405 protein-coding genes, 3 tRNA genes, 6 pseudogenes and 2 riboswitches (1 of these 416 cut by a window edge) are annotated in these 429389 nt (G+C 72.9%); of the genes and pseudogenes, 178 read left to right on the plus strand and 236 right to left on the minus strand.

The window, feature by feature from the left end; all coding sequences use genetic code 11:
- On the plus strand, window positions 1–891 hold the 3' portion of the coding sequence (locus IE180_RS01215) for an amino acid ABC transporter permease (protein WP_190154838.1). 60 nt of this gene lie to the left of the window's left edge; only the last 891 of its 951 coding nucleotides appear in the window; its start codon lies beyond the left edge, outside the window; it ends in the stop codon at window positions 889–891.
- Window positions 888–1655 carry an amino acid ABC transporter ATP-binding protein gene (locus tag IE180_RS01220; protein ID WP_308434339.1) on the plus strand — a complete coding sequence of 256 codons (768 nt, stop codon included), beginning with the start codon at window positions 888–890 and terminating at the stop codon, window positions 1653–1655. The genes IE180_RS01215 and IE180_RS01220 overlap by 4 nt, the downstream gene beginning before the upstream one ends.
- Before the next feature lie 92 nt (window positions 1656–1747).
- Here IE180_RS01220 and IE180_RS01225 read toward each other — a convergent pair whose 3' ends face one another.
- On the minus strand, window positions 1748–2497 hold the full coding sequence (locus IE180_RS01225) for a class I SAM-dependent methyltransferase (RefSeq protein WP_190154839.1): 750 nt from the start codon (window positions 2495–2497) through the stop codon (window positions 1748–1750).
- A gap of 94 nt (window positions 2498–2591) precedes the next feature.
- Between IE180_RS01225 and IE180_RS01230 the strand changes: the two genes are divergently transcribed.
- Window positions 2592–3212, plus strand: coding sequence for a CGNR zinc finger domain-containing protein (locus IE180_RS01230; protein WP_190154840.1), 621 nt, complete (start codon window positions 2592–2594; stop codon window positions 3210–3212).
- On the opposite strand, the gene sodX is transcribed toward IE180_RS01230, so the two are convergent.
- Window positions 3125–3550, minus strand: coding sequence for a nickel-type superoxide dismutase maturation protease (gene sodX, locus IE180_RS01235; protein ID WP_190154841.1), 426 nt, complete (start codon window positions 3548–3550; stop codon window positions 3125–3127). The two genes, IE180_RS01230 and sodX, sit on opposite strands and share 88 nt — an antisense overlap.
- A gap of 162 nt (window positions 3551–3712) precedes the next feature.
- Here sodX and sodN point away from each other — a divergent pair, with 162 nt between their 5' ends.
- Window positions 3713–4108, plus strand: coding sequence for a superoxide dismutase, Ni (gene sodN / locus IE180_RS01240; protein WP_030688769.1), 396 nt, complete (start codon window positions 3713–3715; stop codon window positions 4106–4108).
- Between the two features lie 116 nt (window positions 4109–4224).
- On the opposite strand, the gene IE180_RS01245 is transcribed toward sodN, so the two are convergent.
- The gene (locus IE180_RS01245; protein ID WP_190154842.1) at window positions 4225–4695 is read right to left on the minus strand and encodes a GNAT family N-acetyltransferase; all 471 of its coding nucleotides are present in this window, start codon (window positions 4693–4695) and stop codon (window positions 4225–4227) included.
- Window positions 4692–5660 carry a LysR family transcriptional regulator gene (locus IE180_RS01250; RefSeq protein ID WP_190154843.1) on the minus strand — a complete coding sequence of 323 codons (969 nt, stop codon included), beginning with the start codon at window positions 5658–5660 and terminating at the stop codon, window positions 4692–4694. The genes IE180_RS01245 and IE180_RS01250 overlap by 4 nt, the downstream gene beginning before the upstream one ends.
- Window positions 5661–5845: 185 nt before the next feature.
- Here IE180_RS01250 and snpA point away from each other — a divergent pair, with 185 nt between their 5' ends.
- Window positions 5846–6508 carry a snapalysin gene (snpA, locus tag IE180_RS01255; protein ID WP_190154844.1) on the plus strand — a complete coding sequence of 221 codons (663 nt, stop codon included), beginning with the start codon at window positions 5846–5848 and terminating at the stop codon, window positions 6506–6508.
- 80 nt (window positions 6509–6588) lie between these two features.
- Here the strand turns inward: snpA and IE180_RS01260 are convergent, their stop codons facing one another.
- The 3 genes from IE180_RS01260 to IE180_RS01270 are packed head-to-tail and all read right to left on the minus strand — an operon-like array spanning window position 6589 to window position 7914.
- Window positions 6589–7008 carry a DUF6304 family protein gene (locus tag IE180_RS01260; protein ID WP_190154845.1) on the minus strand — a complete coding sequence of 140 codons (420 nt, stop codon included), beginning with the start codon at window positions 7006–7008 and terminating at the stop codon, window positions 6589–6591.
- A gap of 42 nt (window positions 7009–7050) precedes the next feature.
- The gene (locus IE180_RS01265) at window positions 7051–7290 is read right to left on the minus strand and encodes a hypothetical protein (protein ID WP_190154846.1); all 240 of its coding nucleotides are present in this window, start codon (window positions 7288–7290) and stop codon (window positions 7051–7053) included.
- A 42-nt stretch (window positions 7291–7332) separates the two neighbouring features.
- A complete protein-coding gene (locus IE180_RS01270; RefSeq protein ID WP_190155194.1) occupies window positions 7333–7914 on the minus strand; it encodes a dihydrofolate reductase family protein in 582 nt (193 codons plus the stop codon).
- 104 nt (window positions 7915–8018) lie between these two features.
- Here IE180_RS01270 and IE180_RS01275 point away from each other — a divergent pair, with 104 nt between their 5' ends.
- Window positions 8019–8594, plus strand: coding sequence for a TetR/AcrR family transcriptional regulator (locus IE180_RS01275; RefSeq protein ID WP_190154847.1), 576 nt, complete (start codon window positions 8019–8021; stop codon window positions 8592–8594).
- 15 nt (window positions 8595–8609) lie between these two features.
- Here IE180_RS01275 and IE180_RS01280 read toward each other — a convergent pair whose 3' ends face one another.
- A complete protein-coding gene (locus tag IE180_RS01280) occupies window positions 8610–9653 on the minus strand; it encodes a family 2 encapsulin nanocompartment cargo protein polyprenyl transferase (protein WP_190155195.1) in 1044 nt (347 codons plus the stop codon).
- Window positions 9654–9772: 119 nt separating this feature from the next.
- Window positions 9773–11188: a family 2B encapsulin nanocompartment shell protein gene (locus IE180_RS01285; protein WP_190154848.1), complete on the minus strand. Its 1416-nt coding sequence runs from the start codon at window positions 11186–11188 to the stop codon at window positions 9773–9775.
- 253 nt (window positions 11189–11441) lie between these two features.
- Between IE180_RS01285 and IE180_RS01290 the strand changes: the two genes are divergently transcribed.
- Both IE180_RS01290 and IE180_RS01295 read left to right on the plus strand, forming a co-directional pair.
- Entirely contained in the window at window positions 11442–12032 is a 591-nt protein-coding gene (locus IE180_RS01290) for an N-acetylmuramoyl-L-alanine amidase (protein WP_190154849.1), read from the plus strand.
- A gap of 99 nt (window positions 12033–12131) precedes the next feature.
- Window positions 12132–13079, plus strand: a complete 948-nt coding sequence (locus IE180_RS01295; RefSeq protein WP_190154850.1) for a 1-aminocyclopropane-1-carboxylate deaminase/D-cysteine desulfhydrase — start codon at window positions 12132–12134, stop codon at window positions 13077–13079.
- Here IE180_RS01295 and IE180_RS01300 read toward each other — a convergent pair.
- Window positions 13076–14671 carry a Na+/H+ antiporter gene (locus IE180_RS01300; protein WP_190154851.1) on the minus strand — a complete coding sequence of 532 codons (1596 nt, stop codon included), beginning with the start codon at window positions 14669–14671 and terminating at the stop codon, window positions 13076–13078. The two genes, IE180_RS01295 and IE180_RS01300, sit on opposite strands and share 4 nt — an antisense overlap.
- Window positions 14672–14711: 40 nt before the next feature.
- Here IE180_RS01300 and IE180_RS01305 point away from each other — a divergent pair, with 40 nt between their 5' ends.
- From IE180_RS01305 to IE180_RS01315, 3 genes are all read left to right on the plus strand, one after another.
- Window positions 14712–14972, plus strand: coding sequence for a UBP-type zinc finger domain-containing protein (locus IE180_RS01305; RefSeq protein WP_190154852.1), 261 nt, complete (start codon window positions 14712–14714; stop codon window positions 14970–14972).
- Window positions 14973–15244: 272 nt separating this feature from the next.
- Window positions 15245–15658, plus strand: a complete 414-nt coding sequence (locus IE180_RS01310) for an ATP-binding protein (protein WP_030688746.1) — start codon at window positions 15245–15247, stop codon at window positions 15656–15658.
- Complete coding sequence (locus tag IE180_RS01315) at window positions 15655–16665, plus strand: RNA polymerase sigma factor SigF (RefSeq protein ID WP_190154853.1); 1011 nt, start codon at window positions 15655–15657, stop codon at window positions 16663–16665. Before IE180_RS01310 ends, IE180_RS01315 begins: the two co-directional genes overlap by 4 nt.
- A gap of 6 nt (window positions 16666–16671) precedes the next feature.
- Here the strand turns inward: IE180_RS01315 and IE180_RS01320 are convergent, their stop codons facing one another.
- Window positions 16672–17094: a hypothetical protein gene (locus tag IE180_RS01320; RefSeq protein ID WP_190154854.1), complete on the minus strand. Its 423-nt coding sequence runs from the start codon at window positions 17092–17094 to the stop codon at window positions 16672–16674.
- A 124-nt stretch (window positions 17095–17218) separates the two neighbouring features.
- Between IE180_RS01320 and IE180_RS01325 the strand changes: the two genes are divergently transcribed.
- Together IE180_RS01325 and IE180_RS01330 are read left to right on the plus strand one after the other, a co-directional pair.
- Window positions 17219–18187, plus strand: coding sequence for a diacylglycerol/lipid kinase family protein (locus IE180_RS01325; RefSeq protein WP_190154855.1), 969 nt, complete (start codon window positions 17219–17221; stop codon window positions 18185–18187).
- 316 nt (window positions 18188–18503) lie between these two features.
- Window positions 18504–18761, plus strand: a complete 258-nt coding sequence (locus IE180_RS01330; protein WP_003953983.1) for a WhiB family transcriptional regulator — start codon at window positions 18504–18506, stop codon at window positions 18759–18761.
- A 151-nt stretch (window positions 18762–18912) separates the two neighbouring features.
- On the opposite strand, the gene IE180_RS01335 is transcribed toward IE180_RS01330, so the two are convergent.
- Entirely contained in the window at window positions 18913–20379 is a 1467-nt protein-coding gene (locus IE180_RS01335) for a sensor histidine kinase (RefSeq protein WP_190155196.1), read from the minus strand.
- A 442-nt stretch (window positions 20380–20821) separates the two neighbouring features.
- Complete coding sequence (locus IE180_RS01340) at window positions 20822–21415, minus strand: TetR/AcrR family transcriptional regulator (RefSeq protein WP_190154856.1); 594 nt, start codon at window positions 21413–21415, stop codon at window positions 20822–20824.
- An 83-nt stretch (window positions 21416–21498) separates the two neighbouring features.
- Between IE180_RS01340 and IE180_RS01345 the strand changes: the two genes are divergently transcribed.
- Together IE180_RS01345 and nagB are read left to right on the plus strand one after the other, a co-directional pair.
- Window positions 21499–22263 carry an SDR family oxidoreductase gene (locus tag IE180_RS01345; protein ID WP_190154857.1) on the plus strand — a complete coding sequence of 255 codons (765 nt, stop codon included), beginning with the start codon at window positions 21499–21501 and terminating at the stop codon, window positions 22261–22263.
- A gap of 322 nt (window positions 22264–22585) precedes the next feature.
- Complete coding sequence (gene nagB / locus IE180_RS01350) at window positions 22586–23371, plus strand: glucosamine-6-phosphate deaminase (protein ID WP_190154858.1); 786 nt, start codon at window positions 22586–22588, stop codon at window positions 23369–23371.
- A gap of 65 nt (window positions 23372–23436) precedes the next feature.
- Here nagB and IE180_RS01355 read toward each other — a convergent pair whose 3' ends face one another.
- From IE180_RS01355 to IE180_RS01370, 4 genes are all read right to left on the minus strand, one after another.
- Window positions 23437–24960 carry a glycoside hydrolase family 3 protein gene (locus IE180_RS01355; protein WP_190154859.1) on the minus strand — a complete coding sequence of 508 codons (1524 nt, stop codon included), beginning with the start codon at window positions 24958–24960 and terminating at the stop codon, window positions 23437–23439.
- Between the two features lie 9 nt (window positions 24961–24969).
- Window positions 24970–25806 carry a carbohydrate ABC transporter permease gene (locus tag IE180_RS01360; RefSeq protein ID WP_190155197.1) on the minus strand — a complete coding sequence of 279 codons (837 nt, stop codon included), beginning with the start codon at window positions 25804–25806 and terminating at the stop codon, window positions 24970–24972.
- Window positions 25807–25835: 29 nt separating this feature from the next.
- Window positions 25836–26855 (minus strand): carbohydrate ABC transporter permease, encoded by a 1020-nt coding sequence (locus tag IE180_RS01365; RefSeq protein ID WP_190154860.1) that lies wholly within the window; start codon window positions 26853–26855, stop codon window positions 25836–25838.
- 137 nt (window positions 26856–26992) lie between these two features.
- Complete coding sequence (locus tag IE180_RS01370) at window positions 26993–28285, minus strand: extracellular solute-binding protein (RefSeq protein WP_190154861.1); 1293 nt, start codon at window positions 28283–28285, stop codon at window positions 26993–26995.
- A 285-nt stretch (window positions 28286–28570) separates the two neighbouring features.
- Between IE180_RS01370 and IE180_RS01375 the strand changes: the two genes are divergently transcribed.
- From IE180_RS01375 to IE180_RS01405, 7 genes are all read left to right on the plus strand, one after another.
- Complete coding sequence (locus tag IE180_RS01375; protein WP_123455342.1) at window positions 28571–29335, plus strand: GntR family transcriptional regulator; 765 nt, start codon at window positions 28571–28573, stop codon at window positions 29333–29335.
- 114 nt (window positions 29336–29449) lie between these two features.
- Window positions 29450–29704: a DUF3311 domain-containing protein gene (locus IE180_RS01380; RefSeq protein ID WP_190154862.1), complete on the plus strand. Its 255-nt coding sequence runs from the start codon at window positions 29450–29452 to the stop codon at window positions 29702–29704.
- Window positions 29701–31323, plus strand: a complete 1623-nt coding sequence (gene mctP, locus IE180_RS01385) for a monocarboxylate uptake permease MctP (RefSeq protein WP_190154863.1) — start codon at window positions 29701–29703, stop codon at window positions 31321–31323. The genes IE180_RS01380 and mctP overlap by 4 nt, the downstream gene beginning before the upstream one ends.
- Before the next feature lie 85 nt (window positions 31324–31408).
- The gene (locus tag IE180_RS01390; protein WP_190154864.1) at window positions 31409–31909 is read left to right on the plus strand and encodes a GNAT family N-acetyltransferase; all 501 of its coding nucleotides are present in this window, start codon (window positions 31409–31411) and stop codon (window positions 31907–31909) included.
- A 92-nt stretch (window positions 31910–32001) separates the two neighbouring features.
- Window positions 32002–32078, plus strand: a riboswitch (cobalamin riboswitch).
- A gap of 151 nt (window positions 32079–32229) precedes the next feature.
- Window positions 32230–34605: a ribonucleoside-diphosphate reductase subunit alpha gene (locus tag IE180_RS01395; RefSeq protein ID WP_190154865.1), complete on the plus strand. Its 2376-nt coding sequence runs from the start codon at window positions 32230–32232 to the stop codon at window positions 34603–34605.
- Entirely contained in the window at window positions 34605–35621 is a 1017-nt protein-coding gene (locus IE180_RS01400) for a ribonucleotide-diphosphate reductase subunit beta (protein WP_190154866.1), read from the plus strand. The genes IE180_RS01395 and IE180_RS01400 overlap by 1 nt, the downstream gene beginning before the upstream one ends.
- 65 nt (window positions 35622–35686) lie before the next feature.
- Window positions 35687–35887 carry a hypothetical protein gene (locus tag IE180_RS01405; protein ID WP_190154867.1) on the plus strand — a complete coding sequence of 67 codons (201 nt, stop codon included), beginning with the start codon at window positions 35687–35689 and terminating at the stop codon, window positions 35885–35887.
- A gap of 62 nt (window positions 35888–35949) precedes the next feature.
- Here IE180_RS01405 and def read toward each other — a convergent pair whose 3' ends face one another.
- The 8 genes from def to IE180_RS01445 all read right to left on the minus strand — a co-directional run bounded on the left by def (window position 35950) and on the right by IE180_RS01445 (window position 43371).
- Complete coding sequence (gene def, locus IE180_RS01410; RefSeq protein ID WP_190154868.1) at window positions 35950–36582, minus strand: peptide deformylase; 633 nt, start codon at window positions 36580–36582, stop codon at window positions 35950–35952.
- Window positions 36583–36649: 67 nt separating this feature from the next.
- Window positions 36650–37630: a tetratricopeptide repeat protein gene (locus IE180_RS01415; RefSeq protein ID WP_055600922.1), complete on the minus strand. Its 981-nt coding sequence runs from the start codon at window positions 37628–37630 to the stop codon at window positions 36650–36652.
- Between the two features lie 79 nt (window positions 37631–37709).
- Window positions 37710–39029 carry an HD-GYP domain-containing protein gene (locus tag IE180_RS01420; RefSeq protein ID WP_373302633.1) on the minus strand — a complete coding sequence of 440 codons (1320 nt, stop codon included), beginning with the start codon at window positions 39027–39029 and terminating at the stop codon, window positions 37710–37712.
- Entirely contained in the window at window positions 39026–40504 is a 1479-nt protein-coding gene (locus IE180_RS01425; RefSeq protein WP_190155199.1) for an HD-GYP domain-containing protein, read from the minus strand. Before IE180_RS01425 ends, IE180_RS01420 begins: the two co-directional genes overlap by 4 nt.
- 150 nt (window positions 40505–40654) lie before the next feature.
- Window positions 40655–40972 (minus strand): mycothiol system anti-sigma-R factor, encoded by a 318-nt coding sequence (gene rsrA / locus IE180_RS01430; protein ID WP_190154869.1) that lies wholly within the window; start codon window positions 40970–40972, stop codon window positions 40655–40657.
- The gene (locus tag IE180_RS01435; RefSeq protein ID WP_030207302.1) at window positions 40969–41625 is read right to left on the minus strand and encodes a sigma-70 family RNA polymerase sigma factor; all 657 of its coding nucleotides are present in this window, start codon (window positions 41623–41625) and stop codon (window positions 40969–40971) included. The genes rsrA and IE180_RS01435 overlap by 4 nt, the downstream gene beginning before the upstream one ends.
- Window positions 41626–41867: 242 nt before the next feature.
- Window positions 41868–42500, minus strand: coding sequence for an alpha/beta hydrolase family protein (locus tag IE180_RS01440; RefSeq protein ID WP_190154870.1), 633 nt, complete (start codon window positions 42498–42500; stop codon window positions 41868–41870).
- 55 nt (window positions 42501–42555) lie between these two features.
- Window positions 42556–43371 carry an SOS response-associated peptidase gene (locus tag IE180_RS01445; RefSeq protein ID WP_190154871.1) on the minus strand — a complete coding sequence of 272 codons (816 nt, stop codon included), beginning with the start codon at window positions 43369–43371 and terminating at the stop codon, window positions 42556–42558.
- Window positions 43372–43421: 50 nt separating this feature from the next.
- Here IE180_RS01445 and IE180_RS01450 point away from each other — a divergent pair, with 50 nt between their 5' ends.
- From IE180_RS01450 to IE180_RS01465, 4 genes are all read left to right on the plus strand, one after another.
- Window positions 43422–44108 (plus strand): M50 family metallopeptidase, encoded by a 687-nt coding sequence (locus tag IE180_RS01450; RefSeq protein WP_190154872.1) that lies wholly within the window; start codon window positions 43422–43424, stop codon window positions 44106–44108.
- A 20-nt stretch (window positions 44109–44128) separates the two neighbouring features.
- Complete coding sequence (gene aroA, locus IE180_RS01455) at window positions 44129–45463, plus strand: 3-phosphoshikimate 1-carboxyvinyltransferase (protein ID WP_190154873.1); 1335 nt, start codon at window positions 44129–44131, stop codon at window positions 45461–45463.
- Between the two features lie 3 nt (window positions 45464–45466).
- Window positions 45467–46480 (plus strand): ribosome small subunit-dependent GTPase A, encoded by a 1014-nt coding sequence (gene rsgA / locus IE180_RS01460; protein WP_190154874.1) that lies wholly within the window; start codon window positions 45467–45469, stop codon window positions 46478–46480.
- Between the two features lie 92 nt (window positions 46481–46572).
- Window positions 46573–46896, plus strand: a complete 324-nt coding sequence (locus tag IE180_RS01465) for a DMT family transporter (RefSeq protein ID WP_190154875.1) — start codon at window positions 46573–46575, stop codon at window positions 46894–46896.
- Here IE180_RS01465 and IE180_RS01470 read toward each other — a convergent pair.
- Complete coding sequence (locus tag IE180_RS01470; RefSeq protein ID WP_190154876.1) at window positions 46788–47423, minus strand: TetR/AcrR family transcriptional regulator; 636 nt, start codon at window positions 47421–47423, stop codon at window positions 46788–46790. The genes IE180_RS01465 and IE180_RS01470 overlap by 109 nt on opposite strands.
- A gap of 116 nt (window positions 47424–47539) precedes the next feature.
- On the opposite strand from IE180_RS01470, the gene hisN reads away from it, so the two are divergent.
- Window positions 47540–48349: a histidinol-phosphatase gene (gene hisN / locus IE180_RS01475; protein WP_190154877.1), complete on the plus strand. Its 810-nt coding sequence runs from the start codon at window positions 47540–47542 to the stop codon at window positions 48347–48349.
- Window positions 48350–48545: 196 nt separating this feature from the next.
- Window positions 48546–48938 carry a CBS domain-containing protein gene (locus IE180_RS01480; protein ID WP_190154878.1) on the plus strand — a complete coding sequence of 131 codons (393 nt, stop codon included), beginning with the start codon at window positions 48546–48548 and terminating at the stop codon, window positions 48936–48938.
- A gap of 66 nt (window positions 48939–49004) precedes the next feature.
- Here IE180_RS01480 and IE180_RS01485 read toward each other — a convergent pair whose 3' ends face one another.
- The gene (locus IE180_RS01485) at window positions 49005–50456 is read right to left on the minus strand and encodes a catalase (RefSeq protein WP_190154879.1); all 1452 of its coding nucleotides are present in this window, start codon (window positions 50454–50456) and stop codon (window positions 49005–49007) included.
- Between the two features lie 168 nt (window positions 50457–50624).
- Between IE180_RS01485 and IE180_RS01490 the strand changes: the two genes are divergently transcribed.
- Complete coding sequence (locus tag IE180_RS01490) at window positions 50625–51044, plus strand: Fur family transcriptional regulator (RefSeq protein ID WP_190154880.1); 420 nt, start codon at window positions 50625–50627, stop codon at window positions 51042–51044.
- Window positions 51045–51156: 112 nt separating this feature from the next.
- Here IE180_RS01490 and IE180_RS01495 read toward each other — a convergent pair.
- The 4 genes from IE180_RS01495 to IE180_RS01510 form a co-directional block, all read right to left on the minus strand.
- Window positions 51157–51230: transfer RNA gene (locus IE180_RS01495), tRNA-Met, on the minus strand.
- A 54-nt stretch (window positions 51231–51284) separates the two neighbouring features.
- The gene (locus IE180_RS01500) at window positions 51285–53252 is read right to left on the minus strand and encodes a tetratricopeptide repeat protein (RefSeq protein ID WP_190154881.1); all 1968 of its coding nucleotides are present in this window, start codon (window positions 53250–53252) and stop codon (window positions 51285–51287) included.
- Between the two features lie 204 nt (window positions 53253–53456).
- Window positions 53457–53530, minus strand: a tRNA-Met gene (locus tag IE180_RS01505).
- A 45-nt stretch (window positions 53531–53575) separates the two neighbouring features.
- Window positions 53576–56479 (minus strand): UPF0182 family membrane protein, encoded by a 2904-nt coding sequence (locus IE180_RS01510; RefSeq protein ID WP_190154882.1) that lies wholly within the window; start codon window positions 56477–56479, stop codon window positions 53576–53578.
- Window positions 56480–56626: 147 nt separating this feature from the next.
- Here IE180_RS01510 and IE180_RS01515 point away from each other — a divergent pair, with 147 nt between their 5' ends.
- Window positions 56627–57178 (plus strand): PPA1309 family protein, encoded by a 552-nt coding sequence (locus tag IE180_RS01515; protein ID WP_190154883.1) that lies wholly within the window; start codon window positions 56627–56629, stop codon window positions 57176–57178.
- A 64-nt stretch (window positions 57179–57242) separates the two neighbouring features.
- Here IE180_RS01515 and IE180_RS01520 read toward each other — a convergent pair whose 3' ends face one another.
- The 4 genes from IE180_RS01520 to IE180_RS01530 all read right to left on the minus strand — a co-directional run bounded on the left by IE180_RS01520 (window position 57243) and on the right by IE180_RS01530 (window position 60434).
- Window positions 57243–58331, minus strand: a complete 1089-nt coding sequence (locus tag IE180_RS01520) for a YlbL family protein (protein WP_190154884.1) — start codon at window positions 58329–58331, stop codon at window positions 57243–57245.
- 66 nt (window positions 58332–58397) lie between these two features.
- Complete coding sequence (locus IE180_RS37065; RefSeq protein WP_268255422.1) at window positions 58398–58532, minus strand: hypothetical protein; 135 nt, start codon at window positions 58530–58532, stop codon at window positions 58398–58400.
- A gap of 224 nt (window positions 58533–58756) precedes the next feature.
- Complete coding sequence (locus tag IE180_RS01525) at window positions 58757–59218, minus strand: molybdenum cofactor biosynthesis protein MoaE (protein ID WP_190154885.1); 462 nt, start codon at window positions 59216–59218, stop codon at window positions 58757–58759.
- A gap of 106 nt (window positions 59219–59324) precedes the next feature.
- Window positions 59325–60434, minus strand: coding sequence for an SDR family oxidoreductase (locus IE180_RS01530; RefSeq protein ID WP_190154886.1), 1110 nt, complete (start codon window positions 60432–60434; stop codon window positions 59325–59327).
- Between the two features lie 214 nt (window positions 60435–60648).
- Here IE180_RS01530 and IE180_RS01535 point away from each other — a divergent pair, with 214 nt between their 5' ends.
- Both IE180_RS01535 and IE180_RS01540 read left to right on the plus strand, forming a co-directional pair.
- A complete protein-coding gene (locus IE180_RS01535; protein ID WP_190154887.1) occupies window positions 60649–62070 on the plus strand; it encodes a zinc-dependent metalloprotease in 1422 nt (473 codons plus the stop codon).
- Window positions 62067–62591, plus strand: a complete 525-nt coding sequence (locus IE180_RS01540) for an NUDIX hydrolase (protein ID WP_190154888.1) — start codon at window positions 62067–62069, stop codon at window positions 62589–62591. Before IE180_RS01535 ends, IE180_RS01540 begins: the two co-directional genes overlap by 4 nt.
- A 51-nt stretch (window positions 62592–62642) precedes the next feature.
- Here the strand turns inward: IE180_RS01540 and IE180_RS01545 are convergent, their stop codons facing one another.
- The 4 genes from IE180_RS01545 to IE180_RS01560 all read right to left on the minus strand — a co-directional run bounded on the left by IE180_RS01545 (window position 62643) and on the right by IE180_RS01560 (window position 66496).
- Entirely contained in the window at window positions 62643–63398 is a 756-nt protein-coding gene (locus IE180_RS01545) for an AIM24 family protein (RefSeq protein WP_190154889.1), read from the minus strand.
- An 18-nt stretch (window positions 63399–63416) separates the two neighbouring features.
- A complete protein-coding gene (locus tag IE180_RS01550; protein ID WP_190154890.1) occupies window positions 63417–64097 on the minus strand; it encodes an AIM24 family protein in 681 nt (226 codons plus the stop codon).
- Between the two features lie 11 nt (window positions 64098–64108).
- The gene (locus tag IE180_RS01555) at window positions 64109–65776 is read right to left on the minus strand and encodes a TerD family protein (protein ID WP_190154891.1); all 1668 of its coding nucleotides are present in this window, start codon (window positions 65774–65776) and stop codon (window positions 64109–64111) included.
- A gap of 144 nt (window positions 65777–65920) precedes the next feature.
- Window positions 65921–66496, minus strand: coding sequence for a M48 metallopeptidase family protein (locus IE180_RS01560; protein WP_190154892.1), 576 nt, complete (start codon window positions 66494–66496; stop codon window positions 65921–65923).
- Window positions 66497–66739: 243 nt separating this feature from the next.
- Between IE180_RS01560 and IE180_RS01565 the strand changes: the two genes are divergently transcribed.
- Together IE180_RS01565 and IE180_RS01570 are read left to right on the plus strand one after the other, a co-directional pair.
- On the plus strand, window positions 66740–67951 hold the full coding sequence (locus IE180_RS01565) for a TOMM precursor leader peptide-binding protein (RefSeq protein ID WP_190154893.1): 1212 nt from the start codon (window positions 66740–66742) through the stop codon (window positions 67949–67951).
- Between the two features lie 41 nt (window positions 67952–67992).
- Window positions 67993–69339: an ABC1 kinase family protein gene (locus tag IE180_RS01570; protein ID WP_190154894.1), complete on the plus strand. Its 1347-nt coding sequence runs from the start codon at window positions 67993–67995 to the stop codon at window positions 69337–69339.
- Window positions 69340–69418: 79 nt separating this feature from the next.
- On the opposite strand, the gene IE180_RS01575 is transcribed toward IE180_RS01570, so the two are convergent.
- From IE180_RS01575 to IE180_RS01595, 5 genes are all read right to left on the minus strand, one after another.
- Window positions 69419–69601: a hypothetical protein gene (locus IE180_RS01575; protein ID WP_123455308.1), complete on the minus strand. Its 183-nt coding sequence runs from the start codon at window positions 69599–69601 to the stop codon at window positions 69419–69421.
- A gap of 99 nt (window positions 69602–69700) precedes the next feature.
- Window positions 69701–70024, minus strand: a complete 324-nt coding sequence (locus IE180_RS01580; RefSeq protein ID WP_190154895.1) for a putative WhiB-interacting protein — start codon at window positions 70022–70024, stop codon at window positions 69701–69703.
- Window positions 70021–70389 carry a WhiB family transcriptional regulator gene (locus tag IE180_RS01585; protein ID WP_123455306.1) on the minus strand — a complete coding sequence of 123 codons (369 nt, stop codon included), beginning with the start codon at window positions 70387–70389 and terminating at the stop codon, window positions 70021–70023. The genes IE180_RS01580 and IE180_RS01585 overlap by 4 nt, the downstream gene beginning before the upstream one ends.
- Before the next feature lie 173 nt (window positions 70390–70562).
- A complete protein-coding gene (locus IE180_RS01590; protein WP_190154896.1) occupies window positions 70563–70919 on the minus strand; it encodes a hypothetical protein in 357 nt (118 codons plus the stop codon).
- A gap of 172 nt (window positions 70920–71091) precedes the next feature.
- Complete coding sequence (locus tag IE180_RS01595; protein ID WP_190154897.1) at window positions 71092–73272, minus strand: ATP-dependent DNA helicase UvrD2; 2181 nt, start codon at window positions 73270–73272, stop codon at window positions 71092–71094.
- A gap of 146 nt (window positions 73273–73418) precedes the next feature.
- On the opposite strand from IE180_RS01595, the gene IE180_RS01600 reads away from it, so the two are divergent.
- Window positions 73419–73661, plus strand: coding sequence for a mycoredoxin (locus IE180_RS01600; protein WP_190154898.1), 243 nt, complete (start codon window positions 73419–73421; stop codon window positions 73659–73661).
- A 108-nt stretch (window positions 73662–73769) separates the two neighbouring features.
- Here the strand turns inward: IE180_RS01600 and IE180_RS01605 are convergent, their stop codons facing one another.
- From IE180_RS01605 to IE180_RS01635, 7 genes are all read right to left on the minus strand, one after another.
- Window positions 73770–74558: a hypothetical protein gene (locus tag IE180_RS01605; protein WP_190154899.1), complete on the minus strand. Its 789-nt coding sequence runs from the start codon at window positions 74556–74558 to the stop codon at window positions 73770–73772.
- A gap of 253 nt (window positions 74559–74811) precedes the next feature.
- A complete protein-coding gene (nudC, locus tag IE180_RS01610) occupies window positions 74812–75780 on the minus strand; it encodes an NAD(+) diphosphatase (RefSeq protein ID WP_229860236.1) in 969 nt (322 codons plus the stop codon).
- 35 nt (window positions 75781–75815) lie between these two features.
- A complete protein-coding gene (locus IE180_RS01615; protein ID WP_190154900.1) occupies window positions 75816–77234 on the minus strand; it encodes a dipeptidase in 1419 nt (472 codons plus the stop codon).
- Window positions 77235–77243: 9 nt separating this feature from the next.
- Window positions 77244–80690, minus strand: coding sequence for an ATP-dependent helicase (locus IE180_RS01620; RefSeq protein ID WP_190154901.1), 3447 nt, complete (start codon window positions 80688–80690; stop codon window positions 77244–77246).
- Window positions 80691–80830: 140 nt separating this feature from the next.
- A complete protein-coding gene (locus IE180_RS01625) occupies window positions 80831–81640 on the minus strand; it encodes a hypothetical protein (protein WP_190154902.1) in 810 nt (269 codons plus the stop codon).
- A gap of 90 nt (window positions 81641–81730) precedes the next feature.
- On the minus strand, window positions 81731–85249 hold the full coding sequence (locus IE180_RS01630) for an ATP-dependent helicase (RefSeq protein WP_190154903.1): 3519 nt from the start codon (window positions 85247–85249) through the stop codon (window positions 81731–81733).
- Window positions 85250–85425: 176 nt separating this feature from the next.
- Window positions 85426–85791 (minus strand): MGMT family protein, encoded by a 366-nt coding sequence (locus IE180_RS01635; protein WP_190154904.1) that lies wholly within the window; start codon window positions 85789–85791, stop codon window positions 85426–85428.
- A 171-nt stretch (window positions 85792–85962) separates the two neighbouring features.
- Here IE180_RS01635 and IE180_RS01640 point away from each other — a divergent pair, with 171 nt between their 5' ends.
- Window positions 85963–88608: a lysylphosphatidylglycerol synthase domain-containing protein gene (locus tag IE180_RS01640; protein ID WP_190154905.1), complete on the plus strand. Its 2646-nt coding sequence runs from the start codon at window positions 85963–85965 to the stop codon at window positions 88606–88608.
- 232 nt (window positions 88609–88840) lie between these two features.
- A complete protein-coding gene (locus IE180_RS01645) occupies window positions 88841–90421 on the plus strand; it encodes an alpha/beta hydrolase (RefSeq protein WP_190154906.1) in 1581 nt (526 codons plus the stop codon).
- 94 nt (window positions 90422–90515) lie between these two features.
- On the opposite strand, the gene moeZ is transcribed toward IE180_RS01645, so the two are convergent.
- The 7 genes from moeZ to IE180_RS01680 form a co-directional block, all read right to left on the minus strand.
- On the minus strand, window positions 90516–91694 hold the full coding sequence (moeZ, locus tag IE180_RS01650; protein ID WP_190154907.1) for an adenylyltransferase/sulfurtransferase MoeZ: 1179 nt from the start codon (window positions 91692–91694) through the stop codon (window positions 90516–90518).
- 63 nt (window positions 91695–91757) lie between these two features.
- On the minus strand, window positions 91758–92504 hold the full coding sequence (locus IE180_RS01655; protein ID WP_190154908.1) for a spherulation-specific family 4 protein: 747 nt from the start codon (window positions 92502–92504) through the stop codon (window positions 91758–91760).
- A complete protein-coding gene (locus tag IE180_RS01660; protein WP_093874194.1) occupies window positions 92492–93463 on the minus strand; it encodes an NAD-dependent epimerase/dehydratase family protein in 972 nt (323 codons plus the stop codon). Before IE180_RS01660 ends, IE180_RS01655 begins: the two co-directional genes overlap by 13 nt.
- A 142-nt stretch (window positions 93464–93605) precedes the next feature.
- The gene (locus IE180_RS01665; protein WP_373302637.1) at window positions 93606–95126 is read right to left on the minus strand and encodes a hypothetical protein; all 1521 of its coding nucleotides are present in this window, start codon (window positions 95124–95126) and stop codon (window positions 93606–93608) included.
- Between the two features lie 13 nt (window positions 95127–95139).
- Complete coding sequence (locus tag IE180_RS01670; RefSeq protein WP_190154909.1) at window positions 95140–96795, minus strand: glycosyltransferase; 1656 nt, start codon at window positions 96793–96795, stop codon at window positions 95140–95142.
- Window positions 96796–97495: 700 nt separating this feature from the next.
- Complete coding sequence (locus IE180_RS01675) at window positions 97496–98977, minus strand: DUF3152 domain-containing protein (RefSeq protein WP_190154910.1); 1482 nt, start codon at window positions 98975–98977, stop codon at window positions 97496–97498.
- Window positions 98978–98985: 8 nt separating this feature from the next.
- The gene (locus IE180_RS01680; protein ID WP_190154911.1) at window positions 98986–99951 is read right to left on the minus strand and encodes an alpha/beta fold hydrolase; all 966 of its coding nucleotides are present in this window, start codon (window positions 99949–99951) and stop codon (window positions 98986–98988) included.
- A 138-nt stretch (window positions 99952–100089) separates the two neighbouring features.
- On the opposite strand from IE180_RS01680, the gene IE180_RS01685 reads away from it, so the two are divergent.
- The 4 genes from IE180_RS01685 (at window position 100090) to IE180_RS01700 (ending at window position 101937) form a co-directional block, all read left to right on the plus strand.
- Entirely contained in the window at window positions 100090–100305 is a 216-nt protein-coding gene (locus IE180_RS01685; RefSeq protein ID WP_190154912.1) for an Rv3202a family protein, read from the plus strand.
- Window positions 100306–100469: 164 nt separating this feature from the next.
- Entirely contained in the window at window positions 100470–101129 is a 660-nt protein-coding gene (locus IE180_RS01690) for a TetR/AcrR family transcriptional regulator (RefSeq protein WP_190154913.1), read from the plus strand.
- A 143-nt stretch (window positions 101130–101272) separates the two neighbouring features.
- Complete coding sequence (locus IE180_RS01695; RefSeq protein WP_190154914.1) at window positions 101273–101500, plus strand: DUF3107 domain-containing protein; 228 nt, start codon at window positions 101273–101275, stop codon at window positions 101498–101500.
- A gap of 167 nt (window positions 101501–101667) precedes the next feature.
- Window positions 101668–101937 (plus strand): hypothetical protein, encoded by a 270-nt coding sequence (locus IE180_RS01700; protein WP_190154915.1) that lies wholly within the window; start codon window positions 101668–101670, stop codon window positions 101935–101937.
- Window positions 101938–101959: 22 nt separating this feature from the next.
- Here the strand turns inward: IE180_RS01700 and IE180_RS01705 are convergent, their stop codons facing one another.
- On the minus strand, window positions 101960–102682 hold the full coding sequence (locus IE180_RS01705) for a ferritin-like fold-containing protein (RefSeq protein WP_190154916.1): 723 nt from the start codon (window positions 102680–102682) through the stop codon (window positions 101960–101962).
- Between the two features lie 504 nt (window positions 102683–103186).
- Here IE180_RS01705 and IE180_RS01710 point away from each other — a divergent pair.
- Complete coding sequence (locus IE180_RS01710) at window positions 103187–105826, plus strand: DEAD/DEAH box helicase (protein ID WP_308434342.1); 2640 nt, start codon at window positions 103187–103189, stop codon at window positions 105824–105826.
- A gap of 86 nt (window positions 105827–105912) precedes the next feature.
- Complete coding sequence (locus IE180_RS01715) at window positions 105913–106800, plus strand: alpha/beta fold hydrolase (RefSeq protein WP_190154917.1); 888 nt, start codon at window positions 105913–105915, stop codon at window positions 106798–106800.
- On the opposite strand, the gene IE180_RS01720 is transcribed toward IE180_RS01715, so the two are convergent.
- Window positions 106784–107725, minus strand: a complete 942-nt coding sequence (locus IE180_RS01720; RefSeq protein ID WP_373302638.1) for an NYN domain-containing protein — start codon at window positions 107723–107725, stop codon at window positions 106784–106786. The genes IE180_RS01715 and IE180_RS01720 overlap by 17 nt on opposite strands.
- A gap of 174 nt (window positions 107726–107899) precedes the next feature.
- Here IE180_RS01720 and IE180_RS01725 point away from each other — a divergent pair, with 174 nt between their 5' ends.
- A complete protein-coding gene (locus IE180_RS01725) occupies window positions 107900–108052 on the plus strand; it encodes a DUF8834 family protein (RefSeq protein ID WP_190154918.1) in 153 nt (50 codons plus the stop codon).
- 100 nt (window positions 108053–108152) lie between these two features.
- Here IE180_RS01725 and IE180_RS01730 read toward each other — a convergent pair whose 3' ends face one another.
- From IE180_RS01730 to IE180_RS01740, 3 genes are all read right to left on the minus strand, one after another.
- On the minus strand, window positions 108153–108758 hold the full coding sequence (locus IE180_RS01730; RefSeq protein WP_190154919.1) for a MarC family protein: 606 nt from the start codon (window positions 108756–108758) through the stop codon (window positions 108153–108155).
- Window positions 108759–109112: 354 nt separating this feature from the next.
- Window positions 109113–109976: a PHP domain-containing protein gene (locus IE180_RS01735; RefSeq protein WP_190154920.1), complete on the minus strand. Its 864-nt coding sequence runs from the start codon at window positions 109974–109976 to the stop codon at window positions 109113–109115.
- A 129-nt stretch (window positions 109977–110105) separates the two neighbouring features.
- Entirely contained in the window at window positions 110106–110744 is a 639-nt protein-coding gene (locus tag IE180_RS01740; protein ID WP_190154921.1) for a DUF6758 family protein, read from the minus strand.
- 178 nt (window positions 110745–110922) lie between these two features.
- On the opposite strand from IE180_RS01740, the gene IE180_RS01745 reads away from it, so the two are divergent.
- Complete coding sequence (locus tag IE180_RS01745) at window positions 110923–112149, plus strand: MFS transporter (RefSeq protein WP_190154922.1); 1227 nt, start codon at window positions 110923–110925, stop codon at window positions 112147–112149.
- A gap of 12 nt (window positions 112150–112161) precedes the next feature.
- On the opposite strand, the gene IE180_RS01750 is transcribed toward IE180_RS01745, so the two are convergent.
- A complete protein-coding gene (locus IE180_RS01750) occupies window positions 112162–112746 on the minus strand; it encodes a suppressor of fused domain protein (protein WP_123455278.1) in 585 nt (194 codons plus the stop codon).
- 421 nt (window positions 112747–113167) lie between these two features.
- On the opposite strand from IE180_RS01750, the gene IE180_RS01755 reads away from it, so the two are divergent.
- Window positions 113168–114295, plus strand: coding sequence for a magnesium and cobalt transport protein CorA (locus IE180_RS01755; RefSeq protein WP_190154923.1), 1128 nt, complete (start codon window positions 113168–113170; stop codon window positions 114293–114295).
- Window positions 114296–114309: 14 nt separating this feature from the next.
- The gene (locus IE180_RS01760) at window positions 114310–114825 is read left to right on the plus strand and encodes a hypothetical protein (RefSeq protein WP_190154924.1); all 516 of its coding nucleotides are present in this window, start codon (window positions 114310–114312) and stop codon (window positions 114823–114825) included.
- Between the two features lie 92 nt (window positions 114826–114917).
- Here the strand turns inward: IE180_RS01760 and IE180_RS01765 are convergent, their stop codons facing one another.
- Window positions 114918–115676, minus strand: a complete 759-nt coding sequence (locus IE180_RS01765) for a hypothetical protein (RefSeq protein ID WP_190154925.1) — start codon at window positions 115674–115676, stop codon at window positions 114918–114920.
- Between the two features lie 291 nt (window positions 115677–115967).
- Between IE180_RS01765 and IE180_RS01770 the strand changes: the two genes are divergently transcribed.
- From IE180_RS01770 to IE180_RS01780, 3 genes are read left to right on the plus strand one after another with little or no spacing between them, the layout of a single operon-like run.
- On the plus strand, window positions 115968–117239 hold the full coding sequence (locus IE180_RS01770) for a magnesium transporter MgtE N-terminal domain-containing protein (protein WP_190154926.1): 1272 nt from the start codon (window positions 115968–115970) through the stop codon (window positions 117237–117239).
- Window positions 117229–117798: a DUF1003 domain-containing protein gene (locus IE180_RS01775; protein ID WP_190154927.1), complete on the plus strand. Its 570-nt coding sequence runs from the start codon at window positions 117229–117231 to the stop codon at window positions 117796–117798. The genes IE180_RS01770 and IE180_RS01775 overlap by 11 nt, the downstream gene beginning before the upstream one ends.
- A 44-nt stretch (window positions 117799–117842) precedes the next feature.
- The gene (locus IE180_RS01780) at window positions 117843–118976 is read left to right on the plus strand and encodes an Mrp/NBP35 family ATP-binding protein (protein ID WP_190154928.1); all 1134 of its coding nucleotides are present in this window, start codon (window positions 117843–117845) and stop codon (window positions 118974–118976) included.
- A gap of 45 nt (window positions 118977–119021) precedes the next feature.
- Here IE180_RS01780 and IE180_RS01785 read toward each other — a convergent pair whose 3' ends face one another.
- The 5 genes from IE180_RS01785 to sigE form a co-directional block, all read right to left on the minus strand.
- On the minus strand, window positions 119022–119627 hold the full coding sequence (locus tag IE180_RS01785; RefSeq protein ID WP_190154929.1) for a hypothetical protein: 606 nt from the start codon (window positions 119625–119627) through the stop codon (window positions 119022–119024).
- A gap of 74 nt (window positions 119628–119701) precedes the next feature.
- The gene (locus IE180_RS01790) at window positions 119702–120157 is read right to left on the minus strand and encodes a sec-independent translocase (protein WP_190154930.1); all 456 of its coding nucleotides are present in this window, start codon (window positions 120155–120157) and stop codon (window positions 119702–119704) included.
- Window positions 120158–120248: 91 nt separating this feature from the next.
- Window positions 120249–121994, minus strand: a complete 1746-nt coding sequence (locus tag IE180_RS01795; RefSeq protein ID WP_190154931.1) for a trypsin-like peptidase domain-containing protein — start codon at window positions 121992–121994, stop codon at window positions 120249–120251.
- Window positions 121995–122069: 75 nt separating this feature from the next.
- Window positions 122070–122990 carry an anti-sigma factor family protein gene (locus tag IE180_RS01800; protein ID WP_190154932.1) on the minus strand — a complete coding sequence of 307 codons (921 nt, stop codon included), beginning with the start codon at window positions 122988–122990 and terminating at the stop codon, window positions 122070–122072.
- The gene (sigE, locus tag IE180_RS01805; RefSeq protein WP_190154933.1) at window positions 122987–123745 is read right to left on the minus strand and encodes an RNA polymerase sigma factor SigE; all 759 of its coding nucleotides are present in this window, start codon (window positions 123743–123745) and stop codon (window positions 122987–122989) included. Before sigE ends, IE180_RS01800 begins: the two co-directional genes overlap by 4 nt.
- Before the next feature lie 141 nt (window positions 123746–123886).
- Here sigE and IE180_RS01810 point away from each other — a divergent pair, with 141 nt between their 5' ends.
- Window positions 123887–124552 carry an O-methyltransferase gene (locus IE180_RS01810; protein WP_190154934.1) on the plus strand — a complete coding sequence of 222 codons (666 nt, stop codon included), beginning with the start codon at window positions 123887–123889 and terminating at the stop codon, window positions 124550–124552.
- Window positions 124553–124700: 148 nt separating this feature from the next.
- On the opposite strand, the gene IE180_RS01815 is transcribed toward IE180_RS01810, so the two are convergent.
- The gene (locus IE180_RS01815) at window positions 124701–124868 is read right to left on the minus strand and encodes a DUF3117 domain-containing protein (RefSeq protein WP_009997451.1); all 168 of its coding nucleotides are present in this window, start codon (window positions 124866–124868) and stop codon (window positions 124701–124703) included.
- Window positions 124869–125180: 312 nt separating this feature from the next.
- Here IE180_RS01815 and chcB point away from each other — a divergent pair, with 312 nt between their 5' ends.
- Window positions 125181–125984, plus strand: coding sequence for a 2-cyclohexenylcarbonyl CoA isomerase (chcB, locus tag IE180_RS01820; RefSeq protein ID WP_190154935.1), 804 nt, complete (start codon window positions 125181–125183; stop codon window positions 125982–125984).
- Window positions 125985–126501: 517 nt separating this feature from the next.
- Here the strand turns inward: chcB and IE180_RS01825 are convergent.
- Both IE180_RS01825 and IE180_RS01830 read right to left on the minus strand, forming a co-directional pair.
- A complete protein-coding gene (locus tag IE180_RS01825; protein ID WP_190154936.1) occupies window positions 126502–127086 on the minus strand; it encodes a DNA-3-methyladenine glycosylase I in 585 nt (194 codons plus the stop codon).
- Window positions 127083–127415: a hypothetical protein gene (locus tag IE180_RS01830; RefSeq protein WP_190154937.1), complete on the minus strand. Its 333-nt coding sequence runs from the start codon at window positions 127413–127415 to the stop codon at window positions 127083–127085. Before IE180_RS01830 ends, IE180_RS01825 begins: the two co-directional genes overlap by 4 nt.
- Before the next feature lie 103 nt (window positions 127416–127518).
- Here IE180_RS01830 and folP point away from each other — a divergent pair, with 103 nt between their 5' ends.
- Window positions 127519–128379, plus strand: coding sequence for a dihydropteroate synthase (gene folP / locus IE180_RS01835; RefSeq protein WP_190154938.1), 861 nt, complete (start codon window positions 127519–127521; stop codon window positions 128377–128379).
- Window positions 128380–128433: 54 nt separating this feature from the next.
- Here the strand turns inward: folP and IE180_RS01840 are convergent, their stop codons facing one another.
- Together IE180_RS01840 and dapE are read right to left on the minus strand one after the other, a co-directional pair.
- Complete coding sequence (locus tag IE180_RS01840) at window positions 128434–129183, minus strand: LOG family protein (protein WP_123455262.1); 750 nt, start codon at window positions 129181–129183, stop codon at window positions 128434–128436.
- A gap of 75 nt (window positions 129184–129258) precedes the next feature.
- Entirely contained in the window at window positions 129259–130362 is a 1104-nt protein-coding gene (gene dapE, locus IE180_RS01845; RefSeq protein ID WP_190154939.1) for a succinyl-diaminopimelate desuccinylase, read from the minus strand.
- Window positions 130363–130391: 29 nt separating this feature from the next.
- Between dapE and IE180_RS01850 the strand changes: the two genes are divergently transcribed.
- Together IE180_RS01850 and IE180_RS01855 are read left to right on the plus strand one after the other, a co-directional pair.
- The gene (locus IE180_RS01850) at window positions 130392–131333 is read left to right on the plus strand and encodes a VldE C-terminal domain-containing protein (protein ID WP_190154940.1); all 942 of its coding nucleotides are present in this window, start codon (window positions 130392–130394) and stop codon (window positions 131331–131333) included.
- Between the two features lie 344 nt (window positions 131334–131677).
- The gene (locus IE180_RS01855) at window positions 131678–132136 is read left to right on the plus strand and encodes an ATP-binding protein (RefSeq protein ID WP_190154941.1); all 459 of its coding nucleotides are present in this window, start codon (window positions 131678–131680) and stop codon (window positions 132134–132136) included.
- Between the two features lie 62 nt (window positions 132137–132198).
- Here IE180_RS01855 and dapC read toward each other — a convergent pair whose 3' ends face one another.
- Both dapC and fdxA read right to left on the minus strand, forming a co-directional pair.
- Entirely contained in the window at window positions 132199–133296 is a 1098-nt protein-coding gene (dapC, locus tag IE180_RS01860) for a succinyldiaminopimelate transaminase (RefSeq protein WP_190154942.1), read from the minus strand.
- Window positions 133297–133378: 82 nt separating this feature from the next.
- Window positions 133379–133699, minus strand: coding sequence for a ferredoxin (gene fdxA / locus IE180_RS01865; protein WP_015035968.1), 321 nt, complete (start codon window positions 133697–133699; stop codon window positions 133379–133381).
- Between the two features lie 112 nt (window positions 133700–133811).
- On the opposite strand from fdxA, the gene IE180_RS01870 reads away from it, so the two are divergent.
- Together IE180_RS01870 and IE180_RS01875 are read left to right on the plus strand one after the other, a co-directional pair.
- On the plus strand, window positions 133812–134867 hold the full coding sequence (locus IE180_RS01870; RefSeq protein ID WP_190154943.1) for a GNAT family N-acetyltransferase: 1056 nt from the start codon (window positions 133812–133814) through the stop codon (window positions 134865–134867).
- Complete coding sequence (locus IE180_RS01875; protein ID WP_229860238.1) at window positions 134852–135730, plus strand: transglutaminase family protein; 879 nt, start codon at window positions 134852–134854, stop codon at window positions 135728–135730. The genes IE180_RS01870 and IE180_RS01875 overlap by 16 nt, the downstream gene beginning before the upstream one ends.
- 30 nt (window positions 135731–135760) lie before the next feature.
- Here the strand turns inward: IE180_RS01875 and IE180_RS01880 are convergent.
- A tRNA-Leu gene (locus tag IE180_RS01880) sits at window positions 135761–135835 on the minus strand.
- Window positions 135836–135939: 104 nt separating this feature from the next.
- Here IE180_RS01880 and IE180_RS01885 point away from each other — a divergent pair.
- Entirely contained in the window at window positions 135940–136302 is a 363-nt protein-coding gene (locus IE180_RS01885) for a DUF1304 domain-containing protein (protein ID WP_190154945.1), read from the plus strand.
- 58 nt (window positions 136303–136360) lie between these two features.
- On the opposite strand, the gene IE180_RS01890 is transcribed toward IE180_RS01885, so the two are convergent.
- The 4 genes from IE180_RS01890 to IE180_RS01905 form a co-directional block, all read right to left on the minus strand.
- A complete protein-coding gene (locus IE180_RS01890; protein WP_190154946.1) occupies window positions 136361–138529 on the minus strand; it encodes a peptidoglycan binding domain-containing protein in 2169 nt (722 codons plus the stop codon).
- Window positions 138530–138705: 176 nt separating this feature from the next.
- A complete protein-coding gene (locus IE180_RS01895) occupies window positions 138706–139089 on the minus strand; it encodes a DUF6113 family protein (protein ID WP_373302639.1) in 384 nt (127 codons plus the stop codon).
- Window positions 139086–139976, minus strand: coding sequence for an N-acetyl-1-D-myo-inositol-2-amino-2-deoxy-alpha-D-glucopyranoside deacetylase (gene mshB, locus IE180_RS01900; RefSeq protein WP_190154947.1), 891 nt, complete (start codon window positions 139974–139976; stop codon window positions 139086–139088). The genes IE180_RS01895 and mshB overlap by 4 nt, the downstream gene beginning before the upstream one ends.
- A gap of 55 nt (window positions 139977–140031) precedes the next feature.
- Window positions 140032–140226 carry a hypothetical protein gene (locus IE180_RS01905; protein ID WP_015035959.1) on the minus strand — a complete coding sequence of 65 codons (195 nt, stop codon included), beginning with the start codon at window positions 140224–140226 and terminating at the stop codon, window positions 140032–140034.
- Between the two features lie 177 nt (window positions 140227–140403).
- On the opposite strand from IE180_RS01905, the gene IE180_RS01910 reads away from it, so the two are divergent.
- Window positions 140404–142563, plus strand: coding sequence for a S9 family peptidase (locus IE180_RS01910; protein ID WP_190154948.1), 2160 nt, complete (start codon window positions 140404–140406; stop codon window positions 142561–142563).
- Between the two features lies 1 nt (window position 142564).
- Here the strand turns inward: IE180_RS01910 and IE180_RS01915 are convergent, their stop codons facing one another.
- From IE180_RS01915 to IE180_RS02000, 19 genes and pseudogenes are all read right to left on the minus strand, one after another.
- The gene (locus IE180_RS01915; RefSeq protein WP_229860239.1) at window positions 142565–143497 is read right to left on the minus strand and encodes a hypothetical protein; all 933 of its coding nucleotides are present in this window, start codon (window positions 143495–143497) and stop codon (window positions 142565–142567) included.
- Window positions 143498–143675: 178 nt separating this feature from the next.
- Window positions 143676–144737 (minus strand): ABC transporter ATP-binding protein, encoded by a 1062-nt coding sequence (locus tag IE180_RS01920; RefSeq protein WP_190154949.1) that lies wholly within the window; start codon window positions 144735–144737, stop codon window positions 143676–143678.
- On the minus strand, window positions 144730–145713 hold the full coding sequence (locus IE180_RS01925) for an ABC transporter ATP-binding protein (RefSeq protein ID WP_190154950.1): 984 nt from the start codon (window positions 145711–145713) through the stop codon (window positions 144730–144732). The genes IE180_RS01920 and IE180_RS01925 overlap by 8 nt, the downstream gene beginning before the upstream one ends.
- A 6-nt stretch (window positions 145714–145719) precedes the next feature.
- Window positions 145720–146715: an ABC transporter permease gene (locus IE180_RS01930; RefSeq protein WP_190154951.1), complete on the minus strand. Its 996-nt coding sequence runs from the start codon at window positions 146713–146715 to the stop codon at window positions 145720–145722.
- On the minus strand, window positions 146708–147631 hold the full coding sequence (locus tag IE180_RS01935; protein ID WP_190154952.1) for an ABC transporter permease: 924 nt from the start codon (window positions 147629–147631) through the stop codon (window positions 146708–146710). Before IE180_RS01935 ends, IE180_RS01930 begins: the two co-directional genes overlap by 8 nt.
- Before the next feature lie 92 nt (window positions 147632–147723).
- Window positions 147724–149352, minus strand: a complete 1629-nt coding sequence (locus IE180_RS01940; protein ID WP_190154953.1) for a peptide ABC transporter substrate-binding protein — start codon at window positions 149350–149352, stop codon at window positions 147724–147726.
- A 517-nt stretch (window positions 149353–149869) separates the two neighbouring features.
- The gene (locus tag IE180_RS37320) at window positions 149870–150496 is read right to left on the minus strand and encodes a peptidoglycan-binding domain-containing protein (protein ID WP_373302654.1); all 627 of its coding nucleotides are present in this window, start codon (window positions 150494–150496) and stop codon (window positions 149870–149872) included.
- Between the two features lie 9 nt (window positions 150497–150505).
- Window positions 150506–150793, minus strand: a pseudogene (locus IE180_RS37325) (peptidoglycan-binding domain-containing protein); the annotation flags it as partial.
- Between the two features lie 23 nt (window positions 150794–150816).
- Entirely contained in the window at window positions 150817–151821 is a 1005-nt protein-coding gene (locus IE180_RS01950; RefSeq protein WP_190154954.1) for a penicillin-insensitive murein endopeptidase, read from the minus strand.
- A 124-nt stretch (window positions 151822–151945) separates the two neighbouring features.
- Entirely contained in the window at window positions 151946–153019 is a 1074-nt protein-coding gene (locus tag IE180_RS01955) for a peptidoglycan recognition protein family protein (protein WP_190154955.1), read from the minus strand.
- Window positions 153020–153054: 35 nt separating this feature from the next.
- On the minus strand, window positions 153055–153477 hold the full coding sequence (locus IE180_RS01960; RefSeq protein WP_190154956.1) for a DUF2690 domain-containing protein: 423 nt from the start codon (window positions 153475–153477) through the stop codon (window positions 153055–153057).
- A gap of 19 nt (window positions 153478–153496) precedes the next feature.
- Entirely contained in the window at window positions 153497–153928 is a 432-nt protein-coding gene (locus IE180_RS01965; protein WP_190154957.1) for a DUF2690 domain-containing protein, read from the minus strand.
- A gap of 23 nt (window positions 153929–153951) precedes the next feature.
- Window positions 153952–154362 carry a DUF2690 domain-containing protein gene (locus IE180_RS01970; RefSeq protein ID WP_229860241.1) on the minus strand — a complete coding sequence of 137 codons (411 nt, stop codon included), beginning with the start codon at window positions 154360–154362 and terminating at the stop codon, window positions 153952–153954.
- A 30-nt stretch (window positions 154363–154392) separates the two neighbouring features.
- Entirely contained in the window at window positions 154393–154818 is a 426-nt protein-coding gene (locus IE180_RS01975) for a DUF2690 domain-containing protein (RefSeq protein ID WP_190154958.1), read from the minus strand.
- A 385-nt stretch (window positions 154819–155203) separates the two neighbouring features.
- On the minus strand, window positions 155204–156310 hold the full coding sequence (locus IE180_RS01980) for an ABC transporter ATP-binding protein (RefSeq protein ID WP_190154959.1): 1107 nt from the start codon (window positions 156308–156310) through the stop codon (window positions 155204–155206).
- The gene (locus tag IE180_RS01985; RefSeq protein WP_190154960.1) at window positions 156303–157358 is read right to left on the minus strand and encodes an ABC transporter ATP-binding protein; all 1056 of its coding nucleotides are present in this window, start codon (window positions 157356–157358) and stop codon (window positions 156303–156305) included. Before IE180_RS01985 ends, IE180_RS01980 begins: the two co-directional genes overlap by 8 nt.
- 17 nt (window positions 157359–157375) lie before the next feature.
- A complete protein-coding gene (locus IE180_RS01990) occupies window positions 157376–158299 on the minus strand; it encodes an ABC transporter permease (RefSeq protein ID WP_190154961.1) in 924 nt (307 codons plus the stop codon).
- A 31-nt stretch (window positions 158300–158330) separates the two neighbouring features.
- Entirely contained in the window at window positions 158331–159254 is a 924-nt protein-coding gene (locus tag IE180_RS01995) for an ABC transporter permease (protein ID WP_229860242.1), read from the minus strand.
- Between the two features lie 183 nt (window positions 159255–159437).
- Window positions 159438–161084 carry a peptide ABC transporter substrate-binding protein gene (locus IE180_RS02000; protein WP_190154963.1) on the minus strand — a complete coding sequence of 549 codons (1647 nt, stop codon included), beginning with the start codon at window positions 161082–161084 and terminating at the stop codon, window positions 159438–159440.
- A gap of 534 nt (window positions 161085–161618) precedes the next feature.
- On the opposite strand from IE180_RS02000, the gene IE180_RS02005 reads away from it, so the two are divergent.
- The gene (locus IE180_RS02005; protein ID WP_190154964.1) at window positions 161619–162203 is read left to right on the plus strand and encodes a hypothetical protein; all 585 of its coding nucleotides are present in this window, start codon (window positions 161619–161621) and stop codon (window positions 162201–162203) included.
- Window positions 162204–162291: 88 nt separating this feature from the next.
- Here the strand turns inward: IE180_RS02005 and typA are convergent, their stop codons facing one another.
- Window positions 162292–164193: a translational GTPase TypA gene (gene typA / locus IE180_RS02010; RefSeq protein WP_190154965.1), complete on the minus strand. Its 1902-nt coding sequence runs from the start codon at window positions 164191–164193 to the stop codon at window positions 162292–162294.
- A gap of 283 nt (window positions 164194–164476) precedes the next feature.
- Window positions 164477–166858 carry an ABC transporter family substrate-binding protein gene (locus tag IE180_RS02015; RefSeq protein ID WP_190154966.1) on the minus strand — a complete coding sequence of 794 codons (2382 nt, stop codon included), beginning with the start codon at window positions 166856–166858 and terminating at the stop codon, window positions 164477–164479.
- A gap of 200 nt (window positions 166859–167058) precedes the next feature.
- Here IE180_RS02015 and IE180_RS02020 point away from each other — a divergent pair, with 200 nt between their 5' ends.
- The gene (locus tag IE180_RS02020; protein ID WP_190154967.1) at window positions 167059–167286 is read left to right on the plus strand and encodes an Rv0250c family protein; all 228 of its coding nucleotides are present in this window, start codon (window positions 167059–167061) and stop codon (window positions 167284–167286) included.
- Window positions 167287–167302: 16 nt separating this feature from the next.
- A pseudogene (locus IE180_RS36115) lies at window positions 167303–167751 on the plus strand (succinate dehydrogenase/fumarate reductase iron-sulfur subunit); the annotation flags it as partial.
- A 24-nt stretch (window positions 167752–167775) separates the two neighbouring features.
- Here IE180_RS36115 and IE180_RS02025 read toward each other — a convergent pair.
- Window positions 167776–168567 (minus strand): transglutaminase domain-containing protein, encoded by a 792-nt coding sequence (locus tag IE180_RS02025; protein ID WP_229860243.1) that lies wholly within the window; start codon window positions 168565–168567, stop codon window positions 167776–167778.
- A gap of 106 nt (window positions 168568–168673) precedes the next feature.
- Window positions 168674–169672, minus strand: coding sequence for a glycoside hydrolase family 18 protein (locus IE180_RS02030; RefSeq protein ID WP_373302640.1), 999 nt, complete (start codon window positions 169670–169672; stop codon window positions 168674–168676).
- A 256-nt stretch (window positions 169673–169928) separates the two neighbouring features.
- Here IE180_RS02030 and IE180_RS02035 point away from each other — a divergent pair, with 256 nt between their 5' ends.
- The gene (locus tag IE180_RS02035; protein ID WP_190154968.1) at window positions 169929–172034 is read left to right on the plus strand and encodes a TPM domain-containing protein; all 2106 of its coding nucleotides are present in this window, start codon (window positions 169929–169931) and stop codon (window positions 172032–172034) included.
- 164 nt (window positions 172035–172198) lie between these two features.
- Window positions 172199–172597 (plus strand): annotated as a pseudogene (locus IE180_RS02040) (PspA/IM30 family protein); the annotation flags it as partial.
- 17 nt (window positions 172598–172614) lie between these two features.
- Here the strand turns inward: IE180_RS02040 and IE180_RS02045 are convergent.
- From IE180_RS02045 to IE180_RS02075, 7 genes are all read right to left on the minus strand, one after another.
- Window positions 172615–175185, minus strand: a complete 2571-nt coding sequence (locus IE180_RS02045) for a SpoIIE family protein phosphatase (RefSeq protein WP_190154970.1) — start codon at window positions 175183–175185, stop codon at window positions 172615–172617.
- 144 nt (window positions 175186–175329) lie between these two features.
- Window positions 175330–175752 carry an ATP-binding protein gene (locus IE180_RS02050; protein WP_190154971.1) on the minus strand — a complete coding sequence of 141 codons (423 nt, stop codon included), beginning with the start codon at window positions 175750–175752 and terminating at the stop codon, window positions 175330–175332.
- 142 nt (window positions 175753–175894) lie between these two features.
- Window positions 175895–176380 (minus strand): (deoxy)nucleoside triphosphate pyrophosphohydrolase, encoded by a 486-nt coding sequence (locus tag IE180_RS02055; protein ID WP_229860244.1) that lies wholly within the window; start codon window positions 176378–176380, stop codon window positions 175895–175897.
- 40 nt (window positions 176381–176420) lie between these two features.
- Entirely contained in the window at window positions 176421–176600 is a 180-nt protein-coding gene (locus IE180_RS02060) for an SPOR domain-containing protein (protein WP_190154972.1), read from the minus strand.
- Window positions 176601–177517: 917 nt separating this feature from the next.
- On the minus strand, window positions 177518–178270 hold the full coding sequence (locus tag IE180_RS02065; RefSeq protein ID WP_190154973.1) for a GntR family transcriptional regulator: 753 nt from the start codon (window positions 178268–178270) through the stop codon (window positions 177518–177520).
- Window positions 178271–178438: 168 nt separating this feature from the next.
- The gene (locus IE180_RS02070; protein WP_190154974.1) at window positions 178439–179617 is read right to left on the minus strand and encodes a DUF4190 domain-containing protein; all 1179 of its coding nucleotides are present in this window, start codon (window positions 179615–179617) and stop codon (window positions 178439–178441) included.
- A 166-nt stretch (window positions 179618–179783) separates the two neighbouring features.
- Complete coding sequence (locus IE180_RS02075) at window positions 179784–181361, minus strand: S8 family peptidase (protein ID WP_190154975.1); 1578 nt, start codon at window positions 181359–181361, stop codon at window positions 179784–179786.
- Between the two features lie 184 nt (window positions 181362–181545).
- Here IE180_RS02075 and IE180_RS02080 point away from each other — a divergent pair, with 184 nt between their 5' ends.
- A complete protein-coding gene (locus tag IE180_RS02080) occupies window positions 181546–182658 on the plus strand; it encodes a threonine synthase (protein ID WP_190154976.1) in 1113 nt (370 codons plus the stop codon).
- 129 nt (window positions 182659–182787) lie between these two features.
- Here the strand turns inward: IE180_RS02080 and IE180_RS02085 are convergent, their stop codons facing one another.
- The 3 genes from IE180_RS02085 to ychF all read right to left on the minus strand — a co-directional run bounded on the left by IE180_RS02085 (window position 182788) and on the right by ychF (window position 187664).
- Window positions 182788–183549 (minus strand): DUF4232 domain-containing protein, encoded by a 762-nt coding sequence (locus IE180_RS02085; RefSeq protein WP_190154977.1) that lies wholly within the window; start codon window positions 183547–183549, stop codon window positions 182788–182790.
- A gap of 128 nt (window positions 183550–183677) precedes the next feature.
- Window positions 183678–186323, minus strand: coding sequence for an AfsR/SARP family transcriptional regulator (locus tag IE180_RS02090; protein WP_190154978.1), 2646 nt, complete (start codon window positions 186321–186323; stop codon window positions 183678–183680).
- Between the two features lie 252 nt (window positions 186324–186575).
- The gene (gene ychF, locus IE180_RS02095; protein WP_190154979.1) at window positions 186576–187664 is read right to left on the minus strand and encodes a redox-regulated ATPase YchF; all 1089 of its coding nucleotides are present in this window, start codon (window positions 187662–187664) and stop codon (window positions 186576–186578) included.
- Window positions 187665–187825: 161 nt separating this feature from the next.
- Here ychF and IE180_RS02100 point away from each other — a divergent pair, with 161 nt between their 5' ends.
- On the plus strand, window positions 187826–188500 hold the full coding sequence (locus tag IE180_RS02100) for a DUF6542 domain-containing protein (protein ID WP_190154980.1): 675 nt from the start codon (window positions 187826–187828) through the stop codon (window positions 188498–188500).
- 77 nt (window positions 188501–188577) lie between these two features.
- Here IE180_RS02100 and ppgK read toward each other — a convergent pair whose 3' ends face one another.
- Window positions 188578–189333: a polyphosphate--glucose phosphotransferase gene (ppgK, locus tag IE180_RS02105; protein ID WP_190154981.1), complete on the minus strand. Its 756-nt coding sequence runs from the start codon at window positions 189331–189333 to the stop codon at window positions 188578–188580.
- A gap of 30 nt (window positions 189334–189363) precedes the next feature.
- A complete protein-coding gene (locus tag IE180_RS02110; protein WP_190154982.1) occupies window positions 189364–190416 on the minus strand; it encodes a 4-hydroxy-3-methylbut-2-enyl diphosphate reductase in 1053 nt (350 codons plus the stop codon).
- A 54-nt stretch (window positions 190417–190470) separates the two neighbouring features.
- Here IE180_RS02110 and IE180_RS02115 point away from each other — a divergent pair, with 54 nt between their 5' ends.
- The 4 genes from IE180_RS02115 to IE180_RS02130 all read left to right on the plus strand — a co-directional run bounded on the left by IE180_RS02115 (window position 190471) and on the right by IE180_RS02130 (window position 194314).
- Entirely contained in the window at window positions 190471–191823 is a 1353-nt protein-coding gene (locus tag IE180_RS02115) for an APC family permease (protein WP_190154983.1), read from the plus strand.
- 129 nt (window positions 191824–191952) lie between these two features.
- Window positions 191953–193170 carry an exodeoxyribonuclease VII large subunit gene (xseA, locus tag IE180_RS02120; RefSeq protein ID WP_190154984.1) on the plus strand — a complete coding sequence of 406 codons (1218 nt, stop codon included), beginning with the start codon at window positions 191953–191955 and terminating at the stop codon, window positions 193168–193170.
- Between the two features lie 91 nt (window positions 193171–193261).
- On the plus strand, window positions 193262–193519 hold the full coding sequence (locus tag IE180_RS02125) for an exodeoxyribonuclease VII small subunit (protein ID WP_190154985.1): 258 nt from the start codon (window positions 193262–193264) through the stop codon (window positions 193517–193519).
- Between the two features lie 204 nt (window positions 193520–193723).
- Window positions 193724–194314, plus strand: coding sequence for a malonic semialdehyde reductase (locus IE180_RS02130; RefSeq protein ID WP_190154986.1), 591 nt, complete (start codon window positions 193724–193726; stop codon window positions 194312–194314).
- A gap of 72 nt (window positions 194315–194386) precedes the next feature.
- Here IE180_RS02130 and IE180_RS02135 read toward each other — a convergent pair whose 3' ends face one another.
- Window positions 194387–194920, minus strand: a complete 534-nt coding sequence (locus tag IE180_RS02135; protein ID WP_190154987.1) for a DUF4245 domain-containing protein — start codon at window positions 194918–194920, stop codon at window positions 194387–194389.
- A gap of 117 nt (window positions 194921–195037) precedes the next feature.
- On the opposite strand from IE180_RS02135, the gene glpX reads away from it, so the two are divergent.
- Window positions 195038–196072, plus strand: a complete 1035-nt coding sequence (gene glpX, locus IE180_RS02140; RefSeq protein WP_041131039.1) for a class II fructose-bisphosphatase — start codon at window positions 195038–195040, stop codon at window positions 196070–196072.
- 98 nt (window positions 196073–196170) lie between these two features.
- Here the strand turns inward: glpX and IE180_RS02145 are convergent, their stop codons facing one another.
- Window positions 196171–196542, minus strand: a complete 372-nt coding sequence (locus IE180_RS02145) for a WhiB family transcriptional regulator (RefSeq protein WP_190154988.1) — start codon at window positions 196540–196542, stop codon at window positions 196171–196173.
- 158 nt (window positions 196543–196700) lie between these two features.
- Window positions 196701–197420: a DUF1707 SHOCT-like domain-containing protein gene (locus tag IE180_RS02150; protein WP_190154989.1), complete on the minus strand. Its 720-nt coding sequence runs from the start codon at window positions 197418–197420 to the stop codon at window positions 196701–196703.
- Between the two features lie 449 nt (window positions 197421–197869).
- Here IE180_RS02150 and IE180_RS02155 point away from each other — a divergent pair, with 449 nt between their 5' ends.
- From IE180_RS02155 to IE180_RS02165, 3 genes are all read left to right on the plus strand, one after another.
- Complete coding sequence (locus IE180_RS02155) at window positions 197870–199543, plus strand: fumarate hydratase (protein WP_190154990.1); 1674 nt, start codon at window positions 197870–197872, stop codon at window positions 199541–199543.
- A 242-nt stretch (window positions 199544–199785) separates the two neighbouring features.
- Window positions 199786–200415 (plus strand): HAD family acid phosphatase, encoded by a 630-nt coding sequence (locus IE180_RS02160; RefSeq protein WP_190154991.1) that lies wholly within the window; start codon window positions 199786–199788, stop codon window positions 200413–200415.
- Window positions 200416–200753: 338 nt separating this feature from the next.
- Window positions 200754–201398 (plus strand): lipoprotein, encoded by a 645-nt coding sequence (locus IE180_RS02165; RefSeq protein ID WP_190154992.1) that lies wholly within the window; start codon window positions 200754–200756, stop codon window positions 201396–201398.
- A 63-nt stretch (window positions 201399–201461) separates the two neighbouring features.
- Here IE180_RS02165 and IE180_RS02170 read toward each other — a convergent pair whose 3' ends face one another.
- Complete coding sequence (locus IE180_RS02170) at window positions 201462–202991, minus strand: ricin-type beta-trefoil lectin domain protein (RefSeq protein ID WP_190154993.1); 1530 nt, start codon at window positions 202989–202991, stop codon at window positions 201462–201464.
- Between the two features lie 106 nt (window positions 202992–203097).
- On the opposite strand from IE180_RS02170, the gene IE180_RS02175 reads away from it, so the two are divergent.
- The 3 genes from IE180_RS02175 to IE180_RS02185 all read left to right on the plus strand — a co-directional run bounded on the left by IE180_RS02175 (window position 203098) and on the right by IE180_RS02185 (window position 207677).
- Window positions 203098–204498 carry a class II fumarate hydratase gene (locus IE180_RS02175; RefSeq protein ID WP_190154994.1) on the plus strand — a complete coding sequence of 467 codons (1401 nt, stop codon included), beginning with the start codon at window positions 203098–203100 and terminating at the stop codon, window positions 204496–204498.
- 177 nt (window positions 204499–204675) lie between these two features.
- A complete protein-coding gene (gene fomD / locus IE180_RS02180) occupies window positions 204676–205341 on the plus strand; it encodes a cytidylyl-2-hydroxypropylphosphonate hydrolase (RefSeq protein WP_190154995.1) in 666 nt (221 codons plus the stop codon).
- 311 nt (window positions 205342–205652) lie between these two features.
- Window positions 205653–207677, plus strand: coding sequence for an ATP-binding SpoIIE family protein phosphatase (locus IE180_RS02185; RefSeq protein ID WP_190154996.1), 2025 nt, complete (start codon window positions 205653–205655; stop codon window positions 207675–207677).
- Window positions 207678–207761: 84 nt separating this feature from the next.
- Here IE180_RS02185 and IE180_RS02190 read toward each other — a convergent pair whose 3' ends face one another.
- Window positions 207762–209978, minus strand: a complete 2217-nt coding sequence (locus IE180_RS02190) for a transglycosylase domain-containing protein (protein ID WP_190154997.1) — start codon at window positions 209976–209978, stop codon at window positions 207762–207764.
- Window positions 209979–210245: 267 nt separating this feature from the next.
- On the opposite strand from IE180_RS02190, the gene IE180_RS02195 reads away from it, so the two are divergent.
- From IE180_RS02195 to IE180_RS02205, 3 genes are read left to right on the plus strand one after another with little or no spacing between them, the layout of a single operon-like run.
- Window positions 210246–210770, plus strand: coding sequence for a PadR family transcriptional regulator (locus IE180_RS02195; RefSeq protein WP_030692793.1), 525 nt, complete (start codon window positions 210246–210248; stop codon window positions 210768–210770).
- Entirely contained in the window at window positions 210767–211450 is a 684-nt protein-coding gene (locus IE180_RS02200) for an ABC transporter ATP-binding protein (RefSeq protein WP_190154998.1), read from the plus strand. Before IE180_RS02195 ends, IE180_RS02200 begins: the two co-directional genes overlap by 4 nt.
- Window positions 211447–213819, plus strand: a complete 2373-nt coding sequence (locus IE180_RS02205) for an FtsX-like permease family protein (RefSeq protein ID WP_190154999.1) — start codon at window positions 211447–211449, stop codon at window positions 213817–213819. The genes IE180_RS02200 and IE180_RS02205 overlap by 4 nt, the downstream gene beginning before the upstream one ends.
- A gap of 98 nt (window positions 213820–213917) precedes the next feature.
- On the opposite strand, the gene IE180_RS02210 is transcribed toward IE180_RS02205, so the two are convergent.
- Complete coding sequence (locus tag IE180_RS02210; protein WP_190155000.1) at window positions 213918–214892, minus strand: hydrogen peroxide-inducible genes activator; 975 nt, start codon at window positions 214890–214892, stop codon at window positions 213918–213920.
- 132 nt (window positions 214893–215024) lie between these two features.
- Between IE180_RS02210 and IE180_RS02215 the strand changes: the two genes are divergently transcribed.
- Both IE180_RS02215 and IE180_RS02220 read left to right on the plus strand, forming a co-directional pair.
- Window positions 215025–215579 carry a peroxiredoxin gene (locus tag IE180_RS02215; RefSeq protein ID WP_190155001.1) on the plus strand — a complete coding sequence of 185 codons (555 nt, stop codon included), beginning with the start codon at window positions 215025–215027 and terminating at the stop codon, window positions 215577–215579.
- Window positions 215580–215592: 13 nt separating this feature from the next.
- Window positions 215593–216126 (plus strand): alkyl hydroperoxide reductase, encoded by a 534-nt coding sequence (locus tag IE180_RS02220; RefSeq protein ID WP_190155002.1) that lies wholly within the window; start codon window positions 215593–215595, stop codon window positions 216124–216126.
- 52 nt (window positions 216127–216178) lie between these two features.
- Here the strand turns inward: IE180_RS02220 and IE180_RS02225 are convergent, their stop codons facing one another.
- From IE180_RS02225 to IE180_RS02245, 5 genes are all read right to left on the minus strand, one after another.
- The gene (locus IE180_RS02225) at window positions 216179–216856 is read right to left on the minus strand and encodes a hypothetical protein (RefSeq protein WP_190155003.1); all 678 of its coding nucleotides are present in this window, start codon (window positions 216854–216856) and stop codon (window positions 216179–216181) included.
- Window positions 216853–218280, minus strand: coding sequence for an AI-2E family transporter (locus tag IE180_RS02230; RefSeq protein WP_190155004.1), 1428 nt, complete (start codon window positions 218278–218280; stop codon window positions 216853–216855). Before IE180_RS02230 ends, IE180_RS02225 begins: the two co-directional genes overlap by 4 nt.
- A gap of 155 nt (window positions 218281–218435) precedes the next feature.
- The gene (locus tag IE180_RS02235) at window positions 218436–219146 is read right to left on the minus strand and encodes an aggregation-promoting factor C-terminal-like domain-containing protein (RefSeq protein WP_190155005.1); all 711 of its coding nucleotides are present in this window, start codon (window positions 219144–219146) and stop codon (window positions 218436–218438) included.
- Between the two features lie 377 nt (window positions 219147–219523).
- Entirely contained in the window at window positions 219524–220849 is a 1326-nt protein-coding gene (gene phoH2 / locus IE180_RS02240) for an RNA 5'-3' helicase PhoH2 (protein ID WP_190155006.1), read from the minus strand.
- Window positions 220850–221155: 306 nt separating this feature from the next.
- Window positions 221156–221917, minus strand: coding sequence for an isoprenyl transferase (locus IE180_RS02245; protein ID WP_030692784.1), 762 nt, complete (start codon window positions 221915–221917; stop codon window positions 221156–221158).
- A 110-nt stretch (window positions 221918–222027) separates the two neighbouring features.
- Between IE180_RS02245 and mgrA the strand changes: the two genes are divergently transcribed.
- Window positions 222028–223065 carry an L-glyceraldehyde 3-phosphate reductase gene (gene mgrA / locus IE180_RS02250; RefSeq protein WP_190155007.1) on the plus strand — a complete coding sequence of 346 codons (1038 nt, stop codon included), beginning with the start codon at window positions 222028–222030 and terminating at the stop codon, window positions 223063–223065.
- A gap of 338 nt (window positions 223066–223403) precedes the next feature.
- On the opposite strand, the gene IE180_RS02255 is transcribed toward mgrA, so the two are convergent.
- Window positions 223404–224141 carry a prepilin peptidase gene (locus tag IE180_RS02255; RefSeq protein WP_190155008.1) on the minus strand — a complete coding sequence of 246 codons (738 nt, stop codon included), beginning with the start codon at window positions 224139–224141 and terminating at the stop codon, window positions 223404–223406.
- Window positions 224142–224181: 40 nt separating this feature from the next.
- Here IE180_RS02255 and IE180_RS02260 point away from each other — a divergent pair, with 40 nt between their 5' ends.
- Window positions 224182–224562 carry a DUF192 domain-containing protein gene (locus tag IE180_RS02260; RefSeq protein ID WP_190155009.1) on the plus strand — a complete coding sequence of 127 codons (381 nt, stop codon included), beginning with the start codon at window positions 224182–224184 and terminating at the stop codon, window positions 224560–224562.
- Here IE180_RS02260 and IE180_RS02265 read toward each other — a convergent pair.
- Window positions 224534–225673 (minus strand): hypothetical protein, encoded by a 1140-nt coding sequence (locus IE180_RS02265; RefSeq protein ID WP_190155010.1) that lies wholly within the window; start codon window positions 225671–225673, stop codon window positions 224534–224536. The two genes, IE180_RS02260 and IE180_RS02265, sit on opposite strands and share 29 nt — an antisense overlap.
- A 31-nt stretch (window positions 225674–225704) precedes the next feature.
- Window positions 225705–226193, minus strand: coding sequence for a hypothetical protein (locus tag IE180_RS02270; RefSeq protein WP_229860245.1), 489 nt, complete (start codon window positions 226191–226193; stop codon window positions 225705–225707).
- 122 nt (window positions 226194–226315) lie between these two features.
- On the opposite strand from IE180_RS02270, the gene IE180_RS02275 reads away from it, so the two are divergent.
- The gene (locus IE180_RS02275; RefSeq protein WP_190155011.1) at window positions 226316–227236 is read left to right on the plus strand and encodes a hypothetical protein; all 921 of its coding nucleotides are present in this window, start codon (window positions 226316–226318) and stop codon (window positions 227234–227236) included.
- On the opposite strand, the gene IE180_RS02280 is transcribed toward IE180_RS02275, so the two are convergent.
- The 12 genes from IE180_RS02280 to IE180_RS02335 all read right to left on the minus strand — a co-directional run bounded on the left by IE180_RS02280 (window position 227233) and on the right by IE180_RS02335 (window position 236751).
- The gene (locus IE180_RS02280; protein ID WP_190155012.1) at window positions 227233–227859 is read right to left on the minus strand and encodes an OmpA family protein; all 627 of its coding nucleotides are present in this window, start codon (window positions 227857–227859) and stop codon (window positions 227233–227235) included. The two genes, IE180_RS02275 and IE180_RS02280, sit on opposite strands and share 4 nt — an antisense overlap.
- 9 nt (window positions 227860–227868) lie before the next feature.
- Window positions 227869–228453: a hypothetical protein gene (locus IE180_RS02285; protein ID WP_190155013.1), complete on the minus strand. Its 585-nt coding sequence runs from the start codon at window positions 228451–228453 to the stop codon at window positions 227869–227871.
- A 28-nt stretch (window positions 228454–228481) separates the two neighbouring features.
- Entirely contained in the window at window positions 228482–229060 is a 579-nt protein-coding gene (locus IE180_RS02290; RefSeq protein ID WP_444545778.1) for a pilus assembly protein TadG-related protein, read from the minus strand.
- Window positions 229061–229125: 65 nt separating this feature from the next.
- Window positions 229126–229335, minus strand: coding sequence for a Flp family type IVb pilin (locus IE180_RS02295; RefSeq protein ID WP_373302642.1), 210 nt, complete (start codon window positions 229333–229335; stop codon window positions 229126–229128).
- Between the two features lie 191 nt (window positions 229336–229526).
- Window positions 229527–230414, minus strand: coding sequence for a DUF5936 domain-containing protein (locus IE180_RS02300; RefSeq protein WP_190155014.1), 888 nt, complete (start codon window positions 230412–230414; stop codon window positions 229527–229529).
- A 13-nt stretch (window positions 230415–230427) separates the two neighbouring features.
- Entirely contained in the window at window positions 230428–231375 is a 948-nt protein-coding gene (locus IE180_RS02305) for a type II secretion system F family protein (protein WP_190155015.1), read from the minus strand.
- Between the two features lie 228 nt (window positions 231376–231603).
- The gene (locus tag IE180_RS02310) at window positions 231604–232950 is read right to left on the minus strand and encodes a TadA family conjugal transfer-associated ATPase (protein ID WP_190155016.1); all 1347 of its coding nucleotides are present in this window, start codon (window positions 232948–232950) and stop codon (window positions 231604–231606) included.
- Window positions 232947–233342, minus strand: a complete 396-nt coding sequence (locus IE180_RS02315; RefSeq protein ID WP_190155017.1) for a TadE/TadG family type IV pilus assembly protein — start codon at window positions 233340–233342, stop codon at window positions 232947–232949. The genes IE180_RS02310 and IE180_RS02315 overlap by 4 nt, the downstream gene beginning before the upstream one ends.
- The gene (locus IE180_RS02320; protein WP_190155018.1) at window positions 233339–233704 is read right to left on the minus strand and encodes a TadE/TadG family type IV pilus assembly protein; all 366 of its coding nucleotides are present in this window, start codon (window positions 233702–233704) and stop codon (window positions 233339–233341) included. The genes IE180_RS02315 and IE180_RS02320 overlap by 4 nt, the downstream gene beginning before the upstream one ends.
- Before the next feature lie 3 nt (window positions 233705–233707).
- Complete coding sequence (locus IE180_RS02325; protein ID WP_190155019.1) at window positions 233708–234955, minus strand: CpaE/TadZ family protein; 1248 nt, start codon at window positions 234953–234955, stop codon at window positions 233708–233710.
- Window positions 234956–234962: 7 nt separating this feature from the next.
- Window positions 234963–235670: a Flp pilus assembly protein CpaB gene (gene cpaB, locus IE180_RS02330; protein ID WP_190155020.1), complete on the minus strand. Its 708-nt coding sequence runs from the start codon at window positions 235668–235670 to the stop codon at window positions 234963–234965.
- 94 nt (window positions 235671–235764) lie between these two features.
- Window positions 235765–236751 carry a hypothetical protein gene (locus IE180_RS02335; RefSeq protein WP_190155021.1) on the minus strand — a complete coding sequence of 329 codons (987 nt, stop codon included), beginning with the start codon at window positions 236749–236751 and terminating at the stop codon, window positions 235765–235767.
- A 389-nt stretch (window positions 236752–237140) separates the two neighbouring features.
- Between IE180_RS02335 and IE180_RS02340 the strand changes: the two genes are divergently transcribed.
- On the plus strand, window positions 237141–238877 hold the full coding sequence (locus tag IE180_RS02340) for a chitinase (RefSeq protein WP_190155022.1): 1737 nt from the start codon (window positions 237141–237143) through the stop codon (window positions 238875–238877).
- 57 nt (window positions 238878–238934) lie between these two features.
- Here the strand turns inward: IE180_RS02340 and IE180_RS02345 are convergent, their stop codons facing one another.
- On the minus strand, window positions 238935–240254 hold the full coding sequence (locus IE180_RS02345; protein ID WP_229860270.1) for a serine/threonine-protein kinase: 1320 nt from the start codon (window positions 240252–240254) through the stop codon (window positions 238935–238937).
- A gap of 204 nt (window positions 240255–240458) precedes the next feature.
- Here IE180_RS02345 and IE180_RS02350 point away from each other — a divergent pair, with 204 nt between their 5' ends.
- On the plus strand, window positions 240459–241811 hold the full coding sequence (locus IE180_RS02350; RefSeq protein ID WP_190155024.1) for a M14 family metallopeptidase: 1353 nt from the start codon (window positions 240459–240461) through the stop codon (window positions 241809–241811).
- Between the two features lie 62 nt (window positions 241812–241873).
- Here IE180_RS02350 and IE180_RS02355 read toward each other — a convergent pair whose 3' ends face one another.
- The 3 genes from IE180_RS02355 to IE180_RS02365 are packed head-to-tail and all read right to left on the minus strand — an operon-like array spanning window position 241874 to window position 244070.
- Window positions 241874–242284, minus strand: a complete 411-nt coding sequence (locus IE180_RS02355) for a RidA family protein (protein WP_190155025.1) — start codon at window positions 242282–242284, stop codon at window positions 241874–241876.
- Window positions 242281–243042: an IclR family transcriptional regulator gene (locus IE180_RS02360; RefSeq protein ID WP_190155026.1), complete on the minus strand. Its 762-nt coding sequence runs from the start codon at window positions 243040–243042 to the stop codon at window positions 242281–242283. Before IE180_RS02360 ends, IE180_RS02355 begins: the two co-directional genes overlap by 4 nt.
- Window positions 243039–244070: a sugar kinase gene (locus tag IE180_RS02365; RefSeq protein ID WP_190155214.1), complete on the minus strand. Its 1032-nt coding sequence runs from the start codon at window positions 244068–244070 to the stop codon at window positions 243039–243041. Before IE180_RS02365 ends, IE180_RS02360 begins: the two co-directional genes overlap by 4 nt.
- A gap of 333 nt (window positions 244071–244403) precedes the next feature.
- Here IE180_RS02365 and IE180_RS02370 point away from each other — a divergent pair, with 333 nt between their 5' ends.
- Together IE180_RS02370 and IE180_RS02375 are read left to right on the plus strand one after the other, a co-directional pair.
- Window positions 244404–245669, plus strand: coding sequence for an alanine racemase (locus tag IE180_RS02370; protein ID WP_190155027.1), 1266 nt, complete (start codon window positions 244404–244406; stop codon window positions 245667–245669).
- Between the two features lie 30 nt (window positions 245670–245699).
- Entirely contained in the window at window positions 245700–247274 is a 1575-nt protein-coding gene (locus IE180_RS02375) for an N-acyl-D-amino-acid deacylase family protein (RefSeq protein ID WP_229860246.1), read from the plus strand.
- A 63-nt stretch (window positions 247275–247337) separates the two neighbouring features.
- On the opposite strand, the gene mptB is transcribed toward IE180_RS02375, so the two are convergent.
- From mptB to IE180_RS02390, 3 genes are read right to left on the minus strand one after another with little or no spacing between them, the layout of a single operon-like run.
- Window positions 247338–248744 (minus strand): polyprenol phosphomannose-dependent alpha 1,6 mannosyltransferase MptB, encoded by a 1407-nt coding sequence (gene mptB, locus IE180_RS02380; protein ID WP_190155029.1) that lies wholly within the window; start codon window positions 248742–248744, stop codon window positions 247338–247340.
- A 27-nt stretch (window positions 248745–248771) separates the two neighbouring features.
- Window positions 248772–251231 carry a bifunctional polysaccharide deacetylase/glycosyltransferase family 2 protein gene (locus tag IE180_RS02385; RefSeq protein ID WP_308434348.1) on the minus strand — a complete coding sequence of 820 codons (2460 nt, stop codon included), beginning with the start codon at window positions 251229–251231 and terminating at the stop codon, window positions 248772–248774.
- Window positions 251228–251668, minus strand: coding sequence for a hypothetical protein (locus IE180_RS02390; RefSeq protein ID WP_190155030.1), 441 nt, complete (start codon window positions 251666–251668; stop codon window positions 251228–251230). The genes IE180_RS02385 and IE180_RS02390 overlap by 4 nt, the downstream gene beginning before the upstream one ends.
- A gap of 138 nt (window positions 251669–251806) precedes the next feature.
- On the opposite strand from IE180_RS02390, the gene IE180_RS02395 reads away from it, so the two are divergent.
- The 7 genes from IE180_RS02395 to IE180_RS02425 all read left to right on the plus strand — a co-directional run bounded on the left by IE180_RS02395 (window position 251807) and on the right by IE180_RS02425 (window position 259281).
- A complete protein-coding gene (locus IE180_RS02395) occupies window positions 251807–253018 on the plus strand; it encodes a pyridoxal phosphate-dependent aminotransferase (protein ID WP_190155031.1) in 1212 nt (403 codons plus the stop codon).
- A gap of 85 nt (window positions 253019–253103) precedes the next feature.
- Window positions 253104–253496 carry an SCO4983 family protein gene (locus tag IE180_RS02400; protein WP_190155032.1) on the plus strand — a complete coding sequence of 131 codons (393 nt, stop codon included), beginning with the start codon at window positions 253104–253106 and terminating at the stop codon, window positions 253494–253496.
- A 129-nt stretch (window positions 253497–253625) separates the two neighbouring features.
- Window positions 253626–254762, plus strand: coding sequence for a hypothetical protein (locus tag IE180_RS02405; RefSeq protein ID WP_190155033.1), 1137 nt, complete (start codon window positions 253626–253628; stop codon window positions 254760–254762).
- Window positions 254763–254866: 104 nt separating this feature from the next.
- Window positions 254867–256054: a toxic anion resistance protein gene (locus IE180_RS02410; protein WP_190155034.1), complete on the plus strand. Its 1188-nt coding sequence runs from the start codon at window positions 254867–254869 to the stop codon at window positions 256052–256054.
- A complete protein-coding gene (locus IE180_RS02415; protein ID WP_229860247.1) occupies window positions 256051–257793 on the plus strand; it encodes a substrate-binding and vWA domain-containing protein in 1743 nt (580 codons plus the stop codon). The genes IE180_RS02410 and IE180_RS02415 overlap by 4 nt, the downstream gene beginning before the upstream one ends.
- Window positions 257780–258370: a hypothetical protein gene (locus IE180_RS02420; protein ID WP_190155035.1), complete on the plus strand. Its 591-nt coding sequence runs from the start codon at window positions 257780–257782 to the stop codon at window positions 258368–258370. Before IE180_RS02415 ends, IE180_RS02420 begins: the two co-directional genes overlap by 14 nt.
- Before the next feature lie 17 nt (window positions 258371–258387).
- Window positions 258388–259281 (plus strand): poly-gamma-glutamate hydrolase family protein, encoded by an 894-nt coding sequence (locus IE180_RS02425; protein ID WP_190155036.1) that lies wholly within the window; start codon window positions 258388–258390, stop codon window positions 259279–259281.
- Between the two features lie 124 nt (window positions 259282–259405).
- Here IE180_RS02425 and IE180_RS02430 read toward each other — a convergent pair whose 3' ends face one another.
- Window positions 259406–261229, minus strand: a complete 1824-nt coding sequence (locus tag IE180_RS02430; protein ID WP_190155037.1) for a phosphoenolpyruvate carboxykinase (GTP) — start codon at window positions 261227–261229, stop codon at window positions 259406–259408.
- A gap of 197 nt (window positions 261230–261426) precedes the next feature.
- Here IE180_RS02430 and trhA point away from each other — a divergent pair, with 197 nt between their 5' ends.
- Window positions 261427–262113, plus strand: coding sequence for a PAQR family membrane homeostasis protein TrhA (gene trhA, locus IE180_RS02435; protein WP_190155038.1), 687 nt, complete (start codon window positions 261427–261429; stop codon window positions 262111–262113).
- A 44-nt stretch (window positions 262114–262157) separates the two neighbouring features.
- Window positions 262158–262748, plus strand: coding sequence for an acyl-CoA-like ligand-binding transcription factor (locus IE180_RS02440; protein WP_229860248.1), 591 nt, complete (start codon window positions 262158–262160; stop codon window positions 262746–262748).
- On the opposite strand, the gene IE180_RS02445 is transcribed toward IE180_RS02440, so the two are convergent.
- From IE180_RS02445 to IE180_RS02455, 3 genes are read right to left on the minus strand one after another with little or no spacing between them, the layout of a single operon-like run.
- Window positions 262714–263733 carry a glycoside hydrolase family 26 protein gene (locus IE180_RS02445; protein WP_190155040.1) on the minus strand — a complete coding sequence of 340 codons (1020 nt, stop codon included), beginning with the start codon at window positions 263731–263733 and terminating at the stop codon, window positions 262714–262716. The genes IE180_RS02440 and IE180_RS02445 overlap by 35 nt on opposite strands.
- Window position 263734: 1 nt before the next feature.
- On the minus strand, window positions 263735–264382 hold the full coding sequence (locus tag IE180_RS02450) for a vitamin K epoxide reductase family protein (protein WP_190155041.1): 648 nt from the start codon (window positions 264380–264382) through the stop codon (window positions 263735–263737).
- A gap of 18 nt (window positions 264383–264400) precedes the next feature.
- Complete coding sequence (locus IE180_RS02455; RefSeq protein WP_229860249.1) at window positions 264401–264904, minus strand: DUF5949 family protein; 504 nt, start codon at window positions 264902–264904, stop codon at window positions 264401–264403.
- 151 nt (window positions 264905–265055) lie between these two features.
- Here IE180_RS02455 and IE180_RS02460 point away from each other — a divergent pair, with 151 nt between their 5' ends.
- Together IE180_RS02460 and IE180_RS02465 are read left to right on the plus strand one after the other, a co-directional pair.
- Window positions 265056–265457, plus strand: coding sequence for a tyrosinase family oxidase copper chaperone (locus tag IE180_RS02460; RefSeq protein WP_190155042.1), 402 nt, complete (start codon window positions 265056–265058; stop codon window positions 265455–265457).
- Window positions 265441–266307 (plus strand): tyrosinase family protein, encoded by an 867-nt coding sequence (locus IE180_RS02465; protein WP_190155043.1) that lies wholly within the window; start codon window positions 265441–265443, stop codon window positions 266305–266307. Before IE180_RS02460 ends, IE180_RS02465 begins: the two co-directional genes overlap by 17 nt.
- Before the next feature lie 63 nt (window positions 266308–266370).
- Here IE180_RS02465 and IE180_RS02470 read toward each other — a convergent pair whose 3' ends face one another.
- The 6 genes from IE180_RS02470 to IE180_RS02495 form a co-directional block, all read right to left on the minus strand.
- Window positions 266371–266655, minus strand: a complete 285-nt coding sequence (locus IE180_RS02470; RefSeq protein WP_190155044.1) for a chaplin — start codon at window positions 266653–266655, stop codon at window positions 266371–266373.
- A gap of 297 nt (window positions 266656–266952) precedes the next feature.
- Complete coding sequence (locus tag IE180_RS02475) at window positions 266953–267465, minus strand: hypothetical protein (RefSeq protein WP_190155045.1); 513 nt, start codon at window positions 267463–267465, stop codon at window positions 266953–266955.
- Window positions 267466–267582: 117 nt separating this feature from the next.
- A complete protein-coding gene (locus IE180_RS02480; RefSeq protein ID WP_190155046.1) occupies window positions 267583–268512 on the minus strand; it encodes a hypothetical protein in 930 nt (309 codons plus the stop codon).
- A 234-nt stretch (window positions 268513–268746) separates the two neighbouring features.
- Window positions 268747–269010 carry a hypothetical protein gene (locus IE180_RS02485; protein WP_190155047.1) on the minus strand — a complete coding sequence of 88 codons (264 nt, stop codon included), beginning with the start codon at window positions 269008–269010 and terminating at the stop codon, window positions 268747–268749.
- 223 nt (window positions 269011–269233) lie between these two features.
- Window positions 269234–269866, minus strand: a complete 633-nt coding sequence (locus tag IE180_RS02490) for a hypothetical protein (protein WP_190155048.1) — start codon at window positions 269864–269866, stop codon at window positions 269234–269236.
- Between the two features lie 273 nt (window positions 269867–270139).
- A complete protein-coding gene (locus tag IE180_RS02495) occupies window positions 270140–270379 on the minus strand; it encodes a chaplin (RefSeq protein ID WP_190155049.1) in 240 nt (79 codons plus the stop codon).
- Between the two features lie 550 nt (window positions 270380–270929).
- Between IE180_RS02495 and IE180_RS02500 the strand changes: the two genes are divergently transcribed.
- The 9 genes from IE180_RS02500 to IE180_RS02540 all read left to right on the plus strand — a co-directional run bounded on the left by IE180_RS02500 (window position 270930) and on the right by IE180_RS02540 (window position 281042).
- The gene (locus tag IE180_RS02500) at window positions 270930–271469 is read left to right on the plus strand and encodes a hypothetical protein (protein WP_229860250.1); all 540 of its coding nucleotides are present in this window, start codon (window positions 270930–270932) and stop codon (window positions 271467–271469) included.
- A 1-nt stretch (window position 271470) separates the two neighbouring features.
- Entirely contained in the window at window positions 271471–272607 is a 1137-nt protein-coding gene (locus IE180_RS02505; protein ID WP_190155051.1) for a glycosyltransferase, read from the plus strand.
- Entirely contained in the window at window positions 272604–274055 is a 1452-nt protein-coding gene (locus IE180_RS02510) for a sugar transferase (protein WP_190155052.1), read from the plus strand. The genes IE180_RS02505 and IE180_RS02510 overlap by 4 nt, the downstream gene beginning before the upstream one ends.
- A 2-nt stretch (window positions 274056–274057) precedes the next feature.
- Window positions 274058–275386 (plus strand): O-antigen ligase family protein, encoded by a 1329-nt coding sequence (locus IE180_RS02515; RefSeq protein ID WP_190155053.1) that lies wholly within the window; start codon window positions 274058–274060, stop codon window positions 275384–275386.
- A gap of 232 nt (window positions 275387–275618) precedes the next feature.
- Window positions 275619–277382, plus strand: a complete 1764-nt coding sequence (murJ, locus tag IE180_RS02520; protein WP_190155218.1) for a murein biosynthesis integral membrane protein MurJ — start codon at window positions 275619–275621, stop codon at window positions 277380–277382.
- Entirely contained in the window at window positions 277282–278082 is an 801-nt protein-coding gene (locus tag IE180_RS02525; protein ID WP_190155054.1) for a polysaccharide deacetylase family protein, read from the plus strand. The genes murJ and IE180_RS02525 overlap by 101 nt, the downstream gene beginning before the upstream one ends.
- Entirely contained in the window at window positions 278079–279212 is a 1134-nt protein-coding gene (locus IE180_RS02530; RefSeq protein ID WP_190155055.1) for a glycosyltransferase, read from the plus strand. Before IE180_RS02525 ends, IE180_RS02530 begins: the two co-directional genes overlap by 4 nt.
- 13 nt (window positions 279213–279225) lie before the next feature.
- A complete protein-coding gene (locus tag IE180_RS02535) occupies window positions 279226–279903 on the plus strand; it encodes a YveK family protein (protein ID WP_190155056.1) in 678 nt (225 codons plus the stop codon).
- Window positions 279900–281042, plus strand: a complete 1143-nt coding sequence (locus IE180_RS02540) for a GNAT family N-acetyltransferase (RefSeq protein ID WP_190155057.1) — start codon at window positions 279900–279902, stop codon at window positions 281040–281042. The genes IE180_RS02535 and IE180_RS02540 overlap by 4 nt, the downstream gene beginning before the upstream one ends.
- Window positions 281043–281069: 27 nt before the next feature.
- On the opposite strand, the gene IE180_RS02545 is transcribed toward IE180_RS02540, so the two are convergent.
- Window positions 281070–282557 (minus strand): glycoside hydrolase family 26 protein, encoded by a 1488-nt coding sequence (locus IE180_RS02545; protein ID WP_190155058.1) that lies wholly within the window; start codon window positions 282555–282557, stop codon window positions 281070–281072.
- Window positions 282558–282713: 156 nt separating this feature from the next.
- Between IE180_RS02545 and IE180_RS02550 the strand changes: the two genes are divergently transcribed.
- Window positions 282714–284024: a carboxylate--amine ligase gene (locus IE180_RS02550; RefSeq protein ID WP_190155059.1), complete on the plus strand. Its 1311-nt coding sequence runs from the start codon at window positions 282714–282716 to the stop codon at window positions 284022–284024.
- Window positions 284025–284050: 26 nt separating this feature from the next.
- A complete protein-coding gene (locus IE180_RS02555; RefSeq protein WP_190155060.1) occupies window positions 284051–284584 on the plus strand; it encodes an FAD/NAD(P)-binding protein in 534 nt (177 codons plus the stop codon).
- Window positions 284585–284733: 149 nt separating this feature from the next.
- On the opposite strand, the gene IE180_RS02560 is transcribed toward IE180_RS02555, so the two are convergent.
- Window positions 284734–284967, minus strand: coding sequence for a chaplin (locus tag IE180_RS02560; protein WP_190155061.1), 234 nt, complete (start codon window positions 284965–284967; stop codon window positions 284734–284736).
- A gap of 176 nt (window positions 284968–285143) precedes the next feature.
- Window positions 285144–285557 (minus strand): rodlin, encoded by a 414-nt coding sequence (locus tag IE180_RS02565; RefSeq protein WP_190155062.1) that lies wholly within the window; start codon window positions 285555–285557, stop codon window positions 285144–285146.
- Window positions 285558–285776: 219 nt separating this feature from the next.
- On the opposite strand from IE180_RS02565, the gene IE180_RS02570 reads away from it, so the two are divergent.
- Window positions 285777–286187, plus strand: a complete 411-nt coding sequence (locus tag IE180_RS02570; RefSeq protein WP_190155063.1) for a rodlin — start codon at window positions 285777–285779, stop codon at window positions 286185–286187.
- Between the two features lie 69 nt (window positions 286188–286256).
- Here IE180_RS02570 and IE180_RS02575 read toward each other — a convergent pair whose 3' ends face one another.
- Entirely contained in the window at window positions 286257–286406 is a 150-nt protein-coding gene (locus tag IE180_RS02575) for a hypothetical protein (protein ID WP_190155231.1), read from the minus strand.
- 175 nt (window positions 286407–286581) lie between these two features.
- Here IE180_RS02575 and IE180_RS02580 point away from each other — a divergent pair, with 175 nt between their 5' ends.
- The gene (locus IE180_RS02580; protein ID WP_190155064.1) at window positions 286582–287622 is read left to right on the plus strand and encodes an LCP family protein; all 1041 of its coding nucleotides are present in this window, start codon (window positions 286582–286584) and stop codon (window positions 287620–287622) included.
- Between the two features lie 94 nt (window positions 287623–287716).
- Entirely contained in the window at window positions 287717–288124 is a 408-nt protein-coding gene (locus tag IE180_RS02585; RefSeq protein ID WP_190155065.1) for a rodlin, read from the plus strand.
- A 105-nt stretch (window positions 288125–288229) separates the two neighbouring features.
- On the opposite strand, the gene IE180_RS02590 is transcribed toward IE180_RS02585, so the two are convergent.
- Window positions 288230–290248 (minus strand): thioredoxin domain-containing protein, encoded by a 2019-nt coding sequence (locus tag IE180_RS02590; RefSeq protein WP_190155066.1) that lies wholly within the window; start codon window positions 290246–290248, stop codon window positions 288230–288232.
- Between the two features lie 186 nt (window positions 290249–290434).
- Here IE180_RS02590 and IE180_RS02595 point away from each other — a divergent pair, with 186 nt between their 5' ends.
- On the plus strand, window positions 290435–291001 hold the full coding sequence (locus IE180_RS02595; protein WP_190155067.1) for a Uma2 family endonuclease: 567 nt from the start codon (window positions 290435–290437) through the stop codon (window positions 290999–291001).
- A 314-nt stretch (window positions 291002–291315) separates the two neighbouring features.
- Here the strand turns inward: IE180_RS02595 and IE180_RS02600 are convergent.
- Window positions 291316–291465: pseudogene (locus IE180_RS02600) on the minus strand (DUF255 domain-containing protein); the annotation flags it as partial.
- 110 nt (window positions 291466–291575) lie between these two features.
- Between IE180_RS02600 and IE180_RS02605 the strand changes: the two are divergent.
- Window positions 291576–295160 carry a tetratricopeptide repeat protein gene (locus IE180_RS02605; RefSeq protein ID WP_229860251.1) on the plus strand — a complete coding sequence of 1195 codons (3585 nt, stop codon included), beginning with the start codon at window positions 291576–291578 and terminating at the stop codon, window positions 295158–295160.
- Between the two features lie 240 nt (window positions 295161–295400).
- Here IE180_RS02605 and IE180_RS02610 read toward each other — a convergent pair whose 3' ends face one another.
- Together IE180_RS02610 and mca are read right to left on the minus strand one after the other, a co-directional pair.
- Window positions 295401–295646, minus strand: coding sequence for a hypothetical protein (locus tag IE180_RS02610; protein ID WP_373302643.1), 246 nt, complete (start codon window positions 295644–295646; stop codon window positions 295401–295403).
- Window positions 295639–296520, minus strand: coding sequence for a mycothiol conjugate amidase Mca (mca, locus tag IE180_RS02615; RefSeq protein WP_190155069.1), 882 nt, complete (start codon window positions 296518–296520; stop codon window positions 295639–295641). The genes IE180_RS02610 and mca overlap by 8 nt, the downstream gene beginning before the upstream one ends.
- 98 nt (window positions 296521–296618) lie before the next feature.
- Between mca and IE180_RS02620 the strand changes: the two genes are divergently transcribed.
- The 4 genes from IE180_RS02620 to IE180_RS02635 all read left to right on the plus strand — a co-directional run bounded on the left by IE180_RS02620 (window position 296619) and on the right by IE180_RS02635 (window position 302543).
- On the plus strand, window positions 296619–297020 hold the full coding sequence (locus IE180_RS02620; RefSeq protein ID WP_190155070.1) for a DUF4307 domain-containing protein: 402 nt from the start codon (window positions 296619–296621) through the stop codon (window positions 297018–297020).
- Between the two features lie 190 nt (window positions 297021–297210).
- Window positions 297211–297708, plus strand: coding sequence for a transcription elongation factor GreA (gene greA, locus IE180_RS02625; protein WP_190155071.1), 498 nt, complete (start codon window positions 297211–297213; stop codon window positions 297706–297708).
- A 106-nt stretch (window positions 297709–297814) separates the two neighbouring features.
- Window positions 297815–300262, plus strand: coding sequence for a serine/threonine-protein kinase (locus IE180_RS02630; RefSeq protein ID WP_229860252.1), 2448 nt, complete (start codon window positions 297815–297817; stop codon window positions 300260–300262).
- A 4-nt stretch (window positions 300263–300266) separates the two neighbouring features.
- A complete protein-coding gene (locus IE180_RS02635; RefSeq protein WP_190155072.1) occupies window positions 300267–302543 on the plus strand; it encodes a serine/threonine-protein kinase in 2277 nt (758 codons plus the stop codon).
- A 12-nt stretch (window positions 302544–302555) separates the two neighbouring features.
- On the opposite strand, the gene IE180_RS02640 is transcribed toward IE180_RS02635, so the two are convergent.
- Window positions 302556–303410: an ABC transporter permease gene (locus IE180_RS02640; protein WP_190155073.1), complete on the minus strand. Its 855-nt coding sequence runs from the start codon at window positions 303408–303410 to the stop codon at window positions 302556–302558.
- A complete protein-coding gene (locus tag IE180_RS02645; RefSeq protein WP_190155074.1) occupies window positions 303407–304432 on the minus strand; it encodes an ATP-binding cassette domain-containing protein in 1026 nt (341 codons plus the stop codon). Before IE180_RS02645 ends, IE180_RS02640 begins: the two co-directional genes overlap by 4 nt.
- Window positions 304433–304697: 265 nt before the next feature.
- Between IE180_RS02645 and IE180_RS02650 the strand changes: the two genes are divergently transcribed.
- Window positions 304698–305237, plus strand: a complete 540-nt coding sequence (locus tag IE180_RS02650; protein ID WP_190155075.1) for a helix-turn-helix domain-containing protein — start codon at window positions 304698–304700, stop codon at window positions 305235–305237.
- Window positions 305238–305344: 107 nt separating this feature from the next.
- Here the strand turns inward: IE180_RS02650 and ilvA are convergent, their stop codons facing one another.
- A complete protein-coding gene (gene ilvA / locus IE180_RS02655; RefSeq protein ID WP_190155076.1) occupies window positions 305345–306574 on the minus strand; it encodes a threonine ammonia-lyase in 1230 nt (409 codons plus the stop codon).
- A gap of 149 nt (window positions 306575–306723) precedes the next feature.
- On the opposite strand from ilvA, the gene IE180_RS02660 reads away from it, so the two are divergent.
- The 3 genes from IE180_RS02660 (at window position 306724) to IE180_RS02670 (ending at window position 308189) form a co-directional block, all read left to right on the plus strand.
- Window positions 306724–307245: a MarR family winged helix-turn-helix transcriptional regulator gene (locus tag IE180_RS02660; RefSeq protein ID WP_190155077.1), complete on the plus strand. Its 522-nt coding sequence runs from the start codon at window positions 306724–306726 to the stop codon at window positions 307243–307245.
- A gap of 31 nt (window positions 307246–307276) precedes the next feature.
- On the plus strand, window positions 307277–307774 hold the full coding sequence (locus IE180_RS02665) for a sigma factor-like helix-turn-helix DNA-binding protein (RefSeq protein WP_190155078.1): 498 nt from the start codon (window positions 307277–307279) through the stop codon (window positions 307772–307774).
- A gap of 163 nt (window positions 307775–307937) precedes the next feature.
- Window positions 307938–308189 carry a hypothetical protein gene (locus tag IE180_RS02670; protein ID WP_190155079.1) on the plus strand — a complete coding sequence of 84 codons (252 nt, stop codon included), beginning with the start codon at window positions 307938–307940 and terminating at the stop codon, window positions 308187–308189.
- 56 nt (window positions 308190–308245) lie between these two features.
- Here IE180_RS02670 and IE180_RS02675 read toward each other — a convergent pair whose 3' ends face one another.
- The gene (locus IE180_RS02675) at window positions 308246–309400 is read right to left on the minus strand and encodes a cystathionine gamma-synthase (RefSeq protein WP_190155080.1); all 1155 of its coding nucleotides are present in this window, start codon (window positions 309398–309400) and stop codon (window positions 308246–308248) included.
- Between the two features lie 72 nt (window positions 309401–309472).
- Here IE180_RS02675 and IE180_RS02680 point away from each other — a divergent pair, with 72 nt between their 5' ends.
- Entirely contained in the window at window positions 309473–310582 is a 1110-nt protein-coding gene (locus IE180_RS02680) for a hypothetical protein (protein ID WP_190155081.1), read from the plus strand.
- 71 nt (window positions 310583–310653) lie between these two features.
- Entirely contained in the window at window positions 310654–311316 is a 663-nt protein-coding gene (gene msrA, locus IE180_RS02685) for a peptide-methionine (S)-S-oxide reductase MsrA (protein ID WP_190155082.1), read from the plus strand.
- A 29-nt stretch (window positions 311317–311345) separates the two neighbouring features.
- Here msrA and IE180_RS02690 read toward each other — a convergent pair whose 3' ends face one another.
- On the minus strand, window positions 311346–311708 hold the full coding sequence (locus IE180_RS02690) for a DUF1330 domain-containing protein (protein ID WP_190155083.1): 363 nt from the start codon (window positions 311706–311708) through the stop codon (window positions 311346–311348).
- A gap of 72 nt (window positions 311709–311780) precedes the next feature.
- Window positions 311781–312824 (minus strand): NAD(P)-dependent alcohol dehydrogenase, encoded by a 1044-nt coding sequence (locus IE180_RS02695; protein WP_190155084.1) that lies wholly within the window; start codon window positions 312822–312824, stop codon window positions 311781–311783.
- Between the two features lie 130 nt (window positions 312825–312954).
- On the opposite strand from IE180_RS02695, the gene IE180_RS02700 reads away from it, so the two are divergent.
- Window positions 312955–313821, plus strand: a complete 867-nt coding sequence (locus IE180_RS02700; RefSeq protein ID WP_190155085.1) for a helix-turn-helix transcriptional regulator — start codon at window positions 312955–312957, stop codon at window positions 313819–313821.
- A 66-nt stretch (window positions 313822–313887) separates the two neighbouring features.
- On the opposite strand, the gene IE180_RS02705 is transcribed toward IE180_RS02700, so the two are convergent.
- Together IE180_RS02705 and IE180_RS02710 are read right to left on the minus strand one after the other, a co-directional pair.
- Window positions 313888–315156: a L,D-transpeptidase gene (locus IE180_RS02705; protein ID WP_190155086.1), complete on the minus strand. Its 1269-nt coding sequence runs from the start codon at window positions 315154–315156 to the stop codon at window positions 313888–313890.
- Window positions 315157–315360: 204 nt separating this feature from the next.
- Window positions 315361–315696, minus strand: coding sequence for a hypothetical protein (locus IE180_RS02710; RefSeq protein WP_190155087.1), 336 nt, complete (start codon window positions 315694–315696; stop codon window positions 315361–315363).
- 111 nt (window positions 315697–315807) lie between these two features.
- Between IE180_RS02710 and IE180_RS02715 the strand changes: the two genes are divergently transcribed.
- Window positions 315808–316086: an LPXTG cell wall anchor domain-containing protein gene (locus IE180_RS02715; RefSeq protein WP_190155088.1), complete on the plus strand. Its 279-nt coding sequence runs from the start codon at window positions 315808–315810 to the stop codon at window positions 316084–316086.
- Window positions 316087–316158: 72 nt separating this feature from the next.
- Here IE180_RS02715 and hutH read toward each other — a convergent pair whose 3' ends face one another.
- From hutH to IE180_RS02740, 5 genes are all read right to left on the minus strand, one after another.
- Window positions 316159–317700, minus strand: coding sequence for a histidine ammonia-lyase (gene hutH, locus IE180_RS02720; protein WP_190155221.1), 1542 nt, complete (start codon window positions 317698–317700; stop codon window positions 316159–316161).
- A 132-nt stretch (window positions 317701–317832) separates the two neighbouring features.
- A complete protein-coding gene (locus IE180_RS02725) occupies window positions 317833–319044 on the minus strand; it encodes a GGDEF domain-containing protein (protein WP_229860253.1) in 1212 nt (403 codons plus the stop codon).
- 233 nt (window positions 319045–319277) lie between these two features.
- Complete coding sequence (locus IE180_RS02730) at window positions 319278–320066, minus strand: enoyl-CoA hydratase/isomerase family protein (protein WP_093874377.1); 789 nt, start codon at window positions 320064–320066, stop codon at window positions 319278–319280.
- 62 nt (window positions 320067–320128) lie between these two features.
- Window positions 320129–321283 carry an adenylate/guanylate cyclase domain-containing protein gene (locus IE180_RS02735; RefSeq protein WP_190155089.1) on the minus strand — a complete coding sequence of 385 codons (1155 nt, stop codon included), beginning with the start codon at window positions 321281–321283 and terminating at the stop codon, window positions 320129–320131.
- Window positions 321284–321575: 292 nt separating this feature from the next.
- Window positions 321576–322421, minus strand: a complete 846-nt coding sequence (locus IE180_RS02740) for a biotin--[acetyl-CoA-carboxylase] ligase (protein WP_190155090.1) — start codon at window positions 322419–322421, stop codon at window positions 321576–321578.
- 134 nt (window positions 322422–322555) lie between these two features.
- Here IE180_RS02740 and IE180_RS02745 point away from each other — a divergent pair, with 134 nt between their 5' ends.
- Together IE180_RS02745 and IE180_RS02750 are read left to right on the plus strand one after the other, a co-directional pair.
- Window positions 322556–324160, plus strand: coding sequence for an acyl-CoA carboxylase subunit beta (locus IE180_RS02745; protein WP_190155091.1), 1605 nt, complete (start codon window positions 322556–322558; stop codon window positions 324158–324160).
- 26 nt (window positions 324161–324186) lie between these two features.
- The gene (locus tag IE180_RS02750; protein WP_190155092.1) at window positions 324187–324399 is read left to right on the plus strand and encodes an acyl-CoA carboxylase epsilon subunit; all 213 of its coding nucleotides are present in this window, start codon (window positions 324187–324189) and stop codon (window positions 324397–324399) included.
- A 68-nt stretch (window positions 324400–324467) separates the two neighbouring features.
- Here IE180_RS02750 and IE180_RS02755 read toward each other — a convergent pair whose 3' ends face one another.
- Window positions 324468–325880: an MFS transporter gene (locus IE180_RS02755; RefSeq protein ID WP_190155093.1), complete on the minus strand. Its 1413-nt coding sequence runs from the start codon at window positions 325878–325880 to the stop codon at window positions 324468–324470.
- Between the two features lie 37 nt (window positions 325881–325917).
- Here IE180_RS02755 and IE180_RS02760 point away from each other — a divergent pair, with 37 nt between their 5' ends.
- The 3 genes from IE180_RS02760 to IE180_RS02765 all read left to right on the plus strand — a co-directional run bounded on the left by IE180_RS02760 (window position 325918) and on the right by IE180_RS02765 (window position 327592).
- The gene (locus tag IE180_RS02760; RefSeq protein ID WP_373302646.1) at window positions 325918–326586 is read left to right on the plus strand and encodes a TetR/AcrR family transcriptional regulator; all 669 of its coding nucleotides are present in this window, start codon (window positions 325918–325920) and stop codon (window positions 326584–326586) included.
- Window positions 326587–326677: 91 nt separating this feature from the next.
- On the plus strand, window positions 326678–326806 hold the full coding sequence (mmpB, locus tag IE180_RS37070; protein ID WP_093874383.1) for a morphogenic membrane protein MmpB: 129 nt from the start codon (window positions 326678–326680) through the stop codon (window positions 326804–326806).
- 180 nt (window positions 326807–326986) lie between these two features.
- Window positions 326987–327592, plus strand: a complete 606-nt coding sequence (locus tag IE180_RS02765; protein ID WP_190155095.1) for a nucleoside triphosphate pyrophosphatase — start codon at window positions 326987–326989, stop codon at window positions 327590–327592.
- A gap of 15 nt (window positions 327593–327607) precedes the next feature.
- On the opposite strand, the gene IE180_RS02770 is transcribed toward IE180_RS02765, so the two are convergent.
- Window positions 327608–328045, minus strand: coding sequence for a hypothetical protein (locus tag IE180_RS02770; RefSeq protein ID WP_229860254.1), 438 nt, complete (start codon window positions 328043–328045; stop codon window positions 327608–327610).
- Window positions 328046–328429: 384 nt separating this feature from the next.
- Between IE180_RS02770 and IE180_RS02775 the strand changes: the two genes are divergently transcribed.
- The gene (locus tag IE180_RS02775; RefSeq protein ID WP_190155097.1) at window positions 328430–330184 is read left to right on the plus strand and encodes an acetyl/propionyl/methylcrotonyl-CoA carboxylase subunit alpha; all 1755 of its coding nucleotides are present in this window, start codon (window positions 328430–328432) and stop codon (window positions 330182–330184) included.
- 78 nt (window positions 330185–330262) lie between these two features.
- Entirely contained in the window at window positions 330263–330808 is a 546-nt protein-coding gene (locus IE180_RS02780; protein ID WP_190155098.1) for a TetR/AcrR family transcriptional regulator, read from the plus strand.
- 117 nt (window positions 330809–330925) lie between these two features.
- On the opposite strand, the gene IE180_RS02785 is transcribed toward IE180_RS02780, so the two are convergent.
- Window positions 330926–331852: a DeoR/GlpR family DNA-binding transcription regulator gene (locus IE180_RS02785; protein ID WP_190155222.1), complete on the minus strand. Its 927-nt coding sequence runs from the start codon at window positions 331850–331852 to the stop codon at window positions 330926–330928.
- A 225-nt stretch (window positions 331853–332077) separates the two neighbouring features.
- Complete coding sequence (locus IE180_RS02790) at window positions 332078–333517, minus strand: NAD(P)H-quinone dehydrogenase (RefSeq protein WP_190155099.1); 1440 nt, start codon at window positions 333515–333517, stop codon at window positions 332078–332080.
- A 282-nt stretch (window positions 333518–333799) separates the two neighbouring features.
- On the opposite strand from IE180_RS02790, the gene IE180_RS02795 reads away from it, so the two are divergent.
- From IE180_RS02795 to IE180_RS02805, 3 genes are all read left to right on the plus strand, one after another.
- A complete protein-coding gene (locus tag IE180_RS02795) occupies window positions 333800–334237 on the plus strand; it encodes a gamma-glutamylcyclotransferase family protein (protein WP_190155100.1) in 438 nt (145 codons plus the stop codon).
- Between the two features lie 197 nt (window positions 334238–334434).
- A complete protein-coding gene (locus IE180_RS02800) occupies window positions 334435–335238 on the plus strand; it encodes a purine-nucleoside phosphorylase (RefSeq protein WP_030687411.1) in 804 nt (267 codons plus the stop codon).
- Window positions 335239–335681: 443 nt separating this feature from the next.
- Window positions 335682–337334, plus strand: coding sequence for a phospho-sugar mutase (locus IE180_RS02805; RefSeq protein WP_190155101.1), 1653 nt, complete (start codon window positions 335682–335684; stop codon window positions 337332–337334).
- A 130-nt stretch (window positions 337335–337464) separates the two neighbouring features.
- On the opposite strand, the gene IE180_RS02810 is transcribed toward IE180_RS02805, so the two are convergent.
- The 3 genes from IE180_RS02810 to IE180_RS02820 form a co-directional block, all read right to left on the minus strand.
- Entirely contained in the window at window positions 337465–338190 is a 726-nt protein-coding gene (locus IE180_RS02810) for a PH domain-containing protein (protein WP_190155102.1), read from the minus strand.
- 34 nt (window positions 338191–338224) lie between these two features.
- On the minus strand, window positions 338225–338866 hold the full coding sequence (locus tag IE180_RS02815; RefSeq protein ID WP_190155103.1) for a class F sortase: 642 nt from the start codon (window positions 338864–338866) through the stop codon (window positions 338225–338227).
- 191 nt (window positions 338867–339057) lie between these two features.
- Window positions 339058–340287, minus strand: coding sequence for a hypothetical protein (locus IE180_RS02820; protein ID WP_190155104.1), 1230 nt, complete (start codon window positions 340285–340287; stop codon window positions 339058–339060).
- Between the two features lie 250 nt (window positions 340288–340537).
- Here IE180_RS02820 and deoC point away from each other — a divergent pair, with 250 nt between their 5' ends.
- Genes deoC through IE180_RS02835 form a run of 3 tightly spaced genes read left to right on the plus strand, consistent with a single transcriptional unit; the run spans window position 340538 to window position 343825 of the window.
- The gene (gene deoC, locus IE180_RS02825) at window positions 340538–341497 is read left to right on the plus strand and encodes a deoxyribose-phosphate aldolase (protein ID WP_190155105.1); all 960 of its coding nucleotides are present in this window, start codon (window positions 340538–340540) and stop codon (window positions 341495–341497) included.
- A 5-nt stretch (window positions 341498–341502) separates the two neighbouring features.
- A complete protein-coding gene (locus IE180_RS02830; RefSeq protein ID WP_190155106.1) occupies window positions 341503–342939 on the plus strand; it encodes an aldehyde dehydrogenase family protein in 1437 nt (478 codons plus the stop codon).
- Window positions 342932–343825: an aldehyde dehydrogenase family protein gene (locus IE180_RS02835; RefSeq protein ID WP_190155107.1), complete on the plus strand. Its 894-nt coding sequence runs from the start codon at window positions 342932–342934 to the stop codon at window positions 343823–343825. Before IE180_RS02830 ends, IE180_RS02835 begins: the two co-directional genes overlap by 8 nt.
- Window positions 343826–344044: 219 nt before the next feature.
- Here IE180_RS02835 and IE180_RS02840 read toward each other — a convergent pair whose 3' ends face one another.
- Window positions 344045–344443 (minus strand): hypothetical protein, encoded by a 399-nt coding sequence (locus tag IE180_RS02840; protein WP_190155108.1) that lies wholly within the window; start codon window positions 344441–344443, stop codon window positions 344045–344047.
- A gap of 52 nt (window positions 344444–344495) precedes the next feature.
- Between IE180_RS02840 and IE180_RS02845 the strand changes: the two genes are divergently transcribed.
- A complete protein-coding gene (locus IE180_RS02845) occupies window positions 344496–345191 on the plus strand; it encodes an ATP-binding protein (RefSeq protein ID WP_190155109.1) in 696 nt (231 codons plus the stop codon).
- Window positions 345192–345377: 186 nt separating this feature from the next.
- Here IE180_RS02845 and IE180_RS02850 read toward each other — a convergent pair whose 3' ends face one another.
- Entirely contained in the window at window positions 345378–346100 is a 723-nt protein-coding gene (locus IE180_RS02850; protein WP_190155110.1) for a SigE family RNA polymerase sigma factor, read from the minus strand.
- Window positions 346101–346268: 168 nt separating this feature from the next.
- On the opposite strand from IE180_RS02850, the gene afsQ1 reads away from it, so the two are divergent.
- From afsQ1 to IE180_RS02875, 5 genes are all read left to right on the plus strand, one after another.
- Window positions 346269–346946 carry a two-component system response regulator AfsQ1 gene (gene afsQ1 / locus IE180_RS02855; protein ID WP_017239746.1) on the plus strand — a complete coding sequence of 226 codons (678 nt, stop codon included), beginning with the start codon at window positions 346269–346271 and terminating at the stop codon, window positions 346944–346946.
- Window positions 346943–348475, plus strand: a complete 1533-nt coding sequence (locus tag IE180_RS02860) for an ATP-binding protein (RefSeq protein ID WP_190155111.1) — start codon at window positions 346943–346945, stop codon at window positions 348473–348475. The genes afsQ1 and IE180_RS02860 overlap by 4 nt, the downstream gene beginning before the upstream one ends.
- A complete protein-coding gene (locus tag IE180_RS02865; RefSeq protein WP_190155112.1) occupies window positions 348472–349077 on the plus strand; it encodes a hypothetical protein in 606 nt (201 codons plus the stop codon). The genes IE180_RS02860 and IE180_RS02865 overlap by 4 nt, the downstream gene beginning before the upstream one ends.
- A 136-nt stretch (window positions 349078–349213) precedes the next feature.
- Window positions 349214–349795 carry a VanZ family protein gene (locus IE180_RS02870; RefSeq protein WP_190155113.1) on the plus strand — a complete coding sequence of 194 codons (582 nt, stop codon included), beginning with the start codon at window positions 349214–349216 and terminating at the stop codon, window positions 349793–349795.
- 89 nt (window positions 349796–349884) lie between these two features.
- Entirely contained in the window at window positions 349885–350085 is a 201-nt protein-coding gene (locus IE180_RS02875; protein WP_190155114.1) for a PspC domain-containing protein, read from the plus strand.
- A 74-nt stretch (window positions 350086–350159) separates the two neighbouring features.
- Here IE180_RS02875 and IE180_RS02880 read toward each other — a convergent pair whose 3' ends face one another.
- Together IE180_RS02880 and IE180_RS02885 are read right to left on the minus strand one after the other, a co-directional pair.
- Window positions 350160–350525 carry a hypothetical protein gene (locus IE180_RS02880; protein WP_190155115.1) on the minus strand — a complete coding sequence of 122 codons (366 nt, stop codon included), beginning with the start codon at window positions 350523–350525 and terminating at the stop codon, window positions 350160–350162.
- A gap of 174 nt (window positions 350526–350699) precedes the next feature.
- A complete protein-coding gene (locus IE180_RS02885) occupies window positions 350700–351854 on the minus strand; it encodes an adenosine deaminase (RefSeq protein ID WP_190155116.1) in 1155 nt (384 codons plus the stop codon).
- A gap of 91 nt (window positions 351855–351945) precedes the next feature.
- Between IE180_RS02885 and IE180_RS02890 the strand changes: the two genes are divergently transcribed.
- Together IE180_RS02890 and IE180_RS02895 are read left to right on the plus strand one after the other, a co-directional pair.
- A complete protein-coding gene (locus IE180_RS02890; protein WP_190155117.1) occupies window positions 351946–352725 on the plus strand; it encodes a GNAT family N-acetyltransferase in 780 nt (259 codons plus the stop codon).
- Window positions 352726–352882: 157 nt separating this feature from the next.
- Entirely contained in the window at window positions 352883–353665 is a 783-nt protein-coding gene (locus tag IE180_RS02895) for an alpha/beta hydrolase (protein WP_190155118.1), read from the plus strand.
- 32 nt (window positions 353666–353697) lie between these two features.
- Here the strand turns inward: IE180_RS02895 and IE180_RS02900 are convergent, their stop codons facing one another.
- Complete coding sequence (locus IE180_RS02900) at window positions 353698–354693, minus strand: LysR family transcriptional regulator (RefSeq protein ID WP_190155119.1); 996 nt, start codon at window positions 354691–354693, stop codon at window positions 353698–353700.
- 62 nt (window positions 354694–354755) lie between these two features.
- Between IE180_RS02900 and IE180_RS02905 the strand changes: the two genes are divergently transcribed.
- From IE180_RS02905 to IE180_RS02915, 3 genes are all read left to right on the plus strand, one after another.
- Window positions 354756–356012 (plus strand): MFS transporter, encoded by a 1257-nt coding sequence (locus tag IE180_RS02905; RefSeq protein WP_190155120.1) that lies wholly within the window; start codon window positions 354756–354758, stop codon window positions 356010–356012.
- A 90-nt stretch (window positions 356013–356102) separates the two neighbouring features.
- A complete protein-coding gene (locus IE180_RS02910) occupies window positions 356103–356810 on the plus strand; it encodes a L,D-transpeptidase (RefSeq protein WP_373302648.1) in 708 nt (235 codons plus the stop codon).
- Window positions 356811–356894: 84 nt separating this feature from the next.
- Window positions 356895–357875: a sigma-70 family RNA polymerase sigma factor gene (locus tag IE180_RS02915; RefSeq protein WP_190155121.1), complete on the plus strand. Its 981-nt coding sequence runs from the start codon at window positions 356895–356897 to the stop codon at window positions 357873–357875.
- 209 nt (window positions 357876–358084) lie between these two features.
- On the opposite strand, the gene IE180_RS02920 is transcribed toward IE180_RS02915, so the two are convergent.
- From IE180_RS02920 to IE180_RS02985, 14 genes are all read right to left on the minus strand, one after another.
- Window positions 358085–359122, minus strand: coding sequence for an acyltransferase family protein (locus IE180_RS02920; protein WP_229860255.1), 1038 nt, complete (start codon window positions 359120–359122; stop codon window positions 358085–358087).
- Window positions 359123–359525: 403 nt separating this feature from the next.
- Window positions 359526–359693 carry a hypothetical protein gene (locus IE180_RS02925; RefSeq protein WP_190155122.1) on the minus strand — a complete coding sequence of 56 codons (168 nt, stop codon included), beginning with the start codon at window positions 359691–359693 and terminating at the stop codon, window positions 359526–359528.
- A 442-nt stretch (window positions 359694–360135) separates the two neighbouring features.
- On the minus strand, window positions 360136–360411 hold the full coding sequence (locus IE180_RS02930) for an STAS domain-containing protein (RefSeq protein ID WP_190155123.1): 276 nt from the start codon (window positions 360409–360411) through the stop codon (window positions 360136–360138).
- Window positions 360412–360629: 218 nt separating this feature from the next.
- Window positions 360630–361907 carry a thymidine phosphorylase gene (locus IE180_RS02935; RefSeq protein WP_190155124.1) on the minus strand — a complete coding sequence of 426 codons (1278 nt, stop codon included), beginning with the start codon at window positions 361905–361907 and terminating at the stop codon, window positions 360630–360632.
- Between the two features lie 81 nt (window positions 361908–361988).
- On the minus strand, window positions 361989–362384 hold the full coding sequence (locus IE180_RS02940; protein WP_190155125.1) for a cytidine deaminase: 396 nt from the start codon (window positions 362382–362384) through the stop codon (window positions 361989–361991).
- Window positions 362381–363643 (minus strand): ABC transporter permease, encoded by a 1263-nt coding sequence (locus IE180_RS02945; protein WP_190155126.1) that lies wholly within the window; start codon window positions 363641–363643, stop codon window positions 362381–362383. Before IE180_RS02945 ends, IE180_RS02940 begins: the two co-directional genes overlap by 4 nt.
- Window positions 363640–364755, minus strand: a complete 1116-nt coding sequence (locus tag IE180_RS02950) for an ABC transporter permease (RefSeq protein WP_190155127.1) — start codon at window positions 364753–364755, stop codon at window positions 363640–363642. The genes IE180_RS02945 and IE180_RS02950 overlap by 4 nt, the downstream gene beginning before the upstream one ends.
- Entirely contained in the window at window positions 364752–366389 is a 1638-nt protein-coding gene (locus IE180_RS02955; protein ID WP_190155225.1) for an ABC transporter ATP-binding protein, read from the minus strand. Before IE180_RS02955 ends, IE180_RS02950 begins: the two co-directional genes overlap by 4 nt.
- Window positions 366390–366583: 194 nt before the next feature.
- Entirely contained in the window at window positions 366584–367648 is a 1065-nt protein-coding gene (locus tag IE180_RS02960; protein WP_190155128.1) for a BMP family lipoprotein, read from the minus strand.
- Window positions 367649–368009: 361 nt separating this feature from the next.
- Window positions 368010–369230 carry an amidohydrolase gene (locus IE180_RS02965; protein ID WP_190155129.1) on the minus strand — a complete coding sequence of 407 codons (1221 nt, stop codon included), beginning with the start codon at window positions 369228–369230 and terminating at the stop codon, window positions 368010–368012.
- Between the two features lie 116 nt (window positions 369231–369346).
- Entirely contained in the window at window positions 369347–370456 is a 1110-nt protein-coding gene (locus tag IE180_RS02970; RefSeq protein WP_190155130.1) for a hypothetical protein, read from the minus strand.
- Window positions 370453–371346: an N-acetylneuraminate synthase family protein gene (locus IE180_RS02975; protein ID WP_190155131.1), complete on the minus strand. Its 894-nt coding sequence runs from the start codon at window positions 371344–371346 to the stop codon at window positions 370453–370455. Before IE180_RS02975 ends, IE180_RS02970 begins: the two co-directional genes overlap by 4 nt.
- Window positions 371347–371355: 9 nt before the next feature.
- Window positions 371356–372564 (minus strand): acylneuraminate cytidylyltransferase, encoded by a 1209-nt coding sequence (locus tag IE180_RS02980; RefSeq protein ID WP_190155132.1) that lies wholly within the window; start codon window positions 372562–372564, stop codon window positions 371356–371358.
- Entirely contained in the window at window positions 372564–373853 is a 1290-nt protein-coding gene (locus tag IE180_RS02985) for a DUF6716 putative glycosyltransferase (RefSeq protein ID WP_190155133.1), read from the minus strand. The genes IE180_RS02980 and IE180_RS02985 overlap by 1 nt, the downstream gene beginning before the upstream one ends.
- A gap of 219 nt (window positions 373854–374072) precedes the next feature.
- On the opposite strand from IE180_RS02985, the gene IE180_RS02990 reads away from it, so the two are divergent.
- Complete coding sequence (locus tag IE180_RS02990) at window positions 374073–375125, plus strand: glycosyltransferase family 2 protein (RefSeq protein ID WP_190155134.1); 1053 nt, start codon at window positions 374073–374075, stop codon at window positions 375123–375125.
- The gene (locus IE180_RS02995) at window positions 375122–376435 is read left to right on the plus strand and encodes a polysialyltransferase family glycosyltransferase (RefSeq protein ID WP_190155135.1); all 1314 of its coding nucleotides are present in this window, start codon (window positions 375122–375124) and stop codon (window positions 376433–376435) included. Before IE180_RS02990 ends, IE180_RS02995 begins: the two co-directional genes overlap by 4 nt.
- Before the next feature lie 71 nt (window positions 376436–376506).
- On the opposite strand, the pseudogene IE180_RS03000 reads toward IE180_RS02995, so the two are convergent.
- The 3 genes and pseudogenes from IE180_RS03000 to IE180_RS03010 all read right to left on the minus strand — a co-directional run bounded on the left by IE180_RS03000 (window position 376507) and on the right by IE180_RS03010 (window position 379674).
- Window positions 376507–377329, minus strand: a pseudogene (locus tag IE180_RS03000) (MerR family transcriptional regulator).
- Between the two features lie 50 nt (window positions 377330–377379).
- Window positions 377380–378033, minus strand: coding sequence for a leucine efflux protein LeuE (gene leuE, locus IE180_RS03005; RefSeq protein WP_190155136.1), 654 nt, complete (start codon window positions 378031–378033; stop codon window positions 377380–377382).
- A gap of 60 nt (window positions 378034–378093) precedes the next feature.
- The gene (locus IE180_RS03010; RefSeq protein ID WP_190155137.1) at window positions 378094–379674 is read right to left on the minus strand and encodes an acyl-CoA mutase large subunit family protein; all 1581 of its coding nucleotides are present in this window, start codon (window positions 379672–379674) and stop codon (window positions 378094–378096) included.
- Between the two features lie 172 nt (window positions 379675–379846).
- Between IE180_RS03010 and IE180_RS03015 the strand changes: the two genes are divergently transcribed.
- Window positions 379847–380701, plus strand: a complete 855-nt coding sequence (locus tag IE180_RS03015) for a L,D-transpeptidase family protein (RefSeq protein WP_308434349.1) — start codon at window positions 379847–379849, stop codon at window positions 380699–380701.
- 158 nt (window positions 380702–380859) lie between these two features.
- Here the strand turns inward: IE180_RS03015 and IE180_RS03020 are convergent, their stop codons facing one another.
- Both IE180_RS03020 and IE180_RS03025 read right to left on the minus strand, forming a co-directional pair.
- The gene (locus IE180_RS03020) at window positions 380860–381972 is read right to left on the minus strand and encodes a hypothetical protein (protein WP_190155232.1); all 1113 of its coding nucleotides are present in this window, start codon (window positions 381970–381972) and stop codon (window positions 380860–380862) included.
- Complete coding sequence (locus tag IE180_RS03025) at window positions 381972–382652, minus strand: RNA polymerase sigma factor (RefSeq protein WP_190155139.1); 681 nt, start codon at window positions 382650–382652, stop codon at window positions 381972–381974. Before IE180_RS03025 ends, IE180_RS03020 begins: the two co-directional genes overlap by 1 nt.
- Before the next feature lie 395 nt (window positions 382653–383047).
- On the opposite strand from IE180_RS03025, the gene IE180_RS03030 reads away from it, so the two are divergent.
- Window positions 383048–383785 (plus strand): Clp protease N-terminal domain-containing protein, encoded by a 738-nt coding sequence (locus IE180_RS03030; protein WP_190155140.1) that lies wholly within the window; start codon window positions 383048–383050, stop codon window positions 383783–383785.
- 77 nt (window positions 383786–383862) lie between these two features.
- Here the strand turns inward: IE180_RS03030 and IE180_RS03035 are convergent, their stop codons facing one another.
- The 3 genes from IE180_RS03035 to IE180_RS03045 form a co-directional block, all read right to left on the minus strand.
- On the minus strand, window positions 383863–384423 hold the full coding sequence (locus IE180_RS03035) for a hypothetical protein (RefSeq protein WP_190155141.1): 561 nt from the start codon (window positions 384421–384423) through the stop codon (window positions 383863–383865).
- Window positions 384424–384489: 66 nt separating this feature from the next.
- Complete coding sequence (locus tag IE180_RS03040; protein WP_190155142.1) at window positions 384490–385134, minus strand: DUF4328 domain-containing protein; 645 nt, start codon at window positions 385132–385134, stop codon at window positions 384490–384492.
- Window positions 385135–385222: 88 nt separating this feature from the next.
- Complete coding sequence (locus IE180_RS03045; protein ID WP_190155143.1) at window positions 385223–386869, minus strand: beta-N-acetylhexosaminidase; 1647 nt, start codon at window positions 386867–386869, stop codon at window positions 385223–385225.
- Window positions 386870–387006: 137 nt separating this feature from the next.
- On the opposite strand from IE180_RS03045, the gene IE180_RS03050 reads away from it, so the two are divergent.
- The 6 genes from IE180_RS03050 (at window position 387007) to IE180_RS03075 (ending at window position 391862) form a co-directional block, all read left to right on the plus strand.
- Window positions 387007–387624, plus strand: coding sequence for a 2-oxo-4-hydroxy-4-carboxy-5-ureidoimidazoline decarboxylase (locus IE180_RS03050; protein WP_190155144.1), 618 nt, complete (start codon window positions 387007–387009; stop codon window positions 387622–387624).
- Window positions 387625–387816: 192 nt separating this feature from the next.
- Window positions 387817–388197: a succinate dehydrogenase, cytochrome b556 subunit gene (gene sdhC, locus IE180_RS03055; protein WP_015035721.1), complete on the plus strand. Its 381-nt coding sequence runs from the start codon at window positions 387817–387819 to the stop codon at window positions 388195–388197.
- Window positions 388198–388205: 8 nt separating this feature from the next.
- Window positions 388206–388682: a succinate dehydrogenase hydrophobic membrane anchor subunit gene (locus tag IE180_RS03060; RefSeq protein WP_030687527.1), complete on the plus strand. Its 477-nt coding sequence runs from the start codon at window positions 388206–388208 to the stop codon at window positions 388680–388682.
- A gap of 25 nt (window positions 388683–388707) precedes the next feature.
- Entirely contained in the window at window positions 388708–390462 is a 1755-nt protein-coding gene (gene sdhA, locus IE180_RS03065; protein WP_123454928.1) for a succinate dehydrogenase flavoprotein subunit, read from the plus strand.
- Window positions 390462–391220 (plus strand): succinate dehydrogenase iron-sulfur subunit, encoded by a 759-nt coding sequence (locus IE180_RS03070; RefSeq protein ID WP_030687532.1) that lies wholly within the window; start codon window positions 390462–390464, stop codon window positions 391218–391220. The genes sdhA and IE180_RS03070 overlap by 1 nt, the downstream gene beginning before the upstream one ends.
- Window positions 391221–391322: 102 nt before the next feature.
- Window positions 391323–391862, plus strand: a complete 540-nt coding sequence (locus IE180_RS03075; protein ID WP_190155145.1) for a hypothetical protein — start codon at window positions 391323–391325, stop codon at window positions 391860–391862.
- Between the two features lie 51 nt (window positions 391863–391913).
- Here the strand turns inward: IE180_RS03075 and IE180_RS03080 are convergent, their stop codons facing one another.
- On the minus strand, window positions 391914–392459 hold the full coding sequence (locus IE180_RS03080) for a MarR family winged helix-turn-helix transcriptional regulator (protein ID WP_190155146.1): 546 nt from the start codon (window positions 392457–392459) through the stop codon (window positions 391914–391916).
- An 86-nt stretch (window positions 392460–392545) separates the two neighbouring features.
- On the opposite strand from IE180_RS03080, the gene IE180_RS03085 reads away from it, so the two are divergent.
- The 4 genes from IE180_RS03085 (at window position 392546) to IE180_RS03100 (ending at window position 395616) form a co-directional block, all read left to right on the plus strand.
- Complete coding sequence (locus tag IE180_RS03085; RefSeq protein ID WP_190155147.1) at window positions 392546–393769, plus strand: MFS transporter; 1224 nt, start codon at window positions 392546–392548, stop codon at window positions 393767–393769.
- A 181-nt stretch (window positions 393770–393950) separates the two neighbouring features.
- On the plus strand, window positions 393951–394385 hold the full coding sequence (locus IE180_RS03090; protein WP_190155148.1) for a hypothetical protein: 435 nt from the start codon (window positions 393951–393953) through the stop codon (window positions 394383–394385).
- A 45-nt stretch (window positions 394386–394430) separates the two neighbouring features.
- Window positions 394431–394838: a thiol-disulfide oxidoreductase DCC family protein gene (locus tag IE180_RS03095; protein WP_190155149.1), complete on the plus strand. Its 408-nt coding sequence runs from the start codon at window positions 394431–394433 to the stop codon at window positions 394836–394838.
- 10 nt (window positions 394839–394848) lie between these two features.
- Complete coding sequence (locus IE180_RS03100; RefSeq protein ID WP_190155150.1) at window positions 394849–395616, plus strand: TetR/AcrR family transcriptional regulator; 768 nt, start codon at window positions 394849–394851, stop codon at window positions 395614–395616.
- On the opposite strand, the gene IE180_RS03105 is transcribed toward IE180_RS03100, so the two are convergent.
- From IE180_RS03105 to IE180_RS37650, 3 genes and pseudogenes are all read right to left on the minus strand, one after another.
- Window positions 395613–397166, minus strand: a complete 1554-nt coding sequence (locus tag IE180_RS03105; protein WP_190155151.1) for an ABC transporter substrate-binding protein — start codon at window positions 397164–397166, stop codon at window positions 395613–395615. The two genes, IE180_RS03100 and IE180_RS03105, sit on opposite strands and share 4 nt — an antisense overlap.
- Window positions 397167–397360: 194 nt before the next feature.
- On the minus strand, window positions 397361–398647 hold the full coding sequence (locus IE180_RS03110) for a metallophosphoesterase (RefSeq protein WP_190155152.1): 1287 nt from the start codon (window positions 398645–398647) through the stop codon (window positions 397361–397363).
- 41 nt (window positions 398648–398688) lie between these two features.
- Window positions 398689–398834 (minus strand): annotated as a pseudogene (locus IE180_RS37650) (SCO4848 family membrane protein); the annotation flags it as partial.
- Window positions 398835–398955: 121 nt separating this feature from the next.
- Here IE180_RS37650 and IE180_RS03115 point away from each other — a divergent pair.
- The 3 genes from IE180_RS03115 to IE180_RS03125 all read left to right on the plus strand — a co-directional run bounded on the left by IE180_RS03115 (window position 398956) and on the right by IE180_RS03125 (window position 401812).
- Window positions 398956–399195: an SCO4848 family membrane protein gene (locus IE180_RS03115; protein WP_190155153.1), complete on the plus strand. Its 240-nt coding sequence runs from the start codon at window positions 398956–398958 to the stop codon at window positions 399193–399195.
- Between the two features lie 147 nt (window positions 399196–399342).
- The gene (locus IE180_RS03120) at window positions 399343–399756 is read left to right on the plus strand and encodes a VOC family protein (RefSeq protein WP_190155154.1); all 414 of its coding nucleotides are present in this window, start codon (window positions 399343–399345) and stop codon (window positions 399754–399756) included.
- Window positions 399757–400495: 739 nt separating this feature from the next.
- On the plus strand, window positions 400496–401812 hold the full coding sequence (locus IE180_RS03125; RefSeq protein WP_190155155.1) for a D-alanyl-D-alanine carboxypeptidase family protein: 1317 nt from the start codon (window positions 400496–400498) through the stop codon (window positions 401810–401812).
- Here IE180_RS03125 and IE180_RS03130 read toward each other — a convergent pair.
- A complete protein-coding gene (locus IE180_RS03130) occupies window positions 401697–402644 on the minus strand; it encodes a YihY/virulence factor BrkB family protein (protein WP_190155156.1) in 948 nt (315 codons plus the stop codon). The genes IE180_RS03125 and IE180_RS03130 overlap by 116 nt on opposite strands.
- 236 nt (window positions 402645–402880) lie before the next feature.
- Here IE180_RS03130 and dprE1 point away from each other — a divergent pair, with 236 nt between their 5' ends.
- Window positions 402881–404269, plus strand: coding sequence for an FAD-binding oxidoreductase (gene dprE1, locus IE180_RS03135; protein WP_190155157.1), 1389 nt, complete (start codon window positions 402881–402883; stop codon window positions 404267–404269).
- A gap of 53 nt (window positions 404270–404322) precedes the next feature.
- The gene (gene dprE2, locus IE180_RS03140) at window positions 404323–405078 is read left to right on the plus strand and encodes a decaprenylphospho-beta-D-erythro-pentofuranosid-2-ulose 2-reductase (RefSeq protein WP_190155158.1); all 756 of its coding nucleotides are present in this window, start codon (window positions 404323–404325) and stop codon (window positions 405076–405078) included.
- Between the two features lie 93 nt (window positions 405079–405171).
- Here the strand turns inward: dprE2 and IE180_RS03145 are convergent, their stop codons facing one another.
- The 3 genes from IE180_RS03145 to glyA form a co-directional block, all read right to left on the minus strand.
- Window positions 405172–405762 (minus strand): 2'-5' RNA ligase family protein, encoded by a 591-nt coding sequence (locus IE180_RS03145; protein WP_190155159.1) that lies wholly within the window; start codon window positions 405760–405762, stop codon window positions 405172–405174.
- A gap of 91 nt (window positions 405763–405853) precedes the next feature.
- Window positions 405854–406867 (minus strand): tryptophan--tRNA ligase, encoded by a 1014-nt coding sequence (trpS, locus tag IE180_RS03150; RefSeq protein WP_190155160.1) that lies wholly within the window; start codon window positions 406865–406867, stop codon window positions 405854–405856.
- A gap of 182 nt (window positions 406868–407049) precedes the next feature.
- Window positions 407050–408318 (minus strand): serine hydroxymethyltransferase, encoded by a 1269-nt coding sequence (glyA, locus tag IE180_RS03155; protein WP_190155161.1) that lies wholly within the window; start codon window positions 408316–408318, stop codon window positions 407050–407052.
- A gap of 64 nt (window positions 408319–408382) precedes the next feature.
- Window positions 408383–408474: riboswitch (ZMP/ZTP riboswitch) on the minus strand.
- 119 nt (window positions 408475–408593) lie between these two features.
- Between glyA and rocD the strand changes: the two genes are divergently transcribed.
- A complete protein-coding gene (gene rocD / locus IE180_RS03160) occupies window positions 408594–409799 on the plus strand; it encodes an ornithine--oxo-acid transaminase (RefSeq protein WP_190155162.1) in 1206 nt (401 codons plus the stop codon).
- A gap of 87 nt (window positions 409800–409886) precedes the next feature.
- Here the strand turns inward: rocD and IE180_RS03165 are convergent, their stop codons facing one another.
- Both IE180_RS03165 and IE180_RS03170 read right to left on the minus strand, forming a co-directional pair.
- Window positions 409887–411071: a glutathionylspermidine synthase family protein gene (locus IE180_RS03165; RefSeq protein WP_190155163.1), complete on the minus strand. Its 1185-nt coding sequence runs from the start codon at window positions 411069–411071 to the stop codon at window positions 409887–409889.
- Window positions 411072–411089: 18 nt separating this feature from the next.
- Entirely contained in the window at window positions 411090–411386 is a 297-nt protein-coding gene (locus IE180_RS03170; protein ID WP_190155164.1) for a hypothetical protein, read from the minus strand.
- Between the two features lie 122 nt (window positions 411387–411508).
- Between IE180_RS03170 and IE180_RS03175 the strand changes: the two genes are divergently transcribed.
- The gene (locus IE180_RS03175) at window positions 411509–412345 is read left to right on the plus strand and encodes a DMT family transporter (RefSeq protein WP_190155226.1); all 837 of its coding nucleotides are present in this window, start codon (window positions 411509–411511) and stop codon (window positions 412343–412345) included.
- Between the two features lie 61 nt (window positions 412346–412406).
- Here IE180_RS03175 and pdxR read toward each other — a convergent pair whose 3' ends face one another.
- Complete coding sequence (gene pdxR, locus IE180_RS03180) at window positions 412407–413849, minus strand: MocR-like pyridoxine biosynthesis transcription factor PdxR (protein WP_190155165.1); 1443 nt, start codon at window positions 413847–413849, stop codon at window positions 412407–412409.
- 47 nt (window positions 413850–413896) lie between these two features.
- Here pdxR and IE180_RS03185 point away from each other — a divergent pair, with 47 nt between their 5' ends.
- Both IE180_RS03185 and IE180_RS03190 read left to right on the plus strand, forming a co-directional pair.
- Window positions 413897–414403 carry a carboxymuconolactone decarboxylase family protein gene (locus tag IE180_RS03185; protein WP_190155166.1) on the plus strand — a complete coding sequence of 169 codons (507 nt, stop codon included), beginning with the start codon at window positions 413897–413899 and terminating at the stop codon, window positions 414401–414403.
- 8 nt (window positions 414404–414411) lie between these two features.
- Window positions 414412–415194: an isocitrate lyase/PEP mutase family protein gene (locus IE180_RS03190; RefSeq protein ID WP_190155227.1), complete on the plus strand. Its 783-nt coding sequence runs from the start codon at window positions 414412–414414 to the stop codon at window positions 415192–415194.
- Here the strand turns inward: IE180_RS03190 and IE180_RS03195 are convergent.
- The 6 genes from IE180_RS03195 to IE180_RS03220 form a co-directional block, all read right to left on the minus strand.
- Window positions 415188–415805 carry a serine/threonine kinase C-terminal domain-containing protein gene (locus IE180_RS03195; protein WP_190155167.1) on the minus strand — a complete coding sequence of 206 codons (618 nt, stop codon included), beginning with the start codon at window positions 415803–415805 and terminating at the stop codon, window positions 415188–415190. The two genes, IE180_RS03190 and IE180_RS03195, sit on opposite strands and share 7 nt — an antisense overlap.
- Window positions 415806–416346: 541 nt before the next feature.
- Window positions 416347–416727 (minus strand): hypothetical protein, encoded by a 381-nt coding sequence (locus tag IE180_RS03200; protein ID WP_190155168.1) that lies wholly within the window; start codon window positions 416725–416727, stop codon window positions 416347–416349.
- On the minus strand, window positions 416720–418462 hold the full coding sequence (locus IE180_RS03205; protein ID WP_229860256.1) for an AbeC-like domain-containing protein: 1743 nt from the start codon (window positions 418460–418462) through the stop codon (window positions 416720–416722). Before IE180_RS03205 ends, IE180_RS03200 begins: the two co-directional genes overlap by 8 nt.
- Before the next feature lie 195 nt (window positions 418463–418657).
- Window positions 418658–419647, minus strand: coding sequence for a malate dehydrogenase (locus tag IE180_RS03210; RefSeq protein WP_190155169.1), 990 nt, complete (start codon window positions 419645–419647; stop codon window positions 418658–418660).
- 368 nt (window positions 419648–420015) lie between these two features.
- Window positions 420016–420549 (minus strand): DUF3017 domain-containing protein, encoded by a 534-nt coding sequence (locus tag IE180_RS03215; RefSeq protein ID WP_190155170.1) that lies wholly within the window; start codon window positions 420547–420549, stop codon window positions 420016–420018.
- Between the two features lies 1 nt (window position 420550).
- Window positions 420551–421411: a bifunctional methylenetetrahydrofolate dehydrogenase/methenyltetrahydrofolate cyclohydrolase gene (locus IE180_RS03220; protein ID WP_190155171.1), complete on the minus strand. Its 861-nt coding sequence runs from the start codon at window positions 421409–421411 to the stop codon at window positions 420551–420553.
- 248 nt (window positions 421412–421659) lie between these two features.
- Here IE180_RS03220 and IE180_RS03225 point away from each other — a divergent pair, with 248 nt between their 5' ends.
- Window positions 421660–422379 (plus strand): RDD family protein, encoded by a 720-nt coding sequence (locus IE180_RS03225; protein ID WP_190155172.1) that lies wholly within the window; start codon window positions 421660–421662, stop codon window positions 422377–422379.
- A gap of 76 nt (window positions 422380–422455) precedes the next feature.
- On the opposite strand, the gene IE180_RS03230 is transcribed toward IE180_RS03225, so the two are convergent.
- From IE180_RS03230 to purN, 3 genes are all read right to left on the minus strand, one after another.
- A complete protein-coding gene (locus IE180_RS03230) occupies window positions 422456–423889 on the minus strand; it encodes a DUF2079 domain-containing protein (RefSeq protein WP_373302650.1) in 1434 nt (477 codons plus the stop codon).
- Between the two features lie 146 nt (window positions 423890–424035).
- Window positions 424036–425601 (minus strand): bifunctional phosphoribosylaminoimidazolecarboxamide formyltransferase/IMP cyclohydrolase, encoded by a 1566-nt coding sequence (gene purH, locus IE180_RS03235; protein ID WP_190155174.1) that lies wholly within the window; start codon window positions 425599–425601, stop codon window positions 424036–424038.
- Window positions 425576–426205, minus strand: coding sequence for a phosphoribosylglycinamide formyltransferase (gene purN, locus IE180_RS03240; RefSeq protein WP_190155175.1), 630 nt, complete (start codon window positions 426203–426205; stop codon window positions 425576–425578). Before purN ends, purH begins: the two co-directional genes overlap by 26 nt.
- Window positions 426206–426515: 310 nt before the next feature.
- On the opposite strand from purN, the gene IE180_RS03245 reads away from it, so the two are divergent.
- A complete protein-coding gene (locus IE180_RS03245; protein ID WP_190155176.1) occupies window positions 426516–427241 on the plus strand; it encodes a hypothetical protein in 726 nt (241 codons plus the stop codon).
- Window positions 427242–427251: 10 nt separating this feature from the next.
- Here IE180_RS03245 and IE180_RS03250 read toward each other — a convergent pair whose 3' ends face one another.
- A complete protein-coding gene (locus IE180_RS03250; RefSeq protein WP_229860257.1) occupies window positions 427252–428916 on the minus strand; it encodes a cell division protein PerM in 1665 nt (554 codons plus the stop codon).
- Window positions 428917–429101: 185 nt separating this feature from the next.
- On the opposite strand from IE180_RS03250, the gene IE180_RS36125 reads away from it, so the two are divergent.
- A partial coding sequence (locus IE180_RS36125; protein WP_373302652.1) for a helix-turn-helix transcriptional regulator occupies window positions 429102–429389 on the plus strand: 288 nt, incomplete at its 3' end.

The following is a 429389-nucleotide window of genomic DNA, read 5'->3' on the forward strand; positions in this document are numbered from 1 at the left end:
GTCCCGTACGAGGCGATCAAGGCCATCCCCGTGCGGCACTACGGCCGCTGGGTCAGCGGTGTCGTGGTCGTCGTCCTCCTCGGATGGCTCGTCTACGCCTTCTCCCAGGGCGACGTCGTCTGGGCCACGGTGCGGGACAAGGTGTTCGACCCCTCCGTCATCGACGGCATGTGGAACACCATCATCATCAGCGTCGCGTCCATGGCGCTGGGCCTCGTCCTCGGCATCGTCTTCGCCGTGATGCGGCTCTCCAAGAACCCGGTGACCGGCGCGGTCGCCTGGCTCTACATCTGGTTCTTCCGCGGCACCCCGGTCTACGTCCAGCTGCTCGTCTGGTTCAACCTGTCGCTGATCTTCCACTACATCAACCTCGGGCCGATCTACAAGAACGAGACCGTGGACGTCATGACGCCGTTCATGGTGGCCCTGCTCGGCCTCGGCCTGAACGAGGGCGCCTACATGGCGGAGATCGTCCGCGCCGGCATCCAGTCGGTCGACGAGGGCCAGACCGAGGCGGCGCACGCGCTGGGCATGTCCCAGACGAAGACCATGGGCCGCATCGTGCTCCCGCAGGCCATGCGGGTGATCGTGCCGCCGACGGGCAACGAGTTCATCAACATGCTGAAGACCTCGTCCCTGGTCTCGGCCGTGCAGTACACCGAACTGCTGCGCGCCTCGTCGAACATCGGCAACACGGCCGGCGCCGTCATGGAGATGCTGTTCGTCGCCTCCATCTGGTACCTCGCGCTGACCAGCGTGTTCAGCGTCGGCCAGTACTACCTGGAGCGCCGTTTCGCCCGCGGTTCGACGCGCAACCTGCCGCCCACCCCGTGGCAGCGCGTCAAGAAGAACCTCACCACCTTCAAGCGTTCCCCGGAGGCAGCGGCATGACCGGTCAGCCCATGGTCAAGGCCGAAGGCGTCCACAAGTCCTACGGCGCGGCCCACATCCTCCGGGGCATCGACCTCGAAGTGCAGAACGGCGAGGTCTTCTGCCTCGTCGGCCCCTCCGGCTCCGGGAAGTCGACCTTCCTGCGTTGCATCAACCACCTGGAGCGCATCGACGGCGGCCGGCTGTCCGTCGACGGCGAGCTGGTGGGCTACAAGCAGAAGGGCGACAAGCTCTACGAGCTGAAGGACAGCGAGGTCGCGGTCCAGCGCCGTGACATCGGCATGGTCTTCCAGCGCTTCAACCTCTTCCCGCACATGACGGCCCTGGGCAACGTCATGGAGGCGCCCATCCAGGTGAAGGGCGAGTCCAAGGCGGTGGCGCGCGAGCGGGCCGAGCGCCTGCTCGACCGGGTCGGCCTGCGGGACAAGATGGGCAACTACCCGTCCCAGCTCTCCGGCGGCCAGCAGCAGCGCGTGGCCATCGCCCGCGCGCTGGCGATGGAGCCGAAGCTGATGCTCTTCGACGAGCCGACCTCGGCGCTCGACCCGGAGCTCGTGGGTGACGTCCTCGACGTCATGCGGGACCTGGCCGAGTCGGGCATGACGATGATCGTCGTCACGCACGAGATGGGCTTCGCCCGGGAGGTCGGCGACTCGCTGGTCTTCATGGACGGCGGCGTGGTGGTCGAGGCGGGCAACCCGCGGGACGTCCTGACGAACCCGCAGCAGAACCGGACGAAGGCGTTCCTGTCGAAGGTGCTGTAGGACGCGCGGTGCCGCAGGAGCGCGGTGCCGTGAGGCGCACGGGAAGGGGCGGTACGGGCAGGAGCCCGTACCGCCCCTTCCCCGCACCGCGGCTACTTCACGGCGAGGACGAGGCCGTCGGAGGGCGAGGCCCAGACCGTCCGGGCCTCGCCGAAGCCGGCGGCGCGGAGGGTCTCGGCGTGCCAGCGTGCGGGGGGCGCGTCGCCGTCGGCGTGCTCGCCGTAGATCTCGAAGCGGCGGGCGGTGGGCTCGGCGAGGACCGGGTCCTCGGCGGCGACGGCCCACCAGTCGGTCCAGTCGAGGACTCCGGCGGCCTTCTCCCGGTCCATGCGGGCGTGCCGCAGCTCGCGCTCGGCGGCGTTGATGCGGGGCGTGGCCTCGTCGATCATGTGGTCGGCGTTCATGAAGACCCCGCCGTCGCGGACGAGGCCGGCGAGCTGTCCGTAGAGGGCCGTCAGGGGCTCCCTGTGGAGCCAGTGGAGGGCGGTGGCGGTGAGGACGGCGTCGTACGCGTCGTACGGCAGGCTCGCGGCCCACGAGGGGTCCTTGAGGTCGGCGGTGACGAAGGTGACGCGCTCGTCCCCGGCGAAGGAGCCCTCGGCTATGGCGAGGAGGGCCGGGTCGAGGTCGACGCCGACACTGGTCGCGTGGGGGAACCTCCGGAGCAGCCGGCTCGTGATACTTCCCGTACCGCACGCGAGGTCGAGGACGCGGGGCTTCGGCCCCACGAGCGCCTCGACCATGTCGAGCATCACGCGGAACCGCTCCTCCCGGTCCGGCATGTACCACTCCTGCTGACGGTCCCAGCTCTGCTGCCAGGCCGCCCAGTCGGTTCCGGTCATGGTGGTCCCTCCCCGCCTTCGTAATACCCTCGAAGGGGAAACAGGCGTTACCCCTTTCGACCGAGACACTAGCCCGCCGAAGTAAGGACTACAAGTGGAACTGGCCCATTACTCGGATTTCGCCGTACGTCTGGTCAACACCGAGGAGCCGGCCCGCAACAAGGACGCGCTGACCTCCGTCGAGGTGCTCCGGGAACTCTTCGGCCCCGCCACCCAGATGGCCCGACGCGTCACGGAGGCGGACCTGCCGCGCTTCCGCACGGTGCGGGCGCGCCTGCGGGCGGTCTTCGCGGCGGCGGACGAGGGCGACCACACGGGGGCGGTCGACCTCCTCAACTCCCTCCTCCTGGAGTTCCCTGTCAGCCCGCAGATCTCCGGCCACGACACCCTCGACGAGGAGGGCCGGCCCCGGTGGCACATGCACCTCGCCGACCACTCCTCGAACGCGACCGCGGGCTACGCCGCGATCTCGGCGATGGGCCTCGCCTTCCACCTGACGGAGTTCGGCGCGGACCGGCTCGGCCTCTGCCAGGCGCCCCCTTGCCGCAACGCCTACCTGGACACCTCCACCAACCGCTCCCGCCGCTACTGCTCGGACCGCTGCGCGACCCGCGCCAACGTGGCCGCCTACCGGGCCCGCAAACGCCTGGAGGCCGAGCGCACGGGCCTCACCGAGGACACCAGCCAGGAAAGCGTCACGCCCGGCGAACGCTGACGCCCCGGCGTCACCGGCCGGTACCGCGCCCACACCCGCCCGAGAACCAGTTCGGGCGGCACGGCCCCGAAGACCCGGCTGTCCCCCTCGGCGTCCGGGTTGTCCCCGAGCACCCACCAGCCGCCGTCACGTCGCTCGATCAGCCGCTTCACGATGAGCAGATCCTGCTGGAGCGGATGCCGCAGCACGGCCACGCACCCGGCCCGCAGCCGCGCCCCGTACCGCACGAGCAGCTGGTCACCGTGCAGCAGCGTGGGCACCATCGAGACCCCCGTCACCTCGGCGATCCCGAACGGCGCACCGGTCTCGGCCACCCTCTCCCGCCCCGATTCCCTCATCCGGCACCTCCCGGCCCACGCCTGCCTCGCCTCGTCCACTCGTACACGAGTCCCATGGTGACCCTGGACTTTTGACCTAAGCCCCAGGGGGCGCCCGCGAAAACGCCCTTCTCACCGAGTAATGTCCCACCTGAGAAGACGATCACGAGGAAGGACGGCTCAATGCTCTCCCGCCTGTTTGCCCCCAAGGTGAAGGTCAGCGCCCACTGCGACCTCCCGTGCGGCGTGTACGACCCGGCCCAGGCCCGCATCGAGGCCGAGTCCGTCAAGGCTGTCCAGGAGAAGTACCTGGCCAACGACGACCCGCACTTCCGCGCGCGCGCCACGGTCATCAAGGAGCAGCGCGCCGAGCTCGCCAAGCACCACGTCTCGGTGCTCTGGAGCGACTACTTCAAGGCCCCGCACTTCGAGAAGTACCCCGAGCTCAACCAGCTGGTCAACGACACCCTGAAGGCCCTCTCGGCCGCCAAGGCGTCGACGGACCCGAAGACGGGCGAGAAGGCGCTGGAGCTCATCGCCGAGATCGACCGCATCTTCTGGGAGACCAAGAAGGCCTGACCTTCTGATCCCCACCCGGAGGGGTACGGCCGCCCGGCGGCCGTACCCCTCCGCGCGTTTCCGCGGCTCCGTGCGTCCTTATGGCTCCGTGCGTCCCCACACGGCTCCGCGCGTCCCTACGGATCCGTCGGCAGGGCGTAGCCGCGCTTCTCCTTGGAGGTCGCTCCCAGGCGGTCGTAGAAGCGGATCGCGTCCTCGTTCCAGGCGGGGGTCTGCCACCGGAGTTCCGGGAGGCCCGAGGCGCGGGCCTCGGCGCGGACCGCTGCCATCAGGAGGGGGCCCAGGCCGTGGCCGCGGGAGGGCTCGGCGAGGTAGAGGCAGTCCATGTGGAGGTACTCCGCGCCGTTCCAGGTGGAGAGCTCGGGGGCGCAGGTGGCGTAGCCCGCCGGGGTGCCGTCGGGGAGGACGGCGACGAAGCAGCGGAGGCGGGACGGCTCGGGGCCGAAGAGGAGTTCGGCGAGGCGGTCCGCGAGGCCGGGGGCGGGGGGCTCCGCCATCTCGTACGCGGCGTGTTCGGTGATCAGTTCGACGAGTCGGGGCAGGTCCTCGGGGTGTGCGTGTCGTACCAGGGCCTCGCGTTCGCTCATACGGCCATCATGCACGGCCCCACCGACAGCGTGGCCGTCGCGCCCTGGCGGCGGAGCCACTCGCGGTACGGGGCCGCCCGCAGGGCCACCTCCCGGTAGGCCGCCGCGAGTTCGGCGTACAGGACGTCCAGGGGTGCGTCCGGGCGCGCGTACAACAGCAGCCGGACGCCCAGCGGGTCGCCGCGCAGGGGGCGGACGGCCATGTCCTCGCGCGGCACCGAGGTGGGCTGGCAGGGGGCGACGGCCTCGCCGAGGACGATGAGCGAGGCGGCCGTGTGGTAGTCGCCGTGCAGCAGGGGCGGGTCGATGCCGGCGGCGTCGAGGACCCGTCGGAGGCCGTCCCATTCGCCGTCGACGGTCGGGTCGACCATCCAGTGGTCGGCGGCGAGGTCGGCGAGGTCCACGACGGTTCCGGCCGCTGCCGGGTGGTCGGGGGCCAGGGAGACGAACTGTGGTTCCCGGGCGACCAGGACCCGGCCCGTGAGGCCCTCGGGGACCCGCAGCGGGCAGCCCTCCACCTCGTGCACGAAGGCCACGTCGAGCTGTCCGGTGGCGACCGTGCGCAGCAGCGCGTTGGCCGAGACGTCCACCCGGAGGCCGACGTCCGTGCCGGGCAGCCGTTGCCGGAGCCGGCGCAGCCAGCCGGGGAGCGCCCGGCTGGCGGTGGAGCCGACGCGGAGTCCGGGCCCGTCGGCGCGGGCGGCGGCGGCCCGGGTCTCGGTGACGAGCGCGGCCATGCCGGCGACCAGGGGGCGGGCCCTGCTGAGCAGGGAGCGGCCGAGGGGGGTGGGGCGGCAGCCGGTGCGGCCGCGGGAGAAGAGTTCGGCGCCGAGGGAGTTCTCGATCCTGCGCAGCTGGGTGGTCAACGAGGGCTGGCTCATCCCCAGTTGCCGGGCGGCCTTGTGCAGGCTGCCCGTGTCCGCGATGGCGCAGAGCGCGCGCAGATGTCTCACCTCCAGCTCCATGCCCCCGAGGGTAGGGCGGCCCCCCGCGTCACACCAGACGCCCGCGAGGCATCAATCTCCTTTGATCTGAAGGGAGTTGATGCAGATCGCCCTCGTGATGCGCTGGGGTTATCGGGGGTTGGCATCATCCCCGGACGGCTCGGCTCCCCCGAGACTCTCCCCGACACCAACAGGAGGAGCCCCCCATGCGTCACCCCAAGGTCCTCACCTCCGTGCTGACCGCCGCCCTCGGTCTCGGTCTCGCCGCTTCCCTCGGTACGGCCCCGGCGGCAGCGGTCGGCACGGGCACCACCGGCACCTTCGGCACCACCGGCAACACCGCCGTGGCGTACGCCGGTTCGGCCGAGGAGGCCAAGGCCAACCAGGCCTTCTTCGACGCCGTCGTGAAGTCGGTGGCGAAGAAGCGGGCCGCCACGCCCGGCGCGACCGCCGTCACCGTCGTCTACAGCGCCGCCAACGCGCCGACCTTCCGCACCCAGATCGCCCGGTCCGCCCAGATATGGAACAGCTCCGTGGTGAACGTCCGGCTCGTCGAGGGCAGCAACCCGGACTTCGCCTACTACGAGGGCAACGACTCCCGCGGCTCGTACGCCAGCACCGACGGCCACGGCAGCGGCTACATCTTCCTCGACTACCGGCAGAACCAGCAGTACAACTCGACCCGGGTCACCGCCCACGAGACCGGGCACGTCCTCGGGCTGCCGGACCACTACAGCGGCCCGTGCAGCGAGTTGATGTCGGGCGGCGGTCCCGGCACGTCCTGCCAGAACGCCCAGCCGAACGCGCAGGAGCGCTCCCGCGTCGACCAGCTGTGGCGTTACGGTCTCGCCTCCGCGTTCAAGGGCTGACCCGAGTCGCGCGCACGGCGGCGGCGCTCCCTCCCCGGGGCGCCGCCGTCCCGCGCCTTCAGGCCGTCGGGAGGAGAGCCTCAGGCCGCCTGGAGGAGCCTGCGGCCGAAGTCCGCGCCGGGCGGCAGCTGGCGCCGCACCCGCTCGAGGGCTTCCTCGAAGTCGCCTCCCGCGACGCACGCCTCGAAGGCGGCGCCGCCGTAGTGCAGGGTCAGGCTGAGGTCGGCGCGCTCGCCGAGCGTCAGCAGGCAGGCCAGTGTGGCCTGCTGGGCGGCGCCGTCCACCACGACGGGGAGCGGCAGGTCCCATTCCAGGACGCAGCCCGTGAGGGCGCGCCCGCCCTCGTCGGCGGCGCCCAGCGCGGCGAAGCTCTCGCCCGTGTACGCGATGCCCCTGATCCGGGTGGTGACGCGCCGCCCGTCGGCCGTGATGACGATCGCTTCCGCGCCGCTGCGGTCCCGGTACCAGCCGGTCCAGACTTCTGTCGACTCCGATGACATGCGCGGACTGTAGCCGTAGGACGGACCTCGCCGCGCGTCCGGTCACCCGGGGGCCGGACTTCTCCCGATCTCGCCGTTCTTGCCGGTCACGTGCGTGGTAGTGGCTTCCGCCCCCTCGTGGAGCGGGCAGTCGGGATTGCGGCAGGGCTGCACCTCCCACTCCGGCACCCAGGCCCCGAGGACCTTGTGCCGGGTGGCCAGGACGGCGAGCGGTCCGCCGCAGGCCGGGCAGTGGCGCTCGGCCAGGGGGTCCCGCGTCGTGCGAGGCGTCTCCTCACCCATGCATCCAGGGTAGGACGCCCCGCGCGAAGCCGCCCGCCGCCGTCACCGCTTCCTGGTGTACGTACGGACGAGCACGCCGTTCTCGAAGGTGCGGACGTCGGCGAGCTCGAAGTCCCGGGGTTCGAAGCCGGCGCCGAACATCGGCATGCCGGTGCCGTAGACCTGCGGGTACGTCTTGATGACCAGCTCGTCGATCTCCTCGATGAGCTCACCGGCGAGGGTGGAGCCGCCGCAGAGCCAGATGCCCAGGGGGCCGTCCTCGGCCTTGAGTTCGCGGACGCGGCCGACGAGGTCGTCGGCGATCAGCTCGACGTCGGGGTGGGGCGACTCGGTGAGCGAGCGGCTGGCGACGAACTCGCGCAGGTGGCCGTACGGGCTGGTGACGCCGATGTCCAGGGCCAGCCGGTACGAGCCGAGCCCCTGAACGACGGTGTCGAAGTGCCTGTTCCCGCCGTCGATGCCGAGCATCTCCCGGCCCTGCGTCGGAATGGTCTCCGGGTACTCGGCGCCCATCCAGGCCATGTACGCCCCCTCCGCGTACGCGAACAGGGAGGTGGCGTCGCCCTCGGGGTCGCCGATGAAGCCGTCGATGGTGCAGGCGACGTAGTAGGTGAGCTTGCGCAAACCGGTCCTCTTCGTCTTCGGGGAGGCGGCCGCGTCTGCAACCACGACAGTTATAGTGCTTCACCTGTAGTGGTTGCACAAGACCCTTTTCGTGAGGAGCCGGCATGGCCAGGAATCCGGAACGCCGTACGGCGCTGCTCGACGCCGCGATCGAGGTCCTGGCGGACGAAGGTGCCCGTGGGCTCACCTTCCGGGCGGTCGACGCCCGGGCGGGCGTCCCCACGGGCACCTCGTCCAACTACTTCAGCGACCGGGACCAGCTGCTCTCCCAGGCCGCCGACCGGATCTTCGTACGGCTCGCCCCGGAGCCCGGCGCCCTCGACGCCGCGCTGCCGCCCACCTCCGGCCGTGAGCTGGTCGTCGAGCTGATGCGCCGGCTCGCCCGCCGCATGACCGCCGAGCGCACCTGCTACCTGGGCCTCTTCGAGCTGCGCCTGGAGGCCGCGCGCCGCCCCGAGCTGCAGAAGCGGTTCACCGAGGTGCTCCGGACCGACCTCGGCCTGAACATCCGGCTCCACCTCGACTCCGGCATGCCGGGCGACGCGGACACCGTCCGGCTGCTCTACGTCGCCCTCACCGGGCTGCTCCTCGACCACTTCACGGTCCCCGGACTCCACGGCGACCGGGACCTGGACGACCTGATCGAGACCGTGGTCACCCGGATCGTCCCCGAGGCGTGAGCCACCCCGGCCGGGTCAGCGCGTGCGCCGCGTGACGAACTCCGCGAGGGCGAGCAGGTCCTCCGCCGCCGCCAGGTCCGGCACCGCCCGGGCCAGGTGCTCGACGGCGCGGCCCATGCGCTCGGCCGCCTGGGCCTGCGCCCAGTCCCGGCCGCCGGCCCGCTCGACGGCGTCCGCCGCCGCCCGTACCCCCGCCGCGTCGAGGGCGGGCCGGGAGTACAGCTCGGCCAGCTCCTCCCCCGCGGGGGTGCCGGAGGTGAGCGCCGCCACCACGGGAAGCGACTTCTTGTGGGCGACGAGGTCCGCGCCGGCCGGCTTGCCCGTGCGCTCCGGGTCGCCCCAGATGCCGATGAGGTCGTCGATCAGCTGGAAGGCGAGGCCGGCCTCCCGGCCGAAGGCGTCCATCGCCGCGACCTCCTCCTCCCCCGCACCCGCGTAGAGCGCGCCGAGGGCGCAGGAACAGCCGAGCAGCGCACCGGTCTTGGCGGTGGCCATGACCAGGCACTCGTCGAGGGAGACCTCGCGCGGGTCGCGCTGCTCGAAGGCGCAGTCGGCCTGCTGGCCGGCACAGAGTTCGATGATGCAGGCGGCGAGGCGCGCGGAGGCAGCCGCGGAGGCCGGGTGCGGATCCTCGGCGAGCAGCCGCAGGGCCAGCGCGCTCATCGCGTCGCCGGCCATCAGGGCGTCGGGGATGCCGAAGACGGTCCAGGCGGTGGGCCGGTGCCGGCGGGTCGGGTCCTCGTCGACGATGTCGTCGTGGAGCAGGGTGAAGTTGTGCGCGAGCTCCACCGCCGCCGCGGCCTTCACGGCCCGGATCTCGTCGGCACCGAGGGCGCGGGCCGCCGCGAGGACCAGGGCGGGCCGGATCGCCTTGCCCGCCTGTCCCGCGTCCGGGGTGCCGTCGGCGCGCTCCCAGCCGAAGTGGTACATCGCCACCCGCCGCATGGAGTCCGGCAGGGACTCGACGGTCGAGCGCAGTTGGGGATCGACGGCGGTGCGCGTCCGGTCGAGGAGCGCCACGGCCCCCTGACCGTCGGCGACGGCGTCCGTGCTGGTCATGGTCACGGTCTTTTCCTTCGCATCCTTCACGGCGGTCCCGCACGGCGGTTCTTCGCCGTGCCGGGCCGGGTGCTCCCGGGGGCGGGCGGGTTCGGCCCCCGCCCCCGGGAGCCGCCGGCTCAGCGCCAGCGGCTGACCTCGACGTTCTCCAGGACGCCGAGGGCGTCCGGGACGAGGATCGCCGCCGAGTAGTAGGCCGTGACCAGGTAGGAGATGATCGCCTGCTCGTCGATGCCCATGAAGCGGACGGAGAGGCTGGGCTCGATCTCGTCGGGGAGGCCGGTCTGGTGCAGGCCGATGACGCCCTGGTCGGCCTCGCCGGTACGCATGCAGATGATCGAGGTGGTCCGGGCGTCCGAGACCGGGATCTTGTTGCACGGGTAGATCGGCACACCGCGCCAGGTCGGGATGCGGTTGCCCGCGATCTCGATCGTCTCGGGCACGAGTCCGCGCTTGTTGAGCTCGCGGCCGAAGGCGGCGATGGCGCGGGGGTGGGCGAGGAACATCTTGGAGCCCCGGCGGCGGGAGAGCAGCTCGTCCATGTCGTCCGGGCCGGGAACGCCGTCGTGCGGCTGGAGCCGCTGCCCGTAGTCGCAGTTGGCGAGGAGGCCGAACTCCCTGTTGTTGACGAGCTCGTGCTCCTGGCGCTCGCGGAGCGCCTCGACCGTGAGCCGCAACTGCTGCTCGGTCTGGTTCATCGGCTGGTTGTAGAGGTCGGCGACGCGGCTGTGGACCTTCAGCACGGTCTGGGCGACGCTCAGCTCGTACTCACGGGGCGAGGCGTCGTAGTCGACGTAGGTGTGCGGGACGACCGCCTCGCCGACGTGGCCGGCGGAGAGGTCGATGGCCGCCTCGCCGTACGTGTTGGTGCGCTGCTCGGGCATCGACGCCATGCCCGCGAGGTGGGCGGCGAGCGACCCGGCGCGCTCCGCGAGGTTCCGTACGTCGTCCCGGGTGAGCTCCAGGACCGTGCAGGCGGTGGCGGCCCGGGCGGTCCACTCCCAGGTGGCGTCCTCCTGGAGCAGGGCGTCCTCGCCGAGGTAGGCGCCGTCGGCGAGGACGCCGAGCACGGCCTCGTCGCCGTAGGGCCCCTCGCCGATCTGCTCGATGCGGCCGTGCGCGAGGAGGTACACCCGGTCGGTGGGGGCGCCCGCCACGGCGATGGTCTCGCCCGCCGCGTACTCCCGCTGGGTGCAGCGGGCCGCGAGTTCGGTCAGCGCGGCCTCGTCCTCGTAGCCGCGCAGGGCGGGGAGTTCACCGAGTTCGGCCGGGATCACCGCGACGCGCTCACCGGTCTGGACGAAGGTGACGCGGCCGTCACCCACGGAGTAGCTGAGCCTCCGGTTCACCCGGTACGTGCCGCCCTGCACCTGGACCCACGGCAGCGTCCGCAGCAGCCACCGGGAGGTGATCTCCTGCATCTGCGGGGCCGACTTGGTGGTCGTGGCGAGGTTCCGCGCGGCGGCGGTGCCGAGACTCTGCTGCGGGGACTGCTGCTCCGCGCGGACCTCGTCGCCAACCGAACCAACGGACATGGAACTCCCTCTCGTATGACTGAGTTGCGAGAGAAGCCTTTCAGTACGGAACGTGTCGGCGCCATTACACATTCGGGTGGGACTGTTCGACGATCTTCGGGGCATGTCACACGTTTTCCATCCGAACAGCGCAGCCCCACCCGTCTCCTGACGTTCTGTCCGGATCGGCTCGCACACGGCCCGAACGGATGGCGGTGGAGCAGCGGACTCCGGTACTCCGGAAGCTCATCCCGTCCTCCGGAAGGAGTCGGTCATGGCCTCACCCATGTCGGCGAACCGGTTCCTCGGCGCGCTGCGCGACGAGGGCCTCGCGGTCGTCCAGGTCGGCGACTGGTCCACCCACAACCGCAACCACAAGGGCCCCTGGGGCCCGGTGCACGGCGTGATGATCCACCACACCGTGACCCGCGGCACCGCCCGCACCGTCCAGATCTGCCGGGACGGTTACGAGTCCCTCCCCGGCCCCCTCTGCCACGGCGTGATCGCCAAGGACGGCACGGTCCATCTCGTCGGCTACGGGCGCGCCAACCACGCGGGGCTCGGCGACGACGAGGTCCTCCGGGCGGTCATCGCCGAGCGGCGGCTGCCGCCGGACGACGAGGCCACCACGGACGGCAACCGGCACTTCTACGGCTTCGAGTGCGAGAACCTGGGCGACGGCGAGGACCCGTGGCCGAAGGTCCAGCTGGAGGCCATCGCGAAGGCGGCGGCCGCCGTCTGCCGGGTGCACGGCTGGACGCACCGCTCGGTCATCGGGCACAGGGAGTGGCAGCCGGGCAAGGTGGATCCGCGCGGGTTCACCATGGCGTCGATGCGCGAGCGGATCGCCGACCTGCTGCGCTGACCCGAGGGGGCGTGCCGCCCCGGGGGACGTCCCGTCGATCGGGCCGGGCCCGCGGGGCCCGCGCGGCGGGACGCCCGCCGGGGCGGCGAGAATGGCCGGGTGAACGCGCTCGACCCGTCCCGCCTGCGGCCCCGTCTCCCCTCGCCCCTGGAGCCGGTGGAGGACGAGCGCTTCGCCCGGCGCGGTCTCACGCTGCTGCTGAAGCGCGAGGACCTCATCCACCCCGACCTGCCGGGCAACAAGTGGCGCAAGCTCGCGCTCAACCTGCGCGAGGCGGCCGGCCGGCCCGTGCTCACCTTCGGCGGCGCGTACTCCAACCACCTGCGGGCGACGGCCGCCGCAGGCCGGCTGCTCGGCTTCCCGACGGTCGGGGTGGTGCGCGGCGACGAGCTGGCCGGGCGGCCGCTCAACCCCTCGCTCGCGCGGTGCGCGGCGGACGGGATGCACCTCGAGTTCGTGGACCGGGCCACGTACCGCGCGAAGAACGATCCGGCCACGCTCGCGGCCCTCCTGGAGCGGGCCCCCGCGGGCGCGTACGTGGTCCCGGAGGGCGGCAGCAACGTGCTCGCCGTCCACGGGTGCGTGGAGCTGGGGCGCGAGCTCGCCGGGGCGGCGGACGCGGTCGCGGTCGCCTGCGGCACGGGCGGCACCCTGGCGGGGCTCGCGGCCGGGCTCGCCCCGGGACAGCGGGCGCTGGGCGTCCCGGTCCTCAAGGGCGGCTTCCTCGGCGGGGAGGTCCGGGCCCTCCAGGAGGCGGCCTTCGGCGGGCCGCGCGGGGACTGGAGCCTGGACGAGCGTTTCCACTGCGGGGGCTACGCGCGCGTGCCTCCCGTCCTGGAGGCGTTCGCACAGGACTTCGAGGAACGGCATGGACTCGCCATCGAGCGACTGTATGTCGCCAAAATGCTGTACGGCCTGACGGCCCTCGCGGAGGAGGGCGCCTTCCCGCCGGGCACCCGGCTGGCGGCGGTGATCACGGGGGCGCCGGAGGCCGGGACGCGGGACGCCGGGGCTCCGGAGGGCGGGCCCCCCGGGGGCGCCCCCTAGTCGTCGACCTCCCGGTAGGCCGCCGCCTCCTCCAGGTCCAGGCGGCGGAGCAGGGTGCGCATCATCTCGTCGTCGATCCGGCGGGCGTCGCGCAGCTGGACGAAGACCTCGCGCTCGGCGTCGATCACCTCGCGCGAGAGGCGCCGGTAGGTGTCGTCCGCGGTCTCCCCCGTGATCTCGTTGACCGCGCCGAGCCGTTCCCACACGGCGTTGCGGCGCCGCTCCAGGACCGTGCGCAGCCGGTCGGCGAGGGGCTTCGGCAGGGTGTTGCGCTCGTCGGCGAGGAGCGCGTCGAGGCGTTCCTCGGCGGCCCGCGAGGCCTCGCTCTGGGCCTGCGCCTCGGCCAGGGTCTCCACGTACCGGTCGCGTCCGGGGAGCTTCAGGAGCCGGATCAGGGGCGGCAGGGTGAGGCCCTGCACCACGAGGGTGCCGATCACGGTGGTGAAGGTGAGGAAGAGGACGAGGTTGCGGGCCGGGAACTCCTCGCCGTCGGTGACGACGGGGATGGAGAAGGCGATGGCCAGGGAGACCACGCCGCGCATGCCGGCCCAGCCGACGACGAGCGGCGCCCGCCAGTCCACCTCGGGCTCCCGTTCCCGGACGCGCGGGGACGCCCAGCGGGGCAGGAAGGTCGCCGGGTAGACCCAGACGAACCGGACGACGACCACGGCGACGAAGACCCCGACCGCGTACCGGGCCGCCTCCCCGATCCCGTACTGACCGAGTCCCTGGACGACGTACGGCAGCTGGAGGCCGATGAGGGCGAAGACGGCGGACTCCAGGACGAAGGCGACCATCTTCCAGACGGCCTCCTCCTGGAGCCGGGTCGCGAAGTCGACCTTCCAGTTCTTGTGGCCGAGGAAGAGGCCGACCACGACGACCGCGAGCACGCCGGAGGCGCCGACCTCCTCGGCGGCGGCGTACGCGATGAACGGGATGAGCAGGGAGAGGGTGTTCTGGAGGAGGGCCTCGCGCAGGTGCGTGCGGAGCCAGTGGATCGGGACCATCAGGACCAGGCCGACGCCGATGCCGCCGATCGCGGCGAGCGCGAACTCCCCGAGGCCGCCGGCCCAGCTGACGCCCTCGCCGACGGCGGCCGCGAGGGCGACCTTGTACGCGGTGATCGCGGTGGCGTCGTTCACGAGGGACTCGCCCTGGAGGATCGTGGTGATCCGGTTCGGCAGACCGAGCCTGCGGGCGATGGCGGTGGCGGCGACCGCGTCCGGCGGGGCGATCACGGCGCCGAGCACCAGGGCGGCGGTGAGCGGCAGGTCGGGCACGAGGACGTAGGCGAGCCAGCCCACGGCCACGGTGGCGAAGAGGACGTACCCGACGGAGAGCAGCGCGACGGGCCGGAGGTTGGCCCGCAGGTCGAGGTAGGAGGATTCGACGGCCGCCGTGTAGAGGAGCGGCGGCAGGATCAGCGGGAGCACGATGTGCGGGTCGAGGGTGTAGTCGGGTACCCCCGGGACGTACGAGGCGGCGAGGCCGACCGCGACGAGCAGCAGCGGGGCGGGCACCGGGGACCGGCGGGCGAACCCGGCCACGGCGGCGCTCGCCGCCACCAGTGCCACCAGCTGTAGTGCGTCCATCTCCGACCCCGTTCCCCTGCCGCAACGTAACCTGGCCATCATGAGCGAGTGCCTCCACCTGGCCGAAATGCCGCGCCCCGAACCGGCGCCGCTGGCCGAGACGTGTCCCGAGTGCCTGACGGACGGCACGCACCCGGTCCAGTTGCGGCTCTGTCTGAGCTGCGGGCACGTGGGCTGCTGCGACTCCTCGGCGGGGCGGCACGCGACGGCCCACTTCTCCTCGACCGGGCATCCGGTGATGCGGACCTTCGAGCCGGGCGAGTCCTGGCGCTGGTGCTTCGTGGACGGTTCGATCGTCTGACGGCCGGCGCGGTCCGGTGGCCGGTACGGTCTCGCGGCCGGTGCGGTCACGGACGGTTCGATCGCCCGGACGCTGGGTACGTCACCCCTCCGCGGGTTCTCCGCGGCTGCCGGTGCGAGGGCGGGGAGACGCCGGTCTCCGGGGCTCATGGCGACACGGCAGGATGGATCGCGATAGCGTCACGGCGGACCGCGCAGGCTCCCTGCGTACCGCCCGGTCCGGGGGCCTCTCCCCCGGACCCCGAATGAGCTTGTGCCACCTTGGAGGTGAGGGTGTCCCAGATCGCAGGCGAGCCCGGGACCCAGGACTTCGTGGAAGTCCGGCTGCCCGCTGCGGGTGCCTATCTGTCCGTGCTGCGTACGGCCACGGCCGGTCTCGCGGCGCGCTTGGACTTCACCCTCGACGAGATCGAGGACTTGCGGATCGCGGTCGACGAGGCCTGCGCCATCCTGCTCCAGCAGGCCGTGCCGGGGTCCGTCCTCAGCTGTGTCTTCCGGCTGATCGACGACTCGCTCGACGTGACGGTCTCCGCCCCGACGACGGACGGCCGGGCGCCCGAGCGCGACACCTTCGCGTGGACCGTGCTGTCGGCGCTGGCCGGGAAGGTGGAGTCGTCGGTGGCCGATGACCGTACGGTCTCGATCAGCCTGTACAAACAGCGCGGCGCGGGGCCAGGCCCGGCGTGAGGAGCGGGGACGCGACGGCCGGCATCCCTGAGCAGCAGGCGCGGCCGAACAGGGTCGCTACGGAGCAGGCGGACCAGATGAGCGAGCACGAACAGCACCCCGAGGTTCCCGAGGCACCGGGAGTCTCCGAGGCCCCCGCGGGTCCCCGGGCGCCGGCCCCCGAGGAGGCCGGGACGGCCGCGGCGGCTTCGGCGGCGGAGAAGCCCGAGGACGGCGACGACGAGGGGCCGGATGCCCACGCCGTCCCGGACCCGCACGACCGGAGCGGTGCCCGTGCCCTCTTCGTCCGGCTGCGCGAGCTGCCCGAGGGCTCCCCGGAGAAGGGGGAGCTGCGCAACCGGCTGGTGCGCATGCACCTGCCGCTGGTGGAGCACCTGGCCCGGCGCTTCCGCAACCGCGGCGAGCCGCTGGACGACCTGACGCAGGTGGCGACGATCGGTCTGATCAAGTCGGTCGACCGGTTCGACCCGGAGCGCGGGGTGGAGTTCTCCACGTACGCGACGCCGACGGTCGTCGGCGAGATCAAGCGCCACTTCCGCGACAAGGGGTGGGCGGTCCGGGTGCCGCGCCGGCTCCAGGAGCTGCGGCTCTCGCTGACCACGGCGACGGCGGAGCTCTCGCAGCAGCACGGCCGTTCTCCGACGGTGCACGAGCTGGCGGAGCGGCTCGGCATCTCCGAGGAGGAGGTCCTGGAGGGGTTGGAGTCGGCCAACGCCTACTCGACGCTCTCCCTGGACGTCCCGGACACGGACGACGAGTCGCCGGCGGTGGCGGACACGCTGGGCGCGGAGGACGAGGCCCTGGAGGGGGTCGAGTACCGGGAGTCGCTCAAGCCGCTCCTGGAGGACCTGCCGCCGCGGGAGAAGCGGATCCTGCTGCTTCGTTTCTTCGGGAACATGACCCAGTCGCAGATCGCGCAGGAGGTGGGCATCTCGCAGATGCACGTCTCCCGGCTGCTCGCCCGGACGCTCGCCCAGCTGCGGGAGAAGCTCCTCGTCGAGGAGTGATCCCCGTCAGGCCTCCTGGCCGGGGCGCCGGATGCCGAGCGCCTCGGTCGTGGCCGGGTTCAGGAGGAGGACGAGGCCGGCGACGGCGAGGACGGCGACGGCGATCCCGTAGGGGATCACGCCCTCGGTCTGGAGCATCTGCCAGGCGACCGGCAGGGCGAGGACCTGGGTGATCACGGCCGGGCCGCGGCTCCAGGAGCGCATCCGCCACAGGCCGCGGGCGGCGGCGAGCGGGATCAGGCCGAGTGCGATCACGGTCACGCCGCCGGTCACCCCGCTGGTGAGGTCCCCGCCGCCGGAGCCCCCGTCGAGGAGGGTCCGCACCAGCATGTAGACGCCTCCGGCGAGGAGCCCGAGGGCCTCGACGAGGGCCACGCCCGCGGCGGCGGCCAGGCGGGTGGGGCGGGGGGTCTGCTCCGTACTGCTCATGAAGGGCAGCGTAACGGGGGCGGCCGGAGAACCGGGGCCGGACCCCGGCCGGGGGTTCCGGCGGGGGTGTCCGGGGATCGGGCCGGACTGGGCCCGATACCGCCGGGTAGGTACCCTGGCGCTCATGCGCGCACTTCTCGTGGTCAATCCGGCAGCCACCACCACCAGTGCCCGCACCCGTGACGTGTTGATCCACGCGCTGGCCAGCGAGATGAAGCTGGAGGCGGTCACCACCGAGTACCGCGGGCACGCGCGCGACCTGGGCCGGCGGGCCGCCGAGGAGGGGAACGTCGACCTGGTCGTGGCCCTCGGCGGGGACGGCACGGTGAACGAGGTCGTCAACGGACTGCTGCACGACGGGCCCGATCCGGACCGGCTGCCGGGCCTCGCGGTCGTCCCCGGCGGTTCGACCAACGTCTTCGCCCGCGCCCTGGGCCTGCCGAACGACGCCGTCGAGGCGACCGGCGCCCTGCTCGACGCGCTGCGTGAGCGGCGGACACGGACGGTGAGCCTCGGGCTCGCGTCCGGGGCGCCGGGCACCGAGGACGAGGCGGTGCCGGAGCGCTGGTTCACGTTCTGCGCCGGTCTCGGTTTCGACGCGAGCGTCATCGGCCGGGTCGAACAGCAGCGCGAGCGCGGGAAGAGGTCGACGCACGCCCTCTATCTGCGCCAGGTGGTGCGCCAGTTCCTGGGGGAGCCGAACCGCCGGCACGGCACGATCGCCCTGGAGCGCCCCGGCGCGGAGCCGGTGGAGGACCTGGTCCTCTCCATAATCTGCAACACCTCCCCCTGGACCTACCTGGGCAATCGCCCGGTGTACGCGTCCCCGGAGGCCTCCTTCGAGACCGCGCTGGACGTGCTCGGACTGCGCCGGCTCTCCACCCCGGCGGTGGCCCGTTACGGCGCCCAGCTGCTCACCTCGACCCCGGAACGGGGTCCGCGCGGCAAGCATGCCGTGTCTCTGCACGACCTGACCGACTTCACCTTGCATTCGAAGGTTCCCCTCCCTCTGCAGATGGACGGAGACCACCTCGGACTGCGTACGAGCGTGAAGTTCACAGGCGTACGCCGTGCACTGCGTGTGATTGTGTGAGTGGAAGGGCCCAAAGTCCTTTCACTCGAACGTTTAGGCGCGCATCCACCCCTTAGAAGTACGGCTGTGACCTAGCCGACACCGAGGAATCAAAAAAAACTTTCCGGAAGGGGTTGTATCCGTTGCTGGGGTTTGGGAGTCTCTTCTTGGCGATCGGGACGGCCCGCAACACCGGCCTCCACTGAGAGCCAGAACCCCTCCTCAGCAAGGACCACACCAGTTCACCTGGCAGTCGGCCCTTCCCTTGCGGAGGGATTCGTGAAAGCGTTCACATTCACAAGCAACTCGCACGTAACACCTGAGAGAGGTAGCAGCCATGGACTGGCGTCACAACGCCGTTTGTCGTGAGGAAGACCCCGAGCTGTTCTTCCCCATCGGCAACACCGGTCCTGCGCTGCTGCAGATCGAGGAAGCCAAGGCCGTCTGCCGCCGCTGCCCCGTCATGGAGCAGTGCCTGCAGTGGGCGCTCGAGTCCGGCCAGGACTCCGGCGTCTGGGGTGGCCTCAGCGAGGACGAGCGCCGCGCGATGAAGCGCCGTGCCGCTCGCAACCGGGCGCGTAACGCCAGCGCCTGAGCCACCTGCACAGCCTGAGGCACGCGGCGCGTACACCGCGTACGCAATCACCGCCCCCGAGCCGCAGCGCGCAGCAGTAACCCACAGCATTCGAGCCCCGGACCGATTCCCTTCGGTCCGGGGCTCGCTGCTGTGCGCGCCCGCACGGCCGTCACTTCTGCGGCTGCACGGGAATGTCGAGGACCACCTTCGTGCCGCGTGCGGCGCCCGGCAGCATGTCGAAGGAGCCGCCCAACTCCCCTTCCACCAGGGTCCGTACGATCTGCAGGCCGAGGTTGCCGGCCCGCTGCGGGTCGAAGCCCTCGGGCAGGCCGCAGCCGTCGTCCTGGACCGTGATCAGGATCCGGGCGTCCGTCCGCGTCTCACTCCGGACGGCGCTGACCTCGACCGTGCCCTGCTCCCCCTGCGCGAAGGCGTGTTCGAGCGCGTTCTGCAGGATCTCGGTGAGGACCATGGAGAGCGGGGTGGCGACCTCGGCGTCGAGGATGCCGAAGCGGCCGTTGCGCCGGCAGGTGACCTTGCCCGGGGAGATCTCGGCGACCATCGCGATGACCCGGTCGGCGATCTCGTCGAACTGCACCCGCTCGTCCAGGTTCTGGGACAGCGTCTCGTGCACGATGGCGATCGAACCGACGCGCCGCACGGCCTCGTTGAGGGCCTCGCGGCCCCGGACGGAGTCCATCCGGCGGGCCTGGAGGCGGAGCAGGGCGGCCACCGTCTGGAGGTTGTTCTTCACCCGGTGGTGGATCTCCCGGATGGTGGCGTCCTTGGTGATCAACTCGCGCTCGCGGCGGCGCAGTTCGGTGACGTCCCGGAGCAGGACGAGCGAACCGATCCGGGTGCCCTTGGGCTTGAGCGGGATCGCCCGCAGCTGGATCACGCCGCCGTTGCCCTCGACCTCGAACTCCCGGGGCGCGTAACCGGAGGCCAGCTTGACCAGGGCTTCGTCCACCGGGCCCCGCGAGGGGGCGAGTTCGGCGGTGATCTGGCCGAGGTCCTGGCCGACCAGGTCGGCGGCGAGGCCGAGACGGTGGTACGCGGAGAGGGCGTTCGGCGAGGCGTACTGGACGACGCCCTCGGCGTCGAGGCGGACGAGGCCGTCGCCGGCGCGCGGCGAGGAGTCCATGTCGACCTGTTCGCCGGGGAAGGGGAACGTTCCGGCGGCGATCATCTGGGCGAGGTCGGAGGCCGACTGGAGGTAGGTGAGCTCCAGCCGGGAGGGAGTGCGGACGGTCAGCAGGTTGGTGTTGCGGGCGATGACCCCGAGGACCCGGCCCTCGCGGCGCACGGGGATGGACTCGACCCGCACAGGGACCTCCTCGCGCCACTCCGGGTCGCCCTCGCGGACGATCCGGCCCTCGTCGAGGGCGGCGTCGAGCAGGGGGCGGCGGCCGCGCGGGACCAGGTGGCCGACCATGTCGTCCTGGTAGGAGGTCGGACCGGTGTTGGGGCGCATCTGGGCGACGGAGACGTACCGCGTGCCGTCGAGGGTCGGGACCCAGAGCACGAGGTCGGCGAAGGAGAGGTCGGAGAGCAGCTGCCACTCCGACACCAGCAGATGGAGCCACTCGAGGTCGGAGTCGCTCAGGGCGGTGTGCTGGCGGACGAGGTCGTTCATGGAGGGCACGGTGCGAGCGTACCCGCGGAATTACAGGGGCCGTGAACCTGGATCTCCGGGGCTCCGTGTTGGAGGATGGGCCGGGAAAGACCGTGTTCCTGTGGATGGACAGACAAGAATGGTCTAGTCCACAATGAAAAATACAGAGCCTCCATCCTCCCCGCACAGGAGGATGGAACGAGGTACCCGGCGCTCTCTGCCCTGACTGCGCCGAGACCTCCCACACGGCCGAGGGACCGCACACCCCCGGCCGGGCGACTCCGGGCTGCGGTGCCGGGCGGGCTGAGGGTCCCGCCGGGCGCCGCGGCCCGCGGGTGTTTCCGGGGCCTCCCGGCCCTGCTTCCCCGGCGGGCTCCCGGACCCCCCGGCCTGGCTTCTCCGGCGGGCTCCCGGCCCCCGGCCCGGCTTCCCCGGGCGGGCCCGCCCGGGCCGCGCGCCCCTCTCAGGCCGGCCAGGCCCGCATCGCCGCTTCCGCCACCGCCGCCAGCTCCTCCGCCGTCGCTCCGTCGCGGGCCTGCAGGGACATGCCCTGGAGGACGGCGCCGGTCAGCCGGGCCAGTGCGCGCGGGTCGGTGTCCGGCGGGAGGTCGCCCGCCTCCACGTCCTGGCGGATGCGGTTCTCGAAGGAGGCCAGATTGTCGTTCCGCCGGGCCCGCAACGCTTCCTCGACCTCCGGGGTCGAGCAGTTCACGGCCGCGGAGATCATCAGGCATCCGTGCGGATGGCCGGGCTCCGTGAAGAGCGTGGCGGCCTCGCGCAGCATGCGCCCCAGGGCGGCGCGGGCGGTCGGCTCCTCGGCGAAGGCGCGGCTGCCGTAGGCCCCGTAGCTGAGTGCGTACGCCTCGACGACCTCCTCGAACAGCGTCTTCTTGTCGCCGAAGGCCGCGTAGAGGCTGGGCGCGCTGATGCCCATGGCGCGGGTGAGGTCGGCGACGGAGGTCGTCTCGTAGCCGTGCTCCCAGAAGGCCATCGTCGCCTGCTCCAGGGCCGTGAGCCGGTCGAAGGAGCGGGGGCGGCCGCGCTGTCTCGTCACCATGGAGTGAATTCTATAGCGCCCACTACGAATCGTGGGGTACGGTCTTTGCGTAACGACCGCTACAGAAAGAGGGGGGCGTCGCCATGGGCGTGCTCGACGGAAGGCTTGCCGGGAAGACGGCACTGGTCACCGGCGGGAGCCGGGGCATCGGACGGGGGATCGCCGAGCGGCTCGGCCGCGAGGGCGCGCGGGTCGCGGTGCACTACGGGACGAACGAGACGGCGGCGAAGGAGACGGTCGCCGCGATCGAGGAGGCCGGCGGCTCCGCCTTCGCCCTGGGCCAGGAGCTGGGGGTGCCGGGGGACGCGGCGGCGCTCTGGCGGGCCTTCGACGCCCGGGCGGACGGCCTGGACATCCTGGTGAACAACGCGGGGATCGGAGCCTCGCAGCCGTTCGCGACGATCGGCGAGGAGGAGTACGACCGGATCTTCGCGATCAACGCGAAGGCGCCCTTCTTCCTGGCACAGCTGGGGGCGGAGCGGCTGCGGGACGGCGGCCGGATCATCAACGTCTCGACGGGCCTGAGCCGGGCGGCCGCCATGCCGGACCTGATCGCGTACGCGATGTCGAAGGGCGCGCTCGACGTCTTCACCCGCTACCTGTCGAAGGTCCTCGGCCCGCGCGGGATCACGGTCAACGCGGTGGCGCCGGGAATCGTGGACACGGACATCAACGCCGGGTGGCTGCGGGGGAACGAGGAGGCCTGGGCGGGGGCGGCGGCGATGGCGACGCTGGGCGCGGTCGGGACGCCGCCGGAGATAGCGGACGTGGTGGCCTTCCTGGCCTCCGACGACGCGCGTTGGGTGACGGGCGACTGGATCGACGCGACGGGAGGCTCGCTGGCCTGACGGGCGGACAGGACGGAAGGCGGCGGAGCGGGGGTTCGCCGGCCTGACGAGCGGGGCGGAACCGCCGGTCCACCGGTCCGGCGGGCGGGGGCGGAACCGGGGATCCGCCGGTCCGGCGGGCGGGGGCGGAGCCGGGGATCCGCCGATCGGACGGACGGGGTTCGAGTGGCTGGTGGGGCGGGTGCGGTCGACGATGGAGGCGGTGCCGTCCGCGGGGCGGAACGGCATGAGGGGAAGGCCTTCCCTCTGCTAGATTTGGACCTAGATTGGTCTATACCACACGGTCCTTTCAGCAGCCCCTCACCAGATCGGCAGGCACAGCGTGGAAGTTGTCATCGTCAAGGACGCCAAGGCCGGCGGCGAGCTCATCGCGGACGGCATCGCCGACCTCCTGCGCCGCAAGCCCGACGCGCTGCTCGGCGTGGCCACGGGGTCGACTCCGATCCCGATCTACGACGCCCTGGTCGCCCGGGTCTCCGCCGGTGCCGTGGACGCCTCCCGGGCGCGGATCGCCCAGCTGGACGAGTACGTCGGCCTGCCCGCGGGGCACCCGGAGTCGTACCGCTCCACCGTGCTCCGCCAGGTCGTCGAGCCGCTCGGGCTCTCCCCGGAGGCCTTCATGGGCCCCGACGGCTCCGCCGAGGACGTCCAGGCGGCCTGCGAGGCCTACGACAGGGCGCTGGCCGAGGCCGGCGGCGTGGACCTGCAGATCCTCGGCATCGGCACCGACGGGCACATCGGCTTCAACGAGCCGTGTTCCTCGCTCGCCTCCCGCACCCGCATCAAGACGCTCACCGAGCAGACCCGCGTGGACAACGCCCGCTTCTTCGACGACGACATCGAGCAGGTGCCGCACCACGTCATCACCCAGGGCATCGGCACCATCCTGGAGGCCCGTCACCTGGTGCTGCTCGCCACCGGCGAGGGCAAGGCCGAGGCCGTGGCGCAGACCGTCGAGGGCCCCGTGGCGGCGCTCGTGCCGGCCTCCGCGCTGCAGCTGCACCCGCACGCCACGATCGTCGTGGACGAGGCCGCCGCCTCCGAGCTGAAGCTCGCGGACTACTTCCGCCACACCTTCGCGAACAAGCCCGCCTGGCAGGGCATCTAGGACCCGTACGGAGGGGGGCCCGGTACCTGTCCGGGTACCGGGCTCCCCTCCGTACGTCCGAACCGTCAGGCGCCGGTTCCGACGACCGCCTCCGCGGCCGCGCGGCCGCAGACCCGGGCGGCGCCGTGCGTGGCGATGTGCAGGGCCCCGCGGGGCTCCGCCTCGTCGAGGCCCATCTCGACCACGACGGTGTCGGGGCGGGCCGCGAGGAGACCGTCCAGGGCCCGGGTCATCCACGGGTGCCGGTGGGCGTCCCGCACGACCGCCACGATCCGCCGCTCCCCCGCGGCGGCCAGGACCGCGTCCACGGACGACTCGCCGTACGAGCCGCTCTCCGTGCCGGGCAGCAGGCGCTCCAGCTCGGCCGCGACGCCCCAGGGCGTCTCGTCGCCGACCGCGAAGTTGGCGACCGGGGTGAAGGAGGCCACGTAGGGAGCGTCGGCCATCGGCGTGTGCGGCCGCTCCCCCCGGGTCACCTTCAGGGCCCTGCGGGCCGCGACGAGTCCGATGTCGGCGCCGGGCGCGGTCCCCTCCTGCACTGCCGCGCCCGGCACCGACCCAGCCCCCCTGGCCCGGTGCGCCTGGGTCCAGGCCGCCAGGGCGCGCACGCGCGCCGCGGCGTCGGCCAGCCGCTCCTCGGGCAGTTCACCGGTCCGTACCGCGTCGACGAGGGCGTCCCTCAGCCGCAGCACGGTGTCCTCGTCGCACAGCCCGCCGCCGACGCAGATGGCGTCGGCGCCCGCGGCGATCGCGAGGACGGATCCGCGCTCGATGCCGTACGTCGCCGAGACGGCCCGCATCTCCATGCCGTCGGTGACGATCAGCCCCTCGAAGCCCAGCTCCTGGCGCAGCAGACCGGTGAGGATCTGCGGGCTCAGGGTGGCCGGACGGTGGGGGTCGAGCGCGGAGAGCAGGATATGCGCGCTCATGACCGCTTTGGTACCCGCGGCGACGGCCGCGCGGAAAGGCACCAGCTCACGGGCGTGCAGTGTGGCGAGGTCCACATCGATCCGGGGCAGCGCGTCGTGCGAATCGACGTTGGTGTCGCCGTGTCCGGGGAAGTGCTTCGTGCAGGCCGCGACCCCGACGCCCTGGAGGCCGTCGACGTACGCCACGGTGTGCCGGGCGACCAGGTCCGGGTCCGGTCCGAAGGAGCGGACGCCGATGACCGGGTTCTCGGCGTTGGAGTTGACGTCCGCCGAGGGCGCCCAGTTCAGGTCGACGCCGCACTCGACGAGCCGGCGGCCCAGCTCGCGGGCGACGGCCCGGGTGAGCTCGACGTCGTCGACGCTGCCCAGCGCGTAGTTGCCGGGGAAGGACGAGCCCTGCTTGACCTCCAGGCGGGTGACGTCCCCGCCCTCCTCGTCGATGGCGACGAGGACGTCGTCCCGCTCGGCGCGCAGCCGCGCGGTGAGCGCGGCGAGCTGCTCGGGGTCGGCGATGTTCCGGCCGAAGAGTCCGACCGAGGAGAGGCCCTCGCCGATGCGGCGGAGCAGCCAGTCGGGGGCGGTGGTGCCGGCGAAGCCGGGCTGGAGGACCGTGAGCGCGTCACGGGTCAGGGTGTCCGAGCCGCGTACGAGTGTGGTCATGGGGAGCCGTTATCCCTTCACCGCGCCGGCGGTCATGCCGCCGACGGCCTTGCGCTGGAGGAAGAGGAACACGATGAGCACGGGGAGGGCGAAGAGGGTGGAGGCGGCCATGGTGGCGCCCCAGTCGCTGCCGAAGGCGGTCTGGAACTGGGTCAGCCAGAGCGTCAGGGTCTGCGACTCCTTCTCCTTGTTCAGCATGAGGATCATGGCGAACTCGTTCCAGGCGGTGATGAAGCCGAAGAGCGAGGTCGACATCAGTCCGGGCGCGAGCAGCGGGAAGATCACCTTGCGGAAGGCCTGGCCGCGGGTGCAGCCGTCGATCTGCGCGGCCTCCTCCAGTTCGACCGGGACGGCGGCGATGAAGCCGCGCAGGGTCCAGATCGTGAAGGGGAGGACCATGACGAAGTAGATGAGCGTGAGCATCGGGATGCTGTTGAGCAGGTCGTTCTCGCGGGAGATCATGTACATCGCGATGACCATGACCTCCCAGGGGGCCATCTGAGCCATCATCACGACGAGGACGATGCCCTTGCGTCCCCTGAACTTGAGGCGGGCGATCGCGAAGCTCGCGGCCAGGGCGACGACCAGGGCAAGCAGGACGGCGCCGAGGGTGACCGTGAGGCTGTTGGTGACGTACGTCCAGAAGAGATCGACGCCGGTCGCGGTCCTGTAGTTCTCGAAGGTCGGCGTGAAGACGAAGACCGGGTCCTTGGTCATGATCTCGTGCTGCGGCTTCAGCGAGGACGAGAACATCCAGTAGACCGGGAAGACGAACACGGCCGCGAGGACGAGGGCGCCGAGGTTCTTGGCGACCGCGGCGACGGTGAGCGGCTTCCTGGTGCGCAGCTTCTGCGGAGTCGGGGTGGCGGCGGCGCTCACAGCTCCTCCTCCTTCAGGATCAGGCGGAAGTAGAAGGACAGGACCGCGATGAGCATCACGATCGTCAGGACGGAGATGGCGGCGGCGACGCCGTAGTGGAACTGGCCGACGCCCTCGATGTAGGCGAAGACGGGGAGCGTCTCCGAACCGCGGTCGGGTCCGCCCAGGTTCATGGCGTAGACCTGCGCGAACGCCTTGAAGATCCAGATGATCTCCAGGAACGTGGTGATCATGAAGAAGGACCGGAGGTTCGGGAAGACCACGGCCCAGAAGGTGCGCCAGCCGCTCGCGCCGTCCATCTTCGCGGCCTCGTACAGCTCGGAGCCGATGGTGGTCAGGCCGGCGTACATGTTGAGGGCGACGAAGGGGACGGAGCCCCAGACGAGCAGGATCAGGACGATGACCAGGGTGGAGAAGCCGGTCTCGAACCAGTTGTGCTGGTCGTAGCCGGAGAGGCCCAGCGTGCGCATCAGCCAGTTCACGACGCCGAACTGCTCGTCGAAGAGCCAGCGGAAGACCGTGACGGAGGCGACGATCGGCATGGCCCAGGCGAACATCAGGGCCAGCGAGAGGAGCAGGCGCATCTTCTTGCCGAGGCGGTTGAGCAGCAGGCCGATGCCCGTGCCGATCGCCATGATGAGGGCGACGTTGACGGCGGTGAAGACGACGCTGCGGACGACGACGGTCCAGAAGTCGGTGTCACCGAGGAGCCCGGTGTAGTTGTCGAAGCCGGTCCAGATCGTCTCGCGGGTGATGAACTCCTTCCGGTTGAGCTGCTGGAAGGAGAGGATCACGTTGCGGATCAGCGGGTAGAGCAGCAGCACCGCCATGGACAACAGGGCCGGCGCGACGAGCAGATAGGGCAGCACCCCGCTGGGCAGGGAGCGTCTGCCGCGTGGAGGCTGAAGGACTTCCTTCGGGCCCGAAGAGGGTGGCGGAGTCTGCGACTTCCCTGCCGCCCTCCCGGGCGCGTCCTGGGGACCGGCGGTCGCCGTCCCCTGGGAGTCCACGGTCATGGTCTTATTCCTCGCGGTTCTGGGGCTCCCGCGCCCACCGGGGCACGGCCCGGGGGAGCGGGCCGCTGATCACTGCATCGCTGCGACGCGCCGGTGGTGCGGCCGGTGCGAACCGGCCGCACCACCGGGGCTACGGATTACTGCTGGTTGATGCGCTCGTCGATGACCTTGTCGGCCGCCTCGCCGGCCTTCTTGGCGTCCTCGCCCTTCAGGACCTTGGTCATGTAGTCCTTGATCGGGTTCGGGGCGGTCTCGACGTTCGCCCAGCCCGGGGTGACCGGGGTGACCTTGCCGGAGGCGGAGGAGGCCGCCATGGCCTCGGCGAAGGAGCCCGCGGCGGGCTTGAACTGCGCGGAGTCGGTGTTGGGAAGCAGCGCGCCCTCGGTGGCGGCGGCGTACTTCGTCATGAACTCCTTGCCGGCGGCGAGGGCCAGCCACTCCTTCGCGAGGTCCTTGTTCTTGGAGCGCTCGGCGACGGCGAGGTTCGAGCCGCCGAGGAAGACGGAGCCCGGCTTGTCGGCGGTCTTGCCCGGGATCGGGAAGTAGCCGAAGTCGGCGGTCTTCCCGGCCTTCTTCATGGCGTCGATCGCGCCGCCGGCCTCCCAGCCGAGACCGATCCAGGACGACACGCCGCCCTTGGGGATGACGTCGGTGGACTGCTGGGGGGTGGCCTCGTCCTTGTCCTTCGGAGCGGTCGAGTAGGACGCCAGCTCCTTGTAGAAGTTCATGGCGCTGACGGCCTCGGGGGAGGACAGGTTGCCCTTCCACTTGTCGCCGTCCTTGACCGCCAGGTCGCTGCCCTCGTCCCAGATGAGGCCGGCGAGGACGTACCAGGACTGGCCCGGCAGGTAGATGGCCTGCGACTTGGGGTCGGACGCCTTGAGCTTCTTCAGGCCGGCGATCCACTCGGCGCGGGTCTTCGGCGGGGTGACGCCGGCCTTCTTGAAGGCGGCCTTGTCGTAGACGACGACGCGGTTGGCGGCGTACCAGGGGGCGGAGTAGAGCTTGCCGTCCAGCTCGTTGGAGGCGACCATGCCCTTGTTCCAGGCGTCGTAGCCGAGCTTGGCCTTGTCGCCGGAGAGGTCGGCGAGGCCGCCGGTGACCGCGTAGCCGGCGGTCTGCGTGTTGCCGAGCTCCAGGACGTCCGGCGGGGTGTCCTCGGAGAGGGCGGTGGTGACCTTCTCCTGGATGCCGTTCCAGATCTGCTTCTCGACCTTGACCTTGACGCCCGGGTGCTTGGCCTCGAAGGCCTTGTTCACCTCGGCCATCCAGGCGTCCGGCGCGGACCCGTCCATGACCCAGACGGTCAGGGTCTTGTCGCCCCCGGCCGCCTTGCCGCCGTCCTTGCCGCCGTCGCTCTCCGAACCACACGCCGCGATGGAGACCATCATGCCCGCGACGCCGATCGCCGCGATGAGCTTGCGCTTCACGCCACCCTCCTCAGGGATGCCTGCAACCCCTGCCCACCGCGCGAAGACATACGTCAGGTAGTGCTCGTGGGGCTGGGACCTGGTCTTTAATGGTTTAGACCAGTACCGGGAGCTTGGCCTAGACCTTTAGGGGTGTCAAGGGTGTATAAGAAGGGCAGTCGCGTCCGTTATCGGACCGACACCTGAGGGAGGGCGACGACCCGTGACCGGTCCGTGCCACCATGTGAGCCGCGACAGACGGAGGAGCCGGTGACGGCAGCAGCACAGGACTCGGGAAGGCAGGCCATGGCCACGGACGCGGGCAGCACGGAGACAGAGAGCGGGACGCCGACCCGCACCGCGCGCGTGCCCAAGTACTACCGCCTGAAGCGGCACCTGCTCGACATGACGGAGACCCTGCCGCCCGGCACCCCGGTCCCGCCGGAGCGCACGCTCGCCGCCGAGTTCGACACCTCGCGCACCACCGTGCGCCAGGCCCTCCAGGAACTGGTCGTCGAGGGCCGTCTCGAACGCATCCAGGGCAAGGGCACCTTCGTGGCCAAGCCCAAGGTCTCGCAGGCCCTGCAACTCACCTCCTACACGGAGGACATGCGCGCCCAGGGCCTGGAGCCCACCTCGCAGCTCCTCGACATCGGGTACGTCACGGCCGACGACACCCTCGCCGGACTCCTGGACATCTCGGCCGGCGGCCGGGTGCTCCGCATCGAGCGCCTGCGCCTCGCGAGCGGCGAACCGATGGCGATCGAGACCACCCACCTGTCGGCGAAGCGCTTCCCCGCGCTGCGCCGCTCGCTGGTGAAGTACACCTCGCTCTACACGGCGCTCGCCGAGGTCTACGACGTGCACCTCGCCGAGGCCGAGGAGACCATCGAGACCTCCCTCGCCACCCCGCGCGAGGCCGGACTGCTCGGCACGGACGTGGGCCTGCCGATGCTGATGCTCTCCCGTCACTCGCTGGACGCCCAGGGCGAACCGGTGGAATGGGTGCGGTCCGTCTACCGCGGCGACCGGTACAAGTTCGTGGCGCGCCTCCAGCGCCCCAACGGCTGAGCAGCGCCCGCGACCGACGGTCGATCCGTTATACGGACAGGGGTTCCTAACAGCGAGACCGTCCCCTAGATTTCCTCGGCATCACGAGGTGATCAGTGAGGGGACGGTCTCGCCATGTCAGAACCGACACAAGGGAAACAACCGGTCATCACACCGGTGAGAGTGGTGATCGCGCTCTGCCTTTTCGCGCCGTTCGTCGCGATGCTCTGGGTGAGCTCCTACGCGAAGGTGGATCCGGCCTTCGCCGGCGTCCCCTTCTTCTACTGGTACCAGATGCTCTGGGTCGTGATCTCGACCGCCCTGACCATGCTCGCGTACCAGCTCTGGAAGCGCGACCAGCGCGCCCGCAAGGGAGGTGACGCGCGATGAAGGACGGCGTGAACGGCGTGGCGCTCGGCGTCTTCGTCTTCTTCTTCCTGGCCGTCACGGTCATGGGCTTCCTGGCCGCGCGCTGGCGCAAGGCCGAGAACGAGCACAGCCTCGACGAGTGGGGCCTGGGCGGACGGTCGTTCGGCACCTGGGTCACCTGGTTCCTGCTCGGCGGCGACCTCTACACGGCGTACACCTTCGTCGCCGTCCCCGCCGCCATCTACGCGGCGGGCGCGGCCGGCTTCTTCGCCGTCCCGTACACGATCCTGGTGTACCCGCTGATCTTCACCTTCCTGCCGCGCCTCTGGTCGGTCTCGCACAAGCACGGATACGTCACCACCTCCGACTTCGTGCGCGGCCGTTTCGGCTCCAAGGGCCTGTCGCTCGCGGTGGCGGTCACCGGCATCCTCGCCACCATGCCGTACATCGCGCTCCAGCTCGTCGGCATCCAGGCCGTCCTGGACGTGATGGGCGTCGGCGGCGGCGAGACCACCCACTGGTTCGTCAAGGACCTGCCGCTGCTGATCGCCTTCGGCGTGCTGGCCGCGTACACGTACTCCTCCGGCCTGCGCGCCCCGGCGCTCATCGCCTTCGTCAAGGACACGCTGATCTACATCGTCATCGCGGTGGCGATCATCTACATCCCGATCAAGCTCGGCGGCTTCGACGAGATCTTCGCCAAGGCGGGCGAGGCCTTCGCGCAGACCAACCCGGCCACCGGCAAGCCGCGCGGCGCGCTCGCCCCCGGCGAGGCCGGCCAGTGGACGTACGCGACGCTCGCGCTCGGCTCGGCCCTGGCGCTCTTCATGTACCCGCACTCCATCACGGCGACGCTGTCGTCCCGGAGCCGGAACGTCATCCGCCGCAACACCACGATCCTGCCGCTGTACTCGCTGATGCTGGGTCTGCTCGCGCTGCTCGGCTTCATGGCGATCGCCGCCGGCATCAAGGTCAAGAACGGCCAGCTCGCCATCCCGCAGCTCTTCGAGACCATGTTCCCGGACTGGTTCGCGGGCGTCGCGTTCGCCGCGATCGGCATCGGCGCGCTCGTCCCGGCCGCGATCATGTCGATCGCCGCGGCCAACCTCTTCACCCGCAACATCTACAAGGACTTCATCAAGAAGGACGCCACCCCGGCCCAGGAGACCAAGGTCTCCAAGCTGGTCTCCCTCCTGGTGAAGGTCGGCGCGCTCGTCTTCGTCCTCACCATGGACAAGACGGTCGCCATCAACTTCCAGCTGCTCGGCGGCATCTGGATCCTGCAGACCTTCCCGGCGCTCGTCGGCGGTCTGTTCACCCGCTGGTTCCACCGCTGGGCGCTGCTCGCCGGCTGGGCCGTCGGCATGGTCTACGGCACGGCCGCCGCCTACGGCGTCGCCAGCCCGACGCAGAAGCACTTCGGCGGCTCGGCCGCCGAGATCCCCGGCATCGGCGAGATCGGCTACATCGGTCTCACCGCCTTCGTCCTCAACGTCCTCGTCACGGTCGTCCTGACCTTCGTCCTCAAGGCCGTCAAGGCCCCCGAGGGCATCGACGAGACCTCCCCGGAGGACTACACGGCCGACGCCGGCGACCCGGGGGTCAAGGACCTCCCGCCGGTCGGCGCCGAAGCGCACTGACCGCGGCACGCCCCGTGGGGGCCCGGGACCTCGCCATGAGGTCCCGGGCCCCTCGCGCATGACCGCGCACGGCAGACTGGGGCGCATGGACTTCACGATCAGGGCGGTACGGCCCGAGGAGCACGAGGAGCTCGGTGACCTCACCGGGCTGACCTACCTGAACGACGGTCTGTTGCTGCACGGCGAGGACGACTTCTACCTGGACGTGCTGAAGGACACCGCCCGGCGGGCGCGCGAGAGCGAGGTGCTCGTCGCCGTCGACGCGGACGACGCCGTCGTCGGCGGGGTGACCTTCGCGGAGGGCGGCACCGCCTGGGCGGACATCGCCGTCCCCGGCGAGGCCGAGTTCCGGATGCTCGTCGTCGCGCCGGCAACCCGCGGCAGGGGCGTCGGAGAAGCCCTCGTACGCGCCTGTGTGGACCGGGCACGGGCCCTCACCGGCTGCGCGCGGCTCGTGCTCTCCACGGACGCCAAGATGGCCTCGGCGCACCGGATCTACGAGCGGTTGGGCTTCGCCCGCACCCCCGAACGGGACTGGGAGCCGGTCCCCGGCCACGTGCTGCGGACGTACGCCCTGGAGCTGTAGCCCCGGAGCCGACACACCATACCGACACAACATGTGGGGGGTGCCACGAGCGGCGCCCCCCACATGTATGCTCGTCCTCGCTGTCGACGCAGGGGAATCCGGCGCGAATCCGGAACTGTCCCGCAACGGTGTGCTTCGTGCGTTTTCGTACGCGGTGAGTCCGAAGACCTTCCGGCAGCGCGCCCGGTCCGTCCGGTCCGGGTGCCACAGACGTCCGGGCCTCGCGGAGTGGGTTGGTGGACGCGGCGCGCCCGCACGTACGGGTGCCCGCCTGCCCGCCTCCCGCCCGCGCGCCCCGCCGAGCGAGGGAGAGCCCCCACGTGACCATCGCGCCCGCCGATCCGGCTTCGGCCGAGGCTTCCGCGGTCGAGAGCGACGGCCCCGGGACCGTGCTGCTGCGGACCCTGACCGACCTCACCGCCGATCTCCCCGACACCGACCCCGGCAAGGTCGCCGCCGCCGCGCTCCGCGGCCGCAGCGCCGCGTCGGACGAGGCGGAGCTGCGCGAGCTGGCCACCGAGGCGGCCGCCGGCCTGATCGCCGACGACCCGGCGTACTCCCGGCTCGCCGCCCGGCTCCTCACCCTGACCATCGCCGACGAGGCGGCCGGCCAGGGCGCCACCTCCTTCTCGGCCTCCGTCGCCGTCGGTCACCGCGAGGGCCTCATCGCCGACCGCACCGCCGAGTTCGTCGCCCTGCACGCCGCACGGCTCGACGCGACGATCGACGCGGCCGGCGACGACCGCTTCGGCTACTTCGGTCTGCGCACCCTCTACTCGCGCTACCTGCTGCGCCACCCGATCACCCGCAAGGTGATCGAGACCCCGCAGCAGTTCATGCTGCGCGTCGCCTGCGGCCTCGCCGAGGACGACAGCGTCCGCGCCCTCGACGAGGTGGCCGCGCTGTACGGCCTGATGAGCCGTCTGGACTACCTGCCGTCCTCCCCCACGCTCTTCAACTCCGGCACCCGCCACCCCCAGATGTCCTCCTGCTACCTGCTGGACTCCCCGCAGGACGAGCTGGACTCCATCTACGACCGCTACCACCAGGTCGCGCGCCTCTCGAAGCACGCGGGCGGCATCGGCCTGTCGTACTCCCGGATCCGGGCCCGCGGTTCGCTGATCCGCGGCACCAACGGGCACTCCAACGGCATCGTTCCGTTCCTGAAGACCCTCGACGCCTCCGTCGCCGCCGTGAACCAGGGCGGCCGCCGCAAGGGCGCCGCCGCGGTCTACCTGGAGACCTGGCACGCGGACATCGAGGAGTTCCTGGAGCTCCGCGACAACACGGGCGAGGACCAGCGCCGTACGCACAACCTGAACCTGGCGCACTGGATCCCGGACGAGTTCATGCGCCGGGTCAACGCCGACGCCGAGTGGTCGCTGTTCTCCCCGTCGGACGTGCCCGAGCTCGTCGACCTGTACGGCGAGGAGTTCGACGCCGCCTACCGCAGGGCCGAGGCGGCGGGCCTGGCCCGCAAGACGATGCCGGCCCGCGACCTGTACGGCCGGATGATGCGGACCCTGGCCCAGACCGGCAACGGCTGGATGACCTTCAAGGACGCCTCGAACCGCACGGCCAACCAGACGGCCGAGCCCGGCACCGTCGTCCACTCCTCGAACCTCTGCACCGAGATCATCGAGGTCACGAACGACGGCGAGACGGCCGTCTGCAACCTGGGTTCGGTCAACCTGGGCGCGTTCGTGACGGGCGGCGACATCGACTGGGAGCGGCTGGACGAGACCGTCCGCACGGCCGTCACCTTCCTCGACCGGGTCGTCGACATCAACTTCTACCCGACCGAGCAGGCGGGCCGCTCCAACGCCAAGTGGCGCCCGGTGGGCCTCGGCGCCATGGGCCTCCAGGACGTCTTCTTCCAGCTGAAGCTGCCGTTCGACTCCCCCGGGGCGCGCGCCCTGTCCACCCGGATCGCCGAGCGGATCATGCTCGCCGCGTACGAGGCGTCCGCCGACCTCGCCGAGCGCAACGGCCCGCTCCCCGCCTGGGACGAGACCCGCACCGCGCGGGGCGTGCTGCACCCCGACCACTACGGCGTGGAGCTCAACTGGCCGGAGCGCTGGGCCGCGCTGCGCGAACGGATCGCCGCCGTCGGCATGCGCAACTCCCTCCTCCTGGCCATCGCGCCGACGGCGACCATCGCCTCGATCGCGGGCGTCTACGAGTGCATCGAGCCGCAGGTCTCCAACCTGTTCAAGCGCGAGACGCTGTCCGGCGAGTTCCTCCAGGTCAACTCGTACCTCGTCGACGAGCTGAAGAAGCTCGGCGTGTGGGACGCGCAGACCCGTGAGGCGCTGCGCGAGTCCAACGGCTCGGTGGCCGGCTTCACCTGGGTCCCCGCCGAGGTGCGCGAGCTGTACCGCACGGCCTGGGAGATCCCGCAGCGCGGCCTCATCGACATGGCGGCGGCGAGGACCCCCTTCCTCGACCAGAGCCAGTCGCTGAACCTGTTCATGGAGACGCCGACGATCGGCAAGCTGTCGTCGATGTACGCGTACGCCTGGAAGCAGGGCCTGAAGACGACGTACTACCTGCGCTCCCGCCCGGCCACCCGGATCGCCCGCGCGGCCCAGGCCGCGACGACCGCCGCCCCGATCCCCGTCCAGCAGGCGACCCCCGACGCGGACGCGATCGCCTGCTCCCTTGAGAACCCCGAGTCCTGCGAGGCCTGCCAGTAATGAGCTCCACCGAGAAGAAGAACCTCCTGGACCCGGGCTTCGAGCTCACGCTCCGCCCCATGCGCTACCCGGACTTCTACGAGCGCTACCGGGACGCCATCAAGAACACCTGGACCGTGGAGGAGGTCGACCTCCACTCGGACGTCGCCGACCTCGCCAAGCTCACCCCCGGTGAGCAGCACATGATCGGCCGGCTGGTCGCGTTCTTCGCGACGGGCGACTCGATCGTGGCGAACAACCTGGTCCTGACGCTGTACAAGCACATCAACTCCCCGGAGGCGCGGCTGTACCTGAGCCGTCAGCTCTTCGAGGAGGCGGTGCACGTCCAGTTCTACCTGACGCTGCTCGACACCTACCTGCCCGACCCGGACGACCGCGCCGCCGCGTTCGACGCCGTCGAGAACATCCCCTCCATCCGCGAGAAGGCGCAGTTCTGCTTCAAGTGGATGGACTCGGTCGAGAAGATCGAGAAGCTGGAGACGGCCGCCGACCGCCGCCGCTTCCTGCTGAACCTGATCTGCTTCGCGGCGTGCATCGAGGGCCTGTTCTTCTACGGCGCCTTCGCGTACGTCTACTGGTTCCGGTCCCGCGGTCTGCTGCACGGTCTGGCGACCGGCACCAACTGGGTGTTCCGCGACGAGACGATGCACATGAACTTCGCCTTCGAGGTCGTGGACACCGTCCGCAAGGAGGAGCCCGAGCTCTTCGACGACGCCCTTCAGCAGCAGGTCACGGACATGCTGAAGGAGGCCGTCGAGGCGGAGCTGCAGTTCGGCCGCGACCTGTGCGGCGACGGCCTGCCGGGCATGAACACCGAGTCGATGCGCGAGTACCTCCAGTGCGTCGCCGACCAGCGCCTCCAGCGCCTCGGCTTCCCGCCGGTGTACGGCTCGGAGAACCCGTTCGCGTTCATGGAGCTCCAGGGCGTCCAGGAGCTGACCAACTTCTTTGAGCGCCGCCCGTCCGCCTACCAGGTGGCGGTCGAGGGCTCGGTGGACCTCGACGAGGATTTCTGATCGTCTCCGCGTCCCCCAGAGTTATGATCGACTTCGCTCAACATCCACACCCTGGGGGGTAGTTCATGTCTCGTGCCAATCGCATCCTCGCCACGGCGGGCATCGCCGCGCTGCTGACCGCTGCCGGCACCGCGTCGGCCTCGGCCGAGGTCATCGGCTGGGACTCCGCACCGCGTGACGGCGTCATCGGCTGGGACTCCGCACCGCGTGACGGCGTCATCGGCTGGGACTCCGCCACGCAGGACGGCGTCATCGGCTGGGACTAGTCGTATAACGAAGGGCCCCGCACTCCTCGGAGTGCGGGGCCCTTCGCCGTACGTGCGGAAGGTCAGTCGTTCGGGACCGTCTCGTAGCGCGGGGTGCCCTCGGCCATCTGGCGGAGGGCGTCCTTGCGGTCGCGCTTGGAGAGCTTGTCGATGTACAGGAAGCCGTACAGGTGGTCCGTCTCGTGCTGGAGGCAGCGGGCGAAGTAGCCGGTGCCGCGCACCTTGATCGGGTTGCCCTGGGCGTCCTGGCCGTGGACCTCCGCGTAGTCGGGGCGGGCCAGCTCGGCGTAGGCCGTCGGCACGGACAGGCAGCCCTCGTTGGACTCGTCCAGGACGCGCCGCTCGGCCGGGAGCTCCTGGAGGACCGGGTTGCAGACGACGCCGACGTGCCGGACGCCCTCGTCGTCCATGCAGTCGTAGACGAAGACCTTCAGGTCCACGCCGATCTGGTTCGCGGCCAGGCCCACGCCCTCGGCGGCCTTCTGGCTGGCGAACATGTCGTCGACGAGCTTCGCGAGCTCGTCGTCGAACTCGGTGACGTCCTTGCACTCGCGGTGGAGCACGGGGTTGCCGACGACCGTGATGGGGCGGGCCGTGCCGCGCTCACGGTAGGCGAGCTCCCGCGCCTCGCAGTCCTCCGTGTCCACGACGTAGCCGTCGTTGATCGTCTGCTCGTCCGTGTCCTGCTGCGCCATGTCCGGCCGCGCCCTTCTGAAAACCCGATTCCGTCGAAGGACAGCCTACGGGGCCGGGAGCGGACGCTCAGCAGACCTCTTCCAGATCACGCCATTCCCGGCTGTCCGGGCTGTCCGCGACCCAGCCGTCGAGGAGGCCCCGCACCAGGCCCGCCGGGGCCGCGATGCCGCACTCCCGCTCGGGCACCCACAGCTCGCCGGGCGAGCGGTGGCCGAGCGGGCCCGGGTGGCCCGGCTCGCTGTGGTCGTGCGGGTCGGAGTGCTCGCCCTCGCCCTCGGCGCTCGGCATGGTCGACTCCGAGCAGGCGCGGCAGAGCAGCCGCACGGAGGACGACCAGTCCTCGGCGGCGAAACCGGCCTCGGCGGCGAGCTGTTCCAGGGCGTCCCGGTCTGCCTCGGTGGCCGCCTCCAGGAGCACCACCCAGGTGGGGACGGGCGAGGGCGCCCACAGCTCGATCTCGTCGAAGACGGGGTAGGAGGGGCCGGCGGTGGTGGTCCGCTCGCCGTTGGGCACGCCGTCGTGGAGGACGACCTCGCCCCAGCGGCGGCCGGAGGAGGGCAGCGGGATGGAGAGGACCTCGATCCGGGCCGGGTCGAGCCGGCGGCCCCACACGACCTCCGCCTCGCCCTCGGGCGAGAGCCGGACGGCGGCGCTGCCCAGCTCCATGCCGGCGGGCTCGCCGGTGCCGGCCGCGGCGCCGGGCACCTTCAGTCCGTAGGCCTGCCAGGCCCGGCGGGCCAGCGGCCAGTCCTGGAGCGCGGTGGCGGCGATGCCGACGTTCCACCAGTCGGGGGCGCCGCTCTCCTTGTCGAGCAGCGCGACCGCGCGCAGCCCGGCGGCCCGGGCCTGCTCCCAGTCGTGCCGGAACTTGTGCAGCAGCGCCAGATTGAACCAGGACTCCGAGAGCCAGGGCTCCAGATCCGCCGCGCGCGTCAAAAGTGCGCCCGCGTCCTCGTACCGGCCGTCGCCGATCAGCGTGAACGCGCGGTCGGTGGCCTGCCGCCACGAGGCGGAGGGCCGATGCCGTACCTTCCCGAAGATCTTCACGATTCCCGCCTGCCGGTCGCTTCACCCTCTTGTTCGCATCCAACCATGCCCGGTCGGACGCGCGCTCATTACCCATGGGTTACCCAGGGACGGCGGAGGTCACCCCAGCGGCTCCGCCGCGTGCCAGGACCCTGGCCAGGCATTCGACGACATCCGGGTGATAGTCGCGGGCGGTGCCGAGCCTGAGCCGCTCCAGGGCCCCGAGCGCGGCGGCCGCGCCCTCGCCCGTCCCGGTGGCCGCGAGGTCGTCGTAGGCGTTCACGGCGCGGACGATCCGGGCGGGAAGCGGCTGCTCGCGGTACGGATCGGCCTGCCGCTCCACGACGACGGCGACGGCCTCGGGGACCCCGGTCCTGCGGACGACCTCGCCGCCCAGGAGGGCGATCCGGCGCTGCTCCTCGGCCGGGAGGAGGGCGGTGGCGCCGCCCGCGACGGGGTCGACGAGGGAGAGCTGGCCGATGTCGTGCATGAGCGCCGCGTGCTCCAGGACGGCGAGCTCGGCCCCGGAGAGGCCGAGCTCGCGCCCGACGGCCGCGCTGAGGGCGGCGACCCGGCGGGCGTGCCCGGGCGGGGTGCAGCCGGCGATCTCGGTGGCGCGGGCGAGGGAGGCGATGGTCTGGCGGTTGACGGTCCGCACGGCCGCGTACCGCCGGAAGGAGACCTGGGTGAGCAGGAGCGGGACGGCGAGCACGGGGAGCGCCCAGAGTCCGGCGGCGGCGACGCCGAGCGCCATGACGGTGCCGGTGGCGCAGACGGCGGAGCCGATGCCGAGGAAGGCGCGGAGTTCGTCGCGCAGGAGGGGGCCGTACGGGAATCCGGTGCGGGCGCGGAGCAGGAGGGCGGCGAGCACGGCGTCGCACAGGGCGGTCAGGAGGAGCAGGAGGACCAGGAAGAGGGCGTACGCGGGGCCCTGGCCGAGGTGTTCGGTGACGACGCCCGCGTTGTAGAGGGGCTGGAAGCAGAGGGCGGCGAAGCCGACGGTGAGGACGCGGCGGGCGAGGTGGTCGAGTCCGGGTCCCCGGCCGCGGGCGACGTGCGGGACGATCCCGGCGAGGCCCGCGGCGACGACGACGGCGACGGTCTGCGGGACGCCGTGGGTGGTGGGGGCGCCGGCGCTGGTCCCGAGCAGGGCGTACGCGAGGGCTCCGGCCGCGGCCAGGGGCGCGGGTTCGCTCCCCCGGGGCTCCTCGGCGGCGGGGGGCGTCCCCGTGCCGGGTGGGGCGCCCCAGCGGGCGAGTTCGCCGAGGGCGACGAGGGTGCCGAAGGCGAGGGCGTTGCCGGGTTCGTCGAGGCCGTGCCAGAGGGTGCTGCCGAAGCAGGCGAGGCCGAGGAGGAGCGCGGCGCCGCGCACGGCGCCGACGGTGACGGCCCCGGGCCGCGGGCGCGGGCGGAGCCTCACGCGCGCTCCCTGGGTCTGTCGGCCGGGGGCGCGTCCGCGCCGGCCCGCCTCGCGGCGCCGTCCGTGCCGGTGGCGGCCTCCGCGGCTGCCGTGCCGGGCGGTTCCGGGTCGGCGGGGTGACCGGCCTGCTCCGGGCCCGCTTCGCGGGGCGGCGGCACGTTGCCTCCGGGCGGGCCCGGCGGGGCCTCGTCGGCGGTGACGGCGGGCTGCCAGCCGTGCCGGTCCAGTGCCCGGACGAGGGCGGTGACCATCCGGGGGTCGAAGTGGGTGCCGGCGCAGCGCTCCAGTTCGGCGAGGGCGGTGGGCACCGGGCGGGCCCGGCTGTAGGAGCGGGTGGAGGTCATGGCGTCGAAGGCGTCGGCGACGGCCACGACCCGGGCGAACTCGGGGATCTGCTCGCCGTGGAGCCCGTACGGATAGCCGCTGCCGTCCATGCGCTCGTGGTGGTGGAGGATCGCGGCCCGCGCCTCGCCGAGGAAGCCGATGCCGCGGACCATCTCGTGGCCGTACTCGGGGTGCAGTTCGATGACCCGGCGTTCCTCGGGGGTGAGGGGTCCGTCCTTGGTGAGGAGCCGGGTGGGCACGCCGAGTTTGCCCACGTCGTGCAGGATGCCCGCGAAGCGGACGACGTCGAGGCGGTCCTCGGCCATGCCGAGCTCACGGGCGATCAGGACGGAGGCCTGGCCGACGCGTTCGCTGTGGCCGCGGGTGTACCGGTCCTTGATGTCGACGGCCTGGACGAGGGCGCGGATGGTGGCCTGGTGGGCGGCGCGCTCCCGGTGGTACTGGGCGAAGACCCAGTGGGAGATGTACATGGGGAGGAGCACGAAGAGCGCCGCGACGGGGCCGTAGGTGCTGCGCCAGAGGACGGCCATCATCAGTCCGGCGAGGCCGTGGACGGTGTGCGGGACGAGGGAGCGGCCGAGGAGGCCGCGCCAGGCGGCCCGGGGCGGGAGCCCGCCGACGGTGGCCCGGATGCCGCCGTCGAGGGCGGTGAGGGCCAGGCAGAGGACGAGCGCGGCGGCGCCGGCGGGCAGCAGCGCGTACGGCAGGTCGGGGGCGTCGGGGCCCCGGCCGAGGGCGGTGGGGGCACCGAGGGCGTCGGCGGTCAGGGCGGCGGCCCGGACGGCGACGGCCGCGGCGGCGGCCCGCCAGGCGCGGCGGAGCGCGGCGGGGGGTTCCTCGACGCGGGCGAGGAGGCTGCCGGGGATCGCGGTGAGCGCGGCGGCGGCGGGGGGCAGGAGGAGGGCGGCGGCGAGGAGGACGGGGAAGAAGGAGCCGGTGCCCATGGGAAAGGAGCGGCCGAGGAGCCGGCAGCGGGCGGGCAGCTCGCAGAGCGCGTACAGGGCGGCGAGGAGTGCGACCGTGCCCCAGGGGACGGTCGCGCCGGGGCGCAGTGCGGGCAGGACGCACGCTCCCGCCCCGAGCAGGGCGCAGCCGATGTACGCGCGGGCCGCTCGTGGAATGACCTTCACGCCCATCACGCCGGTCACGCTAGCGAGTCGGGCGGACGGCGACGGCGCGCTCGGAGTGATTCGCACCATCGGGTGATACAAGCTGATGTATGCGCGAGGCCGCCGCGAGCGGTGCGCGACGGCCTCGGTCCCCGGTGCGTGAGGGGGGTGTTACTCCTGCGGGGCCGGCGTCGTCGGGGCGCTCGCCGTGATGTCCTGCTCGGGCACCAGGTGTCCGGCGCGGATCAGGTCGATCCGGCCCATGACCTTGGCGCGGAGGTCGGCGGGGACGTCGTCACTGCCGCAGCAGCGCTTGACGAGCTTCTTCACCGCCTGCTCCAGGCCGTACTTCTCCAGGCACGGGGAGCACTCCTCGAAGTGCACCTCGAACTTGGTGCAGTCGCTGTCGGGCATCTCATGGTCGAGGAACTCGTAGAGATGATCCAGGACCTCTGAGCAATCCGTCTCGTGCGGCTCTCCGCAGCTCATGAGCCCGAGCCTTTCAGATCGTTCGACGACTCTCCGGCGCCCGCGGGCACCAGCCCGCGGTCGCGGGCGTAGTCCTCGAGCATGCCGCGCAGCTGGCGGCGGCCCCGGTGCAGTCGGGACATCACCGTACCGATGGGTGTCCCCATGATGTCCGCGATCTCCTTGTACGCAAAGCCCTCGACATCGGCGAGATAGACGGCGATGCGGAACTCCTCGGGAATCGCCTGGAGCGCTTCCTTCACGTCGGAGTCCGGGAGGTGGTCGAGCGCCTGCGACTCGGCGGAGCGCAGACCGGTCGACATGTGCGACTCGGCGCGGGCGAGCTGCCAGTCCTCGATCTCCTCGGCGGCGCTGCGCTGGGGCTCGCGCTGCTTCTTGCGGTACGAGTTGATGAAGGTGTTCGTGAGGATGCGGTACAGCCACGCCTTGAGGTTCGTGCCCTCACGGAACTGGTGGAACGACCCGTACGCCTTGGCGTAGGTCTCCTGCACCAGGTCCTCCGCGTCCGCGGGGTTGCGCGTCATGCGCAGCGCGGCCGAGTACATCTGGTCGAGGTAGCCGAGGGCGTCCCGCTCGAAGCGCGCGTTGCGCTCCTCGGTCGTCTCCTCGGGGCCGTCGTCGGTCCCTGTGTCGGTCCCAGTGACCGGACCCACCTCCTCCAGCGCGGCGGCGAGCCCGAGGGCGGACCCGCTCGTTTCGGAGGATAGACGAGGAACCGCTCCGCCCGCCGCCCGAATCGGGGCGGTCCTGGGAGCGGGCAGCACTGTCCAGGCGAGGTCAGCGGCCTGCGCGCGCTCCGGGCAGATGGTCGAACCCATGCGACGGTCTCCCTCTTCCTTGCTCTCACACCGACGCCCTCCACAACAGCGGCCCCCCGCTCCGCATTCCCGGTGCGTCAGCGGAGGGCGGAGATCCACTCGACGACCCCGTCCACGAGCAGGGCCACGGCCTCGTCCTGGCTCAGCGGCGCGCGCCGGGGGACCGCGAAGCCGTGGTCCCCGTACGGGACCTCCACGAGTTCGTACGGACCTTCCGGATACTCCTCGGGCCGCCCGAAGGGGTCGTTGCCGCCCTGGACGACGAGGGTGGGCAGGCCGGTGCCGAGGAGCTCCTCGGCACGGGACCGCTCGGGCCTCCCCGGCGGATGGAGCGGGAAGCTCAGGGCGAGGACGGCGAGCGCGCCGAGCTCCCGCCCGGTGCGGCAGGCGACCCGGGCCCCGGCGCTGCGGCCGCCCGCGACGACGGGGAGGCCGGGCTTCGCGAGGGACGGCCAGAGGCCGCGCCAGCCGGTGTCGAGGGTCTTCGGCGCGGGCGCGACCTTCTTGCCGGCGACCCGCCAGGGCTGCTCGACGAGGGCGACGGTCACGCCGTGCGCGGGCAGCTCCCCGGCCAGTGCCCGGAGGTCGCGGGCCTCGACGCCGCCGCCGGCGCCGTGCCCGAGGGCGAGGACGGTCCGGGGGTTCGTCCCGGGGTACCACGTGATGCGTGCCTCACCGGCGTCGGTGGGGACGGTCTCGTACTGTGTCACGTCCCCATCCTGCCGCCGTCACGGGCCCGTCCCGCCCTCCGGTCCGGTCCGCGCGTCAGAACAGCGTGCCGGCCTCCGGCCCGTCCAACTCCGCCAGGAGCTCGGGGCCGTTGTTGCGGACGTTGCTGACGGCGGTCGCGACCGGGTGGGCCCGCATCAGGCCCTCCGGCGGCGGGGCGAGGAGTCCGCGCAGCTGCTCGGGGTCGGTCCGCGCCGGGTCGAGCCAGGCGTCCCAGCGGTCCTCCGTCAGCATCAGCGGCATCCGGGGGTGGATGTCGTGGAGCGAGCGCGGGCCCTCGGCGGGGGCGACGCCCAGCGGCCCGGTCTCGGCCTCGGTGGTGATCACCGAGCAGGTCACCCACCAGGCGGAGGGGTCCCCGTCGGGCAGGGTGCGGTCGCGCCAGAACTCGTAGAGCCCGGCCATCGCGAGGACGGATCCGTCCGCGGGGGTCACGAAGTACGGCTGCTTCCGGGGCCGCTTCTTCCTGCCCTCGACCTCCAGTTCCCGTTCGGCGGTCCCGGTCACCCATTCGTAGTAGCCGTCGGCGGGCAGGATGCACCGGCGGGACCGGAAGGCGCGCTTGAAGGAGGGCTTCTCGTCCACGGTCTCCGCGCGCGCGTTGATCATCCGGGCGGCGCCCTCCGGCGTCTTCGCCCAGGACGGCACGAGTCCCCATCTCAGCGCGCGCAGCTGGCGAACCGGACGCGGGGATCCCGCGTCCTTCACGGGACGCTCCAGAACGGCCCAGACCTCTTTGGTGGGGGCCACGTTCCAGTCGGGGGCCAGTGCCTCCTCCGGCTCCCACTTCTCGACCCCGAAGATCTCGACGAGGTCCTCGGGCCGTCGACTCGATGCATACCGTCCGCACATGCGTGCCACACTGCCACGATCCCGACCACGAGCGAGGAGCAGTCCGCCCCATGACCCAGGTCCTCGGCACCCAGCCCGCTCCCGATGCGTGGATCGTCTACGTCACCGCCGTCTGCGCGCTGGGCCTGGTCGCCCTCCGCCGCCTCTGGCTCCCGGCCCGGAACGCGATCACCATCGCCCACGAGGGCGGGCACGGGCTCGTCGCCCTCGTCACCGGCCGCCGCCTGGAGTCGATCCGGCTGCACTCGGACACCAGCGGACTGACCGTGTCCCGGGGCCGCCCGACCGGCCTCGGCGTCGTCCTCACCCTCGCCGCCGGCTATCCGGCGGCCCCGCTGCTCGGGCTCGGGGGCGCCGCCCTGCTCGGCACCCGCCACGTCACCCTGCTGCTCTGGATCGCGACCGCCCTGCTGCTCGCGATGCTGGTGATGGTCCGGAACGCGTACGGGATCCTCACCGTGGTCCTGACGGGCGCCGCCTTCCTCCTCGTCTCCTGGCTGACCGGGCCGAACGTCCAGTCGGCCTTCGCGTACGCGGCGGTCTGGTTCCTGCTGCTCGGCGGTGTCCGCCCGGCCTTCGAGCTCCAGGCGAAGCGGCGCCACGGCGGCACCCCCGACTCGGACGCGGACCAGCTGTCGCGGCTCACCCAGGTGCCCGCGGGCGTGTGGCTGTTCTTCTTCCACGCCGTCGCGATCTCGGCCCTGATCGGCGGCGGGCGCTGGCTCCTGGGCATCTGACTCCCCCGTACAGTGAGTCCATGACCGCAGCAGCCTCCGCGACGCACTCCGACCCGCCCACCGACCTCTGGCCCGCCCCGCACGCCCGCGGCGCCGTCGACGCGACCGTCACCGTGCCCGGATCGAAGTCGGTCACCAACCGCGCCCTGGTCCTCGCCGCGCTCGCCGCCGAACCCGGCTGGCTGCGCCGCCCGCTGCGCTCCCGCGACACCCTCCTGATGGCCGAGGCGCTCCGCGCCCTCGGCGTGAGGATCGAGGAAGGGGTGGGCCCCGACGGCTCCGGCGAGGCCTGGCGGATCATCCCCTCCCCGCTGCGCGGTCCCGCGACGGTCGACGTCGGCAACGCGGGCACGGTCATGCGCTTCCTACCCCCGGTCGCGGCCCTCGCGGACGGCCCGGTGCGCTTCGACGGCGACCCCCGCTCCCACGAGCGCCCGCTGCACGGCGTGATCGACGCGCTGCGCGCGCTCGGCGCCCGGATCGACGACGACGGCCGGGGCGCGCTCCCGATGACCGTGCACGGCGCCGGCGGCCTGGACGGCGGCACCGTCGAGATCGACGCCTCCTCGTCCTCCCAGTTCGTCAGCGCCCTGCTGCTCTCCGCGCCCCGCTTCAACCAGGGCGTCGAGGTGCGGCACGTCGGCAGCCGGCTCCCGTCGCTCCCCCACATCCGGATGACGGTCGACATGCTGCGCGCGGTCGGCGCCCAGGTCGACGAGCCGGAGCACGGCGGCGCCCCGAACGTGTGGCGGGTGACGCCCACCGGGCTGCGCGGCCGGGACCTCGTCGTCGAGCCCGACCTGTCGAACGCGCAGCCGTTCCTGGCGGCGGCCCTGGTGACCGGCGGCCGGGTGACGGTCCCCGACTGGCCGGCGCGGACCACCCAACCGGGGGACGAGCTGCGTCGGATCTTCACCGAGATGGGTGGTTCCTGCGAACTCACCGACGCGGGCCTGACCTTCACCGGCACGGGCCGGATCCACGGCATCGACGTGGACCTCGGCGAGGTCGGCGAGCTGACCCCCGGGATCGCGGCGGTCGCGGCGCTCGCCGACTCCCCGTCGACCCTGCGCGGGGTGGCCCATCTGCGGCTGCACGAGACGGACCGGCTCGCGGCGCTCACCAAGGAGATCAACGGGCTCGGCGGCGACGTGACGGAGACCGAGGACGGCCTCCACATCCGCCCGCGCCCGCTGCACGGCGGCGTCTTCCACACGTACCACGACCACCGCATGGCGACGGCGGGCGCGATCATCGGCCTCGCGGTCGGGGGCGTGGAGATCGAGGACGTGGCGACGACGGCGAAGACCTTGCCGGACTTCCCGACGATGTGGACCGAAATGCTCGGGGTCTGAACCATGCGGCGCTACGGCAAGCACACCGACGAGGACGACATCCGCCAGCGGCCCAACCGCAAGGGCACCCGCCCCCGCACCAGCATCCGTCCGAAGCACGAGGACGCCGTCGAGGGCATGGTCCTCACCGTCGACCGCGGCCGGCTGACCGTCCTGGTCGACGACCGGGCGGTGACCGCGATGAAGGCGCGCGAGCTGGGCCGCAAGGCCGCCGTCGTCGGCGACCGCGTCTCCCTGGTCGGCGACCTCTCCGGCGAGAAGGACACGCTGGCCCGGATCGTGCGGATCGGCGAGCGCAGCTCGGTGCTCCGCCGCACGGCCGACGACGACGACCCGTACGAGCGGGTGGTCGTCGCCAACGCCGACCAGCTGGCGATCGTCACCGCGCTCGCCGATCCGGAGCCGCGCCCCCGGCTGATCGACCGCTGTCTGGTGGCCGCCTACGACGGCGGGCTCTCCCCGCTGCTCGTCCTGACCAAGTCGGACCTCGCCCCGCCGGACGCGCTCCTGGAGATGTACGGCGCGCTGGGCGTGCCCCATGTGGTGACCACCCGGGACGAGTTCGTCGACGGGGTCGCCGCGGAGCGGGTCCACGAGCACCTCAAGGGCCGGACGACCGCGTTCGTCGGGCACTCGGGCGTCGGCAAGACGACCCTGGTGAACGCCCTGGTCCCGCCGGAGCGGCGGCGGACCACGGGTGTCGTGAACGCGGTCACGGGCCGCGGCCGACACACCACCACCTCGGCGCTCGCGCTGCCGCTGAACGACGAGGAGGGCGGCTGGGTCATCGACACGCCGGGCGTGCGCTCCTTCGGTCTGCACCACGTCGATCCGTCCCGGGTGATCCTCGCCTTCCCCGATCTCGTGCCGGGCACGGAGAACTGTCCGCGCGCGTGCAGTCACGACGAGCCGGACTGCGGGCTCGACGCGTACGTGGCGGAGGGGCACGCCGATCCGGCGCGGCTGTTCTCGCTGCGGCGGCTGCTCGCGACCCGGGAGCGACGCGAGGGCGACTGAGCCGTCGGTGTTTGAGCCCGGCCGCTGTCGGTAAGTGCATAATCGCACCAAGTGCGACGAAGCGGTCACCGACGGCGTGGGAGGCACTGACGATGGCGTGGCTGCTGGTGGTGATCGCGGGAGTCCTGGAGACGGGCTTCGCGGTCTGTCTGAAGCTCTCGCACGGCTTCACCCGACTGTGGCCGACGATCGCCTTCGCCTCCTTCGCCCTGGGGAGCTTCGGCCTCCTCACGCTGGCGCTGCGGAAGCTCGACGTCGGCCCGGCGTACGCGGTGTGGACGGGGATCGGCGCGGCCGGAACGGCGATCTACGGCATGGTCTTCCTCGGCGACGTGGTCTCCGCGCTCAAGATCGTCTCGATCACCCTGGTCATCGCGGGGGTCATCGGACTCCAGCTCTCCGGGGCCGCGCACTGAGGGGTCACCGGCAGGGCCGGTGCGACGACATGGCTGAGGGCGATCCGTACGGCGAGCTCGCAGCCGGCCGCCCACCGCTCCCCCGCGCAGGCGGCGGTCTCCGCCACGAGTTCGGCGGGCGCGGGCGGTCCGGCGTCGGCGCGCCGCTGGGCGGGGACGGGGGCGGGCCGGGCGCCGGGCCGGGCCGGCCGGGGCTGGGGCAGCCGTTCGTTCCAGGCCCCGGTGAGCAGGGCCCGGAGCAGCGGGCGGACGGCGGCGCGGGCGACGATCCACTCGGCGACGGCGACGAGGTTCCGCTCGGGCGGGGCGGGGGCTGCGAGCAGGTGCCGGACGCCCTGGAGGTAGGAGTCGGCCTCTCTGCGGACGAGGGCGCGGGCGAGCCCCTCCTTGCTGCCGAACTCGTTGTAGAGGGTCTGCCGGGAGACCCGGGCCGCGGTGGCGAGGTCGGCCATGCGCACGGCGGACCAGGGGCGGTGCGCGAGCGCGGCGAGCGCGGCGTCGAGCAGTGCCTCTCGGGCGTTCGCCATCCTCACCTCCGGAGGGAACGGTCGTCCGCTCAGCGTCGGCAGGCGCCCCCTCCCTGTCAAGGGGCTGCGGTGGACGGTTCGCCGCGTGTCCGCACGGCGGGGATAGAGTGCCGACCATGGCCGATTACCACGATGATCTGCGTCTCGCCCACGTCCTCGCGGATGCCGCCGACGCGGCCACCATGGACCGTTTCCAGGCGCTCGACCTCCGGGTCGAGACGAAGCCGGACATGACTCCGGTGAGCGAGGCCGACAAGGCGGCGGAGGAGCTGATCCGCGGACAGCTCCAGCGCGCCAGGCCGCGCGACGCGATCCTCGGCGAGGAGTACGGCGTGGAGGGCTCGGGCCCGCGCCGTTGGGTGATCGACCCGATCGACGGCACCAAGAACTACGTGCGCGGGGTGCCGGTCTGGGCGACCCTGATCGCGCTGATGGAGGCCGGGGAGACCGGTTTCCAGCCGGTGGTGGGCGTGGTCTCCGCCCCGGCGCTCGGCCGGCGCTGGTGGGCGGCGAAGGGGCTGGGCGCGTACACGGGCCGCAGCCTGGCCTCGGCGACCCGGCTGAACGTCTCGAAGGTAGCGTCCCTGTCGGACGCCTCCTTCGCGTACTCCTCGCTGAGCGGCTGGGAGGAGCAGGGCCGCCTCGACGGCTTCCTCGACCTCACGCGCGCGTGCTGGCGGACCCGGGCGTACGGCGACTTCTGGCCGTACATGATGGTCGCGGAGGGTTCCGTGGACATCTGCGCGGAGCCGGAGCTGTCGCTGTGGGACATGGCTGCGGTCGCGATCGTGGTCCAGGAGGCCGGGGGCACGTACACGGGCCTGGACGGCCGGCACGGCCCGCACAGCGGGAACGCGGCGGCGTCGAACGGTCTGCTCCACGGCGAGCTGCTGAGCCATCTGAACCAGGAGGGCACCCGGGGCTGACCGGCCCGCCCTCCGGGAGCGCGCCCGGGGACGGGCCGGCCCGCCGCCCGGGAGGGCGGGCGCTCCCGGCACTCCCCGGGGACGCCTCGCGCGCCCCCTTTACGGCCCACCCCGCCGGTGCAACTCTGAGAGTCCCCCCGCTTGTGAACTTGTGAATTCTTTCTCGTGGGGGTCTCACCAAGGAGGTGGCTCGTCCATGCTCGTCCGTGACGCCATGAGCACCGTGGTCCTCACCATCGGCCCCGCCCACACCCTCCGACAGGCGGCCCGGCTGATGTCGGCGCGCCGCGTCGGCGCGGCGATCGTCCTCGACGCCGACGCCGGCGGGCTCGGCATCCTCACCGAGCGCGACGTCCTCAACTCCCTGGCGCGGGACCAGGACCCCGACCGGGAGACCGCCGGCTCCCACACCACCCGTGACGTGGTCTTCGCCGCGCCCACCTGGACGCTGGCGGAGGCGGCCGAGGCCATGACGCGCGGCGGCTTCCGCCACCTCGTCGTCCTCGACGACCGGGGCCCCGTGGGCATCGTCTCCGTACGCGACATCATCCGCTGCTGGATCCCGGTGCACAGCGTCGCCGCCGGCTGAGCACGCGAGGGCGTGTCCGGCCTCCGTACGGAGCTCGGACACGCCCTCCACCCCCGGCGAGCGCCCTCAGCCGCGCAGGGCCCGGACCGCGGCCTCCAGCCGCTTGCCGAAGTCACCGTCCGCCTTGCGGAAGTTGTCGATCGCCCGCTCGGCGATGTCGTCGCGCGAGACCTTGGCCAGGAAGCCGGCGAGGTTCCCGACGAGGCGGCCCTTCTCGTCCTCCGACATCAGCCGGTAGAGGTTGCCCGCCTGCACGAAGTCGTCGTCCTCGGCGTGCGAGGGCACGGCGTGGTCGCCGGTCGCACCGGTGACCGGGGAGCCGACCCAGAGCGGCCGGTCCGTCTGGTGCGGGCCGCCGAAGCTGTTCGGCTCGTAGTTCTTCGCGCCCTTGTGGCGGCCGTCGTAGAGGAAGCCGTCCCGCGCGTGGGTGCGCGCCTCGGTGGCGTGCGGGCGGTTCACCGGGAGGTGGTCGGCGTTGATGCCGACGCGGTAGCGGTGGGCGTCGCCGTAGGCGAAGAGGCGGCCCTGGAGCATCTTGTCCGGGGAGGGGCCGATGCCCGGCACGAAGTGCGCGGGGCTGAAGATCGACTGCTCGACCTCGGCGAAGACGTTCTCCGGGTTGCGGTTGAGCTCCAGCCTGCCGATCTCGATCGGCGGGTAGTCGGCGTGCGGCCACACCTTGGTGAGGTCGAACGGGTTGAAGCGGTAGGTCGCCGCCTCGGCCGCGGGCATGATCTGGACCTGCACGGTCCAGCTCGGGAAGTCGCCGCGCTCGATGGCCTCGCGCAGGTCGCGCTGGTGCGAGTCCGGGTCCTCGCCGGCGAGGCGGTCGGCCTCCTCCTGGGTGAGGTTCTTGATGCCCTGGTCGGTCTTGAAGTGGTACTTGACCCAGAAGACCTCGCCGGCCTCGTTGTTCCACTGGTACGTGTGCGAGCCGAAGCCGTCCATGTGGCGGTACGAGGCGGGGATGCCGCGGTCGCCGAAGAGCCAGGTGACCTGGTGGGTCGACTCCGGGGAGAGGCCCCAGAAGTCCCAGACGTTGTCCGGCTCCTGCGAGCCGGTGTACGGGTCGCGCTTCTGGGTGTGGATGAAGTCGGGGAACTTGATGGCGTCCCTGATGAAGAACACCGGGGTGTTGTTGCCGACGAGGTCGTAGTTGCCCTCCTCGGTGTAGAACTTCAGCGCCCAGCCGCGGGGGTCGCGCACCGCGTCCGCCGAGCCGAGGCTGCCCGCGACGGTGGAGAGGCGCAGGAAGGTCTCGGTCTCCTTGCCGACCTCGGAGAGGAAACCGGCGCGCGTCCACCGGGTGACGTCGCGGGTCACCGTGAAGGTGCCGTAGGCGCCCGCGCCGCGCGCGTGGACCACGCGCTCCGGGATCCGCTCGCGGTTGAAGTGGGCGAGCTTCTCCAGGAGGAGCTGGTCCTGCACGAGGACCGGGCCGCCGGCACCCGCGGTCTCGCTGTTCTGGTTGTCGGCGACCGGAGCCCCGGCCTCCGTGGTGAGCGGTCCCTGTGTCACGTGTGCCTCCTGCGTCATCCCTGCGCGTCCCGTCCCTCGCCCCGGACCCCTTGAACGAGTCCTTGGCCAATCTCGTTCTCGATCCTACAATAGACAAAGTCCAAATCAAGCAGACATCCAAAGTCACACCCGTTCGGGATCTTGTTCCCGGCTGTTAGGCTGGCCCCCATGAGTGACCTGTTGGAACGACTGCGCGGACGCGGCTGGCGGATGACCGCGCAGCGCCGCGTCGTGGCCGAGGTCCTCGACGGGGATCATGTGCATCTGACCGCCGACGAGGTCCACGCCCGCGCGGTGTCGAAGCTGCCCGAGATCTCGCGCGCGACCGTGTACAACACGCTGGGCGAGATGGTCACCCTCGGTGAGGTCATCGAGGTCGCGACCGACGGCCGCGCCAAGCGGTACGACCCCAACGCCCACCGGCCCCACCAGCACCTGGTCTGCGGCCGCTGCGGCGCGATCCGCGACGTGCACCCGGCAGGCGACCCGCTGGCGGACCTCCCGGACACCGAACGCTTCGGCTTCACGATCTCGAACGTCGAGGTCACCTACCGGGGCGTCTGCCCGAGCTGCGCCACGACGGCCTGACGACACGCCGACGAAGCCCCCGCTCCGGCGGGGGCTTCGTCGTGCCCTGGGCACGCGGACACGACGAAGGCCCGGATCCGGTGAACGGATCCGGGCCTTCGCTGCCACTGAGTAGCGGGGACAGGATTTGAACCTGCGACCTCTGGGTTATGAGCCCAGCGAGCTACCGAGCTGCTCCACCCCGCGTCGGTAAACACGACTGTACGGGACCCCCCTCACCAGCGCAAATCCGTCGACGCCTCAGGCGGTGAGCTCCTGGTGCAGCGCCTCGCTCAGCCGGGCCGCCCGCTCGGCGACCTCCGCCGGGCCCAGCTCCACCGCGCGGTCGCACCAGCGACGCCCCTCGGTGAGCTCCCCCCGGCGCGCCGCGAGCAGCGCGAGCCGGAGCGCGGCGCGGCCGTGGCCGGCCCGGGCCGCCCGGGTCCACCAGAGGGCGGCCTCCCGCTCGCTGCCCTCGCGGGCGAGGAGCAGTCCGAGGTTGAAGGCGCCGTTGCGGCTGCCCGCCTCGGCGGCCTCGCGGTACCAGCGGTCGGCCTCGGCCAGGTCGCCGCGCCCGGCGGCGAGCATCCCGACCCTCACCTGGGCGCGCCGGTGGCCCTGCTGGGCGGCCCGCTCGTACCACTCCTCGCACTCGGACTTCTCCTCGCGGGGCGCGCCGAGCACGGCGGGGCCGGGCTCGGGGCGACGCGCGTCGAGCACCGAGGCGAGCCGGAAGGCCGCCTCGGCGCTGCCGCCGCCGGCCGCGCACCGCAGGTGCCGCTCGGCGGTCTGCTCGTCACCGTCCCGCAGGGCGGCGATGCCGACCTGGAGGGCCGCCTCGGTGTGTCCGGCGGCCGCGGCCCGCTCGTACCAGACCAGCGCCGTGCGGTCGTCGCCCCGGCCCGCGTGGAGGATGCCCAGGTTGAAGGCGGCGTCCACGCTGCCGGCCTCGGCGGCCTTGGAGAACCAGGGCTCGGCGCCGTTGGCGTCGCCCGCCTGGAGGAGCAGGACGGCGAGCGCGTTGGCGGCCTCGCGGTGCCCCGCGTAGGCGGCGCGGCGGTACCACTGCTCGGCCTGCGGGATGCGGTCCTGGGCCGCGCAGAGCAGCCCGAGGTTGTAGGCGCCGTTGACGTCGCCCGCGTCCATGGCGGCCCGGTACCAGCGCTCGGCGGTCTGCTGCTCGCCCCGGGCGGCGTGCAGGGCGCCCAGCGCGTTGGCGGCGTTGCCGTCGCCGTCCTGGGCGGCCCGCAGCCACCACACGGCGGCGCTCTCCTCGTCGCCCGCGTCGCGGAGCAGGAAGCCGAGGGCGCAGGCGGCCTTCGCCTCGCCCTCCTTGGCGGAGCTGAGGTACCAGCGGCCGGCCTCCTTGAGCTCGCCGCGGTGTTCCAGGATGGCGCCCAGGTGGAGCGCGGCCCGCCGGTGGCCGCGCGCGGCGGCCTGCCGGAACCACTGCTCGGCCTCGGCTGCCTCTCCCGTGCCCTCGCCGGCCGGCTGTCCGGGGGCGGCGGTCGCGGTGCCGGTCGCGGCCACGCCGGAGGGCACGACCGCCCTGACGCCCGCGGTACGGAGCCGGGTGCCGGTCTCGTGCGGCCCGCGGGTGGTCTCGGTGGCCCGGCGCTCCAGGGCGAGGGCGAGGCGGTAGGCGGCCTCGCGGTGGCCCTGCTCGGCGGCGGCGCGCAGCCAGCGCTCGGCGCCGACGTCGCTGCGGTGCTCCAGGAGGTCGGCGAGGGCGTACGCGCCGAGGGCGTGGCCCTGCTCGGCGGCCTGACGGAGCCAGTACTCGGCGGCCGGCTCGTCGCCGCGTTCGCGGTGGTGACGGCCGAGGGCGTGGGCGGCGGGGGCCGAGCCGGCGACGGCGGCGACCCGCCACCAGCCGGCCGCCTCGTCGGGGTATCCGCGCTGGTGGAGCAGGACGCCCAGGTTGTTGGCGGCGGCCCGGTCCCCCTCCGCGGTGGCCCTCCGCAGGTACGGCTCGGCGCCGTCGAGGTCGCCGCGGCGCAGCAGCAGCGCGCCGAGCGCGCTCATCGCGGCGAGGTCACCGCGCTCGGCGGCCCGCCGGTGCCTGGCCTCGGTCTCGGTCTCGTTCTCGGCGTCGGTCTCGCTGGTGGTGTCGACGACCGCATCGGCGGCCCCCACTGCCTCGATGATCTCGTCTGCGGCGTTTCTGGCGTGCCGCTGCACAAACCGCCCTGTCTCCAACAGAGTTGCCCTGTCCCCCATAAATACCATCGTCGCACCACCCGCAACCCGAGCACACCTGGTATACCGCAGCCAGTGAGGTCACTCAGCGTTTTGTCGACATGCCCACAGAGAGACAAGTCAAACACGACTCACGCCAACTCGCCCCTTCCCTACCGCTCTTCGGCACCCCCCGGCACGTCGACACACGACAAGGGCCCGGATCCTTATGGATCCGGGCCCTTGCCCTCTGAGTAGCGGGGACAGGATTTGAACCTGCGACCTCTGGGTTATGAGCCCAGCGAGCTACCGAGCTGCTCCACCCCGCGTCGGTGAAACCACAGTATCACGACGCGGGGACGGAAAACCTCAGGTCAGCCGCCTGATCCGGGCGCCTTGAGCTTCGCCTCGGCGTCCGCGGCCCGCTGGAGCGCCCCCTGGAGGTCCTCCTGGGCCTTGCCGTACGCGGCCCAGTCGCCCTTCTGCAGAGCGGTCCGGCCGGCGTCGTACGCCTTCTGGGCATCGGCGATGGCCTGCTTCAGGGCGGCGTCGTTCGAGACCGGCGGCTGGGTCGTGCCGGGCGGCTGCGTGGTGCCCGGCGGAGTCGTCGGCGGGGTGGGCGCCTCCACCCCGAAGACCGCGTTGAGCGCCTTGGTGAGGTTGTCCTCGAACACCGTGGTGTCCTTGGTCGTGTCACCGTCCGGCTGGTCCGCGTCCACGTACGACACCGCGACCTTCTTCAGGAGCGGGTAGAGCGCGTTGCGCCCCTGGGCGTACACCGGCTCCACGTACAGGAACCCGCCGTCGAGCGGCACGGTCAGCAGGTTGCCGTACTGGATGTCGGAGTCGGCGCCCTTCATGTCCCGGACGAAGGTGGCCACGGAGGGCAGACCGTTGAGCTTGCTCTGCACCTGCGCCGGGCCCGGCACGTCCTCGGTGACCCTCAGCAGTCTCAGCCGGCCGTACTCCTTGCTGGTGGCGTCGGCGTCGACCGCCATGAAGGCGCCCAGGTTGGGCCGCCCGTTCGGCGTGAACGTCGTCGTCAGCGAGAAGCGCTGCGCCGTGTCCCCGGGCATCTTCATGCTCAGGTAGTACGGCGGGACCGCGTTGCCGTCCTTGTTGGTCGGGTCGTCCGGCACCTGCCAGGCGTCCGAGCCGCTGTAGAACTGCGCGGGGTCGGTGACGTGGTAGCGGGTCAGCAGCTCGCGCTGCACCTTGAACATGTCCTGCGGGTAGCGCAGGTGCGCGAGCAGGTCGCCCTTGATCTCGGACTTCGGCCTGACGGTGTCCGGGAAGGCCTTCATCCAGGTCTTCAGGACCGGGTCCTGGGTGTCCCACTCGTAGAGCTTCACCGTGCCGTCGTAGGCGTCGACGGTGGCCTTGACCGAGTTGCGGATGTAGTTGACCTGGTTCTGCTGGGCGACGACCGTGCGCTGCTGGTTGCCGACGGTCAGCGAGTCGGCGGTGGTGTCGCCGAGCGTGGTGCGCGAGGCGTAGGGGTAGCCGTTGGTCGTGGTGTAGGCGTCGACGATCCACTGGATCCGGCCGTCGACGACCGCCGGGTAGGCGTCGCCGTCGATGGTCAGCCAGGGCGCGACGGCCTCGACGCGCTCCTTGGGCGTGCGGTTGTAGAGGATCCGCGAGCCCTCGCCGATGGCTCCCGAGTAGAGGATCTGCGGCTCGCTGAAGGCCACCGCGTACGCGGCGCGGTTGAAGGTGCTGGAGAGGCTGACGCCGCTCTTCTCCTTGTAGCTGGTGGTCTTCTCGCCGTTCTCCTCGTAGTCCAGCTCCTTCTGGGGGCCGCCCACGATCGAGTACTGGTCGGTCTTCTCGCCGTAGTAGATCCGCTGCTGGTACGTGGGCAGCGAGCCGGTCGTCGGCAGCCCGGACTCGGTGAAGACCGGGGAACCGTTGGCGTCCGTCTGCGTGCCCGAGGCCAGGATCGCGCCGTAGCCGTGGGTGTAGGTGAAGTGGTCGTTGATCCAGTTCCGCTTCGGGATGCCCCGGATGTTCAGCTCACGCAGGCCGACGACGGTGTCCTTGCCGGCGTAGCGGTCCACGTCCAGCGTGGTCGGGAACTGGTAGTACTTCCGCTTCTGCTCCAGCTGCTGGAACGTCGGCGACACGATGTTCGGGTCGAGCAGGCGGTAGCTGGCCGCCGTGTCGGCGTCCGCCCGCAGCTTGTCCTTGGCCTTGACCGTCGACTTCCCGGAGTAGTTCTCGGCCTTCGTCCCGTCGATCGCGTACGCCTTGCGGGTGGCGTCGATGTTCTTCTGGATGTACGGCGCCTCCTTGGCCTGCTCGTTCGGCTGGACCTGGAACTTCTGCACGATGGCCGGGTACAGACCGCCGATCAGGATCGCGGAGAGGACCATCAGGCCGAAGCCGATCACCGGCAGCTGCCAGGTGCGGCGCCAGAGCGTCGCGAAGAACAGCAGCGCGCAGATGACGGCGATGCAGAACAGGATGGTCTTCGCCGGCAGGTACGCGTTGGCGTCGACGTACCGCAGGCCCGTCCAGTTGCCCGTCGCCTTGAAGTCGCTCGACTTCACCGCCAGGCCGTACCGGTCGAGCCAGTACGCCACGGCCTTGAGCGCCACGAAGAGGCCGAGCAGCACCGAGAGGTGGCCGGTGGCGGCGGCGGTGGCCCGCGCGCCCGGGCTCGTGACCCGCAGACCGCCGTACAGGTAGTGCGTGAGCGCGGCCGCGACCAGCGACAGGACGGCGGCGGCGAAGCCGAACCCGAGGAGGAAGCGGTACCAGGGCAGGTCGAAGGCGTAGAACGACACGTCGAGCCCGAACTGCGGGTCCTTCTGGCCGAACTTCACGCCGTTGACCCACATGAGCCAGGTGCGCCACTGGCCGGACGCGGAGGCGCCGGCGATCAGGGCCACCAGCGCGGTGACCGCGAGCAGCACCCACTTCTTGAAGGGGGCCAGACCCATCCGGTACCGGTCGAGGCTCTGCTGCTCCAGCGACATCGCGCTGAGCGGCGGCCGCAGCCGGTACGCCAGCCAGACGTTGAAGCCGACGGCGAGCCCCATCAGCAGGCCGAAGACCAGGAAGAGACCGATCTTCGTCCACAGGGTGGTGGTGAACACGGACGAGTACTCGACCGAGCGGTACCAGAGCCAGTCCGTCCAGAACCCGGCGAACATCACGAACGCCATGGCCAGAACGGCCAGCACCCCGAGTGTCATGAGCAGGGTGCGGGCCCGCCGGGACGGCCGGCCGACTCTCATCCTCGGCCCGGACGGACCTTGGCCACGGTCCGGCATCTGGAAAGCCAACGTGCGCCCCTCGATGTTGATGCGTCTGTTGATGCGTCTGAAAGCAGGCCCCGCGATCGTAGAGCCCACTGATGCAACTTACTGAGGCTTTACCTAGTTCCCGCCTTCCGGGGAAGAGGAGGCAGGATATTGGTCATGTCCAACCTTTCCCCCTCCGGCCCGGCCATGGCCGCGAGCCCCCTCACCCGCGCGGTGCTCGAGATCGACGAGTACGCGTCGGGCCTCGGCTGGGACCAGCCCGCCCGCCTGTTCGCCCTGGTCGACACCGCACGGCTGCGCGTCCAGGAGCCCAAGCTCGCCTCCCAGCTCGGCCTGGGCGACGACGCCACCTCCTACACCCCCATCGAGCAGGACAAGCTGCCGCGCGGCAAGGCCCTCGACGAGTTCCTCGGCACGATCGCCTGGCCCGACGCCGTGGTCGGCTGCGCCCTGACCGTGGAGCGGCTCATGCTGCCCCCGTCGGCCGAGGCCCAGGTTCCGCAGGGCCTGAACGAGAAGCAGCTCGCCAAGTGGGTCGCCGGGCACCCCGACCGCCAGGAGGTCCGGATGACCGTGGCGGTGCTGCGTGACGGCAAGCGCGAGGCGGCGATCCGGCTGCGCGAGAAGGACTCCCCGACCGAGGTGCTGACCGGCCCCGACCTGGTGCCGGGCCTCGCCGAGGCGCTGGCGGCGACCTTCGAGAGCTGAGGGCCGACCCGTGGAAAGGGGGCTCCCGGCCGGGAGCCCCCTTTCCACGGGTACGCGCGCGTGCTCAGCTCTTCGAGCAGCTCGGCAGCGACTTCGTGTCGCCCTCGCGGAGCTTCTCCAGCGACTTCGTGGCGTCGTCGATGGTGCGGACCTTGATCAGGGTGAGCCCGTCGGGCGTGTCGGCGGCGGCCGCCTCGCAGTTGTCGGCCGGGGTGAGGAAGTACTCGGCGCCCGCGTTCCGCGCGCCGACCAGCTTCATCTCGATGCCGCCGATCGGGCCCACCTCGCCCTTGTCGTCGATGGTGCCGGTGCCGGCGATGAACCGGCCCTCGGTGAGGCTCTCCGGGGTGAGCTTGTCGACGATGCCGAGGGCGAACATCAGACCCGCGCTGGGACCGCCGACGTCGGCCAGGTTGATGTCGATCGTGAACGGGAAGACGTGGTCGGTGCCGGCCTGGATGCCGACGACGGCCCGGTCGCCCTCCTCGGACGTGGTGGTCCTGATGACCACCTTCCGGGTGACGGTGGGCTCCTTGTGGGCCTTCTCGGCGGCGGCCGCCTCCTTGGCGGGGACGATCGTGAACTCGACGTCCTGGCCGGGCTTCCGCTTCGTCACCTGCTTGGCGACGTCACCCTGTTCCTTGACCGGCACGCCGTCGACGGCCTTGATGACGTCCCCGGCGTGCAGCTTGCCCTCGGCCGGGGCGCCCTTGACGACGGTCGCGACGACGACCCGGGCGACCACCGGGATGCCGAGCTCCCCGAGGGCCGCCACCTTGGCGCTCTCCTGGGACTGGGAGAACTCCTCGGCGTTCTCCTGGCTCGACTCCTCCTCGGTCTTGCCGTCCGGGTAGAGGGTGTCGTGCGGCACCACCACGTTGTCGTGGGCCAGCCACCCGTAGACGGCCTCGACGGCGTTCATCCTGTAGTCCGCGCTGGTGACGCGGACCGTCGTCATGTTGAGGTGACCGTCGGTCGGGTAGGTCTTGCGTCCGGAGATCCGGAGCACCGGCTCCCCCCTGGCCTCGCCGAGCGTGTTGACCGTGGGGCCCGGGCTCATCTCCGCGTACGGCACCGGGATCAGGACGCCCGCGATGAGCAGACAGATCAGGACCAGGGTGGAGGCGAGCATCGTCGCGGTGCGGCGTGGCATGGAACGACAGTACGGGACTCGCCTGTGGGTGCACCCGTGGGGCGGTCCGTACGAGGCGGCCCCGTGTCAGCCGGACGGCGACGTGGTGACGGCGGAGGTGGTCGCGGCGGGTTCGCGCTCGGAGGGAGCGGAATCGGCGGTCACGGTGTGGGACCGCTCCATGGCGTCCCGGAAGCGCGCGTAGCCGGCGAGTTCCGCCACGTCGCCTATCGTCTTGTTCCTCGAAGCCCAGCTTCCCCATATCGCCGCGCCGACGACTGCGAAAAGCGGAATCAGCAACCAGGCCAGCGCTGCCATTCCGACCTCCCATCCCCAGTGAGTTGATCAGCAGACTGTCTCATCCGTGAGGTCAACGCTCGCGCCTGGGGGGCGGTTACGCAAATCGGGCGTTCGACTACACGCCGTCGGCGCGCCGCCTTGCCGTCTCAGCAGGCCCCCACCCATTCCTCGGTGCCGTCCGAGAACTTCTGGTGCTTCCAGATGGGGACCTCGTGCTTGAGGTCGTCGATGAGCTTCCGGCAGGCCTCGAAGGCCTCGCCGCGGTGGGGGCAGGAGACGGCGACGACGACCGCGAGGTCGCCGACGCGCAGGTCGCCGACGCGGTGGACGGCGGCCAGGGCGCGGACCGGGTGGTTCGCGACGACCTTCTCGGCGACGCGGCGCAGCTCCGCCTCGGCGCTCGGGTGGCAGGAGTACCCCAGCGCGTCGACGTCCGCGCCGCCGTCGTGGTTGCGCACGGTGCCGACGAAGAGGGTGGTGCCGCCGGCGGCGTCGTCTCCGACGGCCCGGAAGACCTCGTCGACCGAGAGCGGGGTGTCACGGATCGCGAGCAGCTTGATCGGGTCGTCCGCGGCCTGCTCGCCGGGGTGGTCGTGCGTCTGCGCCATGGGGCCATGGTGCCGCACGGCTCCGACATCCGGTAAGGGACCTTTCGACCTGTGGACGGGGCCCTCCGTAGGAGGGTCCTACAAGTCCGTCCCCACGAGCCCGTCGCTACAGCCCGCGGCGCTTCCGCATCTGGCGCACCAGCGCCGCCGTGCCGAGCAGCGCCACCGTCGCGCCGGCCGCTCCGGCCGCCGTCGCGTCCTTGCGGCCCAGGCGGCGGCCGGCGACCGTGTGACGGCCCTCGACCTCCGCCAGGAGCGCGGCGAGGACCTCCTCGTTCGTCCACTTGGGGCGCCAGCCGGCGTCGTGCAGGCGTCCGACGCTCACCACCCAGGGGTGCATGGTGTAGGCGAGGTCGCCCGCCGGCGAGGGGGTGAGGCCGATCCGGTGGAGGCGGGCCGCCGTGCCGAGGGCGACCGCGGAGGGCAGCTCCATGCGCCGGATCCCGGAGAGCTCCTCGACCTCCTCCTGTTCGAGCCAGCCCTCGCAGCCGACCGCGAACTCCCCGTCGACCTTCTCCAGGGCCGCGTACTCCAGGGCGCTCACCAGGTCCTCGACGTGGCAGAACTGCCAGGTCGGCCGGGAACCGGCGACGACGAGCAGCCGGGGCGACTCGAAGTAGCGGGTCAGCGCCGTGTCCGTACCGCCCACGAGGACGGCCGGGCGGACGACGGTGACGTTCAGGCCGGGGTGCGCGCGGGGGGCGCGGCGGCCGAGGCGCTCGATCTCCAGCATGTCGCCGACGCCGGTGGCCTCCGCCGTCGCCCTGAGCTCGGCGTCCTCGGAGAGCGGGATGTCGTTGTCGGGCAGGGCGCCGTAGACCATGGCGGAGGTGCAGAGCACCACCCGGTGGACACCGGCCGCCGCGGCGGCGGTGAGCACGGTCTGCGTGCCGCGCACGTTGTAGGCCGTCCGGGCGGCGGGGTCGGTCTCCAGGTCGAGGTCGACGGCGAGGTGCACGACGACGTCCGCGCCGCGCAGCTTCTCGGCGATGGCCGGATCGCGCACGTCGAGGATGTGCCACTGGGCGTCCTCGACCTCGCCGCGGCGCTCGTCGATGGCGACGACCCGCTTGATCTCCTCGGAGGCGGCGAGGCGCCTGGTGAGCAGGTCTCCGACGCCGGAAGCGGCACCGGTGACCGCGACGACGGGGCCGCGCACGGCGGACCGGGTTGAGTGGTTTCGCGCTCCGCGAACCTGTGGATCTGGGGAACTCACCGGGCGTCTCCAGCGGTTGTCTTCAGTACGTACGCGCATGACGCGTGCGGACCAGGTGGCGTCCATCCTGCCGCAGGGCACGGCCCGGCGGAGCACCGAGCCCATTTCCGGCCCGGATGTCTACGCTGGTGGTGTGCGGGGCCTGTCTGGACAGGCCCTGGTCGGGCAGTCGCCGTCGGCAGGAGGCCGGCGGCCCTACGAGCCGAGGAAACCTGTGAGTGACACCCCATTCGGATTCGGCCTTCCGCCGGAGGAGCCGGAGAACGGCGACGAGGGCAAGAAGAAGGACCCCGCCGGAGGTGGCCAGGGGTCCGGTGGCAACCCGTTCGGCGCGAACCCCTTCGGCTTCGGCGGGCTGCCGGGCATGGGCGGCCCCGGCGGCGCGGACAATCCGTTCGCCGCGATGTTCGGCTCCATGAACCCCAACGACCTGGGCGCGGCCTTCCAGCAGCTCGGGCAGATGCTGAGCCACTCGGGCGGTCCCGTGAACTGGGACATGGCCAAACAGATCGCGCGCCAGGTGGTGGCCCAGGGCACCGCCGACGGCACCAAGGACGCGAGCGTGGGCCCGGCCGAGAAGTCGGCGGTCGAGGAGGCCCTGCGCCTGGCCGACCTCTGGCTGGACCAGGTCACCTCGCTGCCCTCCGGCGCGGGCACGGCCGTGGCGTGGAGCCGTGCCGAGTGGGTCGAGGCGACGCTGCCGGCGTGGCAGCAGCTCGTGGACCCGGTCGCCGAGCGGGTCGGCTCGGCGATGGGCGACGTCCTGCCGGAGGAGATGCAGGCCATGGCCGGCCCGCTGATCGGCATGATGCGCTCCATGGGCGGCGCCATGTTCGGCCAGCAGATCGGGCAGGCCGTGGGCGCGCTCGCCGGTGAGGTCGTCGGCTCGACGGACGTCGGTCTGCCGCTGGGCCCGGCCGGGCGTGCCGCGCTGCTGCCGCTGAACATCGAGGCCTTCGGCAAGGACCTGGGCGTGCCCTCGGACGAGGTGCGGCTCTACCTGGCCCTGCGCGAGGCCGCGCACCAGCGTCTCTTCGCGCACGTGCCGTGGCTGCGGGCGCACCTCTTCGGCGCGGTCGAGGGGTACGCGCGCGGGATCAAGGTCGACACCTCGAAGCTGGAGGAGGCCGTCGGGCAGCTCGACCCGACGCACCCGGAGCAGCTGCAGGAGGCGCTCCAGCAGGGCATGTTCCAGCCGGAGGACACCCCGGAGCAGAAGGCGGCCCTGGCCCGTCTCGAGACGGCGCTCGCGCTGGTCGAGGGCTGGGTGGACGCGGTGGTCCACGAGGCCGCCAAGTCCCGGCTGACCTCGGCCGACGCGCTGCGCGAGACGCTGCGCCGGCGCCGGGCCTCGGGCGGTCCCGCCGAGCAGACCTTCGCGACCCTGATCGGTCTGGAGCTGCGTCCGCGGCGGCTGCGGGACGCGGCCCGCCTGTGGGCCTCGCTCACGGACGCGCGCGGGGTCGACGGCCGGGACGGGCTGTGGGAGCACCCGGACATGCTGCCGACGGCGACGGACCTGGACGACCCCGACGGCTTCGTGCACCGCGAGCACCTCGACTTCTCCGAGCTGGACAAGATGCTCGGCGAGGCCGCCAGGGGCGACGCGCCGGAAGACGGGGACGGCGAGGAGTGACCCTGCACGACGACGCGGTCCTCGTCCTGAAGGGGTACGGGGACCAGCCGGAGCTGCGCGACGTCTACCTGGACCACCTCGCCCGGCATCAGGACGGCATGTACAAGCCCTGCGGGGCCGGGCACCTGACCTCCAGCGCGCTGGTGATCGACCCTTCGCGGGGGCGGGTCCTGCTGACCCTGCACAAGAAGCTGGGCATGTGGCTCCAGATGGGTGGCCACTGCGAGCCGGGCGACCCGACGGTGGAGGCGGCGGCGCTGCGCGAGGCGACCGAGGAGTCCGGCATCGCGGGCCTGGGTCTGCTGCCGGGCGGTCCGGTGCGCCTCGACCGGCACCCGATCCCGGCGCCCTGCCACTGGCACCTGGACGTGCAGTACGCGGCGCTCGCCCCGGCGGACGCGGTGGCGGAGATCAGCGACGAGTCGCTGGACCTGCGCTGGTTCGCGTACGACGAGGTGGCCTCGGTGGCCGACGCGTCGGTGGTGGAGCTGCTGAAGGGCACGCTGGCGCGACTGGCGTGATCATGCCGGAGGGGCGGTCCCCGGTGGGGACCGCCCCTCCGGCGTGGGTGCTCAGTTCCAGGCGTTGTTCTGGTTCTGGGCGTGGGAGCCGTGCTGGCCGGCGCCGAACTGGGCGGCGACGCCCTGTCCGATGGCGGCGTGCTGCGGGGGCATGACCTCGCTCGGCTGGACGAGCGCGAAGCCCTGGCCGAGGAAGCTGAGCTCCCAGCCCTCGCCCGTGTCGCCCCGTCGGCGGCGGACGCTGGAGTTGGTCGTCTGCGCCTGCATCTGGACGCGCAGCCCGGTGGACCAGGCGACGATCGCGTCCGCGTCGACGCTGACGTACTTCTCGGGCGTGACCTGCATCATCAGCGGCTGTCCGGAGGTCATGAGGGCGACCTTGCCGCGGCCGGAGATGTTGAGCTGGTACTTGCCGGTGCCGGAGACGCCGTACTGGCTGTCGACGGCGATGACCTCGGTGTGGAGGGTCGAGTCGAGCGCCAGGACGTAGGCGCTGTCGACGGTCAGGCCGTCCTGCTCGACCTCCACGACGTGGACGTGCTGGGCGAGGTTGGCGAAGTAGACCGTGCCCTGGCCGGAGCAGCGCATCAGGTCCAGGCCCTCACCGGTGCGGGCCTGGGCCCGGCGCTGGCCGGGGGTCTTGTACTCGCCGTCGAAGTCGATGAGGCCCTGGTACGCGACCATGGCGCCCTTGCGGGCGAGGACGTCGTCCTGCCCGGTGAGGCTGACCCGCAGGAGCTGCGGGTTCTGGATGACGTACCGCTCCTGGCTCTGCTGTTCGGCGTGGTTGAAAAGCGGGCTCTGCATGGTGTGTTCTCGCTCCCCTCAGCCCCGGGCCCGCAGGCGGTCGGTGCTGTCCTCGCTCGGCTGTACGACGACGATGCCCTGGCCCGAGAAGGCCATCTGGTATGCCTCGCCGCTGCCCCGCCCGATGAGGGAGGACGCCTTGAAGCTGCGCTTGCCCTTGACCTTGAGCGCGGGCGACCAGGCGACGAGCGCGTCGGGGTCGACGTACGTCTCGTCCTCGCCGCGGCCGCAGTCGACGACGATCGGCGTGCCGCGCGAGGTGAGCGCGACCCAGCCGGTGCCGGCGATCTCCACGTTGAACAGGCCCTGGCCGGCGAACTTGGCGAGGCCCTTGACCCGCTCGACGCCCCACTGGAGGTGGGCGTCGAAGGCGAGCACGTTGGTGCCGTTGACCGAGATCGAGTCGTTCTGGAGGTTGATGACCACGACGTCGGCGCCGTAGTCGGCGAGGTAGAGCAGTCCGTCGCCGGAGCACTTCATGAGGGGCGCGCCCTCGCCGGTGGCCCACTGCTGGGCGACCTGGCGGACGGCGGGCGGGTTGGGCTCGTAGGTGATGAAGCCCTCGTAGGCGACCATCGCGCCGGTCCGGGCGTACAGGTCCTGGCCGGAGGCCATGGCGACCTTGAGCATGGCGCGGCCGTGGTTCTCCATGCGGGCCGCGACGGGGGTCGGGGCGTAGCCCGCGAGTTGCTGGTTCATGACGGGCTCCCTCAGACCTCGTAGGGCTGGACGACGATGAAGTTGCCGGGGGCTCCCCGGAACTGGAGGTTCACGGTCTCCCCGCTGTGGCCGGGGTAGGCGTTGCGACGGAGCCGCACCTGGCTGGAGAGGATGACCTGGGACGCGGACGACCAGGCGACGACGGCGTTGCAGTCGGCGAAGGTGGTCGGCGTGACGGGCAGGACGACGGGGACGCCGTGGGTCTTCACGACGACGGTGCCCGTGCCCTGGAACTGCATGGTGAACAGGGCGCCGCCGGGGATGCCGTGGCCCTCGATGCGGCGGACCTCGTACTGCAGGGACTCGTCGAACGCGAGGACGTTCTCGGCGGAGACGCAGATGCCGTCGCCCTGGAGCTCGATCGGGTGCAGGTGCGCGCCGTTCTCGGCGAGGAAGACCTGACCGCGGCCGCTGCAGCGCATGAGCTGCATCTCCTGGCCGGTGGCGTTGCCGACGATCCGGCCGGCGAAGCCGGCGCCCTTGTAGCCGAAGTCGACCTTGCCCTGGTACATGACCATGGAGCCCTGCCGGGCGAGGACGGGCACGCCGCCCATGGCGAGGTCGACCCGCATGAGCTGCTGGTTCTGCGGGGTCCAGCGGGCGCCGGTGGCGGTCTCCTTGTACGGCGCGAGCGCGGCGGCGAGCCCCGCTCCGGTCGCGGGCGCGCCCTGCGGGACGCCGGGCTGCTGCCCGTACGCCGGCGGCTGCTGCCCGTACGGGGCGGGCGCGGGCTGCCCGTGGGGGGGCTGCGGCGGCTGGCCGTGGCCGGGGTACTGGCCGGAGTGCTGTCCCGGGTACTGGCCCGGGACCTGTCCCGGGTACTGGCCGGGAGGCTGGCCCGGGACCTGGCCGTACTGCGGCTGCTGCGGCGGCTGCCCGTACGGGGCGGGGGCCGGGGCCGGCGGCGGCACGGGGGCCGGGGCCAGGGGCGCGACCATCGTCGGCGCCGTGTGGACCGGCGGCACGGGCGCGGGCGGCACGGGCGCCTGCGGGGCCGGCGGCGCGCCGAACGCGGGCGCGGGGGCCGGAGCGGGCGCGGCGGGGGCGCCGAAGGCCGGGGGCGCCGCGGCCTGCGGCGGCGGGGCGAAGCCGGGGGCCGCGGCCTGCTGCGGGGCGGCGGCCGGCTCGTCCTCGGCGACCTCGCCGCCGAAGTTCCGCAGGAGCGCCTCCAGGCCCCCGTCGAAGCCCTGGCCGACGGCGGCGAACCGCCACACGTCCTTGAGGTAGAAGTCGCCGAGCATCACCGCGCGCTCGGTGGAGAACTCCGCACCCGTGAAGGCGTAGCGCGCGACCTCCTCACCGCCCGCCACGATCCGCAGGTGACCGGGGCCGACCTGGGACATCTGGCCGGCGCCGTCGATCGTCGCGGTGAACGACAGCTTGTGGATGTGCGCGGGGACGCGGTCGAGGGTGACGCGGAAGGACTCGGTGTCACCGGACTGCGCGCCGAGCAGCTGGATGGACTCCTCGGGCGACTTCGGCTGGTTGAAGAAGACGAAGTAGCGGTCGTCGGAGAGCCGTTCCTCGGCGTCGAGTCCGAAGCAGCTGATGTCGAAAGTCAGTCCGGGGCCGGCGATCTGCACACCGACGTACAGATCGGTCCCCGCGGTCAGATCACTGATCTTGGCCTTGTGGCCGCGTTGGAATTCCCTGGCCATGCGTAACGACCGTCCCCCATCCCGAATGGCGAATGCTCGCGCCAGGCTAACCGCTGGGCACGACATTGAGACAGGCCAGGTCCTCTTCGCGTCCTCTTCGGTACGGAATCGGGAAAACCCGCGCATGCGCGCGTGGCGGCGCCGTCACTCCTCGCGAGCGTCCGGAAGGTGCGGCAGCCGCCCGGCGGCGACCACGCCCTCCAGATAGCCGCGCGCCCGCTCGGTGCGGGGGTACGCCTCCAGGAGCCGCCAGAACCGCGGCCCGTGCCCGGGGACGAGGAGGTGGGCCAGCTCGTGCAGGAGGACGTAGTCGACGACGTACTCGGGCATGCCCTGGAGTCGGTGGGAGAGGCGGATGCTGCCCTCGGAGGGGGTGCAGGAGCCCCAACGGGTGTTCTGGTTGGTCACCCAGCGGACGGAGCGGGGGCGGGCCCGGCCGTCGAAGTACTGCTCCGAGAGGCGCAGCGCGCGCTCGGTGAGCTCGCGGTCGCCGAGGACGCTCCGGCTCTCCTGGGCGGCGAGCTTGTCCAGCATGACGCCCACCCAGCGGCGCTCCTCCGCCTCCGACATGCGGGCCGGGATGAGCACGACGGTCCGGTCGCCCTCGCGGTAGGCCGAGACGGTCCTCCTCCGCCGCGGACTTCTGCGCACCTCGACCGCGCTCGTCCCCGCCCCACGGGGCGGTTCGCTGGTCACGCTGTGCTGGGAGTCGGCGGGCACGGCCCCGACGTTACCCGCTGCCGATGGGGGAAGTCCCGTCCCCGGGAGTGGTCCGGGGAACGATCCGGCCCCCGCACACCATTTGAATGACTAATCCCCCTGGCCTGTGGACAACTTTCGGCACCCGTCACGGCGGCGGGGCATTCTCACTTCGGGCGACGGAATGTCGCTGTCGATCATGAATGCGGTCACGGACGAGGACGGGCGTCGAAGGCGGACGTGGGAACGAACGGGGGCGGGGAAATGCATCCGATGGTGAAACCGGCGCTGCGGCGGGCGTGGCGGAATCTGCAGTGCGTGCAGTTCGGCGTCGCCCCGGCGCACGCGGTGGTGCTCGACCCGGTCGACCAGGCGACGGGGTCGGTGCTCGGGCTGCTCGACGGCACCCGCGGGACCGCGCTGCTGCGGGCCGAGGCACGGGCGCTCGGCCTGCCGGACGGCCGTCTGGAGGCGCTCCTGGGCCGGCTGGAGTCGGCCGGGCTCCTCACGGACTCCGCGACCGGGCGGCCCGGGAAGGCGGGTCCGGCCGCCGGCGCGGTGGACGTGGCCCTCGATCCGCTCCGCGCCGACCTGGCCTCCCTCTCCGTGGTGCACCCCGGGCCGGAGCGGGCGGCGCGGACCCTGGCGGCCCGGCGGGCCCTGCGCGTCCAGGTCCGGGGCGCGGGCCGGGTGGGGACGACGGTGGCGTCCCTGCTCGCCGCCGCGGGCGTCGGCTCGGTCGAGGTCCTCGACTCGGGACGGGTCGAGCCCTGGGAGACGGCCCCGGGCGGCCTCCCCGCCGAGTCCGTCGGGGAGCGCCGCGCGACGGCGGCCCGCCGCCTGGTCACCCGCTGGACCCGGGCATGGGGACGCGGGGGACGGCCGGGAGGAACCGGACCGGGTGAGCCGGGCGGGCCCGGCGGGTCGCGGCGCCGGGGCGGATGCGGCGGGTCGGGTGACGCCGCGGGAGAGCCCGGACTGTCACTCGTCGTGGTGACGCCGCGGGACGGGCTCGGTGCGTACGTCCCCGATCCGCTCCCCGCCGAGCCGTGGATCTCCACCGGCACCCCTCATCTGTACGCGGGCGTCCTGGAGGCGACGGGGACGGTCGGGCCCCTGGTGCTGCCCGGCGGCACGGCCTGCGCGCGGTGCCTCCAGGAGGAGCTGACGGACCGGGAGCCGGTGACGCCCCGGCTGCTCGCCCAGTGGCGTTCCGGCGCCCCGCACCCGCTGCCCGCCTGCGACCTGGGCCTGGCCACGGCGGTCGCCGGGCTGGCCGCCGCGCACGCGCTGGCCTTCCTGGACGGGGACCTCCCGGCGAGCACCGGCACCCGCTGGGAGGCGTCGCTGCCGGTGCTGGAGTGGCGGGCGGAGCGGCTGAGACCGCATCCGGCCTGCCCCTGCGGGGCGGCGCGCGGAGGAGAAGGGGAGCGCGCCTCGGCGCCCGGGAAGGCTCACGACACAATGGCGGGGTAACGGCCCTGCGCGGCACGGCAGTCTGGGTTTTGGAGGGGCGTATGTCTGATCTTCCCCGGAAGGCGGTCACCCGGACCGCCAAGTTGGCCGCGTTGCCTCTGGGCTTCGCGGGCCGGGCCACTTGGGGCCTGGGCAAGCGGATCGGCGGCAGATCCGCGGAGCTGGTCGCCCGGGAGCTCCAGCAGCGCACGGCGGAGCAGCTGTTCAAGGTCCTCGGCGAGCTGAAGGGCGGGGCCATGAAGTTCGGGCAGGCGCTGTCCGTCTTCGAGTCGGCCCTCCCGGAGGAGGTCGCCGGACCGTACCGGGCGGCGCTGACGAAGCTTCAGGACGCGGCGCCGCCGATGCCGACGCGCGCGGTGCACGCGGTGCTGGAGGAGCGGCTCGGGGCCGGGTGGCGGAAGTTGTTCCTCGAGTTCGAGGACAAGCCCGCGGCGGCGGCCTCGATCGGGCAGGTGCACCGGGCCGTGTGGCACGACGGCCGTGAGGTCGCGGTGAAGGTGCAGTACCCGGGCGCCGGGGAGGCGCTGCTCTCGGACCTGACGCAGTTGAGCCGTTTCGCCCGGCTGCTCGGTCCGCTGATCCCGGGCATGGACGTCAAGCCGCTGATCGCCGAGATGCGGGACCGGGTCTCGGAGGAGCTGGACTACGCCCTGGAGGCGGAGGCGCAGCGGATCCACGCGGAGGAGTTCGCGGACGATCCCGACGTGGTGGTGCCCGCGGTGGTGCACCAGTCGGAGCAGGTCCTCGTGACCGAGTGGATGGACGGGGTGCCGCTCGCGGAGGTGATCGCGGACGGCACGGAGGCGCAGCGGGACCGGGCGGGTCAGCTCCTCGCCCGTTTCCTCTTCTCCGGCCCCGCGCGCACGGGCCTGCTGCACGCCGATCCGCACCCGGGGAACTTCCGGCTGCTGCCCGGGGGCGAGGACGAGGGGCCGGAGGGCTGGCGGCTCGGCGTCCTCGACTTCGGCACGGTGGACCGGCTGCCGGGCGGGCTGCCGGAGACGATCGGCACCTGTCTGCGGATGACGGTCGCGGGCGAGGCCGAGACCGTCTACGAGCTGCTGTGCGCGGAGGGTTTCGTCAAGGAGTCCGTCGCGCTCGACCCGGACGCGGTCCTGGAGTACCTGCTGCCGATCATCGAGCCGGCCGAGGTGGAGGCCTTCTCCTTCACCCGGGGCTGGATCCGCACCCAGGCGGCGCGGATCGCCGACCCCCGCTCCCCCGCCCACCAGTTGGGCAAGCGGTTGAACCTGCCGCCCTCGTACCTGCTGATACACCGTGTGACGTTGAGCACCATCGGGGTGCTCTGCCAGCTGAACGCGACGGTGCGGCTGCGGGACGAGCTCGCCGAGTGGCTGCCGGGCTTCGAGCACCCGGCTCCCGCGTAGAGGGCGTCTCGGCGCCCCGCCCGCCCGTGCGGGCGGTCGCCCCGCAGGGCGGGACGAGCGGGTACACGGGCGGCGGGGCTCACCACCAGGAGGAGTCGAGGCGGCCCTCGATCGAGCGGATGTTGGCGCGGGCGCACTCCTCGCAGAAGTACTGGCGTCGGCCGTTCTCGACGGAGCAGGTCCAGGTCAGCGGCAAGGTCTCGGTGGTCTTGCCGCAGCGCGCGCAGACGAAGGGTGCCTCGGGGGTACGGGCGTCGTTCACCCTCGTGACGATAACCCGGCGGAGACGCCGCGGACCGGACAACGCACCGCGGGGGCCGGTCCGTGCGGACCGGCCCCCGCGAGGGCATCACGGAGATGCTCAGTGCATGACGGCCATGGCGAGCGCGCGGCGGGCGCGCAGCGAGACGCGCTCGGCGCGCCGCTGCATGCGCCGGGCGGCGACCAGGCGCACGGCCTGGCGTTCCGCGTCGGCCTCACGGTGTCGCTCGCGCATATGGGCACGGGCCAGGGCTTCTGGGGCGAGTTGCATTTCACGGGTCCTGTTCTGACGCGCGGTGTGCGCGGCGGCGGGGGAGAAGACTGGGGTCGCGGAGCCCAGGGGCTCGCTGCTGGAAGAGGTCATCGGGGCCTGCTTCTGGGGATCGTGCGTGAGGGGGCGGTCGATGGTTCCGGTGGCGCTCATGCCGCGACCGGGTTCTTGCGCGGGCGGCCACGGGGCCGCTTGCGGGCGACGACCACACCCTGGACGAAGAGCTCGCCACCCCAGACGCCCCAGGGCTCGCGGCGCTCCTTGGCGCCGGCGAGGCAGGCGGCCACCAGGGGGCAGGTCCGGCAGAGGGACTTCGCGTACTCGACGTCGGCCGGGGACTCCGCGAAGAAGACCTCGGGGTCGTAGGCGCGACAGGGGACGGGTACGCCGAGGTTCTCGATGGCGTCGTCGAGCGCGGTGAGCGCGGTGAGGGGGGTCAAAGCGGGGTCCTCCGTGGAGCCGGGCAGGGGGATCGATTCGGAATGCGGTACGGACGGGGCGTGCGCTTCGAGTTGCACGGTGGTCTTTCCTCGTCTGGTCGTTCCGGCCTGTTGGCCGGGGTTTCGGCTGGTACCGGGCGGTGTCTTTCCCGAGGCCCCTTCACGCTGTCGTCCCCGTTCGAGGACAAACAGAAGGGCCGCGGATCCCGGATGGGGTTCCGCGGCCCTGAAGGCGCCGGTCTGATCATGGATCAGACTGGATCACTCCAGGGTTCGAGCCCACGGAAGGCCCACATCATGTGGTGCTGCGTCGTCGTCTGCTGCTGGGTTCCGGCACCGGTCGCCGCAAAGCCATAGGTCGTGGCCTTGCCTGCTACTCCTGCTTCCAGTGCCTTGGTCGGTCGCTCATTGCGCGGAGCCACGGCGGCCGCGCCGAGACCGGAAAGACCGGTGACGGGCAGGCTGGCGACGGGCAGACCGGTGCCGATGAGGGCCGAGGCGGAGAGGCCGAGCGAGCAGGCGGAGACGACCGAGAGATCGGTCATTTTGGCCGTGCCGATGAAGCCGGCGGTGCTGACGGTGCTGGTCTGGATGGTGTAGCTGATCACTGGAATCGCCTCCTCTCGGCGTCTCGGAGGGCTCGGGTGCGAGCCGGACCCTCATGTTTATTTGGACAAGTACAGCACGAAGACAGGGCTTCCATGAAGCCGCCGTTTCCGTGGTTAAGAACCTATGGGGCTTGACGGGGCGGGCGCAAACTATTTTTCCGACGAGTTTTCCTCAGTCCTCGTCCCCGTCGGTCCCGCCCTCCTCACCTGCGCAGATGGCCAGGACCGCGGCTCCGAAGCGGTCGAGCTTGCGGACTCCGACGCCGGAGATCGAGGCGAGCTCCCCGTCGGTGGCGGGGACCCGCTCGGCGATCGCCATGAGCGTCTTGTCGGTGAACACGCAATAGGCCGGCTGGCCGAGCTGCCTGGCCTGTTCCGATCGCCAGTCCCGCAGCCGCTCGTACAGGCCCTCGTCCATGTCCGAGGGGCAGTCCTCGCAGCGCATCAGCTTCATCGCGCCGGCCTCGGTCAGGGTGGCGCCGCAGACCCGGCACAGGACGGGGCCGCGGGGCCCCCGCCGGCGGAGGCCGCTCCCCCGCTCGACGGAGCCGGAGGCGCCGCCGGAACCGACGGGGCCGAGGGAGCCGGAGCCGGGCCGCAGTCCCTGGAGGAAGCGGCTGGGGCGCCGGTTGGCCCGGCCGCCCGGGGAGCGGGAGAGCGCCCAGGAGAGCGTGAGGTGGACCCGGGCCCGGGTGACGCCCACGTACAGCAGGCGCCGCTCCTCCTCGATCTGCTCGTCGGTCTTGGCGTAGGTGATCGGCAGCATGCCCTCGGTGAGGCCGACCAGGAAGACGGCGTCCCATTCGAGGCCCTTGGCGGCGTGCAGCGAGGCGAGGGTGACGCCCTGGACGGTCGGGGCGTGCTGCGCGGCGGCCCGCTCGTCGAGCTCGGCCACCAGGTCGGAGAGGGTGGCGCCGGGCTTGGCGCGGGCGAAGTCCTCGGCGAGCCGGACGAGGGCGGCGAGGGACTCCCAGCGGTCGCGGACCGCGCCGGAGCCGGCGGGCGGCTCGGTGGTCCAGCCCTTGGTGGAGAGGACGGCCCTGACCTGGGCGGGGAGGTCCTCGGAGTCGTCGAGGAGCGGGTCGTTCCCCCCGGCGCGGGCGGCGCCGCGCAGGGCGACGCCCGCCTCCCGCACCTCCTGGCGCTCGAAGAAGCGCTCGGCGCCGCGGAGCTGGTAGGGCACTCCGGCGTCGGCGAGGGCCTGCTCGTACACCTCGGACTGGGCGTTGATCCGGTAGAGGACGGCGATCTCGCCGGCCGGGACGCCGGCGGCGATGAGGTCGCGGATGCGGCGGGCGGTGCCCTCGGCCTCGGCGGGCTCGTCGGCGTACTCCGTGTAGACCGGCTCGGGGCCCGGGTCGCGCTGGGAGATCAGCTCCAGGCGGTGCTCGGCGGCCCGGCCGCGGGCCTGGCCGAGCAGCCCGTTCGCCAGGTGGACGACCTGCGGGGTGGAGCGGTAGTCGCGGACCAGCTTGACGACGGTGGCGCCCGGGTGCCGGGTGCGGAAGTTCAGCAGGTGGTCGGGGGTGGCGCCGGTGAAGGAGTAGATCGTCTGGCCGGCGTCACCGACGACGCAGAGGTTGTCCCGGTCGCCGAGCCACAGGTCGAGCAGCCGCTGCTGGAGCGGGGAGACGTCCTGGTACTCGTCCACCACGAAGTGCTGGTACTGGCGGCGGATCTGGTCGGCGATGTCGTGCCGGTCCTGGAGGATGCCGACGGTGAGCAGCAGCACGTCCTCGAAGTCGATCACCGAGCGGTCGCGCTTCAGCTGCTCGTACATGGCATAGATCTGGCCGATCTCGGCCGGATCGCGGGGGGCGTCCCTGAGGGACTTGGCGACGACGGCCGGGTAGTCGGCGGGGACGGTCTGGGTGACCTTGGCCCACTCGATCTCGCCGGTCACGTCCCTGAGCTCGTTCCGGTCGAGCCGGATCCGACAGCGGGCCGCGGCCTCGGCGACCAGCTGGACCTTGCGCTCAAGGAGGCGGGGCAGCTCGCCACCGACTGCTTTCGGCCAGAAGAACTGGAGCTGCCGGAGGGCCGCGGAGTGGAACGTGCGGGCCTGGACCCCGCCCGCGCCGAGCTGTCGGAGCCGGCCGCGCATCTCGCCCGCGGCACGGTTGGTGAACGTGACGGCCAGCACACTGGCGGGCTGCAGGATGCCCGCCCGCACCCCGTACGCGATGCGGTGGGTGAGGGCCCGCGTCTTGCCCGTGCCGGCTCCCGCGAGGACGCACACCGGTCCGTTCAGGGCAAGGGCGACCTCGCGCTGCTCGGGGTCGAGCCCGTCGAGCACCGCGTCGGCCGTCTCCGGGACCTGGGGGAAGAGAGTGGAGTGCGTTGCTGCTGTCACCCCGCCATGCTGCCAGGTCGGCGGGACGGGTGCGGCGGCTCGTCCACAGGCGCGGGACGCCGGTCATACGAATTCCGGGAATGGTGCCGGGAGGCCGTACGTTCTTCCTCTCGGCACCCGTCCGCGAACAAGAGGAGCGCCTGGCCATGCAGGGCACTGTGACGATGTACAGCACCACGTGGTGCGGCTACTGCCGTCGGCTGAAGAGCCAGATGGACCGCGAGGGCATCGCGTACACGGAGATCAACATCGAGCAGGACCCCGACTCGGCGGCGTTCGTCGAGAAGGCCAACGGCGGCAACCAGACGGTGCCGACCGTGCTCTTCCCGGACGGTTCGACCCTGACGAACCCGAGCCTCGCGCAGGTCAAGCAGAAGATCGACGCCTGAGCGACCGCGAGACACGACCCCCGACCGGCCCGGTGCCGGTCGGGGGTTTTCGCGTGTCCCCCGGGAACCGCGGGGCGCGTGCGTCCCCGGGAACCGCGGGGCACGCGGTCAGAGCGGGAGGACCGGCCGGGTGGAGGCGTCCTCCCACAGGCCGTCGCCGTACACGAGCTCGGCCGTGGACGGGTTGCGGTGGGCGGTGGCCAGGGGCAGCCATGCCAGCAGCCGGCCGTAGCCGCCGCACACCGATTCGCCGCCGTCACCGCCGTGGACGGCGGTGGTGTCGCTCGTCAGCTCCGAGCGGTAGGTGTCGTAGGCGATGCGCAGGCCGAAGGCGCTCGGCTCGTTCTGCGGACCGGGGCCGTCCTCGTGGGGGAGCCGGTCGCGGGGGCAGTCGTCCCCCCACCGGAACAGGGTCTCCGCCCCGGCCCCGCACGCGTGCTCCCACTCGTCGGAGCTCGGCATCCGCAGGCCGCGCGCCGCGAGAACCGCCGGCATGTCGGCGGGCGGCTCCGTCAGGTCCTCGTCCTCCACGGCCATGAGCACCGTCGGCAGGACGGCGCTCCGGCGGGGACTGAGCACCCGCGCGAGGTGGGCCCGCAGATCGGGTCCGTCGGCGAAGCCCTGCTCCAGGCTCTCGGCGTGGTCGGCGGCCTGCCAGGGCATCGGGTGCCAGCCGTCCGGGTCGAAGCCGAGGGACACCCGGCCCCCGGGTATCAGGGCGAAGTCCTGCCCCTGGCGCTCGATCCGGACCCGGTGCAGCGGGGCGCCCAGGTGTTCCGTGGTCTCGACGAGGGTCACCCGGCCGTCCACCAGGCGGGCGGCCTCCTCGGCGAAGCGGCGTGCGGCGGCCAGGTCGAAGGACCGCCACCGGGCGAGGGTGAGATCGGTGAGGGACATGGACCGCAGTGTGGCAGGCGGGTCCGACACGGCCCCGGCACGAAGGCCGGGAGTCGTGTCGGAAGGCGGGGGCTTCCCGCCGGAAGGCGGGGGCTTCCCGCCGGACGGCAGGGGGCACCCGCCGGACAGCAAGGGGAACCCGCCCGAAAGCCAGGGGGCACCCGCCGGACAGCAAGGGGAACCCGCCCGAAAGCCAGGGGGCACCCGCCGGACAGCAAGGGGAACCCGCCCGAAGGCCAGGGGCTCCCGCCGGTCAGATCACGTCGCCCGGCTTCGGGAGCGGCCTGCCGTACCAGCGCTCGATCAGCCGGGAGGCGATCGAGATGCCGTACGGGGGCAGGACCTCGCCGGACTCGAAGGCGGCGGCCAGGTCCTCGCGGGAGAACCAGCGGGCCTCGTGGATCTCCTCGCCGTCCACGTTTATCTCGGAGGACGTGGCGCGGGCGAAGAAGCCCAGCATCAGGCTGGACGGGAACGGCCAGGGCTGGCTGGCGATGTACTCGACCTCGCCGACCGTGACGCCGGCCTCCTCGAAGACCTCGCGGGCCACCGACGCCTCGATGGACTCGCCCGGCTCCACGAAGCCCGCGAGGGTCGAGAAGCGGCCCTCGGGCCAGTGCACCTGGCGGCCGAGCAGCGCCCGGTCCTGGTCGTCGGTGACCAGCATGATCACCGCGGGGTCGGTCCTCGGGTAGTGCTCGGCCCCGCAGGCCTGGCAGCGGCGGACGTGCCCGGCGGCCGCGATGACCGTGCGTTCGCCGCAGCGCGAGCAGAAGCGGTGGAGGCGCTGCCAGTTCTCCAGGGCCACGGCGTGCACCATGAGGGCCGCGTCGCGGTCGGAGAGCAGCAGGCCGGCCTCGCGCAGCCCGGCGGGGCGCGCGGACTGGTCCATGCGGCCGGGCAGGGAGTCCTTCTGGAGGGCGAAGTAGGAGACGCCGTCGGCGTCCGTGCCCAGGAAGTAGCGGTGGGTCTCGGTGACCGGGGCCTCGAAGGCCGGGGTCATCACGATCTCGGTGGTGCCGTCGGGACGGTCGTCGATCAGCACCTGGCCGCCGGAGACCACGAAGACCCGGGTCGTGGGGTGGCTCCAGGCCGCCGCCAGCCATGCCTCGTCGAGGCGGTGGTGGGCCGCGCGGTCGATGCCGCTCGGGGCGGTGAGCGAGATCGGGCGGTCCGCGGACGCGTACGCCAGGCTGCTCGGCGCGTTCTTCAGGGTGCTCACAGGTGCTTCCAACTCCCCCGGATCGGTGTGTGGGTTCAGCGGGCGTCGCTGTGGAGAGCGGCGGGCAGGTCGCCCCACAGGTGCGCGGTCGTCTCGACGCCCTTCATGAGGAGATCGAGTTCGATCTTCTCGTCGGGGGCGTGCCAGCCGTCGGACGGGACGGAGATCCCGAGGAACAGGACGGGTGCTCCCAGGACGTCCTGGAGGTCGGCGGCCGGTCCGGAGCCGCCCTCGCGGGTGTAGCGGACCTTGGCGCCGTCGAAGGCCCGGCTCATGGCTCCGGCCACCGCCTTGAGGGCGGGGTGGTCGAGGGGGGTGAGGCAGGGACGGGTGGGGGCGCCGAAGGCGATCTCGTGCCGGATGCCGACGGGGACGAGGCCGTCGAGCCAGTCCCGTACCGCGAGCTCGATCTTGGCCGGGTCCTGGCCCGCGACCAGTCGGAACGACAGCTTGAGCATGGCGGAGGCGGGGACGATCGTCTTGCCGCCGGGGCCCTGGTAGCCGCCGCCGATGCCGTTGACCTCGGCGGTGGGGCGGGCCCAGACCCGCTCCAGGGTCGTGAAGCCGGCCTCGCCGAGGGTGCCGTGGGACCTGGCCGTCCGCAGCCAGGCCTCCTCGTCGAAGGGCAGCTCGGCGACGAGGGCCCGCTCGGCCTCGGTGAGTTCCGTCACTCCGTCGTAGAAGCCGGGGATCGCGACGCGCTCGTGCTCGTCGTGGAGGGCGGCGACGATCCGGCCGGCGACGGTGGCCGGGTTCGGCACGGCGCCGCCGAAGGAGCCGGAGTGGATGTCCTGGTCGGGGCCGTACAGCTCGATCTCGCAGTCGGCGACCCCGCGCATGCCGGTGCAGACGGTGGGGGTGGTCTCGGACCACATGCCGGTGTCGGAGACGATCACGGCGTCGGCGGCGAGCCGCCCCGCGTGCTCCTCGACGAGCGCGCGGAAGTGCGGGGAGCCCGACTCCTCCTCGCCCTCGACGATCAGCTTGAGGTGGACGGCGGGCGCGGTGCGGCCGGTGGCGGCGAGGTGGGCGCGGACGCCGAGGGTGTGGAAGAACACCTGCCCCTTGTCGTCGGCCGCCCCGCGCGCGTACAGCCGGCCGTCGACCACCGTCGGCTCGAACGGGTCCGTGTGCCAGCCGTCCTCCCGGGCCGCGGGCTGCACGTCGTGGTGGCCGTAGACGAGGACGGTCGGGGCGTCCGGGTCCTCGGAGGGCCACTCGGCGAAGACGGCGGGCGCGCCGTCGGTCTCCCAGATCTCGACCGTGGTGAAACCGGTCTCCGTGAGCTTGGCGGCGAGCCACTCGGCGCTGCGCCGTACGTCTCCGGCCCGCTCCGGCTGGGCCGACACGGAGGGGATGCGCAGCCACTCGGCCAGGTCGCCGAGGAAGGCGGCACGGTGCTGCTCGACGTACGTGCGTACGGTGCGGACGGCGCTGTCCGGGGTCTCGCTCATGCTCCGAGCCTATCCGGCGTCCGGAGGTGCCCCACCCAGCAGGAGGGCCTCCAGCTCGGCGCGGCCGGGCAGCCCGGCCGGACGGGCGACCTCACCCGTCCGGACGTACACGAAGGCGGCGGCCACCTCCTCGGGCGCGAGGCCGTGCTGCTCGGCCCAGGCGAGCCGGTAGATCGCGAGCTGGAGCGGATCCGCGGTGCGGTCCCGGCTGGTCTTCCAGTCGACGATCTCGTACGCGCCGGACCGCGGGTCCCGGTAGACGGCGTCGATCCTGCCCCGCACGACCCGGCCCGCGAGGGAGAGGTGCACGGGGACCTCGACGCGGTACGGCGTGCGGTGGGCGTACGGGGTGCGGGCGAAGGCCTCCTTGAGCTCGTCGAGGTCCCGCTCGTCGAGGATCTCGGGCTCGCCCGCGAACTCCTCGCCGCCGGGCAGCTCCTCCGGGCCGAGGAACGGCAGCGGGAGCTCCTCGAAGCGGGACTCCACCCACGCGTGGAAGCGGGTGCCCCGGCGGGCCGCGGGCTGCGGCGCCTTCGGCATCGGCCGGGCCAGCTCCTGGGCGAAGCCGTCGGGGTCGGCGGCGAGGCGCAGGACCTGGGAGGCGGAGAGGTACGCGGGGAGGAGGACGTCCCGGGTCGTCGCGCGGGCGCGGCGGAGCTCGGCGGTGAGGGCGGTGAGGTCGCGGTCCCAGGAGGCGAGGGTCTTCCTGTCCTCGGGGGCGAGTTCGTCGTGCGGCTCCGGGGGCAGGGCCTCGGGCTCCCTCGGGGCCGGGATCGCGTCCGCGTGGGTGTCTTCGGGGAGGGCCTCTTCGTCCCAGACGGGTTCCTCCTCGTCGGGCCAGGGGTCCTCGGGGTCGGGGTCCGGGAGGCCGGGCGCCGTGCTCGGGGGGTGGGGCCCCCCCTTCTCCGGGCTCCCGGCTCCGTTCGGCCAGGGGGGAGCCCCCTCGCCCTGCGGAGCGATCGCCCACAACCGGTGGCGGACCGCCTCCGCCGCCTCCTTGCGGCGCTTGAAGGACTCCTCGTCCAGCGGAAGCGGCCAGGCCAGGTCCTTGCCCCCGTCCTTCAGGGACGGGTTCTCCGCCCCTTCTTCCGGCTCGTCCGCCCAGGCCTCGATCTCGCCGTGGCCCGCCGCGCAGTGGTCGTACAGCGCGCGGAGGAAGTCCGAGGGGCCGCGGGGCTTCTTCTGGGCGGGGCCCCACCAGTGGGCGGAGCCGAGGAGCAGGGAGCGGGGGCGGGTGAAGGTGACGTAGCCGAGGCGGAGCTCCTCGGTGTGCTGGTGGTCCCGCATCTCGTTCTTGAAGGACGTGAGGGACTTGGCGTCCCAGGTGTCGATGTCCGGCAGGGTGGCCGCGTCGCCGCGCAGGGCGTGCGGGAGCACCTGGGGCTGCGAGGTCCACGACTCGCGGGCCCGGGCGCTCGGGAACTGGCCCGCGACCAGGCCGGGGACGGCGACGACGTCCCATTCGAGGCCCTTGGACTTGTGGGCGGTGAGGACCTTCACGGTGTTCTCGCCGCCCGGCAGCGCGCTGTCGAGGCCCTTCTCGAACTGGACGGCCGTGCGCAGGAAGCCGAGGAAGGCCAGGAGGCCGGCCTCGCCGTCGAGGGAGGCGAAGCCGGCGGCGACGTCGAGGAACTGGCCGAGGGTCTCGCGGCGGCGGGCCGCGAGGGCGTGCGGGGAGGCGGAGAGCTCGACCTCCAGGCCGGTCGCGGCGAGGACGCGGTGCAGCACGTCCATGAGCGGGTCGGCGAGGGAGGTGCGCAGGGCGCGCAGCTCGGTGGCGAGGCGCGCGAAGCGGACCCGGGCCTCGGCGGAGAAGGCCAGGCCGTCGTCGGTGCCGCCGGAGTCGAGGAAGGTGTCGAGCGCGTCGGCGAGGGAGACCACCTCGGCCGGGTCGACGCCCTCGACGGCGGCGGCGAGCCGCTGCTCGGGGTCCGTCTCCCCGCCGCCCCGGTGGACGAGGAGACGGGCGCGGCGGCCGAGGAGGGCGAGGTCGCGGGCGCCGATGCGCCAGCGGGGGCCGGTGAGGAGACGGACCAGGGAGGCGTTGGCCCCCGGGTCCTGGAGGACCTCGCAGACGGCGACGAGGTCGGCGATCTCGGGCAGGTGGAGGAGGCCGGAGAGGCCGACGACCTCGACGGGGACGTCGCGGGCGACGAGGGCCGCGTGGAGGGCGGGGAAGTCGGTGGCGGTGCGGCACAGGACGGCGATCTCGCCGGGCTCGCGGCCGGTCCGCACGAGGTGGGCGAGGGAGTCGGCGAGCCAGTCGATCTCTTCCGCGTGGGTGGGGAGGAGGGCGATGCGGACGCTGCCGTCGTGCTCGGCGCCCGGGGCGGGGCGCAGTGCCTCCACGCCCGCGTGCATGGCCCGCAGGGGGGCGGCGAGCCCGTTGGCGAGTTCCAGGAGGCGGCCGCCGCTGCGCCGGTTCTCGGAGAGGGAGTAGCGGCTCGCGGGGCTGCCGTCCGCGTGCGGGAAGTGCTCGGGGAAGTCGTCGAGGTTGGCGACGGAGGCGCCGCGCCAGCCGTAGATGGCCTGGCAGGGGTCGCCGACGGCGGTCACCGCGTGTCCGGTGCTCCGGCCGGACGGGCCCTGGCCGAAGAGGCCGGAGAGCAGCAGGCGCTGGGCGACGGAGGTGTCCTGGTACTCGTCGAGGAGGACGACCCTGAACTCGTCCCGGAGGATCGCGCCGACCTCGGGGCGGGTGGTGGCGAGCTCGGCGGAGCGGGCGATCTGGTCGCCGAAGTCGAGCAGATCGCGGGAGCGCTTGGCGGCGCGGTAGCGGACGACGAGGTCGAGGAGTTCGCGGCGGGCGGCGGAGGCCTCGGGAACCTTGCGCAGTTCGGCGTTGCTGAGCTTGGCGTCGGCGAGGGACGCGAGGAGCCCGGAGTCGTACGCGAGGAGCCGCTCGGGCGGCACGAGGTGCTCGGCGAGCTCGGAGTCGAGGGCGAGCAGGTCGGTGATGAGGGTCGGGAAGGACCGGGTGAGCGCGGGGTACGGGCCGGGGGCCTCGCGCAGCACGCGCGCGGCGAGCTGGTAGCGGGTGGCGTCGGCGAGGAGGCGGGAGGTGGGCTCCAGGCCGATGCGGAGGCCGTGGTCGGTCAGGAGCTGCCCGGCGAAGGCGTGGTACGTGGAGATGCGGGGCTCGCCCGGGGGGTTCTCCGGATCGATGACGTCGGGGTCGGTGACGCCGGCGCGGACGAGGGCGGTGCGGACCCGCTCGGCGAGCTCGCCCGCCGCCTTGTTGGTGAAGGTGAGGCCGAGGACCTGCTCGGGGGCGACCTGGCCCGTGCCGACCAGCCAGACCACCCGGGCCGCCATCACCGTCGTCTTGCCGGAGCCGGCTCCGGCCACGACGACCTGCGGGGCGAGCGGCGCGGTGATGCAGGCCGTCTGCTCCGGAGTGAACGGGATGCCGAGGAGCTCCTTGAGCTGCTCGGGGTCGGTGATGCGTGCGGTCACCGGAAGAGGCTAGCGGGGCCGTCCGACATTCCGGCCCCGCACGGCCCCGACCTGCGCTTCTCCGCTTCTCCGCGCGGGTCCTCTCCGCTCCTTCCGCGCGGATCTTCTCCGTTCCTTCCGCGCGGGTCCTCTCCGCTCCTCTACGCGGACGTGCCCCGGTCGAGCTTCGCGAGGTCGACCGTCTCGTCGGGCGGCGGGGCCTTCACGTCGACCGGCTCGTCGTAGTCGGAGAGCACGAGGGCACCGGGTTCCTTCCCGCCTTCCCTGACCATCTTCAGGATGTACGGTTCGCCCCGCTCCGAGACGGAGACGGTGGTCGTCTCGCCGCCGGCCTCCTTCTTCACCAGGGTCGCGACGGGGGTCCCGTCGACCTTGCCGTCCGGCCCCCGGGCCAGTCCCCCACGCCGCTCCTTGTCCTTGCCCAGGCCGGCGAGGAGCGACTTCAGGTCGCAGACGCCGCCGAGGTCCTGACTGCCCGTCTGCCCCGGGGCGATCTTCAGCCAGCGGTCCTCGATCAGTTCGAGGACGGTCGTGATCTGCGCCTCCGACATGCCCTGGGAGGTCATGGAGGCCCGCCAGAAGGCCTCGTCGCCCTTCATGTAGGTGACGTGGTCGACCCGGCGCAGCTCGGCGGTGCCGTCCTCGACCTTCATCAGGCCGGTGCACTCGTCGCGGTCGTCGACGGCGAAGTCGATGTCGAGCGGCTGCCCCTCGCTGACGATCCGGCCGGTCATGCGCAGGGACGTCGCGGACCGGGTGGCGGTCACGGCCCGGTCGCCGATCTCGCGGGCGGTGAGGCCGGAGAAGGGGTCCGGGGAGGGTGCCGCCACGGCGGGCGCGGCGACCGGGAGGTCCGCCGCCCGGGCCGCGGCCGGTACGGGACCCGTGACGACGACGACCGCGCAGACGACGACCGCGGCACGGAGCTTTCGGTGGGACTGGGACGTCATGCGAACCTCCCCGCTGATTCTCCCGGGCCGTCCCACCAGGGTCGCCCCCCGCGCGCGTGCTCGCGACCGGGCCGGGGGCGGGGGCCGGGGTCAGTCGACGACCTGGCGGCCCTCCGGCTGTGCGCTGCACGAGGCCCGGAAGGCGCAGGTCGCGCAGTGCTGGCCGGTGCTCGGGGTGAACCGCTCGTCGAGGACCCGGCCCGCCGCGCCGGCGAGCAGTTCGCCGACCCACTCCCCGGTCAGCGGCTCCTGCGCCTGGACCTTGGGCAGGGCGTCGCCGCCCTCCTTCTTCGGGGCGGCCTGCCGCAGCTGTACGAGCTCCGCGCCGCCCGGCTCCGGGCGGTCGCCGCCGAAGACCTCGTCGAGGGCGCCCTCCCGCACCGCGAGCTGGTAGACGGCCAGCTGCGGATGGCGGGCGACCTCGTCGCGGGTGGGGGCCGACTTGCCGGTCTTGAAGTCGACGACGTACGCGCGCCCGTGTTCGTCGGTCTCGACGCGGTCCATGGAGCCCCGGATGCGGACCTCGTACTCCCCCGCCGCCAGGGTCACGTCGAAATCGTGCTCGGAGGCGGCGGGGGCGCGGCCGCCACGGTCCATGACGTGCCAGGTCAGGAAGCGTTCGAGGGCCACGCGTGCGTGCTGCTTCTCCTGGGCCGACTTCCAGGGCGCGTCGAAGGCGAGGGCGTCCCACACGGAGTCCAGCCGGGCCATGAGGACGTCGAGGTCGGCCGGGGTGCGTCCGGAGGCGACCTCGTCGGCGAGGACGTGGACGACGTTCCCGAAGCCCTGGGCGGCGGTGGCCGGGGCCGCCGCCTTGACCTCGCGGCCCAGGAACCACTGGAGGGCGCAGGTGGAGACCAGGTTCTCCAGGGAGCTCGGCGACAGTGCCACCGGCCGGTCGCGGTCGCGCAGCGGTGTCGCGCTGCGCGTCGGCTCGAACAGGCCCCACCAGCGGTCCGGATGCGCGGCCGGGACCAGCGGCTGGCCGTCCTCGTCGGTGAGCGCGGCCAGCCGGGCGAGCCGGTCGGCGGCCGCCTCGCGGAGCGCGGGCGAGGCCTCCGGGTCGACGGTGGTGGCGCGGAGCTCGGCGACCAGGGCGGAGACGGCGAGCGGGCGGCGCGGGCGGCCCGGGACGTCCTTCGGCTCGACGCCGAACTCGGTGAGGAAGCGGGACGGCTGGTCGCCGTCCTCGGCCGCGGCCTTCACGGCGGTCACGACGAGCCGGTCGCGGGCGCGGGTGGTGGCGACGTAGAACAGCCGGCGTTCCTCCGCGAGGAGGGCGCCGGGGCTGAGGGGCTCGGCGAGGCCGTCCCGGCCGATGCGGTCCGCCTCCAGGAGGGAGCCCCGGCGGCGGAGGTCCGGCCAGAGGCCCTCCTGCACGCCGGCGACGACGACGAAGCTCCACTCCAGGCCCTTGGAACGGTGCGCGGTCATCAGACGGACGGCGTCCGGGCGGGTGTGCCGGCGGGTGAGGGTGTCGGCGGCGATGTCCTGGGCGTCGAGCTCCTCCAGGAAGTTGAGGACGCCCCGGCCGCCGACGCGCTCCTCGGCGCGGGCGGCGGTCTCGAAGAGGGCGCAGACGGCGTCGAGGTCGCGGTCGGCGTTGCGTCCGGCGGGGCCGCCGCGGAGGGCGGCGCGCTCCAGGCGGCCGGGCCAGGGGGTGCCCTGCCAGAGCGTCCAGAGGGCCTCCTCGGCGGTGCCGCCGGCGTCGAGCAGCGCGCGGGTCTCCCGGAGGAGCTGTCCCAGGCGCTGGGCGCCGCGTGCGTACGCGGGGTCGTGGACGACGAGGCGCTCGGGCTCGGCGAGGGCCCTTGCGAGGAGGACGTCGGAGGGGGGCGGGATCTTGTTGCCCGCGGCGCGCTCCTCGTCCCGTAGGGCCCTGCCCAGGCGGCGGAGGTCGGCGGGGTCCATTCCCGCGAGGGGGGACGCGAGCAGTTCGAGGGCCGTCTCGACGGGGAGCCAGGTCGCTTCGGTGCCGGGGGCGCCCGGGGTGTCCGCCGTGCCGGGGGCGGGGTCGCCGTCCGGCGTGGGCGTGGCGTCCCGGGGGGCGCTGTCCGGGGCGGGTGCGGCGCCGTCGTCGGTGGTGCCCGCCCGTTCCGCCGGGGCGGAACGACCGCCCGCCACCGGGGCCGGGGAGGGCGTGCCCGCGACCGGGGCCGGGGAGGGCGTGCCCGCGACCGGGGGCGGGGAGGGCGTGCCCGCCCCCGGGGGCGCGGGGCGCGGGGCCGCGACCCCCGCCACCGCCCTCAGTGCCAGCAGCAGCGGGGCCACCGCCGGTTCGTGGCGGAGGGGGGTGTCCGCCGCGTCGGTCTCGACCGGGACGCCTGCCGAGGTGAGGGCGCGGCGGAGGGACGGGAGGGAGGCGGCGGCGCGGGTGAGGACGGCCATGTCCTGCCAGGGGACGCCGTCCTCCAGGTGGGCGCGGCGCAGCAGGTCGGCGATGTTCTCGGCCTCCGCCGAGGCCGTGGGGTAGGTGTACGCCTCCGCCCGTCCCCCGTCCCGCGTCGGGGCGAGCTCGCGGTGGGCGCGGACCTTGTCGGCGGGGAGCCGGGGCATCGGCATGCGCTGGGCGAACAGCCGGGTCGCCCCGAGCAGCTCCTCGCCCGCGCGGCGCGAGGTGCGCAGGACGCGGACGTCCGCGCCGGCGAAGGAGGACGGGAAGTCGAGGATGCCGTTCACGTCGGCGCCGCGGAAGGCGTAGATGGACTGGTCGGGGTCGCCGAAGGCGACGACCGTGCTCCGGCCGTCGCCCGCGAGCGCGTGCAGGAGCCGGACCTGGGCCGGGTCGGTGTCCTGGTACTCGTCGACGTAGATCGCGTCGTACGCGGGCGTGCGGGCGTCCCGGGCGAGCGGTACGGCCCGGTGGACGAGCTCCGCGTAGTCGAGGACGCCCTGGAGGTCGAGGACGTCGAGGTACTCGGCGAGGAAGGCGGCCGCGGCCTTCCAGTCCGGGCGGCCGACCCGCTCGGCGAAGCGGGCGAGGGCGTCGGGTCCGAGGCCCAGTTCGCGGGAGCGCGCGAGGACGGCCCGCACCTCGTCGGCGAAGCCCCGGGTGGTGAGGCAGGCGCGGAGTTCGTCGGGCCAGCCGACCCGGCCGAGGCCCGCCCGCTCCAGGTCGATCTGTCCGGCGAGCAGTTCGCGGACGGCGAGGTCCTGCTCGGGTCCGGAGAGCAGCCGGAGCGGTTCGGCGAAGAGCTCGGCGTCCTGGTGGGCGCGGATGAGGGCGTAGCAGTACGAGTGGAAGGTCGTCGCCTGCGGGGGGCGGCGGCCGCCGAGCCGGCCGGCCATGCGGTCGCGGAGTTCGACGGCGGCCTTGCGGCTGAAGGTGAGGACGAGGAGGCGTTCGGGGTCGGCGCCGTTCTCCATGCGGGCGGCGACCGCCTCGACCAGCGTGGTCGTCTTGCCGGTGCCGGGTCCGGCGAGGACGAGGAGAGGTCCGCCGGTGTGGTCAACCACTTCCTGCTGGACTGCGTCCAGCTGAGGGGGATCCAGCGGGGCCGGCGTGGTGCGTACCAGCCGGTACGCGCCCGGGGTCCGCTGCCGTCCCGGCCCCGGGTACGGCTGGCCCTGGTGCGGCGGCGTACGCCGGGTGGTGGAGGAGGAGCTCACGTGGTTCGCCGGTCCTGGTGGGTGTGGTGGTGCGGGTGAGGCGGCCGTGTGCCGTGGCCGCCGCCTCGGGAGACGCGAGCGAAGACGTTACGCGAAGCGCGCCGCCGACAAGCCGTACTCCGCGCCCCGCCCACCCTCGCGGGCCCGTCCCACCCGGGCCGACCGGGGTCGCTCCCTCAGATGTGAGTTCCGTCCCAGCGGGCCCGGCGCATGTCGATCCTCGGCACGTGCCCCTCGGCCGCCGGGCCCGCCGCGCGCAGCGGGGTGCCCTCCTCGCGGTAGTGGCCGAGGGCCCGGAGCTCGTGGCCGGGCAGCAGCGTGCCGTCGGCCCGGACCACCCGCCACCAGGGGGCCGTCCCTCCGTACAGGGCCATGACCCGGCCGACCTGGCGCGGTCCGCCCTCGCCGAGCCACTCGGCCACGTCGCCGTAGGTCATGACGCGGCCGGGAGGGATCGCGTCGGCGAGGTCGAGCACCCGCTCCGCGTACTCGGGCAGTTCTCCGGTCTCCCCCACGTGCTCCTCCATGCTCATCCGCCCCATCCTGCCTCACCCCACCGACATGGCCCTGATGCCTCCGCGCGGCAGCTCTTCGTGCCACCATCGTGCGGGCGGTGACTGGTGATACGAGATCAAGAGCGACAAGTACAAGAACACGTACCAGAACAAGACGTAACAGAACGAGACCGACAAGACGCGCATGCAGAGACGGACATGGTGATGGGGCAGGACACGCAGCCGCCCGGCGGGGCTCAGCCCGACGTGCCCGAGCGGGTCTCCGGTGACGAGCCGCTGCTCGCCGCCCGTGTCCACCGGCCCTCGGACCTCATGCGGCTGCTCGTCGGTCTGCTCGCCATCGGACTCGTCATCGCCGTCGCCGCGTTCGCCCACGCCACGACCTCGGGCCTGGAGCAGGACATCAACAAGGGGGCGACCGGCACCCCGGACGTCTTCGTCAAGATCGCCGGTCTCGTCTCGTCCATCGCCGTCCTGCTCGTGCCGGTCGCCTTCGCCATCGAGCGGCTGATCAAGCGGGACGGGCTGCGCATCGCGGACGGCGTCCTCGCCGCCGTCCTGGCGCACGGCGTCACCCTCGCCACCGACCTGTGGGTCGCCCAGGCCGCGCCCGGCACGATCCAGGACGCGCTGACCCAGCCGCAGTCCGGGGGCGGGCTCACGGACCCGGTGCACAACTACCTCGCGCCGGTGATCGCGTACATGACGGCCGTCGGCATGGCCCGCAGGCCCCGCTGGCGGGTGTCGCTCTGGGTGGTGCTGCTGCTCGACGCGTTCACGATGCTGGTGGCCGGCTACACCACCGCCCTCTCGATCATCCTGACCGTCCTGATCGGCTGGACGGTGGCGTACGGCACGCTGTACGCCGTCGGCTCGCCGAACGTCCGGCCCACCGGGCAGACCCTCCTCGCCGGTCTGCGCCGGGTCGGCTTCCGGCCGGTGACCGCGCTGCGGGCCGAGGGCGTGCCCGACGCGGCGGACAGCGCCGACCGGGGCCGCCGCTACATCGTGACCCTGGAGGACGGGCCGCCGCTCGACGTCACCGTCGTCGACCGGGAGCAGCAGGCGCACGGCTTCTTCTACCGCGCGTGGCGGCGGATCACCCTGCGGACGATCACCACCCGCCGCTCGATCGTCTCGCTGCGCCAGGCCCTGGAGCAGGAGGCGCTCCTCGCGTACGCGGCGATCGCCGCCGGGGCGAACGCGCCCAAGCTGATCGCCACCTCGGAGCTCGGCCCGGACGCCGTGATGCTGGTGTACGAGCACACCGGCGGCCGGAACCTGGACTCCCTCGACGACGCCGAGATCACCGACGAGCTGGTCCGCAGCGCCTGGCGGCAGGTACGGGCGCTGCAGTCGCGGCGGATCGCGCACCGCCGGCTCACGGGGGACGCGATCCTGGTGGATCGTTCCGGCAGGGTGATCCTGACCGATCTGCGGGGCGGCGAGATCGCGGCCGGCGACCTGGTCCTGCGGATGGACACCGCCCAGCTGCTCACCACCCTGGGTCTGCGGGTCGGGGCGGAGCGGGCGGTCGCCGCGGCCGTCGAGGTCCTCGGCCCGGACACCGTCGCCGACTGTCTGCCGCTGCTCCAGCCGATCGCGCTGAGCCGCTCCACGCGCGCGACGCTGCGGAAGCGGGCGCGGGAACGGTCCGCGCGGGAACGGGAGGCCGTGCTCGCGGCCTCGGAGGCGGCCAAGCACGAGCGGGAGCTCGCGAAGGCCGAGGCGGCCGCGGACCGGAAGGCCGTACGGGCGGAGACGAAGGCCGAGAAGAAGGCGGACAAGAAGGCCGAGAAGCGGGCCCTCGACACCGCCCTGGACGAGGCCCGCGAGGAGGACCTGCTCGCGCAGATCCGGCAGCAGGTGCTGCTGATCCGCCCGCAGGCCCCGGTGGAGCCGGTCCGCCTGGAGCGGATCAAGCCGCGGACCCTGGTCAGCCTGATCGCGGGCGCGGTCGCCGCGTACTTCCTGCTCTCGCAGATCGCCCGTACGCCGCTGTCGACCATCAGCGAGGCGGACTGGCGGTGGGTGGCGGCGGCCGTGCTGTTCTCGGCGCTCAGCTACGTGGCGGCGGCGATGAGCCTGCTCGGCTTCGTGCCCGAACGGGTCGGGTTCTGGCGGACGGTGGTGGCGCAGGTCGCCGGCTCCTTCGTGAAGATCGTCGCCCCGGCGGCGGTCGGCGGCGTCGCCCTGAACACCCGCTTCCTCCAGCGCTCGGGGGTGCGCCCGGGGCTCGCGGTGGCGAGCGTCGGCGCCTCCCAGCTCTTCGGCCTCGGGGCGCACATCCTGCTCCTGCTCTCCTTCGGCTATCTGACGGGTACGGAGAAGTCGCAGTCCTTCACCCCGTCGAGGACGGTCATCGCCGGGCTCCTGACGGTCGCGGTGCTCGTCCTGGTGGTGACGGCGATCCCGTTCATGCGCAAGTTCGTGTCGACGCGGCTGCGCTCGCTCTTCGCCGGCGTGGTGCCCCGCATGCTGGACGTGCTCCAGCGGCCGATGAAGCTGCTGACCGGCATCAGCGGGATGCTGCTCCTCACGGGCGCGTTCGTGTTCTGCCTGGACGCCTCGATCCAGGCCTTCGGGCACGGCCACCAGACGATCAGCTACGCGAGCGTGGCCGTCGTCTTCCTCGCGGGCAACGCCCTCGGCTCGGCGGCGCCGACGCCGGGCGGCGTCGGCGCGGTCGAGGGCGCGCTGACCGTCGGCCTGGTGACGGTGGGGGACCTGCCGCTGGAGGTCGCGACCCCGGCGGTGCTCCTCTTCCGCCTGCTGACGCTGTGGATCCCGGTGCTGCCGGGGTGGCTCTGCTTCAACTGGCTGACCAAGCAGGAAGCCCTGTGAGGCCCGTGGGGCCCGTCCGCCGGAGCGGCGTCGGGGCCCGGCGGCGCTCCGGGGCCGACGGTGTTCCGGGGCCGGCCCCGGAGCGCGGCCGGCCGTGATCCGCCGGGCGTCCCCCGGCGGGCCTCCCGTCGGTCGGGCCGGGCCCGCGGCGTGACCGGCGGGCCCTCCCGTCCGCCACCCGCTTGGACCCCCGTCCCGCGCGGGGGCGCGGGCGGCGGCCCACGATGGGCCTATGCCGATCTCCGCCGCCCACCGCGCCGCTCTGCTCACCGCCGCCACCGTGCTGGTCGCCGCCGGCTGCTCGGACGGGGGAGACGGGGCGACGGACCCGGTGAAGGCGTCCGCCACCGCGAGCGGGCTCGCGGCGCTGACGGCGCAGAAGCTGTCCTGGGCGCCCTGCCCGGCACCGTCGGCAGCCGAGGGCGGCGGGCCGTCGCCCTCACCGCTGCCCGGGGGCACCGTCTGGGAGTGCTCCTTCCTCCAGACGCCGCTCGACTGGTCGGCGCCGGACGGCGACAGGATCGAGCTGGCCCTCATCCGGGCCAGGGCGAAGGACAGCGCCCGGCGGATCGGCTCGCTCGTCTTCAACTTCGGCGGGCCGGGCGGCTCCGGAGTCACCGGCCTGCCCGGTTTCGCCGGCGACTACGAGACCCTGCGCGGCCGCTACGACCTGGTCTCCTTCGACCCGCGCGGGGTCGGCCGCAGCGACCCCGTCGAGTGCGCCACCGACAAGGAGCTCGACGCCTACTACGCCCTGGACTTCACGCCCGACGACACCGCCGAGGAGCGGACGCTGTCCGACGCGCAGAAGCGGTACGCGAAGGGCTGCGAGCGGGACGCGGGCGCGGCCCTGCCGCACGTCGGCACGGAGAACGCGGCCCGGGACATGGACCTGATGCGCCAGGTCCTCGGCGACGAGAAGCTGCACTACTTCGGCATCTCGTACGGCACCGAACTCGGCGGCGTCTACGCCCACATGTTCCCCGGGAACGTGGGCCGGGCCGTCTTCGACGGGGTCGTCGACCCGGACGCGGGCGTCGAGGAGGGGGCGCTCGGCCAGACGAAGGGCTTCCAGCTCGCGCTGGACAACTTCGCCCAGGCCTGCGTGGACCGCGGCGACGAGTGCGCGCTGCCGGGCGGCAGCGTCGCCGAGATCGAGAAGGGGATCACGGACCTCCTCGCGGACCTCGACAAGAAGCCGATCACCGGGATCGGCAACCGGAAGCTGACCCAGACGCAGGCCACCAACGGCATCGCGCAGGCCCTGTACTCGAAGGAGTTCTGGCCGTATCTGGAGCAGGGGCTCGACGCGGCCGACGGCGGCGACGGGGGGCTGCTCCTCTCCCTGTCCGACTCGATGAACGGGCGCGGCGAGAACGGCTCGTACAGCAACATCCAGGCCGCGAACGCGGCCATCAACTGCGTGGACTTCAAGGAGCGCTACACCCTCGGGCAGGCGAAGGAGCGGCTCGGCCAGTTCCGCGAGGCCTCTCCCGTCTTCGGCGACTTCATGGGCTGGGCGCTGGCGAGCTGCTCGAACTGGCCGGTGCCGGGAGGGTGGGAACACCCGGACGTGTCCGCGCCGGGCTCGGCGCCGATCCTGGTCGTCGGGAACACCGGCGACCCGGCCACGCCGTACGAGGGCGCCCGGGCCATGGTGAAGGCGCTCGGCGAGGGCGTCGGGGTGGAGCTGACGTACGAGGGCGAGGGCCACGGCGCGTACAACGGCGGCAGCGCGTGCGTGAAGAAGGCGGTGGACGACTACCTGCTGGCGGGCAAGGTCCCGACCTCGGGCACGGTCTGCAAGAAGTGACGGCCCCGGACGCGCGAAGAGGCGGCGGTCCCGGGCGCGCGGAAGGCCCCGGAACCGCCGACGCGGGTCCGGGGCCTTCCGTGGCGGGCACGTCCTAGTAGACCGGCTTCTCGGGCTCGATCTGGTGGACCCAGCCGATCACGCCGCCGCCGACGTGGACCGCGTCCGCGAAGCCCGCGGACTTGAGGACCGCGAGGACTTCCGCACTGCGGACGCCCGTCTTGCAGTGCAGGACGATCCGCCGGTCCTGCGGGAGGTCCTGGAGGGCGTTGCCCATCAGGAACTCGTTCTTCGGGATCAGCCGCGCGCCCGGGATCGAGACGATCTCGTACTCGTTCGGCTCGCGGACGTCGATGATGTCGATCTTCTCGTCCGCGTCGATCCACTCCTTGAGCTGCTTCGGAGTGATCGTCGAGCCGAGCGCCGCCTCCTGGGCCTCCTCGGACACGACGCCGCAGAAGGCCTCGTAGTCGATGAGCTCGGTGACGGTCGGGTTCTCGCCGCAGACCGCGCAGTTGGGGTCCTTGCGGACCTTGACCTGGCGGTACTGCATCTCCAGGGCGTCGTAGATCATCAGACGGCCGACCAGCGGGTCGCCCACGCCGGCCAGGACCTTGATGGCCTCGGTGACCTGGATGGAGCCGATGGACGCGCAGAGCACGCCCAGGACGCCGCCCTCGGCGCAGGACGGGACCATGCCCGGCGGCGGGGGCTCCGGGTAGAGGCAGCGGTAGCAGGGGCCGTACTCGGACCAGAAGACCGACGCCTGGCCGTCGAAGCGGTAGATCGAGCCCCAGACGTACGGCTTGTTCAGCAGCACGCAGGCGTCGTTCACCAGGTACCGGGTGGCGAAGTTGTCGGTGCCGTCGACGATCAGGTCGTACTGACCGAAGATGTCCATCACGTTCTCGGCCTCGAGCCGCTCCTCGTGAAGGATCACGTTCACGTACGGGTTGATGCCGAGCACGCTGTCGCGCGCCGACTCGGCCTTGGAGCGGCCGATGTCGGCCTGGCTGTGGATGATCTGGCGCTGGAGGTTCGACTCGTCGACCTCGTCGAACTCCACGATGCCGAGCGTGCCCACGCCGGCGGCGGCCAGGTACATCAGGGCCGGGGAACCGAGACCGCCGGCGCCCACACAGAGCACCTTGGCGTTCTTCAGCCGCTTCTGCCCGTCCATCCCGACGTCCGGGATGATCAGGTGGCGGGAGTACCTGCGGACCTCGTCTACGGTGAGCTCGGAAGCCGGCTCGACCAGGGGTGGCAGCGACACGGAGTCTCCGATGGTCGGTATGTCAGTACGGTTGTTCTCCCCGTAACACTGCCACGCCCCTTCTCATTCCGAGACACCCGTTCCGATCCGCGAGACGATTTCGTCCCAGTAGCCGGGCAGCGATTGAAATGGGGCGCTTTGCCCCGGCCGCCACGCGCGGTCCGTGAAGAAGATCGTTCCCGCTCCCTGCCAGCGGGCGATCCGCAGGGCCTCGTCCAGGTGGGTGCGCGGCACCCCGTGGACGAGGTGGACGAACTTGGCCTCCGTGTACTCGGCGGTCCACTCCGCCACCTGCGACCAGCGGTAGTCCACCCAGGAACCGGTGAAGGTCACCAGCTGGTCGGCGGCCTCGGCGTACCCCGGATGGGGGTGGGTGCCGTGACCGAGGACGAGGTGGGCCTCGCCGCCGAGGACGGCCTCCAGGGCGGCGGTGAGCCGCCGCGTCCCCGCCAGGTCCGCCCGGTCGGCGGGGGCCCGGTCCAGGTAGAAGCCGTCGACCCGGTACCAGTCGAGGAAGCGGTGGGCGTCCGAGACGAGCTCCCCGAAGGGCCGGGAGCCGTACGCCAGGTCCAGGTGCCCGAGCACCTTCACCCCGGTGTTCCGCAGCTTCCCGGCCGCCTCCAGGCAGTGCGGGTCGGGGCGGCTCCCGGGGCCCTCCGCCACGTTGAGCACCGCCCAGTGCAGGGGCGTCCCGGGACGGGTCAGCTCGGCCCACTCGACGGGGGCGAGCAGGGGGTGGGCGTAGCCCGGGACGCCGAAGCCGAGCGCCTGGACGGCCCCGGTGGCCGTGGTCCCCGTCAGATGCGACACGCCGCCTCCATCCAGATGTCGGCGAGGGACTCCTCCAGGTTGATCCGGGGCCGCCAGCCGAGCCGGTCGCGGGCGGTGCGGACGTCGGCCTGCTGCCAGGGCCCGCAGCCGTCGGGATACGGGTACGGGGCGGAGGCCAGCTGGTCGGCGATGGTCCCCTCGGTGCGGGGGGCGCCGATCATCGGGCGCTGCGGGATCCCGTGCGGGGCGTCCAGCTCGTGCAGGTTGCCGGAGTAGCCGGCGACCCGGGCGAGGACGGCGGCGGCGTCCCGGAGCTTGACGGCGCGGCCGGTGCCGATGTTGACCACGCCCTGGGCGGCGGAGAGGGAGGCGGCGTGGACGGCCCGCGCCACGTCCCGCACGTCGACGAAGTCCCGCTGCACGCCGAGGCCGCTGAGCTTGAGCTCGCCGTCCCCGGCCTGCATGGCGCGGCGCATCGCCTCGGCGAGGCGGCCGAGCGGGGAGCCGGCCGGCGTGCCGGGGCCGACCGGGGAGAAGACCCGCAGGACGACGGCGTCGAGTCCGGAGCCGAGGACGAGTTCCGTCGCGGCGAGCTTGGACACGCCGTACGGGCCGCCGGGGCGCGGGATCGCGTCCTCGGCCGTGGAGGAGCCGGGCTGGCTCGGCCCGTACTCCGAGGCGCAGCCGACCTGGACGAGCCGGGCCCCGCAGCCGCTGCGGCGCAGGGCCTCGCAGACGGTGGCGACGGCGACGGTGTTGTGCCGGGTCAGTTCGCGGGCGCCGCCCCGGGTGGCTCCGGCGCAGTTGACGACGACCCCGGGGTGGACGGCGTCCAGGAAGCGGGTGAGCGCGCCGGGGCTGCCGGAGGCGAGGTCGAAGCGCACGTCGGCGTCGTCGCCCCGGCCGAGCGCGGTGAGGTGGACGGCCGGGTCGGCGAGCAGCCGGTCGGCGACGAAGCGTCCGATGAAGCCGTTGGCTCCGAGCAGTAGCACCCTCATCGTGCGGCCCCTACGTGCCGACCGGCCGGTCCATGGGTTCGGGGGGTCATGATCTTCGTTCTCCTTGCGGGGTGATGAGAGGGGTGACGGGGCACGCCCGCGGCGTCGGCTCCGCGGGTGAGCGGGGTCTTCATGGGAGTGCTCACGGGGTGGCGTGGGCCGAGGCCCGGGCGAGGGCGCCGGTCGCGTGGGCCAGCAGGCCGAGCGCGGCGGCGCCGCAGACGAGGGTGGGTACGGCTCCGGGGCCCCGGGCTTCGACGAGGGCGCGCACCGGGACGGCGAGCGCGTCGAAGCCGGGGAGGGGGACGCGGGCGGCGAGGACGCTCGCGAGGGCGAGGACCTCGCCCGCGCAGGCCGCGGCGAGGACGGCGGCGGCCGCCTCGGGGTGGCCGTGGACGGTGTGGAGCCGGGCGAGCAGCAGGAGCGCCCCGAGGGCGAGGGCTCCGGAGCTGAAGCCGGTGAGGACGAGCAGGCCGGTGAGGGCGAGGAGTTGGAGGGTCACGGTGCCGAGGAGCAGCGGCCGGACGGCGGCGGCGAAGTCGGCGAGGCCGCGGCTGTCGGCGATCCGGCGGCGCGCCCGGCTCGCGAAGAGGTGGGCGCCCCAGGCGGCGGGGGCGACGGCGAGGGCGAGGCCCAGGAGGGGCGCGGTGGTGAGCTCCCAGGGTCCGTCGGGGCCGCCCGTGAGGACCTGGTCCAGGAGTCCGTCGCCGCCGACCGCGTACGCCAGGAGCCAGAGGGTCCAGAGCCGGGCGGCGGGGACGGTCCCTCCATCCGGGGCGCGGAAGGGGCCCTGCCTGACGGCGAGCAGCAGGGCCCCGCCGAGGGCGAGGGCCCCGGCGGCCCCGACGGCGAGCCGCACGGGCCCGTGACCGGAGGCGAGTCCGAGGGCCGTGAGTCCGGCGACGCCGCCGGGGGCGAGGACGGCCGGCGCCCAGGGCGCCCGGGCCCGCTCCGGTTCCACGACGGGCGCGGGCCCCTCCGGTCCGCGGGGCACGCGCGCGTACAGCTCCTCGGCGAGCGAGAACACGTCGCGGTGCCGGAACCGCGCGGCGGTCCGGTCGGTGAACCCCTGCGCTTCGAGACCCGCGGCGATCTCCAGCGGATCGACGGCCCGCTCGCAGAGCTCCCGGTGCCGGTGCATGAGCACCTTCACGGGGTCGGCCTGTCCCCGGCGGCTCCGGGGCCGCGCGCCGACGTCCGCGGCGGTGCCGGCCGGTGCGGGGCGGGGGGCGGTGCCGTCCGCGGCGACGGCGGCCGGTGCGGGGCGGAGGGCGGTGCCGTCCGCCGGACGGTTCTCGACGCGGGTCCCCTCGGTCGGCTCGGCCGGCTCGGGCCGGGCGGCCGGCTCCGGGGCCGGGCCGGGGGCCGTCGGGGCCGGGTGGGAGGCCGTCGGGGCCGGTGCGTCCGTCGGGGCCGCGGCCTCCGAGGGCGGCTCCTGCCCTTCCGTCACCGCCGGGGCCGGTGCGTCCCAGGCCGTGCCGGAGCACGGGGGCGGCGTGGGGGTCGCCTCCCGGGGCGGGGCTATCTCGGAGGGGACGGGGTCCTCGGGGGCGGGGGCGCGCAGGTCGAGGGTGCCGGCCGCGGTGAGGGCGGGGGTGCCGAGGAGGGCTTCGGAGCGGGCGTCCCAGGCTCCGGGGCTCGTCGGGGCGGCGGAGCCGCGCATGGGGGTGCCTCCTTCAGGCATCGGGGGCTCCCGTCCCCGCGGACACGGCCTTGGGCGCCCAGCTGCCGGGCACATGGGCCTCGGCCGGGTGGGCGAAGGGGACGCCGTCCCCGGGGCGGTGGCGCACCGGCGCGTGGGAGAGGAGTTCGAGGTAGATGCCGCGGAACGCGGCGAGGTTCTGTTCGACGGTGAAGAGTTCGAGCGCGCGGGCGCGGGCGGCGGCACCGAGCCGGTGGCGGCGCTCGGGGTCGCGGAGCAGCGCGAGGCAGGCGTCGGCGAGCGCCCGGGGGTTGCGCGGGGGGACGACGAGGCCGGTGCCGCCGACGATCTCGACGACGGCGCCGACGTCGGTGGAGACGGTGGCCCGCGCGCAGAACATCGCTTCGACGAGAGGGGCGGGGAAGCCCTCGACGAGGCTGGACATGACGACGAGCGCGCCGGAGGCGTACGTGTCCTCCAGGGTGGGCGCCTCGGGGCCGCCGAGCTCCTCGAAGGTGACGGGGTTCTCGCCGACGGCGTGCGCCCCGGGGGCCTCGTCGGGGAAGAGCTGGGCGGCGAGCCCCTTGCAGTACGTGAGGTAGCCGGCGCCGCACGGTTCGCGCTCGGGCACGGCGACGATCCGCAGCCGGGCGTCGGGCTGGCGGGCCCGGATCTCGGCGAAGGCGTGGAGCAGGCCGACGAGGTCCTTGGCCGGTTCGACGCGGCCGACCCAGAGGAGGGTGGCGGGGTCACCGCTCTCCTCGTCCTCGCCGACCTCGGCGAAGCGTTCGGCGGCCATGCCGGGGTGGACGGTGCGGATGCGGGCCCGGTCGGCGCCGCACTTCTCCAGCCAGCGGCGGGCGTGGGCGTTGCCGGGGGTGAGGAGGGCGGCCTGCCGGTAGGTCTCGCCGGCGAGCCGGCCGTGGAGGGCGGCGAGGAGGGCGCGCAGGGGGCCGGACCGGTCGGCGCCGGCCGCGGAGAGGTAGTGGGCGCGCAGCGGTACGCCGTACTCGGTGACGAGCAGCGGGGTTCCGAAGAAGCGTTTGGCCAGCAGGCCGGGGAGGGCGGTGGTGCCTCCGGCGGCGGCGTGGCAGAGGTCGGCTGCGCCGAGCGCGTCGTCCTCGTACCAGTCGAGGGAGAGGGGGCGCAGGGCCCGCTCCAGGTGTGCGGCGAAGGCGAGGTGGTCGGGGAGCCCGGCGGCGGCCGCGCCCCGGCGTGCGCCGGGCGCGCGGCAGGCGGCCTCCAGGACGCGCACGGCGTCGTCGGAGCGGAGCGCCCCGGGCAGTCCGCCGCGCTCGCGGGCGAGCTCGGCGAGGGTGTAGAGCCCGTCGGCGAAGGGGGACCCGCCGTTCCCCTCGTCCTCGTCGTGCTCGGCGCAGAGTCCGGTGGCGAGCCGGTGGTAGGCCTCGGTGAAGCGGCGCCGTTCGCGGCGTCCGTAGGCCCGGCGGGCGGCGCGGGGCGCGCAGGGGCTCCACGCCCCGGAGGCCGCCGGGGCTCCGTCGGGGCCGCCGGGGTCGGCGACGCGGGCGACGCGGGCGTGGGGCGGCAGGGGCCTCGGGGTGCCGGCGGGGCCGAGGACGTAGAGGTCGAACCGGTGCTGTCCGAGCCCGTGCACGAGCCGTTCGCACCAGCGTCCGGACTCACCGGTGGCGTACGGGTAGCCACCCTCCGTGAGCAGTCCGATCCGCACGCGTGCACCCCCGATCTCCCTTGACGGCGGTCACCGTCGGCCCGGTGACTCGCAGCGGGAAGAACGTAAGCGGAGACAACGGTGGCGCGACGGACGGTTGTCCGTCGCACCACCGGAAGGGGTGAATGCACGTAACTTTCCCACCCCGGTCGCGTTCTGTCGCGGTACGGAGCAGAACGCTCACGGAGCGTCAGGCGACGGCCAGTTCCCGGCGCCGTTCCCCGCGTTCCGCCGCGAGGAGCGGGTCGAGGGAGGGGACGGCGGCGAGCGGCTGCCGGGCGTACGGGGCCCGGGGCGCGCCGAGCACTCCGGCGACGGGGCCGCGCCCGGTCTCCCGCCGGGGCGGCGAGCAGCGGAAGGAGACCTCTCGGGGTGGACCGCGGAAAGGAGAAAGGGAATTCCGCAGGCGCGGGAAAAGGGCCCGAAAGGGGAAACGGCGCCTGCGGGAATGCGGAACCCGGGCGCGGCGAGAAAAAGGGGGGCCGACGAGCGCTCGGGCTGCGTCAGTTGCGGAGAATGTCGGCGACCGTGCGTCCGGTCACGCCGAAGAGCGCCGGCTCGAGAGCGGCGCTGTCGGAAACGACGCGACGGTGCGACATGCCGAGAAACACGAACGGACGCGTGAGCGATGTCCACGCGCTCGCACGCCATCCCGAGACGGACGTCTCGGGATGCGGACACCCCGCGGCGGGACCGAACGTCAACTCGCCGGATACACCCAGGGGTTGGGTCGGCACTTGATGCCGTCGATGTCCAGGGACTTCGTCTGCTGCTGCATCACGGGGGCCAGCGCGCCCGGTGTCCGGCAGCTGACGTGCCCGTGCCCGAGGCGGTGTCCGACCTCGTGGTTGATGAGCATCTGGCGATAGGCGTGCATCGCCTTCGGACCGAAGGTCTCCGACCCCTGCGCCCAGCGGAACGCGTTGATCATCACGCGCTGGGTCGAGGCCGAGTCGCAGGAGACGTTGTCGACGGTGGTGTCGAGCCCGGACTTCGCGCACCAGGCACCGGTGGTCCCCGGGCTGGCCAGGGTGATCACGAACTCCGGCTCGCCGCTGGAAATGCGCTCGAAGGTCATCTCGCCCCGACCGGCCCAGCTGCGCTTGTCGTTGAGGGTCCTCTGCACGGCGTCGGCGAAGAGCTTCGGATCGAGGCCGATCCCCTTCTCGACGTCGACCCGGTAGCGGATCAGCCGCCCCTTGCCGGGCGCCTTCGCCAGGCCCGGCACGGACTCGAACTCCCCCGAGCCCTTCAGCTTCGGATCGATCGGGAACTGGCGGGTCATCAGCTGCTCGTACGTCGGCGGGGCGACGGCGGGCACCGGCTTCGCCGGGACGGGCCGCTCCTCGGAGCGGGAGGCGGAGTCGTCCACGGACCGCTCGTCGGGCCGTCCGGCGGCGTGGGCGGCGGCCGGGGACTCGCCCCTGCCCGTGACCTGCCCCGCGACGACGACGGCGAGGACGGTGGCGATGGCGGCGGCCGCGATCCCGGTGAAGGCGCGGCCGAGCCCGCTCCGGGAGGCCGGGGCCTCCGGCTCCGGACTCTCGTCGGCGCCCTCTCCCCGGCGCGGCGCGGGGACGAACGGCGCCTCGGTGCCCTCCTGTTCGGGCGCGGCGGTCCGGGCGGCGGCGCCACGGGGGCCGTAGGTCGCGGGGCGCGGGGCGGAGGTCTCCTCGTGCTGCGGATGACCGCCCCGTACGGGCGCCCCGCGGGCGGGGACACCGCGCGCCGGAGTGCCGGGCGCGCCGGAGTGCACGGGGGTCCCGTGGGCGGGCGTGGCGTGCCGCGGCCCCCCGGCCGCACCGCGCCCCGTGCCGCCCTGCGCCGGAGCCCCGGACCGGGGAGTGCCGTGCGCGGGGGTCCCGTGGCGGGGAGCCCCCTGGGCCGGGGCTCCCCGGCGCGATGCCCCCGGGGCCGGGGCCCCGTACTGCGGCGTCCCCGGGGCCGGGGCGCCGTACTGCGGGGTCCCCTGGGCCGGGGCGCCGTACACCGGCGTGCCGTGGGCCGGGGTCCCGTACCCCTGCGTCGTGGCGCCCTGGCCGGCGTCGCCCGTCTCCCTGCGGCGGCGTCCCGTGCCGGGCGGCGGCCCCTCCGGGACCGCTCCCGCCCGCGTCCCCGCTCCCGCCTGCTGCCCGGTGTCGGCCACCGGGGGCGCGGAGTCCTTGCGACTGTGTCGTCCCACGCCCCGGATCAGCTCCCGCCGTCATCGGCGATCAGGTCCCGGAAGGCCTGGGCGACCGTCTCGGGGTACTCCATCATCGCCACGTGCCCCGCGTCGGGGAGGGTCAGCAGGCGCGAGCCGCGGAAGGCGGCGGCCGCCTTCCGGGCCATCCGGTAGGAGACGAGCCGGTCGTGCCGGCCGTAGACGAGCAGCGTCGGGGCGAGGACCCGCTCGGCCTGCCGCCACAGCCCGTGCTGCCCGCCGAGGGTGTACGCGTCGACGATGCCGCGGGAGGAGCGCGCCATGACGTCCCAGAAGTACGGGAGCTCCAGCCGCCGCTCCATCTCCTCCACGGCGTGTCGCAGGCCCTCGTCGGTGACCAGGCCGGGGTCCCCGTAACAGAGCGCGAGGACGCCCTTGACCCGCTGCTCGGCCGTCCAGTCCTTGGTGAGCCTCGCGAAGAACGAGGCGACGCCGGGCACCGCGAGCAGCACGGTGGGCCAGGCGGTGCGCTGGGCGCGCAGTTCGGGCAGGGCCGGGGAGACGAGGGTGAGGGTCCGGACCAGGTCGGGCCGGACGGCGGCGACGCGGGTGGCGACGGCGCCGCCCAGCGAGTTGCCGAAGAGGTGGACGGGTCCGCGCCCACCGGCGTCGAGGAGCCGGATGACGGCGCGGGCGTGTCCGGTGACCGAGTAGTTGCCGTCGTCGGGCGGCGGGGAGTCGCCGAAGCCGGGCAGGTCGACCGCCTCGCCGTCGACGTGGTCCGCGAGCAGCGGCATGAGGGCGGACCAGTTCTGCGAGGAGCCGCCGAGCCCGTGGACGTACAGCGCGGGCGGCAGACCGGGGCGGTTCCCCGGCCGGGCGCGCACGGTGAGGGTGAGTCCGGGCAGCGCCACGGAGCGGAGCTCCTCGCCTTCGGCGACCCGTACGGCGCGGATCCGCGACGCGGACGAGGCGGCGGCGGGCCGGGTTTCCGGCAGCTCGGTCGAGGACATGGCCGCAATATTACGAGACGATCACGCGCGCTCGTGTGTGGGTGGGGTCACAGGTGCGTGTGCGGCGGGGCGCGTTCGCTCCTAGGCTCGGAGTGAGGGCCATCGGGAGCTCCGCGCCCCGCACACGGAAGGAGCCGCATGACTGTCGATCCCAACGAGCCGGACACGTTCATCGAGGAAGAGGTCGTCGTGCTGGACGAGGAGACCCCGGAGGCCGATGCCGCCGAGCAGCACGCCGAACTGCAGCAGCGCGAGGACGAACTGCCCGCCCATGTCGAGCGCGACTCGGCGAACGAGGCCGACGCGTCCGAACAGGCGCGCGTCGTCGCCCTCGACGAGGACGACTACCGCTGAGCGCACGGCTCCCGCCGATTTGTTCGGTTTAATATTGAATCGACTGTCGACCCGGGCGTCCGGTCCGTGAAATTCTGCGTTCGCACCGCGCACAGCCGGGTTACCCAAAAGTACGATGGCGGCGCGGCGCGACAGCGCACAAGGATCGATTTTTGGGAGGCCGCGTGAGCGCCATCGAGCAGACAGAGGCAGCACGCCCTCGGGGCACGCGCCTGCCGCGACGTGCCCGACGGAACCAGCTGCTCGGCGCGGCCCAGGAGGTCTTCGTCGCCCAGGGGTACCACTCGGCCGCCATGGACGACATCGCCGAGCGGGCCGGCGTCAGCAAGCCGGTGCTGTACCAGCACTTCCCCGGGAAGCTGGAGCTCTACCTCGCCCTGCTCGACCAGCACTGCGAGGCCCTCCTGCATGCCGTGCGCACGGCGCTGGCCTCCACCACGGACAACAAGCTCCGGGTCGCGGCGACGATGGACGCGTACTTCGCGTACGTGGAGGACGAGGGCGGCGCGTTCCGGCTCGTCTTCGAGTCCGACCTGACGAACGAGCCGGCCGTGCGCGAGCGCGTGGACCGGGTCAGCCTGCAGTGCGCGGAGGCCATCTCCGACGTGATCGCCGAGGACACCGGCCTGTCGAAGGACGAGTCCATGCTGCTCGCCGTCGGCCTCGGCGGGGTCTCCCAGGTCGTGGCCCGCTACTGGCTGTCCAGCGAGTCGGCCATCCCCCGCGACAAGGCGGTCGGCCTGCTCACCTCGCTCGCCTGGCGCGGCATCGCGGGCTTCCCGCTGCACCCTGTGGACGGCCAGCTGAGCGCCGAGGGCCACTGAGGCCTTCCCGCGCGCCCGGATTCCCGGGCACTGTTCGCTCCTGGCGTGCGGCGGCTGACCCTTACGGGTCGCCTCACCGGGCTAATGTGTGCAGCGTACGGCGCGGTATTCGCGCAACGCTGACCGTTCGGAGGGACATAGCCGTGGAGGTCAAGATCGGCGTGCAGCACGCGCCCCGGGAGATCGTTCTGGAGAGCGGGCAGTCCGCCGAGGAGGTCGAGCGCCTGGTGGCCGACGCGCTGGCCGGCAAGGCGCAGCTGCTCAGCCTCTCGGACGAGAAGGGCCGCAAGGTCCTCGTTCCCGCCGAGAAGATCGCGTACGTGGAGCTCGGCGAGCCCACCGTGCGTCGCGTGGGCTTCGGCGCGCTCTGAGCCCCGGATCCGACGGGAAGGGCCCGGTGGACCTCTTCGGTCCGCCGGGCCCTTCGTCCGTCCGTACTCCCACGTCAGGGGGTACGGGAGGATTGCGTTCCGGACGCCAGGGGTAGGACGCCTGTGACCGCACCACCCGCCCCGCACCCCTCGCGAGGTGATCCGCAGTGTTCCTGGAAGCCCTCGGCTCCGCCCTGCTCGGTTTCGCCCTGGCCTGGGTCGCCGCGCAGCGACTGTCCGACCGCCTCCCCGTCCGTGCGATCGTCCTCGTCACCGGGGCGCTCGGCGGTGTCTTCGGCGCGCTCGTCACCCACGGGGCGCTGGGCCCCGGCCACTTCCTCGCCACCCTGATCGGCGCGGGGGCCGTGGCGGCGGTGCTGCTGTCGCTGCTGATCCGCCCGGCCTCCCGCAGACTGCGCCGATCAGCCACCGTCTGACCGGCGCGCCCCCGGGGGCGTCTCAGGCCGCGAGGCCCAGCGCCGCCATGCGCTTGGTGTGCGCCTCGGTGATCCGGGAGAACATCCGGCCCACCTCCGCGAGGTCGAAGCCGTCCGCCACGCCGCCGACCAGCATCGTCGAGAGCGCGTCGCGCTCGGCCACCACGCGCTGGGCCTGGGAGAGCGCCTCGCCCATCAGCCGGCGCGCCCAGAGCGCGAGCCGGCCGCCGACGCGCGGGTCGGCGTCGATCGCCGCGCGGACCTTCTCCACCGCGAAGTTGCCGTGACCGGTGTCGTCGAGCACCGCGAGGACGAGGTCGCGCGTGTCGGAGTCGAGGCGGGCCGCGACCTCCCGGTAGAAGTCGCTGGCGATCGAGTCGCCCACGTACGCCTTGACCAGGCCCTCCAGCCAGTCCGAGGGAGCGGTCAGGCGGTGGAAGTCGTCGAGCGCCTTCGCGAAGGGCTCCATGGCCGAGGTCGGCTCGGCGTCGACGGCGGCGAGGCGGTCCCGCAGCCGCTCGAAGTGCTGGAACTCGGCCGAGGCCATCTTCGCCAGCTCCGCCTTGTCCGCGAGGGTCGGCGCCAGCTTGGCGTCCTCGGCGAGCCGCTCGAAGGCCGCGAGCTCTCCGTAGGCGAGGGCGCCGAGGAGGTCGATCACGGCGGCGCGGTACTGCGGCTCGGCGGAAGCCTCCGCCCAGTCCTTGGCTGCGATCCCGGTGGGCGTGGCGTTGTCAGGCGTCTCCATGGAGCGCACAATAGCCCGCCCGCGCGGCCCGGGAAGGCCCTGGTCAGTCGGTGTGCCCTGGTCAGTCGGTGTGACCGTGCCCTCATCACGTTTTCTCCCGACACACATGCGCGAATCCGGGGTACAGTGGTAAGGCGCCTGCTGAGTATGCGGACATGCTTTCGCACGTTCGGACGTATCCGGTGGGCCGACTCATGAATGAGGATGCCCGGTCGGTGGCCCGATCGGCTCCGGCCCGACAGCCCTTCCGGCGGACCCGCGGAAGGGTCACCCTCAGCGGTACGACGCTCGAGCGACGGCAGTGGTCCCGCGCCACCCGGCGGTGATCTCCCCCGATCCCCCCGGAAGATCCCGGCACGGTACGACCCCCTTCGTTCGCCTCGCACCGCGTCTCACAGAAGAGGCAGCACCCTGACTACGACTTTCCGAGACCTCGGAATCCTCCCCGAAACGGCCGAAGCCCTGGAGGCCGTCGGCATCGTCACCCCCTTCCCCATCCAGGAGATGACCCTCCCGGTCGCCCTCACCGGCACCGACGTCATCGGCCAGGCGAAGACCGGCACGGGCAAGACCCTCGGTTTCGGCCTCCCCATCCTGGAGCGCGTCACCGTCCCCATGGACGTCGAGGCCGGCCGGGCGAAGCCCGAGCAGCTGACCGACGCCCCGCAGGCGCTCGTCGTCGTCCCCACACGCGAGCTGTGCCAGCAGGTCACCAACGACCTGCTCACCGCCGGCAAGGTGCGCAACGTCCGCGTGCTCGCCATCTACGGCGGCCGGGCGTACGAGCCGCAGGTCGAGGCGCTGCAGAAGGGCGTCGACGTCGTCGTCGGCACCCCCGGCCGTCTGCTCGACCTCGCCGGCCAGCGCAAGCTCGACCTCTCGCACGTGAAGGTCCTCGTCCTCGACGAGGCCGACGAGATGCTCGACCTGGGCTTCCTGCCCGACGTCGAGAAGATCATGAACATGCTTCCGGCCAAGCGCCAGACGATGCTGTTCTCGGCGACCATGCCGGGCGCGGTCATCGGCCTGGCCCGCCGCTACATGGCGCAGCCGACGCACATCCGCGCCACCTCGCCCGACGGCGAGGGCGTGACCGTCGCCAACATCAAGCAGCACGTCTACCGCGCGCACAACATGGACAAGCCGGAGATGGTCTCCCGCATCCTGCAGGCCAACGGCCGCGGGCTCGCGATGATCTTCTGCCGCACGAAGCGCACGGCGGCCGACATCGCCGAGCAGCTGGAGCGGCGCGGCTTCGCCTCCGGCGCCGTCCATGGCGACCTCGGCCAGGGCGCCCGCGAGCAGGCGCTGCGCGCCTTCCGCAACGGCAAGGTCGACGTGCTCGTCTGCACCGACGTCGCCGCCCGCGGCATCGACGTCGAGGGCGTCACCCACGTCATCAACTACCAGTCCCCCGAGGACGAGAAGACCTTCCTCCACCGCGTGGGCCGCACCGGCCGCGCCGGTGCCAAGGGCACGGCGGTGACGCTGGTCGACTGGGACGACATCCCGCGCTGGCAGCTCATCAACAAGGCGCTCGGCCTGGACTTCCACGACCCGGTCGAGACGTACTCCTCGTCCCCGCACCTCTTCGAGGACCTGGACATCCCGGCGGGCACCAAGGGCATCCTGCCCCGCGCCGAGCGGACCCGCGCGGGTCTGGGCGCGGAGGAGCTGGAGGACCTGGGCGAGCCCGGCGGTCGCCGTGGCCGCGGCCCGAAGGCCGCCGAGCGGACCGAGGAGCCCCCGGCCCGCACGCGGACCCCGCGCCAGCGTCGCCGCACCCGCGGCGGCAGCGAGCTCGACGACGCCCCGGCGGCGGCTCCGGCCGTCGAGGCCGTGGCGGACGAGGCCCGCGCCGAGGCCGGACCGCGCACCCCGCGCCGCCGCCGTCGCACCCGTGCCGCCACCGGGGGCGTGCCGGTCGCGGCCCAGGCGGTCACGACGGCTCCGGCCGCCGAGGCGCAGGCCGCCGAGGCCCCGGCCGCCGCCGAGATCCCGGCTTCCGTCAAGACGCCCGTCTCCGAGACCCCGGCTCCCGTCAAGGCGCCCGTCTCCGAGACCCCGGCCCCCGCCGAGGCGCCCGTGAAGGCCCCGGCCGCCGAGGCGCCCGTCGCGGAGGCCCCGGCCGTCGAGGAGCCGAAGGCCCCCCGCCGCCGTGCCCGTGCCGCCCGTCCGGAGGCCGTGACGGCCACCCCGGCCGACCGGGCGCCCGTGGCCGCGGAGCCGGCTCCGGCCCCGCGCCGCCGCCGTGCCCGGGTGGCGCGTCCGGTCGAGGAGACCGTGTCGTTCCAGACGCCCGAGACCGCCGCGGTCGCCCTCATGGCCCAGCGGTCCGAGGCGCCGGTCGTCACGGCCGCTCCGGTCGTCGAGGAGCCGAAGGCCGAGGAGCCGAAGAAGGCCCCCCGCCGCCGCACGGCCAAGAAGGCCGTCGCGGAGCCGGCGGCCGAGCCGGTCGTCGAGGCGCCCGTCGCCGAGACCCCGGTCGTCGAGGCCCCCGTCGCCGAGACCCCGGTCGCCGAGGTTCCCGGCCCGCGCCGCCGCCGTACCGCCCGTCGGCCCGCCGGTTCGCCGGTGACCGCCGAGGCGCCGGTGGCCGAGGCCCCGGTGGCCGAGCCCGTCGCCGAGACCCCGGTCGCGGAGGAGCCCGCGCCGCGCCGCCGCCGTGCGGCCCGCCGGCCCGCCGGGTCCCCCGTCTCCGGGGCGCCCGCCGAGGTCATCGTCGTCGCTTCGACGACCGCCCCGGTCGCCGTCGCCGAGCCCGTCGTGGCGGAGGCCCCCCAGCAGGAGACCCTCGCGCAGGAGGCTCCCCGGCAGGAGGAGGCGAAGGAGGAGGCCCCGAAGAAGGCCGCCCCGCGCCGCCGCACCACGAAGAAGGCCGTGGCCGAGCCGGTCGCCGAGACCGTCGAGGCCCCGCCGGCCGAGGAGGCCCCCAAGGCCCCCCGTCGCCGCACGACCAAGAAGGCGGTCGTGGCCGAGGCTCCCGAGGCCTCCGCGCCGAAGACCGAGCCGAAGGCCCCGGCCCGTCGCCGCACGGCCAAGAAGGCCGCGGCCGTCGAGGAGACGGTGACGGAGGAGGCCCCGAAGAAGGCCGCCCCGCGCCGCCGCACCACGAAGAAGGCGGCGGCCCAGCCCGAGGGCTGAGACCCCGTCGCCGGTCCCGAGCGGCCCGTCCCCACCAGGGGGCGGGCCGCTCGGCCGTCTCCCGCTCTCCCCGTTACAGTCCAGACATGAGCAAGCCCCGTTCCCTCGTCCTGCCTCCCCGCACCCGTGCCCGGCACCTCGAGACCGCGCGCGGTCGGTTCGCGGCGCTCGACACGGCGCCGGCGGGCGAGCGGCGGGGCACGGTGCTGCTGCTGCCCGGGTACACCGGCAGCAAGGAGGACTTCCTCGCGCTGCTGGGTCCGCTGAGCGAGGCCGGGTACCGGGCGGTGGCCGTGGACGGGCGCGGCCAGAACGACACGCCGGGTCCCCGGGGCCGGGCCGCCTACCGCCGCAGGGCGCTCGCGCTCGACGCGGTGGCCCAGGCGGCGGCGCTCGGGGACGGCCCCGTGCATCTGGTCGGCCACTCCTTCGGGGGCCTGGTGGCCCGCGCGGCGGCCTCCCTCGCGCCGGGCGCCTTCCGTTCGCTCACCCTGCTCTCCTCGGGCCCCGGCCGGGTGGCCCGGCCGCAGCGGATCCGGGTGCGGGTGCTGCGCGCCGCGCTCGCGGTGCTGCCGAAGGAGCGGGTGTGGCAGGCCATGTGCTGGCTGGACAGCCGGGGCGACGAGCCGGCCACGGGTGACACGCCGGAGCTGGCGGGCTTCCTGCGGCGGCGCTGGATGCGCACCCGCATCGCCCAACTGGCGGGCGCGGGAAGGCTGTTGCTGGACCGTCGGGACGGTACGGAGGAGCTGGCGGCGCTGCGCGTGCCGCTGCACTTCGCGTACGGGGCGGACGAGATGGTCTGGGCCCCGGCGGACCTGTCGGCGGCGGCGGCCCGGACCGGGGCGCACCACACGGTGGTGGCGGGCGCCGGGCACTCCCCCAACGTGTCGCACCCCCAGGAGCTGACGGACCGCCTCACGGGCTTCTGGGAGCGGGCGAGCAGCCCGGCGAGGATCAGTACTGCGCCTTGAGGTGCTGCCAGAAGCCGTCGCGCAGGGAGCGGCGGAGCGCGGCGTGGCCGCGCAGGGAGCGGCTGAGCAGGCGTTCCGCCTCGACGAGCAGGTCCTGGTCGACCGTTCCGGGCAGGTAGGGCGCGCCCGGCAGGAGCTCGGCGAGCCGGTCCCGGCCGCGTTCGGCGAGCCAGGCGGCGGCGATCTGGGCGCCGACGAAGCGCACCTCCTCGCGGGAGGGCGGCGGCTCGCCCTCGTTCTCGTACGTGGTGACGGGGCGGCGCGTGACGTACGGGCGGCAGAAGTCCAGATCGAAGGTGCGCTGGCTGTCGACCTCCCAGAGGAGCGCCTCGGCCTGGTTGCGTCCCTCGGCGGCCTCGATGCCCCAGAGGTGGACGCGGGCGCCGTAGCCCTGGGCGGCCTCGACGGCCGAGACGAGGTCCTCGTCGCCGCCGACGAGGGCGGCGTCGCTGATGGCGCGGTGGCGGGCGAGGGACTCCAGGTCGGTGCGGATGAGGGAGTCGACGCCCTTCTGCTGGTTGCTGGCGTTGAGGTTGCCGAGGCGGACCTTGACGTCGGGGAGTTCGGCGATGGCCTGCTGCTCGGGGGTGTGGATGCGGCGGCGGGCGCCGTCGTACCAGTACACGCGGAGGAGGCGGCTGTCCGCGAAGATCGTGCGGGCCTTGTCGATGAAGGCGTCGATGAGGCCCTCGGCGTCGAGGTCGAAGGAGCGCCGGTCCTCGGTGCCCGTCACCAGCAACCCGGCCGCAGCATGGACGTAACCTGCGTCGACGAAGATGGCGTGGGTGGAGGGGGTCTTGGCCACCTCGGCCAGCATCCGCTGCAGGAGCTCATTGGTGCGCTCCAGACGGGTGTCCAGCGCGCGTAGTCGGGCATCGGTGTCGGTGTGGGCCTCGGTCGGCCGGGGGGTGTCTGCGTCGTTCATACGGGGCTCATTCTCCGCCGCTCCGGGACCGGCCGCCACACTCCCTACCTGCGGGTAGTTAGCAATCCGAAAATTTTCCTTAGCGTAAGGAATGTTTGCAGGACGCACGCCGTTGGACCCGTACGTAACGCAGTTCTCCACCAGGAGGATCAACTCAGACGAAGGGAGAAGCCCGTGCGCTTCGAAATCCTGCGACTCGACGACATCGACGGCACGCCCGTCGACCGGACCGTCGTGGACGCCGCCTCCGTCAATCGGATCGTGCAGCAGGCCGCCTCGGTGGGCCAGCGCATCTGGATCCGCCCCGCCGAGACCTCGGCCTCGTAACAGGTCGGGTCCACCCCACGCACCGCGCCCCCGCACGGACTTCGCAAGAGCGGAATCCGTACGGGGGCGCAGTGGTGTCCGGGCTCCCCCGGCTGCCGGCTCAGGCGTTCTGGATCACCTGGGTGACGCCGTTGATGATCTGCTGCACCGCGATGGCGGAGAGCATCATGCCGGCGAGGCGGGTCACCAGGACGACGCCGCCGTCCTTGATGACGCGGATGATCAGCAGCGAGTACCGCATGGTCAGCCAGAGCACGACGTGCATGGCGGCGATGGCGGTCCAGACGGAGACCTGCGAGGCCACGCCGTCGGCGTTCTGCACGGCGAGGATGACCGAGACGATCGCGCCCGGCCCGGCGAGCAGGGGCATGCCCAGCGGGACGAGGGCGACGTTGACGTCCTTGGTCTGCTTGGGCTCGTCGGTCTTGCCGGTGAGCAGGTCGAGCGCGATGAGCAGCAGCAGGAGACCGCCCGCGATCATCAGGGCGGGGACGGAGACGTGCAGGTAGTCCAGGATCTGCTGGCCCAGCAGACCGAAGACGGTGATGACGCCGAAGGCGACGGCGACGGCCTGCCAGGCCATCCGGCGCTGCACCTTGGCGGCGCGTCCGGAGGTGAGGGCGAGGAAGATCGGGGTGATCCCGGGGGGATCCATGATGACGAAGAGGGTGAGGAACAGCGAGCCGAAGACGGCGACGTCGAACACGGTGGGGTGCCTTGCGGGAGAGGTGGAACGGTGGGGTGTGCCCCTACGGAGCGGAATATGAGGTTCCGGCGAAAGGGCAGGAGGAGCGCCACCCCGCGCACGACGCGGAGCCGTACGGGGGCGGACCGGGAAGGAGAAGGGCCGCGGAGCCGGACCGGGACGGACGCCCGCGCCCGCACCGGACGCGGCCGACAGGACCCGGCCGGAGAGCGGGGCCCCGGCCGACGGGCCGGATGACGCACCCCCGGACGACCGGGGGGAACGAGTCCCCCGGCGACCGGGGAGGCGGAAGCCTCGCGGAGCTCCTGGAAGTCCGGGGGCGGGGCCGCACGGCCCCGGCCCGCCGGAGTGGCCTCAGGCGGCGGGTCCGCCCGCGCCCGGGACGGGGAAGGCGCCCGCGGCGCGGCGGGTGATCTCGCCGTAGATCTCGGGGTCGGTGGTGTACTCGCCGAGGCGGCAGGTCTTGCGGCTGCCGTGGTAGTCGCTGGAGCCCGTGGTCAGCAGCCCGAGCTCCTTCGCGAGTCCGCGCAGCCGCGCCCGCGTCGCCTCGTCGTGGTCCATGTGGTCGACCTCGATGCCGTCGAGACCGGCCTCGGCCAGCCGGGCCACCGAGGCCTCCGGCAGCACCTGGCCGCGCTTGACCGCGAGCGGGTGCGCGAAGACGGTGACGCCGCCGGCCGCCTTGACGAGGCGGATCGCGTCGACCGGGTCCAGCTCGTGCTTCTCGACGTACGCCCGGCCGCCGTCGGCGAGCCACTCGGGCGTGAACGCGCCGGACACGTCCGGTACGACCCCGAGCTCGACGAGCGCCTCCGCGACGTGCGGGCGGCCCACGGAGCCGTCCCCGGCGATCCGGGCGACCCGCTCCCAGGTGACGGGGACGCCGAGCTCCTGGAGCTTGGCGACCATGCCGCGGGCGCGCGGCACCCGGTCGTCGCGGACGAGTTCGCGCTCGGCGAGGAGCGCCGGCTCCTCGGGGTCGAAGAGGTACGCGAGCATGTGCAGCCCGATGCCGTCCATCCGGCAGGACAGCTCGGCACCGGTGACGAGGGTCAGCCCCTCGGGCAGGGCCGCGATCGCCTCGGCGTGGCCCCGGGTGGTGTCGTGGTCCGTGAGCGCGACGACGTCGAGACCGGCCGCGGCGGCGTTCCGGACGAGCTCGGCCGGGGAGTCCGTACCGTCGGAGGCCGTGGAGTGGGTGTGCAGATCGATGCGCACGACGCGGTACTCCAGGGGTTCGGCACGGACGAGGGACGCTCCAGCATAACGGGCGAATCGAACACGTCCGTACGGAACGTCACCGGGCGGACGGCCCGGGGACGGGCACCGGGCCCCTCGGATCAGGCCCTAGCCGAGCAGCCTCGGGGTGAGCGCGCCGCAGGGCAGCAGGTCGACCTCGGCTCCCGCGTCGCGCAGGTCCGTGAGGACCAGCTCGTCGTACATCAGGAGGCCGGACTGTTCGGGCCAGACGATCGCCCACAGCCACAGGCCGCGCGCCTCGCCGGCGAAGACCGCGCGGTCCTGCGGGGCGCCGGTGACGTGCCAGAGCGGGGTGGGGCGGCCGGCGGCGAGCACCTTCGCCTGGGGCGGCTTGTCGATGGCCATGCAGGAGCCGGGGTCGAGGCCGTCGATGCCGGCGTACCGCGCGCCGAGCCCGACGCCGAGCTCCTCGGCGACCAGGAGCAGCTCGCCGATCCCGCCGAGGGGGCCGGGCCCCGAGCAGGCGACGGCCGTCGCGCGTCCGCCACTGCGGTCGTCCCCGGCGTACGCGACTCCGGTGAAGAGCCAGCCGACGGGGAGGGGCCACGGCATCCACACGGGGACGTGGGACCGGTGCACCACGACCCCGAGGCTCTCGACGCTGGGCGGGATCACGGGCTGGAGCGGGTGCACCGAGCCGTGCACGTCACACTGCCAGGAGTCGGCGAAGAGACCGGGCGCCCTGACCCTGCCACCACACTTCGGACAACTGGGTTCGCCCCTCATAGGGCTCAACGGTCCTAGCTCTTCCGCCCCGCGTCAAGGACGCCCACGAACGATCACCCGTCCGGCCCGGGCCCTTCGCGGACGCAACCCCCGACAAGGTAGATGTAGCTTGCACTCATTAGCGCGTCTAACTTATTCTGTGCATATCGCAACCATCTCGACCCGGAGGAGCGACAGCATGGAGAGAGCGGTCAACGAACCCGGCGGCGGCATCCTGCGCCAGCCCCCGGCCGTCTGGGCCACCGCGGGCGCCTCGGTGGTGGCCTTCATGGGCATCGGCCTCGTCGACCCGATCCTGCCCTCGATCGCCCAGGGGCTGCGCGCCACCCCCAGCCAGGTGTCGCTGCTCTTCACCTCGTACTTCCTCATCACCGCCGTCGCGATGCTGGTGACCGGCTTCGTCTCCAGCCGCATCGGCGGCCGCAGGACGCTGCTCGCCGGCCTCGCCCTCGTCGTCGTCTTCGCCGCCCTCGCCGGCACCTCCGACACGGTCAGGCAGCTCGTCGGCTTCCGGGCCGGCTGGGGACTGGGCAACGCGCTGTTCGTCTCGACCTCGCTCGCCGTCATCGTCGGCGCGGCGGCCGGAGGGAGCGCGACCGCGATCCTGCTGTACGAGTCGGCACTCGGCCTCGGCATGGCCTGCGGGCCGCTGCTCGGCGCCGTCCTCGGCGACGCGAGCTGGCGCTACCCCTTCTTCGGCACGGCCGCGCTGATGGCGATCGGCTTCCTCTGCATCGCGGTCTTCCTCGGGGAGCAGCCGAAGCCCGCCCGCAAGACCTCGCTGCTCGACCCGCTCCGGGCGCTCGGCCACGGCGGCCTGGCCTCGGCCGCGGCGGCCGCGTTCTTCTACAACTACGCGTTCTTCACGGTGCTCGCCTTCACCCCGTTCGTGCTGGACATGACGCCGTACAGGTCCGGCGCGGTGTTCTTCGCCTGGGGCGTGCTGCTCGCCGTCTTCTCGGTGCTCGTCGCGCCCCGCCTCCAGCGGCGCCTCGGCTCGCTCACGGTGCTCGGCGGCTCCCTGGTGCTGCTCGCGGCGGACGTGGTGGTGCTCGGCTACGGGAACCACGCCACCGCGATCGTCTGCACGGTCCTGTCGGGGGCGTTCATCGGCGTCAACAACACCGTCTTCACCGAACTGGCGCTCGGGGTCTCGGACGCCCCCCGCCCGGTGGCCAGCGCCGGCTACAACTTCGTCCGCTGGTTCGCCGCGGCGGCCGCCCCGTACCTCGCCCCGAAGATCGAGGAGTGGAGCGACGTCCACATGCCCTTCGTGGTGGCCGGCGCGGCCGCGGTCGTCGGCGCGCTGATCGTGCGGACCCGACGCACCGCCCTCACCTCCGAGGCCGGGGAACTGGCCCCGAAGCACGCCACGGAGGACGGCGTCGGCGTCTTCGCGAACTGACCCGGACCGGGCTCAGTCCAGCTCCACGGACCTGCGCAGCGGATCGCGCAGGTCCGTCCCCCGTGCGAGCCAGCGCTCCTCCAGGGCCTGCGCCCCGTGCACCCGCTTCCACGCCGCCTCGTTCGACGTCATCGGCAGCAGCGGCAGGAAGCGGACGGGGTCCATCGGCGCGTCGAGCTCCAGGTCCTCCACCAGGCCGCCCGACTCGGCGACGAGCACCGAGCTGAAGGGGGCGCCGGGCCAGAGCGGGTCGCCGACGTCGAGCGAGGCGCCCGGGGCCACGACCACGCCCTCGACCTGCGGGGTGGCGGCGAGGACCGCGAGCGGGCGCAGCACCTTGTCGGTGTCGGCGAGCCCGCCCCGCACCGTGAGGACCAGCTCCGCGCGCGGGCCCTTCACCGGGTCGGCGAGCGCGGAGGTCGGATCGGCCATCGGCTGCGCGGACATCCCGAGGGTCGCGTACCGCACGAGGTCGCCGTCGACGAAGCGCAGCACCTCGATCCGGTCCGTGCCGAGGAAGGTCACCGCGGCCCGCGCGTCCGGTTCGCCGAGGGCGGTCCGCAGCCGGGCCTCGACCAGTGCAAGAACTTCTCCCATGCGTGGAGCATAGATCGCGTATGGAACGGGCAAAGTAAGGGATTGACCCTCTGTCGGCTGATAGTGTTGGCCACTGGTCGGGATTCCCGACTGCTCGTCACACGTCATCCCCGACAGGGGACCGGCCGGAGGAGGTGGGACTGCGATGGACCGAAGTCGGTCGGGCAGTACCAGCCGCTCTTCCGCCGCTCCGCACCCCGCCCCGGTGCGCCCCTCCCGGTGACGTCCGGGTCCGGCACGGACCCGCCCCCTCCGGCATCTCGCTCGACGGAAGAGCAATTTTCGCCTTTCCCTGTCTGTAGCGACCGCCGTCTCCGCGCCCCTCCGGTGCCGCCCGCTTTGTGGACGACGTACCTCTCCGTCCCCATTCCGGGCTGTGCCACGCTCCGCGCCGACGGCCGATCCGTGAAGGAGCACGCCCATGTCGATGATCCGTGACCTCACCGCCGCCGTCCGCCCGAGCTTCCGGCACAGCCTGCGCAAGACCCCCACCACGTACACCTCGTACGACCCCACCCGTGACCACTCCGCCTCCAGCGCCGTGGTCGACTGCGCCGTCTACCGCGACGGGCGCCGGGTCGACGACCACGCCTGCCTCACGCCGCGCGGCGCGATGCGCCAGGTGCGGGAGAGCGGCGGCTTCGCGTGGATCGGGCTGCACGAGCCGACCGAGGCCGAATTCGCCGGCATCGCGGCCGAGTTCGGGCTGCACCCGCTCGCCGTCGAGGACGCCGTCCACGCCCACCAGCGGCCCAAGCTGGAGCGGTACGACGACACCCTCTTCACCGTCTTCAAGACCATCCACTACGTCGAGCACGCCGCGCTCACCGCGACCAGCGAGGTCGTGGAGACCGGCGAGGTGATGGTCTTCACCGGCCCCGACTTCGTCATCACCGTCCGGCACGGCGGCCAGGGCTCGCTGCGCAACCTCCGCCACCGCCTCCAGGGCGAGCCGGAGCTCCTCGCCAAGGGCCCCTCCTCCGTCCTGCACGCGATCGCCGACCACGTCGTCGACGGCTACATCGCGGTCGCCGACGCCGTCGAGCTGGACATCGACCAGCTGGAGATCGACGTCTTCTCGCCGGCCGCGAAGGGCTCCACGCGCGGCGCCGACACCGGCCGGATCTACCAGCTCAAGCGCGAGGTGCTGGAGTTCAAGCGGGCCGTCACGCCGCTGCTCCGCCCGATGCAGCTGCTCTCCGAGCGGCCGATGCGGCTGGTCGACCCCGACATCCAGAAGTACTTCCGGGACGTCGCCGACCACCTCGCCCGCGTCCAGGAGCAGGTCGTCGGCTTCGACGAGCTCCTCAACTCGATCCTCCAGGCCAACCTGGCGCAGGCGACCGTCGCGCAGAACGAGGACATGCGCAAGATCACCTCGTGGGCGGCGATCGTCGCCGTCCCCACGGCGGTCTGCGGCGTGTACGGCATGAACTTCGACCACATGCCGGAGCTGCACTGGAAGTACGGCTACCCGATGGTGCTCACCGGCATCATCGCGATCTGCTTCACCATCCACCGCACCCTCAAGCGCAACGGCTGGCTCTAGATAGGCTTCGCGCCATGACAGAAGAGCTGCTCGGGTCCGCCCTCGTCGAGGAGGCCACCAAGAAGTCCGGCCTCGTCTGGGTACGGGGCACCGGCCCGGCCCGCGCGCTCTGGCACGTCTGGCACGACGGCGCCGCGCACGTGGTCGGCGACGGCCCCGGCGAGCAGCCGCTGCCGGGCCTGGTGGACGGCGGTACGGCCGAGGTGACCGTCCGCAGCAAGGACAAGGGCGGCCGGCTCGTCGCCTGGACCGCCGCCGTCCGCGAGATCGCCCCCGACACGGAGGAGTGGGACGCGGCGGTCGCCGAGCTGAAGGGGAAGCGGCTCAACGCCCCCGACGGCGAGGCCATGCCCGGGCGCTGGGCGCGCGAGTGCCGCCTGGTGCGGCTCGACCCGCGGTCCTCGACCACGGAGCTGCCGGACGGCTCCCTGGCCGCCGTGCCGCTGCCGACGGCGGCGAACACCCGCCGCCCGGTCCCGGCGGGGCTGCCGAAGCTGCTGTTCCGCAAGAAGCGGCGCCACGGGGGCTAGGCCCGGGGCAGCCGCTCGCCGTAGGGGACTAGGCCCGGGGCAGCCGCTCGCCGTAGAGGACTAGGCCCGGGGCAACCGCTCGCCGTAGGGGGCTAGGCCCGGGGCAGCTGCTTGCCGTAGTCGAGGGTCTCCTCCTTCGACGGGGCGGTGAGCGGGAAGTCCTTGTTCCACTCGGAGAGCACCACGACGCCGCCTCCCCCGCCCCGCGCGAACTGCACGGGGTACGGCTCGCCGTCCAGGGACACGTCGAGCGTGCCGCCCTCGCCGTCGGCCCCGCCCTTGACCTTGACCGTGCGGACCCCGCCGATCTGGTCCCGGTCGCCCTTGACCTTCTCGCCGTGCAGGCCGATCAGCCCGTCGAGCAGCGACCCCATGTCGGTGAAGCCGCGCAGCTGCTTGTACGAGGGGTCGCCCTGGGGGACCTTCACGTACTTGTCGTCGAGCGTGTCGGCGGCCTCGGAGTCCGCCTCGGACGGCGTGTCGCCCTCCTTGCCGTCGTGGGCCCAGAACCCGGCGTCGGCCTTCAGATAGAGCGCGTCGCCGACCCGCAGCAGCTCGAAGGTGCTGTTCTTCGTCGTCACCGAGCCGGTGGCGCCGTCCTGCTTGAGGCGCATGTTCAGCTTGAAGGTGCCGCCCTTGCTGACCAGGGTGCCGGACAGCCGTACCGCCTTCGCCGCGTCCGCCGCGGTCTGCGCCTTGCTCTCGATCTCGGGTGCGGAGAGTCTCCCCACCCCGTTCGTCCCCTCGTCCGGGTCGGCCGCGCAGGCCGTGAGCCCCACCGTCAGTCCGGCGCAGAGCGCCAGGGGCGCGACGGCCCTGCGGATACGCGATGACGGGGTGCGGACGGTCATCTGCGCTGCCTCTCGTGTCGTGTGGGGGGACGGGCGCGGCCCGTGCGGGGTGCCGCGGCGGCCCGCGTTTCCGGCCGGGCGGAAGGGCCGGGTCCGGTGTCGGGGCCGATGGGGGGGAACGGCAGACCGCAGCGTACCCGGGACAGGCGGCGGACCCCGCAGGCAGCCGTACGGAGCCCCTGCCGGGGCGGGGCGGAACGTCACGGGCTAGCCTGAACCAGGCAAAGCTCTGCAATCCCCGGCAAAGCTCTGCGACGGCTCGAATCGTGCGGCACCGAGGAGGCGCGTGGCATGGCGGCAGGCGCCCCCCGGGTCTTCGTCTCCCATCTCGCCGGGGTCCCCGTCTTCGATCCGGTCGGCGACCAGGTGGGCCGGGTCAGCGACCTCGTCGCCATGCTCCGCGTCGGCCGCAGGCCGCCCCGGCTGCTCGGCCTGGTCGTGGAGGTGCTGAGCCGCCGCCGGGTCTTCGTGCCCATGACCCGGGTCACCGGCGTCGCCTCCGGCCAGGTCATCACGACCGGCGTCGTCAACATGCGGCGCTTCGAGCAGCGCCCCACCGAGCGGCTCGTCCTCGGCGAGCTCCTCGACCGGCGCGTGACGCTGGTGGAGTCGGGCGAGGAGGTCACCGTCCTCGACGTCGCCATCCAGCAGCTGCCCGCCCGACGCGACTGGGAGATCGACAAGGTCTTCGTCCGCAAGGGGAAGGGCGGGGTGCTGAGCCGCAAGGGGGAGACGCTGACCGTCGAGTGGTCGGCCGTCACCGGTTTCTCCCTGGAGGAGCACGGACAGGGCGCCGAGAGCCTGCTCGCCACCTTCGAGAAGCTGCGCCCCGCCGACCTCGCCAACGCCCTGCACCACCTCTCCCCCAAGCGGCGCGTCGAGGTCGCCGCCGCCCTCGACGACGACCGGCTCGCCGACGTCCTGGAGGAGCTTCCGGAGGACGACCAGATCGAGATCCTCGGCAAGCTGAAGGAGGAGCGCGCCGCCGACGTCCTGGAGGCGATGGACCCGGACGACGCCGCCGACCTGCTGTCCGAGCTGCCCGAGGAGGACCAGGAGCGGCTGCTCACCCTGATGCGGCCGGACGACGCGGCCGACGTGCGCCGGCTGCTCGCGTACGAGGAGCGCACGGCGGGCGGTCTGATGACGACCGAGCCGATCGTGCTGCGCCCGGACGCGACCGTCGCGGACGCGTTGGCCCGGGTCCGTCAGCAGGACCTGTCCCCGGCGCTCGCGGCGCAGGTGTACGTGTGCCGGCCGCCGGACGAGACGCCGACCGGCAAGTACCTGGGCACGGTGCACTTCCAGCGGCTCCTGCGGGATCCGCCGTTCACGCTGGTCGGTTCGCTCGTGGACAGCGATCTGCCGCCGCTCGGGCCGGACACCCCGCTGCCGGCCGTGACCAGTTACCTCGCCGCGTACAACATGGTCGCCGCGCCCGTGGTCGACGAGAGCGGCTCGCTGCTCGGCGCGGTCACCGTCGACGACGTGCTCGACCACCTGCTGCCGGACGACTGGCGGGAGACCGAGTTCCACGAGGAGGGGGCCGGACATGGTGGCTGAGCGCGAGCGGGACCGGGAGCGGGAGCGGGACCGGGAGCGGTCCGTGCCCCGCATCCGGCTCGACCTGCCGCGCGAGCGGCGGACCCGGCTGCTGCCGGAGTACGACCCCGAGGCCTTCGGGCGCCTCTCGGAACGGATCGCCCGCTTCCTGGGCACGGGCAGGTTCCTGGTCTGGATGACCCTGACGGTCGTCCTCTGGATCGGGTGGAACGTCTTCGCGCCGTCGTCGCTGAGGTTCGACGAGTACCCCTTCATCTTCCTGACGCTCGCGCTGTCCCTGCAGGCCTCGTACGCGGCGCCGCTGATCCTGCTCGCCCAGAACCGGCAGGACGACCGGGACCGGGTCAACCTCGAACAGGACCGGAAGCAGAACGAGCGGTCGATCGCGGACACCGAGTACCTGACCCGGGAGATCGCGGCGCTGCGGATGGGCCTCGGCGAGGTCGCGACCCGCGACTGGATCCGCTCGGAGCTCCAGGACCTGCTCAAGGAGATGGAGGACCGCCGGGATCTATTCCCGTCCGGCGAGGACCGCGGAAGTGACGTACCCGACCGTTGACAGCCCTTTCACCGGCCCGTGGTGGGCGCCGTACCATCGTCGGTATGGCTACGGAAGACGCGGTGCTCGCAGCACTGGCGACGGTGAACGACCCTGAGATCAACAAGCCGATCACTGAGCTCGGCATGGTCAAGTCGGTGGAGATCGAACCGGACGGCAGGGTCGCCGTCACGGTCTACCTGACGGTCTCCGGCTGCCCGATGCGCGAGACCATCACGCAGCGCGTGACCGAGGCCGTCTCCCGGGTCGAGGGCGTCACCGCCGTCGACGTCTCGCTGGACGTGATGAGCGACGAGCAGCGCAAGGAGCTGGCGGCGGCGCTGCGCGGCACGAGCGCCGAGCGCGAGGTCCCCTTCGCGAAGCCGGGCTCGCTGACCCGGGTGTACGCGGTGGCGTCCGGCAAGGGCGGCGTCGGCAAGTCCTCCGTGACCGTGAACCTGGCCGCGGCGATGGCCGCCGACGGTCTGAAGGTCGGCGTCGTGGACGCCGACATCTACGGCCACAGCGTGCCGCGGATGCTGGGCGCGGACGGCCGTCCGACCCAGGTCGAGAACATGATCATGCCGCCGTCGGCGAACGGCGTGAAGGTCATCTCCATCGGCATGTTCACCCCGGGCAACGCGCCGGTGGTGTGGCGCGGCCCGATGCTGCACCGCGCGCTCCAGCAGTTCCTCGCGGACGTCTACTGGGGCGACCTGGACGTCCTCCTGCTCGACCTGCCGCCGGGCACCGGTGACATCGCGATCTCGGTCGCGCAGCTCGTGCCGAACGCGGAGATCCTCGTGGTCACCACCCCGCAGCAGGCGGCGGCCGAGGTCGCCGAGCGGGCCGGCTCGATCGCCGTCCAGACCCACCAGAAGATCGTCGGCGTGGTCGAGAACATGGCGGGCCTGCCGTGTCCGCACTGCGACGAGATGGTCGACGTGTTCGGCACGGGCGGCGGCCAGAAGGTCGCGGACGGCCTGACGCAGACGACGGGCGCGACGGTCCCGGTCCTCGGCTCGATCCCGATCGACGTACGGCTCCGCGAGGGCGGCGACGACGGCAAGCCGGTCGTCCTCTCCGACCCCGACTCCCCGGCGGGTGCGGCCCTCCGCGCGATCGCCGGCAAGCTCGGCGGCCGTCAGCGCGGCCTGTCGGGCATGAGCCTGGGCATCACTCCGCGGAACAAGTTCTGAGGAACGGCGGAGGGCGCCCCCGGCCGGGGGCGCCCTCCGGTGTGTCTAGGCGCCGTACGCGCTGAGGTCCTTCACCTGCGAGAACCCGAGGCCGTACGCGCTCATCCCGCGCCCGTACGCCCCGATGTGCACCTCTCCGGTGGACCCGGCCAGGACCCATCCGAACTCGGACTCCCGGTAGTGGAACGGCACCGGTACGCCGTCCACGGGCAGCGACAGGGTCGTCCAGGCCGGTCCGTCGAGGTCGTCGGCCAGCTCGAAGGCCGTCTCCGTCTGCTGGTCCAGCCAGTGGTCCCGCAGCGCGTGGTCGAGGGAGGCGGGCCAGGTGTGGGCGAGGAGCCCGGACCCGGCCAGCCAGGCGGCGGAGGAGACGGTGGTGGCGTCGAGGACGCCGGTGCCGTCCCCGGTGCGGCGCACGGGGTTCGCGGCGACCGTCACGACGACGGCGAAGCGCTCCTTCTCCGCGCTGCCGGCCTCGGACTTTATCGACGGCTCGTCACCGTGGCCCATCGAACCGTGCTGGACGGTGCCGTCCGCCGCCGTGCCGACCTGCATCAGCCGGCGCGGGCCGGTGAACGCCTCGTCCAGCCCGTACCAGGCGAAGGGCGCGCGCAGAAAGCCATCGGCTTCCACCCGACTCGTCGTCTTCATCTCGGCCGCCTCCTCGTTCCGTCAACAGAGGGAGGATAGCCACCGAGGAGGAGCTGTTCGGTGACAGGCCGTCGTCAGGTGGCGTCGGAGTCGTACGGAGGACGCTCGGCGGTGCCCTGGTCGTCCCGCTTGTCCTGCTTCTTCAGCAGGTCCGGGGAGCCGTTGACCGCGGCGGGCGCGGCCGACGGCGCGGGCGCGGTCTCCCGGCCGTGGACGGCGTCGGCGACCTCGTTCATCTCCTTCTTGAGGTCGAAGGTGCCGCGCAGCTCCTTGAGTTCCCTGAGGTCCTCGTTGCTCTCCAGCTGCTTGCGGAGGAACGTCTTGGGGTTGAGGTCCTCGAACTCGAAGTCCTTGAACTCCGGGCCGAGCTCGCTGCGGATGTCCTGCTTCGCGCTGTCGGAGAACTCGCGGACCTTGCGGATGAAGCGCGAGACGTCCTGGATCACCTTCGGGAGCTTGTCCGGCCCGAAGACGAGCACGGCGAGGACCACGAGCGTCACCAGCTCGAGTGCGCCTATGTCGCTGAACACCTAGTAGCTCCTTCACGCCGGTCCAGGGCCCGGTCCACGGTACCCGCCCAAACTGTCGGACGGGTACCTCGTGGTGTCCGCCACACGGCGCTCAGGTGCCCTGGGAGGACCCGAGCGTCAACGTCTTTGTCAGCTCTTTGCCGTCCCGGCTCAGGGTGAGCTCCAGTTCGTCGCCGGGGCGGTGGGCGCGGATCTTCACGATGAGCTCCTCGCCGCTGTGCACGCGCTGGCCGTCGACCTTGGTGATGACGTCCCCGGGCCGGAGTCCGGCCTTGGCGGCCGGGCCGCCAGCGGTGACGGAGGCGGAGCCGTCCTTGCCCTTCTCGCCGACCCGGGCGCCGTCGCCCTGGAACTGCATGTCGAGGCTCACGCCGATGACGGGGTGGGTGGCCTTGCCGGTGTTGATGAGCTCCTCGGCGACGCGCTTGCCCTGGTTGATCGGTATGGCGAAGCCGAGACCGATGGAGCCGGGCTGGCTCGCGCTGTCGCCCTCGCCCTCGCCGGAGCCGCCGCCGGCGGCGCGGATCGCGCTGTTGATGCCGATGACCCGCGCCTTGGAGTCGAGCAGGGGGCCGCCGGAGTTTCCGGGGTTGATGGGGGCGTCGGTCTGGAGCGCGTCGACGTAGCTGACGTCGCTGCCGTCGCCCTTCTCGCCGCCGGCGGTGATCGGCCGTTCCTTGGCGCTGATGATGCCGGAGGTGACGGTGTTGGAGAGGTCGAAGGGGGCGCCGATGGCGACGACGGGGTCGCCGACGCGGACGTTGTCGGAGTTGCCGAGCGGCAGCGCCTTGAGGCCGGAGACGCCGGTGACCTGGACGACGGCGAGGTCGTAGCCGGTGTCCTTGCCGATGAGCTTGGCGCGGGCCGTCTCGCCGCTGGAGAAGGTCACCGAGATGTCCTCGGAGGACGCGGCCCCGTCGACGACGTGGTTGTTGGTGAGGATGTGGCCCTTGTTGTCCAGCACGAATCCGGTGCCGGTGCCGGAGGAGCCGTTGCCCCGGACGTGCAGGGTGACCACGCCCGGCAGGGCGCTGGCGGCGATCCCGGCGACGCTGTCGGGGGCACGACCGGTGTCCCCCGCGTCGGCCTGCGGCAGCTCGACGGTGGTGATCCCGCCGTTCCGCTCTACGTACGCACCGACTCCGCCGCCGATGACGCCGGTGACCAGGGCGAAGGCGAGCGCTGCCGTGATCGCGAGGCCCTTCCGGGACTTCTTCGGGGGCAGCGGCGGGGCGCCGGTTCCGGGGGCGCTCCAGGGGTCGTACTGCACCCAGGGGGCGGCCCCGCCCTGCGGCTGGGGGTGCGGGTGGGCGTGCACCTGGGGCTGGGGATGGGGCTGCGGGTGTGCCTGCGGCGGTACGGCGGCGGGCGGGCGCTGCACGGGCGGCGCGGGCGCCCACGGCCCCGGCTCGCCGTAGGGGGGCGTGCGGTACTCGTCGGGCGTGTGCAGGGGCTGCGGCGCGGGGGTCTCGGCCCCGGCGGGCACGGGGACCGCCGCGGGTGCCGGCTCCACCGGAGGTGCGGCGGCGGGCTCGGGCGCGGTCTTCGTCAGCTCGACGGCGGGCTCGGGCGCGGCCTCCGGAGCCGGGGCCCCCACCACCTGCCCGGAATCGGCCGCCACGGGCTCCTCGGGCCCCGCCTCGAGGGGTTCGGCCGCCGGGGCCCCGGGGGCGGGCGCCGGGTCCGTCGGACCGGCCGGCTCCTGCCCGGGAGAGGGCTGGGGCGCGGGCAGGGGGAAGTCACCGTCGCCCTCACCGGCCGGGGGCGGCGTGGGTATCCGCGCCGCCTCCGGTGCGCTCGAAGGGCGGCTCCACCAGTTCGGCTTCCCGTTGTTCATGCTCTCCCCGCAACAGCTGACCCGTCCGCGCCCTGGGTCGGGCGCCCCTGTCCCTGGATTCAACCAGGTCGCGGGTCAGCGGTGGGAGCCGAGCGGTCCGGTCGTCGGGCTCACCATCGGGCCGGGCCCGGGGGCGAAGGCCGACTGGAGGGCCGGCGCCGTCGGCCGTACGAAGGGCGAGAGGGCGAGGAGCGGCTGCGGGACGGCGCTCTGGGCCACGGCCACGACCGGCCCCGGCGGGACCGGCCCCTGGGCCACGGTCACGACCGGTCCCGGCGGGACCGCGGCCGGGGTCACCGCGGCGCGCGGCTCGGCGTCACCGACGGACGAGTCGCCCGGGCGCTCGCCGGAGCGCGTGCCGCGTCCGGTGCCGGTCCCGGTGCTCGTGCCGCCGGTGGCAGTGGCGCGCAGCGGGGTGACGGCGCCGCCGGTGGCGGTGGCGCGCAGCGGGGTGACGGCGCTGCCCGTGCCCTGACCGCCGCGTGCGCTCGCGCTCACCGGGGCTTCGAGGGGCAGGGTGCCGCCCAGCGCGATCGCGGCGAACGAGACCGCGCTGGCCGCCGCGAAGGCGAAGCGCCGGCCCCGTCCGGAGGTTCCGGCGGGCCGGTGGCCGACGGCGTGGATGCGGAAGCCCGTGCCGGGGTGCGGGGTGACGACGGCGGTGGCGAAGCCGTCCGACTTCACTCCGCCCGCGTCGAGGAACCCTTCGAGGGGGCCGCGCGGTCCGCCGGACCCTCCCGGTTCGCCGGGTCCCCCGGGGAGCCCCTGGAGACGGGCGAGGAAGCCCTCCGAGGGCGGTGGAGGAGCCGCCGAGGCGAAGACGCTCTTCAGCCTGCGCTGGGCGTCCGCCTCGGCCTTGCAGCGGGCGCAGGTCGCCAGGTGGGCGAGGACCCGCTCACGGGCGTCGTGGCCGAGCTCGCCGTCGACGAGCGCGGCCAGCCGGTCCCCGAGGTGGTGCTCCGCGGGGGTCGGCGACGTGGGACGTGTGCCGCTCACGCTGTCGCTGCCTCCCATCCGACGGAGGAGAGCGCACGCTCCGCCCGGGCCTCGGGCGAGCGGTGCTTGAGAGCCTTGCGCAGGTGGGAGCGGCCGCGGTGGATGCGGCTGCGGACGGTGCCGAGCTTCACGCCGAGGGTCGCGGCGATCTCCTCGTACGAGAGCCCCTCGATGTCGCAGAGGACGACGGCCGCGCGGAACTCGGGCGCGAGGGTGTCGAGGGCCTGCTGGACGTCGGCGTCGAAGTGCGTGTCGTTGAACGCCTGCTGCGGCGAGGGCTCGCGGCTGGGCAGCCGCTCGGCCGCGTCGTCGGCGAGCGCGTCGAAACGGATCCGCTGCTTGCGGCGGACCATGTCGAGGAAGAGGTTGGTGGTGATGCGGTGCAGCCAGCCCTCGAAGGTGCCCGGCGTGTACGTCGACAGCGAGCGGAAGACGCGGACGAAGACCTCCTGGGTCAGGTCCTCGGCGTCGTGCTGGTTGCCCGTCAGGCGGTAGGCGAGGCGGTAGACCCGACCGCTGTGCGTGCTGACGATCTCCTCCCAGGTGGGAGGGGTCCACGCCTGCGATTCCGCATCCGATGCGAAGGTCGCGGTGGTGGGAGCGGAGTCGGTGGTGCGGAAACGGTCAGCGGTGTCGGTCACGGATTTCGGCTCACCCGCCGACCTGAGAAGACGCCGAAGCACTCCTCCCCGATCCACAGGCGCAGCCGCACCTCCCCTGTCGGCTCTGGTGGTGTCCAGTGGAGCCCCTACCATAGCCACCTCGCCCGTTAGCTCCGGATAAGAATCTTTACGCGAATTTGGAACCGGCTCGCCCGGCTGCCTCCTCCACGTCCTCACCCTGCTGAACGCACGGTCCCATCTGCGGGTTCCCGCTGACAGCGGATACAGTCACCGTTGCGTCAACTACGGGGACAGGAGAGGGCCATTACCGCCAACCGGCAGACGAGCTGGTCGTTCGCCGACGCCTTCGTCGCCGAGGACGAAGCTCTGCGCTGGGCCCGGGAGCGGGCCCGGGAGGCAGGGCTGCCCTCGGTGTCGCCGGGCACCGGCGGGGCGCTGCGCCTGCTCGCCGCCACGGCGGACGCCAAGGCGGTGGCGGAGATCGGCACCGGCACGGGCGTGTCCGGGATCTATCTGCTGCTCGGGATGCGGCCGGACGGCGTCCTGACGACGGTGGACCTCCAGCCGGAGCGGCAGCAGCTCGCCAAGACGGCGTTCCGGGCGGCCGGCTTCGCGGGCAACCGGGCCCGTTTCATCCCCGGCCGCGCCCTGGACGTGCTGCCCCGGCTGGCGGACGGCGGGTACGACCTCGTGTTCTGCGACGGCGACCGGCTGGAGTACCTGGACTATCTCGCTGAATCGTTGCGCCTGCTGCGACCGGGGGGACTCGTCTGCTTCGAGGGCGTCTTCGCCGACGGCCGCACGGTCGATTCGGGGGCCCAGCCGGCGGAGGTCCAGCGGATCCGCGAGCTGCTGCGCGCGGTGCGGGAGGGCCAGGGGTTCGTCCCCTCCCTGCTCCCGGTGGGCGACGGCCTGCTCTGCGCCGTACGACGCGGCTGACCGCCCGCCCCGGCCCGAGCGCGCATCCCGCCCCGGCCGCCCGCCCGGGTCCGGGCCCGCCCCCGGCCGGGGCGCGCCTCCGGAGACGCCGCTGCCCCGGCACGGCGGACCGTACCGGGGCAGCGCTCAGGAATCGTGGAGAAGAGGGTCAGCCGACGACCTTCTTGAGAGCGTCGCCCAGTGCCTCGGCCTCGTCCGGGGTCAGCTCGACGACAAGCCGACCGCCGCCTTCGAGCGGAACGCGCATGACGATGCCCCGCCCCTCCTTGGTCACCTCGAGCGGGCCATCACCCGTCCGCGGCTTCATGGCCGCCATGCTTGTTCCCCTTCCTGAAACCAGCTCATCGTCAGCCGGGCAGCTCCTTGATGCGGAGCACGCGTCACCGGCTTCGAACACATTGCTTCCAGGTCATTATCCCGCATGGCAGGACCCGATGACCAACATCGCTTGGCATCGCTTGCGCAACGCGCTCTCTCAAAACCCCACATTTCGGGGATCGGCCTGCGATACTTCGCCGCTCGACGTCGGAGCGGCCCCTTCCCGTCTTTGACGCACCTCACATGGGCGACACGGGTGATCTCCGTCATGCTGGGCTGGTCAACCACGCAATGAGGCGAAGGGATCCCGATGGCCGACACGGTGCTGTACGAGGTGAGCGACGGGCTCGCCACCATCACGCTCAACCGGCCGGAGGCCATGAACGCGATGAACGTGGCGACCAAGGTCGCCCTCCGGGACGCCGTGGAGACGGCCGCGGCCGATCCCGCCGTACGGGCGGTGCTGCTCACGGCGGCCGGCGACCGGGCGTTCTGCGTGGGCCAGGACCTGAAGGAGCACGTCGGGCTGCTCATGGCGGACCAGGAGTCCGGTACGAGCGAGACCATGAACACGGTCCGTGACCACTACAACCCGATCGTGCGCGCGCTCACCGGCATGCGCAAGCCGGTCGTCGCGGGGGTGAACGGCGTCGCCGCCGGGGCGGGCTTCGGCTTCGCGCTCGCGGCGGACTACCGGGTGGTCGCGGACACGGCCTCCTTCAACACCTCCTTCGCGGGCGTGGCCCTCACCGCCGACTCGGGCGTGTCGTGGACGCTGCCCCGGCTGATCGGTGCGAGCCGGGCCTCCGACCTGCTGCTCTTCCCGCGCTCGATCAGTGCCCAGGAGGCGTACGAGCTGGGCATCGTGAACCGGCTGGTCCCGGCCGCCGACCTGGCCGCCGAGGCGGAGAAGGTGGCCCGCACCCTCGCGCAGGGCCCGACGGTGGCGTACGCCGCCCTGAAGGAGTCCCTCGCCTTCGGCGCCGACCACTCCCTCACGGAGGCCCTCGACAAGGAGGAGGAGCTCCAGACCCTGGCGGGCGCCTCGGAGGACCACACGATCGCGGTCCGCGCCTTCATCGCCAAGGAGAAGCCGAAGTACCTGGGCCGCTGAGCGGTACCGGAACCCGTTCGTACGCGGGGTGAGCGGGTCCATGGGATCCGCTCACCGTTCGTACGCACATGCCTGAGGGGGTTCCGTGCGTCCCCCTCCTTCCGCGCGCCTTCCTCGCGGCGCGCTCACGGCGGGCGCGGCCCTGGGCCTGTCCGCCACCGCCCTGTCCTCGCCGGCACGGGCGGCCGACGGCTGGGGCCGGTGTCCCGGCAACGCCGTCCGCGGCCTCAGTCAGCCGCTGCACCAGGGCGACATGATCGTGATCCGGAAGCCGAGGGCGTCCCTCGGCTCCCGGGACGACCGCATCCGGTCCTTCATCGTGAGGCTTCCCGGATTCTCCGACGCGGTCTGCCTCTTCCCGCGGCCGGGGCTCGCCCCCGAGGCCTCCACCGGCTCCACCCCGGCAACGGCCGCGGCGGCATCGGCGGCCCCAGGCCGACATGGGCCGGGACACCGCCGAGCGCGTCCACGTCTTCTGACGGACGCGTCCTCCGACGAACGCTCGCCCGGGGCGGCCCTAGTCGCCGCCCCGGGCCACGCAGCCCTTCAGGTGGTCGTCGACCAGCCCGCAGGCCTGCATCAGGGCGTAGGCCGTGGTGGGTCCGATGAAGCGGAGGCCGCGCTTCTTGAGGGCCTTGGAGAGGGCCGTCGACTCGTCGGTGACCGCCGGGACCTCGGCGAGCGTGCGCGGGGCGGAGCGGGTCGTGCGGTCGGGGGCGTGGGACCAGATCAGCGCGTCGAGCTCGCCCGGGGACCACTCGGCGAGCAGCTTCGCGTTGGCCAGGGTCGCGTCGACCTTGGCGCGGTTGCGGATGATGCCCTCGTCGGCGAGGAGCCGTTCGCGGTCCGCCTCGCCGAAGGCGGCGACGGCGGCGATCTCGAAGCCGGCGAAGGCGCGCCGGAAGCCCTCGCGGCGGCGCAGGATCGTGATCCACGAGAGGCCCGACTGGAAGGCCTCCAGGCAGAGCCGCTCGAAGAGCGCGTCGTCGCCGTGGACCGGACGCCCCCACTCCTCGTCGTGGTACGCGACGTAGTCCTCGGTCGACAGGCCCCAGGGGCAGCGCAGCAGCCCGTCGGGCCCGGGGATCGCCTCGCCCGTCACTTCTCGCCGCCCTCCGTCCCGGCGTCACCGGTGCCGCCCGCGCCCGCGAGCGCCTCCTCCAGCTCGGCGATCCGGGCGTCGCGCTCGGCGAGTTCGGCGCCGAGGCGCACGAGGACGTCGTCCACGTCGGCCATCCGGTAGCCGCGGGGGGCGACGGGGAGGCGGAGCGCCTCGACGTCGGCGCGGTCCACGGGGCGGGCGGCCGGAAGGGGGTCGACGAGCTGCTCGGGCGCCACCTCGGGCAGCACCTCGCCGTCGCCGCCGCCGACCACGGCGAGGGTCACCGCGGCCACGACCACGACCATCGTGATGAGCAGAAACCAGAACACCTGCGCGCCTCTCCCCGGAGTGGAAAACGTCCCGTGCCGATCGTGCCATGCGCCACCGGCGGTTAGGGTCACAGGCGAACGGACGCGAGGGAGGACAAAAGGGATGCTGCGCTTGGGACGGCGTGAATTCGGGCCGCACGAGCCGGTGATCATGGCGATCGTGAACCGGACCCCGGACTCCTTCTACGACCAGGGCGCGACCTTCCGGGACGAGCCCGCGCTCGCCCGGGTCGAGCAGGCCGTGGCGGAGGGGGCGGCGATCGTCGACATCGGCGGGGTGAAGGCGGGCCCCGGCGAGGAGGTGACGGCCGAGGAGGAGGCGCGGCGCACGGTCGGTTTCGTCGCCGAGGTCCGCAGGCGCCATCCCGACGTGGTGATCAGCGTCGACACCTGGCGGGCGGACGTCGGCGAGGCGGTCTGCGAGGCCGGGGCGGACGTCCTCAACGACGCGTGGGGCGGGGTCGATCCGCGACTCGCGGAGGTCGCCGCGAAGTACGGGGCGGGGCTCGTCTGCACGCACGCGGGCGGCGCGGAACCGCGGACCCGGCCGCACCGGGTGGAGTACGAGGACGTGATGGCCGACGTCCTGCGGGTCACGGTGGGCCTCGCGGAGCGCGCTGTCTCGCTCGGCGTGCGGCGGGACGGCATCATGATCGACCCCGGTCACGACTTCGGGAAGAACACCCGGCACAGCCTGGAGGCGACGCGCCGCCTCGGCGAGATGACCGGGACGGGGTGGCCGGTGCTGGTGTCCCTGTCGAACAAGGACTTCGTGGGCGAGACGCTCGACCGGCCGGTGAAGGAGCGGGTGCTCGGGACGTTGGCCACGACGGCGGTGTCGGCGTGGCTGGGGGCGCGGGTGTACCGGGTGCACGAGGTCGCGGAGACCCGTCAGGTCCTCGACATGGTGGCGTCCATCGCCGGACACCGTCCGCCGGCGGTCGCCCGGCGCGGGCTGGCGTGAGCCGGGCGGGTGCCGGGCCCCCCACGAGGGCGCCCGGCACCGTGGGCGCGGAGGTCAGCGCCCCACTTCCTTCGTCACCAGGGTCACCGCCTCCTCCACGTCGTCCGTGACGTGGAAGAGGAGGAGGTCGTGCTCCGACGCCTTGCCACCGGCGACGACCGAGTCGCGCAGCCAGTCGACGAGGCCCTTCCAGTACTCCGTGCCGAAGAGCACGATCGGGAAGCGGGTGACCTTCCGGGTCTGGACCAGGGTCAGCGCCTCGAAGAGCTCGTCGAGGGTGCCGAGGCCGCCGGGCAGGACGACGAATCCCTGCGCGTATTTGACGAACATCGTCTTTCTGACGAAGAAGTAGCGGAAGTTCACGCCGATGTCGACGTGCGGGTTGAGCCCCTGCTCGAAGGGGAGCTCGATGCCGAGGCCCACCGAGACGCCCCTGGCCTCCCTGGCCCCCTTGTTGGCCGCCTCCATGGCGCCCGGCCCGCCGCCGGTGATGACGGCGAAACCGGCCTCGACGAGCGCCCGGCCGATCCGCACGCCCGCCTCGTACTCCGGCGAGTCCGGCCGCGTACGGGCCGAGCCGAAGACGCTGATCGCGCTCGGCAGTTCGGCGAGGGCGCCGAAGCCCTCGACGAACTCGGACTGGATGCGCATGACCCGCCAGGGGTCGGTGTGCACCCACTCCGAGTCGCCCTCGGTGTCGAGCAGCCGCTGGTCCGTGGTGCCCGGCTGGACCTGGTCCCTGCGCCTGAGCACCGGTCCGAGCCGCTGCTCCTCCGGCTTCGTCTCCCCCTCGGGGACACCCATGGCCTGCTCCCTCCGTCGAACCGACGATCTTCTGCTGGGGTCAGCGTAGGACCAGAGAGGTGACGAAATGCGAAATTACGGGAGACGGGCGGTGAGCCAGTCGCGGAGCCGGGCCTCGCAGTGGTGGATCCTGTCGACGTGGATGTGCTCGTCGCGCTTGTGCGCGTACAGCGCGTCACCGGGGCCGTAGTTGACGGCGGGCACGCCGAGGGCGCTGAAGCGGGCGACGTCGGTCCAGCCGAACTTGGGCTGGGCGCTGCCGCCGACGGCCTTCATGAAGGCCTCGGCCGCGGGGTGGGAGAGGCCGGGCAGGGCACCGGGGCTCTCGTCGTCGACGACGAACTCGGCGATGTCGCAGCCGTCGAAGAACTCGCGGACGTAGGCCAGGGCCTCGGCCGGGGAGCGGTCGGGGGCGTACCGGTAGTTGACGGTGACGGCGCAGGCGTCGGGGATGACGTTGGTGGCGACGCCGCCCTCGATCCGGACGGCGTTGAGGCCCTCGTGGTACTGGAGGCCGTCGATGACCGGCTTGCGCGGCTCGTAGGCGGCGAGGCGGGCGAGGATCGGCGCGGCGGTGTGGATGGCGTTGGATCCCATCCACGCGCGCGCGGAGTGGGCGCGCTCGCCGGCGGTGCGCAGGATGACGCGCAGCGTGCCCTGGCAGCCGCCCTCGACCTGGCCGTCGGAGGGCTCCAGGAGGACGGCGAAGTCGCCTTCCAGCCAGTCGGGGTGCGCGGCGGCGACCTTGCCGAGGCCGTTGAGGTCGGCGGCGACCTCCTCGTTGTCGTAGAAGACGAAGGTGAGGTCGCGGTTGGGCTCGGGGACGGTGGCGGCGACGCGCAGCTGGACCGCGACCCCGGACTTCATGTCGGAGGTGCCGCAGCCCCACAGGACGCCGTCCTCGTCGAGTCGCGAGGGCACGTTGTCGGCGATCGGCACGGTGTCGATGTGGCCGGCGAGGACGACGCGCTCGTCGCGGCCGAGGTCCGTCCGGGCGACGACGTTGTTGCCGTACCGGTCGACGGTGAGGTGCGGCAGGAGGCGCAGGGCTCCCTCGATCGCGTCGGCGAGCGGCTTCTCGGTCCCGCTGACGGAGGGGAAGTCGACGAGGGCGGCGGTGAGCGCCGCCCCGTCCAGGGAGAGGTCGAGGGGGGCGCCGGGCGGGGTGATGTCAGCCATGTGCCGACCCTAACGCGGCCTCCAGTACGGTGGGCCCCGTGTCCGAGCCCACCCGCCCCCGTCGTCGCGGCCGCCGCGCCCGTTACGCGGCCGCCTTCGCCGTGCTCCTCGGCCTCTCCGCGTACGTGGCCGTCCACCAGATGACGGGGAGCACGGGGGCACCCCGGTGCAGTGTGGGCGACGGGGACAACCGCTACGAGTTCACTCCGGAGCAGGCGTCCAACGCGGCGGTGATCGCGGCGGTGGGCACCACCCGGGGACTGCCGGAGCGGGCCGTGACGATCGCGCTCGCGACCTCGCTGCAGGAGTCCGCGCTGCGGAACATCGAGCACGGCGACCGGGACTCGCTGGGGCTCTTCCAGCAGCGGCCCTCGCAGGGCTGGGGGACGGCGGCGCAGATCATGGACCCGGTGTACTCGTCGGGGAAGTTCTACGAGGGCCTGGAGAAGGTGCCGGGGTACTCGCGGCTGCCCCTGACGGTGGCGGCGCAGAGGGTGCAGCGGAGCGGTTTCCCGCAGGCGTACGCGAAGCACGAGCCGGACGCCGCGCTGCTGTCGGCGGCGCTCACGGGCCGGTCGCCGGCGGCGCTGATCTGTACGGCGAGCGTGGCGGAGGGCCGGCCGGGCGATCCGGAGCAGGTGCGCCGGGAGCTGGTGCGGTCGTTCGGCGAGAAGGCGGTGCCGACGGCGGTGACGGGCGGCCCGAGCGCGGGCCGCCCGTCCTCGGAGCCGCCGGTGCTCGTGGTGCCGGTCCGGGGGGCGACGGGCGTGGGGAGCGCGCCGGGGGCCGGTTCGGACGAGCGGCGCGGCTGGGAGCTGGCGCAGTGGGCGGTGGCGAGGGCGGACGCGCTGCGCATCACGGAGGTCTCGTTCGGCGACCGCGTCTGGCGGGCGGGCGAGGCGGCCGGCGGCTGGTCGAAGTCCTCACCGCCCGGAACCGATGCGTCGGTCCGCTTGCGCCTGGCCCGGTAGCCCCGCGCGGTTCGCGGCGGGAGTGGCCCGCGGTCGGCCCCGCCGTACCCGGCTCGTGCCGTGCCGTGCACCCGTGCGAGGGGTCACCCGGGCGTGGCATGGGACGGGGGCCGGACGGAAGGGGTGCGCGGGGGTTTCCCAGGCGTCACCCCTTCCCCTTCTTCCCCTTGGCACACAAGGGAAGTGACGGTTCGGCAGGGGTCCCCGCAATGACACGTTCGTCCGTTTCCTTCCCCACCCGACAATACGACGCATTGCCAACTCTTTGCCTTCGGCCGCCGCAACCTCCCCCGCCCCAGGGCCGGTTGTCACCGCGTAATCGTCCTCTTCGTCGAAGGAGCACCATGTCCCTCTCCCTGACCCGCCGGATCGCCCGCGCCGCCCTCATCGTCGCGGCCGGAGCAGCCCCCGTGGTCGGTGCGGCCGGCTCCGCGAGCGCTCTGGACAACAGCCTCGCGCCGGCCGGCGCCCTCGGCGGCGTGACCGCCCTGGACGCAGCCGGGGCGGGCAACGCCGTCGACGGCGCCTCGCAGACCGCGACGGGCGTGGTCGGCGAGACCGGCAGCAAGGCCGTCGGCACGGCCGTCCCGGCCGCGGGCAAGACCCTCGGCACGGCCGGCAAGACCGCCACCCCCGCCGCCCAGGACGTCGTCGGCAAGACGGCCGGCAGCACGGGCGAGGTCGTCGGCCAGACCGCCGGCGCCGCCGCCGAGAGCGCCGAGGGCCCCACCGGCGGCGCCCTGGGCGGTGGCCTCGGCGGCCTGCCGACCGGCCAGGCCCTCGGCGGCCTGCCGATCGGCTGACCCGCGCCGGAACGCACGGAGGGCCCGGGGAGCACCTGCTCCCCGGGCCCTCCGCCGTCCGCTCAGCCCAGGCGCTTGACCGCGGCCTCGACCCTCTCGTCCGTCGCCGTGAACGCCACCCGCACGAACCGCTCCCCGGCCTCGCCGTAGAAGTCGCCGGGCGCCACCAGGACGCCCTTCTCCGCCAGGTACGCCACCGTCTCCCAGCACGGCTCGTCCCGGGTCGCCCACAGGTACAGGCTCGCCTCGCTGTGCTCGATCCGGAAGCCGTGCGCCTCCAGGGCGCCCTTGAGGGCCGCGCGGCGGGCCGCGTACCGCTCCCGCTGCTCGGCCACGTGCGCGTCGTCGCCGAGCGCCGCGACCGTCGCCGCCTGCACCGGGGCGGCGGTCATCATGCCGCCGTGCTTGCGGATCTGGAGCAGCTCGCCCAGGACGGCCGCGTCGCCCGCGATGAACGCGGCCCGGTAGCCCGCCAGGTTGGAGCGCTTGGACAGCGAGTGGACCGCGACGATCCCCTCGTACGAACCGCCGCAGACGTCCGGGTGCAGGACCGAGACCGGGTCGGCCTCCCAGCCCAGCTCCAGGTAGCACTCGTCGGAGAAGACGAGGATCCCGTGCTCGCGCGCCCAGGCCACGATCCGGGTCAGCTCGTCCTCGGCGAGGACCTTGCCGGTCGGGTTGGACGGGGAGTTGAGCCAGAGGAGCTTCACCGCGGCCGGGTCGAGGTCGGCGACCGGGTCGTCGTAGACGACGGGCGTCGCGCCGCAGAGCCGCGCCCCCACCTCGTACGTCGGGTACGCCAGCCGCGGGTAGGCGACCACGTCGCCCGCGCCGAGCCCCAGCTGCGTCGGCAGCCAGGCCACCAGCTCCTTGGAGCCGACCACCGGCAGCACGTTCTCGTGGGCGAGGTCCACCGCGCCCAGGCGCCGCTCGCACCAGCCGGTGAGCGCGTCCCGCAGTTCCTTCGTGCCCCACACCGTGGGATAGCCCGGCGAGTCGGCGGCCGCGACCAGGGCCTCCTGGATCAGCGCGGGGACCGGGTCCACGGGCGTGCCGACGGACAGGTCCACGATTCCGTCCGGGTGGGTCAGGGCCGTCTTCTTGTACGGCTCCAGCTTGTCCCAGGGGAAGACGGGAAGGCGCGAAGAGACTGCGCTCACGGGTTGGCTCACTTCCTCGTGCGTACGGAAAACGCTTCGGTCCCGCACGGCGGCGGAGCCGTACGGGACCGAGGGCGAACGATCAGCCGTTCTGCGGCGGCAGGGCGGCGATGAAGGGGTGGTCGCGCTCGATCTCGCCGAGCTTGGAGGCACCACCGGGCGAACCGAGCTCGTCGAAGAACTCGACGTTCGCCTTGTAGTAGTCCTTCCACTCCTCCGGGGTGTCGTCCTCGTAGAAGATCGCCTCGACCGGGCAGACCGGCTCACAGGCCCCGCAGTCGACGCATTCGTCCGGGTGGATGTACAAGGACCGCTTGCCCTCGTAGATGCAGTCGACGGGGCACTCCTCGATGCACGCCTTGTCCTTGACGTCGACACAAGGCTGCGCGATGACGTAGGTCACGCTGTCGTTCCTCCTCGATAGGGCTGGTCTGCGCGGGAGCGCGGCGTCGTCGATGCCCGCACCTAGTATCTCCGTTCTTGGGGGCGATCCGAACAGGAGGGGCGGAGAAGCTGTGGAAATCACCGGCGCCGGGCGTCTTGAGGTGCGAGTTACCAGCGCTGACGTGGGAAAACGTGTCTCCGTTCGGTACGTGACGGACTCGGCGGAACCGGGCGGTAAGTTCACCGACGCGGTCGGTGTTCTCACATCGTGGGAAGCCGGTGTGCTGCTGATCACACGAAAGAGCGGCGAGAGCGTCCGCATCCCGGAATCCTCGCTGGTCGCGGGGAAGGTCGTCCCGGCCGCCCCGGCCCGCCGCCGCGGCCCCTCCGCCACCTTCGCGGAACTCGCCCGCGCCACCGCGCGCGCGTGGCAGCCCGTCGAGAGCGAGGCCCTCGGCGAGTGGACCCTCCGCGCGGCGTTCCACGAGGTGCCGCCCGAGGGGCGCCCCGGAGGGGCGGTGGCCGGGCGACGGGTGGGCTTCACCCGCCGCGCCAACTCCGTCCTGGCGCTCGGCGATCCGGGACTTCCGGTCGCCGAGGCCCTGACGCACGCGCGCGCGTGGTACGCGGCCCGGGGACTGCCCGCGTACGTCCAGGCCGCCACCGGCGCCGAGGGCACCCAGGAACTGCTGTGCGCCGCCCTCGACCGGCACGGCTGGCGGCGCGAGGTCTCCGCCGAGGTGCGGATCGGGGCGCTGGCCCCGATCGGCGACCTGGACGCCGACGTCTCCGCCGTACGCCTCTCCCGGACGGTCGACGAGGCCTGGCTGCGCCGCTACCGGCGCTCCGAGGAGGCGAGCCCGGCCGTCCGGTCCGTCCTCGCGTCCGGTCCGAGCGTGTGGTTCGCGTCCGTCGCGGGCACGGGAGAGGTGCCGGCGGCGATCGGACGCTGCGTGGTCGACGGCCGCTGGGCCGGCTTCATGGCCGTCGAGGTCGACCCCGACCGGCGCCGCCTCGGCCTGGCGACGTCGGTCATGACGGCGCTCGCCCGGCAGGCGCTCGACGAGGGCGCGTCGGCGGCCTGGCTCCAGGTGGAGGCGGACAACGACGCCGCGCGGGCGCTGTACGACGGGATGGGCTTCGCGCCCCACCACCACTACCACCACTACCGATGGGTCGAGGCGTGACGGAGGACGTACCGCCGGAAGGGGCCGCCTCCGGCGAGCCGGACCGGGACGACTGGCGGCGGGAATTCGCCGAGGAGGCCCGCGCCGAGCGGCCCGACCTCGCCCGGCTCTGCCTGCTGATCGGCGCGGTGGCCGATCCCTCCGTGACGCGGCGCGTCCTCGACGAGGCCGAGATCGAACTCGACCGGCTCGCCGGGCTCGTCCCGTACGCGACCCGGCTCACCGGCGACTGGGCCGCCGAACTCGCCGCGCTCCTCGGCCGCCACGAGGGCTTCGAGGGCGTGCCGGCCGACTACCAGCGCCTGGAGTCCTCGCTGCTGCACGAGGTGCTCCGGCGCCGCAGGGGCCTGCCCATCCTGCTCTCCGTCGTCTGGATGGAGGTCGCCCGCCGGGCCGGTGCCCCGGTGTACGGGCTCGGGCTGCCCGGCCACTTCGTCGTCGGCTTCGGCGACCCGGCCGACCTGCGCCTCGCCGATCCGTTCGCGGGCGGGCGGGCGATGACGGGCGCGGACGCCGAACTCCTGGTGGCGAGCGCGACGGGCGAGGCCCTCGACCGCTCGATGCTGCGCCCCGCCGAGCCCGGCGCGATCGTCCTGAGGATCCTCAACAACATCCGCGCCTGGGCGGCCCCCCGCCCCGAGCGCTCCGACGTGGCCCTGTGGGCCGTGGAACTCGCCCTGCTGCTCCCCTCCCACCCGGCGAGGCTCCGCTACGAGCGGGCCGAGCTGCTCGTCCAGCGCGGGGAGTTCCTCACGGGGGCGGCGGAGATGGAGGCGTACGCGCAGATCATGGACGCGGTGGACCCGGAGTCGGCGACGACGATCCGCAGACGGGCCCGGGCGGCACGGGCGCTGCTCAACTGAGACGCGCTCCCCGGACCGGAGGAAGAAGGGGGCGGGGCGACCGGATTCGAACCGGCGTCCTCCGAGATGCTGTCGCGGCGCACTACCTCTGTGCTACGGCCCCGCCCTTGCGGGGGATCGTACGGGCGGACGCGTCGGACGGGCGACTCCTTTTCGACGTCCCCGGCACGTGGGCGCGGGTTCCGGCCGTCCGGCGGCAGAATGCGGGCATGCCGCTGACCGCAGACGTCCTCGTCGCCCTCGTCGCCCTGCTGCACGCCTACATCCTGGTGATGGAGATGTTCCTGTGGCAGAAGACGACCGGCCGCCGCTTCTCCGGGTTCGATGCCGGGATGGCGCGCGCCACCGCGCCCATGGCCGCCAACCAGGGGCTCTACAACGGCTTCCTCGCCGCCGGTCTCGTCTGGGGCCTCGTCGCCGACGACCCGACCGGTTTCAGCGCCCGGGTCTTCTTCCTGTCCTGTGTGGTCGTCGCCGGGATCTACGGGGCCGCCACCGCCAACCGCCGCATCCTCTTCGCCCAGGCCCTGCCCGGCGCGCTGGCGCTCTCCGCCGTCCTCGTGGCCCGCTGACGTACGCGCGAGCCCCCGTCCCGGGCGGGACGGGGGCTCGGAGCGGGAGCGGGGCCGGTCAGCCCTCGCCGCTGAGGTCGATCGTCTTCGTGCGTTCCGCGAGGGTCTTGCCCCTCAGCGCGTCGCGCATCACGAAGGCCACGTCGTCGGCGGAGACCTGGTGCTTGCTGCCGTCGCCCTTGGTGATCATGACGCCGTCGAAGGCCCCGTCGAGGAGCCGCTCGATCGCCTTCTTGTCGTAGACCTCGACCAGCCGGCCGTCGACGGCCTTCATCGAGAGGATCTGCGGCAGCGACCGCGCAGGGCCGAAGTCGATGTGCCTGCCGCCCGCCTGGATCCTGATCAGGCCGGACATGGCGGGCGTCGCGAACTCCTTCATCGCCCGGTCCAGCTCGGCCTTGGTGATGGTGGGACGGCGGCTGGTGACCGGCAGCTCGACCAGCTTGTTCCGGCCGGTCTCGACCTGGGCGCGGAAGGCGTCCTGGACGGAGATCATCGAGCGCTGGACGTCCAGGCCCTGGCCGGGCTTGCCCTCGACCGGGGTCACCTTGTTCGGGGAGAAGAGGATCGTGCCCTCGGTCGCCGACGCGGAGGTGCCGGCCAGGTCCGTCAGGGCGACCGCGAGCTTCTCCTTGTCGACGGGGAACACCGGCTGCGCGACCCGCTCCCCGCCGAAGAGGGAACCGATCACCGAGACCGGGTTGTAGTCGCTGCCCGCCGCCGCGCGGACGGTCTCCTGGCTGTCGAGCGCCAGGCCCGCCTTGTCCGGGGCCAGCTGGACCCTCTTGCCGCCGACGCCGAGCTGGAGCGGGGTGGTGGCCCGCTTGCCGAACACCGCGTCCAGCTTGTCGACGGCCTCCTCCTTCGTGCCGCCGCCGATGTCCACGCCGAGCACCGTGGTGCCCTTGGGGACGTCGGAGTGGTTGAGGAGCAGCCCCGCGCCGTAGGCGACGCCGGCGACGCCCAGGACGCCGACGGCGGCGAGGACCAGCTTGGAGCGGCCCTTCTTCGCCGGGGCGCGGCCGGCCGCCGGTGCCTGGCGCGGCGCCGGCGCGGGGGCCGGGGTCGCGTGCTCCTCGATGCGCGGGGTGAGATTCGGGCGGGCCGCCGTCGGCGGGACCACGGGGATGCCGCTGGTGAGCGTGTCCCCGGAGATGTGGGCGCCGCCGTCGCCCGGCGCGCCCGGCCCGGACCCGGGCACCGGGGCGGGCTGCTGGGGCGTCAGGATCGCGGTGTCGTCGGACATGCGGGGCGCGCCGCCGCCGGCGAACGGGGATCCCGCGTCCTGGCCGCCGCCGAAGGGGCGGGGGCCGGCGGGGGCGCCGCCGAGGGAGGCGGTGCCGGTGACCGGTCCCGTGGTGGGACCGGTGGGCGCCGCCGGGGCGCCGGGAGCGCCCTGACCGGCCGGGTGGCCCGGGCCTCGGTGGCCGGGCGCGCCGGCGGCCGGGGCGCCGCCGTACATCGGGGTGCCCTCGGCCGGGGTCCCGTCGTACATCGGGGTGCCCTCGGCCGGGGTCCCGTCGTACATCGGGGTGCCCGCGGCCGGGGTTCCCTCGTACAGGGGCGTGCCCCCGGCCGGGGTCCCGTCGTACATCGGGGTGCCGCCCGCCGGGGTGCCGCTCTCGTACAGCGGGTTGCCCGGGGTGGGGGCGGTGACCGGGCGGCTCGACGGGGTGGTGCCGACCGTCGGGACGCCGGAGGTCGCCGAGCCCGCGAAGCCCGTGCCCGGGGCGTCCGGTCCGGCCTGCGCCGGGGCGGGCTTGGCCACCGGCGCGGGCGCGGGGGCGGGAGCCGGGCCGGGGGCCGCCGCCTTGCGGGGGGCGAACCAGTCGCTCGTCTCCTTCGCCTTCGGCGCCTGCGGGGCCTCCTCGGCGGCCCGCGGGGGCTCCGGGGCGGGGGCCGCCGGGGCGGGCTCCGGTTCCGGCTGCGCGACGGGCTCGGGCTCCGGGGCGGACGTCTCGTTGACCGTCTTGCGGACCACGACCGGCGGGATCGGACGCGAACCCGGGATGTTGATCCGGATCCGGGTCGTCAGCGTCGTCTCGGTCTTGGGCTCCTCCGGAGGTGCGGGCGCGACGGCGGTCTCCTCCGGCGCGTCCTGCGTGGGGTGGAGCGACGGATACTGGCGGGATCCGTACGGCGGGGTACCCGAGGGGTACGCGGCTCCCCCGCGCCCCTGGGCGCCGGAGGACGAACTGTCAGTCTCTCGACCAGTTTCACGACTCAAAGCAGGATCTCCCGGTTGGCTCCACCGCCCGCTCTTGCTGATGCTCGTGTTGACCCGGGCGGTTCGGCGGCGCGCACCACCATACTGAACGCCGCCGACTCGTACCCGACCCCTGGGGCGGGGACGACGGGCAATCCGGCCGAAGTCAGGGCGTCCCCGGCATCAAGTCGGCCTGCTCACGGGGCCGGTCGCGGCAGCCGGGGCAGAGTGGCGCACATCACAGCGAGTGCCATGCCTCCGAAGAGGAAGATCAGCTCACCGGCGCCTCCGCCGAACACTCCGTCGCCCTCGGGGCGTCCGAGGCTGAGCAGGATGACGGCGACGAGCCAGCCGGCGGCGGCGGAGACGACGCCGACCTGGGTGCCGGTGGCGCGGAGCCCCCCGTAGAAGAGGCCGGCGACGGCGAGGAGCACGAGGAGCAAGCCGCCGGGGAACCAGGCGGCTTGGACGAGGGATCCGGCGGCGCCGACGAGGGCGCCGAGGACGAGCAGGACGCCGTACGAGACGTACCGGACGCCCGGCGGGGGCAGCGGGGAGGACGCCGGGGTGGTGGTGCTCACGTGGCCACCCCCGCGAAGAGGTCCGTCTCGCGCTCGCCCTCGGGGGCGCCCGACGTGCCCCGGGCCAGTTCGTAGTACTCGGTGGTGAAGATCGGCTGGGCCAGGTCGTTGGAGAGGGCGAAGAAGGGGCCGTCGACGGCGACTTGGGTGGCGTGGGCGGCCATCGCGGCGCTCTTGCGGGCGGCGTGCGCGGGGTCGGCGACGATCTCCGCGGTGATCCGGTCCTCGTCGACGACGCCGGGGACGTCGTCGACGGCGGCGACGGCCGGGAAGACGGAGCCCTCGGCGCGGAGCCGGGCGAATCCGGCCTCGGCGACGGGGCGGGGGACGCGGTTCCAGTAGATCTTGGCGATCGCGTGGGCCGGTCCGAGGTCGGGGCGGTAGTCCGGGTCGGCGGCGAGTTCGGCGGCGCGGGTGGCGACCCGGTGGGCCTGGATGTGATCGGGGTGGCCGTAGCCGCCGTCGGGGTCGTAGGTGACGAGGACCTGCGGGCGGGTCTCGCGGATCACCTCGACGAGGTGGGGCGCGGCGGTGTCGACGTCGGTGTTCCAGAAGGCGTTGGCGCGCCCGTTCTGCTCGGCGCCCATCATTCCGGAGTCGCGGAAGCGGCCGGGACCGCCGAGGAAGCGGTGGTCGGTGACGCCCAGCTCGGTCATCGCGGCGGCGAGTTCGCCCACGCGGTGCGGACCGAGCCGGTCCTCCCGGTCGGGGGCCAGGTGGGCGAGGTCGGGCGGGATGACCTCGCCCTCCTCGCCGAGCGTGCAGGTGACGAGGGTGACGAGGGCGCCCTCGGCCGCGTACCTGGCCATGGTGGCGCCGTTGTTGATCGACTCGTCGTCCGGGTGCGCGTGCACGAGCAGCAGACGGCGGGCGGGGAGATCGGACATGCCCCCACCCTACGAGCACGGTCCCCGCCCGACGAGCATCAGGCCGGGGACGGGATCAGAACTTGAGGCCGCCGATCATGCCCGCCACGTTGGTGGTGAGGGTGCTGATGGACGGGGCGATGGAGGAGCTCGCCAGGTAGAAGCCCAGGAGCGCGCAGACCGCCGCATGTCCAGCCTTCAGCCCGGATTTCCGGATCAGCAGGAAGACGACGATCGCCAGCAGCACCACCACGGAGATCGAGAGTGCCACGGCGGTTCACCTCCACCTTCGGTCGGATGTTCGAGCGGTTCGGTCGATCAGCATGTGCCGGAGGGCCTGCCGGTCCGATGCATACCCACCTAGCGCTACGGATCATAACTATCCGTGCGGCCGCATCGATCGGCGGACGGAGGCACGAGGGGGGCGCACGGCGCTAGTTTCAGCCGCATGACCTTGTTTTCGCAGCAGCCGGCCACACCCTCGGCCGGGCTCTCCTTCCCCCGTCAGCACGCCCGGACCCAGCGGTTCACCCTGGGGGTCCCGCGCGGTTTCTCGGTCTCCCCGGACGGGGAACGCGTGGTGTTCGTCAGGTCCGGTTCGGGGACGGACCGTTCGCACCTGCTGTGGGTGCTGGACCTGCCCCGGGACGGCGAGCCCGGGGAGCGGGTGGCCGCCGATCCGGTGGCGCTGCTGGCGGGCGCGGAGGAGGAGTTGTCCCCGCAGGAGCGGGCGCGCCGGGAGCGGAGCCGGGAGGGCTCGGCGGGGATCGTGGCGTACGCGGTGGACGCGGCCGTGGAGTTGGCGGCGTTCGCGCTCTCGGGGCGGCTGTTCGCGGCGGAGCTGCGGGCGGGGACGGCGCGGGAGATCCCGGTGCCGGGTCCGGTGATCGATCCCCGCCCCTCGCCGGACGGGCGGTTCGTGGCGTACGTGGCGGAGGGCGCCCTGCGGGTGGTGGAGGCGGGCGGTGCGGGCGACCGGGCGCTGGCCGTCCCCGAGGGCGATCACGTGTCCTACGGATTGGCCGAATTCATCGCCTCGGAGGAGATGGGGCGGGAGCGCGGCCACTGGTGGTCGCCCGCCTCGGACCGGCTGCTCGTGGCGCGGGCGGACGACCGGGCGGTGCGGCGCTGGTGGATCGCGGACCCGGCGCACCCGGAACGGGAGCCGCAGCGGGTGGGGTATCCGGCGGCGGGGACGGCCAACGCGGAGGTGCGGCTGTTCGTGATCGGCCTCGACGGCTCCCGGGTGGAGGTGGCGTGGGACCGGGAGCGGTATCCGTACCTGGCGCGGGTGCACTGGTCGGCGGCCGGGGCGCCGCTGCTGCTCGTGCAGACGCGGGACCAGCGGGAGCAGCTGTTCCTGACGGTGGACCCGGAGTCGGGGAGGACGGCGACCGTACGGGCGGAGGCGGATCCGGCGTGGCTGGAACTGCACCACGGGGTGCCGGCGTGGGGCCCGGGCGGAGGGCTCGTCCGGGTCACCGACGAGGGCGGGGCGCGGGTCCTGGCCGTCGGGGAGGAGGCGTGGACGGACGCGGGGCTGCACGTCCGGGCGGTGCTCGACGTGGGGGCGGACGACGTCCTCGTGTCGGCCTCGGCGGGTGAGGCGGCGGCGCGGCCGGAGACCGGCGAGATCCATGTCTACCGGGTGACCGGGCGGGGCGCGGAGCGGCTGTCAGGGGGTGCCGGTGTGCACGGCGCGGTGCGCTCGGGGCCGGTGACCGTCCTGGTGTCGGCGCGGCCGGAGGAGCCGGGGAGCACGGCCCGGGTGCTGCGGGACGGCGAACCGGTCGCGGTGGTGGCCTCGCACGCCCAGCGGCCGGTGATCTCCGCCCGGGTGCGGCTGACGGAGGCGGGGGCCCGGCGGATCCCGTGCGCGGTGCTGCTGCCCTCCGGGTACGGGGAGGGGGACGGGCCGCTGCCGGTCCTGATGGATCCGTACGGCGGTCCGCACGGGCAGCGGGTGCTCGCGGCGCACAACCCGCACCTGACCTCGCAGTGGTTCGCCGACCAGGGCTTCGCGGTGGTCGTGGCGGACGGGCGGGGCATGCCGGGCCGCTCCCCCGCCTGGGAGAAGTCGGTCGCGCGGGACTTCGGGGTGACGCTCGACGACCAGGTGGAGGCGCTGCGGGCGCTGGCCGGGAGCCTCCCGCTCGATCTGGACCGGGTGGCGATCCGCGGCTGGTCGTACGGGGGCTATCTGGCGGCCCGGGCGGTGCTCCAGCGGCCCGACGTCTTCCACGCGGCCGTGGTCGGGGCACCGGTGACGGACTGGCGGCTGTACGACACGCACTACACGGAGCGGTACCTCGGCACCCCGCAGGACGATCCGGAGGCGTACGCGGCGCAGTCGCTGCTGTCCGACGACGGGCTGACGGCGCCTGAGGAGCCGGCCCGGCCGATGATGGTCGTGCACGGCCTCGCCGACGACAACGTGGTGGTGGGGCACGCGCTGCGGCTGTCGTCGGCGCTGCTCGCGGCGGGCCGGCCGCACGAGGTGCTGCCGCTGTCCGGGGTGACGCACATGACGCCGCAGGAGCAGGTGGCGGAGAACCTGCTCCTGCTCCAGGTGGACTTCCTGAAGCGGTCGCTCGGCATCGGGCCCTGAGTCACCAGCCGGGCGGTGTGGGGCGGGGCGGGGCCGGGGGCCGCGCCCCGGCCGCCGGGTGCGGTCCGGGCGGCGCGGCGGGGGCGTCGCGCCCGGCCAGGAGGACGAGCACCGTGAGGCCGGCGAGGAGCTCGAAGGCGGAGGCGAGGACGCCCGCCGCGTCCGGGACGGTGAGGTCCCCGAGGCGGAGGAGGGTCTCGTACCGGACGGCGCGGGCGACCCCGCCGAGGCCGGCCGCCGTCAGGAGCGCGGCGGCGAGGAGCCCGAAGGCCCGGGCGTGGCGGGCCCGTGAGAGGCAGGAGCCGGCGGCCGTGCCGTACAGTCCGGCGGCGATCGCCGCCAGCCAGCCGGGCGGGGGCGCGAGGGCGGGGGCGACGACGGAGCGGCCGCCGGTGAACCGGTCGACGGTGACTTCGAGGGGCAGTTCGCCGGCCCGGTACAGCTCCCCGAGGACGAGGAGGAGCGCGGCGGCGGCGAGGAGGATCCCGGCGGTGACGGCGGGGCCGGTCCGGGGCCGGGCGGGCGGCTCGTGCGGGGCGTCCGCCGGGCGGCCGACGGCGGCGGTGAGGACGAGCCCGGCGCCGAGGGCCAGTTCGAGGAGGGCGGTGACGAGGGCGCCGTTCCCGGCCGCCCAGAGCCCGGGGAGGCGCAGGGCGAGGGTGGCCGTCCCGGCGGCGGCGAGGGCGGGGGCCGCGTGCCGGGAGCGGAGGGCGGCGACGGCGGTGGCGGCGTAGACGGCGAGGAGCACGGGGTCGAGCGGGGAGGTGGCGGTCCGTCCCCGGGTCGGGAAGCGGTGGTCCCCGGCCCAGTACCGGGCGAGGTCGGCGGGCGAGCCGAGCACGGCGAGGTCCTGGAGGATCCACACGGCGGCGGTGAGGGCGAGCGCGGCGCAGAGCGCGGCGCCGGTGAGACGTGCCGGTCGTGTCACAGTCACGGTTCCGATGCTCACCGTCGCGACCGGCCGGGACAAGCGGTTCCGTGTGAACAGTGGACGGCGGCCGGCCGGGGCGGCATGGCGCGCTCCGGCCGGCTCACGGCACCCGCACGGGCCGTACGCCGACGATCCTGCCGTGTCCGTATATCGGATCCGTTTCCGTGAAGTTGCCTGCCGGTCAAGACGCCCGGGGTCCCCCGGGCTCCTGGGGCTCCTCCGGCGGGACGACCTGCTTCTCCTCGGCGAAGTGGCAGGCGGAGTCGTGTTTCGCGGGGCTGTCCGTGAGGCGGAAGACGGCCGGGACGGCGAGGAGCGGGACCTCCAGGGCGCAGCGCTCCTGGGCCTTCCAGCAGCGGGTGCGGAAGCGGCAGCCGGAGGGGATGTCGGCCGGGGAGGGGACGTCGCCGGTGAGGATGATCCGTTCGCGGTGGGCGCGCGCCTCGGGGTCGGGGACGGGCACGGCCGAGAGCAGCGCCTGGGTGTACGGGTGCGTCGGGTGCTCGTAGATCTGGGCGTCGGTGCCGATCTCGACGATCCGGCCGAGGTACATGACGCCGACGCGGTCGGAGATGTGCCGGACGATCGACAGGTCGTGGGCGATGAAGACGTACGACAGGGAGAACTCGGTCTGCAGGTTGTCGAGGAGGTTGACGACCTGGGCCTGGACGGAGACGTCGAGCGCGGAGACCGGCTCGTCCGCGACGATGATCTCGGGCTGGAGGGCGAGGCCGCGGGCGATGCCGATGCGCTGGCGCTGGCCGCCGGAGAACTGGTGCGGGTACCGGTTGATGTACTCGGGGTTGAGGCCGACGACGTCCAGGAGGTCCTGGACCTTGCGGCGCCGGTCGCCCTTGGGGGCGACCTCGGGGTGGATCTCGTACGGCTCGCCGATGATGTCGCCGACGGTCATGCGCGGGTTGAGCGAGGTGTAAGGGTCCTGGAAGACCATCTGGATGTTGCGGCGGACGGCCTTCAGGGCGCGCGGGGAGAGCTTGGTGATGTCCTCGCCCTTGTAGCGGATGGTCCCGGAGGTCGGCTTCTCCAGGTTGACCAGCATCTTCGCGACGGTGGACTTGCCGCAGCCGGATTCGCCGACGATGCCGAGGGTCTCGCCGGCGGCGAGGTCGAAGTCGACCCCGTCGACGGCCTTGACGGCGCCGATCTGCTTCTTGAAGAGGATGCCCTGCGTCAGCGGGTAGTGCTTGTGGAGGTCCCGGACTTCGAGAATCGCCTCAGCCATGGAGGCACTCCTTCCAGAAGTGGCAGGCGCTGGCGCGCGGCACCGGGGACTCGGTCACGTCGTACAGCGGGGGCACGTCCGTGCGGCACCGGTCCCGGGCCAGCGGACAGCGCGGGTTGAAGGAGCAGCCGGGCGGGATGGCGAGGAGGTTGGGCGGGAGGCCCTTGATGGCGTAGAGCTCCTGGCCCTTCTGGTCGAGGCGCGGGATGGAGTCGAGCAGGCCCCGGGTGTAGGGGTGGGCGGGGGCCTTGTAGATCTCGTGCACGGGCGCCTGTTCGACGATCTTCCCCGCGTACATGACGGCGATCTTGTCGGCGACGTCGGCGACGACGCCGAGGTCGTGGGTGATGAGGATGAGGCCCATGTTGAGCTCGCGCTGGAGCTCGGCGAGGAGCTCCATGACCTGGGCCTGGACGGTGACGTCGAGGGCGGTGGTGGGCTCGTCGGCGATGATCAGTTCGGGTTCGAGGGCGAGCGCCATCGCGATCATGATGCGCTGGCGCATGCCGCCGGAGAACTGGTGGGGGTACTGGCCGACGCGTTCCTTGGCGGCGGGGATGCGGACCCGGTCCATCAGCTCGACGGCCTTGGCCCGGGAGTCCTTGCGCGACATCCCCCGGTGGACCCGGAACATCTCGCCGAGCTGGTCGCCGACGCTGATGACGGGGTTGAGGGAGGACAGCGCGTCCTGGAAGATCATCGCCATCTTGGCGCCGCGGACCTTGCGCCGCTCCTCCTCCTTGAGCTTCAGCAGGTCCTGGCCCTGGAAGAGGATCTCGCCGCCGCTGATCCTCCCCGGCGGGATGTCGAGGATGCCCATGACGGCCTGGGCGGTGACGGACTTGCCGGAGCCGGACTCGCCGAGGACGGCGAGGGTCTCCCCCGCGTCGACGGAGTAGTCGACGCCGTTCACCGCCTTCGCCACCCCCTCCCGGGTGTGGAACTCCACGTGCAGGTCGCGCACTTCGAGCAGCATGGGTCCCTACCTCAGCTTCGGGTCGAGGGCGTCGCGCACCGCGTCGCCGAGCATGATGAACGCGAGCACGGTGACGGCGAGCGCGCCGGCGGGCCAGAGCAGCATGTGGGGCGCGTTGCGGATGTACTGCGACGCCGAGGAGATGTCGATGCCCCAGGAGACGGTCGGCGGCTTCAGTCCGACGCCGAGGTACGACAGGGTCGCCTCCAGCGCGATGTACGTGCCGAGGGCGATGGTGGCGACGACGATCACCGGGGCGACGGCGTTCGGCGTGATGTGCCGGAGCATCATCCGGGAGTTGGAGGCGCCCAGCGCCCGGGCGGCCTGGACGTAGTCGTTCTGTTTGGCGGTGATGACGGAGCCCCGCGCGATGCGGGAGATCTGCGGCCAGCCGAGCAGCACCATGAAGCCGATGACGGGCCAGACGGTGGAGCTGGTCACGACCGAGAGGAGCACCAGGCCGCCGAGGACGACGGGGATGGCGAAGAAGACGTCGGTGATGCGGGAGAGGATGCCGTCCCAGGTGCCGCCGTAGAAGCCGGCGAGTCCGCCGAGGACGCCGCCGAGGATCGCGACGCCGAGGGTGGCGCAGACGCCGACGGTGACGGAGGTGCGGGCGCCGTAGACGACCCTGGTGTACACGTCGCAGCCCTGGCCGTTGAAGCCGAAGGGGTGGCCGGGCTGGGAGCCTTCCTGGGCCTTGGCCAGGTCGCAGTCGAGCGGGTCTCCGGAGGCGATCAGCGAGGGCCAGATGGAGATGACGACCAGGAAGAGGATGACGAGGGCGGAGATGATGAAGACGGGGTTGCGGCGCAGGTCGTGCCAGGCGTCGGACCAGAGGGAGCGGGGCTTCTTGCCGGCGCCCGTCCCCTCGGGCCCCCCGGGCGTCTTCTCCAGGGTCTCCGCCTCCGCCGTGCCGAGGTCGGACGCGCCTCCGGCGCCGGTGGAAGCGATGGCACGCCCTTCGTCGTAGGACTCAAGGGGCTCGAGCGGCTCAGGCATAGCGGATCCTCGGGTCAAGGACGGCGTACAGGAGGTCGACCAGGAGGTTGGCCAGCAGGAACACCAGGACGAGGATGGTCACGAAGCCGACGACCGTCTGGGTGTTCTGGCGGACGATGCCCTGGTAGAGCTGGAAGCCGACGCCGTGGATGTTGAAGATCCGTTCCGTGACGATGGCGCCGCCCATGAGTGCGCCGACGTCGGCGCCGATGAAGGTCACCACGGGGATGAGGCTGTTGCGCAGCAGGTGGCGGGTGACGACCCGGCGGCGCGGCAGGCCCTTGGCGACGGCCGTGCGGACGTAGTCGGCGCGCTTGTTCTCGGCGATGGAGGTGCGGGTGAGCCGCGTGACGTACGCGAGCGAGACGGAGGCGAGGACGAGGCCGGGGACGATCAGCTCGCTGAAGGGGGCGTCGGGCGAGACCGCCGGTTTGATCCAGCCCCATTCGACGCCGAGCAGCAGCTGGAGCAGCAGGCCGGTGACGAAGGTCGGGACGGAGAGGACGACCAGGGTCAGCAGCAGCACCGAGGTGTCGACGGGGTGGCCGCGCTTGAGGCCGGTGACGACGCCGAGGGTGATGCCGATGACGATCTCGAAGAGGATGGCGACGATGGTCAGCCGGATGGTGACGGGGAAGGCGTTGGCCATCAGTTCGGTGACGGGCTGGCCGTTGAACGCGGTGCCGAAGTCCCCGGTGAAGACGTTGCCCATGTAGGTCAGGTATTGCTGCCAGACCGGCTTGTCGAGGCCGAACTCCTTCTCCAGCTGGGCGGCGGTGGCCGGGTCGCAGGCGCGGTCGCCGCACAGGCCGGCGATGGGGTCGCCCATCACGTTCACCATCAGGAAGATCAGCAGCGTGGCGCCGAAGAAGACCGGGATCATCTGCAGCAGCCGCCGGATCACGTATCGACCCACGGAGGCCTCCAGGAAGGGTGGGTTGCGGGACGGCGTACGGCCCGGTGCGGAGGTCCGCGGCCCGGGCCGTACGCCGCCGAACTGCTACGGCGTCACTTGACCTTGATCTGGTCGTAGACGGGGACGCTGAAGGGGTTCAGGGAGACGTTCTCGACCCGGTCCGAGTAGCCGGCGCTGCCGTTCTGGTACCAGAGCGGGATGGCGCCCATGTCGCCCTTGAGGACCTCTTCGGCCTGCTGGAAGATCCCGACGGCCTTCGGGGCGTCGGTCTCGGCGTTGGCCTGGTCGACCAGCTTGTCGAACTTCGGGTTCGAGTACTTGCCGTCGTTGGAGGAGGCGTTCGTGTAGTACAGCGGCTGGAGGAAGTTCTGGATGAGCGGGTAGTCCATCTGCCAGCCGGCCCGGAACGGGCCCTTCATCTTCTGCGTGCTGACCTGGCTGCGGAAGTCGGCGAAGGTGCCGATCGGGTTGCCGACGCAGGCCTTGTTGTTGCCGAGCGCGTTGTTGATGGAGTTGCAGACGGCGTCCACCCACTCCTTGTGGGAGCCGGTGTCGGCGTTGTACGAGATCGTCATCGTGCCGCCGGGGATGCCGCCGCCCTCGGCGACCAGCTTCTTGGCCTCGGTGGGGTTGTACTTGCAGGCGTCGCCGCAGATGTCCTTGAAGCCGCCGGCCTCGCCGAGGACCGGGGACGTCCAGTCCTGGGCGGGGGTGCGGGTCTTCTGGAAGATCGTCTGGGTGATCTGGTCCCGGTTGATCGCCATGGACAGCCCCGTGCGGAGCTTCTCCTGCCCGGGCTTGTTCCAGGCGGGGTCGTAGAACGGGAAGGAGAGCGTCTGGATGATGCCGGCGGGGGTGTTGATGTAGCGGTCCCCGAGGTCGGCGGAGACGTTCTTGAGCTGCGAGGCGGGGATGTCGTCGACGAGGTCGAGGTTGCCGGCCGTGAGGTCGGTGTAGGCGGTGTTGTTGTCGGTGTAGACCTTGAGGGTGATGCCGCCGTTCTGGGCCTTGTCGGGGCCGGGGTAGGCGTCCCACTTCTTCAGGGCCATCTGGGAGCCCTTGGAGTAGGAGTCGATGGTGTACGGGCCGTTGCCGACCGGCTTGCTGAGCCAGCCGGCGTGGTCGCTGTAGAAGGACTGGGGCAGGGGGGAGAAGGCCGCGTACCCGAGGGTGTCGGGGAAGGTCGAGAACTTCTGGGTCAGCTTGACCGTGAAGGTCTGGTCGCCGGTCACCTTCAGCCCGGACATGGTCTCGGCGGTGGGCTGGCCCTTGTCGGGGTGGACCTTGTCGTAGCCCTCGATGTAGCCGAAGAAGTAGGAGTTCTTCTGGTTGTTCTTCAGGCTCGCGCCGTAGTTCCAGGCGTCGACGAAGGACTTCGCGGTGACCTTCTCGCCGTTGGAGAAGGTCCACCCGTTCTTGACCGTGATGGTGAAGTTCATCGAGTCGGTGGTCTCGATCTTCTCGGCGAGCATGTCCTTGGCCTCGCCGGTCTTCGGGTCGTACTGCTTGAGCCCGCGGAAGATCATGGACAGGACCTTGCCGCCCTGGACCTCGTTGGTGTTGGCGGGCTCCAGCGGGTTCTGCGGGTCGCCCCACGAGGAACTCACGATGCCGTCGGCCCCTCCGCCACCGCCGCCGCTGTCGCCGCCGCCACAGGCCGTCGCCGCGAGGGCGACGGCGGTGGCCAGTGCGGCCCACTTGGCGTGCGTGGCTCCGCGCATGGAGTGCCTCCCGTAACTTTTGCCGAGACTTAGGCCCCCATATCACCGCAACCCGGACAGGGCCGCATCTCGGCGACAGCTGTCCGGGGGGCGGGCGTCACGGCGGTCCGTCACGGCGACCGGCCAGGGCGGTGCGTCACGGCGACCGGTCACGGCGACCGGTCATGGCGGTCCGTCACGGCGTTCCGCCACGGCGACCGGTCGGGGCGACCGGTCGGGGCGGTCCGTCACGGCTGCACGGCACCGAACGGCGGGCACTCCCGCTCCCGGAAGCGCGGGATCGCGCCGCAGACCGTCACCTCCCGCCAGGGGCGGTCGGCCGCAGTGGGTCCCGGCGGTCGGCCGCAGCCGAGCCCCGGCCGTTCCGCGACGGCCCGCGTCCGGGCCGCGGGCCGCCCGTGCGCTCCGCCCGGGGCCCCGGAGCCGCACCCCTCCTCGTCGAACACGAGAACCCTCCCCGTTCGCGGAGTCGAAGCTCTCCGCGAACGGGGAGGGCGTCGCGTGGACGTGACGGATGTCAGTTGAGGAAGGTCACGTCCCAGTGGCTGCTCTCGCGGGCGTAGACGTTGCCCGAGGGCGCGGTGTAGAGGGCGGCGCCGTCGCCCCGGGTGCCGGAGTAGGTGAAGGTGCCGGTGATGTAGTTGCTCAGGCAGGTGGTCGGGCTGAAGTCCAGCTTGTAGCCGTTCCAGTGGGAGTACGTGCCGCTCGCGTGGCCCGTCTCCGTACCGCCCGTGATGTTCAGGGCGCAGTTGCTCGCGCGCTTCAGCGTCACGGCGCCGTCGGCGGACGCCTGGCGCAGGCCCTCGAAGGAGGTGCAGGCGCTGTTGTAGCGGTCCGAGCAGTTGCCGGAGGAGGACCAGGTGATGCCGGCCGACGTGAAGAGGGAGGCCGCCTGGGCCTGGGTCAGCAGGCCCCCGCCGCCGCCGGTGCCGCCGGAGGAGCCGGTGACCAGGGCGCGCCAGGTGTCGGGGCCGACGATGCCGTCCGCGTCGAGGCCGTGGGAGGACTGGAAGGAGCGGACCTTGGCGTCGGTGCCGTCGCCGAAGGCCCCGTCGACGGCGAGCCCGGCGCCGTACCGGTTGAGCTGCGTCTGGGCGGCCTTGACCGCGGAGCCGTTGTCGCCCTTGCGGACGGTGACGATCAGCTTGGACCAGGTGTCGGCGCCGACGACGCCGTCCGAGGACAGGCCGCTCGCGCTCTGGAAGGAACGGACCTTGGACTCGGTGCCGTCGCCGAAGACGCCGTCGGCGGAGGTGGCGTAGCCGCGGGCCGAGAGGAGGTGCTGGACGGTGGTCACCTGGGCGCCGGTGTTGCCGTTCTTGACCAGGGGCCAGTCGGCGGCGAGGGCGGGGGCGGCGCCCATCAGGCCGGCCACCAGGGTGGCGACCAGGGCGGCGAGCAGCGCGCCCGCGAGACCGGGCAGCCTTCTCGTACGGGTCATGGGGAACTCCTCGGACTGGCGGGTCAGCACTGGTAGTCGGCGTTCGGGTGAACGGCCTCGCAGTAGCGGATGTGGAGGTGGTTGTCGTGGTTGGGGTACTGCACGGTCAGCCCCTCGGCGATCAGCTGCGGGTCGTTGAAGAAGACGAGCTTCACGTGCCCGGGGGCCGCCGCGCGCAGGGCCTTGACCAGCTCGCGGGTGGCGGCGCGGTCGTAGCTCGCCGAGTCCCAGGTGATCCGGGAGCCGGTGCACTGCGCCGAGTCGGTGCGCACGGGCCAGAAGTCGGCGTCCATGCCGACCTGGTGGGTGGCGTGGCCGTAGATGGTGCCGCCGTGCTCGAAGGCGATGTCGCCGACGGGGACCTTGCCGCGGCCGAGGGCGGCGAAGGCGCGGGCGCCGGCCTCCAGCTGGCCGATGGCGGCGCCGGTGCCCCAGTCGGCGGAGGAGTTGCCGTCCGGGTTCTGGTTGCACATCGTGCCGGCGTTGTAGTCGGCGTACTCGTAGTGCCAGAGCAGGTTGGTCCAGGTCGCCGGGCCGACGACGCCGTCCGCGCCGAGACCGGCGTGGCTCTGGAAGGTGCGGACGGCCGAGGCGGTGCCGGGGCCGAAGGCGCCGTCGACGGTGAGGCCCGCGCCGCGCTTGGCGTTGAGCAGGTACTGGACGGCCTTCACGGCCTCGCCCTGGCTGCCCTCCCGGACGGTGACGGTCAGCGCGCCCCAGGTGTTCGGGCCGACGATGCCGTCCGAGCCGAGGCCGTGGGAGGACTGGAAGGAGCGGACGGCGGTGTCGGTGCCGGAGCCGAAGACGCCGTCGGCGGTGAGCTGCGCGCCCTGCCCGTTGAGCAGGTACTGGAGGGCGACGACGTCCGAGCCCCGGTTGCCCTTGCTCTGGGTGGGGACGAACGCGCCGGAGAAGGCGTGCGCGGGCGTGCCCAGGCCGATGAGCACGAGCAGCGCGGCGAGCGCGGCGGCGGCCGCGAGGGGGACGGCCCCGAGCGCGGGGCGGAACGACCGGGTGGTCGACGACATGACGGTGGGTTTCTCCTTGTGGGGTGGGGCCGGGCCGGATCCCCCGTCCGGGATCCCGGACGGTGGATCCGGGATCCCGGAGCGCGGAGGATCCGGGATCCCGGATCCGGGTCAGGGCTCGGTGTCAGGCCAGGAGACGGCTGAACGTGCGCGCGTCGGCCAGGCCGTCGGCAGACAGTCCGGCCGTGTTCTGGAAGGTGGCGACCGAGGCCAGCGTGCCGGGGCCGAAGACGCCGTCGACGCCCGTCGGGACGCCCTTGGCGGTGAGCAGGAGCTGGACGGCCTTGACGGCCTCGCCGGTGTCGCCCTGCCGTACGGGCACGGAGAGCTGGTGCCACGTCTGGTTGCCGGCGTAGCCGTCGGACGTCGCGGTTACGAGGGTCTGGAAGTCCCGTACGGCCTGCTCGGTCGCCGGACCGAAGCTTCCGTCCACGGTGATCGTGGCGCCGCGCCGGACGAGCAGGTGCTGGAGCGCGCGGACGCGGTCGCCGCCGTCGCCGCTGTGCAGCAGCGGCCACACCGGCGCCGTCGGGTCCCCGCCGATGCGGGCGGCGACGTCCCGCCGCAGCTGCGGGAGCATCGCGTACAGGCGGTCGCCGGGGCACTCGGTGGCGTTGAAGTCCCGGTGCCCGTAGATCTGGTAGGCGCGCAGCCCGTACTGGCGGCAGATGTACGCGCACAGCTCGACCAGCTTCGCGTACTGCTCGCCGCGCGGGTCGACCGTGAGGTAGGTGCCCTCGTTCTCGATGCCGATGGCGACGGTGTTCTGCCCGGTGCAGTGCGCCGACTCCACGGTCTGGGTGCCGCCCTGGAGCGCGGCCAGGCTGCTGTGCCGGCCCTCCAGGACGTACGCGCCGCGGGAGACGGTGAAGTGCTGGCCCGTGTCGATCCAGTGGCGGTCGTCCATCGCCCAGTTCTGCATCGACCGGGCGAGCTGGAAGGCCTGGGACTGCGAGTAGTCGGTCGTGTTGGGCGTGTCCGTGTGGTGGACGATGATCTTCACCGGCGGGGTCGGCAGGACCCGCACGGGACTGCTCGACGGACGGGCGCCCCACGCGGTGGTGTCCGCGATGGAGGGCCCGGTCGCGGCCTGCGCCTGGGCGGTCGCCCACAGGGGCAGCACGGTCGCGGCGCCGAGCGCGAGCCCGCCGGTGAGCAGGGAGCGGCGGCTGGGGGTCGGTTCGGTGACCGGGGTCATGATGGGAACGGTCCTCAACTCGGCGGCCCGGTACCTCAGTACCAGCCGGTGCAGTGGGTTTCGATGGTCGCGTAGGCGCGCGTCTCGCACGCCCGGGCGGAGACGTCCTTGTCGTTCACCATGGCGGTGTAGACGGTTCCGTGGCCGCCGTAGTGGACGCTCCGGGAGTCGCCCCGGCTGTTGGAGACCCGGATGTCGGTGTCGAAGGACGCCCCGGAGGTCTTGCGCGCCCAGGCCGCCCGGCAGGTGGGGCTGTAGCGCAGCTCCACCCCCCAGTCGCCGGTCCGCACGGTGCGGGCGTCGTTCTGGCAGACGGTCGTGGACGGGTCCAGGCCCGTGCAGGACGGCCCGTGGCAGGAGGTCGCGGCGGACGCCGGGGAGGACGCGAGCAGCAGGCCGGACGCGGCGAGCGCGAGGGCGGAACCGGCGGTCGCGAGCTTGCGGGCGAAGGAGTTCACGAGAACGCTCCCGCGCTTCCTAGTACGACGTCGTGCAGTTGAAGTAGCCGGAGCCGTCGTCCCGGTACTCACAGGCGTGGGACTTGATGTCCTTGTCGTTCACCATGGCGGTCCACACGGTGGCGCCGTTGCCGTAGTAGTGCGTCGAGTAGGCCCCGTTGCCGTCCTCGCGGCTCACGGTGACGTACTGGCCGTACGGGCCGCCGTCGGCGAGGCGCGCCCAGGCGGCCCGGCAGGTGGGGCTGTAACGCAGCTCCAGATTGCTCCAGCCCGAGATGCCGACGGTACGCGCGTCGTTCTGGCAGATGGTCGAGGCCGGGTCGAGGCCCTGGCAGCTCGACGCGTAGCAGGAGGTCGCGGCCGAGGCCGGGGACGACGCGAGCAACAGGCTGGACGCGGCGAGCGCGAGGGCCGAACCGGCGGTCGCGAGCTTGCGGGCGAACGGCTTCATGATGAAGGGCTCCTTGTCTCGGTCTAGTACCACGACGTGCAGGTCTCCCCGCCTTCGACGACGTGACCGCAGACCCGGTCGACGATGTCCTTGTCGTCGACCATCGCGGTCCAGACGGTGCCGCTGCCGCCGTAGTAGGCGGCCCGCTCCAGGCCCGTGCTGCTCTCCACCCAGATGGTCATCGCCATGCCGCCGCTCTGCCGCGCCCAGGCGGACCGGCAGGTGGGGCTGTAGCGCAGCTCGGTGCCCCGGCTCGACGTGGCGACCGTGCGGGCGTCGTTCTGGCAGACGGACGTGGACGGGTCCAGGCCCGTGCAGGACGGCCCGTAGCAGGAGGTCGCGGCGGAGGCCGGCGACGGGGTGAGGAGCAGACCGGACGCGGCGAGGGCGAGGGCCGAACCGGCGGTCGCGAGCTTGCGGGTGAGGGTGTTCACGAAGAGGTCTCCCCTTTCCGGTGCGGGGACCTAGTACCAGCCCGTGCAGCCCCAGTCGGCCTCGGAGACACGACCGCAGGCCCGCGCGTAGAGGCCCGCGTCGTTGATCATCCGCGTCCAGACGGTGGCCCCGTTGCCGTAGTACGGCGTCTCGAACTTCATGGTCGAGTCCTTGCGCTCGACCGAGACCTTGAAGGAGAAGGCCGCGCCCATGCTGTACCGCGCCCAGGCGGCCCGGCAGGTGGGGCTGTAGCGCAGCTCCACGCCCGGGTAGTAGCTGTCCATGACGGTGCGCGCGTCGTTCTGGCAGATGGTCGTGGACGGGTCCAGGCCCTCGCAGGTGGAGGCGTAGCAGGACGTCGCGGCCGAGGCCGGCGACGAGGCGAGGAGGAGGCTCGATCCGGCCATCGCGAGGGCCGAGCCGACGGTGGCGAACTTTCTGGTGAGCGCGTTCATGGTGACCCCTGGTCCTGAAGTGGTGTGCGGTGGGCGGCGGTTGGCTGCGCCGCGGCACACGCTGCCAGTCCCGCCGCCCGTCCTGGCCGTCCCGGCGGACCGGGTCCGTCCCGGGCGCCGGCCCGGTGGGACGGGGCGCCGTCGACGGTCGAGGCAGGGGCGTCGGCGGGCGGCGACGTCCCGCAGGGGTCACGGGACGGGCCGGGGGACGCGGGACGGGAACGGGACGCCCGCACGCCCGTCCCGTGGGACGTTCCCGCCCCCGGCGGCGTCGCGCGGGACGGAGGCGGGGGCGGGGAACGCCGAGAGGCCCCCGGCACACCCTTGCGGGTGGCCGGGGGCCTCTCGGTTCCGGACGGACCGGATCAGACGGCGTGCCGGTGCGTCAGTGCACCGGGACGATCTGCTTCTCCTCGGCGAAGTGGCACGCCGAGGAGTGGGCGGCCGGGGTGTCCTGGCCCTTGAAGCGCTCCGGGACCGCGAGGACCGGAGCCTCCTGCGAGCACTTCTCCTGCGCCTTCCAGCAGCGGGTGCGGAAGCTGCAGCCCGACGGCGGGTTGGCCGGCGAGGGGACGTCACCGGTGAGGATGATCCGCTCGCGGTTCGCGCGGGCCTCCGGGTCCGGCACCGGCACCGCGGAGAGCAGCGCCTGGGTGTACGGGTGCGTCGGGTGCTCGTAGATCTGCTCGTCCGTACCGATCTCGGCCATCTTGCCGAGGTACATGACGCCGACGCGGTCGGAGATGTGCCGGACGATCGACAGGTCGTGCGCGATGAAGATGTAGGAGAGGTTGAACTCGTCCTGCAGCTTCCCCATCAGGTTGATGACCTGCGCCTGGACGGAGACGTCCAGGGCCGAGACCGGCTCGTCGCAGATGATGATCTCCGGGTTGAGCGCGAGGCCGCGGGCGATGCCGATGCGCTGGCGCTGGCCGCCGGAGAACTGGTGCGGGTACCGGTTGATGTACTCCGGGTTCAGACCGACGACGTCGAGCAGCTCCTGCACCTTGCGGCGCCGGTCGCCCTTCGGGGCCACCTCGGGGTGGATGTCGAAGGGCTCGCCGATGATGTCGCCGACCGTCATGCGCGGGTTCAGCGAGGTGTACGGGTCCTGGAACACCATCTGGATGTTGCGGCGGACGGCCTTCAGGGCGCGCCCGGACAGCTTGGTGATGTCCTGGCCCTTGTAGAAGACCTCGCCGGCGGTGGCGGTCTCCAGCAGCATCAGCAGCTTGGCGACGGTGGACTTGCCGCAGCCGGACTCGCCGACGATGCCGAGGGTCTCGCCCTGGTGCAGGTCGAAGGAGACGCCGTCGACGGCCTTGACCGCGCCGACCTGCTTCTTGAAGAGGATGCCCTGGGTCAGCGGGAAGTGCTTGACCAGGTTGCGGACCTGGAGGATCGGCTCCCCCCGGTCGACCTTCCGCTCGATGGCGGCCTCGACCGCGGTCACGTCCACGGCGGCCTCGTCCTTCTTGATGGGCTCAGCCATGGATCTGCTCCTTCCAGAAATGGCAGGCGCTGACACGGCCGACCAGCTCGGTGCCGTCCTGCTCGCTCACCGGCACGAGGGGCGGCAGCTCGGTACGGCAGATGTCCTGCGCCTTGGGGCAGCGCGGGCTGAAGGCGCAGCCCGTCGGCGGCTTCAGCAGGTTGGGCGGCAGGCCCTTGATCGCGTAGAGCTCCTGCCCCTTCTGGTCGAGGCGCGGGATCGAGTCCAGCAGACCGCGGGTGTACGGGTGCGCCGGGCGCTTGTACAGCTCGTGGACCGGGGCCTGCTCGACGATCCGGCCCGCGTACATGACCGCGATCTTGTCCGCGACGTCGGCGACGACGCCGAGGTCGTGGGTGATCAGGATCAGGCCCATGTGGTACTCGGCCTGGAGCTCCGCCAGCAGGTCCATGACCTGCGCCTGGACGGTCACGTCGAGGGCGGTGGTGGGCTCGTCCGCGATGATCAGGTCCGGCTCCAGGGCCAGGGCCATCGCGATCATGATGCGCTGGCGCATGCCGCCGGAGAACTGGTGCGGGTAGTCGCCGACCCTGCTCCTGGCGGCCGGGATCTTCACCCGGTCCATCAGCTCGATGGCCTTGGCCTTCGCGTCCTTCTTGGACATGCCCTGGTGGACGCGGAACATCTCGCCGAGCTGGTTGCCGACGGAGAAGACCGGGTTCAGCGCGGAGAGCGCGTCCTGGAAGATCATCGCCATCTTGGGGCCGCGCAGCTTGCGCCGCTCGGCCTCCGGGAGCTGGAGGATGTCCTGCCCCTTGAAGAGGATCTCGCCCTTGGCGACCCGCCCGGGGGGCGAGTCGAGGATGCCCATGATCGCCTGGGCGGTCACGGACTTGCCGGAGCCGGACTCGCCGAGGACGGCGAGGGTCTCGCCGGCCTTGACGCTGTAGTTGACGCCGTTGACCGCCTTGACGATGCCCTCGCGGGTCTTGAACTCGACGTGCAGGTCGCGCACTTCGAGCACAGGCGTCTCGCCGTCCGTGCCGCGCTGTGCGGGCACGTCAGCGGTGACGTGGGAAGTAGTCATGGTGTGGTGCCGCCCTCTCAGCGCAGCTTCGGGTCAAGGGCGTCACGCAGCCCGTCGCCGACGAAAACGAAACCAAGGACCGTCAGGACGATCGCGATGGACGGGTAGACCCACAGGTAGTCCTTGACCCCGAGGAAGTCACGGCCGGCGGAGAGCATGTTGCCCCACTCCGCGACCTCCGGGCTGACGCCTACGCCCAGGAAGGACAGGGCGGCCTCGGCCACGATCGCGCTGCCGACGCTGAAGGCGGCGTAGGCCATGACGGCGGCGATCGAGTTGGGGATGATGTGGCGGACGATGATCCGGGTGGTGCCGGCGCCGAGGGCACGGGCAGCCAGCACGTAGTCCGCCTCGCGGACCGACAGGATCGAGCTGCGCAGCAGCCGGGAGACCGTCGGCCAGGAGAAGACCGCCAGCGAGATGACCACCGGGGCGACGCCGCGGCCCATCACGATGATGATGACGATGGCGCCGATCAGCAGCGGGAAGGCGAAGAACACGTCGGCGACGCGCATCAGCACCGAGTCGATGGCCTTGCCGAAGTAACCGGCCAGGGCGCCGATGACGACACCGATCAGGCACGCCAGGAAGATCGAGGCGAGACCGATGATGACGGCGATCCGGGCGCCGTAGATGATGCGGGACAGCTGGTCGCGGCCGAGGGCGTCGGTGCCCAGCAGGTGCTCCCCGCCCGGGGAGGCGAGCGTGTTCGCGAGGTCCTGGTGGAGCGGGTCGTACGGGGCGAGCAGCGGCGCGAACGCGGCCGCGAAGAGGAGCAGGCCGACGATGATCAGGCCGACGACCGCCAGCCTGTTGGCCATGAAGCGGTGGCGGATCTCGCCCCACTGCGTGATCCGCTTGATCGCGGGCTCGGCCTCGGCAGGCACGGCCGCCGTTTGAGCGGTCCCCGCCCCCGCGTCGCTCTTGGTGAGCTCGGTCATGGGTGTGACTCCTAGAAGGGGCTGCCTGGGATCAGGCGAGACGGATACGCGGGTCGAGAACCGCGTACAACAGGTCGACGATCAGGTTGAGCAGAACGAACACGGCGACGCCGAAGGTCACCACGCCGATGATGATCGGGTTGTTCTGCTGCTGGACCGCCTGGACAAGGGCGAGGCCGATGCCGTCCCAGTTGAAGATCGCCTCGGTGATCAGGGCGCCGCCCAGGAGCGTGCCGAAGGAGATACCCAGGTACGTGACCACAGGGATGATCGAGTTGCGCATGACGTGCTTGAGGAGCACGGTCCGACGGGGCAGCCCCTTGGCGACCGCCGTCTTGACGTAGTCGGCCCGCAGCACTTCGAGCATGGTGCCGCGCATGAGCCTGGCGACCAGGGCCGCGTCGAGGATGGCCAGCGTGAAGGCGGGCAGGATCATGGAGTTGAGCGTGCCGTCGGAGATCAGCGGGAACAGGCCCAGGTCCACGACGAAGAACTTCTGCAGCACCATGCCGATGACGAACGACGGGAAGCCGACCGCGAACGTGGTGAGCAGCGTGATCAACACGTCCCAGAACGAGTACCGGAACAGCGCCGCGATCAGGCCGGCCAGCACACCGATCACGATGTCGATGATGATGGCCGCGATGGCGAGCTTGGCGGTGTTCACCAGCTTCGGCTGCAGGATCTCCGTCACCGGACGGCGCTGGGTGAAGTCCTCACCGAGGTCGCCCTGCGCCAGGTTCTTGACGAAGTTCCCGTACTGGACCGGGAGGGGGTCGTTCAGACCGTAGCGTTCTCTGAGTTCCGCCACCACGGCCGGGTCGCGGGCCTTGTCGCCACCGAGGGAACCGACGGGGTCGCCGGGCAGGATGAACAAGGTGCAGAAGAGAACGACGGTCGCACCGAAGAGGACGACGATCATCTGCCCGAGTCGGCGGATCACATATCTGCCCACGATGCCTCCTTCACATACTGAGCGTGGGGATGGGCGGCCGCGTCGTCCGATCGGGAGAGCGGGCCGCATCCGGGCGCCTGAGGAACCGAAGACAGGGGCGCGCCGGGACTCGGCGAAGGCCGTGGGGGGGAGAAGAAGTGACTCCGCCCCCACGGCCTTCGCCTACCTGCCAAGAGGAGGCTCTTACTTCTTGAGCGAGATCTCCGCGAGGGTCGGGTCCTCGAAGAAGTCCATCTTGATGCCGTCGAACTTCTTGGTGTTCACCAGGCGGTACTGCGTGCGCTGCCACAGCGGGACGACGGCCTGGTCGGTGTCGATCGCCAGCTTCTCGGCCTGCTTGTAGAGCTCGGCGCGCTTGGCGGCGTCCTTCTCCTGGCGGGCCTGGTCGAGCAGCTCGTCGAACTTCGGGTTCGAGTAGCGGCTGCGGTTGTCGCCCTGCGCCTTGCCGGTCGCCGGGTCCTCACCGATGCCCGCGGTGCTCAGCAGCGGGGCGAGGAAGTTGTCCGCGGTCGGGTAGTCGGCGGTCCACGCCGAACGCCACAGACCGGAGGTCTTCTTCTCCTGCTGGGTGGCCAGGGCCTCCTTGAACGGCTTGCCGTCCAGCTTGACCTCGACGCCGAGGACGTCCTTCAGCTGCTGCGCGACGGCCTGGACCCACTCCTCGTGGCCCGCACCGGTGTTGTAGCCGAAGTTGACGACGGTGCCCGGCTTCAGACCGCCCTTGGCGGCGAACTCCTTGGCCTTGGCCTTGTCCTGCTTGACGCAGGTGGAGCAGACACCGGCCTGGTACTCGGCGGAGAAGGACGGCGGCAGGAAGGCCGTGGCCGGCTTCTGCATGCCCTGGAAGACGGACTTGGCGATGGCCTCGCGGTCGATCGCGTAGGAGATCGCCTTGCGCGCGTCCGGGTTGTTGAACGGCGCGTTCTGGTTGAAGACGACCAGGTAGTTGATGCCGGAGAAGTCGGCCGAGTACCACTCGCCCTGCGGCTCGAACTTGGCCTTGGCCACCGGCAGCTGCGGCGTGGGCATACGGGCGTAGTCGAACTCGCCCGACTGGAAGCCGGTGTACTCCAGCTGGGAACCGTTGGCCGGGTTCAGGATCTTGAACTCGACGCCGTCCAGCTTGGCCTTCTCCAGGCCGTAGTCGTCGTTGCGGACGAGGCTGATCGACTGGTTGTGGTTCCAGCTGCCCTTCATCTTGAAGGCGCCGTTGCCGATCGGGGCGTCGTTGAACTTCTTGTTGTCACCGGCGCCGGCGACCTTCGGGACCGGGCTGAAGGCCGCGTGGGCGGTCTTCTTGTCGAACTCGAAGTCGGCCTTGTCCAGCTCGACCTTCAGGGTGTTGGCGTCCGGGGCCGACAGGCCGGCGAACTTGTCCGACTTGCCGCCCTTCAGGGCGTCGTAGCCCTTGATGCCGGCCATGTGGTACGAGACGTCGGAGGCCGAGGCCTTGGCGGCGACGCGGGTCCAGCCGCGGATGAACGCCTCGGCGTCGACGACCTCACCGTTGGTGAACTTGGTGCCGGACTTGATCTTGAAGATCCAGGTCTTGCCGTCCGCGGACGTGCCGGACTCGGCGAGCTTCGGGATGAGCTTGCCGTCGACGGAAACGTCGTAGAGCTGGGTGAACAGGGCGCGGGCGATGACCATGCCCTCGGACTCCTGGGCGTTCACCGGGTCGATGGCGGTGGGCTCGGTGATGCCCATGCGGAACACTCCGCCACCCTTGGCATCGCTGCCCTTGTTGTCGTTGCCCCCGCCACAGGCGGTCGCTGCCAGGGCGACGACGATCGCGCCCACTACCCACTTGGCGCTCTTGGCACCGCGCATGGGTTCCTCCTCATGAGTCCACTTGTCACTACAAGAGGGGCACTTCAAGAGGTTCACCGGCACCCCTGCCGGTGATGACTCACGTACCCCGAGTGTGCTCGTGAGTCGACACTCCCCACAGTGCGTGACCCATTGACCCGAGCTCAATGGAGCCAACTATTAAGTACGTCAGAGCTGTAAACCACAGTTAAGTGGTCTCGTTTTGACAACATCAAGAGGGCCGCCAAGACCGAAATCCGGACAAAGCGATCCCAGACAGACACCCCCGAAACGGACCGTTAACACACACTCCGGAGAGCGACGTCCGGAAATCGGACATCTCGCAGCGATAAGAGCTTGACTCGGCCGGATCCGCGGTGCAGCCCGTCCGCACGGCACCGGGAAACGGAACCCGCCCCTCAAGTCCCCTGTCATGCTCAGAAGTTACTCAAATCCCTTCTCTCCCGCAGCCGTGGCCCGCAAGACTCCTGGTCGTCCCGCTGACCGCGGGCCGCGTTCGCCGCACTGACCATGCGGCACAACGGAGGGGAACCCATGCGCGACAAGCTCACGGCAGGACTCATGACCACCTGCCTCTCGGCGGCCACTCTGGCGCTGCTGCCCGCCGGCAACGCACAGGCCGCGGAGATGATGTGCAACCCGGGGTCCGTGAAGTACACCTGGTCCACGGTGAGCAAGACCCCGACCATCACTCACCGCAGGGCCATCGAGCACTACACCGGCGGCACGATCACCAAGACCGTCAGCGCGCAGGTCGTCACCACCCTCACGGCCTCCGTCACCGCCACCGCGGGCGCCGAGGTCAGCGGCAACGTCGCCCTGGTCAGCCTCGGCGGAAAGGTGGGCCTCGAGCTCAAGGCCGAGGGCTCGCGGACCAACACCCGGACCGAGTCCATCACCCACCGCCTGACCCAGCGCGGCAAGTACGTCCTGTACGCGGGCACGACCAGGACCCAGGGCTACTACACCCAGTTCCGCTGCGACCGCGGCACCCGCTGGGTGAACACGGGCAACTACGGCAAGGCCGTCAGCTTCACCGTCACCACCGAGGGCGGTCTGCGCTGCGGCACCTCCGTCCCGGCCGGCAGCCTCGCCTCGTACGCCAAGCGGTACTGCTGACCCGGCCGACCCCGGGGACGCGCACCGTCCACAACGCCGCACGCCCGACCGGGAGACCCCGGTCGGGCGTGCGGTGCGTTCGGCAGGCTCAGCCGTTCTTGGCGCGGGAGGCGGTACGACCGCGCTCCTTCTGGTCCAGGACGACCTTGCGGATGCGCACGGCCTCCGGGGTGACCTCGACGCACTCGTCGTCGCGGCAGAACTCCAGCGACTGCTCCAGCGAGAGCTTGCGCGGCGGGACGATCGCCTCGAAGGAGTCGGCGGAGGAGGAGCGCATGTTGGTGAGCTTCTTCTCCTTGGTGATGTTCACGTCCATGTCGTCGGAGCGGGAGTTCTCGCCGACGATCATGCCCTCGTAGACCTCGGTGCCCGGGTCCACGAAGAGGACGCCGCGCTCCTGGAGGTTGGTCATCGCGAAGGCGGTGACCGCACCCGCGCGGTCGGCGACCAGCGAGCCGTTGTTACGGGTCGTCAGGGTGCCGAACCACGGCTCGTGGCCCTCGTGGATCGAGTGGGCGATGCCCGTGCCGCGGGTGTTGGTGAGGAACTCCGTACGGAAGCCGATGAGGCCGCGGGACGGAACGACGAACTCCATGCGGACCCAGCCGGAGCCGTGGTTCGACATGTTGTCCATGCGGCCCTTGCGGACGCCCATGAGCTGCGTGACCGCGCCCATGTGCTCCTCGGGGACGTCGACCGTGAGGCGCTCGACGGGCTCGTGGATCTTGCCGTCGACCTCCTTGGTGACGACCTGCGGCTTGCCGATGGTGAGCTCGAAGCCCTCGCGGCGCATCTGCTCGACCAGGATGGCGAGCGCGAGCTCACCACGGCCCTGGACCTCCCAGGCGTCCGGGCGCTCGGTGTCGAGGACGCGGAGCGAGACGTTGCCGATGAGCTCGCGGTCCAGGCGGTCCTTCACCTGGCGGGCGGTGACCTTGCGGTCCTTCACGGCCGCCTTCGCGTCGGCGCCCTTGCCGGTGCCGCCGCGGCCGACGAGCGGCGAGGTGTTGGTGCCGATGGTCATGGAGATGGCCGGCTGGTCGACCGTGATCAGCGGCAGCGCGATCGGGTTCTCCGGGTCGGCCAGGGTCTCGCCGATCATGATGTCGGGGATGCCGGCGACGGCGCAGATGTCACCGGGGCCGGCGACCTCGGCCGGCTTGCGGGTGAGCGCCTCGGTCATCATCAGCTCGGTGATGCGGACGTTGGAGATCGTGCCGTCCCGCTTGATCCACGCGACCGTCTGGCCCTTGCGCAGCTCGCCCTGCTCGACGCGGAGCAGCGCGATGCGGCCGAGGAAGTTGTCGGCGTCGAGGTTGGTGACGTGGGCCTGGAGCGGCGCCTCCTCGTCGTACGACGGGGCCGGGACGTGCTCCAGGATGGTGGAGAAGAACGGCTCCAGGCTGTCGGAGTCCTGCGGGACCGTGCCGTCCGCGGGCTTGGTCAGCGAGGCGATGCCGTCGCGGCCGCAGGCGTAGACGATCGGGAACTCGATCTGGTCCTCGTCCGCGTCCAGGTCGAGGAAGAGGTCGTAGGTCTCGTTGACGACCTCGTCGATCCGGGAGTCCGGGCGGTCCGTCTTGTTGATGCAGAGGATGACGGGCTTGCGCTGCTGGAGGGCCTTGCGCAGCACGAAACGGGTCTGCGGGAGCGGACCCTCGGAGGCGTCCACCAGGAGGACGACCGCGTCCACCATCGACAGGCCGCGCTCGACCTCGCCACCGAAGTCGGCGTGGCCGGGGGTGTCGATGATGTTGATGGTGATCGGGGCCCCGCCGTCCTTGGGGTGGTACTTCACCGCCGTGTTCTTGGCGAGGATCGTGATGCCCTTCTCACGCTCCAGGTCGTTCGAGTCCATCATGCGGTCGTCGAGCTGCTGGTGGGCGGCGAAGGCACCGGCCTGCTTGAGCATGGCGTCGACGATGGTCGTCTTGCCGTGGTCGACGTGGGCGACGATGGCGACGTTACGGATGTCGTGGCGCGTGGGCATGGGTGCTTGCGCTTCTCTCGGATCGTGGGATGCGGCGTCAGTTCCTCTTACGCCCGCCGGGCGGACGCGCCACGGCTAAGTCCCATGGTACGGGGCTGCCGTGCAAGGGGCTTCCCCGGCTGAGATCCGAGTGGTAGTCCTGAGGGTTTTCAAGGGTGTGGGGGGCCGTGCGGGGAGGTTGTGCGACCGGGTCAAAGGGTCGACGCGATCCTGCCCGCCGGGATCACCGGCGGGCAAGGAACTTGAGCAGCTTCTGAGATTGTGACCAGCGGTTTCGGAGGTTTCAGCGGTTTCGTTCGGCGCCGCCGGAGGAGGCGGGCTTCTTGAAGCCGATGTCCTGGTAGCGGGGAGTGGCGAGCCCCCAGGCCCCGGCGTTCACGAGATCGGCCCTGGCGGCGACGAGCTGCGGACGCTGGTAGAGGGGAATGGATCCGGCCGCGGCCCAGATCCGGGCGTCGGCCTGGCGCACCAGCTCGCGGGCCTCCTCCTCGTCGAGCGTCCCCGCCGCCTGGTCGAACAGTTGGTCGATGCGGTCGGTGCCGACCCGGGAGTAGTTCTGCTCGACGAGGAGCGAACCGTCCGAGGCCGGCTCGGGCTTGGCGAAGATCGGGCGGGCGTCGGTGGCCGGGAAGGCGGAGGCCGGCCAGGAGTAGAGGGCCAGGTCGTAGTCGCCCGAGGCCACGTGGTCCTTGAAGAAGCTCTCGTCGGAGACCTTGGTGACCTCGGTGCGGATCCCGACCGCGTCGAGCATCCGGACGATCCGGTCCCCGACCGCCCGCAGCGACTCGGATCCGGGCCCGGACGGCAGGACGAAACGGAGGCTGAGGGCCTTGCCGTCCTTGCCGAGCGCCTTGGCGGCGTCGGGGGCGGTCACGGGGGCGGCGGTGCCACGCGGGGCGTAGGCGCCGGCCATGCCGTGGTCCGGCCCGGCGGCGCGCGCGCCGGCGCCGGTCCCGGTGTCGAGGGCCTCGGCGCGGGCGAGGAGCGCGGCGCTCCGGCGGGCGGCGTCGGAGGCCGGGGCGAGGGTGCCGGTGCCGTTCCCGGGGCCGTTCGCGCCGACGACGGGGGCGGCCCGGCGGTCGCCGGGCTTGTCGTCTCCGACGATGTAGAGGCCCTCGTCGGAGGCGGTGTCGTCGTTCCTCTTCTTGGCGTCGGTGGCGCCCTCGTCCTTCTCCTTCTCCCTCTTCTCCTTCTCCTTCTCCTTCTTCTTCCCGGCCTCCTCCTCCGACTCGCTGCCCGCCTTGGTGCCGGCGGGCTTCCGGAGCGCGCCGCCCGGGACCCAGCCCGCGTCGGCGAGGAGCGCCTGCGCCTCCTTGGTGTCCTGCTCGCCGAGGGCGTCGCTGCTGTCCGCGTACGCCGCCTGGCCCGCGAGGGCGAGGTGGCTGCCGGGGGGCTTGGCGGGGAGACCGAGCGGCTTCAGTACGGATTCGGCCAGTTCCTGGCGGTTGATGGCGCGGGCCACCGCGCGCCGGACCCGCTCGTCGGCCAGCGGGCCGGACTCGCCGTTCAGCGAGAGCTGGGTGTAGGCGGGCTCCAGGGACTTGCGGACCACGTACTTCGCCAGGGCGTCCTGGGCGCGCGCGTACCGGTCGACCGCCTCCTGGTTCTTCTTGCGGGCGGCCTTGACCTCCGCCGCCTTCTCGTCGTCGGAGCCGTGGGCGAGGGCCCAGGACCGCAAAGCCTTGGAGGGGGTGATCGCGGCGCCGGGACCGTGGGCGGGGGCGGCCTGGGCGCCGTTCCGGCCGGTGCGGGCGTCCCGGAGGGCGAGGGAGATCCGCTCGGCGGTGGACCGGTCGATCTCGGCCAGGTCGAGGCCGCCCGCGGCGAGCGCGTCGGCCCGGTCCGCGCGGGGGACGGCCTTCAGGACGAGGCTGTCGAGCTTGGCCTGCTGCCCCCACCAGCGGGGGTTGCGGGTGAGGGTGACGTCGCCGCCCTTCCGGTCGATCCCCTTGAGCAGGAACGGTCCTGCGGTGGCCTTGAGGGTGGTGCGCGCCCCGTCGTTGAAGGAGTTCGGAGAGCCCATCACCTGCTTGGGGTAGAGGGGCGTGAAGAGGGACTGCCAGTCGGCGTAGGGCTTGGCGAAGGTGACCCGCACCTCCAGGTCGTTCTTGCCCCGCTCGATCTTCTCGATCCGCTCGTAGCCGGAGTTGCGGGCGGTCCAGTACGCGGTGTCGCGGCCGCTCAGCGCGCGCCACTGGGCCACGAAGTCCGGGGCGCCGATCTCGCGGCCGTCGCTCCACACCGCCTGCTGGTTGAGTTTGTAGAGGACGACCTGCTTGGGCTCGGTCTCGATGACCTGCGCGGACTCCAGGTAGTCGGGGTCGATCCGCGGGCGGCCGCGCTCGTCGAGCGTGTACAGGGAGGGGAGCACGGCTCCGGCGATGCGCGAGGTGGTGCCGTCGGCGTCGGCCTGGAAGGCGTTGAGCGTGGTGGGCAGCGCGTCGACCGCCCAGCGGAGGGTGCCGCCGTCGGCGACCCGGTCGCGTGCCGCGGGCGCGTTGTCCTGGGCCGCGACGGGTGCCTCGTCGGCCTCGTCGCCGGAGCTGCAGCCGGCGAGGACGGTGACGGCGAGGACCGCGCTGGTCAGGGTCGCGACGGAGCGGAGCGTGCGGGAGCGGGGGCTCCTGGAGCATGTCCTCCCGCGAGGGGCGCCGATCTGGGACATGACTTGTACCCCTTCGTCCAGATTTATTCCATTTGGAGATGATCAGACCTATTGCTCATACACTGAAAAGGACGGACCGGATTCGGCCACGGCGACACGGCGGCGCGACCGGCAAACCCCACTCGTGCGGCCCAACCACCCGGGCACACGACTTCCCGAGCGGAATGTGACGCGCGGCACTCACGAAGGTGAGGGCAACCATGTCCGTTCAGGACGATCTGGCGGCCGTCAAGCGCCGCCTGCAGGACCTGGAACACACGGTCGAAGAGCTGGAACGCCGCATCGGGACCGGGCAGGTCGCGCCTCCCGCGCCCGCCTCCGGCCGCACCGCGAGCATGGTGACCGTCCCCGACGCCCCGTACGACTCCGGACAGTGGACCGACGTCGACGACGAGGGCCTGGGAGCACGCGACCGCCACGCGCCGTAGAGCCGGGGAGGCCCTGGTCTCCCTCCCCTACGCGAAGGCCCGGGAGGTCCCCGCGTTCGTCCCGCCCGCCGGGCTCGGCCCCGGTGAGTACCGGAGGGAACAGGAGGACGTCGACCGCTCGCAGGAGGTCCGGAAGCGCATCGGGTGCTTCCCGTGCCAGGACACCCGTCATGTGGTGCGGGACCACGAGGAGAACAAGGAGGCCTTCGCCGGGCCCCGCTTCCTCATGCGGATCGCGGGGCTCGACACGCCCCCCCGGACGCGGCGGAGGAGGCCGGGCCCGACCGGCGGCGGGCCGCGCGGGAGGAGCACGGCCTCGGCCACTGCACCACCACCACGTGCTGCACCGAGGCCTGCCCGGAGTCCGTCCGGATCACCGGCAACGCCCCGAGCCCGCTCAAGGAGCGGATCGTGGACCGGAAGTACGACCCGCTGGTCCGGCTCGGGAGGACGATCGGGCGGCGGGAGGGCCGAGGCCCCGGCCCGCCTTCAGACCGCCGCGCCCGCGCTCCAGCGGCCGAGGACCGGCTCGGCGAGGGTGCGGGCGGGGCGGCACAGGGTCTGCCCGTGGAGGTCGAACAGTTCGTCGCGCGAGGAGAAGCGGCCGAGGTCCGTACGGAGGTGGGCGGAGAGGTCGCAGGGGGCCGGGCCGGCGCAGGCGGCCGGCGCGTCCCAGTCGACGGCGGTCCGGGCGACGGCCTCGAAGAGCGTCTCCGCCCCCACGTTGGTGAACCCGCCGCCGTGCCCGCCCCGCCCGGGACCGGTGAACAGCTCGGCGATCGGCACCCAGGCCGTGCCGGTGCCCGCCGACCCGGCGAGGCGGAACTCCGGCCAGGCCAGCAGGACCTCTTCCGGGACGAACGCGCGGAGCTTCGGGAACCTCGGGTACCAGAAGGTGCCGTCGACGAGCAGGCCGCGCACCCGGGTCTCCACGCCGAGGGACCGGGCCACCGCCTCCAGGGCCGCCATCCGCTGGCTGCACGAGCCGCGCCCGAGGCGCAGCGTGCGCGACACCCGGCGCCGGTCCTCCACGGAGTACACCGGCCGCACGGCGGTGACGAGGATGCCGTGCGCCACCTGGAGCCGGGCCCGGTCGGTGACCGCCCCCCGCGCCTCGGACTCGCGCCACACCCGGGCCACGAGCGCGGTCACGAGCGGATGCTCCAGGTCCAGGACCGGAGTGGGCCGGGTGGACCCGGGCACCTCCCGCGCGGACGCTTCCGCGCCCTCGGCACGGGCCGTGCGGACGGTGCGGACCGGCATCAGCAGACGGCTGGTCACGGCGTACTCCCCCTCGCCCGGCGGCCCGCCTCCGGGGCCGCACGGCCCCCTCCTCCTCAGCCCCCTCCCCTGCCGGCGCCCGGACCCCCCTCCTCGCCCCTCCGGGTCAGAGCCAGCCCGCGCGGTAGGCCGCCCAGTCCCCCTCCCGCGCCGCGAAGTCGACGTACAGGGCGAGCCCGAACCGCTCGCGGCCGGGGTCGGTGCGGCCGAGGCCGAGTCTCGCCCCCTTGACGGCCGCGGCGACCGTCTCCGCGTTCTCGTGGTGACCGAGGTCGTCCTCGTGGAAGAAGGGGAGCCCCACCAGCAGGTCGGTCGTCCCGGGGGTCACCTCCAGGGCGAGGGCCGTCTGCTGGGCGACGTACCCGCCGTAGAGGCTCTCCAGCGGCATCCAGGTGTCGTACGACATGACGGCGATCTGGTCGACGCGCCGGGCCACCTCGCCGAAGAACTCCTGCGACCACCACTTCTCGCTGCCGCTCAGCGCGCCGTTCACCGCGTGGGCGCCCGGCAGCGGATCGATCTGGTGGGCGGCGACCGAGAGCGGGACCTCGCGGGCCCGGGTCAGCTCTCCGAGGCCGTCGAGGAGGGAGAGGTAGTCCCGGTCGTCGGAGTGCAGCGGCTCCAGGTCGAAGTGGACCCCGTCGAAGCCCGCGTCGAGCACCTGCCGGGCCGAGCCCACCACGGCGCGGCGCGACCCGGCGTCCTCCAGGCGCAGCCCCACGGGCCCCTCGGTGGCCAGGACGTCGCCCAGCCATGCCTGGACCCGTATCCCGGGCATCGCGCGGTGCACCCCGTCGATCAACCACCGGGCACGCGGGTACCTCGCCCTCGGCAGGGTGCCGTCGTGCTCCAGGGGCCCGGCGTGCACGTACAGGTCGCGTATCCCGCTGTCCTTCAGCCGCGCGGCGAGGGCCGCGAGGTCGGCGTCCTTCTTCCGCCCGTCGACCCAGGCGTGCCCGATCCAGAAGGCGTCCTTGCCGCGGGTCCTCGTCCCCTCCTCCAGGTCGCCCGTGTAGCTGACGCGCAGGGCCAGGGCCCCGAAGAGCGGTGGCACCACGAGCAGCAGGACGAGACCCAGGACGAACCGGCGTCCCCGCCTCCACACACGCCTCAGTCGTCCGTCCACCCGAGCCCCCCGAGAGCCGTCGCGTCACTGGAACCACCGTAGCGGCGGCTACTGACAGTGACGCTCGGACGAACGCAACGGTTTCCGGACGCCACGGATCCGGCCGCGGGTTCCCGGACCGCTCCGGCCCCGGGTTCAGGCGTCGTTCCGGCCGCGGGTTCCGGCGTCGTTCCGGCCGCGGGCGCCGGGACCGGCCGGGTCGCGAGCGCACATACCCGGACATAACCTCCCCCTTGTGACACGAACAGCCACCCGAGCCCTTGTCGCGGTGCTGGTGGCGGCGTGGTGGCTCCTCGTGCCCGCCGTACACGGCGCCCACGCCGACGACCCCGTCGTCCTGTCCCGGGACGGACAGGTCACCGACCGGGCCGGCGCCCTCGGCGACCGCCGCGCCCCCGCGGTCCGGGTTCTCGACCGGCTCTACGACGACCGGCGCGTCCAGCTCTTCGCCGTCTACGCACGGGACTTCTCCGGACGCCCGGGCCGGGAGCGGGCCGACGCCACCGCCGAGCGCAACGGGCTCGGCCCCGACGACGTCCTGCTCGCCGCCGCCACCCACGACCGGCGGTACGGCTACTCGGCCGACCCCGGCTCCCGCTTCACCCGGGCCCAGCTCGACGAGGTCGCGCGGACCGCGATCGGACCGGTCCTGAGGCGGAACGACCGGGCCGGCGCCGCCGTCGGCGCGGCGAACGGCTACGCCGCCGTCCTCGCCGGCCGACCCGCCCCCGTCCCCGTCCCGACGCTCACCCCCGACCCCGCCGACCCCGGCGCCGCGGCTGACGACGGCACCTCGGCGACCGACCTCGTCCTGCCCCTGGTCCTCGTCGGCGGCGCGGGCGCCGTGGCGGCCTACGCGTACACCAAGCGGCGGCGGCGCGCCGAGACCCGCACCACGCCACGGGGCGGGCAGGGCTGGGGCCCTCCGAAGGAGACGGCGCCGTCCCTGGACGAGCTGGACGGGGAGGCCCGCCGGACGCTGGTCGCCACCGACGACGCCGTCCGCACCAGCCGGGAGGAACTCGGCTTCGCCTCCGCCCAGTTCGGCGAGGAGGCGGTGCGCCCCTTCACCGAGGCCGTCGACTTCGCCGAGGAGCAGCTGACGGCCTCGTTCCGGCTGCGGCAGAAGCTCGACGACTCCTTCCCCGAGGACGACCCGACCCGCCGGGCCGTGCTGGACGAGATCCTCCGCCGCTGCGCCGGGGCGAACGCGCGCCTCGACGCCGAGACGGAGGACTTCGACCGGCTCCGGGCCCTGGAGCGCACGGCCCCGGAGGCGCTGGCCGCCGTGGAGGCGGCCTTCCGCGAACAGACCGGGCGGATCGGGACGGCCGAGGCGACGCTGACCGCGATGCGCGAGCGGTACGCCGAGACGGCGGCCGCCCCCGTCGCCGGTGACGTCGAGCAGGCGAAGGACCGGCTGGTGTTCGCGACGACCCACGTCGACCAGGCCCGTCAGCGGATCGACGCCGGTGACAACGGCGGGGCCGCCGTGCACATCCGGGCCGCCGAGGGCGCCGTGGACCAGGCGGCCCGGCTGACCGAGGCCGTGGACCGGCGGGCGCGGGACCTGGCCGAGGCGGTGGGGAAGCTGGCGAGCGCCCTCGCGGAGACGGACGCGGACCTCGCGGAGGCCCGCGGGCTGTCGGACGGAACCGCCGAGGGGGTGTCCACGGCCGGTCTCCGGGGCCGGATCGCCCGCGCCGAGTCGGTGGTCGCCGAGGTGCGGCGCGGGGTGGACGCCGGGCGGTACGACCCGATCGACGCCCTGCGCCGGGTCGAGGAGGCCGACGCGGTGCTCGACGAGGCGATGGAGCGCGAGTCGGGGGCGCGACGCGCGCGCGTGCTCCTCGACCAGGTGATGCTGACGGCCCGTTCGTCGATCGGGGCGGCGTCCGACTACGTCACCACGCACCGGGGCGCGGTGGGCAGCGAGGCCCGTACGCGCCTCGCCGAGGCCCGGCGCCGCTGGGAGGAGGCGCGGTCGCTCGCCGACGCCGACGATCCTCGGGCGGCCCTCGCGGAGGCGCGGCAGGCGGACGCGCTGGCCCGGCACGCCCAGGACCTCGCCGAACAGGACGTCCGCACGTACGGGAATCCGAACGGCCTGGGCGGCGTGACGGGGGTGGGGGGAAGCGGTGGCGGCGGTCTCGGGGGCGCGGTGCTCGGCGGCATCGTCCTCGGCGGCCTGTTCGGCGGCGGGTCCGACAGGGGAGGAGGGGGCGGCTTCGGCGGCGGCGGCTTCGGCGGCGGGCCCGGCAGCTTCGGCGGCAGCGGCACGCGCGGCCGACTGGGCGGCGGGGGCACGCGCGGCCGACTGGGCGGCGGGGGCCGCTTCTGAGGAGGGCCGCGCCTGTTCCCCGTGGGCCGCGCCGGCTCCCCGTGGGCCGCCCCGTCCCCTCGTGGGCCGTCCTCTCCCCTCGGTGGGCCGTCCCCATCCCCTCGTACGCAAGGAGAACGAGCATGAGCAGCAGGCAGACCGTCCTCGGCCGGGTCGCCCAGCCGGCGAAGGTCGCGCTGGGACGCCAGCTCCAGTCGGAGAAGGAGGCGCGGACGGCGGAGCCGACGATCGCCGCGCAGACCGACGCCGTGGAGAAGCTCAGGACGGGGCTCGACGGTACGAGGGCGAAGCTGGGCGAGCTGCGGGCCGAGCGGGACGAGCTGGTGGCCCGCGCGAAGTCGGCCCGGGCGCAGAACCTGATGACGGACGCCGTGAAGAGCGTCGACGTGCTCGATCCGTCGAGCGAGCCGAGCCGCTCCGAGGACAAGGTGCGCGGGGAGGAGGCGAAGGCGCTGGGCAGGCAGGAGCCGGCCGCCTCCTCACCGGACGCCCGGTTCGAGCAGCTGGACGCGCTCGGCGACAGCGCCGAGATCGAGGCTCGGCCGGCCGCGCTCAAGGCCTGACGCCCGGTCCGAACCGCTCAGAACATGCTGAGGAGCTGCTCCACCGTGGGCTCCGCCGCTCCCTCGCCGTCCGGCAGGGCCAGTTCGAACCAGACGGTCTTGCCGCGCGGGGTGCGGCGGGAGCCCCAGGAGGAGGAGAGCAGCCCGACGAGCTGGAGGCCGCGGCCGCCCTCGTCGGTGTCCCGGGCCCGGCGGCGCCGCGGCTGGACCAGGCCGGAGTCCCAGACCTCGCAGACGAGGGTGCGGTCGCGCAGCAGGCGCAGCCGGATCTCGCCCTCGCCGTAGCGCAGGGCGTTGGTGACGAGTTCGCTGACGAGGAGTTCGACGGTGTCGACGAGCGGTTCGAGGTCCCAGGCCGCGAGCTGGGCGCGGGCGAGTTCGCGGGCCCGGCCGACCGAGCGGGGTTCCCTGGGCAACTGCCAGTCGCCGACCGCCTCGCTGGGCAGCCCCTGGATCCTGGCCATGAGGAGCGCGATGTCGTCCTCGCCGTGACCGGTGTTCAGGCTGGTGAGGACCCGGTCGCAGACGTCCTCCAGGGGGCGGGCCGGATCGGTGAGGGCGCGCCGGAAGGCCTGGAGGCCTTCCTCAAGGGGGTGCTCGCGGGACTCGACGAGCCCGTCGGTGTAGAGGGCGAGGAGGGCGCCCTCGGGCAGTTCCACCTCGACCTCCTCGAAGGGTTCCCCGCCCACGCCGAGCGGCATGCCGGGGGGCACGTCGAGGAGCACGGCCTCCTCGCCGGGTTCGACGAGCACCGGCGGGAGGTGTCCGGCGTTGGCGAAGGTGCAGCGGCGGGTGACCGGGTCGTAGACGGCGTAGACGCAGGTGGCGAGGTAGACCTCGGAGAGTTCGGGCCCCCGGTTCTTGTGGGCGCGGGACTGCTGGGCCCCGATGGGGGCGCCCAGGCCGCGGGCGATCTCGTCGAGGTGGGAGAGGACTTCGGCGGGCTCCAGGTCGAGCTGGGCGAGGGTGCGGACGGCGGTGCGGAGTTCGCCCATGGCGACGGCGGCGCGCAGGCCGCGGCCCATGACGTCGCCGATGACGAGGGCGGTGCGGTGGCCGGGGAGTTCGATGACGTCGAACCAGTCGCCGCCGACCTCGGTGGCGGTGGTGCCGGGGAGGTAGCGGCAGGCGATGTCGAGTCCCGCGGCCTCGGGGTCGCCGGGCGGGAGCAGGCTGCGCTGGAGGATGAGGGCCCGCTCGTGCTCGCGGCGGTAGAGGCGCGCGTTGTCGATGCAGACGGCGGCGCGGGCGGCGAGTTCGACGGCGAGGGCCCGGTCGCGCTCCCCGAAGGGCTCGCTGCCCTTGGTGCGGGAGAACTGGACGAGGCCGACGACGGTGTCGTGGGCGGTCATCGGGACGACCAGGGTGGACCGGACGAGGTCTCCGTCGGAGCCCAGGACCGTCCGGACGCGTCCGGTGCGCAGGGCTCCTGCGCAGGGCGAGTTGAACGGGTAGCGGTGGACGGCCCCGACCTCGATGGGCACGGGCCCGCAACAGCCGCCGTCCGGCCCGTGCCCCTCGTCGGTCCTGAGGGGGGTGTCGGAGACGGCGCTGGCGAAGGCGACCCTGCGGAGTTCGGCGCTGCCCGCGCCGTAGCCGACGTCGTGGGAGTTCCCCCAGCGGCCGGGCGGTGCCTCGTCGCCGGTGAGGAGTCCTTGGTAGAGGTCGACGGAGGCGAGGTCGCAGAAGCCGGGGACGGCGACGTCGAGGAGCTCGCGGGCGGTGGCCTCCAGGTCGAGGGAGTTGCCGATGCGGGAGCCGGCCTCGTTGAGCAGGGCGAGGTTGCGGCGGGCACTGGCGGCCTCCCTGGCGGCGTTGTGCCGGCGGGTGACGTCGATGCCGAGTCCGGCCACCCCGATCGGGCGGCCGGAGCCGCTGTGCACGCGGTAGAGGTTGATGGACCAGTGCCGGCGGTCCTTGGCACCGGGCGCGGCGCCGACGATCCGGAAGTCGGTGACGGACTCGCCCGTCTCCAGGACCTTCCGGAGGGCGGCGGTCATCCGGTCGGCCTCGGCGCGGCCCAGGTAGTCGTGGACGGTCCGGCCCCGGTGGTCGTCGGCCTCGCCGCCGAAGACGGTGGCGAAGCGCCGGTTGGCCCGCTTCACGGTGAGGTCGGTGCCGAAGAGGAGGAAACCGAAGGGGGATTGGCCGAATATCGCCTGGGAGGCGGCGAGGTCGGTCTCGATGCGGCGCAGGGCGCGCACATCGACGACGATGCAGAGCGCGGCCCGCTCCCCGGTCTGGGTCTCGCTCGGCATGACGTACATCTCGGCGATGCCCCGGGGCCGGTCCTCGCCGGGCACACGGAAGGGGACGAGGCCCGTCCACTCCTTGCCGTCGAGGATCTCCTTGACCCGTCGGTGGCCGCGCTCGCGCAGGTCGGCGGGCATGAAGGCCTCGACGGGGTCCTTGCCCCTGGCCTCCTCCGCGGTGACTCCGAAGAGGTCCACGGCCCTTCGGCTCCACTGCTCGACGAGGCCGTCGGGCCCGATCGAGAAGGACGCCACCCGGATGTAGTCATAGATGGAGCCGGGCGGGCTGCTCTGCCACACGACGCCGCCGCTCGCCGTCTCAGGTATCTCGCTCACGCGACCGTCCCCTCCAGCTCACCGCACCGGATCGGCCATGCCCGCAGTATTCAATACGGCAGGCCCCGACGGCACGACGCTCACGATCACAGGGTGGTCTCGTTCGTCCCTGGTCGAGTAGCGGTGATCGTTGTCCCACCCTGTTTACTCACCAGGGAGAGCCAGCTCGAACCATACGGTTTTGCCGGTCCTTCCTCTACGGGTTCCCCAGCGGCGGGCGGAACAGGCCACGAGCGCGAGGCCTCGACCCCCTTCGTCCTCGGGCCCCGGGGCCCGCTCGGTCGGCGGATCCGGAAGCGGATCGGAGACCTCCACCAGGAGCGCCGGCGGCCGCGCCGGGTCGGCGCCGCCCTCGCGGGGGCGGACGAGCCGGACGCCGATGGGGCCGGAGGCGTACCGCAGCGAGTTGGTCACCAGCTCGCTGACCAGCAGGACGGTCACATCACCGAGGGCCTTGTCGAGCTCCCAGGCACGCAGGGTCTCGCGCACCGCGTGGCGGGCCGTGCGCACGGCGTTCGCCTCCGCAGGGAAGTTCCACTCCGCGCGGTCGCCGTCGGTGTCGATCACACCCGATCACTTCCCCAGCCGTGCGTCAGCGGGAAGGTCCCTGCCCCCTCCCAAGGGGTTATTTGGGACATACCCGCTATTTGGGACGGGATATCCCGCTGGGAGCGTCAGCAGGCGCACGGTGGCACGAACGGCGTAGGGCTCAGTCGCGCGCTCCACCGAGGGGAGTCGCCGGCAGCCTCAGCGCGGCCTCGGCTACGGCGGGGCGGTCCTGGTCGAGCCAGTCGACCGAGTCCAGCTCGCCCCGCGCGAGCCAGCGCAGTTCGTCGTGGTCCTCCAGGGGACGCGGTTCGCCGGAGAGCAGCCGGGCGGTCCACACCTTCAGGACGTATCCGGGCTTCAGCGGCCACTCGCCGGGGAGGCGCTCGCCCGGCTCGACCTCGACGCCGAGCTCCTCGCGGAGTTCGCGGACCAGGGCCTCTTCCGGGGTCTCGCCCGGTTCGAGCTTGCCGCCGGGCAGTTCCCAGCGCCCGGCGAGCTCGACGGGGGCACTGCGGCGCGCGGCGAGCAGCCGCCCCCGGTCGTACAGGGCGCCCGCGACGACGACCACGACGCCGGCTCCCTGGCCGGGGCCGGCGTCGTGGTGGTGCTCGTGGGGCACGGCGGGTTCGGTGGTGCGTTCCGTCATGGGCGCGAGCGTAGCCCGGCCCGGTCGGCGCCCGCCGGGGTCAGAGGGCGGGACTGCCGATGCGCTCGACCCAGTAGAGCTGCTTGTGCCCGCGGTCGTCGAGGCTGTCCGCGATCTTCTGGGCTTCGTCCCTGGTCGCGTACCGCCCCACCCGGTAACGGTTGCCGTTGTCGTCCTGCCGTATGACGAGCCAGGGAAGGACGGGGCCGCTGTCGGTCATCAGGCTTCTCCCTCCGCCGGTCCGGGCGCCACTGAGGATCCCCGGGAAACCGCAATCCGCATATGCCGGAGCTTACGCCTGACCTTCACGCAGCGGATACGGGTTTTCACAAAGAGGCATGGATCGGCCGGGAACCGACGGAGGGCGGCCGAAGGCCGCACTCTGGGCACCACGCCGGGGACGGCCGTCACCGGCATCAGGACGGCCCGCACCGGCATCGAAACGACCGGCGCCGGCATCGGGGCGGGCGACACGGTGGGGCGCGAGTGGCGCCGCCGGGGGCGGACGACGCCGCCGTGCTCGGCGCCGGACGCGGGGACGGCGGTACCGAACGCGGGGACGGCGGTACCGAACGCGGCGCCGGCAGCGGCGGACGGGGTGTCGGCGGCACCGGCGCGGCACCGGCGACGGCCGCAGCACCAGCGACACCGGGCGTGGCACCGGCGGGGGCGCGGCACCGCCGGGGGCCACGGCACCGGCACCGGACGTCGCATCAGTTCCGGATGCCGCATCAGCGACGACCACGCCGTCAGCGGCGGGCGTCGCGTCAGTTCCGAACGCCGCATCAGCGACGGCCACGCCACCAACAGCGGACGTCGCGTCAGCGGCGGACGTACGGGAGGCCACGGAAGGAGCGCGGCAGGAACGGTTCGCGACGGCCGTCGGCGGTGGCGCGGGGCCTCGGCGGTGGCGCGGCGGCCACGGAGTCGCACGGCTGACGGCCTGTCGTCGCGGCGCGGACCGGGAACCGAGTGCGCGTCACCTTGGCCCGGCCACGGGGACCGGCGGGCCACCCCCTCCGCCCGGCCACGGGAGCCGCGGGCCCCCGCCCGGCCACGGGAGTCGTCGGCCCGTCGTCGCCACCACCCCCGGGAACCGACCGCCCGTCATCCCGGCGCCCGGGCGACCGGCGCGGGTCAGCGCACCGGCAGGTGGTACGCGAGGCGGTAGCGGTCGGCCGGGACGACGACGTCGGCCGTCTCCACGGCACGGCCCGAGGCGTAGTACGTGCGCTCCACGACCATGACCACGTGCCCCGGCACCCCGCCGAGGGCGAGGAGCTCCTCCGCGAGGCCGGGCCGGGCCCCCACCTCCTCCACCACGTTGTCCACGACCACGTCGATGGCCGCCATCCGCTCGACGACGCCGCAGCCGCCCAGGGGGCCCTCCTCGGGCAGCATGACGGGCGTCCGGCCGGTGACGGCGAGGGGCTCCCAGGAGGTGGAGACCATCATGGGCTCGCCCCCGTCCCGGTACACGTACCGCGTGCGCATCACCCGCTCCCCCGGCTCGATGCCGAGCCGCTCGGCCACCTCGACGCTCGCCGGCTCCTGCTCGCTGCTCGACTCCCAGGTGCCGCGGGCCCCTTCGGCGGCCTGCTCCTGACGGAAGGGGCTGGCGCCGGACGCGGGACGGTAGCCGGAGCGGGCGATGCGCCGGGGCACGGGACGCTCGCGCACATAGGTCCCCGAGCCCGACCGCCCCTCCACGAGCCCCTCGGCCATGAGCACCTTGCGGGCTTCCAGCGCGACGGTGTCCGACACCCCGTACTCCTCGCGGATGCGTGCCTGCGAGGGGAGGCGGGTATGCGGTGGAAGCGAGCCGTTGGCGATCTTCTCCCGCAGATCGCTCGCCACGCGAAGGTAGGCGGGCTGCTCACCGAACGTCACTGGACACTCCCCTCAGGTTGACTGACAGCTACAGCGTGACAACCGAGGGTCGCCGTCCGCAAGCATGGGCCACAGTTTCACTCGAAGTGATGAAAGCCCGGTTGCCCGCGGTCACCCGGGGAGATGCCGCCCGAACCCCTGGTTCCGCCCCGTGCGGACGCGCCCGGCTCAGGCCTGGGCGCCCTCGCCCGCGGGCGGCGTGCCCGTCAGTCCGAGCGCGGTCCGCGCGTCGGCGCCCAGGTCCTCGGGAAGGACGTCCCAGGCGGCTTCGTACGCCTCCCAGTAGGCGTCCGCGTCGTGCACCGCGGCCAGCTCTCCCCAGCGCTCCGACGCGGTGTCGAGCTGCTTGCCGAGCGCCGCGACCGCCGTCCCGGACGCGCCGGGCCACCGGCGCCCCCTGAGGCCCGCACGCGCCGCGTCGATCGCCTTCAGCACCTCCCCGGCCCACTCCTTGTTGGAGGCGAAGTCCTCGTCCGGGTCGTCCTCCGGCTCCCCGTAGACGGCCGTCTCGATCGGGTTGACGGCCGTCAGGAAGGACACCTGGTCCGCGTTCAAGGTGTGGCGGTCGGAGCGCACCGAGCCGGTGAACGGCTTCTTCTCGTCGGCGAACGCGCAGGTCACCGTGCGGTCGCCGAGGCGCCAACTCTGCTTGCTCGGCAGGTAGTAGTAGGTCCAGACCTCCTTGGGGATCTTCCAGGTGTCCATCGCGTAGGCCGCGTTGATCGTCTCGCAGCGCGCCTGGGCGAGCTTGTCGATCGAGTCCTCGCCGGGCCACTTGCCGAACCCGGTCACCTTGAAGTCGCCGGTGACCTCGGCGTCGTGCGGGCGGGCGCAGTCGACGACCTTCACGTCCGTCGCGTACTCCTCCACCTCGCCGTCGGCGTCGAAGCACTGCCCGGCGCGCAGCGAGAAGGGCGACTTGGAGCGGGAGGCCTCGTCCATACCCTTCCGGAAGCCGTCCCACGCCGAGCTGAAGCCGCCGCTCGCGAGACCGGCGACCACCAGCAGGGAGCTGACGGCGGAGAGCGCGATGCCGGCGATCGCGAGCCCCTTGCCCGCCTGGTCCTTCTTCCTGATCTGCGGGAGGGCGACGAGGCCGAGGACCAGACCGAGGGGCGGGAGGCAGCAGACGATGCCGGAGACGAGGGAGCCGATGGCGAGCCCGTTGGCGGAGCGTCGGGGCGGCTGCCCGTACGGGACGGTTCCCGGCGCCCCGGGCGGGCCGCCGTAGGGACCGGCCGCGTACGGCATCCCCGGGGAGGTGTACGGACCGGGGGCGGGCCATCCCCCGGGCTGCGGGCCGCCCGCGGGAGGTGGGGTCGGCGGGGTCGGCTGGCTCGGCTCCACGAGTACGCGCTCCTGTTGCGGACGGGCGATGCGAACAAACGCTCGGGCGCGCATCGTACGCGGCGGGACGGAGGGAACGGCCACGCGGGGCCCGGCGGGCGGGAGCGACCCGGCCGGAAGGGGCGGCCGTCACGAGACGGCCGCCCCCTCACCGGTGGGACCGGGCTCAGAACTGCAGGGCCCAGGAGTCGATCTTCCCGGTGTCGTAGGTCGCGTTGTCCGTGACCCGCAGCTTCCACGTGCCGTTGGCGACCTCCGAGGAGGCGTTCACGGCGTACGTGGTGTTGATGTTGTCCGCGCTGCCGCCGGTGCCGAAGGCCTTCAGCGTGTACGCCGTGCCGTCGGGGGCGATCAGCTGGACCTGGAGGTCACCGATGTAGGTGTGGACGATGTTCACAGGCACCTGGAGGGTGGCGGGGGCGTTGCCCGTGACGCCGCTGACGGTGACCGGGGACTCGACGGTCGCGTTGTCGTTGATCGCGTAGTCCGTGGTGTTCTCGAACTTCGGGCCGGTGGGCGGCGGGGTGGTGGTGCCGCCGCCGACGTAGAGCAGCTTGTTCGGGGAGCCGGTGCCGGGGCTGGTGACGACGTTCGGGGTGGCGGCGGCCGTCAGGGCCGTGGAGACCTGCGCCGGGGTCGCCGTCGGGTTGTCCGCCAGGTAGAGGGCGGCGGCGCCGGCGACGTGCGGGGTCGCCATCGACGTACCCGAGATGGTGTTGGTGGCGGTGTCTCCGGTGCCCCAGGACGAGGTGATGGAGGAGCCCGGGGCGAAGAGGTCGAGGCCGCTGCCGTAGTTGGAGTAGCCGGCCTTGGCGTCGCTCGACGTGGTGGCGCCGACGGTGATGGCCTCGGCCACGCGCGCGGGCGAGTGGTTGGCGGCGTTGTCGGTCTCGTTGCCGGCGGCGACCGCGTAGGTGATGCCGGAGGCGATCGAGTTGCGGACGGCGTCGTCGAGGACGGAGTCGACGCCGCCGCCGAGGCTCATGTTGGCGACGGCCGGCTTGACGGCGTTCCGCGTGACCCAGTCGATGCCCGCGACGACCTGCTCGGTGGTGCCGGAGCCGGAGTTGTCGAGGACGCGGACGCCGACGATCTTCGCCTTCTTGGCGACGCCGTACGAGGTGCCCGCAACGGTGCCGGCGACGTGGGTGCCGTGGCCGTGGCCGTCCTGGGCGGTGTTGTCGTTGTCGATGGCGTCGTAGCCGTAGGAGGCGCGGCCGCCGAAGTCGGTGTGGGTGATGCGGACGCCGGTGTCGATGATGTACGCCGTGACGCCCTGGCCCGCGGAGTCCGGGTAGGTGTAGCCCTGGTTGAGCGGAAGGGCCTTCTGGTCGATCCGGTCCAGGCCCCAGGACGGCGGGGAGGGCTGGGTGCCGTCGATGTGGAAGACGCGGTTCTGGACGACGGACTTCACGGCCGGGTCGGCCGCCAGCTTCCGCGCCTGCGCCTCGGAGAGCTCGACGGAGTAGCCGTTGACCGCCGTGGTGTAGGTCCGCTTGATCTTCGCGCCGAACTTGGCGGCGACGGCCCGGCCCTTGGCGGTCTCCGCCTGCGTGGACTCGTCGAGGGTGACGATGTAGCTGCCCGGGACGGTGCCCTCGGCACCGGCGTTCTCGATGACGCCTTCGGGGGCGGTCGGCGCGGCGGCCGCCGGGAGGGCGGTGAGGGAGCCGAGGGCGAGGGCGGCGACGGCGACGGCCGCGGCGGTGGCCGTCCGGCGGCGCGGTGTACGCATCACTGACATGTGGGGGTCCTCCTCGTGGGGGGAAGGCAGGAGCACGACACGTAGTTACGACATGGACATGTCAATACGGTGCGGGAGGCCCGCACCGTCCCGAACGTCCGGCTGCCGAGCGAAAGATTGACTGATCCATAGGAATCCCACAAGGGTCCCCGCCGCTCCGCAACACCCGTGCCACAGGCTTGACATGCTGTCCCGCATGATCGCCTACGAGTGCCCGCGCTGCCGGATCCAGTCCCCCACCGACGCCCTCACCTGGTGTTGTCCGCGATGCCGCGGCCCCTGGGACCTCGCGTTCACGAGTGCGCCGGTCTCCCTTCCGTCACTCGCCCCACGCGTGAATTCATTGTGGCGTTACACGGAGGCGCTGCCTCCGCTCCCGTACGGGCCCGAGGTGAGCCTCGGGGAGGGCCGCACACCGCTCGTCCGCCTCACCGACTCGGTTTCGGCCAAACTCGACTTCCTCATGCCGACCCTGTCCTTCAAGGACCGGGGCGCCGTGATGCTCGCCGCGCACGCCCGCCGGCTGGAGCCCCGCACGGTCCTCGCCGACAGCAGCGGCAACGCGGGCACGGCGATCGCGGCGTACGGCGCGCGGGCCGGACTCGACTGCGTCGTGTACGTCCCCGGGGGCACGTCCCCCAAGAAGCTGGAGCAGATCCGGGCCCACGGGGCCCGGGTCGTCGAGGTGCCCGGCGACCGCGAGGCGACGGCCCGGGCGGCGCGCGAGGCCGCCGACGAGCCGGGCGTCTTCTACGCCTCGCACGTGTACAACCCGTACTTCCTGCACGGCACCAAGACCTACGTGTACGAGCTGTGGGAGGAGCTCTGCGGGCGCCTCCCGGACACGATCGTCGTCCCCGTCGGCAACGGCACCCTGCTCCTCGGCGCCGCCCTCGCCCTCGACGAGCTGCACCGCCACGGCCTCGTCGACACCCGGCCCGCCCTGGTGGCCGTCCAGGCGGCGGCCGTGTCCCCGCTGGCCGAGGCCTTCCACGCGGGCGCGGAGGACCTCACCCGGCCGGCCGCCACCCGTCCCACGCTCGCCGAGGGCATCGCGATCCCGGCTCCGCCGCGCGCCCGCCAGGTCCTGCGGGCGGTCCGCGCGACGGGCGGCACGTTCCTGACGGTGACGGAGGACCAGATCCGTACGGCGCAAAGGGACCTGGCCCGCCGGGGCCTGTTCGTCGAGGCGACCGGCGTGGCCTGCTGGGCCGCGGTGAACGCGGCCCCGCCCCGCCCCGGCCTCACGGTGGTGCCGCTGTGCGGGGCGGGCGCGAAGACCGGCCTCGTACCGTGACCGGAACCCGGCGCGGATCGGCACCCGCACCGCGGCCCTGGGCTCGGGCACGAACCGGCACCCGCACCGCGACCGGGGCTCCGGCGGCGGATCGGCACCCGCACCGCGACCGGAGCCCCCGACGGCGGATCAGAACTCGTCGGCGCCGTTGCGGAGCTCGTACGTCCAGTAACCCGTCTTCGCGGCGGCCTCGTCGACCGCCAGGCCGCCGGCGGGGGCCTTGACCACGATGCTGCCCTCGGCCGGGCCCTGGGCGGCGAAGAGGTTCACGTTGAACTCGTTCACGACCTTGTTGTCCTCGTGGGCGCCGCCGAGGGCGATCCGCACGTTCGCGTAGGCGGGCGCGCCGGGCTTCAGGACGACCGGCGCGGCCGGCTTGCTCTTCGCGACGGCCGGGACGTCCTTGGCGGTCTGGATCGGGCCGAAGGCGATGAGCGGGTACTCCAGCAGGGTGCACGAGCGGCCGGAGGTGTTGGTGGCGGTGAGGGTGATGTGCTCGGTCGGCACCTCGTCCGCCTTCGCCGCCGTGACCTTGATGTCGCCGTAGGCGCAGGCGGGGGCCTCGGCGGAGCTCTTCCCGCCGGTGGAACCGGTGGAGCCGGTGGAGCCGGTCTTCGAGCCGCCGGTGGAGCCGGTGGAGCCGCCCGCCGTGGAACCGCCGGTGGCCGAGCCGCCCGTGGAACCGGAGCCGCTCTTCGTGGCGGTCTGGTCCGCCGTGGCGCCGCCGGCCGTGCCGTTGCTCCCCGTACCGGCGGTGGACTGGGAGGAGCTCGCGCTCCCCGCGTCCTTGGCGCCGGCGGCGTCGTCCCCGCCGCCGCAGGCGGTCAGCCCCAGCGAGAGGGCGGCGACGGCGGCGGCGGCCAGGACGGTGTGCTTGCGGTGGTTGCGCATGGTGGTTCTCCCCCGTTGACGCGGTCGGTCGGGGCGCCCGCTCGACGCGTGTGCCCCGCGGCACCGGCCTGTTCTCCCGGTGCTGCATCCAGCTTCCCGGTCGGCGCTGCCGTCCCGCTTGCGTACCGCTAACGATTCGCTGTCAGCCGCGAGAGATGCTCCGCCGCCCGCGCCGAACCCTCGGTGAAACCGGCCGCGTCGGCCGCGGCGATCGCCCGTTCCAGCTGGTCAGCCGCCTCTTCCAAGCGACCGATACCGGCCAGCGCCTCGCCCCGGGTGATCTGCAGCGAGGCCCGGACGACCACCGCGTCGGGAGACACCAGTTCCCCGGCGCGAAGAGTGTGCGCGAGCGCCGCCTCGTACTCCTCCATCCTCAGGCAGTGGCCCGCCAGGTGCTGGAGGGTCAGCACCTGGGTGGAGGGGTGGCCGGTGCGGTCGGCGAGGTCGACGGCGTGCAGCATGAGCAGCCCGGCCCGCTCGTGCTCGCCGGTCGCGTCCAGGACGGCGGCGTGGTTGACGTACGCGATGGCCTCGCTGATCGGGTCGCCGGCCCGGGCGGCCAACCCGGGCGCCTTCTCCAGGTGGACCAGGGCCTCGGCGCTCCGGCCCTCCTCGTGCAGGATCCAGCCGAGCAGGGCACGCGCGCGCGACTGCGCGTCGAGGTCGCCGATCGCCTCGGCCGAGGCGAGCCCGGCCTCCAGGAGCGGGGTCCAGCCGTCCCCGATGCGGCTGAGCATCAGCGGCCACGGCACGAGCGCGAGCCGCCAGGCCCGGTCGTGCATCCCGAGGGCGGCCGCGGCGGCGACGGCGCCCTCCAGGGCGGTCCGCTCGGCCGCGTACCAGTCGAGCGCAGCCGTGCGGTCCTCGAACTCCCTGGTCGCGGCGGGCCGCCGGGCGTCGGCGGGCAGCGAGTAGCAGGGCTGCGAGCCGGGCTCGGCGGCGGCGTCGGCCGCGAGGCCCGTGTAGAGGTAGTGGTCGAGGAGCCGGGGCAGGCCCTCGGGGTCGGCCTGCGGGGCGAGATGGCGCGCGTAGAGGCGCACCAGGTCGTGCGGCGTCCAGCGGCCGGGAACGGCCTCGGTCAGCAGGTGCGCGGCGGCGAGCCGGTCCAGGTCGGCGGAGGCCTGCCCGGGCGTCGTCCCGGCGAGCGCGCCCGCCGCGAACCGGTCCAGGTCGGACCCGGTGTGCAGACCGATCGCGCGGAACATCCGGGCGGCGGACTCCGGGATCTGCTGCACGGTGAGGCGCAGCGCGGCGGAGACGCCCCGGTCCTCCACGTCGAGCAGCGCCAACCGGCTCTGTTCGTCCGCGAGTTCGCCGACCATCGCGTCGAGCGTCCACTGCGGCCGCTCGGCCAGGCGGGCCGCCGTCACCCGGAGCGCGAGCGGCAGGCCGTCGCAGAGCCGGGCGAGCCGGCCGGCGGCGGCCGGTTCGGCGGCGATCCGCTCCTCGCCGAGCACGGTCGTGAGCAGGGCGGCCGAGGCGGCCGCCTCGAGGTGCCCGAGCGGCACGGGGCGGGCGGCGTCGGAGGCGACGAGGCCGCCGAGCCGGTCGCGGCTGGTGACGAGGGTGGCGCAGTGGTCGCCGCCGGGCAGCAGCGGCCGGACCTGCTCGGAGGAGCGGGCGTTGTCGAGGACGACGAGCAGCCTGCGTCCGGCGGTGAGGGAGCGGAACAGCGCCCCGCGCGCGTCGACGGTCTCGGGGATCCGCTGCGGCGGGACGCCGAGGGCGAGCAGGAAGTCCCGCAGGACGGCGGCCGTCTCGGGTGCCGGGGTGTCGCTGAAGCCGCGCAGGTCGGCGAAGAGCCGCCCGTCGGGGAAGTCGGTGCGCCGCTCGTAGGCCCAGTGGACGGCGAAGGCGGTCTTGCCGACGCCGGCCGGCCCGGTGACGAGACAGACGGGACCGTCCCCGGCGCGCACGGCACGGTCGAGCGCGGCCAGCTCGGCGCCGCGGCCGGTGAAGCCGCGCGGCGCCCGCGGCAGGCCCTCCGGCGCCGGGGTCCTGACCTCGACGGCGGGACGGGGCACGGAGACGGGCCCGGCGGAGCGGAGCAGCGTCGCGTACGCCTCGCCGAGGGTCTCGCCGGGGTCGACGCCCAGCTCCTCGGCGAGCAGCCGGCGGGTCCTGTGGTACCAGTCGATCGCGTCCGACTGCCGGCCGGAGCGGGCGAGCGCCAGCATCAGCGCGGCGGCCAGGGACTCGCGCAGCGGGTGGGCGACGGCCTCGGTGCGCAGGACGGCGGCGGCCCTGCCGTGCTCGCCGAGCTGCCCGTACGCCTCCGCCAGCGCCTCCACCGACGCGAGCCGCATCTCCTCCAGGCCGCTCGCGGCGGCTTCGAGGGGCCGGCTGTGCACGGTGCCGGTGAGCGCGGGCCCCTGCCAGTACGACAGCGCCTCCCGCAGCATCCGCACCGCGTCGGCGGGCTGCCGCTGCACCCCGGCGAGCCCGACGAGCTCCTCGAAGCGGTGGGCGTCGACGAGCGACTCCGGCATCCGCAGCACATAAGCGGTCCCCTGCGTCGCGAGCTCGACCCCGTACGCCTCGGCCCCGTGCTCGGCGAGCAGCGCCCGCAGCCGCGAGACGTGCCCCTGGAGGACGGTCTTGGCGTGCGTGGGCGGCTCCTCCTCCCACAGGGCGTCGATCAACTGACCGACGTTCACGGCACTGTTGGGCCGCAACAGCAGCATGGCCAGCAGACTGGACCGCTTGGCGGGCCCCAAGGCTACGTCCCTGTCCTCCGTCACCAGCGCGACGGAGCCGAGCAGCCTGAACTCCACCTGTTACCTCCGCGATCCCTGTCCTTCGAGCCCCCTCACCCCGGCTCTGAGGATACGTGCGAGTAGCGCCCCGCCCGCCCCCGGCGTTCCCCGCCCCCCGCCCCGCCGTCGCTATCCGGACACGGCGGTCGACCTCCCGGAGCCCCCCCCCGACGCCTCCCCGAGCCGGCGGCACGGCCCCTTCCACGGACAGACCACGCCGGAAGGGGCCGGACTCCGCGGAGTCCGGCCCCTTCCGGGGTGCGGATGCGATCAGACGTTGAAGCGGAACTCCACGACGTCGCCGTCCTGCATGACGTACTCCTTGCCCTCCATGCGGGCCTTGCCGGCCGCGCGGGCGTCGGCGACCGAGCCCGTCTCGACGAGGTCGGCGAAGGAGATGACCTCGGCCTTGATGAAGCCCTTCTGGAAGTCGGTGTGGATCACGCCGGCCGCCTCGGGGGCCGTCGCGCCCTGCTTGATCGTCCAGGCGCGGGATTCCTTCGGGCCGGCCGTCAGGTAGGTCTGGAGGCCGAGGGTGGCGAAGCCGACGCGGGCGAGGGTGGCGAGGCCGGGCTCCTCGGCGCCGACGGACTGGAGGAGCTCCATGGCGTCCTCCTCGTCGAGCTCGGCGAGGTCCGCCTCCAGCTTGGCGTTGAGGAAGATCGCCTCGGCCGGGGCGACCAGGGCGCTCTGCTCGGCCTTGAAGGCGTCGTCCGTGAGCTCGTCCTCGTCCACGTTGAAGACGTACAGGAACGGCTTCGTGGTGAGGAGGTGGAGGTCGTGCAGCAGCTCCGCCTTCTCCGAGCCCTGGACGATGCCCTGCGAGAAGAGCGTGTCGCCCTTCTCCAGGATCGCCTGGGCGGCCTCGACGGCGGCGACCTTGGGCGCCACGTCCTTCTTGATCCGGGACTCCTTCTGGAGGCGCGGAAGGACCTTCTCGATGGTCTGGAGGTCGGCGAGGATCAGCTCGGTGTTGATCGTCTCGATGTCGTCCTTCGGCGAGACCTTGCCGTCGACGTGGACGACGTTCTCGTCCTTGAAGGCGCGGATGACCTGGCAGATCGCGTCCGACTCGCGGATGTTCGCGAGGAACTTGTTGCCCAGGCCCTCGCCCTCGCTCGCGCCGCGCACGATGCCGGCGATGTCGACGAAGTCGACCGTCGCCGGGAGGACGCGCTGGGAGCCGAAGATCTCCGCGAGCTCGGCCAGACGGGGGTCGGGGACGCCGACGACGCCGACGTTGGGCTCGATCGTGGCGAACGGGTAGTTGGCCGCCAGCACGTCGTTCTTGGTCAGGGCGTTGAACAGGGTCGACTTGCCGACATTCGGCAGACCGACGATTCCGATCGTGAGCGACACGGTGGCGACTTCCTGAAGTGTGGATGGTGGGCCGATTCCCCAGTTTACGGGCGGGCCGAACCGGCCAGTGACGGAGACCTTCGGTCGTTCTCGGGGGCAAGGTCACCCAAAGGGCGTGTCCCGGACCTGGTTCCCGCCCCTTTCCGACCTACGTTGGTCGGGTGGAGCAGCACAGGACAAGCCAGCCGCAAGGCCGCCGAAGGCCGCAGACCCCCACGACGCCGCCGGTCGCACCGCCCGGCGCTCTCGTGGAGGGCGCGGCCGTCTACCGCGTGACCGGCAGAGCGGGCCGTGCGCCCGGTCGCGCCCGGGTGGAGCGGGCCGCGGTCGCCGGAGGTCCGGCGGCACGTGCGCCCGGCCGGCCGGGCGGGCGCCGACCCGTGCCGCCGGTCGTCCTCGCCCTGCGCCGGCTCCCCTCGCCCCGACTCACCGGGCTCGGCGCCGGGCTCTTCGCCTCCGCCGTGATGCTGGCCCTCGGTCTCCTCGACCAGCTGCTCCTGGACGGCTCCCCCGCCGTCTACGGGCTGCTGTTCCTGCCGGTCAGCGCCCTGACCGCGCTCTGGGTACGGACCGCCGACCTGGTCACCGCCCCGATCGGCGTCCCCATCGCCTTCGCCGTCGGCGTCGTGCCCATCGCGGGTGGCACGGGCGGCTTCGGCGGCCAGGCCATGGCCGTCGTGACCGCCCTCGCGGTGCACGCCGGCTGGCTCTACGGCGGCACCCTCGTCGCCGGTGTCATCGCGAGCATCCGCAAGGTGCGGGAGATGGGGCGGCGGCACCAGCGTGCTGCGGCGGCCGCCGCAGCGGCGGCGGCGGGGCGGCGGCCCGTGGCGTAGGCAGGATCCCGGACAGCCGGATCCAGGACAGCAGGATCCCGGACAGCCGGATCCAGGATCCCCCGCCCGTACCCCCCTCAGACCAGCCTCGCCGCCGTCCCCGCCGCCATTCCCGCCCCCACGATCCCCGCGTTGTTCTGCAGCTCCGCCGGGACGATCTTCGCGCGGACGCCCTCGATCAGCGGCAGGAACTTGTCCGCCTTGCGGCTCACTCCGCCGCCGATGATGAACAGCTCGGGCGAGAAGAGCATCTCGACGTGCGCGAGGTACTTGCGCAGCCGTCGGGTCGCCCAGTGCTCCCAGGTGAGGCCCTCGTCCTCCTTGGCCCTGGTCGAGGCCCGGGTCTCCGCGTCGTGGCCCTTGAGCTCCAGGTGGCCCAGCTCGGTGTTGGGGACGAGCCTGCCGTCGACGAAGACGGCCGAGCCGATGCCCGTGCCGAGGGTCAGCAGGATCACCGTGCCCTTGCGGCCCCGGCCCGCGCCGAAGGTCATCTCGGCGATCCCGGCCGCGTCCGCGTCGTTCAGGACGGTCACCGGGAGCCCGCCGAGGCGGTCGCTGATCAGGGCGCCCGCGTCGACGCCGATCCAGGACTTGTCGACGTTGGCGGCCGTACGGACGGTGGAGCCGGTCACGACGCCGGGGAAGGTCACCCCCACCGGTCCCGTCCAGCCGAAGTGCGTCACGACCTCCGCGACGCAGCCCGCCACACCGTCGGGTGTGGCGGGCTGCGGGGTCAGTACTTTGTGGCGCTCCTCGGCGAGCGCTCCGTGTGCCAGGTCCACGGGGGCGCCCTTGATGCCCGTACCGCCGATGTCCACTCCGAAGACGTTCATGGACCCCACCGTAAGGGCAGGCGCGCCGCGTTACTCCTCGACCGGCGCGACGGGCGCGGTCGCCGCGAGCTTCTCGGCCTCGGCCCGCAGGTCCTTGTTGCGGAGCTCCTTGGGCAGCGAGAAGGTCAGGGACTCGTCCGCCGTCTTGACGATCTCCACGTCCGCGTAGCCGCGCTCGGCGAGCCACTCCAGGACCTCCTGCACGAGGACGTCCGGGACGGAGGCTCCGGAGGAGAGGCCGACGCTGGTCACGCCCTCCAGCCAGGCCTCGTCGATCTCACTGGCGAAGTCGACCAGGTACGCGGCGGGGACGCCGGCCTGCTTGGCGACCTCGACCATGCGGATCGAGTTGGAGGAGTTCTTCGAGCCGACGACGATCACCAGCTCGGCCTGGCCGGCGAGCTCCTTGATGGCGGTCTGGCGGTTCTGCGTGGCGTAGCAGATGTCGTCGGACGGCGGGGAGATCAGCTGCGGGAACTTCTCCTTCAGCGCGTCGACCGTCTCCATCGTCTCGTCGACCGAGAGGGTGGTCTGGGAGAGCCAGACGACCCGGGAGGGGTCGCGGACCTCGACCTTGGCCACGTCCTCGGGGCCGTCGACCAGCTGGATGTGGTCGGGCGCCTCGCCGGAGGTGCCGATGACCTCCTCGTGGCCCTCGTGGCCGATGAGGAGGATGTCGAAGTCCTCCTTGGCGAAGCGGACGGCTTCCTTGTGGACCTTGGTGACCAGCGGGCAGGTGGCGTCGATGGTCGCGAGCCGGCCCGCGCGGGCCTCCTCGTGGACGGTGGGGGCGACGCCGTGCGCGGAGAACATCACGATGTTGCCCGGCGGCACCTCGGTCGCCTGGTCGACGAAGATCGCGCCCTTCCGCTCCAGCGTCTGGACCACGTACTTGTTGTGGACGATCTCGTGCCGGACGTAGATCGGCGCCCCGTACTGCTCCAGGGCCTTCTCGACGGCGATCACGGCACGGTCCACGCCCGCGCAGTAGCCACGGGGAGCGGCGAGCAGGACACGCTTCGGGCGGTTCGTCGCGGAGGCGGAATCGGGCGTCGGCGCGGGCGTTGCAGTCATGCGTCCCATCGTAAGGCCGCGTCGGTGAGCGGTTGGAGCGGCGCCGTGGCCGAAACTGGCGCCATGGCTCAGGAGACGCAGGTGGCGGACCACGAGGGACTCAAGCGGAATCTCGGATTCCGCGACCTTGTCGTGTACGGGCTGCTGTTCATCGCCCCCATGGCGCCGGTCGGCGTCTTCGGGACGCTCGACGCGAAGTCGCACGGGGCCGTCGCACTGGTGTACGTCGTGGCGACCGTCGCCATGGCGTTCACGGCGTTCAGTTACGCCCAGATGGTGCGGGTCGCGCCGCAGGCCGGTTCCGTCTTCACGTACGCGCGCAAGGGCCTCGGGGAGGGGCCGGGGTTCATCGCCGGGTGGATGGCGATGCTCGACTACCTGCTGATCCCGGCCGTCGCCTACCTCTTCGCGGGCATCGCGATGGAGGCGCTGGTCCCGGAGGTGGACCGGTGGGTGTGGACCGGGATCGCCGTGGTGGTCACCACGCTGCTGAACCTGTGGGGCGTGCGGGCCGCGGCCCGGGTCGGCTTCGCGGTGCTCGCGATGGAGATCGTCGTCCTGCTGGTCTTCGTCGTGTCGGCGGCGGTGGTGCTCGCACGGGACGGGGCGCTGCGCGACGGGTGGTCGCCGCTCACCGGCGACGCCTCGTTCTCGCTCGCCGCGGTGGTGGGCGCGGTCTCGGTGGCCGTCCTGTCGTACCTGGGCTTCGACGCGATCGCCTCCTTCGCGGAGGAGGTCACGGGGGGCTCGCGGAAGGTGGCGCGGGCGGTGCTGTTCTGCCTGGCGCTGGCGGGCGCCCTGTTCGTGGCCCAGACCTGGCTGGTGGCGCTCCTCGAACCGGCCTCCTCGGCCGAGCTCGCCGCCGACCCGGCCAAGCAGGGCTCGGCCTTCTACGACGCCGTGGACGCCTCCGTCGGCGACTGGCTGCACGACCTGGTGGCGGTGTCGAAGGCGATCGGCGCGGCCTTCGCGGCGCTCGCGGGGCAGGCGGCGGGCGGCAGGCTGCTGTTCGCGATGGGCCGCGACCGGCGCCTTCCGCACGTGCTGGCCCGCACCGACGGCGGCGTCCCCCGGGTGGCGCTGCTGGTGGCCGCGACCGTGACGATGATCGCGGCGGTGTGGGCGGCGCGCCGGGACGACGGCCTCGACCACCTGGTCTCGGTGGTCGACGTCGGCGCGCTGACCGCCTTCGTCCTGCTGCACGCGAGCGTGGTGGGCTGGTTCGCCGTGCGGCGGGCGGAGGGGCCGCCGCACTGGCTGAAGCACGTCGTGCTGCCGGTGGTCGGTGCGGCGATCCTGATCGCGGTGATCGTCGAGGCCTCGGCCGCCGCGCAGGTGGTGGGGGTGGTGTGGCTGGGGGTGGGTCTCATCGTCCTCTCCGTCCAGGGCGCGACGAGGACGCCCCCGCGCGCGTAGGCCCTTCCCCGCGCGTAGGCCCTTCCCGCGCGCGTAGAGCCCGTACGAGGCGGCCGGGGCTCCCGGGACGGGCCGGGTCGGCCGCCGCGCGCCCCTGACGTTGTCGTACCGCGCGGTTACGCTCGGTCCATGGGTCTGACTACGTCCGCCGAAGCACCGCTTCCCGTCGGTGAGGTCTCCCGGCTCATCGGGGGGTGGATCGACCGGCTCGGGGCGATCTGGGTCGAGGGGCAGATCACGCAGCTGTCGCGGCGCCCGGGCGCCGGGGTCGTCTTCCTGACGCTGCGGGATCCCTCGTACGACATCTCCATCAGCGTCACCTGCTACCGCCAGGTCTTCGACGCGGTCGCGGACGTCGTCTCGGAGGGCGCCCGGGTCGTCGTGCGCGCCAAGCCCGAGTGGTACGCGCCGCGCGGGCAGCTGTCGCTGCGGGCGGTGGAGATCAAGCCCGTCGGGATCGGCGAGCTGCTCGCCCGGCTCGAACAGCTGAAGCGGAGCCTGGCCTCGGAGGGGTTGTTCGCCCTCGACCGGAAGAAGCCGCTGCCGTTCCTGCCGCACCTGGTGGGCCTGGTCTGCGGCCGCGCCTCGGCGGCCGAGCGGGACGTCCTGGAGAACGCGCGCCGGCGCTGGCCGGCCGTCCGCTTCGAGGTGCGGAACGTCGCGGTGCAGGGCGTGAAGGCGGTCCCGCAGGTCATCGGGGCGGTCAGGGAGCTGGACGCGCACGAGGACGTGGACGTGATCATCGTGGCCCGGGGCGGCGGCAGCGTCGAGGACCTGCTGCCGTTCTCGGACGAGCAGCTGATCCGTACGGTGGCCGACTGCCGTACGCCGGTGGTGTCCGCGATCGGGCACGAGCCGGACTCCCCGCTGCTCGACCTGGTGGCCGACCTGCGCGCCTCGACGCCGACGGACGCGGCCAAGAAGGTCGTCCCGGACGTCGGCGAGGAGCTGGACCGGGTGCGCGGCCTGCGGGACCGGGCGCTGCGGACCGTGCAGGGGCTCCTGGACCGGGAGGAGCGCGGCCTGGCGCACGCGCTCGCGCGGCCCGTCATGGAGCACCCGCGGCGCATGGTGGAGGTCCGCGAGGACGAGGTGGCGGCGCTCCTGGCCCGGAGCCGGCGGGTCCTCGGGCACCTGCTCGACCGGGCGGACTCGGAGCTCTCGCACACGCGGGCGCGGGTCCGGGCGCTGTCGCCCGCCGCGACGATGGAGCGGGGGTACGCGGTGCTCCAGCGGGCGGACGGGAAGGTGGTCCGCTCCCCCGGGGAGGTCTCGGGGGAGGAGGAGCTGCGGGCCCGGGTCGCCGAGGGCGAGTTCACGGTGCGCCGCGTGCCCGGCCCCGCCTGAGCGGAAGACGCGGAAGACACGGAAGACACGGCGGTCGAGGAAGACGCGGCAGCCGGGCAGGAACGACCGGACACGGAGGACGGAGCGACACATGGCGGCGGATACGGGCACGGAAGAGGCGGCCCTCGGGTACGAGGAGGCGCGGGACGAGCTGATCGAGGTCGTCCGGCGCCTGGAGGCGGGCGGGACGTCCCTGGAGGAGTCCCTCGCCCTCTGGGAGCGGGGCGAGGAGCTGGCGAAGGTGTGCCGACGCCGTCTGGAGGGGGCGCGGGCCCGGCTCGACGCCTCGCTGGCGGCGGAGCGCGCGGCCGAGGAGGACGGGGAGGGCGAGGAGGACGGGGAGGACTGAGAGGGGGAGGGCCGAGGAGGGGCCGAGAGGACGGAGAGGGCGCGGACGCGCGGCGCGGCCCGCGCCGCCCTGGCATAGACTCCGAGTGAAGCGGATCACTATCCGGATGAGTTAGTTGAATTTTCACCAACTCTGGGCGTACTGTCGGGACATCGCTCGAACCCCCTTCGAGCGACCCCCTTTGCAGTCCGGAAGGTACGCAGCATGTCTCTCGCCCTTGACGCCGTCGCCCAGGACCTCCTCTTCCGTGAGGCCCGCACCGCCAACACGTTCACCGACGAGCCGGTGACCGACGAGCAGGTCCAGGCGATCTACGACCTGGTGAAGTACGGCCCCACCGCCTTCAACCAGACCCCGCTGCGCATCACCCTGGTCCGTTCCCCCGAGGCCCGCGAGCGCCTGGTGAAGCACATGGCCGAGGGCAACCGGGCCAAGACCGCCGCCGCCCCGCTGGTCGCGATCCTCTCGGCCGACAACGAGTTCCACGAGGACCTGCCGGCGCTGCTCCCGCACTTCCCGCAGGCCAAGGACATGTTCTTCTCCGAGCGCCCGGTCCGCGAGGGCTCCGCGCTGCTGAACGCCGCCCTCCAGGCCGCGTACTTCATCGTGGGCGTCCGCGCCGCCGGCCTGGCCGCCGGCCCGATGACCGGCCTGGACTTCGCCGGCGTCCAGAAGGAGTTCCTGGACGACGACCACACCCCGCTGATGGTCGTCAACATCGGCAAGCCGGGCGAGGACGCCTGGTTCCCGCGCTCCCCGCGCCTGTCGTACGACGAGGTCGTCACCACCGTCTGATCCTGACGGCAGCACGAGGAAGGGCCCCGCACTCCACGAGTGCGGGGCCCTTCCCGTCCGTCCGGACCCGGCTCAGGCCTTCTTCGCCTGGAGCGAGCCGGCCATCTCGGCCAGCCGCTCGAAGGAGGCCGTGCCGGTCACCACGGTCGTCGCGCCGTTCTCCGTACGGACCAGCGCGTCGTACTTCGGGCCCTCCCAGCGCTGCCAGACCCGCCCGGCCACCGTCTGGGTCTTCCCGGTGTCCTTCGCCTTCAGGGTCACCTCGGGCACGAACTTCCCCGGCTCCGCCGTCGACTGGTTGACCGCCACGTACTGGGTGTCCGGGGAGAGGAAGCCGAGCTGCCAGGCGTCGCCCTTCTCGCGCTTGTACGAGACGACCGTCGCCTTCCATCCCTCGCCGAGGCCCTCGGGGGCCAGCACCGGATACGGCGCCGCCCGCTGGGCCGTGAGGAGCTCGACCCGGTAGTCCTTCACCCGGACCGGTTCGCTGCTCTCGTCGTGCGGGATGAAGAGATACATCACGCCCGCGGCGACCATGATCACCGCGAGGGACTGGAACATCCCGCGTACCGTCTGCCTGCCTCGCATACCTGCCACGCCCACCATGGTCGCATCATGGTGTCCTGCTCATACGTGGGCCCCTCTGCTCATTTTGTCGACGTACCGATAGAGTCGCAGCACCCTCTTTTTCCCGGCCGTCGCCGTACAGAAAGGTGCGCTCCGATGACCGAGCACCACCACCTTCCGCCCGAGCTTGTCGTTTCTCCCGAGGCCCCCGACCGCAACCTCGCCCTGGAGCTGGTCCGCGTCACCGAGGCCGCCGCCATGGCCGCCGGCCGCTGGGTCGGCCGCGGCGACAAGATCGGCGCGGACGGGGCGGCGGTCAACGCCATGCGGACCCTGATCTCCACCGTCTCGATGAACGGCGTCGTCGTCATCGGCGAGGGCGAGAAGGACGAAGCCCCCATGCTCTTCAACGGCGAGCGGGTCGGCGACGGCACCGGCGCCGAGGTCGACATCGCGGTCGACCCGATCGACGGCACCACGCTCAACGCGAAGGGCATGCCGAACGCGATCGCCGTCCTGGCCGCCGCCGACCGCGGCACCATGTTCGACCCGTCCGCGGTCTTCTACATGGACAAGCTGGTCACCGGCCCGGAGGCCGCCGACTTCGTCGACATCAACGCCCCCGTCTCGGTCAACATCCGCCGGGTCGCGAAGGCGAAGAACTCCTCCCCCGAGGACATCACGGTCGTCATCCTGGACCGCCCGCGCCACGAGGGCATCGTCAAGGAGATCCGCGAGACCGGCGCCCGGATCAAGTTCATCTCGGACGGCGACGTCGCCGGCTCGATCATGGCCGTCCGCGAGGGCACCGGCGTCGACATGCTCATGGGCATCGGCGGCACGCCCGAGGGCATCATCTCCGCCTGCGCCATCAAGTGCCTCGGCGGCGTGATCCAGGGCAAGCTGTGGCCGAAGGACGACGCCGAGCGCCAGAAGGCCCTGGACGCGGGCCACGACCTGGACCGTGTGCTCTCCACGAACGACCTGGTCAGCGGCGACAACGTCTTCTTCGTCGCGACCGGCATCACCGACGGCGAGCTGCTGCGCGGAGTGCGCTACCGCGCCGAGACGGCGACCACGCAGTCGCTGGTCATGCGCTCGAAGTCCGGCACGATCCGCCAGATCGACTCGACGCACCGGCTCTCGAAGCTGCGCGCGTACAGCCAGATCGACTTCGACCGGGCGAAGTAGCGGGGCGGCCGGGAGCCGGCCGCACGAAGAGGGGCGCCCCCATGTGCGGTGGGGGCGCCCCTTCCCGTACGGACCGGGCGCGGGCCTTCGCGGTCCCGTCAGCCCGCCTGGGCGATCGGCTCGGTCGCGGCCGCCTTCCGCAGCTCCACCTCACGCCGCCGGCGCCGGGCGAGGACGACGCGGCGCTCCGCCGCCGTGAGCCCGCCCCACACCCCGTACGGCTCGGGCTGGAGCAGCGCGTGCTCCCGGCACTCGACCATCACGGGACAGCGCGCGCAGACCCGCTTGGCGGCCTCCTCGCGGGCGAGCCGCGCGGCGGTGGGCTCCTTGGAGGGAGCGAAGAAGAGCCCCGCCTCGTCCCGGCGGCACACCGCCTCCGCGTGCCATGGACCGCCCTCGTCCTCCCGGGCAGGGGCACGCTGAGAGGGCACGGCGGCGACCTGGAGGGGCTGATGCGGCGGTTGCAGCACGGTCTACTCCTGACGACGGCTTCGCGAGCGAGCGGCGATGCCCCAGCCTTACCCGTTGTGCGCGCGCCTATGCACTGCGTGCCCCGCCGTTCCGCACTGCGGAGAGCCGGGGGCGAATTCCGGTCACCTTCCGGCCCTCGTCGGACGGTTCCCCGGCGTCAGTGCCCGAGGTGCTTGCGGAGCTTGCCCTGGAGATCGGTGATCCACTTGCCGCGCTTGGGCTTGGCCTCGACGTTCCCGAAGACCGAGTAGCCGTTGACGACGACGACCGGTGCCTGCGGGTCGGCCCCTTCCAGGGTCACGACCTCGAAGTTCCCGAAGACGCCGCTGCCGTTGCCGCGCAGGCTGATGTTCTCCGGGACCCGGATCTCGACGTTCCCGAAGATGGAGGTGGCGTTGATGGTGGTCAGCCGCTGGGCGAAGATCGCCTCGGTCAGGTCCACCTCGATGTTCCCGAAGAGGGCGAAGGCGTTCGTCCGGCGGCTCACCCGCCAGCGGCCCTTGCGGGTCGTGCTGGAGAAGACCGCGACCAGGTTGTCCGCGGGTCCCTCGGAGTCGTCGGGGCCGTAGGCGAAGGCCGGTTCGGCGTCCCGGGCGGTGCGGGCGCTCGGCAGGTCGCGGACGATCGGCTCCAACTCGCCGACGGTCTTGGCACGGTAGACCGCGTCGATCCGGTCCGAGTGCTCCTCGGCGTCGAGCCGCCCCTCGGCCAGGGCGTCCCGCAGGATGTCCGCGATCCGGTCCCGGTCCGCGTCCGACGCCCGCAGCGAGCCCTGCGGATCGGCGAAGGCGGGCCCGGCGAGAGAGGGCTCGGCGGGGGCGACCGGCCGCTGCGGCCGCGGCTGCTTCTCGGGTTCGGGCTGCTTTTCGAGGTCCACGGAGCCAGCGTAGCGACACGCGATAGATCGCGACCAGAGGGAACACCCCGGGCACACCCCCCAACCCCGCGGGCCGCGTCCCCTAGGGGACGGGGCCGGGGCCGACGGAGGACGGGGCGGGGGCCCGGCAGGGGGTGGCCGGGGTACGAGGGAGGGGGGTGGACCGGGGCACGACAGGGGACGGGACCGGGGCCCGGCGGAGGACGGGGCCGGGGCCCGGCGGAGGACGGGGCCGGGGCCCGGCGGGGGTGGGCCGGAGTTCGACGGAGGATCGGGACCGGGGCCCGGCGGGAGCCGCGCCCGGTGTGCGAACGCGCCGTTCCGGTGCGTTTCCCGCACCTGGTGAGCCTTACCTCACAGGATCCGGGCCGCCCCCGCGTCTTACGCTGGACGGTGCGCCGCCAACGGAGGCGGCGCTGCTGTCTGCCGAGTGAGGAATGGCCGCCGTCATGCCTGAGTTTGCGTACTCCGATCTGCTCCCCCTGGGAGAGGACACCACGCCCTACCGCCTGGTGACCTCCGAAGGAGTCTCCACCTTCGAGGCCGACGGGCGCACGTTCCTCAAGGTCGAGCCGGAGGCGCTGCGCAAGCTGGCCGCCGAGGCCATCCACGACATCCAGCACTTCCTGCGCCCGGCCCACCTGGCCCAGCTGCGCCGGATCATCGACGACCCGGAGGCGTCGAGCAACGACAAGTTCGTCGCGCTCGACCTCCTGAAGAACGCGAACATCGCCGCCGCGGGCGTGCTGCCCATGTGCCAGGACACCGGCACCGCGATCGTCATGGGCAAGCGCGGCCAGAACGTGCTGACCTCGGGCCGCGACGAGGAGGCCCTGTCCAAGGGCGTCTACGACGCCTACACCAAGCTGAACCTGCGCTACTCGCAGATGGCGCCGGTCACCATGTGGGAGGAGAAGAACACCGGCTCGAACCTGCCCGCGCAGATCGAGCTGTACGCGACCGACGGCGGCGCGTACAAGTTCCTCTTCATGGCCAAGGGCGGCGGCTCGGCCAACAAGTCCTTCCTCTACCAGGAGACCAAGGCGGTCCTGAACGAGGCCTCCATGATGAAGTTCCTGGAGGAGAAGATCCGCTCGCTCGGCACGGCCGCCTGCCCGCCGTACCACCTGGCGATCGTCGTCGGCGGCACGAGCGCCGAGTTCGCGCTCAAGACCGCGAAGTACGCCTCCGCGCACTACCTGGACGAGCTGCCCACCGAGGGCTCGGCCGAGACCGGCCACGGCTTCCGCGACAAGGAGCTGGAGGAGAAGGTCTTCGAGCTGACGCAGAAGATCGGCATCGGCGCGCAGTTCGGCGGCAAGTACTTCTGCCACGACGTCCGCGTCGTCCGTCTCCCCCGCCACGGCGCCTCGCTGCCCGTCGCGATCGCCGTCTCCTGCTCGGCCGACCGCCAGGCCGTCGCGAAGATCACCGCCGAGGGCGTCTTCCTGGAGCAGCTGGAGACCGACCCGGCGCGCTTCCTGCCGGAGACGACCGAGGAGCACCTCGCCACGGACGAGGACGTCGTGAAGATCGACCTCAACCAGCCGATGGACGAGATCCTCGCCGAGCTCACCAAGTACCCGGTCAAGACCCGGCTGTCCCTCAGCGGTCCGCTGGTCGTGGCGCGCGACATCGCGCACGCCAAGATCAAGGAGCGGCTGGACGCGGGCGAGGAGATGCCGCAGTACCTGAAGGACCACCCGGTCTACTACGCGGGTCCGGCGAAGACCCCCGAGGGCTACGCCTCCGGCTCCTTCGGCCCGACGACGGCCGGCCGCATGGACTCGTACGTGGAGCAGTTCCAGGCGGCGGGCGGCTCGAAGGTCATGCTGGCCAAGGGCAACCGGAGCAAGCAGGTCACGGACGCGTGCGGCGCGCACGGCGGCTTCTACCTGGGCTCGATCGGCGGTCCGGCGGCCCGTCTCGCGCAGGACTGCATCAAGAAGGTCGAGGTCGTCGAGTACGAGGAGCTCGGCATGGAGGCGGTCTGGAAGATCGAGGTCGAGGACTTCCCGGCCTTCATCGTGGTCGACGACAAGGGCAACGACTTCTTCCAGAACCCGGCGCCCGAGCCGACGTTCACGCACATCCCGGTGCGCCGGGGTTCGCAGCTGTCGTAACCCCTCCCCCGGGCGCCCGGGGGCGCCACGCGCGCGTTCCGGCGTGCGGTCCCGGCTTCGGCCGATCGCCCCGGCTTCCGGAACCCCCCGGTCCGTCCTCGGACCGGGGGGTTCCGGCGTTCCCCGTGTCGATCTCCGCTCAGAAAGTGGCTACCGACCGGTAGCCCTCCCGTCGCCTACTGGTCAGTATGGGGCGCGAGCATGTCAACCACTGAGCCGGTCGACCCTCTCGGGAGCCCCCCATGCCCTCCGTCAAAGCCACCGCCACGGCCACCACGGCCCTCGGCCTGACGGCCCTCCTCGTCCTCGGCCCGGCGCCCGCCGCCTCGGCCGCCGATCCGGACACCCACGTCACCTCGGCCGCGGCCCTCGCGGACGTCGACTACACGACCTGGCGCCGTGACGTGGCTGCCGTCGTCGCCGAGGCGCGCCCGTACGTCGAGGCACGCTCCGCGAACGCCGGCCGCGAGAAGCAGGCCCTCGTCCTCGACATCGACAACAGCTCCCTGGAGACGGACTTCCACCCGTTCTGGGAGCTGCCGACCCCGGCCATCCCCGAGGTCCGCGCCCTGGTCGCCGACGCCCACGCGCGCGGTGTGTCCGTCTTCTTCGTGACGGCCCGTCCGGGGATCATCCGCTCCCTGACCGACTGGAACCTGAAGGAGGCCGGCTACCCCGTCGACGGTCTCTACGTGCGCTCGCTCCCCGACCTGTTCGGCGAGGTCAGCGCGTACAAGACCGAGAAGCGCGCCGAGATCGAGGCCAAGGGCTACACGATCATCGCGAACATCGGCAACAACACGACCGACCTCGTCGGCGGACACGCCGAACGCGCCTTCAAGCTCCCGGACTACGGCGGCAAGCTGTCGTAACGGTCCCACCGCGTGGTCATGTGGAACTCCATCCGGTCCCACCGCGTGGTGATGTAGAACTCCATCCGGACGCAGTCCCCGTCAGGGTCGAACGGATGCATCCGCGCGCCTGCTCGAAGTCGCCGGTTCCGCCGGTGACGGCGATGTCGAAGGCGGTCGGGTTCTCGTTCGAGGTGTCGAAGGCGGTGAGGGTCCGGGCGGTGGGCTGTCCGCCCGGCCCGCCGTCCAACTCCCGTGGGACGGGGTCCTCCTGGGCACGTTCCCCATGGTGCGGCGGTCACCGCCGTCTCGCCCGTCCGGCGCAGTCCCGGGCCGCCCGGTCGGGGATCATGGGCGCCATGCCAGAGAGAGCACGACCGATGCGCACGGCCGTCCCCGCCGCCCTGGTGGCGGCCGGGCTGCTGCTGACCGCCTGCGGGACCCTCCCGGATCCGGCCGCCCCGGCCGCCCCGGCCGCCCCGGAGAAGGCCACCGCCGCCGCCCCCGCCGTCAAGGCCGTCGCCGCCCTCGGCGGCCCCGGGACGGCCTGCGCGCTGCCCGTCTCCTTCGGACTCGCGGAGGGCTGGAAGCCGGAGGCCGTGAAGAACCCCGAGGACCCGGAGTTCGCGGCGCTCACCCGGCAGGGCCCCGCCACGGTCCGCTGCGAGGTCGACGCCAAGCCGTCGGGGAACATCGGCTACCTGCGGGTGTGGACGGCCGCGAAGGGCCCGGCCCGGACGGCCCTCGAGGGCTTCGTGCGGGCAGAGAAGGGGAGTTCGGCCGTCACCTACCGGGAGACGGAGGCGGGCGCGCTGCCCGCGACCGAGGTGACGTACTCGGTGGGGGACAAGTCGGCGGAGGGGGCCGAGGAGGAGCGGGCCTTCGCCGTCGCCACCCCGAAGGGCGAGGTCGTCATCGTCCACCTCGGCGGTCTCGACACCGACGAGCACCGCGCGATGCTCCCCGCCTACGAGCTGGCGAGGACCACGCTCAAGGCGCTCTAGTCGTTCCGGACACGGCCGTGGCCCCCGTCCCGCACCGGACGGGGGCCACGGGGCGCGCGGGCCCTACGCGAACTTCTGGTTCGCGGAGCCGTCGCAGTTCTGGAGCCGGATCGGCTCCTTCGCCGCGCCCTGGGTGAGGCAGAGGCCGGTCGCGGCCGCGGGGCGGACGGTGGCGCCGTCACGGACGAACTTCTGGTTGGCGGCGCCGCCGCAGTTCCAGATGATGAGCGCCTTGCCGGGCTGGTAGACAGCGCCCGGCACGTCCAGGCAGCGGTCCTGGGTGAGCTGGGTGTGGACGGTCCCCCGGGCGGAGTCGTACCACCAGCCCTGGTTGCGGCCGCCGTGGCAGTCCCAGCCGAGGACGGCGGTCCCGTTGGCGGACTCGGAGGCGTTCACGTCCAGGCAGTTGCCGGTCGCCTGGTTCTTCAGCGGCTTGTACGCGTCGTCCCAGGCGAGCGGGAAGAGCGTCGGGGTGCCGGAGGAGTTGACGTCGGCGCAGCTCGCCTCACGCAGGCCCGAGTCGTAGATCTGGGTCAGGCAGGAGGCGAAGGCGCCGTGGCCGCTCCTGTTGGGGTGGAAGGACTGGCGGACGGAGTTCTCGTCGAGGCCGCCGGGCTTGGAGAGGTCGATGTAGAGGCCCCGGGCCCAGGTGTCCTCCATGCAGACCTCGTGGCCGTTGAAGAGGCGCGAGTTGTCGAGGTAGACCGCCCCGGTGTCGGCGGCGACCGTGCGCATGCCGCGCTCGAAGGCCGGGACGGCGGCGTTGCGGCCCCACTTGGTGTCGGAGTCGTAGCCCATGCCGCCGCAGGCGAGCTTCCCGGAGAAGTTCGGGTTGTCGTGGAAGTCGGGGCCGATGGGGCTGGGGTAGCCCATGACGACGAGCTTGTAGTCGCCGTCGGCGTATCCGGCGTCGCGCATGACCGTCTTCAGGTCGCGGACGGTCTGCTCGACCTTGGGGACGAGCGCGTCGACGCGGGCCTGCCAGCCGGGGGCGTACTTGGGCTCGCAGGTGCCCTGGCTGAGCACGTAGCGCTGGACGCAGTCGGTCATGACGGGACCGAACTGGAGGTCGTCGTTGGCGCCGGCGACGAGCAGGACCATCTTGATGCGGGTGTTGCGGGCCTTGACGGCGAGGTTGTCGCTCTGGACGAGCTCGTCGGCGTACTGCTTGGAGCCGCCGATCCGGATGTTCCCGGTGTACGCGCCGGAGCAGGACACGTTGAAGGTCAGGTCGGCGGGGATCCCGGTGCGGTGGATGGCGGCGTCCGGGGAGCGGTGGCACCAGTTGGTGGGTCCGTTGGTGGGGGACTCGTACGTGCCGACGCCCTCGCCGGAGATCTCGCTGTCTCCGAGCGAGATGAGGCCGGTCTTGCGCTGGGCGAGCGGTCGCTCCTCGGGACTGCCGTAGATCTTGGTGGCCTCGGCCGCCCGGATCGCCTCCAGCTCGGGAGAGAGCGGTACGGAGGTGATTCCGGCCGCGGTGCTCGTGTCGGCCGCGCCGGCGGGGGCGGCGGCGGTCATGCTGCCGAGGGCCGCCGCCGCGGCGGCGACGGCCGCGACGGACCAGCGGAGTCTGGACCTGGTGCGCTTCACTGCGCCTCCTGGAAGTGGGGTTACCCACGGTTTTTACTGGCCGGTACGCCCCTTGGGAATACATCGAACAAGACAAGTGCTCATCTTTTATCGGAGGTTGAGGAACATGAACGACACGGACGGGTACCGCATCGAGCACGACTCCATGGGCGAGGTGCGGGTCCCCGCGCACGCCAAGTGGCGGGCCCAGACCCAGCGGGCGGTGGAGAACTTCCCGATCTCCGGCCAGCGTCTGGAGCGCGCCCACATCGAGGCCCTGGCCCGGATCAAGGCCGCCGCCGCCAAGGTCAACGCCGAGCTCGGGGTGGTCGAGAAGGACCGCGCCGAGGCGATCGTCTCGGCCGCGGAGGAGGTCGCCGAGGGCCGCTGGGACGAGCACTTCCCCGTGGACGTCTTCCAGACCGGCTCGGGCACCTCGTCCAACATGAACACCAACGAGGTGATCGCCACCCTCGCCACCGAGCGGCTCCCCGAGGGGCGCGAGGTCCACCCCAACGACCACGTCAACGCCTCGCAGTCCTCGAACGACGTCTTCCCCTCCTCCATCCACATCGCGGCCACCGCCGCCGTCACCCGCGACCTGATCCCCGCCCTCGACCACCTGGCCGCCTCCCTGGAGCGAAAATCGGCCGAATTCGCGTCGGTGGTGAAGTCCGGCCGTACGCATCTGATGGACGCCACCCCGGTCACCCTGGGCCAGGAGTTCGGCGGTTACGCGGCCCAGGTCAGGTACGGCGTCGAGCGGTTGCGCGCCTCGCTCCCCCGGCTCGCCGAACTCCCCCTCGGCGGCACGGCGGTGGGCACCGGCATCAACACTCCGGCCGGCTTCTCCGCGGCCGTCATCGCGGAGGTCGCCCGCGCGACCGGGCTGCCGCTGACGGAGGCCCGCGACCACTTCGAGGCCCAGGGCGCCCGTGACGGCCTGGTGGAGACGTCCGGGCAGCTCCGGACCATCGCCGTCTCGCTCACCAAGATCGCCAACGATCTGCGCTGGATGGCCAGCGGCCCGCGCACCGGCCTCGCCGAGATCAACCTCCCCGACCTCCAGCCCGGCTCCTCGATCATGCCGGGCAAGGTGAACCCGGTGATCCCCGAGGCCGTCCTGATGGTCGCCGCGCAGGTGACCGGAAACGACACCACGGTCGCGGTCGCGGGGGCGGCGGGGAACTTCGAGCTCAACGTGATGCTCCCCGTGATGGCCAAGAACCTGCTGGAGTCCGTACGGCTCCTGGCCAACGCCTCCCGGCTCCTCGCCGACCGCACGGTCGACGGCGTCACCGCCAACGCCGAGCGCGCCCGCGAGTACGCCGAGTCCTCGCCCTCCGTGGTCACCCCGCTGAACAAGTACATCGGCTACGAGGAGGCCGCCAAGGTCGCGAAGAAGTCCCTCGCCGAGCGGAAGACCATCCGCGAGGTGGTGCTGGAGTCCGGCTACGTCGAGCGGGGCGACCTCACCGTCGAGCAGCTGGACGAGGCCCTGGACGTGCTGCGGATGACCCGTCCGTGACCCGCGCCGCGGACGGCGCCCGTGACCGGTGGTACGGATGACCCGCTCGTGACCGGTGGTACGGATGAGCCGCCTGTGACCGGTGGTGCGGATGAGCCGACCGTGACGCGGGGTACGGATGTCTCGTCCGTGACCTGTGCCGCAGCGCCGACGGGAGCGCGCCCCTAAGATCTGCGCATGACAGGATCGGACGGCTCCCAGCACTGGGCGCCGGGGGAGCACATCCTCTGGCGCTACCGCGGCAACGGCACCGAAGACGTGGCCATCTGCCGCCCGGTGACCGTCGTGCAGGACACGCCCGAGCTGCTCGCCGTCTGGATGGCGCCCGGCACCGAGTGCGTGCGGCCGGTGCTCGCCGACGGCACCCCCGTGCACGACGAGCCGCTCGCCACCCGCTACACCGCCCCGCGCACCACCGAGCGCGCCCGCTGGTCCGGCACCGGGGTCCTCAAGCTGGCCAGGCCGGAGGACCCCTGGTCGGTGTGGCTCTTCTGGGAGCGCGGCTGGCGCTTCCGCAGCTGGTACGTGAACCTGGAGGAGCCGCGGACCCGCTGGTCCGGCGGCATCGACTCCGAGGACCACTTCCTCGACATCTCCGTCTACCCCGACCGCAGCTGGCTGTGGCGGGACGAGGACGAGTTCGCCCAGGCCCAGCGGGCCGGGCTGATGGGGCCCGAGCAGGCCGCGCGGGTCCTGGCCGCCGGGCGGGAGGCGGTGGCGCTGATCACCTCCTGGGGGGCGCCGTTCGCGGACGGCTGGGAGGAGTGGCGGCCCGACCCCTCCTGGCCGGTGCCGACGCTCCCGGCGGACTGGGACCGCACTCCGGCGCACACGGCTCCGTGAGACCCTTGATGCGCCCCCGGGGTTCAAACGTAGGATCGTCCTCCGCAAGGCCGACACCGAGCGAAGAGCACGTCAGACCGACCGAACAGCACGTCAAAGGCGTAAGCCAGCGCAGGAACTGACCAGAAGTCATCCACGAGGGGGAGAGCAGTGCCGGACGCGCGCCCGGGTGTTCCGACCCCCGCCCTTGCCGCCGCTCGCGGAAGCTCCACATCCACCGCGGACACGGGGTTTAGCCCTGCCGAAGGCGCGGCATCGGCCAACAGAGCGAGTGCATCGCACCACCGGCCCGGACGGACGGAACCCCACGCGTGACGGAGCATCCCACCTCCCACGAAGGCCGGCAGCCCCTGGCTGCCCGGCCGCAGGAACGCGCTCGCCCTCGCCGGGAGGCGGCGGCCGGCCTGCCCTCCGACGTGCCCGGCACGGCGGGCGGCCCGGCGGCCGCCACGACCCCGGCCCCGGACGCGCTCCCGCAGCCCGCCGGACCGGCCACCGCCGGGGGCGCGGGCCACCCCGACCCCCCGGGCGGCACGGACCACCCGAACTCCCCCGGCTTCCCCGGCGGTACGGGCCACCCCGGCGCCCCCGGTGCCGTGGCCCTCGCCGTCTCCCCGCAGCATCCCGGCGGCGGGGACACCTCCGCCCGGCGGGAGGGCGACCGGCTGCGGTTCGTCGGCGCCGCGACCCGGCGCATCGCGCGCGGCATCGACCTGGACGAGATCGTCCTCGGGCTGTGCCGGGCCACCGTGCCGACCTTCTCCGACGAGATCCTGGTCTACCTCCGCGACCCGCTCCCGGTGGGCGACGAGCGGCCCGTGGCGCCCTTCGTGCTGCGGCTGCGCCGCACCGACCGGCTGCGGTTAAGCGATCTGGAGGGCGAGGACCTCGTCCTCGTACCCGATCCGGATCCGACCCCCGCGGCCGAACTCTGCGAGGTGCGGTCCGGCGGGGCGCTGGCCGAGGTGCTGCGCGGGGTGCGCCCGGTCTTCGGTGACGGCGCGGCCGCCAGGACGGCGCTGGCCGAACTGCTCGGCGCCGAGCACCCGCTGCCCGGCGGGCTGCGGGCGATACTGGCCCCCCTGCGCGGCCGGCGGCGGGTGATCGGCGCCGCCGTGTTCCTGCGCCGCCCCGAGCGGGCCGGCTTCGAGCCGAACGACCTGCTCGTCGCGGCGCAGTTGGCCACGCACACCGCGCTCGGCATCGACAAGGCCGTGCTGTACGGCCGCGAGGCGTACATCGCGGACGAGCTCCAGCGGACGATGCTGCCGGACTCGCTGCCGCAGCCGACCGGCGTCAAGCTGGCCTCGCGCTATCTGCCGGCGGCCGAGACGGCCCGGGTCGGCGGCGACTGGTACGACGCGATCCCGCTGCCCGGCAGCAGGGTCGCCCTCGTCGTCGGCGACGTCATGGGCCACTCCATGACCTCGGCGGCGATCATGGGCCAGCTGCGCACGACCGCGCAGACCCTGGCCGGTCTCGACCTGCCCCCGCAGGAGGTCCTGCACCACCTGGACGAGCAGGCGCAGCGGCTCGGCGAGAACCGCATGGCGACCTGCATGTACGCGGTGTATGACCCGGTCTCGCACCGGATCACCGTGGCCAACGCGGGCCATCCGCCGCCGATACTGCTCCACCTGGGCGGCCGCGCCGAGGTGCTGCGGGTGCCGTCCGGGGCCCCCATCGGGGTCGGCGGGGTGGACTTCGAGGCCGTCGAGCTGGACGCCCCGGCCGGGGCCACGCTGCTGCTCTACACGGACGGTCTCGTCGAGTCCCGGCTGCGGGACGTGTGGACCGGGATCGAGCAGCTGCGGGAGCGCCTGGCGGCGACCGCGCAGCTGACGGGGCCGGACCATTCGCCGCCCCTGGAGGCGCTCTGCGACGACGTCCTCGACATGCTGGGTCCGGGCGACCGGGACGACGACATCGCGCTGCTCGCGGCCCGCTTCGACGGGATCGCGCCGAGCGACGTGGCGTACTGGTTCCTGGAGCCGGAGGACGCGGCCCCGGGGCGGGCCCGGCGACTGGCCCGGCGGGCGCTGGCCCGCTGGGACCTGGAGGAGCTGACGGACTCGGTCGAGCTGCTGGTCAGCGAGGTCGTGACGAACGCCGTGCGGTACGCGGAGCGGCCGGTGACCCTGCGGCTGCTGCGGACGGACGTGCTGCGCTGCGAGGTCGGCGACGACTCCCCGCAGCTGCCCCGGCAGCGGCGGGCGCGCGACACGGACGAGGGCGGGCGCGGTCTGTTCCTGGTGAACCGGCTGGCCCGGCGGTGGGGGGCGACCCGACTGTCGGGCGGCAAGGTGGTCTGGTTCGAGCTGGCGACCCGCACCTGAGCCCGTCCGCGACCCGTACCCGAGCCCGTGCCGTACGGCCGAAGGCCGGACCCCCGTGCGGGGGTCCGGCCTTCGGCCGTGTCGTCAGCGCGGCGGGCGGACGGTGCTGTTCGCGCCCGGGTCGCCGCCGGCGTCCGGCGGCTGGACCGAGGTCGGCGGCGCCGTCGGCTCCTCGGTCGCCGTCGGCTCCTGGGTGGGGTCCGGCGGGGTGGTGACGGGGTCGCGCGTCGGCGGCGGCGTGGTGGCCGTCGTGGTCGGCGGGGCGGTCGGGTCCGGGGAGGCCGTGGTCGGCTCGTCGGTCGGCTCCTGCGTCTCCGGCGCCTCGGTGGTCGGGGTGGGATCCGGCAGCGTGCCGTCCGGGTCGCCGCCGGCGGTCTCCAGGTCGAAGGTGGCGTCCGAGCCGCCGTTCAGGGCCCGTTCGGTGTAGTCGCCCCATATCTGGGCGGGCGTGCGCCCGCCGTTGGCGCGGCCGGGGTTGATGGTGTTGGTGAGGGTGACCTGGTTGCCCTTGGCGTCCTCGCCGAAGAGGCCGACGGCGGTGACGAGTTCGGGGGTGTAGCCGACGAACCAGGCGGAGCGGTTGTTCTCGGAGGTGCCGGTCTTGCCGGCGGCCTCGTAGTTGCCGGCGGCGCGGGTGCCGGAGCCGTTCCGCACGACGCCCGTCATGGCGCGGGTGGCGGTGTCGGCGGCCTCGCGGGTGATGACCTGCTCGCCGATCGCCTGGGCGCCCTTGACCGTGCGCTCCTTGTGCTCGGCGGTCTTCACCAGGGTCGGGGTGACCTTCTTGCCGTGGTTGTCGAGCGTGGCGTAGGCGCCGGCCATGTCCATGGTGGAGGCGCCCATGGTGCCGAGGGAGATGGCGGGGGTCTCGGGGAAGCCCGCGCCGTCCTTCATGCCGAGGTCGAGGGCGGTCTTCTTGGCCTTGGCCGGGGTGACGTCGACGATCATCTGTGCGTAGACCGAGTTGATCGAGCTGTTGGTGGCCTTCTGGACGGTGACGGGGCCGTAGCTCTCGTCGTCCTCGTTCTCCGGCGCGAAGGCGATGGGGCTGCCGACGACCGGCCGCTTGCTGGTGCCGTCGTAGACGGTGCCGAGGCCGATCTCCCGCCCGTCCTGGGTGACCGCGTGGTTGTCGACGGCGGAGGCGAGGACGATCGGCTTGAAGGTGGAGGCGGGCTGGTAGTCGCGGCGGGTCGCGTTGGACATCCAGTGCTCGGTGGCGCCGATGCCGCCGTACAGGGCGACGACCGCACCGGTCTTCGGGTCGACGGAGGTGGCGCCGGCCTGGACGGTGGCCTGCTTCTCGTCGCCCTTGCGGTCGAGCTTGTCCTCCAGCTGCTCGTCGACCGCCTCGACGAGGTCCTTCTGCTTCTTCTCGTCGATGTTGAGGGTGATCGTCCAGCCGCCGGCCTTGATGTCCTCCTCGCTGACGCCCTGGCGCATCAGCTCCTGGTTGGCGGCCTCGACGATGTAGCCGGTCTGGCCCTCCATGCCGGGGGCGGGCCTGGGCTTCTGCGGGACGGGGAACTTCATGCCGGCGCGGTCGGAGGCGCTGAGCCAGCCCTCGCCGACCATGTTGTCGAGGACGTAGTTCCAGCGTTCCTCGACGAGCTTGCGGCCGGTGGCGTTCGCGGAGGTCCAGTCGTACTGGTTGGGCGCCTGGAGCAGCGAGGCGAGGTAGGCGCCCTGCGCGGTGGTGAGCTTGGCGGCGTCGACGCCGTAGTACGAGCGGGAGGCGGCCTGGATGCCGTAGGCGGAGCGGCCGTAGTAGCTGGTGTTCATGTACCCGGCGAGGATGTCGCTCTTGCTCATCTTCTGGTCGACCTTGATGGCGATGACCATTTCCTTGAGCTTGCGCGTGGCCGTCTGGTCCTGGCTCAGGAAGTAGTTCTTGACGTACTGCTGGGTGATGGTCGAGCCGCCCTGCTTGCCCTTGCCGGTGACGGTGTTCCAGGCGGCGCGGGTGGTGCCCTTGATGTCGACGCCGTTGTCCTTGTAGAAGGTCTTGTTCTCTGCGGCGACGAACGCCTTCTGGACGGGCAGGGGGATCTTGTCGAGGCCGACGATCTCGCGGTTGATCTTGCCGGTGCGGGCGAGGATCTTGCCGTTGGAGTACTTGTAGATGTTGCTCTGCATCGTCGCCTCGGCGTTGGCCGACGGCACCGGGACCAGCAGGTAGACGACGTAGAGGGCCCCCATGCCGAGCAGGCAGAACACGATGAAGGTGCCCAGGCTCTTCTTCCAGGTGAAGAGGCGCCGTATGCCGCTCTTCTTCGCCTTTCCCTTGTCCGGTCGGCCCATGTGTCCAGTCGCTCCGCTCGTCTTGTGTCCGGCGCCCTCGGTGCTGACCCCCGCCCGCGTCGGATCAGCTCAGCAAGCTAACACCGACGAGGCGGACAAAGGACAACCGATCACGTCTTTTCCGGACGTGAGAATCAGCACCCACGCCCAGAGGAACCGACGCCCGGGCGGACCGGATGGTTGCGTGAGGGACTGGTTCCGCTTCGCGGCCCCTCGGGGCGGATCCGTCTATACATCGCGCGTATACACCCCATGTACAGTGGCGGCATGTCCATCGGTCACACCCTCCTCGGACTCCTGGAGTCCGGACCGCGCCACGGCTACGACCTCAAGCGCGCCTTCGACGAGAAGTTCGGCCAGGACCGGCCGCTCCACTACGGCCAGGTCTACTCGACCATGTCCCGGCTCCTGAAGAACGGCCTGGTCGTCGTCGACGGCATCGAGGCCGGCGGCGGCCCCGAGCGGAAGCGGTACGCCATCACCGAGGCCGGCATCACCGATGTCGCCCAGTGGCTCGCCACCCCCGAGAAGCCCGAGCCGTACCTCCAGTCCACGCTCTACACCAAGGTCGTCCTGGCCCTGCTCACCGGCCGCGGCGCCGCCGAGATCCTCGACACCCAGCGCGCCGAGCACCTGCGCCTGATGCGCGAACTCACCCGGCGCAAGCGCGACGGCGACCTCGCCGACCAGCTCATCTGCGACCACGCCCTCTTCCACCTCGAAGCGGACCTGCGCTGGCTGGAACTGACCGCCGCCCGCCTCGACGCGCTCGCCGAGGAGATCCGCCGATGAGCTCCACCCCTCTGCTGCGCGCCACCGGCCTGGACAAGGCCTACGGCCCGACCCCGGCGCTCGCCGGTGCCGACTTCGCCCTGCGGGCCGGCGAGGTCGTCGCCGTCATGGGCCCCTCCGGCTCCGGAAAGTCCACGCTCCTCCACTGCCTGGCCGGCATCGTGCGCCCCGACGCCGGCACCATCACCTACGACGGACGCGAACTCACCGCCCTCTCCGACGGCGCGCGCAGCTCCCTGCGCCGCACCGACTTCGGCTTCGTCTTCCAGTTCGGTCAGCTCGTCCCCGAACTGACCTGCGTCGAGAACGTCGCCCTCCCCCTCCGGCTGAACGGCGAGAAGCGGAAGGCGGCCGAGGCCAGGGCCGCCGAGTGGCTCGCCCGCCTGGAGGTCGACGCCGTCGCGGACAAGCGCCCCGGCGAGATGTCCGGCGGCCAGGGCCAGCGCGTCGCCGTCGCCCGCGCCCTCGTCACCGCCCCGCGCGTGATCTTCGCCGACGAGCCGACCGGCGCGCTCGACTCCCTCAACGGCGAGCGGGTCATGCGGCTCCTCACCGACGCCTCCCGGGACACCGGCGCCGCCGTCGTCCTCGTCACCCACGAGGCCCGGGTCGCCGCCTGGTCGGACCGCGAGGTCGTCGTACGGGACGGCTCGGTACGGGACGCGGAGTGGGCCGCGTGAGCCTCGGCACCTGGGTGCGCGACCTGACGCTCGGCGCCCGGTTCGCGGTCGCCGGCGGCCGCTCCGGCCTGCTCCGCACCCTGCTGACCGCCACCGGCGTCGGCTTCGGCGTGTCCCTGCTGCTGCTCGCCGCCTCCTTCCCGAACATGCTCTTCCAGCGGGAGGTACGGGAGTCGGTCCGCGCCGTCGACGGCAGCGAGCAGGTCACCTCGCCCCGCCCCGACTCCTTTCTCCACCTCGGCCGGGACACCGTCTACCGCGACGACGTCGTCAGCGGTCTGTTGCTGCGCCCCGAGGGCGACGCGCCCCCGGTCCCGCCGGGCGCGGACAGGTTCCCCGGGACCGGCGAGATGCTGGTCTCCCCCGCGCTCGGGGAACTGCTCGACTCCCCCGAGGGCGCCCTCCTCAAGGAGCGGATCCCCTACGAGGCCGTCGGGACGATCGGACCGGCGGGACTCATCGGCCCGGCCGAACTCCGGTACGTCGCCCACGTCGACTTCCTGACCCCGGAGAACCTCGACGGGCGCGGCACGCGCTACGGCTGGTCGGTGCCCGCGGAACCGATGAACGCGTTCCTGGTCCTCCTCGTCGTCGTCGCCTGCGTCGTCCTGCTCCTGCCGGTCCTCGTCTTCGTCGCGACCGCCGTCCGCTTCGGCGGCGAGCAGCGCGACCGACGGCTCGCGGCGCTCCGGCTGATCGGCGCGGACACCGCCACGACCCGGCGGATCGCGGCCGGCGAGGCCCTCGCAGGCGCGCTGTTCGGGCTCCTCGTGGGCCTCGGACTCTTCGCGGCGGCCCGGCAGTTCGCGGGCGCCTTCACCATCTGGGACGTCAACGCCTATCCCGGCGACGTGGTGCCCATGCCGGCCCTCGCCGCGCTCGTCCTCGCCGTCGTCCCGGTCGCCTCGGTCGTCGTCACCCTCTTCGCCCTGCGCGGAGTGGTGATCGAACCGCTGGGCGTCGTGCGGACCTCCGCCCCGAGGCGCCGCCGCCTGTGGTGGCGGCTGCTGCTCCTCGCGGCCGGCGCGGCCTTCCTCGTCCCGCTCGCCGGCGACGTCCAGGTGACCGGGACCAGCATCGACACCGTGGGCGTCGTGGCCGGCACGGCGCTCGTCCTGACCGGCCTCACCACGCTCCTGCCGTGGCTCGTCGAAGCGGGCGTCAAGCGGCTGCACGCCGGACCGGTGGCCTGGCAGCTCGCGGTCCGCAGGCTCCAGTTGAGCAGCGGCACGGCGGCCCGCGCGGTCAGCGGCATCGTCGTCGCGGCGGCCGGGGCGATCGCGCTCCAGATGCTCTTCCAGGCGATGGAGAACGACTTCACCCACCTCAGCGGCGCGGACACCACCCGCGCCCAGCTCGCGATCGGCACCGACGCCAGGAACGCCGACGAGGCCCGGGAGGCGATCGACCGCCTCCGGCGGACCGAGGGCGTCAGCGGCGTGATCGGGACCGTCGAGTCCCACGTCTGGCGGCCCGGCCCCCTGAAGGAGGGCGAGGAGTTCTCCCCGATGGCCTCGCTCCGGGTCGGCGACTGCGCCTCCCTCCGGGAGTACGCCGCACTGCCCTCCTGCGCCGACGGCGACGTCTTCGTCCTCCTCGCGCACGGCGCCCAGGGCACCCCGGACGACCTCTTCGTCACCCGGACCGCCCGGCCCGGCGCCACGGTCGCCCTGCGCGACCCTCATCCGCACCCGAGCGCGCCGAAGCCCCCGAAGGGCACCCCGCTGCCGCAGTGGCGGATCCCCACGACGGCCCGGATCGTGGACTCCCGCCCCGACCCGACGGGCATGTACGAGTACGGCGTCCTCGCCACCCCGAAGGCGGTCGACGCGTCCCTCCTGGACGAGCCCGACACGCAGACCATGGTCCGGCTCGACCCGGCCGTCCCCGACGCCGCCGAGTACGTGCGGAACACGGCGGCGGCCATCGACCCGACGGCCTGGGTGCGCACCCTGAAGGACACCGAGCGCGACGCGGCGTTCTCCAGCGTCCGCACCGGCATCCTCGTCGGCTCCACCCTGACGATGCTGCTCGTGGCGGCCTCGCTCCTGGTGGCGACCCTGGAGCAGCTGCGGGACCGCAGGCGGCTGCTCTCCTCCCTGGTCGCCTTCGGCACCCGGCGGTCGACCCTGGGCTGGTCGGTCCTGTGGCAGACGGCGGTGCCGATCCTCCTCGGGCTCGGCCTCGCCGTCGCGGGCGGTCTCGGCCTCGGCCTCGTGCTGCTGCAGATGGGCGGCCAGCGGGTCGAGGACTGGTGGGGCTTCCTGCCCGTCGTCGGGATCGGCCTCGGGCTGATCGCGGCCGTGACGCTGCTGAGCATGCCCGTGCTGTGGCGGCTGATGCGGGCGGACGGGCTGCGGACGGAGTAACCCGTCGACCGGACGTCCGAGGGGTACGGGGGATGCGGGACGGGGCGGGGGTTCCGGCGCCGGGGGTGCCGGAACCCCCGCCCCTCCCGCGCACGAGGTCAGGCCCCGCCGCCCACCACCCGTACCGGAAGCTCCTCCATCGCCCCGCGCAGGGCCTGCGCCAGCTCCTCGAACTCGGCGTGCCGGGCCGCGCCCGTCCGCATCGCGAGGGCGATCCGCCGCGAGGGAGCCGGCGCGGCGAACCCCCCGGTCCACAGGGCGGTGCTGCGGGCGGTCTCGACGGCCACGGCGGTGCGGGGCAGCAGGGTCACCCCGAGGCCGCCCGCGACCAGCTGGACCAGGGTGGCGAGTCCGGCGGCGGTGGTGGTGACCTCGGCGCCCCCGGTGCGCCCGGCCTCCCGGCAGATGTCGAGGGCCTGGTCGCGCAGGCAGTGACCCTCGTCGAGGAGCAGCAGCCGGAGCTCCTTGAGTGCCTCGCGCGGGATGGCGTCCCGTCCGGCCAGCGGATGGCCTTCGGGGGTGACCAGGACGAAGTCCTCGTCGAAGAGGGGGAGTTCGGTGATGCCGGGCACGCCGAGGGGCACGGCGAGCAGCAGCAGGTCGAGCCGGCCCGCGGCGAGTCCCTCCAGGAGCGAGGAGGTCTGCTCCTCGTGGACCTGGAGGTCGAGCTCGGGCCAGCGGCGGTGGACGAGCCGCAGGACGGTGGGCAGCAGATAGGGGGCGACGGTCGGGATCACACCGAGCCGCAGGACGCCGGTGAAGGGCGCCTGGGCGGCCTCCGCCTCCTCCATCAGCTCCGCCACCGCGTCGAGGACGGTCCGGGCGCGGACCGCGAGCCGCTCCCCCGCGGGCGAGAGCAGCACCTTCCGCGTCGTGCGTTCGAGGAGCTGGACACCGAGTGCCTCTTCGAGAGCCGAAACCGCGCCCGAGAGGGCGGGCTGGCTCATGCCGATGGCGGCCGCCGCGTCGCGGAAGTGCAGATGCTCGGCGACCGCCACGAAGGCCCTGAGCTGGGAGAAGCTGGGCTGCTTGCCCCGGTGCGGGCCGCGCGGAGGGTTGTACGGGGATGCCACTGATAACCACCTTCGATCAACGCGACCCACCCTAGCTATTTCACTGATCAATGCACCCCGTGCCAGTATGTGAGACGTCCAACCCCCACGGAAGCGTCCAAAAGGGACCCTTCCTGTCTACGAGGAGAGCGCGTGCTCACTGTCGGTGACAAGTTCCCCACCTACGACCTGACCGCCTGCGTGTCGCTGGAGAGCGGCAAGGAGTTCGAGCAGATCGACCACAAGGCCTACGAGGGCAAGTGGCGCGTGGTGTTCTTCTGGCCGAAGGACTTCACCTTCGTCTGCCCGACGGAGATCGCCGCGTTCGGCAAGCTGAACGACGAGTTCGCCGACCGCGACGCCCAGATCCTCGGCGTCTCCGGCGACTCCGAGTTCGTGCACCACGCCTGGCGCAAGGACCACGCCGACCTGCGTGACCTGCCCTTCCCGATGCTGGCCGACTCGAAGCACGAGCTCATGCGCGACTGCGGCGTCGAGGGCGCGGACGGCTTCGCCCAGCGCGCCGTCTTCATCGTGGACCCGAACAACGAGATCCAGTTCACCATGGTGACCGCCGGCTCCGTCGGCCGTAACCCCAAGGAGGTCCTGCGGGTCCTCGACGCCCTGCAGACCGACGAGCTGTGCCCGTGCAACTGGAACAAGGGCGAGAGCACCCTCGACGCGGCCGCTCTCCTCTCGGGCGAGTAAGGGCGGATCCGACATGGCTCTCGACGAACTGAAGTCCGCCCTACCGGACTTCGCCAAGGACCTGAAGCTGAACCTCGGTTCGGTCATCGGCAACAGCGACCTTCCGCAGCAGCAGCTGTGGGGCACCGTCCTCGCCTGCGCGATCGCCTCGCGCTCGCCGAAGGTGCTCAAGGAGCTGGAGCCCGAGGCCCAGGCGAACCTGAAGCCCGAGGCGTACCAGGCCGCCAAGTCCGCCGCCGCGATCATGGCGATGAACAACGTCTTCTACCGGACCCGGCACCTGCTGTCGGACCCCGAGTACGGGACGATGCGCGCCGGCCTGCGGATGAACGTCATCGGCAACCCGGGCGTCGAGAAGGTCGACTTCGAGCTGTGGTCGCTGGCCGTCTCCGCGATCAACGGCTGCGGCCAGTGCCTGGACTCGCACGAGCAGGTCCTGCGCCAGGCCGGTGTCGACCGCGCCACGATCCAGGAGGCCGTGAAGATCGCCGCGGTGATCCAGGCGGTCGGCGTCACGCTGGACGCGGAGGCCGTGCTCGCCGAGTAGGTCCGAGCCGTACGAGAAGGGCCCCGGGGCTGTCCGCCCCGGGGCCCTTCCGTCACTTCTTGAGCGCCGCCATGAGGGCCAGCAGGTCCTGGGTCATGGGGACGTCGATGCCGGAGAGGTCGATCGCCCGGGTGCTCCGGGTCGCCTCCCCCTTGGCGGAGTCGTAGTCGTACTGCGACCAGACGCTGAGCTCGAACTCCGCCTGCCCGTCGAGGACGACCAGCTGCGCCCCGTCGTTCCCCGACTGGTCGAAGAAGGCCTGTTCGCCCAGGCCGTCGACGGGCTGGGGGGATCGGCCGTTCTCGGCCTTCGGCGCGAACTCGGGGCCGGGGTCCGCCTTCTTGTGCAGGGTGTACGTGACCGAGGCGCTGTACCCCTCCTGCGGGGGGCCGAAGGTGAGCGAGCACCCGGCCTGGAAGAGAGCCGGGTCCTCGATGGCCGGGCCCGAGCCGTCCTGCCCGGCCTTTCCGAGGACGCCCTCGAGTGCCTTCAGCTCGATCGTGCGGCAGAAGTCCGCGGCGTCCCGGTACCCGCCCAGGTCGGGTCCCGCGTCCTGCCGCTGCTGGTACGCGTAGAGCCCGCCGCCCCACACCGCCGAGGCGAGCACCGCGCCGCCGAGCGCCCATGACCAGGGGCGGCGGCTCCGGGGCGGGCGCGGCGGCGGGGTGTCCGTGAGCACTTCCGGGGCGTCGAACTCGACGCCGCCCGCGAGCTCGGGCTCCGATATCACCCGCTCTCCTCCTTGACGGCGCCCGGCGCCGGTACCGGTGCGACCGCGAAGGCCGTCGCGCCGCGCGGCTCCGGGGTGCTGCGCAGGGCCTGTTCGGTGCTGTACGCGCGCAGGTAGCCGACGACGGTGTTGAGGACGGCGACCAGCGGCACGGCGACGACGGCGCCGCCGATTCCCGCCGTGAGGCCGCCGGCGGCGACGGCGAGGACGACGGCGAGGGGGTGGACGCGGACGGCCCGGCCGAGGATGAACGGCTGGAGGACGTGGCCTTCGATCTGCTGCACGGCGAGCACGACGACGAGCACCATGAGGGCGGTGAACACGCCGTTGGTGACGAGGGCGACGAGGCAGGCGAGGGCTCCGGAGATGACCGCGCCGACCAGGGGGATGAAGGCGAAGAGGAAGATGAAGACGGCGAGCGGGACGGCCATCGGGACGTCCAGGAACCAGAGCCCGAGGCCGATGAAGACGGCGTCGATGAGGGCGACGAGGACGGTGCCGCGGACGTAGGCGGTGAGGGTGCGCCAGGCGCGCGGTCCCGCGCCGGCGACGCCGGGCCGGGCCTGGGCGGGCACCAGCTTGAGCGTCCACTCCCAGACCTTCTTCCCGTCGTAGAGCAGGAAGAGGGTGCAGAACATGGCCAGCAGGATGCCGGTCATGGCCTCCACGATGACGGTGACGCCCTGGAGTCCGGCGGAGGTGATCTGTTCGGCGTTGGCGCCGATGGCCTCGCTGAGGTTCTTGGCGATGTCGTTGATCTGCTGCTCGGTGACGTGGAACGGGCTGTCGAGCAGCCAGTGCTTGAGCTCCTCGATGCCGTCCTTGACCCGGTCGGACAGGTTGTCGACGTTGTCCATGACCTGCCAGACCACGAACCAGCCGACCAGGCCCATGACGACGAAGCCGGAGACGGCGGTGACGGCGGTGGCGAGGCCCCGGGGCAGGCCCTTGCGGCGCAGCATGGCGACGGTGGGCTGGAGCAGGGCGGTGACGAGGAGCGCGGCGACGAAGGCGAGGACGACCAGCTGCACGGAGCTGATCACCTTCATCAGCACCCAGACGGTGCCGGCGAGGACGAGCAGCCGCCAGCCCGCCTCGGCGGCCACGCGCATGCCCCAGGGGATGGCGGCGACGGGGTCGGGGCGGGCGGCGACGGCCGGTGCGTACGAGGGGGGCGCGGGGACGGAGCGGCCCGGCTCGGTGGGGGCCTCGGGGTCCGCGAGGGGCGCGGCGGCGTCGGGGCCGCCGTCCGGGCGTCCGGGGGCGGCGGGGCCCGGGGCCCCGTGGGGGACGTCATGGGGGGTCCCGTACGGCGGCCCGAGCGGATCGTCCCGTTCCGCCTCGGCCCTGCGCTCGTCGAGGCGTTCACCCACGCGGCTCAGGCTCTCGCCCAGCCGGCTCAGCCATCCTGGCACTCTGGACATCTCTTCCTTCTTCCCCCCGCCGACTCTTCCCGCTCGCTCCCCGGGTACCCCGTGGGCCTTCGAACCTACACGCAGGGAGCCCCTCACCTGAGGACGGTGAGGGGCTCCCGGAGGTTGAGCAGGTCGGCTTCGGGGGCGCCCCGAAACGACGCGGCCTAGTACCAGCGGTTGGCCTGCCAGAACGACCAGGCACCGCACGGGCTGCCGTAGCGGCTGTCCATGTAGTTGAGGCCCCACTTGATCTGGGTGGCGGGGTTGGTCTGCCAGTCGGCGCCGGCCGAGGCCATCTTGTAGCCCGGGAGGGCCTGGACGAGACCGTAGGCGCCCGAAGAGGCGTTGGTGGCGCGGTAGTTCCAGCCGGACTCGTGGTCCACGATGTTGCTGAAGCACGAGAACTGGTCGGCCGACATCATCTGCCGGGCCATCGCCTGGACCTCGGCGATGCTGTAGGAGCCCTGCGCGGCGAAGGACGAGGCGCTGCGGATGGAGGAACGGTTGGCGCGCTCCTCGGCCTCCTTGCGCTCCTTCTCGGCCTTGGCCTCGGCGGCGGCCTTGTCGGCGGCCTCCTTCTTCGCCTCGGCGTCCTTGGCGGCGCGGAGGCGGGCCGACTCCTCCGCGGACTTCTTCGCGGCGGCGTCGGCGGCGGCGGCCTGGACGTCGGCCTGCTCCGAGAGGGACGAGACCTGTACCTGGGCCTGCTCGCCCGCGGGGATGTCCGCGAGCAGCGTGGTGTCGGCCGCGGTGGCCTCGAAGTTGTCGTCCGAGGGCTGAGCGGCGTTGCCCGAGGCGACACCGGCGATGGCGCCGACAGTGGTGACCGCAGTGGCCGAAGCCACCGCGAATCCCCGGACCGAGATCCGGCTCACACGGTTTCCTTCCAGCACGCCCGCACAGGTGACCACGCGGGCGAAATCTTGCCCCTGGCACTGGTCTCCGACGTACGGGGTCACAGAAGACACGGGCCCGTGGTGCTGTGGGCGGCATACGGCGACGGCTGTGGAGTTGTGTGGTGCGGTGCGCACCCCTGAGGGTGCACGTGTGCCGTATGCGGGGCCTGACGGAAGCAAGACTCTGCCGGACGGCGGCACCGCAAGGCAATTCCGTGTTGCGTGGGAAAGCTCACACCTGCTTGGGCGTACGGGATTTGGCGGATGAGGGCGACAGCGCGGCGCCGCCCGGCTAAGCTCCTGCGCTTCGCCGGGCGGCGCCAACTGCCTTACCCGTACAGACGGGTACGAATCGGTCAGATCTGAACGTCCTCCAGCATCTCGGTCACGAGCGCGGCGATCGGGGAGCGCTCGGAGCGGGTGAGGGTGACGTGGGCGAAGAGCGGATGCCCCTTCAGTTTCTCGATGACGGCGACGACTCCGTCGTACCGGCCGACCCGGAGGTTGTCGCGCTGGGCGACGTCATGGGTCAGCACGACCCGGGAATTCGCCCCGATCCGGGACAGAACGGTCAGCAGGACGTTCCGCTCCAGGGACTGGGCCTCGTCCACGATGACGAAGGCGTCGTGGAGGGAGCGGCCCCGGATGTGGGTGAGCGGCAGGACCTCCAGCATCCCGCGGCCGAGCACCTCCTCGATGACCTCCCGGCCCGCGACCGAGGACAGCGTGTCGAAGACGGCCTGGGCCCACGGGCTCATCTTCTCGGACTCGCTGCCCGGCAGGTACCCCAGCTCCTGGCCGCCGACCGCGTACAGCGGACGGAAGACCATCACCTTCTGGTGCTGACGGCGCTCCAGGACCGCCTCCAGGCCCGCGCAGAGCGCGAGCGCGGACTTGCCGGTGCCGGCCCGGCCGCCCATGGAGATGATGCCGACGTCCGGGTCGAGCAGCAGGTCGAGCGCGATCCGCTGCTCGGCGCTGCGGCCGCGGAGCCCGAAGGCCTCCCGGTCGCCGCGGACGAGCCGCACGTTCCCCTCGGCGGTGACCCGGCCGAGCGCCTTGCCGCGCTCGGACTGGAGCACCAGGCCCGTGTGGACGGGGAGCTCGGCGGCCTCCGGCACGTGGAGGGAGTCCTGGTCGTAGAGCAGGTCCACCTGCTCCCCGGAGAGCGCCAGCTCGGACATCCCGGTCCAGCCGTTGGCGTCCGTGATGGCGAGTTCGGCGCGGTACTCCTCGGCGAGGAGCCCGACCGAGGAGGCCTTGATGCGCAGCGGCAGGTCCTTGGAGACGACCGTGACGTCGTACCCCTCCGCCTGGAGGTTGCGCGCGACCGCGAGGATCCGTGAGTCGTTGTCCCCCGACCGGTAGCCGGCGGGCAGGACGCCGGGGTCGGAGTGGTTGAGTTCGACACGCAGGGTGCCGCCCAGGTCCCCGATGGGGAGCGGGGCGTCGAGGCGTCCGTACCGGACCCGGAAGTCGTCGAGCAGGCGCAGCGCCTGCCGGGCGAAGTAGCCGAGTTCGGGATGGTGCCGCTTGGCCTCCAGCTCCGTCACCACGACGATCGGGAGCACCACCTCGTGCTCCTCGAAGCGCGAGACGGCGTTGGGGTCGGCCAGCAGGACGCTGGTGTCGAGAACATAGGTGCGCCGGTCGGAAAGGCGGCGCTTCGTGCTGGTCACCACGGAAGGACAGACCCCCTCGGAAGACCCCTGTGAGGTCGGGGTGCGACGGAACCGGTGTCGCTGCGGAATGGGACCGGGCTCAGGCCGCCGTGCGCGGGCCGAACCACGGCCCTCCGCTTCTCCCGTGCTTGTCCCGCACGGTCGTCCTGGTGCAAGGGGCCTCCCGGGTGGCGGTCTCCGTGCCGCTCACTTCACCAGGGATATGCCCTCGAACAGCCGCTGCCATGCCAGGGCATATGACGACGTGTTCATGAACGCCAGGTGATCGGTTCCGACCGGAATCCTCCGGAGGGGGTGGCGCGGGGATCAGGCCCCGTAACGACGGTGCCGGGCCGCGTAGTCCCGCAGCGCGCGCAGGAAGTCCACCTTCCGGAAGGCCGGCCAGTGGACCTCGCAGAAGTAGTACTCCGAGTGGGCGCTCTGCCACAGCATGAAACCGGACAGCCGCTGCTCGCCGCTGGTGCGGATCACCAGGTCCGGGTCGGGCTGACCGCGCGTGTACAGGTGCTCCGAGATGTGCTCGACGTCGACGATCTCGGCGAGCTCCTCGAAGCTCGTCCCCCGCTCCGCGTGCTCCAGGAGCAGCGAGCGGACCGCGTCCGCGATCTCCTGGCGGCCGCCGTAGCCCACCGCGACGTTCACGAGTATCCCCGTGTTGCCGCGGGTGGCCTCCTCGGCCTCCTTCAGCACCGTCTGGGTGCGGGAGGGCAGCAGGTCCATCGTGCCGACGTGGTGGACCCGCCAGCGGCCGTCGGCGGCCAGCGCGCGCACGGCGTTCTCGATGATGCCGAGCAGCGGGACGAGCTGTTCCTCGGGGCGGTTCAGGTTGTCCGTGGAGAGCATCCAGAGCGTGACGACCTCGACGTCCGTCTCGGCACACCAGCCGAGCAGCTCCTGGATCTTGTCCGCGCCGGCCTTGTGTCCCTGCTCGGGGGTCCCGCCGGACGCCTTGGCCCAGCGACGGTTCCCGTCGAGGATGACCCCGATGTGCTTGGGCACCTGGGTGTGGTCGAGGCGGCCTTCCACCCGGCGTGCGTAGAGCCCGTACACCAGGTCGCGCAGGTTCACTGTTCTTTACCCCTCCATGCAGTGTCGGCCCCCGAAGCCGCCACACTACTGCGGCCGGGCGACGGGCTCCCAGCCCGGGACTGTCACAAGTCCGTGATAAGCAGAGATACGTGACTGATTCCCCCTTCTACCGCGCCGCCGCGGACCGCTACGAGACCATGGAGTACCGCCGCACCGGCCGTAGCGGCCTCAAGCTCCCCGCCGTCTCCCTCGGCCTCTGGCACAACTTCGGCGACGACCGCGCGCTCGACTCCCAGCGCGCGATCCTGCGCCGCGCCTTCGACCTCGGCGTCACCCACTTCGACCTGGCGAACAACTACGGGCCGCCGCCCGGCTCCGCCGAGCTGAACTTCGGCAAGATCTTCGCCCAGGACTTCGCGCCCCACCGGGACGAGCTGATCGTCTCCACCAAGGCCGGATACCTGATGCACCCCGGGCCGTACGGCGAGTGGGGCTCCCGCAAGTACCTGCTGTCCTCGCTCGACGCCTCCCTGAACCGGATGGGCCTCGACTACGTCGACATCTTCTACTCGCACCGCTTCGACCCGCACACCCCGCTGGAGGAGACGATGGGGGCCCTGGCCTCCGCCGTCCAGCAGGGCAAGGCGCTGTACGTCGGCGTCTCCTCGTACAACAGCGAGCAGACCGCCGAGGCGGCCCGGATCCTGCGCGACATGGGCGTCCCGGCCCTGATCCACCAGCCCTCGTACTCCATGATCAACCGGTGGACCGAGGAGGACGGCCTCCTCGACACCCTGGAGGCGGCCGGCATGGGCTGCATCTCCTTCGTCCCGCTCGCACAGGGACTCCTCACCAACAAGTACCTGAAGGGCATCCCCGAGGGCTCGCGGGCCACGCAGGGCAAGTCCCTCGACCCGAACCTGCTCTCCGACGAGGTCCTGCGGCGCCTGCGCGGCCTCGCCGACATCGCCGAGCGGCGCGGGCAGTCCCTCGCCCAGCTGGCGCTGTCGTGGGTGCTGCGGGACGAGCGGATGACCTCGGCGCTGATCGGCGCGTCCAGCGTCGCCCAGCTGGAGGAGAACGTGGCGGCGCTCGCGGGCCCGCCGCTGACGGACGAGGAGCTCAAGGAGATCGACTCGTTCGCGGTCGACACCGCCGGCACGAACATCTGGGCCGGCCGCGGCTGAGCGCCGCCGGCCGGGCCGGGCCCTGAAGCGGCCCGGGGCAAGAAAAACGGGCCGGTCCGTGGGGGGGATACGGACCGGCCCGAGGGGGGGTTTCCACCATAACCCTTCGATAGTCGTCCTGCGCGCCACGTACGCCGGACGAACCGCCCCTGATCCGCCGGATCCCAAGCGGCACAAGGGATCCGAGGCCCCGTGGCGGGTTTGCGCCCCGGCGTGGCGGCGGAGTTCCGTCCCTCCGAAGAGGGACCGGACCCCACGGGCACCGCATTGACGGAGCAGCACGCACCCGTCACGACGGGCGACGGCCCCGTGGCCGTGCGTACGGAACGCGGCCCCCGTCAGGGAAGCGCGGTGAACGCGCCCAGGAGGAGGCCGAGCAGCCCGCCCCCGAGCATGAAGGGGCCGAACGGGATCGCCGAGGAACGCCCGGCCCGGCGCAGCAGGACGATCCCGAGGCCGTACACCGCGCCGAGGAGGAAGCCCGCGAAGGCCCCGGCGAAGAGCACGCCCCAGCCGTACCAGCCGAGGGCGGCGCCCAGCGGGACCGCCAGCTTCACGTCGCCGAAGCCCAGCCCGCTCGGGTTGACCAGGAACAGCACCAGATACGCCCCGCCGAGGGCGAGCCCGCCGAGCAGGGCGTGGACCCAGGACCCCGCGTCGTACGGAAGGAGTTCCGCGCCGCCGAGGAGCAGCGGGACCGCCACCGCGAGCGGCAGGGTGAGACCGTCCGGAAGCCGGTGCACGCGCGCGTCCACACAGGCGAGGAGGACGGCGAAGGGCGCGCCGAGCAGCCAGACCGCGAGCTCGGGCCGGGGCCCGCCGGTGGCGGCGGCGAGCGCGGCACAGACCAGGGCGGTGAGCAACGGGGCGACGGACGGGCTCGCGGCGGTCGCGCAGCCCCGCCGCCCGGGACCGCCGAGCCAGCCGCGCCCGGGCCCCGCCAGGACGTGCCCGGCGGGACAGCGGTCCCGCCACGGCTCCCCCGGCTCCACGGCGAGCCGGTACGCGGCCCGGGGCACGAGCAGCCCGACGGCGGCCCCCCACAGGGCGGCGACGGCGATCAGCGTGACGTACACGGACGAGACCCTAGGCGGCCGTGCCGCTACGGTCTGCCGCATGGGGAAATGGGTGGACGGGACGGGGACGTTGACGGTGGCCGCTCTGGACGTCCCGCTGGAGGTGGCGGCCTCGTACCGGGCGCGGCGGCGGGGCCTCCTGGGCCGGGACGGGATCGCGGGGGCGCTGCTCATCGTCCGGACGAACAGCGTGCACACCTTCGGCATGCGGTTCCCGATCGACGTGGCCCACCTGGACGGCTCCTTCACCGTCCGGTCCGTGGTGACGATGCGGCCGGGGCGGCTCGGCATGATCAGGCCGCGCGGCCGGCACGTCCTGGAGGCGGAGGCGGGCGCGATGGCGGAATGGGGCCTGGAGCCGGGAGTACGCGTGCGCGTGTCCTACGGACGGGTCACGGAGGCCCCGGACCGAGCAGGGTGAACGCCCCGTACGCGCCGGAGGCCAGCGCGAGACCGGCGAGGACGGGCACGGCGGTACGGGTCCGCACGCGCGCGAGGGCCACGGCGGGCGGGAGCAGCAGCCCGAAGGCCGGCATCATCAGGCGCGGCCGGGACCCGAAGTAGGCGGCACCGACGAGGGAGACGAACACGACGCCGATCGTGTACACGAGCAGCGGCAGGGGCTGCCGCTGCCGCACGCACAGCGCGACCAGCCACCCGAGCAGGGCGAGCGCCGCGCACAGGCCGAGGGCGGCGGGCCACGGCAGGCCCGCGATGAACAGGGCGAGGGCGACACCGCCGTCGACGGAGTTGCCCCAGGCGGCCTGCACGTCGAAGTAGGCGGTGGGGGTGCCCTCCCGGACCCCGACGTAGGCGACGTACGCGAGCCAGCCCAGCGGGGCGACGAGCACTCCCCCGACGGCGGACCGGGGCAGCCTTCCGTCCCGTACGAGAGCGACGAGGGCCGTGATCCCGAGGGCGGCGATCAGCGCGGCGGCCGTCGGCCGGGTGAGCCCCGCGGCCGCGCACAGGACGCCGGCCGGGATCCAGCGCCCGCGCAGCACGGCGTACAGCGACCAGGCGGCGAGGGCGGTGAACAGGGTCTCCGTGTACGCCATGGACTGGACGAACGCGGTCGGGTACACGCCCCAGAGCACGGCGAGGAGGACGCCGGCCCGTGGCCCCGCGACGTGGGCGCCGCACTTCGCGATGCCCCAGGCGGCGACGGGCCCCGCGGTCCAGGAGACGAGGAGCCCCGCGGTGGCCGCGTCGACGGGGAGGACCGCGGAGAGGCCGCGCTCCAGGGCCGGGAGGAGCGGGAAGAAGGCGAGGTCGGAGTGGACGGCGCCGTCGGGCAGGGTGACCCGGTGGCCGTACCCGTGCTCGGCGATGCGGACGTACCAGACGGAGTCCCAGCGCCCCTTGAGCCGGTGCAGCCCGTCCTCGCCGGTCGCGGCGGCGGCGACGGCGAGGACGACGAGGCCGACGAGGCGGGTGGCGGCGTAGCCGCCGACGGCGAGGAGGGTGGGGCTGCTGGAGCCGGTGGGACGAGAGGGGCCGGTCGGGCTGGTCGGGCTGGCGGTCCGGGGCATGCGCCCGATTATCCGGGGGCGCACACGGGACTCACCCGAGGGGCCTTATGCGGACGAACTTCGCGGCCATGACGGGACCGAGCTGCTCGACGATGGCGTGCCCCGGCTCCTGCGGCGAGGGCAGGTCGCCGAGGAAGGACGTGACGATGACCTCGTCGATGCCGAGGACGCCGCGCGCGCTCTGCTCCTCCAGGAAGTCGAGCGTCCGACGCCAGTCGGCGGCGCCGGGGGCCTCGCCGAGGAAGGACCGGACGGTGTCCTGGACGACGTCCCAGAAGAACACGTGCGGCAGGACACCGCCCTGACGGAAGACATGGGTCTCGTACGCCCCTCGGAACTCGGGAATCCGGGTGACGAGATCACTGACCAACTGCACGCTCGGAGTCACGGCCACGCTCGGGGTCACGGCCACGCTCGGAGACGCGGTCACGGCCGGAGTGGCGGTCGCGGTCACGGTCGGAGTGGCGTTCGGAATCGCGTGCGGGCTCGCGTGCGGGCTCGCGCCCGGGGTCACCGTCATCTGTCCAGAATGCTCCCGCCGAAGAGGGATGTCCCGCCGGATTTACGCTTTCCTGGCGACGTCTTTCGCCGGGTTTTCCACAGGGGGTGCGAAGTGTCCCCCTTCCGTGGATCGTTGGGCGTATGTACGAGTTGGCGATCCTCGCCAGGGGCGGGATCCTCCTGACGGTCTGGGCGGTCGCGGCGGGCTGGCCGCCGGGCCGGCTGGCCGGACGGCTGCGCCGGGACGGCTGGCAGCGGATCTGCCGGGGCGCCTGGGCGGCCCCGGGAAGGGAGGTGGACTGGCGGCTGAGGGCGACGGCCCTCCAGTTCCTGCGCCCGGAACTGGTCTGCAGCCACGGGACGGCGGCGCGGCTGCACCGCATCGAGGTCCTGGGCGGGGAGGACCCGGAGGAGCGGCTCGACTTCACGGCTCCACCGCCGGCCAGATCGTGCCGCGGTGACCGGATACGGCTCCACACCACGGCCTTCCTCACAGACGGGGACCGGTCCGTCCGGCGCGGTCTGCGGACGACGACGCCGGCGCGGACGGTCGGCGACCTGATGCGGTCCTCGGCGACCCGGGAGGAGGCGGTGGTCGTCGCGGACTCGGCGCTCGCCCGGCGGGCGGTCGAAGGAGTACGGCGCGAGGCACTCGTCCGCCACGAGGACCTCTCCGCCGAACTCGCGGCGCCCCGGCGGGGCGCGGCCCGCGCCCGGACCTGGCTCCGGCTGGCCGAACCGGCGTCGGGCTCCCCTGCGGAGACGGTCGCCCGGTTGAGGATGGGCGACACGGGCCTGGTCCCCGAGTGCCAACCGACCCTCCTCACGGCGGACGGCCGGCGCCTGCGCCCCGACTTCCTCTTCCGCACGGCGGGCCTGGCGGTGGAGATCGAGGGCCACGCCTTCCACGGCACCCGACGGGCCCACGAACGGGACGTCGCCCGCTTCAACGCGCTCCAGTCCTGCCCGCAGATCCGCCGCGTGCTCCGCTTCACGGCCAGGGAGGTCTTCCGCCACCCGGACCGCATGACGGCGACGATCCGGGCGGCGCTGGCGCTCTAGGGGGTGGAGGCGGAGGCCGTGGTCCGGGGGAAGGAGATCTCGACGCGCCGGTTCTTCTTCCGGCCCTCCTCGGTGCGGTTGTCGGCGATCGGGTAGTCCTCGCTGTAGCCGCGGATGTCGAAGCTCGTCCCCGGGTCGAGGGCCCGCGCCAGCACCTGCTGCACGGCCACGGCCCGCTCCTTCGACAGCTTGAGCCCGTGCTCGTACGTCCCCAGGTTGTCGGTGAACCCGAAGACCCGGACCCGCCCCGACCCCATCTTCTTGACCTCTGCGGCGATGCCGGCGATACGGGCGGTGGCCTCGGGCGACAGCTTGGCGCTGTTCTTCGGGAACAGCACCTCGGCCTGCAGCGCGAACGTCACGTCCACGTTCGTGTCCTGCCGCCGCTCCTGCCCGCCCTCCTCCTCGACGATCTGCTTGATGTCGAGCACCTTGGCGGGGGCGAGGGTGGCGCCGTCGGGCAGCATCAGCCCCGGGGACCCGGAATCGATGACGGGCGGAGGCGAGGAGGTACCGGCGGGCCCGGGCCCGTCATCGGCGTACGCGGGAGGCCCGGCGAGCGGCCCCAACGCCACGCACACGAGAAGGAGGGAGGCGAGGCGGCGGTTTCTCGTCGTCGTCATGGAGTCGCCTCAGGAGAGTTTGAGGGTGGCGGGTTCGAAGGTGGGGAGCTGGAAGCTCACTTCGGTGGTGGAGGCGGGGGGTGCGGGGAATTGGAGGAATACTGAAATCGATCGGCCAGCAGCAAGGTTGGAGAGCCCTGAAGTGGTCAGCGGTCGACCGTCAGTGTCCCTGAGCACGTAGTACCGCTTTTTTCCGACCGAGTCGACCAGCGTGGCGCCTCCCAGAGAGTTGCCGTGCTTCACCACCTCCGTCTCGTCTCCACTCAGACGTGAGGGAATGATGGTTGAGGACTCGGACGTGTTCTTCAGTTGGCCCTTGATGGTCAAGAAGCCGCCTGCATCGCGTTCTGTCGAGGAGATGGCCAGCTCCAACCCCTTCTGCCCCTTGAGAAGTGCAAGCGTCTCCGTGGGTTCCTCGGCCTCTTGTGACTCTCGGGTGGCCGATGATCCCTGCTGGGGCGTGGCACTCGTTGAGGCGGGCTTGTTTCCACTGGGCTTCTCGTCGGCGCCGCACCCGGCCACGAAGAGTGCCACGGACGTGATCGCGACGGCGACCACCCCTCTGCGGGTCTTCCTTGCGTAGCGCGCGTTCATGAAGCGTGCTTCCTTTACTCGTCGCGGGTCAGTCCGACAGTCGGACTCTGAAAAGATCAGCGGCGTCGGGGAGGGTTGGGCTGTGAGGATCGATCTCCCACGGCTCGCCATCACAGATGAGGCCGACTATGGGCCCCTCGTCATCGGGCTCTTCGTCGTCCTCACCGGGGCTCGTAGGCGTCGCCCCCGGTGAGGGTCCGGGCGAATCCGAAGGGGGTAGCGGTCCACCGAAGGTGCAACGAGATTCGAGTACAGCTTCAGCAGACGCCGTTGCGTCCTTCGGCTTTTGTCCCGTTGTACGTACGGTCACCTTGAAACCATGCTCGCCGGTAGCGAGAGGAACACACCCGCCGTCCCAGAGCACCGCCTTGTTTCGAGCCGCAAACTCCTCTGCTTGCTGGCAGGCCGCTGAGGTGTCGCTACGCACCCTTCCCTGAAGGAACTTGTCCCATTGCCCAGGCTCGAGGATCACTCCGATCCAGCCGTGCCACAGTTGCTCTCGGACATCCTGAGCCGCCGCGAGGGCTGCCGCATCCGCTGCGGTCTGGGCACCGTTCCGAGTGGAAGCTGCCTGCCCGACCAAAAAGTAGGCAAAAGCCAAGAACAAGAGCCCTGCAACAACGGCAATATAGACAGGAAAAGCCTGCCCTGCGTCCCTCGATCCTTGCCGACCTATCCGCCGGTCAACTCGCTGATCTTCTGGGCAATCGCATCCTTGATCGACTGACCGATGTCCGTACCGGTGATGGCGATGACGATCGCCACCACCACCACGATGATCCCCAGGTACTCCACCGCCGTCTGCCCGCGGTCCCCCCGCAGCAGTCGGCCGGTCATTCTCATCTTGGCCCTCGTCAGGGCCTTCAGCATCGCGTCGTTCATCGTGGTCCCCTCCGCTTTCGGACGCCTGCGTATGGGCACGGTATGCCGACGGGCGGGTCGGCGGACAGGCCCCGGTCATCGGGTGGGGGCGATGCAGCGGGTCCATCGGCTCCACCCCCTCACACTCAGTCCGCACTTTGGCACATCGGGTTGCGTGTCCGAAGCCGTTTCCCCCGAATATGTCACCGCGCTCACTTGCCCGTCACCGACCCGAAGTCCGTCCCCGTGCCCAGGAACAGGCCCGCTCCCAGCAGGATCATGGTCGCCGGGACCATCAGCGTCGTGATCACCATCGTCGCCTTCGGGACCGCCTTCGCCGCCTTGCGCCGGGCGTTCTGCGCGTCCGTGCGCCGCATGTCGTTGGCGATCTGGATCAGCGTGTCGACGATCGGCGCTCCCAGCTCCTCACCCTGCTGCAGCGCGGTCACGAACTGCGCCACCTGCTCCGAGTCGTTGCGGCGCCGCAGTTCGTCGAAGGCCTGGCGGCGGCTGACGCCCATGTCCATCTGGCGGAGCGTGATGCGGAGTTCGTCGGCCCACGGGCCCTCGTACTTCTCCGCGACCCGTTCCAGCGCCTGGCGGAAGCCCAGGCCGGCGCTGACCACGACGGCCAGGACGTCCAGGAAGTCCGGCAGCGTGCGTTCGATCTGGTCCTTGCGGATCCTGACCGCGGACCAGATCCCGACCTCCGTCCAGAACGCGCCGAACGCGAGCAGCAGCAGGGCCGTCACGTACGAGCCCTTGCTCAGCATCACCAGGCCGCCGAGGCCGCCCAGGAAGCCGTAGACCGCCCGCCTCGCCCCGTACCGGTCGATGGTCAGGCCGCCGGGGTTGCCCGCCAGGTCGATCCGGCGGCGGACGGCGTTCACCCGCTTCGGGCCCATCAGCCGGAGCACGGCCGGCGACCAGCGCATGCCCAGGCGGTCGACGGCCGAGTCGACGGCTCCGGTGCGGGTGGCGCCGACTTCCAGGGCGAGTCTGAGGTCGTCGGGGAGCTTGGCGTCGGCTCGGTAGAGGCGCAGGCCGTGGGCGAAGCCCGCGACGGCCAGGGCCGCCAGGAGCGCGAGGAGGAGGTCCATCAGGCACGGGCCCTTACACGTCGATCTTCGAGAAGCGGCGGATGACGGCGAAGCCGACCACGTACAGCGCGAACGCCGCCACCACGGCGAACTGTCCGATGCCCGAGGCCGTCATCCGGTCGAGCGCCCCCGGCTCCATGTTGTCGATGAGGAGGAGCGAACCGATGCCGATGACGGGGACGGAGTACGCGGTCATGCTCACCTGGGAGAGCTGGGTGCGGACCTCGCGCCGGGTCTCCTTGCGTTCCTCCAGGGTCTCGGTGAGGTTCCGCAGGGAGGAGACGACGGTGCCGCCGGCCCGGTTGGCGAGGACGAGGGTGGTGACGAGGACGACGAGTTCGCGGGAGGGGAGGCGCGCGGCGAGCTCTCCCAGCGCGTCGTCGAGGGAGGTGCCCACGGCCAGCTGCTGGGCCACCTTCTCCAGTTCGTCGCCCGCCGGTGCCTCCAGTTCTTCGGCGGCCAGGCCGAGGGCCATGCGGAGGGCGAGTCCGGCCTGTGTGGCGTTGGCCAGGATGCGGGAGAGTTCGGGGAGTTGGTTGATGAAGCGCTCGATGCGTTTCTGGCGTTGCCAGTTGAGGTAGCCGAGCGCCACCCAGATGCCGAGGAGTCCGCAGATCGGGCCGAAGAACGGGGACAGCGCCGCCTGTCCCACGGTCCAGAGCACCGCCACGGTCGCCGCGAGGGCCACCGTGAACTCGCCGGGCGTGATGTCGAGGCCGGTCGCCGCGATCCGCAGTTCCAGTCTCCGGCCGAGGGCGGTCTTCCGCACCCGTCGGTCGATCCCCCGGAAGCGGCGCCTGCGGCGGCCGGTCGCGGCCTCCGGTTCGCCGCTCTCGTCGAGCCGGGCGACGAGGGCGGCGTGGCGGCGGGCCCCGCTCGCGTACAGCTGGACGCCGACGACGCCCAGGACGCAGGCGAGCAGCGCCACGCCCACGGTCAGCCAGAAGGGGTCCGTCGTCATGGTCGTGCCTCGGGCCGCCGGGTCGGGTCCGTCGTCGTCCACCGGTCCGCCCGTCCCCGGGCCGGTTCCACCGGTCCCCGGGCCGGGTCCACCGGTCCCCAGGTCGGGTCCGTCGTCATCGCTCCTCCCCCGGTCGCCACGTCGGGTCCGTCGTCCACCGCTCCCCCGGCCGCCAGGTCGGATCGGTCGTCATCGTCACTGCGCCTCCGGTGGGCACGTGGGCTTCGGTCATCGCTCCGCCTCTCGGGTGGCCAGATGGGCGTCCGTCGTCGCCACGCCGAACGCCTGCGGGATCGGCTGGCCCGCCAGGTAGAGCCGTTCGGCGACGCGCCGGGGCAGCGGGTGGTACGCGAACCTCCCGTACACCCGTCCGTCGGCAGCGACCGGCTGCGCCTCGAAGCGGCAGACCGTGGCCAGCAGGAAGCGTTCCCGGCCGTGCGAGGCGAGGACGGAGATCTCGGTGATGCGGCGCGTGCCGTCCGGGTGGCGGGTGAGCTGGACCAGGACGTCGACCGCGCTGTTGATCTGGTCGCGGAGCGCCTCGAACGGAACCTTCACCTCGGACATCGAGGCCAGGGTCTGGAGCCGCATCAGGGCGTCCTCGGCCGAGTTGGCGTGGACGGTGGCGAGCGAGCCGTCGTGGCCGGTGGACATCGCCTGGAGCATGTCGAGGGTCTCGCCGCCGCGGACCTCGCCGACGATGATGCGGTCGGGGCGCATGCGCAGGGAGTTGCGCACGAGGTCCCGGATGGAGATCGCCCCGCGGCCCTCGATGTTCGGGGGGCGGGCCTCCAGGCGGATGACGTGGGACTGCTGGAGCTGGAGTTCGGCCGAGTCCTCGATGGTGATGATCCGCTCGCCGTCCGGGACGAGGCCGGAGAGCGCGTTGAGGAGGGTCGTCTTCCCGGTGCCGGTGGCGCCGGAGACGATCAGGTTGAACTTGGCCTGCACGAGCCCGGAGAGCAGGAGCAGCATCTGTTCGTCGAGGGAGCCGAGGCCGATCATCTCGTGGAGCGTGTACGCCCGGGGGAAGCGGCGGATCGTGAGCGTGGCCCCGGTGAGCGAGAGCGGCGGGATGATCACGTTGACGCGCTCGCCGGAGGGGAGCCGGGCGTCGACCATCGGGTTCGACTCGTCGACGCGCCGGTTGACGGTGGAGACGATCCGCTCGATCGTCTGCATCAGCTGCTCGTGGGAGGCGAAGCGGAGCGGGAGGAGTTCGACGCGGCCGCCGCGCTCGATGAAGATCTGGTCGGGGCCGTTGACCATGATCTCCGTGATGGAGGCGTCTTCGAGGAGCGGTTCGAGCACACCGAGGCCGAGGGCCTCGTCGACGACCCGGCGGATCAGCTGCGCCCGCTCGGCGGTGGAGAGGACCGGGCCCTCGCGGCTGATGATGTGGCCGAGGACGCGCTCCAGGCGGGCCCGGCGCTCGGCCGCCGCGAGGGCGGACATCTCGGTGAGGTCGATCTCCTCCAGGAGCTTGGCCCGGAAGGCGGCGACGAGGTGGCCGTCCTCCCGGCCCCCGCCCGTGGCCTTCTCCTCGGGGGCGCTGATCCGGGCGCGCAGGCTCATCGCAGGTCCTCCTGGTCGGACGTCTCGAGCAGGGGCATGGTGGCGGTCTTCTCGACGGTTCCGAAGTCGTCCCAGAAGGGCACGACGGACGGGATGGTGACGGTGACGGTGACGGTGACCTCGCCGTCGCCCCCGGAGGGGACGGCCATCGGCTTGACCCAACCGCTCGTCGCCTCGGTGGCCGCCGTCTGGGCGTCGAGCCGGGGCTCGTCGTCGGTGGTCACGGCTCGGGCGGCCGCCCGAGCCGCCGTGCCCGCCTGCTGGGCCGCGTACGCGGCGACGCCGAGCTGGAGCCCCGCCATGCCGACGATGAGGAGGATGGGGAGGAAGCCGAGGTATTCGATGGCGGCCTGGCCCCGGTCGCGGGGCCTGCCCTGCGGTGGGTTCGTCATGGGGTCGAGACCTCCTCGTCCACGGCGCCCGCTTCGGCCGTGACCGGGAACAGGCCCCCGAGCCCCGGGACGAGGGCCGGCACCTCGACGCTGACTTCGACGTGGACCATGCCTCCACCCCTCTGGCAGTCTCCGCCGGAGGCGCTCCAGGCGCCGTCGACGTGGCGGCCGGCGGCGGCGGGCCCGTCGTCCCCCACCGCGCACGCCCGCGCCGCCTCGTCCGCCGCGTTCCCCGCCAGCGTGTACGTGTAACCCACCAGGACGACCTGCCACAGCAGCGCCAGCGTGAGCAGGATCAGCGGCACCATTCCGAGGAACTCCACCGCCACCTGTCCCCTGTCGTCGTCCCGGTGCGTCCGCATCGTTCAGCGCCCTCCGGTGCGGCGGCGGCCCAGGGAGCCGCGGTCGCCCGTGCGGGCGAGCTGCTTGCCGTGCTGATCGGCCGCCTGGACCAGGCCCAGTTCTCCCGCGAGGGTCCACAGCGCCTGCTTGACGGTCGACTTGGCGTCGAGTTCGTGGAGGCGGCCGGCGTCGACGACGGCGGAGAGTTCCTTGAAGTTGGCGGGGACGGCGGCGCCCGCGATCCGGGTGCCGGTGATCTTCTGGACGAGGGGCGGCTGGATCTCGGTGGAGCGGTGGTGGCGGTTGACCACCGTCGTGGTCTCCTCGGCCTTGCGGACCTGGAGCCGTTCCCACATCCGTACGGTCCGTTTGGCGGCCCGGACCGCGACGACGTCCGGGGTGGTGACGAGGAGCGCGGTGTCGGCCATCTCGATCGCGGCGGCGTTGGCGCTGTCGAGGCGGGAGCCGCAGTCGAGGACGACGACCTCGTGCCGGCCGCGCAGGGCGCTGACGATCTGGCGGGCGGCGCGGTCGGTGACCTCCTCGCCGCGTTCGCCCTCCGCCGGGGCGAGCAGCAGGGAGAGGCCGGTCTCGTGGACGTAGACGGCGTCCTGGAGGACGCGGGGCGAGATGTCGGTGATGGTCGCGAGGTCGGCGACGGAGCGCCGGAACTGGACGTCGAGGTAGGAGGCGATGTCGCCGCTCTGGAGGTCCATGTCGACGAGGGCGACGCTGCGTCCGGAGGCGCGGGCGGCGAGGGCGAGGTGGACGGCGGTGACGGTGGTGCCGACGCCGCCCTTGGCGCCGCTGACGGTGACGACGGTGCCGCCGGGGCCGACGATCGGCTCGATGCCGGCGCCGAGGTGGCGGCGGACGCCGAGGGACCACTGGGCGGCGGCCTGGACGCGGCTGGCGAGTTCCTCGTAGCCGAGGGGGAGGGTGACGAGGCCTCGGGCGCCGGAGTCCATGGCGGCGGAGAGGAGGACGGGGCCGGCGTCGGCGGTGATGAGGACGACGCCGACGGCGGGGAAGCGGAGGGCGACCTCGCGGACGAGTTCGAGCGCGGGAACGGGTCCGATCCGCTCGTGGACGAGGACGACCTCGGGGAGTTCGTCGAGGGAGGCGGCGGCGAGGCGCGCGAGGGTGTCGACGAGCTGGGTGGAGTCGGTGACCGGCTGGGCGGGTTCGGCGTCGGGGAGCTGGCTGAGCAGCGTACTGACGGACCGGGCCGCCTCGGGGTCGCCGACGGCAGGCAGGATCCTGGTGGTCATACCGGCCTCACTTGTCCTTGTCGAGCGTGTAGGTGCGGTCGCCCTTGTCGACCGGGGACCCGGCCGTGGTCGGGGCGACGAGGGCGAGGCGTACGTGCTCGGCGAAGGACTCGGCGTACGCGACGCGCTGGGTGTCGAGGGTGGAGAGCGCGAAGGTGACGGGGACGGCGGAGGTGGCGCGGTCCGCGCGGTCGGAGCTGTCGGCGATGGGGGTGAGCTTGCCGATGTCGAGGACGCGGGCGCCGGTCACGATCATCCGGGACTGGTCGGGGTCGCCCTTCTTCTCGCCGGCGAAGGTCGCGTAGATGTTGACGGTGGCGCCGGGGGTGATCTTGCCAGCGACGCCGGTGGCCGCGTCGATCATGATCGCGATCTCCTGCTCTCCCTGCCGGAGCCGGGGGCGTTCGACGATCATGTCGGCCTGGAGGAGGGAGCCGGCCTTGAGCGGGGTGACGGCGATCTTGCCCTCGATCTGGCGGAGGTCGGTGACGGCGGTGGAGGAGAGCCAGCGCTTGGGCATGGAGATCTTCTCGAACTGGTCCGGCCTCAGGGGCTTGTAGGGCTCCACGTCCCTCGTGAGCCGGTACGCCGTGGTCTCCGGGCCGACCTTGGAGTTCACGTCGCTGATGACGGCGAGGACACCGGCGAAGGCGCCGAGGGCGCACAGGACGGAGAGCAGCAGCAGGATCACGCCGCGGCGCTGGCGGGAGTTCATGGCCGTACTTCCTCGGTCGGAACGGTCGGAGCGGTGGGAGCGGTCGGAGCGGTCGGAGGCGTGGGGCCGGGCGGGGCCGGGCGCGCGGGGCCGCTCATGGCAGGGCGGGGCGGGCGGTCCGCGCGCCGGGCCCGAGGGCGTGTCCGCCCTCCCGCGCCCCCGGCCCCAGGGCGCGGGTCCCCGGGTCGGGCGGTGGCGGGGCGGCCGGGGGCAGCGGGGCGGCGCAGAAGCCGCAGCGGTCGCCGATGAGTTCCATCCCGCACCAGTGGCAGGCCTCGCGGCGTACGGAGGAGACGAGCTGGTGGAGGACGGCCGGGTCGGGCAGGTAGGCGGCGAACTCGACGAGCTTGCCGGTGCCCCACCAGCCGGGCGAGGAGGCGGGCAGGGGCGTTTCGTGCACGGGCCCCGGGATCCGCCACCCGGGCACGAGGGTGGTGAGGGGCCAGTCGGTCTGGAGCTGGCCGCGGGCGAGGAGGAGTTCGGTGGCGAACTCCGGCCCGGCGAGGGAGTCCCCGCCGGAAGCGGAAGCGGAAGCGGAAGCGGAACGGGAGCCGGATGCGGAACCGGAGCGCGAGCCGAGCCGGACGATCTGCGGGGTCGGCCCGGCGAGGACGGCGAAGTGGGCGCCGGGCAGCCAGCCCTTGAGGTGGGCGCCGAGGCTCACGGGGACGCGGTCGAGGCGGGAGACGGAGCCGAGGACGGCGCCGGCGTAGATGTAGTGGGCGAGCAGCCGGGCGGCGGAGGCGAGGACTCCGGGGCTGAAGTCGTAGCCGGCGAGCTGTCGCAGCTGGCGGACGAGGACGGCCGCGCCGAGGGGCGGCAGGTCGGTCCTGACCAGCGCGATCCGGTCGCTCTCCAGGAGGGCGCGGACGGCGCGCAGGCGGTGTTCGACGGCGGGGGGCGCGGCGGTGGGACAGACGACGACCACGTGTCCGTACCGGGCGAGGAGTTGCTGCACGTCGGCGAGGGAGGCGTCGAGCGAGCGGGACTCGGGGGGCGGGAGGACGGCGGCCTGCGGGGTCCCGGGGTCGGTCGGCGGCAGCACCAGGTCGGTGCTGGTGACGGCGATCGCTGTCGGCACGTCGGACCCCCCGTCCCCTCCGGCCTCCGGTGCCCCGGGGGCCGCGGATCACTTACCGCGTTCGCGGCGTCACCGCAGGGTGCCGCCGTCTCTGCACCTTATCCACGTCCCCCGGGGTGGTGAACACACAATCCGCCAAGCCGTTCCCACTAATTTGCGCCCTGACCTCACCCCTTGGGGGCGGGCCCGGTCCCGGCCCCCGGGGCCGGATCCCCGCCCTTCCCCTCGTCGCGGCCGAACGGCGTTCGCCGCGCGGGGTATTGACAAGGCGATTGGTCTGGACCAACTTGTTCCGACAGCGGTGGCCGCCGCCGGTACCCCCGTACCCGCACCTCCCCTCCGTACGACGACGTACGGCACCTCCACCTCCCCAACTCCCCCACCGGAGGATGCACGTGGACCGCACCACCACCCGCCCGCACGGACGGCGCCCGCACGGACGCCGTCTGCTCGGCGGAGCGCTCGCGCTCGCCGTCGGCTCCGGGCTCGTCCTCGTCGGCGGAGCCGGCACCGCACAGGCGGCGGACGTCAACGTCGCCAGGAACGCCGGATTCGAGAACGGCCTCGCCGACTGGTCCTGTTCCGCCGGGAGCGGCGCCGCCGTCTCCTCGCCGGTCCGCACCGGCGTCGGCGCCCTGCGCGCCACCCCGGCCGGCCTCGACAACGCCATGTGCGTGCAGACCGTGACCGTGAAGCCCAACTCGACGTACACGCTGAGCGCCTGGGTCCAGGGCGGCTACGCCTACCTCGGCGCGAACAACACCGGGACCGGCACCGGGAGCGTCTCCACCTGGACGCCCGACAGCCCCTCCTGGAAGCAGCTCACCACCACCTTCACCACCGGGGCGAGCACCACCTCGGTCGAGATCTACACCCACGGCTGGTACGGCACCTCCCCCTACCTCGTCGACGACGTGAGCGTCTTCGGGCCCGACGGGGGCGGCGGCCAGGACCCCGCCCCGACCGTCCCGTCCGTCCCGTCCGGTCTCGCCGCCGGCACGGTCACCACCGGCTCCGTCGCCCTGAGCTGGGGCGCGGTCTCCGGCGCCACGGGCTACAAGGTGTACCGGGACGGCGCCAACCCGCAGACGGTCAGCGGCACGTCGACCACGATCACCGGACTCAGCGCCGACACCGCGTACCAGTTCCAGGTCTCCGCGACGAACGCCGCCGGCGAGTCCGCGAAGTCCGCCGCCGTCACGGCCCGCACCGCCAAGCCCACCGACCCGGGCCCCGGCCCCGCCGTGCCCCAGCACGCCGTCACCGGCTACTGGCAGAACTTCGACAACGGCGCCGCCAAGCAGAAGCTGCGGGACGTCCAGGCGGCGTACGACATCATCGCCGTCTCCTTCGCGGACTCCACCGCCGTGCCCGGCCAGATCGCCTTCAACCTCGACCCGGCCGTCGGCTACGCCTCGACCGCCGACTTCAAGGCCGACGTCGCGGCCAAGAAGGCGGCCGGCAAGTCCGTGATCCTCTCCGTCGGCGGCGAGAAGGGCAACGTCACCATCAACAGTGACGCCACCGCGACCGCCTTCGCCGACAGCGCGTACGCCCTGATGCAGGAGTACGGCTTCAACGGCATCGACATCGACCTGGAGCACGGCGTCAACGCCACGTACCTCACCAAGGCGCTGCGCCAGCTCTCCGCCAAGGCGGGCTCCTCCATGGTCCTGACGATGGCCCCGCAGACCATCGACATGCAGAACACGGGCTCCGAGTACTTCAAGACCGCGCTCGCCGTGAAGGACATCCTCACGGTCGTCAACACCCAGTACTACAACAGCGGTTCCATGCTCGGCTGCGACGGCAAGGTCTACAGCCAGGGGTCGGTGGACTTCCTCACCGCCCTCGCCTGCATCCAGCTCCAGGGCGGCCTCGCCCCGTCCCAGGTCGGCCTGGGCGTCCCCGCCTCCACGCGGGGCGCGGGCAGCGGGTACGTCGACCCGCAGGTCGTGAAGAACGCGCTCGACTGCCTGACGAGGGGCACCGGCTGCGGCACCTTCAAGCCCGCCCAGACCTGGCCGTCGCTGCGCGGCGCCATGACCTGGTCGACCAACTGGGACGCGACGGCCGGCAACGCCTGGTCGAACGCGGTGGGTCCGCACGTGCACAACCTGCCGTAGCGGCCCCGGGACGACGACGCGGCGCCACCGCTCCCCCGGTGGCGTCGCGTCGTCGTCTCACGCGGGCAGGTAGTGGCGCAGCACCGGGTCGAGCAGCCGGATCCACTCGTCGACCCGGGCGGCACGGCGGCCGTCGACCTCGCAGTCGTAGACCGAACCGTCGTAGAGCGTGACGGCGACGCGCAGCACCCGGTCGCGCCGGATGCGCTCGTACCGCACGGCGCCGATCTCGCTCCAGAGGAAGTCGGCCTCCTCCCCGAAGAAGTGCAGGGACACGCCGGCCCCGTCGACGGCGATCCCGGAGTTCCGGTCGACGGCGGTGAAGTCCGGCGCGGGCGGCGGCGGCACGAGGGGCGGCGGCGGAAGGTGGTAGGCGGGGTGCGGTACGGGAACGGGGTGCGGTACGGGAACGGGGTGCGGTACGGGGGCGGGGACGGCGTCCTGGACACCGGCGCCCGGCGTCACCGGCGCGTGACCGGGCGGCGGTACGGGGGCGGGGAAGGGCACCGCGTCGGCCGGCGGGCCCTGGGGGGCGAGCACCGGCACCGCGTCGGCGGGTGTCGACGCGGCCACCCGGGGGTCCGGCACCACGGACGCCAGAGGCGCTCCAGGTGCTCCGGGCGCCACGGGCGGTCCGAACGCCCCGGCCCCGGCCCGCCCCTCCACCAGCTCGTCCATGAGGGCGTCCGGAGTGGGCCGTTCGGCGGGGTCCTTGGCGAGGCAGCGTCCCACGAGCGACCGCAGCGCCTCCGGTACGGCGCCGAGGTCGGGGGCCTCGTGCACCGACCGGTACATGAGCCCCATCGGCGTCCCCTCGCCGAAGGGCCGTCCGCCGGCCGCGGCGACGAGGACGGCGCCGAGCGCGAAGACGTCGGCGGCGCCGGTCACCTCTTCGCCGAGGGCCTGTTCGGGGGCGAGGTAGCCGGGGGTGCCGAAGGCGTTGCCGGTGGCGGTGAGCCGGGTGGACTCCAGGGCGCGGGCGATCCCGAAGTCGAGGACGCGCGGCCCGTCGGCGGCCATGACGATGTTGCCGGGCTTGAGGTCGCGGTGGACGAGCCCGCAGGCGTGGATCGCCTCCAGGGCCTCGGCGAGCGCGGCGCCGAGGGAGCGCAGCCGCCGCTCGTCCATGGGGCCTTCGGCGGTGAGGAGTCCGGAGAGGGTGGGCCCCGGGATGTAGGCGGTGGCGAGCCAGGGGGACTCCGCCTCGGGGTCGGCGTCGACGACCTGCGCGGTGTGGAATCCGCCGACCCGCCGGGCCGCGGCGACCTCGGCGCGGAAGCGGGCGCGGAAGGACGGGTCGGAGGCGAGTTCCGGCCGCGCGACCTTGACGGCGACGGCGCGTCCGCCGCGCGATCGGGCCAGATAGACGGTGCCCATGCCGCCTTCGCCTAGCTTGTGCTCGATGACGTATCTACCGATGAGGGTCCCCACGCCGGACAGTATGGCCGAACTCCCCATCTTGACCCGTCCATGACATAGCCGGACCATGTGCCCCGGACACGCACGCGTCCGGGCCGTCATGCGTCCGGACACCCGCACGGCTCGGTCGCACTCCCCCACACTCCCCACCCAGGAGACAGCATGCGACGTCCCCTCCGCGGCAGAAGGTCCGCCACCCTCGCGGCCCTCGTGGCGTTCGCCCTCGCGGCGCCCCTCTCCGCGCTCACCACACCCGCCGGGGCCGACCCGGCGCCGACCGCCGCCCGTATCGCCTCCGGCGCGGAGGAGGTGATCCGGCAGTACGAGATCGCCGGACCCTCCACCGTCGCCGCCCGCACCGCGCTGGCCGCCACCGGCGTCTCGGTCGACGAGGTCGACGCCCGCTCGGTCGTCGTCAGCGCCAACACCGAACAGCTCGCCCGGCTCAAGGCCCTCGGCTACGCGCCGGTCGCCCTGCCCGGCCCGCCCGACCGCTCCACCGCGGCCGACAAGACGGCCGGCCCGCTCGACTTCCCCTCCGCCGACGCGAAGTACCACACCTACGCGGAGATGAACGCGGAGATCGACCAGCGCCTCGCCGCCCACCCGTCCATCATGAGCAAGCGGGTCATCGGCAAGACGTACCAGGGCCGCGACATCGTCGCCATCAAGGTCAGCGACAACGTCGGCACGGACGAGGCCGAGCCCGAGGTCCTCTTCACCCACCACCAGCACGCCCGCGAGCACCTCACCGTCGAGATGGCGCTCTACCTGCTGCGCGAACTCGGCGCGGGCTACGGCACCGACGCCCGCATCACGAACATGGTGAACGGCCGCGAGATCTGGATCGTCCCGGACCTCAACCCGGACGGCGGCGAGTACGACATCGCGAGCGGCTCCTACCGCAGCTGGCGCAAGAACCGGCAGCCCAACGCCAACTCCTCCTACATCGGCACCGACCTCAACCGGAACTGGGACTACAAGTGGGGCTGCTGCGGCGGCTCCTCCGGCACCAAGAGCTCCGAGACCTACCGGGGCGCGGCGCCCGAGTCCGCCCCCGAGGTGAAGGTCGTCGCCGACTTCGTGCGCTCCCGGGTGGTCGGCGGCAAGCAGCAGATCACGGCGGCCATCGACTTCCACACGTACAGCGAACTGGTCCTCTGGCCCTTCGGCTGGACCACGGCGAACACCACCACCGGCATGACCCAGGACGACCGCGACGCCTTCGCGACCGTCGGCGGCAAGATGGCCGCGAGCAACGGCTACACGCCCGAGCAGTCCAGCGACCTGTACATCACGGACGGCTCGATCGACGACTACCTGTGGGGCGCGCACAAGATCTTCGCGTACACCTTCGAGATGTACCCGTCGTCGGGCGGCGGCGGCTTCTACCCGCCCGACGAGGTCATCGAACGCGAGACGAGCCGCAACCGCGACGCCGTCCTCCAGCTCCTGGAGAACGCGGACTGCATGTACCGCTCGATCGGCAAGCAGGCGCAGTACTGCGCGGCCTGACGACCCGTGGGCGAAGGGGTGCCCCGGCCGGCGGCCGGGGCACCCCCGCGTCCGGTCCCGCCTCAGTCCAGGACGGCGAGCGCGTCGATCTCGACGAGGAGGCCGGGCGGGAGGCCGACGTAGACCGTGGTGCGGGCGGCGGCGGGGGCCTTGAGCTCCTGCTCCTCGAAGTACTCGTCGTAGATCTCGTTCATCTCGGCGAAGTGGTCCACGTCGGTGAGGTAGACGCGCATCATCATCACGTCGTCCCAGCCCGCGCCGCCCTCCTCCAGGACCGCCTTGACGTTGGCGAAGGTCTGCAGGGTCTGCTCGCGCAGGGTCGGTCCCGCGACCGTCGGCGCCCGGCCCTCGACGGCGGGCAGGAAGCCGACCTGGCCGGCGACCTGGAGGACGTTCCCCTTCCGCACGCCGTGCGAGAACCTCGCGGGCGGGGCGGTGTGGGTGGCGGGGGTGATCGCGGTCTTCTCGCTCATGCGGTGTCCTTCGTAGCGGGCTTGCCGGAGTACTCGCGGCTGATGGCGTCGGCGGTGCCGCGCACCTCCGGGAGGAGGGTGAGGAGTTCCTCCGCGGTGACGACCACGTTGGGCGCCGAGACCGACAGGGCGGCGACGACCCGCCCGTCCGCGCCCCGGACGGGCGCGCCGACGCAGTTGATGGACTCCTCGTGGCCGCCGAGATCGGTGGCCCACCCCTGCGCGCGCACGGTCGCCAGCTCCTTGAGGAAGGCGGCGGCGTTCGGCGTCGAGCGGGGCGTGTACGGGGGGTAGTCGAGCTTCGCGGCGACGGCGCGCCGCTCCGGCTCGGGCAGATCGGCGAGGAGCAGTTTGGCGACGGCGGCGACGGTGATCGCGACGGGCTTGCCGATGCGCGAGTACATGCGGACCGGGTAACGGCTCTCCACCTTGTCGATGTAGACGACCTCGCCCTCCTCGTACACGGCGAGGTGGACCGTGTGCCCGGTCCGCTCGTTGAGGGCGAGGAGGTACGGGTGGGCGATCTCGCGGACGTCGAGGTTCTCGACGGCCTCCTGGGCGAGCGCGAAGAGACGGGCGCCGAGGCGGTAGCGCTGGTCCTGCTGCCGGTGGACGAGACCGTGCTCGTGGAGGGTGCGCAGCAGCCGCAGGGCCGTGGACTTGTGGACGCCGAGCCGCTCGGCGACCTGCCCGAGGTCGGCGGGCCCCTGGGCGAGCAGCGGCAGGATGCTGAGCGCCCGGTCGACGGTCTGGCTCATGGCGTACGTACCTCCTGGTCGTCCCCCGTCCAGCCGGGGCCGAGGTGAAGTGTGCCCCAGGCCGCACCGTCGAGCGCGACCAGCCGGTCGGCGCGGCCCCGGCGGGCGGGCCGCGCCAGATCACCCGGCACGGTGAGCACGGCGGCGGCCGCGAGGTGCCCGTGGCGCAGCCGCGCGGTCATGCCGAGCCCGCGGAGGGTCCCGGAGAGGAACCCGGCGGCGAAGGCGTCCCCGGCGCCGACGGGGGAGACGACGGTGACGCGGGGGGCGGGGACGGGGGTGACGGTGTCGCGCCCGCGTACGGCCCCCGGCCGTGTCCCCGAACGCCGGACGGGCCGCGTCCCGGCCGCGCGGCGTTCGAACGCCACCGCCCCCTCCCCGCCCCGCTTCACCACGAGCACCGCCGGCTCCGCCAGCACCTCCCGGACCGCGGCCGGATCCCCGCAGCCCCACAGCGCCGCCGCTTCGTCCGCGCCCACGAAGACGACGTCCGCCCGGCGTGCGAGCTCCAGCAGTACGGCGGAGGCGTCGCCGTCCCGCCACAGCCCCGGCCGGTGGTTCACGTCGAACGAGACGAGCGGCCGTCCGGGCCGTGGCGCGGTGAGGTCCCGCATCAGCGCCAGGCAGTCCGCGGACAGTGCGGCGGTGATGCCGGTGAGGTGGAGGATCCGGGCGTCGGCGACGGAGTCGTACGGGACGGTGGCGGGCGACATGGCCGAGGCGGCGGACCCGGCCCGGTAGTAGACGACCTCGTGGGCGTCGGTCGCCCGGTCCTCGTCGGTGCGGAAGTAGACGCCGGTCGGCCGGTGCGGGTCGCGGCCGACGGCGCCGACGTCGACCCCGTACCCCGCGATCGTGTCGACGAGGTGGTCGCCGAAGCCGTCGCGGCCGACGCGGCCGACCCAGCGGACGCGGTGTCCGGCGGCGGCGAGGACGCAGGCGACGTTGGACTCGGCGCCGCCGATCGCGCGGGTGAAGGAGGGGACGTCGGCGAGGCGGCCGGCCCGGGAGGGCAGGAAGGCGACCATGGACTCGCCGAGGCAGACGAGGTCGGGACGGAGGACGTCGGAACCGAGGACGTCCGATCGGAGGGCGCCGGGACCGGGGACACCGGACCGGAGGACGCCGGACCGGAGGGCGTCGGACCGGGGGGCGTCGGACCGGGGGACGTCGGTGCCGACGGCGTCCGGGGTCGCGACGGCGTCCGGGGCCGCGGACGGGGACGCGGATCCGCTCACGATCGGGCTCCCTCCGCCTCGTACGGGTCCATTGACCCGGCCTCGGCCCGGATGTTAGACAGCCGTGAGCACCATGCGCAATGAGCGTTGCACATCCCGCAACGCCCACAACGAGGAGGCCTCATGCCCGACCTGGCGAACGAGCGCGTCGACCACCGCTTCAAGGCCCTGCCCCCGGACGCCGAGGGCCTGACCGTCGGCGAGCTCTCCGCCCAGCGGCGCAACCTCTTCACCGGCGGCTTCACCACCCCCGTCCTCGCCCTCTCCGCCGAGTCCGTCGAGCACAACCTGCGCCTCCTGGAGACCTACGCCGAGCGCCACGGCCTCGCCTTCGCCCCGCACGGCAAGACCTCCATGGCCCCCCAGCTCTTCGACCGGCAGCTGGAGCACGGCGCCTGGGGCATCACCGCCGCCGTCCCCCACCAGGCCCGCGTCTACCGCGCGCATGGCATCTCCCGGATCTTCCTGGCCAACGAGGTCGTCGACCCGGTCGCCCTGCGCTGGCTCGCCGCCGAGCTGGACGCCGACCCGGAGTTCCGCCTGATCTGCTACGTCGACTCCGTGCGCGGCGTCGATCTGATGGACGAGGCCCTGCGCGCGGCCGGCGCGTCCCGCCCCGTGGACGTGGTCGTCGAGCTCGCCGCCGGGGCGACCGGGCGTACGGGCGTGCGGACGGAGACGGAGTGCGCGGCCGTCGCCGACGCGGTCGCGGCCGCCCCCGCCCTGCGGCTCGTCGGCGTCGCCGGCTACGAGGGCACGATGCCCGGTGCCGACGCCGACTCGGTGCGCGCGTGGCTGCACCGGCTCGTCGGGCTCGCGGCCGACTTCGACGGGGCGGGCCGCTTCGACCCCGCCCTCGGCGAGATCGTGGTGAGCGCGGGCGGCAGCGAGTGGTTCGACACGGTCGCCGAGGTCTTCGCGGAGATCCCCGGCCTCTCCCTCCCCGTCCTGAAGCTGCTGCGCTCCGGCGCGTACGTCTCGCACGACGACGGCCAGTACCGCGACCGCACCCCCTTCAACCGGGTTCCCGAGGAGGGCGCGCTGCACCCCGCGTTCCGGCTCTGGTCGCAGGTCGTCTCCCGTCCCACCTCCGAGCAGGCCTTCACCAACGCGGGCAAGCGGGACGCCGCCCACGACCTGCACCTTCCCGAGGCGCAGGTGGTCCGCGACGCCCGCACGGGTGAGATCCGCGCCGCCGAGGGCATCACCGTGACGGGCCTCTCCGACCAGCACGCCTGGCTCCGCACCGAACCGGACGCGGGCCTGGAGGTCGGCGACTGGGTGGGAATGGGCCTGTCGCACCCCTGCACGATCTTCGACAAGTGGCAGCTGATCCCGCTCGTCGAGGCGGACGGCACGGTGGTCGACCACATCCGCACGTTCTTCTAGGACTTCCGGCAGCGAGGGAGCGCCAGGGTGATGGATCTCGTCTTCCGCGACGCGGAGGTCGTCGACGGCAGCGGCGGCGACTCCTACCGGGCCGACGTCGGGATCGGGGACGGCCGGATCGTCTCGATCGTCAAGGAGGCCGCGGCGGCCGGCTGCCAGCGTCCGACCGCCCGGCGCGTCCTGGACGCCGAGGGCCTCGTCCTGGCGCCCGGTTTCATCGACATGCACGCCCACAGCGACCTCGCGCTGCTCCGGGACCCGGACCACAGCGCGAAGGCCGCGCAGGGCGTGACCCTCGAAGTCCTGGGCCAGGACGGACTGTCGTACGCCCCCGTCGACGACCGCACGCTCGCGGAGGTCCGCCGGGCGATCACCGGCTGGAACGGCGACGGCTCCGACGTCGACCTCGACTGGCGCACGGTCGGCGAGTACCTGGACCGGCTGGACGCGGGGATCGCCGTGAACGCCGCGTACCTCGTCCCGCAGGGCACGGTCCGGATGTACGCGATGGGCTGGGAGGACCGCCCGGCGACGGCGGCCGAGCTCGACCGCATGCGGCGGCTCGTGGCCGAGGGCATGGAGCAGGGCGCGGTCGGCATGTCCTCCGGCCTCACCTACACCCCCGGGATGTACGCGCCGGACTCCGAGCTCACCGAGCTGTGCCGGGTCGTGGCGGAGTACGGCGGCTACTACTGCCCGCACCACCGCTCGTACGGCGCGGGGGCGCTCCGCGCGTACGAGGAGACGGTGGCGCTCGCCCGCGAGGCCGGCTGCGCCCTCCACCTGGCCCACGCCACCATGAACTTCGACGTGAACGAGGGCCGCGCCCCGGAGCTCCTGGCCCTCCTCGACGCGGCCCTCGACGCGGGCGCCGACATCAGCCTCGACACGTACCCCTACACCCCCGGCAGCACGACCCTGCTCGCGCTGCTCCCGAGCTGGGCGGGCGAGGGCGGCCCCGACGCGACCCTGGAACGCCTCCGCGACCCGGCCACGGCGGAACGGATCCGGCACCACCTGGAGGAACTCGGCTCGGACGGCTGCCACGGGGTGCCGGTCGACTGGTCGACGATCGAGATCGCGGGCGTCACGGACCCGGCCCTGGCGGACCTGGTGGGCAGCCGCGTGGACGACTGGCGGGCCGCCCGCCGACTCCTCGTCGACGACCGCCTGGGCACGACGATCCTCCAGCACGTGGGCCACGAGGAGAACGTCCGGACGATCATGCGCCACCGGGTGCACACGGGCGGTTCGGACGGCATCCTCCACGGCCTCAAGCCGCACCCGCGCGCGTACGGCACGTTCCCGGAGTACCTGGGGCGGTACGTGCGCGAGCTCGGCGTCCTCTCGCTGGAGGAGTGCGTCGCCCACCTCACCTCCCGCCCGGCCGCCCGCCTCCGCCTCCCGGACCGGGGCCTGGTGAAGGAGGGCCACGTGGCGGACCTGGTCCTCTTCGACCCGACGACGATCGCGTCGGGCGCGACGTACGAGAACCCCAGAACCCTCCCGGTGGGCATCCCGCACGTCCTGATCGACGGCAAGTTCGTCATGGAGGACGGGAAGAGGACGGACGTGCTGGCGGGCAGGTCGATCCGCCGCTCTTGACGGGGTGCGGGCACCCGTTCCGCAGGGCGGAACGGGCGGCGCCCCGGAACGGCGCCCGGACTCCTACCGCCCGGCAACCACGAGAACGGCCTCCTCCGGGGCGCCGCTCCCCCACGGCTCCCGCCGCACCCACACGAGCCCGAGCGCCAGCACCGCACCCGCCAGCACGAACCCGTACCACGGCGTGTGCCCCGACGGCTGGGTCTCGTGGACGAGCGCCGCCGAGGCGACCGCCAGCACCTGTCCCGCCCGCCCCCTCCAGGCGACCGCCCCCACGACGACCGTCCCCCACAGCAGGTACCAGGGCTGGACCATCGGCGAGAGCACGACGAGCGCGACCAGCGAGAGCCCCAGCCCGAGGACGGGGTCGAGACGGCCCCGGTACGCCCGCCACGCGAGCGCCGCGATGACCGCGAGGGCGAGGGCGAGCCCCAGCTTCTGCACGACGGCCTTGACCGGGTCCGGGGCTCCGAGGAGCACGCCCAGTCCCAGACCCAGGTCGCTCGTCACGGACAGCGGCGTGTGGATGGCCGCGGCCACGCTCTGCGTCCGCACCCACCCGAACCCGGTCCCCGCCAGGACCGACGCCCCCGCCGCCACCGCCCCCGCGACGGCCCCGGGCAGGACGAGGCCCTTCACGAGCCCCCGCACGCCGCCCCCGCGCGCCACCGTCACCCCGATGAAGAGCAGGGCCACGGCCGCCGGGGACTTCACCATCATCGCGAAGCCGACGAGGACGGAGCCGAGCACCCACCGCCCGCGCGTGGCGAGCAGGACGCCGCCGAGCATGAGGCCGATCATCAGTCCGTCGTTGTGCACGCCTCCGACGACGTGGACGAGGAGCAGCGGGTTGAGCGCGGCGAGCCAGAGGGCGCCCCCGCCGCCGCCGAACCCCCGCACCGCCCACACGATCAGCGCGAGCGCGCCGAGGGCGATCAGCCGCATGCCGAGGACGGCGGGCACGATCGCCCCGCCGGTCGCCTTCACGACGGCCGCGGCGAGGAGCAGGAAGGCGGGCCCGTACGGCGCGGGGGTGTCGGTCCAGTTCCCGCCGACGCTGGCGGCCGCGTCGGCCCCGAGGTCGCCGGGGGCGAGGACGGAGGGCCCGGCCCCGTACACGTCGTGGCCCGACAGGACCATCGCGCCCTGGGCGACGTAGCTGTAGACGTCGGCACTGTGCAGCGGCGGGGCGAGGAGCAGCGGCGCGGTCCAGCAGGCGAGGGTGGCGAGGACCCCGTCCCGCAGGCCGCGGGCGAGGAGGACGCCGTAGCGCCACCAGGCGGCGACGAGCAGGGTCAGGCCGAGGTACGCGAGGACGGCTCCGGCGACGGTGAGCGCGGAGCCGCGCGGCTGCCACAGCGGCCCGCCGCCGAGGACCGGAAGGGAGCCGGCCGCGTAGCCGCCGACGGTGACGGCGAGCGATCCGCCCGCACCCAGCCACCGGCATCCGGAGGCACTGAAAACCCACATGGGCGGACAACCTACCCGGCGGTCCGCTCAGCGGCTCACGACGGCCGTCCGCTCCAGGGTCTCGGTGGCGGTGCCCGTCCGCTGCATCCGGTGCCAGCGCAGCCGGCTGCCGAGGAGCGCGGTGACCACGGACTGGACGACGACCAGGTACATCAGCTGGCGGTAGACGACGATCTGCAGGGGGAGGGTCCAGATCGGCTCGAACCGCTCGCGGTCGAGGCGGAGCGCGTACACCGCCGTGCCGACCTGCACCGCCGTGAAGCCGAGCCATACGCCCAGGGCCTGTCCGGGGTCCTGGAAGAGGAGGCCGTAGACGGCGAAGACGTCGACCAGCGGGGCGAGCAGCGGCAGCACGGTCTGGAAGACCAGCAGGTAGAGGAGGCCGCGGCGGCCGAGCTTGCCGGACTGCCCGCCCTCGACGACGGCCCTGCGGTGCTTCCACATGGCCTGGAGGGTGCCGTAGCACCACCGGTAGCGCTGCTTCCAGAGCTGCCGGACCGTGGAGGGGGCCTCCGTCCAGGCGATGGCGGACTCCTCGTAGACGACACGCCAGCCGGCCCGGCACAGTGCCATCGTGAGGTCGGTGTCCTCGGCGAGGGTGTCCTCGCTGACCCCGCCGACGCCGGCGAGCGCGTCCCGGCGGAAGGCGCCGATGGCGCCGGGGACGGTGGGCATGCACTCCAGGACGTCGTACATGCGGCGGTCGAGGTTGAAGCCGATCACGTACTCCAAGTGCTGCCACCGGCCGAGGACGCCCTGCCGGTTGCCGACCTTGGTGTTGCCGCTGACCGCGCCGACGCGGGGGTCGGCGAGCGGCTGGACCAGGCGGCGTACGGCGTCCGGTTCGAAGACGGTGTCACCGTCGATCATCACGATGATGTCGTGGTGGGCCCAGGCGAGACCGGTGTTGAGTGCGGCGGCCTTGCCCGCGTTGGGCTGGCGCACCACCATCACGCGCGGGTCGTCGATGGACTCGGCGATCTCGAAGGTCCGGTCGGAGGAGCCGTCGTCGATGACGACGACCTGGATCGCCTCGTACGTGGAGGCGAGCAGGGAGCGGACGGTCGCCTCGATCCCGGCCTCCTCGTTGTACGCGGGGACGAGGATCGAGACCGGGCCGGTGACGGGAGGCATCCGGGGCGCGCCCCGACGGCGCCTCGACCGGGTGCGGCGGACGTGGACCCGGGCGACGCCGAGGAGGAGGGCGAGCCGGACGGCGGTGATGACGCCGGCCACGACGAGGAGCCAGGTCATGGCGTCGGCGAAGCCCCGGGACGCGTTCTGGGCCTGGACGAACGCGGCGCCCTTCCATTCGGCGAACGCCGAGACGTCGTACGTGGCGCCGGTGAGGCCGAGGGCCTGGCCGACGGAGGTGTGGCGGGTGGCGCCGCTGGGGTGGGCGAGGAGCTTCTCGGTCTCGTCGACGGCCTGCGGGGAGCCGGTGAACTGGAGGACGGACCTCCCGTCGGCGGCGACCAGGACGTAGCCGGACTCGGCGGCCCTGCGGCCGGCCTCCCACTGGCCGGTGCAGAACGTCGCCAGGGTCGTGGTGTGCGGGAGCCGCAGCAGACGGGTACCGAGGCCGGTGCTCGCGCCGAGCGCGTTCTGCGTGAAGGAGAGCTCCAGGTCGGCGCGGGTGTCCGAGACCTGGGCGAGGTCGACGTCGGTGTACGTGTGCGAGCCGAGCTCGTGGCCGTCGACGACGATGCGGCGGACGAGGTCGGGGTGGGCGGCGGCCTCGGAGCCGGTGAGGAAGAAGGTCGCCTTCGCGTGGTGGGCGGCGAGGACGTCGAGCAGCCGCGGGGTCCAGTCGGGGCTCGGTCCGCCGTCGTAGGTCAGGGCGACGGTGCCGTCGGGCGGGGTCGCGCTGCGGACGGTGCCGTCCTGGCCCACCTGGACGACGGGGCCTTCGCCCCGGGTCTCGGGGGCGGTGGGGCAGTGGGCCTGCGGCGCGCCGGTGGCGGCTATCTCGTGGCGGCCGTAGCCGGCGAAGACGAGGGCGGTGGCGGCCACGAGGAGGACCAGGCAGAGCATGGCCCAGTGCGCGCGGGGGTCCCGGCGCAGCGCGTGCCGCGTCCGGGGGCCGCCGGGCGGCGTGGGGGCGGCGACGCGCGCGGGGGGCGCGACCGGCGCGTCGTGCGGGGGGTCCGGCACGTACTCGGCGTGCGGCTCGGCCCCGGCGTACGGCTCGGCCCCGGCGTGCGCCTCGGGTCCCCCGAAAGGACCGGTACCGGCGGCGTACCCCTCGTGCTCCCCATACGGCCCGGGCTGCACGGAGGAACCGGCTCCGGCGTACGGATCGGGCGCAGACCCGGGGTACGGCTCGGGCGCGGGCCCCGCGTACGGCTCGTACGGGTACGGATACGGCTCCGGGGCTTCGTACGCCTGCCCGTGTCCCGGCGCCCCGGCCCCCGTGTGGCCGTACGCGTGCCCGGAACCCTGTCCGTACGGGTCGGTCGGGTCGTACCCGTACCCGGCGCCCGTCACCTCGGCCGCTTCGTGGCGCCCGGCGCCTGGTCGGACCTGCCCGGCTTGCCGTCGGCGGTGGCCGCCGGGGCGGAGGCCGTGGCGGCCGGGGCGGAGGTGGTGGCGGTGGGCGACGGGGCCTCGGTCGTGGTCTTCGCCGTGGGGGTGGCCGAGGCCTCGGGGGGCGTCGTGGTGGCGCGCGGGGCGGCCGTCCGCTCGGGCTCGTCGGCCGGGGCCCCGGACCGGGTGGGATCCGGCTGGATGAGCGCGGGCGCGTCGTGCTGCTCGTCACCCGACCAGGGCAGCGGGCCTCCTGCCGGTCCTGCGCCGAAGGAGCCGGCGACGACGATCCCGAGGAAGCCGAGGCACGCCACGCCCACTCCGGCAGCGGCCCACCGCACCTTGCGGCCCCGTCTTCCCGAGGCGTCGACGAAGACGCTGTTGTCCTGGTGGCTCATGTGCGGGCATTGTAGGGAGCACGACACCGTCGTGCGAGTCCACACACATTCCGGACAGGCTTCCTCCACGAGGCACAGAACGTCCGACGTGTCCCAAAACACTCGGCGTCCCGGCCGGGCCCGCCGTAAGCTCTCGTCATGCAGGTGATCCAGTCCACGAAGCTCGCCAACGTCTGTTACGAAATCCGGGGCCCGGTGCTCGAAGAGGCGATGCGGCTTGAGGCCGCGGGTCATCGCATCCTCAAGCTGAACACGGGCAATCCGGCCGCTTTCGGCTTCGAGTGTCCGCCCGCGATCCTCGAGGACGTGCTCCGCAACCTCTCCGAGGCGCACGGCTACGGCGACGCGAAGGGGCTGCTCTCGGCCCGCCGGGCGGTGATGAGCCACTACGAGACCAGGGGCATCCCGCTCTCCGTCGAGGACATCTACCTCGGGAACGGCGTCTCGGAGCTGATCCAGATGTCGATGCAGGCGCTGCTCGACGACGGTGACGAGGTCCTCGTCCCGGCCCCGGACTATCCGCTGTGGACCGCCTCGGTCTCGCTCGCGGGCGGTACGGCGGTGCACTACCGCTGCGACGAGCAGGCGGACTGGATGCCGGACCTCGCGGACATCGAGCGGAAGATCACCGACCGCACCAAGGCGATCGTGATCATCAACCCGAACAACCCGACGGGCGCCGTCTACGACGACGAGATGCTGCGCTCGCTGACGGAGATCGCCCGGCGGCACGGCCTGGTCGTCTGCTCGGACGAGATCTACGACAAGATCCTCTACGACGGCACCACGCACACGCCGACCGCGGCGATCGCCCCCGACCTCCTCGTCCTCACCTTCAACGGGATGAGCAAGAACTACCGGGTGGCCGGTTTCCGCTCGGGCTGGCTCGCGGTCTGCGGCCCGAAGCACCACGCGTCCTCGTACATCGAGGGCCTCACGATCCTCGCCAACATGCGCCTCTGCGCGAACATGCCGGCGCAGCACGCGGTGGCCGCCGCGCTCCAGGGCCGGCAGTCGATCGAGGACCTGGTGCTGCCGGGCGGGCGGCTGCTCGAACAGCGGGACACGGCGTACGAGCTGCTGACGCAGATCCCGGGTGTGACGTGCGTGAAGCCGAAGGGCGCGCTGTACCTCTTCCCGCGCCTCGACCCGAACGTCTACAAGATCAAGGACGACCGGCAGATGGTCCTGGACCTGCTGCGGGCCGAGAAGATCATGGTCGTGCACGGAACGGGCTTCAACTGGCACGAGCCCGACCACTTCCGGATCGTCACGCTGCCGGCGGCCGCGGACCTGGCGGACGCGGTGACCCGGATCGGACGCTTCCTGGACGGGTACAGCCAGCCCTGACCCCGTCCCGAACTCCGGACGACGCTCAACTTTAGATCGAATCCAAGCTAGGATGGCCTTCAGAGCACCTCAGGAGGCCGTCCCCATGTACGAACCGATCCGCACCAAGTCGGTCCACCGGATGGCCGACGACGCCCAGGACGCGTACCCGCACCGCTCCCGCGAGGAGGAGCTGGACATCCAGCTCGCCGGACACCTCGCCGCCCTGCTCGCCGTCACCGACGAGCTGGGCGACACGGAGGCCGGCGAGCTGATCGCCCGGCAGGTGGCGCGGCTGCGCGGCGCGCCGCCCGCCCGGCACGCCGGGCTGAGCGGTTCGTCCGCGCGGGACCTGCACCGCAAGGCGCACGCCCTCGCGGGCCGCGCGCTGGTCGTCGCCGCCTCCCGGGCCGACACGGCCGCCGCGATCCTCGCCGCCGAGCGCATGGACGCGCACACCGCGGCGCTGGCCGGGGACACCCTGGTCACCGCCCCCTGACGGCCCCGGTCCGCGTGGCACGAACCACGCGGACCGGGCGCCACCCACCCTCCCCGACCGGGGGACCCCGCTCCGGTTCGGTACCGGGATCGCTCCTTCACCCCCCGTACACCCGGCACCCCCTGGAATGTGGGTTTCCGCGAGCACGCTGCCCGCGTGAGACGCATCCTGGGAATCGTCCTGGCCGTCCTGCTCCTCGGCGGCGTGGCCGCCGTCCTCGTGACGGGCGGCGACAAGGACACGGGCACGGCAACGAAGACCGTGCGAGGAGTCATCGGATCGGAGAAGGCCGAGTTCTTCGCCGATCCGCAGGTGGTGAAGGCCCTGGCCGCCAAGGGCTTCACCGTGGGAACCGAGACCTCCGGGTCCTGGGACATGGAGGAACTGCCCCTCGACGGCTACGACTTCGCCTTCCCGTCCTCCAAGGGGCCGGCCGACGAACTGCGCGCGAAGGCGCAGAAGCAGGCGAAGGACAAGGCGGCGAGCGCCCCGCTGCGCCCCTTCTACTCGCCCCTCGTGATCGTCGCGCACAGCGCCGCCGCCCGGGTCCTCGCCGACAACGGCCTGGCGACCCTCGGCCCGCGCGGCACGAGCGGCACCCTGAAGATGGGCGCCTACCTCGCGGCGGCCCGCGCCGACCGGACCTGGCAGCAGCTGAAGGGTTCCGCGGGGCACGCCGAGCTGAGCGGCACCCTCTTCATCACCTCCACCGACCCGGTCGCCTCCAACTCCGGCGCCCTCTACCTCGCCGCCGCGAGCTACGTCGCCGACGGCGGGCGGGTCGCGGGCGACGAGGCGGCCGTCACCCGCACGGCACCGCTCATGCGCAAGCTGGTCCAGGTGCAGGGCGCCCAGCAGTCCGGTTCGGACGCGCCCTTCCGGGACTTCATCAGCGGCGTCGGCAACCCGCTCGTCCTCGTGTACGAGTCGCAGGTCGCCTCCCAGCTGCTCGCCGGGCGGCCCATGGGCGACCTCGTCGTCCTCTACCCGGACACCACGGTCAACAGCGACCACACCCTCGTACCGCTCACCGAGAACGGCCGGAAGCTCGGCGAACTCCTCTCCACCGACCCCGAGTTGCGCAAGCTCGCGGTCCGTCACGGCTTCCGCCCGCAGGGCGCTGCGGGCGAGTTCACCACCGCGACCGACGGTCACACCGAGTACCTCAACCAGACGCTGACCGGCGTCCGCCAGGCTCCCGTGCCCACCAGCGAGGTGCTGCACGAGATGGCGCTGCGGGCCCGCGACCAGGGGGGCCGCGCATGACCACTCCCGACGACCCGAGAAGAACGACCGACCCGAGAACGACCGACCCGAGCACGCCCCGGCCGAGCACGCCCCGGCCGAGCACGAGCGACCCGAGAAGGACGATGGCCCTGACACCGCCCGAGCAGGACGCTCCGCTCGTCCTCACCCCGCCCGAGCCCGTGCCCGCCGTCCGCGCCGAGCAGGCCTCCGGCCTGGTGCCGCTGGACGAGTCGGTCCGTACGGAGATGGCCCGCCGGGCCGAGGAGTACGTCGGCTCGCTGTCCGGGCTCGACCCGCGCTCCCCCGAGTTCGCCGGCCGGATCGGCGAGATCGCGGCGCTCGGCGCGGGCGAGATGCGCTCCGCCGCGCAGCAGTCGAACCGGATGCTGGACCGCACGATCCGCTCCCTCGGCGAGGGCGCGGGCGGCGGCGACGCGCAGACCCGGGTCGGCTCGTCCCTCGTCGAACTGCGGCGCACGGTCGAGGACCTGGACCCCCGCGGCACCCCGGCCAGGGGCCTCAAGGGACTGATCTCGAAGCTCCCGGGCGGCAACAGGCTGCGCGACCACGTCGCCACGTACGCCTCCTCGCAGGCCACGTTGAACCGGATCGTCGGTTCGCTGCGCGGCGGCCAGGACGAACTGCGCCGCGACAACGCCGCGTTGCAGACCGAGCGGGCGCGGCTGTGGGAGACCATGGGCAAGCTCCAGGAGTACGCGGTGCTCACCGACGCGCTCGACGCGGCCGTGGAGGAGCGCATCGCCCTCACCCCGGATCCGGTCCGGGCGGACGCGCTGCGCGCCGACGTCCTCTTCCCGGTCCGGCAGAAGCACCAGGACCTCCTCACCCAGCTCGCCGTCTGCGCCCAGGGGTACCTGGCGATGGACGTGGTCCGCCGGAACAACGACGAGCTGATCAAGGGCGCGGACCGGGCGGCGACGACGACCCTGTCGGCGCTGCGGATCGCGGTCATGCTCGCCTCCGCGCTGGAGAACCAGCGGAAGGTCACCGAGCAGGTGAACGTTCTGCGCTCGACGACCGAGGACCTGATCCGGGGCAACGCCGAGATGCTGGCGACGCAGGCCGGCGAGATCCAGCGGATCGCCGCCGATCCGGCGGTGGGCGCCGAGACGCTCCGCACGGCCTTCCAGCAGATCTACCGGACGCTCGACGCCATCGACACGTACAAGGTGCGGGCCACGGAGTCGATGGCGGCGACCGTCGAGTCGCTCACGGCCGAACTCCGGGAGGCGAGCGCCCACCTGGACCGCAGCCGCCGCACCGGCGCCCTCGAAGGCGGTCTCGGATGAACCACAACCCCGCCCGCCCGGTCGCGGACCGGACCGCCCCGGGGGCGGCCCGTCGCGTCACCGCCCGGCTGCGCCGCACGACCGCCGGCACCGTCGCCCGCCTCGCGGGCGACCGGAACGACCGGAGCGGCTCCCGCGACACGACCGCCGCACCCACGACCCGCCGCACGGCCGCCGCCCGCGCCGCCACCGCCGTCCTCGCGATCGCGCTCCTCGCCACCGCCTGCTCCGGCGGTGACGGCGGTGGCGGCGGCGAGCGCCCCGACCAGCACGGCACGGAGTACAGGACCGGCACCCTCCGGGTCCTCGCCTCCTCCGAACTGGCCGACATGGGCCCGATCCTCGACGAGGCCGCCGAGGCGACCGGGATCACCGTCCGCCCCACCTACGCCGGCACCCTGGACGCCGTCGAACGCATCGCGTCCGGCGAGGCGGACAAGGGCTACGACGCGGTGTGGCTGTCCTCCAACGACTACCTCCGGCTGCGCCCGGACACGGCGAGGAGGATCACCGACGAGACCCCGATCATGACGTCGCCGGTGGCGCTCGGGGTGCGGCCCGCCACCGTCGCCCGGCTCGGCTGGGACCCGGCGAAGGTGACCTGGTCGCAGCTGCACCGGGCGGTCGCCGACGGGAGGCTGACGTACGGCATGACGGACCCGAAGCGCTCCAACTCCGGTTTCTCCGCGCTCGTCTCGGTCGCCTCGGGCCTCTCCGGCGCCCAGTCGGCCCTCACCGAGCAGGACGTCACGAAGGCCGCCCCGCGCCTGAAGGAGTTCTTCAGCGGGCAGAAGCTGACCTCGGGCTCCTCCGGCTGGCTGGCCACGGCCTACGCCCGCCGCACCGACGTCGACGCGCTGGTGAACTACGAGTCCGTGCTGCTGTCCGCGCCCGAGAAGCTGACCGTGATCCGGCCGTCCGACGGCGTCGTGACCGCCGACTACCCGTTCACCCTGCTCACCTCCGCCCGCCCCGAGGCGAAGGCGGCGGCGGACCGTCTCACCGCGTACCTCCGCAGCCCGGACGCCCAGCGGCGGATCACCGCGACGACCCTGCGCCGCCCGGTGGTCGCCGGGGTCCGCCCGGCCTCGGCGCTCGCCCGGGACCAGCGCCGCGAGCTGCCGTTCCCGGGCAGCCGGGCGGTCGCCGACGGTCTGCTCGACGCGTACGACAACACCCTGCGCCGGCCCTCCCGCACGGTCTACGTGCTCGACACCTCCGGCTCCATGGGCGGCGAGCGGCTCGACCGGCTGAAGTCCGCGCTCGTCGAGCTGACCGGTGACTTCCGGGACCGGGAGGAGGTGACCCTGATGCCCTTCGGCTCCTCGGTGAAGCAGGACGAGGTCCGTACGCACACGGTCGACCCGGCCTCGCCGAAGGCCGCGCTCGACGCGATCCGCGCGGACTCCCGGCGGCTCTCGGCCTCCGGCGGCACGGCCGTCTACTCCAGCCTCCAGGAGGCGTACCGCTTCCTGGGCAGGGCGCCGTCCGACAGCTTCACCTCGATCGTCCTGATGACGGACGGGGAGAACACCGACGGCGACCCGGCGACGGCCTTCGACGCCTTCTACCGCTCCCTCCCGGCCGGGCAGCAGCGCACCCCGGTCTTCCCGGTCCTCTTCGGGGACTCCGACCGGGGCGAGCTCGACCACATCGCGGGTCTGACCGGCGGGAAGCTCTTCGACGCGACCCGGGGCTCGCTCGACGGCGCCTTCGAGGAGATCCGTGGGTACCAGTAGCCGCCTGCTCGGGTACGTCGAGTCCCGCAAGAACCTCACCGGCAGCGTCTGCGGCCTGGCCGGCGTCGGGATCGCCCTCACCGGCGCGGCGGGCGGGCTCTGGCCGCTGGTGATCGCGGGGCTGTACGCGGCGGGGGCCCTGATCGCCCCGCCCGAACGCCCCGACACCCCGCGCTTCCCTGACGCGGACGAGCAACTCGACGCCCTGCGGGCCGACTTCGCGACCCTGCGCTCCTACCTGGCCGAGGTGGAGCTGCCGTCGGCCGCGCGGGACCGCCTCACCGAGCTGGACGCCCTGGTCGAGGCGCTGCTCGAACCGGGGTGGGTGAGCGACCCCGAGCACCTGCACGTCCTCGCCCGCGCGGTGCGGCAGGACGTCCCGGAGGCCGTCGACACCTTCGTGCGGACGCGGTGGTGGTCGCGGGTCGCGCCCGGCACGGAGCCGCCGGAGCGGCACCTGGAGCGCCAGCTGTCGGTGCTGCACGAGGAGGTGTCCGGCATCGCCACCGCGCTCCGGCAGGCGGAGGCGATCCGCCAGGAGATCCACACCCGGTACCTGGAGGAGCGCGGAACGTGATCGGTTATGTTCCGCGCATGACACCTTCTGAACGCGTCACGTCCCGCCGCACGGTCCTGACGGCCCTCGCCGCCGCCGCTGCCGCCGGCACCCCCCTCGTCGGCCAGCTGGCCGCCGCCGCCCCGGCGTTCGCCGAGGACACCGAGTACGCCAGCAACACCGCCCTGTACCAGGACCCGAAGCTGGTCGAGGGCACCGCGTACAGCCGCCGCTACCGCCGCCACGAGAAGTTCGACCTGAAACAGGGCGAGAAGTACGACTTCCCGCGCACGGCGATCCTCGCCCTGCACGGTGGCGGCATCGAGATCGGCACCAGCGAACTCGCCCTGGGCATCGCCGGCTACAGCCCGGGTGACGCCGCCGGCGCGCCGGTCCTGCCGGCCACGTACGACTACTGGATGTTCGAGGGCCTGCTCTCCAGCGGCAACACGGCGCTGCACGTCACCTCGAAGAACTGCGACGACCACGTCGCCCTGTCCCTCGCCAGGAGCCACCTCAACGTGCTGTCGCTGCACGGCTGCACGTTCGACCAGATCAAGCTGCCCGCGTCCGAGTTCCCGGCAACCGGCAACCGCGCCGTCGCCGTCGTCGGCGGGCTCAACCCCGCCTTCCGCACGGCCCTGGTGACCGAGATCAAGAACGCGGGGTTCCAGGCGGTCGACGCCTACGACCCCAAGTACTCCTCGACGCTCGCCGACTTCAACGGCAGCCACGTCACCAATCCGTGCAACCTCACGATGCTCGGCAAGGGCGCCCAGATCGAGATGACCACCGAGCTGCGCCAGAGCCTCTTCGACGACTACTCGTCCCGCTCCGCCCGTGCGGCCACCTGGAACGGCGAGTTCGTGAAGTTCCGTGACGCCTGCCGTCGCGCGATCGCCACCGTCGAGGCCGGCCAGCCCGTCCTGTAGCCGGACGTGCGCCGGCCCCCGGAGCCTGAGGGGGCTCCGGGGGCCGGTTGCGTCGTGATGGACCGTCGTGACCCCACTGGTCAGGGCGGTGTTTCGGGGCAGCCCACCACGAGTTCGGGAGGGACTAGCCGAGGCGCTCCACGAGGGCGTGGTACTCGTCCCACAGTTCCTTCGGCGTGTGGTCGCCGAAGGTGTTCAGGTGGTCGGGGACGAGGGCGGCCTCTTCGCGCCACACGTCGCGGTCGACCTTGAGGAGGAACTCCAGGTCCTCGGCCGGCAGGTCCAGGCCCTCGGTGTCGAGGGACTCGGCGGTCGGCAGGATGCCGATCGGGGTCTCGACGCCCTCGGCCCTGCCGTCGAGGCGCTCGACGATCCACTTCAGGACGCGGCTGTTCTCGCCGAAGCCGGGCCAGACGAACTTGCCGGCGTCGTTCTTGCGGAACCAGTTCACGTAGTAGATCTTCGGCAGCTTCGACGCGTCGGCGTCCTTGCCCACCTTGACCCAGTGGGCCATGTAGTCGCCCATGTTGTAGCCGCAGAAGGGCAGCATGGCGAAGGGGTCGCGGCGCAGCTCGCCGACCTTGCCCTCGGCGGCGGCGGTCTTCTCGGAGGCGACGTTCGCGCCGAGGAAGACGCCGTGGTTCCAGTCGAAGGACTCGGTGACCAGCGGGACGGCGGAGGCGCGGCGGCCGCCGAAGAGGATCGCGGAGATCGGGACGCCCTTGGGGTCCTCCCACTCGGGGGCGATCGTCGGGCACTGGCCGGCCGGGACGGTGAAGCGGGCGTTCGGGTGGGCGGCCGGGGTCTCGGACTCCGGCGTCCAGTCGTTGCCCTTCCAGTCGACGAGGTGCGCGGGCGCCTCCTCGGTCATGCCCTCCCACCACACGTCGCCGTCGTCGGTGAGCGCGACGTTCGTGAAGACGGAGTTGCCCCACAGGGTCTTCATGGCGTTGGCGTTGGTGTGCTCGCCGGTGCCGGGCGCGACGCCGAAGAAGCCGGCCTCGGGGTTGATCGCGTAGAGGCGGCCGTCCTCGCCGAAGCGCATCCAGGCGATGTCGTCGCCGATGGTCTCGACCGTCCAGCCGGGGACCGTGGGCTCCAGCATGGCGAGGTTGGTCTTGCCGCAGGCGGACGGGAAGGCGGCGGCGACGTACTTGGCCTCGCCCTGCGGCGGCGTCAGCTTGAGGATGAGCATGTGCTCGGCCAGCCAGCCCTCGTCGCGCGCCATGACGGACGCGATGCGCAGGGCGTAGCACTTCTTGCCGAGCAGGGCGTTGCCGCCGTAGCCGGAGCCGTAGGACCAGATCTCGCGGGTCTCGGGGAAGTGCGAGATGTACTTGGTGGAGTTGCACGGCCACGGCACGTCCTCCTGGCCCTCCTCCAGGGGGGCGCCGAGGGTGTGGACGGCCTTGACGAAGAAGCCGTCGGTGCCGAGCTCGTCGAGGACGGCCTGTCCCATGCGGGTCATGGTGCGCATGGAGACGGCGACGTACGCGGAGTCGGTGATCTCGACGCCGATGGCGGAGAGCGGGGAGCCGACGGGGCCCATGCAGAAGGGCACGACGTACATGGTGCGGCCGCGCATGGAGCCGCGGAAGATGCCCTTCTCGCCGGCGAAGATCTCCTTCATCTCCGCGGGGGCCTTCCAGTGGTTGGTCGGGCCCGCGTCCTCCTCCTTCTCGGAGCAGATGAAGGTCCGGTCCTCGACGCGCGCGACGTCGGACGGGTCGGAGGCGGCGTAGTACGAGTTCGGGCGCTTGACCGGGTCGAGCTTCTTGAAGGTCCCCTTGGCGACGAGCTCCTCGCACAGGCGCTCGTACTCGGCCTCGGATCCGTCGCACCAGACGATGTTGTCCGGCTGGGTGATCTCGGCGATCTCGTTCACCCAGGAGACGAGCTCCTGGTGCTGGGTCGGGACGTCGGTGGGAGCCGCGTTGTCGCGCGCCACGATTGCTCCTTGAAGAGGGGTTTTTTAGATGTATGCCCCGTGGGGGCCGCGACCCGGATGCTTCGTAGCTGCTCATCCGGTGCCGACCGCACTCATTTGATCATCCGATGGATACGCCCATATGTCCAGGGGGGTGCACATGTGAGCATCGCCACTCATGTCCGGTACCTACGGGGGCGTAGCTAGGATTCGTTCCCATGACTGCAGCCACGCCGGAAGTGCCCCCGACCGAGCGCGCCCTGCCGCTCCCGACGAAGCCCCGGCTCAGGGGATGGCTGCACGCGGGCATGTTCCCCGCGGTGGTCGTCGCGGGCCTCGTCCTCGTCGCGCTCTCCGACTCGCCCCGCGCCCGCGTCGCCTGCGGGATCTACGTCCTCACCGCCTGCCTGCTCTTCGGCATCAGCGCGCTGTACCACCGCGGCGACTGGGGTCCGCGCGGCGAGGCCGTGCTCCGGCGCCTCGACCACGCCAACATCTTCCTGATCATCGCGGGCACTTACACCCCGCTCACCCTGCTGCTGCTCCCCGACTCCACGGCGAAGCCGCTCATGTGGGCGGTCTGGGGCGCGGCCGCCGCCGGCATCGCCTTCCGCGTCTTCTGGGTCGGCGCCCCTCGCTGGCTGTACACGCCCTGCTACATCGCGATGGGCTGGGCCGCCGTCTTCTTCCTGCCCGACTTCATGCGCGCGGGCGGCGTCGCCGTCCTCGTCCTCGTCGTCGTCGGCGGACTGCTCTACAGCGCGGGCGGCGTCATCTACGGCATCAAGCGGCCGAACCCCTCGCCGCGCTGGTTCGGCTTCCACGAGGTCTTCCACTTGCTGACCCTGGCGGCCTTCATCGTCCACTACGTCGGCATCTCGCTGGTGGCGTACCAGCACGCCTGACCGGCCCGCCCGGCCGGCCCGCCCGGCCTGGGACAATGAGGGCCATGAGCCTGCGCGAACGGAAGAAGGCGAAGACCCGCGCGGCGATCCGGAAGGCCACCTACCGGCTCGCCGCCGAGCAGGGCTGGGACGCCGCCACCACCGAGCGCATCGCCGAGGCCGCCGAGGTCTCCCCCTCCACCGTCGTGCGCTACTTCCCGGTCCGGGAGGACATCCTCCTCACCGCCGAGAACGACGAGGAGCTCGAGGCCCGGCTGCGCGCCCGCCCCGCCGGCGAGGAACCCCTCGCCTCGCTCCGGGCGGTCGTCCTCGAAGCCGTCCGCGCCGCCCTCGCCGAGGAGCCCGAGGAGACCCGGCTGCGCGCCCGCCTCATGGCGGAGATCCCCGCCGTCCGCGCCCGGCTCACCGAGACGACCGCGGTCACCGGCCGTCGCCTCGCCGGCGCGATCGCCGACCGCACCGGCCGGGACGCGGACGACCTGGAGGTGCGGGTCTTCACGGCGGCGGCCCTCGGCGCCCTGCGCGAGGCCGCCGTCTACTGGGCCGAGCACGACGGGGCCGACGACCTCGTCGACCTCCTCGACCGCGCGGTCGACGCCCTCAGGGGCGGCCCGGCGCTCCCAGCGCGGCCCTGACGATCCGCGCCGACTCCGGGTTGTCGGCGCACTCCCACACTCCGTGCGGGCAGTAGTCGGTGACGGTCTGGTAGACGGGCCGGTGCTCCGCGAACCAGTCCAGCATCCCCCGCACGTAGGCCGGGTTGTCCCCGTTCCTGAAGAGCCCCCACTCCGGGTACGAGACGGGCTTGCCGTGCGCCGCGGCGAAGCGCACGTGGTGCGCGAGCCCGTACTCCTCGTCCACCTGTTCCTCGAAGGAGAGCCCGGCGGGCTGGTCGTAGGCGTCCATCCCGATGATGTCCACCACGTCGTCGCCCGGGTAGCAGTGCGGCCAGGGGATCGCGTCGAGCCCCCGGCTCGGCGTGAAGTCGAAGCGGAACCGCTGCCCCGGCACGCCCCGCAACACCCCCACCGCCCTCCGCCAGTACGCCTTCCAGGCCGTCGGGTCCGGCCCGCAGCGATGGCCGTACGTGGTGCCGTTCATCTCCCAGCCGAGCACCAGGACCGCGTCGCCGAGCCCGTGCTCCACGAGCCGCTCCCCCAGGGTCCGGAAGTGCCCGTCGTACGCCCCGTCCGCGCCCCGCCGCAGCCCGGCCCGCACCTCGGCGTCCGGAAGGCCGGCCTCGTTGCGGTCGAGCATCGGCACGTTCAGCACGAAGAGCCGCCCCGGCCGCTCCGCCCTCCAGCGCGCCCAGGGCCCGAAGAGCGCCGGATGCCCCTCGATGTTGGACCAGCGGTCGCCCGGCAGATAGGTGTGGCCGACGGTCAGGGAGTCGCCGCCGAGCCAGGCCTGCACCTGCGCGATCCGCCGCACCCCGGCCTCGTCGGAGCCGGTGAAGAACCCCGACGGGACGTCCGGCAGCGGCTGTTGCCCGGGCGCGGTCCCGGCGTGCCGGCCGCCCGGCACGAGCCGGTCGGGCAGCAGGAGGAGTACGACGACGGCCGCGAGCAGCACGGTCAGTGCTGCCCGCGGCCAGGTGAACCGGGCGGGGAGGCGGCTCACGTCAGCTCGTCCAGAAGTCCCACCAGCGGGTCAGGATCAGCATCCCGATGATCCCGACGTGCAGGACGGGCAGGGCGAAGGCGAACTCGCCGAGGAAGGTCCGCAGTCCCGCCGGTGCGGGCAGCAGACGCTCCCGGACGTTGTGCGCGGTGACGTACCAGAACATGGTGAGGGTGGCGGTCCAGGCCAGGCAGCACCACAGACAGAGCGAGTTGATCTCGTACAGCGACTGGTACATCAGCCAGGTGCAGAAGCCCACGCCGAAGAGCATCCCGGCGTTGAGGCCGAGCCAGAACCAGCCCCGGTAGCGGGCCCCGGCGAGCAGCCCGGCACCCACGGCGACGACGACGGCGTACGTGACGAGCCCGAGCATCGGGTTCGGGAAGCCGAACACCGCCGCCTGCTCGCTCTTCATGATGTTGCCGCAGGACACGACCGGGTTCAGGCTGCACCCGGGCTGGAAGCCGGGGTCCTCCAGGAGCAGGAACTTGTCGATCGTGATCACCCAGCCGGCGAGCACGCCCGCCGCCCCGGTGACGACCAGCAGCCAGGCCAGGGCCCGGCTCGCGCCGACCGGCCCCGTGGTCTCCGGCGCGGCCCCGTCCCGCCGCTGGCCCGGCACCCCGCCCCGTACGTTCACCGTCGCCATGACGCGGTTCCTTCCCGCTCAGCCCTGGATGCGGCGGACCGGCAACAGGACGTGGGCGCAGTCGGTGAGCATCTCCTCGTCCGAGACGAAGGCCCGCAGCCGCGCCTCGTCGACGGGCTGTCCGGGCACGCCCTCGGACCAGGGGCGCACCGAGCAGAGGAAGTAGACCTTGCCCTCGGCGTGGGCGGCCGCCTCCCACTCCTCCGGCACCGGGCACTGGACCTTCAGGAAGGGCAGGGTGAGCACGGCGGAACCGCCCTCGACGAGCAGCGTGGCGTTGATCCCGGCGTCCTTCTCCAGATCGAAGAGCCGGTCGCCGACCGAGAGGTTCATCGACTCCAGGGCCGCGCGCATCGCCTGCTGACCGGCCTCCGGGCCGTCCCGGCCGTCACCGAGCGAATACGCCATCAGGAACGGCGTGCCCGCCGAATCGGCGGAGGGCTCGCTGGCCCACGGAATCACCGTGAGAGTTCCCAGCGGAGAGGCGCTGCGTGCCGAGGAAACGACGTGGGAAGTGGTCATGCAACCGGATGCTAATGCTCCAACCACCCTTTCTCCGCGCCGCTTTCACCCGAACGGCCGACATTCACACCGCTGGCATTTCCGCCGCAACGAACCCGGGGTTTCATCGTTGTGCCCCTGAGGGCATAAGCCGACCACCAGGAGATCACTGATGATCGTCCCGCGCCGCGTCGCACTGCGGTCCCTGTTCGCCCTTGCCGTCACCGCCTTCACCGGCGGTGCGCTCGGCCGTGTCGCGAGCCGGCCGGAACCGGGGGGAACGCGCGATCCGCACGCCTTCGACGAGGTGTACCGGGGCCGTCGCCTCCTGGGCTTCTCCGGCCCCGGCGGCGAGCCGACGGTCCTCGTCGACGGCTGGCCGCTGCATCTGATGCGCTGCGCCGACGGCGGCTACGTCACCCCGATCGACCACTACGAGTCCTGCCCGACGCCCCTGGCGGCCACCCGCGCGGCCGTGGACGAACTGGGCACCGCCCGGCTCTCCCCCCTCGCGGGCGCCCACGGCGTCCCCACCGACCCGACGGGAGGGAGCCCGCGTGGTGTACACGCGTAAGAACCAGCGCGATCTGACCGGCGCCGAGCGCCGCAAGTTCGTCGCCGCCGTCCTGGAGCTCAAGCGCACCGGTGCGTACGACCGCTTCGTCCGCACCCACATCGACCACTACACGGCCGACGGGGAGGGCCGGCGCCGGATCGCCCACATGACGCCGAGCTTCCTGCCCTGGCACCGGAAGTTCCTGCTGGAGTTCGAGACGGCCCTGCGCCGGATCGACCCGACGGTCTCCGTCCCGTACTGGGACTGGACCCGGGACAACTCCCCGGCCTCCTCGATCTGGCGCGAGGACTTCATGGGCGGCAACGGCCGCCGGGCCGACCTCCAGGTGATGACGGGCCCGTTCGCACACTCCGCCGGGCGGTGGACGATCACCCAGTCGATGACCGACACCCGCTATCTGACCAGGGACTTCGGCCGCCCCCGGGACCCGATCGCGCTCCCCACCGCCGCCCAGCTCGACGAGGTGATGCGCGAACGGGTGTACGACGCCGCGCCCTGGAACTCGACGAGCGCCACCGGCTTCCGCAACGCCCTGGAGGGCTGGGCGTCCGGCCGGGGCAACGACCGGTTCCGGATCCACAACCGGGTGCACCGCTGGGTGGGTGGCCTGATGCTCGGCGGCGGCTCCGTGAACGACCCGGTCTTCTGGCTGCACCACGCCTTCGTCGACCTGGTCTGGTCGCGCTGGCAGCAGCGGAACCCCGGTGCCGCGTACCTGCCGGCGGAGCCGCCGCCCCTGGGTGACGCGCAGTACCGCAAGGTCGTCGCCCGGCACGAACCGATGGCGCCCTGGGGCGTGACCCCGGTGTCGATGTTCGACCACAGCCGGATCTACCGGTACGCGTGAGCCCCGCACACGGATGTCCCCCCGGCCTTCGCGGCCGGGGGGACATCCGTGTGGAGCGGGGGATCAGCCGCCGTAGCCGCCGTCGGCGTTGCCACGGCCGCCGTGGCCGTCGGCGTTGATGCAGGTGTTGCCGAACGCCGGGTTCAGCAGACCGATGACGTTGACCGTGTTGCCGCAGAGGTTGACCGGCACGTGGACCGGGACCTGGACGACGTTGCCGGAGGCGACACCGGGCGAGTGGGCGGCGACGGCCCCGGCGCCGGCGTCGGCGACGGCCAGGCCGGCTCCGCTGAGGGCAACGGCACCCGTGCCGGCGAGGACAGCGGCAGCCTTCGCGATGCGAGACATCAAGAACTCCTTGGGCTGGAAAGCGACCGCAGGAATCACGGCCGTCACTTCCGTTCAACGCCGGTCACCGGAGAGGGTCACGGGCATTGGGCCGAAAGGGAAGCAGGAAAATCGAAAATGGCCCGCGGGCCGAATGCCGTCCGCCGCCGGATACGACGGAACGCCTTCGGTCCGCGGGCCGCGGCCATGCGACAAGCCTTCTCTTGCAACGACCGACGGCCCTTGGGGTGGCGGGGAAGAATCGTGTCTTCACCCGCCCGGTCAACGGTCGTACTGATGAACGGTGACGCGCGCGTGTCAGCCCGCGTCCGGCGCCAGACCCAGCTGCGGGTCGAGGGCTCCGCTGAGCACCGGGGCGAGGAGTCCGACCTGGGGCTTCGTCAGGCCCGGCAGTCCGGCGAGCCCATTGCCGCGCGGGGCCTCCACCGGGTTGCCGACGACGGCGCCCGGGGTGGCCGCCTTCATCTCCGAGTGCGGGCTGCTGAGCAGGGCGCGACCGGGCTCGCTGCCCTTGAGGAGCTCGGGCAGCGGCGCGTCGACGACGGTCTCCGGCAGGGTGCCGGCCAGCGGGACGCTGGGCAGGGCGACGTCCGGAAGCGCGCCGACCCCCTTCTGGAAACCGGTGGGCGCGCCGGGCATCGGGACGGGAACGCCGGTCGCCACGGTCGGCGCGTCCATCGGCAGGACCGGCTCCAGGCCCTGGAGCGGAACGACCACCGGAGCCTCGACGGCGGCGGCGGGAGTGGCCAGGGCGGCGGAGGCGAACGCGGTCATGAGGAGCCCCATGCCGGCGTGAGAACGCAGAGTCATGTGAGGAGAACGAGCCCCTCTGCCGAAACGTCGCGGGACTAACCCGTGTGCAGCAACGCGCGGGGCCCTCACCGGTGAAGGCGAGGGCCCTGGTTGACGCGGTGACGGCGGTCGGGGTCAGTGCCGGCGGGCGAGCCGTCCACCACGGAGGTAGACGACGCCACCGCCGATGACCAGCGCGGCACTGATCGCGGCGGCACCCATGAGCGCGGGGTCCATACCGGTCCCGGGCAGCTCCCCGCAATCGTGATGCGGGCCCTGCTCACAGGTGGGACGGTCGGTCGGGCGGTCGGTGGGGTGACCCGTGGGGTGGTCGGTGGGGTGGTCGGTGGGGTGGCCCGTGGGGCGGTCGGTGGGGTGACCCGTGGGGTGGTCGGTGGGGTGGCCCGTGGGGTGGCCGGTCGGGTGACCCGTCGGGTGGCCGGTGGGGTGGCCGGTGGGGTGACCCGTCGGATGGCCGGTCGGGTGACCCGTCGGATGATCCGTCGGATGGCCGGTGGGGTGATCCGTCGGATGGCCGGTGGGGTAGCCGGTCGGGTGACCGGTCGGATGGCCCGTGGGATGCCCCGTCGGATGACCGGTCGGGTGGCTCGTCGGGTGACCCGTCGGATGATCCGTGGGGTGGCCGGTCGGGTGCCCCGTCGGATGACCGGTCGGGTGGCTCGTCGGCTGACCCGTCGGATGACCCGTGGGGTGGCCGGTCGGGTGACCCGTGGGGTGGCCGGTCGGCTGACCCGTCGGCTGACCCGTCGGCCCCGGTCCCGGTCCCGGCCCCTCGCCGTAGCCGCCCGGCTCCTCGCCGTAGCCGTCGGGGTCCTCCGCGTGGCCGCAGAGGTCTCCGACGGCCGCCCCGGCGATCCCGCCGAGCTGCATGGTGTCGCAGACGTCCGCCGGCAGGGTGGCCCGGACGTGGCCGGACGTGCCGGAGCCGGGCCTGTCGCCGGTATCGGGGTGGGAGTTCGCGGCCAGGGCGAAGCCCCCGCTCAGCGACAGGATGCCGGTCGCTGCCGCCGCGGTGAGTACTTTCCTGCTGATGATGGACCGCATACCGCTCTTCCTCTGGAGAAAGGGAGAGACCGGCGAGGATCCCCCCTCGCTCCGACCGGCCTGATCCGCACCGACGTTCACGTGGGATCGGCCAGAGGGTATGGGTCGGCGCCCGGCGCACAGCCGGGGCCACACGGCAGCTGATCAGAAAATCATTCGATCAGCCGACCGTGGGGAACGGCGGCTCGGAGACGCGCCGTAAATGCCCGTGGGGCAGGTGTCGCTGAGGCGGCGTCAGCCACCCAGGGGGAGGCCGCCGAGCAGCGAGGCGCCCTTGGTGGCGGTGTTCAACTGCTCCGCCGCCTTCGTGACGGTCTGCACCGGGGAACCGTCCGTGGTGCTGCTCAGCATGTCGCTCTTGAGCCCGTTGGCGGCGATCGCTTCGAGGCCACCGTTGAGGCTGGTGGGGGTCAGCGCTTCCGTGGCCATGGCGGGCGCGGCGGCGCCCAGGGCCATCAGCGAACCGGCGACGACGGCGGCGACCTTGGTGGGCTTCATGGGGTGAATCCTTCCTTTGGGCTTTCAAGTCGCTTTCCGTACAGGCCCCTTGACCGGATCCCGTACATCGTTCTGCTTCTGTAACGAGAAGTGGGCGCGCCGGAAACTCCGGGAGGAAGGATTTCTCGGTAGTGCACCCGATCGATGCGGACCGGTGCTATTTGCCGATCGGACACGCCCGTACCGGCCCGACGGGAGCCGGACCGGTACGGGGTGCGGGGCGCTACCCGGCGGGCGGCGGGGGCTGGACCGGCAGCTCGGGCACGGCGGCCGGCGGCTTGGCGGGCAGCTCGGGCGCGGTGACCGGGAGCGCGGGCGCGGTGGAGGCGCCCGGCGCGGGCAGTCCGCCGAGCACGGTGCCGAGGAGCAGGTCGACCACCGAGGACAGCGTGGAGGTGACCTGCGGCACGAGTCCGCCGACACCGGAGGTGACGGTGGCGAGCAGGGCGGCGACCGCCTTTTCGACGCTCCCGAGGGTGTCGGACAGGACGTCCGTCGGGGCGGCCGGGAGGGAGGCGGCGGAGGTGGCCGGGAGGGAGGCGGCGGTCTTCGCCTCGTCGACCGCCGTGGCGATCTCGGCCTTGAAGCCCTCGACCTCGGTCGCGGACAGCCGGCCGGAGTCGGCCTCGAGGGCGGCCGTGACGAGTTCGGACACGGGGGCCGCCACCGAGCCGAGCTCGCCGAGCGCTTCGGCCTGGGCCAGGAGGGCGGCGGGGTCCGGGAGGGGCGCGTGCCCGGCCCGGTCGGCCGCGGAGGACGGGTGGTGTTCGTCGGCGAGGGCGGGGCCCGCCGCGCCGAGGGTGAGGGCGGCGGATATCGCCAGGGCGGTGAGGTGGCGTGTGGCCAGGGGACGCATATGTGTTCCTTTTCCTTATGCGTCGGACAACTGCTCTCTCACGGTGCCTGCGGGTATAGCCCTCCGCAACCGCTGAACTACGGAGCGCTACGCCTCCGTTCGGGTGAATCCGTCCCCGGGCCCTGCCCCCGGAGGGGCGTACGCCGTTGCACCGGACGGCGCACGAGGGTGCGTCCGAACGAGTACCGGACCAGTGGCGGCAAGGAAAAAGCCGGCGCGCCCACCCAGGCGGGGGGCGCACCGGCTCCGGAAGGACCGATCAGGCGTGCCAGATCAGGCGTTGATGCAGGTGTTGCCGAAGGCCGGGTTCAGCGCGCCGATGACGTTGACGGTGTTGCCGCAGAGGTTGACCGGCACGTGGATCGGGGCCTGGACGACGTTGCCGGAGATGACACCGGGGGACTTCACGGCCGCGGCCTCGGCGCCGGAGTCGGCGGCGGCGACACCGGCGGCACCGGCGACGGTGGCGGCGGCGGTGGCGGTCAGGGCAACGGCCTTGGCGATACGGGACATAGGGAGGTGCTCCTCGGTCGATTTCATCCAACTCGGACTGCGCGGACTGTTCGGCCCGGCTCCCTCAACAACGCCCCGGCTTTTCATCGGTTGCTCTCCCGAACGGGTGACGTTCAACCGATCTTTGGGCCATAAGAGGGCCATTGGAGGGACTGGGCGCGGAATGGCACAACACGCTCAACGAGGAAACCGGCACCCGGATACGGGAGTTAGCGTTTCCGGGCATCTAATGCTTACTATCGCCCCGCATCGGGGTTATAACGTTCCCGAACGTTGCTTCCGGGCCCGCCGCGCGTTCACTCATTTCGTGCGGACGACACCTTCCTCTGCCCCGGCCTGCTCGGGTCTTCCCTCCCTTCTCTCATCAAAGCGGAGAACCTGTATGCGGAATTCAGCGGTTCTTGCTGTGCGTCGCAGCGTGTTGTGCGCCTTGTCGTGTGCGGCCCCGACCGCCGCGCTGCCCGGCGCCTCCGCAGCCTCGCCCCGGCCACGGGAGGCGGCCCGCGTTCCGTTCACCGCCCGCCACCGGGCCGTCCAGCACGGTGGAACCGTGCGCGCCGCCACCACGTCGGTGAAGGGCGCGAAGGGCACCGAGTCGGTCGACGACGGCGCCTCGATCAGGTACGTCGACGTGGACGACGACCCCGACACGTACGACTCCGGCCGCGCCGAGCCGGCGGTGCCGGCGGGCGCGCGGGTCACCTGGGCCCGGCTCTATCGGGGCGGGAACCTGCGGATGGGCGAGCAGAAGCCGCCGAAGGACGACGGCCGCGTCCTGATCGCCCATGACGGTGACCGCGGGACTTCCGGGGATTACCTGACGGTGGAGACGAGCCGTTCGAAGAGCACCCGTCTCTCCGATTCCGCCAATTCCGCGGACGACGTGCTGAACTCCACCGTCACCGAATTCGGCGCCGGTCGTACCGTACGCCGACCGGATCGTACGAACACCCTCGGATGCGACTCCGACGTGTTCGACCTGCGGCAGGCGCTGCGTTCCGGGGGCGACCGGGTCCACGTCCGGGTCGGCAGCCGGAAGGACGCCGTCCGGCTCGGCGCGGTCCTCCTCCGGGCGGACGTCCGGCGCTGACGTGCTGTCACCACTCCCCACGGACCTCGGGTCCGTCACCGTCCTGCACGCGGTCCAGCCCGGCGACGGCGGGGTCGCCCGTGTCGTCGTCGACCTGGTCCGCGCCCAGCGCGCCGCCGGCCTGCGGGTCGCCGTCGCCTGCCCGCCCGGCACCGGGCTCTCCGCCGCCGTCCGCGCCGAGGGCGCCGAGACCCACGACTGGCGGGCGGGCCGCGATCCCGGGCCCGCCGTCCTGCGCGAGACGCGGGAGCTGGCCCGGCTGGTCCGTGCGGTCCGGCCCGGGCTCGTCCACGCGCACAGCGCCAAGGCCGGCCTGTGCGCCCGGCTCGCCGTCCGGGGACGGATCCCGACGGTGTACCAGCCTCACGCCTGGTCCTTCGAGGCGGTCGGGGGAAGGACCGCCGCGGTCGCCCGGCGCTGGGAGCGGTTCGGCGCCCGCTGGGCGGACCGGATCCTCTGTGTCAGCGAGGCCGAGCGCCGTACCGGCGAGGCGGCCGGGATCGCGGCGGACTGGTCGGTCGTCCACAACGGCGTGGACACGGCCCGGTTCGCCACCGACGGGCCGCCCCGGGGCGCGGCGCCCACGGTCGTCTGCGTGGGCCGGCTCTGCCGGCAGAAGGGGCAGGACGTCCTGCTCGCCGCCTGGCCCGCCGTCCTCGCGGAGGCGCCCGCGGCCCGCCTCGTCCTGGTCGGCGACGGCCCGGACGCGGAGGCGCTGCGGGCGGCGGCCGGTCCGTCGGTGCGGTTCACGGGGGCCGTCGAGGACCCGGTGCCCTGGTACCGGGCCGCCGACGTGGTCGTCCTGCCGTCCCGCTGGGAGGGCATGGCCCTCGCGCCCCTGGAGGCCATGGCCGCCGGCCGGCCGGTCGTCGTCAGCGACGTGGACGGCGCGCGCGAGAGCCTGCCGCCCGCCCACGAGCCCCACTGCCTGGTCCCGCCCGAGGACCCGGCCGCGCTCGCCGCCGCTCTGGGCCGCCTCCTCGGCCGGCCGGAGCTGCGGCACCGCCTGGGCCGCGAGGCCCACGAGCACGTACTCAGCAGATTCGATGTCCGGCGCACCGGCGCGGCCGTCGCGGACCTCTACCGCGAGCTGGCCGGAGTGCGGGGGGCCGAGCACAGAGAGCCGATTGCGCAGTGACCACGGAAAGTACCAGCGTTCCCTCCTCGCCGGGCCCCTGGCCCACGGCGGGCCAGGCCTTCGGCCTCGTCTCCCTCGCGCCGCGCCGCGGGACGCCCGGCCGGCTCGCGCTGCCGCGCCGCCGGCGCGAACGGCCGCGGTCCGGCGTGGCGGCGCTCGTGGCCGTCGACGCCCTGGCCGTCCTCGCCGCCGCGTCGGTGCTGAGCGCGGCGCACCACCACGTCCGGCTCGTGCTGCCGGTCGTGGCGGTCGTCCTCGTCCTCGACGGACACGCGGGGCTCTACCGGCCGGCCGCGCACGCCCGGGCCCTCGACGAGCTGCCCGCGCTGGGCTCCCGCGCCGGATTCGCCTGGTGCCTGGCGGCGGCCGCGGTCGCCGCGTACTCCCCCGCCCTGGCGATCGGACCGCTGCGGCTCTGCGCCGCCTACGGCACGCACGTCGCCCTGGTGTGCCTGGTCCGCGCCGTGCTGCTCGGGCGGCGGCGCCGGATCGCGCGGGAGCGTCCGCGGTCGGCGCTCGTCATCGGCGGGGCGGTGGCCGCGCGCCGGTTCGCGGCGGCGGCCGTCCAGCACCCCGAATACGGGGTGCGGCCGGTGGGGATCGTGGGCGTGCCGGAGCAGGGCGGCGCTTCCCGGGCGACCGGGGAGGCCGGGCTCCCGGTGCTCACCACGACCGAGGAGATCCACCGGGCGGTCATCCAGAACACCGTGCGCGACGCCGTGTTCCTCGACGACGACCCGGGGCTCGTGTCGCTCTTCCAGCAGTACGGCTGCGCCACCTGGCGGGTCGGCGGCCGGCACCAGGACGGGCCGATGGGCGCGCACATGTGGGGGTACGCCTGGCACCGGATCGTCCCGCTGCGCGAGCGGCGCGGGCGGGTCGCGAAGCGGGTCCTCGACATCGTGCTCGCCGCCCCGGCGCTCGCGCTCGCGCTGCCGGTGCTGCTGCTGTGCGCGCTGGCGGTGCGGCTCTCGGACGGTCCCGGGGTGCTCTTCCGGCAGGAACGGGTGGGCCAGCACGGGCGCCACTTCACGCTGCTCAAGTTCCGTACGCTGCGGCCCTCCGACGACACCGAGTCGGCGACCCGCTGGAACGTGGCGGGCGACCGGCGGATGAGCGCGGCCGGGAGCTTCCTGCGGAAGACCTCCCTGGACGAGCTGCCGCAGCTGTGGAACGTGCTGCGCGGCGACATGAGCCTGGTCGGTCCGCGACCCGAACGCCCTTACTTCGTCGCCCAGTTCAGCAAGATCCACGCGGGGTACGCGGCCCGCCACCGGATGCCCGTGGGGCTCACGGGTCTGGCACAGGTCCACGGGCTGCGCGGCGACACCTCGATCGAGGACCGCTGCCGCTTCGACAACCACTACATCGACCACTGGTCGCTCTGGCAGGACGTCTGCATCCTGCTGCGCACGGCGGCCGGGCTCGTCCGGCCCACGGGGAGCTGAGGATGGCCACGGCCGTGACGACGGCGCCGGCGGTCCCGGCCGCGCCGGAGGCCGCGGGCGTACGGGACGGGTGGCGCCGGATCGGGGCGCTGTCCCCGGTGCTCGCCGTGATCGGACTGCTGCTCGTCCCGGGCGGCGGCGGCGCGCAGGGCGGCACCGGGGGCACGGGTACGGTCGCGGACGCGGCGTCCGGGCTCCTCGTCCTGATCTGTCTGGTGCGGGTGCTGCGCGGCGGGGCACGGCCGCTGACCCGGGCGGCGGCCGTCGTCCTCGGCCTGCCGGTGCTCGGGATCTGCCTGGCCGCGATCACCTCGAACGACCCGGCGGCGAGCCTGCCGGGCGTCGCCCGTTACCTGCAGGTGTTCGTCCTCGTCCCGGCGGCCGTGCTCCTGACGATCCGCGACCGGCGGGACTTCGCCGTGATCGCCTGGGGTCTGGTCGCGTTCGCTCTGCTCCAGGGCGCGGTCGGCGTCGTCCAGTACCTGACGGGCACGGGCGCCTCGTACCAGGGCGAGGACATCCGGGCCGTCGGCACCTTCGGGGCGACCGACGTGATGGGCATGGCGACGGTCGTGGCGTACGGACTCGTCGTCGTCACCGGGATCGCGCTCGGCAGCGGCCCCGGCCGCGTCCGCACGGTCGCGACGGTCTGCGCGTGCCTCCTCCTCGTCCCGCTGGTGCTGTCGTTCAGCCGGGGCGCGTGGATCGCGACCGTGCTCACCTGCGCGGTCCAGCTGCTGCTGGCGGGGGTCCGGCGGGCGGTGCGGGTGGCGCTCGCGGCGGCCGCGCTCGGGGTGGTCCTGGTCGGCGGCCTCGGGATCGGTTCGGAGATGGTGGAGGAGCGGGTCGCCAGCATCACGCAGGTGACGGCCGCGCCGGACCAGTCGGTGACGGACCGGTACACGATGTGGGCGGCGGCCGGGCGGATGTGGCGCGCGGAGCCGGTCACGGGCGTCGGCCTCAAGGGCTTCCCCCGGTACCGCGACTCGAACGCCTCCCTGGCGCTCTCCTCCGGCAGCGACACGGCCGGCGCGGGCGCCGCCTTCGCGCGCCAGCCGCTGCTGTCCCCGCACAACATGTACCTCCTGGTGCTGAGCGAGCAGGGCCTGGTGGGCCTCCTCGCCCTGGCCGGGAGCTGGGTGGCGCTGCTCGTCGGCGCGCTGCGGCGGCAGCGGCTCGGCGCGGACTGCGCGCTGGTCGCGACGGGCCTGCTCGCCTGGCAGCTCGTCGACTTCTTCTACGCGGACATCGGCGGCCCCTCGACGGTCCTGATGTCGGTCGTGTTCGGCCTGGCGGCCTGGTGGTCGCTGGCGGAGGTGAGGCGTGCGTGACCCGTGGGCCGGGGAACCGGAGCCCACGGACGCGCCGTGGGCCGACGGGCCGCGCCCCGCGCCCCGGCCCCCCTGCGGCACCCCGCTGACCGACCCCTGGCAGGCCTCGCCTCCGGGGCCCACGGACTCCCCGTGGGCCCCGGAGGCCGTCCTGCTGCCGGGGACGAGCGCCGCGACCGCCCCGGTCGCGGGCGCGGCCGGCTCCACCGGGCTGCCCGCCGGGGCCCGGCGCGTGGCGCGCCGTCCCCGGGCCGCTCCGCCTCCGACGGCCCCGCGGACCGCCGCACCCACCGGACGCCGGGCGCACGCCCGGGCGCGGGGGCCTCGCGCCGGCGCGTCCGGGGGAGGCGGGTTCCTGGCGAAGGCGGCGGCCGTGACGGCGGGGCTGACCGCGGCGGGGGCGGTCCTCGGGCTCGTGCGGGACCAGATCATGGCCGGCTACTTCGGGGCCGGGGCCGGGACCGACGCGTTCCTGGTGGCGTGGACGGTGCCCGAGTTCGCCTCGACGCTGCTCATCGAGGACGCGATGGCGCTGATCCTGGTGCCCGCCTTCTCCCGCGCCCTGGCCCGCCGTTCGGCCGGCCTGCCCGGTGACCCGGTGCGCGAGCTGGTGCGCGGGACGGTCCCCCGGATCGTCCTCGCCCTCGGGCTCGCCGCCCTCGTCCTGATCGTCGCGGCCCCGCTGCTCGTGGCCGCGCTGGCGCCGGGACTGCCCGACCCTGGGCTCGCCGTCGACTGCACGCGGCTCACCGGGACCTGCGTGCTGTCCTTCGCCCTGGTGGGGTACTGCTCGGCGGCGCTGCGGGCGCACGGCCGGTTCCTGCCGCCGGCGGCGATCTACGTGGCGTACAACACGGGGATCATCGGCACGATCCTGGTGCTGCGCGAGCCGTGGGGGGTGCGGTCCGCCGCCGCGGGGGTCGCCGTCGGCGGGGTCCTCATGGTCCTCGTGCAGACCCCCTCGCTGCTGCGCGCGCTGCGGGCGCCCGGGCCGCCTCCCCGGCCCCGGCCGAAGGGGCCGGCCGCCCCCGCCGGGGAGGGGCGCGTCCTGGTCCTCGGTCTGATCGCGCCCGTCGTCGCGTTCTCGCTGTGCCGCCAGTCCCAGACCCTGATCGAGCGGTTCCTCGCCTCGCCGCTGCCCGCCGGCGCCATCTCGCACCTGAACTACGCGCAGAAGGTCGCGCAGATGCCGATGATCCTCTCCCTGATGCTGTGCACGGTCAGCTTCCCGGTGGTCGCCCGCGCGCTCGCCGCCGGCGACCCGGAAGCGGCCCGCCGCCGGGTCGAGCGGGATCTGCTGCTCGCCGCGGTCGTCGTGCTCGTCGGCTCCTCGACGGTCATCGCCGCCGCCCCCCGGATCGTGGAACTGCTCTTCGAGCGGGGCGAGTTCACCGCCTCCGACACCACCGCGACCGCCGCCGTCATGCGGGTGTACGCGCTCGGCCTGCTGGGCCAGACCATGGTCGGCGCCCTCGTCCGCTGCTACTTCTCCGCCGCCCGCCCGCTCTGGTACCCGGCCGCCGCCATGGCCGCCGGGCTCGCCACGACCGCCGCCGCCGGCGTCCCGGGCGCCCACCACTGGGGCGCGGTCGGCATCGCCGCCGCCAACGCCCTCGGCATCACCCTCAGCGCCGTCCTGCTGCTGCGGGGCGCGCGCCGCCAGGCCGTCCCGATCCACGTCGACCGGCTCGGCGAGGGGCTGCTCCGGCTCGCCACCGCCGGCGCGTGGGCCACCGGCGCCGGCTGGCTCTGCCAGCTGGCGATCGGCTCCGCCGTCCTCGCGGTCGCCGTCGCCGGCCTGGTCGTCGCCGGCATCTTCCTGCTGTTCGTCGCCTGCGCCGCCAAGGCGCCCGAGATCCCGCCCCTGCCCCGCTCCGCCTTCCGGAGGACCCCCCATGCCCGCCGCCACCGCGCTGCGCCGTCCGCTGCCGAAGCCGCCCCTGTGGAAACCGCCCCTGTGGGTGGCGATGTACCACTCGATCACGGACACCGCTGACGATCCGTACCGGGTGACCGTCTCCCCCGTGCGCTTCGCCCGGCAGCTGCGCTGGCTCTGCGACCGGGGGCTGCGCGGGGTCTCGGTGCGGGAGCTGCTCGCCGCCACCGCCGAGGGGCGCGCCAAGGGGCTCGTGGGCCTGACCTTCGACGACGGGTACGCGGACTTCCTCGACTCGGCGCTGCCGCTGCTGCTGCGGCACGGGTTCACGGCGACGGTGTACGTCCTGCCGGGCCGCCTCGGCGGCGAGAACGGCTGGGACGCGGACGGTCCGCGCAAACCGCTGCTCGACGAGGACGGGATCCGGCGGATCACCGGCGCCGGCATGGAGATCGGCTCGCACGGTCTGCGGCACGTCCCGCTGACCGAGGCCGACGACACGACGCTCGCGGCCGAGACCCGGCACAGCCGTGCGCTCCTGGAGGAGATGACCGGCCGGCCGGTGGACGGCTTCTGCTATCCGTACGGGCAGGTCGACCCGCGCGCGATCCGCGCCGTGCGCGAGGCCGGCTACCGCTACGGCTGCGCGATCGACCCGGGCCCGCACACCGGCGCGTACGCCCTGCCCCGCGTCCACATCGGCGAGAACGACACCTCCTGGCGGCTCGCCGCCAAGCGCGTCCTGCACCCGCTGCGCCGTCGCCGGCCCGTCGGCCCGCTCCCCGTCCCGTGCGCCCCAGCCCCGGTCGGTGCGCCGTGAGGGTCCTGCACGTCATCACCGGGCTCGGCATCGGCGGCGCCGAGCAGCAGCTCCGGCTGCTGCTGCGGCACCTCCCGGTGGGCGGCGGGGTGGTCACGCTCACCAACCCGGGCGCGGTCGCCGCGGGCATCGAGGCCGACGGCACGCCCGTCACCCACCTCGGCATGGCCGGGAACCGGGACCTCGGGGCGCTGCCCCGGCTCGCCCGGATCGTCCGGCAGGGCCGCTACGACCTCGTCCACACACACCTCTACCGGGCGTGCGTGTACGGCAGGGCGGCGGCCCGGCTCGCCGGGGTGCGCCGGGTCATCGCCACCGAGCACTCGCTCGGCGAGACCCAGATCGAGGGCCGGCCGCTCTCCGCGGGCACCCGCGCGCTGTATCTGGCGTCCGAGCGGCTCGGCACCTCCACGGTGGCCGTCTCGCCCAGCGTCGCCCGCCGACTCGCGGACTGGGGCGTGGCGCCGGACCGCATCCGGGTGGTGCCGAACGGCATCGAGACCGCCCGGTTCGCCTTCGACGCGCGCGCCCGGCGCCTCGCCCGGGGCGTGCTCGGCATCCCCGAGGACGCGTACGTCGTCGGCGGCGTCGGGCGGCTCACGCCCGGCAAGCGGTTCGACCGGCTGGTCCGGGCGGTGGCCTCGGTGCCGGAGGCCCGGCTGCTCCTCGTCGGCGAGGGCGAGCACCGCGAGGAGCTGCTGCGGATCGCCCGCGGGTGCGGGGCCGCCGACCGGATCCTCCTCCTCGGGGCCTGCGAGGACCCGCCGGGCCCCGGCGCGCTCGGCCCCTCGCTGCCCGAACTCCTCTCCGCCATGGACGTCTTCGTGTCCGCCTCCCCCGACGAGGCCTTCGGGCTCGCGATCGTCGAGGCGCTCGCCGCGGGCCTTCCCGTGCTGTACGCGGCCTGTCCCGCGATCGACGACCTGCCCCCGGACGCGGCACCGGGCGCGCGCCGGATCGACGGGTCCGTGCCCGGGCTGATCTCCGCGCTGCGCGGCGTCGGAGGCGCCCGGCCCACCCGGTACCCGCTGCCGGAGGCCGCCCGCCGCTACGACATCGCGCACAGCGCACGGCAGTTGATGTCCCTCTATGACCAGGCCGTCCACGGCATCCCCTCCCCCGCGAAGTGAGAGAACCCGTCCGATGAACACCACCCCACCCCGCGCCCTCCTCCCCGCCGGCCTGCGGTCCCCCGGCCGCTGGGCGGTGCTGCCCGCCGCCGTCCTCGCCGGGGCGGCCCTCGGCGGCGGCTACGGAGCCGTGAAGGCGCCGGAGTACGCGGCGACCAGCTACGTCATCGTCGTACCGGCCGAGAAGGCCGACCCGGGGGCGGCGGTCGGCTTCGCCCAGGCGTACGGGCGGGTCGCCACCGACATCGCGGTGACCGGCGACGCCCAGGTGTGGGCGGGGGTCACCGCCGACACCCTGCGGAAGAACGTGCAGGCCGAGACCTCCCCGGACGCGCCGATGATCTCGATCACCGCGCGGTCGGCGAAGCCCGCCCAGGCCGTCTCGATGGCCGACGGGGTGGCCCGCGCGCTCGTCCTCGACAGCTCGCACGTGGCGGGCAGCACGGGCGTGAAGGTCGTCCAGTTCTCCCGCGCGACCGAGCCGGTCTCGCCCGTGTCGCCCTCCGCGCCGCTCTCCGCGCTCGTCGGCGGCTGCGCGGGCGGTCTCCTCGGCGGCCTGGTCCTCCTGGTCCGCCCGAGGCGTCCCGCCGCGCGCGGCGAGGGCCGGCACTCCCGGCAGACGACCGCCCCGGCCGCGTCCGCCGCGGTGCCCGCCCCGGCGGTCGCCCCGCACCAGCCGGAGGCGGTGTGAGCGCGAGGACCACGAGTGACCGGCGAGCCCTGCGGAGCGAGATCTGCCGTGACGAGGAGGAGTTCGGGCGGCTTTCGGCCGAGTGGACGGCGCTGTACGGGCGCTGCTCCTCCGCCACCCCCTTCCAGTCCCACTCCTGGCTGCACTCCTGGTGGCTCTCGTACGGCCGGCCCGGTGCGCTGCGGGTGGTGCTCGTACGACGGGAGGACGGCGGACTCGTCGCCGCCGCGCCCCTGATGCGGGCCCGGGGGCCGCTGCCCGTCCTCACCCCGCTCGGCGGCAGCATCACCGACTTCACGGACGTCCTCGTCGACGACGCCTGCCCGGAGGCGGCGCCCGCTCTCGCCGGGGCCGTCGCGCGGGCCGCCCGGGGCGCGGTCGTCGACCTGCGGGAGGTCCGGCCCGGGTCGGCCAGCGAACGCGTCTTCGCCCACTGGCGCGGCCCGCGCCGCCGGCTGCCCGACTCGCTCTGCCTGGAGCTGCCCGCCGTCCCCATGGAGGGGCTCCTCGAACGGATCCCGTCCGGGAAGGCCCAGCGGGTCCGCGCCAAGCTGCGGAAGCTGGACGCGCTCGGCATCGACGCGCGCGTGGTGACCGGCGAGGAGGTCCCCGCCGCCCTCGACCGCCTCCTGAGGCTCCACCAGCTCCAGTGGCGGGACCGGGGCGTGACCGCCGAGCACACCAGCGAGCGGTTCGCCCAGCACCTCACCCGTGCCGTGCGGCCCATGGTCGAGCGCGGTGACGCGATGGTCACCGAGTTCCGGCTCGCCGGGGACGTGGTCGCCGCCGACCTGACCCTGATGTCCCCGCGGCTCGCGGGCGGCTACCTGTACGGCGCCGACCCGGCGCTGCGCGCCCGCAAGGTCGACGTGGCGACGATGCTGCTCCGGCACGGGGCGCGCGAGACCAGCGCGGGCGGGCGGGCCACGCTCAGCATGCTGCGGGGCAGCGAGTCGTACAAGCAGCACTGGCGGCCCGAGCCGGTGCGCAACCGCCGTCTGCTCCTCGCCGGGCGCGGTACGGCTCCGCTCCTGTGGCTGCGCGCGGGCGCGGCCGACGCCCGCCGCTGGGCGGCCCGGCAGGCGCGGGAACGGGCCTGGGTGGGGCGGGTGCTCGGCCGCGGCGGCGGTGGCGGATGAGCTCCGCCACCGCCGGCGTGAGGGGCGTCAGAAGGGCCAGGCCTCCTTCAGGGTGTCCTTCCAGCCGAGGTCGACCTCGTCCTTCCAGTCGCCCTTCGGGACGCAGACGGCCCCACCGATCCAGCTCTCCACCCACGAACCGAGGTCCAGGGTCCAGCAGTCGGGCTTGGGTTCCGGCTTCGGCTCGGGCTTGGGTTCCGGCTTCGGCTCCGGCTTCGGCTCGGGCTTCGGCTCGGGCTTCGGCTCGGGCTTGGGTTCCGGCTTCGGCTCGGGCTTCGGCTCGGGCTTCGGCTCGGGCTTGGGTTCCGGCTTCGGCTCCGGCTTCGGCTCGGGCTTGGGTTCCGGCTTCGGCTCCGGCTTCGGCTCGGGCTTGGGTTCCGGCTTCGGCTCCGGCTTCGGCTCCGGCTTCGGCTCGGGCTTCGGCTCGGGCTTCGGCTCCGGCTTCGGCTCGGGGATCGTCGGGTCCGTCGGGTCCGTCGGGTCCGTCGGGAGTTGCGGTTCCGTGCCGTACAGCATCTGGCGGAACACCAGCGACGACCGCGGGTTGTCGTCGCACTGCCAGACGCCGTGCGGGCAGTAGTCGGTGATCGTGTGGTACAGCGGCTTGTGCTGCCTCATCCATTCCAGCATGCGCCGCATGTATTCCGGGTTGTCGCCGTTCCGGAAGAGCCCCCATTCGGGATAGGAGATCTGCTTCCCGTGCTCGGCGGCGAAATCGACCTGCTTCTGGAGTCCGTACGGCTCGCTGACGTGCCGGTCGAAACTGCTTCCGGACGGCTGGTCGTACGAATCCATGCCGATGATGTCGACGACGTCGTCGCCCGGGTAGCACTCGGTCCACGGAATCGCGTCGAGACCGCGGCTCGGATTGAAGTCGAAACGGAACTTCTGGCCCGGTACGGAACGCATCGCGGTGACGATCCGGTTCCAGTACTTCTTCCACGCCGTGGGGTCGGGGGCGCACCGGTGGCTGTAGGTGGTGCCGTTCATCTCCCAGCCGAGGACGACGACGGTGTCCCTGGCGCCCTGTTCGACGAGGCGTTCGGCGAGGGTCGTGAAGTGGTGGTCGTAGTACCCGGCGGCGCCGAGCTGGAGCTGGCGGCGGACCTCGCGGTCGGAGAGGTGGGCCTCGTTGCGCTCCAGCATGGGCACGTTGAGGACGAGCATGCGGTTGACGCGCTCGTTGCGCCAGTCGGCCCAGGCCTCCAGGAAGCCGGGGGTCCCCTCGATGTTCGACCAGAGGTCGCCCGGGAGGTAGGTGTGGGCGACGCGGAGCTCGTGGCCGCCGAGCCACCGTTCGAGCTGCCTGATGCGGGTGACTCCGAGCCTGCCCGAGTCGAGGAAGGCGCCCATGGCGCCGGTGGCGGCCGGTCCGGGATTCGCCGTCACGGGGTCCGCCGTCACGGATTCGGTGGCGTGGGCGGGGGCGGAGAGCGTGATCGGGCCCGAAGCGAGGAGGCCGGCGGTGAACACCCCCAGCCACTTCCTCGATCTTCTCCGGTATGCAGATGCCATGGCCACTCCTTCACGTCGCATGCCATTTGATGATCCGTCAATCCGATCTTCCGAAAGTATTCCTAATGGGCCGACCGTGAGCGCGGCTTCCCTCGCTCAGTGGTCCATTAGAGGATTTCATCGCCCAGTTGGGGCACCGGAGACGAAGGGCATGCCGTGCCGCACCCCCAGCATTTCGACACCAGCGTCCCCGCCGTCCTCGTACGGCTCGACCGGAATCCCTTCCACCACGGGACCCTCGGCGCCGCGCGGTCGCTGGGACGGGCGGGAATTCCGGTCCACGCCGTCATCGAATCGAGCACCGGTCCGGTCGCCCGCTCCCGCCACCTCCGCTCGGTCCGCGTCCGTCCCGGGACCGACTCCGCCGCAGGGCTCGCCGACCTCCTGACCCGCGTCGCGGACGAGATCACCGACGGCCCGTCACATCCCGTCCTCGTCGTGCCGCTGGACGACGTCAGCGCCCTCGCCCTGGCCCGCCGCCGCTCCGCGCTCGTCCCGCGCCTCCTGCTGCCCGAGCAGACCGAGGAGCAGCTGCTGAAGGTCGCGGACAAGGCGGAGCTCGCCGAGACCTGCGCGGGCCTGGGCCTGCCCCACCCCCGTACCGAACTCCCCGACGACGCCGACGAGGCCGCCGCCATGGCGTGGTCGCTCGGCCTTCCGGTCGTCGCCAAGTGGAGCCGTCCGTGGCTGCTCCCGGCCGGCGGCGGGCTGCGGAGCACCTCCATCGTGCGCTCCCCGGCCGAGGTGCGGGAGCTGTACGCCCGCACCCCGGAGGCCGGCAGCCGGCTGCTGCTCCAGGAGCTGCTGCCGGCGGGCCGGGACCTCGACTGGTTCTTCCACGGGTACGTGGACTGCGCGGGCCGCTGCTCGCCGGGGGCCACCGGGCGCAAGGAGCGCTCCTGGCCGGACGGGGCCGGGCTCACGGCCTCCGGCCGCTGGACGGTGAACCCCACCGTCGAACGGACGGCCCGCGACCTCCTCGACGCGCTGGGCTACCGGGGCGTGTGCGACCTGGACTTCCGGCTGAACAGGGCGACCGGCGCGTACCACCTGCTCGACTTCAACCCCCGGCCCGGCGCCCAGTTCCGGCTCTTCACCGACCCGGACGGCCTGGACGTGGTCCGGGCGCTGCACCTGGACCTCACCGGCCGCCCCGTGCCGCCGCACTCCCCCGTGTACGGCCGCCGGTTCCTGGTCGAGAACTACGCGGCGCTCTCGCTGCTCGCCTCCCCGAGGCGCCGGTACGCCCCCGAGCCCGGCGCGGCCCGCCGCCGGACCGAGTGCGCCTGGTTCGCGGCCGACGATCCGGCGCCCGCCCTCGCGATGGGCGGCGCCTGGCCGGCGCACCTGCTGCGCAAGGCCCTCGCCGCGCTCCGCCGGGCGCTCGCGCCCCGTCGTGCGGCCCCGGCCGTCACCGCCGCGGCGCCCCCGGCCCGCACCTCCGTCGACCAGCTCACCCCCCGATGAACGCGGAAGGCACGGGGGCGAGGTCGATGGACGACCTGGTGGTGGTCGGGGCCGGGCCCCACGGCCTGTCCGTGGCCGCCCACGCCGCCGCCCGCGGACTGCGTCTGAGGACCTTCGGCCGCTCGATGGAGTCCTGGCACGCCATGCCCTCCGGGACGTTCCCGAAGTCGGAGCCCTGGGCCTCCCCCCTCTCCGACCCGGAGGGGGCGTACGGCCTCGACGCCTACGCGGCCGCCGGGGGCGTCCGCGCCGAGCACGGCACGCCCCTCCCGGTGGGCTTCTTCGCCGCGTACGGCGACCGGTTCGCCCGGCGGGCCGTCCCCGCCCTCGACGAGCGGCTCATCGGCTCGGTCCCGCCCGCCGCCGGGGGCTTCGAGCTGCGCACCGAGGACGGCGAGCCGCTGCGCGCCCGGACGGTGGCGCTCGCCGTCGGGGTCCTGCCGTTCGTCGAACTCCCCGAACCCCTGCGGGGGCTGTCCCGACGGTACGTCACCCACTCCGGCCACCACGGCGAGCTCGACGGCTTCGCCGGACCGAGCACACGGCGGGCCGCCTGGTGAAGGGGGTCCGGCAACGGCTGCGGGCGGGCGCCGGCGCCCCGGGCCGGCCGCGTACGGGCGGGAGGGCGCCGGCCCCGGCATGACGGAGGGCCGGCCCCGGGAGCGGACGCTCTCCGGAACCGGCCCTCCGTGCCCGCGGGCGCCGGGGCTCAGGCGTTGATGCAGGTGTTGCCGGCGGCCGGGTTCAGCAGGCCGATGACGTTCACGCTGTTGCCGCAGACGTTGATCGGCACGTGGATCGGGACCTGGACGACGTTTCCGGAGAGGACGCCCGGCGAACCGACGGCCCAGCCCTCGGCCTCCGCGTCCGCGAAGGCGGGCGACGCCACACCCATGGCCAGGACGATTCCGGCGACGACGGCCGCGGCCTTCTTGCAGTTCATTTCGTCTGGATCCTTTCCTCGGCGGAATGAATTTCCGCTGCACACGACACAACGAACATGCCGCACAAAGGAAACAGAAATAACACCGACACCTTCTCTTTCACTCCATTGCCCGCACGGAACAGGGCCGGAGGGAACGCGTTCGTTCCCTCCGGCCCTGTCGCGCGCGAAACGGATCAGCCGTTGTAGGCGCCGTTCCCGGAGAGGACCGGGATGTCGTCGACGAGGTGCGACAGCGGCTCGTCACCCTTGGCCTGGGTGGAGTTCTCCGCACACTGCTGGTTCTGCGGGTTCGACAGGACGTTGATGTCCTGAGCGGTGATCGGGACGAGGATGCCGACGAGCGAACCGAGGTTGGCCTTGGCCGGCAGGCCGACGCAGAGCTTGTTCAGCGAGCCCTGGACGGCCTGGAGCTGCGGGCTCATGTTGCCGTGGGTCTCGGCGTTGCCGAACGACTCGTGCGCGCCGTTGCCGCTGAGCGAGGTCGTACCGCCGTCGTCGGCGATGGCGAGCGCCGGGGAGGCCGCCGCAGCGGAAGCGCCGACAACAGAGGCCGTCACAGCGGCGGCCGCCATAATCTTCTTGATCACGGTGATTCCGTTCCTGTTCCCACCAATCGACCTGATTGATGCGACGGGATCAACTGCGGTCGCGGGCTTTGGTTCCGGGGCTTCACTCGTTCGACTGTGTCCGCGTTTCGCGCTGCCGCGCGCGCTCCGCCAAGGGGGTGACACAGCGGAACCCCCGCCCCCGAAGGCCTGTTGATCAGGTCGCTCCCTGCACGGAGCCGGTTCTAGAAGGGAACTCCCGTGATCAAGAAGGTTATGGCCACCGCGGCCGCAGCCGTCTCCATCGTCGGCGCCAGCGCCGCCGTGGCCACCCCCGCCCTCGCCACCGCCAACGACGGTGGCACCACGTCGCTGTCGGGCAACGGCGCGCACCAGGAGTTCGGCAACTCCCAGACCTACGGCAACATGAGCCCGCAGATGGCGCTCGTCCAGGGCTCCCTGAACAAGCCCTGCATCGGCCTGCCGGCCAAGGCCAACCTCGGTTCGCTCATCGGCATCGTCCCGATCACCGTCCAGGACATCAACGTCCTGTCCTCCCCGCAGAACCAGCAGTGCACCGAGAACTCCACCCAGGCCAAGGGTGACGAGGCCCTGTCGCACATCCTGGACGACATCCCGGTCCTGTCGGGCAACGGCGTCGGCAACCGCTGACGCACCGTCTGAACGGGACGACGTCCACACGTCAGGGGCCGCCCTCCGGGGCGGCCCCTTTCGTCCCGTCTACCAGGTCGGCCAGACCGGCGTCGCCATCAGGCGCTCCCACTCCCGGTCGGGCATCCCCGGCACCGCCCGTCCCGCCTGCACCCACTGCGTGACCAGCTCGGAATAGACGGGGAACGGGTCGCTGTCCGCCGGGGGCGGGTCGCTCACATATCGGCTCTTCGGAATGAAGGCCATCCGTTCCCATTTTCCGGGGCCCGGCGCCATTTTCGCTCCTTCCGCTGCGATTCCCGCATCATTACACAGGCGCCGCAGGAGAGTGATTCGTCCTGTTCATGTCGCGTCGCGTACCTGTGTGCGAGCGGGTCGAAATTACGGTGCGGACATGAAATTCCCGCGTCCACGGCTGTCCCGGCGTCCGCTGTTCGCCGCGGCTGCTCTCGCCACCCTCTCCGCCCTCGCCCCCGGCGCCCTCGCCCTCGCCCCCACCGGCCTCCCGGCCCCCGAGAAGGGGCTGAACCTGCTCGTCGTCGGCGTCGACAGCCGCAAGAACGTCACCGCGGAGGAGAAGGAACGTTTCCACCTCGGCGGAAAGGAGTGCGACTGCACGGACGTGATGATGCTCGTGCACGTCTCGGCGGCGAACGACCGGGTCGAGGTCGTGAGCCTGCCGCGCGACTCCCTCACCTCCTTCCCCGCGGGCCACCGCGACCGGCGCACGGGGAAGACGCACGCCGCCCACCAGGCGAAGATCAACAACGCCTGGGCGGAGGGCGGCTCCGCGTTCGCCGTGGAGACCGTCGAGTCGATGACCGGACTGTCCGTCCACCGCTACCTGGAGATCGACTTCCGGCACTTCATGGACACCGTGGACCGCGTCGACGGCGGCGTCCCGGTCTGTACGGAACAGCCGCTCAAGGACCCCTCCACCGGCATCGACCTCCAACCCGGCACCAAGCGGGTCGCGGGCGGCGAGGCCCTCCAGTACGTGCGGTCCCGGAAGGCCGACGGACAGATGGACTTCGGCCGCATCCGGAAGCAGCAGCGGTTCGTGATGAACACCCTGCACCGGCTCCACGACGGCGTCCTCGACGACCCGGAGCGGCTGAAGGACCTCGCGGCGACCCTGCGGGGGACGGCGGCGGCCGAACGGGGGATCTCCACGGCGGAGCTGCTGACGCTCGCCGCGCACCTGCGGGACCTGCCTCCGGAGCACGTGGAGTTCGCGACCGTACCCGTCCGGGGCTTCAACCCGGACATCCAGGGCGTCGGCTCCACGCTCTCCTGGGACGAGGAGGGAGCGGCCGAGGTCTTCGGGCGGCTGGCCGAGGACCGGCCGCTGCCCACCGCGGGGGCCGTCGCGCCGAGCAAGATCCCGGCGGCCGCGTACCGGCCGGCCGAGGGGTCCTCGCTCATCTGCCCGTAGTCCGTCCGGTGGACTTCCCGGAACTTCCGGGCCGCTGACCAGTTGATCAGCACGGCTCGCCACTCAGCGGGCCAGTACCCGAAAGGCCTGAACAATGAAGAAGCTCTTGGCGACGGCCGCTGTGGCCGCGTCCGTGCTCGGTGCGACGGCTGCGGGCGCCGGGCAGGCACTCGCGATCGCCGACGACGGCGGCACCACCTCGCTGTCGGGCAACGGCGCGCACCAGGAGTTCGGCAACTCCGCCACCTACGGCAACATGAGCCCGCAGATGGCGCTCGTCCAGGGCTCCCTGAACAAGCCCTGCATCGGCCTGCCGGCCAAGGTCAACGCCGGTTCGCTCATCGGCGTCGTCCCGATCACCGTCCAGGACATCAACGTCCTGTCCTCCCCGCAGAACCAGCAGTGCACCGAGAACTCCACCCAGGCCAAGGGTGACGAGGCCCTGTCGCACATCCTGGACGACATCCCGATCCTGTCGGGCAACGGCGCCGGCAACCGCTGAGCCACGACGCCAGGACACGGTGCGGCCCCGCGGCCCCTCTTCGGAGGGCCGCGGGGCCGTCCCCGTTCCGGGCCGAGGCCGTCGGGACCCTCGGGACCGTCGGCTTCAGAGCTTCCGGCGCAGCTCGGCCGGATCGGTGACCGGGGCGTCGCAGGTGAAGCGACGGCAGACGTACGCGGCCGCCGCCCCGCCCACCAGCGGCCGGTCCGCAAGCAGCGGGAACTCCTCCCCGCCCGGGGCTCCGGCGGCCAGGACCGCGCCGGGCGTGGTGGCCAGGAGCGCGGTGCGCCGCAGCTCCCGGAAGGCCGGGTCGGCGGGGTCGCCGACGACGGCGACCTCACGGGGCCCGTCGAGGAGCGCCTCGGCGACGGCCAGGCCCCAGCCGATGAACCGGGGCGCGCGCGGGCCGAGGGCCTTGACCACGCCGAGGGCGCCCTCGGCGGCGGCGCGGTGGGCCTCGGAGCCGGTGTGCGCGGCGTACGAGAGGAGCGCTCCGGCGGCGGCGGTCCAGCCCGAGGGGGCGGCGTTGTCGGTGGGGTCCTGGGGGCGCCGGATGAGGGCCTCGGCGTCGTGGGCCGTGTCGTACAGCGCGCCGCCCTCGGCGGTGAAGCGGTCGAGGACGACGTCCAGGAGGAAGCCGGCGAACTCCAGCCAGGCGCCCTCGCCGGTGACGGCGGCGAGGGCGAGGAACCCCTCGGCGACGTCGGCGTAGTCCTCCAGGACCCCCGCGTTCGTCCCGGCCCGGCCGTCCTTGGACGTCCGGGTGAGCCGGGCGGTCTCGTCCATGTGGACGCGGACGAGGAGATCGGCGGCCTCGGTGGCGCGCTCGACCAGGTCGGGGCGGTCGAAGAGCGCGCCGGTCTCGGCGAGGGCGGCGATCGCGAGGCCGTTCCAGGCCGCGACGACCTTGTCGTCGCGGCCGGGGCGCGCCCGCTCCTCACGCACGGCGAGGAGCCGGGCCGCGATCGAGGCGATCCGGTCCGCGTCGGCCGGGCCCGCCTCCTGCGGGAGCTGGAGGACGGAGCTGCCGTGCTCGAAGGTGCCGTCCTCGGTGACGCCGTAGTGGGCGGCCGCGAGGGCGGCGTCCTCGGCGCCGAGGACCTCGGTCAGCTGCGCCGGGGTCCACGCGTAGAAGGCGCCCTCCACGTGCCTGCCCGTGCCGTCGTCGCTGTCGGCGTCGAGCGCGGAGGCGAAGCCGCCCTCGGGGGTGCGGAGCTCGCGGACCATGAAGTCGGCGGTCTCCAGGGCGACCCGGCGGGCCAGGTCGCTGCCCGTGGCCTTCCACAGGTGCGCGTACACCCGGCACAGCAGGGCGTTGTCGTAGAGCATCTTCTCGAAGTGCGGGACCACCCAGGCGCGGTCCACGGCGTAGCGGGCGAAGCCGCCGCCGAGCTGGTCGTAGATGCCGCCGCGGGCCATCGCCTCGCAGGTGTCGGCGGCCATCTGGAGGGCGCCCTCGGAGCCCGTACGGGCGTGGTGGCGGAGCAGGAACTCCAGGACCATGGACGGCGGGAACTTGGGGGCGCCGCCGAAGCCTCCGCGGGTCGCGTCGTACTCGCGGGTGAGGGCGAGCAGGGCCCCCGCCAGCTCCTCCTCGCCGGGGACGCCGTCGCCGCCGTAGGCGAGGGAGCGGCCCGCGAGGTCCTTCACGATGCGGTCCGCGACCTCGTCGACCTCGCCGCGACGGTCGGCCCAGGCGGCCCGGACGCCTTCGAGGACCTCCGGGAAGGACGGCATGCCGTGGCGGGGCTCGGGCGGGAAGTACGTACCGAAGTAGAAGGGGGCGGCGTCCGGGGTGAGGAAGACCGTCATCGGCCAGCCGCCCTGACCGGTCGCGGCCTGCACGGCCTCCATGTAGACGGCGTCGACGTCGGGACGCTCCTCGCGGTCGACCTTCACGGCGACGAAGTTGTCGTTGACCAGGACGGCGGTGGCGTCGTCCTCGAAGGATTCGTGCGCCATGACGTGGCACCAGTGGCACGCGGAGTACCCGACCGACAGCAGAACGGGCACATCACGCCGTTTCGCTTCTTCGAACGCCTCGGGTCCCCACGGCCACCAGTCGACCGGATTGTCGGCGTGCTGAAGCAGATAAGGCGAGGTCGTACCAGCCAACCGGTTCATACGACCCAGCCTCTCACAGGGCCTCCCGCTATCGACGAAACCCTCACGGGCCCGCCCTGCTTGGCCGAATTGGACTTGTGAGCCATCACGCGGCGGGCGGCTCGCGCCTCCTTCGAGTCGGGCGGCCCGACCCCTCGGAACAGTAGGCTGGGCACGGCATCGCCGGACCTGCCGAGGAGGTACGCCATGACCGCCGGGATGGTGGCGCCCGCGTGGATGCATTCGCAGATCAGCGCGGAACAGTACGACTCCTGGTCCGAGGAGCAGTGCGCCGGCATCGAGATCGTGGACGGGATGGTCGTCGTGAGCCCGAGCGCCTCGAAGCGGCACCACCGGCTGGCTCGGGTCCTGGCCGATGCCCTGGACGCCGCCGCAGGCCCGGACTGGAACGCGGACACGGACTTCGACGTCCGCCTGCAGGACGTCCCGCTCACCAACCGCCGTCCGGACGTCATCGTCTACCGGGCCGAGACCATCGACCTCACGCCCACCCGCCCCGAGCACGTCCTCCTGGTCGTCGAGGTCGTGTCGCCCGGCTCGGAGACCACGGACCGGATCGTGAAGGCCGACCAGTACGCCAAGGCCGGCATCCCCTTCTACTGGCGGGTCGAGCAGGCCGCCACGGGTGTCCCGATCGTCTACACGTACGTTCTCGATCCCGCCACCAAGGCTTACAGGGACGGCGAGATGTTCACCGGCACGGTGAAGGCCACCGCACCTTTCTCCGTCACGGTCGATCTCGTGGCCCCGTAAGGAACCGAGGCGTCGCCCCGCTGTCGACGTTGGCTGTCAGCGGCCTTTTCGGGCATGCCGAGCCTTGGGCGGCGCCGCCACCGGAGCCGATCCGACGACGGTGGCCTGCGGGGAGACCGGATAGGTTCGGCTCTCGAGCGCTCGCCCCGCTCCAGCGCAACGACCTCGGAATGACGGCTCGCATCAAAGCGTCCCCCGCGATCACCCTGACCTCCGACCGAGGCGACTCGTCGAAGCTCTGCGAGCAGTGCGTGAGCATCAGAGAGACATGAGCACTGCCGACTCCTGGGTTCGCCAGCTCACTGGCATCAGCGACAGCTTGAGTGCCCGACGCTGAGCAGCACGGGGACGTCGCGGCGCCGGGCCTCCTCGAAGGCCTCGGCGGACCACGGCCACCAGTCGACCGGGTTGTCGGCGTGCCGCAGGTGGTACGGGGAGGTCTCATGGGCCAGTCGGTTCGACACGGTCCCGTCCTGCCGCAGCGGCCTCCTCCTTTCCCCGCTCCCTCGCGCCGACGCGCGCGACGCAGGAGACTGGGCCGGATTCGTCGGGCGCGTGCGGAGGGGGAACGCAGATGCGGGAGAGTCACCGGGCCGAGGCCGAGCGGTTGTGGGAACGGGCCGTCGCGGAGGAGGTGCGGACCTCCGGCGGCCGGGCCGACGCGGAGGCGCTCCTCGCGCGGGGCCGGGCGGAGTTGGACGCGATGGCGGGGGGCACGGAGGGGGGCGCTGGGGGCGCTTACGCGGTCTATCTGCGGGCGGTGGAGGAGGCGGAGGCGGCCGGGCGGACGGCGCGGCTTCCGGCGGATCGTTTCACCGGTCCGGTGATCGCGGGCCCCGCCCTGGTCACGGGCGTCGCCGCGGCCGCCGCCTTCGGCGCGGACCTGGCGCTCGGCACGACGGCGGGGACGGCGCTCGGCGCGGGCGCGGCGGTCGCCGTGGCCGGCGCGGCGGCGACCGTCCTCCGCGCGACGGCGGGGCGCGGCGGGGCGGTGGGGCGCCGCGACCGGGACGGGCACGGCGGGGACGGCGGGCCGGGGCGGCCCGACGCGGTCGAGCAGGCACGGCTCGCCTGGCTGGCGGCCCTCGAGGCCCAGGAGATACGGCCGTTCCTGGAGCGGGAGCGGGTACGGAGGGCGTCTCCGGCCGAGCGTTCGGGGGCGGGCGGGACGGAGGCTTCGGAAGCCGGGGGGAGGGGCGTGCGGTTCGAGACCGGTGGGGGTGGAGGCACGGTCGGGGCCGGCACGGGGAAGGCCGAGGGGTTGGGGGCCGGAGGGTCGGGGGCCGGGGGGTCGGGGGCCGGGGGCGGCGGGTTCGGGGCGGGCGCGGGCGTGGACGGCGGCGGGTTCGGGGCGGGCGGGGGCGGGTTCGAAGCGGGCCCGAGCGCGGACGGGGCCGGGGCGTTCGAGGCCGGTGCGGGTCCGGGTGCGGGCGGGGGCGGGGTGTTCGGTGCGGGGTCCGGTGGGCGTGGCGGGCGGCGGGTCGATCGGAGTGCGGCGGCCCGGGCCCGGGTCGTGCTGGAGCGGTCCTTCGCGCATCTGCCGGACCCCGGCGGGGTGTTCGCCGGCCGGCGCGAGGAGCTGGCCCGCGTCACCCGGTGGGTGCGGGCCGGGCGGGCCGCGGCGGTCACCCGGCCGACCGTCGTGCTGCTGCACGGCGAGCCCGGCTCCGGCCGCACCGCGCTCGCCGTGCGGGCCGCCCACGCGCTGCGCGACCAGTTCCGCGGGGCCTGCGTGGTGGACCTGCGGGGCGGCGCGGCCGGCGAGCGGCCCGTGACCACCCGGGAGGCGCTGCTGCACCTGCTGAACCGGCTCGGCGCCCCGCGCGACCGGTTGCTCTTCCGCGAGGGCGCCTCGGAGGAGCAACAGGTGCGACGACTCTCCGAGTCGTACCAGCGGCAGGTGAGCGGGGTGCCCGTCGTCCTGGTCCTCGACGACGCCGCCGACGCCGCCCAGGTGCGGGCCCTGCTGCCGGAGCGGTCCGACAGCCTGGTCCTCGTGACCTGCCGGGAACCGCTGGACCTCGGCGCGGACGTGCCGGCCGGGGTGCACGCCCTGCCAGTGGCCGCGCTCGACGCGGCGGGCGCCGAGGAGCTGCTGCGCACGACGGCCGGCGCGCCCGACCCCGGTCCGTACGACGCCGAGGCCTTCGAGCGGATACGGGAGCTGTGCGGCGGGCTGCCGCTGGCGCTGCGGGTCGCGGGCTCCCTGCTCGGGGGCCGTTCCATGGACGACCTGGCGCACGTCCTCGCCCGTCCCGGCTGGGGCGCCGACCCCGTCGAACGCGCCCTGTCCGTACGGTACTTCCTCGACTTCGACGAGGACGCCCGGCAGCTGCTCCGGCGGCTCGCGCTGGCCGGGCGGGCGTCCCTCGGCGCGGCGGCGGCCGCCGCCCTGCTCGGCGGGAGCGGTCCGGAGGCGGCCCGGCGGCTGCGGGAGCTCTCCGCTGCCGGGCTGCTCGACCACGTGCGCGGGGAGCGCTACCGGCTGCACGACGCGGTGCGCGCCTTCGCGGCCGGCCGGCTCCTGGACGAGGAGGACGCGGCCGAGATCGCGGCGGCGCAGGAGCGGCTGGTCCGGAACCACGCGGAGCTCGCCGACGCGGTGATCCGGATGGTCGACGGCAAGATGTCGACCCGGGCCGACCGTTTCGACGGGCACGGCTTCGGTTCCCTGGAGGCGGCGCTGGGCTGGCTCGACGAGGAGTCCAGCTTCCTCACGGCGGCCCTGCGGCACGCGGAGGGCGTCGACCAGCGGACCGTCCTCGACCTGCTCGGCGCGCTCTGCGACTACTGCCTGCTGCGCGGCGACCTCTACCGGCTGGGCGAGATCAACGAACTGGCCGAGTCCGTCGGGCAGGGGCTGCTCACGCGCTCGGTGCGGTGGCGGACCGGCATCGCGGCCCGGCAGCTCGGCGAGCTCGACAAGGCCCACAAGACGCTGACCTCGGTCGTCTCCCTCTACCAGGAGGCCCACCAGGACGCGGGCGCGGCGCTCGCGCTCTGCTCGCTCGGGATCACCCTGCACCACCAGGGGCGGCTGACGGAGGCCGCGGCGCGGCTGCGGGAGGCGCTCGCGCTCCAGGAGCCGGAGTCCCTGGCCGCCGACCGGGGCTGGACGCTGCACGCGCTCGCCGCGGTGGAGCGGGACCGGGGCGATCCGGCCGAGGCGACGGCGCTGCTCGAGCGGTCGCTCGCCCTGCACCGGGAGCACGAGTCGCTGCACGGCGAGGCGTGGGCGCACTTCCAGTACGGGCAGGTGCTGCTGGTCCGGGGCGACGCGACGGGCGCGGAGGACGAGCTGCGGCGCGCCCTGGAGACGTACGGGCGCGTCCGTGACGGGCGCGGGGAGGCCTGGGCGCTGACCCAGCTGGCCCGGGCGCGGCTCGCCGCCGGGGAGGCGGAGCCGGCGGCGGAGGAGCTGCGCGGGGCGCTCGCCCGGCACCGGGAGCAGGAGGACGCGCGCGGCGAGGCGTGGACGCTGTACCACCTGGGGCAGGCCCTGGAGGAGCGGGGCGACCGGGACGAGGCGGTGCGGGAGCTGGGGCGGGCGCGGTCGATGTTCTCGCGGATGCGGGATCTGTACGGCCTGGCGTGCGCCCGGCACCACCTGGGGCGGGTCACCCGGGACCAGCAGGCGGCGCGGGCGGGCAACCTGCGCAATTCGGGGTTCGCCCGGCAGCTCCTCGTGGACGCGCGGGCGGACTTCCGCCGGATCGGGGTCGCCCACGGCGAGGCGTGGGCCTGTCTGGAGCTCGCGGTCGTCGACGCGGGCAACGGGCGGGTCCCGCAGGCGCTCGCGTTGTGCGAGGAGGCGCGGTCGCTCTTCGAGGGGTACGGCGACCGGCGGGGCTCGGACTGGGCCCGGCTGCTGCGCTGCGGGCTGTTGCCGCACGCGGTCCCGGGGAGCCCGGAGCCGGGGGTGGCGTCGGCGCGCGAGGAGTTGGCGGCGCTGGCCGCGGACCGGCATCCGGCGCGCGACCCGAGGCTCGACGACTGCGTCGAGGCCCACGGCCTGCTCCTGGACCGGGGCGTCGCCCCGTCGACCCCCTGGCAGGCCTGGGACCTGGGTCTGGTCCCGGCCCGCCATGCCCGCGAGGTGCTGGGCGTGCGGGGAGGGCCCGAAGAGCCGGGGACGCGGAAAGGCCCCGCCGCTCCGTAGCCCGGGGACGCGGAAGGGCCCCGCCGCTCCGTAGCCGGGGACGCGGAAAGACTCCGTCGCTCCGCGGCCGAGGCCTCCCGAACCGTGCCGAGGCCCCGTGGGCCCGGAGCCGCCGGCGCGCCCCGGCCCCGGACCGCACCCGGATCGTGCCCGGCCCGGCGCGTCGGCGCGGTGTGCCCCTCGGGACGGGACCGCCCCCTGGGCCGTACCTCCGGGAGGTACGGCCCAGGGGGCGGGTGGTCACTTGCCCTGGGTGGCGGTCGGCTTCTTCGGGGTGTTCCCGGCCGTCGCCGGGTCCGGGGTCTCCTCGAAGGAGATCTTGCCCATGTGGCGGTTCATCGACTTCATCAGCAGCCAGACCGCGAGGGCCAGGACCGCGAAGACGACGAAGCCGAGGACGCCGGGGGTCACCTTGTTCTTGTCCAGCTCTTCGGCGGCGAAGGGGACAAGCTGGGTCAGTGCCAGGTGTGCGCTCATGTCAGGCATTGTCGCGGATGCCCGCGAAGAGATCTTCCTCGGGGAGGGAGGTCGGGACCAGCGCCTTGCTGAGCTCGTACTCCTCCGTCGGCCAGACCTCCTTCTGGATCTCCATCGGGACCCGGAACCAGCCGCCGTCGGGGTCGATCTGCGTGGCGTGGGCGATCAGGGCCTTGTCGCGGATCTCGAAGAAGTCCGCGCAGGGCACGTGCGTGGTGAGGTTGCGCGCCTTGCCCCCGAACTCGTCCCAGCGCTTCAGCCAGTCCCCGTACGGCGACTCCAGGCCGCGCGCCAGGAGCGCCTCGTGCAGGGCCTCGGTGCGGGGGCGGTTGAAGCCCTGGTTGTAGTAGAGCTTCAGCGGCTGCCAGACCGGGCCGAACTCGGCCTCCGGGTACTTCTCGGCGTCGGCCGCACCGTCGAAGGCCACCATCGTGATCTTGTGGGTCATGATGTGGTCGGGGTGCGGGTACCCGCCGTTCTCGTCGTAGGTCGTGACGACCTGGGGACGGAAGGAGCGGATCTCGCGGACCAGCGCCCCGGCCGCCGTGTCGACGTCCTCCAGGGCGAAGCAGCCCTCGGGCAGCGGGGGCAGCGGGTCGCCCTCGGGCAGGCCCGAGTCGACGAATCCCAGCCAGTGCTGGGAGACGCCGAGGATCTCGCGGGCCTCGTCCATCTCCTTGCGGCGCACCTCGTGGATGTTCGCCTCGATGTAGGGGTCGCCCTGGAGCTTGGGGTTCAGGACCGAGCCGCGCTCGCCGCCCGTGCACGTCACGACCATGACGTCCACCCCCTCGGACACGTACTTGGCCATCGTGGCCGCACCCTTGCTCGACTCGTCGTCGGGGTGGGCGTGAACGGCCATCAGTCGCAGCTGCTCAGTCAAGACTCGATCCTCAGTGATTCGACGCGGAGGGTGGTCTCTATAGTGACGGAATCGGGGGAGTGAAAATTCCGCCACCCCCGGCTTCGAGAGGATCACCCATGAGCGCGGTGCGAGAGCAGCTGCCCGAGGGGCGCTACGGGCGTTCCGCGGACGAGCGGGCCGACCGCAAGCTCAGGATCGCCGGAGCGGTGCTCGGGGTCCTCTTCCTCGGCATGATGGGCTGGTTCGGCTGGCACTACGTCGTGGAGAGCAAGATCAGCGCCGAGTTGATCAAGTTCGACGTGGTGAGCGCCGACGAGGTCCAGGTGCACCTGGAGATCCGCAAGGACGAGGGCGTCAAGGGCGTCTGCACGCTGCGCTCGCGCTCCGAGGACGGGACCGAGGTGGCCCGCAAGGACGTGCGGATCGACGACGCCGCGAGCCGGGTCGACCGCGTCTTCTCGCTCCGTACGACCGCCCGCGCGACGAGTGCCGAGCTCCTCGGGTGTACGGCGCGGTAGCGGTGGGTAGGGACGGGATGTCGAGTCCCGGCGAGTCACCGCGGTGACCTGGGGAGACGCCATTCCGGTGGTTTATGTCCTCCCGCTTTTCGCCACTCATTGTTAGGCTCGTGGTTTCGCCCGCCCGGGACAGCGCAGCTTTTCCGTGTAGGGCGATGCTTTGTATTCCCAGTACCTACGAGGAGCACCCGTGACCCAGACCAGCGACAACGTCACCTGGCTCACCCAGGAGGCGTACACCAAGCTCAAGGACGAGCTTGAGTACCTGACTGGTCCCGCGCGTACCGAGATCGCCGCCAAGATCGCGGCGGCGCGCGAAGAGGGCGACCTGCGCGAGAACGGCGGGTACCACGCGGCCAAGGAGGAGCAGGGCAAGCAGGAGCTCCGGGTCCGCCAGCTCACCCAGCTCCTGGAGCACGCCAAGGTCGGAGAGGCTCCGGCCGAAGAGGGCGTCGTCGCGCCCGGCATGGTCGTCACGATCGCCTTCGACGGCGACGAGGACGACACGCTGGACTTCCTGCTCGCCTCCCGCGAGTACGCGAGCGACGACATCGAGACGTACTCGCCGCAGTCGCCGCTCGGCGTCGGCGTCAACGGCAAGAAGGTCGGCGAGGACGCGGAGTACGAGCTGCCGAACGGCAAGAAGGCCACGGTGAAGATCCTCAGCGCCAAGCCGTACACCGGCTGATCCGCGTTCCTCGAGCGAAGGGCCGGCCCCACGGGGGCCGGCCCTTCGTCTTGCATGCACATGCAATGATGCGGATCTGACGTCACGTCACCAGGGGGAGGACGAGGTGCTGGGACCGCTGCGCGAGGGCGCGCCGCGACGGATCGGACCGTACGAGGTGCTCGCCCGGCTCGGCGCCGGCGGGATGGGCGAGGTGTTCCTCGCGCGGGACGCCGCCGGACCGGACGGCGGCGGCTTCGTCGCCGTGAAGACCGTGCGCCGCGACGTCGCCGGCGATCCGGCCTTCCGGGACCGCTTCCGGCGCGAGATCAAGGTCGCCGCCCTCGTCGACAGCGCCCGCGCCGCCGCGCCCGTCGGCGGCGACGCCGACGCCGAGGTGCCCTGGCTGGCCACCGCGTACGTCCCCGGGCCCAGCCTCGCGCAAGCCGTGCGGCGCGGCGGCCCGCTGCCCGTCGCCACCGTGCGGGCGCTCGGCGCGGACGTCGCCCGGGCCCTCGCCGACCTGCACGGGGCCGGGGTCCTGCACCGGGACCTCAAGCCCGGAAACGTCATGCTCTCCGTCGACGGCCCCCGCCTCATCGACTTCGGGATCGCCCGCAGCAACACCGCGACCACCATGACCGCGACCGGTGTGATGGTCGGCACGCCCTCCTTCATGTCCCCCGAGCACGTGGCCGGCGCGCGCCGCGTCACGGCCGCCTCCGACGTGTTCTGCCTCGGCTCGCTGCTCTGCTACGCGGCGACCGGCGAGGACCCCTTCGGCGACGGGCCCCTGGCGGCCGTCCTGTACCGCGTCTCCCGGGCCGAGGCCGACCTGTCCCGCGTCCCGGAGGAGCTGCGCGGGACGATCGCCGCCTGCCTGGCCGCGGACCCGGCGGCGCGGCCCGCCCCGGAGGCGCTGGCCGGGACGCTCGGCGGCGCGGCCGGGAAGGTCTTCCCGTGGCCGGAGGGCGTACGGGAGCACATCGGCGCGTACGGCAGGGAACTCGCCCGGCTCGTCGCCTCCGGCGGGCCGCTCCTGGAGGCGACGCAGGCCGGGCCCGTCGTCACCCCGGCCGTCCCGGGACTGCACGCCGTGCCGACGCTCCCGCCCGTCGCCCCGCACGTCCCGCCCTCCGCTCCGCCGCGACGGAGCCGCAGGCGGCTGCTCGCCGCCGCCCTCGCGCTCGCCGTGGTGGCCGGTGGGCTCGGCGCGTACGCCCTGTGGCCCGATCCGGGGCCGAAGGTTCCCGCGAAGGCCGCCCCGCCCGCCGGACCCCGCGTCCCCGGCGTGAACGACCGCGGCCCCGCCGACGCCTCGGGCGTCGTCCCGCAGAACGCGGCCCAGCGCCCGGTCGGCTGGAAGCCCTGGCGGGCGAGGCTGAGCGCCCCGGCCTTCGGCTGCTCGGCCGGGGAGAAGGCGCTGGTGTGCCGGACGACGGACGGGCGCTACGAGGCCCTCGACCCGGCGAGCGGGAAGCGGTTGTGGAGCGCTGACCTGGTCGCGGACCCGCGCGACGACGAGAGCTTCATCGGACCCACCGGCGGGATCTTCATCGCGGGCAGCACGGACGTCCCGGCCGTCCACGACGACTCCGTCGTCCTGCTCTCCGGCGGGCGCCTCCAGGTCCGGGACGCCCGCAGCGGCGCGGTGCGCTGGGAAAAGGAGAACACCGCCCGGGCCGGGATGCGCACCCAGCCGGTCGTGGGCGGCGGCACCGTCTTCGTCCCGACCGGGGGCGAGGACGAGGACCGGGTGACGGCCTTCGCCCTGGCGGACGGCCGCACGCTGTGGTCCAAGGCCCTCACCAACGCCGACCTCGCACGGGTCGCGTTCCGCGACTTCGAACCCGTCGCCTACGCGAACGGGCTCGTGTACGCGATGAGCGACGGCGGTTTCGTGTCGTTCGACGCGAAGACCGGCCAGCAGCGCGGCCAGGTGCCGTCCGAGGCCGAGAAGTGCGACAGTCTCCACGTCCAGGGCCGGTACGCCTACTGCGCGACGCTCGACGCGTCGAACGCGTCCGCCCTCAGGATGTACCGCCTGGACGCCACGACGCTCGCCCCGGTCGGCGGCGGCCGGCTCGCGGTCCCCGACGAGGTCGCGAAGTCGGGCGCCTGGCCCACCGCGGTGTCCGCACGCGCCGCCGTCGTCCTCGACGGCGGCGCCATGGACTGGGCCGACTGGAGGAACACGACCGGGCCCGCCGGCATGTACGTCCTCGACCCCGCCACCGGCAGGCCCCTCGGCCACTACCCGCCGCCCCCGCGCACCTCGGCCGACGGCCGGAAGCAACTCGTCTCCGACCCGCTGATCGCCGGGAACTCGGTCCTGTACGCCGACTTCTCGGCCCTGCACGTGGTGCCGCTGGACGCCGGCCGCACGCCCGGCGAGGAGCGCGTCGTGCCCGTGCCGGGCGCCCCCGGGCCGCGCGCCCAGGAGTCGTACGCCCGCGCGGGCGGCACCTACCTGGGCCGGGAGATCCGCCCGCCGGTGGTCCTGCCGCTCGGCGGTGTCGTCCACGTCGTGTACGACACCGGTGTCGTCGCCTCCGTCGCGCTGCCCGAGGAGTAGTCCCTTGCTGGAAGCACTGCCGCCCGGACGGCCCCCGCGGATCCTGGGCCCCTACCGGCTGCTCGCCCGCCTCGGCGCCGGCGGCATGGGCGAGGTGCACCTCGCCTGCCGTGCGGACGCGCCGACGGCCGATCCGTACCGGATGGTCGCGGTGAAGACCGTACGGGACGACCTGGAGGCCGACGGGGACTTCAGGACCCGGTTCCGGCGGGAGATCGCGGCGGCGCGGACCGTGGACGGGCCGGGCGTCGCACGCCTCGTGGACGCGGACGCCGACGCGCCCTCGCCGTGGCTGGCGACCGAGTACGTGCCCGGCCCCTCGCTCGCGGAGGCGGTCGTACGGTCCGGGGCGCTGCCCGCCGGGACCGTCCGGGCGCTCGGGGCCGCGCTCGCGGGGGCGCTGGCGGGCGTGCACGCGGCGGAGGTGCTGCACCGGGACCTCAAGCCGGCGAACGTGCTGCTCGCCGCGGCCGGACCGAAGCTGATCGACTTCGGCATCGCGCAGGCCTTCGAGGCCACGGCGCTGACCTCGACCGGCCTGGTGGTGGGCTCCCCCGGCTTCATGTCGCCGGAGCACCTGGTGGGGAGCCGGGCGGTGGTGCCCGCCTCGGACGTGTTCTGCCTGGGCGCGGTGCTCGCGTTCGCGGCGAGCGGCCGGGGACCGTTCCACGACGACGAGATGGCGGCCGTGATCTACCGGATCAGCCGGGCCGAGGCCGACCTCGACGGGGTGCCGGAGGAGCTGCGGCCGGTCCTGGAGCGCTGTCTGCGGCTCGACCCGGCGCAGCGGCCGTCGGCGGCGGAGCTGGCCGGGCTGCTCGGCGGCGGTGTCCCCGAGGTCTTCCCGTGGCCCGGCGCGGTGCTGTCGCTGCTCGCCGCGTACGGGGAGGCGGCCCGGAGCGCCGGCGAGGCGGCGGCCTCCGGCGCGGGCGTGGCCGAGCTGCCGACGCTCGGGCCGGTCGTGCCGTACTCCCCCACGGCCCTGACGGAACGGCCGGCGCTCCCCGCGGCACCCGTGGGGCGGCGGCGCCGGGGCGCGGTCACCGCCGGTGCGGTGGCGTTGGCCCTGGTGGCGGCGGTGGGCGCGGTGCTGCTGAACCGGGCCGACGGGCGGGACGGCGCGTCCGCGGGCGGCGTCGCCGGGCCCACGGCCGGCACCGGCGCCGGCACCGCGGCGCCGGTCACCACCCTGAGCCAGGTCGTCCTGCCGTACGGCGGCGAGGGCCACACCCACGACTTCGGGGAGGCCGGCACGGACCGCGCCCACCGTCCGGCCGGCTGGTCGCCCTGGTCGGTCGAGACGGGTATGCCGATCGGTCCCTGCGCGCTCGCCCCCGAGGTCCTCGTCTGCACGGGCGCGGGCGGCTCGGCCGTCGGGCTGCGCGCCTCGGACGGCAAACGGCTGTGGACGGTGCCGGGACGGCGCGACACCTCGCCGGTCGGCCCCATGTACCCGGCGGTCGTCGACGACACCGTCTACCTGACGGACGCGGACGGCATCGCCGCGTACGGGATCGCGGACGGCGCGGCGCGCGGGAAGACACCGGTCCCGGACGGCGGCTGGGGCGTGAAGGGCACGGACCTGGTGGACGGCGTCCTCTACTCCTCGTACTTCGACGTGTCGGAGGACGGCAAGGGGCTCGTCTCCGCCGTGCGCCTCAAGGACGGCGAGGTGCTGTGGCGGACGCCGCTCGACGGGGTGCCGGAGCAGCTGGTGGTGGGCGGCGGCCGGGTCCTCGTGCCGATGGACTCCGGCGGCCCGGTCGCCCTCGACCCCGGTACGGGCCGGATCGTGGGGCGGGGCGGGACCCCGTGCGGCGCCCTGACCGTGCACGAGAGGAGCAGGAGCGTGCTGTGCACGGGCCCGTCGGACGCGTCGGTCACCGTCCTCGACGACCGGACCCTGGCCCCGCGCCACGCGCTGGGGAGCGGGGCGGCGGCCTCCGTCGCGGTGAACGGGGACGGGCTCGTGGCCGTCCTCGGCGAGGCCGGGACGCTCACCGCGTACGACGTGGCGAGCGGCCGGGAGCGGTGGCGGGTCTCCGAACGGCGGGCGGAGCAGGTCTGCTTCGCGGGCGACCGGCTCCTCGCGGTGGGCGAGGGGAGCGTGAGGTCGTACCCGGCGGCCGGTCCGGCCGACGCCACGGACTTCGAGGACTACGAGCCGAAGCTGCCGGAGGGCGCCGAGGACCCGGAGTTCCCGGCGGAGGTGCTCGCCGCCGGAGGGGCTGCCTTCCTGGCCTTCCCCGAGGGCCTGGTGGTCTCCGGCTACCTGCCCTGAGGCCTCCGGCCGTCACGCCGTCGCCGAGCGGTACTTGCGTACCGACAGCGTCCGGAAGACCGTGATGATCAGGACCGACCAGAGGAGCGACGCCCACACCGGGTGCTGCATCGGCCACGCGTCGGAGGTCGAGACGCCGGGATTGCCGAAGAGTACGCGGCAGGCCTGGACGGTCGCGCTGAACGGGTTCCACTCGGCGACGGGCTGCAGCCAGGAGGGCAGGTTGTCGGAGTCCACGAACGCGTTCGAGATGAACGTGACCGGGAAGAGCCAGATCAGGCCGCCCGAGGTCGCCGCCTCCGGGGTGCGGACCGAGAGGCCGATCAGCGCGCCGATCCAGGAGAAGGCGTAGCCGAGGAGGAGCAGGAGGACGAAGGCGCCCAGCGCCTTGGGGACGCCCTCGTGGATGCGCCAGCCCACCAGCAGGGCGACGACCGTGAGGACGACGAGGGTGAGCGTCGTCTGGACCAGGTCGGCGAGGGTGCGGCCGGTGAGGACCGCGCCGCGGGCCATCGGCAGGGAGCGGAAGCGGTCGATCAGGCCCTTGTGCATGTCGTCGGCGATGCCCGCGCCCGCTCCGGCCGTGGCGAAGGTGACGGTCTGGGCGAAGATGCCGGCCATCAGGAACTCGCGGTAGACGGTCGGGGAGGTCGAGTCCCCGATCTGCATCGAACCGCCGAAGACGTAGCTGAACAGCACCACGAACATGATCGGCTGGATCAGCCCGAAGACGACCATCTCGGGGATGCGGGACATCCTGATCAGGTTGCGGCGCGCGATCACGAGCGAGTCGTTGACGGACCGGACGATCCCCCCGCGCGGGCGCGGGGCGGTCAGCCCGTCGGCCGGCCCCGGGACGGTGGTCACTTCACGGCCTCCTTCCGGTTCTTCCGGCCCCCGGCCGCCGGCTCGCGCTCGCCCTCCTCCTCGACCCGGTCGGCGGCGTGGCCGGTGAGGGAGATGAAGACGTCGTCGAGGGTGGGGCGGCGCAGCCCGATGTCGTCGATCTCGGCGCCGACGGCGTCCAGGTCGCGGATGACCTCGGCGAGCAGCTTGGCGCCGCCGGTGACGGGGACGGTGAGCTTGCGGGTGTGCTCCTCGACGGACACCTCGCCGCGGCCGGCCCCCGCGACGCCGTAGCGGGCGAGGACGTCCCGGGCGTCGTCGATCATCTCCGGCTCGTGCACGACGACCTCGACGCGCTCGCCGCCCGTCCGGTCCTTGAGCTGGTCGGAGGTGCCGCGGGCGATGACCCGGCCGTGGTCGACGACGCAGATGTCGTGGGCGAGGCGGTCGGCCTCCTCCAGGTACTGGGTGGTGAGGAGCAGGGTGGTGCCGCCGGCGACGAGTTCCTCGACGACGCCCCAGAGCTCCTGCCGGTTGCGCGGGTCGAGGCCGGTGGTCGGCTCGTCCATGAACATGACCGGCGGGGAGGCGACGAGGGCCGCCGCGAGGTCGAGGCGGCGGCGCATGCCGCCGGAGTACGTCCTGGCCTGCCGGTCCGCGGCGTCGGCGAGGTGGAACCGTTCGAGCAGTTCGTCGGCCCGCGCCTTCGCCGCCCCGGCCCTCATCTGGTAGAGCCGTCCGACCATCCGGAGGTTCTCGCGGCCGGTGAGGTACTCGTCGACCGCCGCGAACTGGCCGGAGAGACCGATCGAGCGGCGGACCTCGTCGGGGTGCTCGAGGACGTCGGTCCCGGCGACGACGGCCCTTCCGCTGTCCGGTCGGATCAGGGTCGTCAGGACCCGCACGGCGGTCGTCTTCCCCGCCCCGTTCGGGCCGAGCAGACCGAGGACCGTGCCCTCCGGCACGTCGAGGTCCACCCCGTCCAGAGCTCGTACGTCCCCGAAGGTCTTCACCAGACCTTCGGCGTAGATCGCGCCTGGCATGGGGATCCTCCCAGGGAGATTCGGGCATTCCTTACCGATCCTAGGATTTCGGGCAGGTCCTCGCCCGGCGAGTGCCTGGCCTCGGGCACGCGGTCGGACGCGAGCCGCGTCCGTCCTGCGTCCGTCCCGCGTCCGTCCTGCGTCCGTCCTGGGTGTCCCGGGCGGCGGCCCGGGACGCCCGTTGGCGTGCTGTTGGCGGGCTGTTGGCCCCTCGGGCGAAGCTGGAGCCCTCGCACGGAGCACGACGACGACGGGGGATCACGAGATGGCGATCGGCGCGCACGGCACGGGCAGGACCGACGGGACGGGCGGCACGGGCAGGACCGGTGGGGCGGGGGCGACGGAGGAGCCGGGGTGCGCCGGCTGTGACACGACGACGCCCTGGGCCGAGCTGGCCGCCGAGATGCGCCGCATCAAGGACGTCACCGCACTGAGCTACGGCAAGCTCGCACAGCGCACCCACTACAGCCGTTCCTCGTGGGAACGGTTCCTGAACCAGAAGCAGTTGCCCACCCGGGTCGCGGTCGAGGAGTTCGCCGCGGCCGCCGGGACGGACCCGGGCCCCCTCCTGCTCCGCCTGGAGCGCTCGCTGGCGCACGAGACGGCCGCCCGGGCGGCGGCCGCCGTCCACGGCGGGGCCCGGGGCGGGGAGCCGGCGCTCGTCCTCACGGTCCCGGCCGCCCGGCGGGAGCCCGGCCTCCCGGGCCTCGGCCGGCCCCTGGGCCTGCTCGCGGCGGGGGCCCTGGTCGGCGGCGGCCTGGTGACCGTCCTGCACCGGGCGGCCCGGGAGCGCAGGGGCCTCTAGGGAGGGGACGCACCGGGGAGGCGTACGGGGGAGACCTGCGCGGACGGGGCTATACCTGCGCGGACGCGGGGAGGCCCGCGCGTACGGGAAGGGCGTGTGCGCGGGTGTCAGCCGAGCACCGTGTACCCGGCGTCCCGCAGCGCCTCCTCCACCTCCCGGCAGTGCTCCGGGCCCTTCGTCTCCAGGTGCAGCTCGACCTCCGCCTCCGTCAGCCCGAGGCGCGGATCGGTCCGTACGTGGCTCACGTCCAGGACGTTCGCGTCGACCACCGTCAGGACCGCGAGGAGGGTCGCGAGCGCCCCCGGCCGGTCGGTGACGCGCAGCCGCAGGCTCAGGTAGCGGCCGCCGGCGGCCATGCCGTGCCGCAGGATCCGCTGGAGCAGCAGGGGGTCGACGTTCCCGCCGGAGAGGACCGCGACGACCGGCCCCCGGAAGGAGGTCGGGTCGGCGAGGAGGGCCGCCACCGGGCTCGCGCCGGCCGGTTCGACCACCAGCTTCGCCCGCTCCAGGCAGAGCAGCAGCGCCGAGGAGAGCGCGTCCTCGGAGACCGTGCGGACCTCGTCGACGTACTCCTGGATCAGGGCGAACGGCACGTCGCCCGGGCGTCCGACCTTGATCCCGTCGGCCATCGTCACCGGCGAGTCGACCACCACGGGGTGCCCGGCGGCCAGCGAGGGCGGGTAGGCGGCCGCGCCCTCCGCCTGGACGCCGATCACCTTCACGTCCGGGCGCACCGACTTCACCGCGAGGCCGATGCCGGCCGCGAGCCCGCCGCCGCCGATGCCGACGAGGACCGTCCGCACCTCGGGGCACTGCTCCAGGATCTCCAGGCCGACCGTGCCCTGCCCGGCGATGACGTCGGGGTGGTCGAAGGGGTGGATGAAGACCGCGCCGGTCTCGTGGGCGTACTCCTGCGCCGCCGCGAGCGTCTCGTCGACGACGTGGCCGTGCATCCGGACGTCCGCGCCGTAGTCGCGGGTCGCCGCGACCTTCGGCAGCGGGGCGCCGACCGGCATGAAGACGGTGGCGTGCACCCCGAGCAGTTTCGAGGCGAGCGCGACGCCCTGCGCGTGGTTGCCCGCGGAGGCCGCGACCACCCCGGCCGCCCGCTCCTCGGGCCGCAGCCCGGCGATCCGCACGTACGCCCCGCGCAGTTTGAAGGAGCCGGTCCGCTGCAGGTTCTCGCACTTGAGGTGGACCGGGGCTCCGACCAGCGAGGACAGATGGCGGTTGCCCTCCATCGCCGTCATCCTGACCACCCCGGCCAGCATCTTCTGCGCCCCCCGCACGTCGTCGAGCATCAGCCGGTGCAAGGGGTCTGGCGTACGGAAGCTCATGACAGCAAGTCTCGCAGCTCACGGCCCCCGTGGCCGCCCGGTGGGCGGGCCGCGGGACGGGTTTGCGCAGCGCCGGTACGGACCCCGGCGGGGCCGCGTACTCTGTCCCCCACCGACCGACCACCCCCGCACGAGAGAGACCCCCAGCCATGCCCAATTCTCAGGACATGACGACTGCGCTCGACCCCGGTCTCCTCGATGCCCTCCAGCACCAGGTGGCCGTCTTCGCCCGCCGCGCCGAGCAGACCCGCCTCGGCGGCACCGGCCAGCTCCGCAACTCCATGGACCGCGCGGCCTACCTCCTCCTCAACCGCCTCGACCAGGAGGGCCCGATGGGCGTGAAGGCGCTCGCGGCGGGCATGGGGATCGACTCGTCCACCGTGACCCGCCAGGTCGCCCCGCTCGTCGACACCGGCCTGGTGAAGCGCACCTCGCACCCGGAGGACGGGCGGGCGGTCGTCCTCCAGCTCTCGCCGCGCGGCCTCGCGCGCCTGGAGGAGGTCCGCTCCTCGCGACGGCAGCTGATGGTCGAGGTCACGGAGGGCTGGACCCCGGACGAGCGGGAGTCCTTCTGCACCCTGCTCACCCGCTTCAACACCGCCCTGTCCGCACGGCAGTCGGCGCACACGGGCCACGCGGCGGCCGGGGCCGAGTCCACGCAGACCTCTTGACCCCGCCCCCGCGCTGTCCTCAGATGAGGAGGTGCGAGAGCAGCAGCGCGGACGGGGCGCCGAACACGCCCACCGCACACGGGAGTTCGAGGCGTTCGTGGCCGGGGCCGCGGGGCGGCTGCTGCACGCCGCGACGCTGCTCACCGCCGAGACCCGCGCCCACAACCCGTACGCCCGGTCCCTGCTGACCGCCGCCCTCGCGCATGCGTACGCGGTGTGGGACCGGCTGCGCGACGAGGATCCGTACGACCTCGCGCGCCGCGATCTCGCCGCCCGTTTCGCCCGCACCGCCTGGCGCCGTCACGGCGGGCGGGGCGGGGTGCTCTCCGTGCTCTCCCCGCAGGAGCGGCTCGTCGTCGTCCTGCGGCTGTGCGAGGGGGTCGCGGAGGAGCAGGTCGCGGCCCTGCTGGGCCTCTCCGAGGCCCGCGTCCGCGCGGTGTGCGCCCGCTCGGTCGCCACGCTCAGGGCCGCCGCCCGGGACGGCGCCCCCGGGTCCGCCGCCCGGCAGGCCTCCGGGGCCGCGGCATGAGCCGGCACGGGGTCGGCGCGGGAAGCCGGTACGGGGTCGGCGCGAGTGACCGGTACGAGGCCGACGCGACAAGTCGACCCAGGGCCGGCACGGGGAGCCGGTACGAAATCGGCCCGGGAAGCCGGCGAGAGGATGCCGACGGGAGCCGGCCGGGGAGCCGCGCGTGAGCCGGTACGAGGACAAGGAGGCGGCGGTGCGGCGGCTGCTCGACACGCCGCATCCGCCGGTGCCCCGCGACCTCGCGCTGCGGGCCGCCGAGCGCGGGGCCCGGCGGCTCCACCACGCCCGGCGGGTCCGGCGCGTGCTGTGGGTCCTGGGCGCGGTCGCCGTGTTCGCCTTCGTGGTGTGGGCGTCGACGGTCCACCCGTGGGAGGTGCCGCCGGCGGAGACGACCCCGCCGCTGGAAGGCTGGTGACGACGGCCGGGTGCTCCCGTGCGCACGGGAGCGCCCGGCCGTCCCGCCGGATGCGACTAGCCCAGCGCCTGGCGCAGGTCGGCGAGCAGGTCGTCGACGTTCTCGATGCCCACCGAGATGCGGACCAGGTCGGCCGGGACCTCCAGGAGGGAGCCCGCGACGGAGGCGTGGGTCATCCGGCCCGGGTGCTCGATGAGGGACTCGACGCCGCCCAGCGACTCGCCGAGGGTGAAGAGCTGCGCGCGGTTGCAGACCTCGACGGCCGCGTCCTCGCCGCCCTGCACGCGGAAGGAGATCATGCCGCCGAAGGACCGCATCTGCTTGGCCGCGATCTCGTGCCCCGGGTGCTCCGGGAGGCCCGGGTAGAGGACCTGGGTGACCTTCGGGTGCTGGGTCAGCATCTCGGCGATCTTCGTCGCGTTCTCGCTGTGGCGGTCCATGCGCACGGCGAGGGTCTTGATGCCGCGCAGCACGATCCACGAGTCGAAGGGGCCGGCGACCGCGCCCATCGCGTTCTGGTGGTACGCGAGCTCCTCGCCGAGCGCCTCGTCCGCGGTCACCAGGGCGCCGCCGACGACGTCGGAGTGGCCGCCCATGTACTTGGTGAGCGAGTGCACGACGACGTCCGCGCCGAGCGCCAGCGGCTGCTGGAGGTACGGCGAGGCGAAGGTGTTGTCGACGACGAGCTTCACGCCGGCCTGGCGGGCGACGCCGGCGACGGCCTCGATGTCGGTGATGCCGAGGAGCGGGTTCGAGGGGGTCTCGACCCAGATCAGCTTCGTGCGCTCGTTGACCGCGCCGCGCACCGACTCGATGTCGGAGGTGTTCGCGACGGAGAAGTCCACGCCCCAGCGCTCCACGACCTTGGCGAAGAGCCGGAAGGTGCCGCCGTAGGCGTCGTTGGGGATGACCACGTGGTCGCCGGGCGCGAGGAGCGCGCGCAGCAGGCAGTCCTCGGCCGCGAGGCCCGAGGCGAAGGCGAGGCCGCGGCGGCCGCCTTCCAGGGCCGCGAGGTTCTCCTCCAGGGCGGTGCGCGTGGGGTTGGCGCTGCGGCTGTACTCGTAACCGCCGCGCAGCCCGCCCACGCCGTCCTGCTTGTAGGTGGACACCTGGTAGATGGGCGGGACGACCGCGCCGGTCAGCGGGTCGGCGGTGTTGCCCGCGTGGATCGCGCGGGTCTCGAAGCTCTGATGGGAGTGCTGGTCGCTCATGGGTCAGGAGCGTAGTCGCGTACGCCTCCCGCCGCTTCGATCGTCTCACCGGGTGTCCTGGACAATGGACACATGGACATTCTCTGGTTCCTGATCGCGCTCGGGCTGCTGTTCGGCGTCCTCGGTCCCTACGTGCTGCGCCGCCGGGGCGGCGGAGGGATCCGGCAGGTCGCGCCGGGGGCGCCGGACGCGGCGGACCCGGAGGCGTACGGCTTCGTGCGCCAGGAGGAGCAGGACGTGCGGCTGCCGGGTGCCGACGACGAACTCCTGCACGTCCTCGACGTCGTCCAGGCCACCCAGGACTGGCGGCCGGCCTCGCGGCTGCTCGCCGCCACCGGCGCGGAGGGCGAGGTGCGCTGGCAGCGCGTGCAGGCCTTCGCGGGCGCGGCCTCCCTGGAACTCCAGGAGCGGCCCGGCGCCGGCGGCGCGTGGCTGCGGACCTGGCGGGCGGAGGAGCCGCGGGACGCGGGCGGCGCGGCCGTGCACGCCGAGTTCCTGGTGCAGCAGGCGTGGCGCTCCTCGGCGGCCGGGACGGACGACTTCCGGATCATCCTGGAGGAGGCGCTGAAGGTCACCGAGGAGGCGGCGCTGCTCGCCCCCGCCGACCCGGTGCCGTACGTCACGCGGCTCGCGGTGGCGCGCGGACTCGGTTACGGGCACGAGCAGTTCGACCAGGTGTGGGCGAAGGTGATCGACCGCGCGCCGCAGCACATGGGGGCGCACCTGGCGGCCCTGCACTACTGGTGCGAGAAGTGGCACGGTTCGCGCGAGGAGGCCGACCACTTCGCGACGACGGCCGCGGCGCGCGCCCCGCGGGGGTCGCTGCTCGCCGCGCTGCCGCTGTTCGCGGTGTTCGAGCACGTGCCGGACGTGGTGCTCGTGCAGGACTTCTGGCGCACGGCGGTGGTGTCCAAGGCGATGGACGGCGCGCTGTACGCGGTCCACTCGGCCCGCCCCGACGACCCGATGCTCGCGCACGTCCGCCATCTGCTCGTCTGGTTCCTCGTCCGCTCGGAGCGCTGGGCGGAGGCCATGCACCAACTGGTGCGGGTCGACGGGCACGTGGGCGCGGTCCCGTGGACGCTGAGCGCCGACCCGGCGGCGGAGTTCACGGTCTTCCGGAACCTGGCGGTCGCGGGCTACGAGGCGAACGGCGGCAGCCCGGCGACGCTGCCGCGCTGACGGGCCGCCGGGGAATCGGGTTCCGGCCGGGACCGTTGACACCGCTGCCGACCGTCGAGGAGAGATGCAGCATGTTCCTGTCCCGGACCCCCGTCCTCCCCACTCCCGAGCAGGCCCTGCGCGGCCGCCCCGAGCCGGAGTTCTCCGTGCCCGAGCGCCACACCGTCCTCGGCACCCCGCTCCTCGGCCCCTACCCGGAGGGCCTGGAGGTCGCCGACTTCGCGCTGGGCTGCTTCTGGGGGGCCGAGCGCGCGTTCTGGCAGGCCGGGGGCGTCTGGACGACCCTCGTCGGCTACCAGGGCGGCCACACGCCGAACCCGGTGTACGAGGAGGTCTGCTCGGGCCTGACCGGACACGCCGAGGTCGTCCGCGTCGTCTTCGACCCGTCGAAGGCGTCGTACGCGTCGCTCCTGAAGCTCTTCTGGGAGTCCCACGACCCCACCCAGGGCTTCCGCCAGGGCAACGACGTCGGCACCCAGTACCGCTCGGCGATCTACACCCACTCCCCCGGGCAGGCGGAGCGGGCCCGGGCGTCCCGCGAGGCCTACCAGAAGGTCCTGACGGCCTCCGGCCACGGCGAGATCACCACCCGCGTCCTCCCGGCCGACGAGACCCGCCCCTTCTACCCGGCGGAGGCCCGTCACCAGCAGTACCTGGACAAGAACCCGGCGGGCTACTGCGGCATCGGCGGCACGGGCCTGTCCTGCCCGATCGGGGTCGCGAAGGCCGGATAGGGGTCTTCGGGGCGGGGGTCCGGCCGCGCTCAGGCGGCCGGACCCCCGCCCCGTGCCGCGCGCAGGGACGCCGCCGTCCCCGCGGGGTCGTAGCCCTCGGGGGTCCCCTCGACCAGGAGGACGTCGCCGGCCATGTGCCGGGTGCGGAGGGGGATCAGGGCCTGGTAGGGCTCGGAGTCGTACCAGGCGCGGGCGTCCTCGTACGTCGGGAAGCCGATGATCACGAGGGCGCCGGGCCAGGTGCCCTCGCGGACCTCGCGGGCGGGGGCGCCGTGGACGAGGAAGCGGCCGCCGAAGGGGTCGAGGGTGGCCTGGACGCGCTCCATGTAGAGGAAGACCTCCTCGTCGAGGACGGGCTTCGGGTGCAGGTTTCCGATGGCGTATGCGGTCATGCCGCAAGCGTGCCGGGGCATGCCGTACCGGGTCGATTACCCCGGACGTCATGCCCCGGCCGTCGTGGTGGGTCAGATGGTCGCCGTGTCGATGACGAAGCGGTAGCGGACGTCGCTCTTCACGACCCGCTCGTACGCCTCGTTGATCCGGTCGGCGCTGATCAGCTCGATCTCGGCGCCCAGGCCGTGCGCGGCGCAGAAGTCGAGCATCTCCTGGGTCTCGGCGATGCCGCCGATCATCGAGCCGGCGAGGGTCTTGCGGCCGCCGATGAGGGAGAAGAGGCCGACGGAGACGGGCTCCTCGGGGGCGCCGACGTTCACGAGGGCGCCGTCCGTCTTGACGAGGCTCAGGTAGGCGTTGAAGTCGAGGGGCGCGGAGACCGTGGAGATCACCAGGTCGAAGGTGCCCCGGAGGGCGGCGAAGGTCTCCGGGTCGCTCGTCGCGTAGTAGTGGTCGGCGCCCAGCTTCAGGGCGTCCTCCTGCTTCTTGAGCGACTGGCTGAGGACCGTCACCTCGGCGCCGAGCGCGTGGGCGATCTTGACTCCCATGTGGCCGAGGCCGCCGAGGCCGACGATCGCGACCTTCTTGCCGGGGCCGGCCTGCCAGTGGGCCAGCGGGGAGTAGAGGGTGATGCCGGCGCAGAGCAGCGGGGCGGCCTCGTCGAGGCCGATGCCCTCGGGGATGCGCAGGGTGTAGTTCTCGTCGACGACGATGTGCGTGGAGTAGCCGCCGTAGGTCGGATCGCCGTTCTTGTCGAGGGCGTTGTACGTGCCGGTGCCGCCCGTGACGCAGTACTGCTCCAGGCCGCGCAGGCAGTACTCGCACGCGCGGCAGGAGTCGACGAAGCACCCGACGCCGACGCGGTCGCCGACCCGGAACCTCGTCACGCCGGGGCCGACCTCGGCGACGATTCCGGCGATCTCGTGGCCGGGGACCATCGGGAAGATGCCCTCGCCCCAGCCGTTGGTGGCCTGGTGGATGTCGGAGTGGCAGATTCCGGCGTACTTGATCTCGATGAGGACGTCGTGCTCGCCGACGGGCCGGCGCGGCACGGTGGTGCGCTCCAGCGGGGCGTTGGCGGCGGGGACGGCGTAAGCGGGAACGTGGGTGGTCATGGTGGCAAGCCTGCCCGAGCCGTACGGCTCCACCCAGCCACCTGTTCTGCCTACGACCGGTGTGCCTACCACTGGCAGGGTCAGGAACGTACGTCCGGCCGCGCCGCGCGACCGGTGATACTTGGGGCGTATGGATCTCAGTGCCGAACTCGGTGAATTCCTGCGCTCCCGGCGGGCCCGGCTGAAGCCGCAGGACGTGGGGCTGCCCGAGTTCGGGCGGCACCGGCGGGTGCCGGGGCTGCGCCGGGAGGAGCTGGCGCAGCTGGCCGGGGTGTCGGTGGCGTACTACACCCGGCTCGAACAGGGCAACGGGCGGAACGTGTCCATGGAGGTGCTCGACTCGATCGCGCGGGCGCTGCGGCTGAGCGACGCCGAGCGGGCGCATCTGACGCATCTGGCGAAGCCGACGGTGAAGAAGCGGCAGCGGGCGGCGATCGCCCGTCCGCAGCGGATCCGGCCGGGGCTCGCGCAGCTCCTGGACTCGATGGAGGGCGTGCCGGCCTTCGTCCTGGGCCGCCGGGGCGACATCCTGGCCTGGAACCGGATGGCGCGGGCGCTGTTCGGGGATTTCGCCGCGTGGGAGCCGGGCGAGCGGAACATGGCCCGGATGATGTTCCTCGATCCGAACGCGCGCGACCTGTACATCGACTGGGAGTGCAAGGCGGTCGAGGTCGTGAGCGCGCTGCGGCTGTACGCGGGGTGTTATCCGGACGACAAGGAGCTGCTCGCGCTGGTCGGCGAGCTGTCGGTCAGGAGCGAGGAGTTCCGGTCGTTGTGGGCGGCGCACACGGTGATCGACAAGGGGCACGGGAGCAAGAGGCTGCGGCATCCGCTGGTGGGCGAGATGACCTTGTCGTACGAGTCGTTGCAGGTGGCGGGGGACGATCCGGACCTGATGCTCGTCACGTACCACGCGGAGCCGGGGACGCCGTCGGCGGACGCGCTGCGGCTGCTCGCGCAGTGGGGTGTGGACGAGCCCGCGGACGTACGGAAATGACGGCGGCCGGGAAGTGACCGGGCCCCCCGCCGGTGACGGCGGGGGGCCCGGTCGTGCGCGTACGGGTCAGACCGCCGAGCCGGCCTTCCACTCCGACCAGCTCATGTTCCAGCCGTTGAGGCCGTTGTCGGGCTTGATCGTCTTGTCGTTGGAGTTCTTGACGACGACGACGTCGCCGATGAGCGAGTGGTCGAAGAACCAGGCGGCCATCTGGTTCGGGTCGCCGGCGCCCTTGACGTCGGCGAGGCCGACGCAGCCGTGGCTGGTGTTCACGTTGCCGAAGATCGACCGCGCGCCCCAGTAGTTGCCGTGGACGAAGGTGCCGGAGTTGGACAGGCGCATGGCGTGCGGCACGTCCTTGATGTCGTACTCGCCCTTGCCGTCGTCGTCGGTGAAGCCGACGGTGGCGCCGTTCATCCGGGTCTCCTTGAACTTCTCGGAGATCACCATCTGACCGTTGTAGGTGGTGTTCTCCGGGGAGCCGGCGGAGATCGGGATGGTCTTGATCGTCTTGCCGTCCTGCTGGACCTTCATGGTCTTGGCGGCGGCGTCGACGATGGAGACCTGGTTGCGGCCGATCTTGAAGGTGACGGTCTTCTGCTGCACGCCGAAGACGCCGTCGGCGCCCTCGACGCCGTCGAGGTTCAGCTTCAGCGTGACGGTCGAGCCCTCGGTCCAGTACGCGTCGGGGCGGAAGTCGAGACGGGTCGAGTTGAACCAGTGCCCGACGACCTCCTGGCCGGAGCTGGAGGAGACCGTGATGCCGCTCTGGACGGCCTTCTTGTCGGTGATCTCCTTGTTGAAGTTGATCGAGACCGGCATGCCGACGCCGACGGTCGAACCGTCCTCGGGCGTGAAGTTGCCGATGAAGCTGTTGGCCTTCGAGACGGTGGTGAACGAGGAGTTCTCGTGCGCCTCCAGGCCCTCCGCGTCGGTGGCGGTGGCGGCGATCTTGTAGACCGTGGCCCGCTCGAGCTGCTCGCTCGGCTTCCAGCTGAGCCCGTCGGCCGCTATCTCGCCCTTGACCTGGGCGCCCTCGGCGGAGGTCATGGTGACCTCGGTGAGCTTGCCCTCGGTCACGGTGACCTTGGCGTCGTTGTTGATGGAGGCGTTCTGTGCGCCGTTCTTCGGCGAGATCGTGATCTGCGCCTTGGAGGTCTTCTGCGCGGCCGCCTCGTCGACCTGGGCCTGTGACTGTGGCGACGCGGAACCGGAGGCGCTGCCGTCCTTGTCCCCGTCGTTGCACGCCGAGAGCACGAGTACGCCGCTGAGCACCGTGGCTGCCGCCGCCAGGCTCCTGCGGCGCTTGCCGACCGTCATCACACGCTTCTCCATCGTCGCCGGTTCCCTGCCAACTTCTTCTATGAACGCCCATGACACCCCGTACGGTTCCGTGACCGGAGGGTTTGTGGGCAATGCCACTGATCCACGGGGAACAACCACTGGTTCACACGCGCGGAGTCCCGTCGCCGGTTCCCGGTGCCGTGGAAGGACCCCGGGACGGCGTCCCGGGGTCCGCGCCTGGTGCGGATTCCCGCGTCAGCGGTCGTCGTCCTCCCCGGCCCCATCTTCCTCGCCGAGGTCCCACTCCAGCGCATCGGGGTCGTAATCGATCTCCTCGCTGCTCCAGGAGGCCTGGACCATCTCGATCCCGGGGACGTCGCGGATCAGGTCGAAGGGCTCGACGAGGTAGGCGAGCGCCTCGGCGCTGTCCTCGCGCGCGGCCTCGCGCGCGTGCGCCCGCTCCTCCTCGGGCATGAACTCGTCGTCGGCGATCCGGGCCTCGGCGGCCTCGGTCAGTTCGGCGGGGCCGTCGATCTCCAGGACGACATCGACGCGAAGGCGGACATAGCGTGTGGACTCAGTTGTGCTCATGGTTCGGAGCGTAGGGGGCCGGGGGGCCTCGGCTTTCCCACGACCCGCTGTGTTCCGTAGCATCGGCGTGCCGACCAATTCGCGGTTTCCGCAAGGGGGATCGAAATTTCCGTGTCCGCCTCCCGACGCCTGCTGCTGACCGCCATCGCCGCGGGGACGCTGCTGTGCGCCCTGTGGTTCGTGCCGACCGCGAACGCCACCGACCAGGACGGCGGGGCGCGGATCGGGGTGACCCGGGACGGTTCCCTCACGTCCCTCACGGACGACGGGCGCCTGGCCGAGACCGGGGGGCGGAACACCACGGCGTATCTGCTCGGCGGGACGGGTTTCCTGGGGGTCGGGGCGGGTTTCGTGGCGCTCGCGATGCGGCGCCGGGGACGCGCCTTCTGACGGCTTCCCGTACGGGCGGAGGGCCGCCCCCGGAGACCGGGGGCGGCCCTTCCGTACGCGTACGGCTCGTCGTTACGCCAGCGGGCCGGTGACCGGCTCCACGGCCGCGACCAGCTTGCCTTCGCGCACGAAGGCGTCCGCGCCCGCCAGGTCGGGGGCGAGGAACCGGTCCGGGCCGGGGCCCTCGACGCCGGCCGCGCGCAGGGCCTCGATGGCGGCCTGCGAGGCGGGCGCCGGGGTGAGGCCCTCGCGGAGCTCGATGCCGCGGGTGGCGGCGTACAGCTCGACCGCGATGATCCGGTTGAGGTTGCCGATCGCGGTGCGCAGCTTGCGGGCGGCGGACCAGCCCATGGAGACGTGGTCCTCCTGCATCGCGGAGGACGGGATGGAGTCGGCGGAGGCCGGGACGGCGAGCCGCTTCATCTCGCTGACCAGGGCGGCCTGGGTGTACTGGGCGATCATCAGGCCCGAGTCGACGCCGGCGTCGTCCGCGAGGAACGGCGGGAGGCCGTGCGAGCGGTTCTTATCGAGGAGGCGGTCGGTGCGGCGCTCGGCGATGGAGCCGAGGTCGGCGGCGGCGATCGCGAGGAAGTCGAGGACGTACGCGACGGGGGCGCCGTGGAAGTTGCCGTTGGAGCGGACCTCGCCGTTGGGCAGCACGATCGGGTTGTCGACGGCGGCGGCGAGCTCGCGCTCGGCGACGAGCCGGGCGTGGGCCAGGGTGTCGCGGCCGGCGCCGGCGACCTGCGGGGCGCAGCGCACCGAGTAGGCGTCCTGGACGCGGGGGGCCTCGCCCGCCTGGGCGTGGCCGGTGAGGCCGGAGCCCTTGAGCACGGCCAGCATGTTGGCGGCGGAGGCGGCCTGGCCCGGGTGCGGGCGGACGGTGTGCAGCTCGGGTTCGAGGACCTTCTCGGTGCCGAGGAGGGCTTCGAGGGAGAGGGCGGCGGTGATGTCGGCCGACTTGTAGAGGGTGTCGAGGTCGGCGAGGGCCATGATCAGCATGCCGAGCATGCCGTCGGTGCCGTTGAGGAGGGCGAGGCCCTCCTTCTCCTTGAGCTCGACGGGGGCGATGCCGGCGGCGGCGAGGAGCTCGCCGGCGGGCTTCACCACGCCGTCGGGGCCCTCGGCGTCGCCCTCGCCCATGAGCGCGAGGGCGCAGTGGGAGAGCGGGGCGAGGTCGCCGGAGCAGCCGAGGGAGCCGTACTCGTGGACGACGGGGGTGATGCCGGCGTTGAGGACGTCGGCCATGGTCTGGGCGACCTCGGGGCGGACGCCGGTGTACCCGGAGGCCACGGTCTTGAGGCGGAGGAACATCAGGGCGCGGACGACCTCGCGCTCGACGCGCGGGCCCATGCCGGCGGCGTGCGAGCGGACGATGTTGCGCTGGAGCTGGGCGCGGAGCTCGTGGCTGATGTGCCGGGTGGCGAGTGCGCCGAAACCGGTGGAGACCCCGTAGACGGGCTCGGGCTTGGCGGCGAGCGCGTCGACGATGTCCCGGGCGGAGGCCAGGGCGGCCACGGCCTCGGTCGACAGCTCGACGCGGGCGCCGTGGCGGGCGACGTCGATGACGTCCTGCGGGGTCGTGCCGGACGTGCCGAGGACGACTGTCTGCATATCCATATTCAGCACCCTACGGATTGAAGACCGACATGTCACTAGCCGATTTCGTCACCGTCCCCACACGGGACGACCCCTTACCGGATCGCACCTCGCCACCGGGCTCCCACGGGGGCCCGGAAGGCGCCCTCACGGGTGGCGCCCCTCCCCCGGGCCCGGAGGATGATCCTCCTCCGGGTCCGGAAGGCGCTCCTCCCCCGGGGCGTCCGGCTCCACCAGGCGCGGACCGGTCGTCGGGGCGTCGCGGAAGCGGCGGCGGTCCCGGGCTCCGGGGGGAGCGTCCGCGAGCCGGACGACCGTGCCGTCGCGGCCCGCGACGACGGGCTTCGTGGACCGATCGGCCTTGGCCTGGTACTGGGCGGCGTCCGCGAGCCGGAAGAGGCGGCGGGCCGACCTGAGCGGGCCGATGGGGTCCCCGGTGGACGCGACCCCGCAGGCCACGCCCTCCCCGAGCTCCAGCTCCGCCGCCCGTACGCACAGCTCCTCGGCGACCGCGACGACCTCGTCCGCCGTCGGGCCGACGGTGAGGAGGCAGAACTCGTCGCCGCCCAGGCGGGCCGCGAGGGCGCCGGGGAGCATGGCGCCGCAGCGGGAGAGGACCGAGCCGAAGCGTTCGAGGAGGCGGTCGCCGACGGCGTGGCCATGGGTGTCGTTGACGCGCTTGAGGCCGTTCAGGTCGCAGACCACGAGGCTCACGACGGAGCCGTCCGCCCGGTAGCGCTCGATGGCCTCGTCCAGGCGGGTGTCGACGGCCCGCCGGTTGGCCAGTCCCGTCAGGGGGTCGGTGAAGGCCAGCTTGCGGACCTCCTCCAGGCGTTCGGCCTGGGCGATGCCGGCGGCGACGACCGCCGCGAGGACGGTCGCGAAGTCGGCGTCCGCCCGGCTGAAAGGTTTCTCCCCCGGCGGGCGGGCCACGTACAGCTCCCCCCACGCGCGCCCGTGCAGCACGATCGGGGCGACCACGCAGCAGCCGCGTCCCCGCCGCCGCAGCCCCGTCACCCGACCGGTCGGCACGGGGTCGGCGGCGGTCTCCACCCAGGCGTCGGGCTCGCCGCCGCCCGCCCACTGCTCGTGCAGGAACTCGGTGATCTCGGGGAACTGGTACACCGGATACGTCTCCGAGTCCGGGAACTCCTCCTCGCCCGCGGCCCGGTCCCCGGCGTTCACCAGGACCTTGAGGCGGCCGTGGTCCCGCTCCCAGACGGACAGGGCGGCGAAGCTCCCGTCGAGTCCCGCGCGGGCCCCGAGCGCCGCCGCCCGCCAGAACTCGCGCGGGGTGTGCGCCGCCGCCATCGCCTGCGCCAGCGCCACCACGGCCCGCAGCCGTCCGTCCTCACCCATTCCTCCAGCTTAGGGAGGTTTGATCCGTTTTCCCCACCGGGACGTCACCGTAAGTCACATTTGATACAAAACGGCAGAAGTCACCTGGCGGGACGGGTGGGGCCGAGGGGACTCACCTCCGGGACGGACGGAGCCGATGAAGCCCGCTCCCGGGCGGGCGGAGCCACGGAGGCCCGCTCCCGGGCGGGCGGAGCCACGGAGGCTCGCTCCCGGGCGGGCGGGGCCGAGGTGACTCACTCCCCCGGCCAGTTCGGCTTCCGCTTCTCGTTGAAGGCCGCCACGCCCTCCGCCCGGTCGCCCGAGAACGCCACCGAACGCCAGGCCGCGTCCTCGACCTCCAGGCCCGCCCGCAGATCCAGGCCCTGGCCGAGCCGCATCGCCTTCTTCGCCGCGCGCAGGCCGACCGGCGAGTTCGCCGCGATCCGCCCGGCGAGCTCCAGGGCCGCCGTCCGCGCGTCCTCCTCCAGCAGGTCGACCAGGCCGAGCTCGCGGGCCTCGGCCGCCTCCACCCGGCGGGCCGTGAAGACCAGCTCGGCGGCGCGCGCCGCGCCCACCCGGCGCGGGAGCAGCTGCGTACCGCCGCCGCCGGGGATGACGCCCACGGAGACCTCGGGGAGGCCGACCACGGCGGTCGCGTCGGCCACGATGACGTCGCAGGAGAGTGCCAGCTCGAAGCCGCCGCCGAGGGCGTAGCCGTGCACGGCCGCGACGGTCGGCATGGGCAGCTCCAGGACGCCGGTGTAGGCGGCGCGGGCGGTCGGGCGCTGGCGGACGAGTTCGGCGTCGGTGAAGGAGTTGCGCTCCTTGAGGTCGGCGCCGACGCAGAAGGCGCGGTCGTTCGAAGAGGTCAGGACGGTGACGCGGACCTCGGGGTCGGCGGCGAGGGCGTCGCAGGCGGCGCCGATGGACCGGGCCATCTCGGAGGAGACGGCGTTCATGGCCTTGGGCCGGTCGAGGACCAGCTCCGCGACGTGACCGTCCTTCCGGACCACCACGAACTCACCAAAGCGCTGCTCGGACATGACCGCACACCCTCCCGGTTCGAGCCCGTCAACGGGTGTTAACGGGCGTTCACCGGGAGATCCTAAGTGGGGCGGCGGCTCAGGAGCCAGGGTTCGATGACGCCGAGGCCCCGGACCGGGCGCTGCCACATGGGCTGGAGCGCGAAGCGGTACGTCGCGGCCCGGCGGCCCTCCTTCTCCGCGCGGGCCGCCTCCTCGGCCGCCTCCGCCTCCGAGGCGGGCGCCTCGCCCGTCCTGGTCAGCTCCTCCGCGAGGGCGCCGTCGACGAGGACGGCGTCCTTCGGGGCTATCGAGGTGAGGCGGCTGGCCAGGTTCACGGTGGTGCCGAAGACGTCGCCCATCCGGGTCGTCACCGTGCCGAAGGCGATGCCGACGCGCAGCGCGGGCATCGTCTCGTCGTGGCCGAGGGTCTCGATGAGCCGGAGCGCGATCTCGGCGGCCGTGCCGGGGTCGTCGGCGCAGTACAGCACCTCGTCGCCGAGGGTCTTGATGAGCCGGCCGCCGTGCGCGGCGACGAGGTCGGCGCAGGTGGTCTCGAAGGCTTCGACGAGCTCGCCGAGCTCCTCCTCCTCCAGGCGGCGGGTGAGGCGGGTGAAGCCGACGAGGTCCGCGAAGCCGACGGCGAGCCGGCGGTCGACCATCTCCTCGTCGTCGGCGGCCTGGACCACCCGGCCGGTGGCGGCGGCGAGCTGCCGGCGCCAGACGTAGATGAGGAACTCCTCCAGCTCCGGCAGGAGCAGCTCGACCAGCGGGTACGTGACCTCGGTGCGGGTCATGCCGGGCTCGGGCGGCTCGGTGAGGCCCTCCAGGAAGGAGTCGATCTGCCACTCGGCGAGCCGGGCGGTGGTCTGGCCGGTGGAGCGGGCCACCTGCACGGCCATCGGCTCGCTGAGCAGCCCGGCCTCGACGAGGCCGGCGAGCCGCCGCAGGGCGAGGACGTCGGCCTCGGTGAGCGCCTTGGCCTGGCCGATGTCCGCGAAGCCCATGGCCCGCCAGAAGCGGGAGGCGAGCTCCATGGAGACGCCGGCGGTGCGGGCGGCCTGGAAGGGGGTGTAGCGGCGGTCTGCGCCGAGGATGAGCTGTTCGAGGCGGATGGCGAGGGGGTCGTGGGTCGGCTCGACCGTGTGGTCGACCTCGTGGTGGGGGGTGGGGTACGTCGGGGGTTCGGCCGGCTCGGCCGCACCGCCGCCGCCCGTGTGCGCGTCGTCAGCGGTCACCGGCCGCCTCCTGCCCGTTCCCTGCCCACTTGCCCTGCCGATCTGTCGCCATCGATCGCGGTCAACGATACGGCAGCTGTGCGCTGGGTCACGCGCGCGCGGCGGCCGTCCCGGTCCACGCCGCGCGGGCCCCCGGGGCGAACGGTCCGGAGGGCGCCGCGCACACGGGGGGTGTGCTCAGCGGTTCCTCCCCCGGGGCTCCGTCCTGCGGGACCCCCGCGCGGAACGACTGCCCGCACGGCGCGGAGCGCATGCCCGCACCGGGGCGGCACGGGGTCCGCGCCGGCGGGGGTCACGTCCTCAGGTGGACGATGTCGCCCGCTCCCACCGCTTCCGTGCCGCCGCCTTCCGTGGCGACGACCAGGCGGCCGTCGCCGTCCAGGGCGACGGCCTCGCCCTCCAGCACGCGCTCGCCCGGCAGCTCGGCGCGGACGCGGCGGCCGAGGGTGGCGCAGCCGGCCGCGTAGGCCGTCTGGAGGCCGGAGGCGGCGGGGTCGCCGTCGGCCCGCACCCAGTCGCCGTACCACTGCTCCAGGGAGCGCAGGACGGCCCGCAGGAGGGTGTCGCGGTCGGTGGAGACCGCGTCGGCGAGGAGGAGGGAGCCGGCCGCCGGGACGGGCAGCTCGTCCTCGCGGAGGGTGACGTTGATGCCGAGGCCGACGACGACGGCGTCGGCGCCGGCCCGCTCGGCGAGGATACCGCCGGCCTTGCGTTCCTCGCCCGCGACGGAAACCAGGAGGTCGTTGGGCCACTTGAGGGAGGTGTCGACGCCGGCGGCCTTCGCGAGGCCGGTGGCGGCGGCCACGCCGGCGAGCAGGGGGAGCCAGCCCCAGCGGTGGACGGGCACGGCGGGCTTGAGGAGGACGGAGAGGAAGAGCCCGGAGCGGGCGGGCGCGGTCCAGGTGCGGTCGAGCCGGCCGCGGCCCGAGGTCTGCTCCTCGGCCACGAGCACCGCGCCTTCGGGCAGTTCGTCGGCCCGGGCGGCGAGGTCGCTGTTGGTGGAGCCGGTGCTGGTGACCACGTCGAGGGAGGTCCACAGGCCGTCGGGCAGGACGAGCGCGCGGCGCAGCGCGGGGGCGTTCAGCGGGGGCCTGTCGAGGTCGGACCAGGGTCCGCCGGAGCCTTGGGAGGTCGTCATGCAAGCCAGACTAGGTGTGGCAAAGACCGCAGTGCCGAACCGTATCGCCGTCGATACTCTACGGATCAGTAGGCCAGCAGTAGCCCATTCGTAGTCAACGAACCCCCCGTGACCAGGCAGGGAGCCGCATCCCGATGTCCGAGCCGGCAGAGCAGTACGAGATCGACATTCACACGACCGCGGGCAAGATCGCGGACCTCAAGCGCCGTATCGACGAGGCCACGCACGCCGGCTCGGAGCGCGCCGTGGAGAAGCAGCACGCCAAGGGCAAGCTGACCGCGCGCGAACGGATCGCCCTCCTCCTGGACGAGGACTCGTTCGTGGAGCTGGACGAGCTGGCCCGGCACCGCTCGACCAACTTCGGCCTGGAGAAGAACCGGCCGTACGGGGACGGTGTCGTCACCGGCTACGGCACGGTCGACGGCCGTCCGGTCGCCGTGTTCTCGCAGGACTTCACGGTCTTCGGCGGCGCGCTGGGCGAGACGTACGGCCAGAAGATCATCAAGGTGATGGACTTCGCGCTGAAGACGGGCTGCCCGGTCATCGGCATCAACGACTCCGGCGGCGCCCGCATCCAGGAGGGCGTGAGCGCGCTCGGCATGTACGGCGAGATCTTCCGCCGCAACACGCACGCCTCCGGGGTGATCCCGCAGATCTCCCTGATCGTCGGCCCGGCCGCGGGCGGCGCGGTGTACTCCCCCGCGATCACCGACTTCACGGTGATGGTGGACCAGACCTCGCACATGTTCATCACGGGACCGGACGTCATCAAGACGGTGACCGGCGAGGACGTGGGCTTCGAGGAGCTGGGCGGCGCCCGGACGCACAACTCGACGTCCGGCGTGGCGCACCACCTGGCGGGTGACGAGAAGGACGCGATCGAGTACGTCAAGTCCCTTCTCTCGTACCTCCCGTCGAACAACCTCTCGGAGCCGCCGGCCTTCCCGGAGGTCGCGGAGACCGGGGTGACGGACGAGGACCGGGAGCTCGACACGCTGATCCCGGACTCGGCGAACCAGCCGTACGACATGCACAAGGTCATCGAGCACGTCCTCGACGACGGCGAGTTCCTGGAGACGCAGTCGCTGTTCGCGCCGAACATCGTGACCGGCTTCGGCCGGGTCGAGGGCTTCCCGGTGGGCGTGGTCGCCAACCAGCCGATGCAGTTCGCCGGCTGCCTGGACATCGACGCCTCGGAGAAGGCCGCGCGCTTCGTCCGCACGTGCGACGCCTTCAACATCCCGGTGCTGACGTTCGTGGACGTGCCGGGCTTCCTGCCGGGCGTGGACCAGGAGTACGGCGGCATCATCCGGCGCGGCGCGAAGCTGATCTACGCGTACGCGGAGGCGACGGTCCCGCTGATCACGGTCATCACCCGGAAGGCCTTCGGCGGCGCGTACGACGTCATGGGCTCCAAGCACCTGGGCGCCGACCTGAACCTGGCGTGGCCGACGGCGCAGATCGCGGTCATGGGCGCGCAGGGCGCGGTGAACATCCTGCACCGCCGGACGATCGCGGAGGCGGAGGCGAACGGCGAGGACGTGGAGGCGGTCCGCGCCCGGCTCATCCGGGAGTACGAGGACACCCTGCTCAACCCGTACACGGCGGCCGAGCGCGGCTACATCGACGGCGTGATCCTGCCGTCGGACACGCGCCCGCAGATCGTGAAGGGCCTGCGTCAGCTCCGCACGAAGCGGGAATCCCTGCCTCCGAAGAAGCACGGCAACATCCCGCTCTAGCCCGTCCGGACCCTCAAGGAGCCGACATGATCAAGGTCGTACGAGGCAACCCGACCCCGGAGGAGTTGGCCGCCGCACTGGCGGTGGTCCAAGCCCGGGCCGCGGCCACGGCGGCGGCGTCCGCCGAGGCGGGCGGCCCGGCGGTGCCGGAGGAGTGGTCGGATCCCTCCCGCATCGCGCGGGCGGTGCGGCAGCGGCCGGGCCCGCGGGCCTGGGCGCGGTCCTACTGGCCCGTGTAGCCGTCGCGGCAGACGGAAGGCCGGACCCCTTGTGCGGGAGGTCCGGCCTTTCGCGTGCCCGGGGCCGGTCACGCGCGACGCAGGAAGAGGCCGGAGAGCACCGCTCCGGCGGCCACGACCGCCGCGTTGACGAGGACCGCCCGGCCGATGCCGTCGAGGAGCACGGGTGCGGTGACGACGACGGCGCTCATGACCGGCGTGCCCATGGTGATGCCGATCTGCTGGGTCATGGTCGCGAGCCCGGTCGCCGTCCCCTGTTCGCCGTCGGGGATGCCGGAGGTGGCGGTGACCATGAAGCCGACGATCGCGAGCATGTTGCCGACGCCGCCGGCGAAGGTCGCGGCGAGCAGCAGCGCGAGGCCGCCCCGGTCGTCGCCGAGCCCGTACAGGGCGAGCGTGGCGGCGGCCTGGAGGAGTCCGCCGGAGACGAGGGCGGCGCGGGAGCCGAAGCGTCCGATGAAGCGCGGGGCGGCCACTCCGCCGAGGACCGTGCCGGCGCCGAGGACCCCGAAGGAGAGCCCGGCGGCGAGCGGGGAGAAGCCCAGGACGTCCTGGAGGTACAGGGTCATCAGGAAGACCAGGGAGGTCTCGGTGACGAAGGCGACGAGCCCGGCGAGGTTGCCCCAGACGACCGTGCGGCGCTTCAGGACGTGGATCGGGACGAGGGGCGAGGCGGCCCGCCGTTCGACGAGGACGAAGGCGGCGAGGAGCGCGGCGCCGGCGGTGAGGGCGGTGAGCGCCGTGGGGTCGGTCCAGCCGTGCTCGCCGGTGCGGGTCAGGCCGTGGACGAGGGCGAGGAGTCCGCCGGTGGCGGTGGCGGCGCCGGGCACGTCGAGGCGGGGCCGGACGGCGGGGCGGCTCTCCTTCAGGACGGCGGGGGCGACGAGGAGCACGGCGAGGGCGACCGGGACGTTGACGAGGAAGGCCCAGCGCCAGGAGAGCAGGTCGGTGAGGACGCCGCCGAGGATCGCGCCGGTGGTGAAGCCCGCGGACATGAGGGCGCCGTTCAGCCCCAGCGCCCTGGCCCGCAGCGGGCCCTCGGAGAAGGAGGAGGTGAGCAGGGAGAGCCCGGCGGGGGTGACGGCGGCGGTCGCGAGGCCCTGGGCGACGCGGGCGGCCATGAGGACCTCGGGGCCGGTGGCGAGGCCTCCCGCGAGGGAGGAGGCGCCGAGGAGGGCCATGCCGCCGAGGAAGAGGCGGCGGCGTCCGACCAGGTCGGCGACGCGCCCGAAGAGGAGGGTGAATCCGGCGGCGGCGAGGGCGAAGGCGGTGGCGATCCACTGGAGGCCGCCGAGGGTGAAGCCGAGTCCCTGGCCGATGACGGGCAGGGCGACGTTCAGGATCGAGAAGTCGACGGCCAGCATGAACTGGGCGAGGAGGAGGACGACGAGGACGAGCCGCATCCGTCCGGTCATCCGGGTTCCGGCGGGGTCCGTGGGGGCGGCGGCGGACGGGGACGGGGGGAGATCGAGGGCGGTCATGCGTTCAACCCCTTAATGGGAAACTAGTTCCGTTAAGATGTCCCGTACCGTAACAGAGTCGATGGCATTAATGGAACAGGAGACCCGTTTGACTGAGAGCCGACCGGCCACGCCCGGCACCACGCGCCCCGGCGGCCGCACCGCCAAGGTCCGCCGGGCGGTCCTCGACGCCACCCTGGAGGCCCTCGCCGACACCGGCTTCCACGCCCTCAACATGGACCGGATCGCCGCGGCCGCCGGCGTCGGCAAGACCACCGTCTACCGCCGCTGGGGCTCCCCCGTCGGCCTGGTCACCGACCTCCTGCACGACATGGCCGAGCAGTCGCTCCCCGCCTCCGACACCGGCGGCCTCGCGGGCGACCTGCGGGCCAACGCCGAGCTCGTCCGGGCCACCCTCACCGACCCCCGCATGGGCGCCGTCTTCCGCGCGGTCATCGCCGCCGCGGCCTGCGACGAGGAGTGCGCCCGCGCCCTCGCCGGCTTCTACCGCACCCGGCTCGCCGAATGGGCCCCCGCCGTCGCCAAGGGCGCGGCGCGCGGCGAGGTCCCGGCGGGGACGGACCCCGTGGAGCTGCTCCGCGCCGTCTCCGCGCCGCTCTACTACCGCTTCGCGGTCACCCGCGAGGAGCTCGACGCGGCCGTCGCCGAACGGGCGGTGGCGGCCGCGCTCGCGGCCGCGCGGGACGGGGTGTTCGTGCGGTCATGAGGCGGACGGACGCGAATTAGTCCTTCCGCACCGGGACGCCTGAGTATCCGTACTCAGGCGTCCCGCACGCCCCGCCCGCAGGATCGAAGGCATGCTGTGGTCCGACCCGAAGAACCAGCCGCCGAAGTTCCTGCGCGACATGCAGGCGATGCTCCGCCGCACAGGCGTGCTGCTGGCGCTGGCGATGGTGGTGGCGATGTTCGTGGCCAGCGCCCGCTGACGACGCGCGCGCACGCGAACGACCGGCCACGCGCACGGACGCGAACGATCCGGCCACGCGCGCACGCGAACGCCCCCGCCACGCGCGCACCCCACCCCCCGACGCGCGGACCGAGAGCCCCCGGACGCACGGACCGAGCCACGCGCGCGTGCGCGCCCCGCCACTGGCTACGCTGCCCCCATGACTGCTGATCCGCGCCGTGTCGTACTCGCCTCCGCCTCCCCCGCCCGGCTCGGCCTGCTCCGGCAGGCCGGACTCGCCCCCGAGGTGATCGTGAGCGGCGTCGACGAGGACAAGGTCCACGCCCCGACGCCGGCCGAGCTCGCGCTCGCCCTCGCGGAGGCGAAGGCCGCCCATGTCGCCGCCCGGCCCGAGGCGTTCGGCGCGCTCGTCATCGGCTGCGACTCGGTCCTGGAGCTCGACAAGCAGGCCCTCGGCAAGCCGGCCGACGCCGAGGAGGCCACCGCCCGCTGGAAGGCGATGCGCGGCCGGGTCGGCATCCTCCAGACCGGTCACTGCGTCTACGACACGGCCGCCAAGCGCTTCGAGTCGGCGACGGCCTCCACCGTGGTCCGCTTCGGCGAGCCGACGGACGAGGAGATCGCCGCGTACGTGGCGAGCGGCGAACCGCTCCACGTGGCGGGCGCGTTCACCCTGGACGGCCGCTCGGCGCCGTTCATCGACGGCATCGACGGCGACCCGGGCAACGTGATCGGCCTGTCCCTGCCGCTCCTGCGCCGGCTCCTGCGCAAGCTGGACGTCGAGATCACCGACCTCTGGGCCTGACGGCCCGTAAGGACGCTACGCGGACGCCGGCGCCTCCTCGGGGGCGTCGGCGCCCTTCGCGTACCCCTCGCCGTACGCCACCAGGGTGAGGACGACCAGTCCGAGCACGGTCATGAGGAAGGCGAAGGCGCCCCAGCCGAGGAGGCCGACGGCGACCGCGCCGAGGAGGCCGTGGACGATCGCGCAGCCGACGAGGAGCGCCCGGCCGAAGCGGCCCGGGCGGCGGTCGCGGACGCCCGCGAGGAGGGCGACCAGGGCGCAGAGGACGAGGGCGGCGCCGGAGGCGATGCCGAGGCCCCAGATGCCGTTGACCATGGCGTCGGGGTCCATGCCGGCGAGGGACATCGACTGGGCCTCCAGGAAGCCCGCCAGGACGGCGTTGACGGCGACGATGCCGGGCACTTCGAGCAAGAGCACCGCGGCCGTCACGAGCGCTATCGGTCTGCGGGCCACCTCGGCCACCCCCTGGCTTCACCTGTTACCGGCAGTACGGTCGACAGCGCGAAGGCTACTGGCCGGTAAACCCTCGGACAAGGGTTCGTACACGGCGGGAGACGGCGGGAAGCTGACGGGCGGCCCGGCAAAGAATCGTTGAGCCATTCGTAGGGACTCCACAAAGAAACCCGAACGGCCCCTGGCCGCACGAACAGAGACCTGCGCCACACCCCGGAGCTACTGTGCCGTCAAGGAACCCTGCGTACCGTGGTGCGACAAGGGAATTCACGACCCGAGCGGGCCCGTGGTCACGCTCCGTGTGGGCAAGCTCACCACTGGGGATGGGTCGAAGGGCCGTGTCGGCAGTCCCTAAACTCAGCTTGTTTCAAGGAGGGAGCCATCGTGCGCAAGGTGCTCATCGCCAACCGTGGCGAAATCGCTGTCCGTGTGGCCCGGGCGTGCCGGGACGCGGGTATCGGCAGCGTGGCCGTGTACGCCGATCCGGACCGGGACGCTCTGCACGTCCGGGCGGCCGACGAGGCGTTCGCTCTGGGCGGTGACACTCCGGCCACCAGCTACCTGGACATCGCCAAGGTCCTGCAGGCCGCGAAGGACTCGGGTGCGGACGCGGTCCACCCCGGCTACGGGTTCCTCTCCGAGAACGCGGAGTTCGCGCAGGCGGTCCTGGACGCCGGCCTGACGTGGATCGGCCCGCCGCCGCAGGCGATCCGGGACCTGGGCGACAAGGTCGCCGCCCGTCACATCGCGCAGCGCGCCGGCGCCCCGCTGGTCGCCGGCACCCCGGACCCGGTCTCGGGCGCCGAGGAGGTCGTGGCGTTCGCCGAGGAGCACGGCCTGCCGATCGCCATCAAGGCCGCGTTCGGCGGCGGCGGCCGCGGTCTGAAGGTCGCCCGCACCCTCGAAGAGGTCCCGGAGCTGTACGACTCCGCCGTCCGCGAGGCGGTCGCGGCCTTCGGCCGGGGCGAGTGCTTCGTCGAGCGCTACCTCGACAAGCCCCGTCACGTCGAGACCCAGTGCCTGGCCGACACCCACGGCAACGTGGTCGTCGTCTCCACGCGTGACTGCTCGCTGCAGCGCCGTCACCAGAAGCTGGTCGAGGAGGCCCCCGCGCCGTTCCTGACCCAGGAGCAGAACGAGCAGCTGTACGCGGCGTCGAAGGCGATCCTGAAGGAGGCCGGCTACGTCGGCGCCGGCACGGTCGAGTTCCTCGTCGGCCTCGACGGCACGATCTCCTTCCTGGAGGTCAACACCCGTCTGCAGGTCGAGCACCCGGTGACCGAGGAGGTCACGGGCATCGACCTGGTCCGCGAGATGTTCCGCATCGCCGACGGCGAGGAGCTCGGCTACGGCGACCCGGAGATCCGCGGTCACTCCTTCGAGTTCCGCATCAACGGCGAGGACCCGGGCCGCAACTTCCTGCCCGCCCCCGGTACCGTCACGCTCTTCTCCCCGCCCACCGGCCCGGGCGTCCGCCTCGACGCGGGCGTGGAGTCCGGCTCGGTCATCGGCCCGGCCTGGGACTCGCTGCTGGCCAAGCTGGTCATCACCGGCGCCACCCGCGAGCAGGCGCTCCAGCGCGCCGCGCGCGCCCTGGCGGAGTTCAAGGTCGAGGGCATGGCCACCGCGATCCCGTTCCACCGGGCCGTCGTGGTCGACCCCGACTTCACCGCCGACCCCTTCCGCATCCACACCCGCTGGATCGAGACGGAGTTCGTCAACGAGATCAAGCCGTTCGCCCCGGCCGGCGCCGAGGCGGACGAGGACGAGGCGGGCCGCGAGACGATCGTCGTCGAGGTCGGCGGCAAGCGCCTGGAGGTCTCCCTGCCGTCCTCGCTCGGCATGACCCTGGCCCGCACGGGTCTGGCGGCCGGTGCGAAGCCGAAGCGGCGGGCGGCCAAGAAGTCCGGCCCCACCGCCTCGGGCGACACCCTCGCATCCCCGATGCAGGGCACGATCGTGAAGGTCGCGGTCGAGGAGGGCCAGGAGGTCAAGGAGGGCGACCTGATCGTCGTCCTGGAGGCCATGAAGATGGAGCAGCCCCTCAACGCCCACCGCTCCGGCACCGTCAAGGGCCTCAGTGCCGAGGTCGGCGCCTCCGTCACCTCCGGCGCCACCATCTGCGACATCAAGGACTGATCCGTCGCGACCAGTACGGTACGAAGGGCCCGCAGGCAGCCGCCTGCGGGCCCTTCGTCGAGGGGATCTCTTCCGCCCATGCGCGCCGACGCACGCCGCAACCACGAGCGACTGCTCATCGAAGCCCGCGCCGCCTTCGCGGAACAGGGCGCGGACGCACCCCTGGAGGAGGTCGCGCGCCGCGCGGGCGTGGGGATCGGCACCCTCTACCGTCACTTCCCCACCCGTGCGGACCTGCTGAACGCGGTCTTCCAGGAAGCACTGGCCGAACTGCTGGACCGCTCGCGGGATTTGGCGGAGGCGGACGCGCCGTGCCGTGCCCTGGTGGAGTGGCTGCGGGCGCTGATCGCCCACGCGGGCGAGTACCGGGGGCTGGCGCACGCGCTGATGTCCGCCTCGCACGACCGGAGTTCGGCCCTGGCGCGGTGCAGCGACCCGCTGCGTGCGGCGGGCGAGCGGCTGCTCGAACGGGCCCGGGAGGCGGGGCAGGTGCGCGCCGACGTGTCGATCGGCGACCTGATGCAGCTGACCAACGCGATCGCGCTGGCGGCGGAGCAGTGCCCGGAGGACGCGCTTCTGGCGGACCGCCTGCTCGCGCTGACGCTTCGGGGACTCAAGAACTGAGGTCGAGAACCGGGACCCGGAGAGCCGAACGGAGGGGCCGGCTTTTCGAGGGACGGCGTGGGACCCCTGGGGGAGGGTCCCTCGGGCGCTTCGGACGCTTCGGCGGCTTCGGCGGCTTCAGCGGCGGCGCATGTCCGCGACCCGGGCCGTGCGCTCCAGCGTCTCCGCGGCCATCGCGCCGCCCGGCCCCCGGAACTGACCGGCCGCCATCCGCCCGCGCTGGACGGGGAGCGGCATGTCACGGCGGGGCCGGGCGCCCGGGGGGAGCTGCTCACCGCCGGCGGGGCCGGACGCCGCCCCCGTACCGGCGACGGCGATCTGCACGCCCTGGTCGGCGAGGGCCTGGAGCTCGGTGGCGGCCCGCTCGTCGTGGGCGGGGGGCTCGTCGGTCACCAGATGGGTGATGACGTCCGTCGGCACCGTCTGGAACATGGTGTCGGAGCCGAGCTTGGTGTGGTCGGCGAGGACCACGACCTCGGCCGCCGCCTGCACGAGCGCCCGGTCCACGCTCGCGGAGAGCATGTTGGAGGTGGACAGGCCCCGCTCGGCGGTCAGACCGCTGCCGGAGAGGAAGGCCCGGGAGACCCGGAGTCCCTGGAGCGACTGCTCGGCCCCGCTGCCCACGAGGGCGTAGTTGGAGCCGCGCAGGGTTCCGCCGGTCATGACGACCTCGACCCGGTTGGCGTGGGCGAGGGCCTGGGCGACGAGCAGGGAGTTGGTGACGACGGTCAGACCGGGCACGCGGGCGAGCCGGCGGGCCAGCTCCTGGGTGGTCGTCCCGGCGCCGACCACGATGGCCTCGCCCTCTTCTACGAGGCTCGCGGCGACGTCGGCGATGGCCGTCTTCTCCGCCGTGGCGAGATGGGATTTCTGCGGGAAGCCGGATTCTCGCGTGAATCCACCCGGCAACACCGCACCGCCGTGACGGCGGTCGAGGAGTCCTTCTGCCTCCAGGGCCCGTACGTCTCTCCGTACGGTCACTTCCGAGGTCTGGACGACGCGGGCGAGCTCGCGGAGCGACACGGCCCCATTGGCTCGCACCATTTCGAGGATCAACTGGCGACGTTCTGCAGCGAACACGAAACTGACAGTAACGTGACCGGCCGATAGTTTTCAGCACTATGCGCCGAATTGCAGAAGATGCGCACGGACGGGGTCTCCAAGTGGTATGGGAGACCCCGTCGTTGATCGTTCTATGCCCGGGATTGCCGGGGGTTGTCCGAGTCGGCGAACCGTTCCCGCAGGCCGGAGCCCGCGCGGGGCGGGGCCTCAGGCCTCGCCGGTCACCTTTCGGGTGTGCAACTGCCGTGCCACTTCCGCGATCGAGCCCGACAGGGAGGGGTACACGGTGAAAGCATTTGCGATCTGTTCGACCGTCAGATTGTTGTCGACCGCGATCGAGATCGGATGGATCAGTTCGCTCGCCTTCGGCGCGACGACACAGCCGCCGACCACGATGCCGGTGCCCGGACGGCAGAAGATCTTCACGAAGCCGTCCCGGATGCCCTGCATCTTCGCGCGGGGGTTGCGCAGCAGCGGCAGCTTGACGACCTTGGCGTCGATCTTGCCCGCGTCCACGTCGGCCTGGGTGTAGCCGACGGTGGCGATCTCGGGGTCGGTGAAGACGTTCGAGGAGACCGTCTTCAGGTTGAGCGGGGCCACCGCGTCGCCGAGGAAGTGGTACATCGCGATCCGGCCCTGCATGGCGGCGACCGAGGCGAGCGCGAAGACGCCCGTGACGTCGCCGGCCGCGTAGACGCCGGGGGCGGTCGTACGGGAGACCTTGTCGGTCCAGATGTGACCGGAGTCCTTCAGCTTGACCCCGGCCTCCTCCAGGCCCATTCCGGCCGAGTTCGGGATCGCGCCGACCGCCATCAGGCAGTGGGTGCCGGAGATGACCCGGCCGTCGGAGAGCGTGACCTCGACGCGGTCGCCGACCCGCTTCGCGGACTCGGCGCGGGAGCGGGCCATGACGTTCATGCCGCGGCGCCGGAAGACGTCCTCCAGGACGGCGGCGGCGTCCGGGTCCTCGCCGGGCAGGACGCGGTCGCGGGAGGAGACGAGGGTGACCCGGGAGCCGAGCGCCTGGTAGGCGCCGGCGAACTCGGCGCCGGTGACGCCGGAGCCGACCACGATGAGCTCCTCGGGGAGCTCCTTCAGGTCGTAGACCTGGGTCCAGTTCAGGATGCGCTCGCCGTCCGGCTTGGCGTCGGGCACCTCGCGCGGGTGGCCGCCGGTCGCGATCAGCACCGCGTCGGCGGTCAGCGTCTCCTCGGTGCCGTCGGCGGCGGTGACGACCACCTGGCGGGAGCCGTCCATCGCCTGCCGCCCGTCCAGCCGGCCGCGGCCGCGCAGGACGCGGGCGCCGGCCCGGGTGACGGAGGCGGTGATGTCGTGGGACTGGGCGAGCGCGAGGCGCTTCACCCGTCGGTTCACCTTGCCGAGGTCCACGCCGACGACCCGGGCGGCCTGCTCGACGTGCGGGGTGTCGTCCGCGACGATGATGCCCAGCTCCTCGTAGGAGGAGTCGAAGGTGGTCATCACCTCGGCGGTGGCGATCAGGGTCTTGGACGGGACGCAGTCGGTCAGGACGGAGGCGCCGCCGAGCCCGTCGGTGTCGACGACGGTCACCTCCGCGCCGAGTTGGGCGCCCACCAGGGCCGCCTCGTATCCGCCGGGTCCGCCGCCGATGATCACGATCCGGGTCACTGGGATCTACGCCTCGCGCTCTCGTTCTGCCGGGGGGTCCCCCCGCTGGGATGCAGTGCGTACGCCATTGTCCCGCACGCTTCAGGTGCGTGACCCATTCTCCCGCACTCCCCGTCCGGCCTCGCGCCGGGGCCCGCCGAAGGGACGCGCGAACGCCCGGAGGGCCCCGGGGCGGGGCGCCGCGGGGACGGAGGGGCGCGCCACGGGGCCCGGAGGGCCCCGCCCCGGGCCTCCACCTCGGATTTCGCCGGGCACCCCGTCCCCTCCCGTACTCTCGGTCCCATGTCGCTCTACGCCGCTTTCGCCGGCAACCTCGACGCGCGGCTGATGAGCCGCCGCGCACCGCACTCCCCGCTGCGCGGCACCGGCTGGCTGAACGGCTGGCGGCTCACCTTCGGCGGCGAGCAGATGGGCTGGGAGGGAGCGCTGGCCACGATCGTGGAGGCCCCGCGCTCCCAGGTCTTCGTGGCGCTGTACGACATCGCGCCGATGGACGAGGAGTCCATGGACCGGTGGGAGGGCGTGGGCCTCGACATCTACCGGCGGATGCGGGTGCGGGTGCACACCCTGGAGGGCGAGGAGCCGGCCTGGGTGTACGTCCTCAACGCGTACGAGGGCGGGCTGCCGTCCGCGCGGTACCTGGGCGAGGTCGCCGACGCGGCCGAGTCGGCGGGCGCGCCGCACGACTACGTGATGGAGTTGCGCAAGCGCCCCTGCTGATCCGGACCGCCCCGGCGAGGGCCTGTCCGTCCGTCCGGGTGGCCTATTTCCGCCGTTCGTCGGAAACGACAAGACAACGATCGCATGTCCGTCAGCACCGTCATCTACGCGCGTAGGAATTCTCCGGCTACGCTGCTTCGCGTACCAAATCCGTCCGGGGTTCCCCTCGGACCCCCCTCCCCGAGGCGAGAGAGTCAGTGAACGCAACTGCCACCCCGTACGAGGCCGCCGAGGCCGCTGCCGCACGTCTTCGCGAGCTGACCGGTGTCGAGAACCACGACGTCGCCCTGGTCATGGGCTCCGGCTGGGCGCCCGCCGTCGACGCCCTCGGCGCCCCCGAGGCCGAGTTCCCGGTGACCGAGCTCCCCGGCTTCCCGCCGCCGGCCGTCGAGGGCCACGGCGGCAAGGTCCGCTCGTACAAGATCGGTGAGAAGCGCGCGCTGGTCTTCCTCGGCCGCACCCACTTCTACGAGGGCCGGGGCGTCGCCTCCGTCGCCCACGGCGTCCGCACCGCCGTCGCCGCCGGCTGCAAGACCGTCGTCCTGACCAACGGCTGCGGCGGTCTCCGCGAGGGCATGCGCCCCGGCCAGCCGGTCCTCATCAGCGACCACATCAACCTGACGGCCGCCTCCCCGATCGTCGGCGCGAACTTCGTCGACCTCACCGACCTGTACTCGCCGCGCCTGCGCGCGCTGTGCAAGGAGGTCGACGAGACGCTGGAGGAGGGCGTGTACGTCCAGTTCCCCGGCCCGCACTACGAGACCCCGGCCGAGATCAACATGGTCCGCGTCATGGGCGGCGACCTCGTCGGCATGTCCACCGTCCTGGAGGCCATCGCCGCCCGCGAGGCCGGCGCCGAGGTCCTCGGCATCTCCCTCGTCACCAACCTGGCGGCGGGACTCTCGGGCGAGCCGCTGAACCACGAGGAGGTGCTCCAGGCGGGGCGCGACTCGGCGGCGCGGATGGGCGAGCTGCTGACGCGGGTCCTCGACCGGATCTGAGTTCCCCGACGTTCCCCGCACCGGTCGGCCCCAGGGGCCGACCGGGCTCCGGAGCGCTGCGGCGCCTCCGACCTCAGGGGCCGTCCGGCTCGCCGGGCGTCCTGCTCGCCGGGCCGCCGCGCGGGGCTGCCTCCCCCGCCCCTCCCCTTCCCGGACCGGGACTCCGCCCTGGACCCCGCGCCTCACACGCCGGTGGGGCCGAAGCTTCCGCCCGACGGGCGGAGAACAGCCCGCTCGGGGACCCTCCCCCGCGCCGCCAGGCGCGGGGGAGAGGTCCGAGGGCAGGGCCGCAGGCCGTACGGGGGCCGGGGGCCCGCCCCCAGTTTCGGGAAGGGGCGGGGTGGGGGAAGGCTCCGCGCAGCGGCTCGGGCCCCGCACCGGCACCGGATCCCACCGGCCCGCACCGCTCCCCTCCCGCCCGCAACCCCGAAAGGCACACCACCGTGACGCAGGACGACCTCCTCGCCCGGGCCCAGGCGTGGCTCGCCGAGGACCCCGACCAGGAGACCCGCGACGAACTCGCCGCGCTCCTCGACCGCAACGCCACCGACGAGCTCGCCGTCCGCTTCGGCGGCACCCTGCAGTTCGGCACCGCCGGCCTCCGCGGTGAGCTCGGCGCCGGGCCCATGCGGATGAACCGCTCGGTCGTCATCCGGGCCGCCGCCGGCCTCGCCGCGTACCTGAAGGCGAAGGGCGAGACCGGCGGTCTCGTCGTCATCGGCTACGACGCCCGCTACAAGTCGGCCGACTTCGCCCGGGACACCGCCGCCGTGATGACGGGCGCCGGGCTGCGCGCCGCGCTGCTCCCCCGCCCGCTGCCGACTCCCGTCCTCGCGTACGCCATAAGGCACCTGGGCGCCGTCGCCGGCGTCGAGGTGACCGCCAGCCACAACCCGCCGCGCGACAACGGCTACAAGGTCTACCTGGGCGACGGCTCGCAGATCGTTCCGCCGGCCGACGCGGAGATCGCCGCCGAGATCGCCGCGGTCCGCTCGCTGGACGACGTGCCGCGCCCCGCCGAGGGCTGGGAGACGCTGGGCGACGAGGTCCTGGACGCCTACCTGGAGCGCACGGACGCCGTCCTGACCCCCGGCTCCCCCCGTACCGCGCGGACCGTCTACACGGCCATGCACGGCGTCGGCAAGGAGGTCCTGACGGCCGCCTTCGGCCGGGCCGGCTTCCCGCCCCCCGCGCTCGTCGCCGAGCAGGCCGACCCGGACCCGGCCTTCCCGACGGTCGCCTTCCCCAACCCGGAGGAGCCGGGCGCCATGGACCTGGCCTTCGAGGCCGCCCGCGCCGTGGATCCCGACATCGTGATCGCCAACGACCCCGACGCCGACCGCTGCGCCGTGGCCGTGCCGGACGCCTCCGTCGACGGCGGCTGGCGGATGCTCCGCGGCGACGAGGTGGGCGCGCTGCTCGCCGCGCACCTGGTGCACAAGGGCGCCACCGGCGTGTTCGCCGAGTCGATCGTGTCGTCCTCGCTGCTCGGCCGCATCGCCGAGGCGGCGGGCGTCGGCCACGAGGAGACGCTGACCGGCTTCAAGTGGATCGCCCGCGTCGACGGCCTGCGGTACGGCTACGAGGAGGCCCTCGGCTACTGCGTCGACCCGGAGGGCGTCCGCGACAAGGACGGCATCACCGCGGCGCTGCTCGTCACCGAGCTGGCCTCGGTCCTCAAGGAGCAGGGCCGGACGCTCACCGACCTGCTCGACGACCTGGCGGTGGCGCACGGGCTGCACGCCACGGACCAGCTGTCGGTGCGGGTCGAGGACCTGGGGATCATCGCGGACGCGATGGCCGCGCTGCGCGGGAGGCCCCCGGTGCGGCTGGCCGGTCTGACGGTCGTCTCGGCCGAGGACCTGACCAAGGGCACGGAGTCCCTGCCGCCGACGGACGGGCTGCGCTACCACCTGGAGGGCGACTACAGGGCCCGGGTGATCGTCCGCCCGAGCGGCACCGAGCCCAAGCTCAAGTGCTACCTGGAGGTCGTCGTCCCGGTGGCCGACGCGAGCGAACTGACGGCGGCCCGCGCGACGGCCGCGGAGCTGCTGGCCGCGATCAAGCGGGACCTGTCCGAGGCCGCCGGGCTGTAGGACGCGGGTCCGCGAGCACGCGGATGCGGGGGTACGCGGAAGGGCCGGTGCGGAAGCGATTCCGTACCGGCCCTTCGGCGTGCGCGGCTCTTTGATCCGGGCCCTTGGATCCGGGAGCTTGGATCCGGGCTCAGCCCGTCGCGAGCAGGACCACGAGCAGCAGCAGCCCGGCCAGCGCGGGGCCGACGATCTCGTACGCCCAGCGCACCCGCGGCTCGCCCTGCGCGCCCGGCGCCGTGGCGCGCAGCTCGGCGAGCTCGCGCAGCTCGGTGACGGCCTTGTCGGCCGGCGCGAACCGGGAGGCGCTGTTCCGCACGTCGGCGGTGACGGAGGTACGGCCGTGCGGATCGTCCTGGGAGGCGCGGGCGGCGCTGCGGGCGGCCTTCTTCCGCTGGCGCAGCGAGACGGGGATCGCCCACAGCTGGTACTTGACGCCCTCCTGCGTGAAGACCTCGCTGGAGTAGCCGGCGCGGACGTCGGCGACCGAGGCCCAGGGCAGCGTGATGGACCGGAACGGGTTGCGGATCCGGAGCCGGTCCTCGTTCGCGTACACGGCGGGCCGGATCGTGAAGGCGACGATCAGCGGGACGACGAGGACGAGGGCCGCGAGCACGAGCCAGGGCGTGCGGCCCTCGCCGCGGGCCATCGCGTCCGCGGCGAACAGGGCCGCGAGGAGCAGCAGGAAGATCCCGCTCGCGACGCCGAGGGGCGACCGGTGGACCTTGTCGGCGGAGGCGGGCGCGGCGGGCGCGGCGGGGGCCTGCCCGCCGGGGTCCTGCCCCGCGGACGGCTGCTCGGGGGTCGACTCGCGGCTCGGCTCGTGGCTGGGCTCGGGGGTCGGCTCGGGGGTCGTCATGCCGCCGATTGTGCCTCAGGGGGAGGGGTGGGGCTCAGGCGGCCCGCGTGGCCACCAGATCCGCGTACACGATGATGTTGTCGGGCCGGTGGCCGTCGACCAGCTCTCCGCCGCAGGTGACGAGGCGCAGCTCGGGGCGGGTGGTGTTCCCGTACACCTCGGCCGTCGGGAAGGCGTCCTTGTCGACCTGCTGCAGATCCCGGACGCGGAAGACTGCGGTCGTGCCGTCGGCGCGGGTCACGGTGATCTCGTCGCCGATCCGGACCCGGGAGACGTTCTTGAGGACGGCCGGACCGCGCGCGGTGTCGAAGTGGCCGATGAGGACGGCGGGGCCGGTCTCCCCGGGCGTGACGCCCTTGTCGTACCAGCCGATCCGGTCGGCGTCCGCGACCGAGGGCACCTCGACGGTGCCGTCGGCGTTCAGGCCGAGGGAGAGGACGGAGCCGGCGTCGACCCCGGCGGCGGGCACCCGGACCCGGACGGGCAGGGAGCGCGCCAGCGGGCGGGCGGGGGCCGCGGTCGTCCTCGGGGCGGCCGGGGCGGTGGCCCGCGAGATGTGGGCGGGCGGGGTGGCGGCCCCCGGGTCGGTTCCGGCGGAGCAGCCGGTGAGCGCGGCGAGGGCGGCGGCGAGGAGGAGGACGGCGGCGGTACGGGGCCGGGGGCTGCGACGGTTCACGGGAAGGCTCCGACGTGGTGCGGCCGGCCGCCGCGCGGGACGCGGCGACCGGCCCGGGGTGGGGTGGGGTGGGGTGATGCCTGCTCGGGTCGAGGGCAGGGGGCGGTACGGGGCCGGCCGCGGGCGGCCGGGGCGGGGCGCGGTACGGGTGAGGGCGGTACGGGTAGGGCGTACCGCCCGTGCCGTACGGGTCAGCCGCGGGCGCCGGCGGCCCGGCGGCGCAGGACGACGAAGCCGAGGCCCGCGGCGGCGAGCGAGGCCGCGCCCGCACCGGCGGCGATCAGCGCGGTGGAGTCGCCCTCGGCGGCGAGCTCGGCGCCGGCCGCGACGCCGCCCTTCGGGACGACGGAGGTCTGGCCGCCGTTGTTCACGGTGGTGCCGGTGTTGCCCGCGGGCGCCGGGGTGGTGGCGGACGGCGCCGGGGCGGGCGTGGCGGTGTCCTTCTCGCAGCCCTTGGGGAGCTTGGGGAAGGCGGTCCAGTGGAACGGCGTGTCGCCGCCCTGGGTGCGCTGGCCGAACCGCGGGGCGAGGGTGTCCGCGCCCTCGATCTTGAGACCGCTGCGGCCGTCGAAGGGGTGGGCGCGGTCGGCGGTGCCCTGGACCTTGCCGTGGTCGTCCTTGAGGACGGCCTTCGGGCCCTTCTCCAGGTCGTGGGTGAGGGTGACCTCCCAGCCCTCGCCGAAGACCGAGGGGACGACCTGCTGGACGGTGCAGTCGCCGAGGGTGACGACGGGGCCCGGGGTGGGCTCGGGGGCGGGCGTGGCGTCCGAGGCCCCGACGGGCTTCGGGGCGGCCTGCCGCGTGCCGCCGTCGATGTGGGCGGCGAACCCGCCGTCGGGCTCCACGACGAGGACGGCCTTGCCGAGGACGCCGACCTCGCGGGTGCCGTTCAGGTGGACGAGGACGCGGCCCTCGCCGTTCTTCTCGACGGTGCGCAGGTCGTAGCCGCCGTGCTTCAGGGTCAGCTCCACGCGGGTGCCGTCCGCCAGCTCGTAGACGCCGGGGCGGGCGCCCGGCAGGTAGTTGCCCTGCCAGGTGGAGGTCAGGCCCGTCTCGAAGAGGACGAGGAAGGTGCCGTCGTCGTTGCCGGCGACCGGGTGGCCGTCGGCCTCCAGGGTGCCGACGCGCTGGCCCTCCTTGAGGATCTCGGCGCGGTAGTGGGTGTCGCCGAGCTTGACGATGCGGGCGGTGGCGCCGTTCGGGAGGATCTGGTTCCGGACGAAGACGCCGTCCTCCTGGGTGTTCCGGCCCTTCGTGTCCGCCGCCTTCTCGGTGCCGGTGGCCGGAGCGGTGGCGGCCGGCGTGGCGGTGGTCGCCGGACCGTCGGCGGCGAAGGCGGCGCCGGCGGTGAGGGCCGGGGCGGTGATCGCGACGCCCGCGACGAGGGCGGTGGCGATGGCGGTGCGAAGGGCGGTGCGCATAACGACTCCTGGGAATCAGGCAGGTGGATGGGAGAGCCGCATGCCGCTTTTTCTCGGTCCGACTGTGTCCGGTGAGGTCTGGCTGGCTGCTGGAAGAAAATCTATTGATCTTGTATTCGGGAGCCGTCCGCTCCGTGTCACAGGCGCGTGACGGGCATCACCGCGCCGGAGGGCCCCTGTGACCTCGGGCTCGCCGATCGAGCTCCCCTGTACAGGTCGCTACGCGCGTAGATATGCTCGACTGGTGACCATGCCCACCACTGCACCCGCAGCTCTCGCATTCGCCGACGTGACCGCGTCCGACGGTGCGCTGCGCCGCTTCCTCCACGGGCTGCCCGGCGTCGACGCCGTCGGCCTGGAGGCGCGCGCCGCGTCCCTCGGCACCCGCTCGATCAAGACCACGGCCAAGGCGTACGCCATCGACCTGGCCATCTCCATGATCGACCTGACGACGCTCGAAGGCGCGGACACCCCGGGCAAGGTCCGGGCGCTCGCCGCCAAGGCCGTCAACCCCGATCCGACCGACCGCACGACCCCGAAGACCGCCGCCGTCTGCGTCTACCCCGACATGGTGGCCACCGCCAAGGCCGCCGTCGCGGGCTCGGGCGTCAAGGTCGCCTCGGTCGCCACCGCCTTCCCGGCCGGGCGCGCCGCGCTCCCCGTGAAGCTGGCCGACACCGCCGACGCGATCGCCGCCGGCGCCGACGAGATCGACATGGTCATCGACCGTGGCGCCTTCCTCGCCGGCCGGTACATGGAGGTGTACGAGCAGATCGCCGCGATCAAGGCCGAGTGCGGCGACCGCGCCCGTCTCAAGGTGATCTTCGAGACCGGCGAGCTGTCCACGTACGACAACATCCGCCGCGCCTCCTGGCTCGGCATGATGGCGGGCGCGGACTTCATCAAGACCTCGACCGGCAAGGTCGCGGTCAACGCCACCCCGGCGAACACCCTCCTCATGCTGGAGGCGGTGCGGGACTTCCGCGCCCAGACCGGCGTGCAGATCGGCGTGAAGCCGGCCGGCGGCATCCGCAACACCAAGGAAGCGATCAAGTTCCTGGTTCTCGTCAACGAGACCGTGGGCGAGGACTGGCTGGACAACCACTGGTTCCGCTTCGGCGCTTCCAGCCTGCTCAACGACCTGCTGATGCAGCGCCAGAAGCTGGCGACCGGCCGTTACTCCGGCCCCGATTACGTGACGGTGGACTGATCAACATGGCATCTGCATTCGAGTACGCACCGGCACCGGAGTCGCGCTCGGTCGTCGACATCGCGCCGAGCTACGGCCTGTTCATCGACGGCGAGTTCGTCGACGCCGCCGACGGCAAGGTCTTCAAGACCGTCTCCCCGTCCACCGAGGAGGTGCTCTCGGAGGTCGCCCGGGCGGGCGCCGAGGACGTGGACCGCGCGGTGAAGGCGGCCCGGAAGGCCTTCGAGAAGTGGTCGGCGCTGCCCGGCTCCGAGCGCGCCAAGTACCTCTTCCGGATCGCCCGGATCATCCAGGAGCGCAGCCGCGAGCTGGCCGTCCTGGAGACCCTGGACAACGGCAAGCCGATCAGGGAGACCCGCGACGCGGACCTCCCGCTGGTCGCCGCGCACTTCTTCTACTACGCGGGCTGGGCCGACAAGCTCGACCACGCGGGCCACGGCGCGAACCCGCGCCCGCTGGGCGTGGCCGGCCAGGTCATTCCCTGGAACTTCCCCCTCCTCATGCTGGCGTGGAAGATCGCCCCGGCGCTCGCGACCGGCAACACCGTCGTGCTCAAGCCGGCCGAGACGACCCCGCTCTCCGCCCTGTTCTTCGCGGACGTCTGCCGCCAGGCCGGGCTGCCGAAGGGCGTCGTCAACATCCTTCCCGGGTACGGGGAGGCGGGCGCGGCCCTGGTCGCGCACCCGGACGTGAACAAGGTCGCCTTCACCGGCTCGACGGCCGTCGGCAAGCAGATCGCCCGCACGGTCGCCGGCACCCACAAGAAGGTCACCCTGGAGCTGGGCGGCAAGGGCGCCAACATCGTCTTCGACGACGCGCCGATCGACCAGGCCGTCGAGGGCATCGTCAACGGCATCTTCTTCAACCAGGGCCAGGTCTGCTGCGCGGGCTCGCGCCTCCTCGTCCAGGAGTCGATCCAGGACGAGCTGCTCGACAGCCTCAAGCGCCGTCTCTCGACGCTCCGCCTCGGCGACCCGCTCGACAAGAACACCGACATCGGCGCGATCAACTCGTCCGAGCAGCTGGCCCGCATCACCTCGCTGGTGGATCAGGGCGAGGCGGAGGGCGCCGAGCGCTGGACCGCCGCGTGCGAGCTGCCGTCGGCCGGCTACTGGTTCGCCCCGACGCTCTTCACGAACGTCACGCAGGCGCACCGGATCGCCCGCGACGAGATCTTCGGACCGGTCCTGTCGGTGCTGTCCTTCCGCACGCCCGACGAGGCCGTCGCGAAGGCCAACAACAGCCAGTACGGCCTGTCGGCCGGCATCTGGTCGGAGAAGGGCTCCCGCATCCTCGCGGTCGCCAACAAGCTCCGGGCCGGTGTCGTCTGGGCCAACACGTTCAACAAGTTCGACCCGACCTCGCCGTTCGGCGGCTACAAGGAGTCGGGCTTCGGCCGCGAGGGCGGCCGCCACGGTCTGGAGGCCTACCTCGATGTCTGATGTGACGCGCCTCAGTGTCTTCAAGACCTACAAGCTGTACGTCGGGGGCAAGTTCCCCCGCTCCGAGAGCGGCCGGGTGTACGAGGTGACGGACTCGAAGGGCAAGTGGCTGGCGAACGCGCCGCTCTCCTCCCGCAAGGACGCCCGTGACGCGGTGGTCGCCGCGCGCAAGGCCTTCGGCGGCTGGGCGGGCGCCACCGCGTACAACCGCGGCCAGATCCTCTACCGCGTCGCCGAGATGCTGGAGGGCCGCAAGGGCCAGTTCGTGCACGAGGTCGCGCACGCGGAGGGCCTGTCCAAGAACAAGGCGGCCGAGGCCGTCGAGGCGGCCATCGACCGCTGGGTCTGGTACGCGGGCTGGACCGACAAGATCGCCCAGGTCGTGGGCGGCGCGAACCCGGTCGCGGGCCCGTACTTCAACCTGTCGACCCCGGAGCCGACGGGCGTCGTGACGGTCGTGGCCCCGCAGGACTCGTCCTTCCTCGGCCTGGTCTCGGTGATCGCCCCGGTGATCGCGACGGGCAACACGGCGGTCGTGATCGCCTCGGAGAAGGCCCCCCTCCCGGCCCTCTCCCTGGGCGAGGTCCTGGCCACCTCCGACCTTCCCGGCGGCGTGGTCAACATCCTCTCCGGCAAGGCCTCCGAGATGGGCCCGCACCTCGCGGCCCACCAGGACGTCAACGCCATCGACCTGACGGGCGCGACCGACGGCGACCTCGCCCGCGACCTGGAGGTCGCGGCGGCGGACAACCTGAAGCGCGTCCTGCGCCCCCGTACCGAGGACTTCACCGAGTCCCCCGGCACGGAGCGCATGACCGCCTTCCTGGAGACCAAGACGGTCTGGCACCCCACGGGTTCGCTGGGCGCGAGCGGCTCCTCGTACTAGACGGCGCCGCACCGGACGGCCCCTGGGCAGCAGCACTGCCCAGGGGCCGTTCCGTCACGCCCCGGCGCGCCGGACCGGTCCTCTCGGGCCCCGCCCGGAACACGGACCGGCTCACCGCCTTCCGGGCGGCGGTGCCGAGCGGCGTCCACGGGGCCCCGCTCGGCACGGCCGTGCTCGCCTTCGCCGCCGCCCGGCCCGTACGGGAGATCCCGTTGCGGCCTACGGAAGGAGCCCCCGCGTCAGCGGACCGGCCACCGGCAGGTCGGCGACCGCGCCGCCCTTCGTGACGTGGTCGGTGACCAGGTTCGTGCCGACCGGCTTGAAGTCGGCGACCTGCGTGCCGAGACCGTTGTCGAGGGGGTCGACGCCGGTGTTGGCCAGCGGGTCGAGCTGAAGGCGGGTCAGCGGGCCCACGCCGTGGGTGACGCCGTCCAGCGCACCCGCCCCGGCCGCGCCGGCGTCCGTCCGGCTCAGCGAGTCGAGGGGCAGCGGCACCGGGGCGGCGGCCTGGGCCCCGGCACCCGCGCCGATCATCGCGGCGCCCGCCGCCGTGACGGTGAGACCGGCCCTGAGCAGAGCGCTGCGGCGGGGGGTCCGGGAGGCTGCGTGACGCGCCATGGAGGTCCTTCCGAGGGGTGATCGAGCGGGCACCGACAGTAGTGGAGGTGTGATGCTCGATACCAACGGCCTTCCTCGGTGGTCCCCTGGACGGGGGAATGCCTCACACTGGTGTTCCGTGAGTTCCCAACCGATCCCGACCCGGGTCGTCCTGCTCGCGGGCCCCTCCGGCTCCGGCAAGTCGTCCCTCGCCGCCCTCGCCGGCCTTCCGGTTCTGCGCCTCGACGACTTCTACAAGGAGGCCGACGACCCGTCGCTCCCGCTCGTCGAGGGCAGCACGGACATCGACTGGGACTCCCCGCGGTCCTGGGACGCGGACGCCGCCGTCGCCGCGATCGTCGAGCTGTGCCGTACGGGACGGACCGACGTCCCCGTGTACGACATCGCCACCAGCTCCCGGACGGGCCACGAGCTGCTCGACATCGCGCGGACCCCGCTCTTCGTGGCGGAGGGCATCTTCGCGGCCGAGATCGTGACCCGCTGCCGTGAACTGGACGTCCTCGCGGACGCGCTGTGCCTGCGCGGCCGTCCCTCGACGACCTTCCGCCGCCGGCTCCTGCGCGACCTCCGCGAGGGCCGCAAGTCCGTCCCGTTCCTGCTGCGCCGCGGCTGGCGCCTGATGCGCGCCGAGCGCGCGATCGTCGCCCGCCAGACCGCCCTGGGGGCACACCCCTGCGCGAAGCCGGAGGCGCTGGGCCGCCTGGCGGCAGCGGCGGCGGGCCGCCACCGCACGCCGGCGGCGAACTGACCTCACCTCCGCGCGGGCGCCCCGCCCGCTCCCGCGTGCGCGACACGACGACGCGGGGCGTGCGAGCCCCCCGGCTCGTACGCCCCGCGTCGTGTCCCCCGTACCCCCGTACGGTCCCCCCGTGTTCCCCCGTGCGCCCCGGACCGCCGTGTCCCCCGTCGGCCCCGGGCGCGTTCCCCCCGACCTTCAGGCCACCAGCTCGCCGAAGGACTCCTCCTCGTCACGGCCGAAGCTCAGCACCTCGTCCTCGCGCAGTCGCCGCAGCGAGCGCCAGATGCTCGACTTCACCGTGCCGACACTGATGTCCAGGATCTCCGCGATCTCCGGGTCGGTCCGGCCCTCGTAGTAGCGCAGCACCAGCATCGTCCGCTGGAGCTCGGGCAGGCGGGCCAGGGCCTGCCACAGGACCGTGCGCAGCTCGGTGCCCCGCATCGCGTCCGTCTCGCCGACCGTCTCCGGCAGCTCCTCGGTCGGGTACTCGTTGAGCTTGCGCCGGCGCCAGGCGCTGATGTGCAGGTTGGTCATGGTGCGACGCAGGTATCCGCCGACGGCGGCCTTGTCGCTGATCCGGTCCCAGGCGCGGTACGTGGAGAACAGCGCGCTCTGGAGCAGGTCCTCGGCCTCGAACCGGTCTCCGGTGAGGTGGTAGGCGGTGGCGTACAGGGAGGCCCGGCGCTCCTGGACGTAAGCCGTGAACTCGGCTTCCGAACAGCCGGAGCGCTCCCCCGTGACCTCCCCGTACGCCGCTCCCCCGTCAGCAACGGCCACCATGTACGGCGCCTTGCGCTGACGCCCGACGCCGCGAACGCACCCCCGTCCGTTCACACCGCCGGACTTCTCCGTGCTCCGCACGACGTCGTGGAGACGCGTGACAACTGCGCTTGAGGTGGTGCTGTGCAGTGCGTTCATCTCGCGCCCCCCGTCGGTTGGAGTGTGTTTCGGTCCGTGTGCCAAGAAGCTTGCCGCCCGGACTTCATGGCGTTGTCCGTCGACTGTCACAGCCGTGTCACAGGGAACGAGACGGAAGCGAGTCCGGGAGCGGTCGATCTCGGACGGCCCATGCGACAGAATGTCGCCGTGCCTTTTCTGCTGCTGATCGAGGACGACGACGCCATCCGCACGGCCCTCGAACTCTCCCTGTCCCGGCAGGGCCACCGGGTGGCCACCGCCGCGACGGGCGAGGACGGTCTCCAGCTGTTGCGCGAGCAGCGGCCCGACCTGGTCGTGCTCGACGTCATGCTGCCCGGCATCGACGGCTTCGAGGTCTGCCGGCGGATCCGCCGGACCGACCAGCTGCCGATCATCCTGCTGACCGCGCGCAGCGACGACATCGACGTGGTCGTCGGACTCGAGTCCGGCGCCGACGACTACGTCGTGAAGCCCGTTCAGGGGCGGGTGCTCGACGCCCGCATCCGGGCCGTCCTGCGGCGCGGGGAGCGCGAGTCGACGGACTCGGCGACGTACGGCTCCCTGGTGATCGACCGTTCGGCGATGACGGTCACCAAGAACGGCGAGGACCTCCAGCTCACCCCGACCGAGCTGCGGCTGCTCCTGGAGCTGAGCCGGCGGCCCGGACAGGCGCTGTCCCGCCAGCAGTTGCTGCGGCTCGTGTGGGAACACGACTACCTGGGCGACTCGCGGCTCGTCGACGCCTGTGTGCAGCGGCTGCGCGCCAAGGTGGAGGACGTGCCGTCCTCGCCGACGCTGATCCGTACGGTGCGCGGTGTCGGCTACCGACTGGACGTTCCTGCGTGAGCAAGGGGATCTACGCGCGGCTGCGGCTCTCCAGCCTGCGGCTGCGGCTCGTCGTCGTCTTCGCCCTCGTCGCGCTCACCGCGGCCGTCGCCGCCTCCGGCATCGCGTACTGGCTCAACCGCGAGGCGGTGCTGACGCGCACCCAGGACGGGGCGCTGGGCGACTTCCGGCAGGAGATGCAGAACCGTACGGCGACGCTGCCGCTCCGGCCCACCCAGGACGACCTGCGGCGGACCGCCGAGCAGATGGCGTCCGACAGCGCCGCGGACTACCAGGTGCTGCTGCTCGGCGAGCGGGACGCGGGCAAGCCGATCGTGGGCGCCTCGGACCCGGACGACTTCACCCTGGCCGACGTGCCGCGCCCGCTGCGGGAGGCCGTGGACACGAAGCGGCCGGTGACGGACGCCAATCCGTATCCGTACCACCTGTTCTGGCAGCGTACGGAGCGGAACGGGACGCCGTACCTGGTCGGCGGCACGCGGATCGACGGCGGCGGGCCCGCCGGGTACATGTTCAAGTCGCTGGCCGCGGAGAAGGCCGATCTGAACTCGCTCGCCTGGTCGTTGGGGATCGCCACCGCCCTCGCGGTGGCCGGCTCGGTGCTGCTCGCGCAGGTCGCGGCGACGACCGTGCTGCGCCCGGTGCACCGGCTGGGCGAGGCGGCCCGGCAGCTCGGCGAGGGCAAGCTCGACACCCGGCTGCGGGTCTCCGGCGCGGACGAACTGGCCGATCTGTCCCGCACGTTCAACAGCGCGGCCGAGTCGCTGCAGAAGAAGGTCGCGGACATGAGCGCGCGGGAGGAGTCCTCGCGGCGTTTCGTGGCCGACATGTCGCACGAGCTGCGGACCCCGCTGACCGCGCTGACGGCCGTCACCGAGGTCCTGGAGGACGAGCAGGACTCCCTGGACCCGATGATCGCCCCGGCGGTGGCGCTCGTGGTGAGCGAGACCCGGCGCCTCAACGACCTGGTGGAGAACCTGATGGAGGTGACCCGCTTCGACGCGGGCACCGCGCGGCTCGTCCTCGACGACGTGGACATCGCGGACCAGATCACCGCGTGCATCGACGCGCGGGCCTGGCTGGACGCCGTGGAGCTCGACGCGGAGCGCGGGATCGTGGCGCCGCTCGACCCGCGGCGCCTCGACGTGATCCTGGCGAACCTCATCGGCAATGCGCTCAAGCACGGCGGTTCGCCGGTGCGGGTCTCGGTCCGCACGGAGGAGGACGAGCTGGTCATCGCGGTGCGGGACCACGGCCCCGGCATCCCGGAAGAAGTGCTGCCGCACGTCTTCGACCGCTTCTACAAGGCGAGCGCGTCCCGGCCGCGGTCCGACGGCAGCGGGCTCGGCCTGTCGATCGCCATGGAGAACGCGCTGATCCACGGCGGTTCGATCACGGCGTCGAACTCGGTCGGCGAGGACGGGAAGGTCGACGGCGCGGTGTTCGTGCTGCGGCTGCCGCTGGACGCGTCGGGGATCACGCGCGAGGTGCAGACCCGCAGCAGCCAGGGCGAGGTGGAGGAAGCGTGAGGCGTCGCGTCTATGTCCTGGCGGCCGCGCTCACGGCGCTGGTCACCGGCTGCGGCATCCGGACCACGTCGGTCCCGGTGGACGCGGGTGCGGCCCCCTCCCGGGTGCCGTGCAGCGTGACCGAGGACGGCACGACGGAGGCGGCGGCGCAGGGCGTGCCGGTCCGGGTGTTCCTGGTCTGCGGTTCCCAGCTGGAGGCGGTGGACCGGCGGTCGCCGCTGCCGGAGGAGAAGGTGCCCGGCGATCCGGTGCGGACCGCCGGACGGCTGCTCGCGCAGCTGCTCGCCGAGCCCTCGGAGAGCGAGCGGCAGGCCGGCTTCACGACCGAGGTGCGCGGCCCGCTGACCGTGGGCGGCGGGCACCGGGGCGACCCGGCGGGCACGCTGCGGCTGAGCCGCCAGCCGGAGGACCTGGCGCCGACGGCGCTGTCGCAGCTCGTCTGCACCATCGCCGAGAGCTCGGCGGGTGCGGGCGGGCACACGGCCCTGCTGGGCGGGCCGGGGGCGTACGCGCCGAAGCGGTACCGGTGCACGACGGAACTCCGCGAACGCCCGGACTCCCCTCCCCCGACCACCCCGCCCCCGAGCCCACCGGCTCCCTGACCCCCTGGTCCGTGCCCCGGCGGGGCGGCGCTCCCGTGCGGGCCCGCGCCCTGCGGGGCCCCGCACCCGCCGTGCGGGCCGTCGTCCCGCCGGGCGGGGCGGAACCGATTCCGGTGTCGGGGGCGTCTTGGGGGACGTGCAGCGTCAAGGTTCGGGCGGCAGTGCCGCCGTGGTCGTCCGCGTGGCGGGGTTCGTCCTCCTCCTCGCGCATCTGCTGCTCGTCGCCTGGGTCAGTCTGCGCCCACGGGACGTGGCCTGGGTGACCGCGCCGAACACGATCCCGCTGCACGGCCTGCGCACCGTTCTCGCGCTCGGCGGGACCGAGGCGGCCCGGCTGATCGGCGAGGGCCTGGCGCTCCTGGCCCCGCTCGGGGTGCTGCTTCCGATGGCCGACGGACGGCTCCACGTCTCCGGGTGGGCCTCCCTGACCCGTACGACCGCCGCGGGCGCGCTGGTGTCGCTGGCCGTGGAGCTGCTGCAGACCGCGGTGCCGGGTCAGGTCGTGGACGTGGATTCGGTGCTCCTGAACACCACGGGGGTCGCGCTGGCGCACCTCCTGGTGGTCCCGGCCGGCCGGACCCGGCTGCGCCGCAGGTGGGAGGCGGGGAGGTCGTCCTCCTCCGTGGGGAGCACGCCGGGCGGAGGGCCCGCCCCGCTGCGGGACGAGGCCCCTCAGGGTGCGACCCCGACGATTTCCAGGGTCCCGATCGCCCCGTAGGCCGACGCTTCGTCCCCCGTCCCGCGGGAGCATGGAGTCATCGGGAGCCCGGAGGAGCGGCTCCCGGACCGACTCCGAAGGAGCCCACCATGGCCGCACTGATCCGCCCCCGTGACGGACGCGTGCTCGGCGGGGTGTGCGCGGCGCTGGCCCGGCGCTTCGGCACCTCCGCGACGACGATGCGTCTGATCTTCCTGGTCTCGTGCCTGCTGCCGGGCCCGCAGTTCCTGATCTACCTGGGACTGTGGATCTTCCTGCCGGCGGAGAAGACCGCGAGCACGGCCTGGTAGCCGTCGCACCGGCACGCCGAAGGGGCGCGCACCCGGGACCGGGTGCGCGCCCCTTCGGCGCGTGGGGGCCCGGGTCAGCCGAGCGGGAGGCCGTTGAGCGGCAGGCCGCCGAGGAGGCCGCCGAGCGGGGTGGCGCCGAGGCCGCCGGCGGCGGCGCCGAGCGGGAGGTTCTGGGTGGCCTGGCCCGCGGCGGCCGGGAGGGTCTTCACGCCCTGGTCGACTCCCTGGCCGAGGGCGCCCTGGCCGGCGCCGAGGGACTCGGCGGCCCCGTCGGGGAGGGTGGTGAGGCCGTCACCGAGCGGGACGGCCTGGGACACCGTGCCCAGCGCGTCGGCGTCGAGCGGCAGGGACGGCGCTGCGGAGGCCGTGCCGGCGGCGGCGGCGGCGAAAGCGGCACCGAGAGCGGCGACACCGAGCTTCTTGGCGGCAGACTGCTTCATCAGAAAATCTTCCTTGGGGGAATCCGGGGGCTTCGGTGAAAAGCCGGGAGGGGAAATCCTGGGAATCGAGAGCGGCTCTGCAACCTAACCAGCGAACGTCGCCTTCGCAAACACCGGAAAGCGGCCGGGTGTCGTCTCGCCCCGGCCGCTCCCACCCCCTTCACGAGGCGCTTCTCAGCCCGCCGTACGGGAAGAATCGCTGGTCGTGACGGTCTGCTGGAACAGCCATTCGGACTTCAGCTCGGCATAACCGGGCTTGATCACCTCATTGATCATGGCGAGTCGTTCATCGAAAGGAATGAACGCTGATTTCATCGCATTGACCGTGAACCACTGCATGTCGTCGAGCGTGTAGTCGAATGCGTCGATCAACAGCTCGAATTCCCGGCTCATGCTCGTCCCGCTCATCAGCCGGTTGTCGGTGTTGACCGTGGCCCGGAAGTGGAGCTTGCGGAGCAGGCCGATGGGGTGCTCGGCGAACGAGGCGGCGGCGCCGGTCTGGAGGTTGGAGGAGGGACACATCTCCAGCGGGACGCGCTTGTCGCGGACGTAGGCCGCGAGGCGGCCGAGGCGGACGGAGCCGTCGTCTGCGACCTCGATGTCGTCGATGATCCGGACGCCGTGGCCGAGCCGGTCGGCGCCGCACCACTGGAGCGCCTGCCAGATGGAGGGCAGCCCGAAGGCCTCGCCGGCGTGGATCGTGAAGTGGTTGTTCTCCCGCTTGAGGTACTCGAAGGCGTCGAGGTGCCGGGTGGGCGGGTAGCCGGCCTCGGCGCCGGCGATGTCGAAGCCGACGACGCCGGAGTCGCGGTAGCGGTTGGCGAGTTCGGCGATCTCCAGAGCGCGGGCGGCGTGCCGCATGGCGGTCAGGAGGGCGCCGACGCGGATGCGGTGGCCGTCGGCCCTGGCCTGTCGCTCGCCCTCGCGGAAGCCCTCGTTGACGGCCTCCACGACCTCTTCGAGGGTGAGACCGCCCTCCAGGTGCTGCTCGGGGGCGTAGCGCACCTCCGCGTACACGACGCCGTCCTCGGCGAGGTCGACGGCGCACTCGGCGGCGACGCGGAAGAGGGCGTCCCGGGTCTGCATGACGGCGCAGGTGTGCGCGAAGGTCTCCAGGTACCGCTCCAGGGAGCCGGAGTCGGCGGCTTCGCGGAACCAGATGCCGAGCTTGTCGGGCTCCGTCTCGGGGAGCTGCTCGTAGCCCTGCTCCCGGGCGAGTTCGATGATCGTGCCGGGGCGCAGTCCGCCGTCGAGGTGGTCGTGGAGCAGCACCTTCGGGGCACGGCGGATCTGGTCCGCGGTGGGGACGTTGGGGGTCTGGCTCGTCATCTCCGCACTTTAGCCCCTACGCGCGTAGAACGCCCCTCGCGGCGCTCGATTTCTCGTGACGGGGCCGGGGCCGCCCGCCTAGCCTGCCCGCATGACCTCGACCTCCGCCACGGCCGCGTCCCCGCTCCCGCACGTCCACCGCTTCCTGACCGGCTTCCACCGCCGCCAGGCGGCCCGCACCGTCGACTTCCCGGGCGCCTTCGCGGTCCTCGACGACGCCTACCCGAACTCCCGCGGCAACAACCACGTGTTCGTCCACGGGGACGTGGACCCGGAGGCGCTGCCCGGGTACGCGGAGGAGGCGCTCGCCCACCTCCCGTACCGCTTCTCCTACGTCCTCGACGAGACGGTCGCCGCGGCCTGCCGGGCGCCGATGGAACGGGCCGGGTACCGGCACGCCACCACCCTGCTCATGGCGCACACCGGCCCGGTGCCGGAGCACGGCGGGGCGCGGGAGGTCGGCTTCGAGGAGCTGCGCGGGCCGGTGGCCGCCTCCTGGCCGCGGTTCGCCCCGAAGGCGACGCCGGAGCACCTCCGCGACCTGGTGGAGCGGCGGGTGGCCCGGCTGCGCGGCGCCGACGTCGTGCGGTTCTTCGCCGTGCACACGCCGGAGGGCGAGGTGGCCGCGTGGGTCGACCTGTACATGGACCCGGCGGCCGGGGTGGCACAGATCGAGGACCTGGTCACCGTGGAGGCCCACCTCGGGCGGGGGTACGCGGGGAAGGCCCTGGACACGGCGTTGCGCGAGGCCGCCGACGCGGGCTGCCCGATCCGCTTCCTCACCGCCCGCGCGGACGACTGGCCGCGCCACTGGTACGCCCGGAAGGGCTTCGCCCCCATCGGCTCGACGGCCCGCTTCGAACGGGTCTGACGCGCACGGCCGTACGGGCCCGGCGCGGCCCCCGGCCGGCGTCCGGTCGAGCCCCGCCGGGCCGCACGCCCGTCCTCGCGGAGGCGCGGACATTCTTCACCACCAATTGACCCCGCGTACGGGTGTCGTACACCTCCGCTTCTGAGACTGTTCTGTCATGGCGCACTTCGCACTCGTGGGGCCGCCCGAAGCACGGAGACCCCGGCTCGGACGGCCTGTTGGAGGTTCCCGCACGTCGGCGGTGGGCGGTGTGGTGCTGCTCCTGCCGGACGGCGAGCCGGTGTCGGCGCGGCGGGCCTCCGCGCGGGCGCACACGGCGATGCTTCCGCTGGGACGCGGTCTGGCCCGGGAGGGGCGGTCCGAGGAACTCGCCGCGCACGTGGTGCGCTATCGGGCGCGCGGCTGGAACGGGGCGGACGCGGACCTCGTGGCGGACGCCTCCTGGGCGGTCGCGGAGGCGGTACGGCGCTACGGCGACGTCCCGGTCTGCCTGGCCGGCCACGGGATGGGGGCGCGGGCGGCGCTGCGGGCGGCCGGGCATCCCGCGGTCGCCGCGGTGCTCGCGCTCGCGCCGTGGCTGCCGGAGGAGGACGTGGCGGCGGAACCGGAGCCGGTGCGGCAGCTGGTGGGGCGCAGGGTGCTGCTCGTGCACGGCACGAACGACGCGCGGACGGACCCGGAGCTGTCGTTCCGGTTCGCCGAGCGGGCGAAGAAGGCGAACCGGGACACCTGCCGCTTCGAGGTGCACTCGGACGGCCACGCGCTGCGCCAGTACGCGGCCGAGGTCCGGGCCCTGGCCGCGGACTTCGTACTGGGCGCCCTCTTCGGCCGGCCGGTCTCCCGGCCGGTGACCGACGCGATGGCCGCTCCCCCGCCGCTCGGCCTGCGGATGCCGCTGGCGGCGGGCTTCGGCGGCGGCCTGGGCCCGCGCCGGCGCTGAGGGCCCGCGCCGGGGACCGGGAGGTACGGGGCTCACGCCGGCGCCGAAGGGTCCTCCAGGGCCGGAGGCGACGGTTCCTTCGGCAGCAGGTGGCCGCGCCTGCTCAGCAGGAACTTCTTGAAGGCGGCCACCGGGGCCGTGTCCGGGTGGCCGTCCAGCCAGGCCACGCCGATCTCGCGGACCGCGCGCGGCGCGGTGACGGTCAGCTCGACGACGCCGGGGCGGGGGACGGCGGGCGGGGGCAGCAGGGCGACGCCGAGGCCGGCGGCGACGAGGCCGCGCAGGGTCTCGGCCTCCTCGCCCTCGAAGGCGACCCGCGGCCTGAAGCCGGCCTCCGCGCAGAGGTCGTCGGTGATGCGGCGGAGCCCGTACCCCGGCTCCAGGGTCACGAAGGTCTCGTCCGCGGCCTCGGCGAGGCGCACCCGCTTGCGGCCGGCGAGCCGGTGGTCGTCCGGGACAACGAGCCGCAGCCGCTGCTCGTCGAGGCGGCGGGCCACCAGGTCGGGGGCGTCCGGCACGGGTGAGGTCAGGCAGAGGTCGAGGTCGCCGGCGCGCAGCCGTTCGATCATGGCCTCGCCGTAGTTCTGGACGAGGGTGAAGCGGATCCTCGGGTGGTCGACGCGGAAGGCGCGGATGAGGCCGGGGACGGTCTCGGAGCCCATGGTGTGCAGGAAGCCGAAGGCGACGCGTCCGGCGGCCGGGTCGGCGTCGGCCCGTACGGTGTCGGCGGCCCGTTCCACCTCGGCGAGGGCCCGCTCGGCGGCGGTGAGGAAGCGGCGGCCGGCAGGGGTGAGGGAGACCGTGCGGCCGCGCCGGGCGAAGAGGGTGACGCCGAGGTCCTGTTCGAGCCGGACCATGGCCCGGGAGAGCGTCGACTGCGGCACGCCCATCTCGGCGGCGGCGCGGGTCACGTGCTCGTGCCGGGCGACGGCGGCGAAGTACGCGAGCCGCGGCGCGAGCAGCGGTCCCATGTCTTCTTCGTTACTGTTCGGTGACAGGCGAGGCTGTGACCTGTACTCATGCACCATGGGAACGATTACAGCAGTTCCGTGCATTGGACGCATGAAACGGACCGGCCTACGTTCGTGACATGCCTTCCGCCAGTACCAAGGCGGCCGCCACCACCGCGTCCGCCGACACCCGCCTCGCCCCCGGCACCCCCGGCCACCGCCGGATGAGCCTCGCGCTCTTCGCCGCCGGGCTGGCCGCCTTCGCCCTCCTCTACTCCACGCAGGCCCTCCTCCCGGCCATCTCCGCCGAGTTCGGCGCCACCGCCTCCGCCGCCTCCTGGACGGTCTCCGCCGCCACCGGCGCCCTCGCCCTCTGCGTCCTGCCGCTCAGCGCCCTCTCCGAGCGCTTCGGGCGGCGCGCGATGATGACGGCCTCCCTCTCGGTCGCGGTCGCCGTGGCGCTCCTCGTGCCGCTCGCCCCGGACCTGGCGTCCCTGATCGCGCTCCGCGCCGTCCAGGGCGCCGCGCTGGCCGGCCTCCCGGCCTCCGCGATGGCGTACCTCGCCGAGGAGGTGCGGCCCCGGGCGCTGATCGGCGCGATCGGCCTCTTCGTGGCGGGCAACTCGATCGGCGGCATGAGCGGGCGGCTCGTGACCGGCTGGGTCGCCCAGCTGTGGGGCTGGCGCGCCGGTCTGGCCGCCGTCGGCCTGACCTCCCTGGCCTGCGTGCTCGTCTTCCGGGCGCTGCTCCCGAAGGCCCGGCACTTCACCCCCGGCACGCTGAACCCGAAGGCGCTGGCCCGGACCGTCCGGGGCCACCTCGCCGACCCGCTGCTCCTGCGCCTGTACGTGATCGGCGCCCTGTTCATGACGGTCTTCGGCGCCGTGTACACGGTGATCGGCTACCGCCTGGTGGAGGCCCCGTTCTCGCTGCCGCAGGGCGTGATCGGCTCGATCTTCCTGATCTACCTGGTCGGCACGGTCTCCTCGGCGGCCGCCGGCGGGCTCGTCGGGCGGCTCGGCCGGCGCGGCGCGCTGTACCTCGCGGTCTCCACGACGGCGGCGGGCCTGCTGCTCTCGCTGTCGGACTCCCTCGCCCTCGTCCTCGCGGGCCTGGTCCTGATCACGGCCGGTTTCTTCGCGGGCCACGCGGTCGCCTCCTCCTCGGTGAGCCGCACGGCGAAGACGGGCCGCGCGCAGGCCTCGGCGCTGTACCAGTCCGCGTACTACCTCGGCAGCAGCGCGGGCGGCACGCTCGGCGCGATCGCCTTCCACGCGGGCGGCTGGGCGGGCACGGTCCTGATCGGCCTGGTCGCGGTCCTCGGGGTCGTCTCGGTCACCCTGTACGGCTCGCACAGCGCGCGCGTCGAGGCGCGGCGGCTGCACCTGGCGGCCTGACCCGATTCGTCCTCTCCCGCGCGGACCGCGCAACCGTCACACTCCCCCGTACGTCCTCAAGGACAGGGACCCGAGGGGGAGTTGACGATCATGAAACGAATCGCCCGGCACATGGGCAAAAGGGCGGGAATCGCCGCCGGCATCACCTCGCTGGTGGTGCCGATGACGATCGCGCTCGGTGCGGCCCCAGCGCAGGCGGCGTCCTGCAACGTGACGACGGGGCCGTACCAGAAGCAGGTGGAGAAGTTCCTCGGACGGCCGGTCGACGGGCGCCAGTCGCTCGCCGACTGTCAGGCCACCCAGGCCTTCCAGCGCAAGCACGGCATCACCCCGACCATGGGGTACGCCGGGCCGGTCACGTGGCGCACCATGAACACCATGCTCCAGCAGAGGGCCGCGGGCACCGACCCCAACCGCTCGGGCGCCTGCCCGACCGACAAGGGCCGGATCGCCTGCGTCGACCTGACCCGCCAGCTGAGCTGGATCCAGGACGGCTCGCGCCTCACGTACGGCCCGGTGCCGGTCCGCACGGGCAAGGACGGCACCGAGACCCGTACCGGCGCCAAGAAGATCTACTGGCGGAACATCAACCACTGGTCGACGCTCTACCACGTCTCCATGCCGTACTCGCAGTTCTTCGACGGCGGCCAGGCCTTCCACTCGACCACCAAGTCCATGTGGAACCCGCCGGGTTCCGGCGGCTGCGTCAACATGACGTCGAAGGACGCCAAGGCGTACTGGAACCTGCTCAGGAACGGGGACGACGTCTTCGTCTACGGACGCAAGCCGGGAACCTGACCCCGGCTGTCAGTCCGCTGCGGTAGCTTCCCTCTCACCGGCACCGGACGGGTGCCGGTGAGGGGTGAGTGGGGTGTGGACCCGATGAGCGACGCCGCGACCGCGACGACCGACGATCTCGACAAGTACCGCAGGGAGCTGACCGGTTACTGCTACCGGATGCTCGGATCCTCCTTCGAGGCGGAGGACGCGGTGCAGGACACGATGGTCCGCGCCTGGAAGGCCATCGGCTCCTTCGAGGGCCGCTCCTCGCTGCGGTCCTGGCTGTACCGGATCGCCACCAACGTCTGCCTGGACGCGCTGAACGCGGGGAACAGGAGGGCACGGCCCATGGACCTGACCGGGCCGACGCCCGTCGCACAGGCACAGCTCGTCAAGCAGCCGGAGATCACCTGGCTGGAGCCCGTCCCCGACGGACGGGTCCTGCCCTCGGCCGGCGACCCGGCGGAGGCGGCCGTCTCCCGCGAGACCGTACGGCTCGCCTTCGTGGCCGCGCTCCAGCACCTGCCGCCCAAGCAGCGGGCCGTGCTCATCCTGCGCGAGGTCCTCGCGTGGAAGGCGAGCGAGGTCGCCGAGCTCCTCGACACCTCCGTCGCCTCCGTCAACAGCGCCCTCCAGCGGGCCCGCGCGACCCTCGTCGAACAGGCGCCCGCCGCCTCCGACCCGGCGAACCCGCTGGACGAGGAGCAGCAGGCGCTCCTGGAGCGCTACGTCGCGGCCTTCGAGGGCTACGACATGAAGGCGCTGACGGCGCTCCTCCACGAGGACGCGACGATGTCCATGCCGCCGTACGACCTGTGGCTCCAGGGCCACGAGAACATCGTCGGCTGGATGCTGGGCGTCGGCGACGTGTGCCGGGGCTCGAAGCTGGTCCCGACCGTGGCGAACGGCTCGCCGGCCTTCGCCCACTACCACCCGGACCCGGCGGGCGGCTACAGCCCGTGGGCGCTGATCGTCCTGGAGCTGCGGGACGGCAAGGTCGCCGGGATGGACTTCTTCCTGGACACCGAGCGCTGGTTCCCGCTCTTCGACCTGCCGGCGCGGCTGGACAGTGGCTTCGAATGATCACTGCTGGTGGGTCGTGGTGTCGCGATGCGTCGCCATGAGCTGTCCGATGCCGGGCGGGAGTTCGTCCGGCCGGGGCCGTCCGCCCGGCTTCGTCGTCACGGGCGGCCCCGCCCACGACCGCACCCGGTTCTCCGCCGTGAGGGAACAGATCCGGATGCTCCGGACCGGACCGGGACGCCCCGCGCCCGGCCCGATGACGACAGAACCTAGAAGAGCCGACGCTTGAGGTGGCGGCTGAGGGGCGTCTCGACGAACTTGTGCACCAGGTAGGCGGCGAGCATCATCGTGGCGGCCATCGAGACGACGAGCACACGGGCGTCGATGTCGTACGCCTTGAGGTAGAACATGACCTCCCAGCCGATGACCTGGTGCATCAGGTACAGCGGGTAGGTCAGCGCCCCGGCGACCGTCAGCCAGCGCCACCGGACGCGCGCGAACCGGCCGGTGGCGACCAGGCCGACGACACCGAACATGCAGGCCAGTGCCACGCCCACCGGCCAGACGTGCCGCCGGCCCAGGAACGCGAGCTTCTCGAACTCGTCGACGGTGGGGCCGAGGGAGGCACAGAAGGAGACCGCGACGATGCCGTAGAGGAGCAGGTTGGGACGGAACCGGTACATCAGGTAGAACGCCATGCCGGCGATGAAGAACCAGCTGTACTCGGGCACCAGCAGCGTCCGCAGCGGCCCGGGCGGGGCCTTCGCGACGAGGATCGTGGCCGCGCCCCAGCCGCAGCAGAAGAGGACCACGCGCCGGTAGGTGAGGCCGAACCAGGCGACCAGCGCGAAGAGCAGGTAGAAGCGGAGCTCCGCGAAGAGGGTCCAGTAGACGGTGTCGACCGAACGCACGCCGAGCGGCTGCTGGAGCATGGTCAGGTTCACCAGGACGTCGTACCAGGGCAGGTGCCGCCGCCCACCGGGTATCACGGTGACGGTGACCGTGGTCGCGACGACCGCGAACCAGTACGCCGGGTAGAGCCTGATCACCCGCGAGACGAAGAAGGTCTTTAACGGCCGTCCCCAGGCGCTCATGCAGATGACGAAGCCGCTGAGCAGGAAGAAGAACTGGACGCCGAGGTAGCCGTACGAGGCGAAGCGGAACCGGTCCGGGAAGACCGTGGCGATGTGCGTCTCCCAGCCGCCACGCGCCATGTAGTGGTACATGACGACCATGAGCGCGGCGAGCAGCCGCATCCCGTCGAGCACGTACAGCCGATCGGAGCGGTTCGCCGCCGTGCTCTTCACGCGCGCGAGCGGGAACCGCCGCACACGCGCTGACGGCAGCACGGACTGCAACACGCTGACCACTGAGATCCCCCCGGATTAGGCGCCATGGACACCTCAGTGAGCCTGCGGTGAATGGTGCGGTCTGGCTTGAAGTTATGCGCCCCTATGCCCTCCTCACCACATACGAATGCGTGAGAAACCGCACCCACCACATCAGGCAGAGGCGTACAACTCTTCAGCTCCTCACGCGTCCGCACGGAAACTCCGCCGCCTGCCGGGCGGAGGCCGACCGCACCATCCCGTCACGGGGCCACCTCCCCACGGGCGGGCGCCCGTCCAGCAGCCTCAAACCACACGTGACGGTCCCTCAGGCGATGCGCCGTGCATGCGTCGCCTGTGCGTCACGCGCGTTGACCACGCATCAGAACACCGTAGTCAGGAGCAGCAGGGCGAAAAGGGCGGCGCTCGCCAGCAGGAACAGGAGAAGGGCGCGCCACTGCCGGATCCGGAGATCTTCGCGCTCGGCGCGGATCAGCGGCGCGATGGCCGCAGTGCCCCCACGGGCCTTCGAGGCCGGCTCGTGGACCACCTCGGCCGGGTACTTGTCGAGGACGACGCTCCGGCGGCTCGGTCACGAGGTCCCCTCCGCGCACGGGCCGCCATCGCGGGCCGGGCCCCGATCGCCCGTCAGGACCACAGGACGTGGCCTCCGCGAAGGCGTCGGCGACATATCGGCGACAGTGCGCTGCGGGCATCCCGGATCCGACTGCCAACCGCTCCTCTCGCCGCGAGCGACTGCGCTGGACCCGTACAAACCGGTGGGCGTCGGGATCCTGTGAGCGGACCTGGACGCGCCGTGCGAGCAGGGACACATGGTCGCCCGGATCTTCCACCGCCCAGGTTCTGTCGTCGAATGTCACGCCCGCATGCGGGCGGCAACGGCCGGACGAACCCCCGCCCGGCATCGGACAGCTCATGGCGACGCATCGCGACACCACGACCCACCAGCAGTGATCATTCGAACACGGTGCCTAGAGGCCTAGCGTCCCCGACAGGCCGGTGAGGCGGAGCAGGGCCCGCAGTTCGGGCCCCGCTCCGTGGAAGCGGATCCGGTGTCCCCGGCGCCCGGCGGCGAGCTTCAGCCGGGCGAGGACGTCGACGGCGGCGAGGTCGGCGCCCGCGAGCGCGCCGACCTCGCAGACGACCTCGCCGGGCGGGGCGGCGGCGAGCTCGGCGCAGAGCCGGGCCAGCTCCTCCCCGGTGGGACGGGCGGGCAGGGTCACGACGAGCGGTTGACTGGTGTCCACGTTCCGTACGACCGTCCGGGTCCACGGAACTCATCGCCGTCCTGCGGATCGCGGCCCGGCGCTCGGCCCGCGGGAAGCTCGGCGGTGTCGGGGGTGAGGCCGAAGGGGGCGGGGAGAAGGATCTCCTCGCCGGACGGGACCGCGCTCAGCACGCGGCAGACGTCCCCCTCCGGTTCACCGGCCCCGTTCGCCCGAAGGCGTCGGAGGAACATGCCGCCCTACGCGATGCGGTCCAGCACGATCGGGTCCGGGGTGAACGCCGTGCCCTCCGGCGCGATGTCCCACGCCCCCGACAGGGACTCCAGGGCGTAGTCGAACTTCTCCGGGGTGTCCGTGTGGAGGGTCAGCAGCGGCTGGCCCGCCGTCACCGTGTCGCCCGGCTTCGCGTGGAGCTCGACACCGGCGCCCGCCTGCACCGGGTCCTCCTTGCGGGCGCGGCCCGCGCCCAGGCGCCAGGCGGCGATGCCGATGTCGTACGCGTCGAGGCGGGTGAGGACACCGGTCGACGGGGCCGTGACGACGTGCTGCTCGCGGGCGACCGGGAGGGTCGCGTCCGGGTCGCCGCCCTGGGCCGCGATCATCCGGCGCCAGACGTCCATCGCCGAGCCGTCCTTGAGGGCCTTCGCCGGGTCGGCGTCCTTGATGCCGGCGGCGGCCAGCATCTCGGCCGCGAGGGCGATCGTGAGCTCGACGACGTCCGCCGGGCCGCCGCCCGCGAGGACCTCGACCGACTCGCGGACCTCCAGGGCGTTGCCGGCGGTGAGGCCGAGCGGGGTGGACATGTCGGTGAGGAGCGCGACCGTCTTCACGCCGCTGTCGGTGCCCAGGCCGACCATCGTCCGCGCCAGTTCCCGCGCGTCCTCGATGTTCTTCATGAAGGCGCCGGTGCCGACCTTGACGTCCAGGACGAGCGAGCCGGTGCCCTCGGCGATCTTCTTGGACATGATGGACGAGGCGATCAGCGGGATCGCCTCGACCGTGCCGGTGACGTCGCGGAGCGCGTACAGCTTCTTGTCCGCCGGGGCCAGGCCGTCGCCCGCCGCGCAGATGACCGCGCCCGTGGTGTCGAGGACGTGCAGCATCTCCTCGTTGGAGAGCAGGGCGCGCCAGCCGGGGATGGACTCCAGCTTGTCGAGCGTGCCGCCGGTGTGGCCGAGGCCGCGGCCGGAGAGCTGCGGCACGGCCGCGCCGCAGGCCGCGACGAGCGGGGCGAGCGGCAGGGTGATCTTGTCGCCGACGCCGCCGGTGGAGTGCTTGTCGGCGGTGGGGCGGGAGAGCGCGTCGAAGTTCATGCGCTCTCCGGACGCGATCATGGCGGCGGTCCAGCGGGCGATCTCCGCGCGGTTCATGCCGTTCAGCAGGATGGCCATGGCCAGGGCGGACATCTGCTCGTCGGCGACCACACCGCGGGTGTACGCGTCGATGACCCAGTCGATCTGCTCGGGGCTCAGCTCGCCCTTGTCCCGCTTGGTGCGGATGACGGAGATGACGTCCATGGTGGTGCCTCTTTCTACGCGCATAGAGGGGGAAAGGGGGAGCGACCCTTCCCATCGTGCCGGAAGGGCCGCTCCGAGGTGTTACTTGGCGAGGTGGTCCGGGCCGAAGGCCTGCGGGAGCATCTCGGCCAGGGTCAGGAACCCGGCCGGGGTCTCCAGGACGAGCTCGGGGCCGCCGAACTCGTACAGGAGCTGCCGGCAGCGCCCGCACGGGACCAGGGACTCGCCCCGGCCGTCCACGCACACGAAGTGGGTCAGGCGCCCGCCGCCGGTCGCCTGCAGCTGGGAGACGAGCCCGCACTCGGCGCACAGGCCGAGGCCGAAGGAGGCGTTCTCCACGTTGCAGCCGGAGATCACCCGCCCGTCGTCCACGAGGGCCGCCGCGCCGACCGGGTAGCCCGAGTACGGGGCGTACGCGTGGGACATCGCCTCGCGGGCGGTCTCCCGGAGGAGCTCCCAGTCGGGCGCCGGCGTCACTTGCCCTGGCCCTTCCGGTACGGCAGGCCGTCCGCCTTCGGCATCCGCAGGCGCTGCGCCGAGAGGGCGAGCACCAGCAGGGTGGTGATGTACGGGGCGGCGTCGACGAACTGGCTCGGGACCTCGTCGGTCAGGCCGTACCAGAGGAAGAAGGCCGCGGAGAAGGCGGCGGAGATGGCCGCCGCCACGTACTTCTTCTTGTACAGCTGCCACAGCGCGGCGATCACCAGGAGCAGCGCGACGAGCAGCAGCAGCGCGTGGACGTTCTCGGCGCCGCCGCGGATCTTGAGACTGTCGGTGAAGCCGAAGAGGCTCGCGCCGAGCGCCATGCCGCCGGGCATCCAGTTGCCGAAGATCATCGCGGCGAGACCGATGTAACCGCGGCCGCCGGTCTGGCCCTCCTGGTAGATGCCGGTGGAGACGATCGCGAGGAAGGCGCCGCCGAGGCCGGCGAGGCCGCCGGAGACGACGACGGCGATGTACTTGTACTTGTAGACGTTGACGCCGAGGGACTCGGCCGCGACCGGGTTCTCACCGCAGGAGCGCAGTCGCAGGCCGAAGGCCGTGCGCCAGAGCAGCCACCAGGTGGCCGGGATGAGCAGGGCGGCCACGATCGTCAGCAGCGACAGGTGGGTGACCAGGCCGCCGAGGATGCCGGCGAGGTCCGAGATCAGGAACCAGTGCTTCTGCTGGAGGTCGATCAGCCAGTCCGAGAGTCCCGGAACGGTGATGTCGGTGATCTGGTCGATCCGCGGGGACTGCTTGGAGGAGCCGCCCTCGGCCTTGTCGAAGGTGAAGTTCGACAGGTACTGGGTGAAGCCGACCGCCAGGATGTTGATCGCCACACCGGAGACGATGTGGTTCACGTTGAACGTGACGGTGATGATCGCGTGCAGGAGGCCGCCGAGCGCGCCGCCGAGGATGCCGACGACGACACCCGTCCACGGGCCCCACTGGTAGCCGGCCCAGGCGCCGAACCAGGTGCCGAGGATCATCATGCCTTCGAGGCCGATGTTCACGACGCCCGCGCGCTCGGCCCACAGACCGCCGAGACCGGCCATGGCGATCGGCACGGCGAGCTGGAGCGCGCCGGAGATCTGGCCGACGGAGGTGAGGTCGTTGGCCCCGGAGACGACGCGGACGAGCGAGAAGAGGACGAGGCCCGCCGCGACGATCAGCAGGATCCAGGGCCAGGTCAGCTTGCGGCGTCCGGCCTTCTTGGGCGCGGCGCTCGGCTTGGCAACGGTGCCGGTCGTCATGCCGTCACCTCCTTGTCGGTCTTGATGGCGCCGCCGGCGGCGAGCTCCTCGCCGACCTTCTGCTGCTGGCGGCGGAGGCCGTAACGGCGGACGAGCTCGTAGGAGACGACCACGGCGATCACGATGATGCCCTGCATGATCTGCGTGATCTCCTTCGGGTACCCCGCGATGTCCAGGCTGGAGGACGCCTTCTCGAGGAACGCGAAGAGGAGGGCTGCGAAGAGGATGCCGACCGGGTGGTTGCGGCCGAGCAGCGCGACGGTGATGGCGGTGAAGCCGACGCCGACCGGGAAGGCGAGGCTGTACGTGTGCGACTCGCCGAGCAGGATCGGCATGCCGGCCAGACCGGCGAGGCCACCCGAGATCAGCATCGCGGTGATGATCATCTTCTTGGCGTCGACGCCGCTGGCCTGGGCCGCGGACTCGCTCTCACCGGTGGCGCGCAGGTCGAAGCCGAAGCGGGTGCGGTTGATGACGAACCAGTAGACGACGCCGAGCGCGAGCGCGACGAAGGTGAAGCCGTAGATCTGGCCGCCCTCGCCCATGTCGATGCCCGGGAACCAGCCGGACTCGGGGATCTGACCGGTGGTGAGGTCGTTGGAGCCGGCGGGCTGGACGCCGAAGTTCTTCGGCAGGATCAGCCAGGCCACCAGGGAGGTGGTGATGGCGTTGAGCATGATCGTGGAGACGACCTCGGAGACACCGCGGGTGGTCTTCAGGATGCCCGCGATACCGGCCCAGAGGGCACCGGTCGCGACGGCGACGAGCACGATGACCAGGATGTGCAGCGGACCGGGCAGGTCGACGGCCGCGCCGACGAGCGCCGAGACCATCGCGGCGAGGCGGTACTGGCCCTCGACGCCGATGTTGAAGAGGTTCATCCGGAAGCCGATGGACACGGCCAGGGCCGCCAGATAGAGGATCGCCGTGTAGTTGACGATCAGGACCTGGACGTCGGAGTACCCGGCGTTCTCGATCATCAGGCGGATCGGCTCGATCGGGTCGAGGCCCGTCGCGAGCAGCACCAGGACGGTGAGCACGAAGGAGGTGACCAGAGCGAGCACGGGGCCGGCGGCCCCGATGATCAGCTTGTCCTTGTCGATCTTCATCATCGGGCGTCACCGTCTTCGGACTGCTCTTCGGTGCCCTCGAGGCGGCCGGTGGCTGCGCCGGTCATGGCGGAGCCCAGCTGCTCGGGCGTGATGGTGGCGGGGTCGGCGTCGGCGACCAGCTTGCCGCGGTACATGACGCGGAGGGTGTCGGACAGGCCGATCAGCTCGTCGAGGTCGGCGGAGATCAGCAGCACCGCGAGGCCGGCGCGGCGGGCGTCCCGGATCGCGTCCCAGATCTGTGCCTGCGCGCCGACGTCCACGCCGCGGGTGGGGTGGGCGGCGATCAGGAACTTCGGGTTGTGGCTCATCTCGCGGCCGACGATCAGCTTCTGCTGGTTGCCGCCGGAGAGGGAGGCCGCGGTGACGTCGATGCCGGGCGTGCGGACGTCGTACTCGCGCACGATCCGCTCGGTGTCCTTGCGGGCGGCCTTGGGGTCGAGGATGCCGCGCTTGGAGTTGGGGGCCTCGGTGACGTGGCCGAGGATGCGGTTCTCCCAGAGGGGGGCCTCCAGGAGCAGGCCGTGGCGGTGGCGGTCCTCGGGGATGTAGCCGATGCCGCCCTCGCGGCGCCTGCGCACGGAGACCGCGGAGATGTCCTCGCCGTCGAGGGTGATGACGCCCGCGTTGGGGCTGTTCATGCCCATGAGGGCCTCGATGAGCTCGGTCTGGCCGTTGCCCTCGACGCCGGCGATGCCGAGGATCTCGCCCTTGTGGATGGTGAGCGAGATGTCGTCGAGGAGCTTGCGGCCCTCGCCGACCTCCTGCAGGCCGACCGCGCCGGACGGGTCCGGCGGGGCGGCGGTGGTGAGCGGGACGGCCGCGGCGGCGCCGGCCTCGGTCAGGGTCAGGCCCTCCACCTGGAGCATCGGGACGTCCGTGACCGTCGACTCGCGGGTCTCCGGCGAGGGCAGCTCGCTGCCGACCATCAGCTCGGCGAGCTGCTTGGTGGTGGCGGTCTTCGGGTCGGCGGTGCCGACCGTGGTGCCCCGGCGGATGACGGTGATGTCGTCGGCGACCTTCAGGACCTCGCCCAGCTTGTGCGAGATGAAGATGACCGTGAGGCCCTCGGACTTGAGTTCGCGCAGGTTGTCGAAGAGCGCGTCGACCTCCTGCGGGACGAGGACGGCGGTCGGCTCGTCGAGGATGAGGATCTTGGCGCCGCGGTAGAGGACCTTGAGGATCTCCACGCGCTGCCGCTCGGCGACGCCGAGGTCCTCGACGAGCGCGTCGGGGCGGACCCCGAGGCCGTACGCGTCGGAGATCTCCTTGATCTTCTTCCGCGCCTTGGCGCCGATGCCGTGGAGCTTCTCGCCGCCGAGGACGACGTTCTCCAGGACGGTGAGGTTGTCGGCGAGCATGAAGTGCTGGTGCACCATGCCGATGCCGCGGGCGATGGCGTCACCGGGGGTGGAGAAGGTGACCTGTTCGCCGTCGACCGCGATGGTGCCCTCGTCCGGCTTCTGCATGCCGTAGAGGATCTTCATGAGGGTCGACTTGCCGGCACCGTTCTCGCCGATGAGGGCGTGCACGGTGCCCTTGCGGACCGTGATGGCGATGTCCTTGTTGGCGACGACGCCGGGGAAGCGCTTGGTGATGCCGTGCAGTTCTACGGCAGGGGGGCTGGACGCGTTGATGACGCACTCTCCTTGGCCGGAAGGAGTGGGAGCGGGGAGGGCAGGGCGGGGCGAAGCTATCGTGCCAGGGAGACATCTACACGCGTAGCACTGCCGAAAAGTGAAAACCCGTACGGGAATGGGCCCGGGGCCCGGGATCCGGTGGGGGTGCCACCGGACGCCGGGCCCGGGCTCAGGTCGTGACCTGGGCGTCCTTACGGAGCGGTCTTGACCGTGATCTTGCCGTCGACGATCTCCTTCTTCGCCTTGTCCACCGCGGCGATGAGGTCCGTCATCTTCGTGTACGCCGGGTTGGAGTCGGCCAGGCCGACGCCGTTGGTGGCGAGGCCGTAGCGGATCTCGCCGGTCTGCGGCTTGCCGTCCTTGACCGACTTGATCACGTTGTAGACCGAGCCGGAGACGTCCTTGGTGACCGAGGTCAGGATGTGGTCCTTGTACGCGGCCAGACCCGCCTGCTTGTACTGGTCGGAGTCGACGCCGATGGCCCACTTGCCCGCGGTGGCGGTGGCCTCGATGGCGCCGGCGCCGGCGAGACCGGCGGCGGCGTAGATCACGTCGGCGCCCTTGTCGAGCTGGCCCTCCGCGGCGGCCTTGCCCAGGTCGGGCTTCGAGAAGCCGTCGAAGTTCGGCGGCTGGGTCAGGTACTGGGTGAGCACCTTCGCCTTGGGGTTGGTGTCCTTGACGCCCTGCGTGAAGCCCGCCTCGAACTTCTTGATCAGCGGGACCTCGACGCCGCCGATGAAGCCGACCGTGCCGGTCTTGGACGCCTTGGCGGCGGCGACGCCGGCCAGGTAGGAGCCCTGCTCCTCGTTGAAGACGAGGTTGGCGATGTTCGGGCCGGTCTTCGACGTGTCGTCGATGAGGCCGAAGGTGGTCTTCGGGAAGGACTTGGCGACCTTCTCGATGGCCGGGGCGTAGGAGAAGCCGACGCCGATGACCGGGTTGTTCCCGGCGCGGGCCAGCGAGGTGAGGCGCGCGACCTTGTCGGCGTCGCTCTCGCCCTGCGACGGCTCGGCCTCGGCGCCCTTGACGCCGAGCTCGTCCTCGGCCTTCTTCAGGCCGGCGTAGGCGGCGTCGTTGAACGACTGGTCGCCACGGCCGCCGATGTCGTACGCGATGGCGGCCTTGAGGGCGCCCGACGCCGAGGACGAGCTGGAGCTCGAACCCGTGTCGTTGGACGACTTGCCGCACGCGGTGGCGGACAGCGCGAGCGCCGCGGAGGCGATGCCCACGGTCGTGATCCTGGTGATCCGGCGCAAGAGGAGGGTCCCTTCAAGACTGACCGAAAGCGCCTCTTCCGGCGCTGGTTTCGCGGCGATCGTAACGCGCGTAGATGTCAGTTAAAGACCCGTTCATGAGTCGTTATCGGATCGTCGCGAACCGGCCAGTCGAGGCGACCGGGGGCGTTCGGCCCGGTACTGCCGGTTATACCGCCGGGGACAGGCGTTCGAACGGGGTTCGGGGGGCGGCGCGCCGGGCGATGGGCCGAGCGTGGGACGGGGATGGACCGGACGGATGAAGGGCCCCTCCGGGCCGCCCGCACGGGCCTCCGGGCCGCCCGCACGGGCCCTTCCCCGGCCCGTGCGGCGCCCTTCCGCCCGGTTCTCCGTCCGGCCGGGGTCAGGACTGGGGCATGGCGTCGAGGAGGGCCGCGGCCGTGAAGAGCTCCACGCCGGCTTCGATGCACCGCTCGTCCACGTCGAAGTCGCCGGCGTGCAGGTCGCGGACCCGGGTGTCGCCGGGAGTGCGGACGCCGAGGCGGGCCATGGCGCCGGGGACGTGCTCCAGGTACCAGGAGAAGTCCTCGCCGCCGAGGCTCTGCTCGGTGTCCTCGATCGCGTACGGCCCGCGGCGGGCCGCCATCGCGTCGCGGAGCAGCTCGGCGACGACCGGGTCGTTGACGACCGGGGGGACGCCGCGGACGTAGGTGACGGTCGACTTGGCCCGGTGCAGGGTGGCGACCTCGTCGATCGCGGCGTGGACCAGGTCGGGCGCGTCCCGCCAGGCGGGCAGGTCGAGGCAGCGGACGGTGCCGGAGAGCTCGGCGTGCTGCGGGATGACGTTGGGGGCGTGGCCGGCCTCGATGCGGCCCCAGGTCACGGAGAGGCCGGAGCGGGCGTCGACGCGGCGGGCGAGGACGGCGGGGACGTCGGTGGCGACCCGGGCGGCGGCGGTGACGAGGTCGGTGGTGAGGTGCGGGCGGGCGGTGTGGCCGCCGGGGCCGTCGAGGGTGATCTCCAGGCGGTCGCAGGCGGAGGTGATGGGGCCCGCCCGGAGCCCGATCTTCCCGGCGTCGACCCGGGGGTCGCAGTGGACGGCGATGATCCGGCCGACGCCGTCCAGGACCCCGGCCTCGACGACGTCGGCGGCGCCGCCGGGCAGGACCTCCTCGGCGGGCTGGAAGACGAGCCGCACGGCGTTCGGCAGGAGGCCCTGGCGGTCGAGTTCGGCGAGGACGAGTCCGGCACCGAGGACGGTGGTGGTGTGGACGTCGTGTCCGCAGGCGTGGGCGCGGTTGGCCACGGTGGAGCGGTAGGCGACGGTCTTGGCGTCGGGGATGGGCAGGGCGTCGATGTCGGCGCGGATCGCGAGCATGGACCGGCCGACGGCCCGGCTGCCGATGTCACAGAAGAGTCCGGTGCCGCCCGGCAGGACCTCCGGCGCGAGGCCGGCCGCCTCCAGGCGGGCCTTGAGCGCGGCGGTCGTACGGAACTCCTGGTTCCCGAGCTCGGGGTGCATGTGCAAGTCCCTGCGGAAGGCGACGAGTTCGGCGCGCAGGGGTTCGGACAGCGTTCCGGGCAGGGTGACGGAGCCTGGCTCACGGGACTTCAACTGGTTCACCCTTTGAAGGGTAGGCCCGCGGAGAGGTCAACTGCCCGTTGATCACGAGAATTTCAGCCCCTTAGGGGAAAGAATCTCGGTTTCCCAGGTATGAACCTCACTCCCAGTGGGTACGCTCAGCCGAATTCGAGCCGGTCCGTGTGATGCGTCACACGGGTGGTGAGCCGGTCGACCTCATGGGCCGCGGTGCCCGCCACGCCCGCCAGGAAACCCTGCGCGCGCGGCGAGGCGGTGGCCCGCAGCCACTCGGGCGCTATCTCGACGACGGCGACCTTCACCCCCGTGCCGGCGAGGGCCAGCGGCAGGGTGTGCACGACCGTGGAGGGGAAGCTGACGACCGTGCGCCCGATGGGGCCGCGTCGGGCTATCAGCTCCAGGGGCAGGTCGGGCCGGACCACCTGGAGGCCCGTGTCGACCGCGATCCGGTGCAGTTTCTCGACGCCCTCCCTGCGGTGGGCGAAGTAGCGGGTGGCTCCGTGGGCGCGGGCCAGTTCGTCCACCACGCGCGCGTAGTGGCCGGCGTCGACGACGCCCGTCTCGACCAGCGAGGTGCCGACCAGGTCCGCGCCGCCGGTGAGCAGCGGCGGTCCGAAGGTGTCCCGGGTCCAGGCGTACGCGTTCTCGGTGACCGTGACGCCCGGAGGGGCCTCCACGGGCAGCGAGGTGAAGATCTCGACCGTGCGGTTCCCGGCGGGGGCGAGCCGCTGCCGGGCGAGGGTCGTGACCGGGGCGAGGAGCAGCTCGCGGGGGCCCAGGCTGCCCTTGCGGTGCCAGCGCACCAGGCGCTCGCCGCGGCCGAGCTGGGCGGCGAACTCCATGGTCGCGGTGCCGTCGTCGACCACCGTCAGGTGCCGGGGGGAGAAGAGGGTCAGGAGCAGCTGGACGTACCGGGAGAACGGGTCCCCGATGATCACCCGTTCCGCCGCGCGCAGCGGCCCGGCGAGCTCGCGCAGGGTGCGGACGAGCGCGCCCCGGCCGCCGCGGGCCTCCTGCCAGTGGACGGTGAGGCCCTGGTCGCGGGCCAGCTGGGCCATCCGGCGCAGCTGGCCCCGCGACATGGGGTCGGTCGGCGAGAGGACGACGACGGTGAGGGCGTCCGCGGCGTCGGCGTCCGCCGGGTCACCGGTCGCGGGGGCCGCGCGGCCCCCGGGGCCCTGCGTGTGCGCCCACTCCAGGACGTTCAGGAGCTGGACCGGGCTCTCGACGAACGCCAGCTGCCCGGTCATGCGGCGACGGTGCCCTGGACCCGGCGGAGCTTCTTCATCGGGCCGAGCTCCGACTCGTACACCTTCTTCACGCCGTCGCCGAGCGCGGCCTCGATGGTGCGGATGTCGCGGACCAGGCGCTGGAGGCCCTGCGGCTCGACGGAGGCGGCCTGGTCGGAGCCCCACATGGCGCGGTCGAGGGTGATGTGGCGCTCGACGAAGGTGGCGCCGAGGGCGACGGCGGCCAGCGTGGTCTGGAGGCCGGTCTCGTGGCCGGAGTAGCCGATCGGGACGTTCGGGTACTCCTCCTGGAGCGTCTGGATGACGCGGAGGTTGAGCTCCTCGGCCTTGGCCGGGTAGGTCGAGGTGGCGTGGCAGAGCAGGATGTTGTCGCTGCCGAGGACCTCGACGGCGTGCCGGATCTGCTTCGGCGTCGACATGCCGGTGGAGAGGATGACCGTGCGGCCGGTGGCGCGCAGCTCGCGCAGCAGCTCGTCGTCGGTGAGGGAGGCGGAGGCGACCTTGTGGGCGGGGACGTCGAACTTCTCCAGGAAGGCGACGGCCTCGGTGTCCCACGGGGAGGCGAACCAGTCGATCCCCTTCTCCTCGCAGTACGCGTCGATCCGGCGGTACTCGTCCTCGCCGAACTCCACGCGGTGGCGGTAGTCGATGTACGTCATCCGGCCCCAGGGGGTGTCGCGCTCGATGTCCCACTGGTCGCGCGGGGTGCAGATCTCCGGGGTGCGCTTCTGGAACTTGACGGCGTCGCAGCCTGCCTCGGCGGCCACGTCGATCAGCTTGAAGGCGTTGTCGAGGTCGCCGTTGTGGTTGATGCCGATCTCGCCGCAGACGTAGACGGAGTGACCCGGGCCGGCGGTCTTGGTGCCGAGGGTGCGCAGACGGGAGTTCATGATCGTTCCTTACGGGTTGGGCGGGTTGGGGGTGTCGAGCTCGGGTCCGAGGAGCCAGGCGGCGATCTCGCGGATCGCTCCGGCGCCGCCCGGGGTGACGGTGACCGCGCGGGCGGCGGCCCGTACGGAGTCGTGGGCGCTGCTCACCGCGACGGGCCAGCCGACGAGGTGGAAGCAGGGCAGGTCGTTGACGTCGTTGCCGGCGTAGAGGACGCGCTGCGGGTCGATGCCCTCGGCCTCGCACCACTCCTTGAGGGCCCGGTCCTTGCGGTCGATGCCGTGCAGGACGGGGATCCTGAGCTTGCGGGCGCGGGCGGCGACCACGGCGTTCTGCTCGGTGGAGAGGATGAGGACGGGCAGTCCGGCGCGGCGCAGGGCCGCGATGCCGAGGCCGTCGCCGCGGTGCGCGGAGACGAACTCGCGCCCTTCGGCGTCGAGGTGGACCCGGTCGTCGGTCTGGGTGCCGTCGAAGTCGAGGACGACGGCGTCGACGTCGGCGAAGCCGGGCGTGACGGGCTCGTCGAGGAGCGGCGCGAGGGCCTTGGCGCGGGCGAGGTCGTGCGGGTCGTCGATCTCCAGGACCCGGGCGGGGTCGGTGACGACGAGCGCGGTGCGGCCGAAGAAGCGGTGTCCGTGGGTGCGGAAGCCGGCCGCGTCCATCGCGTAGACGGCGCCGGTCTCCAGGTACTCGGGCTCGCGGTCCTGGCGGCGCGGACGGTGCGCCTTGTCGTGGTTGACGCCGACGGCCCCCGTCGCGCTGCCCTCGGGATCGCGCCACAGGAAGCCGTGGGACGGGGCGGCGGTGAAGGCGGTGTCGGCGGCGCCCGAGGTGATGCGCTCGGCGGCCTCGGCGACCTCGGCGGAGGTGAGGAAGGGGCTCGTGCACTGGACGAGGAGGACCACGTCGGCCGGGCGGCCGTGGACGGCCTCGAAGGCGTCCATGGCGTGCAGGACCGCGGCCTCGCTGGTGGCGGTGTCGCCGGCGATCCCGGCGGGCCGCCGGACGGCCTCGGCCCCGGCGGTGCGGGCCGCGGCCGCGATGGCCTCGTCGTCGGTGGAGACCACGACGTGCGTGACGGTGCGGGCGCCGAGACAGGCGTGGACGGCGCGGGCGACCAGGGGGACCCCGGCCACGGGGGCGAGGTTCTTGGCGGGCACGCCCTTGGAGCCGCCCCGGGCGGGGATCACGGCGAGGACGGTCGGCACGGTCGGGGTCATCACAGTTCTCCCAGGCGGCGGATGACGGGGGCGACGCGCTGCACGCCGTGGCGGTACGCGCCCCGCGCGGCCTCCCGGACGACCCGGCGCAGCGCGCTCTCGCGGGACTCGGGCGCGGTGACGTCCAGGCGGTGGCGGGCGAGGATCCCGGGCAGGTAGCCGGGGGCCGTCTCCGCGGTGTAGTAGGGGGCGATCGGGGGGAGCGCGGGAAGCGCCAGGAGCTCGGCGACGCGGTCGCGGGCGGCGTCGAAGGCCTCTTCGTACGGGCTGTCGGAGGCGACGCCCTGCCGGGCGAGCCAGTTCTCGTCGGGTGCCGGCACGTCCCCCTCGTCGAGCCGGTCGAAGGAGGTCAGCAGGCCGGAGCCGACGAAGTGGTGGTTGCCGAGGGCCTCGCGGACCCCGAGGTCGGTGAGGATCGCGGTGGGGATCCGGCGGTGGAGCGCCTCCAGCGCGGCCGTGGAGGAGACGGTGACCAGGAGGTCGGTGCGGTCGAGGACCTCGCCCATGTGCCCGTACACGAGCCGGAAGTTGTCCGGCGGGTCGAGCTCGCGCACCAGCTTCTGGAACGGGAACTCCTCCAGGTGCGTGGTGTGTTCGCCCGGCTTGGAGCGGAGCTTGAGGAGCACCTCGCGCCCCGGGTGGAGGCGGGCGTGCGCGATCAACCGGCGCAGCACGTAGGCGCGTTCGGCCCGGGTGGCGGGCACGGAGGGCTGGGCGGCGAAGACCAGGGTGTCGCGGCCGGCCTCGGGGGCGTGCGGGGCGCCGCCCAGGAAGGGCAGCGCGGCCTCGACGACCGAGTCGGCGTCGGCGCCCACGCCCTCGTAGACGGCGCGGAAGCGCTCGGCGTCGTGGCGGGAGTTGGCGAGGACCACGTCGGCGCCGTGGCGCAGCAGCAGGCCGTCGGTCAGCTTCTCGTAGACGACGCCGACGTAGCCGGTGACGATCACCGGTCGCCGTTCCAGGGAGAGGTCGGCCAGGCCCTGCAGGACGGCCCGGACGGTGCCGCCGACCAGGGCGAGCACGAGGACGTCGAAGCCCTCGCCCCGCGCCTCCGCGTCCCGTACCGCGCGCAGGAAGTCCGCGCCCGTCACCTCGCGCGGGGCGGCCTGGGACACCCCGGTCTCGGCGAGCTGGCGCGCGGTGGGCGTGGCCCGTCCCCGCAGGACGAATCCGGCGGGTTCGGCGGTCGCCGTGGTGATGCGGCGCGCGGTGAGGGCGCCCCATTTCCACCGGGTGTCGGAGTCGGCGAGTACGGCGACCCGTACCGCTTCTCTGGTACTTGCTGGCACGTCGAGGACGCTAGAAGGGCATTCCGCTTTTCGGCCCAACTGGGTCACAACAAACGGTGAACAGAGCCTCTCCGCCCGCTGAAGCGGGTCGCGTTCCGGACGCGGTGGGGCCGATTTCCTTTGCGGGGAAAGGCGGTTAATCGGCCCGCCTCTTGGTGTTCACCGAAAGGCCGCCCGGCGGTCGGTGGGAATGCCGGGGCGGCGCCTAGCGTCGGCCGCGTGGTCAAGCTCTCCGTCGTCGTGCCGTTCTTCAACGTGCAGACATACGCCCCCGACACCCTCACGAGCCTGCGGGCCAACGCCCGCGAGGACTTCGAGTTCCTCCTCGTCGACGACTGCTCGTCGGACCGGACCCCGGAGCTCCTCGAACGGGCCGTGCGCGAGATCCCGGGTGCCGTCCTGATCAGGCACGAGCACAACGAGGGCCTCGCCACGGCCCGGAACACCGGCCTCGACGCCGCCCGCGGCGAGCACATCGCCTTCCTCGACGGGGACGACTGGCTCGCTCCCGGCTACTACGGCCGACTGGTCGACGCCGCCGAGTCGCTGCGCTGCGACTTCCTGCGCACCGACCACGTCACGGTCACCGGCCGCAACCGCGCGGTGCGCCGGGTGCCGGTCCCCCGGCGCGGCGAGGTGCTGCGTCCGCGGGACGCGATCCTGCCGTCGCACCGGACGACCTCGGTCGACTACCCGTACGCCTGGGCCGGGATCTACCACCGTCGGCTCCTCGACCGGGGCCTGCTGCACTTTCCGCACGGGTTGCGGACCGCCGAGGACCGGCCGTGGATCTGGAAACTCCACCGCGAGGCGGAATCGTTCGCCGCGATCGGGGAACTCGGTGTGTTCTACCGGCGCGGGGTGGCGACCTCCCTCACCCAGATCGGCGACGTCCGGCAATTGGATTTCATCCGCGCCTTCGACCAGGTGATCGAGGAAACGGCGAAGGACCCGGATGCGGATCTCCTCCTTCCCAAGGCCGTCCGTACGTATTGCGCGGTGATCTCCCATCACATCGGGTCGATCGAAAGGTTCGAACCCGAGGTGGCGCGCCGGCTGAAGGCGATGAGCGCGGGGGCGCTGCGGCGGATGCCGCAGGGGGTCCTCGACGAGGCCCTGACCGCGATGGGCGGGGACCGCGCGACGATGCTGCGCCGGCTGCGCAGGCGCCGGCCCGCGCCGCCGCCGGCGGGCCCGGACCGCGGGCCCGCGGCCGGCACGGGCTCCGGCCCGGCGGCCGGCTCCGGCGGGTCGGCGGAGGTGGCCGCGTGAGCGACCGCCGGACCACCCAGATCTTCTGCGCCTCCACCCTCTACGGCGCCGTGACGCTCGCCGCGGCGCTCGACAGCGGCTGCTTCGGCCCCGCCGACCGCCGGATCCTCCTCGTCACCCACAACGCGGCCGTGCCGGAGACCACCCCGGCCCTGGACGAGGCCGAGGGCTTCGAGCGGCTGCGCGGCCGCTTCGACTCCGTCCTGTCCTGGAACGAGACGATCTCCCCGCTCCATCCGGCCGGCTGGACCCCGCGCCCGAGCGATCTGCCGCTCCTCCAGCGCCATCTGAACAGGCTCTGGGACCTCGGCGACGACCGCGTCGAACTCGCCCTCGAATCGCTCCAGGTCACGCCCGCCCTCGCCATCGCCCAGCTGATCCCCGACGCGCCGATCACGGCGTACGCGGACGGTCTGATGAGCTACGGCCCGACCCGCAACAAGATCGACCCGCTCGTCGGCGGCCGCGTGGGCCGGCTGCTGCACCTGGACCTCGTCCCCGGGCTCGCGCCGCTGCTGCTCGCCGAGTTCGGGGCGGTGCCGGAGGCGGTGCCGACGGAGGCGTTCACGAAGGTCGTCGAGGAGCTGGCCGGGCCGGCGGGCCGGGAGGAGGGCCCCGCGCTGCTCCTCGGCCAGTACCTGGCCGCGCTGGACCTGCTGACCGCCGCCGAGGAGGAGGAGCTGCACCTGCGGATGGTCCGGGGCGCGATCGCCCGCGGCCACCGGCGGCTCGTCTTCAAACCGCACCCGACGGCCCCGGACTCCTGGTCGCGGACCCTGGTGGAGGCGGCGCAGGAGCTCGGCGCCGTGCTGACCGTCGAGGACCGGCCGGTGCTCGCCGAGGTGCTCTACCGCGAGCTGCGGCCCGCGCTGGTCGTCGGCTGCTTCTCCACGGCGCTGCTCACGGCGTCGACCTTCTACGGGGTGCCGACCGCCCGGGTCGGCACCCGCGCCCTCCTGGAACGGCTCACCCCGTTCCAGAACAGCAACCGGATCCCGCTCACGGTCGTCGACGCGGTCGTCCCGCCCCTGGAGGAGAGGGACGGCGACGACGCCGGGATCGGCACGGAGCAGCTGAACGACCTGGTCGCGGCGGTCGGCTTCGCGATGCAGCCGAAGATACGCCCGGAGCTGCGGGAGTCGGCGGTGCGGCACCTCTCGGGCCCGCTCGCCGAGCGCACCCGGCACCACTTCACCCGGCGCCGCCTCACGGTCCTGAACCTGCCGGGCGGCCTGCCGATCCCCCGCCACCCGAAGGTCCGCCGGCTCGCGCGCCGCGCGCTGCGGCTGCGCAGGGCGCTGAAGCGCTGAGGAACCACCACCGGGACGGCGGCCCGGGAACCCGTGCGGGGGTTCCCGGGCCGCGGTGGTCCTCCGGGGGATCAGGCGCGGACGATCGGCTCCTGGATCTCGGAGACCCAGCCGGCCGGGTCCTCGGGGCACTCCAGGTACAGCTCACGGGCGTAGCCGGCCGACCGGTAGCCGTTGGTGTCGATCCAAGCGGCCAGGGTCTGCGCGGTCGGCAGGACCTCGTCCATCGAACCCCGGTGGACGATGGTGGCCGCCTCCTCGATGCCGGGCAGGACGCGCACCTCGACGCCCTCCGCGACCGTGCCGTCGGGCACGGTCGTCGCGGCGTGCACGACGACCGAACCGTCACCCCTGCCCGCGTCCTCGTAGTACGCGACGGCCGGGCCGAAGCCGGTGACGCCCGCGCTCTCCAGCCGGCCGCACAGCTCCTCGTACAGCGGCCCGATGACCGGGCCGATGTCCTCCGGTCCGAAGCCCGCGGCGACCGAGCTCAGTTCGGCGACGCGGACGGCGGGGACCTTCTTGACAACGACGTCCTGGGTGGACATGCGTCCCTCGCTCTCGATGGCCCGGAGCCTCGCGCCGACCTGGGCGAGCCGGGCCCGCGCCGCCTCCAGGGCCGCCTCCAGCTCGGCCTGGCGCAGGCGCAGCATCCCCCGCAGCTCCTCCGCGCCGACCTCGTCCCGGAGGATCGCCCCCACCTGTTCGAGGGTGAAGCCGAGCTCCTTGAGCGCGATGACGCGGTTGAGGGGGGGCGAGCTGGTCCGCCGTGTAGTAGCGGTAGCCGCTGTGCGGGTCGACGTGGGCCGGGCGCAGCAGTCCGATGGCGTCGTAGTGGCGCAGCATCCGGACCGACACCCGCCCGTGCCGGGCGAAGTCTCCGATGGCGAACATGACGCCCCCTACGGAACGGCCTCACACCGTGTGAGGGTCAAGCGGGCCGGTCAGGCGCTGCTGAGCGAGAGCTTCGCGGCGAAGCCGAGGAAGAGGGCCCCGGCGGCGGAGGTCGCTCCCGCCGAGAGGCGCTTGCGGCGGCGGAACGCCTCGGCGAGCCGGGTGCCGCCGAATATGAGGGTCGTCAGGTAGAGGAAGCTGCCGAGCTGGAGCAGGGTGCCGAGGACCAGGAAGGAGAGCGCCGGGTAGGCGTAGGACGGGTCCACGAACTGCACGAAGAAGGAGATCAGGAAGAGGATCGCCTTCGGGTTGAAGAGGCTGATGACCAGCGCGCGGCGGTAGGGGTGCTCGGACGGTCCGGCGTCCGGCTCGGCGGCGGCCTCGACGGCGGTCTCGTGCCGGGTGCGCCACATGGCCAGGGCGGCCCGCAGCATGCCGATCGCCATCCAGGTCAGATAGCCGGCGCCCGCGTACTTCACGATCATGAAGAGGAACGGGGTGGTCTGGAGCAGCGAGGCGGCGCCGAGGGCGGCGAGGGTCATCAGGACGGCGTCGCCGGTGAACACCCCGGCGGCGGCCTTGTATCCGGTCCGGGTGCCCTTGCGGGCGGCGACGGACAGCACGTACAGCGAGTTCGGCCCCGGGAGGAGGATGATGAGGACGAGCCCGGCGAGATAGGTCGGCAGATCGGTGACACCCAGCATGGAGCGGAGTGTCGCACACCGGTACGACACTCCGCTTTGGGTTTCGACGGGTGGAATCGGCTAGAACGCGTCGCTCGGGACGTACGTGCCCCAGACCTCCCGCAGGGCGTTGCAGACCTCGCCGACCGTGGCCCGGGCCCTGAGGGCGTCCTTCATCGGGTAGAGCACGTTGTCCGTGCCCTCCGCCGCCTTCTTCAGCCCGGCGAGGGCCGCGTCCACGGCCGCCCGGTCGCGCTCGGACCGCAGGCGGGCGAGGCGCTCGGCCTGCTGGGCCTCGATGGCCGGGTCGACGCGGAGCGGCTCGTAGGGCTCCTCGACGTCGATCGTGTAGCGGTTGACGCCGACGACGACCCGCTCGCCGCTGTCGGTCTCCTGCGCGATCCGGTAGGCAGAGCGTTCGATCTCGTCCTTCTGGAAGCCGCGCTCGATCGCGCTGACCGCGCCGCCCATCCCCTCGATCCGTTCCATCAGCTCCAGGGCGGCGGCCTCGACGTCGTCGGTCATCCTCTCGACGACGTAGGAGCCCGCGAAGGGGTCGACGGTGGCGGTGACGTCCGTCTCGTACGCCAGGACCTGCTGGGTGCGCAGGGCCAGGCGGGCGGACTTGTCGGTCGGCAGCGCGATGGCCTCGTCGAAGGAGTTGGTGTGCAGCGACTGCGTGCCGCCGAGGACGGCCGCGAGGCCCTGGACGGCGACGCGCACCAGGTTGACCTCGGGCTGCTGGGCGGTGAGCTGCACGCCGGCGGTCTGGGTGTGGAAGCGCAGCATCCACGACTTGGGGTTCTCCGCGCCGAACTCCTCCCTCATCACCCGCGCCCAGATCCGGCGGGCGGCGCGGAACTTGGCGACCTCCTCCAGGAGGGTCGTGCGGGCCACGAAGAAGAAGGAGAGGCGGGGCGCGAAGTCGTCCACGTCCATGCCGGCGGCGACGGCGGTGCGGACGTACTCGATGCCGTCGGCGAGGGTGAACGCGATCTCCTGCGCGGGCGAGGCGCCGGCCTCGGCCATGTGGTAGCCGGAGATCGAGATGGTGTTCCACTTCGGGATCTCGGTCCGGCAGTACTGGAAGACGTCCGCGATCAGCCGCAGCGAGGGCTTCGGCGGGAAGATGTACGTGCCGCGGGCGATGTACTCCTTGAGGACGTCGTTCTGGATCGTGCCGGTCAGCCTGTCCGCCGGGACGCCCTGCTCCTCGCCGACGAGCTGGTAGAGCAGGAGCAGCAGGGCGGCGGGGGCGTTGATCGTCATCGACGTGGAGACCTCGTCCAGCGGGATGCCGTCGAACAGGACCCGCATGTCGTCGATCGAGTCGACGGCGACGCCGACCTTGCCGACCTCGCCGTGCGCGATCGGGGCGTCGGAGTCGTGGCCCATCTGGGTCGGCAGGTCGAAGGCGACCGACAGGCCCGTGGTGCCGTTGGCGATGAGCTGCTTGTAGCGGGCGTTGGACTCCACGGCGGTGCCGAAACCGGCGTACTGCCGCATGGTCCAGGGCCGGCCGGTGTACATCGAGGGGTACACCCCGCGCGTGAAGGGGTACGAGCCCGGCTCGCCCAGCTTCTCGGCGGGATCCCATCCGTCCAGGGCGTCCGGTCCGTAGACCGGTTCGATGGGCAGCCCCGACTCCGACTCGCGCGCCATGTCCTGTGCCTCCCGGTAGACCCGTGGCCCGGGCCTGCCGCCCGGGCCTGTCGCTCCCTTCCCACAGGATGCGCGGTTCGCGGCCCGGGTGCGCAACCGTACGCGCGCGGGAAGCATCCCTACGTACACACGTCACACCTCGGGGGCAACGATGAAACGGTCTTCGTCCGTCATGCGCAGAGTGGTCCTGGCGGCCGCGGCGGTGGCACTCGCCGCCGGCTGCACGCCGGACGCCGCCGGTACGGGCACGGGGGCGGGCACGGCTCCCGCGCCGAGCTCGGCCGCGCCCGGCACCGCTCCCGCCGCCACCCCCACCACGGACGACAAGCCGCCGTCCCCTTCCGCCTCCGCCACCGCTCCCTCTGCCGCCTCCCCCTCCGCCGCGCCCTCGACGGGGAAGCCCCTCATGGACGACGGGGACGAGAACGAGCAGGTCCGCGAACTCCAGGCGCGGCTGCGGCAGCTCGACTTCTTCGACCGGGCTCCCACCGGCTTCTACGGGACGATGACGGCGGCCTCGGTCAGGAAGTTCCAGGCGCGCCGGGGGCTGCCGGAGACGGGCGTGGTCGACGCGGCGACCTGGCAGCAGCTGCTCTCCGTCACCCGGAAGCCGACCGCCGACGAGCTGGAGCCCGCGACGACGAACGAGCTGGACGCCCCGGACCCGCGCTGCATGACCGGCCGGGTGCTGTGCATCAGCAAGGAGAGCCGGACCCTCGCCTGGATGATCGACGGCAAGGTCGTCTCCTCGATGGACGTCCGCTTCGGCTCGGAGAACACGCCGACCCGCGAGGGCCTCTTCAAGGTCGAGTGGAAGGCGAGGGACTGGACGTCGACGATCTACCACACGCCCATGCCGTACGCGATGTTCTTCAGCCGCGGCCAGGCCGTGCACTACTCGGCGGACTTCGCGGCCCGCGGCTACGCCGGTGCCTCGCACGGCTGCGTCAACGTCCGGGACCGGACCAAGCTCTCCGCCCTCTTCGACCAGGTGAAGGCCGGCGACAAGGTCGTCGTCCACTGGTAGGGGTCGCGTCCCGGGAGGGGAAGGGGCGCGGGTGGGACCGGGGGAACGTGTCCCACCCGCGCCAGGTGCGCGGAGCCGTAGGTACGGGGGGAACCCCGGCTCTCTGCGCGGCCGATGACCAGTCGGCACTTCTTACTGCGTCGGGGGGTCGAGAAGTGTTACACCCCGAGCGGAAGACGTGTCCCGGCGGTGATTCCCGCGGGCGGTACGGCGGTGACTCCGGTGTCGAGGCGGGCGCCTCCGTTCTGGTTCCCGGTGCCGCCGCGCTGGTCGCCGCTTCCGCCGGCGCTCGCGGAACCGCTGCCGGATCCGCCCTTGGACCCGCCCTTCGAACCGGTCGCCCGGTCGCCGTCGGAGGAGTCGTCGGAGTCGTCCTTGCCGTCGCCCTTGGAGCCGCCCCCGGCGGAGTCCTGGCCGCCGCCCTCGGAGGTGCCGGTGTCGCCGGAGAGGATCCGGTCGCAGTAGACGCGCAGGGTGTCGCCGTTGCGCAGGGTCTTCAGGAGTTGCTGCCGGCCGGTGGCGTCGAGATTGCCCTTCCGGTACTCCCGGCAGGCCTGGAGGGCCTGCTCGCGGCCGGCGGTCGGACCGGTGCCGGCCGCGTCGCCGCCTCCGGGCGTCGTCCTGCCCGGTGTCGGGGTCCCGGGGGCCCGGGTGACCGTGCCGCGCCCGTCCGGGGTGCGGGGGGTGGGGGCGGTGGACCCGGAGTCGGCCGAGGGGGACGGGCCGGGCGTGGGGTCGCCGCCGTCGCCCGGTTCCGTCGGGGGCGTCTCGGGGTCCGGGCGTATGCCGGGGTCCTCGGAGACGAGCGGGTCCGTCGTCCCCCCCGCCGAGACGGAGCTGGCGGGGGCGGGGCCGATCAGCGGCAGCACGCCCGTGCCGGCGGCGACGGCGACGCCGCCGACCGTGACGGCGGCGACCGCGGCGGCCAGTCCGTACCGCAGGGAACGTCCCCAGCGGCGCGCGGGGGCGGTCACGGGCGCGATCCGTATCCGGCCGAGTTCGCCGAGGGTGGCGGGGCCGACGGGCGCGGGGGCGGCGGCCGTGGCGGCCCGCTCGGCGGTGGCCTTGCGGAAGGCGGCGAGTGCCGCCGCCTCGCCCGGCAGTTCGGTGCCCGCGGCGGGCGGGACGGCGGGGACGCGGGCCGTGCCGAGGGCTTCGGCGAGGCGCGCGGCCTCGGCGCGCGCACGGTCGTCGACGGCCTCGACCGGCTCACCGCGGAGCAGCCGCTCCGCGGCCTCCTGATCGAGCCACTGGTACCGCTCGTCGGCCATCACATGTCCTTCTGCGTACGCGGACGTGATTGCGTCACACCGCCGGGGGCCACGGGCCCCGGTGTGCGGCCGCGTTGCGGAGGGACGCCGTCCAGGGGGACGACGGTTCCCGGGCCGTCGCCCTGCCCTGCGTCGGCCCCGAGGAGTTCGGCGAGCTTCTTGAGCCCCCGGTGCGCGGCGGTGCGCACGGCGCCGGGGCGTTTCCCCAGGGTGTCGGCGGCGCTCTTGGCGTCGAGGCCGACGACGACGCGCAGGACGACGGCCTCGGCCTGGTCCTGCGGGAGCTGGGCGATCAGCTGCATGGTGTCGCCGGTGGAGAGGGCCTCCAGGGCCTCGCCGGCCGTGTCGGAGTCGGCGGGCTTGTCGGCCAGTTCGGTCTCGTCGGCGCCCGCGGCGGGGCGGCGGCCGCGCATCCGGACGTGGTCGAGGGCGCGGTTGCGGGCGATGCGGGCCGCCCAGCCGCGGAACCGGTCCGCGTCGCCGTCGAAGCGGTCGAGGTCGCGGGCTATCTGGAGCCAGGCCTCGGAGGCGACGTCCTCGGCGTCCGCGTCGCCGACCAGTGTGCGTATGTAGCCGAGCAACCGGGGGTGCACGGCGCGGTACACAGTACGGAAGGCGTCCTCGTCCCCGTCCTGCGCAGCGAGCACCGCGGCCGTCAGCTCCGCGTCGTCCCCCAGCACTCCCCTAAACCCTGTTCGTCGGCAGCGTGGCCGCGTCCCGCGTCATCGCGGCTGGTCATCACCGCCACGCCGGCTCGCGCACCTGCACGCTACGTGGTGTCGCGGCGTCCCGTCCACGCGGTCCGGGGTCTTTGTGCAACTTGCAACCTCTGGGCGGCCGGAGGTGGTGTGACAGAAACCGCACGCCCGGCGCTGATAGGAGTACGGAGCCGTGCTGCGGCTCCGTGGACGACGACCGGGGCCTCTCCTGTGGGGGGTGGCGGCCCCGGTCGTCTCCCTTTTCCCCTCTCTCTTCCTCACTCTTTCTCGTGACCTTTCGCCTCCCGGGGCGCAGTACGCCCTTCGAGTGTCAACCGACAGTTGACAGTCGAGGGGTGTCAACCTAAGGTTGCCTCATGACGAATCCAGTCGGCCCGAAGATCCCCGTCCGTCTCGACGAACTCATCGACGCCATCAAGAAGGTCCATCCGGACTCCCTGGAGCAGCTCTCCAGTGCGGTCATGGCGGCGGACCACCTCGGCGACGTCGCCGACCACCTCATCGGCCACTTCGTGGACCAGGCCCGGCGCTCCGGCGCCTCCTGGACCGACATCGGCCGCAGCATGGGCGTCACCCGCCAGGCGGCCCAGAAGCGCTTCGTCCCCAAGGAGCCCGACGCGGAGAAGATGGACCCGAACTCCGGGTTCAGCCGCTTCACCCCGCGCGCCCGCAAGGTGGTCGTGGCCTCGCAGGAGGAGGCCCGGGCGGCCGCCAACGACCAGGTCACGACCGGCCACCTCGCCCTCGGCCTGCTCGCCGAGCCCGAGTCGCTCGCCATGCGGTGGCTGCTCGGGCACGAGGTGACGGCGGAGGCGGTGCGCGCCGCGGTGACCCCGGCCCTGCCGCCGCGGACCGAGGAGATCCCGGCGCTGATCCCGTTCGACGCGGACACGAAGAAGGTCCTGGAGCTGACGTTCCGCGAGGCCCTGCGCCTCGGCCACAAGTACGTCGGCACCGAGCACATCCTGCTGGCCCTCCTGGAGCACGAGGACGGGCAGGGCGTACTGAGCGGGCTCGGCCTGGACAAGGCCACGGCGGAGCGGGAGATCGCCGAGGCGATCTCCTCGGTCACGGTCCAGGAACCGGAGGCCTGACCGGGGTTCCGCGTACGGAGCGGAGGGGGTGACCGGCGCCGGTCACCCCCTCCGCTCCGTACGCGGAACCCCGCGGCTCAGGCCGTCCGCGCCCGGCGCGAGACGACCGCGCGCAGCACCCTGCCGCCCTCGGTGGACACCTCGCGGGCCCGGCGCAGCCCGGTGGGCCCGTGCGCGGCGGCCTCCAGGACGGCCAGCTGACGACGGAGCTCCCCCGCGAGCAGCGGGCCCGCGCCGTCCGCGTCGCCGGCCCGGCAGCGCTCGACGAGCCCGTCGGGCACCCCGGCCGCGTCGTACCGCCCGTGCAGGGCGAGCGCCGCGGCGGAGCAGTCGCCGGCCCAGACGCGCAGGGCCCCGGAGGTCCAGGCCGCCGGGGCCTGCGCGAGCATGCGGCGCACGGCCCCGGCGTCCTCCGTGCCGTCGACGTCGAGTTCGACGCGGGCCTTGGCGACGGCCTCGCCCCACGCGCCTCCGTCGCCGCGCGCGACGGCCGCCCACACGGGACGCAGGGCGTCGGCCCGGTCGGGGGCGAGCAACGGCAGACAGCGGTCGAGGCAGGCGAGTCCGGCCGCGGCCAGCCCTCGCTCGTCGGCCCCGTCGATCAGTTCCAGCAGGCTCCGGCCGTTCCCCGACGTCATGGACGCCTCCTCGCCACCCGATGCGGACGCAGTACTTCCCCTACTGCGCCGAGGGGCGCTTTTTCGTCACTGCGCGGCCGGAATCATGCCAGTGGCCTTGGCGCGCTGCATAGAGGTCAGACGCCGGACGACGAGGATCGCGAGAACGGCGGCGACGAGGTTGACGGCATGACTCACGAGGGACCGGACGGCGGCGGAGTCGTAGGCCTCCTGCGTGTCGGCATGCTTGTACAGCTGCCCGGAGAGCCTGCCCACGACCCAGTCGGCGACCCAGAACGCCCACCAGGCATTCAGGAGCGCCGGCCCCTGACCACCGTCGGCGGCGTACGGCTGCCGTCGGCTGGCCCGCCAGATGTCGACGGCGATCCCCCGCGGGATCCAGAGGTTGCCGATCGGGACGAACCAGCCGCCGACGGCCCAACCGGGCTTCCGGCCCCGCAGATCACCGGCCCAGACCCCGGCGTTGGTCCGCAGTCGGTGGAACCAGACGACGAAGACGACGACGGTCGCCGCGAACAGCGTGAAGGACATGCTGTAGGTCACGTTCAGGTCGACCGACCCGAACACGGCCGGATCGAAGGTGTAGGGCATCGCGTCGGCCATCAGCCAGCGGACCTCGAACAGCCCGAGCAGGACGTCGAAGAGGATGTTTCCGGCCAGCAGGGCCACGACGGCCTTCGCGAGGCCGGTCGGATCCTTGAGCGTGAGCAAGTGGTTCCCCCCAGGAACGCGCGGCGGCCGCTCGGCCGCCGCCGGGGGAACGTACGCGACCGGGACCGATCACGTCCATGCCGAAAGATCACCGCACCTTCGACGCCAGCGCCTTGAACTGCGCCCAGGTCAGCGCCGGTGGTGCCGGGTCCCAGACCTTCTGGGCCAGGGCCGCGAGCGGCAGGCGGATGCCGTCCGCCACCTGGGCCTGCGTCTGCGCCCGGGACAGGTCGCACCAGACCGCGAGCCGGCCGCCGAGGATCTGGGGGTCGTACCGCGCCGGCACGGGGGTGGAGCCGCGCAGGACGCGGGGGGTCCACTGCTCGTAGATCCGGCGGCCGGTGGGGTACGGGAACCTATTGGGCTCGCCCAGGATGTAGTAGAGGTAGTCGTCGTTGAGGTTGACCACCTTGCGGCCCTCGCTCAGGTACGAGACGGGGAGCCGGGCGCCGATCTCGCGGCCCGTCCAGTACTCGACCTCCAGGTCCTTGTCCGGGCCCACCACCCCGCCCGTGAAGAAGCCGTCGTTCCAGGCCTTGAGGGTCTTGCCGGTGGGCCGGACGACGGCCGCGCGGTCGTTGAGCCAGCCGGTGGCGAGGTCCTGGACGCGGCCGGAGGGCCCGTACTTCGCGACCGCGGCCCGTGCCAGCTTCGGGTAGCTCGCCTCGGGGTTCTTGGACATCAGGGCGACGTACTCGTCGCCGCCGAGGTGCCAGTACGCCCCGGGGAAGAGCCCGGCGTACTCGCGCAGCAGCTCGTCGACGATCTTCGCGGCGTCCGGGTTCGAGATGTCGACGGTCCCGCGCGGGGTCCGGCCGCTCGCGCTGACGAGCTGGAGGCCCGGGTGGGCGGAGATGACGGCGCCGAGGTGCCCCGGGGAGTCGATCTCGGGGATCACCGTGACGTGGCGGCTCGCGGCGAGGGCGAGGATCCGGCGGACCTCGGCCTTGGTGAGGTGCTCGGCCGAGACGACCTCGGGATGACTGGAGGACTCGATCCGGAAGCCCTGGTCGTCGGAGAAGTGCAGCCCGAGCTGGTTGAGCTTCAGATCGCTCATCTCGCGGATGCGGTCCTCGATCCAGGCGGCGGTGAAGTGCTTGCGGGCGATGTCGAGCATGAGTCCGCGCTGCGGTTTCGCGGGCCGGTCGGTGACGGTCCCCTCGGGGGCGGCGCCGGTGGCCTTCACCGACTGCTTGAGGGTGCGGGTGCCGTAGAAGACCCCGGCCTCGTCGGGGCCGGCGATCCGGACGCGGCCGCCCGTCACCGTCAGGGTGTACGACTCGGGGGCGCCCGTCCCGCCGAGGGCCAGTTCGACGTCCCCCGGCCCGGCCGCGGCGGCGCCGCGGTACGGGATGCCGAGCTCCCCGGCGAGCAGCCGCCCCTCGTCGGCGAGGGCCCCGCTGTTCGCGGCGAGGACGACCCCGCCCGTGGGCGCGGGTCTCCAGCCGGGGCCGCGGGCCGCCCGGTGGACGCGGACGGCGGGGACGGTGCGGGGCGCGGTGGAGAGGGGATGGGTCTTCGTCGGGGTGGGCGTCGGCGTGGGGGCGGGCGGCACGGCGCTCGTGGGCGCGGCAGCGCTCGTGGGCGCGGCGCTCGCGGACGCGCCCGTGGCGGACGGGCCGGAGGGCGGGCCGGACGGAGAGCCGCTCGAGCAGGCCGCCGCGGTGGCCAGCGCCACCGCGGTCGCCAGGAGGGCGGGGGCCCGACGAGGCCCTCGGGGGGAGTACCGCATCATTCGGAATCCTCCCGTAAGGACGGGAATCCGACCACTCGGCGGGGCGGAAGCCGATCGTCCGTCATCTGTTCCGAAACTCTCCCTTCCGGGTGAAAATCGCGCATCCGTCGGACACTTCCCCCATCCCGTCGATAACGTTGAGTCACGTCCACCCCACCCGTCCCGGAGCACCGGAGTCCACGCTGACCAGCGACACCCACGCCCCCTGCCGGAAGCCGGGCGCCGCGGACACTCCTGCCCTGCCTGCCCAGCAGACACACTCCCGGCACACCGGGGGCCTCGTCGGATTCAACGCGGCCCCGCCCGCCGAGGCGGTGGCGCTGCTGCTCTCCTGCTGCCACAGCACGCGCTGGGCCGAACGGGTGGCGGCGCACCGTCCGTACCCGACCGTGGACGCCCTGCTCGCCGCCGCCGACGAGGCCGGGTACGACCTCTCCCGCGCCGATCTCGACGAGGCCCTGGCCGCCGAGTCCTCCGCGCCGCCCCATCCGGACGCCCCGCCGGCCGCCCGGACCGCGCTGCGGGCCGCCCACGCCGCGTACGAGAGCAGCTTCGGACACGCGTTCGTGATCAGCCTCGACGGAGTGCGCCCCGGGGAGCGGCTCGACCAGTTACTGGCCGGTATCCGGTCACGTCTCGGCAACGAAGCGGAGGAGGAGCGGGTGGTCGCCGCCGACGAGCTCCGCCGCCTCGCCCGCTCCCGGCTGGCCTCCCGGGTGACCCAGGGGCTCACACCACGACACCCCGGACCGTGATTTCGTCAGCAATGCGGCGATTTCGGCCTGTGTGATAGGCCGTCCGTGCCTGTTTGATCACACCGATGGACCCCGGGCGAGCGAACCGACGAGTCGTCGCTACGATGACCGGGGCCGGTGGACCGTACCCGGCCGGGTCAGACCGACAGAGAAGCCGGCCGACCCTGATCCCCGCTCCCGGAGGGTTTTTCCGTGCCGGCTGGAACGCTGTACCGCGGCCGGGAAGGAATGTGGAGCTGGGTGGCTCATCGAGTCACCGGCGTCCTCATCTTCTTCTTCCTGTTCGTACACGTGCTGGACACCGCTCTCGTCCGCGTCTCCCCCGAGGCGTACGACGAGGTCGTCGCGACCTACAAGACGCCGATCGTCGCTCTTCTGGAGTACGGCCTGGTCGCCGCCATCCTCTTCCACGCGCTGAACGGCCTCCGGGTCATCGCCGTGGACTTCTGGTCCAAGGGCCCGCGCTACCAGAAGCAGATGCTCTGGACCGTCGTGGGCATCTGGGTCGTGCTGATGGCGGGCTCCCTTTACCCCGTCCTCGGCCACGCCGCACGTGAACTGTTCGGGAGCTGACGCCAGACATGTCGACTGACACCACCTCCGCGATCGGACCCGTCGAAGGCGGTCCGCGCTACGACGTGGACAACCCCGCGCCGTACATCGAGGCCCCCCGCAAGCGCACGGGCCGGACCCCGCGCGCGACCCGCGGCAACTTCGAGATGGCCGCGTGGCTCTTCATGCGCCTCTCCGGCGTGGTCCTCGTCGTCCTGGTCCTCGGCCACCTGCTGATCCAGCTCTTCCTGGACGGCGGCGTCTCCAAGGTCGGCTTCGCCTTCGTGGCCGGCCGCTGGGCGTCCCCGTTCTGGCAGGTCTGGGACCTGCTGATGCTCTGGCTCGCCATGCTGCACGGCGCCAACGGTCTCCGCACGGTCATCAACGACTACGCGGAGCGGGCCAACACGCGCCTGTGGCTCAAGGGCCTGCTGTACACCGCCACGGTGTTCACCATCCTTCTGGGCACGCTGGTGATCTTCACCTTCGACCCGAACATCCGCTAGGCACGGGGCTGAGGTAATCCACGTCATGAAGATCCACAAGTACGACACCGTCATCGTCGGCGCCGGCGGCGCCGGCATGCGCGCCGCCATCGAGGCGACGAAGCGCAGCCGCACCGCCGTGCTGACGAAGCTCTACCCCACCCGCTCCCACACGGGCGCCGCGCAGGGCGGCATGGCCGCCGCGCTGGCGAACGTGGAGGAGGACAACTGGGAGTGGCACACCTTCGACACGGTCAAGGGCGGTGACTACCTGGTCGACCAGGACGCCGCCGAGATCCTGGCGAAGGAGGCCATCGACGCCGTCCTCGACCTGGAGAAGATGGGCCTGCCGTTCAACCGCACCCCGAACGGCACCATCGACCAGCGCCGCTTCGGCGGCCACTCCCGCAACCACGGCGAGGCCCCGGTCCGCCGGTCCTGCTACGCCGCGGACCGCACCGGCCACATGATCCTCCAGACGCTGTACCAGAACTGCGTCAAGGAGGGCGTGGAGTTCTTCAACGAGTTCTACGTCCTGGACCAGCTGATCACCGAGGTCGACGGCGTCAAGAAGTCCGCCGGCGTCGTCGCGTACGAGCTGGCCACCGGCGAGATCCACATCTTCCAGGCGAAGGCCGTGATCTACGCCTCCGGCGGCACCGGCAAGTTCTTCAAGGTGACCTCCAACGCCCACACCCTGACCGGTGACGGCCAGGCCGCCTGCTACCGCCGCGGCCTGCCCCTGGAGGACATGGAGTTCTTCCAGTTCCACCCGACGGGCATCTGGCGCATGGGCATCCTGCTGACGGAGGGCGCCCGCGGTGAGGGCGGCATCCTCCGCAACAAGGACGGCGAGCGCTTCATGGAGAAGTACGCGCCGGTCATGAAGGACCTCGCGTCCCGTGACGTCGTCTCCCGCTCCATCTACACGGAGATCCGCGAGGGCCGCGGCTGCGGTCCCGAGGGCGACCACGTCTACCTGGACCTGACGCACCTCCCGCCGGAGCAGCTCGACGCCAAGCTCCCGGACATCACCGAGTTCGCCCGTACGTACCTCGGCATCGAGCCGTACACGGACCCGATCCCGATCCAGCCCACCGCGCACTACGCCATGGGCGGCATCCCGACCAACGTCGAGGGTGAGGTCCTGGCGGACAACACCACCGTCGTCCCGGGCCTGTACGCCGCCGGCGAGGTCGCCTGCGTGTCGGTGCACGGCGCCAACCGCCTCGGCACCAACTCGCTCCTCGACATCAACGTCTTCGGCAAGCGCTCCGGCATCGCCGCCGCCGAGTACTCCGCCAAGAACGACTACGTCGAGCTGCCGGAGGCCCCCGAGGCCTTCGTCGTCGCCCAGATCGAGAAGCTCCGCAACTCCACGGGCAACGAGCGGGTCGCCGACCTGCGCCGTGAGCTCCAGGAGACGATGGACGCCAACGTGATGGTGTTCCGCACGGAGCAGACCATCAAGACGGCCGTCGAGAAGATCGCCGAGCTGCGCGAGCGCTACGAGAACGTGTCCATCCAGGACAAGGGCAAGCGCTTCAACACCGACCTCCTGGAGGCCATCGAGCTGGGCAACCTGCTCGAACTGGCCGAGGTCATGGCCGTCTCGGCCCTGGCGCGCAAGGAGTCCCGCGGCGGTCACTACCGCGAGGACTACCCGAACCGCGACGACGTCAACTTCATGCGCCACACCATGGCGTACCGCGAGGTCGGCGAGGACGGCTCCGAGACCGTCCGTCTCGACTACAAGCCGGTCGTCCAGACCCGCTACCAGCCGATGGAGCGTAAGTACTGATGGCTACTCCCGTACTGGACAAGGTGGAGAAGGACTCCGCCGCCTCCCCGTACATCACGGTCACGATGCGGATCCGCCGCTTCAACCCCGAGGTGTCGGACGCCGCGGTCTGGGAGGACTTCCAGATCGAGATCGACCCCAAGGAGCGTGTGCTCGACGCCCTCCACAAGATCAAGTGGGACGTCGACGGCACGCTGACCTTCCGCCGCTCGTGCGCGCACGGCATCTGCGGCTCGGACGCGATGCGGATCAACGGCAAGAACAGGCTCGCCTGCAAGACGCTGATCAAGGACATCAACCCCGAGAAGCCGATCACGGTCGAGGCCATCAAGGGCCTGACGGTCCTGAAGGACCTGGTCGTGGACATGGAGCCGTTCTTCCAGGCGTACCGGGACGTCATGCCGTTCCTGGTCACCAAGGGGAACGAGCCGACGCGCGAGCGCCTGCAGTCCGCCGAGGACCGCGAGCGCTTCGACGACACCACCAAGTGCATCCTGTGCGCCGCGTGCACGTCGTCCTGCCCGGTCTTCTGGAACGACGGCCAGTACTTCGGTCCGGCCGCGATCGTCAACGCGCACCGCTTCATCTTCGACTCGCGTGACGAGGCGGGCGAGCAGCGCCTGGAGATCCTGAACGACAAGGACGGCGTGTGGCGCTGCCGCACCACGTTCAACTGCACGGACGCGTGCCCGCGTGGCATCGAGGTCACGAAGGCCATCCAGGAAGTGAAGCGCGCGCTGATCACGCGTCGCTTCTGACGTCCTGTTCGGTCGGGGAGTCCGCTTCTGTACGCTGCGGCGTGCAGGGGCGGGCTTTTCCCTTACGCCCGGCTTTTCCATCGCGCAGAGAATCGGGGACTGATGAGCGAGCCGAACCCTTACGCGGACGGTGAGTACAAGTGGGGGCCGGGGCAGCAGGGCGGGGCGCCCGGGGGTCCGGCGTACGGATATCCGCAGGACGCGACGCCCGGGTACGGGTACCCGCAGACGCCGCCCTACCAGCCGACCCTGCCGGGCGGCGTGGCGGTGCCGCCGCAGTACGGGCCCGTGGGCGGGGGCGCGCCGGTGCTGAGCCTCGGCGACATCGTCGTGGTCGGCGACCAGATCATCACGCCGGCCGGCACCATGCCCCTCAAGGGCGCCGTGTGGAACGCGATGGACATGTCGCGGACCGAGGAGAAGATGCCCACGGTGGCGATCGTCCTCGCCGTCGTCTTCTTCGTCCTCTGCTTCCTCGGCCTGCTGTTCCTGCTGATGAAGGAGAAGCAGACCACCGGCTTCGTCCAGGTCACGGTGACCAGCGGCGGCCGCCACCACTCGACGATGATCCCGGCGACGAGCCCGGACACCATCCACTGGGTCATGGGACAGCTGAACTACGCGCGCTCGCTGAGCATGTGACGCGCGCGCCCGGGCCGTCGACGGGCTCGGGCGGGCCGGACCCGGGCGGCCTCAGGCGTGCCAGGTGTGGGCGGGGCCGCCCGCCTCCGCCTCGACCATGATCCGGCGCAGCATGCCGTTGAGCAGGTCGCGTTCCTCGGGGGTGAGGACGCCGAGGAGCCGCTCCTCCTCGTGGCCGAGGACGTCCATCGCGCCGAGCCAGGTCTCGCGGCCGGAGGCGGTGAGCTCGACGACGACCCGGCGGCGGTCGGTCGTGGACCGGGTGCGGCGGACGAAGCCGCGTTTCTCCAGGGCGTCGAGGCGCCCGGAGACGGAGGCGGGGGCCAGGTCGAGGTCCTGGGCGAGTTCGGAGGGGGCGGCGCTGCCGCCGCGTCCCGCGAGCTTGTGGAGGGTGTCGAACTCGTGGCGTTCCAGGTCGAAGTCGACGAGGGACTGCTCCCTGACCCGGCGCAGATGGACCGAGAGCTTCTTCATCCGGGTGACCGCGCCCTCGACGACGGGGTCGAGGCGGGGCAGGACGGGCTGCCAGCGGTCGACGTGGTCGTCGGTCCAGTCGCGCGGGGTGCGCGGTCCGCGCGGTTCCTCGGAGGGCGCCATGGGGTGATCGTACGTCGGTGCGGGCATCTTTCCCTCCGAAAGTACTTCGTTGACGAAATATTCGGCACCGAAATACTCTGCTGTCCATGCCCACGGCCTCCGCGCGCACCGCCCCGCCCCCGTCCGTCCCCCACCCCCTGCGCACCCGCCCCTTCCGCCTCCTCTTCACCGGCCGCGCCCTCTCCCTGCTCGGCGACGCCGCCATCCCCGCCGCCCTCGCCCTCGCCGTCCTGGAGGCCACCGGCTCCACCTCGGCGCTCGCCCTGGTCCTCGGCTGCGCGATGGTCCCCAAACTGCTCCTGCTGCCGCTGGGGGGCGTCGCCGGAGACCGCTTCGACGCCCGTACGGTCGCGCTCGCCACGGACCTCGTCCGCTGCGCCACCCAGCTCCTCGTCGGCGTCCAGCTGCTCGGCGGCTCCCCCGGCCTCGCCGTCCTCGCGGTCGCCGAGGCCCTCGGCGGCGCCGCCGGAGCCTTCGCCATGCCGACCGGCTCGCCGCTCGTGAAGGGCACGGTGCCGGAGGAGGCCCTGCACCGGGCCAACGCGGCGATGGGGGTCGCCCAGAGCGCCACCCGCCTCGCGGGACCCGCGCTCGCCGGCACCCTGGTCCTGACCGTCGGACCCGGCTGGGCGTTCGTCCTGGACGCGGCCACCTTCGCCGTCAGCGCCCTGCTCCTGACCGCCGTACGGGTGAAGCGGGTCCCCGTCCCGCGCCGCTCGCTCCGCGCCGACCTCGCCGAGGGCTGGCAGGAGGTCCGCTCCCGCGACTGGTACTGGAGCAGCCTCATCGGCCACAGCGCCTGGAACGGCGCCGCCGCCGTCCTGATGACCCTCGGCCCCGCCATCGCCGTGGACCGGCTCGGCGGCGGCACCACCTGGGTCGTCCTCCTCCAGGTCGGCGCCGTCGGCTTCCTCCTCGGCACGCTGCTCGCCGACCGGGCCCGCCCCCGGCGCCCGGTCCTGACCGCGAACCTCGGCCTCGCCACGTACGCGCTGCCGCTGGTGCTGCTCGCCCTCGCCGCGCCCGCGCCGGTGACGATCGCGGCGTACGGGCTCGCGCAGGCGGGGCTCGGCTTCCTCTCCCCCGTCTGGCAGACCGCCGTCCAGCGCGCGGTGCCCGCCCGCGCGCTCGCCCGGGTCACCTCGTACGACTGGCTGCTCTCGCTCGCCGCGATGCCCCTGGGATACGCCCTCGCCCCGCTCGCCGCCGCGGCCTGGGGACCTCACGTACCGCTGCTCGTCGCGGCGGCGGCCGTCGGCGGGTGCTGCGCGGGGACGGTGCTGGTGCCGGGGGTGAGGCGGTTCGGGTAGGGCTCTCGGCACCCGGCCCGGCCGACGCGCCGCCCCTTGGACGGGGCGTGCCCGTGCCACCTCGCAGTCGCCCCGCACCGCACCCGCGCCCCGCTCGCGCCCCCACCGACTTGAACACGTTCAAGAGGAGGTCTACAGTCATGACCGCCAGCTTTTGAACGCGTTCAAGGGAGGGTGGGGCATGGACCTCACTGTCGTCGCGTACATCGTCTACCTGCTGATCGGCGTGGCCCTCACCATCTGGGTCGCCCGCACCCTCAGCCGCAACGGAAGGATCTTCCTCTCCGACGTCCTGCACGGGAACGAGAAGCTCGCGGACGCCGTCAACCACCTCCTGGTGGTCGGCTTCTACCTCGTCAACTTCGGCTTCGTCGCCCTCTACCTGAGCCAGGACGCCGCCGTCGTCGACGCCCGGGCGCTCTTCGAGGCCCTCTCCGTCAAGCTCGGAGTGGTCCTGCTCGTCCTCGGCGTGATGCACCTCGGCAACGTCTACGTGCTCAACAAGATCCGGCGCCGCGGGGTCATGGAGCGCGAACAGGTGCCGCCGGTCGGCCCCCAGGGCTGGACCACGACCCCCAAGGGCGGCCCCTGGGCACCGCCCGCGCCCCAGGGCTGACCGACCGTGCCCGCCCCGACCGCGAGGCCGGCCCCCACGACCCCCGTGGGACGCCTGACCGTGCTGTACGACGCCGACTGCCCGCTCTGCGTGCACCTCCGGCACTGGCTGCTGCGCCAACGGCAGCTCGTCCCGCTCGACTTCGTACCGGCCGGCTCGCAGCAGGCACGGCGCCTCTTCCCGGCCCTCGACCACACCGCCACCCTGCGGGAGATCACCGTGATCGGGGACCGGGGCCAGGTCTACCGCGAGACCTCCGCCTGGATCGTCTGCCTCTGGGCCCTGGCCGACCACCGGCCCAAGGCCCACTGGCTGGCCACCCCCGCCGGACAGCCCTTCGCCCGGGTGACCGTCCTGGCGGCCGCGAAGTGGCGCGAGGCCCTCAAGGCAGCGGGCCCGGACGACCGATCCTGCCGGGACGGGCACTGCGAGGTGCCCGGACCGCCCGGTTAGGCTCGCCCCTGTGAAGGACGTGAAGGAAGAGAAGAAGGCCGACGAGAAGAAGGCCCCCAAGAGCGAGCAGACCCGCACGCTCATCCTCGAGACCGCGCTCCGGCTGTTCAAGGAGCGCGGTTACGACAAGACGACGATGCGGGCCATCGCCCAGGAGGCCGGGGTCTCCGTCGGCAACGCGTACTACTACTTCTCCTCCAAGGAGCACCTCGTCCAGGGCTTCTACGACCGGATCGCCGAGGAGCACCAGGCGGCCGTCGAGCCCATCCTGACCGGCCCGGAGAAGGACCTGGCCGCCCGGATCCGCGGGGTCTACCTCGGCTGGCTCGACATCGCGGAGCCGTACCACGAGTTCGCGGCCCAGTTCTTCAAGAACGCCGCCGACCCGGACAGCCCGCTCAGCCCCTTCTCCCCCGAGTCGGAAGGCCCGCGCGAGGCGGCGATCGAGGTGCACCGGCGGGTCATCTCCGGCGCCTCGGTCAAGGTCGACCCGGAACTGAAGGAAGCGCTCCCGCAGTTGCTCTGGCTCCAGCAGATGGGCCTGGTGCTGTTCTGGGTGTACGACCGCTCGGAGGGCGCGGCGAACAGCCGGCGCCTGGTGGAGCGCCTGGCGCCGGTCACCGCCCGCGCGATCTCGCTCTCCCGCTTCCGGATCCTGCGCCCGCTGGTCAAGGAGACGCACGAACTGCTCTCCGACTTCATGCCGACGGCGGCCGGCATGGCGGCCTCGGGCAAGCCCGAGAAGCGGACGGCCCCGAAGCCGCAGGAGACCCCCTAGATCCAGCTGAGTTCCCACAGGCGCCAGATGCCCGTGCCGTCCGACAGGTACTGGGAGCCGGTGACCGCGTCCGTGGAGAGGACGTAGTCCTTCTTCTGCCACAGCGGGACGAGCGGCACGTCGAGGGCGACCTCGTTCTGGATCTCCTTGAAGTCGGTCGTCGCCCGGCCCCGGTCGCTGTACTGCTGCGTCGAGGCGATCAGCTCGTCGATCCGCTTGCTGGAGAAGCCGTTGTGCAGGGTGTTCCCGCTGCCGACGAGCGGGGCGGTGAAGCTGTCGGAGTCGGGGAAGTCGGGGAGCCAGCCGACGGGGTAGGCGTCGTAGTCGCCCTTCGCGTACCCCTTCTGGAAGCTCTTCCAGTCGGCTTCCAGGACCTTCACCTCGAAGAGGCCGGTCCCGTTCAGCTGCCGCTTGATCTCGGCGGCCTCGGCGACGTAGGTGGCGTCCTTGCGGACGCCGAGGGTGAACTCCACCGGCGTCTTGATCCCGGCGTCCTTCAGGATCGCCGCGGCCTTCTTCCGGCTCGGCTCCGGGTAGACGTCGAAGAAGGCGGTGCTGTGGCCGACGAAGCCCTGCGGGATGAGGGAGTAGAGCGGCTCGACCGTGCCCTTGTAGGCGCCTTCGGTGATCGCCGGGCGGTCGAGGACGGCGGCGACGGCCTGCCGTGCGGCCTTGTCCGCCATGGGCGAGCCGGGCCGGACGTTGAAGTTGAGGTTGCGGATCTCGGCGCTCTCCGCCTCGGTGACCCGGGTCCCGTCCTTGGTGCCCAGGGTCGAGATGAAGTCCGGCGGGAGCTGCCGGTGCGTCACCTGGACCTCCTTCGCCTTCCAGGCGTCGGCGAGGTCCTCGGACTGGGCGTAGTACTTCACCAGGACCGTGTGGCCGGCCTTGGTGACGGCGCCCCTGTACCTGGGGTTGGGCTCCAGGCGCGCGGACTTGCCCTCCTTGTACTCCTTGAGGACGTACGGCCCCGAGCCGTCGACCGCGGAGTCCGTCCGCAGCCTGTCGGCCGGGTAGTGGTCCTTGTCCACGATCGAGCCGGCACCCGTGGCCACCTTCAGCGGGAACGTGGCGTCACGGCCGCTCAGGTGGAAGGTGACGGTACGGCCCTCGGCCGAGACGTTCTTCAGCGTCGGGAAGAGCGGCTGCGGGCCGACGTCGGTCTTGATGCGCAGCATCCGCTCGAAGGAGTACTTGACGTCCCCGGCGGTGACCTTGCGCCCGCTGGCGAAGGTGAGGTCGTCGCGGAGCGTGCACTGGTACGTGGTGAGCTTGGTGCCCACGAACCTGCAGCTCTCGGCGGCGTCCGGGACCGGCTGGGAGAGGCCCGGCTTGAAGGTCAGCAGCGACTGGAAGACGTTGCTGTACATGGCCCAGGAGCCGGCGTCGTAGGCGCCCGCCGGGTCGAGCGAAGTGACCTCGTCGGTCGTGCCGACGGTGATCGGATCGGTCCGGACGCCGTCCGAGGGCAGGAGTTGCCAGCCCCCCACCCCGGCGGCCACCAGTACTCCACAAGTGATGAGGATCCGCAGACGGACCGTCGACCGCATTGCCGTGCTTCCTTTTTTCGAGACCACCCCAGATGCGACGGCCCCCGGAAAACGTCGCGATGGCTGCATCCCATCACACGGCTTTCACATGGGGAAGGGGAAACTTTCACACGACAGGTATATGTCCGGGATATGAGAATTTAAGTCGATGAGCGGCACGCATCGCTCCGGGCGCGGGGAGTGACCGCGTCCGGTCAGGCCTGCTTCGAGGCGAGTTCGACGACCGTGATGTCGGAGGGCGCCCCGACCCGGACCGGAGGCCCCCAGGCACCCGCGCCCCGCGAGACGTACAGCTGCGTGTCCCCGTACCGCTCCAGGCCCGCGACGGTCGGGTTGGCGAGCTCGGCGAGGTAGTTGCCGGGCCAGAGCTGGCCGCCGTGGGTGTGCCCGGAGAGCTGGAGGTCCACGCCGTGGCGTACGGCGTCGTGGACGACGATCGGCTGGTGCGCGAGGAGCACCGCGGCACGGGCCCGGTCGCGGTCGCCGAGGGCCCGCGCGAAGTCGGGGCCCTGGCCCTCGCTCTCCCCCGCGACGTCGTCGACGCCGGCGAGGTCGAAGCCGGCCGGGATCTCCACGCGCGCGTTGCGCAGCGGACGCAGGCCGAGTTCGCGGACGTGGTCGACCCAGGCGTCGGCCCCCGAGAAGTACTCGTGGTTGCCGGTCACGAAGAAGGAGCCGTGCCGGGCCCGGAGCCGGGCGAGCGGTTCGGCGGCCGGGCCGAGGTCCTCGACGGTCCCGTCGACGAGGTCGCCGACGACGGCGATCAGGTCGGGCTGGGTGGCGTTGATCGAATCGACGATCCGCCGGGTGTGGGCGCGCCCCAGGATCGGCCCGAGGTGGATGTCGGAGACGACGGCGATCCGGTAGCCGTGCGCGGCGCGCGGGATCTTGGCCAGCGGCACGGTGACCCGTTTGACCCGGGGTCCGCGCAGCACCCCGTACGTCCCGTACCCGACGGTCCCGACGGCGACGGCGGCCGCGGAGCCCCCGACGACCCGGGAGACGAACAGCCGCCGGGAGAGCTCGGACTCCCGCGACCCGGCCACGGACGGGGACGCGGACACGGGGTCCGCGGCCGCGGGCTCCGACGGAGCGGGCGTCACGGGCGCGGGCTCCGCCGGAGCGGGCGTCGATGCGGGCTCCGCCGGGGCGGGGGCGGCGGCGCGGCGGCCCGTCCGGGCGCGCAGGAGCGGCCGGACGGCCTCGCCGACGAGCAGGGCCAGGACCAGGTACAGGAGCACGGCGAGCCAGAGGAAGCCCGGCCAGGCGACCGTCTGCTGGAACAGGAAGGGCGCACCCGCCCGCGAGGAGACCAGGGCCGCGAGCGAGAACAGCGGCAGGGCCACGACGACGGCCGTGCCGAGCCGGCGCGCGAGGCCCCCGGCCGCCGTGACGTCCCGCACGAGACGCCGCCACACGTACCAGTGGACCGCTCCGAGCAGCGCGAGCACCACGACCAGGACCAGCAGCAAGGCGACCACGCCCCGGAACCCCTCTTCCCGTCCTTCCAGGCGTCCGCGCGGCGCGCGGCGCGCACCCCGCGCGACCCGATCACGCCGCTCGCCGTCCCCAGGACGGAGGACGTGGCGGCGAGCAGCGGATGGACCCAGGAGCGGGCCGTCGGGTCGCCCGCGTCGTCGGGGCGAGGCCGTTCCCGTCGTTCCGGAGGTGCTCGGCGGAAGTGACCCATGCGCAGCTGTCCACGAGCGTACAGACCCCGGCCGCCGGGCCCGCGGGCACGGGTCGGATACTGGCGGGACCGACCCGCCTCCTCCCGGAAGGGCACCTCGTGAAGCTCAGCCGTCGCACGTCCTGGTTCCTGCTCGCGTTCGGTGCCTGGTCCTGGATGATCTGGATCACCTTCGCCCGGAACCTGTACGAGGACGGGAGCGGACTCGCCTTCGACGACGCGGGCGCCCCGACGGCCTACTTCTGGGTCCATCTCGCCCTTGCCGTGACGTCGTTCGTGCTGGGGACGGCGGTCGGCGTCATCGGTTGGAGGGGCGTGCGAGCGCACGCGGGCAAGTAGAGGCCCCGCCCGCGCGCCGCGGGGGAGGCACGCGGAAGGGGCCGGTCGGCTTCCCGGGCCCGGACACGGTGATCGGCCCCGGTTCGCCGGGGACGGCCGGGCCCTGTCTCCGGGTCCGCTCGTCCGGTCCTGTGGCAGGATCGCGGGATGCTGCGACTAACCGACTTCATCATCGATTGCCCGGACACGATGAAGCTGGCGGCCTTCTACTCCGAGGTAGTGGGGCTCCCGGTCAAAGAGGGCAGTGACGAGCACTGGGCCGGTATCAAGTTCGGCGAGATCGAACTGGCCTTCACCCGGGTGGAGGACTACCGCGCCCCGCAGTGGCCCGACAGCGAGCACCCCAAGCAGTTCCACCTCGATTTCGAAGTCGACGACATCGAGGCCGAACAGCGTCGCGTCCTGGCCCTCGGCGCGACCCTGCAACGGGACTGCGTCGGCCCCGACGGCTATGGCTTCCGCGTCTACGCCGACCCCGTCGGCCACCCCTTCTGCCTCTGCCGCAACAAGGGTGTCGTCTGGACCGATCAGGGCCTCGTCTGGCCCGAGCGCGACCAGTAACCAGTAGGCCGTGTTCCGAAGCAGGCGGGGTCGTTCGTCGACGGCGTCGGCGGTGACGGCGGCCGGATGACGGCGCGGGAGGAACGCGTCTTGTCGGCGCGGACCCGCTGGGGCCGGGTCCGCGGTCGGCCGCCGTCCGGCCGGGCGGTGCGGATGCCGGCCCTCATCGCCTCGAAGTGCGGGGCCCCCGCCCGCCCCGCGCTCAGGACCGGCGCGTGGACCGCCTGCCAGGAGCGGTGGCACGCGGGCGCGTCCCGCCGCGGCACGCCGGCACGCACCCGTCCCCGGATGCCGTCGAGGGGCCGACGGGGACGCCGGAGAGGAAGAGGTCCGGGAACTCGCGTCGGGTGGACCTCCGAACGGCCCGGGGCGCGCCCGGGAGGGTGGGCGTGGCCTCTCCACCGGGCTGCCCACCGGTCTTCGGAAACCGAACGGGCGGCAGGTGGATCCCCACCGGCCCCACCGACGTCTTCGAGGGTGCGAACGGCCTCCCACCCCCGGTTCGCCGCCAGTGCCCCGCCGGCTGCCACCGGTGCCTCCGGCGACGCCCCGACAGAAAGTGATCCAGATGAACCAGCTCCCAGCCCCGGACGCGAGCGGGACCCGGGAGACGCGGCGGCCGGGCCTCGTGGCCCCGGCGTCGCCGTCGACCTCCCGGTCCCCGCTTCCGGGTGGACGAGCGCGGGTGAACCGCCTGCCGGGGTTCGGATCGGTTGTGCGTACCTGTACGTTCTCGACCGTGTCTGCTTCGAAGAAGACCGCTTGGGCGGTCGCCGCTGCCGTGCTCCTCCCGCTCGTCACCGCCGCGCCCGCGGCGCACGCGGACGGAAAGGACGGGAAGGACAAGCAGCCCGAGCCTCCCGCCGTGATGTCCAGGGTCGGCGGTGCCCTGCTCGGCACGCCGGGGACGCAGGTGCGGCTCGGCCCCGGCGCTCCGGTGCTGCCGAAGGAGCTGTCCGGCCGCTCCTGGATCGTCGCGGACGCGGAGAGCGGACAGGTCCTCGCCGCGCACAACGCCCACTGGCGACTCGCCCCGGCCTCCACGCTCAAGATGCTCTTCGCGGACACCCTGCTGCCGAAGTTCGGCAACAAGACGCAGAACCACCTGGTCACCACCGCGGACCTGGCCGGGATAGGGGACGGCTCCAGCCTGGTCGGCGTCAAGGAGAAGCAGACCTACAGCGTCCGCGACCTGTGGCTCGGGGTGTTCCTCCGCTCCGGCAACGACGCCGTGCACGTGCTGACCAGCATGAACGGCGGTCTCCAGCGGACCGTCCAGGACATGAACGCCCAGGCGGCCGAACTCCAGGCCCTCGACACCTACGTGGTCACCCCGGACGGTTACGACGCCCCCCGCCAGGTCTCCTCCGCGTACGACCTGACGCTCATCGCCCGCCACGGGATGCAGAACGCGGACTTCCGCGCGTACGCCGCCACGGCCCGCGCCTCCTTCCCCGGCGAGGCCAAGCCGGGCAAGAAGCGCGAGACCTTCGAGATCCAGAACACGAACCGGCTCCTCACCGGAGACAGCGGCGTCGCCCCGTACCAGGGCATCGCCGGGGTCAAGAACGGCAACACCACGCACGCGGGCGCCACCTTCACCGGGGTCGCCGAGCGCAACGGCAGGGTCCTGCTCGTCACCGTCATGAACCCCTCCTCGAAGGAGCAGCACGCGGTCTACCGGGAGGCCGCCCGGCTGCTCGACTGGGGCTTCGCCGCCTCCGGGAAGGTGACGCCGGTGGGCGAACTGGTGCCGCCGCTCTCCGCCCGCACGGGGTCCCCCACCCCGGTGGACGCCACGGCTCCGGCGGGCGCCAAGGACGCCCCGCGGAACCCGGTCCACGCGGCCGCGCCCGCCGTCGGGAGGACCGGCGGGGTGGGGATCGCGCTGGCCGTGGCGGGCTGTGTCCTCGTCCTCCTGGCCGCGGCCGGCTTCCTGGTCAACCGCCGCTGGCCGCTGGCCGGGGCGGCGGTCCGTCGGCGCCGTTCCCCGTCCCCGGAGGTGCCGCCGTCGGTGGACGGGACTCCGAAGGGCTCTGCCGAGGCGACTCCGTAGCCGTCCAGGCCGCGCAGAACAGCAGCAGTTTCGCGGTGAAGTTGATCCAGAGGAGCAGGGCGACCGGAACGCCGAACGCCCCGTACATCGACTTCGCCGCGACCTCCTTCATGTAGCCGCCGAGCAGCAGCTTCAGCAGCTCGAAGCCGACCGCGCCCATCAGTGCCGCCGTCACGAGGTCCCGGCGGTGCGGTTCGACGCCCGGCAGCAGCGTCAGCACGTACAGCAGGATGAGGAAGTCGGCGACGACGCCGACGAGGACGGCCGCCGCCTGGAGCAGGACGCCGCCCCACCCCCCGCCCGAGACGCCGAGCCGGTCGGCGCTCCAGCCGACGGCGGTGGAGCCGAGCCAGGACGCGGCGAGCGAACCGAGCGCGACGCCGCCGAGTCCGAGCAGGATCAGCGCGTCCTTGCCCTTGAGCAGGATCGGGTTGCCCTCGACGGCGTCGAGCCCCCAGACCGCGCGCAGGCACTCCCGCATGGAGCCGATCCAGCTGATGCCGGTGACGAGCAGGACGGCGCCGGCGACGAGCCCGATCGTGCCGGCGTTGGCGACGAGTCCGCCGATGTCGAGCTGGTCGGAGATGCCGGGCACCTGGTCGCCGATCTTCTTCTCGATGGTGCCGAGCTGGTCGTCGGTGAGGAGCGCGGCGCCGATCGCGGCGGCGACCGTGATCAGGGGGAAGAGGGCGATGAAGGAGACGAAGGTGATCGCGGCGGCCAGCCGCGTCCAGTGCGCCGCGTCGAGGGTCTCGTACGCGTGCCAGCCGTGGGTCCGCATGAGGCGGGCGACCCACGGGCCGATGACGGGGAGTCTGGTCAGCCAGTCCATGTCGTACGTCTGCTCCTCGCGCCGTCGATCACTCGAGTTCCTCGGGTACGAGAATCCCCCGCCGGGGCGCGGGGACCCGCGACCGACATCCCGTACGGCGCGGCCGACGCCGGACCGCGAGGGTGCTTTCCCGGTGCGTCCCGCGGTCCTCTTCCTGCGTTCCTTCGGGCATCCGTTCCGACGAGCCGCTCCGCAATACCGGCATGAGAGCCATATCCGGCTATACGGTCACCTCCATGGCTGTCGAGACCCGCGTCCTGGACGAGGACTGCCGAGCGATCAGCGGCTGGGGCCGCACCGCCCCCACCCTCGCGCGCGTGCACCGGCCCCGCGGGCACGCCGAGGCCGTCGAGGCCGTCCTCGCCCCCGGCCGCCGGGGCCTCGTCGCCCGCGGCCTCGGCCGCGCGTGCGGCGACGCCGCGCAGAACGCCGGCGGCACCGTCCTCGACATGACCGGCTTCGACCGCGTCCTGGCCGTCGACACCGCCGCCGGGGTCGTCGCCTGCGAGGCGGGCGTCACCCTGCACCGGCTGATGGAGGCGCTGCTGCCGTTCGGCTGGTTCGTCCCCGTCGCCCCCGGCACCCGGTACATGACCGTCGGCGGCGCGATCGGCGCCGACGTCCACGGCGGGAACCACCCCGTCTCGGGTTCCTTCGGCCGGCACGTGACCGCGCTCGAACTCCTCACCGCCGACGGGCGGATCCGCACCGCACTGCCGGGGACCCCGCTCTTCGACGCCACCACCGGAGGCCTGGGCCTGACCGGTGTGATCCTCTCGGCCACCCTGCGGCTGCTGCCCGTCGAGACCTCCCTGATGCGCGTGGACACCGAGCGCGTCCCCGACCTCGACGCGCTGATGACCCGGCTCGCCGACGGCGACGGAGACGGCGAGTCGCGGCACCGGTACTCGACCGCCCGGATCGACCTGCTCGCCCGGGGCGCCGACACCGGCCGCGCCGTCCTGACCCGCGGCGACCACGTGCCGTACGACGCGCTGCCCCGCCGCCACCGGGCCCGCCGCGAACCGTTGGACTTCCGGCCGGGGCGGCTGCCCGTACCGCCGCCGCGCGTCCCCGGCGTACCGCTCGGCCGCACGACCGTCGGGTTCCTCAACACGCTCTGGTACCGCGCGGCCCCCCGCGCCGCCACCGGCCGCCTCCGGTCGCTGCCGGCCTTCTTCCACCCCCTCGACGGCGTCCCCCACCGGAACCGGATCCACGGACCCGAGGGTTTCGTCCGGTACCGCTTCGTCGTCCCGTACGGGCAGGAGGACGCCCTCCGGCGGATCGTGCGGCGGATCGCGGACCGGGGCCTCCCCTGCTTCCCCGCCGTCCTGCACCGGCTCGGCGCGGGCGGCCCCGGCCCGCTCTCCTTCCCCCTCCCCGGCTGGTCCCTCGCCCTCGGCCTTCCCCTCGGGCAGCCCGGCCTCGGGCGCCTCCTCGACGCGCTCGACGAGGAGGTCGCGGGCGCCGGCGGCCGGGTCGACCTCGCCGAGGACTCCCGGGTCCGGCCGGAGGCCCTGGCCGCGATGTACCCCCGGCTCGACGAGTTCCGGGCGCTGCGCGCGGCGCTCGACCCCCGGTCCGTCCTCACCTCGGACCTCGCCCGCCGTCTCGGTCTCTAGAGCCCCCGGAACCCCTGGAGCCTCCAGGACCTCCCGGACTTCAAGGAGTTCACGTGAAGGACGCCTTCGGTGCCCCGCAGTCGCTGCTCGTCCTCGGCGGCACCTCCGAGATCGGGCTCGCCACCGCCCGCCGGCTGATCGCACGCCGCACCCGCGTGGTCCGGCTGGCCGGCCGCCCCTCCCCCGCGCTCACGGCCGCCGCGGACTCGCTGCGCGCGCTGGGGGCGGACGTGCGCACCGTGCCCTTCGACGCGCTCGACACCGCGTCGCACGAGGAACGGCTCGGGAAGGTCTTCGCCGAGGGGGACGTCGACATGGTGCTGCTCGCCTTCGGGGTCTTCGGCGACCAAGCGCGCGACGAGTCGGACCCGGTCGCCGCCGCCCGGGTGGCGCAGACCAACTACACGGGCGCCGTCTCGGCCGGTCTGGTGTGCGCGGGCGCGCTCCAGGCACAGGGGCACGGTTCGCTGGTGGTGCTCTCGTCGGTGGCGGGCGAGCGGGCGCGCCGCGCCGACTTCATCTACGGCTCGTCGAAGGCGGGGCTCGACGCCTTCGCGCAGGGCCTGGGGGACGCGATGCACGGCACGGGCGTGCACGTCATGGTCGTACGGCCCGGGTCCGTGCGCTCGAAGGCGACGGCCGGGCTCGCGGAGGAGCCGCTCGCGACCACCCCGGAGGCGGTCGCGGGCGCGATCGAGCTGGGGTTGCGGCGACGCTCGGAGACGGTGTGGGTGCCGGGCTCGCTGCAGATGGTGATGGCGGCGGTACGTCACGTGCCGCGGCCGCTGTTCCGGCGCCTGCCGGTGTGACGCACGGTTCCGGGCAGTGGGTGCCGGGGCGCCGTGCGGTTCCGGGCGGCCAGTGCCGGGTGCCGGACGGCTCCAGGGCGCCTGACCGGCGGATCAGGCCGTCGGCGTCGGGGTGTCGACCGGGCTGCCGCCCTGGGCGGGGACGGCGGCGATCGGGCGGCCGCTGCCGAACTCGTAGTCGTACAGCTTCCGCCAGACCCCGTCCGGGCCCTGCTCGTACAGCGCGAAGGAGCGGCAGGTCCAGGCCGCCTCGTACCCCGCGAGCTCCTCGAACGCCCGGTCCATCCCCTCCTCGGAGATGCCGTGCGCCACGGTGACGTGCGGGTGGTACGGGAACTGGAGCTCGCGCACCAGCGGCCCGGCCTCGTCGCGGATCCGGTGCTGGAGGCGGTGGCAGGCGGCGACGCCCTCCTCCAGCTTCACGTAGACGACCGGGGAGAGCGGGCGGAAGGTCCCGGTGCCCGCGAGGCGCACGGGGAACGGCTGGTGCTCGGCGGCGACGCCCGCGAGGTGGGCCTCGATCTCCGGCAGCCGCTCCTCGGCGACCTCGGTCGGCGGGACCAGGGTGACGTGCGTGGGGATGCCGTGCGCGGCCGGGTCCCCGAAGCCGGCGCGCCGCTCCTGGAGCAGGCTGCCGTAGGGCTCCGGGACCGCGATCGAAACGCCGAGCGTTACGGTCCCCACGTCGTTCTCCTCCGTCGTCCGTCGACATGTGTGCGGATGGTGCAGCGCCAGTGTGCGGCCTGCACCACCCTTTCGGCCAGGGTCCTCGGTCTCAGTGCTTGGCGGGCAGGAAGCCGATCCGCTCGTACGTCTGCGCCAGCGTCTCCGCGGCGACCGCGCGGGCCTTCTCCGCTCCCTTGGCCAGGACCGAGTCCAGCGTCTCCGGGTCGTCCAGGTATTCCTGGGTGCGGTCCCGGAACGGCGTGACGAAGTCCACCATGACCTCGGCGAGATCCGTCTTCAGCGCGCCGTACATCTTGCCCTCGTAGCTCTTCTCCAGGTCCGCGACGGACGTGGAGGTGAGCGTGGACATGATGCTGAGCAGGTTGGAGACGCCGGCCTTGTTCTCCGGGTCGAAGCGGATCACCGTGTCGGTGTCGGTGACGGCGCTCCTGACCTTCTTCGCGGTGGCCTTCGGGTCGTCCAGGAGGTTGATGAGACCCTTCGGCGAGGACGCCGACTTGCTCATCTTGATCGTCGGGTCCTGGAGGTCGTAGATCTTCGCCGTCTCCTTGAGGATGTACGGCCTGGGGATCGTGAACGTCTCGCCGAAGCGGCCGTTGAAGCGCTCCGCGAGGTCGCGGGTCAGCTCGATGTGCTGGCGCTGGTCCTCGCCGACCGGGACCTCGTGGGCCTGGTAGAGCAGGATGTCCGCGACCTGGAGGATCGGGTACGTGAAGAGGCCGACGGTGGCGCGGTCGGCGCCCTGCTTGGCGGACTTGTCCTTGAACTGGGTCATGCGGGAGGCCTCGCCGAAGCCGGTGAGGCAGTTCATGACCCAGCCGAGCTGCGCGTGCTCGGGGACGTGGCTCTGGACGAAGAGGGTGCAGCGCTCCGGGTCGAGGCCGGCGGCGAGCAGCTGGGCGGCGGCGAGCCGGGTGTTGGCGCGCAGCTCGGCGGGGTCCTGCGGGACCGTGATCGCGTGCAGGTCGACGACCATGTAGAAGGCGTCGTGGGTCTCCTGCAGGGCGACCCACTGGCGGACGGCGCCGAGGTAGTTGCCGAGATGGAACGAGCCTGCGGTGGGCTGGATTCCGGAGAGCACACGGGGACTGTCAGAGGCCATGCACATCATTCTCTCAGGTGTGGGAGGCGAACCCCGCCCGCTGCCGCGTGAGACCGGGAACACAGGGGGCCGGGAGCACGGTGGGCCCGGAACCCGGCCGGCCGGGAGCACGGCCGGTCGGGAGCACGGTGCGGCCGACGGGCCCCGCGCTCCTGGGGACCAGGAGCGCGGGGGCGCACCGGCTAGACCGGGAGGCCCGGGGCGGGGTGGGCGGCCATGAGGTCGGCGACCTCGGCGCGGACCGCGCGGAGGGCGTCCTCGTCGCCCGTGCCGGCGGCGGTGACGGCGCGGTCGATCCACTCGGCGACCTTCGCCATGTGCTCCGTGGTGAGCCCCCGGGAGGTGAGGGAGGGGGTGCCGATGCGGATGCCGGAGGGGTCGAAGGGCTTCCGGGGGTCGTAGGGGACGGTGTTGTGGTTGACGACGATCCCGGCCCGGTCCAGGGCCTTCGCGGCGATCTTGCCCGGGACCTGCTCGGGGGTGAGGTCGATCAGGATCAGGTGGTTGTCGGTGCCGCCGGAGACCAGGTCGAAGCCCCGGGCGAGGAGCGCCTCGGCGAGGGCCCGGGCGTTGGCGACGACGGCGTGGGCGTAGTCGCGGAAGGAGGGCAGGGAGGCCTCGCGGAGGGCGACGGCGATGGCCGCCGTGGTCTGGTTGTGCGGGCCGCCCTGGAGGCCGGGGAAGACGGCCTTGTCGAGGGCCTTGGCGTGCTCCTCGGTGGACATCAGCATGGCGCCGCGCGGACCGCGCAGGGTCTTGTGGGTGGTCGTGGAGACCACGTCGACGTGACCGACCGGGGACGGGTGGGCGCCGCCCGCGACGAGGCCGGCGATGTGGGCGACGTCGGCGACGAGGACGGCGCCGGACTCGCGGGCGATCTCGCCGAAGGCGGCGAAGTCGATGGTGCGGGGCAGCGCGGTGCCGCCGCAGAAGATGACCTTCGGGCGTTCCTTCAGGGCGAGGTCGCGGACCTGGTCGAAGTCGATGAGACCGGTGTCCCGGCGAACGCCGTACTGGACGCCCCGGAACCAGCTGCCGGTGGCGGAGACGCCCCAGCCGTGGGTGAGGTGGCCGCCCATGGGCAGGGCCATGCCCATGACGGTGTCGCCGGGCCGCGCGAAGGCGAGGTAGACGGCGAGGTTGGCCGGGGAGCCGGAGTAGGGCTGGACGTTGGCGTGGTCGACGCCGAAGAGGGCCTTGGCGCGCTCGATCGCGAGGGTCTCGACCTGATCGATGTTCTGCTGGCCCTCGTAGTAGCGGCGGCCGGGGTAGCCCTCGCTGTACTTGTTCTGGAGGACGGTGCCGGAGGCCTCGAGCACGGCGGCGGAGACGTAGTTCTCGCTGGGGATGAGGCGCAGGGTCTCGGCCTGGAGCCGTTCCTCGGCGCCGACGAGGGCGGCGAGCTCGGGATCGGCGGCGGCGAGCGCGGGGTGCTGCTGCGGGGCGGTCATGGCGGTGTCCTCCGGGCGTTCGGTGGAACGGTCCCGCCGCTGAGGTGCGCACGGGACCGGAATCCCGTGATGCCCAGGCGGGCGGCACCTCGTGTTCGTGGAGCGCGCGCGGCTCCCCCGGGGTCGCTTCCCCGTACGCCAGTCGCCGTGCGTGTTCCCACAGTAGCGGGCGCGCCGCGGCCGAGGTTTCCCCGTCCGGCATCCGAGCGACGATAAGAAGGGGGCCACAGCCCCTGGGGAGAGCCATCCCGAGCCGCAGGACGAACGGAGACCCCGTGTCGAGGACAGAAGAGGCGATCGCTTCCGCGGACGCGCACAGCGCGCACAACTACCACCCCCTTCCGGTCGTCGTCGCCTCGGCGGACGGCGCCTGGATGACCGACGTCGAGGGCCGTCGCTACCTCGACATGCTCGCCGGGTACTCGGCGCTCAACTTCGGACACGGCAACCGGCGTCTGATCGACGCGGCGAAGGCGCAGCTGGAACGCGTGACGCTGACCTCGCGCGCCTTCCACCACGACCGGTTCGCCGAGTTCTGCGCACGGCTCGCGGAGCTGTGCGGCAAGGAGGCGGTGCTGCCGATGAACACGGGGGCGGAGGCGGTCGAGACGGCCGTGAAGACCGCCCGGAAGTGGGGGTACGAGGTGAAGGGCGTGCCGGACGGGCACGCGAAGATCGTGGTGGCGGCGAACAACTTCCACGGCCGGACGACGACGATCGTGAGCTTCTCCACGGACCACGAGGCGCGGGACCACTACGGGCCGTACACGCCGGGGTTCGAGATCGTGCCGTACGGGGACCTGACGGCGATGGAGGCGGCGGTCACCGAGAACACGGTGGCCGTGCTGCTCGAACCGATCCAGGGCGAGGCGGGGGTCCTGGTCCCGCCGGCCGGTTACCTGGCGGGGGTGCGGGAGCTGACGCGCCGGCGGAACGTGCTGTTCATGGCGGACGAGATCCAGTCGGGCCTGGGCCGGACGGGGCGGACGTTCGCGTGCGAGCACGAGGGCGTGGTGCCGGACGTGTACGTCCTGGGGAAGGCGCTGGGCGGCGGCGTGGTGCCGGTGGCGGCGGTGGTGGCCGACCGCGACGTGCTCGGGGTCTTCCGGCCGGGCGAGCACGGGTCGACGTTCGGCGGGAACCCGCTGGCGTGCGCGGTGGCCCTGGAGGTCATCGCGATGCTGCGGACGGGCGAGTTCCAGGAGCGGGCGGCGGAACTGGGCGAACACCTCCACGCGGAGCTGGGGCTGCTCGTGGGCGGCGGCGCGGTGGAGACGGTGCGGGGGCGCGGGCTGTGGGCGGGGGTGGACATCGTGCCGTCCCGGGGCACGGGGCGGGAGATCTCGGAGAAGCTGATGGGGCGGGGGGTGCTGGTGAAGGACACGCACGGGTCGACGATCCGGCTCGCGCCGCCGCTGGTGATCTCGAAGGAGGACCTGGACTGGGGCCTCGAACAGCTGAGAGCGGTCCTGGCCCCCTGACCCGCCGCCCGCCGGGACGGGCCCGCGCCCGGCGGGCGGTGCCCCTTCCGCCACCCCCGTGCGGGCACTCGTCCCGGCGGGTGGGGGCTACAGGATCACGTGCGGGAGGAAGCGGGCGTACTCGTCGGTGACGAGGCCCGTCGACTCCCGGATCCCCAGCCCCGCCGCCTCGTCCTCGACGACCCACGCCCCCAGCACCACCCGGTTGCCGTCGAAGTCGGGCAGGGGGGCCAGTTCCTGGTAGCAGCAGGCCTCCCCGTCCCGTACGAAGGGTTCCGTACCGGCCTCGTGCAGGGTGACGCCCGCGCCCTCGCGGCCGAGGAGCGGCTTGGCGACCCAGCCGGTGGTGGAGGCGAGTTCGCGCGGCCCGTCGAGGTAGGCGGGCAGCAGGTGGGGATGGCCGGGGTTCAGCTCCCACAGGATCGCGAGGAGCGCCTTGTTGGAGAGCAGCATCTTCCAGGCGGGTTCGATCCAGCAGGTCGTACCGGTGCCGCCGCCGTTGTCGAGGGTGTCGAGGACGTGCGGGCCGAAGCGGTCGGTGGTCAGCCATTCCCACGGGTAGAGCTTGAAGCAGCTGCGGATGAAGCGGAGCCGGTCGTCCACGAAGCGGCGCGAGAGCCGGTCCCAGCCGATCCGTTCGACGGAGAGCGCCTCGGTGTCGAGACCGGCCTGTTGGGCGGTCTCGCGCAGGTACGCGACCGTCATCAGGTCCTCGCCGAGTTCGTCGCCGTCGGAGTGGACGAAGTGGACGGGGCCGGGCGGGAGGAGGTGGGCCTGGCGCTTCCAGGCGTCGACGAGCCGTTCGTGGAGGGAGTTCCACTGGTCGGCGCCGGGGAATCGTTCCTCCATCCAGAACCACTGGGGGCTCGCCGCCTCCACCAGGGAGGTGGGGGTGTCGGCGTTGTACTCCAGCATCTTGGCCGGGCCCGTGCCGTCGTAGCGGAGGTCGAAGCGTCCGTACAGGGAGGGGAGTTCGGCGCGCCGGCGCCACGACTCGGCGACCAGGCCCGCCAGCTTCGGGTCGGTGATCCCGAGCTCGGCGAAGCGGTCGTGCTCGACGATGTGCGCGGCCGCCCCCAGGCACAGCGCGTGCAGTTCCTCGACGACCTCCTCCAGCGCCTCGACCTCGGGCAGCGAGAAGGAGTAGTACGCGCTCTCGTCCCAGTAGGGGCGCAGCGAGCCGTCCGGGTAGCGGGTCAGGGGGTAGACGAGACCCTGCTCCTCGACGGTCCGCTGCCAGCCCGGCCGGGGCTCGACGGTGCGGCGTTCCATGGTGCGCGCCCGCCCGTCTCAGCCGCCGCCGGTGCCGGAGCAGCCGAAGCCTCCGGTGTCGACGGCGGTCTTGTCGAAGCTGCCTCCGCTGACGCGCTTGTCGCGGACGGATCCGCCGTAGTAGTACGCGCCCCGGGTGGTGGTGCCGTTGTCGTCGTCGCTTCCGCCGCCGCTCTCGCACCGGTAGCTGGGCAGTTCCTCCCGGGTCAGCGGGTCCACGCACCGCCGGTCCGGCTCCGAACCGCACGCGGTGATCGTCGCCGCGAGCACGCCCATCCCGCCGAGCACCACCGTGCTCGACCTCAGCCTGCGCATGTCCCGTCGCCTCCCCTTCGCCGTCGCGACCCCGCCGCGAACCCGTCGCGACCGTCGCGACCGCACAGTGTAGGCCGGGGTTTTCCGGCCGCACGCCCTAGAGTCGTTTCGTGCTACTCGGGATGATCTGCGCACTGGCCTCGTCCGTCTGCTTCGGCGCGGCATCGGTCCTCCAGGCGATGGGGGCCCGCGCCGCCGAGCCGGGGACGGGTGGCGGCGTCGATGTCGCGCTGATGTGGCGGGTCCTGCGGCAGTGGCGCTATCTCGCCGGACTGGGGATGGACGGTCTGGGCTTCGTCCTGCAGATCGTGGCCCTGCGGACGCTGCCCATCTACGTGGTGGGCGCGGCCCTCGCCGCGAGTCTGGCGGTCACGGCGGTCATCGCCTCCCGGGTGCTGAAGGTGCGGCTGAGCCGGGTGGAGTGGGCGGCCGTGGCCGTGGTCTGCGCGGGGCTCGCGATGCTGGCGCTCGCCTCCGGCGAGGAGGGGCACCGGGACGGCTCGGAGGCGCTGCGCTGGGCGCTGCTGGGGGTCTCCTTCGGGGTCCTGCTGCTGGGCGTCGGGGCGGGCCGGCTGCCGGAGCGGCCCCGGGCGCTGGTCCTCGGCCTCGGGGCGGGGTTCGGCTTCGGGGTGGTGGAGGTGGCGGTCCGGCTGATCGACGGCGTCGACTTCACCGATCCCGTCTGGTACGCGCTCCTGGTCGGCGGCGGGGCGGCGTTCCTCCTGCTGACCTCGGCGCTCCAGCGCGGCTCGGTGACCACGGCGACGGCGGGCGCGGTGCTCGGCGAGACGATCGGGCCCGCGATCGTCGGGGTGGTCTGGCTCGGGGACAGCACGCGGGACGGGTTCGGCTGGCTGGCGATCGTCGGCTTCGCCGTGGCGGTGGCGGGCTCCCTGACGCTGGCCCGTTTCGGCGAGGCCCCCGCCCCGGTCCCGGCCCCGGAGTCCGCCGCGCCGTAACCGTCCTTCACGCCGTGGCCGTCCTTCACGCCGTAACTCGTCCTTCACGCCGTGGCGGCTCTTACGGCAGCACCCCGCACAGGGCCCGGAGCGCGCCCTGCCAGCCGCTGTCGGGGGGCGTGGCGTAGCCGACGACGAGGCCGTCGAGGGTGGGCGGCACCGTGGGGCGGCGGAACCGGTCGACGCCCTGGACGGCGAGGCCGCGCCAGGCGGCGGCCCGCAGGGTGGCCTGCTCGGTGCCGGGCGGGAGGGCCAGGACGGCGTGGAGACCGGCCGCGATCCCGCTGACCCGGGTCTCCGGCGAGTGCGCGGCGACGGCCGCGACCAGCTGGTCGCGGCGGCGACGGTAGCGCAGCCGCATCGCCCGTACGTGCCGGTCGTACGCCCCCGAGCGCAGGAACTCGGCGAAGGCCAGCTGGTCCGGCGCGCTCGACGACCAGTCCACGGCTCCCTTCGCCGCCGCCACCTCCCGCGCCAGCTCCTGCGGCAGGACCATCCAGGCGAGGCGGAGCCCGGGCGCCAGGGACTTGCTGGCGGTGCCGAAGTAGACGACGCGGTCGGGGTCGAGGCCCTGGAGCGCGCCGACCGGCTGCCGGTCGTAGCGGAACTCCCCGTCGTAGTCGTCCTCCAGGACGAAGCCGCCGGAGGCGCGCGCCCAGTCGACGACGGCCGCCCGCCGGTCCGGGGGCAGGGCGCCGCCCAGCGGGTACTGGTGGGCGGCCGTCATGAGGACGGCGCCGCATCCGTCGAGGCCGGCCAGTTCCTCGGTCCTCGTGCCGCGCTCGTCGAAGCCCAGGGCGGGGGTGCCGAGTCCGGCCCGGCGCAGGAGGTCGTCGTGGAGCCACAGTCCGTACGACTCGACGGCCACGTCCCGTACGCCCCGGGCCCGCAGCACCTCGCCGATCAGCGTCAGGCCGTGCACGAAGCCGGCGCAGATCACGATCCGCTCGGGCCTGGCGTGCACGCCCCGGGCGCGGGCGAGGTACTCGGCGAGCGCGGCGCGCAGTTCGGGCCGGCCGCGCGGATCGCCGTATCCGAAGGCCTCGTTGGGGGCGTCGACGAGGGCCCGGCGGTACGCCTTGAGCCAACCGGTGCGCGGGAAGGAGGCGAGGTCGGGGGTGCCGGACTGGAGGTTGTGCACGAGCGCGGCGGTCCGGCCGGTGCCGGGCGGCGAATGGGTCCTCCCCTGCCCGGGCGGGGCCGAGGGCTTGGAGGAGGGCGGTGCCGGGGGGCGGGGTACGGCGCGGCGGGCGACGCGGGTCCCGGAGCCCTGCCGGGCGGTGAGCCAGCCCTCGGCGACGAGTTCGGCGTAGGCGTCGGCGACGGTGTTGCGGGCCATGCCGAGGTCGGCGGCGAGCGAGCGGGAGGACGGCAGCCGGGTGCCGGCCTCCAGGCGACCGCTGCGGACCGCCTCCCGCAGGGCGTCCATCAGGCCCGCGCGGAGCCGGGTGCCACGGAGGTCCAGGTGGAGGTCGGACCCGAAAGCGGCCCAGTCGTTCGCCATGGAAATGGACCATACAGCTGAGCCAACGGCTTCGTACGGTGGTCGGCATGACGACGACGGAATCGATCGAGCAGACCGCGTACGCCCACGAGCACGCGCCCCGCCTCCCCCTCGCCGAGCACCTCCCCGAGTTCTACCGGGCGATGATCCGCCTCGAGACGGCGGCCGCGAAGGACATCGACCCGACCCTGTACCACCTGATCAAGCTCCGCGCCTCGCAGGTCAACCGCTGCGCGTTCTGCATCGACATGCACAGCAAGGACGCGCTGGCCGAGGGCGAGAGCGTCGAGCGGATCGTGCAGCTCGCCGCCTGGGAGGAGTCCCGGCACTTCTACACCGAGCGTGAACTCGCCGCGTTCGCCCTGACCGAGGCCGTCACCGTCCTCACCGACGGCTTCGTGCCCGACGAGGTGTACGCGCGGGCCGCCGAGCACTTCGACGCGACCGAACTCGCCCGGGTCATCGCCGCGATCGTCACGATCAACGCCTGGAACCGGATCGGCGTCACCACGCGCATGACGCCGGGCCACTACACCCCGAAGTCCGCGTCGTGAGCGCCCCGGTGAACGCCTCGGGGCCCGTCTCGTCGGAGGCCGCTTCGGCGTCCGTCCCGAAGGACGCGGAGGTCCTCCGCGCCCTGCACCGCGACCGCGCGGCCGACGACCCGCTCGTGCTGCCCGGCCCGTGGGACGCGGCGAGCGCCCGCACCTTCGAGGCCGCCGGCTTCCCCGCCCTCGCCACCCCGAGCGCCGCCGTCGCCGCGTCCCTCGGCCACGAGGACGGGGCGACGCCCCCCGACGAGATGTTCGCCGCCGTGGCGCGCATCGTCCGGGCCGTGTCCGTCCCCGTCACGGCGGACCTGGAGGGCGGCTACGGGCTCTCCGCCGCCGAACTCGTCGAGCGGGTACGGGAGACCGGGGCGGTCGGCGTGAACCTGGAGGACAGCGACGCCGGCGTCCTCAAGGATCCCGGGGCGCACGCGGAGTGGCTGGCGGAGGTGCGGGCGGCGGCCGGGCCCGGACTCTTCGTGAACGCGCGCGTCGACGCGTACCTCCGCGAGGGCGTCGCCGACCCGGCCGGGGAGGCGCTCGCCCGCGCCCGCCTCTACGCGGCGGCGGGCGCGGACTGCGTGTACCCGATCAAGGCCCCGCCCGCCGACCTGCCGGGCCTGCGGGCGGCCCTCGGCGACCTGCCGGTGAACGCCCTGTCCCTGCCGGACGGCCCGTCCTTCGCCGAGCTCGGCCGCCTGGGCGCGACCCGCGTCACCTTCGGCCCCGGCCTGCTCCTCCGGTCCCTGCACGGGCTCGCGGAGCTGGCGGCCGGGCTGCGGGCCCGGGCTCAGTAGGCACCGGGACGGAAGAAGTCCAGGGCCACGCGGAGCCGTTCGCGCTGCTTCGGCCAGTCGGCGTCCGGGCCGGCGGCCAGGATCGCGTACTGGTTGCCGTCCTCGGCGGTGAAGGCGCGGTCGACGACCTTGCGTCGGCCGCCCTCGCGGTCGTACGCGTACACGAGTTCGGCGGAGTCGGCGGGCACGCCGGGCTCGCCCGTGACCCGGCGGAGGCCGATCTCGGCGTAGCCGGGCTTGTTGGTCCGGCCGTCCTCGGAGGCGCCGCGCAGCGCCTCGTACGGCGTGATGCCGGCCTCCTGGATGACGAAGACCTGGATCAGGCTCCGTCCGTCCGGCGCGTTGTAGAACACGCCCTGCTCGGACTCGGTGCGGTTCCAGCCCTCGGGGACGGCGATCGTGAAGCCCTTGAGGTCCTCCTGGGCGCGGTAGCCGGGCGGGGGCACCTCGTCCAGGGGCGTGGACGTGCCGGACGGGGACTCCGAGGGGGTCTCCGTGGGGGCCCCGGACGTCGGCCCGCCCGTCTCCGGGGCGGCCGAGACGGAGGCCGGGGGGCCCGCCGCCGGGCCCGCGCCGTTCTCGCTCCGGCCCCAGACGAGCCAGGCTCCCACGGAACCCGCCGCGAGGACGGCCAGCGCCGCCCCGGCCGCCAGGACGGCCCGCGAACGGGCCCGGGGGGCCGGGACGGGCGGCGCGGGGTACTGCCGGCCACCGGCGCCACCCGTGTCGGGGGCGTGTCCAGGGGGTCCCGGGAGGTGACCCGGGCCGTACTCCGGCGCGTACTCCGGAGGCGGCGGCGGAGGAGGGGCGACGGGCCAGGCGGTTCCGGGGCCCCCGGCGGTCTGCGGGGCCGGAGGCCAGACGGGGGCGCCGGGCCCGACAGCGCCCCCCGGGGCCACGGGCCCGGCGGCACCTCCCGGGGCCACGGGCCCGGCGACGCCCTCCGGGACCACGGGCCCGGCAGCGGACCCGGGGCCCTCCGCCCCGGCGCCCTCCGGGACCACGGGCCCGGCGCCCTCCGGCACCACCGGCCCGGGTGCCCCTCCGTCCCACGCCGGCGCGGGCGGGCTCTCCGTTCCCCCGCTCTCCCAGCTCTGCGTCTCGTCGTTCCAGCGGGCCCCGCCCGTCGGAACGCCCCCCTGACCGCTCATCTCATCCTCCGAGCAGGGCGCCGACGGCCTGCCCCACGGCCACGCCCGAGGCGAGGATCCCGGCCACCGCGCCCGCGTCCGTGAGGGCGCGGCGCAGGGCGGCGAGCCGCCCGGTGCCCGCGCGTCCGGTGCCCTCGATCTCGTCCTCGGCGTCGGAGAGTTCGGCGTCGAGCGCGGCCGTCTGCTCGGTGGGGACGACGCCCTCCAGGTCGGCGCGGAGCCGGCGGATGGCCTGGAGGAGCTCCTCCTGCCGGGCGTCGCGGGCGGGTTGCGCGCCGTTCACCGTGCTGGTGACGGTGTTGTGGTCGCCGATGGTGACGTTGCCGCCGGTGTTGGTGACGTGAATGCCGCCACGGTCGCGGGAGTTCCCTGTCTCAGCCACGGTCGCCTCCGGTCGTGGAAGGGGTGAAGGTCTTGCTGGTGACGGTGTTGTGGTGGCCGACGGTGACGTTCCCCTTGGTGTTCTCGATGAACGTGCCGCCCTCGGCCACGTGGACGATCTTCTGCTCGAACTCGGCGGTCTCGTAGCCGGCTTCGCGGAGCGCGAGCGTCACGCCGTTCGCGACGCGGTCCTGCACGCTCTTCAGGTAGCGGCTGACGTCCATCTCCTGGAAGAGGGAGGCCTCGTCGTCGGAGCCGAGCTCGCGGACCGAGATCCACGGCCCCTCGGGCAGCGCGTTGGTGTGACCGGCGGTGAGCACCCGCCACAGCTGGACGAGCGCGCGCCCGATCGTGACCACGGCCTGCCCGGCCGAACGCGGGGTCTGCCCGAGTGCCCAGACGGCCTTGCCGAAGTGGTGGTTGTGGCGGTAGCGGTGGGCGATCCGGTCGGCGTACCGGTAGAGCGGCCTCACCGGCCGCAGGACGTGCGGGGCGACCTCCAGCATCAGCATGCCGCCCTGGGTGTGGACGCGGACGAAGACCGTCGTGACGATCTCCTCGCCCCAGCCGCCGACCCGGATGCGGAGGAAGTGGCGGCGGGTCTCGCCGCCCTCCTCGATGGCGCGCGAGCGGTGCGCCTCGAAGCCCTCGGGGGTGTACGGGGCGGCCGTGCGGGCCGGCAGTCCGTCGACGGGAAGGAAGACGACCTCGTCGATCTCCAGCTCGCGCAGCCGGTCCCGTACGGCCGCCCGGAGCTGCGGCGAGCCGTGGGGGGAGGGCACGCGGAGTCCCTCCAGGAGGGGGACGACGCGCCGCAGGACGGCGCTGTTGTCGAGCGGTTCGGGCGCCTTGCCGTCGAGGTCCTTGCGGGGGCGCAGCTCGACGGAGAGCGACCAGGGCTCGTACGGGGAGCCGGCGCCGCAGAAGGGGACGTCGGCGTCGTACATGATCAGCCGGGCGTGCTGTTCGACCCGGATCCGGTCGCGCAGCCGGCGGAAGCGGGCGCCCTCGGCGAGCTCGGCCGGGTCGGAGTGCTGGTCCGCGAAGCGCTCGCGGGACAGCTCCTGGGTGAGCGCGCGGGCGAACTGGCCGCGCTGGGTGGCCACCGCCCAGGCCACGAGGAACGGCACGGCGATGGTGATCCACACCTCCAGCGGGCCGATGCCCCACATCTGCTGGGCGGCGAGGCCGAGGGCGACGTCGAGGAAGCCGGTGGCCTCGTGGACCTCGTCGAGGAGGTCGCCGAGGAAGCCGCCGCCGGACTCGTCGCCGAACGCGAGGAAGAGGAGGAGCAGCGCGGACTGGAGGAACACGAGCCGGCCGTACCAGCGCAGCAGGAACGCGAGGACGATCCGGTAGACGGGGGCGGCGGACCGGCCGCGCACCCAGCGGGCGACGCCGAGCACCAGGAAGGGGGTGATGAGGAGTGCGATCAGGCCCTTGGTGAGGGGCATCGCGACGATCCAGAGGGCGAGGACGCCGGCGGCCCAGGCGAGTTCGACGCGGCGGGCGCGCAGCGCGTGGGCGAGGACGCGGCTCGCGTCGTAGCCGAGGGAGGGGGCGGCGAAGCGCTCCTCGTGGACGTACAGCTGGTCGATGACCGCGTCACGGAAACCGTCGTCGAGGTAGGTACCGGCGCAGAGCAGCCGGGTCGCCTCGCTGGCGGCCGGTAAGCGGCGCGGGTCGACGGCGGGCGACGGGCCGCCGGACTGGTGGGGCACGGACGACTGCGGCAAAACTCCCCCGATGGTGTGGAACCGTCCATGTTTCCGGCCCGGTTGACCGGGAACCGAGGGGACAGCATAGGGGAGGCGGGAGTTCCGTGTCGGCCGGAAAAACGGCGCCCCCGGGCCGTACGGTCGGTCGTACGGCCCGGGGGCGCCGGGAGTGTGGAGCCGTGGCCGGCCCCGGACGGGGCCGGGCCGTCAGCTTCAGATGAGGCCGAGCTTGCGGACCGCGTCGCGCTCCTCGACGAGCTCCTTGACGGAGGCGTCGATGCGGGCGCGGGAGAAGTCGTTGATCTCCAGGCCCTGGACGATCTCGTACTTGCCGTCCTTGCAGGTGACGGGGAAGGAGGAGATGAGGCCCTCCGGGACGCCGTAGGAGCCGTCGGACGGGATGCCCATGGAGGTCCAGTCGCCCTCGGCGGTGCCGTTGACCCAGGTGTGGACGTGGTCGATGGCGGCGTTGGCGGCGGAGGCCGCGGAGGACGCGCCACGGGCGTCGATGATCGCCGCGCCGCGCTTGGCGACGGTCGGGATGAAGGTGTCGGCCAGCCACGCCTCGTCGTTGACGACCTCGGCCGCGTTCTTGCCGGCGATCTCCGCGTGGAAGACGTCCGGGTACTGGGTCGCGGAGTGGTTGCCCCAGATGGTGAGGCGCTTGATGTCCGTGACCGAGGAGCCGGTCTTCTGGGCCAGCTGCGTCAGCGCGCGGTTGTGGTCCAGGCGGGTCATCGCGGTGAAGCGCTCGGCCGGGACGCCCTTGGCGGCGGACTGGGCGATCAGGGCGTTGGTGTTGGCCGGGTTGCCGACGACGAGGACCTTGATGTCGTCCGCGGCGTGGGCGGCGATGGCCTCGCCCTGCGGCTTGAAGATGCCGCCGTTGGCGGCGAGCAGGTCGCCGCGCTCCATGCCCGGGCCGCGCGGGCGGGCGCCGACGAGCAGGCCGATGTTGGCGCCCTCGAAGCCCTTGTTCGGGTCGTCGAAGATGTCGATGCCCTTGAGCAGCGGGAAGGCGCAGTCGTCGAGTTCCATGGCGGTGCCCTCGGCGGCCTTCACGCCCTGGGGGATCTCGAGGAGGCGCAGCTTGACCGGCACGTCCGCGCCGAGCAGGTGGCCGGAGGCGATGCGGAAGAGCAGCGCGTAGCCGATCTGGCCGGCCGCGCCGGTCACGGTGACATTCACGGGAGTGCGGGTCATGGCGATCTCCGTAAGACAGCTGGCGGTGGGGGTCCCTGCCCCTGGTGCGGGATAGCTCTCTTGATCGATCGGTGTCTCGACATGAAGAGATATCCAGCGGTCAGGCTATCCGACCCGGACCCTGCCGAATCCCCAACCCCTTGTGGTCCGGCTCACTGCCACCCGTCCGGGCACCGCCGTCCGCCCCGGCGCCGGACCGGAGCGGCCGTCCGCCCCGACACCGGGCCGAAGTAGCGGAATGGTCACTTCCGTGCCACAGCGCCCCGACGGGACTTGAACCGCCTTGGTACGTACATGACCCTTGATCGTGACGGCGCCCGCCCTCCCACGGGGGAGAGGGCGGGCGCCGTGCCTCGCGTGCCGGGCGGCTACGTCACCGTCAGGTGGAGCACGTCCTCCAGGAACGGGATCCGCACCCACGGACCCGGCTGCACCATGAGCGCGAGCAGCACGATCAGGCCGCCCATCACCCCGTACGTGATCATGTCCGTGAAGCGGGAGCGGACGGCCAGCATGCCGACGGACGGCAGCGTCCGCCGGATCGCCGCGCCCGTGAGGAGCGCCGCGCCGACCAGGATCGCGCCGACCCGGAAGGACTGCGGGAACGGGTCCGTCCCCACCACGAGCAGGCCGAGGCCCGCGAGCACGAGGACGGTGAGCAGCGGCCACTGGCGCGCGGGCGCCGGCGCGTCGCCGGGAGCCGCCCGGCCGCCGCCCTCGGGGCGCGCGGTGTCGGTGGTGAGTTGCTGTCGCGGACCGCGCTCCGCCCCGTCCTCCGCTGCGCCGCCCGCGGCGGTGGCGTCCGTGCCGCGGACGGTCTCCGTGCCGCCCGCGGCGGTCGCGCCCTCCACGGCGTCCGCGCCGTCCGGGTTGCCGGGCGTCCCCGGGGTCCCGGAGGTCACCTCAGAGCGCCTCGGCCGCGCGCTCGGCGGCCTCGACGACGTTGACGAGGAGCTGCGCGCGGGTCATCGGGCCCACGCCGCCGGGGTTCGGGGAGATCCAGCCGGCCACCTCGGCGACGCCGGGGTGCACGTCGCCCAGGATCCTGCCCTCGGCGTTGCGCGAGACGCCGACGTCGAGGACGGCCGCGCCCGGCTTCACGTCCTCGGGCTTGATCAGGTGCGGCACGCCGGCGGCGGCCACGATGATGTCGGCGTTCCGCAGGTGCGCCGAGAGGTCGCGGGTGCCGGTGTGGCACTGCGTCACGGTGGCGTTCTCGGAGCGGCGGGTCAGGATCAGCGGCATGGGGCGCCCGATGGTGACGCCGCGTCCGACGACGACGACCTCGGCACCGTTGATCTCCACGCCGTGGGCGCGGAGCAGGGTGATGACGCCGTTGGGCGTGCAGGGCAGCGGGGCGGGCTCGTTGAGGACGAGCCGGCCGAGGTTGGTCGGGTGCAGGCCGTCCGCGTCCTTGGCCGGATCCATCAGCTCCAGGATGCGGTTCTCGTCGATGCCCTTGGGCAGCGGCAGCTGGACGATGTAACCGGTGCAGGCCGGGTCCTCGTTGAGCTCCCGGACGACCGCCTCGATCTCCTCCTGCGTGGCGGTCGCGGGGAGTTCGCGCTGGATGGAGGCGATGCCGACCTGCGCGCAGTCACGGTGCTTGCCGGCCACGTACTTCTGGCTGGCCGGGTCGTCGCCGACCAGGACCGTGCCGAGGCCGGGCGTGACGCCCTTCTCCTTGAGGGCCGCCACACGGACGGTCAGATCGGACTTGATCGCGGCTGCGGTGGCCTTGCCATCGAGAATCTGGGCGCTCATGGAGACATCCTCCCGGATGACCCCCGCCTTGTTCCAATTCGCTCGGGCGGAGCGGACGGCGATACGGACCCGCAGGTTGCACTTGCACAACTTCGGTACGTATCGACTGGACAAGAACTCGCCATTGCGACCACGATGACCGCGCAGTATCGCGGAAAATGCCGGGGGGTATCCGCTCACATGCCGTGAAAGTCCTCCACCCGGGCCGCGTCGTCCCCGCACAAGGAAATTCACGGAGGAACCCCTCGATGAGCTTCGGCGAACCGAACAACCCCTACGGCCAGCCGCAGGACCCCAACCAGCAGCAGCCCGGCTACGGCTACCCGCAGCAGGCCCCCCAGGGCGTTCCGCAGCAGGGCTACGGCTACCCGCAGCAGCAGCCGGGCGCGTACCCGCAGGCCCCGGGCACCCTGCAGGCGAACAACGGCTACATCAGCGTGCACGGGCTCGGCACCGTGCAGGTCGCCTCGATGGGTCTGCGGTTCGCCGCGCGCCTGATCGACGGCGTCGCCATCGGCATCGTGTACTGGGTCCTCTCGGCCATCGGCCTGGCCGGTGTGGTGGGCGCGTCCAACAGCATCGACGACTGCACCGGCCTGGACCCGATGTCCTCGGCGTACCAGACCTGCATCAACGACCAGGCCGAGGCCGTCGGCGGCATCTTCGCCGCCTTCTTCGGCGTCCTCTTCCTGCTCTTCATCGCCACCATGCTCTACGAGTGGCTGATGATCGCCTTCGTCGGCGCCACGCTCGGCAAGATGGCGCTCGGCCTCCGCGTCATCAAGGAGAACACGGGCAGCAAGCCGGGCCTCGGCGGCGGCTTCATCCGCTGGATCATCCCGATGGCCGGCGCGATCGTCTGCGGCATCGGCCAGCTCCTGGTCTACCTGTCGCCGTTCTTCGACAGCACGGGCAAGACGCAGGGCTGGCACGACCGTGCCGCGGGCACGATCGTCATCAAGAAGTAGGACCCGCGGCGGGTTCCCGCCGTTCCGAGGGCCGTCCGGCACACCGCCGGACGGCCCTCGGCCGTCGTCGGCGGGCTCAGCTCCGCTTCAGGACCGCGAAGCCGTCCGAGCGGTAGGTGATCTCGTACCGCGCCTCCGGATGCAGTTGCGAAGCCAGCCGCACCGGATCCGACACCTGCTGTCCCCAGCCCCGCAGGTCGAAGGCCAGGTAGTCCGGTGTGGCGCCCTTCGACGTGCCCACCCAGTAGACCCGGTGGTCCGCCGTGAGGTGTGCGAGGAGCGGGACGTCCGCCTCGACGCTCGCCCCCTCCGGCACGGCGTCGACCGCCGCCCGCGCCTCCAGGGTCCGGCTGTCCGTCCGGTACGTCTCCGGTTTCGTCAGCTCCCGCAGCGGCAGGTTCGCGGCGAGGACGAGCGCGACCGCCGTCGCGACCGGGATCACGACCTTGCCGTACGAGACGAGCCACTCGCGCGGCGAGGTGCGGACCGAACGGACGCCGTCCACGAGGGCCAGGAAGACGATCGGCATGAGGACCGCGCTGTAGTGCCAGTGCATGCCCCAGTGGTTGGCGTCCTGGGAGAGGAAGCGCCAGCCCAGGGTCGGCAGGACGAGCAGGACCAGGGGGGAGCGCAGGGCGAGGAAGCCGGTGATCGCGAGCAGGTAGAAGACCATCTCCCACCGCTCGCCCGAGGCGAGGGCGTCGCCGATGACCTGTCCGAAGGACGTGTCGGCGCCCTGCCCGGTCTTCTCGATCTTGGCCCAGTAGTCGTACTGGCCGAGCCGGCTCGCCGCCGGGATCAGGACGAGGACCGTCAGCGCGAAGGCCGCCGTGCCGAAGCCGGCCAGGGCGGCGCCGAGCCGCCTGCGCCCCTTCAGGAAGAGGACCGCGCCGACCATGGCGACGGTGAGGCCCATGTCCTCCTTGACGAGGACGAGCGGGGCGGACCAGGCGGCGGCCGCGGTCCAGCGCCCGAGGAGCAGGGCCCGGCAGGCCAGGGCGAGCAGCGGGACGGCGAAGGCGATCTCGTGGAAGTCGGACCTGACGGCCTCCTGGAGCCCCCAGGAGAGGCCGTAGGCGACGGTCAGGCCGATGCCGGCGGCCCGGCTGCCGAGGATCTGCTGCGCGGTGCGGCCGACGACGACGGCGGAGGCGGCGAAGAGCGCGGCCTGGCCGAGGAGCAGCGCGGCGGGCGAGGGCCAGATCCAGTAGAGCGGCGCGAGCAGGGCGGTGACGGGGCTGAAGTGGTCGCCGAGTATCTGGAAGCCGGGGCCCTTGATGTCGGCCACGGGCGCGCGGAACTCGGCGTACGCCCGGACGGACTGCCCGAAGATCCCGAGGTCCCAGGAGGGCGTGCGGAAGTGCGCGTACTGCACCCAGGAGTAGAGGAAGTACAGGCCGCAGAGGACACCCGCGAGGAGCAGGTACGGGCGGAGCGGGGCCGGGGCGAGGCCCTCGGACGGGTCCGTGTCGGTGGTGTCCGCCGCGGGCCTGTTCAGTACGTCCAACACCACGTCCCCCACTACCGGCGGCCGACAAAAGAGCAACCCATTAGACCAGAGTCCACTCGTTCGGCGGATCCGCCGCCGGGCCCGGGGACGGGAGCGGCCCGTCGGCACCCGCGGGGTGCCGACGGGCCGCTACGCGGTGCTCACCGTCAGTGGAAGAAGTGGCGCGTGCCCGTGAAGTACATCGTCACGCCCGCCTTCTCCGCGGCCTCGACGACGAGCTCGTCGCGCACCGATCCGCCCGGCTGCACGACCGCCTTCACGCCGGCCGCGGTGAGGATCTCCAGACCGTCGGGGAAGGGGAAGAAGGCGTCGGAGGCGGCGTACGAGCCGCGCGCCCGCTCCTCGCCCGCCCGCTCGACGGCCAGCTTCGCGGAGTCCACGCGGTTGACCTGGCCCATGCCGACGCCGACCGAGGCGCCGTCCTTGGCGAGCAGGATCGCGTTGGACTTGACCGCGCGGCACGCCTTCCAGGCGAAGGCCAGCTCGGCGAGCTCCTCGGCGGAGAGCGCCTCGCCGGTCGCGAGGGTCCAGTTCGCCGGGTCGTCGCCCTCGGCTTGGAGGCGGTCGGCGACCTGGAGGAGGGCACCGCCGTCGATCGGCTTGACCTCGACCGGGTTGGCCGGGGCGCCCTCGGCCCTCAGGACGCGGATGTTCTTCTTCTGGGCGAGGACCTCGACCGCGCCGTCCTCGTAGCCGGGGGCCACGATGACCTCCGTGAAGATCTCGGCGACCTGCTCGGCCATCTCCACGGAGACCGGGCGGTTGACGGCGATGACGCCGCCGAACGCGGACAGCGGGTCGCAGGCGTGCGCCTTGCGGTGCGCCTCGGCGACGTCGGCGCCGACCGCGATGCCGCACGGGTTGGCGTGCTTGATGATCGCGACGCAGGGCTCGGCGTGGTCGTACGCGGCCCGGCGCGCGGCGTCGGTGTCCGTGAAGTTGTTGTACGACATCTCCTTGCCGTGCAGCTGCTCCGCCTCGGCGAGGCCGCCCGTCCCGTCGACGTAGAGCGCGGCGCCCTGGTGCGGGTTCTCGCCGTACCGCAGGACGTTCTTCCGCTCGTACGTGGCGCCCAGGAAGTCGGGGAAGCCGGAGTCGTCGGCGGCGGCGTAGTCGTCGGCGAACCAGGAGGCCACGGCCACGTCGTACGCGGCGGTGTGCTGGAAGGCCTCGGCGGCGAGCCGCTTGCGGGCGGTCAGGTCGAAGCCGCCGGCCTTGACGGCGGCGAGCACGTCGGCGTACCGGTCGGGGCTGGTGACGATCGCGACCGACGGGTGGTTCTTGGCCGCGGCGCGGACCATCGACGGGCCGCCGATGTCGATCTGCTCGACGCACTCGTCCGGGGTGGCGCCGGAGGCGACGGTCTCGCGGAACGGGTACAGGTTCACGACGACGAGGTCGAAGGGCTCCACGCCGAGCTCGGCGAGCTGCGCGCGGTGCGACTCCAGGCGCAGGTCGGCGAGGATGCCGGCGTGCACGCGCGGGTGCAGCGTCTTGACGCGCCCGTCGAGGCACTCGGGAAAGCCGGTCAGCTCCTCGACCTTGGTGACCGGGACACCGGCGGCGGCGATCTTCCCGGCGGTGGAGCCGGTGGAGACGAGCTCGACACCGGCCTCGTGCAGACCGCGGGCCAGCTCCTCGAGCCCCGTCTTGTCGTAGACGCTGACCAGCGCGCGGCGGATGGGCTTAACGGTGTCCGTGTTCACCGACATGAACCTTTCGTCCCTCAATGCGGTAGCCGTGCCGGGCGAGACGCCCCACGACGTCGACGAGCAGCGAGCGCTCGACTTCCTTGATGCGCTCGTGCAGAGCGGCTTCATCGTCCTCGTCCCGCACCTCGACCACGCCCTGGGCGATGATCGGGCCGGTGTCGACACCGTCGTCGACGAAGTGGACGGTGCATCCGGTGACCTTCGCGCCGTAGGCGAGGGCGTCGCGCACCCCGTGGGCACCGGGAAAACTGGGGAGGAGCGCCGGGTGGGTGTTGACGACCCGGCCGCCGAAGCGGGCGAGGAACTCCTTGCCGACGATCTTCATGAAACCGGCCGAGACGACGAGGTCCGGCTCGTACGCGGCGGTGGCCTCGGTCAGCGCGCGGTCCCACTCCTGGCGGGTCGCGTGGTCCTTCACCCTGCACACGAAGGTCGGCAGCCCGGCGCGCTCGGCGCGCTCCAGGCCGACGATGCCCTCGCGGTCGGCGCCGACGGCGACGACCTCGGCGCCGTACCCCTCGGGGTCGGCGGCGATGGCGTCGAGGAGGGCCTGCAGATTGGTACCGGACCCGGAGACCAGGACGACGAGGCGGGCGGCAGCCACTGGGTCACTCTTTCCGTGGTGTTTGTGCGGTCGTACGAACGAATCGCGCCCCTCGATACGGGGAACCCTACGAATGGCTCGACCGTCAGCAACGATACCGGCACACGGGACGGCCCCCACGGGACGGGGGCGGAGCAGGGCGGTAGCGTCAGGGGCCGACGCCGGGCGCGCACCGGCCCGGACGAGGGGCCGGAGCCGGTTCGGACGGCGGACGGCTCGGCGGACGAGCAGCAGACGAGACAGCACGAGACAGCAGCGGAGACCACGGGCGCGGTCGTGGTCGAGACGACAGAGGGAAGACGTTCAGCAGATGCCGGAACGCCAGTCCACGGACGACAACAACCCGTTCGCGCCACCGCCCGAGGGCAGGCCGGACCAGCCGTGGCAGCCGCGGCGACCGGAGGGCCCGGACGACGACGCGTCCGGCACCCCGGACTCGTCGGGGCCGTCCGACGGCCGCTGGAGCCCGCGCCAGCCGGGCCCCTCGCAGGACGGCTTCGGCCGGAGGCCGGACCGGCAGGGCGGGCCGGAGGGCGGCCCCGGGCAGGGCGGGTCCGGGCGGGGCCCCGGGATCCGCTGGGACCCGACGGACCCGGCGCAGCGGAGGGCGCGGTACGCGATCCTCGCCGGCATGTGGGGCTTCTTCTTCGCCATCTTCGAGATCCCGCAGCTGGCGCTGCTGCTCGGCGCCCTCGGCCTCTACTGGGCGATCAGCTCGCTGCGCGCCAAGCCGAAGGCGGCCGAGGAACTGTCGCCGACATCACAGCCCCCGTCGGCGCAGTCCTCGCCGGGCCGGCCCCCGGGGCAGGGGGCGACGGCCCCGACCGCGCCGCTCCGCTCGATGCGGACGGCGGCGATCAGCGGTCTCGTCGCGGCGAGCCTGGCGCTGATGATCGTCGCGGTGGGCTTCACCATGCAGGTCGTCTACCGCGACTTCTACGAGTGCCGCGACGACGCGCTGACCCACGCGGGCGAGCTGGCCTGCAACGACCTCCTGCCGAAGCCGCTGCGCGCGGGCTTCGGGGTGCGGGAGTAGCGGGCCCGCGTCAGTCGGCGGCGGGCGGCGGCGGAGAGGGTTCCCAGGCCGCCGGGAGGTAGTCGTAGGGCTCGTACCCGGGGTCGTCGCCGAAGGGGTCGGCGTACGGGGAGGCGTACCGGTCGGCGGTCCGGGCGACGCGCGGGGCGGCGGGCACGTCGTTCCGCGGGTCCGTTCCCGTTCCCGTTCCGGTCCCGGTTCCGGCGCCGCTGTCGGTGACGGTCCCGGCCGCCGCCGTCTCGGGTGTGACCGCCTCGGGCCGGGCCTCCGGGGGCCCGGACGGGGGCGACAGGAGTCCGGACAGGGCCGCCACGAGGCGGGAGGGGGCCGCCATGAGTCCGGACGAGGCCGCCTTGAGCCGGGACGAGGCCGCCTTGAGCCGGGACGGCGTGGAACCGGGCGCGGCCGCCACGGAGCCGTCCGCCACGGCGGACACGACCGCGGGCGCCGGCACGGGCACGGCCCAGGGCCGAAGCTTCTCGGAACGCGGAACCCTGCGGCCCCAGGCCCGCACCCCGAGCGCCACCGGCATCCCCGCGCCGACCCCCCACAGCACCGCCGCCGCGCCCGCCTGCCACCACACGGGGCCGAACGCCGAGAGCCGGCCGGTGCCGAGCGGGCCGCCCGCCGCGGCCGCCAGGACGGCGGCGGCCGCCCCGCACCCCCCGGCCGCGCCGAGCGCGGTCAGGGCCGCTTCCCGGGCATCCCAGGTCCGGGCGGCCCGGCCCACGCGGTGGCCCTGGACCACCGCCGCGGCCAGCGGGACCGCGACGGCCGCCCAGTGGACCCAGGTGCCGCGCCCCTCGGCGGGCAGTGCCGCCAGGAGCGGGAAGGGCGGCACGGCCGGGTCGCCTGCGAGGCCCAGCGGGGTCGCGAGCGCTCCCGTGCCGAGGGCGAAGCCGGGCCCGAGGCCGTACGCGGCTCCCCAGACGGCCGCGTTCGGCAGCAGCGCCAGGACGAGCAGCAGGACCGTCACCCGACCGGACCACTCCCCCGCGAGGCCTTCGAACGAGGCCTGCGCCCGGCCCGCGTGCCAGGCGAGCGAGCCGGCCGCGACCACCGCGCCGCCGCCGAGCAGCGTCAGCGTCCCGAGCCCGGCGGCGCGCAGGGCGGCGGCGGCCTGCCGCTGCCCCGGCAGCGGGCGGTCGAGCGCCGTCCAGACGCCCGCGCCCGCCGCGCCGGTGACGACGGCGGGCATCCAGAGCCCGGCCGTGACGAGGTCGGCGGGCAGCGGGCCGCTCTCGCTGTAGACCACGACGGCGGCCGCCACCAGCAGGTATCCCCCGGCGACGGCGGCGACGGCACCGCCCGGTGAGGGGCGCGGCCGGGTCCCGTCGTTCCCCGGGTCGAGGGTGTCGCGGGCGGTCCGGTGCACCAGCCAGACGGGCAGGGCGGCGAGCAGCAGCGGGGCGATCCCGAGGGGGGCGGGCAGGCCGGACGGGGCGTCCGTGCGGACCAGGTCCACGCCGTGGGCGAGCAGCCAGAGGCCGGCGGCGACGTGCAGGGCGCCGCCGGGGCCGCTGTCGGGGTACGGGGAGCTGATCCAGGCCGCGATCACCAGGACCGCGAGGGCGCCGAGGCCGAGTCCGGCGGCGACCCCGCCCCGGACGCAGGCGGTGGCGAGCGCGGCGGAACGGCCGCCCTGGACCAGGGGGTGCTCGGTCACGTGGGTCACGGGACCATGCTGCCAACGACACGCGCTTTCGCCGCGTAACAGGCAAACATCCGTTGTGTCGCCCAATATACGTTTATGTTCTTTTCTGCCCAGAGCAGCTCTGCGGGAGGTCGACGCCGATGAGCCGGAGCACCGCGGATTCCGCATCCTCCGTCCCCCTGCCGACCCCGAAGGAGCGGCGCAGGTTGCGTGAGGCCCTCGCCCTGAGCGAGGAGGAGGTCGCCGAGGCCATGGGCGTCACGAGGGCCACGGTGAGGTCGTGGGAGACCGGACGCTCGGCGCCCCGGGGCCGCAAGCGCGAGGCGTACGCGAGGCTGCTCGGCACGCCCGGGCCCACGGACCCGGTACGCCCCGGGGCAGAAGCCCCGGCGGATCCCCGGGCGCAGGCACAGGAACACTCTCAGCAGCCGCAGCCGCAGCCGCAGGCGCAGGCCCAGGCGCAGCCGCAGGCGCAGGCCCAGGCGCAGCCGCAG

This window comes from Streptomyces litmocidini (assembly GCF_014649755.1).
Taxonomy (GTDB): Bacteria; Actinomycetota; Actinomycetes; order Streptomycetales; family Streptomycetaceae; genus Streptomyces; species Streptomyces litmocidini.

Bases quoted from the DNA above. Each gene is read 5' to 3' on its own strand.
- IE180_RS02610 (WP_373302643.1), bottom strand. From the start codon at position 295,646: ATGCCTGACATGAGCGCACACCTGGCACTGACCCAGCTTGTCCCCTTC.
- IE180_RS02115 (WP_190154983.1), top strand. From the start codon at position 190,471: ATGGCTCAGGAGACGCAGGTGGCGGACCACGAGGGACTCAAGCGGAAT.
- IE180_RS03225 (WP_190155172.1), top strand. From the start codon at position 421,660: ATGAGCTTCGGCGAACCGAACAACCCCTACGGCCAGCCGCAGGACCCC.
- IE180_RS01570 (WP_190154894.1), top strand. From the start codon at position 67,993: ATGTCTGATCTTCCCCGGAAGGCGGTCACCCGGACCGCCAAGTTGGCC.
- IE180_RS01355 (WP_190154859.1), bottom strand. From the start codon at position 24,960: ATGACCACACTCGTACGCGGCTCGGACACCCTGACCCGTGACGCGCTC.
- deoC (WP_190155105.1), top strand. From the start codon at position 340,538: ATGCCCACCACTGCACCCGCAGCTCTCGCATTCGCCGACGTGACCGCG.
- IE180_RS02935 (WP_190155124.1), bottom strand. From the start codon at position 361,907: ATGGACGTCATCTCCGTCATCCGCACCAAGCGGGACAAGGGCGAGCTG.
- IE180_RS02690 (WP_190155083.1), bottom strand. From the start codon at position 311,708: ATGACCGCATACGCCATCGGAAACCTGCACCCGAAGCCCGTCCTCGAC.
- IE180_RS02490 (WP_190155048.1), bottom strand. From the start codon at position 269,866: ATGCGTCCCCTGGCCACACGCCACCTCACCGCCCTGGCGATATCCGCC.
- IE180_RS01920 (WP_190154949.1), bottom strand. From the start codon at position 144,737: ATGGCTGAGGCGATTCTCGAAGTCCGGGACCTCCACAAGCACTACCCG.
- IE180_RS02305 (WP_190155015.1), bottom strand. From the start codon at position 231,375: ATGACGACGGACCCCTTCTGGCTGACCGTGGGCGTGGCGCTGCTCGCC.
- IE180_RS02470 (WP_190155044.1), bottom strand. From the start codon at position 266,655: ATGTCTCGCATCGCGAAGGCTGCCGCTGTCCTCGCCGGCACGGGTGCC.
- IE180_RS02560 (WP_190155061.1), bottom strand. From the start codon at position 284,967: ATGAACTGCAAGAAGGCCGCGGCCGTCGTCGCCGGAATCGTCCTGGCC.
- IE180_RS01640 (WP_190154905.1), top strand. From the start codon at position 85,963: ATGGTGATGGGGCAGGACACGCAGCCGCCCGGCGGGGCTCAGCCCGAC.
- IE180_RS02000 (WP_190154963.1), bottom strand. From the start codon at position 161,084: ATGCGCGGTGCCAAGAGCGCCAAGTGGGTAGTGGGCGCGATCGTCGTC.
- IE180_RS01955 (WP_190154955.1), bottom strand. From the start codon at position 153,019: ATGACCCCGGTCACCGAACCGACCCCCAGCCGCCGCTCCCTGCTCACC.
- IE180_RS02485 (WP_190155047.1), bottom strand. From the start codon at position 269,010: ATGAAGCCCACCAAGGTCGCCGCCGTCGTCGCCGGTTCGCTGATGGCC.
- IE180_RS02275 (WP_190155011.1), top strand. From the start codon at position 226,316: ATGTACGAGTTGGCGATCCTCGCCAGGGGCGGGATCCTCCTGACGGTC.
- IE180_RS01775 (WP_190154927.1), top strand. From the start codon at position 117,229: ATGGTGGCTGAGCGCGAGCGGGACCGGGAGCGGGAGCGGGACCGGGAG.
- IE180_RS02340 (WP_190155022.1), top strand. From the start codon at position 237,141: ATGCACGTGGACCGCACCACCACCCGCCCGCACGGACGGCGCCCGCAC.
- IE180_RS02475 (WP_190155045.1), bottom strand. From the start codon at position 267,465: ATGACTCTGCGTTCTCACGCCGGCATGGGGCTCCTCATGACCGCGTTC.
- IE180_RS01465 (WP_190154875.1), top strand. From the start codon at position 46,573: ATGGCGTGGCTGCTGGTGGTGATCGCGGGAGTCCTGGAGACGGGCTTC.
- IE180_RS01380 (WP_190154862.1), top strand. From the start codon at position 29,450: ATGTCAGAACCGACACAAGGGAAACAACCGGTCATCACACCGGTGAGA.
- IE180_RS02200 (WP_190154998.1), top strand. From the start codon at position 210,767: ATGAGCTCCACCCCTCTGCTGCGCGCCACCGGCCTGGACAAGGCCTAC.
- ilvA (WP_190155076.1), bottom strand. From the start codon at position 306,574: ATGAGCTTCCGTACGCCAGACCCCTTGCACCGGCTGATGCTCGACGAC.
- chcB (WP_190154935.1), top strand. From the start codon at position 125,181: ATGGCCGACACGGTGCTGTACGAGGTGAGCGACGGGCTCGCCACCATC.
- IE180_RS01755 (WP_190154923.1), top strand. From the start codon at position 113,168: ATGTCGATGATCCGTGACCTCACCGCCGCCGTCCGCCCGAGCTTCCGG.
- IE180_RS01950 (WP_190154954.1), bottom strand. From the start codon at position 151,821: ATGTCGTCGACCACCCGGTCGTTCCGCCCCGCGCTCGGGGCCGTCCCC.
- IE180_RS02590 (WP_190155066.1), bottom strand. From the start codon at position 290,248: ATGAACCGGTTGGCTGGTACGACCTCGCCTTATCTGCTTCAGCACGCC.
- IE180_RS02450 (WP_190155041.1), bottom strand. From the start codon at position 264,382: ATGGCGACGGTGAACGTACGGGGCGGGGTGCCGGGCCAGCGGCGGGAC.
- ppgK (WP_190154981.1), bottom strand. From the start codon at position 189,333: ATGAACGTCTTCGGAGTGGACATCGGCGGTACGGGCATCAAGGGCGCC.
- IE180_RS01975 (WP_190154958.1), bottom strand. From the start codon at position 154,818: ATGAACGCGCTCACCAGAAAGTTCGCCACCGTCGGCTCGGCCCTCGCG.
- IE180_RS02175 (WP_190154994.1), top strand. From the start codon at position 203,098: ATGAACGACACGGACGGGTACCGCATCGAGCACGACTCCATGGGCGAG.
- IE180_RS02900 (WP_190155119.1), bottom strand. From the start codon at position 354,693: ATGGTGCATGAGTACAGGTCACAGCCTCGCCTGTCACCGAACAGTAAC.
- IE180_RS02125 (WP_190154985.1), top strand. From the start codon at position 193,262: ATGGCGGCGGATACGGGCACGGAAGAGGCGGCCCTCGGGTACGAGGAG.
- IE180_RS02365 (WP_190155214.1), bottom strand. From the start codon at position 244,070: ATGGTCGCCTTCCTGCCCTCCCGGGCCGGCCGCCTCGCCGACGTCCCC.
- IE180_RS02810 (WP_190155102.1), bottom strand. From the start codon at position 338,190: ATGACGACCCCCGAGCCGACCCCCGAGCCCAGCCACGAGCCGAGCCGC.
- IE180_RS01565 (WP_190154893.1), top strand. From the start codon at position 66,740: ATGCATCCGATGGTGAAACCGGCGCTGCGGCGGGCGTGGCGGAATCTG.
- folP (WP_190154938.1), top strand. From the start codon at position 127,519: ATGCTGCGCTTGGGACGGCGTGAATTCGGGCCGCACGAGCCGGTGATC.
- IE180_RS02230 (WP_190155004.1), bottom strand. From the start codon at position 218,280: ATGTCCAGAGTGCCAGGATGGCTGAGCCGGCTGGGCGAGAGCCTGAGC.
- IE180_RS01985 (WP_190154960.1), bottom strand. From the start codon at position 157,358: ATGACTACTTCCCACGTCACCGCTGACGTGCCCGCACAGCGCGGCACG.
- purH (WP_190155174.1), bottom strand. From the start codon at position 425,601: ATGTCGGTGAACACGGACACCGTTAAGCCCATCCGCCGCGCGCTGGTC.
- IE180_RS01705 (WP_190154916.1), bottom strand. From the start codon at position 102,682: ATGGAGACGCCTGACAACGCCACGCCCACCGGGATCGCAGCCAAGGAC.
- IE180_RS01515 (WP_190154883.1), top strand. From the start codon at position 56,627: ATGTCCAACCTTTCCCCCTCCGGCCCGGCCATGGCCGCGAGCCCCCTC.
- pdxR (WP_190155165.1), bottom strand. From the start codon at position 413,849: ATGGCGAACGACTGGGCCGCTTTCGGGTCCGACCTCCACCTGGACCTC.
- IE180_RS02310 (WP_190155016.1), bottom strand. From the start codon at position 232,950: ATGAGCCTGCGCGCCCGGATCAGCGCCCCCGAGGAGAAGGCCACGGGC.
- IE180_RS02755 (WP_190155093.1), bottom strand. From the start codon at position 325,880: ATGACCGCCCTCGATCTCCCCCCGTCCCCGTCCGCCGCCGCCCCCACG.
- IE180_RS02400 (WP_190155032.1), top strand. From the start codon at position 253,104: ATGTACGAACCGATCCGCACCAAGTCGGTCCACCGGATGGCCGACGAC.
- IE180_RS01855 (WP_190154941.1), top strand. From the start codon at position 131,678: ATGTCCCTCTCCCTGACCCGCCGGATCGCCCGCGCCGCCCTCATCGTC.
- IE180_RS03170 (WP_190155164.1), bottom strand. From the start codon at position 411,386: ATGCGCAGGCTGAGGTCGAGCACGGTGGTGCTCGGCGGGATGGGCGTG.
- IE180_RS02295 (WP_373302642.1), bottom strand. From the start codon at position 229,335: ATGAACGACGCGATGCTGAAGGCCCTGACGAGGGCCAAGATGAGAATG.
- IE180_RS01555 (WP_190154891.1), bottom strand. From the start codon at position 65,776: ATGGCCAGGGAATTCCAACGCGGCCACAAGGCCAAGATCAGTGATCTG.
- IE180_RS01605 (WP_190154899.1), bottom strand. From the start codon at position 74,558: ATGTCCCTCACCGATCTCACCCTCGCCCGGTGGCGGTCCTTCGACCTG.
- IE180_RS02645 (WP_190155074.1), bottom strand. From the start codon at position 304,432: ATGCCAGGCGCGATCTACGCCGAAGGTCTGGTGAAGACCTTCGGGGAC.
- IE180_RS01375 (WP_123455342.1), top strand. From the start codon at position 28,571: ATGGCCACGGACGCGGGCAGCACGGAGACAGAGAGCGGGACGCCGACC.
- IE180_RS01330 (WP_003953983.1), top strand. From the start codon at position 18,504: ATGGACTGGCGTCACAACGCCGTTTGTCGTGAGGAAGACCCCGAGCTG.
- IE180_RS02495 (WP_190155049.1), bottom strand. From the start codon at position 270,379: ATGTCCCGTATCGCCAAGGCCGTTGCCCTGACCGCCACCGCCGCCGCC.
- IE180_RS02375 (WP_229860246.1), top strand. From the start codon at position 245,700: ATGGATCTCGTCTTCCGCGACGCGGAGGTCGTCGACGGCAGCGGCGGC.
- IE180_RS02580 (WP_190155064.1), top strand. From the start codon at position 286,582: ATGAAATTCCCGCGTCCACGGCTGTCCCGGCGTCCGCTGTTCGCCGCG.
- IE180_RS03015 (WP_308434349.1), top strand. From the start codon at position 379,847: ATGCGCAGAGTGGTCCTGGCGGCCGCGGCGGTGGCACTCGCCGCCGGC.
- IE180_RS01280 (WP_190155195.1), bottom strand. From the start codon at position 9,653: ATGACCAGCACGGACGCCGTCGCCGACGGTCAGGGGGCCGTGGCGCTC.
- IE180_RS01520 (WP_190154884.1), bottom strand. From the start codon at position 58,331: ATGCCACGCCGCACCGCGACGATGCTCGCCTCCACCCTGGTCCTGATC.
- IE180_RS01510 (WP_190154882.1), bottom strand. From the start codon at position 56,479: ATGCCGGACCGTGGCCAAGGTCCGTCCGGGCCGAGGATGAGAGTCGGC.
- IE180_RS03185 (WP_190155166.1), top strand. From the start codon at position 413,897: ATGACGACGACGGAATCGATCGAGCAGACCGCGTACGCCCACGAGCAC.
- IE180_RS02830 (WP_190155106.1), top strand. From the start codon at position 341,503: ATGGCATCTGCATTCGAGTACGCACCGGCACCGGAGTCGCGCTCGGTC.
- IE180_RS03070 (WP_030687532.1), top strand. From the start codon at position 390,462: ATGGCTACTCCCGTACTGGACAAGGTGGAGAAGGACTCCGCCGCCTCC.
- IE180_RS01710 (WP_308434342.1), top strand. From the start codon at position 103,187: ATGACCCTCCCGGTCGCCCTCACCGGCACCGACGTCATCGGCCAGGCG.
- IE180_RS01220 (WP_308434339.1), top strand. From the start codon at position 888: ATGACCGGTCAGCCCATGGTCAAGGCCGAAGGCGTCCACAAGTCCTAC.
- mptB (WP_190155029.1), bottom strand. From the start codon at position 248,744: ATGTGGGTTTTCAGTGCCTCCGGATGCCGGTGGCTGGGTGCGGGCGGA.
- IE180_RS01500 (WP_190154881.1), bottom strand. From the start codon at position 53,252: ATGGTATTTATGGGGGACAGGGCAACTCTGTTGGAGACAGGGCGGTTT.
- IE180_RS03010 (WP_190155137.1), bottom strand. From the start codon at position 379,674: ATGGCGCGCGAGTCGGAGTCGGGGCTGCCCATCGAACCGGTCTACGGA.
- IE180_RS02270 (WP_229860245.1), bottom strand. From the start codon at position 226,193: ATGACGGTGACCCCGGGCGCGAGCCCGCACGCGAGCCCGCACGCGATT.
- IE180_RS01450 (WP_190154872.1), top strand. From the start codon at position 43,422: ATGACCCAGGTCCTCGGCACCCAGCCCGCTCCCGATGCGTGGATCGTC.
- IE180_RS02585 (WP_190155065.1), top strand. From the start codon at position 287,717: ATGAAGAAGCTCTTGGCGACGGCCGCTGTGGCCGCGTCCGTGCTCGGT.
- IE180_RS01225 (WP_190154839.1), bottom strand. From the start codon at position 2,497: ATGACCGGAACCGACTGGGCGGCCTGGCAGCAGAGCTGGGACCGTCAG.
- IE180_RS01340 (WP_190154856.1), bottom strand. From the start codon at position 21,415: ATGGTGACGAGACAGCGCGGCCGCCCCCGCTCCTTCGACCGGCTCACG.
- IE180_RS01265 (WP_190154846.1), bottom strand. From the start codon at position 7,290: ATGGGTGAGGAGACGCCTCGCACGACGCGGGACCCCCTGGCCGAGCGC.
- IE180_RS03090 (WP_190155148.1), top strand. From the start codon at position 393,951: ATGGACCTCACTGTCGTCGCGTACATCGTCTACCTGCTGATCGGCGTG.
- IE180_RS02880 (WP_190155115.1), bottom strand. From the start codon at position 350,525: ATGAAGCAGTCTGCCGCCAAGAAGCTCGGTGTCGCCGCTCTCGGTGCC.
- IE180_RS01365 (WP_190154860.1), bottom strand. From the start codon at position 26,855: ATGACCGTGGACTCCCAGGGGACGGCGACCGCCGGTCCCCAGGACGCG.
- IE180_RS03020 (WP_190155232.1), bottom strand. From the start codon at position 381,972: ATGGCCGACGAGCGGTACCAGTGGCTCGATCAGGAGGCCGCGGAGCGG.
- sodN (WP_030688769.1), top strand. From the start codon at position 3,713: ATGCTCTCCCGCCTGTTTGCCCCCAAGGTGAAGGTCAGCGCCCACTGC.
- IE180_RS02545 (WP_190155058.1), bottom strand. From the start codon at position 282,557: ATGGCATCTGCATACCGGAGAAGATCGAGGAAGTGGCTGGGGGTGTTC.
- IE180_RS03130 (WP_190155156.1), bottom strand. From the start codon at position 402,644: ATGGACTGGCTGACCAGACTCCCCGTCATCGGCCCGTGGGTCGCCCGC.
- rsrA (WP_190154869.1), bottom strand. From the start codon at position 40,972: ATGAGCTGCGGAGAGCCGCACGAGACGGATTGCTCAGAGGTCCTGGAT.
- IE180_RS02620 (WP_190155070.1), top strand. From the start codon at position 296,619: ATGAGCGCGGTGCGAGAGCAGCTGCCCGAGGGGCGCTACGGGCGTTCC.
- IE180_RS02160 (WP_190154991.1), top strand. From the start codon at position 199,786: ATGCCCTCCGTCAAAGCCACCGCCACGGCCACCACGGCCCTCGGCCTG.
- IE180_RS01780 (WP_190154928.1), top strand. From the start codon at position 117,843: ATGGCTACGGAAGACGCGGTGCTCGCAGCACTGGCGACGGTGAACGAC.
- IE180_RS01545 (WP_190154889.1), bottom strand. From the start codon at position 63,398: ATGCAGAGCCCGCTTTTCAACCACGCCGAACAGCAGAGCCAGGAGCGG.
- IE180_RS02840 (WP_190155108.1), bottom strand. From the start codon at position 344,443: ATGGCGCGTCACGCAGCCTCCCGGACCCCCCGCCGCAGCGCTCTGCTC.
- IE180_RS01480 (WP_190154878.1), top strand. From the start codon at position 48,546: ATGCTCGTCCGTGACGCCATGAGCACCGTGGTCCTCACCATCGGCCCC.
- IE180_RS01320 (WP_190154854.1), bottom strand. From the start codon at position 17,094: ATGAGCAGTACGGAGCAGACCCCCCGCCCCACCCGCCTGGCCGCCGCC.
- IE180_RS02415 (WP_229860247.1), top strand. From the start codon at position 256,051: ATGAACCACAACCCCGCCCGCCCGGTCGCGGACCGGACCGCCCCGGGG.
- IE180_RS01275 (WP_190154847.1), top strand. From the start codon at position 8,019: ATGGCCAGGAATCCGGAACGCCGTACGGCGCTGCTCGACGCCGCGATC.
- IE180_RS01445 (WP_190154871.1), bottom strand. From the start codon at position 43,371: ATGTGCGGACGGTATGCATCGAGTCGACGGCCCGAGGACCTCGTCGAG.
- IE180_RS01390 (WP_190154864.1), top strand. From the start codon at position 31,409: ATGGACTTCACGATCAGGGCGGTACGGCCCGAGGAGCACGAGGAGCTC.
- IE180_RS02410 (WP_190155034.1), top strand. From the start codon at position 254,867: ATGGCCCTGACACCGCCCGAGCAGGACGCTCCGCTCGTCCTCACCCCG.
- IE180_RS02020 (WP_190154967.1), top strand. From the start codon at position 167,059: ATGTCCGTTCAGGACGATCTGGCGGCCGTCAAGCGCCGCCTGCAGGAC.
- IE180_RS02780 (WP_190155098.1), top strand. From the start codon at position 330,263: ATGCGCGCCGACGCACGCCGCAACCACGAGCGACTGCTCATCGAAGCC.
- IE180_RS01345 (WP_190154857.1), top strand. From the start codon at position 21,499: ATGGGCGTGCTCGACGGAAGGCTTGCCGGGAAGACGGCACTGGTCACC.
- IE180_RS01770 (WP_190154926.1), top strand. From the start codon at position 115,968: ATGGCGGCAGGCGCCCCCCGGGTCTTCGTCTCCCATCTCGCCGGGGTC.
- IE180_RS01785 (WP_190154929.1), bottom strand. From the start codon at position 119,627: ATGAAGACGACGAGTCGGGTGGAAGCCGATGGCTTTCTGCGCGCGCCC.
- IE180_RS02135 (WP_190154987.1), bottom strand. From the start codon at position 194,920: ATGGTGGGCGTGGCAGGTATGCGAGGCAGGCAGACGGTACGCGGGATG.
- dapE (WP_190154939.1), bottom strand. From the start codon at position 130,362: ATGGCTGACATCACCCCGCCCGGCGCCCCCCTCGACCTCTCCCTGGAC.
- IE180_RS02460 (WP_190155042.1), top strand. From the start codon at position 265,056: ATGATCGTCCCGCGCCGCGTCGCACTGCGGTCCCTGTTCGCCCTTGCC.
- IE180_RS01245 (WP_190154842.1), bottom strand. From the start codon at position 4,695: ATGAGCGAACGCGAGGCCCTGGTACGACACGCACACCCCGAGGACCTG.
- IE180_RS01745 (WP_190154922.1), top strand. From the start codon at position 110,923: ATGGAGAGAGCGGTCAACGAACCCGGCGGCGGCATCCTGCGCCAGCCC.
- IE180_RS02595 (WP_190155067.1), top strand. From the start codon at position 290,435: ATGACCGCCGGGATGGTGGCGCCCGCGTGGATGCATTCGCAGATCAGC.
- typA (WP_190154965.1), bottom strand. From the start codon at position 164,193: ATGCCCACGCGCCACGACATCCGTAACGTCGCCATCGTCGCCCACGTC.
- IE180_RS02705 (WP_190155086.1), bottom strand. From the start codon at position 315,156: ATGGAGAAGCGTGTGATGACGGTCGGCAAGCGCCGCAGGAGCCTGGCG.
- IE180_RS01305 (WP_190154852.1), top strand. From the start codon at position 14,712: ATGAGCGAGTGCCTCCACCTGGCCGAAATGCCGCGCCCCGAACCGGCG.
- IE180_RS01660 (WP_093874194.1), bottom strand. From the start codon at position 93,463: ATGAGGGTGCTACTGCTCGGAGCCAACGGCTTCATCGGACGCTTCGTC.
- msrA (WP_190155082.1), top strand. From the start codon at position 310,654: ATGTTCCTGTCCCGGACCCCCGTCCTCCCCACTCCCGAGCAGGCCCTG.
- IE180_RS03035 (WP_190155141.1), bottom strand. From the start codon at position 384,423: ATGACGTCGGGGAACGGCCGGAGCCTGCTGGAACTGATCGACGGGGCC.
- IE180_RS02875 (WP_190155114.1), top strand. From the start codon at position 349,885: ATGGCCGCACTGATCCGCCCCCGTGACGGACGCGTGCTCGGCGGGGTG.
- IE180_RS01635 (WP_190154904.1), bottom strand. From the start codon at position 85,791: ATGGGGCGGATGAGCATGGAGGAGCACGTGGGGGAGACCGGAGAACTG.
- mshB (WP_190154947.1), bottom strand. From the start codon at position 139,976: ATGTCCGATCTCCCCGCCCGCCGTCTGCTGCTCGTGCACGCGCACCCG.
- IE180_RS02345 (WP_229860270.1), bottom strand. From the start codon at position 240,254: ATGGGCACCGTCTATCTGGCCCGATCGCGCGGCGGACGCGCCGTCGCC.
- IE180_RS02440 (WP_229860248.1), top strand. From the start codon at position 262,158: ATGAGCCTGCGCGAACGGAAGAAGGCGAAGACCCGCGCGGCGATCCGG.
- IE180_RS02660 (WP_190155077.1), top strand. From the start codon at position 306,724: ATGCCCAATTCTCAGGACATGACGACTGCGCTCGACCCCGGTCTCCTC.
- IE180_RS02390 (WP_190155030.1), bottom strand. From the start codon at position 251,668: ATGAGCCACCAGGACAACAGCGTCTTCGTCGACGCCTCGGGAAGACGG.
- IE180_RS02515 (WP_190155053.1), top strand. From the start codon at position 274,058: ATGGCCACGGCCGTGACGACGGCGCCGGCGGTCCCGGCCGCGCCGGAG.
- IE180_RS02110 (WP_190154982.1), bottom strand. From the start codon at position 190,416: ATGGGACGCATGACTGCAACGCCCGCGCCGACGCCCGATTCCGCCTCC.
- IE180_RS02395 (WP_190155031.1), top strand. From the start codon at position 251,807: ATGCAGGTGATCCAGTCCACGAAGCTCGCCAACGTCTGTTACGAAATC.
- snpA (WP_190154844.1), top strand. From the start codon at position 5,846: ATGCGTCACCCCAAGGTCCTCACCTCCGTGCTGACCGCCGCCCTCGGT.
- IE180_RS02850 (WP_190155110.1), bottom strand. From the start codon at position 346,100: ATGAACGCACTGCACAGCACCACCTCAAGCGCAGTTGTCACGCGTCTC.
- IE180_RS01285 (WP_190154848.1), bottom strand. From the start codon at position 11,188: ATGTCCGTTGGTTCGGTTGGCGACGAGGTCCGCGCGGAGCAGCAGTCC.
- IE180_RS03245 (WP_190155176.1), top strand. From the start codon at position 426,516: ATGCCGGAACGCCAGTCCACGGACGACAACAACCCGTTCGCGCCACCG.
- IE180_RS01300 (WP_190154851.1), bottom strand. From the start codon at position 14,671: ATGGACGCACTACAGCTGGTGGCACTGGTGGCGGCGAGCGCCGCCGTG.
- IE180_RS01940 (WP_190154953.1), bottom strand. From the start codon at position 149,352: ATGCGCGGAGCCACGCACGCCAAGTGGGCCGCACTGGCCACCGCCGTC.
- IE180_RS01645 (WP_190154906.1), top strand. From the start codon at position 88,841: ATGCCGATCTCCGCCGCCCACCGCGCCGCTCTGCTCACCGCCGCCACC.
- IE180_RS02820 (WP_190155104.1), bottom strand. From the start codon at position 340,287: ATGCGCACCGCCCTTCGCACCGCCATCGCCACCGCCCTCGTCGCGGGC.
- IE180_RS01250 (WP_190154843.1), bottom strand. From the start codon at position 5,660: ATGGAGCTGGAGGTGAGACATCTGCGCGCGCTCTGCGCCATCGCGGAC.
- IE180_RS02950 (WP_190155127.1), bottom strand. From the start codon at position 364,755: ATGATGAAGATCGACAAGGACAAGCTGATCATCGGGGCCGCCGGCCCC.
- IE180_RS02915 (WP_190155121.1), top strand. From the start codon at position 356,895: ATGAGCGACGCCGCGACCGCGACGACCGACGATCTCGACAAGTACCGC.
- IE180_RS01400 (WP_190154866.1), top strand. From the start codon at position 34,605: ATGAGCTCCACCGAGAAGAAGAACCTCCTGGACCCGGGCTTCGAGCTC.
- IE180_RS02895 (WP_190155118.1), top strand. From the start codon at position 352,883: ATGGCGCACTTCGCACTCGTGGGGCCGCCCGAAGCACGGAGACCCCGG.
- IE180_RS02605 (WP_229860251.1), top strand. From the start codon at position 291,576: ATGCGGGAGAGTCACCGGGCCGAGGCCGAGCGGTTGTGGGAACGGGCC.
- IE180_RS03165 (WP_190155163.1), bottom strand. From the start codon at position 411,071: ATGGAACGCCGCACCGTCGAGCCCCGGCCGGGCTGGCAGCGGACCGTC.
- IE180_RS02525 (WP_190155054.1), top strand. From the start codon at position 277,282: ATGCCCGCCGCCACCGCGCTGCGCCGTCCGCTGCCGAAGCCGCCCCTG.
- IE180_RS02910 (WP_373302648.1), top strand. From the start codon at position 356,103: ATGAAACGAATCGCCCGGCACATGGGCAAAAGGGCGGGAATCGCCGCC.
- IE180_RS01750 (WP_123455278.1), bottom strand. From the start codon at position 112,746: ATGGGAGAAGTTCTTGCACTGGTCGAGGCCCGGCTGCGGACCGCCCTC.
- IE180_RS01740 (WP_190154921.1), bottom strand. From the start codon at position 110,744: ATGAGGGGCGAACCCAGTTGTCCGAAGTGTGGTGGCAGGGTCAGGGCG.
- IE180_RS01885 (WP_190154945.1), top strand. From the start codon at position 135,940: ATGCCGCTGACCGCAGACGTCCTCGTCGCCCTCGTCGCCCTGCTGCAC.
- IE180_RS01615 (WP_190154900.1), bottom strand. From the start codon at position 77,234: ATGAGCGAGACCCCGGACAGCGCCGTCCGCACCGTACGCACGTACGTC.
- IE180_RS02835 (WP_190155107.1), top strand. From the start codon at position 342,932: ATGTCTGATGTGACGCGCCTCAGTGTCTTCAAGACCTACAAGCTGTAC.
- IE180_RS01925 (WP_190154950.1), bottom strand. From the start codon at position 145,713: ATGCTGCTCGAAGTGCGCGACCTGCACGTGGAGTTCCACACCCGGGAG.
- IE180_RS01980 (WP_190154959.1), bottom strand. From the start codon at position 156,310: ATGGCTGAGCCCATCAAGAAGGACGAGGCCGCCGTGGACGTGACCGCG.
- IE180_RS02675 (WP_190155080.1), bottom strand. From the start codon at position 309,400: ATGAGCGACCAGCACTCCCATCAGAGCTTCGAGACCCGCGCGATCCAC.
- IE180_RS03175 (WP_190155226.1), top strand. From the start codon at position 411,509: ATGATCTGCGCACTGGCCTCGTCCGTCTGCTTCGGCGCGGCATCGGTC.
- IE180_RS01470 (WP_190154876.1), bottom strand. From the start codon at position 47,423: ATGGCGAACGCCCGAGAGGCACTGCTCGACGCCGCGCTCGCCGCGCTC.
- IE180_RS02315 (WP_190155017.1), bottom strand. From the start codon at position 233,342: ATGACGAACCCACCGCAGGGCAGGCCCCGCGACCGGGGCCAGGCCGCC.
- IE180_RS02195 (WP_030692793.1), top strand. From the start codon at position 210,246: ATGTCCATCGGTCACACCCTCCTCGGACTCCTGGAGTCCGGACCGCGC.
- IE180_RS02280 (WP_190155012.1), bottom strand. From the start codon at position 227,859: ATGACGACGACGAGAAACCGCCGCCTCGCCTCCCTCCTTCTCGTGTGC.
- IE180_RS02005 (WP_190154964.1), top strand. From the start codon at position 161,619: ATGCGCGACAAGCTCACGGCAGGACTCATGACCACCTGCCTCTCGGCG.
- IE180_RS02300 (WP_190155014.1), bottom strand. From the start codon at position 230,414: ATGGACCTCCTCCTCGCGCTCCTGGCGGCCCTGGCCGTCGCGGGCTTC.
- mctP (WP_190154863.1), top strand. From the start codon at position 29,701: ATGAAGGACGGCGTGAACGGCGTGGCGCTCGGCGTCTTCGTCTTCTTC.
- glyA (WP_190155161.1), bottom strand. From the start codon at position 408,318: ATGACCGCCCCGCAGCAGCACCCCGCGCTCGCCGCCGCCGATCCCGAG.
- IE180_RS02785 (WP_190155222.1), bottom strand. From the start codon at position 331,852: ATGGTGCGAGCCAATGGGGCCGTGTCGCTCCGCGAGCTCGCCCGCGTC.
- IE180_RS02975 (WP_190155131.1), bottom strand. From the start codon at position 371,346: ATGAACTCCCGTCTGCGCACCCTCGGCACCAAGACCGCCGGCCCGGGT.
- IE180_RS01325 (WP_190154855.1), top strand. From the start codon at position 17,219: ATGCGCGCACTTCTCGTGGTCAATCCGGCAGCCACCACCACCAGTGCC.
- IE180_RS02710 (WP_190155087.1), bottom strand. From the start codon at position 315,696: ATGAGCACAACTGAGTCCACACGCTATGTCCGCCTTCGCGTCGATGTC.
- IE180_RS02700 (WP_190155085.1), top strand. From the start codon at position 312,955: ATGGATCTCAGTGCCGAACTCGGTGAATTCCTGCGCTCCCGGCGGGCC.
- sdhA (WP_123454928.1), top strand. From the start codon at position 388,708: ATGAAGATCCACAAGTACGACACCGTCATCGTCGGCGCCGGCGGCGCC.
- IE180_RS02080 (WP_190154976.1), top strand. From the start codon at position 181,546: ATGCTGTCCCGCATGATCGCCTACGAGTGCCCGCGCTGCCGGATCCAG.
- IE180_RS02680 (WP_190155081.1), top strand. From the start codon at position 309,473: ATGGACATTCTCTGGTTCCTGATCGCGCTCGGGCTGCTGTTCGGCGTC.
- IE180_RS02650 (WP_190155075.1), top strand. From the start codon at position 304,698: ATGGCGATCGGCGCGCACGGCACGGGCAGGACCGACGGGACGGGCGGC.
- xseA (WP_190154984.1), top strand. From the start codon at position 191,953: ATGGGTCTGACTACGTCCGCCGAAGCACCGCTTCCCGTCGGTGAGGTC.
- IE180_RS03030 (WP_190155140.1), top strand. From the start codon at position 383,048: ATGACGAATCCAGTCGGCCCGAAGATCCCCGTCCGTCTCGACGAACTC.
- IE180_RS02355 (WP_190155025.1), bottom strand. From the start codon at position 242,284: ATGAGCGAGAAGACCGCGATCACCCCCGCCACCCACACCGCCCCGCCC.
- IE180_RS03210 (WP_190155169.1), bottom strand. From the start codon at position 419,647: ATGACCCGCACTCCCGTGAATGTCACCGTGACCGGCGCGGCCGGCCAG.
- hisN (WP_190154877.1), top strand. From the start codon at position 47,540: ATGGCCGATTACCACGATGATCTGCGTCTCGCCCACGTCCTCGCGGAT.
- IE180_RS02260 (WP_190155009.1), top strand. From the start codon at position 224,182: ATGGGGAAATGGGTGGACGGGACGGGGACGTTGACGGTGGCCGCTCTG.
- IE180_RS02750 (WP_190155092.1), top strand. From the start codon at position 324,187: ATGATCAAGGTCGTACGAGGCAACCCGACCCCGGAGGAGTTGGCCGCC.
- def (WP_190154868.1), bottom strand. From the start codon at position 36,582: ATGGCGCAGCAGGACACGGACGAGCAGACGATCAACGACGGCTACGTC.
- IE180_RS01875 (WP_229860238.1), top strand. From the start codon at position 134,852: ATGGGTCGAGGCGTGACGGAGGACGTACCGCCGGAAGGGGCCGCCTCC.
- IE180_RS02695 (WP_190155084.1), bottom strand. From the start codon at position 312,824: ATGACCACCCACGTTCCCGCTTACGCCGTCCCCGCCGCCAACGCCCCG.
- IE180_RS02190 (WP_190154997.1), bottom strand. From the start codon at position 209,978: ATGGGCCGACCGGACAAGGGAAAGGCGAAGAAGAGCGGCATACGGCGC.
- IE180_RS02155 (WP_190154990.1), top strand. From the start codon at position 197,870: ATGCCTGAGTTTGCGTACTCCGATCTGCTCCCCCTGGGAGAGGACACC.
- IE180_RS02740 (WP_190155090.1), bottom strand. From the start codon at position 322,421: ATGACGACCTCCCAAGGCTCCGGCGGACCCTGGTCCGACCTCGACAGG.
- IE180_RS02320 (WP_190155018.1), bottom strand. From the start codon at position 233,704: ATGCGGACGCACCGGGACGACGACAGGGGACAGGTGGCGGTGGAGTTC.
- fomD (WP_190154995.1), top strand. From the start codon at position 204,676: ATGACAGGATCGGACGGCTCCCAGCACTGGGCGCCGGGGGAGCACATC.
- sodX (WP_190154841.1), bottom strand. From the start codon at position 3,550: ATGAGGGAATCGGGGCGGGAGAGGGTGGCCGAGACCGGTGCGCCGTTC.
- IE180_RS02455 (WP_229860249.1), bottom strand. From the start codon at position 264,904: ATGACCACTTCCCACGTCGTTTCCTCGGCACGCAGCGCCTCTCCGCTG.
- IE180_RS01685 (WP_190154912.1), top strand. From the start codon at position 100,090: ATGACTGTCGATCCCAACGAGCCGGACACGTTCATCGAGGAAGAGGTC.
- IE180_RS02360 (WP_190155026.1), bottom strand. From the start codon at position 243,042: ATGAGCCAGACCGTCGACCGGGCGCTCAGCATCCTGCCGCTGCTCGCC.
- glpX (WP_041131039.1), top strand. From the start codon at position 195,038: ATGACCGAGCACCACCACCTTCCGCCCGAGCTTGTCGTTTCTCCCGAG.
- IE180_RS03220 (WP_190155171.1), bottom strand. From the start codon at position 421,411: ATGAGCGCCCAGATTCTCGATGGCAAGGCCACCGCAGCCGCGATCAAG.
- IE180_RS02795 (WP_190155100.1), top strand. From the start codon at position 333,800: ATGTCGCTCTACGCCGCTTTCGCCGGCAACCTCGACGCGCGGCTGATG.
- IE180_RS01910 (WP_190154948.1), top strand. From the start codon at position 140,404: ATGACCTTGTTTTCGCAGCAGCCGGCCACACCCTCGGCCGGGCTCTCC.
- IE180_RS01765 (WP_190154925.1), bottom strand. From the start codon at position 115,676: ATGACCGTCCGCACCCCGTCATCGCGTATCCGCAGGGCCGTCGCGCCC.
- IE180_RS02480 (WP_190155046.1), bottom strand. From the start codon at position 268,512: ATGCGGTCCATCATCAGCAGGAAAGTACTCACCGCGGCGGCAGCGACC.
- IE180_RS01990 (WP_190154961.1), bottom strand. From the start codon at position 158,299: ATGACCGAGCTCACCAAGAGCGACGCGGGGGCGGGGACCGCTCAAACG.
- IE180_RS02130 (WP_190154986.1), top strand. From the start codon at position 193,724: ATGTCTCTCGCCCTTGACGCCGTCGCCCAGGACCTCCTCTTCCGTGAG.
- sigE (WP_190154933.1), bottom strand. From the start codon at position 123,745: ATGGTAGGGGCTCCACTGGACACCACCAGAGCCGACAGGGGAGGTGCG.
- IE180_RS02980 (WP_190155132.1), bottom strand. From the start codon at position 372,564: ATGACCCCGACCGTGCCGACCGTCCTCGCCGTGATCCCCGCCCGGGGC.
- IE180_RS02885 (WP_190155116.1), bottom strand. From the start codon at position 351,854: ATGACGAGCCAGACCCCCAACGTCCCCACCGCGGACCAGATCCGCCGT.
- IE180_RS01490 (WP_190154880.1), top strand. From the start codon at position 50,625: ATGAGTGACCTGTTGGAACGACTGCGCGGACGCGGCTGGCGGATGACC.
- IE180_RS03075 (WP_190155145.1), top strand. From the start codon at position 391,323: ATGAGCGAGCCGAACCCTTACGCGGACGGTGAGTACAAGTGGGGGCCG.
- IE180_RS02425 (WP_190155036.1), top strand. From the start codon at position 258,388: ATGACACCTTCTGAACGCGTCACGTCCCGCCGCACGGTCCTGACGGCC.
- IE180_RS02015 (WP_190154966.1), bottom strand. From the start codon at position 166,858: ATGTCCCAGATCGGCGCCCCTCGCGGGAGGACATGCTCCAGGAGCCCC.
- IE180_RS01965 (WP_190154957.1), bottom strand. From the start codon at position 153,928: ATGAAGCCGTTCGCCCGCAAGCTCGCGACCGCCGGTTCGGCCCTCGCG.
- IE180_RS01290 (WP_190154849.1), top strand. From the start codon at position 11,442: ATGGCCTCACCCATGTCGGCGAACCGGTTCCTCGGCGCGCTGCGCGAC.
- IE180_RS03060 (WP_030687527.1), top strand. From the start codon at position 388,206: ATGTCGACTGACACCACCTCCGCGATCGGACCCGTCGAAGGCGGTCCG.
- IE180_RS01580 (WP_190154895.1), bottom strand. From the start codon at position 70,024: ATGAGCGCCACCGGAACCATCGACCGCCCCCTCACGCACGATCCCCAG.
- IE180_RS01600 (WP_190154898.1), top strand. From the start codon at position 73,419: ATGCAGGGCACTGTGACGATGTACAGCACCACGTGGTGCGGCTACTGC.
- IE180_RS02085 (WP_190154977.1), bottom strand. From the start codon at position 183,549: ATGCGCAACCACCGCAAGCACACCGTCCTGGCCGCCGCCGCCGTCGCC.
- trhA (WP_190155038.1), top strand. From the start codon at position 261,427: ATGACTGCAGCCACGCCGGAAGTGCCCCCGACCGAGCGCGCCCTGCCG.
- IE180_RS03105 (WP_190155151.1), bottom strand. From the start codon at position 397,166: ATGCGGTCGACGGTCCGTCTGCGGATCCTCATCACTTGTGGAGTACTG.
- IE180_RS01760 (WP_190154924.1), top strand. From the start codon at position 114,310: ATGACAGAAGAGCTGCTCGGGTCCGCCCTCGTCGAGGAGGCCACCAAG.
- IE180_RS03045 (WP_190155143.1), bottom strand. From the start codon at position 386,869: ATGATGCGGTACTCCCCCCGAGGGCCTCGTCGGGCCCCCGCCCTCCTG.
- IE180_RS01840 (WP_123455262.1), bottom strand. From the start codon at position 129,183: ATGGGTGTCCCCGAGGGGGAGACGAAGCCGGAGGAGCAGCGGCTCGGA.
- IE180_RS01525 (WP_190154885.1), bottom strand. From the start codon at position 59,218: ATGGCGCAGACGCACGACCACCCCGGCGAGCAGGCCGCGGACGACCCG.
- IE180_RS02760 (WP_373302646.1), top strand. From the start codon at position 325,918: ATGTCCCGTACCGTAACAGAGTCGATGGCATTAATGGAACAGGAGACC.
- IE180_RS02285 (WP_190155013.1), bottom strand. From the start codon at position 228,453: ATGAACGCGCGCTACGCAAGGAAGACCCGCAGAGGGGTGGTCGCCGTC.
- trpS (WP_190155160.1), bottom strand. From the start codon at position 406,867: ATGGCCTCTGACAGTCCCCGTGTGCTCTCCGGAATCCAGCCCACCGCA.
- IE180_RS02845 (WP_190155109.1), top strand. From the start codon at position 344,496: ATGCTCGATACCAACGGCCTTCCTCGGTGGTCCCCTGGACGGGGGAAT.
- rsgA (WP_190154874.1), top strand. From the start codon at position 45,467: ATGCGGCGCTACGGCAAGCACACCGACGAGGACGACATCCGCCAGCGG.
- IE180_RS02730 (WP_093874377.1), bottom strand. From the start codon at position 320,066: ATGTCCGAGCAGCGCTTTGGTGAGTTCGTGGTGGTCCGGAAGGACGGT.
- IE180_RS03085 (WP_190155147.1), top strand. From the start codon at position 392,546: ATGCCCACGGCCTCCGCGCGCACCGCCCCGCCCCCGTCCGTCCCCCAC.
- IE180_RS02745 (WP_190155091.1), top strand. From the start codon at position 322,556: ATGTCCGAGCCGGCAGAGCAGTACGAGATCGACATTCACACGACCGCG.
- IE180_RS01715 (WP_190154917.1), top strand. From the start codon at position 105,913: ATGAGCAAGCCCCGTTCCCTCGTCCTGCCTCCCCGCACCCGTGCCCGG.
- IE180_RS01795 (WP_190154931.1), bottom strand. From the start codon at position 121,994: ATGAACAACGGGAAGCCGAACTGGTGGAGCCGCCCTTCGAGCGCACCG.
- cpaB (WP_190155020.1), bottom strand. From the start codon at position 235,670: ATGAACTCCCGCCAGCGCCGCGGCGTGATCCTGCTGCTGCTCTCCGTC.
- hutH (WP_190155221.1), bottom strand. From the start codon at position 317,700: ATGCAGACAGTCGTCCTCGGCACGTCCGGCACGACCCCGCAGGACGTC.
- IE180_RS02555 (WP_190155060.1), top strand. From the start codon at position 284,051: ATGGACGACCTGGTGGTGGTCGGGGCCGGGCCCCACGGCCTGTCCGTG.
- IE180_RS01930 (WP_190154951.1), bottom strand. From the start codon at position 146,715: ATGCCTGAGCCGCTCGAGCCCCTTGAGTCCTACGACGAAGGGCGTGCC.
- IE180_RS01260 (WP_190154845.1), bottom strand. From the start codon at position 7,008: ATGTCATCGGAGTCGACAGAAGTCTGGACCGGCTGGTACCGGGACCGC.
- dprE1 (WP_190155157.1), top strand. From the start codon at position 402,881: ATGGCTGTCGAGACCCGCGTCCTGGACGAGGACTGCCGAGCGATCAGC.
- IE180_RS03120 (WP_190155154.1), top strand. From the start codon at position 399,343: ATGCTGCGACTAACCGACTTCATCATCGATTGCCCGGACACGATGAAG.
- IE180_RS03080 (WP_190155146.1), bottom strand. From the start codon at position 392,459: ATGGCGCCCTCCGAGGAACCGCGCGGACCGCGCACCCCGCGCGACTGG.
- IE180_RS01335 (WP_190155196.1), bottom strand. From the start codon at position 20,379: ATGAACGACCTCGTCCGCCAGCACACCGCCCTGAGCGACTCCGACCTC.
- IE180_RS02945 (WP_190155126.1), bottom strand. From the start codon at position 363,643: ATGACGACCGGCACCGTTGCCAAGCCGAGCGCCGCGCCCAAGAAGGCC.
- IE180_RS01720 (WP_373302638.1), bottom strand. From the start codon at position 107,725: ATGAACGACGCAGACACCCCCCGGCCGACCGAGGCCCACACCGACACC.
- IE180_RS02890 (WP_190155117.1), top strand. From the start codon at position 351,946: ATGACCTCGACCTCCGCCACGGCCGCGTCCCCGCTCCCGCACGTCCAC.
- IE180_RS02220 (WP_190155002.1), top strand. From the start codon at position 215,593: ATGGCTCTCGACGAACTGAAGTCCGCCCTACCGGACTTCGCCAAGGAC.
- IE180_RS02060 (WP_190154972.1), bottom strand. From the start codon at position 176,600: ATGACCGACAGCGGCCCCGTCCTTCCCTGGCTCGTCATACGGCAGGAC.
- IE180_RS02905 (WP_190155120.1), top strand. From the start codon at position 354,756: ATGCCTTCCGCCAGTACCAAGGCGGCCGCCACCACCGCGTCCGCCGAC.
- IE180_RS02370 (WP_190155027.1), top strand. From the start codon at position 244,404: ATGCCCGACCTGGCGAACGAGCGCGTCGACCACCGCTTCAAGGCCCTG.
- mmpB (WP_093874383.1), top strand. From the start codon at position 326,678: ATGCTGTGGTCCGACCCGAAGAACCAGCCGCCGAAGTTCCTGCGCGAC.
- IE180_RS02725 (WP_229860253.1), bottom strand. From the start codon at position 319,044: ATGGGTGAGGACGGACGGCTGCGGGCCGTGGTGGCGCTGGCGCAGGCG.
- IE180_RS02535 (WP_190155056.1), top strand. From the start codon at position 279,226: ATGAACACCACCCCACCCCGCGCCCTCCTCCCCGCCGGCCTGCGGTCC.
- IE180_RS02055 (WP_229860244.1), bottom strand. From the start codon at position 176,380: ATGACGGAACGCACCACCGAACCCGCCGTGCCCCACGAGCACCACCAC.
- IE180_RS02075 (WP_190154975.1), bottom strand. From the start codon at position 181,361: ATGTCAGTGATGCGTACACCGCGCCGCCGGACGGCCACCGCCGCGGCC.
- IE180_RS01815 (WP_009997451.1), bottom strand. From the start codon at position 124,868: ATGGCGGCCATGAAGCCGCGGACGGGTGATGGCCCGCTCGAGGTGACC.
- leuE (WP_190155136.1), bottom strand. From the start codon at position 378,033: ATGCTGGGTGTCACCGATCTGCCGACCTATCTCGCCGGGCTCGTCCTC.
- IE180_RS02325 (WP_190155019.1), bottom strand. From the start codon at position 234,955: ATGACCACCAGGATCCTGCCTGCCGTCGGCGACCCCGAGGCGGCCCGG.
- IE180_RS02765 (WP_190155095.1), top strand. From the start codon at position 326,987: ATGACTGCTGATCCGCGCCGTGTCGTACTCGCCTCCGCCTCCCCCGCC.
- IE180_RS01405 (WP_190154867.1), top strand. From the start codon at position 35,687: ATGTCTCGTGCCAATCGCATCCTCGCCACGGCGGGCATCGCCGCGCTG.
- IE180_RS01625 (WP_190154902.1), bottom strand. From the start codon at position 81,640: ATGACGTCCCAGTCCCACCGAAAGCTCCGTGCCGCGGTCGTCGTCTGC.
- IE180_RS01550 (WP_190154890.1), bottom strand. From the start codon at position 64,097: ATGAACCAGCAACTCGCGGGCTACGCCCCGACCCCCGTCGCGGCCCGC.
- IE180_RS02350 (WP_190155024.1), top strand. From the start codon at position 240,459: ATGCGACGTCCCCTCCGCGGCAGAAGGTCCGCCACCCTCGCGGCCCTC.
- IE180_RS01680 (WP_190154911.1), bottom strand. From the start codon at position 99,951: ATGTCCTCGACCGAGCTGCCGGAAACCCGGCCCGCCGCCGCCTCGTCC.
- aroA (WP_190154873.1), top strand. From the start codon at position 44,129: ATGACCGCAGCAGCCTCCGCGACGCACTCCGACCCGCCCACCGACCTC.
- IE180_RS02265 (WP_190155010.1), bottom strand. From the start codon at position 225,673: ATGCCCCGGACCGCCAGCCCGACCAGCCCGACCGGCCCCTCTCGTCCC.
- IE180_RS01665 (WP_373302637.1), bottom strand. From the start codon at position 95,126: ATGCGCGGCTCCGCCGCCCCGACGAGCCCCGGAGCCTGGGACGCCCGC.
- IE180_RS02970 (WP_190155130.1), bottom strand. From the start codon at position 370,456: ATGACCGGGCAGCTGGCGTTCGTCGAGAGCCCGGTCCAGCTCCTGAAC.
- IE180_RS02165 (WP_190154992.1), top strand. From the start codon at position 200,754: ATGCCAGAGAGAGCACGACCGATGCGCACGGCCGTCCCCGCCGCCCTG.